The sequence below is a fragment of the Citrobacter sp. RHBSTW-00570 genome (genome assembly GCF_013739755.1).
Lineage (GTDB): Bacteria > Pseudomonadota > Gammaproteobacteria > Enterobacterales > Enterobacteriaceae > Citrobacter > Citrobacter braakii.
Window position 1 is genome coordinate 4,027,257 of the sequence record NZ_CP056399.1, and the last position, 461,373, is coordinate 4,488,629.

General features: G+C 52.2%; 405 protein-coding genes, 7 tRNA genes, 3 rRNA genes, 12 pseudogenes, 1 riboswitch and 1 other annotated feature (2 of these 429 running past the window's edge). Of the genes and pseudogenes, 171 read left to right on the forward strand and 256 right to left on the reverse strand.

From position 1 onward, the window contains the following. Together HV237_RS19200 and HV237_RS19205 are read left to right on the forward strand one after the other, a co-directional pair. Nucleotides 1-630 carry the 3' portion of a winged helix-turn-helix domain-containing protein gene (locus HV237_RS19200; RefSeq protein ID WP_223307926.1) on the forward strand. Its footprint begins 54 nt before the window's first position, so the window shows 630 of its 684 coding nt (coding positions 55-684); its start codon lies off the left edge, out of view; it ends in the stop codon at nt 628-630. A gap of 1 nt (nt 631) precedes the next feature. Beyond that, nucleotides 632-1,150 carry a hypothetical protein gene (locus tag HV237_RS19205; RefSeq protein ID WP_016155747.1) on the forward strand — a complete coding sequence of 173 codons (519 nt, stop codon included), beginning with the start codon at nt 632-634 and terminating at the stop codon, nt 1,148-1,150. Between the two features lie 155 nt (nt 1,151-1,305). On the opposite strand, the gene HV237_RS19210 is transcribed toward HV237_RS19205, so the two are convergent. Together HV237_RS19210 and dnaQ are read right to left on the reverse strand one after the other, a co-directional pair. Beyond that, nucleotides 1,306-1,382 (reverse strand) — tRNA-Asp (locus HV237_RS19210). Between the two features lie 134 nt (nt 1,383-1,516). After that, a complete protein-coding gene (dnaQ, locus tag HV237_RS19215) occupies nt 1,517-2,245 on the reverse strand; it encodes a DNA polymerase III subunit epsilon (RefSeq protein ID WP_029139417.1) in 729 nt (242 codons plus the stop codon). Between the two features lie 64 nt (nt 2,246-2,309). On the opposite strand from dnaQ, the gene rnhA reads away from it, so the two are divergent. Continuing rightward, entirely contained in the window at nt 2,310-2,777 is a 468-nt protein-coding gene (rnhA, locus tag HV237_RS19220; protein WP_016151805.1) for a ribonuclease HI, read from the forward strand. Here the strand turns inward: rnhA and HV237_RS19225 are convergent. Continuing rightward, complete coding sequence (locus HV237_RS19225) at nt 2,774-3,496, reverse strand: class I SAM-dependent methyltransferase (RefSeq protein WP_019076062.1); 723 nt, start codon at nt 3,494-3,496, stop codon at nt 2,774-2,776. The two genes, rnhA and HV237_RS19225, sit on opposite strands and share 4 nt — an antisense overlap. Before the next feature lie 33 nt (nt 3,497-3,529). Between HV237_RS19225 and gloB the strand changes: the two genes are divergently transcribed. Together gloB and mltD are read left to right on the forward strand one after the other, a co-directional pair. Next, nucleotides 3,530-4,285 carry a hydroxyacylglutathione hydrolase gene (gloB, locus tag HV237_RS19230; protein WP_047357610.1) on the forward strand — a complete coding sequence of 252 codons (756 nt, stop codon included), beginning with the start codon at nt 3,530-3,532 and terminating at the stop codon, nt 4,283-4,285. Between the two features lie 71 nt (nt 4,286-4,356). Beyond that, nucleotides 4,357-5,715, forward strand: a complete 1,359-nt coding sequence (gene mltD, locus HV237_RS19235; RefSeq protein WP_029139416.1) for a murein transglycosylase D — start codon at nt 4,357-4,359, stop codon at nt 5,713-5,715. A 49-nt stretch (nt 5,716-5,764) separates the two neighbouring features. On the opposite strand, the gene HV237_RS19240 is transcribed toward mltD, so the two are convergent. From HV237_RS19240 to HV237_RS19250, 3 genes are all read right to left on the reverse strand, one after another. Further along, nucleotides 5,765-6,535: a class I SAM-dependent methyltransferase gene (locus HV237_RS19240; protein ID WP_047357609.1), complete on the reverse strand. Its 771-nt coding sequence runs from the start codon at nt 6,533-6,535 to the stop codon at nt 5,765-5,767. 76 nt (nt 6,536-6,611) lie between these two features. Further along, complete coding sequence (locus HV237_RS19245) at nt 6,612-7,412, reverse strand: endonuclease/exonuclease/phosphatase family protein (RefSeq protein ID WP_029139415.1); 801 nt, start codon at nt 7,410-7,412, stop codon at nt 6,612-6,614. Between the two features lie 131 nt (nt 7,413-7,543). After that, nucleotides 7,544-8,719 carry an MFS transporter gene (locus tag HV237_RS19250; protein ID WP_047357653.1) on the reverse strand — a complete coding sequence of 392 codons (1,176 nt, stop codon included), beginning with the start codon at nt 8,717-8,719 and terminating at the stop codon, nt 7,544-7,546. A gap of 104 nt (nt 8,720-8,823) precedes the next feature. Between HV237_RS19250 and yafC the strand changes: the two genes are divergently transcribed. Then, nucleotides 8,824-9,738, forward strand: a complete 915-nt coding sequence (gene yafC, locus HV237_RS19255; RefSeq protein WP_047357608.1) for a DNA-binding transcriptional regulator YafC — start codon at nt 8,824-8,826, stop codon at nt 9,736-9,738. Nucleotides 9,739-9,758: 20 nt separating this feature from the next. Here the strand turns inward: yafC and dkgB are convergent, their stop codons facing one another. From dkgB to gmhB, 7 genes are all read right to left on the reverse strand, one after another. Then, complete coding sequence (gene dkgB, locus HV237_RS19260; protein ID WP_019076057.1) at nt 9,759-10,562, reverse strand: 2,5-didehydrogluconate reductase DkgB; 804 nt, start codon at nt 10,560-10,562, stop codon at nt 9,759-9,761. Nucleotides 10,563-10,726: 164 nt separating this feature from the next. After that, nucleotides 10,727-10,803 (reverse strand) — tRNA-Asp (locus HV237_RS19265). A gap of 55 nt (nt 10,804-10,858) precedes the next feature. Next, nucleotides 10,859-10,974 (reverse strand): 5S ribosomal RNA (gene rrf / locus HV237_RS19270). Nucleotides 10,975-11,072: 98 nt separating this feature from the next. After that, a 23S ribosomal RNA gene (locus tag HV237_RS19275) occupies nt 11,073-13,979 on the reverse strand. A gap of 220 nt (nt 13,980-14,199) precedes the next feature. Continuing rightward, nucleotides 14,200-14,275, reverse strand: a tRNA-Glu gene (locus HV237_RS19280). Between the two features lie 85 nt (nt 14,276-14,360). Further along, a 16S ribosomal RNA gene (locus HV237_RS19285) occupies nt 14,361-15,902 on the reverse strand. Together the 16S, 23S and 5S rRNA genes with 2 tRNA genes alongside form the textbook arrangement of a ribosomal RNA operon. 364 nt (nt 15,903-16,266) lie before the next feature. Beyond that, nucleotides 16,267-16,833: a D-glycero-beta-D-manno-heptose 1,7-bisphosphate 7-phosphatase gene (gene gmhB / locus HV237_RS19290; protein ID WP_016151783.1), complete on the reverse strand. Its 567-nt coding sequence runs from the start codon at nt 16,831-16,833 to the stop codon at nt 16,267-16,269. A gap of 189 nt (nt 16,834-17,022) precedes the next feature. On the opposite strand from gmhB, the gene metN reads away from it, so the two are divergent. From metN to HV237_RS19325, 7 genes are all read left to right on the forward strand, one after another. Then, entirely contained in the window at nt 17,023-18,054 is a 1,032-nt protein-coding gene (gene metN / locus HV237_RS19295; RefSeq protein ID WP_016151782.1) for a methionine ABC transporter ATP-binding protein MetN, read from the forward strand. Beyond that, nucleotides 18,047-18,700: a methionine ABC transporter permease MetI gene (locus HV237_RS19300; protein WP_016151781.1), complete on the forward strand. Its 654-nt coding sequence runs from the start codon at nt 18,047-18,049 to the stop codon at nt 18,698-18,700. The genes metN and HV237_RS19300 overlap by 8 nt, the downstream gene beginning before the upstream one ends. Nucleotides 18,701-18,744: 44 nt before the next feature. Next, entirely contained in the window at nt 18,745-19,560 is an 816-nt protein-coding gene (gene metQ, locus HV237_RS19305; RefSeq protein WP_006686809.1) for a methionine ABC transporter substrate-binding lipoprotein MetQ, read from the forward strand. A gap of 116 nt (nt 19,561-19,676) precedes the next feature. Then, entirely contained in the window at nt 19,677-20,081 is a 405-nt protein-coding gene (gene rcsF, locus HV237_RS19310; protein WP_016151780.1) for an Rcs stress response system protein RcsF, read from the forward strand. After that, on the forward strand, nt 20,078-20,785 hold the full coding sequence (gene tsaA / locus HV237_RS19315) for a tRNA (N6-threonylcarbamoyladenosine(37)-N6)-methyltransferase TrmO (RefSeq protein ID WP_047358507.1): 708 nt from the start codon (nt 20,078-20,080) through the stop codon (nt 20,783-20,785). The genes rcsF and tsaA overlap by 4 nt, the downstream gene beginning before the upstream one ends. Nucleotides 20,786-20,898: 113 nt before the next feature. Next, nucleotides 20,899-22,617, forward strand: a complete 1,719-nt coding sequence (gene proS, locus HV237_RS19320; protein WP_016151778.1) for a proline--tRNA ligase — start codon at nt 20,899-20,901, stop codon at nt 22,615-22,617. Nucleotides 22,618-22,669: 52 nt separating this feature from the next. After that, the gene (locus tag HV237_RS19325) at nt 22,670-23,494 is read left to right on the forward strand and encodes a YaeF family permuted papain-like enzyme (RefSeq protein ID WP_047358506.1); all 825 of its coding nucleotides are present in this window, start codon (nt 22,670-22,672) and stop codon (nt 23,492-23,494) included. A gap of 47 nt (nt 23,495-23,541) precedes the next feature. On the opposite strand, the gene nlpE is transcribed toward HV237_RS19325, so the two are convergent. Genes nlpE through HV237_RS19340 form a run of 3 tightly spaced genes read right to left on the reverse strand, consistent with a single transcriptional unit; the run spans nt 23,542 to nt 25,238 of the window. Continuing rightward, nucleotides 23,542-24,243 carry an envelope stress response activation lipoprotein NlpE gene (nlpE, locus tag HV237_RS19330; RefSeq protein WP_087121852.1) on the reverse strand — a complete coding sequence of 234 codons (702 nt, stop codon included), beginning with the start codon at nt 24,241-24,243 and terminating at the stop codon, nt 23,542-23,544. 30 nt (nt 24,244-24,273) lie between these two features. Then, complete coding sequence (gene arfB / locus HV237_RS19335; RefSeq protein WP_016151775.1) at nt 24,274-24,696, reverse strand: alternative ribosome rescue aminoacyl-tRNA hydrolase ArfB; 423 nt, start codon at nt 24,694-24,696, stop codon at nt 24,274-24,276. Further along, nucleotides 24,696-25,238 (reverse strand): YaeQ family protein, encoded by a 543-nt coding sequence (locus HV237_RS19340; protein ID WP_016151774.1) that lies wholly within the window; start codon nt 25,236-25,238, stop codon nt 24,696-24,698. The genes arfB and HV237_RS19340 overlap by 1 nt, the downstream gene beginning before the upstream one ends. Nucleotides 25,239-25,426: 188 nt before the next feature. Between HV237_RS19340 and HV237_RS19345 the strand changes: the two genes are divergently transcribed. Together HV237_RS19345 and rof are read left to right on the forward strand one after the other, a co-directional pair. After that, nucleotides 25,427-25,627, forward strand: coding sequence for a YaeP family protein (locus HV237_RS19345; RefSeq protein WP_003018499.1), 201 nt, complete (start codon nt 25,427-25,429; stop codon nt 25,625-25,627). After that, complete coding sequence (rof, locus tag HV237_RS19350; protein ID WP_016151773.1) at nt 25,614-25,874, forward strand: Rho-binding antiterminator; 261 nt, start codon at nt 25,614-25,616, stop codon at nt 25,872-25,874. Before HV237_RS19345 ends, rof begins: the two co-directional genes overlap by 14 nt. Before the next feature lie 54 nt (nt 25,875-25,928). On the opposite strand, the gene tilS is transcribed toward rof, so the two are convergent. The 20 genes from tilS to rpsB all read right to left on the reverse strand — a co-directional run bounded on the left by tilS (nt 25,929) and on the right by rpsB (nt 49,628). Further along, nucleotides 25,929-27,221, reverse strand: coding sequence for a tRNA lysidine(34) synthetase TilS (tilS, locus tag HV237_RS19355; protein ID WP_047358505.1), 1,293 nt, complete (start codon nt 27,219-27,221; stop codon nt 25,929-25,931). Between the two features lie 61 nt (nt 27,222-27,282). Next, nucleotides 27,283-27,672, reverse strand: a complete 390-nt coding sequence (locus HV237_RS19360) for a VOC family protein (RefSeq protein ID WP_016151771.1) — start codon at nt 27,670-27,672, stop codon at nt 27,283-27,285. A 66-nt stretch (nt 27,673-27,738) separates the two neighbouring features. Continuing rightward, entirely contained in the window at nt 27,739-29,877 is a 2,139-nt protein-coding gene (ldcC, locus tag HV237_RS19365; protein WP_047358504.1) for a lysine decarboxylase LdcC, read from the reverse strand. A gap of 99 nt (nt 29,878-29,976) precedes the next feature. Further along, nucleotides 29,977-30,936, reverse strand: coding sequence for an acetyl-CoA carboxylase carboxyl transferase subunit alpha (gene accA, locus HV237_RS19370; RefSeq protein ID WP_003018513.1), 960 nt, complete (start codon nt 30,934-30,936; stop codon nt 29,977-29,979). A 12-nt stretch (nt 30,937-30,948) separates the two neighbouring features. Next, nucleotides 30,949-34,431 carry a DNA polymerase III subunit alpha gene (gene dnaE / locus HV237_RS19375; protein WP_047358503.1) on the reverse strand — a complete coding sequence of 1,161 codons (3,483 nt, stop codon included), beginning with the start codon at nt 34,429-34,431 and terminating at the stop codon, nt 30,949-30,951. 24 nt (nt 34,432-34,455) lie between these two features. Beyond that, nucleotides 34,456-35,052: a ribonuclease HII gene (gene rnhB, locus HV237_RS19380; RefSeq protein ID WP_019078405.1), complete on the reverse strand. Its 597-nt coding sequence runs from the start codon at nt 35,050-35,052 to the stop codon at nt 34,456-34,458. Then, nucleotides 35,049-36,197 carry a lipid-A-disaccharide synthase gene (gene lpxB / locus HV237_RS19385; RefSeq protein WP_003829168.1) on the reverse strand — a complete coding sequence of 383 codons (1,149 nt, stop codon included), beginning with the start codon at nt 36,195-36,197 and terminating at the stop codon, nt 35,049-35,051. Before lpxB ends, rnhB begins: the two co-directional genes overlap by 4 nt. After that, nucleotides 36,197-36,985, reverse strand: coding sequence for an acyl-ACP--UDP-N-acetylglucosamine O-acyltransferase (gene lpxA, locus HV237_RS19390; protein ID WP_003018525.1), 789 nt, complete (start codon nt 36,983-36,985; stop codon nt 36,197-36,199). The genes lpxB and lpxA overlap by 1 nt, the downstream gene beginning before the upstream one ends. 3 nt (nt 36,986-36,988) lie before the next feature. Beyond that, on the reverse strand, nt 36,989-37,444 hold the full coding sequence (gene fabZ / locus HV237_RS19395; protein WP_003018528.1) for a 3-hydroxyacyl-ACP dehydratase FabZ: 456 nt from the start codon (nt 37,442-37,444) through the stop codon (nt 36,989-36,991). 103 nt (nt 37,445-37,547) lie between these two features. Further along, nucleotides 37,548-38,573, reverse strand: a complete 1,026-nt coding sequence (lpxD, locus tag HV237_RS19400; RefSeq protein WP_003018531.1) for a UDP-3-O-(3-hydroxymyristoyl)glucosamine N-acyltransferase — start codon at nt 38,571-38,573, stop codon at nt 37,548-37,550. Nucleotides 38,574-38,576: 3 nt separating this feature from the next. Next, nucleotides 38,577-39,062 (reverse strand): molecular chaperone Skp, encoded by a 486-nt coding sequence (gene skp / locus HV237_RS19405; RefSeq protein ID WP_016151765.1) that lies wholly within the window; start codon nt 39,060-39,062, stop codon nt 38,577-38,579. A gap of 122 nt (nt 39,063-39,184) precedes the next feature. Beyond that, nucleotides 39,185-41,599: an outer membrane protein assembly factor BamA gene (gene bamA / locus HV237_RS19410; protein ID WP_016151764.1), complete on the reverse strand. Its 2,415-nt coding sequence runs from the start codon at nt 41,597-41,599 to the stop codon at nt 39,185-39,187. A gap of 29 nt (nt 41,600-41,628) precedes the next feature. Beyond that, nucleotides 41,629-42,981, reverse strand: coding sequence for a sigma E protease regulator RseP (gene rseP, locus HV237_RS19415; RefSeq protein WP_046275344.1), 1,353 nt, complete (start codon nt 42,979-42,981; stop codon nt 41,629-41,631). An 11-nt stretch (nt 42,982-42,992) separates the two neighbouring features. Continuing rightward, on the reverse strand, nt 42,993-43,850 hold the full coding sequence (cdsA, locus tag HV237_RS19420) for a phosphatidate cytidylyltransferase (protein ID WP_047358501.1): 858 nt from the start codon (nt 43,848-43,850) through the stop codon (nt 42,993-42,995). Between the two features lie 12 nt (nt 43,851-43,862). Continuing rightward, on the reverse strand, nt 43,863-44,621 hold the full coding sequence (gene ispU, locus HV237_RS19425; protein WP_003018543.1) for a (2E,6E)-farnesyl-diphosphate-specific ditrans,polycis-undecaprenyl-diphosphate synthase: 759 nt from the start codon (nt 44,619-44,621) through the stop codon (nt 43,863-43,865). A 312-nt stretch (nt 44,622-44,933) separates the two neighbouring features. After that, complete coding sequence (gene ispC / locus HV237_RS19430) at nt 44,934-46,130, reverse strand: 1-deoxy-D-xylulose-5-phosphate reductoisomerase (protein WP_046275346.1); 1,197 nt, start codon at nt 46,128-46,130, stop codon at nt 44,934-44,936. Nucleotides 46,131-46,348: 218 nt separating this feature from the next. Then, a complete protein-coding gene (frr, locus tag HV237_RS19435; protein ID WP_016151760.1) occupies nt 46,349-46,906 on the reverse strand; it encodes a ribosome recycling factor in 558 nt (185 codons plus the stop codon). 139 nt (nt 46,907-47,045) lie between these two features. Then, entirely contained in the window at nt 47,046-47,771 is a 726-nt protein-coding gene (gene pyrH / locus HV237_RS19440; protein ID WP_005132114.1) for a UMP kinase, read from the reverse strand. A 145-nt stretch (nt 47,772-47,916) separates the two neighbouring features. After that, nucleotides 47,917-48,768, reverse strand: a complete 852-nt coding sequence (tsf, locus tag HV237_RS19445) for a translation elongation factor Ts (RefSeq protein ID WP_016151759.1) — start codon at nt 48,766-48,768, stop codon at nt 47,917-47,919. Between the two features lie 134 nt (nt 48,769-48,902). Next, nucleotides 48,903-49,628, reverse strand: a complete 726-nt coding sequence (rpsB, locus tag HV237_RS19450; RefSeq protein ID WP_016151758.1) for a 30S ribosomal protein S2 — start codon at nt 49,626-49,628, stop codon at nt 48,903-48,905. A 450-nt stretch (nt 49,629-50,078) separates the two neighbouring features. On the opposite strand from rpsB, the gene map reads away from it, so the two are divergent. The 4 genes from map to HV237_RS19470 all read left to right on the forward strand — a co-directional run bounded on the left by map (nt 50,079) and on the right by HV237_RS19470 (nt 55,012). Continuing rightward, entirely contained in the window at nt 50,079-50,873 is a 795-nt protein-coding gene (gene map / locus HV237_RS19455; RefSeq protein WP_016151757.1) for a type I methionyl aminopeptidase, read from the forward strand. A 114-nt stretch (nt 50,874-50,987) separates the two neighbouring features. Next, nucleotides 50,988-53,660, forward strand: a complete 2,673-nt coding sequence (glnD, locus tag HV237_RS19460; protein ID WP_181541583.1) for a bifunctional uridylyltransferase/uridylyl-removing protein GlnD — start codon at nt 50,988-50,990, stop codon at nt 53,658-53,660. Nucleotides 53,661-53,691: 31 nt separating this feature from the next. After that, nucleotides 53,692-54,516, forward strand: a complete 825-nt coding sequence (gene dapD, locus HV237_RS19465) for a 2,3,4,5-tetrahydropyridine-2,6-dicarboxylate N-succinyltransferase (RefSeq protein ID WP_003829186.1) — start codon at nt 53,692-53,694, stop codon at nt 54,514-54,516. A 109-nt stretch (nt 54,517-54,625) separates the two neighbouring features. Then, nucleotides 54,626-55,012: a DUF3461 family protein gene (locus tag HV237_RS19470; protein ID WP_003018562.1), complete on the forward strand. Its 387-nt coding sequence runs from the start codon at nt 54,626-54,628 to the stop codon at nt 55,010-55,012. Between the two features lie 42 nt (nt 55,013-55,054). On the opposite strand, the gene cdaR is transcribed toward HV237_RS19470, so the two are convergent. From cdaR to dgt, 3 genes are all read right to left on the reverse strand, one after another. Continuing rightward, nucleotides 55,055-56,212, reverse strand: coding sequence for a DNA-binding transcriptional regulator CdaR (cdaR, locus tag HV237_RS19475; protein ID WP_016151755.1), 1,158 nt, complete (start codon nt 56,210-56,212; stop codon nt 55,055-55,057). Nucleotides 56,213-56,360: 148 nt separating this feature from the next. Next, nucleotides 56,361-57,794, reverse strand: a complete 1,434-nt coding sequence (degP, locus tag HV237_RS19480) for a serine endoprotease DegP (protein ID WP_016151754.1) — start codon at nt 57,792-57,794, stop codon at nt 56,361-56,363. A 129-nt stretch (nt 57,795-57,923) separates the two neighbouring features. Continuing rightward, nucleotides 57,924-59,441, reverse strand: a complete 1,518-nt coding sequence (dgt, locus tag HV237_RS19485; RefSeq protein WP_016155724.1) for a dGTPase — start codon at nt 59,439-59,441, stop codon at nt 57,924-57,926. Between the two features lie 83 nt (nt 59,442-59,524). Between dgt and mtnN the strand changes: the two genes are divergently transcribed. The 3 genes from mtnN to HV237_RS19500 are packed head-to-tail and all read left to right on the forward strand — an operon-like array spanning nt 59,525 to nt 61,677. Continuing rightward, nucleotides 59,525-60,223: a 5'-methylthioadenosine/S-adenosylhomocysteine nucleosidase gene (gene mtnN, locus HV237_RS19490; RefSeq protein WP_016151752.1), complete on the forward strand. Its 699-nt coding sequence runs from the start codon at nt 59,525-59,527 to the stop codon at nt 60,221-60,223. Beyond that, nucleotides 60,216-61,016 carry a vitamin B12 ABC transporter substrate-binding protein BtuF gene (gene btuF, locus HV237_RS19495; protein WP_016155723.1) on the forward strand — a complete coding sequence of 267 codons (801 nt, stop codon included), beginning with the start codon at nt 60,216-60,218 and terminating at the stop codon, nt 61,014-61,016. The genes mtnN and btuF overlap by 8 nt, the downstream gene beginning before the upstream one ends. A 37-nt stretch (nt 61,017-61,053) precedes the next feature. Then, a complete protein-coding gene (locus HV237_RS19500; RefSeq protein WP_006686772.1) occupies nt 61,054-61,677 on the forward strand; it encodes a TRIC cation channel family protein in 624 nt (207 codons plus the stop codon). A gap of 119 nt (nt 61,678-61,796) precedes the next feature. On the opposite strand, the gene erpA is transcribed toward HV237_RS19500, so the two are convergent. The 3 genes and pseudogenes from erpA to clcA all read right to left on the reverse strand — a co-directional run bounded on the left by erpA (nt 61,797) and on the right by clcA (nt 63,644). After that, complete coding sequence (erpA, locus tag HV237_RS19505) at nt 61,797-62,141, reverse strand: iron-sulfur cluster insertion protein ErpA (RefSeq protein WP_003018581.1); 345 nt, start codon at nt 62,139-62,141, stop codon at nt 61,797-61,799. Further along, nucleotides 62,134-62,199, reverse strand: a pseudogene (yadW, locus tag HV237_RS26065) (small protein YadW). Before yadW ends, erpA begins: the two are co-directional and overlap by 8 nt. A 23-nt stretch (nt 62,200-62,222) precedes the next feature. Beyond that, complete coding sequence (gene clcA, locus HV237_RS19510) at nt 62,223-63,644, reverse strand: H(+)/Cl(-) exchange transporter ClcA (protein WP_019078400.1); 1,422 nt, start codon at nt 63,642-63,644, stop codon at nt 62,223-62,225. Between the two features lie 168 nt (nt 63,645-63,812). On the opposite strand from clcA, the gene hemL reads away from it, so the two are divergent. After that, entirely contained in the window at nt 63,813-65,093 is a 1,281-nt protein-coding gene (hemL, locus tag HV237_RS19515) for a glutamate-1-semialdehyde 2,1-aminomutase (protein ID WP_016155721.1), read from the forward strand. Nucleotides 65,094-65,193: 100 nt separating this feature from the next. On the opposite strand, the gene fhuB is transcribed toward hemL, so the two are convergent. From fhuB to hrpB, 10 genes are all read right to left on the reverse strand, one after another. Further along, nucleotides 65,194-67,176 (reverse strand): Fe(3+)-hydroxamate ABC transporter permease FhuB, encoded by a 1,983-nt coding sequence (gene fhuB / locus HV237_RS19520; RefSeq protein ID WP_019078398.1) that lies wholly within the window; start codon nt 67,174-67,176, stop codon nt 65,194-65,196. Then, nucleotides 67,173-68,063, reverse strand: coding sequence for a Fe(3+)-hydroxamate ABC transporter substrate-binding protein FhuD (fhuD, locus tag HV237_RS19525; protein WP_047358500.1), 891 nt, complete (start codon nt 68,061-68,063; stop codon nt 67,173-67,175). Before fhuD ends, fhuB begins: the two co-directional genes overlap by 4 nt. Next, the gene (gene fhuC / locus HV237_RS19530; RefSeq protein WP_003845793.1) at nt 68,063-68,860 is read right to left on the reverse strand and encodes a Fe3+-hydroxamate ABC transporter ATP-binding protein FhuC; all 798 of its coding nucleotides are present in this window, start codon (nt 68,858-68,860) and stop codon (nt 68,063-68,065) included. Before fhuC ends, fhuD begins: the two co-directional genes overlap by 1 nt. Nucleotides 68,861-68,907: 47 nt before the next feature. Then, nucleotides 68,908-71,142: a ferrichrome porin FhuA gene (fhuA, locus tag HV237_RS19535; RefSeq protein WP_181541584.1), complete on the reverse strand. Its 2,235-nt coding sequence runs from the start codon at nt 71,140-71,142 to the stop codon at nt 68,908-68,910. 223 nt (nt 71,143-71,365) lie between these two features. Next, on the reverse strand, nt 71,366-72,361 hold the full coding sequence (locus HV237_RS19540) for a fimbrial protein (RefSeq protein WP_082137235.1): 996 nt from the start codon (nt 72,359-72,361) through the stop codon (nt 71,366-71,368). Between the two features lie 14 nt (nt 72,362-72,375). Continuing rightward, the gene (locus HV237_RS19545) at nt 72,376-74,862 is read right to left on the reverse strand and encodes a fimbria/pilus outer membrane usher protein (RefSeq protein ID WP_047358499.1); all 2,487 of its coding nucleotides are present in this window, start codon (nt 74,860-74,862) and stop codon (nt 72,376-72,378) included. A gap of 31 nt (nt 74,863-74,893) precedes the next feature. Continuing rightward, entirely contained in the window at nt 74,894-75,607 is a 714-nt protein-coding gene (locus HV237_RS19550) for a molecular chaperone (protein ID WP_047358498.1), read from the reverse strand. 51 nt (nt 75,608-75,658) lie between these two features. Then, nucleotides 75,659-76,201, reverse strand: coding sequence for a fimbrial protein (locus HV237_RS19555; RefSeq protein ID WP_047358497.1), 543 nt, complete (start codon nt 76,199-76,201; stop codon nt 75,659-75,661). A 633-nt stretch (nt 76,202-76,834) separates the two neighbouring features. Then, a complete protein-coding gene (mrcB, locus tag HV237_RS19560; protein WP_047358496.1) occupies nt 76,835-79,375 on the reverse strand; it encodes a bifunctional glycosyl transferase/transpeptidase in 2,541 nt (846 codons plus the stop codon). Nucleotides 79,376-79,510: 135 nt separating this feature from the next. Next, nucleotides 79,511-81,940, reverse strand: a complete 2,430-nt coding sequence (hrpB, locus tag HV237_RS19565; protein WP_047358495.1) for an ATP-dependent helicase HrpB — start codon at nt 81,938-81,940, stop codon at nt 79,511-79,513. 73 nt (nt 81,941-82,013) lie between these two features. On the opposite strand from hrpB, the gene thpR reads away from it, so the two are divergent. From thpR to panD, 9 genes are all read left to right on the forward strand, one after another. Beyond that, entirely contained in the window at nt 82,014-82,544 is a 531-nt protein-coding gene (gene thpR, locus HV237_RS19570) for an RNA 2',3'-cyclic phosphodiesterase (RefSeq protein WP_016155716.1), read from the forward strand. A gap of 15 nt (nt 82,545-82,559) precedes the next feature. Continuing rightward, nucleotides 82,560-83,264 carry a DNA/RNA nuclease SfsA gene (sfsA, locus tag HV237_RS19575; protein ID WP_016151742.1) on the forward strand — a complete coding sequence of 235 codons (705 nt, stop codon included), beginning with the start codon at nt 82,560-82,562 and terminating at the stop codon, nt 83,262-83,264. A gap of 177 nt (nt 83,265-83,441) precedes the next feature. After that, complete coding sequence (gene dksA, locus HV237_RS19580; RefSeq protein WP_003018625.1) at nt 83,442-83,897, forward strand: RNA polymerase-binding protein DksA; 456 nt, start codon at nt 83,442-83,444, stop codon at nt 83,895-83,897. A gap of 70 nt (nt 83,898-83,967) precedes the next feature. Next, nucleotides 83,968-84,864 (forward strand): tRNA glutamyl-Q(34) synthetase GluQRS, encoded by an 897-nt coding sequence (gluQRS, locus tag HV237_RS19585; RefSeq protein WP_047358494.1) that lies wholly within the window; start codon nt 83,968-83,970, stop codon nt 84,862-84,864. A gap of 71 nt (nt 84,865-84,935) precedes the next feature. After that, complete coding sequence (pcnB, locus tag HV237_RS19590; RefSeq protein ID WP_203457720.1) at nt 84,936-86,330, forward strand: polynucleotide adenylyltransferase PcnB; 1,395 nt, start codon at nt 84,936-84,938, stop codon at nt 86,328-86,330. After that, on the forward strand, nt 86,327-86,806 hold the full coding sequence (gene folK, locus HV237_RS19595; RefSeq protein WP_016155713.1) for a 2-amino-4-hydroxy-6-hydroxymethyldihydropteridine diphosphokinase: 480 nt from the start codon (nt 86,327-86,329) through the stop codon (nt 86,804-86,806). The genes pcnB and folK overlap by 4 nt, the downstream gene beginning before the upstream one ends. Before the next feature lie 120 nt (nt 86,807-86,926). After that, nucleotides 86,927-87,718, forward strand: coding sequence for a 3-methyl-2-oxobutanoate hydroxymethyltransferase (gene panB / locus HV237_RS19600; protein WP_003829230.1), 792 nt, complete (start codon nt 86,927-86,929; stop codon nt 87,716-87,718). A gap of 125 nt (nt 87,719-87,843) precedes the next feature. Continuing rightward, a complete protein-coding gene (gene panC / locus HV237_RS19605; RefSeq protein ID WP_016151737.1) occupies nt 87,844-88,698 on the forward strand; it encodes a pantoate--beta-alanine ligase in 855 nt (284 codons plus the stop codon). 95 nt (nt 88,699-88,793) lie between these two features. After that, nucleotides 88,794-89,174, forward strand: a complete 381-nt coding sequence (gene panD / locus HV237_RS19610; RefSeq protein ID WP_016155711.1) for an aspartate 1-decarboxylase — start codon at nt 88,794-88,796, stop codon at nt 89,172-89,174. Between the two features lie 6 nt (nt 89,175-89,180). On the opposite strand, the gene HV237_RS19615 is transcribed toward panD, so the two are convergent. From HV237_RS19615 to HV237_RS19630, 4 genes are all read right to left on the reverse strand, one after another. After that, complete coding sequence (locus HV237_RS19615; RefSeq protein WP_047358493.1) at nt 89,181-90,410, reverse strand: polysaccharide deacetylase family protein; 1,230 nt, start codon at nt 90,408-90,410, stop codon at nt 89,181-89,183. Between the two features lie 61 nt (nt 90,411-90,471). After that, nucleotides 90,472-90,912: a PTS sugar transporter subunit IIA gene (locus HV237_RS19620; protein WP_016151735.1), complete on the reverse strand. Its 441-nt coding sequence runs from the start codon at nt 90,910-90,912 to the stop codon at nt 90,472-90,474. Nucleotides 90,913-91,015: 103 nt separating this feature from the next. Then, a complete protein-coding gene (locus tag HV237_RS19625; RefSeq protein ID WP_003829467.1) occupies nt 91,016-91,786 on the reverse strand; it encodes an ABC transporter permease in 771 nt (256 codons plus the stop codon). Further along, nucleotides 91,783-92,709, reverse strand: a complete 927-nt coding sequence (locus HV237_RS19630) for an ABC transporter ATP-binding protein (RefSeq protein ID WP_046275357.1) — start codon at nt 92,707-92,709, stop codon at nt 91,783-91,785. The genes HV237_RS19625 and HV237_RS19630 overlap by 4 nt, the downstream gene beginning before the upstream one ends. Before the next feature lie 101 nt (nt 92,710-92,810). Between HV237_RS19630 and can the strand changes: the two genes are divergently transcribed. Then, nucleotides 92,811-93,500 carry a carbonate dehydratase gene (can, locus tag HV237_RS19635; protein WP_016151733.1) on the forward strand — a complete coding sequence of 230 codons (690 nt, stop codon included), beginning with the start codon at nt 92,811-92,813 and terminating at the stop codon, nt 93,498-93,500. A gap of 70 nt (nt 93,501-93,570) precedes the next feature. Here can and hpt read toward each other — a convergent pair whose 3' ends face one another. Beyond that, entirely contained in the window at nt 93,571-94,107 is a 537-nt protein-coding gene (gene hpt / locus HV237_RS19640) for a hypoxanthine phosphoribosyltransferase (RefSeq protein ID WP_016151732.1), read from the reverse strand. Nucleotides 94,108-94,310: 203 nt separating this feature from the next. On the opposite strand from hpt, the gene HV237_RS19645 reads away from it, so the two are divergent. Then, nucleotides 94,311-96,701 (forward strand): glucose/quinate/shikimate family membrane-bound PQQ-dependent dehydrogenase, encoded by a 2,391-nt coding sequence (locus HV237_RS19645; RefSeq protein ID WP_047358508.1) that lies wholly within the window; start codon nt 94,311-94,313, stop codon nt 96,699-96,701. Nucleotides 96,702-96,735: 34 nt separating this feature from the next. On the opposite strand, the gene HV237_RS19650 is transcribed toward HV237_RS19645, so the two are convergent. Next, the gene (locus HV237_RS19650; RefSeq protein WP_016155709.1) at nt 96,736-97,257 is read right to left on the reverse strand and encodes a hypothetical protein; all 522 of its coding nucleotides are present in this window, start codon (nt 97,255-97,257) and stop codon (nt 96,736-96,738) included. Nucleotides 97,258-97,378: 121 nt separating this feature from the next. Further along, a complete protein-coding gene (gene cueO, locus HV237_RS19655) occupies nt 97,379-98,995 on the reverse strand; it encodes a multicopper oxidase CueO (RefSeq protein WP_046275358.1) in 1,617 nt (538 codons plus the stop codon). A gap of 153 nt (nt 98,996-99,148) precedes the next feature. Here cueO and HV237_RS19660 point away from each other — a divergent pair, with 153 nt between their 5' ends. Next, nucleotides 99,149-99,496, forward strand: a complete 348-nt coding sequence (locus HV237_RS19660; protein ID WP_003018667.1) for a YacC family pilotin-like protein — start codon at nt 99,149-99,151, stop codon at nt 99,494-99,496. A gap of 30 nt (nt 99,497-99,526) precedes the next feature. On the opposite strand, the gene HV237_RS19665 is transcribed toward HV237_RS19660, so the two are convergent. The 6 genes from HV237_RS19665 to acnB all read right to left on the reverse strand — a co-directional run bounded on the left by HV237_RS19665 (nt 99,527) and on the right by acnB (nt 106,812). Continuing rightward, on the reverse strand, nt 99,527-100,294 hold the full coding sequence (locus tag HV237_RS19665; RefSeq protein ID WP_016151728.1) for a DeoR/GlpR family DNA-binding transcription regulator: 768 nt from the start codon (nt 100,292-100,294) through the stop codon (nt 99,527-99,529). A gap of 9 nt (nt 100,295-100,303) precedes the next feature. Next, nucleotides 100,304-101,287: a D-threonate 4-phosphate dehydrogenase gene (locus tag HV237_RS19670; RefSeq protein WP_080859362.1), complete on the reverse strand. Its 984-nt coding sequence runs from the start codon at nt 101,285-101,287 to the stop codon at nt 100,304-100,306. Further along, nucleotides 101,277-102,548: a D-threonate kinase gene (locus HV237_RS19675; protein WP_047358491.1), complete on the reverse strand. Its 1,272-nt coding sequence runs from the start codon at nt 102,546-102,548 to the stop codon at nt 101,277-101,279. Before HV237_RS19675 ends, HV237_RS19670 begins: the two co-directional genes overlap by 11 nt. Further along, a complete protein-coding gene (locus HV237_RS19680; protein ID WP_016151725.1) occupies nt 102,545-103,498 on the reverse strand; it encodes a 2-keto-3-deoxygluconate permease 1 in 954 nt (317 codons plus the stop codon). Before HV237_RS19680 ends, HV237_RS19675 begins: the two co-directional genes overlap by 4 nt. A 179-nt stretch (nt 103,499-103,677) precedes the next feature. After that, nucleotides 103,678-104,040, reverse strand: a complete 363-nt coding sequence (yacL, locus tag HV237_RS19685) for a protein YacL (protein ID WP_046275362.1) — start codon at nt 104,038-104,040, stop codon at nt 103,678-103,680. Nucleotides 104,041-104,214: 174 nt separating this feature from the next. Beyond that, nucleotides 104,215-106,812 carry a bifunctional aconitate hydratase 2/2-methylisocitrate dehydratase gene (gene acnB / locus HV237_RS19690; protein ID WP_181541585.1) on the reverse strand — a complete coding sequence of 866 codons (2,598 nt, stop codon included), beginning with the start codon at nt 106,810-106,812 and terminating at the stop codon, nt 104,215-104,217. A gap of 447 nt (nt 106,813-107,259) precedes the next feature. On the opposite strand from acnB, the gene HV237_RS19695 reads away from it, so the two are divergent. Continuing rightward, entirely contained in the window at nt 107,260-108,861 is a 1,602-nt protein-coding gene (locus HV237_RS19695) for a DUF3300 domain-containing protein (protein WP_047358489.1), read from the forward strand. 10 nt (nt 108,862-108,871) lie between these two features. After that, nucleotides 108,872-109,666: a DUF2950 family protein gene (locus tag HV237_RS19700; RefSeq protein WP_016151720.1), complete on the forward strand. Its 795-nt coding sequence runs from the start codon at nt 108,872-108,874 to the stop codon at nt 109,664-109,666. Between the two features lie 61 nt (nt 109,667-109,727). Here HV237_RS19700 and traT read toward each other — a convergent pair whose 3' ends face one another. The 6 genes from traT to pdhR all read right to left on the reverse strand — a co-directional run bounded on the left by traT (nt 109,728) and on the right by pdhR (nt 118,451). Then, nucleotides 109,728-110,459 carry a conjugal transfer complement resistance protein TraT gene (gene traT / locus HV237_RS19705; protein ID WP_043018444.1) on the reverse strand — a complete coding sequence of 244 codons (732 nt, stop codon included), beginning with the start codon at nt 110,457-110,459 and terminating at the stop codon, nt 109,728-109,730. 260 nt (nt 110,460-110,719) lie between these two features. After that, the gene (tnpA, locus tag HV237_RS19710; RefSeq protein WP_181541586.1) at nt 110,720-111,178 is read right to left on the reverse strand and encodes an IS200/IS605 family transposase; all 459 of its coding nucleotides are present in this window, start codon (nt 111,176-111,178) and stop codon (nt 110,720-110,722) included. A 187-nt stretch (nt 111,179-111,365) separates the two neighbouring features. Further along, complete coding sequence (lpdA, locus tag HV237_RS19715) at nt 111,366-112,790, reverse strand: dihydrolipoyl dehydrogenase (RefSeq protein ID WP_016155701.1); 1,425 nt, start codon at nt 112,788-112,790, stop codon at nt 111,366-111,368. 175 nt (nt 112,791-112,965) lie between these two features. Then, complete coding sequence (aceF, locus tag HV237_RS19720; protein WP_016155700.1) at nt 112,966-114,846, reverse strand: pyruvate dehydrogenase complex dihydrolipoyllysine-residue acetyltransferase; 1,881 nt, start codon at nt 114,844-114,846, stop codon at nt 112,966-112,968. Nucleotides 114,847-114,860: 14 nt separating this feature from the next. Next, on the reverse strand, nt 114,861-117,524 hold the full coding sequence (aceE, locus tag HV237_RS19725) for a pyruvate dehydrogenase (acetyl-transferring), homodimeric type (protein WP_016151717.1): 2,664 nt from the start codon (nt 117,522-117,524) through the stop codon (nt 114,861-114,863). A 162-nt stretch (nt 117,525-117,686) separates the two neighbouring features. Then, complete coding sequence (gene pdhR, locus HV237_RS19730) at nt 117,687-118,451, reverse strand: pyruvate dehydrogenase complex transcriptional repressor PdhR (RefSeq protein WP_003018699.1); 765 nt, start codon at nt 118,449-118,451, stop codon at nt 117,687-117,689. 564 nt (nt 118,452-119,015) lie between these two features. Between pdhR and aroP the strand changes: the two genes are divergently transcribed. From aroP to HV237_RS19745, 3 genes are all read left to right on the forward strand, one after another. Further along, on the forward strand, nt 119,016-120,389 hold the full coding sequence (gene aroP, locus HV237_RS19735; protein WP_085951098.1) for an aromatic amino acid transporter AroP: 1,374 nt from the start codon (nt 119,016-119,018) through the stop codon (nt 120,387-120,389). A gap of 157 nt (nt 120,390-120,546) precedes the next feature. Continuing rightward, entirely contained in the window at nt 120,547-121,953 is a 1,407-nt protein-coding gene (locus HV237_RS19740; protein ID WP_047358325.1) for an MFS transporter, read from the forward strand. Beyond that, complete coding sequence (locus HV237_RS19745) at nt 121,953-122,903, forward strand: family 43 glycosylhydrolase (protein WP_047358326.1); 951 nt, start codon at nt 121,953-121,955, stop codon at nt 122,901-122,903. The genes HV237_RS19740 and HV237_RS19745 overlap by 1 nt, the downstream gene beginning before the upstream one ends. An 85-nt stretch (nt 122,904-122,988) precedes the next feature. On the opposite strand, the gene ampE is transcribed toward HV237_RS19745, so the two are convergent. After that, nucleotides 122,989-123,843: a beta-lactamase regulator AmpE gene (gene ampE, locus HV237_RS19750; protein WP_016155697.1), complete on the reverse strand. Its 855-nt coding sequence runs from the start codon at nt 123,841-123,843 to the stop codon at nt 122,989-122,991. Continuing rightward, complete coding sequence (ampD, locus tag HV237_RS19755) at nt 123,840-124,403, reverse strand: 1,6-anhydro-N-acetylmuramyl-L-alanine amidase AmpD (RefSeq protein WP_065554758.1); 564 nt, start codon at nt 124,401-124,403, stop codon at nt 123,840-123,842. The genes ampE and ampD overlap by 4 nt, the downstream gene beginning before the upstream one ends. A gap of 87 nt (nt 124,404-124,490) precedes the next feature. Here ampD and nadC point away from each other — a divergent pair, with 87 nt between their 5' ends. The 4 genes from nadC (at nt 124,491) to hofC (ending at nt 128,651) form a co-directional block, all read left to right on the forward strand. Then, the gene (gene nadC, locus HV237_RS19760) at nt 124,491-125,384 is read left to right on the forward strand and encodes a carboxylating nicotinate-nucleotide diphosphorylase (RefSeq protein ID WP_047358402.1); all 894 of its coding nucleotides are present in this window, start codon (nt 124,491-124,493) and stop codon (nt 125,382-125,384) included. 242 nt (nt 125,385-125,626) lie between these two features. Next, nucleotides 125,627-126,064 (forward strand): prepilin peptidase-dependent pilin, encoded by a 438-nt coding sequence (ppdD, locus tag HV237_RS19765; RefSeq protein WP_016151710.1) that lies wholly within the window; start codon nt 125,627-125,629, stop codon nt 126,062-126,064. A 9-nt stretch (nt 126,065-126,073) separates the two neighbouring features. After that, entirely contained in the window at nt 126,074-127,459 is a 1,386-nt protein-coding gene (gspE, locus tag HV237_RS19770; RefSeq protein ID WP_047358328.1) for a type II secretion system protein GspE, read from the forward strand. Beyond that, entirely contained in the window at nt 127,449-128,651 is a 1,203-nt protein-coding gene (gene hofC, locus HV237_RS19775) for a protein transport protein HofC (RefSeq protein WP_046275368.1), read from the forward strand. Before gspE ends, hofC begins: the two co-directional genes overlap by 11 nt. A gap of 55 nt (nt 128,652-128,706) precedes the next feature. Here hofC and HV237_RS19780 read toward each other — a convergent pair whose 3' ends face one another. Next, the gene (locus HV237_RS19780) at nt 128,707-129,750 is read right to left on the reverse strand and encodes a GMP reductase (RefSeq protein WP_019078378.1); all 1,044 of its coding nucleotides are present in this window, start codon (nt 129,748-129,750) and stop codon (nt 128,707-128,709) included. Nucleotides 129,751-129,975: 225 nt separating this feature from the next. Between HV237_RS19780 and coaE the strand changes: the two genes are divergently transcribed. From coaE to yacG, 3 genes are read left to right on the forward strand one after another with little or no spacing between them, the layout of a single operon-like run. After that, nucleotides 129,976-130,596 carry a dephospho-CoA kinase gene (gene coaE / locus HV237_RS19785; RefSeq protein WP_046275369.1) on the forward strand — a complete coding sequence of 207 codons (621 nt, stop codon included), beginning with the start codon at nt 129,976-129,978 and terminating at the stop codon, nt 130,594-130,596. Next, nucleotides 130,596-131,339, forward strand: coding sequence for a cell division protein ZapD (gene zapD, locus HV237_RS19790; RefSeq protein ID WP_016151705.1), 744 nt, complete (start codon nt 130,596-130,598; stop codon nt 131,337-131,339). The genes coaE and zapD overlap by 1 nt, the downstream gene beginning before the upstream one ends. A gap of 9 nt (nt 131,340-131,348) precedes the next feature. Continuing rightward, nucleotides 131,349-131,543 carry a DNA gyrase inhibitor YacG gene (yacG, locus tag HV237_RS19795; RefSeq protein ID WP_016151704.1) on the forward strand — a complete coding sequence of 65 codons (195 nt, stop codon included), beginning with the start codon at nt 131,349-131,351 and terminating at the stop codon, nt 131,541-131,543. An 88-nt stretch (nt 131,544-131,631) separates the two neighbouring features. On the opposite strand, the gene mutT is transcribed toward yacG, so the two are convergent. The 23 genes from mutT to leuO form a co-directional block, all read right to left on the reverse strand. After that, nucleotides 131,632-132,021 (reverse strand): 8-oxo-dGTP diphosphatase MutT, encoded by a 390-nt coding sequence (mutT, locus tag HV237_RS19800; RefSeq protein WP_046275370.1) that lies wholly within the window; start codon nt 132,019-132,021, stop codon nt 131,632-131,634. Nucleotides 132,022-132,077: 56 nt separating this feature from the next. Beyond that, nucleotides 132,078-134,783: a preprotein translocase subunit SecA gene (gene secA / locus HV237_RS19805; RefSeq protein WP_016151702.1), complete on the reverse strand. Its 2,706-nt coding sequence runs from the start codon at nt 134,781-134,783 to the stop codon at nt 132,078-132,080. 60 nt (nt 134,784-134,843) lie between these two features. After that, on the reverse strand, nt 134,844-135,350 hold the full coding sequence (gene secM, locus HV237_RS19810) for a secA translation cis-regulator SecM (protein WP_029139762.1): 507 nt from the start codon (nt 135,348-135,350) through the stop codon (nt 134,844-134,846). Nucleotides 135,351-135,634: 284 nt separating this feature from the next. Beyond that, a complete protein-coding gene (gene lpxC, locus HV237_RS19815; protein ID WP_006686706.1) occupies nt 135,635-136,552 on the reverse strand; it encodes a UDP-3-O-acyl-N-acetylglucosamine deacetylase in 918 nt (305 codons plus the stop codon). A 100-nt stretch (nt 136,553-136,652) separates the two neighbouring features. Then, nucleotides 136,653-137,804, reverse strand: coding sequence for a cell division protein FtsZ (gene ftsZ / locus HV237_RS19820; protein ID WP_003018753.1), 1,152 nt, complete (start codon nt 137,802-137,804; stop codon nt 136,653-136,655). A gap of 186 nt (nt 137,805-137,990) precedes the next feature. Then, entirely contained in the window at nt 137,991-139,253 is a 1,263-nt protein-coding gene (gene ftsA, locus HV237_RS19825) for a cell division protein FtsA (protein ID WP_003018755.1), read from the reverse strand. Further along, nucleotides 139,250-140,083: a cell division protein FtsQ gene (ftsQ, locus tag HV237_RS19830; protein ID WP_003018758.1), complete on the reverse strand. Its 834-nt coding sequence runs from the start codon at nt 140,081-140,083 to the stop codon at nt 139,250-139,252. Before ftsQ ends, ftsA begins: the two co-directional genes overlap by 4 nt. Before the next feature lies 1 nt (nt 140,084). Beyond that, nucleotides 140,085-141,005, reverse strand: coding sequence for a D-alanine--D-alanine ligase (locus HV237_RS19835; RefSeq protein WP_046275371.1), 921 nt, complete (start codon nt 141,003-141,005; stop codon nt 140,085-140,087). Then, entirely contained in the window at nt 140,998-142,473 is a 1,476-nt protein-coding gene (gene murC / locus HV237_RS19840; RefSeq protein ID WP_046275372.1) for a UDP-N-acetylmuramate--L-alanine ligase, read from the reverse strand. The genes HV237_RS19835 and murC overlap by 8 nt, the downstream gene beginning before the upstream one ends. A gap of 51 nt (nt 142,474-142,524) precedes the next feature. Next, nucleotides 142,525-143,592 carry an undecaprenyldiphospho-muramoylpentapeptide beta-N-acetylglucosaminyltransferase gene (murG, locus tag HV237_RS19845; RefSeq protein WP_047358329.1) on the reverse strand — a complete coding sequence of 356 codons (1,068 nt, stop codon included), beginning with the start codon at nt 143,590-143,592 and terminating at the stop codon, nt 142,525-142,527. Then, nucleotides 143,589-144,833 (reverse strand): cell division protein FtsW, encoded by a 1,245-nt coding sequence (gene ftsW / locus HV237_RS19850; protein WP_016155689.1) that lies wholly within the window; start codon nt 144,831-144,833, stop codon nt 143,589-143,591. The genes murG and ftsW overlap by 4 nt, the downstream gene beginning before the upstream one ends. Further along, nucleotides 144,833-146,149: a UDP-N-acetylmuramoyl-L-alanine--D-glutamate ligase gene (murD, locus tag HV237_RS19855; RefSeq protein ID WP_016151695.1), complete on the reverse strand. Its 1,317-nt coding sequence runs from the start codon at nt 146,147-146,149 to the stop codon at nt 144,833-144,835. The genes ftsW and murD overlap by 1 nt, the downstream gene beginning before the upstream one ends. Before the next feature lie 2 nt (nt 146,150-146,151). Continuing rightward, entirely contained in the window at nt 146,152-147,234 is a 1,083-nt protein-coding gene (gene mraY, locus HV237_RS19860; protein ID WP_016151694.1) for a phospho-N-acetylmuramoyl-pentapeptide-transferase, read from the reverse strand. Then, complete coding sequence (murF, locus tag HV237_RS19865) at nt 147,228-148,586, reverse strand: UDP-N-acetylmuramoyl-tripeptide--D-alanyl-D-alanine ligase (RefSeq protein WP_181541587.1); 1,359 nt, start codon at nt 148,584-148,586, stop codon at nt 147,228-147,230. The genes mraY and murF overlap by 7 nt, the downstream gene beginning before the upstream one ends. Next, nucleotides 148,583-150,070 (reverse strand): UDP-N-acetylmuramoyl-L-alanyl-D-glutamate--2,6-diaminopimelate ligase, encoded by a 1,488-nt coding sequence (gene murE, locus HV237_RS19870; RefSeq protein WP_016151692.1) that lies wholly within the window; start codon nt 150,068-150,070, stop codon nt 148,583-148,585. The genes murF and murE overlap by 4 nt, the downstream gene beginning before the upstream one ends. Then, complete coding sequence (gene ftsI / locus HV237_RS19875) at nt 150,057-151,823, reverse strand: peptidoglycan glycosyltransferase FtsI (RefSeq protein ID WP_016151691.1); 1,767 nt, start codon at nt 151,821-151,823, stop codon at nt 150,057-150,059. The genes murE and ftsI overlap by 14 nt, the downstream gene beginning before the upstream one ends. Nucleotides 151,824-151,838: 15 nt before the next feature. Continuing rightward, nucleotides 151,839-152,204, reverse strand: coding sequence for a cell division protein FtsL (gene ftsL, locus HV237_RS19880; RefSeq protein WP_006686695.1), 366 nt, complete (start codon nt 152,202-152,204; stop codon nt 151,839-151,841). Continuing rightward, on the reverse strand, nt 152,201-153,142 hold the full coding sequence (rsmH, locus tag HV237_RS19885; protein ID WP_047358331.1) for a 16S rRNA (cytosine(1402)-N(4))-methyltransferase RsmH: 942 nt from the start codon (nt 153,140-153,142) through the stop codon (nt 152,201-152,203). The genes ftsL and rsmH overlap by 4 nt, the downstream gene beginning before the upstream one ends. A 1-nt stretch (nt 153,143) precedes the next feature. Further along, complete coding sequence (gene mraZ, locus HV237_RS19890; protein WP_005124560.1) at nt 153,144-153,602, reverse strand: division/cell wall cluster transcriptional repressor MraZ; 459 nt, start codon at nt 153,600-153,602, stop codon at nt 153,144-153,146. 613 nt (nt 153,603-154,215) lie between these two features. After that, nucleotides 154,216-155,220, reverse strand: coding sequence for a catabolite repressor/activator (gene cra / locus HV237_RS19895; protein ID WP_016151689.1), 1,005 nt, complete (start codon nt 155,218-155,220; stop codon nt 154,216-154,218). Between the two features lie 175 nt (nt 155,221-155,395). Then, nucleotides 155,396-155,887, reverse strand: a complete 492-nt coding sequence (gene ilvN / locus HV237_RS19900) for an acetolactate synthase small subunit (protein WP_003829566.1) — start codon at nt 155,885-155,887, stop codon at nt 155,396-155,398. A 2-nt stretch (nt 155,888-155,889) separates the two neighbouring features. Beyond that, nucleotides 155,890-157,614 (reverse strand): acetolactate synthase 3 large subunit, encoded by a 1,725-nt coding sequence (gene ilvI, locus HV237_RS19905; RefSeq protein WP_016151688.1) that lies wholly within the window; start codon nt 157,612-157,614, stop codon nt 155,890-155,892. A gap of 318 nt (nt 157,615-157,932) precedes the next feature. Then, on the reverse strand, nt 157,933-158,880 hold the full coding sequence (gene leuO, locus HV237_RS19910) for a transcriptional regulator LeuO (protein WP_016151687.1): 948 nt from the start codon (nt 158,878-158,880) through the stop codon (nt 157,933-157,935). Between the two features lie 654 nt (nt 158,881-159,534). On the opposite strand from leuO, the gene leuL reads away from it, so the two are divergent. From leuL to leuD, 5 genes are all read left to right on the forward strand, one after another. Next, nucleotides 159,535-159,615, forward strand: coding sequence for a leu operon leader peptide (leuL, locus tag HV237_RS19915; protein WP_135107961.1), 81 nt, complete (start codon nt 159,535-159,537; stop codon nt 159,613-159,615). Nucleotides 159,616-159,711: 96 nt separating this feature from the next. Further along, nucleotides 159,712-161,283, forward strand: coding sequence for a 2-isopropylmalate synthase (leuA, locus tag HV237_RS19920; RefSeq protein ID WP_016151686.1), 1,572 nt, complete (start codon nt 159,712-159,714; stop codon nt 161,281-161,283). After that, on the forward strand, nt 161,283-162,374 hold the full coding sequence (gene leuB / locus HV237_RS19925) for a 3-isopropylmalate dehydrogenase (protein ID WP_016155686.1): 1,092 nt from the start codon (nt 161,283-161,285) through the stop codon (nt 162,372-162,374). Before leuA ends, leuB begins: the two co-directional genes overlap by 1 nt. Before the next feature lie 2 nt (nt 162,375-162,376). Then, nucleotides 162,377-163,777, forward strand: coding sequence for a 3-isopropylmalate dehydratase large subunit (gene leuC / locus HV237_RS19930; protein ID WP_047358332.1), 1,401 nt, complete (start codon nt 162,377-162,379; stop codon nt 163,775-163,777). A gap of 10 nt (nt 163,778-163,787) precedes the next feature. After that, nucleotides 163,788-164,393: a 3-isopropylmalate dehydratase small subunit gene (gene leuD, locus HV237_RS19935; protein WP_047358333.1), complete on the forward strand. Its 606-nt coding sequence runs from the start codon at nt 163,788-163,790 to the stop codon at nt 164,391-164,393. A gap of 45 nt (nt 164,394-164,438) precedes the next feature. Here leuD and HV237_RS19940 read toward each other — a convergent pair whose 3' ends face one another. Next, a complete protein-coding gene (locus HV237_RS19940) occupies nt 164,439-165,617 on the reverse strand; it encodes a sugar efflux transporter (RefSeq protein ID WP_047358334.1) in 1,179 nt (392 codons plus the stop codon). A 115-nt stretch (nt 165,618-165,732) separates the two neighbouring features. After that, nucleotides 165,733-165,855 carry a glucose uptake inhibitor SgrT gene (gene sgrT, locus HV237_RS19945; protein WP_016151681.1) on the reverse strand — a complete coding sequence of 41 codons (123 nt, stop codon included), beginning with the start codon at nt 165,853-165,855 and terminating at the stop codon, nt 165,733-165,735. Between the two features lie 99 nt (nt 165,856-165,954). On the opposite strand from sgrT, the gene sgrR reads away from it, so the two are divergent. From sgrR to thiQ, 4 genes are all read left to right on the forward strand, one after another. Further along, on the forward strand, nt 165,955-167,610 hold the full coding sequence (sgrR, locus tag HV237_RS19950) for an HTH-type transcriptional regulator SgrR (RefSeq protein WP_016155682.1): 1,656 nt from the start codon (nt 165,955-165,957) through the stop codon (nt 167,608-167,610). Nucleotides 167,611-167,849: 239 nt separating this feature from the next. Next, nucleotides 167,850-167,952, forward strand: a riboswitch (TPP riboswitch). 33 nt (nt 167,953-167,985) lie between these two features. Then, on the forward strand, nt 167,986-168,969 hold the full coding sequence (gene thiB, locus HV237_RS19955) for a thiamine ABC transporter substrate binding subunit (RefSeq protein WP_047358335.1): 984 nt from the start codon (nt 167,986-167,988) through the stop codon (nt 168,967-168,969). Further along, complete coding sequence (gene thiP, locus HV237_RS19960; RefSeq protein WP_047358336.1) at nt 168,945-170,555, forward strand: thiamine/thiamine pyrophosphate ABC transporter permease ThiP; 1,611 nt, start codon at nt 168,945-168,947, stop codon at nt 170,553-170,555. Before thiB ends, thiP begins: the two co-directional genes overlap by 25 nt. Next, nucleotides 170,539-171,240 (forward strand): thiamine ABC transporter ATP-binding protein ThiQ, encoded by a 702-nt coding sequence (gene thiQ / locus HV237_RS19965; protein ID WP_016151677.1) that lies wholly within the window; start codon nt 170,539-170,541, stop codon nt 171,238-171,240. The genes thiP and thiQ overlap by 17 nt, the downstream gene beginning before the upstream one ends. Nucleotides 171,241-171,289: 49 nt before the next feature. Here the strand turns inward: thiQ and HV237_RS19970 are convergent, their stop codons facing one another. Continuing rightward, a complete protein-coding gene (locus HV237_RS19970; RefSeq protein WP_047358337.1) occupies nt 171,290-172,057 on the reverse strand; it encodes a DedA family protein in 768 nt (255 codons plus the stop codon). 119 nt (nt 172,058-172,176) lie between these two features. Beyond that, a complete protein-coding gene (gene araC, locus HV237_RS19975) occupies nt 172,177-173,022 on the reverse strand; it encodes an arabinose operon transcriptional regulator AraC (protein WP_003018834.1) in 846 nt (281 codons plus the stop codon). Nucleotides 173,023-173,361: 339 nt separating this feature from the next. On the opposite strand from araC, the gene araB reads away from it, so the two are divergent. Genes araB through araD form a run of 3 tightly spaced genes read left to right on the forward strand, consistent with a single transcriptional unit; the run spans nt 173,362 to nt 177,337 of the window. Beyond that, entirely contained in the window at nt 173,362-175,071 is a 1,710-nt protein-coding gene (gene araB / locus HV237_RS19980; RefSeq protein WP_181541588.1) for a ribulokinase, read from the forward strand. A gap of 10 nt (nt 175,072-175,081) precedes the next feature. Then, on the forward strand, nt 175,082-176,584 hold the full coding sequence (gene araA, locus HV237_RS19985; RefSeq protein WP_016155678.1) for an L-arabinose isomerase: 1,503 nt from the start codon (nt 175,082-175,084) through the stop codon (nt 176,582-176,584). A gap of 57 nt (nt 176,585-176,641) precedes the next feature. Further along, a complete protein-coding gene (araD, locus tag HV237_RS19990) occupies nt 176,642-177,337 on the forward strand; it encodes an L-ribulose-5-phosphate 4-epimerase (RefSeq protein WP_047358339.1) in 696 nt (231 codons plus the stop codon). A 47-nt stretch (nt 177,338-177,384) separates the two neighbouring features. Here araD and HV237_RS19995 read toward each other — a convergent pair whose 3' ends face one another. Then, a complete protein-coding gene (locus HV237_RS19995) occupies nt 177,385-177,765 on the reverse strand; it encodes a DUF4751 family protein (RefSeq protein WP_047358340.1) in 381 nt (126 codons plus the stop codon). Between the two features lie 599 nt (nt 177,766-178,364). Here HV237_RS19995 and polB point away from each other — a divergent pair. The 3 genes from polB to rluA all read left to right on the forward strand — a co-directional run bounded on the left by polB (nt 178,365) and on the right by rluA (nt 184,471). Next, the gene (gene polB, locus HV237_RS20000) at nt 178,365-180,716 is read left to right on the forward strand and encodes a DNA polymerase II (protein WP_047358341.1); all 2,352 of its coding nucleotides are present in this window, start codon (nt 178,365-178,367) and stop codon (nt 180,714-180,716) included. Between the two features lie 177 nt (nt 180,717-180,893). Beyond that, nucleotides 180,894-183,800, forward strand: a complete 2,907-nt coding sequence (gene rapA, locus HV237_RS20005) for an RNA polymerase-associated protein RapA (protein WP_181541589.1) — start codon at nt 180,894-180,896, stop codon at nt 183,798-183,800. 11 nt (nt 183,801-183,811) lie between these two features. Continuing rightward, nucleotides 183,812-184,471 carry a bifunctional tRNA pseudouridine(32) synthase/23S rRNA pseudouridine(746) synthase RluA gene (gene rluA / locus HV237_RS20010; protein WP_016151668.1) on the forward strand — a complete coding sequence of 220 codons (660 nt, stop codon included), beginning with the start codon at nt 183,812-183,814 and terminating at the stop codon, nt 184,469-184,471. 95 nt (nt 184,472-184,566) lie between these two features. Here the strand turns inward: rluA and djlA are convergent, their stop codons facing one another. Continuing rightward, on the reverse strand, nt 184,567-185,382 hold the full coding sequence (djlA, locus tag HV237_RS20015; RefSeq protein WP_046276044.1) for a co-chaperone DjlA: 816 nt from the start codon (nt 185,380-185,382) through the stop codon (nt 184,567-184,569). A gap of 343 nt (nt 185,383-185,725) precedes the next feature. Here djlA and lptD point away from each other — a divergent pair, with 343 nt between their 5' ends. Genes lptD through apaH form a run of 6 tightly spaced genes read left to right on the forward strand, consistent with a single transcriptional unit; the run spans nt 185,726 to nt 192,471 of the window. After that, complete coding sequence (gene lptD / locus HV237_RS20020; RefSeq protein ID WP_047358343.1) at nt 185,726-188,086, forward strand: LPS assembly protein LptD; 2,361 nt, start codon at nt 185,726-185,728, stop codon at nt 188,084-188,086. A gap of 53 nt (nt 188,087-188,139) precedes the next feature. Continuing rightward, complete coding sequence (gene surA / locus HV237_RS20025; protein ID WP_047358344.1) at nt 188,140-189,426, forward strand: peptidylprolyl isomerase SurA; 1,287 nt, start codon at nt 188,140-188,142, stop codon at nt 189,424-189,426. Next, nucleotides 189,426-190,418, forward strand: coding sequence for a 4-hydroxythreonine-4-phosphate dehydrogenase PdxA (gene pdxA, locus HV237_RS20030; RefSeq protein WP_016151664.1), 993 nt, complete (start codon nt 189,426-189,428; stop codon nt 190,416-190,418). The genes surA and pdxA overlap by 1 nt, the downstream gene beginning before the upstream one ends. Beyond that, nucleotides 190,411-191,232 carry a 16S rRNA (adenine(1518)-N(6)/adenine(1519)-N(6))-dimethyltransferase RsmA gene (gene rsmA / locus HV237_RS20035; RefSeq protein ID WP_003018865.1) on the forward strand — a complete coding sequence of 274 codons (822 nt, stop codon included), beginning with the start codon at nt 190,411-190,413 and terminating at the stop codon, nt 191,230-191,232. The genes pdxA and rsmA overlap by 8 nt, the downstream gene beginning before the upstream one ends. Nucleotides 191,233-191,234: 2 nt before the next feature. Continuing rightward, on the forward strand, nt 191,235-191,612 hold the full coding sequence (gene apaG / locus HV237_RS20040) for a Co2+/Mg2+ efflux protein ApaG (RefSeq protein ID WP_003018867.1): 378 nt from the start codon (nt 191,235-191,237) through the stop codon (nt 191,610-191,612). Between the two features lie 10 nt (nt 191,613-191,622). Then, nucleotides 191,623-192,471: a bis(5'-nucleosyl)-tetraphosphatase (symmetrical) ApaH gene (apaH, locus tag HV237_RS20045; RefSeq protein WP_016151663.1), complete on the forward strand. Its 849-nt coding sequence runs from the start codon at nt 191,623-191,625 to the stop codon at nt 192,469-192,471. Nucleotides 192,472-192,565: 94 nt separating this feature from the next. Here apaH and folA read toward each other — a convergent pair whose 3' ends face one another. From folA to HV237_RS20090, 9 genes are all read right to left on the reverse strand, one after another. Continuing rightward, nucleotides 192,566-193,045, reverse strand: coding sequence for a type 3 dihydrofolate reductase (folA, locus tag HV237_RS20050; protein ID WP_016151662.1), 480 nt, complete (start codon nt 193,043-193,045; stop codon nt 192,566-192,568). A gap of 198 nt (nt 193,046-193,243) precedes the next feature. Next, entirely contained in the window at nt 193,244-195,106 is a 1,863-nt protein-coding gene (gene kefC / locus HV237_RS20055; protein ID WP_016151661.1) for a glutathione-regulated potassium-efflux system protein KefC, read from the reverse strand. Then, nucleotides 195,099-195,629 (reverse strand): glutathione-regulated potassium-efflux system oxidoreductase KefF, encoded by a 531-nt coding sequence (gene kefF, locus HV237_RS20060; RefSeq protein ID WP_016151660.1) that lies wholly within the window; start codon nt 195,627-195,629, stop codon nt 195,099-195,101. Before kefF ends, kefC begins: the two co-directional genes overlap by 8 nt. A 103-nt stretch (nt 195,630-195,732) precedes the next feature. After that, nucleotides 195,733-195,966, reverse strand: a complete 234-nt coding sequence (locus HV237_RS20065; RefSeq protein ID WP_003018880.1) for a YgdI/YgdR family lipoprotein — start codon at nt 195,964-195,966, stop codon at nt 195,733-195,735. A 90-nt stretch (nt 195,967-196,056) separates the two neighbouring features. Continuing rightward, nucleotides 196,057-197,400, reverse strand: a complete 1,344-nt coding sequence (locus tag HV237_RS20070; protein ID WP_016151659.1) for an MFS transporter — start codon at nt 197,398-197,400, stop codon at nt 196,057-196,059. A 109-nt stretch (nt 197,401-197,509) separates the two neighbouring features. Further along, entirely contained in the window at nt 197,510-197,797 is a 288-nt protein-coding gene (gene fixX / locus HV237_RS20075) for a ferredoxin-like protein FixX (RefSeq protein ID WP_000203738.1), read from the reverse strand. Next, nucleotides 197,794-199,080: an FAD-dependent oxidoreductase gene (locus HV237_RS20080; protein WP_047358345.1), complete on the reverse strand. Its 1,287-nt coding sequence runs from the start codon at nt 199,078-199,080 to the stop codon at nt 197,794-197,796. Before HV237_RS20080 ends, fixX begins: the two co-directional genes overlap by 4 nt. 49 nt (nt 199,081-199,129) lie before the next feature. Further along, entirely contained in the window at nt 199,130-200,071 is a 942-nt protein-coding gene (locus HV237_RS20085) for an electron transfer flavoprotein subunit alpha/FixB family protein (RefSeq protein WP_016155671.1), read from the reverse strand. A gap of 15 nt (nt 200,072-200,086) precedes the next feature. Continuing rightward, nucleotides 200,087-200,857, reverse strand: a complete 771-nt coding sequence (locus HV237_RS20090; RefSeq protein ID WP_016155670.1) for an electron transfer flavoprotein FixA — start codon at nt 200,855-200,857, stop codon at nt 200,087-200,089. 481 nt (nt 200,858-201,338) lie between these two features. Here HV237_RS20090 and caiT point away from each other — a divergent pair, with 481 nt between their 5' ends. From caiT to caiE, 6 genes are all read left to right on the forward strand, one after another. After that, a complete protein-coding gene (gene caiT / locus HV237_RS20095; RefSeq protein WP_019078351.1) occupies nt 201,339-202,856 on the forward strand; it encodes an L-carnitine/gamma-butyrobetaine antiporter in 1,518 nt (505 codons plus the stop codon). Between the two features lie 34 nt (nt 202,857-202,890). Continuing rightward, nucleotides 202,891-204,033, forward strand: coding sequence for a crotonobetainyl-CoA dehydrogenase (gene caiA, locus HV237_RS20100; RefSeq protein WP_003018898.1), 1,143 nt, complete (start codon nt 202,891-202,893; stop codon nt 204,031-204,033). Between the two features lie 105 nt (nt 204,034-204,138). Continuing rightward, nucleotides 204,139-205,356, forward strand: a complete 1,218-nt coding sequence (gene caiB, locus HV237_RS20105) for an L-carnitine CoA-transferase (protein WP_016155668.1) — start codon at nt 204,139-204,141, stop codon at nt 205,354-205,356. A 62-nt stretch (nt 205,357-205,418) separates the two neighbouring features. Next, complete coding sequence (gene caiC, locus HV237_RS20110) at nt 205,419-206,972, forward strand: crotonobetaine/carnitine-CoA ligase (RefSeq protein WP_047358346.1); 1,554 nt, start codon at nt 205,419-205,421, stop codon at nt 206,970-206,972. A gap of 54 nt (nt 206,973-207,026) precedes the next feature. Next, complete coding sequence (caiD, locus tag HV237_RS20115) at nt 207,027-207,812, forward strand: crotonobetainyl-CoA hydratase (RefSeq protein ID WP_000004376.1); 786 nt, start codon at nt 207,027-207,029, stop codon at nt 207,810-207,812. Between the two features lie 60 nt (nt 207,813-207,872). After that, entirely contained in the window at nt 207,873-208,469 is a 597-nt protein-coding gene (gene caiE / locus HV237_RS20120) for a carnitine operon protein CaiE (RefSeq protein WP_047358347.1), read from the forward strand. A gap of 42 nt (nt 208,470-208,511) precedes the next feature. Here caiE and caiF read toward each other — a convergent pair whose 3' ends face one another. The 5 genes from caiF to HV237_RS20145 all read right to left on the reverse strand — a co-directional run bounded on the left by caiF (nt 208,512) and on the right by HV237_RS20145 (nt 215,992). Further along, complete coding sequence (gene caiF, locus HV237_RS20125) at nt 208,512-208,907, reverse strand: carnitine metabolism transcriptional regulator CaiF (RefSeq protein WP_016151651.1); 396 nt, start codon at nt 208,905-208,907, stop codon at nt 208,512-208,514. A gap of 273 nt (nt 208,908-209,180) precedes the next feature. Then, entirely contained in the window at nt 209,181-212,408 is a 3,228-nt protein-coding gene (gene carB / locus HV237_RS20130; protein ID WP_016151650.1) for a carbamoyl-phosphate synthase large subunit, read from the reverse strand. Between the two features lie 17 nt (nt 212,409-212,425). After that, on the reverse strand, nt 212,426-213,574 hold the full coding sequence (gene carA / locus HV237_RS20135; RefSeq protein WP_003018918.1) for a glutamine-hydrolyzing carbamoyl-phosphate synthase small subunit: 1,149 nt from the start codon (nt 213,572-213,574) through the stop codon (nt 212,426-212,428). A 455-nt stretch (nt 213,575-214,029) separates the two neighbouring features. After that, the gene (dapB, locus tag HV237_RS20140) at nt 214,030-214,851 is read right to left on the reverse strand and encodes a 4-hydroxy-tetrahydrodipicolinate reductase (RefSeq protein WP_047358348.1); all 822 of its coding nucleotides are present in this window, start codon (nt 214,849-214,851) and stop codon (nt 214,030-214,032) included. A 133-nt stretch (nt 214,852-214,984) separates the two neighbouring features. Next, on the reverse strand, nt 214,985-215,992 hold the full coding sequence (locus HV237_RS20145; protein WP_016151647.1) for a LacI family DNA-binding transcriptional regulator: 1,008 nt from the start codon (nt 215,990-215,992) through the stop codon (nt 214,985-214,987). 187 nt (nt 215,993-216,179) lie between these two features. Here HV237_RS20145 and HV237_RS20150 point away from each other — a divergent pair, with 187 nt between their 5' ends. Genes HV237_RS20150 through HV237_RS20170 form a run of 5 tightly spaced genes read left to right on the forward strand, consistent with a single transcriptional unit; the run spans nt 216,180 to nt 220,493 of the window. Then, nucleotides 216,180-217,925 carry a class I mannose-6-phosphate isomerase gene (locus HV237_RS20150; protein ID WP_047358349.1) on the forward strand — a complete coding sequence of 582 codons (1,746 nt, stop codon included), beginning with the start codon at nt 216,180-216,182 and terminating at the stop codon, nt 217,923-217,925. 4 nt (nt 217,926-217,929) lie between these two features. Beyond that, nucleotides 217,930-218,358 (forward strand): PTS fructose transporter subunit IIA, encoded by a 429-nt coding sequence (locus tag HV237_RS20155; RefSeq protein ID WP_047358350.1) that lies wholly within the window; start codon nt 217,930-217,932, stop codon nt 218,356-218,358. An 11-nt stretch (nt 218,359-218,369) separates the two neighbouring features. Continuing rightward, nucleotides 218,370-218,864, forward strand: a complete 495-nt coding sequence (locus HV237_RS20160; RefSeq protein WP_003837349.1) for a PTS sugar transporter subunit IIB — start codon at nt 218,370-218,372, stop codon at nt 218,862-218,864. A gap of 10 nt (nt 218,865-218,874) precedes the next feature. Continuing rightward, nucleotides 218,875-219,675 (forward strand): PTS sugar transporter subunit IIC, encoded by an 801-nt coding sequence (locus HV237_RS20165; RefSeq protein ID WP_016151644.1) that lies wholly within the window; start codon nt 218,875-218,877, stop codon nt 219,673-219,675. Continuing rightward, entirely contained in the window at nt 219,675-220,493 is an 819-nt protein-coding gene (locus HV237_RS20170) for a PTS system mannose/fructose/sorbose family transporter subunit IID (RefSeq protein WP_016151643.1), read from the forward strand. Before HV237_RS20165 ends, HV237_RS20170 begins: the two co-directional genes overlap by 1 nt. Nucleotides 220,494-220,534: 41 nt before the next feature. On the opposite strand, the pseudogene HV237_RS20175 reads toward HV237_RS20170, so the two are convergent. The 9 genes and pseudogenes from HV237_RS20175 to HV237_RS26225 form a co-directional block, all read right to left on the reverse strand. After that, nucleotides 220,535-221,318, reverse strand: a pseudogene (locus HV237_RS20175) (glucose-6-phosphate isomerase family protein). Next, nucleotides 221,311-221,874 (reverse strand): glucose-6-phosphate isomerase family protein, encoded by a 564-nt coding sequence (locus HV237_RS20180; protein WP_016151641.1) that lies wholly within the window; start codon nt 221,872-221,874, stop codon nt 221,311-221,313. Before HV237_RS20180 ends, HV237_RS20175 begins: the two are co-directional and overlap by 8 nt. 97 nt (nt 221,875-221,971) lie before the next feature. Continuing rightward, nucleotides 221,972-222,886 carry a ribonucleoside hydrolase RihC gene (rihC, locus tag HV237_RS20185; RefSeq protein WP_047358352.1) on the reverse strand — a complete coding sequence of 305 codons (915 nt, stop codon included), beginning with the start codon at nt 222,884-222,886 and terminating at the stop codon, nt 221,972-221,974. A 66-nt stretch (nt 222,887-222,952) separates the two neighbouring features. After that, the gene (gene ispH / locus HV237_RS20190) at nt 222,953-223,903 is read right to left on the reverse strand and encodes a 4-hydroxy-3-methylbut-2-enyl diphosphate reductase (RefSeq protein WP_016155658.1); all 951 of its coding nucleotides are present in this window, start codon (nt 223,901-223,903) and stop codon (nt 222,953-222,955) included. 1 nt (nt 223,904) lies between these two features. Beyond that, entirely contained in the window at nt 223,905-224,354 is a 450-nt protein-coding gene (gene fkpB, locus HV237_RS20195; RefSeq protein ID WP_003018929.1) for an FKBP-type peptidyl-prolyl cis-trans isomerase, read from the reverse strand. 116 nt (nt 224,355-224,470) lie between these two features. Further along, on the reverse strand, nt 224,471-224,968 hold the full coding sequence (gene lspA, locus HV237_RS20200) for a signal peptidase II (protein WP_003018932.1): 498 nt from the start codon (nt 224,966-224,968) through the stop codon (nt 224,471-224,473). Beyond that, nucleotides 224,968-227,784 carry an isoleucine--tRNA ligase gene (gene ileS / locus HV237_RS20205; RefSeq protein ID WP_047358353.1) on the reverse strand — a complete coding sequence of 939 codons (2,817 nt, stop codon included), beginning with the start codon at nt 227,782-227,784 and terminating at the stop codon, nt 224,968-224,970. Before ileS ends, lspA begins: the two co-directional genes overlap by 1 nt. A gap of 37 nt (nt 227,785-227,821) precedes the next feature. After that, entirely contained in the window at nt 227,822-228,760 is a 939-nt protein-coding gene (gene ribF / locus HV237_RS20210) for a bifunctional riboflavin kinase/FAD synthetase (protein ID WP_016155656.1), read from the reverse strand. A 7-nt stretch (nt 228,761-228,767) separates the two neighbouring features. Then, nucleotides 228,768-228,983: pseudogene (locus tag HV237_RS26225) on the reverse strand (DUF2575 domain-containing protein). Nucleotides 228,984-229,088: 105 nt separating this feature from the next. On the opposite strand from HV237_RS26225, the gene rpsT reads away from it, so the two are divergent. Beyond that, nucleotides 229,089-229,352, forward strand: a complete 264-nt coding sequence (gene rpsT / locus HV237_RS20215; RefSeq protein ID WP_003018940.1) for a 30S ribosomal protein S20 — start codon at nt 229,089-229,091, stop codon at nt 229,350-229,352. A 292-nt stretch (nt 229,353-229,644) separates the two neighbouring features. On the opposite strand, the gene nhaR is transcribed toward rpsT, so the two are convergent. From nhaR to HV237_RS20245, 6 genes are all read right to left on the reverse strand, one after another. Beyond that, complete coding sequence (gene nhaR / locus HV237_RS20220) at nt 229,645-230,544, reverse strand: transcriptional activator NhaR (RefSeq protein ID WP_016151636.1); 900 nt, start codon at nt 230,542-230,544, stop codon at nt 229,645-229,647. 38 nt (nt 230,545-230,582) lie between these two features. Further along, the gene (gene nhaA, locus HV237_RS20225) at nt 230,583-231,749 is read right to left on the reverse strand and encodes a Na+/H+ antiporter NhaA (RefSeq protein WP_016151635.1); all 1,167 of its coding nucleotides are present in this window, start codon (nt 231,747-231,749) and stop codon (nt 230,583-230,585) included. Between the two features lie 156 nt (nt 231,750-231,905). Beyond that, nucleotides 231,906-233,621, reverse strand: a complete 1,716-nt coding sequence (locus HV237_RS20230) for an aryl-sulfate sulfotransferase (RefSeq protein WP_046274470.1) — start codon at nt 233,619-233,621, stop codon at nt 231,906-231,908. A gap of 118 nt (nt 233,622-233,739) precedes the next feature. Continuing rightward, a complete protein-coding gene (locus HV237_RS20235; protein WP_047358354.1) occupies nt 233,740-234,990 on the reverse strand; it encodes a hypothetical protein in 1,251 nt (416 codons plus the stop codon). Between the two features lie 24 nt (nt 234,991-235,014). Continuing rightward, entirely contained in the window at nt 235,015-236,214 is a 1,200-nt protein-coding gene (locus HV237_RS20240; protein WP_181541590.1) for an anaerobic sulfatase maturase, read from the reverse strand. Nucleotides 236,215-236,312: 98 nt separating this feature from the next. Next, nucleotides 236,313-237,806, reverse strand: a complete 1,494-nt coding sequence (locus HV237_RS20245) for a sulfatase-like hydrolase/transferase (protein WP_047358356.1) — start codon at nt 237,804-237,806, stop codon at nt 236,313-236,315. 573 nt (nt 237,807-238,379) lie between these two features. Between HV237_RS20245 and HV237_RS20250 the strand changes: the two are divergent. The 4 genes and pseudogenes from HV237_RS20250 to HV237_RS20265 form a co-directional block, all read left to right on the forward strand. Continuing rightward, nucleotides 238,380-238,835, forward strand: a pseudogene (locus HV237_RS20250) (hypothetical protein); the annotation flags it as partial. A 68-nt stretch (nt 238,836-238,903) separates the two neighbouring features. Then, nucleotides 238,904-239,991 (forward strand): IS3 family transposase gene (locus tag HV237_RS20255; protein ID WP_095661766.1). Its coding sequence is split into 2 segments (ribosomal slippage): nt 238,904-239,156 and nt 239,156-239,991, totalling 1,089 coding nucleotides; the frame shifts between segments, so codons are not numbered across the junction. Between the two features lie 37 nt (nt 239,992-240,028). After that, nucleotides 240,029-240,337, forward strand: a pseudogene (locus HV237_RS20260) (outer membrane protein OmpK); the annotation flags it as partial. A gap of 110 nt (nt 240,338-240,447) precedes the next feature. After that, a complete protein-coding gene (locus tag HV237_RS20265) occupies nt 240,448-242,019 on the forward strand; it encodes a bifunctional UDP-sugar hydrolase/5'-nucleotidase (RefSeq protein WP_047358358.1) in 1,572 nt (523 codons plus the stop codon). Between the two features lie 64 nt (nt 242,020-242,083). On the opposite strand, the gene HV237_RS20270 is transcribed toward HV237_RS20265, so the two are convergent. The 5 genes from HV237_RS20270 to dnaK all read right to left on the reverse strand — a co-directional run bounded on the left by HV237_RS20270 (nt 242,084) and on the right by dnaK (nt 249,297). Continuing rightward, complete coding sequence (locus tag HV237_RS20270; protein ID WP_047358359.1) at nt 242,084-243,796, reverse strand: aryl-sulfate sulfotransferase; 1,713 nt, start codon at nt 243,794-243,796, stop codon at nt 242,084-242,086. 901 nt (nt 243,797-244,697) lie between these two features. Next, nucleotides 244,698-245,021 carry a phage holin family protein gene (locus HV237_RS20275; protein ID WP_047358360.1) on the reverse strand — a complete coding sequence of 108 codons (324 nt, stop codon included), beginning with the start codon at nt 245,019-245,021 and terminating at the stop codon, nt 244,698-244,700. Beyond that, nucleotides 245,012-245,965 (reverse strand): LysR family transcriptional regulator, encoded by a 954-nt coding sequence (locus HV237_RS20280; protein WP_047358361.1) that lies wholly within the window; start codon nt 245,963-245,965, stop codon nt 245,012-245,014. Before HV237_RS20280 ends, HV237_RS20275 begins: the two co-directional genes overlap by 10 nt. A gap of 190 nt (nt 245,966-246,155) precedes the next feature. Then, on the reverse strand, nt 246,156-247,289 hold the full coding sequence (dnaJ, locus tag HV237_RS20285) for a molecular chaperone DnaJ (protein ID WP_008786151.1): 1,134 nt from the start codon (nt 247,287-247,289) through the stop codon (nt 246,156-246,158). An 85-nt stretch (nt 247,290-247,374) separates the two neighbouring features. Continuing rightward, nucleotides 247,375-249,297 (reverse strand): molecular chaperone DnaK, encoded by a 1,923-nt coding sequence (gene dnaK, locus HV237_RS20290; RefSeq protein WP_016151634.1) that lies wholly within the window; start codon nt 249,295-249,297, stop codon nt 247,375-247,377. A gap of 611 nt (nt 249,298-249,908) precedes the next feature. Here dnaK and satP point away from each other — a divergent pair. Beyond that, a complete protein-coding gene (satP, locus tag HV237_RS20295) occupies nt 249,909-250,475 on the forward strand; it encodes an acetate uptake transporter (protein ID WP_047358362.1) in 567 nt (188 codons plus the stop codon). 34 nt (nt 250,476-250,509) lie between these two features. Here satP and HV237_RS20300 read toward each other — a convergent pair whose 3' ends face one another. The 3 genes from HV237_RS20300 to tal form a co-directional block, all read right to left on the reverse strand. Continuing rightward, a complete protein-coding gene (locus HV237_RS20300) occupies nt 250,510-251,817 on the reverse strand; it encodes an MFS transporter (RefSeq protein ID WP_047358363.1) in 1,308 nt (435 codons plus the stop codon). A 124-nt stretch (nt 251,818-251,941) separates the two neighbouring features. Beyond that, nucleotides 251,942-252,529: a molybdopterin adenylyltransferase gene (gene mog / locus HV237_RS20305; RefSeq protein WP_019078329.1), complete on the reverse strand. Its 588-nt coding sequence runs from the start codon at nt 252,527-252,529 to the stop codon at nt 251,942-251,944. 110 nt (nt 252,530-252,639) lie between these two features. Next, entirely contained in the window at nt 252,640-253,593 is a 954-nt protein-coding gene (gene tal, locus HV237_RS20310) for a transaldolase (RefSeq protein ID WP_016151631.1), read from the reverse strand. Between the two features lie 274 nt (nt 253,594-253,867). On the opposite strand from tal, the gene HV237_RS20315 reads away from it, so the two are divergent. Further along, nucleotides 253,868-255,298 (forward strand): sodium:alanine symporter family protein, encoded by a 1,431-nt coding sequence (locus HV237_RS20315; RefSeq protein WP_047358364.1) that lies wholly within the window; start codon nt 253,868-253,870, stop codon nt 255,296-255,298. A gap of 77 nt (nt 255,299-255,375) precedes the next feature. Beyond that, entirely contained in the window at nt 255,376-256,149 is a 774-nt protein-coding gene (gene yaaA, locus HV237_RS20320; protein ID WP_016155647.1) for a peroxide stress protein YaaA, read from the forward strand. 84 nt (nt 256,150-256,233) lie between these two features. On the opposite strand, the gene thrC is transcribed toward yaaA, so the two are convergent. The 6 genes from thrC to yjjY form a co-directional block, all read right to left on the reverse strand. Beyond that, on the reverse strand, nt 256,234-257,520 hold the full coding sequence (thrC, locus tag HV237_RS20325; RefSeq protein WP_019078326.1) for a threonine synthase: 1,287 nt from the start codon (nt 257,518-257,520) through the stop codon (nt 256,234-256,236). Between the two features lie 3 nt (nt 257,521-257,523). Continuing rightward, complete coding sequence (gene thrB / locus HV237_RS20330) at nt 257,524-258,453, reverse strand: homoserine kinase (protein ID WP_019078325.1); 930 nt, start codon at nt 258,451-258,453, stop codon at nt 257,524-257,526. A gap of 1 nt (nt 258,454) precedes the next feature. Beyond that, the gene (gene thrA, locus HV237_RS20335; RefSeq protein WP_047358365.1) at nt 258,455-260,917 is read right to left on the reverse strand and encodes a bifunctional aspartate kinase/homoserine dehydrogenase I; all 2,463 of its coding nucleotides are present in this window, start codon (nt 260,915-260,917) and stop codon (nt 258,455-258,457) included. Between the two features lie 23 nt (nt 260,918-260,940). Further along, nucleotides 260,941-261,067: a sequence feature (Thr leader region), on the reverse strand. Continuing rightward, the gene (gene thrL / locus HV237_RS20340) at nt 260,997-261,062 is read right to left on the reverse strand and encodes a thr operon leader peptide (RefSeq protein ID WP_032337689.1); all 66 of its coding nucleotides are present in this window, start codon (nt 261,060-261,062) and stop codon (nt 260,997-260,999) included. Its footprint overlaps the feature before it by 66 nt. A gap of 206 nt (nt 261,068-261,273) precedes the next feature. Further along, entirely contained in the window at nt 261,274-261,960 is a 687-nt protein-coding gene (locus tag HV237_RS20345; protein WP_047358366.1) for a tRNA/rRNA methyltransferase, read from the reverse strand. A gap of 399 nt (nt 261,961-262,359) precedes the next feature. Next, nucleotides 262,360-262,500, reverse strand: coding sequence for a protein YjjY (yjjY, locus tag HV237_RS20350; RefSeq protein WP_042998021.1), 141 nt, complete (start codon nt 262,498-262,500; stop codon nt 262,360-262,362). Between the two features lie 95 nt (nt 262,501-262,595). Here yjjY and arcA (HV237_RS20355) point away from each other — a divergent pair, with 95 nt between their 5' ends. Next, the gene (gene arcA / locus HV237_RS20355) at nt 262,596-263,312 is read left to right on the forward strand and encodes a two-component system response regulator ArcA (protein WP_001194359.1); all 717 of its coding nucleotides are present in this window, start codon (nt 262,596-262,598) and stop codon (nt 263,310-263,312) included. Nucleotides 263,313-263,372: 60 nt separating this feature from the next. Here arcA (HV237_RS20355) and creD read toward each other — a convergent pair whose 3' ends face one another. Genes creD through creA form a run of 4 tightly spaced genes read right to left on the reverse strand, consistent with a single transcriptional unit; the run spans nt 263,373 to nt 267,397 of the window. Further along, on the reverse strand, nt 263,373-264,740 hold the full coding sequence (gene creD, locus HV237_RS20360; protein WP_047358367.1) for a cell envelope integrity protein CreD: 1,368 nt from the start codon (nt 264,738-264,740) through the stop codon (nt 263,373-263,375). Between the two features lie 57 nt (nt 264,741-264,797). Next, the gene (gene creC / locus HV237_RS20365) at nt 264,798-266,222 is read right to left on the reverse strand and encodes a two-component system sensor histidine kinase CreC (protein ID WP_019078322.1); all 1,425 of its coding nucleotides are present in this window, start codon (nt 266,220-266,222) and stop codon (nt 264,798-264,800) included. Next, nucleotides 266,222-266,911, reverse strand: coding sequence for a two-component system response regulator CreB (creB, locus tag HV237_RS20370; RefSeq protein ID WP_016151622.1), 690 nt, complete (start codon nt 266,909-266,911; stop codon nt 266,222-266,224). The genes creC and creB overlap by 1 nt, the downstream gene beginning before the upstream one ends. A gap of 12 nt (nt 266,912-266,923) precedes the next feature. Then, on the reverse strand, nt 266,924-267,397 hold the full coding sequence (gene creA, locus HV237_RS20375; RefSeq protein ID WP_016155640.1) for a protein CreA: 474 nt from the start codon (nt 267,395-267,397) through the stop codon (nt 266,924-266,926). A gap of 211 nt (nt 267,398-267,608) precedes the next feature. Here creA and robA point away from each other — a divergent pair, with 211 nt between their 5' ends. Continuing rightward, a complete protein-coding gene (robA, locus tag HV237_RS20380) occupies nt 267,609-268,478 on the forward strand; it encodes an MDR efflux pump AcrAB transcriptional activator RobA (protein ID WP_003837295.1) in 870 nt (289 codons plus the stop codon). On the opposite strand, the gene gpmB is transcribed toward robA, so the two are convergent. Continuing rightward, nucleotides 268,475-269,122, reverse strand: a complete 648-nt coding sequence (gene gpmB / locus HV237_RS20385; protein ID WP_047358368.1) for a 2,3-diphosphoglycerate-dependent phosphoglycerate mutase GpmB — start codon at nt 269,120-269,122, stop codon at nt 268,475-268,477. The genes robA and gpmB overlap by 4 nt on opposite strands. A gap of 52 nt (nt 269,123-269,174) precedes the next feature. Between gpmB and yjjX the strand changes: the two genes are divergently transcribed. Continuing rightward, nucleotides 269,175-269,690: an inosine/xanthosine triphosphatase gene (yjjX, locus tag HV237_RS20390; RefSeq protein WP_047358369.1), complete on the forward strand. Its 516-nt coding sequence runs from the start codon at nt 269,175-269,177 to the stop codon at nt 269,688-269,690. 76 nt (nt 269,691-269,766) lie between these two features. Here the strand turns inward: yjjX and trpR are convergent, their stop codons facing one another. Together trpR and sltY are read right to left on the reverse strand one after the other, a co-directional pair. Next, complete coding sequence (gene trpR / locus HV237_RS20395) at nt 269,767-270,093, reverse strand: trp operon repressor (RefSeq protein ID WP_019078321.1); 327 nt, start codon at nt 270,091-270,093, stop codon at nt 269,767-269,769. A gap of 89 nt (nt 270,094-270,182) precedes the next feature. Continuing rightward, on the reverse strand, nt 270,183-272,120 hold the full coding sequence (sltY, locus tag HV237_RS20400; RefSeq protein ID WP_047358370.1) for a murein transglycosylase: 1,938 nt from the start codon (nt 272,118-272,120) through the stop codon (nt 270,183-270,185). A 408-nt stretch (nt 272,121-272,528) separates the two neighbouring features. Here sltY and ettA point away from each other — a divergent pair, with 408 nt between their 5' ends. Further along, complete coding sequence (gene ettA / locus HV237_RS20405) at nt 272,529-274,196, forward strand: energy-dependent translational throttle protein EttA (protein WP_003019019.1); 1,668 nt, start codon at nt 272,529-272,531, stop codon at nt 274,194-274,196. Between the two features lie 99 nt (nt 274,197-274,295). Here the strand turns inward: ettA and nadR are convergent, their stop codons facing one another. From nadR to serB, 3 genes are all read right to left on the reverse strand, one after another. Beyond that, nucleotides 274,296-275,525: a multifunctional transcriptional regulator/nicotinamide-nucleotide adenylyltransferase/ribosylnicotinamide kinase NadR gene (nadR, locus tag HV237_RS20410; RefSeq protein ID WP_047358371.1), complete on the reverse strand. Its 1,230-nt coding sequence runs from the start codon at nt 275,523-275,525 to the stop codon at nt 274,296-274,298. Between the two features lie 65 nt (nt 275,526-275,590). After that, nucleotides 275,591-276,973, reverse strand: coding sequence for a DNA repair protein RadA (gene radA, locus HV237_RS20415; RefSeq protein WP_047358372.1), 1,383 nt, complete (start codon nt 276,971-276,973; stop codon nt 275,591-275,593). Nucleotides 276,974-277,056: 83 nt separating this feature from the next. Then, entirely contained in the window at nt 277,057-278,025 is a 969-nt protein-coding gene (serB, locus tag HV237_RS20420) for a phosphoserine phosphatase (protein ID WP_047358373.1), read from the reverse strand. 115 nt (nt 278,026-278,140) lie between these two features. Between serB and HV237_RS20425 the strand changes: the two genes are divergently transcribed. Both HV237_RS20425 and lplA read left to right on the forward strand, forming a co-directional pair. Further along, entirely contained in the window at nt 278,141-278,782 is a 642-nt protein-coding gene (locus HV237_RS20425; RefSeq protein ID WP_016151612.1) for a YtjB family periplasmic protein, read from the forward strand. A 20-nt stretch (nt 278,783-278,802) separates the two neighbouring features. Then, on the forward strand, nt 278,803-279,819 hold the full coding sequence (gene lplA, locus HV237_RS20430; protein ID WP_016155635.1) for a lipoate--protein ligase LplA: 1,017 nt from the start codon (nt 278,803-278,805) through the stop codon (nt 279,817-279,819). Nucleotides 279,820-279,903: 84 nt separating this feature from the next. Here the strand turns inward: lplA and deoD are convergent, their stop codons facing one another. From deoD to deoC, 4 genes are all read right to left on the reverse strand, one after another. Further along, nucleotides 279,904-280,623 carry a purine-nucleoside phosphorylase gene (deoD, locus tag HV237_RS20435; protein WP_000224864.1) on the reverse strand — a complete coding sequence of 240 codons (720 nt, stop codon included), beginning with the start codon at nt 280,621-280,623 and terminating at the stop codon, nt 279,904-279,906. A gap of 199 nt (nt 280,624-280,822) precedes the next feature. After that, nucleotides 280,823-282,046: a phosphopentomutase gene (deoB, locus tag HV237_RS20440; RefSeq protein WP_016151610.1), complete on the reverse strand. Its 1,224-nt coding sequence runs from the start codon at nt 282,044-282,046 to the stop codon at nt 280,823-280,825. Between the two features lie 50 nt (nt 282,047-282,096). Then, complete coding sequence (gene deoA / locus HV237_RS20445; protein ID WP_016151609.1) at nt 282,097-283,419, reverse strand: thymidine phosphorylase; 1,323 nt, start codon at nt 283,417-283,419, stop codon at nt 282,097-282,099. A 179-nt stretch (nt 283,420-283,598) separates the two neighbouring features. Continuing rightward, nucleotides 283,599-284,378: a deoxyribose-phosphate aldolase gene (gene deoC / locus HV237_RS20450; RefSeq protein WP_016155634.1), complete on the reverse strand. Its 780-nt coding sequence runs from the start codon at nt 284,376-284,378 to the stop codon at nt 283,599-283,601. 261 nt (nt 284,379-284,639) lie between these two features. On the opposite strand from deoC, the gene HV237_RS20455 reads away from it, so the two are divergent. Further along, nucleotides 284,640-286,190 (forward strand): YjjI family glycine radical enzyme, encoded by a 1,551-nt coding sequence (locus HV237_RS20455; RefSeq protein WP_047358374.1) that lies wholly within the window; start codon nt 284,640-284,642, stop codon nt 286,188-286,190. Beyond that, a complete protein-coding gene (locus HV237_RS20460; protein WP_047358375.1) occupies nt 286,162-287,025 on the forward strand; it encodes a YjjW family glycine radical enzyme activase in 864 nt (287 codons plus the stop codon). Before HV237_RS20455 ends, HV237_RS20460 begins: the two co-directional genes overlap by 29 nt. Nucleotides 287,026-287,057: 32 nt before the next feature. Here HV237_RS20460 and HV237_RS20465 read toward each other — a convergent pair whose 3' ends face one another. The 8 genes from HV237_RS20465 to holD form a co-directional block, all read right to left on the reverse strand. Next, nucleotides 287,058-287,834 (reverse strand): metal-dependent hydrolase, encoded by a 777-nt coding sequence (locus tag HV237_RS20465; protein WP_047358376.1) that lies wholly within the window; start codon nt 287,832-287,834, stop codon nt 287,058-287,060. After that, nucleotides 287,831-288,904, reverse strand: coding sequence for a patatin family protein (locus HV237_RS20470; protein ID WP_016151604.1), 1,074 nt, complete (start codon nt 288,902-288,904; stop codon nt 287,831-287,833). The genes HV237_RS20465 and HV237_RS20470 overlap by 4 nt, the downstream gene beginning before the upstream one ends. 245 nt (nt 288,905-289,149) lie before the next feature. Continuing rightward, nucleotides 289,150-289,311 carry a DUF1328 family protein gene (locus HV237_RS20475; RefSeq protein WP_003019081.1) on the reverse strand — a complete coding sequence of 54 codons (162 nt, stop codon included), beginning with the start codon at nt 289,309-289,311 and terminating at the stop codon, nt 289,150-289,152. A gap of 127 nt (nt 289,312-289,438) precedes the next feature. Continuing rightward, nucleotides 289,439-290,056 carry a molecular chaperone OsmY gene (gene osmY / locus HV237_RS20480; protein ID WP_016151602.1) on the reverse strand — a complete coding sequence of 206 codons (618 nt, stop codon included), beginning with the start codon at nt 290,054-290,056 and terminating at the stop codon, nt 289,439-289,441. 306 nt (nt 290,057-290,362) lie between these two features. Beyond that, entirely contained in the window at nt 290,363-291,952 is a 1,590-nt protein-coding gene (gene prfC, locus HV237_RS20485; protein WP_047358377.1) for a peptide chain release factor 3, read from the reverse strand. Nucleotides 291,953-292,044: 92 nt separating this feature from the next. Continuing rightward, a complete protein-coding gene (gene yjjG / locus HV237_RS20490) occupies nt 292,045-292,725 on the reverse strand; it encodes a pyrimidine 5'-nucleotidase (protein WP_016151600.1) in 681 nt (226 codons plus the stop codon). A 14-nt stretch (nt 292,726-292,739) separates the two neighbouring features. Further along, entirely contained in the window at nt 292,740-293,186 is a 447-nt protein-coding gene (gene rimI / locus HV237_RS20495) for a ribosomal protein S18-alanine N-acetyltransferase (protein ID WP_047358378.1), read from the reverse strand. After that, nucleotides 293,155-293,568 carry a DNA polymerase III subunit psi gene (gene holD / locus HV237_RS20500; RefSeq protein ID WP_003837254.1) on the reverse strand — a complete coding sequence of 138 codons (414 nt, stop codon included), beginning with the start codon at nt 293,566-293,568 and terminating at the stop codon, nt 293,155-293,157. Before holD ends, rimI begins: the two co-directional genes overlap by 32 nt. A gap of 103 nt (nt 293,569-293,671) precedes the next feature. Between holD and rsmC the strand changes: the two genes are divergently transcribed. The 4 genes from rsmC (at nt 293,672) to HV237_RS20520 (ending at nt 295,227) form a co-directional block, all read left to right on the forward strand. After that, on the forward strand, nt 293,672-294,700 hold the full coding sequence (rsmC, locus tag HV237_RS20505; protein ID WP_047358379.1) for a 16S rRNA (guanine(1207)-N(2))-methyltransferase RsmC: 1,029 nt from the start codon (nt 293,672-293,674) through the stop codon (nt 294,698-294,700). Nucleotides 294,701-294,909: 209 nt separating this feature from the next. Further along, nucleotides 294,910-294,996, forward strand: a tRNA-Leu gene (locus HV237_RS20510). A 28-nt stretch (nt 294,997-295,024) separates the two neighbouring features. Then, nucleotides 295,025-295,110: transfer RNA gene (locus HV237_RS20515), tRNA-Leu, on the forward strand. Between the two features lie 31 nt (nt 295,111-295,141). Next, nucleotides 295,142-295,227 (forward strand) — tRNA-Leu (locus HV237_RS20520). 39 nt (nt 295,228-295,266) lie between these two features. Here the strand turns inward: HV237_RS20520 and HV237_RS20525 are convergent. Continuing rightward, nucleotides 295,267-295,542, reverse strand: coding sequence for a DUF1435 domain-containing protein (locus HV237_RS20525; RefSeq protein WP_019078313.1), 276 nt, complete (start codon nt 295,540-295,542; stop codon nt 295,267-295,269). A 216-nt stretch (nt 295,543-295,758) separates the two neighbouring features. Between HV237_RS20525 and HV237_RS20530 the strand changes: the two genes are divergently transcribed. Continuing rightward, nucleotides 295,759-296,835: a GGDEF domain-containing protein gene (locus tag HV237_RS20530; protein WP_016151597.1), complete on the forward strand. Its 1,077-nt coding sequence runs from the start codon at nt 295,759-295,761 to the stop codon at nt 296,833-296,835. A 108-nt stretch (nt 296,836-296,943) separates the two neighbouring features. Next, nucleotides 296,944-297,732 carry a siderophore-iron reductase FhuF gene (gene fhuF / locus HV237_RS20535; RefSeq protein ID WP_047358380.1) on the forward strand — a complete coding sequence of 263 codons (789 nt, stop codon included), beginning with the start codon at nt 296,944-296,946 and terminating at the stop codon, nt 297,730-297,732. Nucleotides 297,733-297,761: 29 nt separating this feature from the next. Here the strand turns inward: fhuF and HV237_RS20540 are convergent, their stop codons facing one another. Next, on the reverse strand, nt 297,762-299,102 hold the full coding sequence (locus HV237_RS20540) for a PTS sugar transporter subunit IIC (RefSeq protein ID WP_047358381.1): 1,341 nt from the start codon (nt 299,100-299,102) through the stop codon (nt 297,762-297,764). A gap of 365 nt (nt 299,103-299,467) precedes the next feature. Between HV237_RS20540 and HV237_RS20545 the strand changes: the two genes are divergently transcribed. Next, nucleotides 299,468-299,926: a YbaK/EbsC family protein gene (locus HV237_RS20545; protein WP_047358382.1), complete on the forward strand. Its 459-nt coding sequence runs from the start codon at nt 299,468-299,470 to the stop codon at nt 299,924-299,926. A 57-nt stretch (nt 299,927-299,983) separates the two neighbouring features. Here the strand turns inward: HV237_RS20545 and bglJ are convergent, their stop codons facing one another. Together bglJ and HV237_RS20555 are read right to left on the reverse strand one after the other, a co-directional pair. Beyond that, complete coding sequence (gene bglJ, locus HV237_RS20550; protein WP_029139757.1) at nt 299,984-300,661, reverse strand: DNA-binding transcriptional activator BglJ; 678 nt, start codon at nt 300,659-300,661, stop codon at nt 299,984-299,986. After that, the gene (locus HV237_RS20555) at nt 300,622-301,347 is read right to left on the reverse strand and encodes a response regulator transcription factor (protein WP_047358383.1); all 726 of its coding nucleotides are present in this window, start codon (nt 301,345-301,347) and stop codon (nt 300,622-300,624) included. The genes bglJ and HV237_RS20555 overlap by 40 nt, the downstream gene beginning before the upstream one ends. Before the next feature lie 458 nt (nt 301,348-301,805). Here HV237_RS20555 and HV237_RS20560 point away from each other — a divergent pair, with 458 nt between their 5' ends. From HV237_RS20560 to opgB, 6 genes are all read left to right on the forward strand, one after another. Then, the gene (locus HV237_RS20560; RefSeq protein WP_016155624.1) at nt 301,806-302,582 is read left to right on the forward strand and encodes a threonine/serine exporter ThrE family protein; all 777 of its coding nucleotides are present in this window, start codon (nt 301,806-301,808) and stop codon (nt 302,580-302,582) included. Further along, on the forward strand, nt 302,573-303,046 hold the full coding sequence (locus tag HV237_RS20565) for a threonine/serine exporter (protein WP_016151589.1): 474 nt from the start codon (nt 302,573-302,575) through the stop codon (nt 303,044-303,046). Before HV237_RS20560 ends, HV237_RS20565 begins: the two co-directional genes overlap by 10 nt. A 123-nt stretch (nt 303,047-303,169) precedes the next feature. Then, complete coding sequence (gene dnaT / locus HV237_RS20570) at nt 303,170-303,709, forward strand: primosomal protein DnaT (protein ID WP_016151588.1); 540 nt, start codon at nt 303,170-303,172, stop codon at nt 303,707-303,709. 2 nt (nt 303,710-303,711) lie between these two features. Then, nucleotides 303,712-304,449 (forward strand): DNA replication protein DnaC, encoded by a 738-nt coding sequence (gene dnaC / locus HV237_RS20575; protein ID WP_016155623.1) that lies wholly within the window; start codon nt 303,712-303,714, stop codon nt 304,447-304,449. 70 nt (nt 304,450-304,519) lie between these two features. Then, nucleotides 304,520-305,011, forward strand: coding sequence for a DUF2501 domain-containing protein (locus HV237_RS20580; RefSeq protein ID WP_016151586.1), 492 nt, complete (start codon nt 304,520-304,522; stop codon nt 305,009-305,011). Nucleotides 305,012-305,241: 230 nt separating this feature from the next. Further along, a complete protein-coding gene (gene opgB, locus HV237_RS20585; protein ID WP_047358384.1) occupies nt 305,242-307,533 on the forward strand; it encodes a phosphatidylglycerol--membrane-oligosaccharide glycerophosphotransferase in 2,292 nt (763 codons plus the stop codon). A gap of 105 nt (nt 307,534-307,638) precedes the next feature. Here opgB and HV237_RS20590 read toward each other — a convergent pair whose 3' ends face one another. Together HV237_RS20590 and HV237_RS20595 are read right to left on the reverse strand one after the other, a co-directional pair. Then, nucleotides 307,639-309,084: a tagaturonate reductase gene (locus HV237_RS20590; protein WP_047358385.1), complete on the reverse strand. Its 1,446-nt coding sequence runs from the start codon at nt 309,082-309,084 to the stop codon at nt 307,639-307,641. Between the two features lie 13 nt (nt 309,085-309,097). Next, complete coding sequence (locus HV237_RS20595; RefSeq protein WP_047358386.1) at nt 309,098-310,120, reverse strand: zinc-binding alcohol dehydrogenase family protein; 1,023 nt, start codon at nt 310,118-310,120, stop codon at nt 309,098-309,100. Between the two features lie 137 nt (nt 310,121-310,257). Between HV237_RS20595 and HV237_RS20600 the strand changes: the two genes are divergently transcribed. From HV237_RS20600 to HV237_RS20610, 3 genes are all read left to right on the forward strand, one after another. After that, a complete protein-coding gene (locus HV237_RS20600; RefSeq protein ID WP_016151582.1) occupies nt 310,258-311,172 on the forward strand; it encodes a GntR family transcriptional regulator in 915 nt (304 codons plus the stop codon). A gap of 212 nt (nt 311,173-311,384) precedes the next feature. Then, nucleotides 311,385-312,746 (forward strand): MFS transporter, encoded by a 1,362-nt coding sequence (locus HV237_RS20605; RefSeq protein ID WP_016155619.1) that lies wholly within the window; start codon nt 311,385-311,387, stop codon nt 312,744-312,746. A 52-nt stretch (nt 312,747-312,798) separates the two neighbouring features. Next, nucleotides 312,799-313,314, forward strand: coding sequence for a GNAT family N-acetyltransferase (locus HV237_RS20610; protein WP_047358387.1), 516 nt, complete (start codon nt 312,799-312,801; stop codon nt 313,312-313,314). A gap of 39 nt (nt 313,315-313,353) precedes the next feature. On the opposite strand, the gene tsr is transcribed toward HV237_RS20610, so the two are convergent. Continuing rightward, nucleotides 313,354-315,015 carry a methyl-accepting chemotaxis protein gene (tsr, locus tag HV237_RS20615; RefSeq protein ID WP_047358388.1) on the reverse strand — a complete coding sequence of 554 codons (1,662 nt, stop codon included), beginning with the start codon at nt 315,013-315,015 and terminating at the stop codon, nt 313,354-313,356. Nucleotides 315,016-315,380: 365 nt separating this feature from the next. Between tsr and btsT the strand changes: the two genes are divergently transcribed. Genes btsT through yjiA form a run of 3 tightly spaced genes read left to right on the forward strand, consistent with a single transcriptional unit; the run spans nt 315,381 to nt 318,744 of the window. Beyond that, nucleotides 315,381-317,531 carry a pyruvate/proton symporter BtsT gene (gene btsT / locus HV237_RS20620; RefSeq protein WP_003830033.1) on the forward strand — a complete coding sequence of 717 codons (2,151 nt, stop codon included), beginning with the start codon at nt 315,381-315,383 and terminating at the stop codon, nt 317,529-317,531. 49 nt (nt 317,532-317,580) lie between these two features. Continuing rightward, complete coding sequence (locus tag HV237_RS20625) at nt 317,581-317,775, forward strand: YbdD/YjiX family protein (protein WP_003830038.1); 195 nt, start codon at nt 317,581-317,583, stop codon at nt 317,773-317,775. 12 nt (nt 317,776-317,787) lie between these two features. Then, complete coding sequence (gene yjiA, locus HV237_RS20630) at nt 317,788-318,744, forward strand: GTPase (RefSeq protein ID WP_016151577.1); 957 nt, start codon at nt 317,788-317,790, stop codon at nt 318,742-318,744. Nucleotides 318,745-318,997: 253 nt separating this feature from the next. Here yjiA and HV237_RS20635 read toward each other — a convergent pair whose 3' ends face one another. Together HV237_RS20635 and HV237_RS20640 are read right to left on the reverse strand one after the other, a co-directional pair. Beyond that, the gene (locus HV237_RS20635; protein WP_065554586.1) at nt 318,998-320,368 is read right to left on the reverse strand and encodes a hypothetical protein; all 1,371 of its coding nucleotides are present in this window, start codon (nt 320,366-320,368) and stop codon (nt 318,998-319,000) included. Nucleotides 320,369-320,538: 170 nt separating this feature from the next. Then, entirely contained in the window at nt 320,539-320,703 is a 165-nt protein-coding gene (locus tag HV237_RS20640) for a DUF1127 domain-containing protein (RefSeq protein ID WP_016155606.1), read from the reverse strand. A 177-nt stretch (nt 320,704-320,880) separates the two neighbouring features. Here HV237_RS20640 and HV237_RS20645 point away from each other — a divergent pair, with 177 nt between their 5' ends. Next, on the forward strand, nt 320,881-322,293 hold the full coding sequence (locus HV237_RS20645; protein WP_047358390.1) for a PLP-dependent aminotransferase family protein: 1,413 nt from the start codon (nt 320,881-320,883) through the stop codon (nt 322,291-322,293). 51 nt (nt 322,294-322,344) lie between these two features. On the opposite strand, the gene HV237_RS20650 is transcribed toward HV237_RS20645, so the two are convergent. Further along, on the reverse strand, nt 322,345-323,259 hold the full coding sequence (locus tag HV237_RS20650) for an Rpn family recombination-promoting nuclease/putative transposase (protein ID WP_047358391.1): 915 nt from the start codon (nt 323,257-323,259) through the stop codon (nt 322,345-322,347). Between the two features lie 230 nt (nt 323,260-323,489). On the opposite strand from HV237_RS20650, the gene HV237_RS20655 reads away from it, so the two are divergent. The 3 genes from HV237_RS20655 (at nt 323,490) to mdtM (ending at nt 326,569) form a co-directional block, all read left to right on the forward strand. Beyond that, on the forward strand, nt 323,490-324,305 hold the full coding sequence (locus tag HV237_RS20655) for an AraC family transcriptional regulator (RefSeq protein WP_047358392.1): 816 nt from the start codon (nt 323,490-323,492) through the stop codon (nt 324,303-324,305). Between the two features lie 48 nt (nt 324,306-324,353). Beyond that, nucleotides 324,354-325,004: a LysE family translocator gene (locus HV237_RS20660; protein ID WP_047358393.1), complete on the forward strand. Its 651-nt coding sequence runs from the start codon at nt 324,354-324,356 to the stop codon at nt 325,002-325,004. 323 nt (nt 325,005-325,327) lie between these two features. Next, nucleotides 325,328-326,569, forward strand: coding sequence for a multidrug efflux MFS transporter MdtM (gene mdtM / locus HV237_RS20665; protein ID WP_047500795.1), 1,242 nt, complete (start codon nt 325,328-325,330; stop codon nt 326,567-326,569). Between the two features lie 92 nt (nt 326,570-326,661). On the opposite strand, the gene metC is transcribed toward mdtM, so the two are convergent. After that, a complete protein-coding gene (gene metC, locus HV237_RS20670; protein ID WP_181541592.1) occupies nt 326,662-327,852 on the reverse strand; it encodes a cystathionine beta-lyase in 1,191 nt (396 codons plus the stop codon). A gap of 30 nt (nt 327,853-327,882) precedes the next feature. Beyond that, nucleotides 327,883-329,115, reverse strand: coding sequence for a dicarboxylate/amino acid:cation symporter (locus tag HV237_RS20675; RefSeq protein WP_003019196.1), 1,233 nt, complete (start codon nt 329,113-329,115; stop codon nt 327,883-327,885). Between the two features lie 219 nt (nt 329,116-329,334). On the opposite strand from HV237_RS20675, the gene HV237_RS20680 reads away from it, so the two are divergent. The 4 genes from HV237_RS20680 (at nt 329,335) to HV237_RS20695 (ending at nt 333,494) form a co-directional block, all read left to right on the forward strand. Further along, on the forward strand, nt 329,335-330,261 hold the full coding sequence (locus HV237_RS20680) for a LysR family transcriptional regulator (protein WP_016151563.1): 927 nt from the start codon (nt 329,335-329,337) through the stop codon (nt 330,259-330,261). Between the two features lie 75 nt (nt 330,262-330,336). Further along, nucleotides 330,337-331,617, forward strand: a complete 1,281-nt coding sequence (locus HV237_RS20685) for a DUF445 domain-containing protein (RefSeq protein WP_016151562.1) — start codon at nt 330,337-330,339, stop codon at nt 331,615-331,617. 97 nt (nt 331,618-331,714) lie between these two features. After that, a complete protein-coding gene (locus HV237_RS20690; protein WP_047358395.1) occupies nt 331,715-332,902 on the forward strand; it encodes an MFS transporter in 1,188 nt (395 codons plus the stop codon). A 190-nt stretch (nt 332,903-333,092) separates the two neighbouring features. Continuing rightward, on the forward strand, nt 333,093-333,494 hold the full coding sequence (locus HV237_RS20695) for a hypothetical protein (protein ID WP_047358396.1): 402 nt from the start codon (nt 333,093-333,095) through the stop codon (nt 333,492-333,494). A gap of 59 nt (nt 333,495-333,553) precedes the next feature. Here HV237_RS20695 and HV237_RS20700 read toward each other — a convergent pair whose 3' ends face one another. From HV237_RS20700 to uxuA, 5 genes are all read right to left on the reverse strand, one after another. Then, nucleotides 333,554-334,591 carry a porin gene (locus tag HV237_RS20700; RefSeq protein ID WP_047358397.1) on the reverse strand — a complete coding sequence of 346 codons (1,038 nt, stop codon included), beginning with the start codon at nt 334,589-334,591 and terminating at the stop codon, nt 333,554-333,556. Nucleotides 334,592-334,767: 176 nt separating this feature from the next. Further along, nucleotides 334,768-334,977: a hypothetical protein gene (locus tag HV237_RS20705; protein WP_047358398.1), complete on the reverse strand. Its 210-nt coding sequence runs from the start codon at nt 334,975-334,977 to the stop codon at nt 334,768-334,770. A 646-nt stretch (nt 334,978-335,623) separates the two neighbouring features. Next, nucleotides 335,624-336,397: a Uxu operon transcriptional regulator gene (gene uxuR / locus HV237_RS20710; RefSeq protein ID WP_029139754.1), complete on the reverse strand. Its 774-nt coding sequence runs from the start codon at nt 336,395-336,397 to the stop codon at nt 335,624-335,626. Between the two features lie 221 nt (nt 336,398-336,618). Further along, nucleotides 336,619-338,094 carry a fructuronate reductase gene (locus HV237_RS20715; protein ID WP_047358399.1) on the reverse strand — a complete coding sequence of 492 codons (1,476 nt, stop codon included), beginning with the start codon at nt 338,092-338,094 and terminating at the stop codon, nt 336,619-336,621. A gap of 79 nt (nt 338,095-338,173) precedes the next feature. Then, the gene (gene uxuA, locus HV237_RS20720; RefSeq protein WP_016151555.1) at nt 338,174-339,358 is read right to left on the reverse strand and encodes a mannonate dehydratase; all 1,185 of its coding nucleotides are present in this window, start codon (nt 339,356-339,358) and stop codon (nt 338,174-338,176) included. Between the two features lie 260 nt (nt 339,359-339,618). Between uxuA and gntP the strand changes: the two genes are divergently transcribed. Further along, nucleotides 339,619-340,962, forward strand: coding sequence for a gluconate permease GntP (gene gntP / locus HV237_RS20725; protein WP_019078289.1), 1,344 nt, complete (start codon nt 339,619-339,621; stop codon nt 340,960-340,962). 48 nt (nt 340,963-341,010) lie between these two features. On the opposite strand, the gene HV237_RS20730 is transcribed toward gntP, so the two are convergent. The 3 genes from HV237_RS20730 to HV237_RS20740 are packed head-to-tail and all read right to left on the reverse strand — an operon-like array spanning nt 341,011 to nt 343,853. After that, nucleotides 341,011-341,703 (reverse strand): lactate utilization protein C, encoded by a 693-nt coding sequence (locus tag HV237_RS20730; RefSeq protein WP_016151553.1) that lies wholly within the window; start codon nt 341,701-341,703, stop codon nt 341,011-341,013. Next, the gene (locus tag HV237_RS20735) at nt 341,696-343,123 is read right to left on the reverse strand and encodes a LutB/LldF family L-lactate oxidation iron-sulfur protein (RefSeq protein ID WP_047358400.1); all 1,428 of its coding nucleotides are present in this window, start codon (nt 343,121-343,123) and stop codon (nt 341,696-341,698) included. The genes HV237_RS20730 and HV237_RS20735 overlap by 8 nt, the downstream gene beginning before the upstream one ends. Nucleotides 343,124-343,133: 10 nt before the next feature. After that, nucleotides 343,134-343,853: a (Fe-S)-binding protein gene (locus HV237_RS20740; RefSeq protein WP_016155592.1), complete on the reverse strand. Its 720-nt coding sequence runs from the start codon at nt 343,851-343,853 to the stop codon at nt 343,134-343,136. Between the two features lie 580 nt (nt 343,854-344,433). On the opposite strand from HV237_RS20740, the gene HV237_RS20745 reads away from it, so the two are divergent. Continuing rightward, nucleotides 344,434-345,987 (forward strand): L-lactate permease, encoded by a 1,554-nt coding sequence (locus tag HV237_RS20745; RefSeq protein WP_016151550.1) that lies wholly within the window; start codon nt 344,434-344,436, stop codon nt 345,985-345,987. Nucleotides 345,988-346,458: 471 nt separating this feature from the next. Here the strand turns inward: HV237_RS20745 and pdxY are convergent, their stop codons facing one another. The 3 genes from pdxY to HV237_RS20760 form a co-directional block, all read right to left on the reverse strand. Further along, nucleotides 346,459-347,316 (reverse strand): pyridoxal kinase PdxY, encoded by an 858-nt coding sequence (pdxY, locus tag HV237_RS20750; RefSeq protein WP_016151549.1) that lies wholly within the window; start codon nt 347,314-347,316, stop codon nt 346,459-346,461. Between the two features lie 11 nt (nt 347,317-347,327). After that, nucleotides 347,328-348,593 carry an aromatic amino acid transporter gene (locus HV237_RS20755; RefSeq protein ID WP_016151548.1) on the reverse strand — a complete coding sequence of 422 codons (1,266 nt, stop codon included), beginning with the start codon at nt 348,591-348,593 and terminating at the stop codon, nt 347,328-347,330. 188 nt (nt 348,594-348,781) lie between these two features. Beyond that, entirely contained in the window at nt 348,782-350,152 is a 1,371-nt protein-coding gene (locus tag HV237_RS20760; protein WP_016155590.1) for a tyrosine phenol-lyase, read from the reverse strand. 778 nt (nt 350,153-350,930) lie between these two features. Here HV237_RS20760 and symE point away from each other — a divergent pair. After that, on the forward strand, nt 350,931-351,293 hold the full coding sequence (gene symE / locus HV237_RS20765; RefSeq protein WP_047358401.1) for an endoribonuclease SymE: 363 nt from the start codon (nt 350,931-350,933) through the stop codon (nt 351,291-351,293). Nucleotides 351,294-351,355: 62 nt separating this feature from the next. Here the strand turns inward: symE and tssD are convergent, their stop codons facing one another. The 3 genes from tssD to HV237_RS20780 are packed head-to-tail and all read right to left on the reverse strand — an operon-like array spanning nt 351,356 to nt 352,629. After that, nucleotides 351,356-351,841, reverse strand: a complete 486-nt coding sequence (gene tssD / locus HV237_RS20770; RefSeq protein ID WP_016151545.1) for a type VI secretion system tube protein TssD — start codon at nt 351,839-351,841, stop codon at nt 351,356-351,358. An 18-nt stretch (nt 351,842-351,859) separates the two neighbouring features. Then, nucleotides 351,860-352,186: a DUF1493 family protein gene (locus tag HV237_RS20775; protein ID WP_016155588.1), complete on the reverse strand. Its 327-nt coding sequence runs from the start codon at nt 352,184-352,186 to the stop codon at nt 351,860-351,862. Beyond that, nucleotides 352,180-352,629 (reverse strand): STM2901 family protein, encoded by a 450-nt coding sequence (locus tag HV237_RS20780; protein WP_003830103.1) that lies wholly within the window; start codon nt 352,627-352,629, stop codon nt 352,180-352,182. The genes HV237_RS20775 and HV237_RS20780 overlap by 7 nt, the downstream gene beginning before the upstream one ends. A gap of 258 nt (nt 352,630-352,887) precedes the next feature. Between HV237_RS20780 and HV237_RS20785 the strand changes: the two are divergent. The 5 genes and pseudogenes from HV237_RS20785 to HV237_RS20810 all read left to right on the forward strand — a co-directional run. After that, nucleotides 352,888-353,556, forward strand: a pseudogene (locus tag HV237_RS20785) (phosphorothioated DNA-binding restriction endonuclease); the annotation flags it as partial. A gap of 462 nt (nt 353,557-354,018) precedes the next feature. Continuing rightward, complete coding sequence (gene tnpB / locus HV237_RS20795) at nt 354,019-354,366, forward strand: IS66 family insertion sequence element accessory protein TnpB (RefSeq protein ID WP_000609174.1); 348 nt, start codon at nt 354,019-354,021, stop codon at nt 354,364-354,366. 49 nt (nt 354,367-354,415) lie between these two features. Further along, nucleotides 354,416-355,951 carry an IS66 family transposase gene (locus HV237_RS20800; RefSeq protein WP_001000409.1) on the forward strand — a complete coding sequence of 512 codons (1,536 nt, stop codon included), beginning with the start codon at nt 354,416-354,418 and terminating at the stop codon, nt 355,949-355,951. 35 nt (nt 355,952-355,986) lie between these two features. Beyond that, a pseudogene (locus tag HV237_RS20805) lies at nt 355,987-356,205 on the forward strand (restriction endonuclease); the annotation flags it as partial. A 327-nt stretch (nt 356,206-356,532) separates the two neighbouring features. Then, entirely contained in the window at nt 356,533-357,177 is a 645-nt protein-coding gene (locus tag HV237_RS20810) for a hypothetical protein (protein ID WP_249415295.1), read from the forward strand. A gap of 114 nt (nt 357,178-357,291) precedes the next feature. Here HV237_RS20810 and HV237_RS20815 read toward each other — a convergent pair whose 3' ends face one another. From HV237_RS20815 to HV237_RS20870, 12 genes are all read right to left on the reverse strand, one after another. Further along, a complete protein-coding gene (locus HV237_RS20815) occupies nt 357,292-357,633 on the reverse strand; it encodes a TA system toxin CbtA family protein (protein WP_098992213.1) in 342 nt (113 codons plus the stop codon). A 20-nt stretch (nt 357,634-357,653) separates the two neighbouring features. Further along, entirely contained in the window at nt 357,654-357,971 is a 318-nt protein-coding gene (locus tag HV237_RS20820) for a type IV toxin-antitoxin system YeeU family antitoxin (protein WP_116326589.1), read from the reverse strand. Nucleotides 357,972-357,988: 17 nt separating this feature from the next. Then, nucleotides 357,989-358,210 (reverse strand): DUF987 domain-containing protein, encoded by a 222-nt coding sequence (locus tag HV237_RS20825; protein WP_098992211.1) that lies wholly within the window; start codon nt 358,208-358,210, stop codon nt 357,989-357,991. Between the two features lie 8 nt (nt 358,211-358,218). Next, nucleotides 358,219-358,695 carry a RadC family protein gene (locus HV237_RS20830; RefSeq protein ID WP_181541593.1) on the reverse strand — a complete coding sequence of 159 codons (477 nt, stop codon included), beginning with the start codon at nt 358,693-358,695 and terminating at the stop codon, nt 358,219-358,221. A 15-nt stretch (nt 358,696-358,710) separates the two neighbouring features. Next, nucleotides 358,711-359,169, reverse strand: coding sequence for an antirestriction protein (locus HV237_RS20835; RefSeq protein ID WP_181541595.1), 459 nt, complete (start codon nt 359,167-359,169; stop codon nt 358,711-358,713). Nucleotides 359,170-359,249: 80 nt separating this feature from the next. Then, nucleotides 359,250-359,486 carry a DUF905 domain-containing protein gene (locus tag HV237_RS20840; protein ID WP_181541597.1) on the reverse strand — a complete coding sequence of 79 codons (237 nt, stop codon included), beginning with the start codon at nt 359,484-359,486 and terminating at the stop codon, nt 359,250-359,252. Between the two features lie 77 nt (nt 359,487-359,563). Further along, a complete protein-coding gene (locus HV237_RS20845; RefSeq protein WP_181541599.1) occupies nt 359,564-359,974 on the reverse strand; it encodes a hypothetical protein in 411 nt (136 codons plus the stop codon). An 89-nt stretch (nt 359,975-360,063) separates the two neighbouring features. Beyond that, a complete protein-coding gene (locus HV237_RS20850; protein WP_181541601.1) occupies nt 360,064-360,678 on the reverse strand; it encodes a hypothetical protein in 615 nt (204 codons plus the stop codon). Then, nucleotides 360,675-361,379, reverse strand: coding sequence for a WYL domain-containing protein (locus HV237_RS20855; protein WP_181541603.1), 705 nt, complete (start codon nt 361,377-361,379; stop codon nt 360,675-360,677). Before HV237_RS20855 ends, HV237_RS20850 begins: the two co-directional genes overlap by 4 nt. A 201-nt stretch (nt 361,380-361,580) precedes the next feature. Then, entirely contained in the window at nt 361,581-362,414 is an 834-nt protein-coding gene (locus tag HV237_RS20860) for a DUF932 domain-containing protein (RefSeq protein ID WP_181541605.1), read from the reverse strand. Between the two features lie 95 nt (nt 362,415-362,509). After that, nucleotides 362,510-363,373 (reverse strand): GTPase family protein, encoded by an 864-nt coding sequence (locus HV237_RS20865; protein ID WP_181541607.1) that lies wholly within the window; start codon nt 363,371-363,373, stop codon nt 362,510-362,512. Nucleotides 363,374-363,472: 99 nt separating this feature from the next. Then, on the reverse strand, nt 363,473-364,402 hold the full coding sequence (locus HV237_RS20870) for a hypothetical protein (RefSeq protein ID WP_181541609.1): 930 nt from the start codon (nt 364,400-364,402) through the stop codon (nt 363,473-363,475). A 604-nt stretch (nt 364,403-365,006) separates the two neighbouring features. Between HV237_RS20870 and HV237_RS20875 the strand changes: the two genes are divergently transcribed. The 3 genes from HV237_RS20875 (at nt 365,007) to HV237_RS20885 (ending at nt 366,560) form a co-directional block, all read left to right on the forward strand. After that, entirely contained in the window at nt 365,007-365,588 is a 582-nt protein-coding gene (locus tag HV237_RS20875; RefSeq protein WP_181541610.1) for an inovirus-type Gp2 protein, read from the forward strand. 87 nt (nt 365,589-365,675) lie between these two features. Continuing rightward, nucleotides 365,676-365,882 (forward strand): AlpA family transcriptional regulator, encoded by a 207-nt coding sequence (locus HV237_RS20880; protein WP_181541612.1) that lies wholly within the window; start codon nt 365,676-365,678, stop codon nt 365,880-365,882. A 102-nt stretch (nt 365,883-365,984) separates the two neighbouring features. Continuing rightward, nucleotides 365,985-366,560, forward strand: a complete 576-nt coding sequence (locus HV237_RS20885) for a hypothetical protein (protein ID WP_181541614.1) — start codon at nt 365,985-365,987, stop codon at nt 366,558-366,560. A gap of 156 nt (nt 366,561-366,716) precedes the next feature. On the opposite strand, the pseudogene HV237_RS20890 reads toward HV237_RS20885, so the two are convergent. Continuing rightward, nucleotides 366,717-367,415, reverse strand: a pseudogene (locus tag HV237_RS20890) (ATP-binding protein). After that, nucleotides 367,415-367,880: pseudogene (locus HV237_RS20895) on the reverse strand (IS21 family transposase); the annotation flags it as partial. The pseudogenes HV237_RS20895 and HV237_RS20890, both read right to left, overlap by 1 nt. A 125-nt stretch (nt 367,881-368,005) precedes the next feature. Here HV237_RS20895 and HV237_RS20900 point away from each other — a divergent pair. Continuing rightward, nucleotides 368,006-369,073, forward strand: a complete 1,068-nt coding sequence (locus HV237_RS20900; RefSeq protein WP_098992199.1) for a beta family protein — start codon at nt 368,006-368,008, stop codon at nt 369,071-369,073. On the opposite strand, the gene HV237_RS20905 is transcribed toward HV237_RS20900, so the two are convergent. The 4 genes and pseudogenes from HV237_RS20905 to HV237_RS26235 form a co-directional block, all read right to left on the reverse strand. Beyond that, nucleotides 369,063-369,635: a sce7726 family protein gene (locus HV237_RS20905; protein WP_024523912.1), complete on the reverse strand. Its 573-nt coding sequence runs from the start codon at nt 369,633-369,635 to the stop codon at nt 369,063-369,065. The genes HV237_RS20900 and HV237_RS20905 overlap by 11 nt on opposite strands. A gap of 407 nt (nt 369,636-370,042) precedes the next feature. After that, nucleotides 370,043-370,615, reverse strand: coding sequence for a hypothetical protein (locus HV237_RS20910; protein WP_181541616.1), 573 nt, complete (start codon nt 370,613-370,615; stop codon nt 370,043-370,045). Nucleotides 370,616-371,515: 900 nt separating this feature from the next. Then, nucleotides 371,516-371,602: pseudogene (locus tag HV237_RS26230) on the reverse strand (bacteriophage antitermination protein Q); the annotation flags it as partial. 21 nt (nt 371,603-371,623) lie between these two features. After that, nucleotides 371,624-371,833, reverse strand: a pseudogene (locus HV237_RS26235) (ArsA-related P-loop ATPase); the annotation flags it as partial. A 148-nt stretch (nt 371,834-371,981) separates the two neighbouring features. On the opposite strand from HV237_RS26235, the gene HV237_RS20920 reads away from it, so the two are divergent. After that, nucleotides 371,982-373,235: a hypothetical protein gene (locus HV237_RS20920; RefSeq protein ID WP_181541620.1), complete on the forward strand. Its 1,254-nt coding sequence runs from the start codon at nt 371,982-371,984 to the stop codon at nt 373,233-373,235. A 202-nt stretch (nt 373,236-373,437) separates the two neighbouring features. After that, complete coding sequence (locus HV237_RS20925) at nt 373,438-374,598, forward strand: reverse transcriptase family protein (protein WP_181541621.1); 1,161 nt, start codon at nt 373,438-373,440, stop codon at nt 374,596-374,598. A 198-nt stretch (nt 374,599-374,796) separates the two neighbouring features. Here the strand turns inward: HV237_RS20925 and HV237_RS26240 are convergent. Continuing rightward, nucleotides 374,797-375,015: pseudogene (locus HV237_RS26240) on the reverse strand (integrase); the annotation flags it as partial. A 166-nt stretch (nt 375,016-375,181) separates the two neighbouring features. On the opposite strand from HV237_RS26240, the gene HV237_RS20930 reads away from it, so the two are divergent. Beyond that, complete coding sequence (locus tag HV237_RS20930) at nt 375,182-376,129, forward strand: hypothetical protein (protein ID WP_181541623.1); 948 nt, start codon at nt 375,182-375,184, stop codon at nt 376,127-376,129. Here HV237_RS20930 and dcm read toward each other — a convergent pair. From dcm to HV237_RS20945, 3 genes are all read right to left on the reverse strand, one after another. Further along, the gene (gene dcm, locus HV237_RS20935) at nt 376,110-377,039 is read right to left on the reverse strand and encodes a DNA (cytosine-5-)-methyltransferase (protein ID WP_181541625.1); all 930 of its coding nucleotides are present in this window, start codon (nt 377,037-377,039) and stop codon (nt 376,110-376,112) included. The genes HV237_RS20930 and dcm overlap by 20 nt on opposite strands. A gap of 192 nt (nt 377,040-377,231) precedes the next feature. After that, nucleotides 377,232-378,482: an integrase arm-type DNA-binding domain-containing protein gene (locus tag HV237_RS20940; RefSeq protein ID WP_181541627.1), complete on the reverse strand. Its 1,251-nt coding sequence runs from the start codon at nt 378,480-378,482 to the stop codon at nt 377,232-377,234. A gap of 199 nt (nt 378,483-378,681) precedes the next feature. Beyond that, nucleotides 378,682-378,766 (reverse strand) — tRNA-Leu (locus HV237_RS20945). A 220-nt stretch (nt 378,767-378,986) separates the two neighbouring features. On the opposite strand from HV237_RS20945, the gene HV237_RS20950 reads away from it, so the two are divergent. Then, nucleotides 378,987-380,006, forward strand: a complete 1,020-nt coding sequence (locus HV237_RS20950; protein WP_016151513.1) for an NAD(P)-dependent alcohol dehydrogenase — start codon at nt 378,987-378,989, stop codon at nt 380,004-380,006. A gap of 30 nt (nt 380,007-380,036) precedes the next feature. Here HV237_RS20950 and idnK read toward each other — a convergent pair whose 3' ends face one another. Continuing rightward, complete coding sequence (idnK, locus tag HV237_RS20955; RefSeq protein ID WP_047358547.1) at nt 380,037-380,558, reverse strand: gluconokinase; 522 nt, start codon at nt 380,556-380,558, stop codon at nt 380,037-380,039. Nucleotides 380,559-380,775: 217 nt separating this feature from the next. Here idnK and idnD point away from each other — a divergent pair, with 217 nt between their 5' ends. The 5 genes from idnD to HV237_RS20980 all read left to right on the forward strand — a co-directional run bounded on the left by idnD (nt 380,776) and on the right by HV237_RS20980 (nt 386,735). Then, nucleotides 380,776-381,819, forward strand: coding sequence for an L-idonate 5-dehydrogenase (gene idnD / locus HV237_RS20960; RefSeq protein ID WP_016155582.1), 1,044 nt, complete (start codon nt 380,776-380,778; stop codon nt 381,817-381,819). An 11-nt stretch (nt 381,820-381,830) separates the two neighbouring features. After that, entirely contained in the window at nt 381,831-382,595 is a 765-nt protein-coding gene (idnO, locus tag HV237_RS20965; protein WP_016151510.1) for a gluconate 5-dehydrogenase, read from the forward strand. A gap of 187 nt (nt 382,596-382,782) precedes the next feature. Beyond that, nucleotides 382,783-384,102 (forward strand): gnt-II system L-idonate transporter, encoded by a 1,320-nt coding sequence (gene idnT, locus HV237_RS20970; RefSeq protein WP_016155581.1) that lies wholly within the window; start codon nt 382,783-382,785, stop codon nt 384,100-384,102. Between the two features lie 52 nt (nt 384,103-384,154). Continuing rightward, nucleotides 384,155-385,153, forward strand: a complete 999-nt coding sequence (locus HV237_RS20975) for a LacI family DNA-binding transcriptional regulator (protein ID WP_047358548.1) — start codon at nt 384,155-384,157, stop codon at nt 385,151-385,153. A gap of 79 nt (nt 385,154-385,232) precedes the next feature. Continuing rightward, entirely contained in the window at nt 385,233-386,735 is a 1,503-nt protein-coding gene (locus HV237_RS20980) for a helicase HerA-like C-terminal domain-containing protein (protein ID WP_029139751.1), read from the forward strand. Between the two features lie 39 nt (nt 386,736-386,774). Here HV237_RS20980 and lptG read toward each other — a convergent pair whose 3' ends face one another. The 3 genes from lptG to HV237_RS26070 form a co-directional block, all read right to left on the reverse strand. Continuing rightward, a complete protein-coding gene (gene lptG / locus HV237_RS20985; protein WP_008786067.1) occupies nt 386,775-387,857 on the reverse strand; it encodes an LPS export ABC transporter permease LptG in 1,083 nt (360 codons plus the stop codon). Next, nucleotides 387,857-388,957 carry an LPS export ABC transporter permease LptF gene (gene lptF, locus HV237_RS20990; protein WP_016151506.1) on the reverse strand — a complete coding sequence of 367 codons (1,101 nt, stop codon included), beginning with the start codon at nt 388,955-388,957 and terminating at the stop codon, nt 387,857-387,859. Before lptF ends, lptG begins: the two co-directional genes overlap by 1 nt. A gap of 62 nt (nt 388,958-389,019) precedes the next feature. Next, complete coding sequence (locus HV237_RS26070; RefSeq protein ID WP_212723231.1) at nt 389,020-389,070, reverse strand: hypothetical protein; 51 nt, start codon at nt 389,068-389,070, stop codon at nt 389,020-389,022. Between the two features lie 153 nt (nt 389,071-389,223). Here HV237_RS26070 and pepA point away from each other — a divergent pair, with 153 nt between their 5' ends. From pepA to HV237_RS21005, 3 genes are all read left to right on the forward strand, one after another. Next, a complete protein-coding gene (gene pepA, locus HV237_RS20995) occupies nt 389,224-390,735 on the forward strand; it encodes a leucyl aminopeptidase (protein ID WP_003025870.1) in 1,512 nt (503 codons plus the stop codon). Nucleotides 390,736-390,845: 110 nt separating this feature from the next. Next, a complete protein-coding gene (holC, locus tag HV237_RS21000; RefSeq protein WP_016151505.1) occupies nt 390,846-391,289 on the forward strand; it encodes a DNA polymerase III subunit chi in 444 nt (147 codons plus the stop codon). Beyond that, nucleotides 391,289-394,144, forward strand: coding sequence for a valine--tRNA ligase (locus tag HV237_RS21005; RefSeq protein ID WP_016151504.1), 2,856 nt, complete (start codon nt 391,289-391,291; stop codon nt 394,142-394,144). The genes holC and HV237_RS21005 overlap by 1 nt, the downstream gene beginning before the upstream one ends. A gap of 55 nt (nt 394,145-394,199) precedes the next feature. Here HV237_RS21005 and HV237_RS21010 read toward each other — a convergent pair whose 3' ends face one another. Continuing rightward, complete coding sequence (locus tag HV237_RS21010; RefSeq protein ID WP_047358549.1) at nt 394,200-395,390, reverse strand: DUF898 family protein; 1,191 nt, start codon at nt 395,388-395,390, stop codon at nt 394,200-394,202. Between the two features lie 193 nt (nt 395,391-395,583). Between HV237_RS21010 and HV237_RS21015 the strand changes: the two genes are divergently transcribed. Next, entirely contained in the window at nt 395,584-396,087 is a 504-nt protein-coding gene (locus HV237_RS21015) for a GNAT family N-acetyltransferase (RefSeq protein WP_019078256.1), read from the forward strand. Nucleotides 396,088-396,113: 26 nt separating this feature from the next. Here HV237_RS21015 and HV237_RS21020 read toward each other — a convergent pair whose 3' ends face one another. From HV237_RS21020 to rraB, 3 genes are all read right to left on the reverse strand, one after another. Then, nucleotides 396,114-396,944, reverse strand: coding sequence for a hypothetical protein (locus HV237_RS21020; protein WP_047358550.1), 831 nt, complete (start codon nt 396,942-396,944; stop codon nt 396,114-396,116). 165 nt (nt 396,945-397,109) lie between these two features. Beyond that, entirely contained in the window at nt 397,110-397,868 is a 759-nt protein-coding gene (gene miaE / locus HV237_RS21025; protein ID WP_019078254.1) for a tRNA isopentenyl-2-thiomethyl-A-37 hydroxylase MiaE, read from the reverse strand. Nucleotides 397,869-397,919: 51 nt separating this feature from the next. Beyond that, on the reverse strand, nt 397,920-398,345 hold the full coding sequence (gene rraB / locus HV237_RS21030) for a ribonuclease E inhibitor RraB (protein ID WP_016151501.1): 426 nt from the start codon (nt 398,343-398,345) through the stop codon (nt 397,920-397,922). A gap of 163 nt (nt 398,346-398,508) precedes the next feature. Between rraB and argF (HV237_RS21035) the strand changes: the two genes are divergently transcribed. After that, nucleotides 398,509-399,516, forward strand: coding sequence for an ornithine carbamoyltransferase (argF, locus tag HV237_RS21035; protein ID WP_047358551.1), 1,008 nt, complete (start codon nt 398,509-398,511; stop codon nt 399,514-399,516). Between the two features lie 99 nt (nt 399,517-399,615). Here argF (HV237_RS21035) and HV237_RS21040 read toward each other — a convergent pair whose 3' ends face one another. After that, nucleotides 399,616-400,068, reverse strand: a complete 453-nt coding sequence (locus HV237_RS21040; protein WP_016151499.1) for a YhcH/YjgK/YiaL family protein — start codon at nt 400,066-400,068, stop codon at nt 399,616-399,618. Nucleotides 400,069-400,741: 673 nt separating this feature from the next. On the opposite strand from HV237_RS21040, the gene arcA (HV237_RS21045) reads away from it, so the two are divergent. The 5 genes from arcA (HV237_RS21045) to HV237_RS21065 all read left to right on the forward strand — a co-directional run bounded on the left by arcA (HV237_RS21045) (nt 400,742) and on the right by HV237_RS21065 (nt 406,047). Beyond that, a complete protein-coding gene (gene arcA, locus HV237_RS21045; protein ID WP_016151497.1) occupies nt 400,742-401,962 on the forward strand; it encodes an arginine deiminase in 1,221 nt (406 codons plus the stop codon). A gap of 9 nt (nt 401,963-401,971) precedes the next feature. After that, nucleotides 401,972-402,904, forward strand: a complete 933-nt coding sequence (gene arcC, locus HV237_RS21050) for a carbamate kinase (RefSeq protein ID WP_047358552.1) — start codon at nt 401,972-401,974, stop codon at nt 402,902-402,904. 55 nt (nt 402,905-402,959) lie between these two features. Continuing rightward, complete coding sequence (argF, locus tag HV237_RS21055) at nt 402,960-403,964, forward strand: ornithine carbamoyltransferase (RefSeq protein ID WP_016155572.1); 1,005 nt, start codon at nt 402,960-402,962, stop codon at nt 403,962-403,964. Between the two features lie 55 nt (nt 403,965-404,019). Next, the gene (locus tag HV237_RS21060; RefSeq protein WP_047358553.1) at nt 404,020-405,423 is read left to right on the forward strand and encodes a YfcC family protein; all 1,404 of its coding nucleotides are present in this window, start codon (nt 404,020-404,022) and stop codon (nt 405,421-405,423) included. A 144-nt stretch (nt 405,424-405,567) separates the two neighbouring features. Continuing rightward, nucleotides 405,568-406,047 carry an arginine repressor gene (locus HV237_RS21065; RefSeq protein ID WP_003839609.1) on the forward strand — a complete coding sequence of 160 codons (480 nt, stop codon included), beginning with the start codon at nt 405,568-405,570 and terminating at the stop codon, nt 406,045-406,047. On the opposite strand, the gene HV237_RS21070 is transcribed toward HV237_RS21065, so the two are convergent. Then, entirely contained in the window at nt 406,044-406,166 is a 123-nt protein-coding gene (locus HV237_RS21070) for a hypothetical protein (protein WP_085951096.1), read from the reverse strand. The genes HV237_RS21065 and HV237_RS21070 overlap by 4 nt on opposite strands. On the opposite strand from HV237_RS21070, the gene pyrL reads away from it, so the two are divergent. The 4 genes from pyrL to ridA all read left to right on the forward strand — a co-directional run bounded on the left by pyrL (nt 406,146) and on the right by ridA (nt 408,157). Beyond that, nucleotides 406,146-406,247, forward strand: a complete 102-nt coding sequence (pyrL, locus tag HV237_RS21075) for a pyr operon leader peptide (protein ID WP_003025819.1) — start codon at nt 406,146-406,148, stop codon at nt 406,245-406,247. The two genes, HV237_RS21070 and pyrL, sit on opposite strands and share 21 nt — an antisense overlap. A gap of 36 nt (nt 406,248-406,283) precedes the next feature. Continuing rightward, the gene (gene pyrB / locus HV237_RS21085) at nt 406,284-407,219 is read left to right on the forward strand and encodes an aspartate carbamoyltransferase (RefSeq protein ID WP_016151493.1); all 936 of its coding nucleotides are present in this window, start codon (nt 406,284-406,286) and stop codon (nt 407,217-407,219) included. A gap of 13 nt (nt 407,220-407,232) precedes the next feature. Continuing rightward, nucleotides 407,233-407,694, forward strand: coding sequence for an aspartate carbamoyltransferase regulatory subunit (gene pyrI / locus HV237_RS21090; RefSeq protein ID WP_016151492.1), 462 nt, complete (start codon nt 407,233-407,235; stop codon nt 407,692-407,694). 76 nt (nt 407,695-407,770) lie between these two features. Further along, entirely contained in the window at nt 407,771-408,157 is a 387-nt protein-coding gene (gene ridA / locus HV237_RS21095; RefSeq protein ID WP_016151491.1) for a 2-iminobutanoate/2-iminopropanoate deaminase, read from the forward strand. Nucleotides 408,158-408,248: 91 nt separating this feature from the next. On the opposite strand, the gene HV237_RS21100 is transcribed toward ridA, so the two are convergent. The 4 genes from HV237_RS21100 to mgtA all read right to left on the reverse strand — a co-directional run bounded on the left by HV237_RS21100 (nt 408,249) and on the right by mgtA (nt 414,200). Then, the gene (locus tag HV237_RS21100) at nt 408,249-409,535 is read right to left on the reverse strand and encodes a TRAP transporter large permease (protein ID WP_016151490.1); all 1,287 of its coding nucleotides are present in this window, start codon (nt 409,533-409,535) and stop codon (nt 408,249-408,251) included. Between the two features lie 30 nt (nt 409,536-409,565). Continuing rightward, nucleotides 409,566-410,075, reverse strand: coding sequence for a TRAP transporter small permease (locus tag HV237_RS21105; RefSeq protein ID WP_046275813.1), 510 nt, complete (start codon nt 410,073-410,075; stop codon nt 409,566-409,568). Nucleotides 410,076-410,137: 62 nt separating this feature from the next. Continuing rightward, entirely contained in the window at nt 410,138-411,115 is a 978-nt protein-coding gene (locus tag HV237_RS21110; RefSeq protein WP_047358554.1) for a TRAP transporter substrate-binding protein, read from the reverse strand. A 376-nt stretch (nt 411,116-411,491) separates the two neighbouring features. After that, nucleotides 411,492-414,200 carry a magnesium-translocating P-type ATPase gene (mgtA, locus tag HV237_RS21115; protein WP_016151487.1) on the reverse strand — a complete coding sequence of 903 codons (2,709 nt, stop codon included), beginning with the start codon at nt 414,198-414,200 and terminating at the stop codon, nt 411,492-411,494. 389 nt (nt 414,201-414,589) lie between these two features. Between mgtA and treR the strand changes: the two genes are divergently transcribed. The 5 genes from treR to nrdG all read left to right on the forward strand — a co-directional run bounded on the left by treR (nt 414,590) and on the right by nrdG (nt 422,003). Next, on the forward strand, nt 414,590-415,537 hold the full coding sequence (gene treR, locus HV237_RS21120; RefSeq protein ID WP_016155565.1) for a trehalose operon repressor TreR: 948 nt from the start codon (nt 414,590-414,592) through the stop codon (nt 415,535-415,537). A 157-nt stretch (nt 415,538-415,694) separates the two neighbouring features. After that, the gene (gene treB, locus HV237_RS21125) at nt 415,695-417,113 is read left to right on the forward strand and encodes a PTS trehalose transporter subunit IIBC (protein WP_047358555.1); all 1,419 of its coding nucleotides are present in this window, start codon (nt 415,695-415,697) and stop codon (nt 417,111-417,113) included. A gap of 49 nt (nt 417,114-417,162) precedes the next feature. After that, complete coding sequence (treC, locus tag HV237_RS21130) at nt 417,163-418,815, forward strand: alpha,alpha-phosphotrehalase (RefSeq protein ID WP_047358556.1); 1,653 nt, start codon at nt 417,163-417,165, stop codon at nt 418,813-418,815. A gap of 409 nt (nt 418,816-419,224) precedes the next feature. Then, nucleotides 419,225-421,363 (forward strand): anaerobic ribonucleoside-triphosphate reductase, encoded by a 2,139-nt coding sequence (gene nrdD, locus HV237_RS21135; RefSeq protein WP_016151477.1) that lies wholly within the window; start codon nt 419,225-419,227, stop codon nt 421,361-421,363. A gap of 175 nt (nt 421,364-421,538) precedes the next feature. Then, entirely contained in the window at nt 421,539-422,003 is a 465-nt protein-coding gene (nrdG, locus tag HV237_RS21140) for an anaerobic ribonucleoside-triphosphate reductase-activating protein (protein ID WP_047358557.1), read from the forward strand. 32 nt (nt 422,004-422,035) lie between these two features. On the opposite strand, the gene HV237_RS21145 is transcribed toward nrdG, so the two are convergent. From HV237_RS21145 to pmbA, 11 genes are all read right to left on the reverse strand, one after another. Continuing rightward, nucleotides 422,036-423,949 carry a PRD domain-containing protein gene (locus HV237_RS21145; protein WP_047358558.1) on the reverse strand — a complete coding sequence of 638 codons (1,914 nt, stop codon included), beginning with the start codon at nt 423,947-423,949 and terminating at the stop codon, nt 422,036-422,038. Between the two features lie 21 nt (nt 423,950-423,970). Beyond that, complete coding sequence (locus HV237_RS21150; RefSeq protein ID WP_016151471.1) at nt 423,971-424,711, reverse strand: KDGP aldolase family protein; 741 nt, start codon at nt 424,709-424,711, stop codon at nt 423,971-423,973. Beyond that, a complete protein-coding gene (locus tag HV237_RS21155; protein ID WP_047358559.1) occupies nt 424,708-425,826 on the reverse strand; it encodes a DgaE family pyridoxal phosphate-dependent ammonia lyase in 1,119 nt (372 codons plus the stop codon). Before HV237_RS21155 ends, HV237_RS21150 begins: the two co-directional genes overlap by 4 nt. Continuing rightward, nucleotides 425,810-426,943 carry an amidohydrolase/deacetylase family metallohydrolase gene (locus HV237_RS21160; protein WP_047358560.1) on the reverse strand — a complete coding sequence of 378 codons (1,134 nt, stop codon included), beginning with the start codon at nt 426,941-426,943 and terminating at the stop codon, nt 425,810-425,812. The genes HV237_RS21155 and HV237_RS21160 overlap by 17 nt, the downstream gene beginning before the upstream one ends. A 58-nt stretch (nt 426,944-427,001) precedes the next feature. Beyond that, entirely contained in the window at nt 427,002-427,646 is a 645-nt protein-coding gene (locus HV237_RS21165; protein ID WP_003830379.1) for a DUF4310 family protein, read from the reverse strand. A gap of 11 nt (nt 427,647-427,657) precedes the next feature. Then, nucleotides 427,658-428,434 carry a DUF4311 domain-containing protein gene (locus HV237_RS21170; protein WP_047358561.1) on the reverse strand — a complete coding sequence of 259 codons (777 nt, stop codon included), beginning with the start codon at nt 428,432-428,434 and terminating at the stop codon, nt 427,658-427,660. Nucleotides 428,435-428,456: 22 nt separating this feature from the next. Further along, nucleotides 428,457-428,756 (reverse strand): DUF4312 family protein, encoded by a 300-nt coding sequence (locus HV237_RS21175; protein ID WP_016151468.1) that lies wholly within the window; start codon nt 428,754-428,756, stop codon nt 428,457-428,459. A gap of 2 nt (nt 428,757-428,758) precedes the next feature. Further along, a complete protein-coding gene (locus HV237_RS21180) occupies nt 428,759-429,121 on the reverse strand; it encodes an SFCGS family glycine-rich protein (protein ID WP_003830384.1) in 363 nt (120 codons plus the stop codon). 10 nt (nt 429,122-429,131) lie between these two features. Continuing rightward, on the reverse strand, nt 429,132-429,440 hold the full coding sequence (locus HV237_RS21185) for a PRD domain-containing protein (protein WP_016151467.1): 309 nt from the start codon (nt 429,438-429,440) through the stop codon (nt 429,132-429,134). A 330-nt stretch (nt 429,441-429,770) separates the two neighbouring features. Further along, complete coding sequence (cybC, locus tag HV237_RS21190; protein ID WP_047358562.1) at nt 429,771-430,157, reverse strand: cytochrome b562; 387 nt, start codon at nt 430,155-430,157, stop codon at nt 429,771-429,773. 47 nt (nt 430,158-430,204) lie between these two features. After that, nucleotides 430,205-431,557, reverse strand: coding sequence for a metalloprotease PmbA (gene pmbA, locus HV237_RS21195; protein WP_047358563.1), 1,353 nt, complete (start codon nt 431,555-431,557; stop codon nt 430,205-430,207). Between the two features lie 95 nt (nt 431,558-431,652). On the opposite strand from pmbA, the gene yjgA reads away from it, so the two are divergent. Continuing rightward, a complete protein-coding gene (yjgA, locus tag HV237_RS21200) occupies nt 431,653-432,204 on the forward strand; it encodes a ribosome biogenesis factor YjgA (protein ID WP_016151465.1) in 552 nt (183 codons plus the stop codon). Between the two features lie 63 nt (nt 432,205-432,267). Here yjgA and HV237_RS21205 read toward each other — a convergent pair whose 3' ends face one another. The 5 genes from HV237_RS21205 to mpl all read right to left on the reverse strand — a co-directional run bounded on the left by HV237_RS21205 (nt 432,268) and on the right by mpl (nt 438,035). Continuing rightward, a complete protein-coding gene (locus tag HV237_RS21205) occupies nt 432,268-433,584 on the reverse strand; it encodes a PTS transporter subunit EIIC (protein WP_047358564.1) in 1,317 nt (438 codons plus the stop codon). Between the two features lie 6 nt (nt 433,585-433,590). After that, entirely contained in the window at nt 433,591-434,280 is a 690-nt protein-coding gene (locus HV237_RS21210) for a 6-phosphogluconolactonase (RefSeq protein ID WP_047358565.1), read from the reverse strand. A gap of 16 nt (nt 434,281-434,296) precedes the next feature. Beyond that, nucleotides 434,297-435,619, reverse strand: a complete 1,323-nt coding sequence (locus tag HV237_RS21215; RefSeq protein WP_047358566.1) for a 6-phospho-beta-glucosidase — start codon at nt 435,617-435,619, stop codon at nt 434,297-434,299. Continuing rightward, nucleotides 435,619-436,371, reverse strand: a complete 753-nt coding sequence (locus HV237_RS21220; protein ID WP_046275824.1) for a MurR/RpiR family transcriptional regulator — start codon at nt 436,369-436,371, stop codon at nt 435,619-435,621. Before HV237_RS21220 ends, HV237_RS21215 begins: the two co-directional genes overlap by 1 nt. A 287-nt stretch (nt 436,372-436,658) precedes the next feature. Further along, nucleotides 436,659-438,035, reverse strand: coding sequence for a UDP-N-acetylmuramate:L-alanyl-gamma-D-glutamyl-meso-diaminopimelate ligase (gene mpl / locus HV237_RS21225; protein WP_016151460.1), 1,377 nt, complete (start codon nt 438,033-438,035; stop codon nt 436,659-436,661). A gap of 175 nt (nt 438,036-438,210) precedes the next feature. Here mpl and fbp point away from each other — a divergent pair, with 175 nt between their 5' ends. Beyond that, nucleotides 438,211-439,209, forward strand: a complete 999-nt coding sequence (fbp, locus tag HV237_RS21230) for a class 1 fructose-bisphosphatase (RefSeq protein ID WP_016151459.1) — start codon at nt 438,211-438,213, stop codon at nt 439,207-439,209. A gap of 52 nt (nt 439,210-439,261) precedes the next feature. Here fbp and HV237_RS21235 read toward each other — a convergent pair whose 3' ends face one another. From HV237_RS21235 to ytfQ, 5 genes are all read right to left on the reverse strand, one after another. After that, nucleotides 439,262-440,374 (reverse strand): methyl-accepting chemotaxis protein, encoded by a 1,113-nt coding sequence (locus tag HV237_RS21235; protein WP_016155535.1) that lies wholly within the window; start codon nt 440,372-440,374, stop codon nt 439,262-439,264. A gap of 103 nt (nt 440,375-440,477) precedes the next feature. Then, entirely contained in the window at nt 440,478-441,479 is a 1,002-nt protein-coding gene (yjfF, locus tag HV237_RS21240; RefSeq protein ID WP_016151457.1) for a galactofuranose ABC transporter, permease protein YjfF, read from the reverse strand. Further along, nucleotides 441,466-442,488, reverse strand: a complete 1,023-nt coding sequence (gene ytfT, locus HV237_RS21245; RefSeq protein WP_016155534.1) for a galactofuranose ABC transporter, ATP-binding protein YtfT — start codon at nt 442,486-442,488, stop codon at nt 441,466-441,468. The genes yjfF and ytfT overlap by 14 nt, the downstream gene beginning before the upstream one ends. 13 nt (nt 442,489-442,501) lie before the next feature. After that, nucleotides 442,502-444,004 (reverse strand): galactofuranose ABC transporter, ATP-binding protein YtfR, encoded by a 1,503-nt coding sequence (gene ytfR / locus HV237_RS21250; RefSeq protein WP_046275826.1) that lies wholly within the window; start codon nt 444,002-444,004, stop codon nt 442,502-442,504. Nucleotides 444,005-444,089: 85 nt separating this feature from the next. Beyond that, nucleotides 444,090-445,046 (reverse strand): galactofuranose ABC transporter substrate-binding protein YtfQ, encoded by a 957-nt coding sequence (gene ytfQ / locus HV237_RS21255; RefSeq protein ID WP_016155532.1) that lies wholly within the window; start codon nt 445,044-445,046, stop codon nt 444,090-444,092. A 309-nt stretch (nt 445,047-445,355) separates the two neighbouring features. Here ytfQ and ppa point away from each other — a divergent pair, with 309 nt between their 5' ends. The 3 genes from ppa to HV237_RS21270 all read left to right on the forward strand — a co-directional run bounded on the left by ppa (nt 445,356) and on the right by HV237_RS21270 (nt 449,246). Beyond that, a complete protein-coding gene (gene ppa / locus HV237_RS21260) occupies nt 445,356-445,883 on the forward strand; it encodes an inorganic diphosphatase (RefSeq protein ID WP_003025726.1) in 528 nt (175 codons plus the stop codon). Between the two features lie 199 nt (nt 445,884-446,082). After that, a complete protein-coding gene (locus tag HV237_RS21265) occupies nt 446,083-447,153 on the forward strand; it encodes a YncE family protein (protein WP_047358567.1) in 1,071 nt (356 codons plus the stop codon). Between the two features lie 83 nt (nt 447,154-447,236). Then, the gene (locus tag HV237_RS21270; protein ID WP_019078220.1) at nt 447,237-449,246 is read left to right on the forward strand and encodes a TonB-dependent receptor; all 2,010 of its coding nucleotides are present in this window, start codon (nt 447,237-447,239) and stop codon (nt 449,244-449,246) included. A gap of 42 nt (nt 449,247-449,288) precedes the next feature. Here the strand turns inward: HV237_RS21270 and HV237_RS21275 are convergent, their stop codons facing one another. The 3 genes from HV237_RS21275 to tamA are packed head-to-tail and all read right to left on the reverse strand — an operon-like array spanning nt 449,289 to nt 455,142. Next, nucleotides 449,289-449,633 (reverse strand): gamma-glutamylcyclotransferase, encoded by a 345-nt coding sequence (locus HV237_RS21275; RefSeq protein WP_016151451.1) that lies wholly within the window; start codon nt 449,631-449,633, stop codon nt 449,289-449,291. A 2-nt stretch (nt 449,634-449,635) separates the two neighbouring features. Next, a complete protein-coding gene (tamB, locus tag HV237_RS21280) occupies nt 449,636-453,412 on the reverse strand; it encodes an autotransporter assembly complex protein TamB (protein ID WP_047358568.1) in 3,777 nt (1,258 codons plus the stop codon). Beyond that, the gene (gene tamA, locus HV237_RS21285; protein WP_016155528.1) at nt 453,409-455,142 is read right to left on the reverse strand and encodes an autotransporter assembly complex protein TamA; all 1,734 of its coding nucleotides are present in this window, start codon (nt 455,140-455,142) and stop codon (nt 453,409-453,411) included. Before tamA ends, tamB begins: the two co-directional genes overlap by 4 nt. Before the next feature lie 212 nt (nt 455,143-455,354). Between tamA and msrA the strand changes: the two genes are divergently transcribed. After that, the gene (gene msrA, locus HV237_RS21290) at nt 455,355-455,993 is read left to right on the forward strand and encodes a peptide-methionine (S)-S-oxide reductase MsrA (protein WP_046275831.1); all 639 of its coding nucleotides are present in this window, start codon (nt 455,355-455,357) and stop codon (nt 455,991-455,993) included. Between the two features lie 152 nt (nt 455,994-456,145). Then, entirely contained in the window at nt 456,146-457,486 is a 1,341-nt protein-coding gene (locus HV237_RS21295) for a hemolysin family protein (RefSeq protein WP_003830418.1), read from the forward strand. A gap of 67 nt (nt 457,487-457,553) precedes the next feature. On the opposite strand, the gene HV237_RS21300 is transcribed toward HV237_RS21295, so the two are convergent. Beyond that, nucleotides 457,554-457,760: a DUF1107 domain-containing protein gene (locus HV237_RS21300; RefSeq protein WP_003025710.1), complete on the reverse strand. Its 207-nt coding sequence runs from the start codon at nt 457,758-457,760 to the stop codon at nt 457,554-457,556. 327 nt (nt 457,761-458,087) lie between these two features. On the opposite strand from HV237_RS21300, the gene HV237_RS21305 reads away from it, so the two are divergent. After that, nucleotides 458,088-458,645: a YtfJ family protein gene (locus tag HV237_RS21305; RefSeq protein WP_047358569.1), complete on the forward strand. Its 558-nt coding sequence runs from the start codon at nt 458,088-458,090 to the stop codon at nt 458,643-458,645. On the opposite strand, the gene cysQ is transcribed toward HV237_RS21305, so the two are convergent. Further along, nucleotides 458,635-459,375, reverse strand: a complete 741-nt coding sequence (gene cysQ, locus HV237_RS21310) for a 3'(2'),5'-bisphosphate nucleotidase CysQ (protein ID WP_016151445.1) — start codon at nt 459,373-459,375, stop codon at nt 458,635-458,637. The genes HV237_RS21305 and cysQ overlap by 11 nt on opposite strands. 187 nt (nt 459,376-459,562) lie before the next feature. Here cysQ and cpdB point away from each other — a divergent pair, with 187 nt between their 5' ends. Continuing rightward, nucleotides 459,563-461,373: the 5' portion of a 2',3'-cyclic-nucleotide 2'-phosphodiesterase gene (gene cpdB / locus HV237_RS21315; RefSeq protein ID WP_135107966.1), read on the forward strand. It continues 133 nt past the right edge of the window; 1,811 of the gene's 1,944 nt are visible here — the first part of the coding sequence; it begins with the start codon at nt 459,563-459,565; the stop codon falls past the right edge of the window.

The following is a 461,373-nucleotide window of genomic DNA, read 5'->3' on the forward strand; positions in this document are numbered from 1 at the left end:
GGTAAAGAGATATCCTCGCGTGATGAAATTCTGCTGAATGTTTTTCAGCATAATGGCGCCAGAGCGACGGATGCGAATCTCAATCAGCACATTTCATTTCTGCGCAAAGCAATAACGTCTACGGGTCATCCTGCAGAACTCATCGTCACAATTCCGCGGATGGGATTTCGGATGGGCGACGCTAATATCAATATTCAGCAACTGGAAGAAGCGCAAGCTCCCGCCAGAATTGCCAATGTTGCATCGACGCTCAACAAAAAGAAACAAAGCCGTTGGCCTGTGGCGATAACCGCGTTAATTACCGGCATCGCCGTGCTGGCGACAGCGTGGTTAACATGGATACCCAATGAAATCGCCATGACGGACGCGACTATCCTGCGGACTATCGACTATGAACAATGCCGTGTACATATATTAGGAAACGCCCTCACCGATACCATAACCGAAAAGAAAGCGCTGGATATTTTCAAGTCCGTGGGCATTAACCCCGACTGTTCGTACCCAAAAGATCTGTATCTCAATACCTGGGCGAGCAACCATAATCTGGTTGAGTGGTCGTTTGCCGCTGAATGCGGGCTGAACCTCGGCTATTACCATTGCATCAGCCAGTATCGCCATCATGAGGAATGATATGAAGCAAGAAAGCGATCACTCTCCTTTACTATGGTCAGTCGTGATTGCCATTTTTGGGCTGGCGGCTATCGCTTTTTTTATTATCGCCGGGAATGCGAAAAAACAAGAAATCAGTTTTTCCTGCTCCTCGGAATTCACGTCGATACTCGACATCCAGGATACAAAAAAGGTACTCCATGGAATAATGCTGATTACCAGCTACAACTCCGGACACCTTTCATTGTCAGTACAAGGGAAACTCAAAAGTGATGATGGCGAGTTTGCTGTGAACCGAAAACTGTTCTTTCGCTATGCCCGACCACTCGGCCATACTGCTGGTGTTTTCATGCTCACTCCCAACGGACGTGAAAAATCTCCCGATGATGAAGCAACGGATGCTGTCGATTATCTCTTCTTCGACGCTTACGAACGTGCCGACAAGCTGTATATGCTAAAGCACTTGAATGAAGAAACGGTGCTTATCGGCGATAACTTTTCCCCCCGCTTCGCCTGCGTGATGAATCACTTCGCAGGTTGATCTGCCCCTGGATATGCGTCGGGTTAAGGATGACCTGATGTGTTGCCTGCCCGATAGCACGGACGTGGTCGATAAAGTGTGATGATGAGATTATTATTGTGGCGGGCTAAAACGACGAAAGCCTGAATCATTTCTGATTCAGGCTTTCTGAATAGTGGCGGAATGGACGGGACTCGAACCCGCGACCCCCTGCGTGACAGGCAGGTATTCTAACCAACTGAACTACCACTCCGCGTTGTGTTCCGCTTGGGAACGAAGCGAATATTACGGATTGCCTCACGCGTCGTCAACGCTTTTTCTCACGTTTTTTAATCGTTTGCTGCAAAAATCACCCGAATGGTCATTTCCATACGGAAAACGTACAAACTATGCCCGCCAGAGGCAACTTCCGCCTTTCTTCTGCACCAGGTCAAGGCGCGACTCATGGGCCGCTAACTCTTCATCAGTGGCGAAAACAACGCGTAGTTTGCTGGACTGTCGCACAATACGCTGGATCCCCGTGTCATTTTGCTGCTGGCTGTCACCTTCCATTGAGAACGCCATCGTGGTCTGCCCACCGGTCATCATCAGATAAACGTCGGCCAGAATCTGGGCATCGAGCAATGCGCCGTGCAGGGTTCGCTTACTGTTGTCTATTTCATAGCGTGAGCATAACGCATCAAGGCTGTTGCGCTTGCCAGGAAACATTTTCCTCGCCAGCGCCAGGCTATCGGTAATTTTGCAGAATTCGTTTGTCTTCGGAATATCCCGCCTGAGCTTAGCAAATTCGTAATCCATAAAGCCGATATCAAACGATGCGTTATGGATGACCAGCTCTGCACCGCGGATGTAGTCGAGAAACTCATCGGCCACATCGGCAAACGTAGGTTTATCAAGCAGGAATTCGTCTGCGATTCCGTGTACACCAAACGCTTCCGGGTCCACCAGCCGATCCGGTTTCAGGTAAACGTGGAAGTTATTCCCGGTCAGGCGGCGGTTCACCACTTCAACCGCACCGATCTCAATGATCTTGTGGCCTTCGTAGTGGGCGCCAATCTGGTTCATACCGGTGGTTTCGGTATCGAGGACGATCTGTCGTGTAATTCCAGTGCTCATAACGGTCATTTATGTCAGACTTATCGTTTGATTTCGATTTGCTAAAACAGGAAGTCTACCAGAGATGCTTAAACAGGTAGAGATTTTCACCGATGGTTCTTGCCTGGGAAATCCAGGGCCAGGTGGTTATGGGGCGATTTTACGCTATCGCGGGCGCGAAAAAACCTTTAGCGAAGGCTACAACCTCACCACCAATAATCGCATGGAGCTGATGGCGGCAATCGTTGCGCTGGAAGCCCTGAAAGAACAGTGTGAAGTGATACTCAGCACGGACAGCCAGTATGTGCGCCAGGGCATTACGCAGTGGATCCACAACTGGAAGAAGCGCGGCTGGAAAACAGCAGATAAAAAACCAGTGAAGAACGTCGATCTGTGGAAACGTCTGGATACCGCGCTGGGGCCGCATCAAATCAAATGGGAATGGGTTAAAGGCCATGCGGGCCATCCGGAAAACGAACGCTGTGATGAGCTTGCGCGCGCTGCTGCAATGCGTCCCACTCAGGATGATATTGGGTATCAGGCTGAGGCTTAAACGTCTGGTTTACGGTATTGCCGGGTTGCGCCAACGGCCTGGCGGATAGGCGTTTTGCTTTTATTTTGTTTCATCGGGTTGAGCGTAAGCGGAATGGTTCGCTTACGCGCAACCACCAGTTGCAAACAGCCCAGCGCAGGGATATGGGCGCTTAACATTTTCCCGCCCTTCTTGTTCCAGGGCAGGACATGAAAACGGCTATAGTGCAGTACTTCAAAATTCAGCAATGAGAGCCAGTCCAACTGCCGCATGAGGGTAAACATCCGGCTGTTGTAGGGCGATGTTTTACGCAATACGGGCACCAGTTTACGCAATCCCATCAGACTTACCGGGTTAAAGCCGCTCAGAATCAACCAACCGTCATCAATAAGCACGCGATCGGCTTCATGCAGTAAGCGATGTGGATCGGAACACCACGGCAGCGTATGAGCCAACAAACAAACATCCACGGACTTATCGGCAAAGGGCAGATGTAAAGGATCGGCAGTCACCTGCATGGGAGCGCCTTGCAAAGAAACATTTACCTGATGAGAAACCGCGCACGCTTCGGAATTGATTTCTGCGCTTAAATTACCAATCTTAAGCAGATGAAATCCGTACATTTTTGCGAACCACGGGTTAAGCTGATGCTCCAGCGCCTGACGATAGTGTTCGCCCCAGGGCAAATCATCCCAACTAACGGGCGCTACGACAGTTTGAGGGATCCTTGCCGGTTTCATCACAACCTTCCGTTACGCATTGAGAGGTAATCTATGAATCTTAACAGTATTCCTGCATTTCAGGACAATTACATCTGGGTCCTGTCGAATAATGACAAACATTGTCTGATTGTGGACCCGGGTGAAGCAGAACCTGTTCTGAAAGCTATTGCAGAACATAACTGGGTTCCCGAGGCCATTCTGCTGACACATCATCATCAGGATCACGTGGGCGGCGTGAAAGAACTTCTGCAACATTTCCCACAAATAGCGGTATACGGACCGGCTGAAACGCAAGATAAGGGAACGACGCATATAGTCGAAGATGGCGATATTGCACTCGTTTTGGGGCATGAATTTACGGTAATTGCTACGCCGGGTCACACTTTAGGACATATCTGTTACTTTAGCCGCCCTTACCTGTTTTGCGGCGACACGCTCTTCTCCGGTGGCTGCGGTCGGCTTTTTGAAGGCACAGCATCTCAAATGTATCAATCACTTAAAAAACTAAACGCACTTCCTGACGATACATTGATTTGTTGCGCACATGAGTACACATTAGCAAACATGAAGTTTGCCTTAAGCATTCTTCCGCACGATCCGTTCATAAATGAATATTATCGTAAAGTTAATGAGTTACGCGTAAAAAAACAAATGACACTGCCCGTAATTCTGAAAAATGAGCGACGAAATAATCTTTTTTTAAGAACGGAAGATATTGATTTAATTAATGAAATAAATAAAAAAACAATATTGCAACAACCTGAAGAGCGTTTTGCCTGGTTAAGGTCAAAGAAAGATACGTTCTGACAATTCCGGGTTGCCTTTTGAAAACTTCGCCGTTATGATCGGTCGTCTTTTAAGCAACTATTGACACACACATGAAGGCAAAAGCGATATTACTCGCCTCTGTCCTGCTTGTTGGGTGCCAGAATACTGGTAACGTCCAACAACACGCACAGAGCCTTTCTGCAGCTGGTCAAGGGGAAGCAGGAAAGTTTACAAGTCAGGCGCGATGGATGGACGACGGAACATCTATCGCTGCTGATCAAGATTTGTGGGCTTTCATTGGTGACGAGCTAAAGATGGGAATTCCGGAAAACAACCGGATTCGCGAACAGAAACAGAAGTATTTACGCAATAAGAGCTATCTCCACGATGTAACTTTACGGGCAGAGCCGTATATGTACTGGATAGCCGGGCAGGTTAAGAAACGTAACATGCCAATGGAACTGGTACTACTACCCATAGTGGAGAGCGCTTTTGATCCTCACGCAACGTCTGGCGCCAATGCCGCAGGTATTTGGCAGATCATTCCGAGCACGGGGCGCAATTATGGTTTAAAACAGACCCGCAATTATGATGCACGTCGCGACGTTGTGGCTTCCACCACCGCCGCACTGGACATGATGCAGCGTCTGAACAAAATGTTTGATGGCGACTGGCTGCTGACCGTTGCTGCTTATAATAGCGGTGAAGGTCGTGTCATGAAGGCAATTAAAACGAACAAAGCCCGTGGTAAACCCACTGACTTCTGGTCGTTGCCATTGCCTCAGGAAACGAAGCTATATGTGCCAAAAATGCTGGCATTGAGCGATATACTCAAAAACAGCAAACGCTATGGCGTGCGTCTGCCAACAACAGACGAAAGCCGCGCGTTGGCACGTGTTCGCCTGAGTAGCCCGGTTGAAATGGCTCAGGTTGCCGATATGGCGGGTATTTCCGTCAGCAAGCTGAAAACCTTCAATGCAGGCGTGAAAGGCTCCACGTTGGGTGCCAGCGGTCCGCAATATGTGATGGTGCCAAAGAAGCATGCAGAGAAGCTGCGTGAGTCTCTGGCCTCAGGCGAAATTGCAGCCGTGCAGTCAACGTTGGTTGCGGATAACACGCCGCTGAACAGCCGCAGCTACAAAGTTCGCTCTGGCGATACGCTTTCTGGCGTCGCTTCACGTCTTGGCGTGAGCACCAATGACCTTAAGCAGTGGAATAATCTGCGCGGGTCATCGCTGAAAGTAGGCCAAAATCTGACGGTGGGCGCTGGTACCAGCGCACAGCGACTGGCGAACAACAGCGATAGCATCACCTATCGTGTGCGTAAAGGCGACTCGCTCTCGAGCATTGCCAAACGCCACGGGGTTAACATCAAGGATGTGATGCGCTGGAACAGCGATACGAACAATCTGCAGCCAGGCGATCAGCTAACGTTGTTTGTGAAAAACAGCGGTATGCCGGACTCCTGATAGCATTGTAGAAATGAAGGCACTGGTTTCCCCCCAGTGCCTTTTTTATTTATCCCGCTTTATGTGCTTCAACCATTATCGTGTCGCTGGTAAACGAGCCATCTTCCTGTAACGCAAAATAGGCTTTCACTTCCGCAGAAGCACTTTGTTGGTATACACGGATCGCGTCGCTCAACGCTGCAGGCGTACGCATCCGCGCCACCCACGAACTGAACTCCAACGGCAGACGATCGGTTAACAAGGTATCGGCAATCAGATTGGCGTCATTGATTAACGACAGCCATTCTCCGCTGGAATAGTTGCGTACGTGCGAGGTATCACGTAACGCCTCCACAGTTTGCAACCAGATGTCACGTACAGGATGGCCAGGCGACATCACATCCATCACAATCAGCACGCCGCCGGGCCTCAGAATGCGGTTCACTTCTCGCAACGCACGCCCGACATCATGCCAGTGATGCGCGGAATAGCGGCTAATCACCACGTCAAATACGTTATCTTCAAACGGCAGGCTTTCAGCATAACCCTGCCGTGTGGCGATATTCTCCAGACCTCTGTCCTTTGCCGCTTCAGTGACCACGTCAAGCATCTGCGACGATAAATCATATGCCACTACCTGCTTTGCGTATTGCGCGGCCACAAAGCTGGCGTGCCCCGCTCCGCATCCCATATCCAACACGCGGGCCTGCGGAAATGCCAACAACCTTTCCCCCAGACGTTGCAAGTCACGACCAGAGGCGTGCACCGCACTGGTTAAGTAGGCATTAGCCTGAGAGCCAAACTGTTTTTCGACGTTGTCATGATGAGAGCGTGTTGTCATTGTGTTGTCCTTCGGTTGTTGTGAAATATGAAGGGCAACCATCACAGGCCTGCCCTACGGCAGACCTGACACACCGTTATTGTTCAGGTTTGCCGGGACTGAATTCAACGAGTAGCGGGTTGTGGTCGGAGGCGCGGGTGACCAGCACAGAGGCCTCACTCACGTTCAGACCGCGATAGAACACAAAATCGAGAGGACGACCAAACGCGCGGCGGCGCTGATCGTCGGTAAAGCGCACCTGGCGCAGCGACATTTCACGCGCAAAGCGGTACAGCGCATTCATCCGTCGACGGCTCCAGGCATTAAAATCGCCGGCCATAATCACCGGACCGCTGTGATGAGCAATCTGATCGCCAATGGGAAGTAACTGCTTACTATAGACATCAACGCCAAGGCTAAAGTTAACCGCGTGGATATTCACCACCATTAACAACCGAGTGTCAGGCAACGGGTACACCGTCACCAACGCCGATTTCGCCAGCCGTAAAATAGGCTCACGCTCGCGTAATGGGCAGCAGTAAACTGGATGGGCGGAGGAGAGTGTCATAACGCCAGAGGGGTGCTGAGGCAGCACAAAGGCGGGAACCTGGTCGGCAGCGAGATAGTTAGTGGTCGCAAACTGCACCAGTTCTGGTGTGGTTTGCGCTTCCTGCAATAACACCAGATGCGCGTCTTTACCAAAATTCTTCAGCACCGACTGCCATTCTGCTCGCTGCTGTTTAAAAATATTCCATACCAGCACGCGAATGCGATCTTCACTGCTCAACGGTACGCCTGCGGGTAATGCCTGGCCAATATGCGCAAACGAGCCCGGCGGTAAAATCCGCTCGGCGGGTTGACCGGCAACATAACGCATGGCATAGGTGTTTTTTCGCACTTTAGACTTTCAAACCTCTGTAACGTCAACCAGTCCGCAGCCGGACTGGTTCTTCTGTTATAGGGATTTTAGCACTCACTTTCAACGAACAATTGCAGTTTGTTTTGTAAGTGGGCGCTTACATCAATGATTTACCCCAGAGCAACGTGCGTGGGCTTATCAAGACGGCCGCTCAGCCCCATCAACAGGAAAGCCACCAGAACAATAAGTGCGCCAATCCATGGTGTCTGCGCCAACCCATAATGCTCGACCGTTTGTCCGCCAATCACGGAACCCAGTGCAATACCAATGTTAAACGCTGCAATGTTCAGCCCTGACGCCACATCAACAGCATTGGGCGTAAATTGTTCCGCTTTCTGTACCACGTAGACCTGCAACCCCGGTACGTTACCGAAGGCAAAGATCCCCATCACCAGAATGGTAGCCAGCGCGGCGTACTGCGTGGAAGCCGTCAGTTGGAAGACCATCAGTAAAACAAACAGCGCGGCGAAAATGAATTTCAACGCAGGAACCGCACCATGCTTATCCGCCAGCTTACCGCCCCAGATATTGCCGATAGCGACTGATACGCCGTAACCCAGTAAGATCCAGCTTACCGCTGCCGGGGAGAAGCCCGCCAGATCCTGCATCATCGGTGCCAGGAAGGTGAAAGCCGTGAACACACCACCGTAGCCCAATGCCGTAATGGCGTAAATCAGCAACAGACGAGGATGAGTCAGCACTTTCACCTGGTCGCGAATGCTGGCGGCCGCTCGACCAGGAATGTTAGCCGGGATCAGCAGTTGGCTACTAATCAGCGCAATCACGCCTAACATTGATACTGCCAGGAAAGTCTCACGCCAGCCAAAGTGCTGGCCGATAAACGTACCCAGCGGCACGCCCGTGACCAGTGCCACCGTTAAGCCACCGAACATAATAGCGATGGCGGAAGCTGCTTTTTCTTTTGGCACCAGACTTGTCGCGATAGTGGAACCAATCGAGAAGAATACGCCGTGAGCCAGCCCCGTCAGCAGACGGGCGACAATAAGTGTCATATACCCGGGTGCCTGCCATGCCAGTAAATTCCCCACCGTAAACAGGACCATCAGCGCGACAAGCAACTTTTTACGTGGCAGGCTTCCGGTCAGAGCGGTCAGTACCGGTGCGCCAATCGCCACACCCAGCGCATAGATTGAAACCAGCATCCCGGCTGAAGGTAACGAGATTGCCAGTTGTTGAGCGATGGTCGGCACCAGGCCAACAATCACAAACTCAGTCGTGCCAATAGCGAAGGCACTTATTGTTAGTGCAAATAATGCGAGAGGCATAAATAACTCCGTAACATCAGTAATCAGATGACACGCAGTATGCCGGGATGTTTTAATAACAAAAATATTCAAAATCTCAATATAATTTTGCGTCAGGTGCAAAAATGAAAGCAACCTCTGAAGAACTTGCGATTTTTGTGGCCGTTGTGGAAAGCGGCAGCTTCAGCCGGGCGGCAGAACAACTCGGTCAGGCTAATTCCGCAGTCAGTCGGGCAGTAAAAAAGCTGGAGATGAAATTGGGTGTGAGTCTGCTTAATCGAACGACCCGACAGCTAAGCCTGACAGAAGAAGGAGAACGCTACTTCAGGCGTGTGCAGCAGATACTGCAAGAGATGGCAGCAGCAGAAACGGAAATCATGGAGTCACGCAATACCCCGCGCGGCCTGCTGCGTATCGACGCGGCAACGCCGGTGATGCTGCATTTCCTGATGCCGCTAATCAGACCGTTCCGTGAGCGATATCCTGAGATGACATTGTCTCTTGTCTCCTCAGAAACGTTCATCAATCTTATTGAACGAAAAGTGGATGTCGCGATACGAGCAGGTACGCTGACTGACTCAAGCCTGCGTGCGCGTCCGTTGTTTACCAGCTATCGTAAGATTATTGCCTCACCGGACTATATTGCCCGTTTTGGCAAGCCCGAGACTGTCGAACAGTTAAAGCAGCATCTGTGTCTGGGGTTTTCCGAACCCGTTTCACTCAATACCTGGCCGATTGCCCGTAGCGACGGACAGCTCCATGAGGTCGAATGTGGGATTTCTTCCAACAGCGGGGAAACGTTAAAACAGCTTTGCCTGAGCGGCAATGGTATCGCATGTCTTTCAGATTATATGATTGATAAAGAGATCGCGCGGGGAGAACTGGTGGAGCTGCTGGCCGATAAACGTCTGCCGGTAGAAATGCCTTTCAGCGCCGTTTACTACAGCGATCGTGCGGTCAGTACACGCATTCGGGCATTTATAGACTTTTTAAGTGAGTATATAAGAACAGCTCCCGAAGGAGCTGTGAAAGAGGGTTAAAGGTACAGAGGGTCGGGCAATTAATCCCAATCAGGGGCCAGACCTTCCGGGCTGACCAGACGATCGTTGCAGTCCAGTGCCGCGATCGCTTTTTTATCTTCAGTATCCAGATGCAGGTCCAGCGCCAGCAGGTTGCTTGCCAGGTTTTCACGCTTGGTAGATGAAGGGATCACGGAGTAACCTTCATCCATTGCCCATGCCAGAATAACCTGCGCCGGGGTCGCGTTATGTTTAGCGGCAATGCGTGCAATCACTTCATCTTTTAGCGCCTTACCGTAAGCCAGCGTCATGTAAGAGGTGATGTGGATACCGTGCGCTTTAGCCCAGTCAACCACCTTACGACTCTGCAGATACGGAGACAGCTCAATCTGGTTGGTCGCGATATTGTCTGCACCGACTGTAGCAATGGCTTTTTCCATCAGCGGAATAGTGAAGTTTGAGATACCAATTTCGCGAGTCAGCCCCTGCTCTTTCGCTTCAAGCAGCGCCTGCATAAACTCTTCAACGGATACCGCATCGCCCGGAGATGGCCAGTGGATCAGCGTCAAATCAACATAATCCGTACGCAGTTTCTTCAGACTTTCTTTCAGACTTGGGATCAGTTTGTCTTTGCTGAGATTTTCAATCCAGATCTTGGTGGTGATGTACAACTCGTTACGCGGTACGCCACTTTCGGCAATTGCCTGACCAACAGCCGCTTCATTTTCATAGATTTGCGCAGTGTCGACAGCACGGTAGCCCAGCTCAAGCGCCGTTTTGACAGAAGCGATAACCACGTCGTCTTTCAGGCGAAACGTACCTAAACCAAATGCAGGGATAGTCATAGAATTCCTCTTTTTAATCACTATGTTCGTTAACTGAGAGGATTATGACCATCAGTTCTTTGCCGAAAAAGAGTGAAAAATGCAGAGGATTTTTGCGGATTCAGCAATAATTAAATCGCTGGAAAAGAAAAAGCCCTGAGCGTTAGCTCAGGGCTCTTAATAAGTGGCGGAACGGACGGGACTCGAACCCGCGACCCCCTGCGTGACAGGCAGGTATTCTAACCAACTGAACTACCGCTCCACCGAATTTCTTTGTCACTACCCGGATTATTCATCCCGGTTTACTGCAATTTGATGCCTGGCAGTTCCCTACTCTCGCATGGGGAGACCCCACACTACCATCGGCGCTACGGCGTTTCACTTCTGAGTTCGGCATGGGGTCAGGTGGGACCACCGCGCTACAGCCGCCAGGCAAATTCTGTTTATCAACACACCTCTCAGGTCTGTCGATGTAATCTGTAATCAAGCTGAATTTCGATGTCTCATCCGCCAAAACATCTTCGGCGTTGTAAGGTTAAGCCTCACGGTTCATTAGTATCGGTTAGCTCAACGTATCGCTACGCTTACACACCCGACCTATCAACGTCGTCGTCTTCAACGTTCCTTCAGGACCCTTAAAGGGTCAGGGAGAACTCATCTCGGGGCAAGTTTCGTGCTTAGATGCTTTCAGCACTTATCTCTTCCGCATTTAGCTACCGGGCAATGCCATTGGCATGACAACCCGAACACCAGTGATGCGTCCACTCCGGTCCTCTCGTACTAGGAGCAGCCCCCCTCAATTCTCCAGCGCCCACGGCAGATAGGGACCGAACTGTCTCACGACGTTCTAAACCCAGCTCGCGTACCACTTTAAATGGCGAACAGCCATACCCTTGGGACCTACTTCAGCCCCAGGATGTGATGAGCCGACATCGAGGTGCCAAACACCGCCGTCGATATGAACTCTTGGGCGGTATCAGCCTGTTATCCCCGGAGTACCTTTTATCCGTTGAGCGATGGCCCTTCCATTCAGAACCACCGGATCACTAAGACCTGCTTTCGCACCTGCTCGAGCCGTCACTCTCGCAGTCAAGCTAGCTTATGCCTTTGCACTAACCTCCTGATGTCCGACCAGGATTAGCTAACCTTCGTGCTCCTCCGTTACTCTTTAGGAGGAGACCGCCCCAGTCAAACTACCCACCAGACACTGTCCGCAACCCGGATTACGGGTCTACGTTAGAACACCAGCCATTAAAGGGTGGTATTTCAAGGTTGGCTCCATGCAGACTGGCGTCCACACTTCAAAGCCTCCCACCTATCCTACACATCAAGGACCAGTGTTCAGTGTCAAGCTATAGTAAAGGTTCACGGGGTCTTTCCGTCTTGCCGCGGGTACACTGCATCTTCACAGCGAGTTCAATTTCACTGAGTCTCGGGTGGAGACAGCCTGGCCATCATTACGCCATTCGTGCAGGTCGGAACTTACCCGACAAGGAATTTCGCTACCTTAGGACCGTTATAGTTACGGCCGCCGTTTACCGGGGCTTCGATCAAGAGCTTCTCCTTACGGATAACCCCATCAATTAACCTTCCGGCACCGGGCAGGCGTCACACCGTATACGTCCACTTTCGTGTTTGCACAGTGCTGTGTTTTTAATAAACAGTTGCAGCCAGCTGGTATCTTCGACTGATTTCAGCTCCATGAGTAAATCACTTCACCTACATATCAGCGTGCCTTCTCCCGAAGTTACGGCACCATTTTGCCTAGTTCCTTCACCCGAGTTCTCTCAAGCGCCTTGGTATTCTCTACCTGACCACCTGTGTCGGTTTGGGGTACGATTTTGTGTTACCTGATGCTTAGAGGCTTTTCCTGGAAGCAGGGCATTTGTTACTTCAGCACCGTAGTGCCTCGTCATCACACCTCAGCGTTAACAAGACTCCGGATTTACCTGGAATCTCCGCCTACATGCTTAAACCGGGACAACCGTCGCCCGGCTAACATAGCCTTCTCCGTCCCCCCTTCGCAGTAACACCAAGTACAGGAATATTAACCTGTTTCCCATCGACTACGCCTTTCGGCCTCGCCTTAGGGGTCGACTCACCCTGCCCCGATTAACGTTGGACAGGAACCCTTGGTCTTCCGGCGTGCGGGTTTTTCACCCGCATTATCGTTACTTATGTCAGCATTCGCACTTCTGATACCTCCAGCAACCCTCACAGGCCACCTTCAACGGCTTACAGAACGCTCCCCTACCCAACAACACATAGTGTCGCTGCCGCAGCTTCGGTGCATGGTTTAGCCCCGTTACATCTTCCGCGCAGGCCGACTCGACCAGTGAGCTATTACGCTTTCTTTAAATGATGGCTGCTTCTAAGCCAACATCCTGGCTGTCTGTGCCTTCCCACATCGTTTCCCACTTAACCATGACTTTGGGACCTTAGCTGGCGGTCTGGGTTGTTTCCCTCTTCACGACGGACGTTAGCACCCGCCGTGTGTCTCCCGTGATAACATTCTTCGGTATTCGCAGTTTGCATCGGGTTGGTAAGTCGGGATGACCCCCTAGCCGAAACAGTGCTCTACCCCCGAAGATGAATTCACGAGGCGCTACCTAAATAGCTTTCGGGGAGAACCAGCTATCTCCCGGTTTGATTGGCCTTTCACCCCCAGCCACAAGTCATCCGCTAATTTTTCAACATTAGTCGGTTCGGTCCTCCAGTTAGTGTTACCCAACCTTCAACCTGCCCATGGCTAGATCACCGGGTTTCGGGTCTATACCCTGCAACTTAACGCCCAGTTAAGACTCGGTTTCCCTTCGGCTCCCCTATTCGGTTAACCTTGCTACAGAATATAAGTCGCTGACCCATTATACAAAAGGTACGCAGTCACCCCATAAAGAGGCTCCCACTGCTTGTACGTACACGGTTTCAGGTTCTTTTTCACTCCCCTCGCCGGGGTTCTTTTCGCCTTTCCCTCACGGTACTGGTTCACTATCGGTCAGTCAGGAGTATTTAGCCTTGGAGGATGGTCCCCCCATATTCAGACAGGATACCACGTGTCCCGCCCTACTCTTCGAGTTCACAACACATGCACTTTTGTGTACGGGGCTATCACCCTGTATCGCCGGACTTTCCAGACCGTTCCACTACCACACATGCTGATTCAGACTCTGGGCTGCTCCCCGTTCGCTCGCCGCTACTGGGGGAATCTCGGTTGATTTCTTTTCCTCGGGGTACTTAGATGTTTCAGTTCCCCCGGTTCGCTTCATTACGCTATGTATTCACGTAATGATAGTGTGACGAATCACACTGGGTTTCCCCATTCGGAAATCGCCGGTTATAACGGTTCATATCACCTTACCGACGCTTATCGCAGATTAGCACGTCCTTCATCGCCTCTGACTGCCAGGGCATCCACCGTGTACGCTTAGTCGCTTAACCTCACAACCCGAAGATGTTTCGTAAAACACTTCAGTGTTGCGAAAATTTGAGAGACTCGGACACACCGCTTTTCATTTCTTGTTTACGGAGAAATGAAACAGTGTGTCGTTTCAATTTTCAGCTTGATCCAGATTTTTAAAGAGCAAATATCTCAAACGAGACTCGAAAGTCTGTTTTGAGATACTTCGGTCGGCGACTTTCACTCACACATACCAGCAAGTGGCGTCCCCTAGGGGATTCGAACCCCTGTTACCGCCGTGAAAGGGCGGTGTCCTGGGCCTCTAGACGAAGGGGACACTGAAGTCTCAATCGCAAGACGCCTTGCTATTTACTTTTCATCAGACAATCTGTGTGAGCACTACAAAGGTCGGTTCTTTAAGGTAAGGAGGTGATCCAACCGCAGGTTCCCCTACGGTTACCTTGTTACGACTTCACCCCAGTCATGAATCACAAAGTGGTAAGCGCCCTCCCGAAGGTTAAGCTACCTACTTCTTTTGCAACCCACTCCCATGGTGTGACGGGCGGTGTGTACAAGGCCCGGGAACGTATTCACCGTGGCATTCTGATCCACGATTACTAGCGATTCCGACTTCATGGAGTCGAGTTGCAGACTCCAATCCGGACTACGACATACTTTATGAGGTCCGCTTGCTCTCGCGAGGTCGCTTCTCTTTGTATATGCCATTGTAGCACGTGTGTAGCCCTACTCGTAAGGGCCATGATGACTTGACGTCATCCCCACCTTCCTCCAGTTTATCACTGGCAGTCTCCTTTGAGTTCCCGACCGAATCGCTGGCAACAAAGGATAAGGGTTGCGCTCGTTGCGGGACTTAACCCAACATTTCACAACACGAGCTGACGACAGCCATGCAGCACCTGTCTCACGGTTCCCGAAGGCACCAAGGCATCTCTGCCAAGTTCCGTGGATGTCAAGAGTAGGTAAGGTTCTTCGCGTTGCATCGAATTAAACCACATGCTCCACCGCTTGTGCGGGCCCCCGTCAATTCATTTGAGTTTTAACCTTGCGGCCGTACTCCCCAGGCGGTCGACTTAACGCGTTAGCTCCGGAAGCCACGCCTCAAGGGCACAACCTCCAAGTCGACATCGTTTACGGCGTGGACTACCAGGGTATCTAATCCTGTTTGCTCCCCACGCTTTCGCACCTGAGCGTCAGTCTTTGTCCAGGGGGCCGCCTTCGCCACCGGTATTCCTCCAGATCTCTACGCATTTCACCGCTACACCTGGAATTCTACCCCCCTCTACAAGACTCTAGCCTGCCAGTTTCGGATGCAGTTCCCAGGTTGAGCCCGGGGATTTCACATCCGACTTGACAGACCGCCTGCGTGCGCTTTACGCCCAGTAATTCCGATTAACGCTTGCACCCTCCGTATTACCGCGGCTGCTGGCACGGAGTTAGCCGGTGCTTCTTCTGCGAGTAACGTCAATTGCTGCGGTTATTAACCACAACACCTTCCTCCTCGCTGAAAGTACTTTACAACCCGAAGGCCTTCTTCATACACGCGGCATGGCTGCATCAGGCTTGCGCCCATTGTGCAATATTCCCCACTGCTGCCTCCCGTAGGAGTCTGGACCGTGTCTCAGTTCCAGTGTGGCTGGTCATCCTCTCAGACCAGCTAGGGATCGTCGCCTAGGTGAGCCGTTACCCCACCTACTAGCTAATCCCATCTGGGCACATCCGATGGCAAGAGGCCCGAAGGTCCCCCTCTTTGGTCTTGCGACATTATGCGGTATTAGCTACCGTTTCCAGTAGTTATCCCCCTCCATCGGGCAGTTTCCCAGACATTACTCACCCGTCCGCCACTCGTCACCCAAGGAGCAAGCTCCTCTGTGCTACCGTTCGACTTGCATGTGTTAGGCCTGCCGCCAGCGTTCAATCTGAGCCATGATCAAACTCTTCAATTTAAGTTTGATGCTCGTGAATTAAACTTCGTAATGAATTACGTGTTCACTCAGAGACTTGGTATTCATTTTTCGTCTTGCGACGTTAAGAATCCGTATCTTCGAGTGCCCACACAGATTGTCTGATAAATTGTTAAAGAGCAGTTGCGACGCGCTTTAGCGCTCTGTCGCGAGGTGGCGTATATTACGCTTTCCTCTTTCAGAGTCAACCCTCATTTTCAGGTTTTTCTCTTCAACCGAACCGGCTGTTTGTGTGAAGTGATTCACATCCGCCGTGTCGATGGAGGCGCATTATAGGGAGTCGACTCAGGAAGACAAGCGGAAAAATGCATTTTTGTTTCAACCGCTCACCTTTTATCCATTGCGCTTACTTTTGCTGCTTTTTTATCGCCATTGGCAGGTCTGCCAGACTATTTATGACCAAATCTGCCGCATTTTCTGCTTCCGGCGTAACAGGTTTACCTGTGCGCACCAGAACCTTCGTTCCAACATTCGCCGCTGCCGCTGCCTGCATATCTTCTATCTTGTCGCCTACCATATAGGAAGCGGCCATATCGATATGCAGGAAGTCTCGGGCGGAGATCAACATTCCAGGATGCGGTTTACGACAGTCGCAGACCTGACGATACTCTTCTACTGTGCCCTGCGGATGATGCGGGCAATAGTAGATACCATCCAAATCAACGTCGCGATCGGCCAGCGACCAGTCCATCCATTCGGTCAACGTTTCAAACTGTGCCTCAGTAAATTTGCCACGAGCGATACCAGACTGGTTTGTCACGATAATGAGCGCGTAACCCATATTTTTAAGTTCACGCATGGCATCAATAACGCCGTCGATAAACTCGAACTCGTCAATCTCATGTACGTAACCGTGGTCCACATTAATGGTGCCGTCGCGGTCGAGAAAAATTGCGGGTACAGATTTTGCCACCTTTTATAGCTCCTGAATAAGGCATGTGGCTCTAGTATCGCATGTTTCGGCGGGCAAGAAAGTGCTCATCGTGCAAAGCTAGATTGATTTAGACGTCTGGATGCCTTAACATCCATCTTGTTGACGGCTTCGACCGTCCCAGACAGACGAAAATGCCACGGCTAACTTAATTACGATAATAAATAACCAATGATTAAACTTTCGAATATCACCAAAGTGTTCCAGCAGGGGACTCGCACCATTCAGGCGCTAAATAAAGTCAGCCTGCACGTTCCTGCCGGGCAGATTTATGGCGTCATTGGCGCCTCCGGTGCCGGTAAAAGTACGCTCATTCGCTGCGTTAACTTACTTGAACGCCCAACCGAGGGCAGTGTTCAGGTTGGCGGTCAGGAGCTGACGACGCTTTCTGAATCCGAGCTGACTAAAGCTCGCCGTCAAATCGGCATGATTTTCCAGCACTTTAACCTGCTTTCTTCCCGTACCGTGTTTGGCAACGTCGCGCTGCCGCTGGAACTGGATAACACGCCAAAGGAAGAGATCAAACGCCGTGTAACAGAACTGCTGGATTTAGTCGGCCTTGGCGACAAGCACGACAGCTACCCGGCCAACCTTTCCGGCGGACAAAAACAGCGAGTGGCGATTGCGCGTGCGCTGGCCAGCAATCCAAAAGTGTTGCTGTGTGATGAAGCCACCAGCGCACTTGATCCGGCAACAACCCGCTCGATTCTGGAATTATTGAAAGACATTAACCGTCGTTTGGGACTCACCATTCTGCTGATTACCCATGAGATGGACGTTGTAAAACGCATTTGTGACTGCGTAGCGGTCATCAGTAATGGTGAGCTGATTGAGCAGGACACCGTCAGCGAAGTGTTCTCCCACCCGAAAACGCCGCTGGCACAGAAATTTATCCAGTCCACGCTACACCTGGATATCCCGGAAGATTATCTGGAACGTTTAAAAGCAAAGCCAGAAGCCGACAGCGTGCCAATGCTGCGCATGGAATTCACCGGTCATTCGGTTGATGCGCCATTACTTTCTGAGACGGCCCGTCGCTTTAACGTGAATAACAACATTATTAGCGCGCAGATGGATTACGCCGGCGGCGTGAAGTTCGGCATCATGCTGACTGAAATGCACGGCACACAGGAAGATACGCAAGCAGCCATTAACTGGTTGCAGGAACACCATGTAAAAGTAGAGGTACTGGGTTATGTCTGAGCCGATGATGTGGCTGCTGGTTCGCGGCGTATGGGAAACGCTGGCAATGACCTTTGTGTCCGGTTTTTTTGGTTTTGTGATTGGCCTGCCGGTTGGCGTGTTGCTGTACGTAACGCGGCCGGGGCAAATCATTGAGAACGCGAAGCTCTACCGCACGCTCTCTGCACTGGTGAATATTTTCCGTTCCATCCCGTTCATTATCTTGCTGGTGTGGATGATTCCGTTCACCCGCATGATCGTTGGCACCTCTATTGGGCTGCAGGCCGCTATCGTCCCGCTGACCGTTGGCGCCGCGCCGTTTATCGCCCGTATGGTGGAAAACGCGCTGCTCGAAATCCCGACCGGGCTGATTGAGGCCTCCCGGGCAATGGGCGCCACGCCGCTGCAAATTGTACGTAAGGTATTACTACCAGAAGCACTGCCTGGACTGGTCAATGCGGCCACCATCACCCTTATCACGCTGGTGGGTTATTCCGCGATGGGCGGTGCCGTCGGTGCCGGTGGTCTTGGCCAGATTGGTTATCAGTACGGTTATATTGGCTACAACGCTACCGTCATGAATACAGTGCTGGTATTGCTCGTCATTCTGGTTTATTTAATTCAGTTATCCGGTGATCGCATCGTCCGGGCTGTCACGCACAAATAACGTTGCACACAACACTAAAAACTCATTAAGAAAAGGAAATAAGCATGGCGTTCAAATTCAAAACCTTTGCGGCAGTTGGGGCCCTGATCGGTTCTCTGGCACTTGTGGGTTGCGGTCAGGATGAAAAAGATCCTAACCACATCAAAGTGGGCGTTATTGTTGGCGCAGAGCAGCAGGTCGCAGAAGTCGCGCAGAAAGTGGCTAAAGAAAAATACGGTCTGGACGTTGAGCTGGTCACGTTTAACGATTACGTCCTGCCTAACGAAGCGCTGAGCAAAGGCGATATCGATGCTAACGCCTTCCAGCACAAACCGTACCTGGATCAACAGATCAAAGATCGCGGCTACAAACTGGTTGCCGCAGGTAATACTTTTGTTTACCCGATTGCGGGCTACTCTAAAAAAATCAAGTCACTGGATGAGTTGCAGGAAGGCTCTCAGGTCGCGATTCCAAACGATCCGACTAACCTTGGCCGCTCCCTGCTGCTGCTGCAAAAAGTGGGCTTAATCAAACTGAAAGACGGTGTTGGTCTGCTGCCGACCGCGCTGGACGTGATTGAAAACCCGAAAAACCTGAAGCTGGTTGAACTGGAAGCGCCGCAGCTGCCGCGTTCCCTGGACGATGCGCAAATCGCACTGGCGGTCATCAACACGACCTACGCCAGCCAGATCGGCCTGACCCCGGCTAAAGACGGTATCTTTGTTGAAGATAAAGATTCTCCGTACGTAAACCTGATCGTGACTCGTGAAGACAATAAAGATGCTGAGAATGTGAAGAAATTCGTTCAGGCATACCAGTCTGACGAAGTGTACGAAGCAGCAAACAAAGTCTTCAACGGCGGTGCTGTTAAGGGCTGGTAATTTTAGGCTGTTTCCAGAATCTGTAATATCATCAGGACGGGCGCTTGCCCGTCTTGTCATTTATGCAAGCACCTGATTCAATATCTGACGTTTAGATCATTCATTGAGGAAATATTATGCGTGCTTTACCGATCTGTTTAGTAGCACTCATGCTGAGCGGCTGTTCTATGTTAAGCAGATCCCCTGTTGAACCCGTTCAAAGCACCGCTACCCCGCCTAAAGCGGAGCCGGAAAAACCCAAAGCACCGCGCGCGGCGCCGGTAAGAATCATTACTAACGCTGAAGATTTAGTTGGCAAACCGTTCCGCGATCTCGGCGAAGTCAGCGGCGAATCCTGCCAGGCATCCAACCAGGATTCTCCGCCGAGCATTCCAACCGCACGCAAACGCATGCAGATTAACGCATCTAAAATGAAAGCAAATGCGGTATTGCTGCACAGTTGCGAAGTAACCAGCGGAACGCCGGGTTGCTATCGCCAGGCGGTTTGCATCGGTTCTGCACTGAACATTTCGGCGAAATGAGCCATTTTCAGTTCGAGCAAATAGGCGTTATCCGCTCACCTTATAAAGAAAAGTTCGCCGTTCCACGCCAGCCGGGTCTGGTGAAAAGTGCCAACGGTGAACTGCATTTGCTCGCACCTTATAACCAGGCCGATGCCGTTCGCGGCCTGGAAGCCTTCAGCCATTTGTGGGTGATTTTTGTTTTTCACCAGACAATGGATGGCGGGTGGCGTCCAACCGTGCGCCCTCCCCGTCTTGGCGGCAATGCCAGAATGGGCGTCTTTGCCACGCGTTCAACGTTTCGTCCGAACCCTGTTGGCATGTCGTTGGTTGAGCTGCGGGGCATCCGTTGCCATAAAGAGCACGTAATCCTTGAGCTCGGCGGGCTGGATCTTGTTGATGGCACGCCGGTAGTGGATATAAAACCGTATCTGCCGTTTGCCGAATCGCTGCCTGATGCTCGCGCCAGCTATGCTCAGGACGCGCCGCAGGCCAGTGTAGACGTGACGTTCAGTGAAGAGCTCGCTGAGCAACTCCCAAAGCTCGAACAGCGTTACCCGCATCTTCGTCAGTTTATTGCCGAAGTGCTGGCGCAGGATCCGCGTCCTGCCTACCGTAAAAACGAGGAAGAAGGCAAAACCTATGCCGTCTGGTTGCTGGACTTTAACGTCCGCTGGCGCGTGACGCCGTCAGGATTTGAGGTCTTTGCTCTGGAAGCCCGCTAATTTGCATCGCGTACTCTTTTGACATCCCCTTCTCGCTGGTAAACTAAACCACTTTTGTTTTGTGCCAGGCTCATTTTGAGCCTGTTCGATCGTTCAACTGGAACCGTAACAACATGCGTACTAGCCAATATCTGCTCTCCACTCTGAAGGAGACACCTGCCGACGCCGAGGTCATCAGCCACCAGCTGATGCTGCGCGCCGGGATGATCCGCAAGCTGGCCTCCGGGTTATATACCTGGCTGCCGACCGGCGTGCGCGTCCTGAAAAAAGTCGAAAACATCGTGCGTGAAGAGATGAACAACGCCGGTGCGATCGAGGTGTTGATGCCGGTCGTTCAGCCTTCTGAACTGTGGGAAGAGAGCGGCCGTTGGGAACAATACGGCCCGGAACTGCTGCGTATTGCTGACCGTGGCGATCGTTCGTTCGTACTCGGCCCAACGCATGAAGAAGTGATCACCGACCTGATCCGTAATGAGCTGAGCTCTTACAAACAGCTGCCGCTGAACTTCTATCAGATCCAGACCAAATTCCGTGACGAAGTGCGTCCGCGCTTCGGCGTGATGCGTTCCCGCGAATTCCTGATGAAAGATGCCTACTCTTTCCACACTTCTCAGGAATCTCTGCAGGAAACCTACGACGCGATGTACGCTGCGTACAGCAAAATCTTCAGCCGTATGGGGCTGGATTTCCGTGCGGTACAAGCGGATACCGGTTCTATCGGTGGCAGCGCCTCTCACGAATTCCAGGTGCTGGCGCAGAGCGGTGAAGACGATGTGATCTTCTCTGACTCTTCCGACTATGCGGCAAACATCGAGTTTGCCGAAGCTGTTGCACCGAAAGAACCGCGCGCCGCTGCAACGCAGGAAATGACGCTGGTTGATACGCCGAACGCTAAGACCATCGCCGAGCTGGTTGAACAATTCAACCTGCCTATCGAGAAAACCGTGAAAACCCTGCTGGTGAAAGCGGTTGAAGGCAGCAGCTACCCGCTGGTTGCGCTGCTGGTTCGTGGCGATCACGAGCTGAACGAAGTCAAGGCGGAAAAACTGCCGCAGGTTGCCAGCCCGCTGACCTTCGCCACCGAAGAAGAAATTCGTGCGCTGGTTAAAGCAGGTCCAGGATCTCTGGGTCCGGTGAACATGCCGATTCCGGTGGTTATCGACCGTACCGTTGCGGTAATGAGCGATTTTGCTGCCGGTGCCAACATCGACGGTAAACACTATTTCGGTATCAACTGGGATCGTGACGTGGCCACCCCGGAAGTGGCTGACATTCGTAACGTGGTCGCCGGCGATCCAAGCCCGGATGGCAAAGGTACGCTGATGATCAAACGCGGTATCGAAGTGGGCCATATCTTCCAGTTGGGTACCAAGTACTCTGAAGCGATGAAAGCCGCCGTTCAGGGAGAAGATGGTCGTAACCAGACGCTGACCATGGGCTGCTACGGTATCGGGGTCACTCGCGTTGTGGCTGCCGCGATTGAACAGAACTACGACGATCGCGGCATTGTATGGCCAGATGCCATTGCCCCGTTCCAGGTTGCTATTCTGCCGATGAACATGCACAAATCCTACCGTGTGCAGGAGCTGGCTGAGAAGCTGTACGCGGAGCTGCGCGCGCAGGGTATTGAAGTGCTGATGGACGATCGTAAAGAGCGTCCAGGCGTGATGTTTGCTGATATGGAGCTCATCGGTATTCCGCATACCATCGTGCTGGGCGATCGTAACCTCGACAACGACGATATCGAATACAAATACCGTCGTAACGGCGAGAAAGAGCTGATTAAAACCGGCGACATCGTCGACTACCTGGTCAAAGCTATTAAAGGCTAATACCAGCATAAGGCCCTGAGGATCAGGGCCTTTTTTACATGGATTGTATAAAATGGCTAAATCAACGGCGTATTACCGCCTGCTCCTCCCCTTCGGTCTTCTGCTTTCAGCCTGCACGATTGACGTCAGTCAGCAAAATTCATCAGCAACGGCTGTTGATGCCCAGGCAAAGAAATGGGAGGTAAAACTCCAGCATCAAAGCTCATTTACCGATCAAGCGCTGCATGAAATTACGGATACCGACCTCAGGCCGGGCGACCTGCTGTTCTCCTCCAGTCTTGGGGTGACCTCATTTGGTATTCGCGCGTTCAGCACCTCTTCTGTCAGCCATGTCGCCGTTTACCTTGGCGATAATGAAGTTGCCGAAGCGACTGGGGCGGGAGTACAAATCATTTCGCTCAAAAAGGCTGAAAATCACAGCGATAAGCTTTTTGCTCTGCGGGTCCCCAACCTCACACCGCAGCAGGCCGAAGAAATCAAAACATTCGCTTATAAAATCAAAGATAGCGGCTATAACTACCGCGGCATCGTCGAATTTATTCCGTTTATGGTGACCCGGCAAATATGTTCATTGAATCCTTTCTCAGAGGATTTTCGCCAGCAATGCGTCAGCGGGCTGGCAAAAGCACAGTTGAACAATACCAGTGAAGGAGAAAAGAAGGCGTGGTTTTGCTCCGAATTTGTAACCGATGCGTTTGCCACAGCCGGGCATCCGCTAACAATGGCGCAGCCGGGTTGGATTAGCCCTTCCGACCTGATGCATATGCGCGAAGGTGACATTTCCGCGTTTAAGTCTGAAACGCAGCTACAGTATATCGGCCACCTGAAGTTAGGGATTTATATCAAAACCAGCCGTTTTGTTGGATTGATCCGATAAGGAAAAACTGTCCGGGCGATCGCCGGACAGTTTTTATAAGCTGCAGATTAATCATCGCAACTCTGGCCAGGGATAAACTTAATTTCTTTATCCGCTCTTAAGGTTTTCACTGGTGTGCCCGTATCAGGATTTTCTTCCATCGTGAAGTGCCCTTCCACAGTAAGCAGAACTGCCTTATCCGTTGCACCACGCGCAGTCAGATAATCTCGCTCCAGTTGTGCATTGTTCGCGACAGAGACTCTTTTACCCGTCGCACAATCAGTGAAGGTTGCCGCGTCAGCCATATAGAAGTACATGCCCCGCATCGGCATTGGCGTCACCGGTAAGCTGGCGGAAACTGGCTCAAGCGTGTAGTTGAACTGTGACTCAATCGGGTTACCTTCACGATCGAGCATCTCCAGCGCTTCACCTTTTGCCCGGTAGTACGACTTCTCACCTTTGCTGTCAGTCAGCACCAGCTTATCGGCAGTGCGCGCCCATGTACCATAAGAAGCAAAGGAGGACGGTTCATCTCGCACGCCCTGATAGCGTTCATTCATCACCCATGTGCCGTCTTTTTCCAGGAACAGAGAGGTTTCAATTCCTTCGCAGTCCGCGCAAGGCAAAATGCCACGCCAGCTTTGCTGCATCGGTTTTAATTCTGCCGCCCGCGTCGGCTGTAGTACATCGACTTCAGTACGGTTGTTACAGCCGATCAAGGAAAAAAGCGTGCATGCAGCGACCACGGACAATATTGCTGTTTTCACTATGAATTCCTTATAATTTTTTATTCCCGCTCGTCAGTCTTGCGTTCGACGAACTCTCCCACGCAGTGCTTTCACTGTGGATTTTTGCGCCTTCGATGACAACCTGCGCTCTTTCGAGGCGCGCGTAGGACGTGTTGCCTGTCGGCTTTTTTGCACCGCGGTTAATTCTTTTATCACCGCCACCAGTCGGGAGATTGCCGCTTCCCGATTTAGCTCCTGGCTACGGTATTCCTGCGCCTTTATGATAATAACGCCATCGCTGCTAATCAGATGATGGCTGGCGGCCAGCAGACGTTCCTTGTAATACTCTGGCAGGCCTGAGGCCCGAATGTCAAAGCGCAAATGGATAGCCGTCGAGGTCTTGTTAACGTGCTGACCGCCCGCGCCCTGTGCCCGAATCGCCGTGATTTCCAGCTCACTGTCAGGGATAGAGACGTTTCGGGAGATAACAATCATCAACGCGGCTGCCACGCGGTCAGATGAATTTCCAGATTGTTCTGAGAATCAGACAGCCAGATGGCGCCATCCTGGATAGTTGCCTGCAGCGCCATTGTACGACCAGCAAAATCACTCAGTTGCGCCAGCTGTTCATCATCCAGATACCACACGGTGAGATTTTTAAACTGCGCACACTTGTTCTGGTTTTGCTGCCACCAGATCTGGGCCGCACGGCTGTTGTAAGTAAACAGAGCAACCTCACCAGACTGGGTACAGGCTTTTTTAATACGACGCTCATCCGGCAGACCCAGTTCAATCCAGAGATCGATGCCCAGATGGTCGTTACGCAGCCATGCTTCAGGCTCGTCTTCAGCACTCAGGCCACGCGTGAACTGCAGCCGTTCATCGGCATATTTAATCCAGGCCAGCAGGCGCAGCATCATGCGCTCCTGGGTTTCAGAGGGATGACGCGCCAGCGTCAAGGCCGCGTCAAGGAACTGGTTGCGGTCGAGATCCGCTACGTTGACGACGGCTTTATAAATTGTCGCTTTAAGCGCCATGAGAGAACTCCTTTCGAATCAGGCGCTCATTGTAGCGAAAACCGCGGCAAAAGGCTGCTAACAGCTCCTCAATCAAGGCGCTGATATTGCTTGAATGAGTATGGTATAGTCACCTTGCTAAACAGAGTTTATCTTCGTAGGCTTAGACTTGCATCCACGGTTAAGTCAGAGTGCTGACAGGAGGGCATGTGGAAAAATATTGTGAGTTAATACGCAAGCGGTACGCGGAAATCGCCAGCGGAGACTTAGGGTATATCCCGGATGCGCTGGGTTGCGTATTGAAGGTGCTTAATGAAGTGGCGGCAGACAGCGCCCTTCCAGAGTCGGTCAGGGAAAAAGCGGCCTATGCTGCCGCCAACTTACTGGTGAGCGATTATGTCAATGAATGAAACGTATCAACCCATCAATTGTGATGATTACGACAATCTTGAACTCGCCTGCCAGAACCATTTGTTACTGACGCTGGCGCTAAAAGATGGCGAAGTTTTGCAGGCGAAAGCGAATGACCTGGTTTCACGCAAAAACGTGGAGTATCTGGTCGCAGATGTCGCAGGTGAAATCCGGGAGCTTCGTCTCGATAAAATTGCCAGCTTCAGCCACCCGCAAATCGGTACCGTGGTCGTCAGCGAATCTTAACTTTTCTTGCACCTTATCAGGCCTAAATGACCAGGCCTGATAATCGCACCGCCATCAGGCATGCCAAATCAGACTCATACCTTCTTCATCTACCGCCGCACCCTCACGCGTCACAAAAACACCCGCAGCCGCAATCAACGTTTCACCGTAAAACAACAACGGCGTGGTATCTCGTCGCCAGGGCGGGATCCCCTGCTCCTGCCAGATTTTCTTTAATTTACGTCCACCGTTACGCCCGACAATATGCAATACGCCTGGCGCTTTAAAACGAATACTGATGGCTTCACCTGCTTGCGGGATGCGCAATTCGCCAGCCGAGATTAGCTGCACCGAGCCTAACCCGGCTGGCAGCGTCAACGGCGTTTCCCGGCATGACCACGAGATGACAGTTTCGCTTTGCCCGTCGACCGATTTGACCCACCATAGCTGTGACTGATAGCGACGGACCTCATATTCTCCTAGACGAAAACAGGGGGAAGCATCTTCTCGCGCCAACGCCACTTCCTGCCAGATACGTTCCAGCCCGTCCCGGGAAGGCATCGGCGCATTTAACCCCGCCAGCCAGCGACGCAGCAGAGCGGCACGCCGCACGCCACTCATCATCATTAACGGTGCCAGTAATAGTGTGCCTTGGGCAGTCACGCAGCCGGCTAAATCATTGGCCAGCAGTTCATCCAGTAAACTCTCCTGCTCGGCACACAGCGCGGCGCTACGGGCTGCGGCTTGCGCGAAGTGCGGCCATCGTTGTTGGAGCAAGGGGGTAACGCGCAATCTGAGAAAATTGCGATCGTAGGCATCATCCTGATTACTTTCATCTTCGATCCAGCATAATTCATGCTGTCGCGCCCATGCTTCAAGCGCCTCTCGCGTTTGCGCCAGCAGCGGTCGAATCAGTTGGGTTCCGGCAAATGGTGAGCTTTCACCCATGGCGGAAAGCCCGGCAGGACCACTGCCGCGCTTAAGCGCCAGTAGAAAAGTTTCACACTGGTCGTCGAGATGCTGGGCGGTCATCAGCACTTCACCCGGTAGTAAGGTCTGCGCAAATGCCTGATAGCGCGCGCGTCGCGCCTGGGCTTCGACACCCAGACCATCATCCTCAAGATGGACCCGTTCAACCACCAGCGGCACCTGCCACTGTGCGCATACCGACTCACAGTGTTGCACCCAACTGTCTGCCTGCGGGCTTAATCCGTGATGAATATGGATTGCACGCAAGGCAACCTCAGGATTTTGCGCTCGCCACAGTACCAGCTGATGCAGCAGCACGGTGGAGTCCAGCCCGCCGCTAAAGGCGACCAGAATCGATTGAGAATTTAGCAGTGAAGTGTTCAGCGTGAGTGTCGTCATGATGGTTACTTACAAGGGCATTGCCCGGCACATTGCCAGGCTAATGCCACAATGATAAGACTTACAGCTCGTACAGTTCGAGCGGTAATCCGTCCGGATCGTTAAAAAACGTAAAGCGTTTGCCGGTAAACGGATCGATACGCACGGATTCGCACTTCACGTGGTGAGCTTCCAGATGCGCGATCGCTTTTTCCACGTCATCTACGCTGAACGCCAGATGGCGTAAACCGCAGGCTTCCGGTCGGCTCGGACGGCAAGGCGGAAATGGAAAAGAAAAAAGCTCAATCACATACTGACCGTTCAATGCCAGATCACCTTTCCACGAGTCACGTTCTTCCCGGTAGGCTTCGCTGATTAGCGTAAAGCCAAGCACATCACAGTAAAATGCCTTACTCGCCGCGTAGTCCGTCGCAATAATGGCAATATGGTGAACCTGTTTTAATCCCAGCATAGCGTCATCGCCTCTTTCGTTTTTCTGCCAGCACATTACTCGTGCGTAATGGGTTCACGCAAGTCGTCATGCCATTTTTAGGACTCGCACGCGATACACGCCATCTTCACCCAGTTTAGCGCCATGGATATCGGTTTCAAATCCAGGATAGTGATGGCCCACTGAACACAACATCAGCAGAAAATCGAGTACAGCCCGGCTTTTGGCCGTGATCATTTCCCCGGGCATCAAGAGCGGCACACCGGGAGGATAAGGCAGAATCATATTGGCAGAAATGCGCCCCACCAGTTGGTCGAGCGCCACCGTTTCGACCTCACCTTTGATCTGCCGCTGCCAGGCCTGGTGCGGGGTCATTTTCATTTCCGGTAAGGTATCAAATGCCCGCAGCATCAGCCCGGAGAGATCGTGCTGGCGGATCAGCTTATGGATCCCCTGCGCCAGATCCTGAATACGCATATTACGATAGAAATCGGGATCTTCGGCATACAGATCCGGCAGTATATTTTTCACGCGTAAATTCAGATCGTACGAGCGTTTAAATTCCGTCAGGCCGCGCAGTAGTCCCATCGCCCGGGTTTTATCAATGCCAATACTGAACAGGAACAAGAGATTATACGGTCCCGTTTTCTCGACAACGACGCCGCGCTCATCAAGGAATTTCGCCACCAGCGCCGCAGGGATCCCCTCTTCACTCATATTTCCCTGTTCATCCATTCCCGGCGTAAGAATGGTGACCTTCACCGGGTCGAGGAACATATGGTCGGCGTCAGCATCAACAAATCCGTGCCAGTCTTCACCAGGCGCTACCGGCCAGCACTCCGCCTCATCTACCCTTTCCGGCTGCCAGATATCAAAGAACCAGCCATCCGACTCTTCGCGTAGCCGCTGCACTTCTTTACGGAAATGCAGCGCCCGCTCCACTGAACGATTGATTAACCGCTTGCCTGAATTGCCACGCAGCATTGCCGCCGCCGTTTCTATCGACGCGACAATCGGGTAGCTCGGGGAAGTGGAAGTGTGCATCATAAAGGCTTCGTTGAACGTCTCTTCGTCGTAGTCGCCCTTAATGTGGATCAGAGAAGCCTGTGATAGTGCCGCCAGCATCTTGTGGGTTGACTGGGTTTCAAAAATCACTTTCCCCGGCACCCGTTCGCCACTCATCCCGCTTTTCCCCTGATAGATCGGGTGAAAATGGGTATACGGCACCCAGGCAGAATCAAAATGAATGGAGGGCACATCCAGGGTTTGCTTGATCCAGTTGGTGTTATACAACAGGCCGTCATAGGTGGAATTGGTGATCACCGCGTGTACCGGCCATAGCGCCTGAGGGGTCTCTTCTACCTTGCGTTCAATGCTTGCGCGGGTGAATTCCCGACGAGGTATACCGCCGAGGATCCCCAGCGCATTGCGCGTAGGCTTCAGCCAGATTGGCACCACATCGCTCATCATGAGCAAATGCGCCAGCGACTTATGACAGTTGCGATCAATCAGTAGCGTACTGCCTGAAGGCGCGGCATACATGCCGACAATCTTGTTCGACGTCGAGGTGCCGTTGGTCACCATATAGCTCTGCTCGGCGCCAAAGGTGCGCGCGATATACTCCTCCGCTTCCAGATGCGGGCCGGTATGATCCAGCAGCGATCCGAGTTCAGTCACGGAAATAGACACGTCGGCCTTCAGCGTATTGCCGCCAAAGAAATCATAGAACAGGCAGCCTACCGGGCTTTTCTGATACGCCGTTCCCGCCATATGTCCGGGTGTGCAGAAGGTGTACTTTCCTTCCTTCACATAGGTAAACAGCGCCTTGGTGAAAGGAGGCGTGATGTTATCGAGGTATTCGCTGGCGTACTGACGGATGCGGGTTGCAATATCTTCAGACTGGCCCAGCGCATACTCAAAAAACCACAGCGCCATGCGCAGGTCGTGCGCGCTGACATCCATCGTCGAATGGGTATTAATAAAGGCGTAGAGCGGGAGATACTCGTTGAGCTGGTTGATGTCACTGCACAGATCCAGACTGTATTCATCCCAGTCAAAAATGACACCGCAAATTCGTGGGTTATGTTCGATAAACTTAAGCAGGTCGACGCTATTCTGCGGCCAGATAATCTGAAACCCCTGCTGTTGCAGCGCACGCTCAAGTTCCTTGATGGGCTCATCTTTATAAAAGACGCCATGCGGTCCCATGATGGCAATGATATTCATGCGTTCCTCCTGGAAAAACCTTAGTTAATCATAGCCTGGTGAAACCACAGGTAAAAAAAAGGGCCACAGCGTTGTGGCCCTTTTCAGAATTAATGCAGTTTACGCGTAACCGTAGCTCATCAGACGCTGGTAACGACGGTTTTTCAAATCATCTTTGCTTAACACGTCGAGGTCGGCGAGATCGGCCAGCAACTGTGCTTTCAGGGACGCAGCCATCACTTCCGGGTTGCGGTGCGCGCCGCCCAGCGGTTCCGGGATGATAGAGTCGATAAGCTTCAGCTCTTTCAGACGCGGCGCGATAATCCCCATCGCTTCTGCGGCCAGCGGCGCTTTGTCGGCGCTTTTCCACAGAATGGAGGCACAACCTTCCGGGGAGATAACGGAATAGGTGCTGTATTGCAGCATATTCACTTTATCGCCTACGCCGATCGCCAGCGCGCCGCCGGAACCACCTTCACCAATAACGGTGCAGATTACCGGTACGCTCAGACGCGACATTTCACGCAGGTTGCGCGCAATCGCTTCAGACTGACCACGTTCTTCCGCGCCCACGCCCGGATAAGCCCCTGGGGTGTCGATGAAAGTAATGATCGGCATATTGAAACGCTCGGCCATTTCCATCAGACGCAGCGCTTTGCGATAGCCTTCCGGTGCCGGCATGCCGAAATTACGACGAATTTTTTCTTTGGTCTCACGGCCTTTCTGATGACCAATGATCATCACCGGACGGCCATCCAGACGCGCGATGCCGCCGACAATAGCTTTATCATCCGCATAGGCACGATCGCCCGCCAGCTCATCAAATTCATCAAATGCCAGGCGGACATAATCCAGGGTGTACGGACGCTGTGGATGGCGCGCCAGTTGGGCTACCTGCCATGCGCCAAGATCGGCGAAGATTTTACGCGTCAGCTCTACGCTTTTTTCACGCAGACGATGCACTTCTTCATCGATGTTAATATCCAGTTTCTCATCCTGACGGCTAACCGCAGTCAGAGAATCGATTTTTGCTTCCAGCTCTGCAATCGGCTGTTCAAAATCAAGGAAATTCAGACTCATAGTATTCCTGTATTAGTCAAACTCCAGTTCCACCTGCTCCGAACCAATAAGGCCACGGAGATCGTTTAGCAAACGATCGCTCGGAGAGACACGCCACGTTGCGCCAAAACGCAATCGCGCACGTGCATCCGCCCTCTGATAGTAGAGATGTACTGGAATTGTCCCCGAGCGGTGGGGTTCCAGAGACTGACGGAGTCGGTTTAAAAGCTGGTCATCAATTTGCCTGTCCGTCAGCGAGATAGCAAGCCCGCGAGCATATTTTTCCCGGGCTTCGTCAATATCCATGACTTCACGGGCCATCATTTTAAGCCCGCCGCTGAAGTCATCAAAACTGACCTGTCCGCTGACGATAAGTATGCGGTCTTTTTCCAGCAATTGCTGGTATTTATCCAGGGCATCGGTAAACAACATAACTTCCAGACGCCCGGAACGGTCATCCAGGGTACAGATGCCGATACGATTGCCGCGCTTGGTGACCATTACCCGCGCAGCAATGACGAGCCCCGCAGCCGTGGTGACTTTACCACGTTCTGTCGGATGCATGTCTTTCAGCCTGTGGCCTCCAACATAGCGCTCAATTTCTTTTAAATACTGGTTGATGGGGTGTCCCGTCAGGTAAAGCCCTAACGTTTCACGTTCCCCTTCTAATACCACCTGCTCCGGCCACGGTGTACAGTTAGCATAAGACTGTTCAATTTGTTCCGGCTCTTCAGCCAGCACGCCAAACATGTCCGCCTGACCCGTTGCCTCGGCTTTCGCATGCTGATCGGCGGCTTTTAGCGCATCGTTGAGCGAATTCATCAGCGCCGCACGATGCGGACCAAGGCGGTCAAACGCCCCGGACATGATTAACTTTTCCAGCACCCGGCGGTTGAGTTTTTTGATGTCCGTGCGCGCACAGAGATCAAACAGCTCGCGGAAGTAACCGCCTTCGTTGCGCGCCTCAATAATAGCTTCAATTGGCCCTTCACCCACGCCTTTTATCGCGCCGATGCCATAGACAATTTCGCCATCATCATTCACGTGAAAATGATAAAGCCCGGAGTTGATATCCGGCGGCAGGATTTTGAGCCCCATACGCCAGCATTCATCCACCAGCCCGACCACTTTCTCGGTGTTATCCATATCGGCGGTCATTACCGCCGCCATAAACTCGGCGGGGTAATGCGCCTTCAGCCATAGCGTCTGGTAAGAGACCAGCGCATAGGCAGCGGAGTGCGATTTGTTAAATCCGTAACCGGCGAATTTCTCCACCAGGTCAAAGATTTTCATCGCCAGTTCGCCGTCGACGCCGCGCTTTTTCGCCCCTTCTTCAAAGGTGCCGCGCTGCTTAGCCATCTCTTCCGGCTTTTTCTTACCCATCGCACGACGCAACATGTCCGCACCGCCAAGGGTATATCCGGACAGCTCCTGGGCAATCTGCATAACCTGTTCCTGATACAGGATAATGCCGTAGGTCGGCTCCAGTACTGGTTTCAGACACTCATGCTGCCATTGTACGTCCGGGTAGGAAATCTCTTCGCGACCATGCTTACGGTCGATAAAGTTATCTACCATCCCCGACTGTAGCGGACCAGGACGGAACAGGGCCACCAGGGCGATCATATCTTCGAAGCAGTCAGGCTGCAGACGTTTGATAAGATCTTTCATGCCGCGGGATTCAAGCTGGAAGACCGCCGTGGTCTCCGAGCGTTGCAGCATGTCGAAGCTTTTCTTGTCATCCAGCGGGATAGCGGCGATATCCAGCGGCGGCTCGCCGTTCTTTTCACGGCGCGCGTTAATCATTTCCAGCGCCCAGTTGATGATGGTGAGCGTACGCAGGCCGAGGAAGTCGAACTTCACAAGGCCGGCATATTCCACGTCGTTCTTATCAAACTGAGTAACCGGGTGCAGCCCCTGTTCATCGCAGTACAGCGGCGCAAAATCGGTAATTTTGGTCGGCGCGATAACTACACCACCGGCGTGTTTACCGGCGTTACGCGTGACGCCTTCCAGCTTACGCGCCATATCGATCAGCGCTTTAACCTCTTCATCTGCCTCATAGATTTCCGGCAGTTGGGGTTCGGCTTCAAAGGCTTTTGCCAGCGTCATGCCCGGATCGGGTGGCACCAGTTTCGAAATACGGTCAACGAAGCCGTACGGGTGTCCCAGCACGCGCCCCACGTCGCGGATAACCGCTTTGGCCGCCATCGTACCGAAGGTAATAATCTGCGAAACAGCATCACGACCGTACATTTCCGCCACGTGTTCAATTACCTGGTCGCGTTTCTCCATACAGAAGTCAACGTCGAAGTCGGGCATTGAGACACGTTCCGGGTTCAGGAATCGTTCGAACAGCAGGTCAAATTCCAGCGGATCCAGGTCGGTAATTTTCAGCGCATAGGCGACAAGCGAGCCGGCACCGGAACCACGTCCAGGGCCTACCGGTACGCCGTTATCTTTCGACCACTGGATAAATTCCATCACGATCAGGAAGTAGCCAGGAAATCCCATCTGGTTGATAACTTTAAGTTCAACTTCCAGACGTTCGTCATAAGGCGGGCGCTTCTGCGCGCGAACTTCAGGGTCCGGGAACAAAAACGCCAGACGTTCTTCCAGACCTTCGCGCGATTTCGCCACGAGGAAATCCTCGGTGGTCATATCACCGGTCGGGAACTGTGGCAGGAAATACTCACCCAGACGTACCGTCACGTTACAGCGCTTAGCTATCTCAACGGTGTTTTGCAGCGCTTCCGGAATATCGGAAAACAGCTCGCACATCTCATCTTCGCTACGCATGTACTGCTGCGGCGAATAATTACGCGGGCGTTTCGGGTCGTCAAGGGTGAACCCGTCATGGATTGCCACGCGGATTTCATGCGCGTCAAAATCACCGGTTTCAAGGAAACGAACATCGTTGGTCGCCACCACCGGAAGACCACGCCTTTCCGCCAGTTCTACCGCTGCATGCAGATAATTTTCTTCATCTTGCCTGCCGGTGCGGATAAGCTCGAGGAAGTAGCAATTTGGAAAATGTTCTTCGTAAAATGCTACGCACTCATCAACCAGTGCGCTATTACCGCGCAGCAGGCTGCGCCCAACGTCGCCCATGCGGCCGCCGGAGAGCAAAATCAAACCTTCTTTTAACTCGGCCAACCAATCCCGGTCAATGACCGGCCCTTCTGCGCCATAACCACGCTGATAGGCTTTCGATATCAACAACGTCAGGTTCTGATAGCCGGTATTGTTTGCGGCCAGCACGGTGAGCTGCGTGAGTTCATCGCCCAGCAGATCGCTACGGACATGAAAATCTGCGCCAACTATCGGCTTGATACCCGCACCGTGACCCGCTCCGTAAAACTTCACCAGACCACACAGGTTGGTAAAATCGGTGATCGCCAGCGCAGGCATGCCTAACGCGGCCGCCTTTTTCACCAGCGGCCCGGTTTTCGCCAGCCCATCGATCATGGAGTAGTCGCTGTGCACCCGCAGGTGGACGAAACGAGGTTCAGACATCTTCAGATTCCTTCGACACAAGAATCAGGACGTGAGTCCCAGTGCGCGTTTGACGGGGCCAAAACTACGGCGATGGTGCTCTGTTGCGCCATGCATTGCCAACTTTTCCAGATGAAAAGCGGTTGGATAGCCTTTGTGCTGTGCAAAGCCATACTGCGGGAACACCGTATCCAGGGCCGCCATTTCAGCATCACGAGTGACTTTTGCCAGTATCGACGCCGCGCTAATCTCCGCCACACGGCTATCACCTTTTACCACCGCCAGCGATGGCACCGGTAATGCCGGGCAACGATTGCCGTCGATCAGTACGTATTCCGGCGCTATATGCAGACCCGCAACCGCACGCTGCATGGCCAGCATAGTGGCATGTAAAATATTCAACTCGTCGATTTCATGTGGTTCCGCACGCCCCAGGCTCCAGCTTAACGCTTTTTCTTTAATCTCATCGAATAGCGCCAGGCGACGTTTTTCCGACAGTTTTTTTGAGTCGTTAAGACCGATAATAGGGCGAGCCGGATCCAGAATGACGGCGGCAGTGACGACCGCGCCGACCAAAGGACCACGTCCAACTTCATCTACACCCGCCACTAAATGCGTATGCGGATATACAAATTCAATCATTGCGCTAACTCCAGGACCGCATCCGCCGCCTGCTCATCAGCGTTGCAACGGATCTGCTGATGCAGTTCACGGAATGTGTCGTGCATTGCATGGCTGGTTTTGCCATTCGCCAGCAACGGCAACAGCGCTTGCGACAGCGCCTGCGGTTCGCACTCTTCCTGCAACAGCTCTTTAACCAGTTCTCTTCCCGCCAGTAGGTTAGGTAGCGAAACGTAATCGGTCTTCACCAGACGCTTTGCCAGCCAAAAGGTGAAAGGTTTCATACGATAGCCAACCACCATCGGGCATTTTGCCAGCATACATTCCAGCGCAGCGGTGCCTGAAGCCAGCAGTGCGGCATCGCTGGCAACCATCGCTTCACGTCCCATCCCATTAAGCAGATGTACGGAAAGCTCCGGTGCAACTTCAGCTTTAATGCGCTCAAACTGCTCGCGACGTTTGGCATTCACCAACGGCACTACCACTTCGAGATCTGGATAATGCTGGCGTAACAACTGCGCCGTTTTCAGAAAATCGGCGCTGAGCATCTCCACTTCTGCGCCACGGCTTCCTGGCAATAGCGCCAGGCAGTGAGCGTCATGGGGAATACCCAGAACATCGCGAGCCGCGTTTTTATCCGGGTCCAACGGCATGGCATCTGCCATGGTATGACCGATAAAGCGGCACGGGACGTTAAATTTGTCATAAAACGCTTTTTCGAAAGGCAGAAAGGCCAGCACCATATTGGTGGATCTGCCTATTTTGAAAACGCGTTTCTGTCGCCAGGCCCACACAGAGGGGCTGACGTAATGAATGGTTTTAATGCCCTGCTTTTTCAAATTCCCTTCGAGGGTAATATTGAAATCAGGCGCATCAATACCGACGAAAACATCCGGCTTTAAGTCGGTAAATCGGCGAGTGAGATCGGCGCGAATATGCAGTAACCGGCGCAGGCGTCCGAGCACTTCAACAATGCCCATTACCGCCAGCTCTTCCATTTCGTACCAGGCTTCACAGCCTTCGGCCTGCATCAGCGGACCCGCCACGCCAACAAAACGCGCATTGGGAACGCGAGCCTTGAGTGCACGGATTAACCCTGCACCAAGAATATCGCCGGAGGTTTCTCCGGCGACGAGGGCAATCGTTAAAGGACGCTGCTCAGTCATTAACGAATCAGACCACGCGTTGAGCGCTCAAAGAAGTCGCTGAAAGCCTGAACTTCAGGGTACTGTTTCGCCAGTTCCGCGATTTCCGGTTTCACTTCTTCCAGCGTTTTACCGCTACGGTACAACGCTTTGTAGGCATTACGAATCGCGGTAATCGCTTCGCGGGTGAACCCACGACGCTTCAGACCTTCGATATTGACGCCAAATGGCGTTGCGTGGTTGCCCTGGGCGATAACGTATGGAGGCACGTCCTGAGCAACGCCAGAACAGCCGCCAACCATCACATGCGCGCCGATGATGCAGAACTGATGCACCGCAGTCATGCCGCCGATGATAACAAAATCATCCAGCGATACATGCCCGGCAAGCGTGGCGTTATTCGCCAGAATACAGCGGTTGCCTACCGTGCAATCATGCGCGACGTGCGCATTAATCATCAGTAAGTTATCGCTGCCCACCTTCGTCACTCCACCGCCCTGCACTGTGCCACGATGAATGGTGACGCTTTCGCGGATGCGGTTGCGATCGCCAATTTCCACGCGGGTCGGTTCGCCAGCATATTTCAGATCCTGGTTAACTTCACCGATGGAGGCAAACTGATAGATCTCGTTATCGCGACCAATTTTTGTATGGCCATTCACGACAACGTGAGACTTCAGTACGGTACCCTCACCAATTTCAACATGGGGTCCAACAATACAAAATGGGCCAATGTGAGCGTTAGCGCCAATGCTGGCGCCTTCTTCCACAATGGCAGTTGGGTGAATAAAGGCGGATTTATCAATCACGTATCAGGCCTCCCGGCTACGGGCACACATCATCGTTGCTTCGCACACAACTTTACCGTCGACCAGCGCAACCCCTTTAAAACGGGTCAGGCCGCGGCGCGTTTTCTCGAAAGTCACTTCCATGATCATCTGATCGCCTGGCACGACAGGACGCTTAAAGCGCGCTTCGTCAATACCCGCAAAATAGTACAGTTCACCTGGTTCCAGTTTCCCTACGCTTTTAAACGCGAGGATACCGGTGGCCTGCGCCATTGCTTCCAGAATCAGTACGCCTGGGAAAATAGGTTTACCCGGGAAGTGGCCCTGGAAGAAAGGCTCGTTAACAGATACATTTTTCACTGCGCGCAGAAAGCGACCTTCTTCAAAATCCAGCACGCGGTCAACCAGCAGAAACGGAAAACGGTGCGGCAGAAGTTCTAAAATCTCTTCAATATGCAGAGTATGAGTGTTAGTAGTCAAAATACTCTTCCTGTCAAAATATACTAAAAGGCAATAATAACACGGCCTGTCGCAATCGTATGAATGGGACAGGCCGAAAAGTCAGACATGCAAAAACGGTGCTTTAGTCTTGTTGATTAACCTTGCGCTCAATCGCTTTGAGACGCTTGCTCATATCATCAATATTCATCACCAGTGCAGCTGTTTTACGCCATACCTTATTGGGCTGTAGCGGAATGCCTGAGGAATAGACGCCAGGTTCGGTGATAGGACGCATCACCATACCCATGCCAGTAACCGTGACTTTATCGCATATTTCCATATGCCCATTGATCACGCTGGCGCCGCCAATCATGCAGTAACGGCCAATCTTCAGGCTACCCGCCATAATGACGCCACCGGCTACCGCCGTATTGTCGCCAATCACAACGTTATGCGCAATCTGGCACTGGTTATCAATGATAACACCATTACCGATCACAGTATCGTCCAGCGCACCACGGTCAATGGTGGTACAAGCGCCGATCTCGACGCGATCGCCGATAATCACGCGACCAAGCTGCGGGATCTTCACCCAGTTACCGCGATCGTTCGCGTAACCAAATCCATCAGATCCGACGACAGTGCTGGACTGGATCAGGCAATTCTCACCGATCTGAATGTCGTGGTAAATCGTCACATTCGCCCACAAGCGTGAACCTGCGCCGATTTTAGTATTTTTTCCGACGAAGCAGCCTGCGCCGATAACGACGTTATCGCCCAGTTCTACGCCAGACTCAATGACCGCATTTGCGCCCACAGAAACATTATTACCCAGCTTCGCCGTCGCATCGATCACTGCACTCGGTGCAATGTTTTGTGCGGGCTGCGGCGTGGTATCTAAGATTTGCGCCATACGTGCATAGGTCAGGTAGGGATTCTTCACTACCAGCGCAGCACTCTTAGCAAAAGGAAGATCGTCCTGCGTCATCACAACGGCAGAGGCCTGGCATACGCCTAAGTGTTCACGGTACTTAGGATTCACCATGAACGTGATATTGCCAGTTTGCGCAGATTGCATGGACGCTACGCCGGTGATGACGATATCGCCATCACCGTGTAATTCTGCATCCAACTGCTCTGCTAAATCAGCCAGTCGAATTGAAGGCATTACTTATTTAACCTGTTTCAGTACGTCAGCGGTGATGTCTTTTACATCGCTGCTGTTGTATGCAACGGTGTTTGCGTCAACAACCAGATCGATGCTCTGACTGTTAGCAACAGATTTCACCGCTGTCTGGATACGAGTAACCAGTTTGCCACGTTCTTCGTTGGAACGACGCGCACGATCCTGCTCAAAAGCCTGAGCTTTCTGAGAGAAAGTCTGACGCTGAGCCATGACGTCTTTTTCCAGCTTGGTACGATCGCTACCCGCTTTCATGGATTGCAGACGCTGCATTTTAGATTGCAGATCAGATTCCATACGCTGCAGTTCGCTGGCACGGCCTTTGAACTCGTTTTCCAGCGTAGCAGAAACGCCCGTCTTCTGTGCAACCTGTTGGAACAAGCTACCCATGTTGACGATTGCAATTTTGTCAGCAGCCTGTGCGGACGTTGCCATCGCTAAACCGAGACCTGCAGCTAATAACCACTTTTTCACAATTAACTCCTTACCATCCCATTTGCACCCGAAGGTACAGTTCTTTGCGTGGCCAGGCGATCCCATGCAAGATCGCCTAAAGTCATCGCTACACTACCACTACATTCCTTTGCGAAGAACAATTACCAAGTTTTACCAATGTTAAACTGGAACTGTTCCGCTTTGTCTCCATCGTACTTCTTGAACGGCTGGGCGTAGGAGAAAACCAACGGCCCCAATGGGGACATCCATTGTAAAGCGATACCCGCTGACATACGGATATTGTTCGGATCGCTGTAGTCCGGATAACCAGAGTACTTAGCTGAATCCCAGTTCGTATCCCAAACGGTACCCATATCCCAGAAGAACGAGGTACGGACCGAGTTGGCATACTTGTCGCTGATAAACGGCGTCGGGGTAATAAATTCCAGGCTGGCGACAGCCATGGCGTTACCGCCCACCGCATCATCCGATTTACACGGTGAAGTATTGGTGGCGTCACATTCGTTATCGTAATCGCTATCGTTGTTATATCGATTAGCCGGTAAATAGACAGCCTTTGGACCGATGGTGTTGGACTGGAAACCACGCACGGTGCTGGAACCACCGGCATAGAAGTTCTCGTAGAACGGCATCTCTTTGCTGCCGATGCCGTCACCATAGCCCCACTTCGTGCGACCCAGAACAACCCATTTGTGATCGTCATCGATCGGCACATAGGTCGCGGTATCCAACGTCGCTTTGTAGTATTCGTTGTCAGAACCCGGAATGGTTACTTTACCGTTCAGGTTGACACGCGTACCTTCCGTTGGGAAGTACCCACGGTCCAGCTTGTTATATGTCCACCCATAGTTGAAGGTGAAATCGTCTGATTTAAAGCTATCAGCGTCAGGATCCTTACCCATTGAAACCAGATAACGTTGCATTGCAACCTGTGGATCCATGTTAGACAAGGAGTTATGCACATAACCCACACCCGCACGCAAGGTGTTGTATTCGTTGATCGGGAAGCCGAGCGTTGCGTCAGTACCATAACTTTTGTTGGTATAGTCGGACAGGTCTGCATCATCCGCTTTAAAGTCATTGTAGAAAACGCGACCACCAAGGCTCACCCCATCAACGGTGAAATATGGGTTGGTGACAGACAACTCAGTATAGGTCTGATAGTCGTTTTTGGTGCCGTTGATCCCGACTGAATAACCGGTACCTAACCAGTTATCTTGCTGAACGCCAGCCTGGAAGCTCACGCCGCTTTCAGTACCGTAACCAACGCCGAAGTTAAAGCTACCGGTGTTACGCTCTTTAACCTTATAGACCACATCAACCTGATCCGGGCTACCCGGTACACGCTGAGTATCTGTATCGACGGTTTCAAAGTAACCCAGACGGTTCAGACGCTCTTTACCCTGATCGACCAGATCGCTACCCAACCAGGCACCTTCCATCTGGCGCATTTCGCGACGCAGAACGGAATCTTTAGAGGTGTCGTTACCTTCAAAACGAATCTTACGCACGTAGAAACGGTTACCTGCATCCACGTTTACGCGTAATTTAACGGTTTTGTCGGCGTCGTTGATTTCAGGTTGCGACTGTACGCGCGGATAGGCATAGCCATAGCGACCCAGAAGCTTCTTGATATCATCTTCCATTTTGGTCACTTTGGTGCCGTTATAGAGTTCGCCTGGCTCGATTTTGGTCAGGGTCTCAATTTCGGCGGAGTGCCCAGCCAGGTTACCGCTCACCTGTACCCCTGAAAGCTTGTATTGATCGCCTTCAGTGATGTTAACGGTAATGTAGATACCTTTTTTATCCGGCGTCAGGCTAACCTGGGTGGAATCGATATTGAAGCGAGCATAACCGCGATCCAGATAGTAGCTGCGCAAGGTTTCAAGATCGCCCGCCAGTTTCTGTTTCTGGTATTTACGATCGCCCACCACGTTCCACCACGGCACTTCATCACGCAGTTGGAAGTGAGAGATCAGTTCGTCGGTCGAGAAAGCATGGTTGCCGACGATATTGATCTGTTGGATCTTCGCCGAAACGCCTTCCTGGAAGACCAGCTTGAGGTCAACGCGGTTACGCGGCAACGGCGTTACCACCGCTTTCACACTGGCGCTGTACTTACCGACGCTATAGTAGAAATCTTCCAGCCCTTTTTCGATATCGGCTAGCGTGGTGCGATCCAGAGACTCGCCAACACGCACACCAGAAGCCTCGAGGTTTTGCTTGAGCATGTCATCTTTCACCGATTTGTTACCGGAGAAAGTGATGCTGGCAATCGTCGGACGTTCTTTTACCTGAACCAGAAGGGTATCACCATCGCGCAGGACGCGGACATCCTCAAAGTTACCGGTGGCGAACAGAGCACGAATGGTATTACTGATGTCTTCATCATTAACCGTGTCGCCTGTGCGCACCGGCATACTGAGGAGAGCCGCACCAACGGCGACTCGCTGTAGGCCTTCGAAATGAATGTCTTTCACTACGAACCCTTCAGCACCGTATACGGTGGCGCTGCTAAACAGCAGCGACGCTATGAGCAACTTTTTCATCGCCATCGTTATTATGCGTTCTTCCTAACACTCTCTTACAACCGAGAGAAATCATTGAAAAGTGCAAGCCCCATTAACAACACCAGCAAGATAGAGCCAATGCGATAACTAAAGTCTTGAACCCGCTCGGATACCGGACCGCCCTTCAGCTTTTCAATCGCCAGGAACAGCAGATGCCCCCCGTCAAGAACGGGCAACGGAAACAGGTTGATTATCCCTAAGTTCACGCTGATAAGCGCAAGGAACATCAGGTAATAAATAACCCCGAACTCCGCTGACATCCCAGCCCCCTGGGCGATAGAAATCGGCCCACTGAGGTTGTTCAGTTTTACATCACCGGTAATCAATTTTCCCAGCATACTGACCGTCAGCTTCATCAACTGCCACGTTTTATCCGAGGCTTCGAGGATGGCGCTGAATGGCCCATACTGGCGTACAGTCTTATACTCATCAGGCAGAGGAATAACTTTAGGCACCACGCCCGCAAAACCCTCTGCCTTCCCGTTAACCTGTTTTGAATCTGGGGTTAACGTTAAAGACAAGGAACTTCCTTGTCTTTCAATATCTAGCGCTAACGGCTTATCCGGATTATCGCGCACCAGCGTCACGAACGTCATCCATTGCGTCAGCGGCTGACCATTGACTTTAACGATCCTGTCGCCAGCTTGCAAACCCGCCTTACTTGCAGCGGAGTTTACCTGCACTTCTGACAGCACCGATTCAATCTGCGGACCGCGTGGGCGAATCCCTAAACTGGAAACAGGATCCTCTTTGTCTGGCTCAAATGCCCAATGGCGTAAATCCAGCGTTTTGTCCTGCCGCTGGTTGCCGCCAAACTGCGCCACGCTGAGAGTCGTATGTTCATCGCCAATTTTGGATACCAGTTGTAATCGCACGGCATCCCAATCAGGGGTTTCGATACCATCAACCGCTTTTAGTTCCGTACCCGGCTGAATTTGCGCCTGTGCGGCAATCGAGTTGGGTGTTATTTCACCAACAACCGGACGAACGCCAGGGACACCGATGATAAACACCAGCCAATACGCGAAAATAGCAAAAAGGAAGTTGGCAATCGGACCTGCGGCGATGATGGCTGCGCGTTGTCCAACCGTTTTATTGTTGAAAGCGTAATGGCGCAGCTCCGGTGCGACCGGTTCAGCGCGCTCATCCAGCATCTTGACGTAACCGCCGAGGGGAATCAGGGCGATGACGTATTCCGTACCTGATTTATCGGTACGCCGCCAAAGCGCTTTTCCAAAGCCAATGGAAAAGCGTTCGACGCGGACTCCGCAGCGCCGTGCAACCCAGAAATGACCAAATTCATGCACGGTGATAAGCACACCAAGTGCAACGATGAATGCAGCCAGATTCCAGAGAATACTCAGCATAAGACCATCCGTTAGAGTGTCCTGAATACCAGTAACAACAGGCAGGCAAAGACCGGTACCGCAGCCGTCAGGCTATCAATACGATCCAAAATACCGCCGTGTCCTGGTATTAAGTGACCACTGTCCTTAATACCTGCTTCACGCTTAAACATACTCTCGGTCAGGTCCCCCAGCACGGAGGCCAGGGCTGCAACGATGGAGCAAATAAGCAAGGTGACAGGCGCAACCTCAAGATTCGCCCACATGCCATAACCCCATGAGATCACGGCCGCAGTGGCGAGTCCGCCAATAAAACCCTGCCAGGTTTTACCAGGAGAAACCTTCGGCGCCAGCTTATGTTTGCCAAATAGCTTACCAAACATATAGGCACCCGAGTCCGCTCCCCAGACGAGGATCATGACATACAGCAGCCATAACGCGCCACTATAATGATTCTCATCATAGTGCCATACACGTAGCGCCAGCATTCCCCAAAAGAAAGGGACTATGGTTAACACGCCGAAAATTATGCGTAATGTTTTGGAATTACGCCAGACCGACGCAGAGCCGGGATAAAACAGCACCAGTAACAGCGCCACGACCCACCAGCCCAGCGACGCCCACAGCGATACTTCAACCAGCGGCTGATGAATATTGCGATGGTATTCCGGCAACAAAAATAGCATCAGTGCCAGCAATAGCCCGCACAAAACAGCCAGCCAGACTCGCTGCGTACGCGTGGTAAAACCGCTTAACTGTCCCCATTCCCAGGCGGCCAGCATACAGACGGCCAGCGTAACAATGGCGAACCCCACCGGCGGCAGCAAAAACAGCGCCGCGATGACAACGGGTATTAAAACAAAAGCAGAAATCAGGCGATACTTCAGCAAAAGCGACCCCCATCAGGCTTTTTCATCACCGGGCTCGGTGCCGCCGAAACGACGCTCACGATTAGCAAAGGCATGCAGCGCACCTTCAAAGTCTTGTTCATCGAAATCGGGCCAGAGAACATCCGTAAAGTAAAGTTCGGCATAGGCAATTTGCCACAACAGAAAATTACTAATTCGATGCTCTCCCCCAGTCCTTATCACTAAATCCACAGGAGCCAGTTCATGCATACAAATTTGCTGCCCCAGCATCTCTTCATCGATTTGCTCTGGACGCAGCAGACCATCCTGCACCTGTTGTGCCAGTTGTCTGACTCCCTGGACTATATCCCACCGTCCACCGTAATTCGCTGCAATATTTAGCGTCAACCCGGTATTCTGGGCGGTAATCGCTTCTGATTTGCGAATCCGTTCTTGCAAACGTGAGTTAAATCGACTGATATCCCCGATAATACGCAGACGTACGTTATGGCGGTGCAGGTTTTTCACTTCGCTATCAAGCGCCCACACAAACAGCTCCATTAACGCGCTCACTTCCTGCGCAGGTCGGTTCCAGTTCTCACTGCTAAAGGCATACAGCGTTAACGCATCAATACCGTTATTGGCAGCAAAAGAGACAGCCCGGCGGACGGACTTTGCTCCGGCCTTATGTCCAAAGGCGCGAATCTTCCCTTGCTTTTTCGCCCAGCGGCCATTGCCATCCATGATAATTGCTACATGGCGACAACCATGTGCTGGCAAATTTTCGCTTAATGGTTTAGTTGCAGACAACATAACGCGTTTTTAGTCCCTGAAAGGATTATACGGTACTCAGGAATACTGAAGCCTTTTGCGCTTCATCCTTCAGGCTGCTCCTTCGTCGGCTGTGATCTTCGCCCAAGTCACATACTCTTTGTATGCTCCAGGGGACTCATCCACTTGCCACCTTGATGCAACCTGAATGATTTTGTGCATCCACAAAAAAGCCGTGTCAAACCACGGCTTACCCGACCGAAAAAAAACAAATACCCGCGATCGAGTGGCGCAGACTATATCACTGAAGCCCAACGCTAACAAATAGCGCGATTCTCCGAGGAGGGATTATCATCAGCTTGAGCGTCGCATCACTTCTTTTCTGGCGACTTCCCGCGCGATAGCATCAACCTTCAGCACGTCATCAACGCTCTGTGGCTCCTGCAAATCCATCTTATCCAGCACGGATAAATTCAGGTCAGCAATATCGGTAAATCGGATCTGCTGCGCCAGAAATGCGGCAACGGTAATTTCATTCGCTGCGTTCAAAGCGGTCGTCGCCGCCTGCCCTTGCTCAAACGCGTCCATCGCCAGTTTCAGGCATGGATAACGCTGGTAATCAGGTGCGGAAAACGTCAACGCGCTGAGCTTGCAAAAGTCGACAGGCTTGACGCCGGACGTCACTCGTTCTGGCCATGCCATCGTATGAGCAATAGGTGTACGCATATCAGGTTCCCCCAACTGCGCCAGAACGCTACCATCCTGATAACGCACCATCGAATGAATAACCGACTGCGGGTGAATCAGCACTTCCATCTGGCTTGCATTGGCATTAAATAACCAACGCGCTTCAATGTATTCCAGACCTTTATTCATCATGGTGGCTGAATCGACAGAGATTTTTCGTCCCATCGACCAATTCGGATGACGACATGCCTGATCGGGGGTCATAGAAACCAGATCGCGCAATGGCGTTTCACGGAAAGGGCCACCAGACCCGGTAAGCAAAACTGAAATGACGCCATTTTGCTCAAGGTCAGCGTATCCCAGATTGTGTTGGATAGGTTGCGGTAAACTCTGAAAAATCGCGTTATGTTCGCTATCTACCGGCAAAAGCTGTGCTTTGTGGCGTTGCACGTCGTCCATAAACAGACGCCCGCAGGTCACCAGAGACTCTTTATTCGCCAGCAAAATGCTTTTGCCCGCGCGGATTGCCGCCAGCGTCGGTAGCAAGCCCGCCGCGCCGACAATCGCCGCCATAACCTGATCAACATCATCCAGCGCAGCCATATCACAGGCAGCCTGCTGCCCGCTCATAACCTCAGTACGACTGCCCTGCTCCAGCAGAGCTGCTTTTACCAACGCAGCGCTTTTTTCATCGTCCATTACCGCATAGCGAGGAGAAAATTCCAGACATTGCTCAACCATACGGACGACATTTTTACCCGCCACCAACGCAGCAACACGAAATTTTTCCGGGTTATGGCGTACTACATCCAGCGTACTGCAACCAATGGAACCGGTTGATCCCAGGATGGTTAATTGCTTCATCAGACATCCAGAAGAATTTTACTCGTCATACTTCAAGTTGCATGTACGTTGGCTCTCCTCGTTCACCCCTGTCACGCACAGGTGTACGCTCCCGGGGATGCCCTGCGTCGCCGCCTTCCTGCAACTCGAATATTTAGAGTATATAGACAGAAAAAAGCAAAACGCCGCCATCCAGCCTTCTCAGGCCTTCTAAGCGGCGTTTTTAGCGTACAGGCGAATCAGAACTGCATCAGTTCCGTTTCTTTCTCTGCCAGCGCCGCATCAACTTTCTTGATAGCTGCGTCAGTCAGTTTCTGTACGTCGTCCTGAGAACGGCGATCGTCATCTTCGCTGATCTCTTTTTCTTTCAACAACGCTTTCACTTTGTCGTTGGCATCACGGCGTACGTTACGTACGGCAACGCGCGCGCCTTCAGCTTCGCCACGCACGATCTTAGTCAGATCTTTACGACGTTCTTCAGTCAGCGGCGGCAGCGGAACGCGGATGTCGGAACCCGCAGAACTTGGATTCAGACCGAGGTCGGAAGCCATAATTGCTTTCTCAACGGCTGGCCCCATAGAACGGTCAAACACGTTGATTTTCAGGGTACGGGAATCTTCAACCGTTACGCTTGCCAGCTGGCGCAGCGGGGTCGGTGTGCCGTAATATTCCACGACAATACCATCCAGCAGGCTAGGAGAAGCACGGCCCGTGCGAATTTTGCTGATTTGGTTTTTGAACGCTTCGACGCATTTGTCCATGCGTACTTCAGCATCTTTTCTGATATCGTTGATCACGTTACGAATCCTTGAAAGCTTGTTTCAGTCAGACCATACCCACCACGCAAGATGTGACAAGTATAGTCTTGATTAATTTTGAGGGACGTATCCCGCGACATTAAAGCGGAATATTACCTGCATTTAGCCGCAACGGGAATTATTCCGTGATTAACGTGCCTTCTTTTTCACCCATAACAACACGGCGCAGCGCACCCGGTTTGTTCATGTTAAAGACACGAATCGGTAATTTGTGGTCACGAGCCAGCGTAAACGCCGCAAGATCCATCACTTTCAGCTCTTTATCCAGTACTTCAGCATAGGTCAACTGTTCGTACATAGTCGCCGTTGGATCTTTAGCCGGGTCAGCCGTAAATACGCCATCGACTTTGGTGGCTTTCAGTACCACATCCGCTTCAATTTCAATACCACGCAGGCAAGCCGCAGAGTCGGTAGTGAAGAACGGATTGCCAGTACCCGCAGACAAAATAACAACGCGGTTGTTACGCAGCAGGCTGATTGCTTCCGCCCAGCTGTAGTTATCACACACGCCATTCAGAGGAATAGCGGACATCAAGCGAGCGTTCACATAGGCGCGGTGAAGCGCATCGCGCATCGCCAGACCGTTCATGACGGTGGCTAACATGCCCATGTGGTCGCCCACAACGCGGTTCATCCCTGCTTTCGCCAGACCAGCGCCACGGAACAGGTTACCACCACCAATCACTACGCCAACCTGGATACCCAGCTCAACCAGCTCTTTGATTTCCTGAGCCATACGGTCAAGGATGCTTGCATCAATACCGAAGCCTTCTGAACCTTGCAGAGCTTCGCCACTTAACTTAAGCAGAATACGTTTGTAGACGGGTTTTGCATTGGTAGCCATGTTTCTTTCCTGAGACTGTCAACGAATGAGATGAATTAATACCGGCGACATTGTATGTCGCTTTTCAGCATGACCAATATAGCGGTTCGCTGAATTTACAAGCCAGACACAAAAAGAAGCCGCCCTCAGGCGGCTCCTTTAAAAATTAAGACTGCTTGGACATCGCAGCAACTTCTGCTGCAAAGTCAGTCTCAACTTTCTCGATACCTTCACCCACTTCAAAGCGGATGAAGCCTGTTACATCAGCGTTGTGCTCTTTCAGCAGCTGACCAACAGATTTGCTCGGATCCATAACGAAAGGCTGACCAGTCAGAGAAACTTCACCGGTGAATTTCTTCATGCGGCCTTCAACCATTTTCTCTGCGATTTCTTTCGGCTTACCAGACTGCATCGCGATGTCCAGCTGAACCTGGTATTCTTTCTCTACCACTTCAGCAGAAACGTCTTCCGGCTTAACGAATTCTGGTTTGCTTGCAGCAACGTGCATTGCCAGCTGTTTAACCAGCTCTTCGTCAGCGCCAGTTGCAGCAACCAGAACACCGATACGAGCACCGTGCTGGTAGTTACCCAGAACTTCGCCTTCCAGGGAAGCAACACGACGGATGTTGATGTTCTCACCGATTTTAGCAACCAGAGCAACACGTTCTTCTTCGAACTGCGCTTTCAGAACTTCAACGTCAGTGATTTTGCCAGCAACGGCAGCGTCCAGTACTTTGTCAGCAAATGCCTGGAAACCAGCATCTTTAGCAACGAAGTCAGTCTGGCAGTTAACTTCCAGAATGAAAGCGATGTTGCCGTCGATTTTGGTTTTGATTACGCCGTCAGCAGCAACGTTGCCTGCTTTTTTCGCCGCTTTGATTGCGCCGGACTTACGCATGTTTTCGATTGCCAGCTCGATGTCGCCATTAGCTTCAGTCAGTGCTTTTTTGCAATCCATCATGCCTGCGCCAGTACGCTCACGCAGCTCTTTTACCAGGGATGCGGTAATTTCAGCCATTCTAAAATCCTCGGAAGATTTGATCTGCCCGGCATGAAACCGCACAGATTTAAAAGTGAAAAAGGGGCCTAAAGGGCCCCTAACCAAACGTGATACTACCTGGTTTATAAGGGGGCTCGAACGAGCGTGCCTTATTATTCAGCTTCTACGAAGCTTTCTTCCGCCTGGGAAGCCAGATCCTGAGAACGGCCTTCACGAACGGTAGTAGCTACAGCGCCCAGGTACAGGGTCACAGCACGGATTGCGTCGTCGTTACCCGGGATAACGAAGTCAACACCGTCCGGATCAGAGTTGGTATCAACAATAGCAAATACTGGGATACCCAGGTTGTTTGCTTCTTTGATAGCAATGTGCTCGTGGTCAGCATCGATTACGAACAGAGCGTCCGGCAGACCGCCCATGTCTTTGATACCGCCCAGGCTGTTTTCCAGTTTCTCAAGCTCACGAGTACGCATCAGCGCTTCTTTCTTGGTCAGCTTTTCGAAAGTACCGTCCTGAGACTGAGTTTCCAGATCTTTCAGACGTTTGATGGACTGACGAACGGTTTTCCAGTTAGTCAGCATGCCGCCCAACCAGCGATGGTTCACGAAGAACTGGTCGCAGTTGTTAGCAGCTTCTTTCACCGCTTCGCTTGCAGCGCGTTTAGTACCAACGAAAAGGATTTTACCTTTACGAGCAGAGATCTTGTTCAGTTCAGCCAGAGCTTCGTTGAACATCGGTACAGTTTTCTCAAGGTTGATGATGTGAACTTTGTTACGCGCACCGAAGATGAACGGCTTCATTTTCGGGTTCCAGTAACGGGTCTGGTGACCGAAGTGAACACCAGCCTTGAGCATGTCGCGCATGGAAACAGTTGCCATGATTAAAACCTCTATATATAAAAGTTGGGGTTAAGCCTCCACGCATCCCATATTACCGACCCCAAAGGGCACCCCGGAATATGTGCCGATACGTGTGTGTTGTTACACAAAGTGAGATTTGTCGCTCCCGTCCATCGTGTGTAGTCTTCAAATGGATCGGAAGTCCGGCGCGCTTTATACCACAAATACGCTACCGACACCAATAATTGTTGGCGGTGCGTGCTGAATGAACGATGAATTTCGTGTTACAGGGAGGCAGCCAATTTTTTGCATCTCCGGGCGCTTACATGCAGTGAGCGACTGGAGTGAAAAATTTCAGCCAACACACCTGTGGCACGAAAGGCGAAGTTCAGAATGATTCTCAATTTGGCAGCATGTATGCCGGACTGATACCATTGGCACCACTTAAACAATTATTGCCGATATCATCGGCACTGATGGACAGAATTCATGGCTATCTCAATCAAGACCCCTGAAGAAATCGAAAAAATGCGCGTCGCTGGCCGTCTGGCCGCCGATGTACTGGAAATGATCGAACCGTTTGTTAAGCCAGGCGTCAGCACCGGCGAACTGGATCGCATCTGTAATGACTACATCGTGAATGAGCAGCAGGCCATTTCCGCCTGCCTGGGCTATCACGGTTATCCGAAGTCCGTGTGCATCTCTATTAATGAAGTGGTGTGCCATGGGATCCCGGACGACGCCAAGCTCCTGAAAGACGGCGATATCGTCAACATCGACGTAACCGTGATTAAAGACGAGTTCCACGGTGATACCTCGAAAATGTTCATCGTCGGCAAACCAACCATTCTGGGCGAGCGTTTGTGCCGCGTCACGCAGGAAAGCCTGTATCTGGCGCTGCGGATGGTAAAACCGGGTATTCGCCTGCGCACGCTGGGCGCTGCGATTCAGAAATACGCGGAAGGCGAAGGCTTCTCTGTGGTTCGTGAATATTGCGGTCACGGCATCGGTCGCGGCTTCCATGAAGAGCCGCAGGTTCTGCACTACGATGCAGACGACGGCGGTGTGGTACTGCAGCCGGGCATGACCTTCACCGTAGAACCCATGCTGAATGCCGGTGATTACCGCATCCGCACCATGAAAGACGGGTGGACGGTGAAAACCAAAGATCGGAGCTTGTCTGCTCAGTACGAGCATACTATTGTGGTGACGGAAAAAGGCTGTGAAATTCTGACATTACGCAAGGATGACACCATCCCGGCGATTATCACACACGACGAATAATGTTTTGCCTGATGGCGATGCACCCGCATCTTATCAGGCCTACAAATTGTACTACTTCGTAGGCCGGGTAAGGCGTTCACGCCGTCATCCGGCTTTTTTAATGGGTGGCGCATAATGAATACTCTTCCTGAACAACACGCAAATACTGCCCTCCCCACCCTGCCAGGCCAACCGCAGAACCCCGGAACCTGGCCGCAGCACGATCTCAACTGCCCCGGCATTAAAGCGCATATCGACACTTTCCAGCACTGGTTAGGTGACGCGTTTGACAGCGGGATTTCCGCAGAGCAGCTGATTGAGGCCCGCACCGAGTTTATTGACCAGTTACTGCAACGTCTGTGGATTGAAGCCGGTTTCGGTCAAATTGCCGACCTGGCGCTGGTTGCCGTTGGCGGTTACGGGCGCGGCGAACTGCATCCGCTTTCCGATATTGACCTGCTGATCCTGAGTCGTAAAAAGCTACCAGACGCGCAGGCCGAAAAAGTTGGCGAACTGTTAACGCTGCTATGGGACGTGAGGCTCGAGGTTGGGCACAGCGTGCGCACGCTGGAAGAGTGTCTGCTGGAAGGATTGTCAGATTTAACCGTCGCCACCAACCTGATTGAAACACGCCTGCTGATTGGTGATGTGGCGCTGTTTCTTGAGCTACAAAAGCATATTTTTAGCGAAGGTTTCTGGCCATCCGATAAGTTTTACGCAGCCAAAGTTGAAGAGCAGAATCAGCGCCACCAGCGCTATCACGGCACCAGCTACAACCTGGAGCCGGATATCAAAAGTAACCCCGGCGGCCTGCGCGATATTCATACCCTGCAATGGGTGGCCCGCCGCCATTTTGGCGCCACCTCACTGGATGAAATGGTCGGTTTCGGCTTTTTGACGCAGGCAGAACGTGCCGAGCTGAATGAATGTTTGCATATCCTGTGGCGCATTCGCTTTGCCCTGCATCTGGTCGTTAGTCGTTACGACAACCGTCTGCTGTTTGATCGTCAGCTCAGCGTGGCGCAACGCCTGAACTACGGCGGTGAAGGCAACGAGCCTATCGAGCGGATGATGAAAGACTATTTCCGCGTCACACGACGGGTCAGCGAACTGAACCACATGCTGTTGCAACTGTTCGACGAGGCGATCCTCGCCCTGCCCGCCGATGAAAAACCACGTCCGATTGATGACGACTTTCAACTGCGCGGCACGTTGATTGATCTGCGCGACGACGACCTGTTTATTCGCAAACCCGAGGCGATATTGCGGATGTTTTACATCATGGTGCGTAATAGCGCGATCAGTGGAATTTACTCCACTACGCTGCGCCATTTGCGTCATGCCCGCCGTCATTTAACGCAGCCACTGTGCTACATCCCGGAAGCGCGTTCGCTGTTTCTCAGTATGTTGCGCCATCCGGGCGCGGTGAGTCGCGGCCTGCTGCCTATGCATCGCCACAGCGTGTTGTGGGCCTATATGCCGCAATGGTCGCATATTGTCGGCCAAATGCAGTTTGACCTGTTTCATGCCTATACGGTGGATGAACACACCATTCGCGTAATGCTCAAGCTGGAAAGTTTTGCTAACGAAGAGACCCGTCAGCGCCATCCGCTGTGTGTGGATCTGTGGCCGCGTCTACGACAGCCGGAGCTGATTTTGATTGCCGCGCTGTTCCACGATATCGCCAAAGGTCGCGGCGGCGATCACTCGGTTCTCGGCGCCCAGGATGTGCTCAAATTCGCCGAACTGCACGGTCTGAACTCCCGCGAAACGCAACTGATCGTGTGGCTGGTGCGCCAGCATTTGCTGATGTCGGTTACCGCTCAGCGCCGCGATATTCAGGATCCCGAAGTCATTAAGCAATTCGCCGAAGAGGTGCAAACGGAACATCGTCTGCGCTTTTTGGTGTGCCTGACCGTCGCAGATATTTGCGCCACCAACGAAACGCTGTGGAATAGCTGGAAGCAAAGCTTGCTGCGCGAGCTGTACTTCGCGACGGAGAAACAGTTACGGCGCGGGATGCAAAACACGCCGGATATGCGTGAGCGCGTACGCCATCATCAGCTTCAGGCGCTGGCGCTACTGCGCATGGACAACATTGATGAAGAAGCGCTACACCATATCTGGTCGCGCTGTCGCGCCAACTATTTCGTACGTCACAGCCCAAATCAGCTGGCCTGGCATGCACGTCATCTGCTGCAACACGATCTCAGCAAGCCGCTGATCCTGCTCAGCCCGCAGGCCACGCGAGGCGGGACGGAAATTTTCATCTGGAGCCCTGACCGCCCTTACCTGTTTGCTGCCGTCTGCGCCGAACTGGACAGGCGCAACCTTAGCGTCCACGATGCGCAGATTTTCACCACCCGCGATGGGATGGCGATGGATACGTTCATTGTGCTGGAACCAGACGGTAGCCCGCTGTCGTCAGACCGACACGAAGCGATCCGTTTTGGGCTTGAACAGGCGATCACCCAGCGTAGCTGGCAGCCGCCGCAACCGCGTCGCCAGCCGGCAAAATTACGTCACTTTACCGTCGATACCGAGGTCACTTTTCTGCCGACCCATACCGACCGAAAATCATTTCTTGAGCTTATCGCTCTCGACCAGCCAGGACTGCTGGCGCGGGTCGGGCAGATTTTTGCCGATCTGGGAATTTCGCTGCATGGCGCCCGAATTACAACTATTGGCGAGCGAGTAGAAGATTTATTCATAATCGCCACCGCCGACCGGCGCGCCCTTAATAATGAGCTGCAGCAGGAAGTGCATCAACGGTTGACAGAGGCCCTCAATCCAAACGATAAAGGGTAATGTTTTTATTTATTATGGAAAGAGTTTAACAATGCAGCAGTTACAGAACGTTATTGAGTCCGCTTTCGAGCGCCGTGCCGACATTACTCCGGCAAATGTAGATACCGTAACCCGCGAAGCGGTGAATCAGGTTATTTCTTTACTGGATTCCGGTGCACTGCGCGTCGCAGAAAAGATTGAGGGTCAGTGGGTCACGCATCAGTGGCTGAAAAAGGCGGTCCTGCTCTCTTTCCGTATTAACGATAATCAGGTTATCGAAGGTGCGGAAAGCCGTTACTTCGATAAAGTGCCGATGAAATTCGCCAACTACGACGAAGCGCGCTTCCAGAAAGAAGGTTTCCGCGTGGTTCCGCCTGCGGCAGTGCGTCAGGGCGCGTTTATCGCCCGTAACACCGTGCTGATGCCGTCTTACGTGAACATCGGCGCTTATGTTGATGAAGGTACGATGGTTGATACCTGGGCGACCGTGGGTTCCTGTGCGCAAATCGGTAAGAACGTACACCTGTCCGGTGGCGTTGGTATTGGTGGCGTACTGGAACCGTTGCAGGCTAACCCGACCATCATCGAAGACAACTGCTTCATCGGCGCGCGCTCTGAAGTGGTTGAAGGCGTGATCGTCGAAGAAGGCTCTGTCATTTCCATGGGTGTGTATATCGGCCAGAGCACCCGTATTTACGATCGCGAAACCGGCGAAGTGCATTACGGCCGCGTTCCGGCGGGCTCCGTGGTCGTCTCCGGCAACCTGCCGTCGAAAGATGGCAAATACAGCCTGTACTGCGCGGTGATTGTGAAGAAAGTCGATGCCAAAACGCGTGGCAAAGTGGGAATCAACGAACTGTTACGCACCATCGACTAACAGCGATTTGAAAAAGCGGGCTTAGCCCGCTTTTTTTACATCTGCGAGTGGCATAAACAAGGCTTTTCGTTAATTATTCAATGGTTATAGTGAGCTTAAGGGTACCGCTATGTATGACAATCTGAAAAGTCTGGGCATTACTAATCCTGAAGAGATCGATCGTTACAGCCTGCGGCAAGAAGCCAACAACGATATCCTGAAAATCTATTTCCAGAAGGATAAAGGCGAGTTTTTTGCCAAGAGCGTGAAGTTCAAATATCCCCGTCAGCGTAAAACGGTTGTCGCCGATGGCGTCGGTCAGGGTTACAAAGAAGTGCAGGAGATCAGTCCCAACCTGCGCTACGTGATCGACGAACTGGATCAGATCTGCCAGCGAGATCGCAGCGAAGTCGATCTTAAACGCAAGATCCTCGATGATTTACGTCATCTGGAAAGCGTCGTGACCAACAAGATCAGCGAGATTGAAGCCGATCTGGAAAAACTAACGCGCAAATAAGTAGATTGTTGCCTGATAGCGCTACGCTTATCAGGCAATTAATCAATGCTGCTCATCCAGCTGCAACGCCACATACAGCAGCAGTCGATCGTCAAAATTCCCCAGATCCAGCCCGGTCAGCTCTGAAATACGGTTCAGGCGATACTCCAGCGTATTGCGGTGAATAAACAATGCTTTTGAGGTCGCCAGCGGCTGAACGTTATGTCGAAACCATGCCGATAATGTTCGACGCAGCAAACCGTTGTTATCCATCGCTTTCAGCCTTACCAGCGGGCGCGCCAGCTCATTGGCCTGCCAGCCGCCGCGCAGGCTGTCCAGCAGCACCGGCAGCATCAAGTCCTGATAGAAATAGCTCCGGCTTTCCGGCATCCGCTGCTTGCCGACCATCATGGTGGTGCGCGCCGTACGATACGAACGGGCAATGCTGCCGGGCCCGGTAAAATAGTTGCCCAGCGACACGCGAAAACGCAGTTGTCCATTCTCTTTCATGCGGGCAATCAGTTGCTCAACGCGCTTGCGATGATCTTCAGCGTCCCAGCGGCCAAACTGATTGAGCGCTGGTTTCAGCACCACCATCTCGGTCAGAGAAACAATCGCAATCAGATTATTACGTTCGGGCGTAGTCAACGCGTTCTGCAATTGCTGTAGCTCCGCCATCGCACTATCAACGCCAAGCTGACCGCTGTCGACCTCCACTACCGCCACCACGCGCGGCTGGTTCAAATCAATGCCCAATCGCTGTGCCCATTCCATCAGCGCCGGGGTATTCTCTTCAGCCTGAATCAGGTTCATCACCAGCTCTTCACGCAGACGGCTATCCTGCGCTAACAGATGCATCAGACGCGACTGTTCCAGCATCATTTCGGCGGTCATGCACACCAGTTCGCCATACTTGCGCAGATGTTCCGGCTCGCCAGTAAGACCGATAACGCCAACGATTTCGCCTTCCAGACGCAGCGGCAGGTTTATCCCCTGACGCACACCGTGTAAATGCCGGGCTACCGCATCGTCAATATCGACCACCCGACCTTGTGAAAGCACCAGCAGCGCGCCTTCGTGCAATTCACCAATTCGTTCGCGATCGCCGCTGCCAATGATCCGCCCGCGGGCATCCATTACGTTGATATTGGTATCAATGATGCGCATGGTTCGCGCTACAATATCCTGCGCCATTTTGGTATCAAGATGCCAGCCAGCCATAAACCCCTCCTGTGAGCAGAGCTCAAGCATAGGGAAGATAATAAGCGGCGGCATTGTGCAACTGCACAAAGCGAGAGGGAGAAGTATGGAGTTGTGGGAAGTATCACAAAAAGAAACCCCTTCCTGTGCAGGAAGGGGTTGAGGGAGATTACTGCATCAACAGATAGATGGAGCTGTCACCACGCTGAATGTTCAGCGCCAGTACAGCCGGTTTGCTGTCGAGGATTTTGCGCAGTTCGGCGATATTTTTCACCGGCTGCTGGTTCGCACCGATAATCACATCCCCTTTCTTCAGGCCAATCCGTGCAGCCGGAGAATTCGCTTTCACCTCGCTGACCACGACCCCTTTGTCCTGGCCTTTGTTGCTCATATCAGCCCCTTCAATGCCTTTGAAGATAGAGCTGGAATCAACCTGAGTCTGGCTGCTCTGCTGCAGTTCCAGATTCACAGTGACCGGCTTACCGTCACGCAACAGGCCAAGGTTAATTTTGCTGCCTACCGGCATCGTACCCACCTGCGCACGCAGGGCGGCGAAGCTGCTGATCGGTTTACCGTTCAGGGAGGTAATCACATCCCCGGCTTTAATACCTGCTTTCGCTGCGGAAGAGTTCGGCATCACCTGGCTGACAAATGCGCCACGCTGAGCATCAACTTTCATCGCTTTCGCCAGCTCAGAGCTCAGCTCGGTACCCATAATACCCAGCTCACCGCGTTTAACCTGACCAAACTCAACCATCTGCGACGTCAGGTTTTTCACCATGTTGCTCGGGATTGCAAAGCCGATACCGATGTTGCCGCCGTCCGGCGCAAGGATCGCGGTGTTAATACCGATCAGCTCACCGTTCAGGTTGACCAGTGCGCCACCGGAGTTACCCCGGTTGATCGCGGCATCCGTCTGAATAAAGTTTTCGTAGTTTTCCGCGTTCAGGCCGCTACGGCCCAGCGCAGAAACAATACCGGAGGTCACGGTCTCACCGAGGCCAAACGGGTTACCAATTGCTACGGTGTAATCACCCACACGCAGCGCGTCGGAATCAGCCAGCTTAATCGCCGTCAGGTTTTTCGGATCCTGAATTTGGATCAGCGCGATATCGGAGCGCGGATCTTTACCCACGATCTTCGCATCAAATTTACGGCCATCGCTCAACTGAACCTTAATCACCGTGGCGTTATCCACCACGTGGTTGTTGGTCACGACATACCCTTTCGCGGCATCAATAATTACGCCGGAACCCAGCGCCATAAATTTCTGCTGCTGGCCGCCGCCGTTGTCAGCGCCCGGCGCGCCGCCCTGGCAGAACGGTGAACTCTGGAACGGTGAACCGTCCTGGCAGAATGGTGAATTATCACCGAAGAACTGCTGGAAATTACGCGGCATACGCGGCGTATTTACCGTCGTGCTCCCCTCGACGTTAATGCTTACCACCGATGGCATCACTTTTTCGAGCATCGGGGCCAGGCTTGGCATCTGTTGGGCGGTCATTGCTGAAGACGACGTCTCAGCCGCTGTGGCAGACAGGGGGGACAACGCCAAACCTAAACTCAGAGCCAGTGCACTCATTGCTAATGTGGTTTTTTTCATGTGTTTCGTTCTCGATTAACAGGTAACGCAAAATTGCTGTATACGTCAGAGTCGTTTTATAGCGCTAAGTTCCAGAATTGAGTTTAAGGAAAAAGTAAAATTTTATTGGCCGTCTTTACAAATGAGTATTTATTGCTCTACGGCCATCAAGCGACGATATTCATCCCAGGCATACAGATCGGTCATCCCGCTGATATAATCCTGAATCAGCCGGCAGCGATAATAATATTCCATTACCGAAAACTCAGCGCAACCCGTTGATATTTTACTAACCGCCTCGACATAAGCAAGACGATGGCGAGTAGACAACTTCTGAAATAATCGTGATTCGATAGGAAAACGTTTAACTCTTTCATTGTCGACCAGCTCAGTAAAATCTGACTGGGACATTTTTAATAAAGGCTGATAGATCTCCAGCAACCCGCTGATCACCCGATACCCCTGCAATTCCAACTGCTCAACGTCCGGATGACTAAATACGTGTTTTACCGCCACATTTTTATAGACCCCTAGCAACTGACTAAAGCTACTGGCATCTTCTAACAGCGCGTGATTAAAGCTGCCGTCAAAAACCTGCGGTAAATTATCAATAAACCGCTGGGCTGCATACGGGACCAGTTTATTCAGCGTATTGACGCGTAAATACATAAAGAACTGATCTTCCGTGCTCCGGCTTAATGTATTTGAACGTGATTTCTCCCAGGCATTCTCAACAACCTGACTAAACAGGGAACCTTTTTCGTGATGCCCCCACGCCTCATGCAGATGGTGATAAAGTTGTTCGACGCTAAAGATTCTTTTCTCAACGGCATCTTCCAGGTCGGCCACGCAATAAGAGATATCATCGGCAGCTTCCATTATCCAGGTTAATGGAAAGCGACTGTAGGGCGCTAATGATAATTCTTTACGTAACCGTTCAATATACGGTTCTTCAGAAAGGTAATAGCCCGGTTTCTTCATTAAATAGTCATGCGTCGTAGGCGTACTTCCGCGCCACCACGCCGGACGGGTATATTTTAAAATACCGCCAACTTGGGCCCAGGTAAGATTCATACGCATCAAAGTATGCACCAGACGAATCCCCTGGGCATTACCTTCAAAATGGCACAGGTCCTGGCGCACCTTACGGCGAATATCATTCAGCGACTCTTCGCCTTCGCGCAAACGTAACGCCGCCACCAGGCAGCGGTCATCGCTGAGGGGCTGACTTTCCGCGTCGGCGGGATACAGCCGCTGGCGGAACCAGTCATTAATCGCCGCTTCACCAAAATGACCAAACGGCGGATTGCCAATGTCATGCATCAGGCACGACATTTCGACAATACTCTCAAACGGTCCCGTCAGTTCATCCAGACCATACTGCTCCAGCAGTTTTAGTTCTTTCAGTCGGCTGAGGATCTCTTTAGCGATATAGCGCCCAACTTGCTGAACTTCCATCGAGTGCGTCAGGCGCGTGCGCACCGCCGCGTTACGCTCCAGCGGAAAAACCTGGGTTTTTTGTTGCAGTCGGCGAATAGCCGGAGAATTGATAATACGTCCACGATCGCTTTCGAAAATACGCAGGATCTCATGCTCCGTCTTCACGCCCTGCGGCGAACGGTAACGACGATGCCAGTTTATTTTTTTTCGGAAATCGATCTGTACCATATCCTCTCCCGCCTGAGAAATGCGCTACCCCTTAAGCGCATGATAGACTATGCCCTCAAATCTGGCTTATCGCGAGTAAATCTATGAAAATCGGCATCATTGGTGCAATGGAAGAAGAAGTTACGCTGCTGCGTGACAAAATCGAAAACCGTCAGACCCTCTCTCTCGGCGGTTGTGAAATTTACACCGGCCAACTGAACGGTACAGAGGTTGCGCTACTGAAATCAGGTATCGGTAAAGTGGCGGCGGCGCTGGGCGCTACGCTGCTGCTTGAACGCTGCAAGCCGGATGCCATCATTAACACCGGTTCCGCGGGCGGCCTGGCCTCTACGCTGAAAGTCGGCGATATTGTGGTTTCTGACGAAGCGCGCTATCACGATGCCGACGTTACCGCCTTTGGCTATGAATTTGGTCAGTTACCGGGCTGCCCGGCTGGTTTTAAAGCCGATCCTGCGCTGATTGCTGCAGCAGAATCCTGCATTGCGCAACTCAATCTGAACGCCGTTCGCGGACTTATCGTCAGCGGCGATGCCTTCATTAATGGCTCCGTAGGTCTGGCTAAAATTAAGCATAACTTCCCGCAGGCCATTGCCGTTGAGATGGAAGCGACCGCGATTGCGCACGTTTGCCATAACTTCAATGTGCCGTTTGTCGTGGTTCGCGCCATCTCTGACGTCGCCGATCAGCAGTCCCATCTCAGCTTTGACGAGTTCCTGGTTGTTGCCGCGAAACAGTCAAGTCTGATGGTTGAAACGCTGGTACAGAAACTGGCGCATGGCTAAATTACTCTCCAGGGCGCTGGTCGCCCTGCTATTCACTCTTCCGGCGTTCCTGTACGCCGCACCGCGTGTTGTGACGCTTTCTCCTGCCAATACCGAACTCGCCTTTGCCGCCGGCATTACACCCGTAGGCGTCAGCAGCTACTCAAACTACCCGCCAGCGGCCAAAAATATCGAGGAGGTTTCCACCTGGCAAGGTATGAACCTTGAACGCATTGTGGCGCTTAAACCGGATTTAGTCGTCGCCTGGCGCGGGGGAAATGCTGAGCGGCAGGTGAATCAACTGACCGCCCTGGGAATTAAGGTCATCTGGGTGGACGCCGTTACCATCGAGCAGGTCGCCGATGCGCTCCGCCAGCTGGCAGCGTGGAGCCCAAAACCTGAGCAGGCCAAACAGGCGGCGCAAACCATGCTTGATGACTATGCTTTACTAAAATCTCGGTATGCCAACAAACCGAAAAAACGCGTGTTTCTCCAGTTTGGCGCAAATCCTCTGTTTACCAGTGGAAAAGGCTCCATTCAGCACGAAGTTCTTGAGGTATGCGGTGGAGAAAACATCTTTGCCGGCAGTCGGGTTCCCTGGCCACAGGTTAGCCGTGAGCAGGTCCTGGCACGAGCGCCCCAGGCTATTGTTGCAACCGGAGGGCCAGGCGAAACTCTGAAAATTGAACAATACTGGGGAAACCAGCTAAAAATACCCATTATTACACTTAATAGTGACTGGTTCGAACGCGCGAGCCCGCGTATTATCCTCGCCGCAAAACAACTCTGTAATGCGCTTTCACAGATAAATTAGCGCCTGCCCCCACCAGGTCTGTTGTGAGGATTTAAAAATGCTCGTCTATTGGCTGGATATTGTCGGCACCGCGGTATTTGCTATCTCTGGCGTCTTACTGGCCGGAAAATTGCGAATGGACCCGTTTGGCGTCCTGGTCCTCGGGGTGGTTACCGCCGTTGGCGGCGGAACGATCCGCGATATGGCGCTGGATCATGGGCCGGTATTTTGGGTTAAGGATCCCACCGATCTGGTGGTGGCAATGATCACCAGCATGCTGACAATCCTGCTGGTACGTCAGCCACGACGTTTACCGAAGTGGATCCTTCCGGTGCTGGATGCCGTTGGCCTGGCGGTGTTCGTGGGGATTGGCGTCAATAAAGCATTTCTCGCAGGGACGGGTCCCCTGGTGGCGATCTGTATGGGGGTGATTACCGGCGTCGGCGGCGGGATCATTCGCGACGTGTTAGCTCGTGAAGTCCCGATGATTCTGCGCACCGAAATCTACGCCACGGCATGTATTATCGGCGGGATCGTGCATGCGACAGCGTTTTATACCTTTAATGTATCGCTGGAAAACGCCAGTATGATGGGGATGATCGTCACCCTGCTGATTAGGCTTGCCGCCATTCGCTGGCATTTGAAATTGCCGACGTTTGCACTGGATGATAACGGGCGCTGATGTGATGATGCAGAACATGTAGGCCGGATAAGGCGTTTACGCCGCCAACCGGCACATTGCCCGGTGGCGCTACGCTTACCGGGCCTACACCATCAGACCATCGGTATTACAGGCAGCAATCAGATGCTGAAAGAAGAACCACACCCGCAGGTGCTTTTCGCATTGGGGTTAGTCACAACGAAGCGGGAACCTTCCAGACCTTCGGTATAGTCAACCGCGCCGCCCACCAGATATTGCAGGCTCATCGGATCAACCACCAGACCCACACCTTGTTTCTCAATGGTCATATCACCATCGTTCACCTGATCATCAAAGGTGAAACCGTACTGGAAACCGCTGCAACCACCGCCGGTGATATACACGCGTAATTTCAGATTCGGGTTATCTTCGTCAGCGATCAGGCTTTTTACTTTATTGGCTGCTGCTTCAGTAAATTGCAGTGGCAGCGCTACGTCATCACTCATATTTTGCTCCAAACGACATTGGCAATTGGGCAAATTATAACCCAATGGTTAAGGCCATTATCTAATACCCTGGTATTTCGTTCAAGTATTCTCGCCAGCGGCGGTACTCTGGCTTTTTGCCGCCTGCTCCGCTTCCTGTTTTGCCAGCGTGCGGGCAAGGATAGTCGAGTATAGCGGCTTTCCACCCATAAATTGGGCTAATAGTGTTGCGCCAAGACAGGTAATAATCATTGGCAAAATGAGCTGATAGTTATCGGTCATCTCCAGCACCAGTACAATACCGGTTAGCGGTGCACGTACCGAAGCCGCCAGCAAAGCTCCCATTCCGGCAATGGCAAAGGTTCCGGCCTCCAGATGATACTGTGGAAAAGAGGCCGCCGCGGCCATACCGAACGCGGTGCCAAGTAATGTGCCCAACGCCAGCATCGGGGCAAAAATCCCACCGGGCGCGCCGGACGAGAAGCACAACAGCGTGGTGATCACCCGGGTAATAAATATGAACAGCAGTAAACCGACGCTAAAATTACCCGCCGCGGCGATAGGAATCAGGTTAAACCCGCCGCCTGCCGCTTCCGGTTTAATTAATCCCAGGATCCCGCACAGGCCACCAATCGCGCCGCCCATCAGCACCCATTTTTTAATTTCGCCGCCGTGGAAGCGCTGGAACATATCCTGGGTACGCAACACCATGGTGTTGAACAACGGCCCGACACAGCCAAAAATAAGCCCCAGCACAAGATACAGCCACAGCGTATTTACCGGCGCATTAGACAGCTTTCCGACTTCAATAATAGGTGCTTCACCGTTGAATACACGAAACACAATGCTCGACATAATAACGCCGGTAAACACGGCTTTGATCGAGACGAGGTTATAGCGAAACTGCGGGCGCATCTCTTCAATAATGAACAGGATCCCCGCCAGAGGCGCATTAAACGCCGCCGACAAACCCGCAGCCGCACCGGTGGCCAGCAGGGTATGTCGCGCTTCGGCGCTGCGCATGCGGAAAATATCCAGCACCATGCGCCCAATGTTCCCGCCTATCTGTACGGTCGGCCCTTCTCGCCCGAGCACCATACCGGCTCCCAGCGTGCCCATGCCGCCAATAAATTTCACCGGCAGAACGCGCCACCAGCGCACAGGTCGTAGCTCTTCCAGCGCGCCTTCAATCTCAGGGATCCCCGAGCCTCCCGCTTCCGGCGCAAATTTACGAACCAGAAAATAGCCGACCATCGCCAGCAATGCAGAGAGAATAAACGCCAGCGGCCACAGCAGAATGGCATGGTCCGCAACCTGGGCCAGGGCGCCAATGCGCTGATTTTGCACCCAGGTCACCGCTTTCTCAAATGCCACGCCAACAAGCCCCGTCACGGTACCGACAACGGCGGCCATCAACAGGATCGCCAGCGGCGTTTTATCGCGTTCCAGGAGTCGACGGATTTGATCCCTGCGGCGTAAACGCACAATTTGTTGTGCTTCAAAAGAGGGAGAGTCAGTCTTCATCAGATGATCATTAATTGGTAATACAAATACGGAATCGGCATTCTACTCGCACATTTCACGAAAATCCCCTGCAAATCGCATTGTTTCAAATGCGTAAAACTTTCATAACCTTCTCTGAATAACTAGAATAGCGGGCATTTACTTTTTCTACGAACCAGGACCCCATCCATGAGTAAGTCTGAAAATCTCTACAGCGCAGCACGCGAACTTATCCCTGGCGGCGTTAACTCCCCCGTTCGCGCCTTTACTGGCGTGGGTGGTACTCCGCTGTTTATCGAAAAAGCGGACGGCGCGTATCTGTACGATGTCGATGGTAAAGCCTATGTCGATTACGTCGGTTCCTGGGGACCGATGGTACTGGGCCATAACCACCCGGCAATTCGCAATGCGGTGATTGAAGCCGCAGAGCGCGGTTTAAGCTTCGGCGCGCCGACCGAGATGGAAGTGAAAATGGCGGAGCTGGTCACTGAACTTGTGCCGACCATGGATATGGTGCGTATGGTGAACTCCGGTACGGAAGCGACGATGAGCGCCATCCGTCTGGCGCGCGGTTTCACCGGTCGCGATAAGATCATCAAATTTGAAGGCTGCTATCACGGTCATGCCGACTGCCTGCTGGTTAAAGCTGGTTCCGGCGCGTTAACGCTGGGTCAGCCAAACTCCCCGGGCGTTCCAGCCGATTTTGCGAAACACACCCTGACCTGCACCTACAACGATCTCTCTTCAGTTCGTGCGGCATTTGAACAGTATCCGCAGGAGATCGCCTGCATTATCGTTGAGCCGGTCGCAGGCAACATGAACTGCATCCCGCCGCTGCCAGAATTCCTGCCGGGCCTGCGTGCCCTGTGTGATGAGTTTGGCGCGCTGTTGATCATCGATGAAGTCATGACCGGTTTCCGCGTGGCGCTGGCCGGTGCGCAGGATTATTACGGCGTCGTTCCGGATCTGACCTGCCTTGGCAAAATCATCGGTGGCGGGATGCCCGTTGGCGCATTCGGCGGTCGCCGTGATGTGATGGACGCGCTGGCGCCGACCGGTCCGGTTTATCAGGCGGGTACGCTTTCAGGTAACCCGATTGCGATGGCGGCAGGTTTTGCTTGTCTGAACGAAGTGGCCCAGCCGGGTATTCATGAAACGCTGAATGAACTGACGACGCGTCTGGCGGAAGGTCTGCTGGAAGCCGCCGAAGAGACGAATATTCCGCTGGTGGTTAACCATGTGGGCGGGATGTTCGGGATTTTCTTCACCGATGCAGAAACCGTGACCTGCTATCAGGATGTGATGGCATGCGACGTTGAACGCTTCAAGCGTTTCTTCCACATGATGCTGGATGAAGGGATTTACCTGGCGCCGTCCGCCTTCGAAGCGGGCTTTATGTCCGTCGCGCACAGTGAAGACGATATCAATAACACCATCGACGCCGCGCGCCGGGTGTTTGCGAAATTGTAAAAGAGAACGTCCAGAAATAACGTAGGCCGGGTAAGGCGAAGCCGCCACCCGGCTTTTTTATTGCTGGATGGCGACGCAGCCTAAATGGAAGAGATTAACCTCAGCGACTCTGCTTACGTAGGAGATAGATAAAGTACGGCGCGCCAATAAACGTCGACAGTAATCCTGCCGGGATCTGATACGGAAACAGCACCATCCTGCCACACCAGTCAGCAAAGACCAGCAGCACACCTCCCGCCAGCGCCGAAATCAGCATATGCGGCATCGCGCGACGAAAACCCATCATTCGGGCAATATGCGGAGCCATCAGCCCGACAAAACTCAACGGTCCAATGGTCATGGTTGCTGTCGCCGTCAGCCCCGCAGCCAACAGCAGTAACCCCACGCGTGACGGCGTGATCGCCATACCCACCGCACGCGCCGTATCGCCGCCGAGCGGTAAAATCGTCAGCCAACGACGGCACAGCGGCGTCAGCGCCAGCAGGATAACCATCACAATCCCGGTGCGCAGTACCTGTTCGCCCGTCGCGTTATAGGTTGAGCCGGAGATCCAGGTCAGCACGCCCGCCATACGCGGATCGCCGCTGGCCTGCAGCATCATCAACAACATAGTAAACGCCGTACTGAGCGCCATCCCTGCCAGCAGCATACGGTGCGGCGAAAAACCACCGCGCCCGGCGGCAATCATAATGATAAGCAAGGTGACCGCAGCCCCGAGACTCCCTGCGGGCAGCAGCCAGCCAAAGGCATTTCCGGGGACCAGAAACAGCATTAACACCACGCCAAATGCCGCGCCGGAGCTAATGCCCAGAACTTCCGGGCTCGCCATTGGGTTTCCGGTCAGACGCTGAATAATACAGCCCGCTACCGCCAGCATCACCCCGGCAATCAACGCCGCCAGAATACGTGGCCAGCGCCAGGGCATCAGTTCATCCAGCATCGCGCCGCTGGCCCATGTCCAGCCGTGCGCATCGCGGCCAAACGACAGCGCCACCACCAGAGTCAGCAGCAAAACCACCCCGCCCGCCAGCGCAAACATCAGTACATTCTGACGCTCCGCGGCGATACGGTTGCTGGCATTCATATCCGGTGCGCTCATACTTCTAAGGCGCGGCAACAACCACAGCAGCAATGGCGCGCCAATCAGCGCCGTCACCGAACCGGTGGAGACCTCCATCCATACGCGGGTCAGCCACAGAATGATTTGGTCAGAGAGCCAGAGGATCAACGCACCAATCAGCGGGGCCAGCATCAGACGCGCCAACAGACGCCGCGCGCCGAGCATTTTCGCCAGTAGCGGTGCAAACAGGCCAATAAAGCCGATAATCCCAACCGCGTTAACCAGCAAGGCGCTGATGACAATCGCCAGCGATAAGGCCGCCAGGCGCGCCAGCGACAACGCCAGACCGAGGTTACGCGCCACGCCGTCATCCAGTCCCATCAGCGTCATTGGACGCAACAGCAGCAGAGTCAGCATCACGCCGCCCAGCAGCTGTGGCCACAGTCGCTGTACGCCGCTCCAGTCGGTTTGGGTTAGCGTGCCGCTGCTCCATAAAAACATGCTTTGCAGTTGATCGTGATGGAAGATAACCATCAACTGGTTAATCGCCCCGCAGTACAGGCTGACCACCAGTCCGGCGAGGATTAACGTCACCGGAGAAAGACGTTTGCCCCAGGCGACGCCAAACACCAGCGCCCCAACGACACAAGCACCTGCCAACGCAGCAAATTGCGTGGTGAGCGCACCGGGAATAGCCCACAGCGTCGTGACGGTAATGCCCAACTGCGCACCGGTCGCAACACCTAGCGTGGTTGGCTCCGCCAGTGGGTTACGCAGCACCTGCTGAAACAATACGCCGACCAGTCCCAGCCCGGCACCGACCAACAGCGAAATAGCCAGCCTCGGCAGCAGGCTGTAGTGGAAAACCATCTGTTTAATGGCATCGATATCCGGTGACCAGATAGCCTGTTGCCACTGGTTGCGCGGTAGCGCAACGGAGAAGTTAACCCATGTGAGCCAACAGGCGGCAACAAACAGAACCGTCAGCAGGAGAATGGGGAACAGCGCGATACGTTTACTCACGCTTTGCCTCCCAGCGCATTATCCAGAATGCGGGCAAAATGCATGGCTGATAGCGTTGCGCCATAGAACCAGACGGCCGGCACGCGCTGAAAACGTCCGCTGCGAACAAAGGGCATCGCCTGCCACAACGGCGTAGACATCAGTGCAGCCATCTCTTTATCGTTGCCGTGATCAAAGCACAATACATCGACATCCTGAAAAGCAGCCAGACGGTCAATACTCACGGCAGTGCTGCCCCAAAAGTTTGTCTCTCCCTGCCAGGCGTTGGGGATCCCATATTCGTCCAGCACGTCCTGAAACAGGCTGTTTGGGCCAAACACCAGCATATGCCGCGAATCAAGCAGGGAGGTGAGAAGCACAGGGCGCGCGCCGCGTTGAATGAAGCGCGGCTTCAGGCTGGCAATAAAACGATCGTACTCAGTCAGATGGCGTTCAGCAGAGGCCTGCAGATTGAACAATTGCGCCATTTCCTGCAGCGATTGTCGCGCAACGACCAGCGGTTTTTTACCGTCGCTGAAGTTAAATCCCCGACCAGGTGCAATACGTGCCAGCTTTTCCGGGGAAGGACCATAGCCTGCCGACCAGAGCAGAAACGAGGGTTTCATTTCGGTCAGCAGTTCAAGATTGGGTTCCGTGCGTAGCCCGACATCAATCACCGAGTCCGGTAGAGGTGGCTCACTGACCCACAGCTTGTAGTTAGGGATATCCGCAATGCCATACGGCGTAATACCCAGCGCCAGCAACAGCTCTACCGGCAGCCATTCCAGCGCCACAATACGCTGCGGATCAATCGCCGCGGCGGACGCCGTATTCATCCGCCACAGCAGCGGCGAGAGCGCCATCGCCGTAAGCAGACGCCGACGGGTAATATGATATAATTCAATCATTAATAGACAAAACTCACGGGTGCGGCACCGGCCGGATGCGGCAAAATGCCCATCGGGATACCGTAAATCTGTTCCAGAGTTTCACTGCGCATCAGTTCAGCAGGCGTTCCTTGCGCAATCATTTCACCACCGCGCAGCGCAACTAAGTAATCGCAGTAGCGGGCCGCCATGTTGATATCATGCAGCACCGCAATCACCGTTAGCCCACGCTGCTGGCTTAAGCGATGCACCAGCGCCAGCACGTCAACCTGATGAGCGATATCCAGCGCGGAAGTCGGCTCATCAAGCAGCAGACAGCGGCTGTCCTGCGCCACCAGCATGGCAATCCACGCACGCTGGCGTTCTCCGCCGGACAGGCTATCCACCAGGCGGTGCGCCAGCGGTTTTAAGCCGACCAACGAAATAGCTTCTTCTACTTTCTCTCTGTCGGCAACGCCAAAACGTCCCAGCGCCCCGTGCCACGGATAGCGGCCAATCGCCACCAGTTCACGCACCGTCATCCCTTCGGCCTGCGGCAACTGCTGCGGCAGATAGGCGACCTTGCGGGCAAACGCTTTACTGCTCCAGTTCTCCAGCGGCTGTTCGTCGAGCAGGATTTCACCTTCCGACGGCGGCTGATGACGTCCCAGCATTTTCAATAACGTCGATTTTCCGGACCCGTTGTGGCCGATAAGGCCGGTTACTTTCCCCACCGGAAAAGTTAATGAGAGAGGATGCAAAAGCGTGCGGCCAGGCACACGAAAGGAGACATTACGCAACGCGAAAGTGGTGTCGGGATGGGATCTGTTTTCCTGCATAGCAGCCAACTTGTAAAACGGGCACGCAAAGCGTGCCCAAAAAGAAATTAGAAACGGAAGGTTGCGGTTGCAACGACCTGACGTTCTGCGCCCCAGAAGCAGCCATAGGTTTGGAAGCAACTAGAAACGTATTCACGATCCAGCAGGTTGGTAACGTTGACAGCAACACTAGAGCCAGCCATACCAAAACGCGCTAAATCGTATTTCACGACAGCATCCATTACAGCAGCACTTCCCACTTTAAAGGTGTTTGCAGGATCGCCATAGCTTGAACCGATAAAACGTCCACCGGTTCCTAGGGTCAGTCCCGACAGAACGCCTTCGTTAAAGGTATAGTCGCCCCAGAGTGATGCCATATTTTCAGGAACTTGTTCTACGTTGTTCCCTTTGAGATTGGTGTCCTTAGTGTACTCCGCATCAGTGTAAGTATATGAAGCAGTCACATTGATATTGGCATTCAAGGCCGCTTTAGCTTCAAATTCAAAGCCCTGAGAACGTACTTCGCCTGACGGAACTTGCAGATTCGAGTTGGTCGGATCGGTTGTCAGCGTATTCGTCTTCGTCAGATGATATGCCGCAGCCGTAATAACCACAGGCAGATCTTTCGGCACATATTTTACACCCGCTTCATACTGTTCACCCTTGGATGGCGCAAAAGCCATGCGTGGAGTGCTGTAGAGATCGAATGCGTTTGGTTCAAATGACTGGCTATAGCTAACGTACGGAGAAATACCATTATCAAACAGGTAGTTTACACCGCCACGCCATGTGAACTGATGATCGTTACGCTCAATATAACCCGCTTGCGGAGTGGTTGAATTCTGACGAATCGTCGTCGCTTGCTGTGACCAGTCATAACGACCACCCAGTGTAAAGACCCACTTATCCCATTCCGCCTGATCCTGGATGTAGATACCGGTTTGTTTGGTTTCGTTCATCTGATAAGGCTCGGTAGAGTCGAAATCAAAATCTTCCAGAGGCTGTGGGTTATAAAGATCCAGAACAGGAGCTGTGTCAAATTTAGCATTGATATCATTACGCATACGCATGAAGTCAACACCTGTCAGCAACGTATGGTCCACCGTTCCTGTCGCGAAATTGCTCTGCAACTGGGTATCAACACTGAAGTTCTGCAAACGTTCATCATCGACAACCGTGCCACGACCAAGATAATGGTCGCGCTGATCGGCCGGAATTGCCTGGCAAGGCGCGTTAAACGCATTTGTTGTACAGATACCCGTACCGTACACGCTCTGCTGCGACGTTTTCATTTCAGCAAAACGTAAATTCTGCCGGACAGTGAAGGTGTCATTAAAGTCGTGTTCAAAGCTGTACCCCACCATTTTCTGATTGCGGGAATAAGTATTATTTGAAGCCCCTTCATTAAAATCAGTCGGCAAACGCTTGCCGTTAGGTAGCGGTTCAACCGTACCTTCCTTCGGCAACCAACCGTAGTAACCCGTTTCGGGTTCATTCTGGAAATAAGAAAGGAATGTAAAGTTAGTCTTGTCGTCAGGACGCCATGAGAAGGACGGAGCAACGGTATAACGCTGTGATTCAGAACCTTGCTGCTGCTCATTTGTGGAACGAGCCAGACCGGTTAAACGGTAAGAGAATTCACCGTTATCGTCCAATGCATCACTAAAATCAAATCCTGTCTGGAACAGATTATTTGTTCCCATTTTAAACTGAACTTCTTTTAGCGGCTCGGTGGTTGGACGTTTGCTGACCATCGAAATAATACCGCCAGGGTTACTCTTACCGTACAACACGGAAGTTGGCCCACGCATCAACTCTACACGCTCCAGCATGTAAGGATCGATAACCGCGTCGTTATAGAAGTTCCCTTGTAGCTTCAGACCATCCAGATAGTTGTTCTGGCTTAAACCGACAGAGGTAAAACCACGGATGCTGACAAAATCGTATGTATTTGAAGCACCACGGTTACTGACCACAACCCCTGGGGTATAACCCAGCGCTTCCTTGACGGAACGAGACTGATGGATCTGCATCTCTTCGTTTGTCACTACCGAAACAGACTGTGGCGTCTTTTCGATCGGCGTGTCGGTTTTGGTAGCGGTGGCGGAACGCTTCGCGGCAATTGTCGGCGAAGGCCCCCATGCGCTTTCTTGTGCGGCAGGTGCAGCAGTTACGGTGATGGTTTCTTCTTTCGGGTCAACCGCCGCCTGTGCATAGACAGACATGCCGCTAACCGCTGTGGCTACCACTACTGCGATTTTACGCAGCGATGAACTTGGCTGAGCAGTTTTAAGACGCGCCATTGGTATTTCTCTGATGAAAGTGAATGATAACGTAAACGAGAATTATTATTATAACGGCAGCATAATATTCGAAACTCTGGCGAGATAGCAAGCAATACGCGTCCCTACTAAAACTGAGGGGTTAAGAAATAACCAGATGAAAAGAAAGGGTTAATAAATTAGGCTGGAATGTTAGGGCTCAGAAGGAGCCCCGTGGGGGGTATCGCGTCTGCACAAATGAACATTAGCGGTAATACACTTCAAAGGTGGCCACAGCATCGACTTGACCTCCCTTCACGTTACCCGTTTTGATATAGCGCGCCTGAAGTGGAATGGTCACCGACTGATCCTTCGTCGTTTGTGCGACCGCCGTATAGTTACGATCAAACTGCAGCACGTTATCGTTACTGTCCAGAATTTGAATACCGACACCGTCGGCGGCGTGATCGCCCGTAGCAATGTTCAGGATATTGCCGTCAGTAACTCCGGTCGAGCCCGCGGAGGTGAATTGATAGTCAATCTGAATGCCCGCATCGCAGTTATTGAGCTGAATTTTAAAGCTGTCATCGGACACCGTTTTGGAAACACCATTAGTCAATTCGCTGGCAACGATTGTCGAAAGCGGAGCCAGAATATGGCTCTCCACCAGGTTGCAACTGTTTGACAGAACGTTGACAGGGGCAGGAGAAAATCTGATCCTCGCCACGGTTAATCCATCATATATCCAGTCGGCATTTAACCGTGCAGGATCAATGTCTCCAAGACCCACCTCTCCGGTGGCGACAAACTGAACCTGAGCACGTGAATGAATAGTATACGTACTCTTGCTTTGGGTTCGTGACGACCCCAGATGTATAGGTGTCACCAGAGCTCCTGACGTTATTGCCTGGCCGTCCTTTACCCATGCCATGCGCACACCAATACCCGCGATATTGGTCTGGTAAACCCGAGGTAACGGATTATCGGTACGTTCATCGCTGTCAGTTAATACGGTATAACCGGTATAAATTGCACCATCGCTGTTACAGGAAACAGTGGCTATATTGCCTGATACCTCCTGCGTATAGAGGATAGTTCCAGGTTCTACATCCGCATTAACCGTCAACGCTGGAATGGTAATCGTTGACGTCGAAGGCTCACCGTCACCTGAAATAGAACAACTGGCGCTTACGGTCTGAGAACACATAAGCAACCCAGCACACAGCAGCCCCCGACGCCACCCTTTAATCATCCTTTGCATATTGCCTCCTTTTATCAATGGCAGTTGAGCGTTGCGGTGAAAATTCCCGGTTCCGGTTGTGCCGGAACCCTCACATCCGCCGAGCAGCGCTGCTGCGCCGTATCACCCCATTGCGCGGTCACGCGCTGCGTACCTTTTAACCCGGTGACAAACACTTCGCCGTCTCCGCCAACGATAGAGGTTGCCCCATCCATACTTAGCATCGCGCCAAAAGGCACAACCCCCTGGCCATGTCGCAAAGTCAACAAGGCACGTTTACCCGAGCGCGCGGTAAAGTCTGCCGCCACTACCGCACCTTTAGTCGGAATCACGTCCAGAGACGCATCCTGAATATCTAAATCATCGCGCCCGAGGGTATTCACAGTGATGGTATTGCGCCGATAGTTGGTTAAGGTCGGCACAATCGCATTGCCCCAACGGTCGGTATACACCCCTTGTGAATTCTGTATTTTGACGTTATCGCCATCAGCGATATGCACCACCGCAAAGGCATCCTGGATTGATTGTCCCAGCGTTATTCCCTGCGAGTGTGCGACAACGGATCCCTGTGCGCTATAGCCCCACTGTCTGCTGTCTTGCTGATAGCTATAATTAGCGCTGAATTCCCCCACTGAAGCCCGATAACGCGAGGAGAGATAGGCGCCGTAGCCCACGTTATTATCGGTATAGGTTTGCTGGAGGTTGTAATTTACGTTGTTATTTTCCAGCAGCGTGCCGCTTACACCCACCTGGTGCGAGGTATTACCTTTTTTCGAACTGGTCAGATTGTAGGTTCCCCAGGAGTTTGCCAGCCAGCGCGAGAGCGGAACGTTAATCGAAATAGAAACCTGCTGGTCGTTATCGGTCGATGGTGTTTTTGTCAGGCTGTAGTTCAGCGACCAGTTAACGCCCTGCCAACTGCTGCTGTAACCAAAGCTGATGCTGCGCTCATGGCCTTCCATTTCCCAGTAGTCCTGCTGATAGGCGTTGGCATACACCGATCCCCAGCTATGTAACGACTGTGAAAGGTTTAGCTGTAAGCGACTGCGGCGGTTATAAGCATTGCGATAGCTGTAGATGCTGTCATCGTCGTAGGTATTATTTCGCTGATCGAGAGCCTCCTGAAAGGTATAGAATCCGGAGGTGGAATAACGATAGCTGGCCAGCGTGACCGTGGTATTGGTTAGCGGAAAATCTTTTGCGTACTGCGCGCGCCACGACTGTCCATTCGCATCCGCGCGTCCGTTGTCAAACGAGGTTCTCGCCGCCGTCAGATCCGCCGACAGCGAACCAAAATCGCGTAAATCGGCCCCGATACCGACCAGTCCTGCGCGATACATTGACGCGCCCTGCAGACCGCCGTAAGCGGTAATTCCGTAAGGTAAGCCATAAATTGCCGTCGCCTGACCGAATTGCGGCCCCTCGCCATTATTAACATCGCGATATTTCCCAGCTGCCAGGCTGTACTTCAACGCGCCTTCACGTTGCATAATCGGCACCGAGGAACTGGCCTGAATAAAACTGCGCGTTTTACCGTCGGCCTCCGTCACGGTGACTTCCAGATCCGCTCCTGCCGTGACCTGGGTTAAATCACGGATTTCAAACGGGCCAGGCGAGACGTTGGTCTGGTAGATGGTATAACCGTTTTGTTTGATGGTCACTTTGGCATCGCTGTCAGCTATCCCGCGTACCACCGGGGCGAACCCCTGTATTCCACTGGGCAGCATGCTGGCATCGGTCTCCAGCTTAACCCCGGTCATTTGTACACCGTCGAACAGTTCGCCGTTGGTGTAGGTTTGCCCAAGCTGAAGCTGGCTGCGTAGGCTTTTGATATCACGCTCCAGCGTTGTGCTTACAGATTGCCAGCCGCTGTCATCCCCCCAGTTGCTGGAATTGCGCACCCGCCACGGGCCGATGTTCATACCCGAATTGAGGTTTGCCCAGGTGGAGGCGCTGTTATTCGCCCCATTCGACTGCTGACGAGAGCCCGATACATAGTAACTGGTCCACAACGCTGGAATTCCATCGTCCCAAGAGGAGGGTTTGCTTTCGCCCGAAACTTGTTTGTCGCGGTAAATTTGCGGAATACGCAATTGCAGTACCTGAACTTCCGGGCTGAAGTCATAGCGCGCATCCGCAATATACTCACTAATATCGCCCAGCAGCGTATTTTCATTAATATTATTAAATGCCGGAACAGTATCGACTTTGACGCCTAATTCGCGCAGTTCCGCTTTGGTAAATTGCGGAATCAGTTTGCTGTTATCTTTTGAAAGGAGGTAATTTAAATTTCGTTTATCGATACGTTCCTGATCCCAGACAATAGACGTTAAATAGCGTCCGGGAGATAACCCATTATGGCGTAAATAAGCCTCAAGCGCACCGGTATTCTCCAGCGGCGTCCCCGTTTCCAGCGCGTTGAGATTGAAATAATCGTCAGCGCAAACGGAGCCACTCGCCGTCAATATCGCGAATGTCAGCGTATTGAGTGCAAAAAGCCGGACAGTACGATGAGAAGTCATAAATGCCACCCGTAAGAAATCGATAGCTCATTTACAGCGACTGTTTCCACTGTCCGGTTTCTGATCCGTAATCATTAATTGCGGTCCAGACAACGTTACCTTTTACTGCCGATGACAACGGAAAACGCTGCTCAGCAAATGGTGCGACCATCATGGTTAATGCCGAAGGAGTGTTTTGCTCTGATGCTGCTTTAATCTCTGTTCCCGCTACTTTTAGATGTCCGAAGGTGACATAGAATGGGGTGGGATTTTTCACCACTAACTGGTTTTGGCTACGGCTAAACTGTAATGACTGCCAGGCCGTTTTCGCCTCACTTTCCCTCAACGTGGCCGGCCGATAGAACAGCTTTAATTTGCTCTTAATGGCAAATTGCAACGTGTTGTTATCGCGTAATTCTTCAGGGATCGCAGACACAGATTTGATATTCGCCATAAACAGCGATTCGCGGTCCTGTGGCAAAGCAGATTTATTACCGGTATAAACTACGTGCAGCAGCGTCTGGCGATTTTCCTCCAGTTTATAAATCGGTGGTGTGATAATAAATGGCGCTTTACTATCATCAATATTACTGACCCAACTATGCACCAGATAACGTTTATCATTATCTTTATTTTTTAATGTTACCTGCACTTCAGACTGGTTGGCAGGATAAATAATTCGCGTTCCACCAACCACTACGCCAGCATAAGCAATATGAATGCCAGTAGTTAACACCAGGGCTAATGTGGTAATGAGTCGTTTCATTTTTCAATTCCATTGAAATACTGGCCCAGCCTGGGCCAGATTTTATGACAATTAACGATAAATCAGGGTATAGGTTGCTTGCGCGCTATAATCACCGGTAGTCGGAACCATACTGCCAACCTGGATAACTTCAGCTTTATAATTAAACACCACGCTGTCGCCATTGGCCTTGTTCAGCGACACATCAGGATCTGAGCCATCAAATTTTACGTAATTACTGCTGCCTTCCGGCAACATACGCACGCCGAGGTTCGTCGCGGTCCCTGTCGGTTGTAATACTTCCTCGTTATATCCGGCGATACGCGTGCCATCAAATTTGATATTGAGGTTGGCAATCGCAGCATCACATTCCGTCAGCGTGATTGCAACAGATTGTGAATCTCCCACTTGCTTATCTGCGCCAAATGCAGTTTGTGAAAGATTATTAAACGTCACCGTACCATTTGTCGTAGTACCGTTAACATCCACTACGCAGCTATCAGGAATAATCTTTCCGTTAAAGGTTACGGTTCCCGTATCAACGGCTAACGCAGGCATCGCGGCTCCCGCCAATACACTGCTAACAAACAACGAGGTGAGAATTTTTTTGCACATAACGTATTCCTTACATATGTTCACAAAAAAGAAACAGGGGAAAATAAATTTTAACGAAAGGAAATAGAGACTGACTGGAGATACAGATGCAACAACATCACCAAATATATAATATATCTTTATCATCAACCCAAAAACATTCCTTTGCGTGATCTATTATACGATTCATAACTAATAAAAGCGAACCGATATATTCACCCAAGCAGATACAAAATATTTATAATTCCTTTTATTTCATAAACATAACAACAAAAACAATATTTCCTTAACATTGAATTAAGCAATATTCAATTCATTCATTAAAACAATATAAAACATCACCCTATGAATCCCAAAAATAAGAAATGCGAAAAAAAACACAAAATTGCGAGTAAAATTACTCAATACCGAATACATATGAAAAAGTAATATATTGAGTCTATGATTAACAACCCGGGAGGGGACTGCAAATACCTCAACAGCTTAATATTACTCACAGCAGCGATTCACCACGAAATGAGATCCATAACAAATTAGTGACTATGCGCGAAGACATTCAGAACACAGAGAGAAGGGAAAGGTAATAGCAACGCGAGGGAGAAGCCCCCAACACCGGCCTATGCCGATGCGGGGGAAGAACAGTGAAAACCAAAATCAGTTACTGCCGAACATATCCTTTATCCAGCCAGCGACACCGTCGCTATCTTTCTTTTCCTGCTGCGCCGGTTGTTGCTGCTGCTGTTGAGGCTGCTGCGGCGGCGTTGACTGATCGAACGGATTCCCGGTCGGCTGTTGCATCATTTCACCCTGCTGACACAGCGAATCAGGATCGGTAGTCCATACCGGAAGCGTACGCATCCCCCCGCTACAAACGAAGTTACCGTCGTAGTCCACGCCCATATCCACCACATCTTCCGGCGGCGTCAGCACCAGCGGTGTTGGCGTCTGGTTGGCCAGATAACGCTGATAAATCGACATCGCACCGCTGGCACCGTACAGCTTGGTTGGCTGGTTGTTATCACGGCCCACCCAGGTGATGGTTACCTGGCTGCCGTCGATCCCGGCAAACCAGGTATCCACGTTGTTGTTAGTGGTCCCGGTTTTCCCTGCCAGATGAAGCCCAGGATATTTCGCGCCAAGCTGGCGACCCGTACCACGCTGAACCACCTGTTGCATGGTCCACAGCGTCATATACGCCGCCTGCGCCGGAACGGCACGCTCGGCCTGCGGGAAGCTCTGATACAGCACCGTCCCATCTTCGGCAATCACCGAACGCAGCGCCGACAGCGGCGCGCGGTTCCCGCCGCTGGCGATAGTCTGGAACGCCTGCGCCACTTCGATCGGCGTCAGGTTCAACGCCCCCAACAGCATGGCTGGAACCGGATTAAGCTGATCTTTCGGCGCGCCCAGCTTCAGCCAGGTATCGGTGACGGCAGGCAGGCCCAGCGCCATCCCCAGATTTACCGTTGGCACGTTCATTGAGCGCGTTAACGCATCCACCAGCATCACTTTTCCGCTTTCGCTATAGCGACGGTCATCGTTCTGCGGCGACCACACCTGGCCGTTAGGCTGACGCAGCGCAATCGGGGCATCGGCAATCCAGGTATTCAGACGATACAGCTTCGGCTGGCTGAGCGCGGTCAGATAGGTCGCTGGTTTAGCCAAAGAACCAATCGAACGACGCGCCTGCATCGCACGGTTATAACCAGCGAACTGCGGTTCTGCCCCCCCGACCATGGCACGCACTTCGCCGCTGAAGCGGTCGACCACCACAATCGCGGTCTCCAGATCGCTCAGCTTACGTTGTTTCTTCAGCACCGGAATACCTTCCACCGCCGCTTTTTCTGCAGCGTCCTGCGCCACGGAATCAAAGGTGGTGAAAATCTTCACGCCGGAGAGATCTTTAACTTTATCGCCCAGCTTTGCCTGTAGCTCCTGGCGCACCATCTGCATAAAGGCGGGCTGCGGTGAGATCACCCCACCACGCGGCTGTACGCCTAACGGACGCGCGCTCAGCATGTCATACAGATCCTGGTCGATAATCTGCTGCTGTTGTAGTAAACGCAGCACCAGGTTACGACGCTCCAGTGCCAGCTTCGGGTTACGCCACGGGTTATAGATTGACGCCCCTTTAACCATCCCTACCAGCAGCGCCTGCTGGTCGAGGCTCAGCTCTTCCACCGGACGGCCAAAGTAGTAGAGGCTCGCCAGCGGGAAGCCGCGGATCTCATTGTCACCGCTTTGACCGAGATAGACTTCGTTCATGTACAGCTCAAGAATGCGGTCTTTGCTGTAACGCGCATCCATGATCAGCGCCATATAGGCTTCGTTGGCCTTACGCCAATAGGAACGTTCGCTGGACAGGAACAGGTTTTTCACCAGTTGCTGGGTCAGCGTACTAGCCCCTTGTACCGTGCGCCCCGCCGTCAGGTTCGCCAGCACCGCACGGCCAATGGAATAGAGGCTGATACCGTCATGCTCATAGAAGTGACGATCTTCGGTCGCCAGCAGCGTGTCCACCAGCAGATCCGGGAATCCACTGCGCGGGACAAACAGGCGCTGCTCACCGTTAGGCGAAGAGAGCATGGTAATCAGTCGCGGATCGAGACGGAAGAAACCGAACTGGCGGTTGTTATCCATATTCTCGATGGTATCCAGATGGTCGCCATCAAAGGTCAGACGCGCGCGCACCTGACCTTCTTTACTGTCCGGAAAATCAAACGGACGACGGATCATCTCGATGCTTTTCGCTTGCACGGTGAATTCGCCAGGGCGCGTCATTTTCGTCACCTGACGATACTGCGTAGCCTCCAGCAGTTTCACCATCTCGTTCTTGCCGATCGGCATTTCTGGCTCAAGGTTAACCATACGGCCATATACTGCCGCAGGAAGCTGCCAGACTTTACCATCTATACGGCTGCGAATTTTTTGGTCCAGATAAACGCCGTAAATGGCGATCAGCACCAAAAAAACAATCGACAGTTTTACCAGCAGCCAGAACCAGCCGCGTTTACCACGAGGCTTACGCCCTTTGCCTTTACCCTTACGCGGCATCGGTTCTTCATCCTCATAGTCATCATCATCATAATCGTCGTCATACTCTTCATCTCTGAGTTGACGACGGCTCACCTTTTGTTTCACCGGACGCGAGGGTTTCCCTTTACGTCCAATTGGCTCGCGGTCATTCCCCGCCATGCTTTTTCTCCGCAACATTCAGGCGCAAGGGCCCGATTCTCTGTTCTTCCGTCAGTTAACAGAAGAAGAAATCTCTCAATTTACTGCCGTGTTTATACCGGATGACGGCTTCGCTTTATCCGGCCTACAGTTTCATTACGAATACTTCTTTGTTCGCCGCGTTGGCGCGGTATTCGCCGGATCGTCCGGCCAGACATGTTTGGGATAGCGCCCTTTCATCTCTTTTTGCACCTCACGGTACGATCCCTGCCAGAACGCGCTCAAATCACTCGTTACCTGCAGCGGTCGTTGGGCCGGAGACAGCAGTTCCAGCACCAGCGGCACGCGCCCCTCGGCGATGGTTGGGGTCTTCGCTTCACCAAACATTTCCTGCATCCGAACCGCCAATACCGGAGGGTTATCCTCATGATAGCGAATGGCAATCCGGCTTCCCGTCGGCACAGTGTAATGCGCTGGCAGTTCACTATCCAGACGTTGCAGCATTGACCAATCCAGCAAACCGCGCAACGCCTGACCCACATTTAGCGCTTTTAACGCGCGTAACGAGTGCACACCGCTCATGTGCAGCAGCAGCCAGCTCTCCAGCGTCGCCAGCAGAGAATCCTCATCTACCGCGGGCCAGTTATACTCTGGCAACCAGTTTGCCGCACATTGCAGACGCAGGCGAAATTGCTCGGCTTCCGGCGTCCAGTTGAGCACACTTAGCCCTTTATCGCGAATGCCGTTCAACATCGCCAGATGCAACTCCTCTTCCGAGGGTTTGGCCAGCGCCTGTACTTTTACCGTTAGCTGGCCAATGCGCGACCGACGCAATGCTTTTAACGTTCCCTGAGTTTCATCCCATTCGATGGTGTCAGATTGTTGTAGCAGTTCAGGGCATGCCTGTATCAGCGCTTCGATATCCAGCGGCAGAGCCAGCAGAATACGCGCATCCGGCGAAGCGCTGCCCTGCAGTAACAGCGGCGCAATCAGCCATTCATGGCGTCCGGAGGCGTCATCGGCATCCAGCATTGCCCCCATGCCATTCGCCAGTTGATAGCGCCCTTCCTGCCCGCGCCGACGCGCGATCCGATCGGCAAACGCCTGCGCCAGTAATGAGGGGAGCAGCGCGCTGTCCGGCTGTCCGCTGCGAACGTTAAGCCGTTTCAGCAATTGTTGGCTGCGCTGCTGCCAGGCGGGCTGATTTCGTGAAAACGCTACAGCCAGATCGGTACTGCCACCGCGCGGCGGCTCTTCCAGAATCGCAGCCAGTTTTGCCGCCGTTGCCACTTCATTGTCATTGTTGGCGCTAACCAGCATAGCCGCTAAACGGGGGTCGTTACCCAACGTCGCCATTTTCTGCCCCCTGGCGCTGAGCCTGTCACCCTCAAGCGCCCCCAGCATCTGCAGCAGCCGCTTTGCCGCCTGCAGGTTGATGGCGGGCGGTGTATCCAGCCAGTTCAGTTGCTCAGGGTCGGTGCATCCCCATTGCAGTAACTCCATCAGCAGTCCGGACAGGTCGCTCTGTAAAATCTCCGGTTCTCCCTGTGCCGCCGCTCTTTCCGCCTGCTCTTTGGCAAGCAAATGTAGGCAGATACCAGGTTCCAGACGGCCCGCGCGTCCCGCTCGCTGGGTCATCGAGGCCTGGCTTATGCGTTGGGTAATCAGTCGCGTTAAACCGGTACGCGCATCATAGCGCGCCACGCGCTCCTGGGCGCAGTCCACCACCAACCGGATGCCTTCGATCGTTAAGCTGGTTTCGGCAATATTGGTCGCCAGCACCACTTTGCGCTTGCCTTGCGGCGCGGGAAAAATCGCCTGACGCTGCTCGGCAAGCATCAGCGCGCCGTACAGTGGGCACAACAACACATCGCTGCCCACACGCGTTGCCAGTTGCTCCTGCACGCGCTGGATTTCCCCTACACCCGGTAAAAACAGCAGCAGCGACCCACTTTCATGGCGCAGGAGTTCTGCCGTCGCTACCGCTACCGCTTCAGCAAAACGCAGATGCGCCGCCAACGGCTGATATCGTCGATCAACGGGAAAAGCGCGGCCTTCAGAAACGATCGTCGGCGCATCAGGCAACATCTGCTGCAAACGCCCGTTGTCCAAAGTGGCAGACATGATCAACAGTTTCAGATCGTCACGCAGCCCTTGCTGCACATCCAGCAACAGCGCCAGCGCCAGGTCGGCCTGCAAACTCCGCTCGTGAAATTCGTCGAGGATGATCAGCCCAACGCCCGTCAATTCGGGGTCGCGCTGGATCATGCGCGTCAGAACCCCCTCCGTCACCACCTCAAGGCGGGTCTGCGGCCCTACGCAGCTTTGCGCACGCATGCGATACCCCACGGTCTCGCCAGGCTTTTCATTCAGCAATTCCGCCAACCGCTGCGCCACATTGCGTGCTGCCAGACGCCGCGGCTCCAGCAAAATAATCCGTCCCTTGATACCGCGATGTTCAAGGAGTCGCAACGGCAGCCAGGTTGATTTCCCGGCACCGGTCGGCGCCGTCAGCAAAACCTGCGACGAGGCATCAAGGGCGGTAAGTAGTTCAGGCACTACGGCGGCAACGGGCAACGACGTCACAAATGACTCCAGAGGGTTAACATTCTTCGCGCTGCATTGTAGCATCGCGTTAATTCATAACCGAGTATCCATCATGTCTGAGCCAAAAAGGCTGTTCTTTGCGATTGAATTGCCTGGCGAGGTTCGGGAGCAGTTAATCCACTGGCGGGCCGCGCAGTTCCCCCCTGAAGCGGGTCGTCCCGTCGCCGCCGATAATCTGCATCTGACGCTCGCCTTTTTGGGCGACGTCAGCGCTGAGAAGCAGCATGCGTTAACGCAGCTTGCAGGGCGTATTCGTCAGCCGGGTTTTACGCTCAAACTCGACGATGCCGGGCAATGGCTGCGCTCGCGAGTCGTGTGGTTGGGAATGCGTCAGCCGCCGCGCGGGCTGCTGCAGTTGGCGAACATGTTGCGGGCACAAGCCGCACGCAGTGGGTGCCACCAGAGCCCGCAGCCTTTTCACCCGCATATCACGCTGCTGCGTGACGCCGGTCACGCGGTATCTATCCCTCCGCCAGGGTTTGGCTGGTCGTTTCCGGTAACGGAGTTTGGGCTTTATTCCTCCTCATTCATGCGAGGACGCACGCGTTACACGCAGTTGCAACGCTGGACGCTGACTGAATAATCAAAGGAACTGTTCATGCAATTTTCTCCACCTTTACAACCTGCAACGCTCATTCAACGCTATAAGCGTTTTTTAGCGGATGTGATCACACCGGATGGCACAACGTTAACGCTACACTGCCCCAATACGGGAGCCATGACCGGCTGCGCAACGCCGGGAGATACAGTTTGGTATTCGACATCAGAAAATACTAAACGAAAATATCCACATACCTGGGAATTAACGCAAACCCAATCCGGTGCACTTATTTGTGTTAACACGCTGTGGGCCAATAGATTAACGAAAGAGGCTATTCAGCGTTCGTTAATTTCGGAAGTTTCAGACTACAGCACCTTGAAAAGTGAAGTAAAATACGGCGCCGAAGGGAGCCGCATCGACTTTTTGTTACAGGCGGATTCCCGACCTGACTGCTATATTGAAGTGAAATCAGTCACGTTGGCGGAAAAAGATCAGGGTTATTTTCCCGATGCCATCACTGAACGAGGTCAGAAACATCTTCGGGAATTGATGAGCGTAGCGGCCGAAGGCAAGCGCGCGGTGATATTTTTCGCGGTGTTGCATTCAGCCATTACACGGTTTTCACCCGCGCGCCATATCGATGCAAAATATGCGCAATTATTAGTTGAAGCACAGCTTAAGGGGGTAGAAATTCTGGTTTATAAAGCGGAACTTTCTGCCCATGGTATGACTCTTAAAGAGCCGTTGCCCATTACCTTGTAATGGTGTAAATATTCGGTTAATTAGTATTCTGGGCGCGTGGGCAAATACGCTTTTCCTCACAGGGTTGTCAAGTGTTACGTTTAGATAATTGCTATCCGGAAAAGCATCTGCTATTTATAGCGACCTGATTTTTCCCCCGAACATGGGGATCGATAGTGCGTGTTAAGGAGAAGCAACATGCAAGAAGGGCAAAACCGTAAAACATCGTCCCTGAGTATTCTCGCCATCGCTGGGGTGGAGCCGTACCAGGAGAAACCGGGCGAAGAGTATATGAACGAAGCCCAGCTGTCGCACTTCAGGCGTATTCTTGAGGCATGGCGTAATCAACTTAGGGATGAAGTTGATCGCACCGTATCTCATATGCAAGACGAAGCGGCTAACTTCCCTGATCCGGTGGACCGCGCCGCACAGGAAGAAGAATTCAGCCTTGAGCTGCGTAACCGTGATCGTGAGCGCAAACTGATCAAAAAGATCGAGAAGACGCTGAAGAAAGTAGAAGACGAAGATTTCGGCTACTGCGAATCATGCGGCGTAGAAATTGGTATTCGCCGTCTGGAAGCGCGTCCGACAGCCGATCTGTGCATCGACTGTAAAACGCTGGCAGAAATCCGCGAAAAACAAATGGCAGGTTAATTCCGGTCATTTTTACCACGTTTACTTCAGGCGGGAGCTTCTCCCGCCTTATTATTTGTTAGCCCGCAAAATGAGCGATTCACATTATATTGGCCGCTTCGCCCCTTCCCCCTCTGGCGAACTCCATTTTGGTTCACTGATTGCCGCCCTCGGGAGTTACCTGCAGGCCCGTGCTCGTCGCGGAATCTGGCGGGTACGCATTGAAGATATTGACCCCCCTCGTGAAGTTCCCGGTGCTGCAGACACGATTCTGCGTCAGCTGGAACATTACGGACTGCACTGGGATGGCGATATTTTATGGCAATCCCAGCGTCATGACGCCTACCGCGAGGCGCTGGCCTGGCTGCATCAGCAGGAACTGAGCTATTACTGCACCTGTACGCGCGCGCGTATTCAAAGCGTCGGCGGCATTTACGACGGTCATTGCCGTGAGCTACGCCACGGGCCTGAACAGGCGGCGGTCCGCATTAAGCAACGCCATCCGGTGATGCAGTTTACGGACCAACTGCGCGGTGTGATTCTGGCTGATCCGCGGCTTGCGAAGGAAGATTTTATTATTCACCGTCGCGACGGGCTGTTTGCCTATAACCTCGCGGTGGTGGTAGACGACCACTTCCAGGGCGTGACGGAAATTGTGCGCGGTGCCGATCTTATCGAACCGACGGTACGGCAAATTTCGTTGTATCAACAGTTCGGCTGGCAAGCGCCGGACTATATTCATCTGCCGCTGGCGCTCAACGAACAAGGCGCTAAACTTTCAAAACAAAATCATGCACCTGCACTGCCGCAAGGCGATCCACGCCCGGTGATTGTTGCTGCGCTGCGCTTTCTCGGCCAGTACTCCGATATCCCGTGGCAGGAGATGCGCGTGGATCAGATTCTCACGTTTGCCATTGAAAACTGGAGTCTGACAGCGGTGCCAGAATCGGCGATCGTAAATCCGCCATTCTCAAATGCATCATGCTGAGCTATGATTAGCCGCTATTTTTACACAGCAACACTTGTTCTGATTGAAGTTTGACACTACCGAGGTGCACTATTTTTACCCGAGTCGCTAATTTTTGCCGCAAGGTGCTAAGCCGCGAGGAGCGCGAGGCCGAGCTCGCCGTCGCCCGTCCACATATGACGGTAATCCCGCGTGAGCAGCACTCTATCTCCCGCAAAGATATCAGTGAAAATGCCCTGAAGGTAATGTACAGGCTCAATAAGGCCGGATACGAGGCATGGCTGGTTGGCGGAGGCGTACGCGATCTTTTGCTGGGCAAAAAGCCGAAAGATTTTGATGTCACGACTAACGCCACGCCAGATCAGGTACGAAAACTGTTTCGTAACTGTCGTCTGGTTGGTCGCCGTTTCCGTCTGGCCCATGTCATGTTTGGCCCGGAAATTATCGAAGTGGCAACTTTCCGTGGTCATCATGAAGGCAGCGAGTCCGATCGCACAACCTCACAGCGCGGACAAAACGGTATGCTGCTGCGCGACAACATCTTCGGCTCCATCGAAGAAGATGCCCAGCGTCGCGACTTCACAATTAACAGCCTGTATTACAGCGTGGCCGATTTCACCGTGCGTGATTACGTTGGTGGCATGCAGGATCTCGAAGAGGGCATCGTTCGCCTGATCGGTAATCCGGAAACGCGCTACCGCGAAGACCCTGTACGTATGCTGCGGGCCGTGCGCTTTGCCGCCAAGCTCGACATGCGTATCAGCCCGGAAACCGCTGAGCCAATCCCGCGTCTGGCAACACTGCTTAACGATATTCCCCCCGCACGCCTGTTTGAAGAAGCACTCAAACTGTTACAGGCGGGCTATGGGTATGAAACGTATAAAAAACTGCGTGAGTACAGCCTGTTCCAGCCGCTGTTCCCCACCATTACGCGCTATTTCACCGAAGACGGTGACAGCCCAATGGAACGCATCATCGCTCAGGTGCTGAAGAATACCGATAACCGCATCCACAATGATATGCGCGTTAACCCGGCGTTCTTGTTCGCCGCCATGTTCTGGTATCCGTTACTGGAAGCTGCGCAGAAAATTGCCCAGGAAAGCGGTCTGGCATACTACGATGCCTTCGCACTGGCGATGAACGACGTACTGGATGAAGCCTGCCGCTCGCTGGCGATCCCGAAACGTCTGACCTCGCTGACCCGTGATATCTGGCAGTTGCAGCTACGCATGTCTCGTCGCCAGGGCAAACGCGCCTGGAAGCTGATGGAGCATCCGAAGTTCCGCGCCGCTTACGATCTGCTGGCCCTGCGTGCCGAAGTGGAAAACAACGCTGAGCTGCAGCGTCTGGCGCAGTGGTGGGGAGAATTCCAGGTTTCAGCACCGCCGGAACAAAAAGGCATGCTCAACGAACTCGACGAAGAACCGGAACGCCGTCGTCATCGTCGCCCGCGTAAACGCGCCCCGCGCCGTGAAGGTTCCGCGTGACCATCGCCTATATCGCTCTCGGCAGTAATCTGGCCTCTCCTCTGGAGCAGGTTAATGCTGCCGTAAAAGCGATTGGCGACATTCCCGACAGCCGTATCGTCGCTGTTTCCTCCTTTTACCGCACACCGCCATTAGGCCCACAGGATCAGCCAGATTACCTGAACGCTGCCGTGGCGCTGGAAACCACTCTCGCTCCCGAAGAATTGCTTAATCATACCCAACGCATTGAGCTGCAACAGGGACGCGTACGTAAAGCCGAACGCTGGGGGCCGCGCACTCTGGACCTCGATATTATGCTGTTTGGCGATGAAGTGATTAACACCGAACGTCTGACCGTGCCGCACTACGACATGAAAAACCGTGGTTTTATGCTGTGGCCGCTCGCTGAAATCGCACCTGAGCTTATCTTCCCGGAGGGTATCAGCCTGCATCAGCTCCTCACCCATCTTGGTGCCGCAAAACCTGCACACTGGTAAAGTATCCTCTCCCCTTCCGCGTTTACCACTTTAGTGCCAAACGGTTGCTTAAAACAATTGCCCCCCTGAATGTGACTGTTAGAATGCCGATAAATATGACTTTCATCATCAGGAAATGTTATGAAACCCACCACCATTTCACTGCTGCAGAAATGCAAGCAAGAGAAAAAACGCTTCGCAACCATTACCGCCTACGACTACAGCTTTGCTAAGTTATTTGCCGACGAAGGCATTAATGTGATGCTGGTTGGCGACTCGCTGGGCATGACGATTCAGGGGCATGACTCCACCCTACCGGTCACCGTTGAAGATATTGCTTACCACACTCGTGCCGTACGTCGTGGCGCTCCCAACTGTCTGCTGCTCTCCGACCTGCCATTTATGGCTTACGCCACGCCGGAACAAGCATTTGAAAACGCCGCTGTGGTGATGCGGGCGGGCGCTAATATGGTCAAAATTGAAGGCGGCGCCTGGCTGGTGGATACGGTAAAAATGCTCACCGAACGCGCCGTACCGGTTTGCGGTCATCTGGGATTAACACCGCAGTCGGTGAATATTTTCGGCGGCTATAAAATTCAGGGCCGCGGCGACGCCGGGCAGGTATTGCTGGATGACGCGCTGGCCTTAGAAGCCGCTGGCGCTCAGTTGCTGGTGCTGGAGTGCGTGCCGGTTGAGCTGGCGAAGCGCGTCACCGAAGCGCTGTCGATTCCGGTTATCGGAATCGGCGCTGGTAACGTCACCGATGGACAAATCCTCGTCATGCACGATGCCTTTGGTATTACCGGTGGCCACATCCCGAAATTTGCGAAGAATTTCCTCAATGAAGCAGGCGACATGCGCGCCGCAGTGCGGCAGTATATGGCTGAAGTGGAGTCCGGCGTTTATCCGGGCGAAGAACACAGTTTCCACTAATTTTTCAGGCCATATATCGGCCTGAAAAGCGTAGCGCCATCAGGCGGTTCGCTGCATGTTGCCGGATGGCGGCGTAAACGCCTTATCCGGCCTACGGTTCCTCAGGCAACTCAAGGAGTCTTGTCGTGTTAATCATTGAAACCCTGCCGCTGCTGCGCCAGCATATTCGTCGTCTGCGTCAGGAAGGCAAACGCGTCGCTCTGGTTCCCACCATGGGCAACCTGCACGACGGCCATATGAAGCTGGTCGATGAGGCAAAAGCGCGGGCTGATGTGGTGATCGTCAGCATTTTCGTCAATCCGATGCAGTTTGACCGACCGGACGATCTGGTGCGCTATCCACGCACGCTGCAGGAAGATTGTGAAAAGCTGAACAAGCGTAAAGTCGATTATGTTTTTGCGCCAGCCGTTGAGGAAATCTACCCGCAGGGTCTGGAAGGCCAGACGTTCGTTGAAGTTCCCGGTCTCTCCACCATGCTGGAAGGCGCCAGCCGTCCAGGCCATTTCCGTGGCGTTTCCACTATCGTCAGCAAGCTGTTTAACCTGATCCAGCCAGATATAGCCTGCTTTGGCGAGAAAGATTTCCAGCAGCTCGCACTGATCCGCAAAATGGTGGCGGATCTGGGTTATGACATTGAGATCGTTGGCGTACCGATTATTCGCGCCAAAGACGGTCTGGCGCTTAGCTCACGTAACGGTTATCTGACCGCAGAGCAGCGAAAAATTGCGCCGGGTCTGCACAAAGTGATGAACGGCATCGCTGAAAAGCTGCTTGCCGGCCATCGTGACCAGGAAGAGATTATTGCCATTGCCGAGCAGGAACTGAATGAAAAAGGCTTCCGTGCCGACGATATTCAGATTCGTGATGCCGACACGCTGCTGGAGCTGACGGAAACCAGTAAACGCGCGGTGATTCTGGCCGCCGCCTGGCTGGGTCAGGCACGTCTGATCGATAATCAAAGCGTTACATTAGCCCAGTAGACAGGGGTTAAAAATCAGGCAATACTGCCTGAGAATTTCTCAAAGCAGGCCAGTAGTGCCTGCTTAGCCAAGGTAAACGACAGGGTATAGAAGTTATGATTCGCACCATGCTGCAAGGCAAGCTCCACCGCGTAAAAGTCACGCAGGCGGACCTGCACTACGAAGGCTCCTGCGCCATCGACCAGGATTTCCTCGATGCCTCTGGTATTCTGGAAAACGAAGCTATTGATATCTGGAACGTGAGCAACGGTAAACGTTTCTCAACCTATGCGATTGCGGCTGAACGCGGCTCCAGAATCATCTCGGTGAACGGCGCAGCGGCACACTGTGCTGAAGTCGGCGACATTGTGATTATCGCCAGCTTCGTCACCATGTCTGATGAAGAAGCCCGCACCTGGCGTCCGAAAGTGGCCTATTTTGAAGGCGACAACGAAATGAAGCGCACCGCGAAAGCCATTCCGGTACAGGTTGCCTGACAGCCCTTACCCCTGCGGCTGATTACTTATCAGCCGCGACATCGTCTCCAGCGAATCCGTTCTTAAAATATAAAGTCTTTTCAATAAGAACGGATTATCCCCCGGTTTAACCTTCCCTCTCACCGTGGTGACCGCCATGTGGAATCCCGCGTCGCCTGCCGCTTTTACTGCCGTGGAGTTATAGCCGCCAAACGGATACGAAAGATAAAGAACGTGAGGGTTAAACTGAGACAACGCCCGACGCGAACGGGCGAAATCAAACAGAATATTATGATAGCTGCGACTCAGCAGGATTGGCCGGTGATTCGCATCAACCCGATGTAAAAAATGGGTATGCGACTGGAAGTCGAACACGTCCCTGATCTCATTCAGTTCCGCGATGCTCATAAACTGCAGTGATTTCGGATCCCACTTCTGCGGGTGGCGCTTGATACGTGAGGAGATAATAAACGCCGTTGCCTTCATGCCGTGCTGCTTAAGAATCGGGTAAGCATAACGACTCACCGACTTCAGACCATCATCAAAAGTCAGCACCACCGCCCGCGCCGGGAGATTCATATTATTGCGAACATAGCCTTCCAGTTGGTACATCGTCAACGTGGTGTAGCCGCGGTCCTGTAGCCAGGCCATCTGGTTGCTGAAGGCGCGTACGGAGGTTGTCGTGGAGGTGTGGCGAAAACGGGTATTCTCTTCATCGCGCAGAATATGGTGATAGGTTAACACCGGGATACCGTTGTCTTCCTGCGCATCCAGAGCGCTGATATAGGCCAGTCTGCCGCCAATACGGATCTGGTACCAGGTTTGGTTGAGACGGTCTTTAAGCTTGCTGATAACCGGATAACGCAGATTATCCGCCAGCACGCCAAACGGGGCGCTACCAACATCCGGAGCGTTATAAACCGGCGTATCTTTCCAGGTGATCAGGCTTTGGTTGCTGAGGGGTTTATTGAGATCGCCCAGACCATCGTCGACTTTCTGCCGCCCCTGCACAGGCTCCAGATGCCCCTTATCAATAAACCCGGTACCAAAACCAAAGGTAAATTCGTAATAGTCTGCCGCAATTGGCTCAACGGCGAGGATCTGCCCGGCGCGAATATTTCCTACCGTCACCATCTTGTTGCCAATCTGCGCCCACACGGCGGCCGCTTCGGTGGTTTGCATGTAGCGAGCAGGCAAAGCCGCAGCTATGCTGCCAGAAAACAGGAGCAATAAAACAAGCAGAACGCGCATCACCATATGAGATAACCGAGGCGAGAAACCCCGGCTATTGTAGCAAAAGCACCATCAATACCAATGATTAATACTCATACAAATCATGCTTCAACACGAAGGGGGGATTTTTCTGTTGTTGATGCCAGAGGCTAGAGACTTCGGGCCCGCCAAGCGCAACGATGCTATCACGAAACGCAGAACTGCTCATCGATTCCCGCGACGAAAGCATTCGCTCAAGCAATGGATAACTGATACCTGAAATCACTTCACACTGGGGATGTTTATGGCTCATTAACGAAGCCACGCGGTAAGGCGCGGCCCCGGCCATATCCGTCAGGAATATCACACCCTCGCCAGAGTCTGTAGCATGCAGGGCATGGCACATCATGCGGCTTAGCATATTCGAGCTAAGCCCACGCCAAAAACTCACCGCCTGGCATTGAACCAACGGGCCGTACTTTTTCTCCAGACGATGCAGCATATCCTGTGCCTTATCATCATGACAGGTAATTACCCAACCTAGCATTGCCTACCTCCTTAGCAGGCAAGTAGTTTATCAGGGTGATAAATCCGTAATGGTGATAAGCATCAAAAGTCTTCCTCTCCCGGGGAAGGAGAGGAAGAAAGACTTAGCTGCGCAGGCCGCGTCCGCGCTGAATCAGGTACCAGCACAACAAATAAAACGCCGCGATAAACACCACCAGCACGCCAAAGGTGGTGACCAGCGGAACATCATGGATCCCGAGGAAGCCGTAACGGAAACCGCTAATCATGTAGACAATCGGGTTCAGATGCGACAGTCCCTGCCAGAACGGCGGCAGCAACGTTAACGAATAGAAAACGCCGCCCAGATAGGTCAGCGGAGTCAGCACGAAGGTTGGGATCAGGCTGATATCGTCAAAGGTTTTAGCGAAAACCGCGTTCAACAGACCGGCCAGCGAAAACAGCACCGCTGTTAACACCAGCGTAAGCGCCACAAAGACCCAGGAATGCACCTGGAACGGCACAAAGAACAGCGAAATCGCTGTTACCAGGATCCCTACGCACAGGCCACGCGCCACGCCGCCGCCAACAAAGCCGGCGATGATCACGTGCGTCGGTACCGGAGCGACCAGTAACTCTTCAATGTTGCGTTGAAACTTGGCGCTGAAGAATGACGATGCCACGTTAGCGTACGAGTTGGTAATTACCGCCATCATAATCAGCCCTGGCACGATAAACTGCATGTAGCTAAAACCATGCATTTCGCCGATTCGCGAGCCGATCAGGTTACCAAAGATAATAAAATAGAGCGTCATAGTAATGACGGGAGGAACCAGAGTCTGGACCCAGATACGCATAAAGCGGTGGATCTCTTTCGCCCAGATGCTTTTCAGCGCAACCCAATAAAGCTGCATCATGCGCGATCTCCTTGTTTTTCATGCACCAGAGAAACAAACAGTTCTTCCAGTCGGTTCGCTTTGTTTCGCATACTCAATACCTGAATGCCCTGGGCGCTCAGCTGTGAGAACACGCTGTTGACCCCCTGTTCACGCAGTACTTCAACTTCCAGTGTGGAGGTATCCACCAGCCGGTATTGATAGCCCTCCAGTTTTGGCAGCGGGCTTTTCGGCGCCAGATCGAGAATAAAGGTCTCGGATTTCAGCTTAGAGAGCAGGCTCTTCATCGAGGTGTTTTCCACCAGCTCGCCATGCTGAATAATGCCGATGTTGCGACACAGCATTTCCGCTTCTTCGAGATAGTGAGTGGTCAGAATAATCGTGGTGCCTTTGTCGTTTAAATCCTTTAAAAAACCCCACATTGAACGACGCAGCTCAATGTCGACCCCCGCCGTCGGTTCATCAAGGATAAGTAATTTAGGCTCGTGCATTAGTGCGCGGGCAATCATCAGACGGCGTTTCATCCCGCCGGAGAGCATGCGCGCGCGCTCGTTACGTTTTTCCCATAAATCGAGCTGCTTTAAATATAATTCGCTGCGTTTGACCGCCTCTTTATACTCAACGCCGTAATAACCCGCCTGGTTGACTACGATCTGCTGCACGGTTTCAAACGGGTTAAAATTAAACTCCTGCGGTACCAGACCAAGCTGGCGTTTCGCATTAACGGTATCTTTTTCAAGATCGTATCCGAAGACGCTCACCCGCCCAGAGGTTTTATTCACCAGCGAACTGATTATCCCGATGGTGGTGGACTTGCCTGCGCCATTCGGTCCCAAAAGCGCATAAAAATCCCCCGCTTCGACTTGCAAATCTATTCCGCGTAACGCCTGAACGCCACCAGGATAGGTTTTTTTAAGTTGTTGAAGTTCCAGAGCAATGGTCATGGTTTTTTACTTACCTTACATTCTAATGCTTGATATTTGGTTTTAATAAATCAGGAGTTACCCTATATTAGCGCAACGCAATTCAATTGGTTACAGCCTCCATGAAAGACATAGATACACTCATCAGCAACAACGCGCTATGGTCAAAGATGCTGGTAGAAGAGGATCCCGGATTTTTTGAAACGCTGACTCACGCACAAAATCCGCGCTTTTTATGGATTGGATGTTCCGACAGTCGCGTTCCCGCAGAACGTTTAACCGGTCTTGAGCCGGGTGAATTATTTGTTCACCGTAATGTTGCCAATCTGGTTATTCACACCGACCTGAACTGTCTCTCAGTGGTTCAGTATGCGGTAGATGTGCTGGAAGTGGAACATATTATTATTTGCGGCCACTATGGATGTGGTGGCGTACAGGCGGCTATTGAAAATAAAGAACAGGGGCTGATTGATAACTGGTTACTGCATATTCGCGATATCTGGTTTAAACACAGTTCACTGCTGGGTGAAATGCCGCAGGAACGTCGCATTGACACCCTGTGCGAATTGAATGTAATGGAGCAGGTCTACAACTTGGGCCACTCAACCATCATGCGTTCAGCCTGGAAGCGCGGTCAGAAAGTTACCATTCACGGCTGGGCTTACGGTATTCATGATGGCCTGCTGCGCGATCTGGACGTCACCGCCACCAGTCGCGAAACGCTGGAGCAGCGCTATCGTCAGGGGCTGTCTAACCTCAGCCAGAAACATACCAATCACAAGCAGATACCAACAAGCGGCAGCGACGCTTAAGTCGCTTTTCGGCCTGCGGGGAAGTATCGTGCAGGCCGAATAAGCAAAGCGCCATCAGGCGCTCCCGACATTACTCGTCCAGCAGCACCACTTTGCCAACGTACGGCAAATGGCGATAACGCTGGGCATAGTCAATGCCATAGCCGACAACAAACTCATCTGGGATAGAGAATCCGATAAACTCAACCGGAACATCCACTTCGCGACGGGTAGGTTTGTCCAGCAGCGTACAAATAGCCAGGGATTTCGGCTCGCGCAGGCTCAGAATCTCACGCACTTTGGACAACGTGTTACCGGAGTCGATGATGTCTTCGACAATCAGCACGTCCTTGCCACGAATGTCTTCATCCAGGTCTTTCAGGATTTTAACATCGCGCGTGGTGGACATTCCGCTGCCATAGCTGGAAGCAGTCATGAAATCGACTTCGTGGGAGACATGCACTTCACGGCACAGGTCGGCCATAAACATAAATGAGCCGCGTAACAGACCAACCAGCACCATATCGCTGCCGCTGTCCTTGTAACGTTCGTTAATCTGACGTCCCAGTTCAGCAATACGCGCTTTGATCTCCGCTTCCGGGATCATGACTTCAACAGTATGTTTCATATCTCTAACCATATGATTTAAAAACAAATCACTCAATGCTAACTTTTAATAAGTCAGCATCTAAGCGCAAGGCACGCAGTATACCAGCAAAAGCATTCATACGCGGCATCTGTTGATAAAGTTCATAATGTGACGTTTATCACGCGTTTTAGCTCCTATAATTAACTGCTATTAAAGAAATAACACCTGTGATGGTATTTTTTATGGCAAATAACAACGTACGTTCTCAACGGCTTATCGTGACCCTGAGCGCCCTGTTTGCGGCACTTTGTGGACTATATCTCCTGATTGGTGGAGGCTGGCTGGTCGCCATCGGTGGCTCCTGGTATTACCCGATCGCGGGCCTTGCCATGCTCGGTGTGGCTCTCCTGCTGTGGCGCAGTAACCGATCCGCCCTTTGGCTGTATGCCGCCCTGCTTCTCGCCACCATGATTTGGGGCGTCTGGGAAGTCGGCTTTGATTTCTGGGCGCTGACGCCGCGTAGCGACATCCTGGTCTTCTTTGGTATCTGGCTTATCCTGCCTTTCGTCTGGCATCGCCTGATTATCCCTTCCAGTGGCGCAGTAGCGGCGCTGGTGGTGGCCCTGCTGATTAGCGGCGGTATCCTGACCTGGGCTGGCTTCAACGACCCACAAGAGGTTCACGGCACGCTGAGTGCAGATACCTCTCAGGCCGATGCAATCTCAGCGGTTGCCGACGAGGATTGGCCGGCTTACGGTCGCAATCAGGAAGGTCAACGCTACTCACCGTTAAAACAAATTAACGCTGACAATGTTCATCAGTTGAAAGAAGCCTGGGTATTTCGTACCGGGGATTTAAAACAACCCAACGATCCCGGCGAAATCACCAATGAAGTCACGCCAATAAAAGTGGGGGATACTCTTTATCTGTGTACCGCCCACCAGCGGCTGTTCGCCCTGGATGCGGCCAGCGGTAAAGAGAAGTGGCATTTCGATCCCCAACTCAATACCAATACCAGCTTCCAGCACGTAACCTGTCGCGGCGTTTCTTATCATGAAGCCAAACCGGATACGGCTTCTGCAGAGGTGATGGCCGACTGTCCGCGCCGCGTCCTTTTGCCGGTCAATGATGGTCGACTGTTTGCCTTGAATGCCGAGACCGGCAAGCTGTGCGAAACCTTCGCCAATAAAGGTATTTTAAATCTGCAGACCAATATGCCGGATACCTCACCGGGCCTGTACGAACCGACGTCTCCCCCGATAATCACCGATAAAACTATCGTTATTGCCGGGTCGGTAACCGATAACTACTCAACCCGCGAAACATCCGGGGTGATACGTGGTTTTGACGTCAATAACGGCAAGCTTCTGTGGGCATTTGATCCCGGTGCCAAGGATCCTAATTTCATCCCGTCAGATGAACATACCTTCACCTTTAACTCACCCAACTCCTGGGCGCCTGCGGCCTACGACGCGAAGCTGGATCTGGTGTATCTACCCATGGGCGTTACCACGCCGGATATCTGGGGCGGTAACCGCACACCGGAACAGGAACGTTACGCCAGCGCCATTCTGGCGTTAAATGCCACGACCGGGAAATTGGCCTGGAGCTATCAGACCGTTCACCACGATCTGTGGGATATGGATTTACCGGCACAGCCAACCCTGGCGGATATCAACGTCAATGGAGAGAAAATTCCGGTCATTTATGCCCCGGCAAAAACCGGTAATATCTTTGTGCTCGACCGCCGTAATGGTGAACTGGTGGTGCCTGCCCCGGAAAAACCGGTGCCGCAAGGTGCAGCCAAAGGTGATTATGTCAGCAAAACCCAGCCGTTCTCCGATCTCAGTTTCCGTCCGCAAAAAGATCTCAGTGGTGCGGATATGTGGGGCGCAACCATGTTTGACCAGTTGGTGTGCCGCGTAATGTTCCACCAGCTGCGCTATGAAGGCATTTTTACCCCGCCTTCAGAGCAAGGCACTCTGGTGTTCCCGGGTAACCTCGGCATGTTCGAATGGGGCGGTATTTCCGTTGATCCCAACCGTCAGGTAGCCATTGCCAACCCGATGGCGTTGCCGTTCGTTTCTAAGCTGATCCCACGCGGTCCCGGCAATCCGATGGAGCCGCCGAAAGATGCCAAAGGTACTGGCACGGAGTCCGGGATTCAGCCGCAGTACGGCGTACCATTCGGCGTAACGCTTAATCCATTCCTTTCACCATTTGGCCTGCCGTGTAAGCAGCCAGCATGGGGCTACATTTCCGCCGTAGATCTGAAAACCAATCAAGTGGTGTGGAAAAAACGCATTGGCACGCCACAGGACAGCATGCCATTCCCAATGCCGGTTCCGGTGCCGTTCAATATGGGGATGCCGATGCTGGGTGGACCTATCTCCACCGCGGGTAACGTGCTGTTTATAGCCGCGACTGCCGATAACTATCTGCGCGCATACAACATGAGCAACGGTGAAAAACTGTGGCAGGGTCGGCTTCCGGCAGGCGGCCAGGCAACGCCGATGACGTATGAAGTTAACGGTAAGCAGTATGTGGTGATATCCGCCGGGGGCCACGGCTCATTTGGCACTAAGATGGGCGATTATATCGTGGCATACGCGTTGCCGGACGACGCGAAGTAAAATGGAAAACGCCCGCTAATCAGCGGGCGTTTTTTTATTCAAACTTCAGTGACAGTAACGACGCTTTTGCGGCTTCCTGATACTGAGCCACCAGATCTTTGGTCATATTGAAGGAGACCTGCACCGCTTTCTCGTTTTGCGAGGTAATCAGCAGCATATTGAGAATTTCAGTATCCGGCGCTTGAGAACGGAAAGTAATCAGCCACGCTTTATGTCCATCAACCGTGACAGGTTCCGCCTGCGGCTTGAAGTTGGTCAGCATCTTCAGTGTCGCATCCTTTGCCATATCCAACTGAGCGGCAGGCAACGCGTTGCGCCCGGCGGTAATACCTAGAGACGCTTTACCGCGTTCGTCACCGTAAATCACCTGAGGACGGTTTTCAGAAGGGTATTTGATTTTTGCCATTTCGTCCGGCATCGGCGTAAGCGTCTGCGGAATTTCGAGACTTAAATTCAGTTTTGAAATCTGTTGACGTTCCATCTTCATCGCAGCCTGTGCCGAAACCGCCAGAAGCATAATAAAAGATGCCGTCAGTACTTTACGCAAAAGGGTCATGAATACCTCGTGATGAGTGATTAACCTCATCAGTATATGAATGCCTTTACTCGACGATAGAGTAATAATCCGTTTTTGGAATAAACATTTAGCGGATAGCGCCACCGCTATCCGCCGCTGTTTATACGGTAAACCCGAGCATCATCCCGGTATCCTCATGCTCTAACAAATGGCAGTGCGCCATATAGGCATGTTCCTTTGGCGCGTCGTGGTCAAATTTCACCAGCACCTCGCTCACGCCGCCCTCTACCCGCACCGTATCTTTCCATCCCGCGCGGTGCGCAGCAGGCGCTTTGCCATTTTCAGACAGAATACGGAACTGCGTGCCGTGAATGTGGAACGGATGCAGCATCATGTCGCCCTGACCGGAAATCACCCAGCGTTCGTGTTGACCTTTCGCCGCGGCAAACATCGGTTTATTCATATCAAACGCCTGACCATTAATCCGGTTGGCATTATGGAAATCGAATGTTCCATGCTTCATGTTGCCCATGTCGCCATGCTGCATATTCCCCATCTCACCGTGGTTCATATTGCCATGCTTCATGTTCCCGTGGCCCATATTGTCATTATTCATATGGCCCATCATCTTCCCATGATCCATACCCGCCATAGCCTGAGCGCCGTACTTCTTCATCAACATTTGCATGCCCATCATGTCGAGCATTGGGTCCATCGATAATTGCAGTTTGCGCACCGTCAGCCCCTCAAGCGATGGCAGCGCCGGCATGGATGTCAGCGTATCCGGCAACGTGCCGGAAGCGGTAATCAGCAGCGGCTGAACGCGCATCACCGGATGCGGCTTATCAAATGGCGCAATCGCCATGCCCATCTGACCCACAGGCAGAGTGACCAGATCAAACGCTTTACCGTCGCTCACATCCACCAGCACTTCAAAGCGTTCGCCCATCAGCATAGGAAGTTCGGTTACTTTTACTGGCTCCGCCAACAGTCCGCCGTCGCTGGCAATAACGTACAAAGGACGATTGTCGCTGGCCGCGATATTCAGTGAGCGTGCGTTACAACCATTTAGCAGACGCAGACGCAGCCAACCGCGCGGTGCAGCATGCTGAGGATAAATCGCCCCATTGGTCAGCAGCGTATCGCCAAACCAACCGACGGCAGCGGTCATGATGTCCAGTTGATAGTTAACCTGACCATCAGCAGAGAACTGTTTATCCTGAATAATCACCGGCACATCATCAATGCCCCACTGCTTAGGCAGCAGCAGCTTGCGAATCTCTTCATCTTCAATCAGCACCAGTCCGGCCAGGCCCATCGCCACCTGATGACCAGTCTTCCCATGCTGATGCGGGTGGAACCAGCAGGTTGCCGCGCGCTGATCCGGTGTGAAGGTCACAGAACGTTTCCCACCCGCCGGAATAATACCTTGCGGGCCACCGTCGACTTCACCGGGGATTTCCAGCCCGTGCCAGTGCAACGTCGTCTCTTCGGCAAGCTGGTTATGGATATCCACCGTCACCGATTGCCCTTTACTCAGCTTGACCGCCGGCCCGAGCAAACTGCCGTTATATCCCCAGGTCGTGGCTGTTTTACCGGCAAAACTCGACTGTCCGGCTTGCACGATCAGTTGCATACGGTTAGAGGCATCTGCGGTTAACAGGTCTGGAATGGGTAATGCGGGACGGTCTGCAGCAAATACGCTCCGGCTCCACAGAGGTAACGCTGACGCGACGCCCAGCGCCACGGAGTACTTTAAAAAGTCACGACGTTGCATAATCACTTCCTTATATTCAGCAGCTTAAGCAGGCTATCTTTTAAGCATAAGCCCTCCCCTTACGGGAAGGTCAAGTAAACGGCTAATAATAAAGGTCGTCGCTTCGCTCGCAGTGTGCTAACGTTTAAATTCCGTGATGCAGTGGTAGAAGCAATGAAGACGTTTTTCAGAACCGTTTTGTTCGGCAGCCTGATGGCCGTATGCGCAAACAGCTACGCGCTTAGTGAGTCCGAAGCCGAAGATATGGCCGATTTAACGGCAGTTTTTGTTTTTCTGAAAAATGACTGTGGATACCAGAATTTGCCAAATGGGCAGATTCGTCGCGCACTGGTCTTTTTTGCCCAGCAAAACCAGTGGGACCTGAGTAATTACGACACCTTCAATATGAAAGCGTTGGGTGAAGACAGCTACCGCGACCTCAGCGGTATTGGCATCCCAACGGCCAAGAAATGCAAAGCGCTGGCACGTGACTCCCTGAGCCTGTTGGCTTACGTTAAATAATCTCCGGCACGACCACGGTTGATATTACCGTTACTCTGGCTGAACCAGCGTGAGGGCAACGGATTGCGCTTTTAATTCAGCCTGCGCGTTTGGCGCTAAATTCACATCGGTAACAACATCGGTAAAGCGGCTGAGCGGCGCGACGTTAAATAACGAATGCGCGCCGTACTTACTGCTATCCGCCAGTAATACCTTCCGTTGAGCATTAGCAATAATTTCCTGCTTTAATCCCGCTTTGTCTTCCGTGGGCGTGGTTACGCCCTTTTCCATACTCCAGGTGTTACAGCTCATAAAAGCGATATCAGGATAGACGCTGCGCAACATTTTCCGGCCAAACTCACCAATACAAGACTGGCTACTGTCATCGATACGCCCACCGACGATCGTCACCTCTATCTGGCGAAATTCTGACAAAAAAAGGGCAATGTGTAGATCAACGGTAATGACGCGCAGCGGCAAATGCGTCAAACATTTTGCCAGTTCCAGCATCGTGGTACCGGCGTCAAGCACCACGGCATCGCCCGCGCGCACCATTGAGGCGGCAAAACGCGCAATCGCCCGTTTCTCAGCACGCGAACGCAGTTGCTTTTCGTTCGTGGTCGGCTGCGCCGCTTCAAAGCGTCGTAACGCAACACCGCCGTGGCTACGGCTGATCACACCCTGTTCATCCAGCTTAATGAGATCGCGTCTGATCGTTGCTGGTGAAGCGTCAACCGCATCAACCAATTGTTCCACGGTAACTAGCGTATGATTTTTCAAATACGCCACTATCTTATCCAGACGGTGTTGCCCTTTCATAACAGTAAATTACGCCAGTTGCATTGCCAGTTTGATCGATACGGCCATGCTCTCAGATTTTGCTTTTCCCGTCCAGGCGATATCAAATGCCGTACCATGATCGGCAGAAGTACGAATGAACGGCAAACCTGCTGTGATATTTACGCCATCATAAAAACCGAGCAACTTCAGTGGGATATGTCCCTGGTCGTGGTACATCGCCACGACCATGTCATACTGGCCCTCATAAGCCTGTAAAAACACGGTATCCGGTGGGCACGGACCGTAAACATCCATCCCCTTCGCCTTCATATTTTCAATCGCAGGCCCGACAATACGGATTTCCTCATCGCCAAACAGGCCATTCTCACCGGCATGTGGGTTCACTCCCGCAACGGCAATACGCGGATGCGCAAAGCCTACGCGCTTCAGGAAGGTATCGGCAATGCCAATCACCGTTTCGACACGTTGCCCATTGAGCGTATCGAGGAATTTGCGCAGAGCGATATGCGTGGAAACATGGATGACTTTCAGTTTGTCAGTGTACAGCACCATTGCGTAATCACGACTTTCCGTCAGCGTTGCCAGCAGTTCCGTATGTCCGGGATAATTGTGTCCACCAAGATGCAATGCTTCTTTGTTCAACGGCGCGGTCGCAATCGCATGCACATCACCCTTCATTGCCAGTTCCGTCGCGCGTTTCACACAGCGATAGGCCAGATCGCCCGCCTGCGCCTGTACGGTTCCCGGAACAAGTTCATCGGGTTGTGCCAACGGTTCATCAATCACATGAATCGTATCTGGTGTAAATCGGGCATCGGCGACCTGTTCAATAGCGCGAAATGTCACCCCTTCGGCCAACCCCTGGGCCTGCAATCGATGCAGCGTTTTCAGGCACCCAACCACCACTAACGGCGCACCGTTAAGCTCATCCTCGCGTAGCGCTTTAACAATAATTTCCGGACCAATCCCCGCCGGATCTCCCATCGTAATCGCAATTGTTTTAGTTACCACGGTACATCTCCTCAATAAAATACAGCGCATCACAAAGGGTCGTGTCAGAACCGAATCCGCCCGCTTTGGTAATCACAGGCAAGTCATCAATCTCGCTATTCACAAACGTTCCACACGGAATACAGGGGGCAACCTCACTTTGAATGCGATACCCTTCGGCTCCCAACGCACTGGCGACCGCCGTGGCAATATCACCTCCGGTCAGGAACAAGCCGCCGATACGTGCCTGTTCAATAATGTGCAGCGTTATCATTCCGAGACGCTGGCTCAGCAGTTCTCCTAGCTGTTGTCGGCTCATTTCCACGTTACGACACAGCGCGTCGATCATATCCCGGTCTTCAGCACGCCGACTGGTGCGCAGGATCGTGTGGTGTTGTTGACTCAACAGCCCACAAGCCTGCTCAATAACGGAGGCCATTTCCTGCTCGAATGCTGACCCTGCCAGGCGTGCGGCATCAACGTCCACCACCTTTGCCCGGTCCTGACACAAGGCCTTTTCCACCTGACGTCGCGTTGCTTCGCTCATTGAGCCCGCCACAACCAACACCGGCAATTCCTGCTTTTCTTGCATAAACGTTCCGGCCGGTAGCGCATTGGCAAGCCCCGCCGCCCCGACCAGTAGTGGCATCTGTTTTTGCTCACAGACCGCCTGAGCAATCAACGCGAGATCTCGTTCCTCTTGCGCATCCACCACCACCATACATACACCTGCTGTCGCGAATCCGCTCAGCAACGCACTCAAGCTTCCCCGACGCACATCCGCTAGCGACACCTCATGTACCGGGATATCGCTTTGTAACGCGACCAGTTCAGCAATACGTGAAGAGAGAATTGGCGTTTTCGGATCGCTGGCGAATTCCGTCTCCAACAGCGGTACGCCATGAACCAGGCATAATCCATCCCGTGTGGTACGCCCGGCGGCAGGAATCGCCGCCGCAATAACGGCCTGCGTCCGACCAGCTGTGTGCATGGCAGCAGTAACTTCAGCCCCTACGTTGCCACGGAATGTCGAGTCGATTTTTTTGTACACCAGCGGTTTTATTGCTTCTTCACACCATGGCGCTAACGCCTGTTGTACAGCTGCTGCGGCCTGCATTGCAGGCATCGCCCGACTTTCCGTGTTGATGACCAGAACATCGACGCGACGAGAAGGCTTCTGTGCCGATGTAAGCATGACCTCAGTGCGTGCGCCTTTTTTCGCCAACTGTACGCCGGTATCGTTAGACCCCGTAAAATCATCGGCGATAACGATCATTTTCATGCTTTCTTCTCCTGCACCGCCTGACGCGCCTGTTTTTTCGCCACCCACGACGTAAGAATTGGCGTCAGAATAGCGGTGGTAATTACCGACGCAGCAATCAACGGCGCAGCCGCAGCGGCAACCTCTGCCAACGATGGATCGGCTTGTGCTATCGCCAGCGGCGTCGCGACGGCGTTCCCCGCTGTACTGGATGCAGCGGCGCCAGCAATACCACTTCCGCCTACCAGACGATCGGCACGAATGTTAAAGAAGCCGCCAACAAAGGTGGTCAGCACGCCAAGCAGAATGCCTGCCAGACCACCCTGCAGCAGCATTTCCAGATTAATGCCAGCCCCAAGTGCAAACGCAAAGAAAGGAATGAGCAACGGACCGCCTTTGGTCAGGAAGTCACGCATATTGGCATCGAGGTTACCGAGGATCATACCTACCGCCAACGGTACCAGAACTGCCACCAGCGCCATGACAGGAATGTTTGCCATACCCGCAGCACCCAGTGCAATCATGGTAAAGAAAGGTCCGTCATTCAAAGACAGAATGGAAATCGCACCGACATCACGTTCGTTGCCAAATTCCCCAACCAGCGCCGCATAAAGCCCGCCATTGGAGTTACTCATTGCCGCAATAATGGCGACACCGCTCAAGCCAAAGATGCCTTCTGCACCAAACAGGTGTTCAACCCCGAGACCAATCGCGATTGCGACCAGCAATTTCGTCAGCGTAATCGTACCGCCTTGTAACAAAGCCTGTGGTGCCGCCTTTACACTAATTCCCGCCCCCATGCAGAGCAGGAACGCGCCGATCAAAGGAGCCGCACCATTTTTAAATAAAGCCGTGGTGAATCCACCGATCTGCAACGCCTGCGGGGCAAAAGTGTTGATAATGGCACCGATAACCAACGGCACTACCATCATGCCGCCGGGTACGCGTTCTATTGCCTTCTTGATGTTCATGGTCTTCCCGCCTGTTGTTGTGTTGTGATTAAATAAAATCATAACGATTATATTCAATCAAAAACAGATCGCAAACGCGGCAGATCACAGTTTTAAAATGATTAATAAAAATCAAATAATCATTTCAATGAAAAAAAGCCGGGTTCGTCTCACCCGGCTTCATTGATATCTGAAATATCTCAGGATTGTTGTACAAACTCGCGGTACGCCGCCACGACCTGAAGAAAGTCCTCTACGCCGCAGAGTGAAAAGCTCTCTTCGTCGTAGTAGCTCATCCCCTCTTCCATTTCATCTCCGGAGAATTCCAGCTGATTGGCGCGCACCATCACCTCTTCACCATCCAGCCAGAGCGTGTATTCATGCCCTGCTCGCTGCCAGGAGCGCTCACTGCCCTTCACCGCATGCGCCGCCTGTTCCACTTCATCAAGTAAGGCCAGGTTTTCTTTCACTTCTTCGTTAAACCAGTGCCCCACCACCTCGTGGCCCATGGACATACGCACTTTTACCAGTCCGGTAATATCGCGCAGAAATTCGTAATCCATAATGTCTTCCTCTGCTCCCGGCAATGCGCCAATACCGCATTGCGCCTTGCTGTAATTATCGCAGCAGCGCGGCAGAAAAAAAGCGTAGCGGGTATAAGGAATAGAAATAAAAATGCCCGGAGAAGCAGACTTCTCCGGGCATTGATGCGTTTTTACACAAATCGCGTTAGCGTATTACACCGCGGTCTGGAAAATCACACCATCGGCTTTCTCAGTATACTGAGACAGCTGGTCGAAGTTCAGATAACGGTAAGTATCCACCGCCGTCTTATCAACCTGCACCACATAGGTCTGATATTCTTCCGCCGTCGGCAGTTTGCCAATCAGCGCCGCAACCGCCGCCAGCTCCGCAGAAGCCAGGTAGACATTCGCCCCGGTACCTAAACGGTTCGGGAAGTTACGGGTAGAGGTCGAAACCACCGTTGCGCCGTCAGCCACACGCGCCTGGTTACCCATGCACAGCGAGCAGCCTGGGATCTCAATACGCGCACCGCTCTTACCAAACACGCTGTAGTAGCCTTCTTCGGTCAGCTGCGCCGCATCCATACGGGTTGGCGGAGCCACCCACAGACGCGTCGGCAACTGGCCTTTGTGTGCATCCAGCAGTTTACCCGCCGCACGGAAGTGGCCGATGTTAGTCATGCAGGAGCCAATGAAGACCTCATCGATCTTCTCGCCCTGCACGTCAGACAGCAGACGCGCGTCGTCCGGATCGTTCGGTGCACACAGGATTGGCTCTTTGATATCCGCCAGATCGATGTCGATCACCGCCGCGTATTCTGCGTCAGCGTCGGCTTCCAGCAATTGCGGATCCGCCAGCCATTTTTCCATCCCCTGCACACGACGCTCCAGCGTACGGCGATCGCCGTAACCTTCAGCGATCATCCACTTCAGCAGAACGATGTTAGAGTTCAGATACTCAACGATCGGCTCTTTGTTCAGTTTGATGGTACAACCGGCAGCGGAACGTTCAGCGGAGGCATCGGTCAGTTCGAACGCCTGCTCCACTTTCAGATCCGGCAGACCTTCGATTTCGAGGATGCGGCCAGAGAAGATGTTTTTCTTACCTTTCTTCTCAACGGTCAGCAGACCCTGTTTGATCGCGTACAGCGGAATGGCGTGTACCAGATCGCGCAGGGTAATCCCCGGCTGCATTTTGCCTTTGAAACGCACCAGAACGGATTCCGGCATATCCAGCGGCATCACGCCGGTCGCAGCAGCAAACGCCACCAGGCCAGAACCCGCCGGGAAGGAGATGCCAATCGGGAAACGAGTATGGGAGTCACCGCCGGTGCCGACGGTATCCGGCAACAGCATGCGGTTCAGCCAGGAGTGGATTACGCCATCGCCCGGACGCAGCGACACGCCGCCACGGTTCATGATGAAGTCCGGCAGAGTGTGGTGCGTGGTCACGTCAACCGGCTTCGGATACGCGGCAGTGTGACAGAAGGACTGCATCACCAGGTCAGCAGAGAAGCCCAGGCACGCCAGGTCTTTCAGTTCATCACGGGTCATCGGGCCGGTGGTATCCTGAGAACCCACGGAGGTCATCTTCGGTTCGCAGTACGCGCCCGGACGGATACCTTTCACGCCGCAGGCGCGGCCCACCATTTTCTGAGCCAGAGAGAAGCCGCGGCTGCTTTCCGCCACGTCTTTCGCCTGACGGAATACGTCGCTGTGCGGCAGTCCCAGCGCTTCGCGCGCTTTGGTGGTCAGGCCACGACCGATGATCAGCGGAATACGGCCACCAGCGCGCACTTCGTCGATCAGCACATCAGTTTTCAGCTCAAAGCTTGCCAACAATTCGCCGGTTTCGTGGTTACGCACTTCTCCTTTGAACGGGTAAACGTCAATCACGTCGCCCATGTTCATGTTCGAAACGTCCACTTCGATTGGCAGTGCGCCCGCATCTTCCATGGTATTGAAGAAGATCGGTGCAATTTTGCCGCCGAGACACAGACCGCCGCCGCGCTTGTTCGGTACATGAGGGATATCATCGCCCATGAACCACAGTACGGAGTTGGTTGCAGATTTACGCGAAGAGCCGGTACCAACAACGTCACCCACATAAGCCAGCGGGTAGCCTTTATTCTGCAGTTCTTCAATCTGTTTGATCGGGCCTACCGCGCCCGGCTGGTCCGGTTCAATACCTTCACGGGCGTTTTTCAGCATCGCCAGCGCGTGCAGAGGGATATCCGGGCGAGACCATGCGTCCGGTGCCGGAGAGAGGTCATCGGTGTTGGTTTCACCCGTCACTTTAAACACGGTAACGGTGATTTTTTCAGCCAGAGCTGGACGGTTCAGGAACCATTCGGCATCGGCCCAGGACTGCATTACCTGCTTCGCATATTCGTTGCCCGCTTTGGCTTTTTCTTCTACATCGTAGAAGTTATCGAACATCAGCAGCGTTGAAGAGAGCGCTTTGGAGGCAATCGGCGCCAGTTTTGCGTCGTCAAGCGCGTCGATCAGCGGATGAATGTTGTAACCACCCTGCATAGTGCCCAGCAGTTCAATGGCTTTTTCTGGAGTCACCAGCGGGGAGGTGGTGTCGCCTTTCGCGACGGCAGCGAGAAAACCCGCTTTAACATAAGCGGCTTCATCTACGCCAGGAGGAACGCGGTTGATCAACAGGTCTAACAGGAATTCTTCTTCGCCCACAGGCGGGGTCTTCAGCAGCTCGACAAGTGCGGCCATTTGGGTTGCGTCTAACGGTTTTGGCACAATCCCCTGGGCAGCACGCTCAGCTACGTGCTTACGGTATTCTTCTAGCACGACGATATCTCCTCGCTCTCATTGTCATAATGCGGCGCTTTTGTAGATGGGCGATTCTCTTCACGCTCCTGTGAGACAGTAGTTAGTAGGGTAAATGCCCGGTACCGCGTAAGGCACAATAACAGGATTTTCATTAAGTGTTAATCCGTTTACAAAAAAGCAACATAAAAAATTGGCTGAATCGTTAAGAATGGTGTAGCGACAAGGCGGGGCGTAATTTAGGCTCCCTAAAAACGATGTAAAACGGTTAATTTTCAAGCGTGACATGCTGAATATTCCAGCGATTTTTCAGCCATCAGATATAATTGTGTAATAAATCTTCACACTCTTTTTCCGGACCTGCCGGGTGAATCCCCAATAAAAGTCAAAACTATCTAACACGGGTGAATAATACTCGCGGCAACAGAACGCCTCACGGCACAGCGCTTGTCTCGTTGGAGTCATTTTATGAAGTTGCCCTTTAAGCCACATCTGCTTGTCCTTCTGTGCAGTGCCGGGCTGTTTGCCGCCTCTGGCGTGATGTTCGTTAAAAGTCGCGCAACGGAGCCAGCAGCTCCAGCCCCCGTCGCACAGCAACCGTCCGCACCGGCTCCAGCTCCCGTAGCGGCCCCTGCCCCGGCCGATCAACCAGCGCCCACCGCAGCCCCTACGTACACATCGGCACAAATCGACCAGTGGGTTGCGCCTATCGCGCTCTATCCGGATTCACTGCTGTCGCAAATTTTGATGGCCTCAACCTACCCGGCCAACGTCATCCAGGCCGCGCAGTGGTCAAAAGACAATCCCAAAATGCAGGGTGATGCCGCCATTCAGGCCGTTGCCAGCCAACCCTGGGATCCCAGCGTAAAATCGCTGGTGGCGTTTCCGCAGCTGATGTCGCTGATGGGTGAAAATCCGCCGTGGGTACAGAGCCTGGGCGATGCATTCCTTGCGCAGCCGAAAGAGGTTATGGATTCCGTTCAACGCCTGCGTGCGCTGGCGCAACAGACCGGAGCGTTACAATCAACACCGCAGCAGACCGTTACCACCGTGGCCAAAGCAGCACCGACTAAAACCGTCACCAGCGAGTCAACGACCACAACAGCCACGACCGCAGCTTCAGCAAGCCCAACGGTAATCAAAATTGAATCCGCCGACCCGCAGGTAGTTTACGTTCCCACCTATAACCCAAATACGGTTTACGGTACCTGGCCGAACACCGCCTATCCGCCAACCTATCTACCGCCAACGCCCGGCGAGCAGTTTGGCAACAGCTTCGTTAACGGTTTAGGCTTCAGCCTCGGCGTCGCCACAACTTATGCCATCTTCAGCAATATTGACTGGGATGACGACGATGACTGGGATCACCATCATAACGATGACTGGGATAACCATGGCGGCTATAACCGCAACGGTGATAACAACATCAATATCAACGTAGATAACTTCAATAAAATCAGTGGACAGCGTCTGACGGATGCCAACCGTACCTGGCAGCACAACCCGGCCTATCGCGAAGGGGTGCCGTACCCTAATAGCCAGCTCAATAACCGCTTCCACTCCACTAACACGGCTACGGGCCTAAGCTCAACCCAGCAAAGACCGGTCAACCGTGATAGCCAGCGTCAGGCAGCGTTGAGCCAGATGGAAAAATCAACGGGGAAAACCTTCCCCCAGACGGCGCGTACGGGAACGAAAGACGCCCAGCGTCAGGCATCCAGCCAACAGCTAAAGCAAATTTCCCAGCGTAATAACTACCGTGGTTACGATACCAAACCGCAAACGGCAAAACGGGCAAACACTCAGCAACATGAACATCGCCAGGCCGCCACTCAGCGACAAGAGAAACGGGTCACGCAACCAGCGCAGCAACGCAACGTGCAGCAGCGCAATCTTCAACAGCGTACCAGCCAGCCGCGGGCCAATGCGCTGAGCGGCAACGACAGTCGCTCCGCCAGTTGGCAGGCGCAGCAGCAGCGAGGGGCTCAAAGCAGGCAGGTCGCCCGCAACCAGCCATCTCGCCAGCTATCCGGCGACCGTGCTGAACACCGTGAATTCCGTCATCGTTAAGGGAACCGACATGAAAAATAAACTACTCAGTGGAATGGTGTTATTCATGGTTTCGACCACCGCGATGGCACAGCAATCCTTCAGCACACCAGACCAGGCGACCGATGCCCTGGCAACCGCGATAAGCGAGCAGAATGAAAGCGCGATGAACAACCTGCTCGGGGAAAACTGGCGCGAGTTTCTGCCACCGGAAGGCGTCGATCCTGATGCGGTTGATCGCTTCCTGCGCGACTGGAAGGTCCGCCATAATACCGTCATCGACGGCAATACCGCACACCTGGTGGTCGGGGACAGCGACTGGCAACTGCCGATCCCGGTTGTTAAAACCGCTTCCGGCTGGCAATTTGATATCAAGGAAGCGGCTGAAGAGATCCTGACCCGTGAGATTGGGCGCAACGAACTTGCGGCTATTGAAGCATTACACGCCTATGTAGATGCTCAGCAAAGCTACTTTGCGATGAACCAAAAATACGCGCAAAAGATTGTCAGTTCTGAAGGGAAAAAAGATGGTCTGTACTGGCCTGTTTCGCCCGGCGAAGCGCCAAGCCCGCTTGGCCCGGCCTTTAGTCCGCAAGAGCCTGGCACGGGCTATCACGGCTATCGTTTCCGTATCCTTCCCGATAAAACCAGCGGCTTTGCGATGGTTGCCTGGCCCGTCAGCTACGATCACACTGGCGTTATGAGTTTTATGATTAACGGTGATGATAAAGTCTACCAGGCCGATCTCGGCGTTGATTCACAACAGAAAGCCGAGGCGTTAACCGCATATCATCTGGATAAAAACTGGCAGCCCGTAGCGCCCTGAGTGCCAGTCAAATAGTGAGTTGACCGGGGAAGCGCCCCCCCTCCGGCCAACTCACGAGAGATTACAGGATGTTAGCGACGGATTTCGCCAGCTGCGCTTCCAGAACCGGTTTCGCTTCTTCGAACTTCAGGTTCACTTTGTTGGCATTAGAGACGACGCGGGTCTGGTATTTTGCGCGATCGCCCTGCGCGCTGCTGGTTTGCAGCTTGATACCAGACGTGCCCTGGCGCAGTGCGGCAACGTTATCCGTTGTCACTTTCGCTTTGCTGCGCTCAGAGATTTGCAGGTCAGTGACCATGGTGTAGTTCACGTCTTCTACCATGGCATCCGCGGCCATACCGATCAGCCCCGCCGCCAGGCCAACGCCCAGCGCCGCGCCGGAGGAGTTGCTGTTATAGGCAGTGATCCCCGCTCCCAACGCAGCACCCACCGCTGCCCCTTCATAGCCGGTCTTCAGGAAGCCCTGAGCTTCACGCAGATCCATTTTGTCCGCTTTCAGTACGTTCGCCTGTACCCAGTAGTAAGCGCTGTCTGGTGAACTGGTCACTTTATAGCCCTTCGCAGACAGGTCGTTTGCCAGCAGGGTTTGCAGGTTGCTCATGTCTTTATCAGAAGTGTTTTTTACTTGAATGTAGACGGTCTTCTCGCTGGAAGGCTCCAGCCAGATGGTTTCACTCATCTGCGTTTTCACTTCGAGATTACGTTTTTTAACGGCGGTGGTCATCGCGCCACAACCAGTCAGCGTCATTGTCGCGACAACCATGCCAACAACCGCGATTTTTTTTAAAGACATGTTATTTCCTTTTTTCGTGTAATAGAGAATCCAGAGCCTCTTAACCGCGCGGCCAGTAGCCACACAATGGCGAAAAAAGTATCGGCAGTTGCGCAATTTTTTTTAGTGGAAATATCAATAAGATGACTACCAGAACTGGTAGCTTTCAGGCAATAAATATCCTCCGGCATAGCCGGAGGTTTTTCGGATGCGCCTATAAGGCTCTGTTACCAGCCGCGCCCTAACAGGCGCATACGATCTGACATTTGCATCAGACTTCGTTACTTACGGCCCGTAAACGGGCTACCCGGATAAGCGATCGATAACTGCTCACCCATTTTATCTTCTGCAAGCTGGTGCTTTATGTATTCCTGTATCTTCACCGTGTTCTTACCCACCGTATCTACGTAGTATCCCCGGCACCAGAACTCTCTATTCCTGTACTTGAATTTCATATCCCCAAACTGTTCATACAGCATCAGACTGCTTTTCCCTTTCAGATACCCCATAAAGCCGGATACGCTTATTTTGGGTGGGATTTCCACAAGCATATGGATATGATCCGCACAGCATTCCGCTTCCAGGATCCGCACGTTTTTCCACTCACACAGCTTTCTTAAGATGCTGCCTATCGCCCTGCGTTTCTCCCCGTAGAATGCTTGTCTCCGGTATTTGGGCGCAAAAACTATGTGATATTTACAGTTCCATCGGGTGTGCGCTAAGCTCTTTTCGTCCCCCATTGGGACCCCCTTTTGATTTCTTGTTAAACATTTGCAGTTGCCAGACCGCAATGTGTTTTAACAAATCAAAAGGGGTTTTAATAACTGGCCCAAAGCTGAAAGCTTTCCGGAACCCCCAGCCTAGCAGGGGGTTTTCTGTGCACAAAAAAAACGCCTCCGAAGAGGCGTTTTCACAAAAGCGGGAAGATTACTTTTTCTTCGCTTTCGGGTTTGGCAGGTCGGTGATGCTACCTTCGAACACTTCTGCCGCCAGGCCCACAGACTCGTGCAGAGTCGGGTGCGCGTGGATGGTCAGCGCGATGTCTTCAGCATCACAACCCATTTCGATCGCCAGACCGATTTCACCCAGAAGCTCGCCGCCGTTGGTACCGACAATCGCACCACCGATAACACGGTGAGATTCTTTGTCGAAAATCAGTTTAGTCATACCGTCTGCGCAGTCGGAAGCGATAGCACGACCAGAAGCAGCCCACGGGAAGGTGGCGGTCTCAAAGCTGATGCCTTTCTCTTTCGCTTCTTTCTCAGTCAGGCCAACCCATGCAACTTCTGGTTCAGTGTATGCGATGGATGGGATAACTTTCGGATCGAAGTAGTGTTTCTTACCGGCGATAACTTCAGCGGCAACGTGACCTTCGTGAACACCTTTGTGCGCCAGCATCGGCTGACCGACGATATCGCCGATAGCAAAGATGTGCGGCACGTTGGTACGCAGCTGTTTGTCAACGCGGATGAAGCCACGGTCATCAACTTCCACGCCAGCTTTGCCCGCGTCGAGGTTTTTGCCGTTCGGTACACGACCGATAGCCACCAGCACTGCATCGTAACGCTGAGCTTCAGCAGGCGCTTTTTTGCCTTCCATGGAAACGTAGATACCGTCTTCTTTCGCTTCAACGGCAGTTACTTTGGTTTCCAGCATCAGGTTGAATTTCTTGCTGATGCGTTTGGTAAAGACTTTAACCACGTCTTTATCGGCAGCCGGGATAACCTGGTCGAACATTTCAACCACGTCGATCTCTGAACCCAGCGCATGGTAAACGGTACCCATTTCCAGACCGATAATACCGCCGCCCATTACCAGCAGGCGCTTAGGAACAGTTTTCAGTTCCAGTGCATCGGTGGAATCCCACACGCGCGGATCTTCATGCGGAATGAATGGCAGTTCGATCGGACGGGAACCCGCCGCGATGATCGCGTTGTCAAAGTTGATCACGGTTTTGCCGTTTTCACCTTCAACTTCCAGGGTGTTTGCCCCGGTAAATTTACCCAGACCGTTAACCACTTTCACTTTACGGCCTTTGGCCATACCCGCCAGACCGCCGGTCAGTTGAGTGATAACTTTTTCTTTCCAGGTACGAATCTTGTCGATATCGGTTTTCGGCTCGCCAAAAACGATACCGTGTTCAGCCAGCGCTTTGGCTTCTTCGATAACTTTTGCTACGTGCAGCAGCGCTTTAGAAGGGATACAGCCGACGTTCAGACAAACACCACCGAGGGTGCTGTAACGTTCTACGATGACGGTCTCCAGACCTAAATCTGCGCAACGGAAGGCAGCAGAGTAACCTGCAGGGCCTGCCCCAAGTACCACGACCTGAGTTTTGATTTCAGTGCTCATCATGACCTCTTAATTTATACCCGTCGTCCACCGGGTCGTTCTATCCGCCCGTATTTTACAAAATTGTTAACAATTTTGAAACAACAAACGGCAACCGATTTGTCTTTCGCACAATAACCTCACTGACTTCATGAGATTACCAGAAAAAAGCCGGCCGTCGGGCCGGCTTTTTCGCTTACATCACCAGGCGGCGAATGTCAGACAGCATGTTGTTGATGATGGTGATAAAGCGCGCACCATCAGCACCGTCGATTACGCGGTGGTCGAAGGAGAGCGAAATCGGCATCATCAGACGCGGCATAAACTCTTTACCGTTCCACACTGGCTCCATAGAGGACTTGGAGACACCGAGGATAGCCACTTCCGGCGCGTTCACAATCGGCGCGAAGTGGGTCGTACCCAGGCCACCGATGCTGGAGATGGTGAAGCAACCGCCCTGCATTTCGCCAGCGGTCAGCTTGCCATCACGCGCTTTCTTGGAGATGGTGGTCAGTTCACGAGACAGCTCGGTAATGCTCTTCTTGTTCACGTCTTTGAAGACCGGAACAACCAGACCATTCGGCGTATCTACCGCGACACCGATGTTGATGTATTTTTTCAGGGTCAGACGCTGACCGTCTTCAGACAGAGAGCTGTTGAAGCGCGGCATCTGTTCCAGAGCGGCGGCAACGGCTTTCATGATGAAGACCACTGGCGTGAATTTCACATCCAGTTTACGTTTTTCAGCTTCGGCGTTCTGCTGTTTACGGAACGCTTCCAGATCGGTGATATCGGTCTTGTCGAAGTGAGTAACGTGCGGGATCATCACCCAGTTACGGCTCAGGTTAGCACCAGAGATTTTCTGGATACGGCCCAGTTCCACTTCTTCGATTTCACCAAACTTGCTGAAGTCCACTTTCGGCCAAGGCAGCATGCCCGGAATACCGCCGCCTGCTGCTGCCGGAGCAGCTTCAGCACGCTTGATAGCGTCTTTCACGTAAGCCTGAACGTCTTCACGCAGGATACGACCTTTACGGCCAGAACCTTTCACTTTCGCCAGGTTTACACCGAACTCGCGCGCTAGGCGACGAATCAGCGGCGTTGCATGAACGTAAGCGTCGTTCTCAGCGAACTCAGATTTACCTTCCGCTTTCGCGGCCGGAGCTGCGGCTGGTTTAGCAGCCTGAGCCGGTGCAGCTGCAGAGGCTGGAGCAGCCGCGGCAGCAGGTGCTGCGCCTTCAACTTCGAAGATCATAATCAGAGAACCGGTTTTGACTTTGTCGCCGGTGCTGATTTTGATTTCTTTCACGGTGCCCGCGAACGGTGCCGGAACTTCCATCGACGCTTTATCGCCTTCAACGGTAATCAGTGACTGCTCAGCGGCAATTTTATCGCCCACTTTAACCATCACTTCAGTGACTTCAACTTCGTCACCGCCGATATCCGGAACGTTAACCTCTTTCGAGCCAGAAGCTGCCGGAGCCGCCGCTGCTGCTGGAGCTGCCGCCTGAGCCGGTGCTGCAGCAGGCGCTGCGCCTGCAACTTCGAAGACCATAATCAGAGAACCGGTAGACACTTTGTCGCCCGTGTTGATTTTGATCTCTTTAACGGTGCCCGCGAACGGCGCCGGAACTTCCATCGACGCTTTATCGCCTTCAACGGTGATCAGAGACTGTTCAGCCGCAACGGTGTCGCCCACTTTAACCATAACCTCGGTAACTTCGACTTCGTCACCGCCGATGTCCGGTACGTGTACTTCTTTCTCCGCTGCCGCAGCAGGTGCTGCTGCCGGAGCGGCTTCTTTCTTCTCTTCTGCCGGAGCAGGTGCAGCGGCTGCTGCACCATCGGCGGAATCGAAAATCATGATCAGTTTGCCGGTCTCAGTTTTGTCGCCAACAGAGACTTTGATCTCTTTAACGATACCTGCCTGAGGAGACGGAACTTCCATAGAGGCTTTGTCGCCTTCTACGGTGATCAGCGACTGTTCAGCTTCAACTTTGTCGCCTACTTTGACCAGGATCTCGGTGATTTCAACTTCATCAGCCCCGATGTCCGGTACATTGATTTCGATAGCCATTATTCTTTTACCTCTTACGCCAGACGCGGGTTAACTTTATCTGCATCGATGTTGAATTTGATGATTGCGTCAGCAACCACTTTCTTATCGATTTCGCCACGTTTAGCCAGTTCGCCCAGGGCCGCTACAACCACATAAGAAGCATCAACTTCAAAGTGGTGACGCAGGTTTTCACGGCTGTCAGAGCGACCGAAGCCGTCAGTACCCAGTACGCGATAATCATCAGCCGGTACATAAGTACGAACCTGTTCGGCAAACAGTTTCATATAGTCAGTAGATGCCACTGCCGGAGCGTCGTTCATCACCTGAGCGATGTACGGAACGCGCGGAGTTTCCATCGGGTGCAGCATGTTCCAGCGTTCACAATCCTGGCCATCACGCGCCAGTTCAGTGAAGGAGGTTACGCTGTAAACGTCAGAACCTACACCGTAGTCGTTCGCCAGGATCTGTGCTGCTTCACGCACGTGACGCAGGATAGAACCGGAGCCCAGCAGCTGAACTTTACCTTTCTTACCTTCGAGGGTTTCGAGTTTGTAGATACCTTTACGGATACCTTCCTCGGCACCTGCTGGCATTGCCGGCATGTGGTAGTTTTCGTTCAGCGTGGTGATGTAGTAGTAAACGTTCTCTTGTTTCTCACCGTACATACGCTCCAGACCATCGTGCATGATGACCGCAACTTCGTACGCGTAAGACGGATCGTAAGAGATACAGTTCGGGATAGTCAGAGACTGAATATGGCTGTGACCATCTTCGTGCTGCAGACCTTCGCCGTTCAGCGTCGTACGACCAGAAGTTCCCCCTACCAGGAAGCCGCGAGCCTGTTGGTCGCCTGCCTGCCAGCACAGGTCACCGATACGCTGGAATCCGAACATGGAGTAGTAGATGTAGAACGGAATCATCGGCAGATCGTTGGTGCTGTAGGAGGTCGCAGCAGCCAGCCAGGATGCGCCAGCACCCAGTTCGTTGATGCCTTCCTGCAGGATCTGACCTTTCTCGTCTTCTTTATAGTAAGCAACCTGCTCACGGTCCTGCGGGGTGTACTGCTGACCGTTCGGGCTGTAGATACCGATCTGACGGAACAGACCTTCCATACCGAAAGTACGCGCTTCATCAGCGATGATCGGAACCAGACGATCTTTGATCGACTTGTTCTTCAGCATCACGTTCAGGGCACGAACGAAAGCGATAGTGGTGGAGATTTCTTTGTTCTGCTCTTCCAGCAGCGCACCGAAGTCTTCCAGAGCAGGCAGTTCCAGCTTCTCGGTGAAGTTCGGCTGACGAGCAGGCAGATAGCCGTGCAGTTTCTGACGCTGAGCGTGCAGATAAGTGTGCTCTTCAGAACCTTCCGGGAAGGTGATGTAAGACAGGTTTTCAACCTGCTCATCGGTCACAGGAACGTTGAAACGGTCGCGGATATAACGTACGCCGTCCATGTTCATTTTCTTAACCTGGTGAGCGATGTTTTTACCTTCGGCGGTGTCACCCATGCCGTAACCTTTGATGGTATGGGCCAGGATTACAGTTGCTTTGCCTTTGGTTTCCTGCGCTTTCTTCAGTGCAGCGTAGACTTTCTTCGGATCGTGACCACCACGGTTCAGCGCCCAAATCTGCTCGTCAGTCCAGTCAGCAACCAGGGCTGCGGTTTCCGGGTATTTACCGAAGAAGTGCTCACGTACGTATGCGCCATCTTTGGATTTAAAGGTCTGGTAGTCGCCGTCAACGGTTTCGTTCATCAGTTGGATCAGTTTACCGCTGGTATCTTTACGCAGCAGCTCATCCCAACGACCGCCCCACATGACTTTGATAACGTTCCAGCCAGCGCCCGCGAAGATGCCTTCCAGTTCGTTGACAATCTTGCCGTTACCGGTGACCGGACCGTCAAGACGCTGCAGGTTACAGTTGATAACAAAGACCAGGTTGTCCAGTTTCTCACGGGTCGCGATGGTGATAGCACCCTTAGATTCTGGCTCATCCATTTCGCCGTCGCCCAGGAAGGCGTAAACGGTTTGTTTAGAGGTATCTTTCAGGCCACGGTGTTCCAGATATTTCAGGAACTTAGCCTGGTAGATTGCACCGATTGGGCCCAGACCCATAGATACGGTCGGGAACTGCCAGAATTCCGGCATCAGTTTCGGGTGCGGGTAGGAAGACAGGCCTTTGCCATGTACTTCCTGACGGAAGTTGTTCATCTGCTCTTCAGTCAGACGACCTTCCAGGAATGCGCGAGCGTAGATGCCCGGAGAGATGTGGCCCTGGAAGTAAACCAGATCGCCGCCATCCTGTTCGTTGCGTGCACGGAAGAAGTGGTTGAAGCAAACATCATACACCGTTGCGGAGGACTGGAAGGATGCCATGTGGCCACCCAGCTCGAGGTCCTTTTTAGACGCGCGCAGTACGGTCATGATGGCGTTCCAGCGGATAGCAGAACGAATACGACGCTCCAGCTCCAGATTGCCCGGGTATTCCGGTTCATCTTCAACGGCAATAGTGTTTACATAATTGCTGGCCCCAGCACCTGCCGCTACTTTCACGCCGCCTTTGCGAGCTTCTGAAAGCAGTTGGTCGATCAGATACTGAGCACGCTCAACACCTTCTTCACGGATGACCGATTCGATCGCCTGTAGCCAGTCGCGAGTTTCGATCGGATCCACGTCATTTGGGAAACGTTCTGACATGGGGGTATTCCTTATCTATCTAATACGTTGAGTTATCTGGAACCTGTCCCATTACGTTCTCACCAGAGAGCGTAATAAGACAGGTTCTGCGTTTAGTTGCCGCGCCTTTCGATAGCGCTTGATTTACAACATCTTCTGGTTAACGTTCTGCCAGAAAAATCACTAATTCTTTCGTTGCTCCAGACGGCGTAAGGCGCGTTCACGACGGCTTTCCTCACGGCTCCTGTCCAGCAGAATCTCTTCGATAAACGCCAGGTGACGGTGAGACGCTTCACGCGCTTCTTCAGGCTTCCCGGCGATAATTGCTTCAAAGATGCGGGTACGGTGACTGCTCACCAGCGGCAGCATCTCGCGACGCGCATACAGCAATTCGAAGTTTTGCCGAACGTTCTGGGCCAGCATCGGCTCCATACACCTTAGCAAATGGAGCAGCACCACATTATGTGCCGCTTCGGTGACAGCAATTTGATACTGGAGTACCGCGTCAGATTCGCCGTCAAGATCGCCGGACTGTTGAGCAAGCTCGATCGCATGGTGGAGTTCACGGATACGCGTTTTGTCTTCATCCGTGCTGCGCAGTGCAGCGTAATAGGCTGCAATACCTTCCAGCGCATGGCGCGTCTCAAGCAGGTCAAACTGGGATTCAGGATGGTCGGAGAGCAGCTCTACCAGTGGGTCGCTAAAGCTCTGCCACAGGCTGCTCTGAACAAAAGTGCCACCGCCCTGACGACGAAGCAGTAACCCCTTCGCTTCAAGGCGTTGGATCGCCTCGCGTAAGGAGGGGCGGGAGACGTCGAACTGTTTTGCCAGCTCGCGTTCCGGTGGGAGTTTTTCTCCGGGGCGAAGTGTCCCCTCAAGAATTAAAAACTCCAGCTGCTGCTCAATCACATCGGAGAGTTTTGGTTGGCGGATTTTGCTGTAGGCCATGATTTCCTGTCTTAAGCCATTTGCCCGGAGTCAATTGGTCTTACCAATTTCATGTTCTTGACGCTAAAGTAACAAAGTATTCACCTTCTGTCCATACAGGTTTTGATTGAAATCAGTAAAGGGGGCATATTTTAACAACATTACAGAAATAACGTTTCAAACATGTAACTATGCACAAATGTTAAATTTACCCACCACGGGGTAGTTTTAACGGAATTGAAACGAAAAAATATCTTATCTGAACCGATTCACCTGATTATTTATCGACACATTAGCCACAATTAGTGAATAAAAATTCAAAATGGAAATTTTGTGGTAGATAAACTCGCATTTACAAATGGTTTCTTTTTATTCAACTCGTCATCTTGCCCGCATAAAGCAGGTGCATTCGCGCTCACATATCATTATTCTGATCAAGACAAAAGCATTGAGGCAACATTTTATCTAAAGCATCTGTAAACAAATAAATACAACAAACGGAATTGCAAACTTACACACGCATTGCTGCGTAGTTCAAAAAATAAGTACTCGAAATATGAAGAGTAAAACCACACACGAGGTTTAATGATGGAAAGTCAACAGCATGGCGATCAGCTCAAGCGCGGTCTTAAGAACCGCCATATACAGCTAATCGCGCTGGGTGGCGCGATTGGTACCGGGTTATTCCTCGGTAGCGCATCCGTTATCCAGTCTGCAGGACCGGGTATTATTCTGGGTTACGCAATTGCCGGCTTTATCGCCTTTTTGATTATGCGTCAGTTAGGTGAAATGGTGGTTGAAGAGCCGGTTGCAGGCTCCTTTAGCCACTTTGCTTATAAATACTGGGGCGGTTTTGCGGGCTTCTCTTCTGGCTGGAACTATTGGGTACTGTACGTCCTGGTTGCCATGGCTGAACTGACTGCCGTAGGTAAATACATCCAGTTCTGGTATCCGGATATCCCCACCTGGGTTTCTGCTGCAGCCTTCTTCGTGCTGATCAACGCCATCAACCTGACCAACGTGAAAGTGTTTGGGGAAATGGAGTTCTGGTTCGCCATTATTAAAGTCATTGCCGTGGTTGCGATGATTCTGTTCGGCGGCTGGTTGCTGTTTAGCGGCAACGGCGGCCCGCAGGCCAGCGTCAGTAACCTGTGGAGTCAGGGTGGCTTCCTGCCGCACGGCTTCACCGGTCTGGTGATGATGATGGCTATTATTATGTTCTCTTTCGGTGGGCTGGAGCTGGTCGGGATCACCGCAGCAGAAGCCGATAACCCGGAGCAAAGCATTCCCAAAGCAACCAACCAGGTTATCTACCGTATCCTGATTTTCTATGTAGGTTCGCTGGCTGTTCTGCTTTCCCTGATGCCGTGGACGCGCGTCACGGCTGATACCAGCCCGTTTGTCCTTATTTTCCACGAGCTGGGCGACACCTTTGTTGCCAATGCTCTGAACATCGTAGTGCTGACCGCTGCCCTTTCTGTCTATAACAGCTGCGTATACTGCAACAGCCGTATGCTGTTCGGTCTGGCACAGCAGGGCAACGCGCCAAAAGCGCTGATGAACGTCGACAAACGCGGCGTACCGGTGAACACCATTCTGGTCTCCGCGCTGGTTACGGCTCTGTGTGTACTGATCAACTATCTGGCACCGGAATCCGCCTTTGGCCTGCTGATGGCGCTGGTGGTTTCCGCACTGGTGATCAACTGGGCAATGATTAGCCTGGCGCACATGAAGTTCCGCAAAGCCAAACAGCAGCAAGGCGTTACCACCCGTTTCCCGGCGCTGCTCTATCCGCTTGGTAACTGGGTATGTCTGATTTTCATGGCTGCAGTGCTGGTGATTATGCTGATGACGCCGGGCATGGCGATTTCGGTGTACTTAATCCCTGTATGGATTGCCATTCTTGGCATCGGCTATTTGTGCAAACAGAAAACCGCCAAAGTAGCTAAAGCACATTAATTCTCCCTCCCCCACCTACCTCAGGTGGGGGTTGTTACCTGCCTCACACTTTCCCACTCACGACTGTTTCGTCCATATCACTGGCGTTATCCTGCAACGCAAAAACACCTCTGCCAGACAATAATTATCTCCATATCTTATTAATGGAGTGCAGTTGATGGAAACCAGTAAGCTCACGGTGAAAGAAAAGATCGGCTATGGAATGGGCGACGCCGGATGCAACATCATCTTTGGCGCCATCATGTTGTTTGTTAACTATTTTTACACAGATATTTTTGGCCTGGCACCGGCCCTGGTCGGCGTGTTACTGCTCTCAGTACGCGTTATAGATGCCGTTACCGACCCTATTATGGGCGCGATGGCCGACCGCACCCGCAGCAAATATGGTCGATTTCGTCCATGGCTTTTGTGGATGGCTTTCCCATACGCATTATTTAGCGTACTCATGTTTACCACCCCTGAGTGGACATATAACAGCAAAGTAATCTATGCGTTCGTCACCTACTTCCTGCTCTCTATCACCTATACGGCGATCAATATCCCTTACTGCTCGCTCGGCAGCGTCATCACTAACGATCCAAAGGAACGTGTCGCCTGCCAGTCATATCGCTTTGTGTTGGTAGGAATTGCAACCCTGCTGCTCTCCCTCACCTTGCTGCCAATGGCGGACTGGTTTGGCGGGGAAGATAAAGCTAAAGGCTATCAGATGGCGATGGCAGTGCTGGCCTTCATCGGCATGTGTATGTTCCTGTTTTGCTTTGCAACCGTCCGTGAGCGCGTACGTCCTGCCGTCCCGACTAACGACGATTTAAAAGCCGACCTGAAAGACGTATGGAAGAACGATCAGTGGGTAAAAATCCTGCTGTTAACCCTGTGCAACGTCTGTCCGGGCTTTATTCGCATGGCTGCCACCATGTACTACGTAACCTGGGTTATGCAGCAAAGCACGCAGTTCGCAACGCTGTTTATCAGCCTTGGCGTTGTGGGCATGATGATCGGCAGCATGCTGGCGAAGGTGTTAACCGATCGCTGGTGCAAACTGAAAGTCTTCTTCTGGACCAATATCATCCTGGCGATTTTCTCCGGCGCGTTTTACTTCTTCGCTCCTAAAGCCACCATGATGATTATGGTGCTTTACTTCCTGCTCAACATTCTGCATCAGATCCCATCCCCACTGCACTGGTCGCTGATGGCGGATGTCGATGATTACGGCGAGTGGAAAACCGGTAAACGTATCACCGGAATCAGCTTCTCCGGCAACCTGTTCTTCTTGAAACTGGGCCTGGCGATTGCCGGAGCGATGGTTGGTTTCCTGCTCTCCTGGTACGGCTACGACGCAGGGGCGAAAGCGCAAAGCGACTCCGCCATTAACGGTATTATGTTGCTGTTTACCATCATACCGGGTGTAGGCTACCTGATTACCGCAGGCGTAGTTCGTCTGCTGAAAGTTGACCGCGAGTTTATGCAACAAATCCAGACAGATTTAGAAAAGCGCCGCGCCAACTACCGTGAACTGAATGAGTACCACGATATAAAAACGACTGAAAACGTAAGGAAAGCCTAATGAGTCAGTGGCCAAATCCCTTTATTGAACAGCGTGCCGACCCGTTTATTTTACGTGACGGTAGCCACTACTATTTCATTGCTTCAGTGCCCGAATACGATCGTCTGGAGATCCGCCGGGCGGACTCGCTGGAAGGGTTACGCACCGCTATCCCGGTTGTCGTCTGGCGCAAACCAGAAAACGGCCCCATGAGCCAGCTGATCTGGGCACCTGAGATCCATCGTCTGGCAGGCAAGTGGTACATCTATTTTGCCGCCGCCCACACACAGGCGCTCGACAAGCTGGGGATGTTCCAGCACCGTATGTTTGCGCTCGAATGTGCAGACGCCGATCCGCTGACCGGCCAATGGACAGAGAAAGGGCAGATTAAAACGCAGTTTGATACCTTCGCGCTCGATGCCACCACCTTTAACCATCAGGGAAAACAGTGGTATCTGTGGGCACAGAAATCCCCCGATATCTCCGGAAACTCCAATATCTATCTCGCCGAACTGGAAAATCCATGGACGATTAAAGGCGAGCCGGTAATGCTCAGTCATCCAGAGTATGACTGGGAATGCCGGGGTTTTTGGGTCAACGAAGGCCCGGCCGTCATGGTTCACGGCGATAAGCTGTTTATCAGCTATTCCGCCAGCGCCACCGATGAGAACTACTGTATGGGATTATTGTGGATTGATCTCAATGCCGATCCGCTCAACCCGCAGAACTGGCACAAATCGCCGCGCCCGGTCTTTACCACCAGCTACGAAAACCGCCAATACGGGCCGGGACACAACAGCTTTACGCAAACGCCGGAAGGAGAAGATGTGCTTGTGTACCACGCGAGAAATTACACTGAAATCGAGGGCGATCCGCTATACGATCCAAACCGCCACACTCGTCTGAAGCTGGTGCGCTGGAACGAAAACGGGATGCCAGATTTTGGCATCCCACCTGCTGATACGCTTTGAAAGATTGGCCCGCAAGCACCAAGCGACCGGGCCAATCTTTTTTCCTCGACGGATAAGCGCAACGCCATCCACCAATAATAATGGCTTAAATTAATGTTCCATAAATGGTCAACACGGCAATGACCACCACCACCACAAACGAGGTCTTCTTCGCCATCGAAACCGCGGCTTTTGGCGTTGCGACTTTATCGGTATGTGGTTCACGCGCTAAAGAAAACTGCGCAAGGCGAGTAAGCACCTGATATTGCGAAGTATGCAGATCCGCCAGCGACGCAAACCAGGCAGGCAACGCCTTCTCGCCGTGCCCCAGCAGCGCATAGACGACACCCGCCAGGCGCACCGGGATCCAATCCAGCACATGCAGGATCGCATCGATACCTGATTGCAAACGCTGGTGTGGCGTCTGATAGCGCGCCAGCCAAGACTGCCAGGCACGTAGAAAGGCATAACCCACCAGCGTCACCGGTCCCCACGGGCCACCGACAATCAGCCAGAATAACGGCGCAAGATAAAAGCGAAAGTTGTTCCATAACAGCGCGTTCTGCAGTTCGCGCAAGAACTCACGCTCATCGCACTCAGGCGGAATCCCATGAATCAGGGTCAGCTCGCTGGCCATCGCTTCACGGGCGTGAGCGTCATCGCGAGCAGCCGCGTTCAGATAGGCATGATAATGAAGACGCGTCTTGCCAGCGCCGATGCACAGCAAACCAATTAAGATCCACGCCACCAGCAAAGGCACGTTAAACAACAGGCCTTGAAGTGCGCGCAGCAGCAGGAATGTCACCCCCATCGCAATAAGGGCCATGCCTACCGTACGCATCATCGAAAAATGCTTCACCCGGCGGAAAAAAGCTTCAACCCGGTGATCAAGCTGCCAGTGCTCACCCAGCTTAAACAGGCGTTCAACAATCAACACCAGTAATGTTGTAAACAGCGTCATGTCATCTCCTTGTGCGACGAGGGGGTGACCAGGGCGCGAAACCTTGCCCAGTCAAAATAGGGCCCGGGATCGGTCTTACGCTCGGGCGCAATATTGCAATGTCCTGTCATGTTGTTGGCAATGGCCGGATAACACGTAATCAGGGCATTCGTCACGGCTGCCAGTTGCTGATACTGCGCATCGGTATAGGCCAGCGTATCCGTCCCTTCCAGCTCAATACCAATTGAGAAATCATTACAGCGTTCGCGGCCTTGATAGTTCGACACGCCAGCATGCCAGGCGCGTTTATCAAAGGGGACATACTGCACGATTTCACCGTCACGGCGAATTAAACAATGTGCCGAAACGCGCAAATGGGCGATCCCGGCAAAATAAGGATGGGCATTGGGATCAATCGTGCCCGTAAACAGCGCATCGATCCACGGGCCGCCAAACTCGCCAGGCGGCAGGCTGATATTATGCACCACCAGCAGAGAAGGGTTTTCGTCATCCGGGCGGCAATCGTAATGAGGAGAGGGAACGCGTCGCGCCTCTGCCAGCCAGCCCTCGTCTAACAACATGCAGAATCTCCTTATTGGTGGTGCTCATATCAGGTTCAGGGTAGCATGTTTCCACCTTATGATTCGTTAGCAATTTGGAGTTTTATCATGCCGCCTCGCCGCTATAACCCTGACTACCGACGTGACGCGCTGTTGGAACGCATAAATCTGGATATCCCTGCCGCTGTAGCTCAGGCGCTGCGTGAAGATTTAGGCGGAGAAGTTGATGCCAATAACGATATCACCGCACAGCTTTTACCCGCGGAGATGCGCTCCCACGCCACCGTGATCACCCGCGAAGATGGCGTTTTTTGTGGAAAACGTTGGGTTGAAGAGGTCTTTATTCAACTGGCGGGCGATGATGTCAACATCACCTGGCATGTCGAAGATGGCGACAGCATTAAGACCAATCAGCCGCTATTTGAACTGGACGGCCCTTCCCGCGTGCTGCTAACCGGCGAACGTACCGCGCTTAATTTTGTACAGACGCTTTCGGGTGTGGCGAGCGAGGTGCGTAAATACGTCGACCTGCTGGCGGGAACAAAAACCCAACTGCTGGATACACGTAAAACTCTGCCGGGGCTGCGTACCGCGCTGAAATACGCCGTATTATGCGGCGGCGGCGCGAATCATCGTCTGGGCCTTTCTGACGCTTTCCTGATTAAAGAAAACCACATTATTGCTTCAGGTTCGGTACGTCAGGCCGTTGAAAAAGCCTTCTGGCTGCACCCGGATGTGCCGGTTGAAGTCGAAGTAGAAAGCCTGGATGAACTGGACGACGCGCTGAAAGCAGGGGCCGACATCATCATGCTCGATAACTTCGAAACTGACCAAATGCGGGAAGCGGTAAAACGCACCAACGGCCAGGCGCGTCTGGAAGTGTCGGGTAACGTCACTCATGAAACTCTGCGCGAATTTGCCGAAACTGGCGTGGATTTCATATCTGTTGGCGCGCTGACCAAGCATGTTCGCGCGCTCGATCTCTCTATGCGTTTTCGCTAATTACTGATGGTTTAGCCCGATAGTACTTTCACTTATCGGGCCCATCACGCCGGTTTTTCTATCAGCCGGATAAGCGTTTACGCCGCCATACGGCTGTTTCTTCGAGCCTCTTCGCAAATACGTTGTCTGACTCTGTAATTTCATAAAAATCCTCGGAACCCGCCTTCCCGTTCTGTTTTTTGCCTCTCGCCGTAAACCCGAGCGTTTGCCAAAGTAGCGCCAGCTAACTCAAGGAGCGAACGATGGACAAGCAACGAGGCTTCACACTTATCGAACTCATGGTGGTCATTGGCATTATTGCCATCCTTAGCGCCATCGGTATTCCGGCTTATCAAAACTATCTGCGCAAAGCCGCGTTAACAGACATGCTGCAAACCTTTGTTCCCTATCGCACGGCGGTTGAGCTCTGTGCGCTGGAGCATGGCGGAACAACAACCTGTGATGCCGGAACGAATGGCATCCCTTCTCCAGCCACCACCCGTTATGTCTCCGCCATGAGCGTTGAAAAAGGGGTGGTCAGCCTCAGCGGACAAGAAAGCCTGAACGGGTTAAGCATCACCATGACGCCGGGTTGGGACAATGCCAACGGTATTACCGGCTGGAGCCGTAACTGCGTTATCCAGAATGACAGCGCATTGCAACAGGCCTGTGAAGACGTTTTCCGTTTCGATATCAATTAAGGAAAAGAGATGAATACCACCCAACTTACGGCGCTGTGCCAACGTCATCAGGGAATATTACTGGATGCAGACAATGAAGTGGTGCACATCGCCGTCGTGGACGCTCCATCCCACGAATTGCTGGACGCACTGCATTTTGCCACCACCCGACGTATCGACATCGTCTGCTGGACGCGTCAACAAATGGAAGGCCACACGCATACGCCACAGAAAATGCTCCCGGCAGTGGTCACGAAAAGCAGCGCCAGCGCAGCAGATTTGCTGAATCAGACGTTTCAATCCGCGCTGGTGCAACGGGCTTCTGATATTCATTTTGAACCAGCGGAAAATCACTATCGAATCAGATTACGTGTGGATGGCGTACTGCATGCTTTACCGGACGTCACGACCGAGATGGGTATCGCCATCACTGCCAGACTAAAAGTTTTAGGCAGTCTGGATATTGCCGAGCACCGACTTGCGCAAGACGGCCAATTTACCGTTGAAATTTCAGGAGAGCCGGTCTCGTTTCGCATCGCCACCCTGCCCTGTCGCTTTGGCGAAAAAGTGGTGCTACGGCTACTGCATCAGGTCGATCAAGCGCTGGAAATCACCGCGCTGGGAATGCAGGACGCGCAGCTGGCAGCATTTTCACAAGCGTTGCAGCAGCCTCAGGGGCTGATTCTGGTCACCGGACCGACCGGAAGCGGTAAAACGGTCACGCTGTATAGTGCGCTGCAGACCCGAAACACTCAGGACGTTAACCTCTGTAGCGTGGAAGATCCAGTCGAGATCCCGATCGCAGGTCTTAACCAAACACAAATTCATCCACGTGCCGGCCTCACTTTTCAGGGAGTATTGCGCGCGCTGCTGCGTCAGGATCCCGACATTATCATGGTGGGTGAAATCCGTGATGGCGAAACGGCTGAAATAGCCCTTAAAGCCGCACAAACCGGTCATCTGGTTCTATCAACACTGCATACCAATTCCACCACAGAAACACTAATACGCTTGCAGCAAATGGGGGTTGCACGCTGGATGATCGCCTCCGCGCTGACGCTCGTCATTGCGCAGCGGTTGGTGAGAAAATTGTGTCCCCATTGCCGACAACGTCTGGAAACGCCGATCATGCTCCCGGAAGCGATCTGGCCTACGCCACTGCCTCGTTGGCAGGCTCCGGGCTGCCAACATTGCTATCACGGATTTTATGGCCGTACGGCATTGTTTGAAGTTCTCCCCGTGACACCTGCATTGCGCCAGAGCATCGCCAACGGTACGTCCGTAGACGGAGTGGAATCGAATGCTCAGCAACTGGGGATGAGCACGCTTTTCGAAAATGGTTGCAAGGCCGTCGAACAAGGGTTAACAACATTTGAAGAGTTGGTACGCGTACTGGGCATACCCCATGTCAGCTAAACTGCTTTGGCGCTGGCAAGGTATTAGCAACGAAGGTAATCCACTGGAAGGCGTACTTTGGGCCGATACCCGCCCCTCATTGATGCTTGCTCTCGAGCAACGGCATATCACGCCGCTGCGCATTAATCGTATGCGTGTCAAAGCCTCACACTGGAGCCGTGAAAAAAGCGCTGAAACCATACATCAACTGGCGACGTTGCTGAAAGCAGGGCTAACACTCTCGGCAAGTTTAGCTTTGCTGGCTGAACAGCATCCCAGCAGCCAATGGCAAGCGCTACTGCGCACGCTGGCTCACGATATGGAACAGGGTATTTCTCTCTCCACCTCGCTATCTCAGTGGCAACACGTTTTTCCGCCTCTTTATCAGGCAATGATCCGTACCGGAGAGCTTACGGGTAAGCTGGACGACTGCTGCTTTGAACTCGCTCGCCAGCAGAAGAATCAACAGCAACTGGCGGATAAAGTTAAAAAAGCCCTACGCTATCCGATATTCATCATCACGATGGCAGTGATGGTGGTATTCGCGATGCTGCAGTTTGTACTCCCTGAGTTTGCCGCCATTTACCAGACGTTTAACACCCCGCTACCAGTACTCACTCAGTGGATTATTGCCATCGCGCATTTTAGCAGCCAATGGGGATGGCTGGCGGGAGCATTCAGCCTGATAGCGGTTGCAGCATATCACCTGATGAAGCAGCAGCCATACTGGCTCACTCTGCGCCAGAAATTGCTGCTCGGCTTCCCGGTCATAGGGCCGATGGTGAGAGGGCAAAAACTCACGCAGATCTTCACTGTTCTGGCGTTAACGCAAAATGCAGGTATTCCTTTTCTGCAAGGTCTTGAGAGCGTCACTGAAACGCTGGCCAACCCTTTCTGGTCACAACGCTTAGCGCAGGTACATCAAGATATCAGCGCCGGAAAACCGGTCTGGTTAGCGCTAAAAAATTGCGGTGAATTCAGCCCATTGTGCATACAGTTGGTCAGAACAGGTGAGGCTTCCGGCTCGCTGGATACAATGCTGCGTAATCTCGCCCATCACCACGGCGAGAAAACATTGTCTCAGGCAGAGAATCTAGCTGCGCTACTCGAGCCTGCGTTACTGGTCATTACGGGGCTGATAATCGGTACGCTGGTCGTTGCGATGTATTTGCCGATTTTTCATTTAGGAGATGCGATGAGCGGGGTGGGATAAATTCAAATGCCGGATGGCGCACAGCTTATCCGGCATGTCATAGTACTACCTGTTCTTACAGGCTATTGAAAACGCGGTTTTCTTGTTCCTGTACACGAATAAACGTTGTACGTTTGGTCAGTTCTTTCAGGCGAGATGCACCGACATAGGTACAGGCAGAACGCAGGCCGCCAAGGATATCGCGTGCAGTATTATCAACCGGGCCACGCAGAGGCAACTTAACTGTTTTACCTTCCGCAGCGCGGTATTGTGCAACACCACCGACGTGACGCGTCATGGCTGATTCAGAGCTCATGCCGTAGAACAGCATGAATTTCTCACCGTTCTCTTCAACAATTTTGCCGCCGCTTTCTTCATGACCGGCCAACATACCGCCGAGCATAACGAAGTCCGCGCCACCGCCGAACGCTTTTGCCACGTCACCCGGCATTGTGCAGCCGCCGTCACTGACAATCATGCCGCCCAGACCGTGAGCTGCATCGGCACATTCAATAACCGCAGAAAGCTGTGGGTAGCCAACGCCGGTTTTTACACGTGTGGTACATACAGAACCCGGGCCAATGCCGACTTTAACAATGTCCGCGCCGGAAAGTACCAGCTCTTCACACATTTCTCCAGTAACCACATTGCCCGCACAAATTGTTTTTGTCGGCCATGCTTCACGCGCTTTCGACACAAACTGAACAAAATGCTCTGAGTAGCCATTTGCCACATCAATGCAGATAAAGTTCAGCGCCGGGTTGAGCGCCAGAATCTGTTTGGTTTTTTCGAAATCTGCATCAGAGGTGCCGGTTGAAACCATTACGTGTTTGAGCACATCAGCAGAGCTCTCTGCGATGAAAGCAGTCCAGTCTTCAACAGAATAGTGTTTGTGCACCGCAGTCAGGATGTCGAAGGATGCCAGCGCCGTTGCCATGGCAAACGTCCCGACAGTGTCCATGTTCGCGGCAATAATCGGTACGCCGGACCAGGTCTGACCTGAGTGCTTAAAGGTAAATTGACGTTCCAGCTCAACATCGGAACGGCTTTTGAGAGTAGAACGCTTAGGGCGGATAAGAACGTCTTTGAAACCTAACTTCAGATCTTCTTCGATACGCATGTGCGGATTCCTGGGGTTAATGGCGAAAAATCGAAACTCACAACTCCAGTGACGCTATCATACGCACTAATCAATGCCGCGCAAGACTGCGAAATTCTCTTTTTTTACGCTACAATCCCATAAATTTACCTGGCGAATAGTAGGTTAATCCTGCAGCAGCCTCGCCGTCGCACGCTTAACTTTTAACTGTTTGATAATCAAACTTAAACTCCAGGATCTGCATCTATGAGGTATACGGTAGCCTTAACCGGCGGCATTGGCAGTGGTAAAAGTACCGTTGCAAATGCGTTCGCTGACCTCGGAATAAACGTCATTGATGCAGATATTATTGCGCGCCAGGTGGTTGAACCCGGTACCCCAGCCCTTAAGGCGATCGAAGAACATTTTGGTACCGAAGTTATAGCTACCGACGGATCGTTGCAGCGACGCATTTTACGCGAACGCATTTTTTCCAGTCCTGAGGAGAAAAGCTGGCTGAATGCCTTGCTCCATCCGCTTATTCAGCAGGAAACGCAGCGCCAGTTTCAGCAAGCAACCTCCCCTTATCTGTTGTGGGTTGTACCTTTGCTGGTGGAAAATTCGCTGTATAAAAAAGCCAACCGCGTACTCGTGGTGGATGTTACCCCCGAGACACAGCTCAGACGCACTATGCAGCGCGATGACGTCACGCGTGAGCATGTTGAACAAATTCTTGCTGCCCAGGCAACGCGCGAAGCGCGTCTGGCCGTGGCAGACGATGTTATTGATAATAATGGCGCACCGGAGGCCATCGCCTCGGATGTCGCCCGCCTGCACGCGCTCTATTTGCAATGCGCGTTGCAGTTTGTCTCACAGGAAAAACCGTAATGCACACCCAGGTCCTTTTTGAACACCCTCTCAATGAGAAGATGCGTACATGGCTGCGCATAGAGTTTTTAATCCAACAGCTCTCCGTTAATGTACCCATAGCGGACCATGCAGGCGCACTGCATTTTTTCCGCAACATCGGAGACTTACTGGATGTATTTGAACGCGGCGAAGTCCGTACCGAACTCCTCAAAGAGCTGGAAAGACAACAGCGTAAACTCCAGGCCTGGGTTGAAGTTCCCGGCGTCGATCAAAACAGGATCGACGCATTGCGCCAGCAGTTAAAAAGCGCGGGCAGCATTCTGATTTCGGCTCCGCGTATTGGACAGACGCTGCGCGAAGATCGTCTGATTGGCCTTGTACGTCAGCGTTTAAGCATTCCTGGCGGATGCTGTAGCTTCGATCTGCCGACCCTGCATATTTGGTTACATCTACCGCAGTCGCATCGCGACGCGCAGGTTGAAACATGGCTTGCAAGTCTGAATCCGCTCAATCAGGCACTGTCGCTGGTGCTGGATTTAATTCGCAACTCTGCGCCATTCCGTAAGCAAACCAGCTTGAATGGTTTTTATCAGGACAACGGCGAAGATGCCGATCTGCTTCGCTTGCAGCTGCCGCTTGATTCGCAGCTTTATCCGCAAATTTCTGGTCATAAGAGCCGCTTTGCTATTCGCTTTATGCCGCTGGATAGCGAGAATGGCCAGGTGCCTGAGCGTCTCGATTTTGATCTGGCGTGCTGTTAAGGAGTCAACATGTCTGAACAAACCATCGTCAACTGCCCAACCTGCGGCAAACCCGTAGTGTGGGGTGAAGTCAGCCCGTTTCGCCCATTCTGCAGCAAGCGCTGCCAGTTAATCGATCTGGGTGAGTGGGCCGCAGAAGAGAAACGTATCCCAAGCTCTGGTGATCTGTCGGAAAACGACGACTGGAGTGAAGAGCAGAAGTAATTCAGCTAAAACGTAGGGCGGGCAAGCGTAGCGACCCCGCCCTAATTTGCCGGATGGTGGGGTTGCCTAATCCGGCCTACGAACACCTTTATCCAGCAATCAGCTTTTCAATTACCGGCGCATTCGCAGGCGGAAAATCTTCTGCATTCAGAGCATCTTGCGCAATCCACTGCGCCGGTTGCCCCTCTTTCCCCCACGGTTCGCCTTCCCAGCTTTCAACCAGCCAGAACCACAGAGTGATATGCCGGTCCGGAAACTGGTACTCCAGCTTTTCGAACAGTGAGCTTTGAGTCGGCGTAATGCCTACTTCTTCCTGTAACTCGCGAATCAGCGCCTGCTCCGGCGTTTCGCCCGCTTCAATTTTCCCGCCGGGGAACTCCAGCTTATTTGCCATGTGGGCATCAGCCGCACGCTGGGTTATAAAAATTTCATGGTGCTGGTTGCGAATAATCCCGACGGCGATCTGCAGTATTTTCATCTTTATCGTCCATAAAAAAGGCGCAGAATTCTGCGCCTTTTCAGTAAGTTATTTTCTTAACTCAGGCGGCCATGACACTGTTTGTACTTTTTCCCGGAACCGCAAGGACACGGATCGTTACGACCCACTTTACGATCGCCAGTTTGTGCTGCCAGCTCTTCTGCCGCGGCAGAATCGTCACCTTTATGGCTCAACTGCTGCATCTGCGCTAAACGTTCAGCGTCTTCACGACGTTGCTGCTCCATCGCTTCTACTTCTTCAGGCATACGTACCTGAACTTTGCTCAGGGTACTGATCACTTCGTACTTCAGTGATTCCAGCATTGATGCAAACATAGAGAAGGATTCACGCTTGTATTCCTGCTTCGGATCTTTTTGCGCATAACCACGCAGGTGAATACCCTGACGCAGGTAATCCATCGCCGCAAGGTGCTCTTTCCACAGAGAATCGAGAGTTTGCAGCATCACGCCTTTTTCGAAGTGACGCATCATCTCCGCGCCCACAACTTCTTCTTTACGCTGATAAACTTCGATGGCGTTTGCCAGAATACGTTCGCGCAGCGTTTCCTCATGCAGCTCAGGCTCTTTATCCAGCCACTCTGAAATAGGCATTTCCAGATCGAAGTCGTTTTTCAGACGTTCCTGCAGACCCGGGATATCCCACATTTCTTCCAGAGACTGCGGTGGAATATAGGCATCAATTGTCGCTTTGAAGACATCCTCACGGATGCTATTAATGGTTTCGCTAACGTCAGTGACGTCCAGCAGTTCGTTACGCTGGGTGTAGATTGCGCGACGCTGGTCATTGGCAACGTCATCATATTCCAGCAATTGCTTACGAATATCGAAGTTGCGGCTTTCTACTTTACGCTGCGCGTTTGCAATCGCTTTAGTCACCCACGGGTGTTCAATTGCTTCACCAGGCTTCATGCCCAGTTTACGCATCATGCCGGACACGCGGTCAGAAGCAAAAATACGCATCAGCGCATCTTCCATCGACAGATAGAAACGAGAAGACCCCGCATCCCCCTGACGACCAGAACGACCACGCAGCTGGTTATCTATACGACGAGATTCGTGACGCTCGGTACCGATAATATGTAAACCGCCTGCAGCTAACACCGCATCATGGCGAACCTGCCACTCGGCTTTGATCTGCGCGATTTGTTCTGGAGTCGGGTCCTCCAGCTCGGCAATTTCCGCCTGCCAGCTACCACCCAGCACGATATCGGTACCACGACCCGCCATGTTTGTCGCGATAGTCACGGCGGACGGATAACCCGCCTGGGCGACGATTGCGGCTTCGTTGGCGTGGAACTTGGCGTTCAGAACGTTGTGTTTGATACCCGCCTTGTTCAGCTCATTAGAAACCACTTCCGATTTTTCAATAGAGATAGTACCAACCAGCACCGGCTGGCCATTTGCGGTACGCTCTTTAATATCTTCAATGATCGCCTGAATTTTTTCCGCTTCAGTCATGTACACCAGATCCGGTAAATCCTTACGGATCATCGGGCGGTTGGTCGGCACAACCACGGTATCCAGTTTGTAGATGGAGCTGAATTCAAAGGCTTCAGTGTCTGCTGTACCGGTCATACCAGCCAGTTTTTCGTACAAACGGAAGTAGTTCTGGAAGGTAATAGATGCCAGCGTCTGGTTCTCGTTTTGGATATCTACGCCTTCTTTGGCTTCAACAGCCTGGTGCAGACCATCGGACCAGCGGCGGCCCTGCATAGTACGACCGGTGTGTTCGTCAACGATGATAACTTCGCCGTCTTTCACGATATAGTCAACGTCGCGGGTAAACAACACGTGCGCGCGCAGTGCAGCAGTCACGTGGTGCATCAGCATAATGTTGCCCGGAGAGTACAGCGACTCGCCCTCATCCATAATGCCTTCGTTAACCAACAGCTCTTCAATCAGTACCAGACCACGTTCGGTCAGGTTGACCTGGCGCGCTTTCTCATCAACAGAGAAGTGGCCTTCCCCCTGGAACGTGTCGGAATCGTCCTTCTCCTGACGAATCAGGTGCGGGATGATTTTATTCACTTTTTTATACATTTCCGAGCTGTCTTCAGCCGGACCGGAAATGATCAGCGGCGTACGCGCTTCATCGATCAGGATGGAGTCGACTTCATCGACCAGCGCATAGTGCAGTTTACGCTGAACGCGCTCTTCCGGGCTAAACGCCATGTTGTCGCGCAGGTAGTCAAAGCCGTATTCGTTGTTGGTACCGTAAGTAATATCGGCATTGTAGGCTTCACGCTTGGCTGGCGCAGGCAGGCCAGACATGTTGATACCCACGGTCATGCCGAGGAATTCAAACAGCGGGCGGTTATTTTCGGCGTCACGCTGAGCCAGGTAGTCGTTCACGGTAACCACGTGTACACCTTTCCCGCTTAAGGCGTTGAGGTAGGCTGGCAGCGTTGCGGTCAGGGTTTTACCTTCACCGGTACGCATTTCCGCGATGCAGCGATCGTTAAGCACCATACCACCCAGCAGCTGTACGTCGAAATGACGCATGCCGAACACACGCTTACTCGCTTCGCGGACCACCGCGAACGCTTCCGGGATCAGGCTTTCAACGCTGGCGCCTTTTTCCAGACGGGCGCGGAATTCAGCGGTCTTCGCTTTCAGTTCATCATCGGAGAGTTTTTCCATCTCCGGTTCCATTGCATTGATGACATTGACCACTTTACGCATACGACGCAGCGTACGCTCGTTACGGCTACCGAATACTTTTGTTAATAATTTGATTAGCATAATAAAATCTCAAACGCCCCGCGGTGCGGAGTCAAAAATTATAAGTTGGAAGGTTCTTTTTTAGCTGAGGCGTTGAGGGCCAGCACGGATACCCTGCAGCTGGCTGATCCAGACCGGAACGCTAAATGCGGCCTGAGAGGTAAAATGGGCATATGTCACGCGACTCACGGTCGCGGGCGGTCTGCCTTCTTGCGTCAGCATCGCGCTGAGCGTATTCAGTAACGCAAGATGGTGCGCCTGGATTGGCAACGGCTCTTCGGCAACAGGCAGCGCCTGAGGAGCCATGGCAAAAGAAAGATGGCGAATGACCGTACGAATGGCATGCTGATGCCAGTAGTCAACGGTAAAATTCGGGCGGCGATTGGTCGCCTCCAGCAAAGCAAGCTGGCTAAAGTTAACTTTGGCAGATTGATCGTGATTGCTGGCGGTCGCCTTCGCGGGAGTATTAGGTTCAGCAGCATTACCGAGCGCAGGCAGGCCAAAACTAGCCGCGACCATCCCCAACAGGAGATGCGGCCAGAAGTACCGTCTGCCTAACTGTCGCCAACGCGTCAGTATTCCACTCACGTTATTGCCACCTGATATACCCTGCGTTTGGGGTTACAAATGCAAAACCATTTTTTTGCGCATAAATATTACCATTAAAGCGTACGCTCCACAGCAGTAATGACAGCAAGTCGCGGGTAAATATGCTTAAGAAAGCAGCGATCGAACGGTGTTTTAATCTGTTGGTGGGGAAAAAGTCGCTTCAGATAAGGTGGTTTTGCAATCGAAAGATAAAAAACGACTGGCTCACCTGGCCGGAGAGAGTGCCAGATTTACCAGTCGAATTTATGCGACAGCGTATGTCGTTATGCCAGTACAGTCGAAGGTGCTTTGAACGCCAACGGCAGTTCTGCATCGTCCTGGAAGGTCACATATTCCCAGGCTTCCTGTTTTGCCAGGACTGCCTGCAATAGTTTGTTATTCAGTGCATGACCGGATTTATACGCGGTGAATGCACCAATAATGTTGTGACCACACATGAACAAGTCACCAATCGCGTCGAGCATTTTGTGACGAACGAATTCGTCTTCAAAACGCAGGCCGTCTTCGTTCAATACGCGATAATCGTCAACAACGATGGCACAATCGAAGCTGCCGCCCAGGCACAGGCCGCGGGACTGCAGATATTCGATATCACGCATGAAGCCGAAAGTACGCGCGCGGCTGATCTGGCGCATGAACGCATCCGCAGAGAAGTTCATCGCGTAGCGCTGCGTGCTGGAGTCGATCGCCGGATGGTTAAAGTCGATGGTGAAATCCAACGTAAAACCATTATACGGCTTAAACTCAGCCCACTTATCGCCATCTTCGACACGAACGGTCTCTTTGATGCGAACAAATTTTTTGGCGCTGCTCAGTTCTTCAATACCTGCATCAAGCAGCAGGTAAACGAACGGAGCGGCACTGCCATCCATAATCGGGATTTCCGGGGCGTTGACTTCAATAACGATGTTATCGATACCTAAGCCCGCCAGAGCAGCATTAAGGTGCTCTACGGTTGAAATCCGCACATCATGCTCATTGACCAGACACGTACAGAGCATGGTATCACGCACAGATTTGGCATCGGCCGGGAAATCTACCGGAGGATTCAAGTCGGTGCGACGATAGATGACCCCGGTGTTGGCCGGCGCAGGGCGTAATGTCAGGGTGACTTTTTTGCCGGTATGCAAACCGACGCCAGTCGCCTGAACGATACGTTTAAGAGTCCTTTGTTTGATCATCGTATAATCTCGCCAAATTACCTATCCAACCGAAGTGTACTATACATTCGGTGGGCCAGTTTAGCACAAAGAGCCACAATTCCCAAATTCCAGCTAATTCTTAATCAGCTTGCTTACGCAGGAATGCAGGGATATCCAGATAATCCGGCTCTTTCGTGGTTTGCGGCGTATTGTCGTTAACCACTTTCGCTACCGGTTTCTGCTCTTGCGTCAACGGCGCCATGCCGTGCTGCTGGTAACGATCCATTACCGGCTGCTGTACCTGTTTGTTGGTCACCAGAGTGATTTCAGGACGCTTGTCCATACCAATTCCAGTCGCAACAACGGTCACGCGCAGTTCGTCGTTCATATCCGGGTCCAGAGAGGTACCGATAACCACAGTTGCGTTATCCGATGCAAAGGCACGAATCGTGTTACCCACGGTTTCGAACTCATCCAGACGCAGGTCGAAGCCCGCAGTAATGTTAACCAGCACTCCGCGTGCGCCGGACAGATCGATATCTTCCAGCAGCGGAGAAGAGATAGCCATTTCAGCCGCTTCTTCTGCACGGTCTTCACCGCTCGCCACGCCAGAACCCATCATCGCGTAGCCCATTTCGGACATCACGGTGCGTACGTCTGCAAAGTCGACGTTCATCAGGCCCGGACGAGTAATCAGTTCAGCGATACCCTGGACTGCGCCTTTCAGCACGTCGTTCGCTGCGCCAAATGCATCCAGCAGGGAGATACCACGGCCCAGTACTTTCAGCAGCTTGTCGTTCGGGATAGTGATCAGAGAGTCCACGTGTTTGGACAGCTCGGTGATACCCTGCTCCGCGAATGCCATACGCTTCTTGCCTTCAAAGTTGAAAGGCTTAGTCACGACAGCAACGGTCAGGATACCTAAATCTTTTGCGACTTCAGCTACCACTGGCGCTGCACCGGTACCGGTACCGCCGCCCATGCCAGCTGCGATAAACACCATGTCTGCGCCGTCAAGCGCTGCGCGCAGAGCTTCGCGATCTTCGTCTGCCGCATTACGACCGACTTCCGGGTTTGCACCCGCGCCCAGACCTTTGGTGATGCCGCTACCAATCTGAATGGTCTGTCCAACCGCCGTTTTACGCAACGCCTGAGCGTCGGTATTCACCGCGAAGAATTCAACACCTTCGATGCGCTCACGCACCATGTGTTCAACGGCATTACCGCCGCCGCCACCGACGCCGATGACTTTAATCACCGCGTCGTTGGTTAGTTCCATAGGTTCAAACATAGTTTCTCTCTCCGTTTTACACTTCATCCTTCAAGCCGCCTCTTTGTTGGCTGCCTTCACTCACTCCCGTGACATAGTAAACTATGCTCCAGGAGATTCGCTCAGTTGCCGCCGCGATGCAACTTGAATGACTTTGTGTAGTGCCTGTCGCCTGAGACCGTTAATTTGCGTCGGTCTCTTTAAAAATTAAAACTCTTTACGTAACCAGCTATTCAGTCGCTTGATCCACGATCCGACCGAGGCAGTTACGCGCTTTTCTACTTCAGCCTCACCACTTAAATGGGATTCTTTCCCGTAGTGCAGCAGCCCCACCGCCGTTGAATAATACGGCTCCTGGGCATAATCCGTCAGACCGGTAATATTCAGCGGTGCGCCAATACGTACTTGTGTATGGAACACGCGCTGTGCGCAGGCCGCAAGACCTTCAATTTGCGCAGCACCGCCGGTTAACACAATCCCCGCCGCCAGATGATGTTTCACACCCTGCTGGCGAAGCTGTTCTTGTAATTGCAAAATTTCTTCGTTGACCAGGTTGAGCAGCTCGGTATAACGCGGCTCAATGACCTCTGCCAGAGTCTGACGTTGCAGGCTACGCGGCGGACGACCACCAACGCTTGGCACTTCAACGCTCTCGTCTTTACCCACGATGGAACCCAGTGCGCAGCCATGACGCACTTTGATGGCTTCAGCATCGCTCGGCGGCGTACCAAAGGCATACGCGATATCGCTGGTCACGACATTCCCTGCATAAGGGATAACTTTAGTGTGGCGCAACGCCCCGCCAGTATAAACGGCGATGTCCATTGTACCACCACCAATATCCACCACGCAGACACCCAGTTCACGTTCATCTTCCGTCAATACGGAATAACTGGCTGCCAACCCGGCAAAAATCAGTTGGTCAACTTTCAGACCACAACGTTCAACGGCTTTGACAATATTCTTCGCCATGTCGTTGTGGCAGGTAATAAGATGGACTTTTGCCTGCATACGCACACCGGAAAGACCGACCGGATTTTTGATACCTTCCTGGTAGTCGATGGCGTATTCCTGCGGGATGACGTGCAGAACACGATGTTCATCGCGAACGCGTACGGATTTTGCCGTATGTACCACGTTTTCCACATCTTCCTGCGTCACTTCCTCTTCGGAAATGGGCACCATACCAATTTCATTCTGACAGCTAATATGTTTACCGGAAAGCGCCAGATACACTGAAGAGATCTGGCAATCTGCCATCAGTTCAGCCTGGTCAATGGCGCGCTGTACGCACTTCACCACTGACTCAAGGTCATTCACCCCGCCTTTATCCATACCTCGCGATGGGCAACTGCCCACGCCAATGATATTGACCATACCGTCGGGCAGAACTTCCCCTACTAAAGCGGCTACCTTCGCGGTGCCAATCTCCAGTCCAACTACCAGTTTTCTGTCCGTCGCCTTGATCATTGTTGTTCTGCCTGTGCCTGATTCTGTTGCTGATTAGATTCCTCAGGAGGCAAGGGAACCCAGCCTACTGCCGCTCCTGAGTCATAACGCAAATCAACGTAGCTAATCCGTTTGCCATCGGTTTGCGCCTGCTGCTGTAAAACCGGGTAGAGTTCCACAAAGCGAGCCAAACGTTTTATCGTATCGCCCCTGCCCAGATTCAGCTTAATATCGTTATTCAGCGTCAACTGCCAGGAACGACGAGCGGTCATTGCCGCTTCCTTCAGGGTGAATCTGTCCTTAGCCAGCACCTGCCCCATATCGCGGAACCCTTGCAGCACTTCACTTGCGCTGCCTTCCGGTCCGTACAACATAGGTAATACCTGCTTATTAGCCCGACCGGTTGGGACACTGAAGGTATTTCCTTCAGCATCCACCATATGTTGGTCATTCCAACGCGCTATTGGCACATATTCAACCAGATGAATCTTCAATTCATCAGGCCATTGCTTTCTGACGCTCGCCTGTTTGATCCAGGGGAGGCGTTCAATCTGGCTCTGGATGATGTTCACATCCTGAGTCATAAATGTTCCCGGAGCGCCCAGCGCCAGGATGGACTGACGGATATCATCATTGCGCGTGTAATGCCGTTCACCGGTTAACACCAGTTTTGACAATGGCAGGCGCTGCGCATCTTCCATCCATCCCAACACTACCCAGCCGCTGACAAACACGGTGCACAGCACTGTCAGCAGGAACAGTATTCCTGCAAGACGCGTTCCATTATTGCGGCGTGAGGAGTTTACTTCTTCTTCATCACCGTTTCGCGTGTTCAGCGCAGCCTGCGACATATCAGTCCGCCAACTCCAGAATTCTTACCACCAACTGCGAGAAGCTCAGGCCCGCCTGACGCGCCGCCATCGGCACCAGGCTGTGGCTGGTCATACCCGGAGAGGTATTCGCTTCCAGCAGATAAAACTGGCCATCGCTGTCCAGCATGACGTCAATGCGACCCCAACCTTTACAGCCCAATGCAGTCCACGCTTTCAGGACTAATTCCTGTAAAAAGGCTTCTTGTTCGACTTCCAGACCAGCAGGGCAGAAATATTGTGTCTCATCAGAGAGATACTTCGCCTCATAATCATAGAAGGTTCCCGCGGGTTGGATACGTATTGACGGTAAAATTTCTTCGCCAAGTATCGCAACTGTAAATTCCGGGCCACTGAGCCATTTTTCAATCAGTACTTCTTCATCATGCTGAAAAGCCAATGCTAATGCACCCTGCAAAGCATTTTCTTCTTCAACTTTTGACATCCCTACGCTGGAACCTTCACGGCTTGGCTTTACAATCAGCGGCAAGCCTAACGCAGAAATTTTTGTAACTGCTTCATCGCTAAGACCTTTTTCGAACTCAGCGCGGGTCAGCGCAACCCATGGGGCGACGGGTAAACCTGCGCCCTGCCACAGCAGCTTGCTGCGCAGTTTGTCCATGGAAATCGCGGAAGCCATGACGCCGCTGCCGGTATACGGCAGGCCAATCAGCTCCAGCATGCCCTGCAATGTGCCATCTTCACCGCCACGACCATGCAGCGCAATAAACACCTTCTGAAACCCCATAGATTTCAAAAGAGTGACATCGACCTCTTTAGGGTCAATCGGATGGGCATCTACACCACCTTCGCGTAACCCTGCCAATACGGCCGCGCCTGAATTCAGCGATACTTCACGTTCAGCGGAGGTTCCCCCTAACAGGACCGCGATTTTATCAGCCATGTTGTTCTTCCTCCGGGTTTTGCGGCTTCAGTTTGATTTCAGCTAAGGAACGCGCGATTTTGCCGATATTTCCAGCGCCCTGCACCAAAATCAGATCGTTGCCGGTTAATACGGGTGCCAGCATTTCTGCCACCTGGGCCGGATCGGATACCAGAATCGGATCGATCTTACCGCGGCCACGAATCGTACGGCACAACGAGCGGCTGTCGGCCCCCGGAATCGCGGCTTCGCCCGCGGCATACACATCCAGCATCAACAGCGCATCGACCTGGGTAAGCACGTTGGCAAAGTCGTCGTACAGATCGCGAGTACGCGTAAACCGGTGCGGCTGGAACAGCATCACCAGGTTTTTGTCCGGCCAACCCGCGCGCGCGGCTTTAATCGTAGCGTCCACTTCCGTTGGGTGGTGGCCATAATCATCAACCAGCATCGCGGTCCCGGCTTTACCGTTCACCGGCTCAAGCGGGAATTCGCCGAGGAAGTCAAAACGACGTCCGGTACCCTGGAAACTTTCCAGCGCGCGCAGAATAGCGTCGTCTTCAATACCTTCTTCCGTCGCGACCGCCACTGCCGCCGCCGCGTTCAGTGCATTGTGACGACCCGGCGCGTTTAACGTAACACGTAAATCGGCTATCCCCTGACGCACCAGCGTGAAGTGTCCTTGTGGACCAATCTGCTGGTAATCTTCAACGCGCACATCGGCATCATCACTGAAACCATAGGTTGTGGTTTGACGGCCAACTCGCGGTAACAGTTCGCGGATAACCGGATCGTCAACGCACATCACCGCACGACCATAAAACGGCAAGTTATGCAGGAAATTAATAAACGTCTGCTTTAAATTTTCGAAGTCGCCATGGTAGGTATCCATGTGGTCGGCTTCGATATTGGTGACAATCGCCACCATTGGCTGCAAATGCAGGAACGACGCGTCGCTCTCGTCCGCTTCAGCAATCAAATAACGGCTATGACCCAGGCGCGCATGCACGCCTGCAGCCTTCACCAGACCGCCGTTGACAAAAGTGGGATCCAGACCCGCTTCCGCGTAGATGCTGGAGACCATTGCCGTGGTCGTGGTTTTACCGTGCGTCCCGGCAATAGCAATACCGTGACGAAAACGCATTAACTCCGCCAGCATTTCAGCACGACGAATCACCGGAATACGTGCTTCATGCGCTGCAACAATTTCCGGGTTATCCGCAGAAATAGCGCTGGATACCACCACCACGCTCGCATCGCGCACGTTTTCCGGGCGATGGTTGAAGAAAATCGTGGCACCCAGATTCGTCAACTGCTGCGTCACAGGATTCGGCGCTAAGTCAGAACCGCTGATCTGATAACCTTCATTGGCCAAAACTTCGGCAATACCGCCCATACCAGCACCACCGATGCCGACAAAGTGAATGTGCCGAACGCGACGCATTTCGGGCACGATGGAACGCAGTTTTGCCAGTTGTTGTGTATTCATTCTTTAGCCATTAACTTCTTAGTTCATGCGATGCAAAAGGCATCACCACAATTACGCCCGGGCAGCCCGGCTCACTTCATTTGCAACGCGCTCTGTGGCATCCGGTATGGATGCGGCGCGCGCACGTTCTGCCATGGTTAATAACGTTTCTCGCGACCACCCGGCAAGGGTGCTGGCGACGGCCTCCACAGTAAACTGCGGCTGCTCCAGAATTTTGGCGGCGCCCTCTTTCTCCAGCGGCAGCGCATTCCAATACTGCTGTCTGTCTTTGTGCTGGAACGGCACAAACAGCGCAGGCAAACCTGCGGCGGCAATTTCGCTCACCGTCAGCGCGCCTGAGCGACAAACCACGACATCAGCCCACGCGTAGGCCGCTGCCATATCATCAATAAACTCAGTAACCTTGTGCTGCGGTTGTCCCGCGTCGGCATACGCCTGTTCAACGGTCTGCTGCGCGCCTTTGCCGCTCTGATGCCAGATAGTCACCGCGCCGCCAAGCTTTGCGGCAACCTGCGGCATCGTCTGGTTCAGTACGCGTGCGCCCTGAGATCCCCCGACGACCAATACACGAACCGGACCTTCACGCCCGGCCAGACGCGCTTTTGGCAACGGCAGCGCCAGCACGTCAGTGCGCACCGGGTTACCTACCACTTCCGCATTCGGGAAAGCACCAGGAAAAGCCTGCATCACCGTAGTGGCAATCTTCGCCAGCCATTTGTTAGTTAATCCCGCAATGCCGTTCTGCTCATGCAGTACAACCGGAATACCTAATGACCAGGCCGCCAGACCGCCAGGGCCAGACACGTAGCCGCCCATACCCAGCACCACATCGGGTTTAAACTGCTTCATGATGGCGCGCGCCTGACGCCAGGCATTAAAAATACGCACAGGTGCGGCAAGCAGCGCATTGACGCCTTTACCACGCAAACCGGAGATACGAATAAAGTCAATTTCAATGCCGTGTTTCGGCACTAAGTCCGCTTCCATACGATCGGCGGTGCCCAGCCAACGAACCTGCCAGCCCTGGGCCATTAAATGGTGCGCGACCGCCAGCCCCGGGAACACATGCCCGCCGGTACCGCCTGCCATCACCATTAACCGCTTCGGTTGACCACTCATCGTGCACCTCGTGTAAACGCCTGGGCTTTTTCCAGACGCGTTTCATAATCAATACGTAACAAAAACATGATGGCCGTCGACATAATCAACAAACTTGAACCACCATAACTGATCAGCGGCAGCGTCAGACCTTTGGTTGGCAGCATACCCGCCGCCGCACCGACGTTTACCAGTGCCTGGAAGCTAAACCAGATCCCGATTGAGCAGGCTAAAAAGCCTGAAAAACGGTGGTCAATTTCCAACGCCTTACGGCCAATCGACATCGCGCGAAAAGCGACGAAGAATACCATTAAAAGTGCCAATACCACACCGATATAACCCAGCTCTTCCCCAATGATGGCGAAGATGAAGTCGGTGTGCGCTTCTGGTAAATACTCCAGTTTTTGGACTGAATTACCTAAGCCCTGCCCCCAAACCTCACCGCGACCAAATGCCATCAGGGATTGCGTCAGCTGGTAGCCACTGCCGAACGGATCTTCCCATGGGTTCCAGAAGGAGGTTACGCGGCGAATACGATACGGTTCGGCAAGGATCAGCAGCACGACCGCTGAAATCCCCATGCCGATAATGGCAATGAACTGCCACAGTTTCGCTCCGGCGAGAAACAGCATCGCCAGGGTAGTGACAAACAGCACTACCACCGTACCAAGGTCAGGCTGTGCCAGCAGTAAAATAGCCAGCACCAGGATCACGCCCATCGGTTTTAAGAAACCGCGCAGGTTGTTACGCACTTCATCAACTTTACGCACCAGGTAGTTGGCGAGGTAACAGAACAGCGACAGCTTGGTAAATTCCGCAGGCTGAATACGCAGCGGCCCCAGCGCAATCCAGCGCGACGCCCCGTTAACGGAGCTACCCACCACCAGCACAATCAGCAGCATGATGATCGAGGCTATCAGCATCGTCGTACTGTACTTTTGCCAGAACTCCATCGGCAGACGCAGCGTCACCATCGCCAGACAGAAGGCGAGGAAGATGTACAGTGCATCACGCTTAGCAAACAGGAAAGGATCGCCCGCCAGACGTTGTCCTACGGGCATCGATGCCGATGTCACCATCACAAAACCGATCGCTGCCAGACCAAAGGTCAACCACAGCAGCATGCGGTCATACATAATCAGGCTGTCCGCGTCTTTATCACGCGAAGCCATCACCCAGCCTTTAAGTGCCGCGAAGACCCACGCCAGGACACCCAGTCCCGGTAAGCGCGGCATTCTCAGACGAGGGAGAGATAAGCGCATCAACCCAACTCCTTCGCCAGGCGGGTAAAGACGTCACCGCGTTGCTCAAAGTTCTTGAACTGGTCGAGGCTGGCGCAGGCGGGCGACAGCAGCACCATATCGCCCGACTTCACGCGCGGTGCGAGCAGACGCATTGCCTGCTCCATGGTTTCAGTTTGTTCCGTAACGTCAGGTCGCAGAGCAGCAAGCTGCGCGCCATCGCGACCAAAGCAATACAGACGAATGTTGTCGCCGGTCAGGTATCGTTGCAGCGGCGTAAAGTCAGCGGATTTCCCGTCTCCCCCCAGCAACAGGTGCAACGTACCGTCAACGTGCAGGCCATTCAGCGCGGCTTCAGTGCTGCCGACATTGGTGGCTTTAGAATCGTTAATCCAGCGCACGCCGTTGTGCTCAAGCACAGTCTGGAAACGGTGCGCCAGACCGGTAAACGTGGTGAGCGCTTTCAGGCTCGACGCCCGCGGCAGACCTGCGGCATCCGCCAGCGCCAGCGCAGCCAGGGCGTTGGTATAGTTATGCTGACCGGAAAGCGTCATCTCTTTCACGTTAAGAACTTTTTCACCCTTAACTCGCAGCCAGGTTTCGCCCTGCTGACGGTTCAGGTGATAGTCACCCATGTTGATGCCAAAGCTCACGCAACGCTCATCCGCCCCGCGAACCGGCATGGTCAGCGCATCATCAGCGTTGACCACACACACTTTCGCGTTTTCATAGACGCGCAGTTTGGCCGCACGGTACTGCTGCAAGCCAAACGGATATCTGTCCATATGGTCTTCGGTGACGTTCAAAATGGTAGCGGCTACGGCTTGTAAGCTTGAGGTCGTTTCCAGTTGGAAGCTCGACAATTCCAGAACATACAGCTCACGTTCGTCATCCAGCAGCATCAGCGCGGGCAGGCCAATATTACCGCCAACCCCCACGTTCACACCGGCCGCTTTCGCCATCTCACCTACCAGCGTAGTGACTGTGCTTTTCCCGTTGGAACCGGTGATCGCGACGATCGGTGCCTGTGCTTCGCGACAGAACAGCTCAATGTCGCCGACAATTTCAATTCCCGCATCGGCGGCGGCGCTCAACGAAGGATGCGCCAGGGCAATACCAGGGCTGGCGACAATAAGATCAGCGGCCAGCAGCCAGTCATCATTCAGGCTGCCAACATGACGCTCAACCGCTTCCGGTAATTTGTCCAGGCCCGGCGGCGTCGCGCGGGTATCCATTACGCGCGGCGTCACGCCACGCGCCAGGAAGAAATCCACGCAGGACAGCCCGGTCAAACCCAGACCGATAATGACGACTTTTTTACCCTGGTAATCAGCCATGATTAACGTACCTTCAGCGTTGCCAGGCCAATCAGCACCAGCATCAGCGAAATAATCCAGAAGCGCACAATTACGCGCGGTTCCGGCCAGCCTTTCAGTTCATAGTGATGGTGGATCGGCGCCATACGGAAGATGCGCTGTCCGCGCAGCTTAAAGGAGCCAACCTGCAAAATGACCGACAGTGTTTCTACGACGAATACACCGCCCATGATCACCAGCAGGAACTCCTGACGCAGCAGCACGGCAATAATGCCCAGCGCGCCGCCCAGCGCCAGCGATCCGACGTCGCCCATAAAGACCTGCGCCGGATAGGTGTTAAACCACAAGAAGCCTAACCCCGCACCGACAATTGCCGTACAGACGATCACTAATTCGCCGGCATGACGTAAATAGGGAATATGCAGATAGTTGGCGAAGTTCATGTTACCGGTCGCCCACGCTACCAACGCAAAACCTGCGGCCACAAACACGGTCGGCATAATCGCCAGACCATCCAGACCATCGGTGAGGTTGACCGCGTTGCCAGTCCCCACAATCACGAAGTACGCCAGCAGCACGTAGAACAGCCCCAACTGCGGCATCACGTCTTTAAAGAACGGCACCACCAGCTCAGTGGCCGGGGTATCTTTACCAGCCAGATACAGGGCAAAGGCCACGCCCAGCGCAATCACCGACATCCAGAAGTATTTCCAGCGCGCGATCAGGCCCTTGGTGTCTTTGCGTACCACTTTGCGGTAGTCATCGACAAAACCGATAATGCCGTAACCGACCAATACCACCAGCACGCACCATACGTACGGGTTCGACGGGTATGCCCACAGCAGTACGGAGATAACAATCGCGGTAAGGATCATAATCCCGCCCATGGTCGGCGTACCGCGTTTACTGAAGTGTGATTCCGGACCGTCGTTACGCACGACCTGTCCAAAGGACATTTTTTGCAAGCGGGCGATCATGCGCGGGCCCATCCACAAAGAGATGAACAGCGCGGTCAGCAGGCTGACGATGGCGCGAAACGTCAGATAGGAAAAGACGTTAAAGCCGGAATAATATTTGACCAAATGTTCGGCCAGCCAAACTAACATGTCCCATTCTCCTGTAATGCGCGTACTACCTCTTCCATGGCGGCACTACGTGAACCCTTCACTAAAATCGTCATAATCTGATGTTCTGCAATCAGCGCCTTAAGATGCGCGGTCAACACGGTTTTATCCGCAAAATGCTCACCTACACCGCTGGCATGGCTAATTGCCTGACTCAGTTTCCCTGTACTCAGCACACGGTCGATACCTGCAGCCTTCGCAGCGTCACCCACCTGCACGTGGCATGCTTCGCTTTCCGCGCCAAGCTCTGCCATATCGCCAACGACCAGCACGCGGTAGCCCGGCATTTCGGACAGCACGTTTACCGCTGCGGTCATTGACCCGACATTTGCGTTATAGGAGTCATCCAGCAGTAGCTGATTTTCTGCCAGTTGAATCGGGAACAGACGCCCCGGTACCGCTTGCAGTTCCTTCAGACCCGCTTTAATCGCTTCGTGCGTCGCGCCTACCGCCATAGAGAGCGCAGCCGCCGCCAGGGCGTTAGCAATGTTGTGACGACCCGGCAGCGGCAGCAGAACATCAATGCTTCCGGTTGGCGTTTGCAGAGAAAACTCTGTGCCGTGTGAAGTCACATGAACATTGGCCGCCGAAAAGTCGCTGTTGGCCGCATTCGGGGAGAAGCGCCAGACTTTACGATCGCCGATAATGCTCTGCCAGTTCAGCCAGTCGTTATTGTCGGCATTCATAATGGCGATTCCGTTCGCTGGCAGGCCGGTAAAAATCTCACCTTTTGCCTTCGCAACGCCCGCCAGTGAACCAAAGCCTTCCAGATGCGCGGCTGCCAGGTTGTTCACCAGCACCGCTTCCGGACGCGTCAGGCCAACGGTCCAGGCGATTTCGCCCTGATGATTAGCGCCAAGCTCAATCACGGCATAGTCGTAATCGTTGTTTAAGCGCAACAGCGTCATCGGTACGCCGATGTCGTTATTCAGGTTGCCCGCGGTATATAAGGTGTTGCCACACTGACTCAGAATGGATGCGGTCATCTCTTTGACAGACGTTTTACCGGAAGAGCCGGTCAGCGCGACAACGCGCGCCGAAACCTGGGCGCGTACCCATGCCGCCAGTTCACCAAACGCCAGACGAGTATCTTTAACAATCAGCTGCGGCAGGTTGGTGTCCAACGGACGGCTGACCAGCAGCGCACCCGCCCCGCTCTCTTGCGCCTTGTCTGCGAAATCGTGGGCATCAAAGCGTTCGCCTTTCAGCGCGACAAACAGGCAACCCGGCGTAACTTTACGCGTATCAGTTGTCACCGCATCAAGAGTCAGATCGGCTCCTTTCAGTTCGCCACGGAGGATCTCCGCCAGTTGGCTGAGCGTTACGCTAATCATGCGATTACTCCCAGCAGACGCGCTGCCGTGACGCGGTCAGAATAGTCGAGGCGTTGCGAGCCAACGATCTGGTAGTCTTCGTGACCTTTCCCGGCCACCAGCACCACGTCGTTTTCTTTCGCCTGCATAATGGCGTTTGTCACAGCCTCTGCACGACCTTCCATCACTTTTGCCTGTCCGGCATCCAGCATACCCGCCAGAATGTCGTTGATAATGGCGCGCGGCTCTTCGGTACGCGGGTTGTCATCGGTCACCACGACAACATCAGCAAACTGCTCGGCAATCGCGCCCATCAACGGACGTTTGCCTTTGTCGCGATCGCCGCCGCAGCCAAAGACGCACCACAGTTTTCCAGTACAGTGCAGACGTGCCGCCTGCAGCGCTTTTTCCAGCGCATCTGGCGTATGGGCATAATCAACCACAACGGTGGTTTTACCCGGCGCGCTGAACACTTCCATGCGCCCACAAACTGGCTGTAATTGTGTCGCCGTTTTCAGTAAATCAGCTAACGGATATCCCAACGCCAGCAGCGTTGCCAGCGCCAACAGCAGATTGCTGACGTTAAACGCGCCCATCAGGCGACTTTCAATTTCGCCGTCACCCCATGAGGAGGTAAAACGAATTGTTGCCCCGCTGTCGTGATAATTCACGTCAATCGCCTTTAACCAACGACCATGACAGTTCGGGTTGATGTGATCTTCCATCGATACGGCAACCGCATCCGGAAGTTTGGCCAACCAGCGACGACCGACTTCATCATCCGCATTAACGATGGCCTGGCCGCAATGGTGCGTGGAATACAGCAGCCATTTCGCGGCTTCGTAATGTTCCATGTCGCCGTGGTAATCAAGATGGTCGCGGCTTAAGTTAGTAAATACTGATGCGGCAAACTTCAGCGCCGCCACGCGATGCTGAACCAGACCGTGTGAAGACACTTCCATTGCGCCAACCGTTGCGCCTTGTGCAACCAGCCCTGCCAGCACATGCTGGACATCAACGGCTGAACCGGTGGTATTTTCCGTCGGGATCACTTTGCCCAGCAGGCCATTGCCGACTGTTCCCATCACCGCGCTGGTTTCGCCAAGCAGTTGGCTCCACTGTGCCAGCAATTGGGTGGTGGTGGTTTTACCGTTGGTCCCGGTCACGCCGACCAGTCGCATTTTTTCAGAAGGCTCGTGGTAAAAGCGGCCCGCCAGTGCAGATAAACGTTCGTTAAGCTGACTGAGATAGATAACTGGAACGCCGTGCATTTCACGGATTTCACCGTCAGTAGCTTCATCTTTTGCTTCTGCAATAATGGCAGCCACACCTTGCGCTATCGCCTGCGGGATATACCGACGCCCGTCCGCCTGATGACCCAATACTGCGACAAAGAGATCGCCCGATGCAGCCATACGGCTGTCGAGCGTCATCTCCCGCAGTGCTCGCTCCGGTGCACCCGGCACCCATGGAGCAAGAAGGTCGCGCAAATTACGATCTGCCACCTGTTGCCTCGCCTTGATTATTCACAAATTCATTTTTATCGCCCGTTGTCAGCGCATCCGGCTCGATGTTCATGGTGCGCAGTACGCCGCCCATGATGGCACCAAAGACCGGCGCGGAAACGGCGCCACCGTAGTATTTACCCGCCTGCGGATCGTTGATAACAACAACCAGCGCGAAGCGCGGCTGACTCGCAGGCGCAACGCCTGCGGTATAAGCAATGTATTTGTTGATGTAGCGGCCATCCGGCCCTACTTTCTTCGCCGTACCGGTTTTAATGGCGATACGATAGCCTTTAATCGCCGCCTTCACGCCGCCGCCGCCGGGCAGCGCCACGCTTTCCATCATGTGCACCACGGTACGCACGGTTGATTCCGGGAAGATACGCTCGCCCGGAACAGGAGGGTCAACTTTGGTGATCGACAGTGGCCGATAAACGCCATAGCTGCCGATCGTTGCATAGACTCGCGCTAACTGTAACGGCGTTACCATTAGCCCGTAGCCGAAAGAGAAGGTGGCCCTCTCTATGTCAGACCACCGTTGTTTTTGAGGATATAAGCCACTGCGTTCTCCGACCAACCCCAAATTGGTCGCTTTTCCCAGCCCAAAACGTGAGTAAGTGTCTACTAACGCTGAGGACGGCATCGCTAACGCCAGCTTGGAAACACCGACGTTACTCGACTTCTGCAAAACCCCGGTGAGGGTCAATTCGCTATAACGCGCCACGTCTTTAATTTCGTGGCCATTAATTCGGTAAGGGATAGTGTTAAGTACGGTATTTTCGCGAACCACGCCACGCTGCAGCGCCGTCATCACCACCATCGGTTTGACAGTGGAACCCGGTTCAAACACGTCGGTAATCGTACGGTTACGCATCGCATCCTTCGGCGTACCGGTGAGATTGTTCGGGTTGTAGGACGGGCTGTTGGCCATCGCCAGCACTTCACCGGTGTTCACATCCACCAGTACCGCACTGCCTGACTCCGCCTTGTTAAACGCCACGGCGTTATTCAGTTCGCGGTAGACCAGCGCCTGTAAACGCTCATCGATACTTAGCGCAAGGTTATGCGCCGCCTGGCTGTCGGTTGAGGAAATATCCTCAATGACGCGGCCATAACGGTCTTTACGTACAATACGTTCGCCCGGTTGCCCGGTGAGCCATTTGTCGAAGCTCTTCTCAACGCCTTCAATCCCCTGGCTGTCGACGTTAGTAAAGCCGATAAGGTGAGCGGTCACTTCTCCGGAAGGATAGTAACGGCGGGATTCTTCGCGCAGGTGAATGCCTGGCAGCTTCAGTTTTTTGATGTAGTCAGCCATGTCAGGGTTTACCTGACGCGCCAGATAGATAAAGCGCCCTTTCGGGTTGGCGTTAATGCGGGAAGCCAGTTGATCGAGCGGGAGATTCAGCGCGGTCGACAGCGCTCTCCAGCGTTCACCAACGCTTACGCCGCCTGCGTCATGCACCTCTTTGGGGTCGGCCCAAATCGCCTTAACCGGAACGCTCACCGCCAGCGGACGACCTGAACGGTCGGTAATCATCCCGCGCGATGTGGACACTTCCTGTACGCGCAGAGAGCGCATATCGCCCTGACGCACCAGCATGTCCGGCGCGATGATTTGCAGCCAGGCAACGCGCCCCAGCAGAAAACCCAGTGCCAGCAAAATACAGCCGCACAGTAACGCAAAACGCCAACTGATAAAGTTGGCTTGTTCTTCCTGGCGTTTTGGCTTGTGCGTTTTTGCCGCTGCTTTCATGCGTCGCGTTTATCCTTACTTTTGTACTACGATATTTTCTTGTGAGGGATCAACATGCTGCATTTGCAGCTTTTCCGTTGCGATCCGTTCAACACGGCTATGGTCGCCGAGCGCGTTCTCCTCAAGGATCAAGTTGCGCCATTCGATATCCAGCGCATCTCGCTCCAGAACCAGCTGCTCACGCTGCGCGGTCAGTAACCGCGTATGGTGTGCTGTTGTCACGACGGTAACCGCCGTCAAAATAATGCAAATGAACAGGCAGAGTGGCAGCTTCCCATACCGCAAAAGATCGTCACCGATCACGCCAGGCAAGGCATGGCGCTCGTTGCTTCCTATCGATCCTTTAACTTTGCTGAGGGCTTCTGTCACTCTGCTGATCATGCGTTCGTCCTCTCTGCAATACGCAGAACTGAACTACGGGCACGAGGATTTTCAGCTACCTCTTCTTCACCCGGCATCATCTTGCCTAGTGCTCTTAACTCACGGCCGCCCAGCTTTTTGATCTGCGCTTCGGTCATCGGTATTCCAGCCGGAACCTGAGGACCACGGCTTTGTTCGCGCATAAAGCGTTTAACAATGCGATCTTCAAGCGAATGGAAACTGATTACCGAAAGGCGACCACCTGGTGCCAGCACGCTGAGCGAGCTTTTTAGCGCCTGCTCTATCTCCTCCAGTTCACTGTTCACCCAAATGCGCACCGCCTGGAAGGTACGGGTCGCGGGATGTTTGAATTTGTCTTTCACCGGCATTGCCGCCGCAATCACTTCCGCCAGCTCTTTAGTGCGGGTCATCGGTTCGATGCGGTTGCGCTCTACGATGGCGCGAGCAATACGTTTGCCGAAGCGCTCTTCGCCAAAGGTTTTAATCACCCAGGCAATGTCTGCTTCATCGGCGGTTTGCAGCCATTCGGCCGCTGACTGACCGCGTGTTGGGTCCATACGCATATCTAACGGACCGTCACGCATAAATGAGAATCCGCGCTCAGCATCATCAAGCTGTGGAGAAGAAACCCCAAGATCGAGAAGAATCCCGTCGATCTTACCGGTAAGTCCGCGCTCGGCGACATAATCAGCCAGCGCAGAAAAAGGACCATGGACGATGGAAAAACGGGGATCGGTAATCGTCTTTGCAACGGCAATCGCCTGCGGATCGCGATCGATGGCCAGTAAACGCCCCTCTTCGCCAAGTTGCGAGAGGATCAGACGTGAGTGACCACCGCGACCAAATGTCCCGTCAATGTAGATGCCGTCTTGACGAATATTCAGGCCGTTTACGGCTTCATCCAGCAACACCGTTGTATGTTTATAATTTTCCATCATTTTATAGAGACAAATCCTGCAATCGTTCCGACAGCGCGCCGGTAACAGACTGCTCAGCGTCGATATCTTCCTTGACCTGTTGATACCAGGTCGTTTCATCCCACAGCTCAAACTTATTGAACTGCCCAACCAGCATCACTTCTTTCGTTAGCCCTGCGTGTTGCCGCAGAATGGGCGCTATCAATAATCGGCCAGCGCTATCCATCTGACATTCGCTAGCATGACCCAACAACAGGCGCTGTACGCGACGCTCAACTGGATTCATGCTCGACAGACGCGATAACTTCTGCTCGATAATTTCCCATTCAGGCAGGGGGTACAGCAGCAGGCACGGGTGATGGATGTCAATGGTGCAAACCATTTGACCGGTAGCGCTCTCGAGCAGTTGATCCCGATAACGGGTAGGCACAGATAAGCGCCCTTTACTGTCGAGATTAACTAACGTTGCTCCCCGGAACATGCCAGCCTCACCCCCGATTACCACTTTATCCCACAAATTCCCACTTAAAGGAGTTTACGGAGCGGAGGAAAACCTTGTCAAGCAAGTCACGGCGCTTAGCGGAGCAAAAAACCCATTGTTTACGGCTAATATCAGCGTTGAACAAATTCCGTACAGCAAACGAAGCAAATTAACGTCATGAATATTTGTAAGAAAAAAATCCAACAACTCATGATTGTTTAAAACAACTGAATATCATCAAAAGAAAAATATAAAGTGTCAGTTTGCGACGCGAGCGGCATTTTAGGACAATATGCAGCGAGATAACAGTACCAGTTAATCAGTCTGTACGCCGCACAGGAGCGAGATAAGGGCGAGATTGTCGCAACACACCAGTAAAGTGTTTGTTAATTCGGCAAATCCCTACATGCTTGTAACAAAATAATACAACCGTAACGCATCGTTACGTCTCAATTACCCAAAAATGGATAGTTGCATTTTTAATTCGGCATAATAGAAGAATCAATTTCAGATAATTCTAAAGAATATTCTTAATTATAATGCGGTTATTTCCGAGAACGGGATAATTGATGATGTCAGAGGCTTATCCGCCGACATCATCAATTGAGGCAACTTAGTTACGGCTTAGAATACCGCGACGGTACAGATTACGCCGTATACGCGTTAAACCTGGTTTGGGTTTACGCGGCTCATCCAGGCTTGCCAACACAATCTCCAACACGCGTTCCGCGACATCTCGATGGCGCTGCGCCACCGCCAGAACCGGGCACTGCAGGAAGTCGAGCAGCTCGTGGTCGCCAAAAGTCGCAATCGCTAAATCAGACGGTAACTGCCCGTCGCGGCGCAGGGTCACATCCATCACCCCCTGCAACAGGGCAAACGACGTGGTAAACAGCGCCTGAGGCATTGGATGCGTTTCCAGCCATTTATCAAATAACTGCGCGGCCGCCTCCCGCTCATAGCTGTTGGCATAGAGAAAATGCACTTCACGCGGATCGTCCTTCCACGCGGTACGGAAACCCTGTTCGCGCAGGAAACTGACGGACAATTCAGGAAGCGCCCCCAGATAGAGCACGGTTTCAGCAGGGAATTTACGTAACTCCTCCGCCAGCATCTGCGCATCATCCTGGTCTGCGCCCACCACGCTGGTGAAATGTTCACGATCCAGCGCGCGATCCAGCGCCACAATCGGGAATGAACTGTTCGCCCAGCGCTGATAAAACGGATGTTCAGGCGGCAAGGAAGTCGAAACGATAATGGCATCAACCTGACGTTGTAAAAGATGCTCAATACAGCGCATTTCGTTATCCGGCTGATCTTCAGAGCAGGCAATCAGTAGTTGATACCCGCGCTGACGCGCCTGGCGCTCCAGATAGTTTGCGATCCGGGTATAGCTCGTGTTCTCGAGATCCGGGATCACCAGCCCGATGGAACGTGTGCGTCCAGCACGCAGCCCGGCCGCCACGGCATTCGGGTGGTAATTATGCTCACGCACCACCGCCATGACTTTTTCAACCGTTTTGTCGCTTACGCGGTATTGCTTTGCTTTGCCGTTAATAACGTAGCTTGCAGTCGTTCGCGAAACGCCGGCCAACCGAGCGATTTCATCCAGTTTCACAATTGCCCCTTGCGTAAAATGTACAAACCATAACCTTTGAGATGGCATGGGTTAAACTTCTTAACATCTAAGCGCAGAATAATGACTGCGGCAACCGCTTTTGTCTCTGGTTACTGCTGATTTCGCAAAAAAAAGCAACCGATAGCCAATGCATCTCGCGTAGGTCAGGTAAGCGTTAGCGCATAATTTTATCGCCGCGGGAAAGCCCCACCACGCCGGAACGGGCAACTTCCACGATTTTGGCGACTTCCCGTAGCGTTGCCAGAAACGCATCCAGCTTATCGCTGGTGCCCGCCAGCTGTACGGTGTAGATCGACGGCGTAACATCGATGATTTGCCCACGGAATATCTCCGTGTTGCGTTTCACCTCTTCCCGGCCATAGCCGCTGGCCTGGATTTTCACCAGCATGATTTCTCGTTCAACGTGGGCGCCCTGCCCCAGTTCGCTGACGCGCAGAACATCCACCAGTTTGTGTAGCTGCTTTTCGATCTGCTCCAGGACTTTCTCATCCCCTACCGTTTGAATCGTCATCCGCGATAAGGTCGGGTCGTCAGTCGGCGCGACGGTCAGGCTTTCAATGTTGTATCCGCGCTGGGCGAAGAGGCCAATCACACGTGACAATGCACCCGACTCGTTTTCCAGCAATACTGATAATATCCGGCGCATAATCAGGTCCTCTCCGTTTTACTTAACCACATTTCGTCCATCCCGCCCCCACGAATCTGCATCGGGTAGACATGCTCACTGCCGTCGACGGTGACATCAACAAACACCAGGCGATGGTTACGCACATGTTCCAGCGCTTCGCCCAGCTTGCTCTCCAGTTCGCCTGGATGATTAATCTGGATACCGATATGCCCATAAGCTTCAGCAAGGCGCACAAAATCAGGTAGCGACTGCATGTAAGACTGGGAGTGACGCCCGGAGTAAATCATGTCCTGCCACTGTTTGACCATGCCGAGATAGCGGTTGTTAAGGTTGAGCACCAGTACCGGTAGCTCATATTGCAGCGCCGTCGACAGTTCCTGGATGTTCATCTGAATGCTGCCATCCCCGGTGACGCACACCACTGTTTCATCCGGCAGCGCCATTTTCACCCCTAACGCCGCGGGTAAACCGAATCCCATGGTGCCGAGGCCGCCTGAGTTAATCCAGCGGCGTGGTTTATCGAACGGATAGTAAAGTGCGGCAAACATTTGATGCTGGCCAACGTCAGAGGTCACGTATGCATCCCCTTTCGTTAGACGCCAGATGGTTTCAATCACCGCCTGCGGTTTAATACTTTCACTTTGCGTGTCGTATTTCAGGCACTGACGAGCGCGCCAGTGTTCGATCTGTTGCCACCAGTCACGGTTATCATCCAGCGGCTGCTGCGATTTCTCCTGCGGCAGCAGTTCAAGCATCTGATCCAGCACCAGGCGAGCATCGCCCACAATCGGAATATCCGCAGTGACGGTTTTTGAAATTGAGGTCGGATCGATGTCGATATGCAGCACGGTCGCATTCGGGCAATATTTTGCCAGGTTATTGGTCGTTCGATCGTCAAAACGAACGCCGACGGCAAAGATCACATCAGAATGATGCATGGTCATATTCGCTTCGTAAGTACCATGCATGCCCAACATTCCCAGCGCCTGGCGATGCGTGGCCGGAAACGCGCCTAACCCCATCAGCGAGGAGACAACCGGCAGATTAAGTGCTTCGGCAATTTGCCCCAGTTGTTCGTGACAGGCGGCATTCACCGCGCCACCACCAACATAGACAACCGGTTTCTTCGCCGCGACCAGCGTCTGCAAAGCACGTTTTATCTGTCCTTTGTGCCCGGTCGTTGTCGGGTTATACGAACGCATACTCACCGACTCCGGCCAGCTATAGGGCAGTTTTTTCGCCGGATTCAGAATATCTTTCGGCAAATCCACCACCACCGGCCCCGGACGACCGCTTGCCGCCAACCAGAAGGCTTTTTTCAGCACCTGCGGGATATCTTCCGTTTGTTTAACCAGAAAACTGTGTTTTACCACCGGGCGGGATATACCCACCATGTCGCACTCCTGAAAGGCATCGTAGCCAATCAGGGAGGTGGCGACCTGGCCGGAGAGGATCACCAGCGGAATGGAATCCATATATGCCGTTGCAATCCCGGTGATCGCATTGGTTGCCCCTGGTCCGGAAGTGACCAAAACGACGCCCACTTCTCCCGTGGCACGCGCCAGGCCATCAGCCATATGTACCGCGGCTTGCTCATGACGGACTAACACATGATCAATACCGCCGACCGTATGCAATGCATCATAAATATCGAGGACGGCCCCCCCGGGATAACCGAATACCTGCTTCACACCCTGATCGATAAGCGATCGGACGACCATCTCGGCTCCAGACAACATCTCCATGGCTTGCCTCACTCTTATAATGAATTACGGTTTAACAACACATTAACCGCTGACGATGACGCATGGCAATTGACTCCGAAGGGGTGGCACTGGAGTAAATAAGAATAAAACGGAGGTAAGAATTGAATAAATGGAGAATTAAACCAGCATAAGCAATTGATATGATAAATAATCGCTTAAAAAGGTGGACTTACAGCAATTAGTCTATTTTTTTACACTTTCGGACATACGTAAAAAGTCGAGTTCAGCACAAAATTTTAGATATAAAGATAAAAGCAGAATAAACCAGATGTATTCCCCGATTTATTCTGCCAGCGGCTACTTCTTACAGACGGAGACCAACAGTTCTTCCATCCATTGATGTCCTTTATCGCGCCCCGCAGCCTCATGCCAGGAAAGATAACATGTGCGGCTATTCAATTTTAAAGGTAAAGGCAATATCTGCAGTTCTAAAGAATCGGCGAACTCTTCCGCCAACCAACGCGGCGCAATAGAGACCAGGTGCGTTTGCGACACAATATTAAGCACGCTGATTAATGCCATTCCCTGATAAGCCACGCAGGATTGTTTATCCGGTGTGTCATACCACGGCTGGCTGAATGAGGCGAAGCGATCGAGCGAAACCACGGCATGCTGTTCATGATAGAGATTGCTTTCCAGCAATGGGCCACTAATGCGCGGATGTTTTTTGCTTGCCACTAACACCATTTCGTCATTGAATAACGGAACACTGGTAAATTCCGGACGACGGAATTCTTCATAGCTAATAACAAACTCAGTTTCCTGATAACGTAATTGGTGCTCGGTATTTAGATTTAGTGAAGATTTAAAAACGACATTAATGTTCGGCGCGACTTGTTCAACTCGATTATAAATCAACGAAGTTAGAATATTATCCAATGGACTGCATACGCAAAGATTGAATACACGCTCGCTGCTGGTAGGTTCAAAGCCAGAACCAGGCAGTTCATTCTGCACTAATTGCAATGCCTGACGAACGGAGCCAAACAGCTGGAAGGCTCTTGCTGTCGGCTGGATTCCACGGCCATAACGAACAAAAAGCTCATCGTTAAACATGACTTTCAGGCGTGCGACCGCATTACTGACAGCGGGTTGCGACATCCCCAGCGTATGTGCAGCACGCGTAATATTTTGTTCCTGCATCACCGCATCAAAAACAGTTAATAAATTAAGATCAACCATGCGAAGCTGTGGCTTCCCCATCTCTATGAGATTAGATTTATCTATTATTTTTACTTCTGGCATATTTAACTCCACTGTCACTCTAAACTCCCTTTTCCCAGACGGAGTGCAGAAATAATCTCCGTTAATATGATTTACCATGCATATAAAATAAGAAAAAGGAAAAACATTAAAATTAGGAAAACATAAAGGCACAAATCTAATTGTACAAAAGAACACCACAAGCGTAGTGCGGCAGATGTCACTGCGCGATGATTCATATGTTTAAATTTCGAAAACAATATAACCATAAGCGTGGCGAATACACAATCATACGCACAGTGAATATGTATTTAAGTTTTAATTAAACATTTCTATTATTAACACATTAAAAGTTAACATTAATTTATCAATTATTGGGTAACACATTGGTTTCATCCATTCAAAATGAATATAAAAGCTGATAAATCATAAAGATATGAAATCCCAAATGAGGCGTTATCTTTAGTTCTTCGTTACCATAAATGCAAATAAATATGCTTAAATATGTCAAACCGTGAAAAATATGTTCAACGATCAGATGATTAATTTTATATACCCTGAGAAATTCAGCACAATTCGCTTAAGTTTATCAGAAACTTTCCCCCTTAACGGGAGCATTTGCAGGGAATGGGGTTGACATCAGTCTTCATATCCAGTACCACTAAAAGCATATCGCATTCGCCTGGAGCTTGATTGATGACTTACATTGCTCGTTTTATCGGTCTACTACTACTAAACGCATTCTCATTGCGCGGTAGACTGGTGGACGACATTTAGCATTAAGTCAGCTCCAGTTAAGACAAAAAACCCGCGCCGTTGCGCGGGTTTTTTTATGCTCGAAGCAAGGCGCCCTAAAGACCAAGGACCTAAACCATGAGCCAGCAAGTCATTATTTTCGATACCACCTTACGTGACGGTGAACAGGCGTTACAGGCGAGCCTGAGTGTGAAAGAAAAACTGCAGATTGCGCTGGCCCTCGAGCGTATGGGCGTTGACGTGATGGAGGTCGGTTTTCCGGTCTCTTCACCGGGTGACTTTGAGTCCGTACAAACCATTGCCCGTCAGGTTAAGAACAGCCGCGTTTGCGCCTTAGCCCGCTGCGTAGAAAAAGATATCGACGTTGCCGCAGAATCTCTGAAGGTCGCTGAGGCTTTCCGCATTCATACGTTCATCGCCACCTCGCCGATGCATATCGCGACGAAATTGCGCAGCACGTTGGATGAAGTGATCGAGCGAGCAGTCTACATGGTGAAGCGTGCGCGTAATTATACGGATGACGTGGAGTTCTCATGCGAGGATGCTGGCCGTACCCCTATTGCCGATCTGGCCCGCGTGGTCGAAGCCGCGATTAATGCGGGTGCCAAAACCATCAATATCCCCGATACCGTTGGCTACACCATGCCTTTCGAATTCGGAGCAATCATTTCTGGTCTGTATGAACGCGTACCGAATATCGATAAAGCCATCATCTCCGTGCACACCCATGATGATTTAGGTCTGGGCGTTGGCAACGCGTTGGCGGCCGTCCACGCCGGTGCTCGCCAGGTGGAAGGCGCGATGAACGGTATCGGCGAACGCGCCGGTAACTGCTCACTGGAAGAAGTGATCATGGCGATCAAAGTGCGCAAAGATATCCTGAACGTACAGACCCGCATTAATCACCAGGAAATCTGGCGTACCAGTCAGTTAGTCAGCCAAATCTGCAACATGCCCATTCCGGCCAACAAAGCCATTGTCGGTAGCGGCGCCTTTGCCCACTCCTCTGGCATCCATCAGGACGGCGTACTGAAAAATCGTGAAAACTACGAAATCATGACGCCTGAATCCATCGGTCTGAACCAGGTGCAGTTGAACCTGACTTCCCGTTCCGGACGCGCCGCAGTGAAACACCGTATGGACGAGATGGGATATAAAGAGAATGAATACAACCTGGACAACCTGTACGACGCATTCCTGAAGCTGGCGGATAAAAAAGGTCAGGTATTTGATTACGACCTGGAAGCGCTGGCCTTTATTAATAAACAGCAGGAAGAGCCGGAGCATTTCCGTCTGGATTACTTCAGCGTGCAGTCCGGCTCAAATGACATCGCCACCGCCTCCGTCAAGCTGGCCTGCGGTGAAGAAGTCAAAGCCGAAGCGGCGAACGGTAACGGTCCGGTCGATGCCATTTATCAGGCCATCAACCGTGTGACCGAGTACAACATCGAACTGGTGAAATACAGCCTGACCGCCAAAGGGCACGGTAAAGATGCGCTGGGCCAGGTGGATATCGTTGCTAATTATAACGGTCGCCGCTTCCACGGCGTCGGTCTGGCAACAGATATCGTCGAATCGTCCGCGAAAGCGATGGTTCATGTGCTGAACAACATTTGGCGCGCCGAAGAAGTCGAAAAAGAATTGCAACGCAAAGCTCAGAACAACGAGAACAACAAGGAAACCGTGTGATGTCGAAGAATTATCATATTGCTGTTTTGCCGGGCGACGGTATTGGCCCGGAAGTGATGGCGCAAGCCCTGAAGGTACTGGACGCAATCCGCAACCGTTTTAACATGCGCATTACCACCAGCCACTACGACGTGGGGGGTGCCGCTATCGATAACCATGGTCAGCCGCTGCCGCCTGCGACGGTTGAAGGCTGTGAGCAAGCTGACGCCATTCTGTTTGGCTCCGTTGGCGGCCCGAAATGGGAAAATCTGCCACCAAACCAGCAGCCTGAACGCGGCGCGCTGCTGCCGTTGCGTAAACACTTCAAATTATTCAGCAACCTGCGCCCGGCTAAGCTGTACCAGGGTCTGGAAGCATTTTGCCCTCTGCGCGCAGATATTGCCGCGAACGGTTTCGACATCCTGTGCGTGCGCGAACTGACCGGCGGTATCTACTTCGGTCAGCCAAAAGGCCGCGAAGGCAGCGGACAACATGAAAAAGCCTTTGATACCGAGGTTTATCACCGTTTCGAGATCGAGCGTATCGCACGTATCGCGTTTGAATCTGCTCGCCAGCGTCGCCGCAAAGTCACGTCGATTGATAAAGCCAACGTACTGCAAACGTCTATTCTGTGGCGCCAAATCGTCAATGAAATTGCTAATGAATATCCGGATGTTGAGCTGGCGCATATGTACATCGACAACGCGACGATGCAGTTGATCAAAGATCCATCCCAGTTCGACGTGCTGCTGTGCTCCAACCTGTTTGGCGACATTCTGTCTGACGAATGCGCCATGATCACCGGATCAATGGGGATGTTACCGTCCGCCAGCCTGAATGAGCAGGGCTTTGGTCTGTACGAGCCCGCTGGCGGCTCCGCTCCGGATATCGCCGGGAAAAACATTGCTAACCCTATCGCCCAAATCCTTTCGCTGGCGCTGCTGCTGCGCTACAGCCTGGATGCCAATGATGCGGCAACCGCAATTGAGAGCGCCATCAACCGCGCATTAGAAGAAGGTATTCGCACCGGTGACTTAGCCCGTGGCGCTGCCGCAGTCGGTACCGATGAAATGGGTGACATTATTGCCCGTTACGTCGCAGAAGGGGTGTAATCATGGCCAAAACGTTATACGAAAAATTGTTCGATGCGCACGTCGTCTACGAAGCGCAAAACGAAACCCCGCTGTTGTATATCGACAGACATCTGGTGCATGAAGTGACCTCTCCGCAGGCGTTTGATGGCCTGCGTGCGCATGGCCGTCAGGTGCGCCAGCCGGGTAAAACCTTTGCCACCATGGACCATAACGTCTCCACGCAAACCAAAGACATTAACGCTTCCGGCGAAATGGCGCGCATTCAGATGCAGGAATTAATCAAAAACTGCAATGAATTTGGCGTCGAACTGTACGACCTGAACCACCCGTATCAGGGGATCGTTCACGTGATGGGGCCTGAGCAAGGCGTAACGTTGCCGGGTATGACCATCGTTTGCGGCGACTCCCACACCGCCACACACGGCGCGTTTGGCGCGCTGGCCTTTGGTATTGGCACCTCTGAAGTTGAACACGTTCTGGCGACGCAGACCCTGAAACAGGGGCGTGCCAAAACCATGAAGATTGAAGTTAACGGCACGGCAGCACCTGGCATTACCGCCAAAGATATCGTGCTGGCGATTATCGGTAAAACCGGTAGTGCAGGCGGTACCGGGCACGTCGTTGAATTTTGTGGCGAAGCCATCCGTGCGCTGAGCATGGAAGGCCGTATGACCCTGTGCAACATGGCCATTGAAATGGGCGCCAAAGCGGGTCTGGTCGCACCGGATGAAACCACCTTTAACTATGTGCAGGGTCGTTTACACGCACCGAAGGGTGAGGATTTTACCAACGCGGTTGCGTACTGGAAAACGCTGAAAACCGACGACAACGCGACGTTTGATACCATCGTTACCCTGCAGGCAGAAGAGATCGCACCGCAGGTCACTTGGGGTACGAACCCGGGTCAGGTCATCTCGGTGAACGATAATATTCCCGACCCGGCGTCATTTTCCGATCCCGTTGAGCGCGCATCGGCTGAAAAAGCGCTGGCATATATGGGGCTGAAACCGGGCATTCCGTTAACAGAAGTGGCCATCGATAAAGTGTTTATCGGTTCCTGTACCAACTCGCGTATTGAAGATTTACGCGCTGCGGCCCAAATCGCCAAAGGGCGCAAAGTTGCGCCAGGCGTACAGGCGCTGGTTGTGCCGGGTTCTGGTCCGGTGAAAGCGCAGGCTGAAGCGGAAGGTCTGGACAAGATCTTCATCGAAGCCGGGTTTGAATGGCGTTTACCGGGCTGTTCCATGTGTCTGGCCATGAACAATGACCGCCTGAACCCAGGCGAGCGCTGTGCATCCACCAGCAACCGTAACTTTGAAGGCCGCCAGGGCCGCGGTGGTCGCACACATTTAGTCAGCCCGGCCATGGCCGCCGCTGCCGCCGTTACCGGTCATTTTGCCGACATTCGCAGCATCAAATAAGGAAACTACCATGGCAGAGAAATTTACCCAACATACCGGCCTGGTTGTCCCACTGGATGCCGCCAACGTGGATACCGACGCGATTATTCCCAAACAGTTTTTGCAGAAGGTTACGCGCACCGGTTTTGGCGCTCATCTGTTTAACGACTGGCGTTTTCTGGATGAAAAAGGGCAACAGCCTAACCCAGAGTTCGTACTGAACTTCGCGGAATATAAAGGCGCGTCAATTCTGCTGGCGCGGGAAAACTTTGGCTGCGGCTCTTCCCGTGAACATGCGCCATGGGCGCTGACCGATTACGGCTTTAAAGTGGTGATCGCGCCAAGCTTCGCCGACATCTTCTACGGCAACAGCTTCAATAACCAACTGCTGCCGGTGACCCTGAGCGATGCGCAGGTAGATGAAATGTTCGCCCTGGTGAAAGCCAATCCGGGCATTAAATTTGAAGTGGATCTGGAAGCGCAGGTGGTGAAAGCGGGCGATAAGTCCTACAGCTTTAAAATCGACGACTTCCGCCGCCACTGCATGCTGAACGGTCTGGACAGCATCGGGCTGACGCTGCAGCATGAAGCAGCCATCACCGAGTACGAAGACAAGCAGCCAGCGTTTATGCGCTAGTCCTTGTGGTGCCGGATAAGCGCAGCGCATCCGGCACTCCAAAAATCAAACGTCCTTTACCCGCCCGGTCATCACCAGCGTGATCACAGAAATCGCCGCAATCACCCAATAGACGGCAAAGTGACCGTAGCTTTGCGCAACAGCCCCCTGAATCACTCCCGCGAGAATGACCCCCGTTGAAATACTGTTGGTAAATAATGTGGTCGCTGACCCCGCACGCCCTGGCATAAGATCCTGAAACCACAGCATTCCTATCCCGGCGATGATACCGATAAATACTGCATTAAATAGTTGCAGCACCAGCAGCGCCGTGCGGCTGTGAAAGAAGATCAAACCAAGATAAAACAGTACGCCCGCCGCGACGGCCGCGATCATCATTCGCCGTTTGCCAAAGCGCTTCACATAGTAGCCCGCCAGGATCATCGCCGGAATTTCCAGCCCAGCCGCCGTCCCCATCAGGAGCCCGGCCAGCTTGTCCGGTAACCCCAGCTCAAGGCTTATCCACAGCGGCATATCGATGATGTACATGGTATTGCAGGTCCACATCAGCGTGGAGGCAATAAACAACATGCGCACATTTTTGTCCTGCCAACCGCCGGTCTGTTCCAGCGGTACGTCAACAGGTTGCTCCACCCGCGTGACTGACGGCAGTATCAGCGCAATCAGCACCAGGCTAATGGCGAAAATCCCTGCGGCAATGGAAAACATCGCCGTAAAGCCGTAATTCAGCGCCAGCATGAAGGCCAGCGGCGGTCCAATTACCCAGGCCAGCGAAAGCTGCGCACGCATCACCGAGCTAAACATCACCACTTCACGCGCGGAGTTATCAGCGTATTCCCGCGCCAGCGCAAACAGCTGCGGCATGGCGGTATTCGCCAGCGAGGCCAGCAGCACACCGCAGGTGATAAGCGTGAGATAGTGGCGATTAAACGCAAACAGCAGCGCGTTTCCGATTGCCATCAGGCAGCAGAACATGATCAGCTTGCGCCTGTCGCCCTGGCTGTCGGATCGTTTCGCGAGGGCAAGGCTGACAACGATCCCGACAATCGCATTGACGGTATAAAACAGCCCGACCCAAAACGGCTGCGCCCCGACTTCACGGCTCAGGAACAAGCTCAGCGTGGGTGCCTGCAATGCACCTGCTACGCCCATCATAAAAGCGACCAGCATAAATGCCGCGTAAACGCCGTTGAGGCGCCGTCCCATGGTCATAATCCAGAGCATTACAGTTCCTTTTAGCGCTGCAGAAACAAAAAAAGCCAGCAGTGATTATCTGCTGGCGCGGCGATTAACACCAATACTCAGTCACACATGATGTCTGCAATTCCCAATTCAGGAGTCAGGCTGTCACCTCCCACTGCATCAGTTCTTCGAGCATCTTTAAGCGCTGCGGTGCGCTCAGGCAAGCCAACCAGGACGATTTTTCCGTCGCGGTAAAGTATTTCAACCAGAACTGACGCATAGATGACCCCTTCGTTGTCTCATCGCTTCATCGGAATCTATTATTGGCTTAATATAGGGATAATAAAATTGCTGAGTTTTTCGCAGGAGTTCCCCTTTTATGTCTTCTGGTCGTCTGCAACAACAGTTCATCCGTCTGTGGCAATGCTGTGACGGCAAAACGCAAGACACGACGCTGAACGAGCTGGCGGAGCTGCTGAGTTGTTCGCGCCGCCATATGCGTACCCTGCTCAATACCATGCAAGAACGCGGCTGGTTAACGTGGGAAGCCGAAGTTGGGCGAGGTAAACGCTCGCGCCTGACTTTCCTATATACCGGGCTGGCACTCCAGCAGCAGCGGGCAGAAGACCTGCTGGAACAGGATCGCATCGATCAACTGGTGCAGTTGGTCGGTGACAAAACGGCCGTACGACAGATGCTGGTTTCGCACCTGGGGCGCAGTTTTCGCCAGGGGCGGCACATCATGCGCGTTCTCTATTATCGTCCCATGCACAACCTGCTTCCCGGTACGGCGCTACGCCGTTCAGAAACCCATATCGCCCGGCAAATCTTCAGCGCCTTAATTCGGGTAAATGAGGAAAATGGGGAACTGGAAGCGGACATCGCCCATCACTGGCAGCAGATTTCACCTTTACACTGGCGATTCTTCCTGCGTCCGGGGATTCATTTTCATCATGGCCGCGAACTGGAAATGGAAGATGTCATCACCTCGCTGATGCGCATTAACGCCCTGCCGCTGTACTCGCACATCACGCAGATCGTTTCTCCCACGGCCTGGACGCTGGATATCCATCTCGCCCAACCCGACCGCTGGCTTCCCTGGCTATTGGGGCAAGTCCCCGCCATGATCCTGCCGCGAGAATGGGAGACGCTCAGCAACTTCTCCAGCCACCCAATTGGCACTGGTCCCTATGCGGTGATGCGCAATACCAATAACCAACTGAAAATTCATGCATTTGATGATTACTTTGGCTACCGGGCGCTGATCGACGAAGTTAACGTTTGGGTTTTACCCGATATCGGTGAAGAGCCTGGCGGTGGGTTGACGCTAAAAGGCCCCACGGAGGATGAAAAGGCGATCGAAAGCCGCCTCGAGGAAGGATGCTACTACCTGCTGTTTGATGCGCGCACCCACCGTGGCGCTAATCAGGAGGTTCGCGATTGGGTTAGCCGCGTTCTTTCGCCAACCCATCTCATCTGCCACGCCGACGAACAGTTTCAGCGACTGTGGTTTCCCGCCTACGGTTTGCTCCCCCGCTGGCACCATGCCAAACCCGGCCATGGTGAAAAACCCGCCGGACTGGAAACGCTGACGATCACCTACTATCGCGATCACATCGAACATCGGATTATCGCGCAGATCATGAAGACGTTGCTGGCAGAGCATCAGGTACAGTTAAATATTCAGGAGATCGACTACGATCAATGGCATGCGGGTGAAATCGTCAGCGATATCTGGCTCAACAGCGCCAATTTTACCCTACCGCTGGATTTCTCGCTGTTCGCCCATTTGTGCGAAGTCCCGTTACTGCAAAACTGTATCTCGCGGGACTGGGAAAACGATGCGGCCCGCTGGCGAACGGGCGAAATGAGCCTGGCGGCATGGTGCCAACAGCTGCTCGCCACAAAGGCCATTGTGCCATTAATCCACCACTGGCTGATCATTCAGGGACAGCGCAGTATGCGCGGGTTACGCATGAATACCCTCGGCTGGTTTGATTTTAAATCAGCGTGGTTTGCACCACCGGATCCTTAGATCCGGCTCTTGATTGCCGCATAGCAACAAAATCATTACACTAACGCCGTTCTCAACGGGGTGCTAAATAAAAACATACACAAAATCATTCACGCTGCATCAGGGCGGCAAGCGAGTGAGTCCCCAGGAGCATAGATAACTATGTGACTGGGGTGAGCGACAAATCTGCCGGGAGCAGATTTGAACGCTGCTTGCAGCGGCCCCGAAGGGGCGAGGCCCGGAGATGGGCCGAGTAACGCAGCCAACACAGAGGCAGCGTGAATGATGAAGTGTATGGGCTGAGAGATACCCGTCGAACCTGATCCGGATAATGCCGGCGAAGGGATTTGAGGCTGCAACTCAAGTCCTTTGCCACCCAACTTTATGAGGTGCAAAGTGTTTAAAAAATGTCTTCCGCTTTTACTGCTGTGCGCAGCGCCTGCTTTCGCCAAACCTGTACTGACCATTTATACCTACGACTCGTTCGCAGCTGACTGGGGCCCGGGCCCGACAATAAAAAAAGCCTTTGAAGCTGACTGCAACTGTGAACTGAAACTGGTCGCGCTGGAAGATGGCGTCTCGCTGCTTAACCGCCTGCGCATGGAAGGAAAAAACAGTAAAGCTGACGTCGTACTGGGCCTCGATAACAACCTTCTGGAAGCCGCCACCCAAACCAAACTGTTTGCCAAAAGCGGTGTAGCAAGTGAAGCCGTAAACGTGCCCGGCGGCTGGAAAAACGATACCTTCGTTCCGTTTGATTACGGCTATTTCGCCTTTGTTTATGATAAGAACAAGCTGAAGAATCCGCCCAAAAGCCTGAAAGAACTGGTAGAGAGCGATCAAAAATGGCGCGTCATTTATCAGGACCCGCGTACCAGCACGCCGGGGCTGGGCCTGCTGCTATGGATGCAAAAAGTCTATGGCGATAAGGCACCGGAGGCCTGGCGCGCGCTTTCGGCAAAAACCGTCACGGTCACCAAGGGCTGGAGTGAAGCCTACGGCCTGTTCCTGAAAGGCGAAAGCGACCTGGTACTCAGCTACACCACCTCTCCGGCCTATCACATCATCGCCGAGAAAAAAGACAACTACGCCGCAGCCAACTTTAGCGAAGGCCACTATTTGCAAGTGGAAGTCGCCGCCCGTACTGCGGCCAGCAAACAGCCGGAACTGGCCGAGAAATTCCTCAAGTTTATGGTGTCTCCAGCCTTCCAGAATGCGATTCCGACCGGCAACTGGATGTATCCGGTAACCCCGGTCGCCCTGCCTTCTGGATTCGAGCAACTGAATAAGCCAGCCACCGCGCTGGAATTTACGCCGCAGCAGGTTGCGGCTCAACGCCAGGCATGGATTAGCGAATGGCAACGCGCCGTCAGCCGTTAATTTCCGGCTGGCTGGTTCCAGGGCTTACCGCCGCCACGCTGATGGTGACCGTTGCCCTGGCCGCGTTTCTGGCGCTGTGGTTTAACGTCCCACGGGGGGAGTGGCGCTCACTGTGGCAAGACGACTACCTGTGGCACGTGGTGCGCTTTTCTTTCTGGCAGGCTTTTTTATCCGCAGTGCTGTCGGTCATCCCGGCGATTTTCCTTGCCAGAGCGCTCTATCGCCGCCGTTTTCCAGGACGACTGGCGCTGCTGCGCCTGTGCGCGATGACGTTAATCCTGCCAGTGCTGGTCGCGGTCTTCGGTATTCTTAGCGTGTACGGTCGTCAGGGCTGGCTGGCCTCGATCTGGCATACATTCGGGTTGGAATGGACGTTTTCGCCGTACGGTCTGCAGGGCATTCTGCTGGCGCACGTCTTTTTCAACCTGCCGATGGCCAGTCGTCTGCTGTTGCAGTCTCTGGAGAATATTCCCGGCGAACAGCGACAGTTAGCCGCTCAGTTAGGTCTGCGCGGCTGGCATTTCTTCCGCTTTGTTGAATGGCCGTGGCTGCGTCGGCAAATCCTTCCCGTCGCGGCGCTCATCTTTATGCTCTGTTTCGCCAGCTTCGCCACCGTTTTGTCGCTGGGCGGTGGACCGCAGGCCACTACCATCGAGCTGGCAATTTATCAGGCGCTGAACTTCGATTACGATCCCGCCCGCGCCGCCATGTTGGCGTTGATCCAGATGGTTTGTTGTTTAGCGCTGGTGCTCTTCAGCCAACGTCTGAGCCGCGCCATTGCCCCCGGTACCACGCTGGTTCAGGGCTGGCGCGATCCCGACGATCGTCTGCACAGCCGCCTGGCAGACGCGCTGCTGATTATTCTGGCCCTGCTGCTACTGCTGCCGCCGCTGCTGGCGGTAATTGTCGATGGTATTAACCGCCATATGCTGGATGTTCTTAAGCAACCTGTACTGTGGCACGCACTGGGAACCTCGCTGCGCATTGCGCTGGCGGCAGGTGCGTTGTGCGTAGTTCTCACCATGATGCTGTTATGGAGCAGTCGTGAACTGCGTGCCCGACAGCAGGTGCTGGCAGGTCAGATGCTGGAACTTAGCGGCATGATGATCCTCGCCATGCCGGGCATCGTGCTGGCAACCGGCTTCTTTCTGCTGCTCAATAACACCATTGGACTCCCCGAATCAGCCGACGGCATTGTCATTTTTACCAATGCGCTGATGGCGATCCCTTACGCGCTGAAGGTGCTGGAAAACCCAATGCGGGACGTCACCACCCGCTACAGTATGTTGTGCCAGTCGTTGGGAATTGAGGGATGGTCGCGCCTGAAAGTGGTTGAACTTCGCGCCCTGAAGCGCCCGCTGGCGCAGGCGATGGCTTTTGCCTGCGTGCTGTCGATTGGCGATTTTGGCGTGGTCGCGCTATTTGGTAATGAGGATTTCCGCACCCTGCCGTTTTATTTATATCAGCAGATTGGCTCTTATCGCAGTCAGGATGGCGCAGTTACGGCGTTATTGCTGCTGATCCTGTGCTTTACGCTGTTTACCGTTATTGAGAAATTGCCGGGTCGAAATGTTAAAACTGATTGATATCACATGGCTTTATCACCATTTGCCGATGCGCTTTACGCTGTCGATCGCGCGCGGTGAGCAGGTCGCGATCCTCGGGCCCAGCGGCGCCGGGAAAAGTACGCTGCTGAATCTGATCGCCGGCTTTCTCACGCCTGCCAGCGGTACCATGTTGATTGAAGGTGAAGATCACACCGCCACGCCTCCCTCACGTCGCCCCGTTTCGATGCTGTTTCAGGAAAATAACCTGTTCAGCCACCTGAGCGTGCAACAAAACATCGGCCTGGGCCTTAACCCGGGATTGAAGCTGAATGCATCGCAGCGGGAGAAAATGCATCACATCGCCCAGCAAATGGGAATTGACTCACTGCTGGAGCGCCTCCCCGGTGAGCTTTCCGGCGGTCAGCGACAGCGCGTAGCGCTGGCGCGTTGCCTGGTGCGGGAACAACCCATTTTGCTGCTTGATGAACCGTTCTCTGCGCTCGATCCCGCGCTGCGCCAGGAGATGTTAACGCTGGTTGCCGAGGTCTGTCGCGATAAACAGCTTACGTTGCTGATGGTGTCCCACAGCGTAGAAGATGCGGCGCGAATTGCGTCCCGTTCGATTGTGGTCGCCGACGGGCGCATCGCCTGGCAGGGCAAAACGGATGAGTTATTAAGCGGTCAGGCCAGCGCCTCGACGCTCTTGGGCATCAAAGCCGAGTGATTGATTTCCCAGGCCGGATAAGCGTCAGCGCCATCCGGCAAAAGAATCGTCAGAAACCCACGACTTTACGCAGAATATCAATATACACCGGCATCAGCGGATGGCGCAGTAACGCCACCAGCGCGACCACGCCGATCCCAAGCGTCAACGGCGCCAGATACAGTAAACGGCTGCGGGGGAAATACGCGGTTAAGCGATCGACTGCCGCTTTGCCGCTACGCCACAGTCGCCAGCAAAACCAGCCCCCTACCCATAGCAACAGCGCCGTCGCCAGCAGCAACCATTTAAAATCCCCGCTCTGCATCTCAGAAGGAATATCAATTGCCGCCCCCGCCAGGATCCCCGGCAGGAAGTAGAACGGCGGCCACAGCACGCAGCCAATAATATTCGGGACGATAAATTTAGCGACAGGCAGATCCAGCATGCCCGCCACCATTGGCACCAGCGGACGCGTCGGTCCCACAAAACGCCCCACCAGAATGGTAAACATGCTGTGCTGATGCAGCGCGTGCTCGGTTTTATCCAGCAACGCCTTGTTCTTTTTCATGAACGACCAACGGTGCAGCGGCTTTTTAAAGCGCCAGCCCAACCAGAAAGAGATCCAGTCCCCCAACAGGCAACCCATGATGCCCGCAAGCCAGGCATGCCAGAAGTTCAGTTCGCCACTGCCAATCAGCGCCCCCAGCCCCGCCATCATCACGGTACCGGGCAGAATCAGACCAACCAGCGCCAGTGACTCCAGAAAGGCCACCAGCAGTACGGCGATCAGGGAGTACAGGGCGGACTGAAGAATAAAGTGTTCCAGCAATGCTTGCATAATGTGTCCGTCAGATTTACGAAGCAGGGATTTTGATAACTCGTCTCAACTTCGTCAAGCCATCAATTGTCTGAATAGATTGCGAGTTATGACAACTTTCAGGACACATCATTCACTTTTTATTCACATCCGGCGCGAAACTCGCTCGGACTGGCGCCAGTACATTTTTTGAAAACGCGAGAAAAATAGAGCTGATCGTCAAAGCCAACATTGCGCCCCACCGTAGCAATGGGCATACGAGTGGTACTCAGCAATAGCTTGGCCTGGCTGATACGCTGATCCTCGCGCCAGCTTAATACGCTGATACCCAACTGCTGACGGAACAGATGCGACAAACGGGAAGGCGACAGGCAGACGTGCTGTGCGACGCTGGCAATATCAAAATTACTGTCCGCCAGGTGATCGCTGATGTACTGGCAGGCGTCGCGCACGCGGTTGTCCATGGGGGGATGCAGCGATTCATTAATGGCTTCCATACGGCGGAGCAATAACTGTTCCAGTAAATTAATCGCCAGCAGTTCGGAATAGCGACCTTCTCCCTGCCCGGCGTTAATTATCTGCCCAAACAGTTCGTTAAAATGCGGCTGATGTGCTTCATCCGGACGAAAGAATCCAGTCTGGGCAAAAATGGCCGGCCAGGTCAGCCACTCCTGCCAGTAGGCGCGTGGGCGAAAGTAAACCCACTGGTGATACCACTCACTGGCATCAGGATGGCGTCCGTAGTGGTGAATTTCTCCGGGCGGAAACAGCAAAATATCGCCAGGCCGACAGACAAATTGTTTGCCCTGATTATTGATAACCCCTTCGCCACGGATAGTGAGATTGAGGATATAGCCCTTCATACCCAGCGGCCTGTCGATAAAAAAATCCAGGTATCCGTTCGCCTCGATGGGTGTTAATCCGGCCACCAAATGCGCGTTAAACGAATAACCTGGCAGCAGGGGATCGTTTTGCGTTTCAGCCATAATTTCAATACTCCCTATGTTCTGCTAAGAAACAATTTGTCCATATTACGCCAGACATCATTGCCGTCGCCCCTGCGGGCCGCTGTGTTTGCGGTAATGGACCATCAACCCCGCTTGTGAAAAGCACTTTGTAAAAAATATGTACTGCGCCAACGTTAAAATCGGCTAACAAAAGTGTCTATAACTACGGCAGAAATGTCCACATTGATTATTTGCACGGCGTCACACTTTGTGATGCCACAGCATTTTAGTCCATAAGATTAGCGAATCCTGCCTGACGGTTTTTATCCCTACTAACTACTGTTTATCCATACCCGTATTTTTGGATGGAGTAAGACGATGGCGATTGCAATTGGCCTCGATTTTGGCAGTGATTCAGTACGCGCTTTGGCAGTGGAATGTGCTACCGGTGAAGAAATCGCCACCAGCGTAGAGTGGTTCCCACGTTGGCAGGAAGGGCAGTATTGCGATGGCCCAAACAACCAGTTTCGCCATCATCCACGCGACTACATTGAATCAATGGAAGCGGCGCTGAAAAACGTACTGGCCGAACTGAGCGTTAAACAGCGTGCGGAAGTGGTCGGGATTGGCGTTGACAGCACCGGTTCAACCCCGGCCCCCATCGATGCCGACGGCAACGTACTGGCGTTGCGTCCGGAGTTCGCTGAAAACCCAAATGCAATGTTTATCCTGTGGAAAGATCACACCTCAGTAGAAGAAGCTGAAGAAATTACCCGTCTGTGCCACACACCGGGCAAGATCGATTACTCCCGCTATATCGGCGGTATTTATTCCAGCGAATGGTTCTGGGCCAAAATCCTGCATGTGACCCGTCAGGACCACGCGGTTGCCGAGGCCGCGGTTTCGTGGATTGAACTGTGCGACTGGGTTCCGGCCCTGCTCTCTAATACCGTACGTCCACAGGATATTCGTCGCGGTCGCTGCAGCGCCGGGCATAAATCCCTGTGGCATGAAAGCTGGGGTGGTCTACCGCCAGCCAGTTTCTTTGACGAACTCGACCCCATCCTCAACCGCCATCTGCAATACCCGATGTTTACCGATACCTTCACAGCCGACCTGCCGGTTGGCACCCTGTGCGCCGAGTGGGCGCAGCGTCTGGGGCTACCGGAAAGCGTGGTGATTGCAGGCGGCGCTTTTGACTGCCATATGGGCGCGGTCGGCGCGGGCGCACAGCCCAATACGCTGGTGAAAGTCATTGGCACGTCGACCTGCGACATTCTGATTGCTGACAAACACAGCGTCGGCGAGCGCGCGGTGAAAGGCATTTGCGGCCAGGTTGATGGCAGCGTGGTGCCGCATTTTATTGGCCTCGAGGCAGGCCAGTCCGCGTTCGGCGATATTTATGCCTGGTTTAGCCGTGTGCTGAGCTGGCCGCTGGAGCAGCTTGCCACGCAGCACCCGGAGCTGAAGACCCAGATTAAAGCCAGCCAAAAACAGCTGCTACCAGCGCTAACCGAAGCCTGGGCGAGAAATCCGTCGCTGGATCATCTGCCGGTGGTGCTCGACTGGTTCAACGGTCGCCGTACGCCCAATGCCAACCAGCGTCTGAAAGGAGTGATTACCGATCTGAATCTGGCAACCGACGCGCCAGCGCTGTTCGGCGGTCTGATTGCCGCCACCGCCTTTGGTGCACGCGCCATCATGGAATGCTTCACCGAACAAGGCATTGCGGTTAACAACGTAATGGCGCTAGGCGGCATCGCCCGTAAAAATCCGGTCATCATGCAGGCCTGCTGTGACGTGCTCAACCGTCCGCTACAGATTGTCGCTTCAGACCAGTGCTGCGCACTCGGTGCGGCTATCTTTGCCGCCGTTGCCGCGAAAGTACACACCGATATTCCAGCCGCTCAGCAACAGATGGCAAGCGCCGTGGAAAACACGCTGCAACCTCGACCAGAGCAAGCTCAACGTTTTGAACAGCTTTACCGCCGCTACCAGCAGTGGGCGGTTAGCGCTGAACAACAATATCTTCCGACTGCCGCTCCGGCGCAACAAACCCCGGTAGACCAGGCAACCCTGACACATTAAGGACACGACAATGACGATTTTTGATAACTATGAAGTGTGGTTTGTGATTGGTAGCCAGCATCTGTATGGCCCTGAAACCCTGCGTCAGGTAACCCAACATGCCGAGCACGTCGTTAACGCGCTGAATACTGAAGCTAAACTGCCCTGCAAACTGGTTTTAAAACCGCTGGGTACTTCACCTGACGAGATTACCGCTATTTGTCGTGACGCTAACTACGATGATCGCTGCGCAGGTCTGGTGGTCTGGCTGCACACTTTCTCTCCGGCCAAAATGTGGATTAACGGTCTGACTATCCTCAACAAGCCGCTGATGCAATTCCATACCCAGTTCAACGCCGCCCTGCCGTGGGACAGCATTGATATGGACTTTATGAACCTGAACCAGACCGCGCACGGCGGCCGTGAGTTCGGCTTCATCGGCGCACGTATGCGTCAGCAGCACGCCGTAGTCACCGGTCACTGGCAGGACAAACAAGCGCACGAACGCATCGGCTCCTGGATGCGCCAGGCCGTGTCCAAACAGGATACCCGCCATCTGAAAGTCTGCCGTTTTGGCGACAACATGCGTGAAGTCGCGGTCACCGATGGCGATAAAGTCGCTGCGCAGATCAAATTCGGCTTCTCGGTAAATACCTGGGCCGTAGGCGATCTGGTGCAGGTAGTGAACTCCATTAGCGACGGCGAAATCAACGCGCTAATCGATGAGTATGAAAGCACCTACACCATGACGGCGGCAACGCAAGTCCACGGTGAGAAACGTCAAAACGTACTGGAAGCGGCCCGTATTGAACTGGGGATGAAGCGCTTCCTGGAACAGGGCGGATTCCACGCCTTTACCACGACATTTGAAGATTTACACGGCCTGAAACAGCTCCCGGGTCTGGCCGTACAGCGTCTGATGCAGCAAGGCTACGGCTTTGCGGGCGAAGGCGACTGGAAAACCGCCGCTCTGCTTCGCATCATGAAGGTGATGTCAACCGGTCTGCAGGGCGGCACCTCATTTATGGAGGATTACACCTACCACTTCGAGAAAGGCAACGATCTGGTGCTCGGCTCGCACATGCTGGAAGTATGCCCGTCTATCGCGGTGGAAGATAAACCGATCCTCGACGTTCAGCATCTCGGCATTGGTGGCAAAGACGATCCCGCTCGTCTGATCTTCAACACCAAAACTGGTCCGGCAGTCGTTGCCAGCCTGATCGATCTTGGCGATCGCTATCGCCTGCTGGTTAACTGCATCGACACGGTTCAAACACCGCACTCCCTGCCGAAACTGCCGGTGGCTAACGCATTGTGGAAAGCCCAGCCTGATCTGCCAACCGCATCTGAAGCCTGGATCCTGGCCGGTGGCGCGCACCACACCGTCTTCAGCCACGCGCTGGATCTGAACGATATGCGCCAGTTCGCTGAAATGCACGATATCGAGATCGCCGTGATCGACAACGATACCCGCCTGCCGGCCTTTAAGGACGCGCTGCGCTGGAACGACGTCTATTACGGTTTTAAACGTTAATTATGTTGTTGCCGGATGGCTCTGCGCTTGCCCGCCATCCGGCACAGAGGAATCAACATGTTAGAAGATCTCAAACGTCAGGTGCTGGAAGCCAATCTGGCGTTGCCTAAGCACCACCTGGTTACCTTGACCTGGGGGAACGTGAGTGCCGTCGATCGCGAGCGCGGCGTGTTTGTGATAAAACCTTCCGGGGTCGATTACAGCGTTATGACCGCAGAAGATATGGTCGTAGTCAGTATCGCCACCGGTGAGGTTGTAGAAGGTACGAAGAAACCCTCCTCCGATACCCCAACGCACCGTCTGCTGTATCAGGCATTCCCGACCATTGGCGGCATTGTTCATACCCATTCGCGTCATGCAACCATCTGGGCGCAGGCGGGCCAGTCGATTCCAGCCACGGGTACCACTCATGCGGACTATTTCTACGGATCGATTCCCTGCACACGGAAAATGACCGAGGAAGAAATCAACGGCGAATATGAGCGGGAAACCGGTAACGTGATCGTTGAAACCTTTGAGAAACAAGGCATTGACGCTTCGCAGATGCCTGGCGTGCTGGTGCACTCTCACGGTCCGTTTGCGTGGGGAAAAAACGCCGAAGATGCGGTACACAACGCCATCGTGCTGGAAGAAGTCGCCTACATGGGGATCTTCTGTCGCCAGCTCGCGCCGCAATTGCCGGATATGCAGCAAACCCTGTTAGATAAACATTACCTACGTAAACACGGCGCAAAAGCCTACTACGGCCAGTGAAAACAATCTGAGCGCGCCCGGAATCTCGGTGACGCGCTCTCTGGTTATTACTTTATATATTCCGCAAACGCACTTCGATACACACAGTTATTAGCACAAACGTATTTAATCACGTTGTCATAATGTCCCTGCGCCTCTTCACCATCCAGTGAATGAAAGAAAATGTAATCTGTAATCGTTGACTGCCAGCGCTGTCCATTCAACAGATAATTAATCACCGTATCACGATGACCATTTATTCTGTCATGCCCTTGCCAGTGAAAGAAAGCATTCCCACGTTCAATAACCTCAGTACGCCAAATTTGACCTGACCACGTTCTATACTCAATATATTGACTTACTGATTTAATTGTAGGGTTAGATAACTGAGTATTAACAAATAAATAGTGATCATATCCTACCTGTAACGCCTGAGTATAAATATCCATAATAGGCCTCCATAACACTACGCACCCAAGCTATTGATATAAAACACCCGAGCTATCAGATGAATAAAATTATATTCAGCGATAAAAGCAAATTATACAGAGAGATATTCCCGACGAAATCGAACCGAAAATCCGTTTTTATCCAGACAATAGCAAGCCATAAAAATATATTATATTCAACCTGGTAACCCGAGTGTTTGATTAAAATAGTTACACTAACCATGAATAAAAACAAATAAAAAAAATAACCATTTTTCCTGAACCGAGGGATGAGTAACAAAACCATACGAGCACGATTCCGAAAATGACATAAAAATCCTGAAACGGACTTCCAATTTATGAAACAAATATAATTACAAAAGAATAATAGATACAAATAGCCATGACAGGCCAATAAAATAATTAAAGGAAGAGTTTTCAATTAAGGCATTCATTTATTAAATATCAAAGCCTATCCTGTAACACTTTTACTGCGGAGGGCATTTTACTGTTACTGTCACAATAACTTCCCGCAGCTCTCATTTTTAACTGTACAAAATAACAGTACAATCGTGTAAACCAGGCTATAATAATGCCTGGTTTTTTAATGGATACGCAGCGTGGCGCAGGCAGGCTTTATTTTAACCCGGCACTGGCGGGACACCCCGCAGGGAACTGAGGTCACATTCTGGCTGGCTACGGACGACGGGCCGCTACAGGTCACGCTCGCGCCTCAGGAGTCGGTCGCGTTTATTCCTGTCAGTCAGGTTCCTCGCGTAGCGTCATTATTACGCAATGAAAACGGCTATCGTCTGACGCCGCTGCAATTGCAAGACTTCCACCGCCAGCCCGTTTCCGGCCTGTATTGCCGCTCACATCGCCAGCTCATGCGGCTGGAAAAGCTGCTGCGTGAAAACGCAATTACCGTCTACGAGGCCGACGTGCGTCCGCCGGAACGGTATCTGATGGAGCGTTTTATCACCTCACCTGTGTGGGTTGAAGGCGACAGACACAACGGTACGCTGGTCAATGCCCGATTGAAGCCAAACCCTGACTATCGACCGCCGCTGAAATGGGTCTCGCTGGATATCGAAACCACGCGCCACGGCGAACTCTACTGTATCGGCCTTGAAGGCTGTGGGCAGCGTATTGTCTACATGCTCGGTCCGGCAAACGGCGATGCCTCAGCGCTGGATTTTGAACTTGAATATGTCGCAAGCCGCCCGCAGTTACTGGAAAAGCTCAACGACTGGATTGCCCGTCACGATCCTGATGTGGTAATCGGCTGGAACGTCGTGCAATTCGATTTACGCGTCCTGCAAAAGCATGCTGAACGTTACCGCATTCCCCTGCGTTTTGGCCGTGACAATAGCGAGCTGGAGTGGCGCGAACATGGCTTCAAAAACGGCGTATTCTTCGCGCAGGCTAAAGGTCGCCTGATTATCGACGGCATTGAGGCGCTTAAATCCGCATTCTGGAATTTCTCATCCTTTTCGCTGGAAACGGTGTCACAGGAGCTGCTGGGCGAAGGGAAGTCGATAGATAATCCCTGGGACAGGATGGACGAAATAGATCGCCGGTTTGCCCAGGATAAGCCCGCACTCGCCACCTACAATCTCAAAGACTGTGAGCTGGTCACGCGTATTTTTCATAAAACCGAGATCATGCCATTTTTGCTGGAACGATCGACGGTAAACGGACTTACGGTCGACCGGCACGGCGGTTCCGTTGCCGCCTTCGGCCATCTCTACCTACCGCGAATGCACCGGGCGGGCTATGTGGCACCGAATCTGGGGGAGGTTCCCGCGCACGCCAGCCCCGGTGGCTACGTGATGGACTCGCGCCCGGGTTTGTACGACTCCGTGCTGGTGCTGGATTACAAAAGCCTGTACCCGTCAATTATTCGTACTTTTTTGATCGATCCAGTGGGACTTATCGAAGGGATGGCACAGCCGGATCGGGAACACAGTACCGAGGGGTTCCTTGACGCCTGGTTCTCACGCGAAAAGCACTGTCTGCCGGAAATTGTTACCCAGATCTGGCATGGGCGCGATGAAGCCAAACGCCGCGGCAATAAGCCGCTCTCACAGGCGCTGAAAATCATCATGAACGCGTTTTACGGCGTGCTTGGCACCACCGCCTGCCGCTTTTTCGACCCGAGGCTGGCTTCGTCTATCACCATGCGCGGTCACGCGATCATGCGTCAGACCAAAGCGCTGATTGAGGCTCAGGGTTACGACGTCATCTATGGCGACACCGACTCCACCTTTGTCTGGCTTAAAAAGGCGCACTCGGAAGACGATGCGGCCCGGATTGGTCGGGAGCTGGTGAGCTATGTCAACAACTGGTGGGCGCAATCGCTGAAGCAGCAAAACCTGACCAGCGCGCTGGAGCTGGAATTTGAAACCCACTTTTGTCGCTTTCTGATGCCGACCATTCGCGGTGCAGATACCGGCAGCAAAAAACGCTACGCCGGAATGATTCAGTCAGGTGCTGAGCAACGCATGGTATTTAAAGGTCTGGAAACGGTACGCACCGACTGGACGCCGCTGGCCCAGCAGTTTCAGCAGAAGCTGTACCTGCGAATTTTTCGTAACGAGCCTTATCAAGAGTTTGTTCGCGAGACTATCGACCGTCTAATGGCGGGTGAACTGGATGAACACCTGGTGTACCGCAAACGCCTGCGCCGCCCGTTGAGCGAATACCAGCGGAATGTTCCGCCGCACGTTCGCGCCGCACGGCTCGCCGATGAGCAGAACGTCAAACTGGGGCGTCCTCAGCAGTATCAGAATCGTGGCACGATTAAATATGTCTGGACGATAAATGGACCTGAACCTGTTGATTATCAGCTATCTGCACTTGATTACGAGCATTATCTGACCCGCCAGATCCAGCCGGTTGCCGAGGGAATTCTTCCCTTTATTGACGATAATTTTGCTACACTACTCACAGGACAACTGGGGTTATTTTGACGCGTGACGAAACCGCCGCCATCCAGTACCATAGCGCCCTTTCCATTCCTGGACCCATTTAACACCCCTACCACTGATTTATTAGCCTGGTAGCGGGGTCATATGCTCTCAATAACGGGGACTAGCCCGGAAAATGACGAGTATTGCCTGCAATTAAAGATATAGAGCCGAACATATATGCCTTTTACACTTGGTCAACGCTGGATCAGCGATACAGAAAGCGAATTGGGACTTGGTACTGTTGTCGCCATGGATGCGCGAACCGTCACTTTACTTTTCTCATCGACGGGTGAAAACCGTCTGTATGCGCGCAGTGATTCCCCCGTGACCCGCGTGATGTTCAATCCTGGCGACACGATAACGAGCCATGAAGGCTGGCAACTGCATGTCGATGAAGTAAAAGAAGAAAAAGGCCTGCTTGCCTATATCGGAACCCGCCTTGATACCGAAGAAACCGGTGTAACGCTGCGTGAAGTGCTGCTCGACAGCAAACTGGTTTTCAGTAAACCCCAGGATCGCCTGTTTGCCGGCCAGATTGACCGTATGGACCGCTTTGCGCTGCGCTATCGCGCACGTAAATTTCAGAGCGAACAGTACCGTATGCCGTGGAGTGGTTTGCGTGGTCAACGTACCAGCCTGATCCCCCACCAGCTCAACATTGCCCATGATGTCGGCCGTCGTCATGCCCCTCGCGTGTTGCTGGCAGACGAAGTGGGTTTAGGTAAAACCATTGAAGCAGGGATGATCCTGCATCAACAACTGCTGTCAGGCGCCGCGGAGCGCGTTCTGATCATCGTCCCGGAGACGTTACAGCACCAGTGGCTGGTCGAAATGCTGCGTCGTTTCAACCTGCGCTTTGCGCTGTTTGATGATGAGCGTTATGCAGAAGCGCAGCACGATGCCTACAACCCGTTTGAAACCGAACAGTTGGTTATCTGTTCGCTGGACTTTGCCCGTCGCAGTAAACAGCGTCTGGAGCACCTGTGTGATGCCGAATGGGATCTGCTGATTGTCGATGAAGCCCATCACCTGGTGTGGAGCGAAGACGCGCCCAGCCGTGAATATATGGCCGTTGAACAGCTGGCAGAGCGCGTACCAGGCATCCTGCTGCTGACCGCAACGCCGGAACAGTTGGGCCTGGAAAGCCACTTTGCGCGCCTGCGTCTACTGGATCCAAGCCGCTTCCACGATTTCGCCCAGTTTGTTGAAGAACAGAAAAATTACCGTCCGGTCGCCGATGCCGTCGCCATGTTACTGGCTGGCAACAAGCTGAGTAACAATGAGCTGAACATGTTAGGTGACATGATTGGCGAACAGGACATTGAGCCGTTATTGCAGGCGGCAAACAGCGACAGCGAAGACGCCCAGAGCGCGCGTCAGGAGCTGGTTTCGATGCTGATGGACCGCCACGGCACCAGCCGCGTGCTGTTCCGAAATACCCGTAACGGTGTGAAAGGCTTCCCTAAACGCGAGCTGCATACCATCAAATTGCCGTTGCCAACCCAATACCAGACGGCCATTAAAGTCTCCGGTATTATGGGCGCGCGTAAGAGCGCGGAAGACCGCGCGCGCGACATGCTCTACCCGGAGCAGATTTATCAGGAATTCGAAGGCGACACCGGCACCTGGTGGAACTTTGACCCGCGCGTGGAATGGCTGATGGGCTACCTGACCAGCCACCGCTCGCAAAAAGTTCTGGTCATCTGTGCGAAAGCCACCACTGCGCTTCAGCTGGAGCAGGTTCTGCGCGAGCGCGAAGGTATCCGCGCCGCCGTGTTCCATGAAGGGATGTCGATCATTGAACGTGACCGCGCTGCGGCCTGGTTTAGCGAAGAAGATAGCGGCGCCCAGGTGATGCTGTGCTCTGAAATCGGCTCCGAAGGGCGTAACTTCCAGTTCGCCAGCCATCTGGTGATGTTTGATCTGCCGTTCAATCCGGACCTGCTGGAACAGCGTATTGGCCGTCTGGACCGTATTGGTCAGGTGCATGATATCCAGATCCACGTTCCATACCTGGAAAAAACCGCGCAATCCGTGCTGGTGCGTTGGTACCACGAAGGTCTGGATGCGTTCGAACACACTTGCCCGACCGGACGTACCATCTATGACACGGTATATAACAATCTGATCGGCTACCTGGCTGAGCCAGAAAACACCGATGGCTTTGACGATCTGATCAAAACCTGTCGCGAACAGCATGACGCGCTGAAAGCACAGTTGGAGCAAGGTCGCGATCGCCTGCTGGAGATCCACTCTAACGGCGGCGAAAAAGCGCTGGCGCTGGCTGAGAGTATTGAAGAACAGGACGACGATACCAGCCTGATCGCCTTCGCCATGAACCTGTTTGATATCGTTGGTATTAATCAGGATGACCGTGGCGACAATTTGATCGTGCTGACACCGTCCGATCATATGCTGGTGCCGGATTTCCCTGGGCTGCCGGAAGATGGCTGTACCATTACGTTTGAGCGTGATGTTGCCCTGTCGCGTGAAGACGCGCAGTTTATTACCTGGGAGCATCCGCTGATCCGTAATGGTCTGGATCTGATCCTCTCCGGCGACACCGGAAGCAGCACCATTTCTTTGCTGAAAAACAAAGCATTACCGGTCGGTACTCTGCTGGTTGAACTGGTCTACGTCGTTGAAGCGCAAGCGCCAAAACAGCTGCAGTTAAACCGCTTCCTGCCGCCAACCCCGGTACGCATGCTGCTGGACAAAAACAGCAACAACCTTGCCGCGCAGGTTGAATTCGAAACCTTTAACCGTCAGCTCAGCGCCGTTAACCGCCACACCGGCAGTAAACTGGTCAACGCCGTACAGCAGGATGTGCATGCCATTCTGCAACTCGGTGAAGCGCAGGTAGAAAAATCGGCCCGCGCGCTGATCGACGCGGCGCGTAAAGAGGCGGACGAGAAGCTGACGGCTGAACTCTCCCGTCTGGAAGCGCTGCGTGCCGTTAACCCGAACATCCGTGATGACGAACTCAGCGCCATTGAAAGCAATCGTCAGCTGGTGATGGAAAGCCTGGATCAGGCGGGATGGCGTCTGGATGCCCTGCGCCTGATCGTCGTGACGCATCAGTAACGGAGCCTGACATGGGGATGGAAAACTATAATCCGCCGCAGGAACCCTGGCTGGTTATCCTGTATCAGGATGAGCACATTATGGTGGTCAACAAGCCGAGCGGCTTGTTGTCCGTGCCGGGTCGTCTGGATGAACACAAAGACAGCGTGATGACGCGTATTCAGCGCGATTACCCGCAGGCTGAATCCGTACATCGTCTGGATATGGCAACCAGCGGCGTGATTGTAGTGGCGCTAACTAAAGCGGCAGAGCGCGAGCTAAAGCGCCAGTTTCGCGAACGCGAGCCGAAGAAACAGTATGTCGCACGCGTCTGGGGACATCCCGCTCCGGCCGAGGGGCTGGTTGATTTACCGCTGATTTGCGACTGGCCGAATCGGCCAAAGCAGAAAGTGTGTTATGAGACCGGAAAATCGGCGCAGACCGAGTATGAAGTGGTGGAGTTCGCGGAAGATAACACCGCCCGGGTCGTGCTCAAACCCATTACCGGACGCTCCCACCAGTTGCGTGTGCATATGCTGGCATTAGGGCATCCGATTCTGGGCGACCGCTTCTACGCCCCGCCACAGGCCCTGGCGTTAGCGCCGCGCCTGCTGCTGCACGCAGAGATGTTAACTATCACGCATCCCGAATACGGCAACAGTATGACGTTTAAAGTTCCGGCAGATTTTTAAACGCAGGTCCCATTTAGGCCGGTGGGCTTCGCTTGCCCGGCCTACAGTCATTAACGTAGGCCGGATAAGGCGCTAGCTGCCACCCGGCATAACGATTATTTAAAACCTTTCTGTTCTTTAATTAACTCGTAAGCTTTTTGAATTTCCTGCGCTTTTTGCTTCGCCATTTCCATCATTTCTGGCGGCAGGCCTTTCGCCACCAGTTTGTCCGGATGGTGCTCGCTCATCAGCTTACGGTATGCGCGCTTAATGGTGGTCGCATCATCGGTCGCTTTCACACCCAGCACATTGCAGGCGTCTTCCAGCGTCGGACCGCGTTGCGTCTGCTGCCAGCCACCGCCGCCGGACTGCTGCTGATATCCGCCGCCAAACTGGGCGCCGCCCTGCATCATGCGCAGAAACTGATCAAACTGGGTACGTGAGATCCCCAACTCTTCAGCAATCACATACAGCACTTCACGCTCGTTCGGATGCAACGACCCATCGGCAAAAGCCGCCTGGATCTGAATCTCCAGAAACATGCGGATCAGATCGAAGCGGCCAAAACAGACGCTGCGAAACTGACGCATTTTTTCACGTAATGGGTAATTGTCCGATTTTCCCACCCGGAAGGCATGTTGCGCGGCGGTACGCGAGTCACCGTGCAAATTCATTCGATCCATCAATTGACTGGCGATATGGATATCGGCTTCCGTGACGCGACCTTTGGATTTGGTCAGATGCCCCATCACCTCAAAAGTGGTGGCAAAAAACAGCGCCTGGCGTTCACGCTGGTTGGCAAACCACGCCATTTTGCGCATGCGGGCTTTGTCGAACATGTGGCCAACTAACAGGCCCAGAACCACACCCCAGAAGCCGCCGCCCATCATTAAGGCCACGGCGACACCAATTATCTTTCCCCAATACTGCATAGACTCCCCAAATCTTTCTGCTCTCAGCCAGGATATGTCCCACAATATAAGGTGCTTTTACCGATTTACGGCTGCGGTCAATTGTGGGACATCGCCTATAATTTGCATTATCATACCTGTCATTCTATGCCGTGCCTAACACCACAAACGCTATACCCGTAGGATTTCGAGTTGCAATAAGGCGGCAACGCAGTGACCAATTCGTCTGAAACGAAGATGCAGCTTGAAAGGTGGCGGGATAAAATGGGCAGGATTAATACTAGCGAAGTGAAGATGAGATAAGTTAGGCTGTGACCGTTTGTCACGCGCGACGCTACTGATGATGGAACAATAAATACAACGTATGAAAAAACGTATTCCCACTCTTCTGGCCACCATGATTGCCAGCGCCCTCTATAGCCATCAGGGTCTGGCAGCCGATCTCGCCTCACAGTGTATGCTGGGCGTGCCAAGCTATGACCGTCCTCTGGTACAGGGCGAGACCAATGAATTACCCGTCACCATCACTGCTGACAACGCGAAAGGGAATTACCCGGATGACGCGGTGTTTACTGGCAATGTGGACATCGCACAGGGTAACAGCCGCCTGCAGGCCGACGAAGTGCAGCTTCATCAGAAGCAGGCAGAAGGCCAGCCGGAGCCAGTTCGTACCGTCGATGCGCTTGGCAATGTCCATTATGATGACAATCAGGTTATTCTGAAGGGGCCGAAGGGCTGGTCTAATCTGAATACCAAAGATACCAACATCTGGGAAGGTGATTATCAGATGGTAGGCCGTCAGGGGCGCGGAAAAGCCGATCTGATGAAGCAGCGTGGGGAAAACCGCTATACCATTCTGGAAAACGGTAGCTTCACCTCTTGTCTGCCAGGTTCCAATACCTGGAGCGTCGTCGGTAGCGAAGTCATTCACGACCGTGAAGAACAGGTCGCAGAGATCTGGAACGCCCGTTTTAAACTGGGTCCGGTTCCGGTCTTTTACAGTCCTTATTTACAGTTACCCGTCGGCGATAAGCGTCGCTCTGGTTTCCTGATCCCGAACGCAAAATACTCTACCAATAACTATTTTGAGTTCTATCTCCCGTATTATTGGAACATTGCGCCCAATATGGACGCCACCATCACGCCGCATTATATGCACCGTCGTGGCGGTATCATGTGGGAGAACGAATTCCGCTACCTCACCCAGGCGGGCGCAGGTCTGATGGAGTTCGACTACCTGAATTCCGATAAAGTGTACGAGGATGAACATCCGAAGGATGACAATTCCCGCCGCTGGCTGTTTTACTGGCAACACGCTGGTGTAATGGATCAGGTGTGGCGTTTTAACGTTAACTACACCAAGGTCAGTGACTCCAGCTACTTTAACGATTTTGATAATAAATACGGTTCCAGTACCGACGGCTACGCCACGCAAAAATTCAGCGTCGGCTATGCGGTACAAAACTTTGATGCGACGGTTTCGACCAAGCAGTTCCAGATCTTTGATGACCAGAACAAAAGTAGTTATTCCGCTCAGCCACAGTTAGACGTCAACTACTACCAGAATGATGTGGGCCCGTTTGATACCCGGATTTATGGGCAGGCGGTCCATTTCGTTAATACCAAGGACTACATGCCAGAAGCGACGCGTGTTCACCTTGAACCAACAATTAATCTGCCGTTGTCGAATAACTGGGGAAGTATCAATACCGAAGCGAAACTGCTGGCAACTCACTATCAGCAGACTAACCTGGATTGGTACAACAGCAATCCGAGTAACGTTAACAAGCTCGATGATTCAGCCAACCGCGTCATGCCGCAGTTTAAAGTTGACGGCAAGATGATCTTCGAGCGCGATATGAACATGTTAGCGCCGGGCTATACCCAAACGCTGGAGCCCCGTGCGCAGTACCTGTATGTACCGTATCGCGACCAAAGTCATATCTATAACTATGACTCGTCCCTGCTGCAATCTGACTACAGCGGCCTGTTCCGTGATCGTACCTATGGCGGTCTGGACCGCATCGCGTCTGCCAACCAGGTAACGACCGGGGTCACATCTCGCGTTTATGATGACGCTGCCGTTGAACGTTTTAATATTTCTGTGGGTCAAATCTACTATTTCACCGAGTCTCGCACCGGCGATGACCATATCGAATGGGAGAATGACGACAAAACAGGCTCATTGGTATGGGCAGGTGACACCTACTGGCGCATCTCCGATCGCTGGGGTTTACGCAGTGGGGTCCAGTACGATACCCGTCTGGACAGCATCGCAACCAGCAACAGCAGCATCGAATATCGTCGCGACGAAAACCGTATGCTGCAGCTGAACTACCGTTATGCCAGCCCGGAGTATATTCAGGCTGCAGTGCCTTCCCGTGATGTGACTAAACCACAATATGAAAACGGGATTTCACAGGTGGGCGCGGTAGCAAGCTTCCCGATCGCCGATCGCTGGTCGATTGTCGGGGCTTACTACTTTGATACCAACGTGAACAAAGAAGCAGATTCCATGCTGGGCCTGCAGTACAACTCCTGTTGTTACGCCATTCGCTTCGGCTACGAACGTAAGCTGAACGGCTGGGATGACAAACAGCAGCACGCGATTTATGACAACACGATCGGCTTTAATATCGAACTACGCGGCCTGAGTTCCAACTACGGTCTCGGCACCAACCAAATGTTGCGTTCGAACATTTTACCGTATCAAAGCTCTTTATGATCTGATTGATTTACAACGTAATCCGCTTTGCGGTTAATTGAAATGGAAAAAGTATGAAGAACTGGAAAACGCTGCTTCTCGGTATCGCCATGATCGCGAATACCAGTTTCGCTGCCCCACAGGTAGTCGATAAAGTCGCAGCCGTCGTCAATAACGGCGTCGTTCTGGAAAGCGACGTCGATGGCTTAATGCAGTCAGTAAAACTTAATGCGGGTCAGGCTGGTCAACAATTACCGGACGACGCCACGCTGCGTCATCAGATCCTGGAACGTTTGATCATGGATCAAATCCTCCTGCAGATGGGTCAGAAGATGGGTGTTAAAATCTCTGACGAGCAACTGGATCAGGCAATTGCCAACATCGCCAAGCAAAACAACATGACGCTGGATCAGATGCGCAGCCGTCTGGCACAGGATGGCTTAAGCTATTCGACCTATCGTAGCCAGATCCGCAAAGAGATGACCATCTCTGAAGTGCGTAACAACGAAGTTCGCCGTCGCGTTACTATCCTGCCTCAGGAAGTGGATGCTCTGGCGCAGCAGGTCGGCAACCAAAACGATGCCAGCACCGAGCTGAACCTGAGCCACATTCTGATCCCATTACCGGAAAACCCAACTTCTGAACAGGTTAACGCGGCTGAAAGTCAGGCGCGCTCTGTTGTTGATGAAGCGCGTAACGGTAGCGATTTCGGCAAACTGGCTATCACCTATTCCGCTGACCAGCAGGCGCTGAAAGGCGGCCAGATGGGTTGGGGACGTATTCAGGAGCTGCCGGGCATCTTTGCCCAGGCGCTGAGCACCGCGAAAAAAGGCGATATCATTGGCCCAATTCGTTCTGGTGTCGGCTTCCACATCCTGAAAGTCAACGATATGCGTGGTCAAAGCCAGAGCATCTCCGTGACTGAAGTTCATGCCCGCCATATTCTGCTCAAGCCGTCGCCGATCATGACCGATCAACAGGCGCGTCTGAAGTTAGAACAAATCGCAGCTGATATTAAGAGCGGTAAAACAACCTTCGCGGCAGCGGCTAAAGAGTTTTCTCAGGATCCGGGTTCTGCCAACCAGGGCGGAGATCTGGGCTGGGCTGCAGCGGATATTTTCGATCCCGCTTTCCGCGATGCGCTGACCAAACTTCACAAAGGCCAGATGAGTACCCCGGTGCACTCCTCTTTCGGGTGGCATCTGATCGAACTGCTGGATACGCGTAACGTTGATAAAACTGACGCGGCGCAGAAAGACAGAGCTTATCGTATGCTGATGAACCGTAAATTCTCGGAAGAAGCGGCAACCTGGATGCAGGAACAGCGCGCCAGCGCCTACGTTAAAGTTCTGAGCAACTAATGACTCGTATTCAACGCGTTGTGATCACTCCCGGCGAACCCGCCGGGATTGGCCCGGACCTGGTGGTTCAGCTCGCCCAACGTGAGTGGCCTGTAGAACTCGTTGTCTGTGCGGATGCCGCACTCCTCAGTGACCGGGCAGCAATGCTCGGTTTACCGCTTTCACTCCTCCCATACTCTCCAGATACCCCAGCCAGACCGCAATCAGCAGGTACGTTGACGCTGTTGCCGATTGCTCTGCGGGCACCTGTTATCGCGGGTCAGTTGGCGGTAGAGAACGGACAATATGTGGTGGATACGCTGGCTCGCGCCTGCGATGGTTGTCTGCAAGGTGAGTTTGCGGCGCTGATTACCGGTCCGGTACACAAGGGCGTAATCAATGACGCAGGCGTCCCGTTTACCGGACATACCGAGTTTTTTGAAGAGCGCTCACAGGCGAAGAAAGTCGTCATGATGCTGGCGACTGAAGCGCTGCGCGTTGCCCTGGCAACCACTCATTTGCCGCTCAGAGCCGTTGCCGACGCCATTACGCCAGCTCTGCTTAAGGAAGTGATCGGTATTTTGCATCATGATTTGCGCACCAAGTTTGGCATTGCCGATCCGCATATTCTGGTGTGCGGTCTTAACCCGCATGCCGGTGAAGGTGGTCATATGGGAACGGAAGAGATAGACACCCTCATTCCGGTCCTGGATGAACTGCGTGCGCAGGGGATGAAATTAAACGGCCCGCTGCCCGCAGATACGCTGTTTCAGCCCAAATATCTCGACCACGCGGATGCCGTGTTGGCAATGTACCACGATCAGGGTCTCCCCGTGCTAAAATACCAGGGATTTGGTCGCGGTGTGAATATCACGCTGGGCCTGCCCTTTATTCGCACATCCGTCGATCACGGCACCGCGCTTGAACTTGCGGGTCGTGGGCAAGCAGATGTCGGCAGTTTTATTACGGCGCTTAATCTCGCCATCAAAATGATTGTTAATACCAATGAATAATCGAGTCCATCAGGGCCACTTAGCCCGTAAACGTTTCGGGCAAAACTTCCTCAACGATCAGTTTGTGATCGAAAGTATTGTCTCTGCTATCAACCCGCAGAAAGGTCAGGCTATGGTCGAAATCGGCCCGGGCCTGGCAGCGTTGACCGAACCTGTAGGCGAACGCCTGGACAAGCTCACGGTCATTGAGCTGGACCGCGATCTCGCCGCCCGCCTGCAAACACACCCGTTTTTAGGGCCGAAGCTGACGATTTATCAGCAAGATGCCATGACCATGAACTTCGGCGAACTCGCACAAACGATGGGTCAGCCGCTGCGCGTATTCGGCAACCTGCCGTACAACATCTCCACGCCGCTCATGTTCCATCTTTTTTCCTATACTGATGCCATCGCCGACATGCATTTCATGTTGCAAAAAGAGGTGGTTAACCGTCTGGTTGCAGGGCCAAACAGTAAAGCGTATGGTCGATTAAGCGTCATGGCGCAGTATTACTGCAATGTGATCCCGGTACTTGAAGTGCCGCCATCCGCATTTACGCCTGCGCCTAAAGTCGATTCCGCCGTGGTACGTCTGGTCCCTCACGCGACAATGCCGTACCCCGTTAAAGATGTTCGTGTGCTGAGCCGTATTACCACTGAAGCGTTTAATCAGCGTCGCAAAACTGTACGTAATAGTCTCGGCAACCTGTTTAGCGTTGAAGTACTGACAGAGCTGGGCGTTGATCCGGCAATGCGAGCGGAAAATATCTCTGTCGCGCAATACTGCCGGATGGCTAACTATCTGTCAGAAAACGCACCATCGAAGGAGAGTTAAACATGATCAATTCGCCCCGAGTGTGCATTCAGGTACAAAGCGTCTACATTGAGGCGCAATCCTCACCTGATGATGAACGTTACGTTTTTGCTTATACCGTGACTATCCGCAATTTGGGGCGAGCGCCTGTGCAGCTGTTGGGGCGTTATTGGTTGATCACCAATGGTCATGGCCGTGAAACCGAAGTTCAGGGCGAAGGCGTGGTTGGCGTTCAGCCCCACATCGAACCTGGCGAAGAGTACCAGTACACCAGCGGTGCGGTGATTGAAACACCGCTGGGCACCATGCAGGGTCATTACGAAATGATCGATGAGCAAGGGATCGCCTTTACCATCGACATTCCCGTGTTCCGACTCGCCGTTCCTACACTCATTCATTAAAACAATAGCTATGGCAACATACCTCATTGGCGACGTTCACGGTTGTTACGATGAACTGGTAGCCTTGCTGCACCAGGTTGACTTTAATCCAGAACAAGACACCTTATGGCTCACCGGCGATCTGGTCGCGCGTGGGCCAGGGTCGTTAGACGTTTTGCGCTACGTTAAATCGCTGGGCGACAGCGTACGGTTAGTCCTCGGTAATCACGATTTACACCTGTTGGCCGTGTTTGCTGGCATCAGCCGTAATAAACCGAAAGACCGGCTCACGCCGCTGCTTGAGGCACCGGATGCTGACACGCTGCTTAACTGGCTACGTCGTCAGCCGCTGTTGCAGGTTGATGAAGAGAAGAAACTGGTCATGGCGCATGCAGGGATTACCCCACAGTGGGATCTGCAGACGGCGAAGGACTGTGCTCGCGATGTTGAAGCCGTGCTGTCGAGCGACTCTTATCCATTCTTTCTTGATGCCATGTACGGCGACATGCCAAATAACTGGACCCCGGAGCTGACGGGGCTGGCGCGCCTGCGTTTTATTACCAACGCGTTTACCCGCATGCGTTACTGCTTCCCCAACGGTCAGTTGGATATGTACAGCAAAGAGTCGCCAGAAGATGCGCCTGCCCCGCTGAAACCGTGGTTTGCCATTCCTGGACCGGTCAGTGAAGCCTATAGCATTGCATTCGGGCACTGGGCATCGCTGGAGGGCAAAGGCACGCCAGAAGGTATTTACGCGTTAGATACGGGGTGTTGCTGGGGCGGGGATCTTACCTGTCTGCGCTGGGAAGACAAACAGTACTTTGTACAACCATCAAATCGCCATCTGAATCTGGATCCCGGCGAGGCCGTCAACGCCTGATAGTCGTCTGCCGGATGGCGGTGCTTACACCTTATCCGGCAAACGAATGTGCAATCTGTAGGCCTGATTAGCGCAACGCCATCAGGCATCCACATTAACGACGTTCCAAAATCTCGAAGCAGTAGCTGTGGGAGTTTTGCGCGTCAGCATCGTGGAATTCACTGAACACCGATTCCCAGTCATCCGGTTCGTAGTCCGGGAAATGCGTATCCCCTTCAACTTCCGCATCAATGTGTGTCAGATACAGTTTCTGCGCTTTCGGCAGGAACTGCTCATACACACGCCCACCGCCAATAACCATGATTTCAGGTTCATCGCCACAGGCCGCGATCGCTTCCTCAACAGACTTCACCCACTGCACGCGATCGTCGGTGCCAGGCTTGCTGCTGATGACGATATTTTTACGCCCTGGCAACGGTCGCCCGATGGATTCCCACGTGTGGCGTCCCATGACAACCGGCTTGTTTAAGGTATTACGTTTAAACCAGGCGAGATCGGCAGGTAGGTTCCATGGCATGGCATTTTCCATACCGATGACGCGATCTACCGCTAACGCCGCAATCAGACTGATCATTGAATGTTTCCCGGATACAAAAAAATTGTCGCCACTATACGGAAAGCGCAATCTTTCGTCGACTGGCGGAAAGAGGATGAGCATGAAAATTTTCCGTTCTGCTGGCGAACCGACCTATTTAAGGTGGTACGCCAGCATTACAGTAGTTCAAAAACAGCCAATTAGCAGTAAAGTTTGCAGAACATCACATTTTTTACCCTATGCTGACGGTTTCACTTCCGGCTCATCGGCGACGTCGCCCGTATGCTTACCTTCATCCGTGCCTTGCCAGCCATGGCGTTGAATTAATGATAAGTGCTGACGATCTTCCGCAATAATTTCACTCAGCATTTCGCTGGTGCGTTTATATACCGCCGCGCGGGACGTTGCGTCATTTTCCCCTTTCACCATCTCCTCAACCATCAGCGTGTTGAAGCGGCGGAATACATCGGCCCGCTCACGCGCTTCATAGCGTCCAAGCCCAAGACCTTCCAGTGCCAGACGTCCGGTCTTCAGCGCGCCCTCAAAGGTTTCACGTTCCGGCATCTCCACGCCAGCCTGGCGCAGGCGGATGTAATGATCCACATCGCGCGCACGGGCAATAATTTGCAGATGCGGGAAATACTGTTTCACCATTTCGGTCAGTTGCAGGCTGGTTTGCGGATCGTCAATGGCGTTAATAATAACTTCAGCTTTAGCCGCCCCGGCAGACTCCAGCAGATCCATCCGCGTCGCATCGCCATAGAAAACCTTCATGCCGAATTTACGCAGCGTTTCGATATGGTCCGGGTCATGATCAAGAACCACCATTTTGACCCCGCTCGACAACAACAGACGACCGGTTATCTGACCAAATCGCCCAAACCCGGCGATGATCACCCGAGGTTGTTCCTCGTCAATTTCATCTGCTTCCCGCTCTTCACCGGTCGCCGATTTTTCCAGACGCGTCAGAATTACCAGTAAAATCGGCGTCGCCGCCATCGACAGCGCCACCGCCAGCGTCAGAGATTTCGCCCAATCAGGATCAAGCACGTTTGCCATTTGCGCCGCGCCAAACACCACAAAGGCAAACTCACTGCCCTGCCCTAATAACACGGCAAACCATCTGCGCTGCTTGTTCGGCACCTGTAAGGGTTTCGCTATCAGCCACAGCATGACAGTTTTGATAACCAGGAAACCGACCAACAGAATGATAATGCGCAAGGGATTATCAATCAGCGTACCAAAGTCGATAGACATCCCGACGCCGATGAAAAACAGTCCCAGCAGCAGCCCTTTAAATGGCTCGATATCGCTTTCCAGCGCGTGACGATACTCAGAGCTTGCCAGCAGCACACCGGCCAGGAACGCCCCCATCGCCATCGACAGTCCAACCTCTTCCAACAACAGACCGAAGCCAAAAACGAGGAACAGCGCAACGGCACTGAATACTTCCCGCAGGCCAGAACGAGCGACAAAACGCAAGGCCGGACGCGTCACATAACGCCCCAGCAACACCACCAGCACCAGGGCGCTCGCCACCTTAAGGGCGGAGAGCGCAAACGCCCCAAGCGTTGTCGATGCTCCGCTCGCCGCAAGTAATGGGATCATCGCCACCAGAGGAATAGCGGCGATATCCTGGAACAACAGCACGGCAAACGCGCTGCGCCCCATTTGCGAAACCATCAGGTTTCGCTCATTCATCGCCTGCATAGCAATAGCCGTGGAGGAAAGCGCCAGCGTCATGCCGATCAGTTCCGCTACCTGCCAGCGCAGGCCGAGGAACATACAGAACAAACCAATCAGACCGCCGCATACCACCATCTGCAGCGCACCACCACCGAACACCGAGGCCCGCAGTTTCCACAAACGTTGCGGATCCAGCTCCAGACCGATGACAAACAGCATCAGCACCACGCCGATCTCGGCAAAATGCAGGATTGATTCAGCGTCGGTCACCATCCTCAGACCCCATGGTCCAATAATGCACCCTGCGATGAGATACCCCAGCACTGATCCTAGCCCCAGTCGCACGGCAATGGGGACAATCAGCGCCGCCGATCCGAGATAAATCAGCGCCTGTATTAGCGTATGGTTATCCATGATGAACCTCCTGCCACTCCAACAGACGCTGTTTGTAATGACGCGCCTGCGCCTGCAGAGTTTCATCATCACAGATAAACGTACAGTGCATCGCAAACGGCGGCAGCCATTTGAGGCCACAGTAGAGTGCCGTTGCCTGTAAGGGCTGGGAAAGCACATCAAATCCGGGATGGGAGCCAATATCAAAGTGGTTTTCGCCGCCGCCGGTCGTCACTGCCCACAGCAGATGTTTACCGTGGAGCGCAGTCCCGCCGTGGCCATACGCCCAACCGTGCGAAAGGACCTTATCCATCCACAGCTTGAGTAAGGGAGGAGTGCTATACCATTGCATAGGATGCTGCCAGATAATCAAATCAGCGCGCGCCAGCGCATCCTGTTCAGCGGCAATATCAATATTGAAGTCGGGGTAGAGCTGGTAGAGCGAGCGGATCTCCACGCCCTCCAGCATCCTTGCCTGTTCAAGCATCCGCTTATTCGCATGCGAGTGCTGCGGATAGGGATGCGCATAAATGATGAGGATCATGATTAGCCTGTTTCACTGCATTATTGTAATAACAGTGAGTTTAGTCAGTTAATCCGCAGGCTAACAGTCAATATTATTGAGTGGTTGAATGGAGAAAACTGAACTAGTTATCCAGTTCGCTCATATCTTTAACCTGATCGCGGTTAATTTGTTCCGTCTTACCCGTTTGCGCATTTTTGTACGACACCAGGCCTGTATCATCATCGACTTGCGGTTTGCCGTCGGTCACGATTGTTTTGCCATCGGTAGTTTTAACCGCCTGGTTCGAGGAGCAACCGGCTACGGTGAACAATGCTGCTGCGGTAAAAATAGAGGTGATCAGAATATGTTTTTGCATGGTGTTCTCCCTGCTTTTCAGTCGTTTTCAGTGATATACCCGTTAACTGTAGGCTAACTGACTGAGTTGCAGGGAAAATACAGAACACTCCTAATAACCCGTCCTGGTCACGGGTTTACTGCGGATCGTCATTTGGCTGGTTTGCGCCAGCGTCAGACCTCGCGTTTCCGGGGCGAAAGCGATGGACACGAGCAGGCCAATCAGCGAAATTCCCGCCCCCATCAACATGACATTACTGATCCCGTATTTGGTGATGAACACTGGCAGCGCCCAGGTTGAAACAATGGTGCCGATACGGCTTAAGGACATAATCACCCCGACGGCAGACGCACGAATATCGGTGGGAAACAGTTCGTTAGGGTATAGCCATTGCAGGTTTCCTGGTCCCCCAGAGAAAAATGCGTATACGGCAAACGCCAGCACCACCAGCCACGCGCCCATATCAGGGATTAACCCCAGCACGGCCAGCGCCAGCGTCATCATAATGAAGCTGCCAATTAACAGCGGTCGTCGGCCCGCGCTATTAAGCCAGAACATGGGAGGAATGCATCCCAACATAAAGCACAAGCTGATTACCACATTTCCCAACGCGGCGCTTTTCCCGGCACCAAGCCCCAGTAGCCCCACAATCTGCGGACCAAAGGTATAAATGGCAAACATCGGGATCACCTGACAAGTCCAGATAGCGGCGACAAACAGTACAAACGGGAAATGACGGCGATTAAATAGCTGAAGAAAGCGCGTCTCCTGCGGCGCTTCTTCGTCGAACACCACCGGTTCGCCGAACAGTTTGATCATCATCTCCTCACACTCTTTCACCCGACCTTTACGCAGCAGCCAGCGCGGCGATTCAGGAAGATCGAAACGCCCAATCAGGATCAAAATGCAGGGGATCACCGCGCTGCCCAACATCCAGCGCCATCCGCCCTCAACATCATACAACCAGTAGCCGACCAGATCGGCACAGGTGGCGCCGACATACCACATAGCGGCGATAAAACCGATGGAGAAAGCGCGTTGGCGGGTATTGGAAAACTCGGTGATCATCGAGGTGGCGATCGGGTAGTCGGCACCAATCACAATACCGATCAGCACGCGCATTACCAACAGCTCAACGGGCGAGGAGACAAACATGGTTGCCGCCGATATCACGCCAATGGCGATAATATCGATAATGAACATTTTGCGCCGCCCGACCTTGTCGGAGATGTAGCCAAACAGCGACGTCCCCACAAACAGCCCCGCGAGCGTACCGGCGCCCAGCAGACCAATCCACTGCGCATCCAGTTTCAATGCTGGCGTGAGCTGTTCCAATGCCACGCCAATCATCACCAGCACATAACCATCCAGAAACGGCCCACCGCTTCCCCACAGCATTATCCGGCGGTGAATAGAGGTGAATTTGATGTCATCAAAGTTCCTGGGCTGCTGCATGGTTATGTCCTGTTTTATTTTAACTTAATGCCTGATGACGTTACGCTTATCAGGCCTACGCATTGTTCCTGTAGGCCGGATAAGGCGAAGCCGCCATCCGGCACCAGGTTTAGCCGTAGCGGAACTCCACGCCAAACGTCCCACGCGGGTATTCCCATTTTTCCAGCGCTGTATCCAGTCCGAGAATGCGGCACGTTCCGCATTCCAGGCATCCGGCATAATCAAAACGTACGCTACCGTCATCCTGCTTTTTATACAGTCCAGCCGGACAGGCCTTAATCAGCACCTCCAGCACCTGTTTATCAGGATCGGTTTTGAGAATGATATGCGGACTGTCTTCATCCACATTGAACTTATTGACGCCCAGTTTGACGTCCACGTTGACGGGAGATGTCATAATACGGTCACTCCTTTCAGGCCATCTTTCATCAGGTTGATGAAGCCCACTTTCTTCGCATGGCGCAGGATTTTTTTACGCATTGGCACCGGTGCCGAACCATCCACGGTGAACAGGTCGCGCGCAATGCTGACCGCCATTTCCGGATAAGCGGTAAACATGCGTGGGTTATCAAGAAAAGCGGGTAGCTTCTGATACATGCGCATATCGCGCATCGGGCCTTCGTCCAGATGCTGACGGTATTCCCCCAGCGACTGCTTGCTAAAATCGTCGCGCTTCATTGCGGAAAGTACCGTTTTCGCCGCCGCTTCACCTGCGGATATGGCGAGATCCATACCGCGAATGGTAAAGCCGAGGTTCATACACATTCCGGCAGCGTCACCAGCAATCAATACGCCGTCCCCCACCAGTTCTGGCTGCATGTTGATACCGGCTTCCGGTACGACGTGCGCGGCATATTCCACCAGCTTGCCACCGGCGATCAGCGGGGCAACCGCCGGATGTTGTTTGAAATCTTCCAGCATTTGCGGAACCGATTTTTTCGCATCTTTCAGATGATGAAGGCCGCAGACCAGTCCCAGAGAAAGGGTCGTTTCATTCGTATAGAGAAAGCCACCACCCATCAACCCATCGGTGGGCGATCCGGCAAACAGACAGGCAGCCCCTTCGTTCCCTTGTAACTGGAAACGATCTTCAATTACCGATTTCGGCAACTCGATCAGCTCTTTTACGCCGACGGCAACATGCGATGCCTCGACGCGCTTTGCCATACCCAACTTTTCAGCCAACAGAGAATTCACTCCGTCGGCAAGGATCACCACTTTGGCTTCCAGAATATCGCCATCGGCTTCCACGCCCACGACTTTGCCCTCGCGCTGCACAACGTTATCCACGCGGATACCGGTGATGAGCTGAGCGCCAGCTTCTTCGGCCTGTTCCATCAGCCAGGCGTCAAATTTACTGCGTAAGACAGAGTAAGAAACCTGCGACGATTTGGCGTCTTCGCCGTTGCAATAGTCGATGGTCATCGCCCCTTTGTCGGTCATAAAGGCGAGTTTTTCGTGGGTGATGATGCGTTCAATGGGGGCCTGCTCAGCAAAGCCGGGAATGATGTTCTCCAGGCTATGCGCATACATGCGCCCACCGGTGACATTCTTCGCGCCAGCAGAATTGCCGCGCTCGATGACCAGCACCTGTGCGCCCTCCCGAGCCAGCACCAGCGCCGCAACCGAACCCGCCAGACCTGCACCCACGATGATGGCATCAAAGATATCTTCGGACATACGTACTCCTGTCAGCGGCAGGACACCTTCGCATCCTGCCCGAAATGGTTTAACGCGCTAAAGCAGCCGTCAGCGCAGGCAGGATCTTCAGTGCATCGCCAACGATGCCAAAATCCGCATACTGGAAGATCGGCGCATTTTTATCTTTGTTGATGGCGAAAATCGTCTGCGCGCCGTTGGCGCCGACCATATGTTGGATCTGCCCGGAGATCCCCACGGCCAGATACAGTTCCGGCTTGAGCATCAGGTTGGAGATGCCGACGTAGCGTTCGTGTTCCATCCACTTCTCGTTTTCCGCCACCGGACGGGAGCACGCCAGCTCGGCACCAATCGTCTGGCACAGCGCCTCCGCCAGCGAGATATTTTCTTTGCTGCCGATCCCGCGTCCCACGCTAACCACCAGACGGGCTTTGTCGAGGTCGACGCTGTTGCTCTGACGTGCCTGAGTTGCCGTACGAGTAACGGCTACAGCCGGAGCCTGCCATGACACACTGTGCACCTCGCCGCTGCGGGCGGTATCCGGTTGCTGCGCGTCAAACGTTCCACTGCTGAGCGTTATCACGGCGAACGGTGAAGCGATTGTTTCTGCCCCCATCGCCAGGCCGCCGTAGACCATATGTTTTACCGCCGCTTTTCCGTCCTGCACGGCGACTGCACTGGCGTCATTTGAGACCGCTGCCGACAAGCGAAAACCCAGTTTTGCCGCTAATAGCTTGCCGCGACGCGTATTCGGCAGCAGCACCGCCCCGCCCTCGCTGTGCTGACGAATAGTTTCGGCCATCACATCAGCGTAGTCTTCGACCATACGGTCTTCTGGTTTACCGCTGAGTAACCAGACATCATCTGCGCCTAAATGGCATGCCGTCGCGCAGTCCGCTTCACTCAGCACAAACGTGTTAACTTTTTCACCTAAAGCCTGCGCACCATTCATCAGTTCCGGCAGACGAGAAGGGGTATCGCTGAATACCCAGATACTGGAAAATTTGTTCATAACATCCCCTGATAATTAAATGATTTTGCGAAGATTCTCGACAAACGCGGCAATCTGTTCTTCACCGTCACCTTCAATTACAACGCGCTGACGCTCGCGCTGCTTCGGTGCAGCAACGTGTTGTTCGGAATATGCCTGCGCGCTGTTCAGGCCAATGTCTGCCGGCGACCAGACCTGAACCGGTTTTTTCGCCGCGCCAAGAATGGCTTTCATGGAAGGGATTTGTGGGGTGTTGATGTCCGTTGAGACCGCGATCACCGCCGGAAGCGGAATGCTCAGAGTTTCGACTTCATCTTCCAGTTCACGCTCTACCGTCAGAGTGCTGTCGGTAAGAGAGAGGATTTTACTCACGCCGTTAATCGCCGGAACGTTCAGCGCTTCGCCCACCAGCAGACCAACCTGCTGAGCATAAAGATCGGAAGAACCGTCACCGCAAATAAGCAGATCGAAACCTGCTTTTTGCGCGGCGGCAGCCAGCGCGCTGGCAGTTTGTTGCGGCAGCGCCTGCTCAAATTGATCGTCAATAACAACAATCAGTTCATCTGGGCCACGGGAAAGCACATCTTTTCGCCCTTTTGCATTGGTCAGCGCTTTGCCGCCGACGCTCATGGCCACAACAAGGGCCTCTCCTGACTGTTGTTTCAACTGACAAGCCGCTTCGATCGCATTCAGATCATACTGGCTTATTTTGCCATCCGCTTTGCTGAAATCGAGTGAACCATCAGCATTATTAATCGCAATATCCTGTTCATCAGGTACGCATTTGTAGCAAGTAATTATCTTCATTGCATCTCCAGAAATCATGAAGGAAACGTATTTATATCGGCAGTGTTAAATACAGATATCACGCTCTTTAATTCGGAAATAAAACCTTAATCACCAATATTGAAAATGTCACACATTGAAATTCGTAACTTTCAATAGTGTTATGCACCTCACCAATATTGAAAGAATCACGTCAAATATGAAAATTTTCAATATTGTCTGCGGGTTCAACAATATTGAACGCCAGCCACTTAAAAAAGTTAAAAAACCACATTCAACTAATTGATTAAAAACAAAAAATATCAAATTTTTAAGCGAATTACTCAGCATAAAAAAGTGTGACGAAGATAACAGAACCACCCGATATGAATACTCATTATGGGTTACTCACTGAGGCGCTCCCAGAGGTTAAAAAGTTATCAACAAATCATTAATAATAAATAAACAAACGATCATGCACGGGCACGCTAAATAAGTTTCGTTTTCACACTGGAATTCACTTATGAAAAATGAAAAGAGAAAATCGGGAATTGAACCGAAGGTTTTTTTTCCGCCATTAATAATAGTTGGGATACTTTGTTGGCTAACTGTAAGAGATCTCGATGCCGCTAACGTCGTTATTAATGCGGTATTCAGTTATGTCACCAATGTCTGGGGCTGGGCATTTGAATGGTATATGGTCGTCATGCTCTTCGGCTGGTTCTGGTTGGTCTTTGGCCCGTATGCCAAAAAGAAATTAGGCGACGAAAAACCAGAGTTTAGTACCGCCAGCTGGATTTTTATGATGTTCGCTTCCTGTACATCCGCCGCGGTGCTGTTCTGGGGTTCCATCGAGATCTACTACTACATCTCCACCCCGCCGTTTGCTCTCGCGCCTAACTCTACGGGCGCGAAAGAGCTGGGCCTGGCGTACAGTCTGTTCCACTGGGGACCGTTGCCGTGGGCAACCTACAGTTTCCTTTCTGTGGCTTTCGCCTACTTCTTCTTTGTGCGCAAGATGGACGTCATCCGTCCCAGCTCCACGCTGGTACCGTTAGTGGGCGAGAAGCATGCAAAAGGGCTGTTCGGCACCATCGTCGATAACTTCTATCTGGTGGCGCTGATCTTCGCGATGGGTACCAGCCTCGGTCTGGCCACTCCGCTGGTAACCGAGTGCATGCAGTATCTGTTCGGTATTCCGCATACGCTGCAACTCGACGCAATCATCATTACCTGCTGGATCATATTGAACGCCATTTGCGTGGCCTGCGGCCTGCAAAAAGGGGTCAAGATCGCCAGCGACGTGCGTAGCTATCTGAGCTTCCTGATGCTGGGCTGGGTGTTTATCGTCAGCGGCGCCAGCTTCATCATGAACTACTTCACCGACTCCGTCGGCATGCTGTTGATGTATCTGCCGCGCATGCTGTTCTATACCGATGCCATCGGTAAAGGCGGCTTCCCACAGGGCTGGACCGTCTTCTACTGGGCGTGGTGGGTCATTTACGCCATCCAGATGAGTATCTTCCTGGCCCGTATTTCTCGTGGTCGTACCGTCCGTGAACTGTGCTTCGGGATGGTGCTGGGCCTGACCGCGTCGACCTGGATCCTGTGGACAGTCCTTGGCAGCAACACGCTGCTGCTGATGGATAAAAACATTCTCAACATCCCGCAGCTGATTGAACAACACGGCGTGGCGCGCGCCATTATCGAAACCTGGGCTGCTCTACCGCTCAGCACCGCCACCATGTGGGGCTTCTTCATCCTCTGCTTTATTGCCACCGTGACGCTGATTAACGCCTGCTCTTACACCCTGGCGATGTCCACCTGTCGTGAAGTCCGCGATGGTGAAGAACCGCCGCTGTTAGTGCGTATCGGCTGGTCCGTTCTGGTCGGCATCATCGGTATCGTTCTGCTGGCGCTGGGTGGGCTGAAGCCGATTCAGACCGCGATTATCGCCGGAGGATGTCCGCTGTTCTTCGTCAACATCATGGTGACGCTGTCCTTTATTAAAGACGCCAAAGTGCACTGGAAAGACAAGTAATTCTTATTAACCCAATTGATCAAGAGGCTGAAAGATGGATTTCAACTTAAATGACGAGCAGGAGCTGTTTGTCGCCGGTATTCGTGAATTGATGGCCAGTGAGAACTGGGAAGCTTATTTTGCCGAGTGCGATCGTGACAGCGTCTACCCTGAGCGTTTTGTAAAAGCGCTGGCGGATATGGGCATTGATAGTCTGTTGATCCCGGAAGAACACGGTGGTCTGGAAGCGGGTTTTGTTACCGTCGCTGCCGTCTGGATGGAGCTGGGTCGTCTTGGTGCGCCAACTTACGTGTTGTACCAATTGCCGGGCGGTTTTAACACTTTTCTGCGTGAAGGTACCCAAGAGCAGATTGATAAAATCATGGCATTCCAGGGAACCGGTAAGCAGATGTGGAACTCTGCCATCACCGAACCGGGAGCGGGATCGGATGTTGGCAGCCTGAAAACCACTTATACACGTAAAAATGGTAAGGTTTATCTTAATGGCAGTAAGTGCTTTATCACCAGTAGCGCCTATACCCCGTACATCGTGGTTATGGCGAGAGATGGTGCATCGCCGGATAAACCTGTTTACACCGAGTGGTTCGTTGACATGAGCAAAGCGGGTATCAAGGTCAACAAGCTGGAGAAACTCGGTCTGCGCATGGATAGCTGCTGTGAAATCACCTTTGACGACGTTGAACTGGACGAGAAAGACATGTTCGGTCGGGAAGGTAATGGTTTCAACCGCGTGAAAGAAGAGTTCGATCATGAACGTTTTCTCGTCGCGCTGACCAACTACGGTACGGCAATGTGCGCTTTTGAAGACGCCGCGCGCTACGCCAATCAGCGCGTGCAGTTTGGCGAAACGATCGGCCGTTTCCAGCTGATTCAGGAGAAGTTCGCGCATATGGCGATCAAACTGAATTCCATGAAAAACATGCTGCTTGAAGCGGCATGGAAAGCGGATAACGGCACCATCACTTCGGGCGATGCGGCAATGTGCAAATACTTCTGCGCCAACGCCGCGTTTGAAGTGGTCGATACCGCCATGCAGGTACTGGGCGGTGTAGGTATCGCGGGTAACCATCGCATCACGCGTTTCTGGCGCGATCTGCGCGTTGACCGTGTTTCTGGTGGCTCTGATGAAATGCAGATCCTGACGTTGGGTCGTGCGGTACTCAAGCAATACCGCTAATTCAGCACGATTCGTAGGCCGGATAAGGCGTTTACGCCGCCATCCGGCAACATGCCCGGTGGCGCTGCGCCTACCGGGCCTACAAAAAATGCCAGGAGCAAAATTATGAATCATTTACCAATGCCCACCTTTGGCCCACTTGCCGGGGTACGCGTGGTTTTTTCAGGGATCGAAATTGCCGGCCCGTTCGCCGGACAGATGTTCGCCGAATGGGGTGCTGAGGTTATCTGGATTGAAAACGTCGCATGGGCCGATACCATCCGCGTGCAACCTAACTATCCACAGCTCTCACGCCGCAACCTGCACGCCCTGTCGCTGAATATTTTCAAAGATGAAGGCCGGGAAGCGTTTCTGAAGCTCATGGAAACCACCGATATTTTCATTGAAGCCAGTAAAGGCCCGGCCTTTGCTCGCCGCGGCATTACCGATGACGTGCTGTGGGAACATAACCCAAAACTGGTTATCGCCCACCTTTCCGGCTTCGGCCAGTTTGGTACCGAGGAGTACACCAATCTTCCGGCATATAACACCATCGCGCAGGCGTTCAGCGGCTATCTGATCCAAAACGGTGATGTTGATCAGCCGATGCCGGCCTTCCCGTACACCGCCGATTACTTCTCCGGGATGACCGCAACGACAGCAGCGCTGGCAGCCCTGCACAAAGTACGCGAAACGGGTAAGGGTGAAAGCATTGATATCGCCATGTACGAAGTGATGCTGCGTATGGGTCAGTACTTCATGATGGACTACTTCAACGGCGGCGAAATTTGTCCACGCATGACCAAAGGCAAAGACCCGTATTACGCTGGCTGCGGTCTCTATAAATGCGCCGATGGCTATATCGTCATGGAGCTGGTCGGCATCACGCAAATCAACGAGTGCTTCAATGATATTGGCCTCGCCCACATTCTTGGCACACCGGAAGTCCCGGAAGGCACCCAGCTTATCCATCGCGTGGAATGCCCTTACGGCCCGCTCGTGGAAGAGAAACTGGACGCCTGGCTGGCAACGCACACCATCGCCGAAGTCCAGGCGCGCTTTGCTGAGCTGAATATCGCCTGCGCGAAGGTACTGACCATTCCTGAACTGGAAGGCAACCCGCAGTACGTTGCCCGTGAATCCATTACTCAGTGGCAAACGATGGACGGCCGCACCTGCAAAGGGCCGAACATCATGCCGAAATTTAAAAACAACCCAGGGAAAATCTGGCGTGGCATGCCGTCACACGGCATGGATACCGCCGCCATTCTGAAAAACATTGGTTATAGCGAAGCAGACATAAATGAGCTGGTCGGCAAAGGCCTGGCCAGAGTTGAGGAATAAACGCGACGCGCTGACCCGCTGGTTGGTTAGCGCTCACGCCTGATTTCAGTGGATAAAGCATTATGGATATCGTTGGCGGACAAAACTTACGTCAGATGTGGGACGACCTGGCCGGGGTGTACGGAGATAAAACGGCGTTAATTTTCGAATCCTGCGAAGGAATCGTTCGGCAGTATAGCTATGCCTCGCTCAATGAAGAGATAAACCGCACGGCGAACCTTTTCCATTCCTTAGGGATCCGCAAGGGCGACAAGGTCGCATTGCATCTGGATAACTGTCCGGAATTTATCTTTTGCTGGTTTGGACTGGCAAAAATTGGCGCCATTATGGTGCCGATTAATGCCCGCTTGCTGGGCGAAGAGAGCGCCTGGATCCTGCAAAACAGCCAGGTGAGCCTGCTGGTCACCAGTGCCGAGTTTTATCCTATGTACCGCCAGATACGGCTGGAAAATACCACTCCGCTAAATCATATCTGTCTGATTGGCGAGCAGCTTCCGGTTGACGACGGCGTGAGCCACTTTACCCAACTGCAAGCCCGCCAGTCGACTAATCTGTGCTATACGCCTGCGTTATCCACTGACGATACGGCGGAAATTCTGTTTACCTCAGGCACCACCTCGCGGCCTAAAGGGGTGGTGATTACCCACTACAACCTGCGCTTTGCGGGCTACTACACCTCCTGGCAAATCGCTCTGCGCGATGATGACGTCTATATGACGGTGATGCCCGCTTTTCATATCGACTGTCAGTGTACGGCTGCCATGGCCGCCTTCTCCGCAGGCAGCACCTTTGTGCTGGTGGAGAAGTACAGCGCCAGGGCGTTCTGGGATCAGGTGCGTAGATATCAGGCGACGGTCACCGAATGCATCCCGATGATGATCAGAACGCTGATGGTCCAACCCGCAGCCCCAACGGACAGACAGCATCACCTACGCGAAGTGATGTTCTATCTCAATTTATCCGAACAGGAAAAAGATGCCTTTATCGACCGCTTTGGCGTCAGACTGCTGACCTCCTACGGTATGACCGAAACCATCGTGGGCATTATTGGCGATCGCCCCGGAGACAAACGGCGCTGGCCCTCTATTGGTCGCGTGGGTTTTAGCTATGAAGCTGAAATCCGTGACGATCACAACCGTCCCCTGCCCGCCGGAGAAATTGGCGAAATCTGCATTAAAGGCGTGCCGGGAAAAACAATCTTCAAAGAGTACTACGCGCAACCCGACGCTACTGCCAAAGCGCTGGAACCTGAAGGGTGGTTACATACCGGTGATTCGGGTTACCAGGATGCGGACGGTTTTTTTTATTTCGTCGACAGACGCTGCAACATGATTAAACGCGGTGGGGAAAATGTCTCCTGCGTCGAGCTGGAAAATATTATTTCTGCGCATCCGAAAATTCAGGACATTGTGGTTGTCGGTATTAAAGACTCGATCCGTGATGAAGCCATTAAAGCTTTTGTCGTCCTTAATGAGGGCGAAACATTAAGCGAAGCTGAGTTCTTCAGCTTCTGCGAAAACAATATGGCGAAATTCAAGGTTCCTTCTTTTATGGAGATAAGAACCGACCTGCCGCGCAATTGTTCAGGAAAAATAATCAAAAAAAATCTGAAATAACCCTTCCGGTCGGAATTCCTCCGGCCGGGAAACCTAATTATCTGGAGATGAACTATGAGTGAATCATTACATCTGACCCGTAACGGCCCGATCCTGGAAATTACCCTTGACCGGCCTAAAGCCAATGCCATTGATGCTAAAACCAGCTTTGCAATGGGGGAAGCTTTTCTTAATTTTCGTGATGACCCGGAATTACGCGTAGCAATTATCACCGGCGGCGGAGAGAAATTCTTTTCTGCGGGCTGGGACTTAAAAGCGGCGGCCGAAGGTGAAGCGCCAGATGCCGATTTTGGCCCAGGCGGCTTCGCCGGTTTAACCGAAATTTTCGACCTCGATAAGCCGGTCATCGCCGCGGTAAACGGCTACGCGTTTGGCGGCGGTTTTGAGCTGGCGCTGGCGGCGGATTTTATCGTCTGTGCGGAAAATGCCAGCTTCGCGCTGCCGGAAGCAAAACTCGGGATCGTGCCTGACAGCGGCGGCGTACTGCGTTTACCTAAACTGCTGCCACCGGCAATCGTTAACGAAATGGTGATGACCGGCAGACGAATGAGCGCCGAAGAAGCACTGCGCTGGGGCATCGTCAACCGCGTTGTCAGCCAGAGCGAACTGATGGATAGCGCGCGCGAACTGGCGCAGCAGCTGGTAAATAGCGCCCCGCTGGCTATCGCCGCGCTGAAAGAGATTTACCGTGCGACCAGCGAAATGCCGGTGGAAGAAGGCTACCGGTACATCCGCAGCGGTGTGCTGAAGCACTATCCATCGGTGCTGCACTCGGAAGATGCGCTCGAAGGACCACAGGCATTTGCGGAAAAACGCGATCCGGTATGGAAAGGTCGTTAATGTGCCTATGCCGGATAAGGTATTTACGCCACAATCCGGCAATAAAACCGAGATAAGACAATGAGCTATTACGCCTTTGAGGGCCTGATTCCGGTGGTACATCCGGATGCCTATGTCCATCCCAGCGCTGTACTGATTGGCGATGTCATTGTGGGGGCCGGGGTTTATATTGGTCCACACGCCTCATTGCGCGGTGACTATGGTCGCCTGATTCTGGAAGCCGGTTCTAACCTGCAGGATGGCTGCATCATGCACGGCTATTGCGACACCGACACTATCGTGCATGAGAATGGACACATCGGCCATGGCGCAATCCTGCACGGCTGCGTGGTGGGCAGAGATGCGCTGATTGGCATGAACAGCGTGATTATGGACGGCGCGGTGATTGGCGAAGAGAGCATTGTCGCTGCCATGAGCTTTGTCAAAGCCGGATTTCAGGGAGAGGCAAGGCAGATGCTGGTTGGTTCACCGGTTCGCGTACTGCGTGAAGTCACGGACCAGGAGCTGCACTGGAAACGGCTGAACACCAAAGAGTATCAGGACCTTGCAATCCGCTGCCAAACAGGACTACACGAAACCTTGCCATTAACGCAGGTCGAAAAAAATCGGCCGCGCCTGAAAGGCACGACGGACGTAAAGCCAAAATCAGCACGGTAATTTATGCCGGAGAAGCGCTCACGCCGATCCGGCAAATCACCATTATCGACGCATGCTCTTGGAGAGCATCATCTGCCATTTCTGCTCACGGTTAAGCTCTGTTGGGGGAACCGCTGGCAGTCGCGGCGTTTTCGCCACACTCACCTTTTTTTCCTGCAAATTGTGATTCAATCGTCTGTAGAGATGAGAATCAATACTGATGACTTTCACCAAACGCTGGCACTGGCAGCCGCGGCCTGCAATTTGATTAGGGATCATCTTAACTTCACAAACAATTTCTCCCACTTCCGACAGAATATAAGAGAGCGTATTAATTGCTTTGCAGTGTTCAATATCAAAATGGCGGGAAATTTCCTTTGCTGTGATCCAACGATCTTCAGCCATCATCCAGTCAGCAATTAACAAATAAAGCGGTCTTTCAACATATTTTTCACACATAAGCACACCATTTCACAAATTAAAAATCTGGCTACGGCCTGTCCAAATTAATAAAAACTAAGCCATATTAAAATTGTGGATATGATGGATAGTATGCGACTTGAATGTTGATTAGTGTGAGCAACATCGTGCTTATTACATTGAAAATGTGGTTATGAAAGCACGGTTGGCCAGGAATGACCTTATGAGAGATAAAAAAAGGGTTTCTTTACAGAAACCCTTTCCCAATTATATTGCAGACCCGGTTAGCGCAATTATCACCGGACCCTTTTTTTATGACTTTTTGATCTGCGCGTGCATTTCCTGAACCGAGGTCACCTTCTCGGTAGCATCGGCATTCAGCGCCATCGCCGTTGCGAAACCGCCGTTCAGGGTGGTGTCATAATGCACTTTGTACTGTAGTGCGCTGCGGCGAATCAGCTTGGAGTCTTCAATCGCCTGACGGCCTTCGGTAGTGTTGATGATGTAAGTGTACTCGCCATTCTTGATACGGTCCTGAATGTGCGGACGGCCTTCATGCACCTTGTTCACCAGACGTGGATTGATACCGGCTTCGCCCAGCACAATCGCGGTGCCGTGCGTCGCATCCAACTCGAAACCAAACTTCAGCAGCTTCGCCGCCAGGTCAACCACGCGCTCTTTATCGCCTTCGCGAACGGAGAGCAGCGCACGACCCTGTTTTTTCATGGTGGAGCTGCTGCCGAGCTGTGCCTTGGCGAACGCTTCCGCGAAGGTACGGCCCACGCCCATCACCTCACCAGTAGAGCGCATTTCTGGCCCTAACAGCGGATCAACGCCCGGGAACTTGTTGAACGGCAGCACCACTTCTTTTACCGAGTAGTACGGCGGGATAACTTCTTTGGTGACGCCCTGCTGTGCCAGCGTTTTCCCGACCATCACGCGCGCTGCAACTTTCGCCAACGGTACGCCCGTTGCCTTGGAGACGAACGGAACGGTACGCGCCGCACGCGGGTTCACTTCAATCAGGTAAACTTCGTTATTCTTCACCGCAAACTGGACGTTCATCAGACCGCGAACCTGCAGTTCGAAGGCCAGTTTCTGCACCTGCTGGCGCATCACATCCTGAATTTCCTGGCTCAGGGTATACGCAGGCAGAGAACATGCGGAGTCACCGGAGTGCACGCCCGCCTGTTCGATGTGCTCCATGATACCGCCAATCAGCACCATTTCGCCGTCGCAGATGGCGTCCACGTCCACTTCAACCGCGTCATCAAGGAAACGGTCCAGCAGTACCGGCGCATCGTTAGAAACGCTGACCGCGGTCTGGAAGTAGCGACGCAGGTCGGCTTCGTCGTAGACGATTTCCATCGCGCGGCCGCCGAGAACGTAGGACGGACGCACCACCAGCGGGTAACCAATCTCTTTCGCCTTCTCAACCGCCATTTCAATGGCGGTCACGGTGGCGTTCGCCGGTTGTTTCAGCTTCAGACGGTCAACCGCCTGCTGGAAGCGTTCACGGTCTTCCGCACGGTCGATAGCATCCGGGCTGGTGCCGATAACCGGCACGCCTGCCGCTTCCAGCGCGCGCGCCAGCTTCAGCGGAGTCTGGCCGCCGTACTGCACGATAACGCCTTTCGGCTTCTCGATGCGCACGATTTCCAGCACGTCTTCCAGCGTTACCGGCTCGAAGTACAGACGGTCGGAGGTATCGTAGTCGGTAGAAACGGTTTCTGGGTTACAGTTGACCATGATGGTCTCGTAACCGTCTTCGCGCAGCGCCAGCGAGGCGTGTACGCAGCAGTAGTCGAATTCAATGCCCTGACCGATACGGTTTGGACCACCGCCCAGCACCATAATCTTGTCACGATCCTGAGTTGGATTCGCTTCGCACTCGTCTTCATAAGTGGAGTACATGTAAGCGGTGTCGGTGGCAAATTCTGCCGCGCAGGTATCCACGCGCTTGTAGACCGGGTGCAGGTTATATTGGTCACGCAGCTTGCGGATTTCCGCTTCGCGTACGCCGGCCAGTTTCGCCAAACGCGCATCGGCGAAACCTTTGCGCTTCAGTACGCGCAAGAAGTCAGCGTCGAGGCCGTTGATGCCAAGGTCTGTGACTTTTTCTTCCAGGCGCACCAGTTCTTCAATCTGCACCAGGAACCAGCGGTCGATGTTGGTCAGGTTGAACACGCCATCGACGGACAGGCCAGCACGGAAAGCATCGGCGATGTACCAGATACGCTCGGCGCCCGCGTCTTTCAGCTCGCGGCGGATTTTGGTCAGCGCTTCCGGGTCATCCAGACTTACTTTCGGGTCGAAGCCGGTCGCGCCCACTTCCAGACCGCGCAGCGCTTTTTGCAGAGACTCCTGCTGGGTGCGGCCAATCGCCATCACTTCACCGACAGATTTCATCTGGGTGGTCAGACGGTCGTTAGCGCCAACAAATTTCTCGAAGTTGAAGCGTGGAATTTTCGTCACAACGTAGTCGATGGACGGCTCAAACGAAGCCGGAGTCCGCCCGCCGGTGATGTCATTCATCAGTTCGTCGAGGGTGTAACCTACCGCCAGCTTGGCTGCGACTTTAGCAATCGGGAAGCCGGTTGCTTTGGATGCCAGCGCCGAGGAGCGGGAGACGCGCGGGTTCATCTCGATAACAATCAGACGGCCGTTTTTCGGGTTTACCGCAAACTGGACGTTAGAACCACCGGTTTCAACGCCGATTTCACGCAGCACCGCCATCGAGGCGTTACGCATGATTTGATATTCTTTGTCGGTCAGCGTCTGGGCTGGCGCAACGGTGATGGAGTCACCGGTATGGATGCCCATCGCGTCGAAGTTTTCGATGGAGCAGACGATGATGCAGTTGTCGTTTTTATCACGTACCACTTCCATCTCGTACTCTTTCCAGCCAATCAGCGATTCATCAATCAGCAGTTCGTTGGTTGGGGAAAGATCCAGACCGCGTTCGCAAATTTCTTCAAACTCTTCGCGGTTGTAGGCGATACCGCCGCCGGTGCCACCCATGGTGAAAGACGGACGGATAATGCACGGGAAGCCGACGTCAGCGGCAACCGCCAGCGCTTCTTCCATGGTGTGAGCGATGCCTGAACGTGCGGTATCGAGACCGATTTTTTTCATCGCGATGTCGAAGCGACGACGGTCTTCCGCTTTATCAATGGCATCCGCCGTCGCGCCAATCATGGTCACGCCGAACTCAGCCAGTACGCCCTGGCGTTCCAGCTCCAGCGCACAGTTCAGCGCCGTCTGACCGCCCATGGTTGGCAGCACCGCATCGGGGCGCTCTTTCTCAATGATTTTGCGTACCACTTCCCAGTGAATCGGCTCGATGTAGGTGGCATCGGCCATTTCCGGGTCGGTCATGATGGTCGCCGGGTTGGAGTTCACCAGAATAACGCGGTACCCCTCTTCACGCAGGGCTTTACACGCCTGCGCGCCGGAATAGTCAAACTCACACGCCTGACCGATAACGATCGGACCCGCGCCCAGAATCAGGATACTTTTTATGTCTGTACGTTTTGGCATGGCTCTTTTACTCCTGATTATTTCGCGGACTGACGGTATTGCTCAATTAACTCGATAAAGTGGTCGAACAGCGGCGCAGCGTCGTGTGGACCCGGGCTTGCTTCAGGGTGCCCCTGGAAGCTGAACGCCGGTTTGTCGGTACGATGAATCCCCTGCAGGGTGCCGTCGAACAGCGACTTGTGGGTCACGCGCAGGTTGGCAGGCATGGAGGCCTCATCGACCGCAAAACCGTGGTTCTGAGCGGTGATCATCACGGTGTTGTTATCAATATCTTTTACCGGATGGTTGCCGCCGTGGTGGCCAAACTTCATCTTAATGGTCTTCGCACCGCTTGCCAGCGCCAGCAGTTGATGGCCGAGGCAGATGCCAAATACCGGAATATCGGTTTCGAGGAATTTCTGAATCGCGGTAATCGCGTAGTCGCACGGCGCCGGATCGCCAGGGCCGTTGGACAGGAAGATACCGTCCGGATTCATCTTCAGCACATCTTCAGCAGAGGTTTTCGCCGGCACAACCGTCAGGCGGCAGCCGCGATCCGCTAACATACGCAGAATGTTACGTTTAGCGCCGAAATCGTAGGCCACTACGTGGAACGGCAGTTCATCGGCGGATTTAGCTTCCGGCAGGTCACCGGCCAGCGTCCAGCTACCTTGCGTCCAGCTATAAGGCTCCGCGGTGGTCACTTCTTTCGCCAGATCCATACCGTTCAGACCCGGGAAGGCTTTCGCTTTTTCCAGCGCCAGCGCCGCATCCGGGTTATCACCCGCGATAATGCAGCCGTTCTGTGCGCCCTTTTCACGCAGCAAACGCGTCAGCTTACGGGTATCGATATCGGCAATTGCCACAATATTATGGCGTTTGAGGTAAGAAGAGAGGTCTTCGGTATCGCGGAAGTTGCTGGCAATCAGCGGCAGGTCGCGGATGACCAGGCCTTGCGCATGTACTTGAGAAGATTCTGCATCGGCTTCATTGGTGCCGACATTACCGATATGAGGATAAGTAAGAGTGACGATTTGGCGGGAATAGGAAGGATCAGTGAGGATTTCTTGATAACCGGTCATTGAAGTATTGAAAACGACTTCCCCAACCGCCGAACCTGTTGCCCCTATGGCCCGACCGTGAAACTGGGTTCCGTCTTCCAGAACCAATAGCGCTGACTTAATCAAAACACCCTCCAGAGAATATTCACTCACTTTATTTGCATATTAATTCATTAACACCTCATGAATCAATGCAAATTTGCTTACCTATGGATTTCTGGCAAACGGCGGCATTCTAGAGATAGCCCACGTAAAAGTCTACCCAAAAGGGCATTTTTTATTATTATTTTACGCCACTGAGATAAAACACACGATTTAACAGGCAAAAAGATCAGCTAACTTGGGGTGGAAAACGCTTGCGGAAGATAAAGAGTGTAAAAACAGGAAGCGCGATAGATAAAAGTGGACCATTTGGTCAAAATTTACATTGAAATAACAAAATAACCCCGCAAAACATCAACAAATAGGTCATTAAATAAAAAATCAAATTAAAAAGCGAAAAATAAAAGGGCAATAAAATATTGCCCTATGTAATCAAATAGTTATGATTACAATAACCACATCACGAAGGGTAATAAAAGTTATAAATTGCGTAAATCAAGCACATCTTTCATATCAAAAAGACCGTTTGACTTTGATTTCAGCCAAATTGCCGATCGTACTGCACCATTGGCAAAGGTCATGCGGCTGGAGGCTTTATGCGTGATCTCAATGCGCTCGCCAATATCGGCAAACATCGCGGTATGCTCACCAACGATATCTCCCGCCCGCACCGTGGCAAAACCGATCGTACCGGGTACGCGCTCACCGGTGTAACCTTCACGCGAATAGACGGCACACTCTTTTAAATCTTTATCCAGCGCCCCGGCAATCGCCTCCCCCATCGCCAGCGCAGTGCCTGACGGCGCATCCACTTTATGACGGTGATGGGCTTCAATAATCTCAATATCGGTGTAATCACCCATCACTTTCGCCGCCTTCTCCAGCAGCTTAAGCATGACGTTAACGCCAACGCTAAAGTTCGCGGCGAAAACGATAGCAATGTCCTGCGCAGCATCACGAATAGCCTGTTTGCCCGCGTCATCAAAGCCAGTGGTGCCAATCACCATCCCTTTACCGTGCTGGCGGCAAAACGCCAGATGCGCCAGCGTGCCTTCCGGGCGAGTAAAATCGATGAAAACATCAAAATCATCTTTCACCGCCTCAAGACTACTTTGCACGGTAACGCCCGTTTTACCGGCTCCCGCTAATTCTCCGGCATCGCTTCCCAGCAAAGAAGAACCTTCGCGCTCCAGCGCCGCGCCGAGCTGTACGCCATCCATGCCAAGAGTGGCCTGAATCAACTGACGCCCCATGCGCCCTCCGGCTCCCGCGATGGCAACGCGGATTTGTGCATCATGCATAGCTATTCTCTTTTGTTAATTTTACGTAAATCGTTTTCAGATTAACCAGCACATCGCTGCGCCGCCAGCCGAAAACGTCGATAATTAGAATTTAATGATAAACAGGCAGAGATATCAGTAAAAGGCATGACGATCAGCGAAAACCACATGATTCTCTGACCACCAGCGCAGGTGGCAGAATAATGCGTTTCGGAGGTTCGTCATTTCCCTGAATGCGACTATAAAGTAGCTCCCCAGCCTTGCGACCTATCTCTTTTGCGGCCACCGACACGGTGGTGAGCGCAGGTTGTACCAGCGCCGCTTCGGTGATGTCATCGAACCCCACCAGCGCAAAATCGCGCCCTGGTTCACGCCCCATTTTGCGTAATGCCTGCATAACCCCAAGCGCCACAATATCCTGATAACAAACGGCGGCGGTAATTTCCGGGAACCGCATAAGAAGCGACTCTGCCACTTTTGCGCCGTCAATCTGGCTGGCCTGCGTCGCCACTATCCATTGCGGATTCGGCGATATTCCCTGCTCCAGCAACGTGCTGGTGAATCCACCGATACGCTGTGCCCGGCTCCCGGAACTTGGGCTACCACCGATAAACGCAATATTCTTATGCCCCATTTTGACTAAATGGGTGGTGGCCATTTGCGTACCGAGAAAGTTATCGGTTCCCACAAAATCAAAATCAGGATCGCTAAGAGGGCGAACCACCATGATGGCGGGAATATTGCGCCTTTTCAGCGCCTCGAAGAAGGAGGTCGGTGTTTCGCGCGCCGCGCAGAGCACCATGCCGCAGGCATTATTGCGCATCAACGAGTCGACAAATTTTTGCTGCCTTTCTCCTGACTCTTCACTGTTTGCCAGAAACAGAAGCAGGTCATGCCGCTCCATCTCATGGCTTAGCCCTGCAGTCATCTCACCGTAAAAAGGGTTAGTGATATCGTGTAACAACAATCCGACCTGATTACTGCTCCGGTTACGCAGGTTGGCGGCGGTTTGATTATAAACGTAGCCGGCATCGTCCAGCGCTTTGAGCACCCTGTCACGTGTGGCCTGAGAAATGCGCCCCCGGTTACGCAACACCATTGAAACGGTTGCCGTGGAGACTCCCGCGCGTTCAGCAACCTGCGCCAGCGTGACTGTAGTCATGACCTCTCCTGTTTATTTCGAAGGTTAATCGAATAACCGAAATATTGCCTTTTTACGTGTGATTCACATCACGCTAACGTGCATTTCACCGCACTGGATTCTGATTATGGCGGGTTAATCGCGTTAACCACACTATGAAAATAAGGTTAATCGATTAATCTTAAATAAGCCAACACGGAGACAGAATATGCGTACAACCTATAATAAATTCCCTGAGGTTAACGTTCAGGGCTATGACAACCACGCCTGGCAGGGTTGGTCGTCAATTCATTCAGTGCTTAACACCAGGGTTTCTACCGCCGCCAAAACCGTATTGATCGTGGATTGCTATCCGGGCGTGCGGCTTGACGAGCTGGAGCAACAGCTTGTTACGACATTAGATACCGCACTGGTGCTAAATATTGAATCCGCCCGCCGCGATGAGCAGGCCCTGCATGATTTACTGGCGCGTAACCTTACCGACGATCGCGTATTCGGCGTTCTCTCCTGTCATCACCTGGATGAATTTTTTGATAGCGACAAACTCAGCCAACTCCGCCAACAGATTGATGCCGTTACCTCAGGGCTGGTTGTGGTGTACGGCTCGGGCGCTGCGCTGGCACACCCTGGTGACGTACTGGTTTATGCCGATCTTCCGCGCTGGGAAATTCAACAGCGTATGCGTCATAACGGGCTGGGTAACTGGGGTGCAGAAAACCAGGATGAAGATATTCTTCGTCGTTACAAACGTGCTTTTTTCATTGAATGGCGGGTATTCGACAAACACAAAACGCCGTTACTCAAACGCGCCGATTATTTGCTCGATACCACGGTAGAAAATAGTCCCACGATGGTCAGCGGCGACGCGTTACGCGCCGGTCTGCAACAAACCACCGAACAACCGTTTCGCGTTGCCCCTTTCTTTGACCCAGGCGTCTGGGGCGGGCAATGGATGAAACAACGCTTCGATCTCGATCCCTCAGCCCCCAATTACGCGTGGTGTTTTGATTGCGTGCCCGAGGAAAACAGCCTGTTACTGCGTTTTGGCAACGTGCGGATCGAGATCCCCTCTCAGGATCTGGTGCTGACCTGTCCCCGCCCCCTGCTGGGTGAAAAAGTTCACGCACGCTTTGGCGCGGAATTCCCGATCCGTTTTGACTTCCTCGACACTATTGGCGGCCAGAATTTGAGCTTTCAGGTTCATCCGCTCACGGAGTACATTCAACAGCAGTTTGGTATGCACTATACCCAGGATGAGAGCTATTACATTCTCGAAGCCGAGCCGGACGCCGTGGTGTATCTCGGGACCAAAACCGGGATCGCACCGCAGGATATGCTCGACGACCTCCGGGCCGCGGGTCGTGGCGAAAAAACCTTTGATGATGAACGATTCGTTAACCAGATCCCTGCACATAAACACGATCACTTCCTGATCCCTGCCGGAACCGTACACTGCTCGGGTGCAGGAACCATGGTGCTGGAGATCAGCGCAACGCCCTATATCTTCACCTTCAAGCTGTGGGATTGGGGCCGCTTAGGGTTAGACGGCTTACCGCGTCCGGTGCATCTGGATCACGGTCAGCAGGTTATTGACTGGCAGCGCGACACGCAATGGGTGCACGACAACCTCGTCAACCGTATTGAACCCCTGGCTGAAGGAGAGGGTTGGCGGGAAGAAAGAACCGGAATGCACGAACGCGAATTTATCGAAACGCGTCGCCATTGGTTTACGGCACCGGTCACTCACCATACCCATGGCGGCGTCAACGTCCTGAACCTGGTCGAAGGTGCGCAGGCCGTTGTTGAAAGCCCGAGCGGCGCGTTTCCCCCGTTTGTCGTCAACTATGCAGAGACCTTTATCATCCCTGCCGCCGTCGGAGAATATCGTATTTCGCCGTTTGGCAAAGGCGTCGGTCAACAGCTCGCCACGATTAAAGCCTGGGTTAGAGGATAAGCGCATGATTAACGTAATTGTTGCCACCCATGGTCCCCTGGCGGACGCGCTTCTCGCCAGCGGTCGTATGGTTTATGGAGAATTACCGCATATTTACCCCGTCACGCTGAGTGAACAGGCAGGTATCGAAGGGTTTAAAGCGACGTTCTCACAGGTTCTCACCAGTGCCGGAAAAGACGCTGACGGCGTACTGGTGCTGTGTGACATGCAAAGCGGTACGCCGTGGAATGTCGCCTGTCATCATGCTTTTTCTTCACAAACGGTTCCTCCCGTTGCCGTCGTAGCGGGGGTCAATTTCCCGATGCTGTTACAAAGCGAGGAGATTTGCCATTTAACGGATGTTCACGCCGCAGCCGTCGAGCTGTTGGCGCTGACGATACCCACGCTGATTAAAGCCGCCCCGGTTTTATCCGTTCAGTCCGACGATTTTTAAAGGAAAACACTATGAGTATTTCTTTTGTACGTATCGATGACCGCGTAATCCATGGGCAGCTCGTGACACGTTGGGCCAAAGAGCTGCCCTGTGATGGGATCGTCGCTATAGACGACGCCGTCGCGGCCGACCCTTTGCTCTCTTCGGTGATGAAAGGCGCCGTACAGGACACCAAAGTTTGGTTGTTTGATACGGCCACCGCGATTGAAAAATTGCCAAAAGTCATTGCCAGCGAGAAACGTTATTTCGTCATTGGCAAATCCCCCGTCACGCTCAAACGCATTGAAGAAGCAGGTATCAGCCTGAAAAATGCCAACGGCAAGATTAATGTAGGTCCGATGAGCGCGCGTGCTGATACCACCACCATCGGCCCGAATCAGTCGGTCAACGGGGATGAAATTGCCGCCTTTGACTGGCTGACGCAACATGGGCACCTGGTTGAGTTTCGCCTGGTTCCTGATGCCAGTTGCTACAGCTGGCAGGACGCACGTCAGAAGCTGAAATAAGGAGCGCACGATGATTATCGAAGCTACGTTGATTGGCATACTTTGCTATCTCGGCGCCCTCAGCAGTCCCTGGCTTCTGGGGCTGACCGGCGGCTGGTATCTGATCACCCGCCCGCTGATTTCCGGAATGCTGGTCGGGATTATTCTCGGCGACATTAAAACCGGGATCATGATTGGCGTCGCGGTTCAGGCGGTGTATATCGCGATGGTAACGCCTGGCGGTTCGATGCCGGCCGATCTCAACTTTGTTGCTTACCCCGCAATCGCCCTAGGGATCCTTTCAGGAAAAGGCCCCGAGGTCGCGGTCGCGCTGGCTGCGACCATCGGTATCGCCGGAACCATTTTGTTTAACGCGATGATGGTACTGAACTCCTTCTGGAATCACCGGGCAGATGTGGCGCTGGAACGGGGCGACGAACGCGGTATTTACCTGAACAGCGCCATCTGGCCACAGGTGACAAACTTTGTCCTGCGTTTTGTACCAACTTTTATTGCGGTTTACTTCGGCGCGCAATACATCAGCGGTTTTATGGACAGCTTGCCGAAAATAGTTCTGTCAACGATGAACGTACTGGGCGGCATTTTACCCGCCGTCGGGATCGCGATTTTGCTGAAGCAGATCATCAAAAACTACACCATGCTGATCTACTTCCTCGTCGGTTTTGTCTGCATCGTATTTTTAAAACTCAACATGGTCGCGCTGGTGATCGTCGGTTCGCTGTTGGCGTTGATCCATTACAACTACAAACCGGAACCGCCGCAGGCCGCGAATGCAAAGTCGGTAGCCGATGATGATGAGGATGAATTCTGATGGAAGAACGTACACTTACGCGTAAAGATCTTCGCCGCTGCTGGCGCGCATGGATGATGCACAACTTGTCATCGATGAGTTTTGAACGTCTGGAATCTTTTGGCTTTTGTCTGAGTATGCTTCCGGTGGCGAAAAAGCTCTATCCCGACGCAGCCCAACGTACTGAAATGCTGCGCCGTCATGCCTCATTCTATAATACGGAGCCCCAGATAGGCGCGATCGTAAACGGTATGGTGCTAGGGCTGGAGGAGAAAAAAGCGAACGGTGAGCCGATCGATGGGGAGACCATCAATACCCTGAAGGTTGGCCTGATGGGCCCTATTGCCGGGATCGGCGATTCAATGATCCCTGGCATGCTGATCCCTATCCTGCTCAGCATCGGCATGGCCCTGGCGGCCGGCGGTAACATTCTCGGGCCGCTGTTTTATACCGTTGCCTGGCTGGCCATCATCATTCCCGGTTCGTGGTTCTTGTTCCTGAAAGGCTACAAAATGGGTTCTGGCTCGGTGGAAATGCTGGTGAGCAGCAAGTCTGCCCGTCTGCGTGAAGCGTTATCGCTGCTGGGTGTGTTTGTCATGGGGGGCGTGGCGGCCAGCTACGTTAAACTTGGCACCGGACTGGAGTTTATTACCAAAGATGGGGTGAATATCCATGTTCAACAGATGCTGGACGGTATCTTCCCGCAGTTACTGCCGCTGATTGTGGTGCTTGGTACCTGGTATCTGATGGCCAAGCGCGGTGTGTCACCAGTGAAAGCGATGATTTTACTGTTGATACTGGCCGCCCTCGGCGTTGCCACGGGCCTGTTTGCGGGATAACACACAGAAAACGGTACAACCGGGGCTATGCCCCGGTTTTTTTATGGATGAAAGTTTTGCCACAGCTCGGGGTGCTTGTCCGGGCGTGAGATAAATTGGAAACGCGCCGGGTCCTCGATGAATTGTTGATAAACAGGTGCGGAGGTAATCGAGAATTCCGTATATTGTCTGGGCGTAACGGCCTGCAGTCGTCCAGGGATGTAACGCGGATTATGCTGCCAGATAACGTTGTTGCCCTGCAGCAGCGGATACCATGCCAGTCCTTTATGCGCACGCACAGCGTCGTACTCAAAACCATATTCACGATCGCACCACGCGCCAAAGGTTAACGGTACATCCGGGTCTGCGGATATAGTCGCATGCCCCCAACCGGGTGGTACCAACACTTTCTCACCGGGGTCCGGCAATTACAGCAAAACAGCGGCCTGGGTCGTCCTCAACATATTCCTGCATATAAATGATCGCTTTTCCCTGCCAGATTTCATAAAGCTCCGGCGGAGACCAGCCGCTGTGCTGACTAATACGATGAATATGTCCCTGACTACGCACCGGCTCTTCTCCCAGCCGTCCCGCCGCATAGGTCACCACACCAAACAACAGCATCCGCTTTTTCAACTCTTCGCGATCCTGCATTCGCGCCACATCCATCGCTATGGCATACACCTCTTGCGGCCCTTCACAGTGCGGATCGCGCAGCGAGGCGCGAATCTGGTCGAGTTGACGAATCTCCGGCATCGGCCCGGTAACCTCATCCCCATAGCTAAAACCAAGCGGGTGATGATGGACCGTCATATCCAGGCCGTAAGAATGCGCTAAGTCACCCATTCTGTACCTCCTTCGCCTGAACCGTCTTATTTTCCTCAAAGACCCTTATTCTGAAGCCGCTGGCGAGCGCTGCATAATCATGACCCGCAATCCCTGGCCATACGGCGAGCGCCGACAGAACCTCTTCCCCGGTGTTGATTAACCGATGCGCGGTAAAGCCGGGGATAATGTGGACAGATCCCGCGAATACTTTTTCCAGCCTCGCGTCGCCCTGCTCAGTTTGCAACAGCAGCAAACCGGTGCCACGCAGACCAAAATAGACTTCCCCCTGTTCGCGGCGCGCATGGAAATGCCCGCGGGTCATAAAATACTCACAGCCGACCCGGCCAGGGTAAAGATGGGTAACACCGGTGTAGAGTTCACCTTCAGCGGGAGAGGTATCCAGCATCTCGACGTCATACACGACCTGCTCGCCAGCCAGCTGTTGACGGGCGTGTTCATCGGCAAAAACGTCTGGAAGATCCTCAATACGGGTGGATTTACGCAATAACAGGCCATCAGCTAAAGCGCCGCTTGCCCACGCCACCTGCGGTGGCTGGATAAAAGAAAGGTTCATATGTGTCTCCGGCCCGAGGAGAACAACAGGATCAGATTAGCAGATTAATCGATTAACCTGCTATCGCTATCTGCATATTGCGGGCCGGATCACAGCCTCAAGGTGCCAGCGTCAGTACCTCTGCCACCCACTGCTGGAATCCCTCAACGTCCAGCCCCAGCGCGACCAGGGCATTTGCCGGATGCCCTAAACGTCCTTCAATGTCCACCACCGTCGTACCCGAGGTATATTCACCCTGGGTTTCAACCGCCACGAAGCACGGCTGCAGGGTAAACAGTTCCGGGCGCACCAGCCAGGCAATAGCGCACAGGTCGTGCATTCGTAGCCCCGTATTCATACTGCCGCTACGGTAATGGCTAAACAGCGCGTGCAGCATTTTTCCCGTCTGGTTAAGCTGCGGCAACGTCGCCAGATAGTCAGGCGTGAGCATGGCCTGATTAGTGACATCCAGCCCACACATCACAATCTCCAGCCCGCTCTGGAAGACTTTTGCGGCGGCCTCGGGATCAATAGCAATATTAAACTCGGCGTTTGGCGTGAAGTTCCCGCGCCCGGCAGAACCGCCCATAATCACCAGACGGTGAATGTTGAATATGCATTCAGGATAATGAGTCAGCAGCAGCGCAATGTTGGTCAGGGGGCCAATTGCCACCAGCGTCACAGGCTGCGGGGCATGCATCAACGCATCGCGAATGGCCTGGAAGGCAGGTTTTGCCATCACCTGGCGGTCATGTTCGACAAATTCATACCCTTCCATACCTGATTCACCGTGTACGGAAGCGGCATCTCGTAGCGGTCTCACCAGCGGCATCGATGCCCCCTGCGCCAGTGGAATATCCGCATTCCAGAAGTGCAGCAGTTGCAATGCATTACGGGTGGTTTTTTCCACCGACACATTACCTGCTACCGTGGTCATCAGTTGCAGATCCAGCTCAGGGGCAAACAGCGCGGCGGCAATAGCGGCTGCATCATCAATGCCGGGATCGGTATCAAGAATGATCGGTAAGCGCATGGTTTCTCCATAAAAAAATGCCAGACGTTAAGTCTGGCATCTTCTCATAATCGTAACCGGAAAGACTTACTCTACTTCACGAACATCCACACGCAGCTCTTTCGGTACTTCGAAAACGATGTTTTCTTCACGCCCTGCCAGCGGAATAGCTTCCCCACCGCCAAGCTCCTGCAGGCGAGCAATCACGTTTTGAACCAGGATATCAGGCGCCGAGGCACCGGCCGTCACGCCCACGCACCTGGCTTCTTTCACCCACGCTTCCTGGATATCGGTCGCATCGTCAATCAGATACGCCGCTTTCCCCATTCGTTGGGCCAGTTCAGCCAGACGGTTGGAGTTAGAAGAGTTTTTCGAGCCGACCACCAGCACAACATCGGCCTGCTCTGCCAGCGCACGGACCGCTTCCTGGCGGTTGGTCGTGGCATAACAGATATCGTCTTTGCGCGGCCCGACAATTTTCGGGAAACGGCTTCGCAACGCGTCAATAACGTCAGAGGTGTCATCAACGGAGAGAGTAGTCTGCGTCATGAAGGACAATTTGCCTTCATTTTTTACATTCAGTTTCAGCACATCTTCAGGTGATTCGACCAGATACATTCCCCCCTGCGGGTTACTGTACTGGCCCATCGTGCCTTCAACTTCCGGATGCCCGGCGTGACCAATTAAAATTGACTCTTCACCGCGACGGCTAGCGCGGGCAACTTCCATATGCACTTTCGTTACCAGCGGGCAGGTCGCATCAAAAACCGTGAGGTCGCGGCCTTTGGCTTCGTTACGCACCGCCTGAGACACACCATGAGCGGAGAAAATCAGGATCGCGCCATCCGGTACTTCACTGATTTGCTCAATAAAAATAGCGCCGCGCTCGCGCAGGCTATCCACCACATAGCGGTTATGCACCACTTCATGACGGACATAAATCGGTGCGCCGTAAATAGCCAGCGCGTTTTCCACAATGCTGATAGCGCGGTCTACGCCAGCGCAAAAACCGCGCGGGTTGGCCAACAGGATCTGCATTTTACGCCTCCAGTGCCGGTTCGACTTCCAGCACTTCAATATCAAAATGAACGGTATGCCCGGCCAGCGGATGGTTGAAATCAACCGTGATCGAGTCACCATTGATTTCGCGGATCACACCAGGCATCTCACTGCCGTCCATTGCGGTAAAGAGCATGATAGCGCCAATTTCTGGCTCGCCCGCGTCCATAAATTCCCGACGCGAGAAATACTGAATTAAGTCCGGGCTTGACACGCCGAAGGCGGCATCCGGCTCCAGAGCAAAAGTGGTTTTATCACCTTCTTTTAACCCCAGCAGGTGTTGTTCCAGTCCTTCAGACAGAGAACCGTCGCCCAGGCGAAACAGCGCAGGCTTGCCGTTATTGCGGGTTGACTCTGCGGTGGAGCCATCGTCGAGCTTAAGGGTGAAGTGCACCAGCACCGCACTGTTACTCTGTACTGATTTAGACATGCAGGTTGCTCTTTAAAATTGCTGCCGCCTGTTTGCCCGATAGCGCTACGCTTACCGGGCCCACAAGAATCGCAGTATATTGTAGGCCGGATTAGCATAGCGCCATCCGGCATTTTTTATGCGGCTTTTTTCTCTTTCGACGGTAAGAAGCCTTCGAGGACAATCAATGCCGCACCGATACAGATCGCCGTATCAGCAAGGTTGAATGTCGCGAAATGCCAGTCACCGACGTAAAAGTCAATCATATCAACCACGAAGCCGTGCCACAGGCGGTCGAACAGGTTGCCCAGCGCACCGCCAATGATTAACGCATACGCGATGTTGTTTAGCTTCTGCGTCGCCTTCGAGCGATACATCATCACCATCAGGATAACGCAGATACCAATGGCGATACCGGCAAAGAACCAACGTTGCCAACCACCGCTATCGGCTAAGAAGCTAAACGCCGCACCATAGTTACGCGCGTAGTGCAGATTAAGCGACGGGAACAGCGACACCGTATCCCCCAGAGCAAAGTTCTGGAGGATCAGGTATTTGCTGCCTAAATCGATAATCAGCACGACTACCACCAGCCACAGCCAGCGTAGTCCTGTTGAACAAAGAGGCTTACTCATCAGGCAAACTTACGTTGTTCGCCATCACCGGCGATGTTGCTGACACAGCGTCCGCAGATATCTGCATGTTCCGCCACCTGGCCGACATCGGTAGTGTAATGCCAGCAGCGCGGACATTTCTCACCTTCGGCTTTGCTCAGTACGATTTTCAGACCTTTAAGCAGTTCGCTCTGCTGAGCGTCAGCAGGAGCCGCTGCATAATCCGCAACCGTCGCACCGGAGGTCAGCAGAACAAAGCGCAACTCTTCGCCCAGCGCGGTCAGTTTCGCCGCCAGTTCTGGTTCAGCGTACAGAGTAACCGCCGCTTCCAGCGAACCACCGACTTTCTTATCCGCACGTGCCTGCTCGATGACCTTGTTCACTTCGCCGCGCACTTTCAGCAACTCGTCCCAGTAGGCATCGTTCATCGCTTCGGTTTCGCCTAAGCCAAACAGACCTTCGTACCATTCACCGGTAAAGACGTACTTCTCACGATCGCCCGGCAGGTAACCCCAGATTTCATCAGCGGTGAAGGACATGATCGGCGCCATCCAGCGTACCAGCGCTTCTGCAATATGGAACAGCGCAGTCTGGCAACTACGACGCGCCACGCTGTCCGCTTTCGCGGTGTACTGACGGTCTTTGATGATGTCGAGGTAGAACGAACCCATTTCTACGGAGCAGAAGCGCATCAGGCGCTGTACTACTTCGTGGAAGTCATAGGCTTCATAAGCTTTCAGGATCTCTTCCTGCGCCGCTTGTGCACAACCTACCGCCCAGCGATCCAGCACCACCATCTCTTCCGGTTTCACCATATCTTTTACCGGATCGAACCCGTTCAGGTTCGCCAGCAGGAAGCGTGCGGTGTTACGGATACGACGATAGCTGTCGGCAGCACGTTTCAGGATTTCGTCAGAAACGGCCATTTCGCCGGTATAGTCGGTAGAAGCGACCCACAGACGCAGAATATCCGCGCCCAGTTTGTTCATTACGTCCTGCGGGCTTACGGTGTTACCGATAGACTTGGACATTTTGCGACCCTGACCATCAACGGTGAAACCGTGGGTCAGTACCTGACGGTATGGCGCTTTGCCCTTCATTGCAGTGGAGATCATCAGAGAAGACATGAACCAGCCGCGGTGCTGGTCAGAACCTTCCAGATACATATCTGCCGCATGGCCTGCAAACTCAGGACGCACGTCCACAACGGATGAGTGGGTTGAACCGGAGTCGAACCACACGTCCAGCGTATCCGGGACTTTGACATACTGGTCAGCTTCATCGCCGAGGATATCTTTCGGGTCGAGATCCCACCACGCCTGGATGCCGTCAACTTCAACGCGTTTGGCCACTTCTTCCATCAATTCGATAGCACGCGGATGCAGCTCTTCGGTGTCTTTGTGAACAAACAGAGACATCGGCACACCCCACGTACGCTGACGGGAGATACACCAGTCAGGACGGTTGGCAACCATCGATTCAATACGTGCCTGGCCCCAATCCGGGATCCATTGCACGCCTTTGATCTCTTTTAGCGACTGTGCGCGCAGACCTTTCTGATCCATGCTGACGAACCACTGCGGAGTCGCACGGAAGATGATCGGCGATTTGTGGCGCCAGCAGCACGGGTAGCTGTGCTGCATCTTCTCAACGTGCAGCAGAGCGCCTTTATCGCTCAGCAGCGCAACGATTTTGTCGTTGGCTTTAAAGACGTTCACACCGTCCAGATCCGGATAGGTACCCGCCAGATATGCGCCGTCCGGGCCAACCGGGTTAGCGATTTCCAGACCGTATTTCTGGCTAATGACGTAGTCATCCGGACCGTGGCCGCCGGCGGTATGGACCGCACCGGTACCCGCATCCAGCGTAACGTGATCGCCAAGAATAGCCGGCACGTCAAAGCCCATAAACGGATGGGTAAAGCGCAGCAGTTCCAGCTCGGCGCCTTTTACGGTGCCCAGAATAGTGTATTCAGCCGCACCAATACGCTGCATGACGCTTTCAACCAGATCCTTCGCCAGAATCACAGCCTGCCCGTCAATCTGCACCAGCGCATAGTCAAAATCAGGCGCCAGAGAGATTGCGCGGTTCGCCGGTAACGTCCACGGGGTGGTAGTCCAGATAACCAGTGAGATCGGGCCATTGACGTCAGAAACGCTAAATTTCGCTTTTACCGCGTCCTGATCGGCGGCGTGGAACGCAACGTCGATGGACGGGGAGGTTTTGTCATAATACTCAACTTCCGCTTCCGCCAGCGCGGAACGGCAATCAACGCACCAGTGCACCGGCTTCGCACCTTTGTGCAGGTGACCGTTGCCGATGATTTTACCCAGCGCACGAATGATGTTGGCTTCAGTTTTGAAGTCCATGGTCAGGTACGGATGCGACCAGTCGCCCAGCACGCCAAGACGGATAAAGTCTTTACGCTGACCGTCAACCTGCGTCGCTGCGTATTCACGGCATTTGGCGCGGAACTCAGCGGCGGTGAACTTCTCGCCCGGCTTGCCGTATTCCTGCTCTACTTTCAGCTCGATAGGCAGGCCGTGGCAGTCCCAGCCCGGAACGTAAGGCGAGTCGAATCCCGTGAGTCCTTTGGACTTCACGATAATGTCTTTCAGAATCTTGTTAACCGAGTGACCAATATGAATGCTGCCATTCGCATAAGGAGGGCCATCATGCAGAATGAAGGTTTTTTTGCCTTTTTTGGCCGCACGAATGATGCCGTACAGGTCATCATCAGTCCAACGCGCCAGCATTCCCGGTTCACGCTTGGCGAGATCGCCGCGCATCGGGAACCCTGTTTCCGGCAAATTCAGGGTTGATTTATAGTCACTCATCAGATTCTCGGTTCCGTATTTAAAACTCGTATAGGCATTAAGCCGGTTTTGTTAGCCCAAAAAATTCACGGGCAGTCAACTCATCACGCGCAATCTGCGCTTTTAGTTCATCCAGCGAGGCAAATCGCTGTTCGCTGCGTATTTTTTTACGCAGTACTACATCTATATGGCGACCATACAGGTCCATTACAACGTCCAATAGATGCACTTCCAACTGTTGGCGTACGCCTGCTACCGTCGGGCGTGTGCCGATGTTGGCGACGCCGGGGAAAGGTTTGTCACCCAGCCCCATTACTTCAACCGCATAAACCCCTTTCACCGGAGAAACCTGGCGACGAAGCGGTAAGTTTGCCGTCGGAAAACCGATAGTGCGCCCTAACTCGTCACCGTGAACTACGCGTCCTGAGATAGTAAAAGGATGCCCAAGCAGGCTTTCGGCCAGTTGCAGGTTATCTTCCGCCAGCGCCTGACGTACCGCGGTGCTGCTGATGCGCACACCGCCTTCACAGAAGGTTTGGGTGCTGGTGATATCAAAACCATACTCAGCGCCCGCTTCCTGTAATAACAAGAAATCGCCCGCACGGCTAGCGCCAAAGCGGAAATCATCACCAACGGCAAGAAATTGTACACCAAGGCGCTTCACCAGCAGATCGCTGATGAAGGTCTGCGCCGTTAATGCCGCGAAGCGCCTGTCAAAACGCACGCACAGCACGTAATCAACGCCGCACTCCGCCAGATAACGCAGTTTTTCCCGCAGACGGGTGAGGCGCGCAGGTGACTTGTCCGTCGCAAACAGCTCCAGCGGCTGCGGCTCGAAAATCATCACCATCACCGGTAAATTGCGTTTGCGCCCTTCTTCCCGTAAGCCCTGCAGCAACGCACGATGGCCACGGTGCACGCCGTCGAAATTACCAATAGTCAGCACACACCCATGCGGGGCCTGACTGAGATTATGTATGCCTCGTATCAGCTTCATGTCTGGCTCAAAACAGTGAAAATCGTGAAAGTATACCCTGTACCGCGTTCAACGTTAACCGGCGATTGTTTCTACGAAACAGAAAGAGGATGGTTTTCATCGTTATGAAACAAATTGACGCCCTTCACGGGCACACCAATGCAATTTTTCTCGTGGAAAGGCTGTATTCACGCCCCGCAAGCTGGTAGAATCCTGCGCCATCACTACGCAACGAGTGCTGCAATTTAAACGGCGCTTATTTGCACAAATCCATTGACAAAAGAAGGCTAAAAGGGCATATTCCTCGGCCTTTGAATTGTCCATATAGAACACATTTGGGAGTTGGACCTTGGCTAATATCAAATCAGCTAAGAAGCGCGCCGTTCAGTCTGAAAAGGCCCGCAAGCACAACGCTAGCCGTCGCTCTATGATGCGTACTTTCATCAAGAAAGTATACGCAGCTATCGAAGCTGGCGACAAAGCTACTGCACTGAAAGCATTTAACGAAATGCAACCGATCGTGGACCGTCAGGCTGCTAAAGGTCTGATCCACAAAAACAAAGCTGCACGTCATAAAGCAAACCTGACTGCACAGATCAACAAACTGGCTTAATCGCCTGCTTGTTGTCGCTTTGTGAAAAAACCCGCGTAAGCGGGTTTTTTTATGCCCGTCGTTTGCAGCCGGATTCGACAGCAACCGTCATTCACTAGGCATTGAGCTGATAGTCTCTGTCTGGCCGAAGGTGGATAACCGCCCCAAGAGATATCGAGAGATGCGTGAAAACGGCTGGCCACGGAACAGAATTCCGGTATTTATCCGCGAAGGTGGTCAGTACCGGAATTTATTAAAGCAGTAGAATCCTTCCGGCTGTAGGCAACCACCGCAGCCGGAAGCATTACGACGATCAGGCTGATTGCAGCTTAAATAATGCCGAGTAGTCCGCATTGCAAATACGCTGCACCGCTGGATGCTGGATCATTCTTTCCGCAAATATGGCGTGATACTCCTCCATCACATTCTCTACGCGTCCAATTTCAACAATTGAATCATCGGCATAGAAATTGTGGGAGTAAAGCGTAGGCGCAACAAAAATAGCGTTATGCGTTGCGCCGAACGCTTTCATCAGCGCGGCATCATCAAACTCGCCAAGGATTTCAACGTTCAGCCCTTGTGAGTTAATCCAGTTCAACAGCTTACGCCCGAGCATCGAACGGCGCCCAGGGATCAGCAATCGACGCTCTTCGAGGCAGGCCGGAAATGGTTTCTCAGGCAATGGCTGGGTGCACCAAAAGCTCACGCTGCATTCGCCAATCCGCACTGAGAACAACCCTTCCTGCTGCGTAGAATCGATCGGGCAGTCGGAGATAATCATATCCAGTTTATGCTGGCTGAGCTGATCAAGCAGCATCTCGTGCGTTGATTCAAAACAACGCAGATGGATTTGTTCATCTTCAACGACTGCAGCATTCAGCACGCTGCTGACCAGCTGTTTGGACAACGCATCCGCCACGCCGACATCGAACAGTAAATTCGACTCTTTGCGGTAGTTCACGATATCCAGCATTTCCTGGCTTAGCGTGAACATCTTATCCGCATAACGAAAAACCAATTCGCCTAATTCGCTGGGCTCCAGTCCACGCCCCTTCCGCTTGAACAACTTTCCCTGTAAGCGTTCCTCAAGCGCTTTAATCTGCCCGGTAATGGTCTGCGGTGTCAGATAAAGCGCCTCTGCTGCACCAACCACCGATCCTTCTTTATATACATGCCAAAAGTAGTACAGGTGGTTGTAGTTTATATGAGACATACACTCTCCCTGAAAATTGTCACGAAAGGGTTATCCCGTCAGGCTGCTGCGTTCAACCGGGTGCGTAACCAGCAGTAACCTATTACCGCCGACAGCAAAGAACCGATCAGGATCCCTAGTTTCGCCCAGTTAATCAGCTCAGGATCGACGGTCCCAAACGCCAGGCTGGCGATGAAAATCGACATCGTAAAGCCAATGCCGCACAGAATACCGACCGCCATAATTTGCTGGAAATTCGTTCCCTCCGGCAATTGCGCCATCCTGAAGCGTAACGCCAGCCAGCAAAAGAGGCTGATACCCAGTGGTTTCCCGATTAACAGGCCAGCAATGATCCCCAGCGGTAACACCGAAGTCAGTCCATCAATGGTGACGCCCTGCAGTGAGACGCCCGCGTTAGCGAAGGCAAACAACGGTAGGATCAGGTATGCCACCCACGGGTGCAGAACATGCTCCAGACGCTTCGCCGGCGAACGCCCGTGTTTTTCCTTCAACGGGATGAAGAAACCGACGATCACGCCCGCCAGAGTTGCATGCACGCCAGACTTCAGTACGGCCGTCCACAGCACTACGCCAACCAGAATATAAATACCGGTACGTCTTACACCGCACAGATTCAATGCTGCCAGGACAAGGATCGCGCACGCGGCAACGCCCAGCGACAGCAGCGAGAGATCGCTGGTGTAGAACAACGCGATGATCACAATAGCGCCGAGGTCATCAATTATCGCCAGCGCCATCAGGAAGATTTTCAACGCCAGTGGGACACGGCTGCCCAACAGCGCCAGCACGCCTAATGCAAAAGCGATATCCGTTGCCGCCGGGATCGCCCAACCCTCACGGGTGATAGGGTCAGCATAGTTGAATGCCAGATACAGCAGCGCCGGGACAATCATGCCCCCGATAGCGGCAATGATCGGAAACGCAGCCTGGCGCAGACTGGCCAGCGAACCTTGCATTAACTCACGCTTCACTTCCAAACCGATCAACAGGAAGAACACCGCCATCAACGCGTCATTGATCCACAGCAGCATATTTTTGTTGATCTCAAGCGCGCCAACCCGCAGTTGAACGGGCGTTTCCAGAAAGGCGTGGTACCATCCACTGGTAACCCCGATATTTGCCATCAGCATAGCAACCACGGCAGCGATGATCAGAATGATGCCCCCCGAGGCGTCACTACTAAAAAAACGATGCAGATGTTTCACTTTTATTCTCTCTATTGGGTGAATACTTCGTAAATACTATCTTACACCTTCAGAAAGCTCGTTAAAATTAGATTATTCATGATGAATAGATCGGTTTTTACGAATAAAAAAGCCCGAACAGATGTCGGGCATAGAGCGCAAAACACTGAGACCTAATCAGGCATACAGTCCCATTTTATAAACGCGGAAACTGGTGATGTCATAGCGATAGCCTACGCCATTCACTTCCTCGTTTTTATAGTAACCAGAGGTCATTGTCGCCTCAAAAAGCACCGACTTGGTTACCGGTTCAATTTCTTGCAGAAGCAAATTCCCCAATGCTTCATTTCCTTCCTGCGGGTCAATAATGTCGCTATCCCCCGGCTGGCAAGAGATAGCTCGGCCATTTTCGTCAAATGTGCAATCGCCGAAATGCACAACGATGTTGCCATTCTGCAACACCTCTTTGGCGCTTACACAACTACTATAACCGCGAGCTCCCAACTCCTTACCGTATTCAAAAGGGCGCATTACCGTCATTGCGTTCAAATCAACGATAAAGTGTACAACCCGGCTGTAATTATCTGGTGGAAGCAGGCTTTTACTATCAACACGAGAGCGATAGTTACCATTGTCGAATACCATAAATTCGACCATTCCTGGTTCGTCATTAGCCACTTCAGTCACATTGTGTTGTCCCCACGACCAAAAATCACGGTTTGCTGCATCCACATCATCCTGATTGCTGAAGTCATAAAGAGGGACACCATCACTGTCGACCGGAGTCAGAAGGTAAGGCTTATACTCCTCGCTCCAATCTTCATGCGTGGACATAATAAACTGCAGCGATTCAGTCTCGAGGCTGATGCCAAAAACAGCGCTCTGATGACGCCCTGAAGCGATCAGCAAACTATTCGTTTCATTAACATAGCTTTGGTTGATATGCAGCCAGTCCTGAGCGGTCGGATCTTCACCAGGTGCCGTCCCCGTTGGTCTCGCTGTACGTGAGGTATCAAGAATAGCGGCCATGTCGTAATAGGCAATTTCCAGCCCGGTAGATAAATCCACAACTGAGACGCCATCTTCATTAGTCTTCAGTGAATCTGGTCTGCCCGAGGTATATTCGGAAGGCGCGACGATGGTATTACTGTCCCATTGCCAAATTGAGTGGTGGAATTGGTTATCCAGAATATAAAAAGTATACAGCCGTCCCATCATGTCGAACTCATACATCTCAAGGTAGGTGTTTTTAGCTTCTGATGTAGCCAAGAAATGACCGTTATCAATGCGCACCAAATTGAATGACGGGAAGTCCTGTGTCACGTACCAACGCACCACACCATCCTGATCCAGAGCATAGTTATAGCGGTCGAAATGCGTAATGAAATAGCAGCCCGGCGCAATCAGGTCGGCGTCAGTCACTGGTTGAGTCACATTGATAACAGGAAACCCTAACTGCACATCTGCAGAATCCGTTGCAGGTAAAGGTTGGGTTGCTATCGTATAAGTGGCGATAACGACTTCATCAACCAAAATAGCCAGTTGGTTATCGACATCTGCCACTAGGCCAAGTACAGGCAGCAGATTCGCCCCCACATTCAACGTAAAATCTTGCACGACTTGTATCGCGCTTTGCGCCAGATCCTGAATTTTCAGCGTTACAGTACGTTCTTCAGCACTCCAAACACCGGCATATGCACTTAAAGGCGCTGTACCATAAGGGTTTAGAACAATGACCGCATTTTCCAACGTATTCTCATCAGTGATCCGAGCCAGACAATCTTGATAAACAGCTGTATGACTGAGAACCATCTCATTATTGCTGTCAATCTCCTGATTAACAGCGGGACGAGGTGTAGGCAACTTAATATCGGGGGAAATAATCTTTTTCATTATGCGTGTCCAATGTATTCATTTCATCGTTCCACAGCGGAACAACAAAATAAATACACTGGGGATGTATCAATCAGGCAATCAAAAAGTATCAATTAATATCAATAAAAACATTCCGTTATCGCATTATATTTTTATTATATTCAAATTTTAAATAATTCAGTACGACCGTAACATTGGCAGGAGACAGGCGGCTAAGCTGAAAGAAAAACGGATGCGTATGCAAAAACTGAATAAATTTAGTGCTGCCCGTTAAGGTAGCGTAGCGTAGCATACTCGTTTTTTTATTTCCTGTGAGGTTACATACGGCTTTAGAGTAACCGCGTGTTGAGAAGGCTCGCCAGACATTATTACGTATTCCGCCACTAAGGAACACTCGATAAGGAAAGTCTTTATCCGGAGGTGAACCCCCCATTTCTCTTACAAATGATATATGACAACGACCTTGCCGCACAGATTGCAGATTAGCCATCATACATCCTCCTAATATAAAACACTCATGATCGATGTCGTGCTGAACATTGAGGGAGTGCTCATCCGTAAGCTCTTTGACCAGCTCAAAATGCCGGTACGCGGGAAGAACCGGTTTTACCAACATCCCGGGATCGTTTTTGTAAAGCGTGGCGGGACCATAGTCGATATCAAATAGGGTATTTCGCCGCATCGTCATGAGTTCTTTGCGTTGGACAAGATGCGCTAACGTCCCAGGCGGCAGACGTTCCTCGTATTCAGAAATGTACTGATATTCGTTTTCGACAGGCTGCGTGGAATAATTAGTTGTCACAGCGATAACCCTGCCACTGCTCTCTTCCGCCGTAACCAGAGCATACAAACTGTTGTCGCCGCCATTAAATTTAACCCGAAAAGCGCACGTACTCATCGCCAGATCAAACGCAGGAAAAACGAACTCTCGTTCAGCCTCATTTACCTTGCGGGATAATTTTTGTAGCGCACGGTTTAGACCCGTGCTGTCTAATGAAAGTGTCGCTCTAATATCAGACAACGAAGCGCCTTCCTGGATAAGTCTGGCAAGGTTTTCCTGACGGATATCTGCCTTATGTTCTCTTGGGGAAACGAACGTTTTGTGGCACTCAAGGCAGTATAGTCGCGCCTCTCTTTGAGCGGAAAATCCATATTTTTTCAGTGATGAACTACCGCAGCCAGGACAAGCTTTAATCAATCCCTTCCAGGCCTGGTTTGCCGACTGACGGAAGAGATTGAGCGAGTACTCAGAAATGATGGGGAACAAAAATCCACATTCTCTACACAGAATCTCCTTCCCTTGGGTTAAATAATCCGGACTATTTAATATACCCATATTTTTACAAGTAGGTGTTTTACAGGCATCAACATTGATTCGAGAAAACATATTCACTCCCTGCGAATATTACTATCACACAAATATTGTTTTTATCTCTGCTGGCGAAATATTATTTTCATAGAGCGTTTTCATCGCCCCCATCGCTAGTGCAGTATGGGAAAAAAACAACTGATAACCAGCACATAAAAAGTTCTGATTCGATACTCCTGAGACTGAGGGGAGAAATCGGTGTTTAGGACATCCCCCATTGCAAGCAAACCGCCACTGACAGGAGTAACATTCTTGCGCCATGGTACGGCTTTTATCATTGCCGAATTGCCAATTTTGCTCACTATTGTTCATCGCACGCACCATTGTATGCTGAATATTCCCTAGTTTGTACTGCGGATAGACAAAGTGATCGCAGTTATAAACATCACCATTCATTTCCATTGCGAATGCACTGCCGCACGTTGGAGAAAACACGCACACATGCGGAGGTAATCCGCACCAGGCAGCCAGCGTCTGCTCAAATATCTGTATGCCAATATTACCAATATCCTCACGGATCCAGATATCAAAAATAGCATTGAGAAAATGGCCGAATTCAAGTGAGTCAACGGACCACGGCATCATTTTCGTTTGTTTATCACAGGGTGCAGCCAACTCGGCATCGCTGTTGTCACTACGCCTCTCCACTAATGGAATAAACTGCATATACTGGCTACCAATGCTTTTCAGATATTGGTAAACCTGCAGTGGATGAGACATATTAGTGTGGTTAACCACCGTCAGCGTATTAAACTCAACGCCGTGACGTACCAGGCGTTTAATGGCCTGCTCCACTTTCTCATGTGTCGGTTTACCCGAACGAGTAACACGCCATTCATCATGTAGCGCGGCGTCACCGTCAACAGAAATCCCCACCAGAAAATCATTCTTCTTGAAAAACTCAGCCCATTCTTCGTCGATCAAAACGCCATTAGTCTGAAAGGTATTTACTATGGTTCTCCCCTCAGCGTAACGCTGCTGAAGTTCAATCGCCCGCTGGTAAAACGCGCGCCCCATCAGAGTCGGTTCTCCACCTTGCCATGCAAAAATGACGTCATCCACATCCTGTGCGGCAATGTGTTGCTTGATGAATAATTCAAGCATTTCATCTGACATTTTGAAATTTGCTTTTCTGTCTGGATAGAGCTTCTCTTTTTCCAGGTAAAAACAGTATTTGCAGTCCAGATTGCATACTGATCCTGTCGGCTTAACCATTACCTGACAACTTTTCCTTTGCATCACGGAGGTCCATAAATAAAAGAACCCGGCTCAGCATAAAAATACTGAGCCAGGCGGGCATAGCCCTAAGTGGCATACTCTATTTTTTTGTTGTTATCCGATTAACCCCAGGTTACTGGCGTCGGTTTTTCACCTCGGGCTTTCATTAAGGAATCGTTATCAATATCCTTTTTGTACTTCAGGAACTTACCGTACAGTTGTTTTTCGATATCAGGCTGCTTGCCAATCTGATTAAGGGTTTCAAAACGATCTTTTTTCAGGTTGTAGAGGTATTTAGGTTTATTTTCGCGATTGATGATCATTTTCCAGTCACCATCGCGAATAGCCCACTCATCCGTTGGATCATCCTGGAATGGCATATCAATACCAAAAATGAGTGGCTTCTGACGCGCTAATGTTTTCTGTTCCAGTAATGGCACCAGAGACTGCCCATCGTAGGTACGATCTGTTGGCAGTTTAAAATCCATCATATTTGCCAGCGTCGGCATCCAGTCGAGACCATAAACCGGCGTATCCGTTACCATCCCCTGCGGAATATGTTTACCATACTTGATGATTGCCGGAACACGGATGCCGCCTTCCCACAAATTGTCTTTACGACCGCGAAGCCCATCCGTTTCGCCCGCCAGGTTCAGTTCATACACTTTACGAGCCTCGCGTGTGACCGGTCCGTTATCGCTGGTAAAAATGACAATGGTGTTATCTTCTTCACCCATTGCCTTAATCTTATCCATTACTTTACCGACCTGCGCATCCATATAGCTGATATTGGCGTAATATTCTCCCGTGCCGCGCCACGGTTTATCAGCCCAATCTCCGTAGAACAGATCCGGATGCTGTTTCTGGTAGTCGCTCATGTTTTGTGAATACATATCGAGATACTTTTTCGGCGATGCCAGTGGGCTATGAACTTCTGTGAAGGCGACGTATAAGAAAAACGGCTTATCATCTTTCTTATTGTCCAACCACTTCACGACTTCAGAGCTTACTAATTCTCCACTGAAGGTCTCCGCTCTGCCAATCGGCTTGCCATTACGCACAAAACCGGTTGGATGTACCATGCCATGACGCGGGCGCTCTGTTGCGGTATCTAAAGTTGAGTCCGTTACGAACCCGGCAGCATTCACCAGAGTGTAATCGAATCCCATATCGTTCGCTTGCGGCTGATCGGTGCGATCTCCTCCGGCATTCAGGTGTAATTTGCCCATTATCGCCGTGTCGTAGCCCTGCTCTTTCAGCAGATTAGCAATCGTCAATTCATTGCGCCCTAATGCGACGTCTTTCCCTTCAGGGATCCATGAGCGTATCCCGGTACGAAACGGCATACGCCCCGTTAATAAACCAGCACGAGAAGGAGAACACAGCGGCGCAGGTGCATAGTAGTCGGTAAATTTCACCCCTTCCTGCGCCAGCTTGTCGATATTAGGGGTTTTGACGATTTGATGGCCATAAGTCGCGAGATCGCCATAGCCTAAATCGTCAGCAAGAATAATGACTAAGTTAGGACGTTTATCCGTAGCAGCCTGCGCGGTTGACGATACGCTTCCGGCACATAAGGCCAGTCCGATCATACTGGCAACAACAGTTCTTTTCATTTCAACTCCTTTGAATTATCACATCACCAATTACGCAATAAACTTGCCAAAAGGCTTAATATTTTCGGTTGATTTCTGGCACTCACTATTACATCAGCATGCAATAAAGAGTGATTGAAAAAAAATAAAGAAACAAATACATTCGCAGACGCTATATTAATAATTAAAGTATCATTTTTATTTATATAAACTTACCAGAAAATTCTATTAAAAAACTGCACAATAACAAGTGACGAAGATCCCAAACACCTCCCTCACCCTCTCTATATCTCGTTAATGTCAGCATATGTTGTTTTCTCGGCACTAAGTTGCTAATAGCGAATAAGTCATACAAAAAGAATATCAAAAGCATCGATAAAAAATATTCGCGTTACTCCGGTAACACGCCTTATATTCAAAAAAACATAAAGTTAGCATAAAAAAAACAACACCTCCCGACACTTTCTCAAATTAATATTCGAACACTGGTATTTTTGCGACACCTATCACTCACAAACAAAACATCAACCAATAGACTTCCTTTTTTTCAAAAGCATTACACTTTATTATTTTCTTTACCTCACGGAGCTGAGCATGAACAAAAAATACATTAATAGTCTACTTGGTGCATGCCTTATCTTAGCCTGTTTTAATGGTCATTCAGCTGAACTAAAACGCGTATATGGGAAAATTAGTCTCGGGTATGGTGACTGGAATAAAGGTTTCGTAAACGTCGATCGTGGTGAAGTGTGGAAAGCGGTGGCTGATTTTGGCGCCGTTTTCGACAGAGGTGAATTTGCTTCATTTTACGAAATGAACGTTCTCAACCATCCAGTCGAAGGACGGAACCACGTTACTCAGTTTCTCGGACATTATCGTCCGATAGAAGGTTCTGATTTTACGTTGATGACCAAACTCTATATGTCGATGGTGAACACGTTTGGTGATGAATTGAATATGATGTATGGGGTCGGCTACCTTGGTCTGGTAGACAAATCATGGTTCATTAAACCCTATGTGGCTATACACAATTTATCCAACGACTATACGGTAATCCCCCCGAAAAGCCGGTGTGTTCATAAGTAGAATTTTCTCGTAATCTGAACCGGGAGATTTCTATGAAAAAATCACGTTTTACCGACAGCCAGATCATGGCCATCCTCAAGCAAGCAGAAGCAGGAACGCCGGTGGCTGAATTGTGCCGCGAGCATGGCATGAGTAGCGCCAGTTTCTATAAGTGGCGCTCACGCTTTGGCGGGATGGATGCCTCCATGATGGCCCGTCTGAAAGAGCTGGAAGATGAAAACCGCCGCCTTAAAAAGATGTATGCCGAAGAACGACTAAAAGCCGAGATCATTCAGGAGGCTATGGCAAAAAAGTGGTGAAGCCATCGCATCGAAAGCAGATGGCACAGGACGCAGTCAGGAGTCGAAGCGTCAGCATACATTTTGCCTGCCAGTTGTTTGCTGTCAGCGAAAGTTGCTATCGCTATCAGCCTCAGTTGAATGAAGAAAATGTCATTATTGCCGACTGGTTGCTCCGCATCACTGGCAATCAGCGCAACTGGGGATTTGGCCTGTGCTTTTTGTATCTGCGTAACGTAAAAGGCTTTAAGTTCAACCACAAAAGGGTGTACCGAATTTACTGCGAGTTATCGCTGAACATGCGAATAAAGCCGAAAAAACGACTGAAACGGGATAAGCCCGAACCGCTGACGGTACCTAAAAACAGTAATGAATGCTGGTCGATGGACTTCATGCACGATCAATTATCAGATGGTCGCTCAGTCCGTCTGCTGAATATTATCGATGATTTTAACCGTGAGGCACTGGCAATAGAGGTCGATTTTTCTCTGCCGGCAAACCGAGTTGTGCGAACGCTGGAACAGCTCATTGAATGGAAAGGTAAACCCATAGCAATACGATGTGATAATGGACCAGAATATACCAGTAACACGTTGATATCATGGGCTAATGACAGGGGCATCCAGATTAACTTTATTCAGCCCGGCAATCCGCAGCAAAATGCCTATATTGAGCGTTACAACCGTACGGTACGCTATGATTGGCTGGGGCAACACCTGTTTACATCACTGGATGAATTGCAGAACTATGCCACGCAGTGGCAATGGTTTTATAATCATGAACGACCAAATATGGCGTTGAATGGTTTCACGCCGATGCAACATATTCAACGCATGGCCTGATTCTACTTATCACCTCCGTCAAAAATGGGGGTATTACCATACGTCAAAAAAATACGGTCAGGCTACTGGCCTTAACGGATATGTACTTGGTTGGGTTGCGGCATATAATTTTGAAATGTTTAACGAAAAATTTGCTGTTTCCAACTGGAATGAAATTGAAATGGATCGTAATGATGCCTATGCAGAGCAACAAGGTGGACATACTGGTCTGAATGGCGCAGTGACTTTCACATGGAAATTTATACCTAGCTGGACTGCATCGGTATCCTATCGTTACTTTAATAATAAATTAGGTTATAAAGATTATGGTGACCGTATGAATTATATGATTGGCTTCGAGTTCTGATTACTATCAAAATAAATAAAAAAGAAATAACCCAGTTTGAAACTCTGCATCCGATATATCAGATGCGGTGAGGTGTAATTGTCAATATATCGAATAAATGGAATATGAATATGAATGTGAAGAATAAATTCTCGCTGTCCCTCTTGTCTTTATGTATTGGTTTATCATCTGCTATAACCTTTACTGCAGATGCCAGAGACATTACCATTTACTACACAAATGATTTGCATGCTCACGTTACACCAGGGATTATTCCTTCTGTGTCGAAGACACGTGAGGTAGGAGGATTTGCTCCTATCTCTAAAATAGTTAAGGATGCCAAAGAAAAAGATAAAGATGTTTTTTTCTTTGATGCAGGTGACTATTTTACTGGCCCTTATATCAGCACCTTAACCAAAGGTGAAGCCATTATCGATATTTTGAATACCATGCCCTATGATACCGTTTCGGTAGGAAATCATGAGTTTGACCATGGACATGAAAATCTAGTCACACAACTGAGTAAACTTAAATTTCCGGTACTGCTCAACAACGTGTTTTACAGCAATAGTGATAAACCATTAATTAAAACACCTTATACCATCGTCGAAAAAAATGGTTTGAAAATTGGTGTTATTGGGATGCACGGCGTTTCGGCATTTTATGAAGCAATTGCCGCAGGCGTCCGTGAAGGTGTTGACTGCCAGGATCCCGTACCGTATGTGAAGAAACAACTGGAAGAATTGAAAGGGAAAGTTGACCTGACAGTACTGCTCGCGCATGAAGGTGTACCGGGTCGTCAATCCAGCGGTGGTGATGAAGACGTTGCCCGTGCGCTGAAAGCTGACGTTGAAATGGCTAAAACGCTTGAAGGCTACGGGTTGAACGTACTGATCACCGGCCATGCCCATAAAGGTACTCCAGAACCCATTAAAGTCGGCGATACGTTGGTGGTTTCAACTAATGCCTACACGATTGAGTTAGGCAAGTTAGTCCTCGACTGGAACCCTGAAACCAAAAAAGTGGATAGCTACAATGGTAAGCTAATCACGATGTACGCAGATACCTATAAGCCTGATCCGCAAACACAGGCAAAAATCGATGAGTGGAACAATAAAGTTAAGAAAATTACCGACAGAGTCGTCGCCTACTCACCTGAAATTTTGACCCGTTCTTATGGTGAATCTGCTACTACAGGTAATTTAATTACTGATGCTTTGATGTATAAGGTACCTTACGCCGATGCCTCATTCTATAATGCTGGCGGTATTCGTTCCGAATTACCCAAAGGCAACATTACATATGGTGATGTATTGAGCATGTATCCATTCACCAATGATGTAATGAGTGTGGAGATCAGCGGTAAAGATCTCAGGTCAATTATGTCTCATGCCGCAGATTTGAAAAATGGGACGCTACACGCGTCAAAAACAGTACAGTTTAAATACGACAGCACAAAACCGTTGGGGCAGCGTATTGTTTCGTTTAATATTAAAGGAAAACCGGTAGAAGACAGTCAATTTTATACTATTGCTCTGGATTCTTTTATCGGGAAAGGCGGTGGTGGATTTAGTTTCACCAATAGTAAAAATGTTAAATACATTAAGGGATTACAAACCGCTCAGGCAATAATCGATTACATGGAGCATGTGAAGAACATTGTTCCTGATCACACAATGCGTGTTGACGATATTAGCAAATGATTTTTTAGTAAGATCATTTAATACATAATGCGGCCACAATCATGGCCGCATTCATTTTTACTTATCAAAATAATGGCAGTTTATAAACTCTGAAAGCAGAAATATCATAACGATAATCATCACCATTTACTTCAGCATTTTTATAATAACCTGACGTTACCGTCGCCTCAAAAAGAAGCTGTTTCGTCTGCTTATTGATCTCTTGTAATACCAACATCCCCAGCGCCTGACTTCCATCTTGCGGATCCACAATATCACTGTATCCCGGTTGGGCAGATAGAGGACGACCATTTTCATCCATGGTGCTTGCACCAAAATGGATGACCAGATTACCATTGCTCAATAAATGCTTGGCACTTACGAAGCTGCTGTAGCCCCTGCTACCAACCTCATCTTTCCCATATTCATACGAGCGTGTTACCGTCATCGTGTTTAGATCTATTCTAAACTGAACTACCCGGCTAAAGTTATCCTTTGGCAACAAGCTCCTTGCATCGTCTCGAGAACGATAATTTCCATTGTCAAAAACTAAAAACTCCAGAATACCGATCTCAGCATTTGGAATCTCTACGATATTATGCTGCCCCCATGTCCAGAAATTACTGTTCGCTAAATCAATTCCATCTTGAGTAGAAAAATCAAACAGCGGATTACCTGACTCATCGACAGGTGTCAGCAAGTATTCCTCAAAGTCGGAGGCCCAGTCTTCATGATCAGCCATAATAAAACGCAGTTGGCCCGAGTCGACATCAACACCGAAGATGGCACTTTGGTGACGCCCTGATGAAACCAGCACATTATTGGTTGTATTAATATAGCTCTGGTTGATATGCAGCCAGTCATCCATCGTAGCCGATTGACCCGGTGCACTTCCTGATGGACGTGGCGAACGAGAATAGTCCATCACTTTTAACATGTCATAATAAGCAACCTCAAGCCCTGAAGTGAGATCGATAATGGAAACACCATCTTTACCTGTTGAGTAATCATCTGGACGTCCATTAGTATATTCCGAGGGGGCAATAGCCAGATTGTTCTCTAATGGCAGAATAGAGTGATGAAACTCATTATCAAGGAGATAGACTGCATATACTCTGCCCATTACGTCAAATTCGTACATATCCAGGCAGTGATTAATTCCTTGTGACGTAGCCAGGAAATGCCCGCTGTCTGTTCGGACAAAATTATAGGAAGGAATTGCCTGAGAGACATACCAACGAACGATGCCATTTTGATCAAAGGCAAGATTATAGCGATCAAAATATGTTGAAAAATAAAGGCCATCTGCAACTAATGAGGAATCGTCAACTGACTTTGTCACAGTGATGACAGGGAAGCCAAGACTGATATCAGCAGAATCCGATGGCGGCAATGCTGATGGGGTAACCGTGTATTGCCCAACAATCTGCGCACCTGAGATTAAGGTAACGACGTTATCCTCCCCGGCAACCAGACCCGAAACTGGAATCAGGTTTGCACCGGTCTGCATGCTGTAGGTCCAGGATACAGCTACCGTTATCCCCTTGCTATCCTGCACATTAATTTTGATATCTTCATTCAATTTCCCCCAAATACCCAGATATAGGCTTAAAGGTGCCGTACTATAAGGATCTAACGTAACTATGGCATTATCATAATCATTAGTTTCCATCACTGCAGAGAGGAGTGTTTGATAGATTGCATTATGCGAAAGCACCGTTGCGTTATCAACATCAATTTTCTGGTTAACTGGCATACGAGGTTCTGGTTGACTAATTTGTAATTTATTAATTTGCATATCTCTATCCTTTCACAAAAAGTTTTCATTTCCAATCGGCTATATAATCCCGATAGCTGGTAAGATAAACAGAACCGTAGTATTCGTACAAATAACTAGTAATAAAATAATCTAAAAAAAATCTTTATGAAGAAACAAAAAATTTATGTGACTATAAAACCATCTATTAATATGCTATGCCATATATCCCCAAATAAAAGTCTATAAATTGCCATTCAGCCTATGTCAAAAAACTCAATAATGCCTCCCTACCCCCCTAATGGCCAATTAAATAAATAACTCCTATTTAATTTAAAATTAATACAAACTAAAAATATCATAACTTATGTGACACGTATCGTTTTTACATGCAACAGGTATGCATATGTATTGAATAACAGAAAATTTGTATTTAATATTTCTGAACACATTAAACTAACCATGGTATATAAATGACCATTTACATTATTAAAAATAGTTGTATGTATGATAACGCCAGCCATGAATTAAAAAGTAAAGATGGGAAGCGAACAATAAAACTTACTCATATGCGTTCTAAATGTTTAAATTTCATCCTAACTCATGCGCAAGAACTGGTGATAAGGAAAAATCATATTGCGGAAGCATTATGGGAGGACAGGAGTACATTTATAAGTGATGCTAATCTGACTCAACTACTCTATCTGGTCAGAAAAGACCTGAGAATTTTTGGCATTGACAATTTGTTCATTACAATTCCACGCCAAGGAGTACAGATTAATGAAAACATAGAAATAAAATGCTTAAATAGCAAACATCATTTCCTGCAGAAACCGTTTCTGTATTATTATGCAATGATTTTATTTATTACAATAATTCTATATATCACACTAAGATTTTACTTGCTTTAAGTATGGTAATGCCCATGGACGGGCAATACAGCTCACTTAGCAAAAACCTGTGCCAGTTTATCTTTCAACATTTTCAGTACGGGCCCAGCAAAAACCCCTCCCAGCCCTGACAATATGAGTATCATATTTATACCAGCACCTTTATCAAGAGCAATGCCAGAGAGTAAAAAACCTGTAAAACATGAAATAATGACTTGTTTTAAACATCCTGCTATATTTTTTTTCTTTCGTCCCCGGGCTTCTCTCATGAGATAGCTAACGACTCCCCCCCAAGCACTCACGATAATAATCGCAAGAATAGTCTCTAGCTCTATAATATATTTTAAGGCAGGTTCTGAACTTATTATCATTGACATAAATTATCCCGATCATTTATAGATGAATATTTAGATTGCAGTATCACTATCCACTCTCTAAGCACAACATAATATTTGCTTTTTTTATATAAAGATGCATAAACAGGGATTGTTTTAAAAGATATTTCATCAGGCAGTGATAATATTTTAATATTATACCCTCTGGTATATTTAAAAAATGAAGCCAACTCAAGAGGTACAATGCAGATCATATTTGTTGTTTCTACTATATTGACTACCCCTAACATAGAATCGCTGCGATAACCTATTTTACGTTCTGTTCTATGATCAACGCTATTGGTATAAACCATTACTTCCGGAGAGAACATATCAGATTGATATACCGCATGTGAAAAAGTATAAAAATGGTGTAGTGAGATTTGCTCTAAGATTGATAGTGGATTGTCGTTGCCACAAATACAAACATATTGCCTAAAGACGTCAATAAGATGAACTTCAATATCAAAGTTTTTTGGTGGTGAAAGATTAATTAAAATATCACCCACTCCAGAAAGTAACATTTCAGCCAAAGTATCTTCGCTATTTTTATTTACTGCATAATGATTTATTTCATACTTTTCAATTAACTCATCATTCCTAATAAAATGATGGAGATAATAATTCTCTACAATATCACTCCCTAATAAAGTTATTGCTGGAGGATCGTAGTTATTCTTTGAAAGTGAATATGTAGCGTTGATTACATTCACAACATGGCTATAGGCCTTATGGAGTTCCAATCCTTTTTTCGTAGGCGTCAACCCTTTTCGGGTTCGTTCAAAGAGCTTAAATGAATAAATATTCTGTAATCGACTTAACGCCTGAGAAACAGCAGCTGGTGTTATGGATAATCTCTCGGAAGCTCGAGAAGCGTTGCCGGATTCCACAACGGCATTAAATATCTTAATTAAATTGAAGTCAAAATCATTTTCGCGCACAAGCATTTCACTCACCTTTTCTTCTATTAACTGAGCAAAAAATAGAAGAAAATCTTTATTTTAAAAAATCATTTCTCATCATTTTTCCTGAAGATTTATTCTTTATATCTAACTCATTATTTTTGTATTCGATACAAAAATAAAAAGCCCAGGATTCTTCAATCCAAGGCCTTTTAATTAATAAGACAGCTGTAAATTAGCGCGTCAAATCGTCAAAAAATTTCTTCACACCGTCGAAGAAGCTTTTAGAGCGCGGACTGTTTTGCTCGCCGGTCGGGCCGCCAAAGCTGTCCTGCAGATCTTTCAGCAACTGCTTCTGCTTGTCGTTGAGGCCTACCGGGGTTTCAACCACCACACGGCACAGCAGATCGCCCTGTGCGCCGCCGCGTACTGACTTAACGCCTTTACCACGCATGCGGAACAGTTTGCCGGTCTGCGTTTCGCCCGGGATTTTTAACTTCACGCGACCATCCAGCGTCGGCACTTCAATCTCGCCGCCCAGCGCTGCCATCGCAAAGTTAATCGGCACTTCGCAGTACAGGTTATTGCCTTCACGTTCGAAAATTGGGTGCTGTTTTACCTGCACCTGAACGTACAAATCGCCTGCTGGCGCGCCATGTTCACCGGCTTCACCTTCACCCGCTAAACGAATACGGTCGCCAGTATCAACCCCTGCCGGGATCTTAACGGACAGCGTTTTGCTCTTCTCAACGCGACCATGACCATGGCATTTGTTGCACGGGTCTTTAATCAACGTACCGCGGCCCTGACAGTGTGGACAGGTCTGCTGTACGGCAAAAAAGCCCTGACGCATCTGCACCTGACCAGAACCGTGACAGGTTGGACAGGTCTGGGGTTGCGTGCCCGCCTTCGCACCGCTGCCGTGGCAAACATCACACTCTTCCAGCGTCGGAATACGGATCTCTTTGGTGACGCCACGCACGGCTTCTTCCAGAGTGAGATCCATGTTGTAACGTAAATCAGCACCACGTGAGGCGCGCTGACGACCGCGACCGCCGCCAAAGATATCGCCAAACACGTCACCAAAGATATCGCTGAAGTCGGCCCCGCCGCCAAAACCGCCGCCGCCGCCCATACCGCCTTGCTCAAACGCTGCATGGCCGTACTGATCATAAGCCGCACGTTTTTGCGCATCGGTGAGGATCTCGTACGCTTCTTTGATCTCTTTAAACTTGGCTTCGGCCTCTTTATCACCCTGGTTGCGGTCCGGGTGATATTTCATGGCCAGGCGCTTGTAGGCCTTTTTGATTTCACGCTCTTCCGCTGATTTGGAAACGCCTAAAATCTCGTAATAGTCTTGCTTAGCCATCTCTTTTTATCTGCCCCTAACATGCGTGCACGGGCGGAGAGGAAACCTCTTCGCCCGTGCCAGTAATTACCCGTTCAAAGGGCGATTATTTTTTGTCTTTCACTTCTTCAAACTCAGCGTCGACAACGTCGTCATCTTTCGCGTTGTTTGCAGAAGCATCAGCACCTGCTGCGCCAGCCTGCTGCTGTGCGTGCTGCTGCTGAGCGATTTCCATCAGTTTCTGGGAAACCTGTGCCAGCGCCTGCATTTTCGCTTCGATATCCGCTTTGTCTTCGCCTTTCAGAGAAGTTTCCAGCGCGGTCAGTGCAGACTCGATGGCAGTTTTGTCATCAGCCGGCAGTTTGTCGCCTGCTTCTTCAACCTGCTTGCGAGTGCTGTGCAGCAGATGGTCACCCTGGTTACGGGTCTGAACCAGCTCTTCAAACTTACGGTCAGATTCTGCGTTCGCTTCTGCTTCACGAACCATTTTCTGAATTTCTTCTTCGTTCAGACCAGAAGAAGCCTTGATGGTAATCTTCTGCTCTTTACCGCTATTTTTGTCTTTCGCGGAAACGTGCAGGATACCGTCGGCATCGATGTCAAAAGTAACTTCGATCTGCGGCATACCGCGCGGAGCCGGGCTGATGCCATCCAGGTTAAATTGACCCAGATCTTTGTTATCAGCGGCACGTTTACGTTCACCCTGCAGCACGTGGATGGTTACCGCAGACTGGTTGTCTTCAGCGGTAGAGAACACCTGGCTGTGCTTGGTCGGGATAGTGGTGTTTTTCGCGATCAGTGCAGTCATCACGCCACCCATGGTTTCGATACCCAGAGACAGCGGGGTAACGTCCAGCAGCAGCACGTCTTTCACATCACCGGTCAATACACCACCCTGAACGGCAGCACCGATTGCCACAGCTTCGTCCGGGTTAACGTCTTTACGCGGCTCTTTACCGAAGAACTCAGCAACTTTCTTCTGTACCATCGGCATACGAGTCTGACCACCGACCAGGATAACGTCCTGAACGTCGGAAACAGACAGACCAGCATCCTGCAGAGCAACTTTCAGCGGCTCGATAGAACGGTTAACCAGGTCTTCAACCAGGCTTTCCAGTTTCGCACGGGTCACCTTGATGTTCATGTGTTTCGGACCAGTCGCGTCTGCAGTGATATACGGCAGGTTCACGTCGGTCTGCTGAGCGGAAGACAGTTCGATCTTCGCTTTCTCAGCGGCTTCTTTCAGACGCTGCATCGCCAGCGGGTCGTTACGCAGGTCGATACCCTGATCTTTCTTAAATTCGTCAACCAGGTAGTTGATCATACGGCTATCGAAGTCTTCACCACCCAGGTGGGTATCACCGTTGGTTGCCAGAACTTCGAAGGTTTTTTCACCGTCAACTTCGTCGATTTCGATAATAGAGATATCGAAAGTACCACCACCCAGGTCATAAACCGCGATAGTACGGTTGCCGACTTCTTTATCCAGACCGTAAGCCAGTGCAGCTGCGGTTGGTTCGTTGATGATACGTTTTACTTCCAGACCTGCGATACGGCCGGCGTCTTTGGTTGCCTGACGCTGAGCATCGTTAAAATATGCAGGTACGGTGATAACTGCTTCAGTTACCGGTTCACCCAAGTAATCTTCAGCCGTTTTCTTCATTTTTTTCAGCACTTCAGCAGAAATCTGCGGCGGTGCCATTTTCTGACCTTTTACGTCAATCCATGCATCACCGTTGTCAGCACCGATGATTTTGTACGGCATGATGGCTTCATCACGCTGCACTTCTTCGTCCTGGAAGCGGCGGCCAATCAGGCGTTTAATCGCAAACAGGGTGTTTTGCGGGTTTGTCACTGCCTGACGTTTAGCCGGCTGACCAACCAGAGTTTCACCATCCTGGGTATAAGCAATGATAGAAGGCGTGGTGCGATCGCCCTCGGCGTTCTCCAGCACACGTGCAGTAGTGCCATCCATAATCGCTACACAAGAGTTGGTAGTACCCAGGTCGATACCAATAATTTTACCCATCTAAACGTCTCCACTAAAAATTCGGTCATCATGTGGTTGTGAATCTGTAATAAGGGCGAAACGTGCGGTTTCAACTACCCTGAATCGTTTTTTTTCAGACTCACCACTGCGGTTGTCTACAAGATGGGGTCGTAACCCACGTCATCAAGGGGGGCATGAAAAATTTTTTTAGCCTTGTGGCAATAAATTCGCAGAAAAAAGGCAAAAAGAGAGAAAAATGAATAGTCGCCAACCAGAATTAATTCATACAACCAATTAAACCAGGAAAGTCATTCACATGAAAATTGCAATAAAAAGAAAAGATTACGAGCATGAATCGTTTTTATGACGACGGTAATATGGTCTGAAGTCACACACTTTTGCAGCCGTCAAAGAGAAACTCCATGAAATCCGTGTTAACCCTTTCCGCCAGCCTGCTTATGGGCCTTCTGCTGAGCAGCACCGCCGTAACTGGCTAGCGTGATGCCCATCACAGGGAAAATAATTCATTTACCCTTCGTTAGATCATAGACAGTGCCCTCTCCCCTGATTATCATGCCGCGCCCCGAAGACAGCGATCGTTATTCGGGGAAACTATTTCACCATTCAATCAATGATGATTTTGAGGAATTATGGGCAACACTAAGTTGGCTAATCCGGCACCGCTGGGCCTGATGGGCTTTGGCATGACCACCATTCTGCTTAACCTGCACAACGCGGGTTTCTTCGCTCTGGACGTTATTATTCTGGCGATGGGCATTTTCTACGGCGGTATCGCGCAAATTTTTGCCGGACTGCTGGAATATAAAAAAGGCAACACCTTCGGTTTAACCGCCTTTACCTCCTACGGTTCGTTCTGGCTGACGCTGGTTGCGATCCTGCTGATGCCGAAAATGGGCCTGGCGGATGCAACCAATAGTCAGTTCCTGGGCGCTTACCTCGGTCTGTGGGGCGTGTTCACTCTGTTCATGTTCTTCGGTACGCTGAAAGCGGCGCGCATGCTGCAGTTCGTGTTCCTGAGCCTGACAGTGCTGTTCGCCCTGCTGGCCGTGGGCAACATTGCGGGTAACGAAGCGATCATTCACGTTGCTGGCTGGGTAGGCTTAGTGTGTGGCGCAAGCGCCATTTACCTGGCGATGGGTGAAGTGCTGAACGAACAGTTTGGCCGTACCATCCTGCCAATTGGTGAAGCGCACTAATCTGATGCTATCCCCCCTGACGGGGGGATATTCCTTACAAGCGCTGTAACTCTGCCTGTACGCTCGAATCGCGATGATAAAGATCCTGTCGCAGCCAAATCCCCAAACCTAGCCCTACCAGCGATAACGCCAGCACATACCAGGCCGGAGCCATTGGCGACACGCTCATTAACATCGTGACGGCGATTGGCGTCAGACCACCAAAAATGGCGTACGACACGTTGTAAGAAAAGGATATTCCGGTAAAGCGGACTTCCGCCGGAAACGCCCGCACCATCACATAAGGCACAGCACCCACCACGCCAACGCATAACCCCACCAGCCCGTATAACAGGAACAAATGCTGGGGATGGCTGCCGGTCAGGTGATAGAAAAACCAGCTTGAACAGGCCAGCATCAGGCTGCCGACAATAAAGGTTTTGCTGGCGCCGACCCGATCGACAATAAACCCAGCCAGCAGGCAACCGACGCACAGCATAATGGTAGCGACACTGTTGGCTTGTAACGTTAGCGCCGGCGCAAAGCCATACTGCTTCTGCAACCAGACTGGTGACATCAGGATCACCACCACAATCCCAGCCGATAGCAGCCAGGTCAGCAGCATTGAAATAACTACCGCTTTTTTATGTTTGCTCACCACTGACTTCACCGGTAGCTCTTGCGCCAACGCTTTACGCTGCTGCATTTCGAGAAATATGGGTGTCTCCTGCAGCCAGCGACGCAGGTACATCGCCACCAGCCCAAACACGCCCCCCAGCAGGAAAGGAATACGCCAGCCGTAATCATGCACCGCCTGCAGCGTCAGGCTGGTGTTCACCAGCGTCGCAACCACCGACCCCAGCAGAATTCCCACCGTCAGGCCGGCAGTCAGCGTTCCGCAGGCAATGCCGATGCGACGCTCCGGTACATGCTCCGCCACAAACACCCACGCGCCCGGAACTTCTCCGCCGATGGCAGCGCCTTGCAAAATACGCATCAGCAGTAACAGCAGCGGCGCGAGGATCCCCATTGAGGCGTAAGTAGGCAACAGACCAATCGCCAGCGTCGGTATCGCCATCAGCAAAATGCTCAGGGTGAACATTTTCTTGCGCCCGACCAGATCGCCAAAGTGCGCCATGATGATGCCCCCCAGCGGACGCGCCAGATAGCCGGCGGCAAAAATGCCGAAGGTTTGCACCTGACGTAGCCATTCAGGGATGTCTGCGGGGAAGAAGAGCTCGCCAACAACAGCGGCAAAGAAGACAAAGATAATGAAATCATAAAACTCAAGCGCACCACCAAGGGCAGCAAGCGTAAGGGTTTTATAATCCTGGCGATTCAGCGGTCGAGTGTGTTGTGACATAGCAAACCATGAGTCAGTGAAGTAATTGAATCTGTTCGTCGATATATGTAAAGCAAAAATTACTATATCGTAAACAATTCAATACTCCACTGTCATTGGCACTTATGTCACGATCGGGCTACTTTCAGGCATTTGTATCGCGTATTGCGCTTTTAGGACGAAAAGATGCTACAACAGTCGGTGTGGTTTCCACATACGGCCCATCTAATAGCTGTATACAATACGGTACACTTGCAAAAATACCCGGCACGATAACCTTATCGTCGGCATCTTTCACGCCTTCCAGCGTCTCTTTGATCGATTTTGGCTGTCCAGGCAGATTCAGGATCAACGCCTGCTTGCGAATCACGCCAACCTGACGGGAAAGAATCGCCGTTGGCACAAAGTGCAGGCTTATCTGGCGCATCTGCTCACCAAAGCCCGGCATCTGACGGTCGGCTACGGCAAGCGTCGCATCAGGCGTTACGTCACGACGGGCCGGACCCGTTCCGCCGGTAGTCAGCACCAGATGACAACTCATTTCGTCTACCAACTCGCATAAGGTCTGTTCGATGATCGCCTGTTCATCCGGGATCAACCGCGTTTGCAGCTCAAAAGGGGTGGTAAGGGCAGACGCCAGCCACTCTTCAAGGGCCGGGATACCTTTATCCTGGTAAACGCCGCTGGAAGCACGGTCAGAAATGGAAACCAGGCCAATGCGTAAAGTATTCATGATTATTCCGTTTAAACAGTCTCGTTAAACAGAATGATACACTGCGAAGGGAAGGACAGACAGGTTTCAGAAGAGGTAGCGTGACCCATATCAGGGCCACGCACTAATGATTACAGCAGATCGCCGATCATTTTTTCCAGTTTACCCTGGTCTACAGCAAACTTACGGATACCGTCCGCCAGTTTGTCTACAGCCATCGGATCCTGGTTGTGCTGCCACAGGAACTCAGCTTCGGTGATACGTGCAGGGCGCGCTTTCACTTCGCCGGAGAAAGACAGTTTACGTTCGATAGCACCTTCGCTTTCCGCCAGTTCTTTCAGCAGTGCCGGAGCAATCGTCAGACGATCGCAGCCTGCCAGCTCAATGATTTCGCCGATGTTACGGAAGCTCGCACCCATAACTACGGTTTCGTAACCGTGCTGTTTGTAGTACTCGTAGATTTCCGTTACGGAAACCACACCCGGATCTTCTGCCGGTGCATACTCTTTCTTGTCGGTATTGGCTTTGTACCAGTCAAGAATACGGCCAACGAACGGAGAAATCAGATATACGCCAGCTTCTGCACATGCACGCGCCTGCGCGAAGGAGAACAGCAGAGTCAGGTTACAGTTGATGCCTTCTTTTTCCAGCTGCTCAGCGGCACGGATGCCCTGCCAGGTTGAAGCCAGTTTAATCAGGATGCGATCGTTGCTGATGCCAGCATCGTTGTACATTTTGATCAGGCGTTTTGCTTTAGCGATGGACGCGTCGGTGTCGTAGGACAGACGAGCGTCAACTTCAGTGGAGATACGACCTGGGACCAGTTTGAGGATCTCCAGACCGATATTTACTGCCAGCTTGTCGGTCGCGTCGACGACCTGCTGCGCACGGTCGTTGCTCTGCTGCTTAGCCCAGGCTACAGCGTCATCAATCAGCTTGCGGTATTCCGGGATCTGCGCTGCGTTAAGAATGAGAGAAGGGTTAGTTGTGGCATCCTGAGGCTGATACAGCTTCATTGCCGCGATGTCTCCGGTGTCGGCCACTACTGTGGTGAACTGACGAAGGGAGGTCAATTTGTCCGTCATGATAGCGATTCTCTTTAAACAGCTTGTTAGGGGGATGTAACCGATCTTCCCTGATGATAGCACGACGCACCCTCAGCGCAACCGCCTGGATTGTCCGACCAGCCGCTCAGCCCTGATTACGCATCGCAAAGCCTGTGATGCGCAATTAAGGGATATAACGATTGTTATGATAAACTCCCGCAATCAATCACCCTATAAGGTATATACTGGTCGATTATTGGTAGCGCTTACACGGGAATATTCGCGCTTACCGGCATCAACAAGAGGGATGTTAATGCCTGATTTTTTCTCATTTATTAATGAAATACTCTGGGGATCGGTGATGATCTACCTCCTGCTTGGCGCAGGATGTTGGTTCACCTGGCGTACAGGGTTTATTCAGTTTCGCTATATTCGCCAGTTTGGCAAAAGTCTTAAAAACAGCATCAGCCCGCAGCCGGGCGGTTTAACTTCCTTTCAGGCTTTATGCACCAGTCTTGCCGCACGTATCGGTAGCGGAAATCTGGCGGGCGTGGCGTTGGCGATTGCCGCTGGCGGCGCGGGAGCCGTGTTCTGGATGTGGGTCTCGGCGATCATTGGTATGGCGACGTCATTTGCCGAGAGCTCTCTTGCCCAACTGTATAAAGAGCGCGACAGCAAGGGACAGTTTCGCGGCGGACCTGCGTGGTATATGGAGCGTGGGCTGGGCATGCGCTGGATGGGCGTTCTTTTTGCCATCTTTTTACTCATTGCTTATGGTCTGATTTTTAACAGCGTTCAGGCTAATTCGGTCTCTCATGCGCTGACCTTTGCTTTTGATATCCCTCCCCTCTTCACCGGTATCGCACTGGCAATAGTGTCATTATTGGCAATCGTTGGCGGCATTAAAGGCGTTGCCCGCCTGATGCAATGGTTCGTTCCGATGATGGCGCTGTTGTGGGTCGGTTGCAGCATCGTCATCTGTCTTTGGCATTTCGGGCAGCTCCCCGGCATTATCATGACCATTATAAAAAGTGCCTTTGGCTGGCAGGAAGCCGCAGCCGGTGCCGCCGGGTATACACTAAGCCAGGCCATTGCCAGCGGCTTTCAACGCGGTATGTTTTCTAATGAGGCCGGAATGGGATCAACTCCGAACGCGGCCGCGTCAGCAGCATCCTGGCCTCCGCATCCTGCGGCACAAGGCATTGTGCAAATGATCGGAGTATTAGTTGATACGCTGATTCTCTGTACGGCCAGCGCGATGATTGTTCTGTTGGCGGGTAATGACGCCAGCTATGTACCGATGGAAGGCATCCAGTTACTTCAGAAAGCGATGGTTTCAGTGACGGGAGAATGGGGTGCCGGATTCGTGGCGTTAATTGTGATTCTGTTTGCCTTTAGCTCTATCGTGGCCAACTATATCTATGCGGAAAACAACCTCGTTTTCCTGAAGCTGGACAATATCCGCGTCATCTGGCTATTACGGATCGCCACCGTTAGCACCGTTATCGGCGGAACGTTAGTCAGCGTTCCGCTGATCTGGCAGTTGGCGGACATCATTATGGCGTGTATGGCCATCACTAACCTGACGGCGATTCTGCTGCTTTCACCGGTTGTGCAGACGATCGCCTGCGACTATCTACGCCAACGCAAACTCGGGGTGCGCCCAGAATTCGATCCGCGCCGTTATCCTGATATCAGACAACAACTTGCGCCCGAAAGCTGGGATGAGACGCCGCGCGGATAGCGCGGCAATCGCAACCATCGATCAATTCTGTCGTTTTTTTTGCTAAAGTCGCAGTAAATTTCCTGCAAGGACTGGATATGCTGATTCTGATTTCACCTGCAAAAACGCTCGACTACCAAAGTCCGCTGGCAACGACACGTCATACATTGCCCGAACTGCTGGATCACTCTCAGCAGCTTATTCACGTGGCGCGCCAACTCTCTGCTCCGCAAATTGGCAAGCTGATGGGAATTAGCGACAAGCTGGCGGATCTGAACGCCACGCGTTTCCATGACTGGCAGCCTGACTTCACGCCGGAAAACGCGCGCCAGGCCATTCTGGCATTTAAAGGCGACGTGTATACCGGACTGCAGGCTGAAACCTTCAGCGAAGCGGATTTCGACTTCGCTCAGCAACACTTACGGATGTTGTCCGGGCTGTACGGCGTTTTGCGTCCGCTGGATTTGATGCAGCCTTACCGTCTGGAGATGGGTATTCGTCTGGCCAATGCGAAAGGTAAAGATCTCTACCAGTTCTGGGGAGATACCATCACCGATAAACTTAACGAAGCGCTGGAAGCGCAAGGCGACAGCGTAGTGATTAACCTCGCCTCGGATGAGTATTTTAAATCCGTGAAGCCGAAAAAGCTCAATGCGGAGCTTATCAAACCGGTCTTCCTCGACGAGAAGAACGGCAAGTTCAAAGTCATCAGCTTCTATGCCAAAAAAGCGCGCGGCCTGATGAGTCGCTACATTATTGAGAACCGCTTAACGCAGCCAGAACAGCTGACCGCCTTTAACAGCGAAGGCTATTTCTTTGATGAAGAAGCGTCAGGAAATGGCGAACTGGTGTTTAAGCGCCAGGAGCAGTAGTAAAAAGGCCGGATGGCGGCGAACGCCCGATCCGGCCGACAGGTTTTGTAGGCCCGCTAAGCAAAGCGCCAGCGGGCACAACCGTTAACCGCGGGTCATCATCAGCTTGCGCAATTCAGCAAAATCAGCAGGCAGGTGATGAGAAAGCAGCGGCAGGTCCGCGCGTTCCGCCAGCGCTTTTGGCAGCGCCAGCGTCAGGTCAAGAATCTCTTCAACGCTTTCTTTAAACTTGGCCGGATGCGCAGTGCCGAGGAACAGGCCGTACTCGCCAGGGTTCAGTTGGTCACGCAGCGCACGGTAAGCCACCGCCGCATGCGGTTCTGAGGTGTACCCCATCTCATGCAGCTCACGCATCGTGTCCTGAGTAGTGGCATCATCAACAGCGGCATAACCCAGCTCATTCAGACGCCAGATTTTACGTCGGAACAGTTCTTCCACCCGCGGCCAGTTATTTGGCTGGCTGACATCCATCGCATTCGACAACGTCGCCTGAGTCGCTTTCGGCGCCCACTCACCTTGTGCAAGAAAGCGTGGAACCGTATCGTTGACGTTGGTCGCCGCGATAAAACGCTTCACTGGCAAGCCCAGTGATTTTGCCAGCAGCCCGGCAGTCAGATCGCCAAAGTTGCCGCTGGGAACGGAAATAACCAGCTGATTACGCGCCTCTTGCGGCAGTTGAGCCACGGCCTCAAAGTAGTAACAGATTTGCGCCAGCAGACGGCTGATGTTGATTGAGTTAGCCGAATTCAGCCCCAAAGCTACCTTCAGCTCTTCGTCATCAAACGCCTGTTTCACCAGCGCCTGACAGGCATCAAAATCGCCATCAATCGCCACGGTTTCAATATTGCCACCCAGTGTACAGAACAGTTTTTCCTGTAATGGGCTAATCTTGCCGTTCGGATAAAGGATCACCACGCGCACATTTTTCAGGCCATAAAAGGCATGTGCGACTGCCGCACCAGTGTCTCCAGAGGTCGCCGTCAGAATGGTAACCGGTTTGTCGCCGCTGATATGCGTCAGCATCTGCGCCATAAAGCGCCCGCCAAAGTCTTTAAATGCAAGCGTTGGGCCGTGGAACAGCTCCAGACAGCCGATATCCGCGGCAACCTGAGCAACCGGCGCCGGGAAGGCAAACGCCGCACGCACGCGCTGTTCCAGAATCTCCTGTGGGATTTCATCACCGATAAATGCGGAAAGGATCTTCGCGCTGCGGCTAACGAAATCCTGGTTCAACATCTCATCGACTTCTGACAGATTGAATTCCGGCAAATCGTGCGGAAAAAACAATCCCTGATTCTTGCCAAGCCCTTGCGTGACGGCCTGTGCAAAGCTGACCTGTTCGTTATGATCTTTCAGATTATACAGTTTCATTGATTATCCCAGTACCCGTGCGCCCGCCGTGTCCAACCGGCAAATATGAACAAAGCCTTCCTGATTTTGCAGATAATTTTTACCCAGCCAGTCTGCTACACGCTGTGCCGTATCCGGCTTGTCGCACAAAGCGAACAGCGTCGGTCCCGAACCGGAGATGCCGCTGGCCAGCGCCCCGATTTCCGCTACCGCCTGACGCGCCTGGCTAAAGCCTGGCAGCAGGCGGGTACGGTACGGCTCAGCAATGACATCTTTCATCAGCTTCGCGGCAAGCCCTGGCTGACGGGAATAGCAGGCATGGATAAACCCAGCCAGATGCCGCCCGTGGGCGATACAGTCCTGACGGCGATACTGCGCAGGTAAAATCGCCCGCGCTTCTGCCGTCGACACTTTAATCCCCGGATACGCGAGTACCCACAGCCACTCATCAAAGCCTGGCACCTGCTGGCTGATAATGCCGTTTTCTTCGATCATTAACTGCATACCGCCCAAAAAGCACGGGGCGACGTTATCGTAATGAATACTGCCGGAGATACGCCCTTCCAGCTCACCCATTATCGCCAACAGGCGCGTATCGTTGAGCGGTTTACCGCAATGCTCGTTCATGGCGACCAGCGCCGCCACAACGGAACACGCGCTGGAGCCTAACCCGGAGCCAATCGGCATATTTTTTTCCAGCGTCATCGCCACCGGAACGCTTTTACCCAGCTCCTGACAGAATCGCTCCCAGCACTGGTAGACAATATTTTCTCGCGGCTCAGGCGGCAGCTTATTGGCAAAGCGACCGAGGTTGTTGAGGCTGAAATTGTCAGCCGCCTCAACGGATACCACATCGCCTAACAGCGAACCGTCCACCGGAGTTACCGCTGCTCCGAGCACATCAAACCCGACGCTCATATTGGCGCTGGAAGCCGGGGCATAAACTCTCACCATGTCAGACTCCTAACTTCCATGAAAGGGTGCGTAGCAGGTCGGCAAATACGCCCGCCGCCGTCACGTCGTTACCCGCGCCGTATCCGCGCAGAACCAACGGTAGCGGCTGATAATAGTGGCTGTAAAACGCCAACGCGTTTTCACCGTTTTTCACTTTGAACAGCGGATCGTTGCCGTCTACTGCTTCTATTTTTACGCGACAGACGCCATCCTCTTCAATATTGCCAACATAGCGTAATACTTTCCCCTCATCACGGGCTTTCGCCACACGCGCGGCAAAGGCGTCATCCAGCTGCGGCAATTTCGCCATAAACGCGGAAACATCACCGGAATCATCAAACTCTTTTGGCAGGACCGGCTCAATAACAATGTCAGAAAGCTCCAGCTCACGACCGGTTTCACGGGCCAGGATCAGCAGCTTACGCGCCACGTCCGTACCGGATAGATCGTCACGCGGATCGGGTTCGGTATAGCCCAGCTCACGCGCCATGGTGGTGGCCTCGGAGAAGCTCATGCCTTCATCCAGCTTGCCGAAAATAAACGACAGCGAACCAGAAAGAATACCGGAGAAACGTTGCAGTTCATCGCCCGCGCTGAGCAGATTTTGCAGGTTCTCAATTACCGGCAAGCCCGCGCCTACGTTGGTGTCGTACAGGAATTTACGACGAGACTTCGCCGCAGCAAAACGCAGCTGATGGTAGTAATCCATCGACGACGTGTTGGCCTTTTTATTCGGCGTAACCACATGGAAGCCTTCGCGCAGGAAATCCGCATACTGATCCGCGACCGCCTGACTTGACGTACAGTCGACAATCACCGGATTGAGCAGATGATATTCTTTCACCAGACGAATTAAGCGCCCCAGGTTGAAAGGCTCTTTCGCGCTTTCCAGCTCCGACTGCCAGTTTTCCAGATTCAGACCATGGACGTTGGTCAGCAGGGCCTTCGAGTTCGCCACACCGCACACGCGCAAATCGATATGCTTCTTTTTAAGCCAGGTTTGCTGACGTTTAAGCTGCTCCAGCAGCGCACCGCCCACGCCGCCAACGCCAATGACAAATACTTCAATCACCTGATCGGTGTTGAACAGCATCTGATGGGTCACACGCACGCCAGTGGTCGCGTCGTCGTTATTCACCACTACCGAAATGGAACGCTCAGACGAGCCCTGGGCGATTGCCACGATATTAATGTTCGCGCGAGCCAGCGCGGCAAAAAATTTCGCCGAGATGCCACGCAACGTGCGCATACCATCGCCAACGACCGAGATGATCGCCAGACGCTCAGTCACCGCCAGCGGCTCCAGCAAGCCTTCTTTCAGCTCGAGATAGAATTCATCCTGCATGGCGCGTTGCGCACGCGCGCAGTCGCCCTGCGGGACGCAGAAGCTGATGCTGTATTCAGAAGAGGATTGGGTGATCAGCACCACCGAGATGCCTGCGCGCGACATCACGGCAAAAACACGCGCCGCCATCCCCACCATGCCTTTCATCCCAGGGCCGGAGACGCTAAACATCGCCATGTTATTGAGGTTAGAAATCCCTTTTACCGGCAAATCGTCATCATCACTGCTGGCAGCGATAAGCGTGCCGGGCGCTTGTGGATTGCCGGTATTTTTAATCAGGCACGGGATCTGGAACTGGGCAATAGGGGTAATGGTGCGCGGGTGCAGCACTTTAGCGCCGAAGTAAGAAAGCTCCATCGCTTCCTGATAAGACATCGACTTCAGCAGTCGGGCGTCGGGTACCTGGCGCGGATCGCAGGTATATACGCCATCGACATCGGTCCAGATCTCACAACAATCGGCGCGCAAACAGGCGGCCAGTACGGCGGCAGAGTAGTCAGAGCCATTACGCCCCAGCACCACTAACTCTCCTTTCTCATTCCCGGCGGTAAATCCTGCCATCAGAACCATATGGTCCGCAGGAATACGGCTGGCGGCAATGCGGCGCGTAGATTCGGCAATATCAACGGTAGATTCGAGGTAATTGCCTACCGCCAGCAATTTCTCTACCGGGTCGATGACCGTCACGTTGTGCCCGCGCGCTTCCAGCAGGCCAGCCATGATGGCGATCGACATTTTTTCACCACGGCAAATAAGCGCGGCATTGATGCTGTCCGGGCACTGACCCAGCAGGCTGATACCGTGCAGGACGTGCTTAATCTGTGCAAACTCTTGTTCAACAAAGGCTTTGAGCGGAGCCTGCGGGAAACCCGGTTGCGCGGCGGCAAGACCCACCAACAGCTCAGAGAAAATGCGTTCGGCGTCGCTGATATTGGCTAAAGCATCCTGACCACCGATGGTCTTCTCAATCATCGCCACCAGATGGTTGGTAATTTTTGCGGGGGCAGAGAGAACGGTCGCGACCTGCCCCTGTCTGGCATTGCTTTCCAGAATATCGGCAACCCGCAGAAAGCGCTCTGCATTTGCCACTGATGTACCGCCGAACTTCAACACTCGCATGGTTTACCTCATTGCCTTTGGTCGAAAAAAAAGCCCGCACTGTTTAGGTGCGGGCTTTTTCTTGTGTTTCCTGTACGCGTCAGCCCGCACCGTTACCTGTGGTAATGGTGATGGTTGTGGTAATAGTGATGCTGATGCGTTTCATGATGTTGTGTGCTCTGTAATTATTTATTATCTGTCCTGTATTCTTTTAGGGTTAAAGTATCTGCTGACCTAAGTCAATAAATTTTTAAATTGGTCACATTCCGAAACTTGTTCACGAGCAACTGCTTGCCCTTTTAGTTTCGACCAATACAGTATGTCACCCCTACTTGAATCCAGAATAAAACACCACACAGTAAAAACAGTTCGATACTTTATTTCGCGATGCTTTTTTCTATATCATGTAAAAAACGGTGCAACATTGCCGTATCTCGCTGCCCTAACAGACCCATTCGCTGTTGCAGCCAGTCCGTCAACTTGATGTCGTCAGAAACGTTCAGCGTGGCTAATAAACGCAAAACGCGCGCGCGCAATGCCTGTAGCTGAAGCTCATCCGTCACCTCAATGTTTTTGACGGGTTGTTGTATTAAACCTGCTAATTGATAGCAATACACCATCACCGCCTGCCCCAAATTGAGTGAAGGATAGTCAGCCACCATAGGTACACCGGTGAGTACATCCGCCAAGGCCAATTCTTCGTTGGTCAGCCCTGAATCTTCACGACCAAAAACCAACGCGGCATGATCCATCCACGTTGATTTTTCCTGCAGCAGAGGAACCAGTTCGACCGGCGTAGCGTAGTAATGGAACTTCGCCCGACTACGCGCAGTGGTCGCGACGGTAAAATCTACGTCGTACAGCGCCTCCGCCAACGTTGAAAAAACGCTAATATTATCAATAATATCGCCAGAACCATGCGCGACCCATCGCGTGGCGGGTTCCAGGTGGGCTTCGCTGTCAACGATGCGTAATTGGGTGAACCCCATGGTCTTCATAGCGCGGGCAGCCGCACCAATATTTTCCGCTCTGGCGGGGGCAACCAGAATAATTGTTAAACGCATTTCGATACTCTTTTTGGCCAGTCTGCAAGGAAAAATGTGACGTGCTTCAACATATTACGCAGAGCGAATTTACATATTTTTAACAGAAATCACTGAAAAAGCATTTCGCATCCATTAAAAAATGCTAAACTATTTCCCGGGTGTACTATTGCTTTTTATGTTAACAAAAGTTGCATATCCCTCTGTTTATCCATGATAATTTAATTTAAAATGGATCGCACTGGTTGGATTCATTACATTTATTAATTTGCTCGTGCAACTAGTTGTAATATTGCAATTTTGTGATGAAAGCAAACATTTGGATACGTTGATTTCATCAAACTGTTAACGTGCTACAATTGAACTTGATATATGTCAACGAAGCGTAGTTTTATTGGGTGTCCGGCATGTCTTAGCCTGTTATGTTGCTGTTAAAATGGTTAGGATGACAGCCGTTTTTGACACTGTCGGGTCCAGAGGGAAACTACCCACGACCAAGCTAATGATGTTGTTGACGTTGATGGAAAGTGCATCAAGAACGCAATTACGTACTTTAGTCATGTTACGCCGATCATGTTAATTTACGGCATGCATCAGGCAGGTCAGGGACTTTTGTACTTCCTGTTTCGATTTAGTTGGCAATTTAGGTAGCAAACATGCAGACCCCGCACATTCTTATCGTTGAAGACGAGTTAGTAACACGCAACACGTTGAAAAGCATTTTCGAAGCAGAAGGCTATGATGTATTCGAAGCGACAGATGGCGCGGAAATGCATCAGATTCTCTCTGAATATGATATCAACCTTGTGATTATGGATATCAATCTGCCTGGGAAAAATGGCCTGCTGTTAGCGCGTGAACTTCGCGAACAAGCTAACGTTGCGCTGATGTTCCTGACGGGCCGTGATAACGAAGTCGATAAAATTCTCGGCCTCGAAATCGGCGCAGACGATTACATCACCAAGCCGTTTAACCCGCGCGAACTGACTATCCGTGCTCGTAACCTGCTGTCCCGTACCATGAACCTGGGTACTGTCAGCGAAGAACGCCGTAGCGTCGAAAGCTATAAGTTCAATGGCTGGGAGCTGGACATCAACAGCCGCTCTCTGATTGGTCCTGACGGTGAGCAGTATAAACTGCCACGCAGCGAATTCCGCGCCATGCTTCACTTCTGTGAGAATCCGGGCAAAATCCAGTCTCGCGCAGAACTGCTGAAAAAAATGACCGGTCGCGAACTGAAGCCGCATGACCGTACCGTTGACGTGACGATCCGCCGCATTCGTAAGCATTTCGAATCAACGCCGGATACGCCAGAAATCATCGCCACCATTCACGGTGAAGGCTACCGTTTCTGCGGCGACCTGCAGGATTAATTCAATCCTCACTGGTATAAAAACGGCGCTTTATGCGCCGTTTTTCATTTCCCTACTCCCCTATTTCCACAAGCGAAATTCGTCGCTCTGCGCAGGCTGAAGTTCTGGAAGTTCTGTAGATTTTGGCTTTGTTTTTGGCTGTGCCAGCGAGTGCCAGTCAAGATGACGCGTCAGGAACATTACCCCACAAAGCGCGAACAACAGCACGCCGGTTCCCAGCAGTAAAGAGCTATCCTGTGAACGTAGCAGCACCCACATCACACCATCCAGCCCCAGCAGCGCCACGGTGAACAAAATACTGTTCCGCCAGCCCTGCAATATCGCCTGCAGATACACACCGTTCATCAACGCCCCCACCAGACTTGCCGTTATCCACGCCGCCGTAAAACCGATGTGTTCTGACATTGCCAGCAGCAGCAGATAAAACATTACCAGCGATAGCCCCACCAGCAGATACTGCATCGGGTGCAGGCGCAGATTGGTCATACTTTCAAGGACGAAGAAAGACATAAAGGTCAGCACAATCAGCAGGATGGCATACTTTGTCGCCCTGTCCGTTAACTGATACTGATCTGCTGGCGTGGCGACGGCGACGCTAAACGCTGGCATGCCCAGCCAACCAATCTTTTCGTCGTTAAAGCGCTCGCCGAGGTTGTTCGCAAACCAGCTGCTTTGCCACTGAGCCTTGAATCCTGATTCGCTAATTTCGCGCTTAGCCGGGAGGAAGTCCCCAAGAAAGTTGGGATGCGGCCAGTTGCTGGTTAAGGTCATTTCACTGTTACGTCCAACCGGAACGACGGAGAAATCGCCGGTTCCGCTCAAATTAAGCGACAACGCCATGCTCAGATTTTGCTCAGCCCAGCTCGCATCGGGTAGCGGAATGTGGATCCCCTGCGCACGTCCATCCAGCCCAGTCCCAGGCTCAACGGCCAGCGACGTTCCATTGACCTGCGGCGCTTTTACCACGCCAATCCCACGCGCGTCCCCCACGCCAACCACAATAAACGGTTTGCCGATGCTGATATTTGGATGATTTAAATCACTCAACCGTTCGGCGTTAAACTCAGCCTTCACCGAAACATCATTGTGCCAGACCTGGCCCTCATAAATACCGATTTTACGCGCTTCAACGTTCTGATTCCCCTCAACTACCAACGACTCCGGCAGCCAGAAATGGATATAGCTACGCTTACGCTGGATTTCTTTGCCATCCTCCAGTGAGGTGTAAAGTTCCGTTAGCGGAATGGCTATCAACGGTCCTACCATCTTTTGCGGCCCGCTTGTGCTCTGTCGGATAGCATCTTCGACTTCATCGCGGTAATCCGATCGCTCCACGATGATCTGCCTGACCATCGTCAGCGGAATTAACAGCAGCAGTATTGCGCCACCTAAGGTGACTATTTTCCAAAACAGGGGTGATTTAAACATAGCGTTCTCCTTTGCAATATCAGCAAGGTAGAGCAGCTATGTGCGGAGAATTTGAAGTTATGTGAAGTGAGCGTGAAGCGTAAACGAGGCCTGTGCGCCGCCTTGTGGTCGGTTGCACAATGTCACCGTCCCCTCGTGCAGTCGCGCAACCTCACTGACAAACGCCAGCCCTAAACCGCTGCTCTTATGCCCATTTTCACGGGGCAGCGAATAGAAACGCTCAAAAATACGCGGCAACGCGAAGTCGGGGATTCCGCTGCCGCTGTCGATTATCTGCAACGTGACCAGTTCATCCTGCTGATGCGCGCTCAGCGTAATCGTCCCGTCCTGTGGCGTGAAGTCGATAGCGTTGTCGAGCAAATTCCCCAATGCCTGCTCCAGTAACGCAGGATCGGCGGCGACGCTAAGCGATGAAGGCATAATGGTAAGCGTGATGTTTTTTGCCGCCAGTTGCACGCTACGCGCCTCTTTGAGCTGAGCAAACAGCGCATCTACCGCCACTGGCGTCAACGTAATGTCCTGTCGATTCTCCAGCCGCGCCTGGCGTAACAGGGTTTCGACCAGCGCCTGCATGCGCGCATTTTGCGTCAGGATATTATCGGTAAAGCGCGCAACCACGTTCGGCGGCGGACCTTCGCGCAAAATCTCAGCCGCGCCGCGAATGGCCGCCAGCGGACTTTTCAGTTCATGCGTTAACGCATAAACATACTGCTCAATGTAGTTTTTGCCCTCCAGCTTCAGTCGCATACTTTCCAGCGCCTGCGCCAGTTTACGTAGCTCGCTGCTACCTAAATCAGGCAGTGGGACGGGGCGATTCTCGGTAACGGAGTCGGCATAGCGCGCCAGCCGGGCGATGGAGCGGTTTATCCACCATACCATCCCGATGCCAATCACTAAGGCAATGCCCAGCAATACGGCGCTGGCCCACAGCATCCGCCGTTCACTGCGTTTAATCACCGGCGCCATCGCCGCATTCGGTTTACCGACGCTAAGCACTCCGATAATACGTCCGCCGTCTACGATCGGCGCGGCCACGTACATCACTGAACTTTCCGGATCGTTCGGGTTTTGCGGCGTACTGCGGGCGCCATATTGCCCACGCAGGGTTAACCACACGTCGTTCCAGCGAGAATAGTCCTGACCGACAGCCTGGTTTGCGGAATCAAACAACACTTTACCCTGCGCGTCCGTCATGTAGACATGGTATTCATTACGGACTTTGTTAATGCCGCTGATATTGGCGCTGAATGGGCGGTTATGCAGTTGCGAAAATGCCTGCGCCAGCTTGCCGTTGGCGGGAGAGTCAGAGAGCAAGTCATCGCGCGCCAGCGCAGCCAGCAGTGTGGCGGTATCAATCAAAGTGCCTTCGGTTGCCCGGCGGACGCCTGGTTTAATTTCCTGTACAAAGATCGACAAAACGAACCAGGCGGCGACGGCAACAATCAGAAAATAGCCGAGCAACAAACGCATGCCAATGCGCATCAGACGCTCCTCAGGCTATATCCCATACCGCGATGCGTATTGATGGGGGAAAGCTCAGGGTTGATAGCCCGCAGCTTGGCGCGCAGCGTTTTAATGTGGGTATCGACCGTTCTGTCAAAGGTGTCCTGTGCATCGGCCCAGACTAAATCCATCAACTGCTGGCGTGAGTAAATGCGCCCCGGCGACAACAGCAACGTTTTCAGCAACAGAAATTCATAGCGCGTCAGGTTTAACGGCTTGCCGAACCAGGTAATCTGCGCGGCCAGCTCATTAAGTTCAAAATCGCCGCAACGCGTCGTCGATGAAGGGGCAGAGAATTTCTGCACCCGCCGCAGCAGCGTACGCACGCGGGCGCACACCTCGCGCGGTGAGAAAGGCTTGGCAACATAGTCATCCGCGCCAATTTCCAGCCCCAGCAGGCGATCCACCTCATCGCTACGCGCGGTCAGAAACAGGATCGGCAACGCTGGATGCCGCTCCAGCAGGCGTCGACACAGTTCAAAACCGCTGATATCTGGTAGTCCGACATCCAGAATGATTGCATCAGGACAACGCTGGCGAGATTTCTCCAGCGCAGGTAACCCGCGCTCAAACGCTTCCACGCTAAAACCTTCCTGCTGCAGCATGTAGATGAGCGTATCGGCGATGCCCTGCTCATCCTCAACCAACCAGATCAACGGTTGTTGCATTTTGCTTCCTTGTTATTCCCGCCACGGCATGATGGGCACCGCGCTGATGGCATTTTTGGGCGATCCATCGACCACTTTATCTGAATAGGCCAGATAGGCCAGGGCATTACGTTTCGCGTCGTAAAAACGCACGACCTGTAAGGATTTAAACACCAGCGAGGTACGTTTTTTAAATACCACTTCGCCCTGCGCTTTGCCGTTCTTGATTCTGTCGCTCAGTTCTACCGGCCCCACCTGCTGACAGGAAATGGCGGCATCGGAGGTATCTTCCGCCAGCCCCAGCCCACCTTTGATGCCGCCGGTCTTCGCCCGGCTCACGTAGCAGGTCACGTTGGTAACATCAGGATCGTCAAACGCTTCGACCACAATTTTATGATCCGGCCCAAACATTTTGAACACCGTATCGACAGATCCAATCTGCTCCGCATGGACGACCTGCGCCAACATCAGCAGAATTGAGGAAATGATTAAGCTCTTATATTTCATATTGTTACCATTTTTAAAAGTTACTCTGTGTAATTATTCGACATTCTAAGATAAAACGTATACAGATCACAGGATTACAATAATCACGCTTTCGAATGATCGAAAAAAGCATTTATGAGCAAAAAAAACACTGAATGCTAAAACAGCAAAAAATGCTATTATCCTCATACCTGACGTCAGGTACTCGTTGTTGAAAGGATGAGGATATTTTATGGATCAGGCTGGCATTATTCGCGACCTATTAATCTGGCTGGAAGGTCATCTGGATCAGCCTTTGTCGCTTGACAATGTGGCGGCAAAAGCAGGCTATTCCAAGTGGCACCTGCAGAGAATGTTTAAGGACGTGACGGGCCATGCTATTGGCGCCTATATCCGCGCCCGTCGTTTATCGAAATCCGCAGTGGCGCTGCGCCTGACTGCACGCCCAATTCTGGATATTGCGCTGCAATATCGCTTTGACTCTCAACAAACCTTTACCCGCGCGTTCAAGAAACAGTTTTCCCAGACGCCTGCGCTGTATCGCCGTTCGCCGGAATGGAGCGCGTTTGGTATTCGCCCGCCTATGCGACTGGGTGAATTTGCCATGCCTGCGCACGAGTTTGTCACGCTGGAAGATACGCAACTGCTTGGCACCACGCAAAGCTATTCCTGCTCGCTGGAGCAGATTTCAGATTTCCGTCATGAAATGCGAATTCAGTTCTGGCGCGACTTCCTTAGCCAGGCTCCTGCGATCCCACCGGTGCTGTACGGGCTGAACGAAACGCGTCCGAGCATTGAAAAAGATGACGAGCAGGAAGTGTTTTACACCACAGCACTGACGCCGGAACAGGCCAATGGTTATGTGCCGTCGGCACAGCCTATCCTGCTACAAGGGGGCGAGTATGTGATGTTTACCTATGAAGGGCTGGGGACCGGTGTACAGGAGTTTATCCTGACGGTTTACGGCACATGCATGCCAATGCTGAACCTGACGCGCCGTAAAGGGCAGGATATCGAGCGATACTACCCGGCAGAAGATGCCAAAGCGGGAGATCGCCCGATCAACCTGCGCTGCGAATTCCTGATTCCGATTCGCCGCTAGCGCTGCAGTTCGTCTAACGCAGGGGCGTCCAGATGTGAGATGTCCCCTGCCGTTTCAACTACCCATCCCGGCGCAAGCCACAAACTTTCCTGGTAATCGACGCGAGAAATAGAACAGTTGCGCAGACGCAGGCGACGTTCAGCCCATGCTGGTAATCCCAGAATCGTACTCACCAGACAACCCAGTGCAATACCGTGACTGACCAGCAGCGGACGACTCCTCGGCGGCAGTTCCAGACAGGATGCCAGCGCCGCGTGGACGCGATCGCTCAGTTCCTGCATCGATTCCCCTTCAGGAATACGCCCCTCCACCGTACCGTTCACCAACTGGCGACGCCAGCCCTCTTCTTCCGACGTCAGCGTATCGATATGGCGTTGCTCCAGCACGCCCATATTCAGCTCGCGCAAACGTGAGTCATAGGTGATATCACAGCCACAGGCCTGGGCGATGATTTCTGCGGTGCGTCGTGTACGACCTAAATCGCTACTGATGACATGCGTAATACCAAACGTGCGGGCGCGTTCGCCCACCTGCATGGCTTGCTGTTCACCTTTAGCGGTCAGTGGGCTGTCTGACTGGCCTTGAATACGTCGCTCGGCGTTCCACTGCGTTTCGCCATGGCGAACAAGGTATACCTGTAACATGCTTTTTTTCCGTTATACTGCGATGCGATGAATTTTCAAACTGAGCTTAATTATGCACAAGGTTATCTCTGCGACCACCAATCCTGCCAAAATTCAGGCAATTCTGCGGGCATTTGAAGAGATTTTCGGGGAAGGATCCTGCCATATTGAACCCGTCGCCGTCGAGAGTGGCGTGCCGGAACAACCTTTCGGAAACAAGGAAACGCGCACTGGCGCACGAAATCGCGTTGATAATGCGCGCCGTCTGCACCCGCAGGCTGATTTCTGGGTCGCTATTGAAGCGGGAATTGACGACGATGCGACCTTCAGTTGGGTGGTGATTGATAATGGCGTCCAGCGCGGCGAAGCCCGTTCAGCCACGCTGCCATTGCCAGCTGTCATTCTCGACAGAGTCCGTCAAGGCGAAGCGCTCGGTCCGGTGATGTCGGACTACACGGGTATTGATGAGATTGGCCGTAAAGAGGGCGCAATCGGCGTCTTTACCGCGGGCAAGCTGACGCGCTCAAGCGTATACCACCAGGCGGTGATTCTGGCGCTCAGCCCGTTTCATAACGCAGTGTATTTATAGCGTTGTGCCGGATGGCGGCTTCGCCTTATCCGGCCACAACCGCGCCACATCCTTAGGCCTGATAAGCGAAGTGCCATCAGGCATTTTTTAGCAGCACCTGCTCCAGCCAATGACGCAGATCCACCGGTGCAGATTTGAGGCTGTTCGACCCCCGTGTAATGGTGGCGATCCCCGCCCCGAGCTCGTTTTTAAGCTCGCGCTGACTCATCTCGCCGCGCAGCAGCTCTTCAATGATACGCACGCGCGTGCCCAACGCTTCGCGCTCATCCGGCGTTAACATCAAATTGAGCAGGGGCAGGTGTAAGTCTTGTTCATAGGCGTGTTTAAGCAGATCGACAAAACGTAACCACTCCTGGTGACGCTGTTCTGCCATCTCTGCCGAATAGGGTGATTGCTGAGTCATAAGTTATCGCCATCGTTGCGGGGGAAGCGTGCTTGCCTCCCCCTTTTGTACTCTTTAACGAGTACGATAGCATAACACAACCGACACGATCAGTAACGACGTTGCCATTCTGCGTCGCTCATCAACTCCGGCTTATCACCAAGGAAATAGCGATAGTACGCATCGTAAGCCAGCACGTTCTTCACGTAGCCACGCGTCTCAGAGAATGGAATGCTTTCGACAAACGCGACAGCATCGATACGACCCGCGCTATTGCCAAGCCAGGTGCGAACGCGCCCCGGTCCGGCGTTATAGGCCGCCGACGCGAAAATGCGGTTATTACCGAATTGCTGATAGACATACTGTAAATAGCTGGTACCAATGTTGATGTTGGTATCAGGATCCAGTAGTTGGCTCGGGCTGCTGTAACCTGGAATCGAGAACATTTTCACCGTATGCGTCGCCGTGCCCGGCATAATCTGCATCAGCCCGCTGGCACCAACCGGCGATTTTACTTTCGGGTTCCAGGCGCTTTCCTGACGCGCTATCGCCATCGCATAGCTTGGCGGAATATCCTTACCGCTGGTGTAGCGTGTAAACAGATCCTTGTAGGCCAGTGGGAAACGCTCTTCCAGATGATCCCACAGCTTACCGGCGATCGTCGCTTGTACGCTCAGATCCCACCAGTGATTGTTGAACGCGTAACGCGCCAGCTGAGCCTGCTCAGACTTCGTGCGACTGGTGACCAGATTCGCCCATTCACTGCGCGCGGTATTGTCCAGGTTCCAGTACATTAGCTCGCGCACACGTGCCATTTCCGGTCCCTGAGTCAGCGCAGAGTCAACGTTTGCCGGGGCTTTATCCACTTTCAGCTCGTACTCTTCACCCAGACGCTGTGCCGCCACCATCGGATAGAAACCGCGCTGCTGCATGAGCTGGTGCAGGATCTCTTTGGCTTCCGCCTCGCGCCCGCGCTCAAGCAGCAGATCCGCCTGCCAGTAACGCCACTCATCTTTCTCTTTTGCTTCCATTGGCAGACGCGCCAGCCAGGTATTCAGACCACGACGATCGCCGGTTCCCAGCGCCATGCGCACACGGCGCTCCACAAGCGAGGTGGAATTCGAGCGCATAATGGCGTCATCGCGCCATTTGGCCTGCTCATCGGTAACGTCATTACCCATCAGACGCCAGGCGACGATGTCGCGCAGCTCCTGGGTTTGCTCGTCATTCAGCTGTTGCGCCTGCGCCAGAGACGGGATCATCAGGCGGGCGTTTTCCGCATCCTGACGCGCCACGCTGGAAAAAGCCACCGCCGCCATCTGTCGGGTGAAATCCGTCGCGCCAGTGGTGCGTGCAAAGGTCATCACCGAATTCGGATCGTTGGCCAGCGCGATGATCGCCGAAGCGATAGTTTGGTATTGCGCGGGCATCTGTCCAGCCAACGCCGTGACCAGACCGGTATTCCCGGCTTTCATCGCCAGACGAATACGCTCCAGATACGCCAGCGGATCCTGAGTTCCTGAGGCGCGCCATACGCCGAATAATTTGTCACAGGCGTTCGGCTGGCTTTTCCCGCTCAACCACAGTTCTTTCGCGCCCTGCCAGGCCTCTTCGGTTTGCCCGGTGCTCCATTTCGCAAAGTAATAGTTGCATTGCGCTTCCGTGGTACCCGGTTTTTCTGGGCTGAACGCCAGTAGTCCACGCCAGTCCTCCCGTCGCGCCAGTTCATTCACGAAACGTGATTGCAGAGTACGCGCGGGGGGCAGCGTCGGGTTGGCGCGCACAAAATTGGTAACGGTAATGGTGGGCTGATTCATCAGATCGTCAGTAATCTGACGATATTCCAGATAAGGATACAGAGGATAATTCTTCAGGCCGGGCATCATCTGCTCTACGACATCCATCTGTCGGTTATCCCAGGCCTGTTTAATTTGCGCATAGCGACTGCGCTGCTCATCCAGGGAATCGGCTCGCGCCACTTGACTGACCGTCAGCAGACATACGCTGGCCGCCAGCAGGCGCCAGGTAAATTGATTGGCTTTGTCCACAAGCTCTTCCTCTTCTCATGTTACGTCTGTGCAGCATCATGCCGCTTAATTAGTTCATGCTAACCAGACATTGCAGAATGCGCCACGTCACGGACACTTTTTTACTTTTGTTGCGAGTGAGATCTGCTGGCTGGGATTGGGCAATGAAAAAGGCTACACTTCGCCTTTGATAACTATTTACCAATAATTAGCCCTAAATAATTCAAGTTGCAGCAAGGCGGCGAGGGAGTAAATCCCCTGAGCGTACAAAGTGCGTGACTGGGGGGAACAACAAATCTGTCAGGAACAGATTTGAACGCTGCGGAGCAGCGGCCCGCAAGGGCGAGGCTCATGGATGAGCCGAGTAACTCACAGCCAACGCATCTGTAGCTTGAAGTATGACGGGATAAATAAAGAGGCGAGTCCAACGTGGCCCAATTTGTTTATACCATGCATCGTGTCGGCAAAGTCGTTCCGCCGAAACGTCATATTCTTAAAAACATCTCACTGAGCTTCTTCCCTGGCGCCAAAATCGGTGTTCTTGGTCTGAACGGCGCGGGTAAATCAACCCTGCTGCGCATCATGGCCGGCATTGATACCGATATCGAAGGTGAAGCTCGCCCACAGCCTGGCATTAAAATCGGTTACCTGCCGCAGGAACCGAAACTGAACCCGGAACATACCGTTCGTGAATCCGTGGAAGAAGCGGTTGCCGAAGTGGTTAACGCGTTGAAAGGTCTGGATGAAGTGTACGCAAAGTACGCCGAGCCGGACGCCGACTTCGATAAACTCGCTGCGCAACAGGGCAAGTTTGAAGAGATCATTCAGGCGCACGACGGTCATAACCTGAATGTGCAGCTTGAGCGTGCCGCTGACGCCCTGCGTCTGCCGGACTGGGATGCTAAAATTGAGAACCTCTCTGGTGGTGAACGCCGCCGCGTCGCGCTGTGCCGCCTGCTGCTGGAAAAACCAGACATGCTGCTGCTCGACGAACCGACTAACCACCTGGACGCCGAATCCGTTGCGTGGCTGGAACGCTTCCTGCACGACTTCGAAGGCACCGTGGTGGCGATTACCCACGACCGTTACTTCCTCGACAACGTTGCGGGCTGGATTCTGGAGCTTGACCGCGGCGAAGGTATTCCATGGGAAGGCAACTACTCCTCCTGGCTGGAGCAGAAAGATCAGCGTCTGGCGCAGGAAGCGTCTCAGGAAGCGGCTCGCCGTAAATCCATTGAGAAAGAGCTGGAGTGGGTGCGTCAGGGCGCTAAAGGCCGTCAGTCTAAGGGTAAAGCCCGTCTGGCACGCTTTGAAGAGCTGAACAACACCGAATACCAGAAGCGTAACGAAACCAACGAACTGTTTATCCCACCAGGAGCACGTCTGGGTGATAAAGTCGTTGAAGTAACCAATCTGCGTAAATCCTACGGCGATCGCGTTCTGATTGACGACCTGAGCTTCTCCGTACCGAAAGGCGCCATCGTCGGCATCATCGGTCCGAACGGCGCGGGTAAATCTACCCTGTTCCGTATGATGTCCGGTCAGGAACAGCCAGACAGCGGCACCATCACGCTGGGTGAAACCGTCAAGCTAGCTTCCGTTGACCAGTTCCGTGACGCCATGGACAACAGCAAAACCGTGTGGGAAGAAGTTTCCGGCGGGCTGGATATCATGAAGATCGGCAACACCGAGATGCCAAGCCGCGCCTACGTAGGCCGCTTCAACTTTAAAGGTGTTGATCAGGGTAAACGCGTAGGCGAACTCTCCGGCGGTGAGCGCGGTCGTCTGCACCTGGCGAAGCTGCTGCAGGTTGGCGGCAACATGCTGCTGCTTGATGAACCAACCAACGACCTGGATATCGAAACCCTGCGCGCGCTGGAAAACGCCCTGCTGGAGTTCCCGGGCTGTGCGATGGTCATCTCGCACGACCGTTGGTTCCTCGACCGTATCGCGACCCACATTCTGGATTACCAGGATGAAGGTAAGGTTGAGTTCTTCGAAGGTAACTTTACCGAATACGAAGAGTACAAGAAACGCACGCTGGGCGCAGATGCGCTGGAGCCGAAGCGTATTAAGTACAAGCGTATTTCTAAGTAATTACCGTTAAGCGCCGGATGGCGGCGTTACGCCTCATCCGGCCTACGAGGTTAGTGCGACTTGTAGGCCGGATAAGCGCAACGCCATCCGGCATTTACGCTATCTCTGCTCGCCCATCAACTCTTTCACCAACTCCACGCAGCGCAGAAATCGACCGTCATAGTCGGACTCCTGAACGTGCACAAAATTGATATTGTTTTCCTGCAGCATCTCGACCAGCAGCGACTGAAACGCTTTTCTGTCAACCGAACTGCCGAGACTGCGTAAGCCATCCGCCACCCATGGAGTGTTGTTCTCCAGCAGGATCACCAGGTCAAAACGATACTCGTCAATCAGGGCCTGCACAAATGGGTGTTCACGCCCTTCATACTTTTTGCAGAAGGCCTGAGTGGTAACGAAATCGGTGTCAATAAACGCCACTTTATTGGCATACTTGACAGCAAAATCAATGTATTGGGCTTGTCCCAGGGCGATTTTATCGTAGTCGGAATACTGCAACGCCATCTCATCACCACCCAAATGGGAGAAGACGTAATCACGCCCATATTCCCACGCACTGGTAGTGTTAAAGATATTGGCGAGCTTGTTCACCAGCGTCGATTTTCCGCTCGACTCTCCGCCGAGGATCGCCACGGTGCGCACGAAAAACGGCTTCACTTCTGTAGGAATATACTCCCAGTAGCGAAACGGGTTCTCACGGATTTGCCCGCCGCTGATGTTCATAAACGTTCGTTTGGGATCCACCAGCACGGTTTCGATCCCCAGATGTTCCAGATACTGCGGGGCATCTGACTCTTCAGAGGTGTAAATCCAGTTAGGTTGGATCCCTTTCTCCTGCATAAACGTTTTGATCCCGTTGCTCCACACATCCCAACCGTGTGGATACGGCTCCATACCCTCTTCGTTGAAGGCATGAATACGGATATTTTTCTGATACTTAAAGGTTTGCAGCAGCCAGCGTAGACGATCGGGCACCGTGGGCTGTTGCGACATAGCGCTGTCTTCAAACAGGCTGCGATCGCGCGTGTCGTCATATCCCATGATGATATGCAGTTCATCGACCTGACTACACGCGCGCTGGATAAGATAGATATGGCCGGTATGCAGCGGATAAAACTTACCGAATACCACACCGATATTCTTCTGCTGGCGCGGAAACTCCAGCCCGAGAAACCGGTGCAACGCCTCCAGCTTTTGCGCGCTGGGGCTTTTAATTTTGGCATTCAGCAGTTGGCTTAAATATCCCTTGGTCATGCCACTGGCATCTGCCACCTGTTGCAGGGTACAGCCCTTTTGCTTAATGGCGGTTTTCAGATAATCAAATGACACAAGAGCCTCCTGCTGTAAAAATAAACGTAATACCCAATACCGCCGGAAAGACGACGGGTATTTTATTATAGGTCGTCAAACACGCTTAAAGCATCCGTAAGCTTCTTAACGCCAAAGACCTGCATCCCTTCCGGCACTTTTTTCGGCACGTTGGCGGCAGGAACAATCGCCCGACGAAAGCCGTGCTTCGCCGCTTCGGAAATACGCTCCTGGCCGCTGGGTACCGGACGGATTTCGCCCGCCAGTCCCACTTCGCCAAAGACCACTAAGTCCTGCGGCAGCGGTCGGTCGCGCAGGCTGGAAACCATTGCCAGTAGCAGTGCCAGATCGGCGCTGGTTTCGGTAACCTTCACGCCGCCAACCACGTTGACGAACACGTCCTGATCCGCCATCTGCAAGCCGCCGTGACGATGCAGCACGGCCAGCAGAATCGCCAGACGGTTCTGCTCCAGACCGACCGCCACACGACGCGGATTCGCCATCATCGAATGGTCGACCAGCGCCTGAATCTCCACCAGCAACGGGCGCGTGCCTTCCCAGACCACCATCACTGAACTGCCGGAGGTGACTTCATCGCCACGGCTTAAGAAGATAGCGGAAGGGTTGCTAACTTCACGCAGCCCCTGTTCGGTCATGGCAAAGACGCCCAACTCATTCACCGCGCCAAAGCGATTTTTATGGCTACGCAGAGTACGAAAACGAGAATCGGCGTCGCCGTCGAGCAGAACCGAGCAGTCAATACAGTGCTCCAGCACCTTTGGACCGGCCAGCGAGCCGTCTTTGGTGACGTGGCCGACCATGACAATCGCCACGCCGCGCGTTTTGGCGAAGCGGGTCAGGTAAGCCGCTGTTTCGCGCACCTGTGCCACGCTGCCCGGCGAAGACTGAATATCCGCCATATGCATCACCTGAATGGAGTCGATAACCATCAGCCTCGGCTGTTCTTCTTCGGCAATCAGGCAAATTTGTTCGATGCTGGTTTCCGACAGCATGTTCAGATTCGCCGTCGGCAGACCGAGTCGATGCGCGCGCATCGCCACCTGTTGCAAAGACTCTTCGCCGGTAACGTACAGGGTTTTCATCTGCTCAGCGAGCTTGCACAGCGTTTGCAGCAGCAGCGTTGATTTCCCTGCGCCGGGGTTACCGCCAATCAGGATGGCGCTGCCGGGCACCACACCGCCGCCCAGCACGCGGTCAAACTCTTTAAATCCGGTGGAAAAACGCGGCAACTCTTCAAGGCTGATATCAGACAGCTTCTGCACTTTTGCGATGCCCGCATTCCCGGCATAGCCGCTGAGCCGCTCGTTACGCCCCACCGTTGGTGACGCGGCAAGGCGTACCTCGGTAATGGTGTTCCAGGCCTGACAGGCGCTGCATTGCCCTTGCCAGCGCGGGTAATCGGCCCCGCATTCGTTACAAACAAAGGCGCGTTTTGGAGCTTTGGCCACATTTTACCTCTTTCGTTAGCGCGTTTACCGGACAGCGTGGGCGCTTATCCGGCCTACGGTCACTTTGCCATCAGGCAATTAAATCATTTCTGGTTCATGCTGCCAGAGAGAATGCAGAACACGCCCATCAGGTCAGCGTGACGGATCGTAATCTCCGTCTTTTCATTCACTTTGGGTTTGGCATGATACGCTATACCCAGTCCAGCCGTTTTGATCATCGGCAGATCGTTGGCGCCATCGCCGATCGCCACCGTCTGCGCCATTGGGATCTCATACTCCTGCGCCAGGCGAGTCAGGGTGTTGGCTTTGTACTGGGCATCGACGATATCGCCGATCACGTTGCCGGTGAATTTACCGTCTATGATCTCCAGCTCGTTTGCCACAGCCGCCGTCAGACGTAGTTTGTTACGCAGATAATCGGCAAAGAAGGTAAAACCGCCGGAGGCAATTGCCACTTTCCAGCCGAGCGTTTCCAGTTTTAACACCAGTTGAGTCAGGCCAGGCATCAGTGGTAGCGTTTCGCGCACCTGGTGCAAAATATTGGCATCAGCGCCCTTCAGCGTCGCCACGCGGCTGCGCAAGCTGGCGGTAAAGTCCAGCTCGCCGCGCATCGCGCGTTCGGTAACTTCGGCAACCATTTCGCCGGTTCCCGCCAGTTTGGCAATTTCATCAATACACTCGATCTGGATAGCCGTTGAATCCATGTCCATCACCAGCAAACCCGGCGTGCGCAAATGCGGAATTTTACCCAGTGGCGCAACATCCAGTTTGGCATCATGCGCCAGTTTTGCCGCACGCGGCGTTAACGAGCCCGCCAGACGAATCACCTGATAATCCTCAACGCACCACGCCGCCACGATCACCATCGCCGCACCCAGTTTGCTCTGGTATTGCGTTAACCGTTGTTTATCCAGCCCACGACCGTACAGCAGCCAGCCACTGCGGCCCGCGTGGTAATCCAGCGGCATGACTTCATCACCGCTTAAAGAGAGAGGCAGACCTGGCCACAGAGAAACATCTTCAGGTAGATCGCACCAGGTAATGTTAGGCATTAAAGCTCCTGTAAAATCGTTCGGGTCGGAATCATCAGGGGAAAATAACGCATGAGGCTACCCTGTAACCAGCGCTTCTGGCAACATTAAGTCTCAAATTTTCAGCAGGTGGAATATGGCTCGCACAAAACTGAAATTCCGACTTCATCGTGCAGTGATTGTATTGTCCTGCCTTGCGCTGCTCGTTGCTCTGATGCAGGGCGCGTCCTGGTTTAGTCAAAGCCACCAACAGCAGCGTAATCCGCAGCTCGAAGAGCTGGCGCGCACGCTGGCTCGCCAGGTCTCCTTGAACGTCGCCCCGCTGATGCGTACCGAAACCCCGGATGAAAAGCGCATTAAAGCGGTACTCTCGCAGCTCACGGAAAGTAGCCGTATTCTGGATGCGGGGGTCTACGATGAACAGGGAGACCTGATTACACGCACCGGTGAGAGCGTCAACGTTCGAGACCGACTGGCGTTGGACGGCAAAAAAGCCGGGGGCTATTTTAACCAGCAGATTGTCGAGCCCATTCAGGGAAGAAATGGTCCGCTGGGCTATCTACGCCTGACGCTGGATACCCACACGCTCGCCACCGAAGCCAAGCAGGTGGATAACACCACCAACATCTTACGCCTAATGCTGCTTCTGTCACTGGCAATTGGCGTGGTGCTCACCCGTACCTTATTGCAAGGCAAGCGCACCCGCTGGCAGCAATCCCCTTTCCTGCTGACCGCCAACAAACCGGTACAGGAAGAAGACAACGAGAAGAAAGAGTAATAACAGAAAGGAAATCGACCATGACGACACTACGCCTGCTTATCTCAGACTCTTACGATCCGTGGTTTAACCTCGCGGTCGAAGAGTGCATTTTTCGCCAGATGCCCGCCACGCAGCGCGTCCTGTTCTTGTGGCGTAACGCCGATACGGTGGTGATTGGCCGGGCGCAAAACCCGTGGAAAGAGTGTAATACCCGCCGTATGGAAGAAGACAACGTGCGGCTCGCCCGTCGCAGCAGCGGCGGCGGCGCGGTGTTCCATGACTTAGGCAATACCTGCTTTACCTTTATGGCCGGTAAACCGGAGTACGACAAAACCATCTCTACCGCTATTGTCCTCCATGCCCTGAACGCGCTGGGCGTAGACGCCGACGCCTCCGGGCGTAACGATCTGGTCGTGAAAACGCCAGACGGCGATCGCAAAGTTTCCGGCTCTGCTTATCGGGAAACGAAAGACCGCGGATTCCACCACGGCACGCTGTTGTTGAACGCCGATCTCAGCCGCCTGGCAAACTATCTCAATCCGGATAAAAAGAAACTCGCCGCCAAAGGCATCACCTCGGTTCGCTCACGCGTAGCGAATCTAACGGAGCTGTTGCCGGGCATCACCCATCAACAGGTCTGTCAGGCCATCACGGAAGCCTTTTTTGCCCACTACGGCGAACGTGTCGAAGCGGAAATTATCTCGCCGGACAAAACCCCGGATCTGCCGAACTTTGCCGAAACCTTTGCCCGTCAGAGCAGTTGGGAGTGGAATTTTGGTCAGGCGCCTGCGTTCTCGCATCTCCTGGACGAGCGTTTCACCTGGGGCGGCGTTGAGCTGCATTTCGACGTGGAAAAAGGTCATATCACCCGTACGCAGGTCTTTACCGACAGCCTCAATCCCGCGCCGTTAGAAGCGCTGGCGGGTCGTCTGCAGGGGTGTTTGTACCGTGCTGATATGCTGCAACAGGAGTGCGAAGCGCTGCTGGTTGATTTCCCAGGGCAGGAGAAAGAGTTACGCGAGCTATCAGCGTGGATTGCCAGTGCAGTGAGCTAAACGCTGGCCTGAAAATGCCGGATGGCGGTCCGGCATACATCGATTGTAGCCCGGTAAGCGCAGCGCTACCGGGCATCACAACACTTACTCTTTATCGCCCAGCAGAACGGATTCCAGTGCGATTTTGATCATGTCGTTGAAGGTCGTCTGACGTTCAGCGGCAGTGGTCTGCTCGTGAGTACGGATATGGTCGGACACGGTGCAGATGGTCAGCGCTTTCGCACCAAACTCAGCCGCAACGCCGTAGATACCCGCCGCTTCCATTTCCACGCCCAGCACGCCGTATTTTTCCATTACGTCGAACATTTCGCCGTCCGGAGAGTAGAACAGGTCAGCGGAGAACAGGTTGCCCACGCGCGCGTCTACGCCCAGCGCTTTTGCCGCATCAACTGCATTACGCACCATGTCGAAGTCAGCGATAGCTGCGAAGTCATGATCTTTAAAACGGATACGGTTTACTTTGGAGTCGGTGCAGGCGCCCATACCGATAACCACGTCACGCAGTTTAACGTCCATACGCACAGCGCCGCAGGAGCCTACGCGAATGATTTTCTTCACGCCAAAATCGGTGATCAGCTCTTTGGTGTAGATAGAGCAGGACGGGATACCCATCCCGTGACCCATAACGGAGATCTTACGGCCTTTGTAAGTACCGGTGAAACCTAACATGCCGCGAACGTTGTTCACTTCACGAACATCTTCGAGGAAAGTTTCAGCAATATGCTTTGCGCGCAGCGGGTCGCCCGGCATCAATACGACGTCAGCGAAATCACCCATTTCTGCATTAATATGTGGAGTTGCCATCTTCAGTTCCCTTTTGATTTATTGTTTTTGTCGGGGGGGTAGCAATGCCTTACCCAACCGACAAAACGAATTCAAATACCCTAAGGATTTCGCGTTGTAGGAAGGCGACGAATTCGGAACCCCCGGGAGCATAGATTACCTATGTGACCGGGGTGAGCGAATGAAGTCAACGCATCTACAGCGCGAAAGACAACGGGTATCACAGCATGTTTTTACCGTAGTCCATCGGCGATGTACCAAAGTAGCTCGCCAGCGTCTGGCCAATATCCGCGAAAGTTTCACGGTGGCCTAAAGAACCTGGTTTCACTTTCGGGCCGTAAACCAGCACCGGAATGTGCTCACGGGTGTGGTCAGTGCCGGTCCAGCTCGGGTCACAGCCGTGGTCAGCGGTCAGGATCAGAATGTCATCTTCACCCACCAGTTCCATCAGTTCAGGTAAACGGCGGTCGAACAGTTCCAGACCTGCAGCGTAACCAGCGATATCGCGACGATGTCCCCAGGAAGAGTCGAAATCAACGAAGTTAGTGAAGACGATGGTCTTATCACCCGCTTCTTTCATCTCTTTGATGGTGGCGTCGAACAGCGCGTCCAGGCCGGTAGCTTTCACTTTTTTGGTGATGCCGCAGTTAGCGTAAATATCCGCGATTTTACCGACGGAAACCACGTGACCGTCTTTCTCGTCGACCAGTTTCTGCAGCACAGTCGGTGCTGGCGGCTCAACGGCCAGATCGTGACGGTTACCGGTACGCTGGAAATTACCCGCTTTATCACCGATAAACGGACGCGCGATAACACGACCGATGTTGTAACCACCTTCGGTCAGTTCTTCACGAGCGATTTCACACAGTTCGTAGAGTTTATCCAGGCCAAAAGTCTCTTCGTGACAGGCAATCTGGAACACGGAGTCTGCAGAAGTATAGAAAATCGGCTTGCCGGTTTTCATATGCTCTTCACCCAGTTGATCCAGGATCACGGTACCGGAAGAGTGGCAGTTGCCGAGGTAGCCCGGCAGGTTGGCACGTTTGACCAGTTTATCCAGCAGTTCCTGCGGGAAGCTGTTGTCATGATCGGAGAAATAACCCCAGTCAAACAGAACCGGAACACCCGCGATTTCCCAGTGGCCAGACGGCGTGTCTTTCCCGGAAGAGAGTTCATGCGCCCAGGCGTAGGCACCAATCACTTCCGCGTTACCGTCCATACCAGCAGCAATTTTACCGGTAGAACCTTCGTGAGCTTTCACCAGGCCCAGACGGGTCAGGTTAGGCAGATTCAGTGGACCTTTGCGACCCTTGTCAGCTTCGCCTTTCGCACAGGCTTCTGCAATGTGTCCCATAGTGTCTGAGCCTACGTCGCCAAAGCGATCCGCATCTTCAGTCGCACCAATACCAAAGGAGTCCAGCACCATAATAAATGCACGTTTCATCTTGTTCTCCAACATCTGCGCCGCAAAAAAGCGATCAGATCAGTATACAGTTATTCGGTAATACGACGATAGACTGTCGGTGTAATTTCTGGCGCTTTATCGTCAAGGCTAATTGCCGCTTTGACCGCTTTCGCCGCTTCCTGCCAGCTGGCTTCGTCTTTGGCGTGGATCACCGCCAGCGGACGCTGTCCGTCTACGCTGTCGCCCAGACGCGCCATGTCGCTAAAGCCAACGCTGTAATCAATGGTGTCCGAAGCCTGACGACGACCGCCGCCCATGGAAACAACCGCCATTCCCAGCGCACGGGTATCCATAGCGCTGACAAAACCTTCGGTATCAGCATATACCGCTTTGCTGAGCATTGCCGTCGGCAGGTACTTCGCATAATTTTCGACGAAATCGGTCGGGCCTTTCTGCGCCGCAACCATGCGACCAAAAATCTCTGCCGCTTTGCCGTTATCCAGCACCGCCTGCAATTTCGCACGGGCTTCGGCATCATCTTTCGCCAGATTGCCGGAGATCAGCATTTCCACGCACAGCGCCATCGTGACGTCTAACAGACGTGGATTGCGGTATTCACCTGTCAGGAACTGCACCGCTTCGCGGACTTCAACCGCGTTACCTGCGCTGGATGCCAGTACCTGGTTCATATCGGTTAACAGCGCGGTGGTACGTACACCCGCCCCGTTCGCCACGCCGACAATCGCTTCGGCAAGCGCTTCAGAAAGCTCATAGGTCGGCATAAAGGCGCCGCTGCCTACTTTCACATCCATCACCAGCGCATCCAGCCCTTCCGCCAGCTTTTTCGCCAGGATAGAGCCGGTAATCAGCGGGATGGAATCCACCGTCGCGGTAATATCGCGGGTGGCATAAAAACGTTTGTCCGCCGGTGCGAGCGAGCTGGTTTGCCCAATAATCGCCACACCCACGTCTTTAATAATTTCACGGAAACGCGCGTCGTCCGGGAAGATGTCAAACCCTGGGATGGCTTCCAGTTTATCGAGCGTACCGCCGGTATGACCCAGACCACGTCCGGAGATCATCGGAATATAGCCGCCACATGCAGCGACCATCGGGCCTAACATCAGTGACGTTACGTCACCCACGCCGCCGGTAGAGTGTTTATCCACAATCGGGCCGTTCAGCTGCAGGCTTTTCCAGTCCAGCACGGTTCCTGAATCACGCATTGCCATGGTCAGCGAAACACGCTCAGGCATTGTCATATCGTGGAAGAAAATGGTCATCGCCAGGGCGGCGATTTGCCCTTCAGAGATGGTGTTGTCGCGAATCCCATTGATAAAGAAACGAATCTCTTCATCGCTCAGCGCATGACCATCACGTTTTTTACGAATAATTTCTTGTGCGAGAAACATGGTAACCCCCGATAAATCAGGTTAAATGCAGCGGAAAACCCACTGCAATGAATGATTACTCTAAACAATTCGAGTCGCAGGAAGCGGCAAGGAAGCTCATCCCCAGGCGCTTACTACAGTAAGTGACTGGGGTGAGGGAGTGCAGCTAACGCACCTGCGGCTTGCAGTATGACGAGTAATTAGTAGCTGCTTGCGCTCTTACCATCGCCGTGACCCAGCGCTTTCAGCAGGCTCGCCAGCAGGCTGGATGCGCCAAAACGATAGTGACGGGAATCGGCCCAGTCAGCGCCAAACAGTTCGTCGGCAATCGCCAGGAACTGCTGTGCATCTTCTGCGGTACGCACGCCGCCTGCCGGTTTGAAACCTACAGTTTTAGAAACGCCCATGTCGCGGATCACTTCCATCATGATGCGTGCGCTTTCCGGCGTCGCATTTACCGGCACTTTACCGGTAGAGGTTTTGATGAAATCAGCACCCGCTTTGATGGAGATTTCAGATGCTTTACGGATAAGACTCTCTTCTTTCAGCTCACCGGTTTCGATGATCACTTTCAGCAGCACGTTTGCCGCCGCACACGCATCTTTACATGCTTTAACCAGATCAAAACCAACCTGCTCGTTACCGGCGATCAGGGCACGGTAAGGGAACACCACGTCAACTTCATCCGCGCCGTAGGCAATCGCCGCGCGGGTTTCAGCCAGCGCAATCTCGATGTCGTCGTTGCCGTGCGGGAAGTTGGTCACGGTTGCAATACGGATGTCCGGAGTACCTTGCTCTTTCAGCGTCTTACGCGCGATAGGGATGAAACGCGGATAGATGCAAATAGCGGCAGTGTTGCCTACCGGGGTCTTCGCCTGATGACACAGCGCGATCACTTTTTCATTGGTGTCGTCGTCATTCAGGGTGGTCAGGTCCATCAGTTTCAGTGCACGCAGGCTGCTTGCTGTTAAATCGGTCATAACATTCTCCAACGGCATCGCCGTATAAAATTTCACCTTGCGAGTTTGTTAGTATTCTAACATCCGCTCGCTATTACACTTCGATATACATCACAGTTAATGAAAACCACATACAGATTTGCATTACTCTAATGAGATCTACTTCAAATAAATTACCTTTCAAGAAGGGATGCGGTGGCATCAGGCGCATCCGGATCAAAGGTTGTGGCGGCGTTGCTTTCTACAATGGCGTTACACCTTCGGGATAAAAAGGAATCAACGATGCCCACTTCAAGCGAACTCGCGCTGCAACAGCGTTGCCAACAAATCGTGACCAGTCCGGTGCTCAGCCCTGAGCAGAAACGCCACTTCCTGGCGCTGGAGGCTGAAAACGCGCTGCCTTACCCGCAACTACCTGCTGAGGCTCGCCAGGCGCTGGATGACGGGGTGATCTGCGATATGTATGAAGGTCATGCCCCGTTCAAACCGCGCTATGTTTTACCCGACTACGCGCGTTTTCTGGCCAACGGTTCCTCATGGCTGGAACTGGAAGGAGCCAGGGATCTTGATGACGCGTTATCCTTACTCACCATCCTGTATCACCACGTTCCGTCAGTCACCTCGATGCCGGTCTATCTCGGCCAGCTCGACGTTCTGCTGCAACCGTATGTTAGAATTCTAACACAAGATGAGATCGATATTCGAATAAAACGTTTCTGGCGTTATCTCGACAGAACCCTGCCAGACGCATTTATGCATGCCAATATCGGCCCCGCAGATACGCCTGTCACCCGTGCAATTTTACGCGCAGACGCAGAGTTAAAGCAGGTTTCGCCTAATCTGACGTTCATTTATGATCCGCAAATTACACCTGACGACCTGCTGCTCAACGTGGCGCAAAATATCTGCGAGTGCAGTAAGCCGCACATTTCCAACGGCCCCGAAAATGATAAAATTTTCACAAAAGGTCAGTATGGCGTCGTCAGCTGTTACAACTCGTTGCCGCTCGCCGGGGGTGGAAGCACGCTGGTCAGGCTCAATCTGAAAGCCATCGCAGAGCGCAGCACCTCTGTCGATGACTTCTTTACGCGCACCCTACCGCACTATTGCCAGCAGCAAATCGCCATCATTGATTCACGATGTGAATTCCTCTATGAAAAATCACATTTCTTTGAGAATAGCTTCCTGGTGCAGGAAGGGTTGATTGATCCCGAACGTTTTGTCCCTATGTTCGGCATGTATGGCCTGGCGGAGGCGGTGAATCTGCTGTGCGATAAGGCGGGGCAGAATGCTCGCTACGGAAAAGACGAGGTCGCCAATCAGCTCGGCTATCGCATCAGCGCCCAACTGGCGGAGTTTGTAGAAAGTAGCCCGGTGAAATTTGGCTGGAAGCAGCGCGCAATGCTGCACGCACAGTCAGGGATCAGTTCTGACATCGGCACCACGCCGGGCGCGCGTCTGCCCTACGGCGATGAGCCGGATCCGATCACTCACCTGCAAACCGTCGCGCCGCATCATGCGTATTATCACGCTGGGATCAGCGACATTCTCACGCTGGATGAAACCATCAAGCGCAATCCTCAGGCGCTGGTGCAATTGTGCCTCGGGGCGTTTAAAGCTGGGATGCGTGAGTTTACTGCCAACGTGAGTGGTAACGATCTGGTCCGCGTCACCGGCTATATGGTACGCCTGTCGGATCTGGAAAAATATCGCGCCGAAGGTTCACGCACCAACACCACCTGGCTGGGCGAAGAAGCCGCGCGCAATACCCGCATTCTGGAACGACAACCTCGCGTGATTAGCCATGAACAGCAGATGCGCTTCAGTAAGTAAGATCATTCCTTTCTCCTGCGTCGACGGGCCGGGCAGTCGCCTGGCTCTGTTTCTGCAAGGATGTAACCTGCGCTGTAAAAATTGCCACAATCCGTGGACGATGGGACGCTGCAACGACTGCGGGGAATGTGTCCTGCATTGCCCGCATGAGGCGCTGAGCCTGAGTGCGGGGAAAGTGAGATGGCAATCCGACGTATGTCAGCAGTGCGATACCTGCCTGCACATGTGCCCACAGCAGGCCACGCCGATGGCGCAAACCCTGAGCGTTGATGAAGTGCTGCAGCATATTCGCAAGGCGGTGCTGTTTATTGAAGGAATTACGGTCAGCGGCGGCGAAGCAACCACCCAGTTGCCGTTTATCGTGGCGCTGTTTAACGCGATCAAAACCGATCCGCAGCTGCAACACCTGACCTGCATGGTAGACAGCAATGGCATGCTGAGCGAAACCGGCTGGCAAAAACTGCTGCCGGTATGCGACGGCGTAATGCTCGATTTAAAAGCCTGGGATAGCGCGTGTCATCGACAGTTGACTGGCCGCGATAACACGCTGATTAAACAAAGCATTACCTTTTTGTCCGGGCAGGGAAAACTTGCGGAACTGCGCCTGCTGGTTATTCCTGGCCACGTGGATTATCTACAGCATATCGATGCACTGGCGGCGTTTATCAAACGTTCAGGTGATGTACCAGTGCGGCTAAATGCCTTTCATGCGCACGGGGTGTACGGCGAAGCGAAGGACTGGCCGAGCGCCACGCCTGAGGATGTGGAGCAACTGGCGCAAGGATTGCGCGAGCGCGGGGTGGATAATTTGATCTTCCCGGCGCTGTACCTGTGATTGCCGGATGCGACGCATCCGTCGTCCGGCAATTAAAAATCAAATAACGCCGTCGTATTGCGATACAGCGCATCAGCGATAACATCCGCAGGTTCCGAGCGCAGCTCGCAGAGGACATCAAAGACTCTGACCACCTGCTCCGGGCGATTCGGCTGTCCCTGAAAGCCGTTGAGCGGCATATCCGGCGCGTCAGTTTCCAGCAGCAGTGAGTCCAGCGGCAGTTGCGCCATTACCTCTCTGGTTTTACTGGCGCGCGGATAGGTAATGGTGCCGCCCACGCCAATTTTGTAGCCCAGTTGCACAAAACGTTCGGCCTGCTGCACGCTCCCGGAAAATCCATGCACCACGCCGGTTCGCGGTAAAGCATGGCGTTTCAGGTGCATCGCCAGCTTGTCATGAGTGCGCCGCGAATGCAGGATCACCGGCAGTTCGTAACGCTTCGCCAGCTTAAGCTGCGCTTCCAGCAGCCGCTCTTGCTTATCGAATTGCGGATCGTCCCGATAAAGATCCAGCCCAATCTCACCTACCGCCACCAGCTTTTGCGGACGCTTATCCAGCGCCTGCTGCAACTGCTCCAGGCAGTCATCGCTATGTTGCTCAATAACAATGGGGTGCAGCCCCAGGGCGGCAAACAATGGAGGGTAATTTTCCGCTAACGCCAGTACACGGGAAAAATTTGCCGCCTGGGTGGCCGGAACGATAATGCTTTGCACGCCGACGTCAGTCGCGCCCTGAATACTGGCAGATTCATCGCCCGTAAACGGCGGAAAATCAAAGTGACAATGCGTATCAATAAAACGATAACTCACGCCAAATCCTCATTATTAAACGTCGTGTCGTTAGCCTGAGGCGCATTGGTCACCACGGGGGCGTGAGCGTCGTTAGCCACCGGCGCAGGTGGAACCACGACCGGTCCCGGCACCACAATCTTCGGCGTCTGACGAGGCAGCGGCGCATTTTTCGCCAGCAGCTTACCGACGGTTGCCAGGAAGTAACGACCACACAGGCGTCCGGTCTTGTAATCTTCCCGCAGCGCCGGAATACGGCTTCCTAATGCCATGCTATGGAGCGGTTTGGGCGGGTAGATCTCAAAGATACGCAGCTTGCCCGGCGGTTTCTCAATAAAACTCTGAATCGCGCGATAGCTGGCTTCATGGTGCTGGACCAGATTCAGCAGCGGTTGCAGGCTGCTTTCGCCCAGCCAGCGTTCCATACGCTTGAACCACTGCGGGGTATAATACATTTGCGAAGGCACGGTGCGGATAACCACCAGCGTTTTTGCCCCCTGCTTCGCCGCTTCCTGCACGGGAATGGCGTCGCTGACTCCTCCATCGAGATAATTCACACCATCCAGCGCAACCCCTGCGCGGTAGAACCCTGGAATCGCGCTGGAGGCACGAATAAGATCGAGCCAGTTTTGCCGGTTCGGCGAAAAATAGCCAGGCGTGTAGTCATCGCCCCGACAGGCGCACATATAAAACGATTTCCCTGCGGCAAACAGACGCTCGGCGTTATCCATCGCCAGCGGCATCTGGGACGCGGTCGAATCCACTAGCCAATCGAGATCGATTAAATTTCCCCCGCGCACAAAGCGCACCGGGTCAAAAAATTCACGTCGAGTAGTGTAACGCATGATGACTTTACGACCGTAACCCGGCTGGTTACAAAGATAGGCTGAAAGGTTTTGCGCACCAGCGGAGGTCCCGTAGAAAAGATCAAAAGGATTGAACTGCGCGCGCATGAATTCATCCAATACGCCAGCGGTGAAGATGCCTCTTTGTCCGCCGCCCTCACACACCAGCGCCATACTGCCTGGTTGAAACGGACGTAACGATAACGGCGCAATATTACCGAGCGTGACGGGTATTCTCTGCCCCACCTCTGCCTTCCTGTTGTTTTTGTAATAGAACAACAAAGTAACGCAAATTGCCTGATGCTAAAACCGTAAAAGCCAGTCCGGTGGACTGGCTTAGTAGCAAGTTATCTTTACGGTTAATCCCCAAAATAATTCGAGTCACAAGAAGGCGGCAAGGGCGTGAATCCCGACCAGCTTACTCTGGTAAGTGATACGGGCGAGCACGCGTAGCCCACGCACCTTTAACTTGAAGAATAAAGGGGATGTCGCTAGGGCCGTTTACGACCTGTAAACAGGCTGACCAGAAACAGAATGATCCCCACCACAAAAACAATTTTCGCTGCGCCAGCAGCGGTACCCGCCAGTCCACCAAAACCCAGTGCAGCGGCAATTAACGCGATAACCAGAAATATGATGCCCCATCGAAACATGCGCTTCTCCTTTACCATAGTTAATGTCACCGCTTGATATGAGCACTCAGGCTGCCCATCGGCGATATTTTCAGTGTGGTGCACAACACGCCTCCCGACAAACGTCGGGAGGACGAATTAAGTCTAATTAGTGAGTTTTAAGATCGTTTTTGACGCTTTTCACGCCATCAATCGCTTTGGCGATGCTCTCAGCGCGATCGCTTTGAGCCTGTGATTCAACGGTTCCTGAAAGCTGTACCACGCCATCGGTGGTTTCAACTTTCACTTTGCGGGAAGGGACAATATCATCGGCCAGCAGCTTGGCTTTTACCTCACTGGTGATTGCCGTATCGCCCGCATAGCCTTTTACAGAAGTGTCTTTGCTATCACGTACGTGCAGTTTGTCGCTAACGGAGGTCACACCCTCAACGCCTTTGGCGACTTTAACTGCCTCTTCGGCCTGTGCCTGGCTTTCAACAAACCCGCTTAGCGTCACCACCTTCTGGTCGGTTTTAACGGAAATGTCGGTGCTCTTAATGCTATCGTGATCCACCAGCGCGGCTTTTACTTTCGCAGTGATGGTGCTGTCATCCATGAAATTACCGACTTTGTTCATGGAGCTATCGACTTTCTGCCCCGCACTTTCGACGCCGGATTGCGTTTTATCCGTCGTGGAGTTTTCTGCATAAGCAGAACCCGTTGCAACAGCGGAGGTCAGCATCACGGCCAGCAGCGTTTTAGAAATCTTAAGTCCTGTCATTGTCATCGATGTATTCCTGTATGTTTGCTAAAAGCTGCGCTCTGCCGTAAAACGGCTTGAGCCAGCAACTAATCTTGTAAGTGGAATAAATATCAGCAATAGAAGCTGCAACAGGCAGCCTAAAAAGCATTTAACGCCGACATTTATGTCATCACATTGTTAAATATAGTTCAGGATTTCGTGATCGCAGTCCAGATTGACTAAAAAACGTGCAAACAAAAGAAAAACGAGAGGTTTTAAGAACATTCCGCAAGGGATTTAAAAGACAGGAAAAGTTGTAGGGCACGGCGGATACCGTGCCCTGAAGGTCGATTAGTGTTCGCGCGTTTTGCGGAACTGAACGTCAGGGTAACGTTCCTGGGTGAGATTCAGGTTAACCATGGTCGGCGCGATATAAGTGAGGTTATCGCCGCCATCCAGCGCCAGCTGAATTTCGTTTTTACGCTTGAATTCTTCGAATTTCTTCGCGTCAGAACACTCTACCCAGCGTGCTGTCGCTACGTTGACCGACTCATAAATCGCTTCAACGTTGTATTCGCTCTTCAGTCGTGAAACCACCACGTCGAACTGCAGCACACCAACAGCGCCCACGATCAGATCGTTATTAGCGATCGGACGGAAAACCTGCACTGCGCCCTCTTCGGACAGCTGAACCAGCCCTTTCAGCAGCTGTTTCTGCTTCAACGGATCCTTCAGACGAATGCGACGGAACAGCTCCGGCGCGAAGTTCGGAATACCGGTGAACTTCATCATTTCGCCTTGGGTAAAGGTATCGCCAATCTGGATAGTGCCGTGGTTGTGCAGACCCAGAATATCGCCCGGATACGCTTCTTCCACGTGAGAACGGTCACCGGCCATAAAAGTCAGCGCATCGGAGATAACCACGTCTTTACCAATGCGCACCTGGCGCATTTTCATACCTTTCTCGTACTTGCCGGACACCACGCGCATAAACGCCACGCGGTCACGGTGTTTCGGGTCCATGTTGGCCTGAATTTTAAACACGAAGCCGGTGAACTTCTCTTCTGAGGCTTCAACGACACGGGTGTCGGTTTTACGCGGCATCGGCGCAGGCGCCCACTCCACTAAGCCATCCAGCATATGATCAACGCCGAAGTTACCGAGCGCGGTACCGAAGAATACCGGGGTGATTTCGCCCGCGAGGAACAGCTCATGGTCGAACTCGTTAGACGCGCCCTGCACCAGCTCCAGCTCGTCGCGCAGCTGCTGCGCCAGGTCTTCCCCCACGGCGGCATCGAGTTCCGGGTTGTTCAGACCTTTAACAATGCGCACTTCCTGAATGGTGTGGCCTTTACCCGTCTGGTACAGGTAAGTTTCGTCTTTATATAGGTGATAGACGCCTTTGAACAACTTACCGCAGCCAATCGGCCAGGTGATCGGCGCACAGCCGATTTTCAGTTCATTCTCGACTTCATCCAGCAGCTCCATCGGATCGCGGATGTCACGGTCGAGTTTGTTCATAAAGGTCAGGATCGGGGTATCACGCAGACGGGTAACTTCCATCAGCTTACGGGTCCGGTCTTCAACACCTTTTGCGGCGTCGATGACCATCAGGCAGCAGTCCACCGCCGTCAGAGTACGGTATGTATCTTCAGAGAAGTCTTCGTGCCCTGGGGTGTCCAGCAGGTTTACCAGGCAGTCATGATATGGAAACTGCATCACAGAGGTGGTAATGGAGATACCACGCTGTTTTTCCATTTCCATCCAGTCAGATTTCGCATGCTGGCTGGAGCCACGGCCTTTTACCGTACCGGCGGTCTGAATCGCCTGTCCGAATAACAGTACCTTTTCAGTAATTGTCGTTTTACCGGCATCCGGGTGAGAAATAATGGCAAAAGTGCGGCGTTTGGCCACCTCTTGCAAATAAGGAGACAACGTCATAGTCAAATCTTCTTAGGTAAGCACGGCAACAGGCCGTGCAAGTTGAATACGAAAAATTGCGGCTATTTTACCCATCAACGGGGGGGAGGCAATCAGTGTTTACACAGGAGCCGCTCCAGTTCACTTAATGACGCCACGGTCCAGGTCGGCTGAATGCCCGCTGGCTGCTCGCGGTGGTGCGTATTTAGCCAGCAGGTGGATAGCCCGGCGTTAATGCCGCCAAGAATATCGGACTCTGCGGTGTCGCCCACCATCAGTACGCGGGAACGCTCAGGATTGCCCGCCTGCTCCAGCGCATGGTCAAAAATACGGGGATCGGGTTTTGCCACGCCAACCTGCTCAGAAATCACCAGCAGGTCAAAATAGTCGCGCAGCCCCGTCCGCTCAAGGCGGATTTGCTGCAACGCCGTAAAGCCGTTAGTAATAATACCGATTTTTGTTTTATCACGAATCGCATTGAGCAGAGAAACCGCCCCTGGCAACGGCGAGCAAATCTCCGCCATCGCATTGATAAAGGCGTCATTAAGCTGGCCTGGCTCAACCTTCAGGCGTTCAGCCCAGCTCTGAAAACGAGCGTGCTGGAGTTGTAATGAGGTTATCGCACCGTTTTGATAATCCACCCACAGCGGTTTATTTACGGCCTGGTAGTCCTGAAAATCTTCAGCGGTAAAGGTAATGCTATAGTCGAGAAACATCCGCTGTAAGCCGGTAAACGAGTCAAACGTAAACAGCGTTTCGTCGGCATCAAAGAAAATCCAGTCCCACTTCTTCATCATTACACCTTGTCTTACATGCTGATTGGCAATGCCATTATAATGGCGTCTTCATGACCATCGGCCGTCGGATAGTAATTGCGCCGGATTGTCGCCTCGTTAAAGCCCAGGCTTTCGTACAGCGCGATAGCGGCAGTATTTGAGGCGCGCACTTCAAGCCACAGTGTCAAAATGCCACGCTTTTCCAGCTCATCGATCAGGTATTCCAGTAGCTCACGCCCCAGGCCCCGGCGCTGAAAGTCAGGATCGACGGCAATATTGAACAGCGTAGCTTCATCCAGCACGACCTGTGTAATCGCAAAGGCGGCCATTACGTCGTCAACCCTCAACTGAAAATTGAGGTAGCGATCGCCCTGGTTGCTGGCAAATGTTTTTTCACTCCACGGAAAAGCGTGAGCGCGTTTTTCAATCTGAAATGCTGCAGGTAAATCAGTCGGTTCGAGGGAAGAAATCGTGTTCATATGCGCAGATTTGTTGCCATAACGCGGCGCGGGCCGCGGGGTTTTCCCGTAATTCATTAAACGCAGGACTCTCGACCTGAGCGCCCTCCAGCAGCAGCGGCTCTTCGGTTCCCAGCCGCCAGCTATTACAGCGACTGCCCTGCGGCAGCATGGCGACACGGTCAGGCGTCAGTTGTAAAACCTGATCCGGGCTGACGGTTAATGCGCGTAAAATATCGCTCATCAACGGTTCGGTTAGTGCGGGTAATTGTGCAGCAACCATCACCAAACGGACGTGCGCAGGAATTGAAATCGCGATCTCGCCCTGCAGTGCGCCGGGACGACGCAATGACCACTGCGTAATGCCCAGTTGCTGTAACTGCCAGTCTCGTCGGGATGTCATAGCGAAACACTCCTGTCTATCAGGGGCGCAAATATAGCAAATTTGTCGAATCCGTGCCATCAAACAACTATAATCCCCCGCTGTACAATTTAAGGAGCACTCCATGTCTGCTTTTACCCCGGCAAGTGAAGTCTTGCTGCGCCACAGTGATGATTTCGAACAAAGCCGTATTCTGTTTGCCGGTGATTTGCAGGATGACCTGCCTGCCCATTTTGAATGCGCCGCCAGCCGTGCGCACACTCAGCAGCTTCACCACTGGCAGGTGCTTAACCGCCAGATGGGCGACAACGTTCGCTTTAGCCTCGTCGCCCAGACCGATGACGTTGCCGATAGCGATACGCTGATCTACTACTGGCCGAAGAATAAGCCGGAAGCCCAGTTCCAGTTGATGAACATTCTGTCGCTGTTACCGGTGGGCACCGATATTTTTGTTGTTGGTGAGAACCGCAGCGGCGTTCGTAGCGCAGAGCAGATGCTGGCCGAATACGCGCCGCTGAACAAAGTCGACAGCGCGCGTCGCTGTGGCCTGTACCATGGTCGTCTGGAAAAACAGCCGGTCTTTGATGCAGAAAAATACTGGGATGAATACCAGACCGAAAATCTGACCATCAAAACGCTGCCGGGCGTATTCAGCCGTGACGGTCTGGATGTTGGCAGCCAACTGCTGCTCTCCACTCTGACGCCGCACACCAAAGGCAAAGTTCTGGATGTCGGCTGCGGTGCAGGTGTACTCTCCGTCGCCTTAGCCAGCCACTCGCCAAAAGTGCGCTTAACCCTGTGCGATGTTAGTGCCGCCGCCGTTGAAGCCAGCCGCGCAACGCTTGCTGCCAACGGTATTGAAGGAGACGTAATCGCCAGTAACGTCTTTTCTGACGTGACGGGTCGCTTTGATATGATCATCTCCAACCCACCGTTCCACGACGGGATGCAGACCAGCCTCGACGCCGCGCAAACGCTGATTCGCGGCGCAGTGCGCCACCTCAACAGCGGCGGTGAACTGCGTATCGTGGCGAACGCCTTCCTGCCTTATCCGAAGGTACTGGATGAAGTGTTTGGCTTCCACGAAGTTATCGCGCAGACCGGTCGCTTCAAGGTCTATCGCACCATCATGACGCGTCAGGCGAAGAAGTAGAACGGCCATCCCATGCCGGATAAGGTGCCTGCACCGCCATCCGGCAGGGTTTGCTAAATGCGGGGTGGCACTTCGTTTACACGGCCTGCGTTTAGCGCCCATTTTTACATCAATTAAGCGCGTCCTGGGCAATTAACTATTGACGAAAAGTTGAAAACCACTAGAATGCGCCTCCGTGGTAACGATACTTTTTTGAGTGTCGATGGTATGCGAAGGTGGCGGAATTGGTAGACGCGCTAGCTTCAGGTGTTAGTGTCCTTTCGGACGTGGGGGTTCAAGTCCCCCCCCTCGCACCATAATCCACGTTGATATTGCTCGCACTGGGCGAAGGTGGCGGAATTGGTAGACGCGCTAGCTTCAGGTGTTAGTGTCCTTAGGATGTGGGGGTTCGAGTCCCCCCCCTCGCACCAACGAGGCGATATCAAAAAATAAGATGACTGTGCGAAGGTGGCGGAATTGGTAGACGCGCTAGCTTCAGGTGTTAGTGTCCTTAGGATGTGGGGGTTCGAGTCCCCCCCCTCGCACCAATTATCTTATTTCCCTCTTGATTTTCTTCCCTGTTTTGTTCATCCCTGATTCCCGTTCATCATCACCAGAACAATGCCGCCGATCAGCGCCGCACATGAAGGCAACAGGACAAAATGCCGCAAACGCTTGTGGTACAGCATGAGTGAAGTCAACAGTAATCCTAATACAATCATCGCCTTCCATACGTAGACCGACAGGTCGCTAAATGCCATCCCGGCAATCAGTATTCCCGGCAGCAGAACCCCCCATCCACTGCCCAGCGTACGTTGCAACATGGTACCACCTATGACATTGATAATGATAACCAATATCATATGATAAATTTTCTCATTTATCAGCTGGGAGGCACTATCAATTATATGAGTTTTACTTAACGATTGATGACATGAATAATTTAAGGTGATAAATTGCTCGCCGGTTAGCTTTTCAACTAAAAACAATAAAAACCTCTGCGAATGATACCCCGTTCGTTATTTGTTTTATTTACCAACACACCTTCGTACATTGCAGATAACTAACAATATTTACCTATGACAGTACAATCCTGGCGAGCTCTGCGCACCAAAAAATACCAACTCTCTTTACGATTGTTTCTGCTACTCAACGCAGTCTCCGCGCTGTTTACGCTTTTTTTTCCCCTGTTTGCCGTCAAAGCGTTGTCAGTACCGGCATTGCTGATTCTCGTGATGAGTACATTGTTGCTGGCATGGCATAGGAAATATGTGGATAAAAGAATTAATCTTCCTTTTATTTCAATCGTTTTTGGTTTGCTATGGGCATTACATATTTTCCTGAAATATAACGCTCTGGGTCATAATGATTATTATTTTCTATTAATCGCGCTTCTCAGCGTGCTGTTTATTGGTTCTATCGCTTTTGCCAATAATATCATCGCGTTTACGCTTCACTCATTGCCTTCCGTCGCCGTCTGTTTATGGCTGAATGGCAGCGAGCATGGTTTGCGAATTATCTATTTTATGGCGCTGCCCATGGCCGGGATCGCCATCCAGCATGTGATACAAAAGCGCTACGATGGCTTCGCCCAGCAGCTGATGTATAAACTGCTGGAAGAACGGGAAACCCTGAACGGACTCAGCATGCTCGACCCGCTAACCGGTTTGTACAATCGTCGGGGGCTACAACACCGACTCGATACGCTGTTGGCCTTGAGCAACGCGAAGCACTACGTCTTGCTGCTGGATATCGACCACTTCAAAGCCTATAACGATCACTACGGTCATATGATGGGAGATCAGGCGCTGATCCGCGTCTCTGCCGCGATTCGTGACTCCGTGCGCTCCCGGGACGTGGTGGCGCGCTTTGGTGGGGAAGAGTTTATGGTTTTGCTGACCGCGGTCGATCCCCAGCAGGCCCAGGCTGCCGCCGAACGTATTCGCCAGAAGGTGTACGACCTTAAAATTCCTCACATGTTTAACGAGAGCGTGGCAACCAACGTAACCGTGAGTATTGGTATTGCGCCTCTGGTCGAGCAGGATATTGATGCCGCTGTTGCCCGAGCGGATAAAGCCCTTTATGAGGCCAAGAGCCTTGGGCGCAACAGTACGCTGGTTAGCGATGACCTGCGGGTAAACTGCCCTTCTGCCTGAGCTATCTGTGCGGTGTCTCCCGGGATGGCGACAAAGATCTTGCCATCGCTCAATGTCAATTATAGGATTAGCAATCATTATCATTAAGATTAACATCCTTATATCGACATGGCTTATCGTTCCGCACCGATCGTTGAAGATGTCATCTGGCGTAGCCCTCTGCCTGCAAAGATGCCCTCGCTGGCTGCTGCCGTACGCGCAACGATAGCCAACACCCGTGAGCACCTGCTGGACTTCATTCGTCTTGACGAAACCCCCGTGCCAGGTGCAATGACGCTACATGAATGGACGCAATCAACGACGCTAAGTTCATTGCTGGCTGTCTATTCAGACCATATTTATCGCAATCAGTCCACGCTGCCACGCGAAAATAAGCCGCTGATTTCTCTCTGGGCGCAGTGGTATATCGGCCTGATGATGCCTCCGCTCATGGTGGCCCTGCTGACGCAAAAAGAGGCCATCGACGTCTCTCCTGAACACATGCACGTAGAATTCCACGAAACAGGCCGTGCTGCCTGCTTCTGGATCGACGTGCATCAGGATCACCAGGTCACGGCCCAGTCTCCTCAGCAACGCATGGAAACACTGATTCTCTCGGCGCTGACGCCGGTTGTGCAGGCGCTGGAAGCGACAGGCGAGATCAATGCGAAGCTTATCTGGAGCAACACCGGATATTTAATTCACTGGTATTTAACGGAAATGAAGCCGTTATTAGGTGAAGAACTGCTGACCACACTGCGCCAGACCTGTTTTTTTGAGAAGCAACTCTCCTGCGGTCAGGATAATCCCCTGTGGCGTACCGTTGTTCCGCGCGAGGGACTGTTAGTGCGCAGAACCTGCTGCCAGCGCTATCGCCTGCCCGATGTCCAGCAATGCGGTGACTGCACGCTGAAGTAAGCGAGGAGCCGTAGCCCCTCGCCCGTCAGTTATGCAACCTGCTGATTTTCTTCTATACGCTGTGCTTCTTCTTTTTCCTGCGCTAATAGCTGCTTTTCGTAAACCTTAAAGAATGGGAAGTAGATGACGGCAGACACCAGTGCCAGCAGGACAACCAGAATGGCCGCACGATAGTCCCAGCCTAACGCCCACGCCGCGCCAACCGGTGCCGGGGCCGTCCAGGGAACCACTGAAATCACCCGCCCAATCAAATCCAGCTTCATCGCCGCCCAGGCCAGCACTGCGTTCACCATCGGGGCCAGCAGGAAGGGAATAAAGAACACTGGGTTCATGACAATCGGTGTACCGAAAATCACCGGTTCGTTAATATTAAAAATGCTCGGAACAACGCTCAAACGCCCGATCGATCGTAGATGGGCCGAACGGCTACGCAGATAGCAAATCACCAGCCCCATCGTCGCGCCGGAACCTCCAACCACAATAAAGAACGTCCAGAACGCTTCCATAAAGATATGCGGTAAAGGCGCGCCCTGCGCCAGCGCCGACTGGTTCATCCCGAGATTGGTGAGCCAGAACATTTGCAGCATTCCCGACACAATTGCCGCGCCATGTATACCCGCAAACCACAGCAGATGGCCGATCAGCACCGCCAGCAGTATCGCTGGCAGAGAATCCGCTGCAGACACCAGTGGTTTAAAGATGGCCATGATGGCCTGCGGGATCAGCATGTCAAACTGCGACTGAATCACCAGACTCAGCGGGTACAGCGTCAGCACCACCACCAGCACAGGGATCAGCAGATCGAAGGAGTTTTTGATCATCGGCGGCACCTGATCGGGTAAACGAATGCCGATGTTGTGCGCCTTCAGGAAGCGCATCATTTCAACGCAGTAAATAGCCACCAGGATGGCAGTGAAAATCCCCGTACCGCCAAGGCTATCAACCGGCATAGTGCCTTTGGTTTTCGGTGCAGCAATCAGCAAAAAAGCCATGATCGATAGCATCGCGCACATGAAGGGATCTAGCTGATGCGACTTCACATAGTGCTTGCCCAGGTTATAAGCGATAGCCGCACATATGTAGACTGACATGATCCCCATCGTCATATCAAACGGTGTGAGGATTTGACCTTCAAACTGTTTCGCCATATCCAGCCACGCACGTGCAAACCCCCAGGTGGTATCCGGAGAAAAAGGCGGATAGGCGAAAACCAGCAGAAACGAGCCTACGATCATAAAGGGCATCGCCGAAATAAACCCATCACGGATAGCCATCACATGACGTTGTGAAGAGATGCGCCCGGCAACAGGGCTGACGTAATTTTCAACGAAGCGGAAAATCACATTAAACACAGCATTATTAGTAGACATAGCCGTTCTCCCGTTGTGCAAAACCCTGCAACCGTGCTGGTGTCAACACCACCACGTAAAGCCCATTACTACTTTTCGCAACCGTGCCGGGAGGAACGCCAGCGCTACTGCATTTTGAGTTCAGTTTCATAGATGGCTCTTATTATGTAATACAGAGGAAGTGACAACTTCAGTATTAATCGCCATTTGAGCATTCTGCAACCGGTTACTGTAACCGGTTTCTTTGATTGTGAAGACGATCGAAAAACTGCCAATGTTGCCATGTTGTTACATTAAAATATTTACAGCGAGCTTGCCCCTATGACAAATTACGCCATGCGGTTTTCTGCTGGATGGAGCTGCCTGTAGGCGATTTGGAGAGAAGAATGAGTTTGCAATCAGTACGCCAATTTTTAGCGCAATATGCACCAGATATTGAGATTATCGAATTAGATCAGAGCACAGCTACCGTCGATCTGGCAGCGAAAGCCCATAACGTCGAACCTGGCCAGATCGCGAAAACGCTTTCGCTGAAGGTCAAGAACGACATTATTCTGGTCGTCGCCAAAGGTGATGCCCGACTGGATAACAAAAAGCTAAAGAGCACTTTCGGTGCCAAAGCCCGTATGTTGAGTAGCGATGAAGTAGTGAACGCGACGGGCCATCCCGTTGGCGGCGTTTGCCCTTTCGGACTGGAAACGCCGATTTCGGTGTACTGCGATGTTTCGTTGAAGCATTACGCTGAAGTGCTTCCCGCCGCAGGCACCATCCACAGCGCCGTTCGTATCACGCCAGAAAGGATGGCTGAGCTGACTTCCGCCACCTGGGTGGATGTGTGTCAGTGATGATTCACGTTCCGCGCCGATAACGAAACCCGGCACGAAACGATCTAACATTACTCGCTAAGAAGCCGCCTGTAGAAAAGGTGCAGGTTCACCTGCACGCAGGTACAGCAGGATATCTGCAGCATCCAGCAGTCCGGCATCTGAGCTCACGCCCAGCTTGGACATCACATTAAATTTATGTGCCCGAATGGTTTTAATATTCCGCTCTAACTGAGCAGCGATCTGCGGCATTGAATAGCCATTCGACATAAAGCGCAGTATTTCTCGTTCTGTTGGACTGAGCATACGGCTTTGATTGATATACCAATGGTTTTTAGAACCTTCGGTTCCCCGGTTGGGGCCGTTCAATACCGTAAATAACGCGTCCTGCAGTACCGTTAATGAAGAAGATTTGCTCACAACGCCATCTAACGGCAACGGTGACAAAGAGCCGATTAATCGCGCTTCAGCGTCATCATCAGCAATCACCACCCGGCGAATACGCGGAAAATTTACAGCCAGTTCCGTCAGATAAGCTAACCCGGCCCTGCGATCGGTTCTGATTGCAGAGAGGGAGAAAATAACCGCCGAAAACGACGTTTTTAACATCACCTGACTAAATGCAGGCTGGCTCGAAAAGATATGAAGTTCGTATTGGTTATCCGGCATGGTATTAAACAGGCTCTTAATACCGACGCTACTCATCGCGCACTTCTCTACCAGCGCAACGTTTCTTTTGATGCTTCGGCTTTCCATTCCGTGGTTTCTCCATAAACTGAAGGTAAATTCAATTCTCGCGATCCTTGAGAACTGTTTATCCAGGCGTACATTTCTGCATTGCTATGTATCGACAAGCGACGCATAGCGCTGTTCTTTTGGGCGCTGATCGTTTTATTGCTTTTCTTCAGCAATGTCGCAATCTGATTAATTCCCCAACCTTTTCCCAGGAGTCTCAGCACTTTCCTCTCCGAGAGGGTAAGTACAATTGAGCGGGCGCTATGGTCTGCTAATTCTGGCATCAGGGGCGGAGAGAGCAGAGACTTGCTAATTCTCTCGGCACGGCTATTTCCTGCGTGAATAACATTCACCAAACTTTCAATCGTCTCGGCATCAGATAACAGCGAACTGACAGGGCACATCAGCAATTCAATGGCCAGCGGATAAAAAACACGAGAAACGAGAAATACCCAGTGAATATCGCGGTATTGAGATAATAAAGAATAATATTGTTCGCAGACTGAACGTGGATGATTACAGTCTCCGGATAAGTCAGCAATCACCAAATCGGCACAACGCAGCTGCAGCAACGTCAATTCTTCGACGGAGCGGCAGTAGGTAAGTTCATAATCAGCGAACTGCCCCTGCATTACACCTTTAAGTCCGGTTTGTACGATCGGTAATTTACTAATAATAATTGCGTTTTTGCAGCGTCCTGGCAACATATCTCCTCCACACTCACCAGTCCGTATTCGCACTTATTAAAAATCCCCTGATAAATTAAAAGTATTAATTAACAGGAAACCCTAAACAATAGACGAGGTGAATTGTTTATCCTTGGCTTTTATTTATAAACAAAGTTATACCGCTACAATCCCAGTAGCATCAAACTATTGAACCATCATGCCAATAATTACTCATGAATACACTCTTTGTACAATTAAAAGAACTACAATAGATCGTTAGCGTTGCTTACGTATTTTCCATCCTGATAAATAACATTACATTTTCATAAGTGCTGTCTTTATTGATAAGCAAGTGAGGTGTGCAAACGCATCAGACGTACGATCTGCATCTTTTTTCGACGCAAAGATTGATCTTAGCCAGAGCCAACAGGATCATGCTTCATGATAAAAAGAAGACATCCGCCACGCAAAGAGATCCTTTTCAGTCAGAGCGAGTCATGCAAACAGAGCAGTCGTCACAGCGAACGGTTACACGGTTATGTATTCAATGCGGTCTTTTTTTACTTCAGCATGGGGCAGAAAGTGCGCTGGTTGACGAGCTATCCACCCGCCTCGGGCTGGCGCTTGGCATGGATAGCGTAGAAAGCGCTATCTCCTCTAACGCCATCGTCCTGACCACCATTAAAGACGGGCAGTGCCTGACTTCAACGCGAAAAAATCAGGATCGCGGAATTAACATGCACGTCGTGACGGAGGTGCAGCACATCGTTATTCTGGCGGAACACAAACTGCTGGATGTTAAAGGCGTTGAGAAACGCTTTAGCCAGATTAAACCGCTGCGCTATCCAAGATGGTTGGTCGCCTTTATGGTCGGTTTGTCCTGCGCCTGCTTTTGTAAACTCAATAATGGCGGATGGGATGGCGCGGTGATCACCTTTTTCGCCAGTATGGTGGCGATGTATATTCGCCAGATTCTGGCGTCCCGGCATTTGCACCCGCAAATCAACTTCTGCATTACTGCGTTTGTGGCAACCTCGATTTCTGGTCTGCTGCTGACCTTGCCGACGTTTAACCACACACCAACCATCGCCATGGCCGCCAGCGTGCTGCTGTTGGTTCCGGGTTTTCCGTTGATCAACTCCGTCGCGGATATGTTTAAGGGACACATTAATACTGGGCTCGCTCGCTGGGCTATTGCCAGTCTGCTGACGCTGGCGACCTGCATTGGCGTAGTCATGTCGATGACCTTATGGGGGCTGCGCGGATGGGCGTGATCGATTTCATTTTGGCGCTAATGCAGGACATGATCCTGTCGGCAATACCTGCGCTTGGTTTTGCCATGGTATTTAACGTACCACATCGGGCGCTCCCCTGGTGCGCGTTACTCGGCGCACTCGGCCACGGTTCACGAATGGTGATGATGAGCGCAGGATTTAATATCGAATGGTCAACCTTTATGGCGTCGCTACTGGTGGGCTGCATTGGGATCCAGTGGTCACGCTGGTATCTGGCGCATCCGAAAGTCTTCACCGTTGCGGCAGTAATCCCCATGTTCCCTGGGATCTCTGCCTATACCGCCATGATCTCGGCGGTAAAAATCGGCCATTTTGGTTACAGCGAAGCGCTGATGATCACGCTGTTGACCAATTTCCTGAAAGCCTCATCGATTGTCGGAGCGCTCTCCATCGGGCTATCCGTACCGGGATTATGGCTGTATCGCAAACGCCCGCGCGTTTAGCGGCACGCTTTGTTTGCTCCTCGCAGAGAGGGGAATCGCCCCCTCTTCTGCTGCTCTCCTTCTTCTCTGTGTTACTATAAAAGCAGTCCCCTTCTCGGTTGTTGTTCAGTATTGAGAAACATTATGCCCAGCAAAATTTTGACGCCGGACGTCACTAGCATTGACGCCTTACTACACGATCACCATACGGTGCTGGCCAGGTCCGCGGGCGGTGCCGTAGCCGTATTCGCCAATAACGCGCCAGCATTTTACGCGGTGACGCCTGCACGACTGGCCGAGTTGTTGGCGCTTGAAGAGAAACTGTCACGCCCGGGAAGCGATGTGACGCTGGATGCACAATTTTATGAAGAGCCGCAAACCGCTCCTGTTGTCGTGCCAATGGGGAAATTTGCGATGTACGCTGACTGGCAGCCCGATGCCGACTTTCAGCGCCAGGCCGCCCTGTGGGGCGTGGCGTTAAGAGAACCGGTCACCGCCGAGGAACTGGCCTCATTTGTTGCCTACTGGCAGGCCGAAGGCAAAGTCTTTCACCATATTCAGTGGCAGCAAAAACTGGCACGCAGCATCCAGATTGGCCGGGCCAGCAATGGCGGAATGCCGAAGCGCGATGTGAACAGTGTCAGCGAGCCTGACAACCATATTCCACCGGGTTTTAGAGGATAACGATGAAAAACGTTGGCGACCTGATGAAACGTCTGCAAAAAATGATGCCGGCTAATGTCGAGCCAGCCTTTAAAACGGGCGAGGAGCTGCTGGCATGGCAAAAAGAGCAAGGTGAAATTCGCGCCGCAGCGCTGGCCCGTGAAAACCGAGCCATGAAAATGCAGCGCACATTCAACCGTTCCGGTATTCGTCCACTGCATCAGAACTGTTCGTTCGATAACTATCGGGTGGAATGCGAAGGTCAGATGAACGCCCTGAGCAAAGCTCGCCAGTACGTTGAAGAGTTTGACGGCAACATCGCCAGCTTTATTTTCTCTGGCAAGCCCGGCACCGGCAAAAACCATCTGGCCGCCGCTATCTGCAACGAACTGCTGCTGCGCGGCAAGTCGGTGCTGATTATCACCGTTGCGGACATTATGTCAGCCATGAAAGATACCTTCAGCAACCGTGAAACCAGCGAAGAACAGCTACTCAACGATCTCAGCAATGTCGATTTGCTGGTGATCGACGAAATCGGCGTGCAGACCGAATCCCGCTATGAAAAGGTGATCATCAACCAGATCGTCGATCGCCGCTCGTCTTCAAAACGCCCGACCGGTATGTTGACCAACAGCAATATGGATGAAATGAACAAACTGCTGGGCGAGCGGGTAATGGACCGTATGCGCCTTGGCAACAGCCTGTGGGTGATTTTTAACTGGGAAAGCTACCGTAGTCGGGTAACCGGTAAAGAGTATTAACGTATTAGGACCACTCCTAAGACTGCCGGCGCTATACTGCGCTGAAAAGGCATAACACGAGTTGCATATAATGATGAAAACAACCAAACGTCTGCTGTGCTGTGCGCTGGCCGCCAGCACGCTCATCTCGACCAGCGTTTTCGCCGCCTCCTGGCAGGATTCGCTCTCCAGCGCGGCCAGCGAACTGAGCAAACAAAGCTCCGGCTCGCAGGGCGGCTCGTCGCTCTCTTCCCTGACCAGTCTACTGAATGGCAGCAATCAGTCGCTGACCTCCAGCAGCATGAATAACGCCGCCGGGATCCTGGAATATTGCGCGAAACAGAAACTGGCCTCGGTCACCGACACGCAAAACGTCAAAAACCAGGTGCTGGATAAACTGGGCCTCAGTGCTCCGGAGCAGAAACAAGACACCAACTATATGGACGGCATTCAGGGGCTGCTCAACGCCAAAGATGGTCAACAACTGGACCTGAACACAATTGGCAACAGCTCGCTGGCGAAGCAGGTAAAAACCAAGGCCTGCGATCTCGTGTTAAAACAGGGTATGAACTTCATTTCCTGACGCACGACATGCCGCGTATACCCTGCGCGGCATCAACCTGCTCCCCATAAAATTCACACGTCAAATAATCAGTAAATCCCCCGCAAAAAACACGCATATCTAAACCAATTCTGAATAACAACGTAATTTAATGTCACTACAATTGCAGCAATGCAACATCGCTATTACATTGTGCTTTCCCAAAATCATTAGCCTGCCTGGCGTTTGCCCGGTTTACTGAGGATCGATCGTTGTCAGAACTCATCTCCATTACTCTGTTTCTCGCTTCAGTGCTGATTTACGCCTGGAAAGCGGGTCGCAACACCTGGTGGTTTGCTGCCACGTTAACGGTGCTGGGGATTTTTATTGTCTTGAATATCACGCTGTATGCCAGTGACTATTTCACCGGCGACGGTATCAATGACGCGGTTCTGTACACGCTGACCAATAGCCTGACCGGCGCGGGAATTGGAAAATATATCTTACCTGGCGTCGGGATTGCGCTGGCCCTGACGACCGTTTTTGTCGCTCTCGGCTGGATTCTGCGCCGCCGTCGCCATCATCCGCATCATGTGGGTTACAGTCTGCTGGCCCTGCTGCTGGCGCTGGCCTCCGTAGACGCCAGCCCGGCGTTTCACCAGATAACCGAACTGGTAAAGTCGCAGTCGCGCGATGGCGATCCGGATTTCCCAACCTATTATAAAGAGCCGTCAAAAACGATTCCCAACCCGAAGCTGAATCTGGTTTATATCTATGGCGAAAGCCTCGAGCGCACCTATTTTAACAACGACGCGTTCCCGGATCTGACCCCGGAACTCGATGCGTTGAAAAACGAAGGTCTGGATTTCAGCAATACCATGCAACTTCCGGGTACCGATTACACAATCGCTGGCATGGTCGCCTCCCAGTGCGGTATTCCGCTGTTTGCGCCGTTTGAAGGCAACGCCTCGGCGTCGGTCTCCAGCTTCTTCCCCAACAATATCTGTCTGGGCGATATCCTGAAAAACTCCGGCTATCAAAACTACTTTGTGCAGGGAGCCAACCTGCGCTTTGCCGGCAAAGACGTGTTCCTGAAATCTCACGGTTTTGATCATCTCTACGGTGCGGAAGAGTTAAAAAGCGTGGTTGCGGACCCGGCCTATCGCAACGACTGGGGCTTCTACGACGATACCGTGCTGGATGAAGCATGGAAAAAATTCGAAGAGCTTTCGCGTTCGGGCCAGCGCTTTTCACTGTTTACGCTGACTGTGGATACCCATCATCCAGATGGATTTATCTCACGTAGCTGCAACCGTAAACGTTATGACATCGACGGGAAGGCCAACCAATCCTTCAGCGCGGTCAGCTGCAGCCAGGAAAACATTGCCGAATTTATCAATAAGATCAAAGCCTCACCGTGGTTCAAAGATACCGTTATCGTGGTTTCTTCCGATCATCTGGCGATGAACAACACCGCATGGAAGTATCTGAACAAGCAGGATCGCAACAACCTGTTCTTCGTGCTGCGCGGCGACCAGCCACAGCAGGACACGCTGGCGGTGAAGCGTAACACGATGGATAACGGGGCAACGGTACTGGATATTCTCGGTGGCGATAACTTTATCGGTCTTGGCCGCAGCAGTTTGTCGAGCGAATCCGCGTCTGAAGTGTTCCTGAACATCAAAGAAAAAATGCTGGCGTGGAAGCCCGATATCATCCGCCTGTGGAATTTCCCGAAAGAGATGAAAGAGTTCACCGTCGACCAGGACAAAAACATGATCTCTTTCTCCGGCAGCCATTTCCGCCTGCCGTTGTTGCTGCGCGTATCGGACAAACGCGTCGAGCCGCTGCCGGAAAGCGAATACTCGGCCCCGCTGCGCTTCCAACTGGCAGATTTCGCGCCGCGAGATAACTTTGTCTGGGTTGATCGCTGCTACAAAATGGCGCAGCTATGGGCCCCGGAGTTGGCGCTCTCCACCGACTGGTGCGTATCGCAAGGCCAGTTAGGCGGACAGCAAATCGTGCAGCACGTCGACAAAGCCAAATGGAAAAGTAAAACCGTGTTTAAAGACACGGTGATCGACATGGAGCGCTACAAAGGTAACGTTGATACGCTGAAAATTGTCGATAACGACATTCGCTACAAAGCCGACAGCTTCGTCTTCAACGTGGCGGGCGCGCCGGAAGAGGTTAAACAGTTTAGCGGCATATCACGCCCCGAATCCTGGGGGCGCTGGTCCAATGCGCAGCTCAGCAAAGAGGTGACCATCGAGTACAAGGCCCCGCTGCCGAAGAAATTCGATCTGGTCATTACAGCGAAAGCCTTCGGCGACAACGCCAATCGCCCTATTCCCGTACGCGTTGGCCACGAGGAACAGACGCTGGTGTTAGGCCATGATGTCACTACCACTACCTTGCATTTTGATAACCCGGCGGATGCCGATACGCTGGTGATTGTCCCGCCCGATCCGGTCGCCACCAACGAGGGCAATATTCTCGGCCACTCGCCGCGTAAGCTGGGGATCGGGATGGTTGAAATCAAAGTGGTCGCTCAGGGCTCGTAACATGAAATGGCTGATGGCGCTTCGCTTATCAGCCTTACAGCTAGCCGCATTTATTGTCTGAAAAAAAACAGCGCCCAACACCACACCGGGCGCTGCATGGCAACCTTATTCCAGACTTTTCACTGCCTGGCGCATACCCTGCACCAGAATCATTTCCAGGTTTGCCGTCACCTGCCCGGCAAGCCCGGGCAGCAACGTCAAATCTTCACCCCAGTGCGCCGCATCGCCGAGCACAGTATCCACCAGTTCACGCAGCGTTAAATCTTTGCCAACTCGCGGCCACAGACTGGCATACAGGCTAACCCACTGCTCATCATCCTGTATCGGATAGCGTTCTCCCTCCCGCTCAGCGCGATAAAACGCCAGCAGCGCCGCGAGGGCGAACGTTAACCGCACGGGCCAGCGCCCATTTTGCTGGCCCGCCAGCAGTTGCGGCAAAATTCGGGTACGGAATTTGGTCATCCCGTTAAGCGCAATGGAAAGCAACTGGTGACGAATGTAGGGGTTTTGAAAACGCCCGCTCACCGCGTCGGCAAATTCACGCAGTTCATCCGCCGGGAGACCCAATACCGGTATAATTTCCTCGCTAATCGCCCGCTCGATAAAGTGACGGACATCGGCATCCTGCATCGCTTCGCCGACGGTCTCCAGACCACACAGCCAGGCCACCGGCACCAACGACGTATGCGCGCCATTGAGAATGGCGACCTTACGCTCTTTGTACGGTTTAATATCGCTCACTACCCGAATGTTCAGCGGACACTGCGCCAGCTTCAGTTCCTCCGCCAGCCACTGCGGCCCCTGAATCACAAACAGGTAAAAATGCTCCGCGGTATCGAGAAACGCATCGTGATAGCCAAGCGTAGCTTCCAGCGCGGCGGCTTCTTCTCGCGGGTAGCCGGTGACAATGCGGTCGACCAGCGTGGAACAGAAGGTGTTTGCCGTCGCCACCCAGTCGGCAAACGCCGGGGGAAGCTGCCACTCCTGCGCATACTGCAGTACCAGCGTTTTGAGCGCCTCGCCGTTATAGTCGATAAGCTCGCACGGGATAATGACCCACCCCTTATCCACCGCGCCCTCAAAATGATTAAAACGCTCCAGCAGCAGACGCGTCAGTTTAGCCGGAAAGCTTACCGGCGGCGCATCATCGACCCGGTCTGCCGCGTGATAGCTAATTCCGGCTTCGGTGGTATTTGAAAACACAAAGCGAATATCCGCATTGTGGGCCAGCGCCAGATACGCCGCGAAGTCCTGATACGGATTGATTTCGTTATTCACCGAACGGATAAGCCGCGCCTCGCTCACCGCTTCGCCCTGCGAGTTTAGACCGCGAATAAGCGTGGTATACAGCCCGTCCTGGGTATTCAGCGACGGTGGAAAATCGCTATTGATCGGGCGAACGATGGTCACGCCAGCGTTCAGAAAGGTTTGCTCGTTGAGGATATCCAGTTGCCAGTCGACAAACGCCCGCAGGAAATTCCCTTCACCAAACTGGATCACGCGCGTTGGGTAGCTGGCACCCGGAAAATCACGTCGATTCAATGTCTTCATCACATTTACCCTCTCAGAACGTGATCACGCCTTTAATCAGTTCACGGTTGTTAATCACATCCCGTTCGTAGATTTCCGCCAGTGTGGCAAATGCGTAACGGTGCGTGAGCATCATGTCGGCGGTCAGTTTGCCTTCCGACATCAGGCGGCCCACTTTGGCGAAATCTTCCGGTGTGGCGTTGCGACTGCCCATCATGGTGGTCTCTTTCTTGTGGAACTCCGGATCGGAGAACTGCAAATCGCCTTTGAATAGCCCAACGAAAACAATGCTGCCGCCATGGCGAATCAAATTCACCGTGTTGTTCATCGCATGCTGATTGCCCGTGGCATCAATGACCTTTTGCGCCAGCGAACCACCAAACTGGTTACGCAACTGCGCATCAAAATCTTCAGCAGACGGATCGATAACCGGGAGCCCCAACCGGGAAACCACATGCTCCCGGCGAGCCGGACTGGTATCGGCGACCACCACCTGTGCGCCATCGGCTTTGGCAATCGCCGCCGCGCCCAGACCAATCGGACCGGCACCGACCACCAGCACCTGCTCACCCGGAGCCACTGCCGCCCGGCGTACCGCATGCGCGCTAATGGCATAAGGCTCAATCAGCGCCGCCGCCTGCGGATCAATTCCCTGCGCATCCAACAGGTTGGTGACCGGTACGGACAGGTATTCGCTGAAGCCGCCATCCTGATGCACGCCAATCACCGAAATCTTCTCGCAGCAGTTAGTGCGCCCGCTCAGACAGGCCGGACACTGCTGGCAGGCCACGTAAGGAATAACCGCCACCTGCTGACCATTTTTCAAATTCTGTATATTTTTGCCCAGCCCGACAATTTCCCCACATATTTCATGACCCAGCACACGTGGATAGCTGAAAAATGGCTGATTGCCGCCCCAGGCATGAATATCGGTACCGCAAATCCCGACTGATTTAATTTTTATTAATGCTTCACCCTCACCCGGAATAGGTATTTCACGCTCTTTCCAGACTAATTTTTTAGGTTCCTGGCAAATCAACGTATTCATCGTAGACATGATTCTGCTCTCCTGTTTTTTTGTTGCCTCAGATATCAACGAAAATAAAAAAGCCGGAGAAAGCAGAAACACAATCTGTGAATCCCAGCGCATAAAAATGTTTTAAATCGGGTTTTAATACGCAAAAAGGAGAAGCCATGAGCCGTTCACAGAACTTACGCCACAATGTGATTAACCAGATAATCGATGATATGGCGCGTGGTCATATCCCTTCCCCCCTCCCGTCGCAAAGCGCGCTGGCGGAGATGTACAACATCAGCCGCACCACCGTGCGCCATATGCTGAGCCACTTAGGCGAGTGCGGCGTGCTGACCCAGGTCGGCAGCCACTATGTCATCGTACGTAAACCCGACCATGACGACGGTTTTGCCTGTACCACCGCCTCCATGACTGAGCAAAACCGGATTTTTGAGCAGGCTTTTTTCACCATGATCAACCAGCGTCAGCTACGCGCAGGGGAGAGTTTCTCCGAACTACAGCTTGCCAGAGCTGCAGGGGTCAGCCCGGTGGTGGTGAGAGAATATCTTTTAAAATTCGAACGTTACAATCTGATCAAAAACGAAAAACGCGGCCATTGGAGCATGAAGCAGTTCGATCAGGCCTATGCGGAACAGCTGTTTGAACTCAGAGAGATGCTGGAAACCCATTCCCTGCAGCATTTTCTCAATCTGCCCGACGATGACCCGCGCTGGCTGCAGGCTAAAACACTGCTGGAGCGTCACCGGGTCCTGCGCGACAGCATCGGCAGCAGCTTTCGTATGTTCTCGCAGTTAGACCGTGAGTTTCATGCTTTACTGCTCTCCGCAGCAGATAATATATTTTTTAATCAATCACTTGAAATCATCTCCGTGATTTTCCACTTTCATTATCAGTGGGATGAAAGCGACCTCAAGCAGCGCAATATCATTGCCATTGATGAGCATATGACCATCCTCAGCGCACTGATTTGCCGCAGCGACCTGGATGCCACCCTGGCGCTCTGTAACCATTTGAATTCAGCCAAACAATCGATGATTCGCTCCATCAACCAAAGCCATAGCGCCGCTCATTAAGTACCGATAAAAAACAGCAAACCATTACCGGGAGCACGATTTTATAAAAATAAAAACGCCGGAAAAATACCGCTTGCCTATGCTCACGCTAAGTCGACTGCATTAAAAACTTTTGTGAGCGGTGATGAGCAAATTGATTCATCACTGGTATTTTTTCAATACTGCACAGCCCGGCTGTGTGAAAATAAATTATTGAGGTTCAGGAGTCCGGCGTGGAAAAAAATAATATTACCCTTGACCCGAGTTCTTCGTTTGGCACGTCGTCATCTGCGGATATTAACGTTCCGCCTGAGGGTATGGTGCAACGCAGTAGCCGAATAAAACGTATTCAGACCACAGCAATGATTTTATTATTTTTTGCTGCGGTGATTAATTATCTCGACCGCAGTTCACTGTCGGTCGCCAACTTAACGATTCGTGAAGAACTGGGGCTGAGCGCCACGCAAATCGGCGTACTGCTGTCAGTGTTTTCTCTCGCTTACGGTATTGCACAGCTGCCCTGCGGCCCGCTGCTGGATCGCAAAGGTCCGCGCATTATGCTGGGGCTGGGGATGTTCTTCTGGTCGCTGTTTCAGGCGATGTCTGGCATGGTTCACAGCTTCACTCAGTTTGTTCTCGTGCGTATCGGGATGGGGATCGGCGAAGCGCCCATGAACCCGTGCGGCGTAAAGGTCATCAACGACTGGTTTAACATCAAAGAGCGCGGTCGCCCAATGGGGTTATTCAACGCCGCTTCCACCATCGGTGTTGCCATTAGCCCGCCGATTCTGGCTGCCATGATGCTGGTGATGGGCTGGCGTTGGATGTTTATTACCATCGGCGTGCTGGGTATTTTCCTCGCCATCGGCTGGTACATGTTGTATCGCAACCGCGAGCAGATTGCGCTGAGCGCTACTGAACAAGCGTATCTGAACGCCGGTAGCGTCAATGCCCGCCGCGATCCGCTGAGCTTTGCCGAATGGCGCAGCCTGTTCCGCAACCGCACTATGTGGGGCATGATGCTGGGCTTTAGCGGCATCAACTACACCGCGTGGTTATATCTGGCGTGGCTGCCAGGCTACCTGCAAACCTCCTACAACCTGGATTTAAAAAGCACCGGATTAATGGCGGCGATCCCATTCCTGTTTGGCGCAGCCGGCATGTTAATTAACGGTTTTGTTACCGACTGGCTGGTGAAAGGCGGTATGGCACCGATTAAGAGCCGTAAGATTTGTATTATCGCCGGGATGTTCTGTTCTGCGGCCTTCACTTTCATCGTGCCGCAGGCCACAACGTCGATGGCCGCCGTATTACTGATCGGTATGGCGCTGTTCTGTATCCACTTCGCCGGCACCTCGTGCTGGGGTCTGATCCACGTAGCCGTCGCCTCACGCATGACCGCCTCCGTGGGCAGTATCCAGAACTTTGCCAGCTTTATCTGCGCGTCGTTTGCACCAATCGTCACCGGATTTATTGTTGATACCACCAACTCTTTCCGTCTGGCGCTAATCATCTGTGGCTGCGTCACCATGGTGGGAGCCCTCGCCTACATCTTCCTGGTGCGCCAACCCATCAGCGATCCGCGTAAAGATTAATCCTCATGATGCCCGATAACACCGCGCTTATCGGGCATGTTATGCTCGACAAATGAACATCACCTTACGCTCCACCACTCTGGCAGAAACTGCCGCTCTTCCCGCCATCGAACGATCTGCGGGGCAACGTTTTTTACTCATCCCCGAACTGGCGTGGATTGCTGACGACCAGATTATATCGGTTGACCAGCATCGGGCATTTGCCGCTGCTGGCATGAGCTGGCTGGCGCAGGTCGACGAGCATCCGGTCGGTTTTTTAGTTGCCGAAACACTGGGGTCATCGCTGTTTATTGCTGAACTTTCACTGCATCTGGAGTGGCAGGGAAAAGGTATTGGTCGCAGATTGATTGGCTATGTTGCCGAACAGGCGCGCGAGAAAGGTTATACATCGCTCACGCTGACCACCTTCCGTGATGTGCCGTGGAATGCGCCATTGTACGCACGATTGGGGTTTGAAATGCTGGCTGACGAGACGCTTCCTGCACTGCTGCGCCAGAAAAGAGAAGACGAAGCGGCGCACGGGCAGACGTACGAACTACGCTGCGCCATGCGCCTGATGCTGCGTTAATTGCCCGCGGGCGACTACGCCTTATCGGGCATTACCAACTTAGAACGTTTCCCAGTTATCCCCGGCATCCGTTACCGCAGCTTTTCGCGGCTGGACCGTTGAAACCGGTTTAGCGGCAGCAACGTCACGCGCGCGCTGTTGGTCATGCTGAATACGGAACACGGCAACGGCCTGGGTCAGGCGGCTGGCCTGCTCTTCCAGCGCCGCAGCGGCGGCGGCGGATTCTTCCACCAGCGAGGCGTTCTGCTGCGTCACACGATCCATCTCAGCAACGGCCAGACCGACCTGGTCGATACCGCGGCTCTGTTCATCAGAAGCAGAGGCGATTTCACCCATGATATCGGTCACGCGGGTTACCGCATTGACGATCTCATCCATGGTTTCACCAGCGCTTTCTACCAGCGTTGAACCCACATCCACACGGCTGACCGAGTCTTCAATCAGGCTCTTGATCTCGCGCGCGGCCTGCGCACTACGCTGGGCCAGGTTACGAACTTCACCCGCAACCACCGCAAAACCACGGCCCTGCTCGCCCGCACGCGCAGCTTCTACCGCGGCGTTGAGCGCCAGAATGTTGGTCTGGAAGGCAATGCCGTCGATGACGCTGATAATGTCGGCGATTTTCTGCGAACTGGAAGCGATGTCGCGCATGGTTTGCACCACGTTATCCACCACTTTGCCGCCTTTTTGCGCGGTTTCAGAAGCGCTTAGGGCCAGATGGCTGGCCTGACGCGCGTTTTCGGCGTTCTGCTTCACGGTCGCCGTCAGCTGTTCCATGCTGGCTGCGGTTTCTTCCAGAGATGCAGCCTGCTGCTCGGTACGCGAGGAGAGATCGTTGTTGCCCATCGCAATCTCGCTGGCCCCGCTGTAAATCGCGTTGGCACCGTTACGCACATCACCCACGGTGTTCATCAGCTCACCCTGCATGTGACGCAGACTTTCCGCCAGTTGGCCAATCTCGTTGGAACCTTCCACCTCAATACGCTTCACCAGGTCGCCGCTGGCGATATGACGAATGCTGTCGATCAGACGGTTCATTGGGGAGATAAGAGTCAGTTTGATGCCGAACCAGACCGCAATAATTGCCGCCAGTACGGTAATCAGTACACAGACTAGTACCCACATCGCCTGGCTGTAAGAGCTGTTGTTATCTGCTACCGCATTGTCATACAGGTGATCGTTCTGCTGCATGTAGTTGATGTATGTCTTCTCAAAACCATCCTGATAGCTCTGCGTGGGTTGATCAAAGAACGCATTGATCTTCCCGTCACCCAGTAACTGGATCAGCTCCGCCAGCGCGCCGTGATAGATGTCATAGGTGCGGTTGATCTCCTGGAACGCGGCTTCACTTTGACGCGGATCGCGCGGGAGCGACTCGTAAATCGCCCAGTTTTTTTCCGTCAGTTTCAGCGCCGTGCTGGCTACCTGCATCAGCTCAGCAACGGTCGCACCGCTGCCGATATTGCTCTGATCCATCATGTAGCGAATACCCGCCCGGTTCAGGGTATTACGCGTTTGCAGCAGCTCAACCCAGGTGGCGTTCAGCGCAGACTGCTGCTGGCGAATGGTTTGCAGAACGGTAAAGTTCTCTTTGTCATTCTTAAGTGAGTTAAAAAACAAGCCGCCGGAGGCGAGCTGTAAAAGGCCAAATAGCGCCAATACCAGCAGTAAGCTGGTAACAATCTTCATTCGTTTTAACATGTTTTCTCTTTCCGCTAGACAGATGTCAGAATTTTCGGCCTGGAAAGGGAAAACTTTATGAAATTTGTGCTAGTTGAATCGATCTCAGCATCGACGATTCGTCGATCCACGCCGTCTGCCAAAGCGCTAAGCGGGTTTATTAGTGATCTCAATCACATAAATATACCCGTTAGTCCCCATTGCTTACCGCTCACTGACACTTGGGACCGCTTAAGCTGACATACAACCGCTCACTTATTTACCTTACTTTACGCGCGTATTTCTCTGGCAAGATCCCCCCAACATAGCAGTCAATTTACCTCCTCAAACACAAGATCAAACCCACGCGGCTTCGGCCAATTATTAATTAGATACCAGGTTTTACTATGGATACGAAAAAGATATTCAAGCACATACCCTGGGTGATTCTCGGAATCATCGGTGCATTCTGCCTCTCGGTAGTGGCATTACGTCGGGGTGAGCACATCAGTGCCCTGTGGATCGTGGTCGCCTCAGTTTCTGTTTATCTGGTGGCCTATCGTTACTACAGTCTGTACATCGCCCAAAAGGTGATGAAACTTGACCCGACGCGTGCCACGCCGGCGGTCATCAACAATGACGGTCTGAACTACGTTCCAACCAACCGTAACGTATTGTTTGGCCACCACTTTGCCGCTATCGCAGGTGCAGGTCCGCTGGTTGGGCCGGTACTGGCCGCGCAGATGGGCTATCTGCCCGGTACGCTGTGGCTGCTGGCGGGTGTCGTGCTGGCCGGTGCGGTGCAGGACTTCATGGTGCTGTTTATCTCTTCACGCCGTAACGGCGCATCGCTGGGTGAGATGATCAAAGAAGAGATGGGCCCGATCCCGGGAACCATTGCGCTGTTCGGCTGCTTCTTAATCATGATCATCATCCTTGCGGTACTGGCGCTGATCGTGGTGAAAGCGCTGGCTGAAAGCCCGTGGGGTGTGTTCACCGTCTGCTCAACCGTACCTATCGCGCTATTCATGGGGATCTACATGCGATTCCTGCGACCGGGTCGTGTGGGCGAAGTGTCGGTGATTGGTATTGTGCTGCTAGTTGCGTCCATCTACTTCGGCGGCGTGATTGCTCACGACCCGTACTGGGGCCCGGCGCTGACCTTTAAAGACACCACCATTACCTTTACCCTGATCGGCTACGCGTTTATCTCTGCGCTGCTGCCGGTATGGCTGATCCTCGCGCCGCGCGACTATCTGGCTACCTTCCTGAAAATCGGCGTTATCGTCGGTCTGGCGGTGGGGATTGTTATCCTCAACCCGGAACTGAAAATGCCGGCGATGACTCAGTACGTTGATGGTACTGGTCCGCTGTGGAAAGGCGCTCTGTTCCCGTTCCTGTTCATCACCATCGCGTGTGGTGCGGTATCTGGCTTCCACGCGCTGATCGCTTCTGGTACCACACCGAAGCTGCTGGCCTGTGAAACCGACGCGCGCTTTATCGGTTACGGCGCCATGCTGATGGAATCCTTCGTGGCGATTATGGCGCTGGTTGCCGCGTCCATCATCGAACCGGGTCTGTACTTCGCAATGAACACCCCGCCAGCAGGCCTTGGCATCACCATGCCGAACCTGCATGAAATGAGCGGCGAGAACGCCCCGCTGATTATGGCGCAGTTGAAAGACGTAACCGCACATGCGGCGGCGACCGTCAGCTCCTGGGGCTTCGTCATTTCGCCTGAGCAGATCCTGCAGACCGCGAAAGACATCGGTGAACCGTCCGTTCTGAACCGCGCAGGTGGCGCGCCGACGCTGGCCGTTGGTATCGCTCACGTGTTCCACAAAGTGCTGCCGATGGCTGATATGGGCTTCTGGTACCACTTCGGTATTCTGTTTGAAGCACTGTTCATCCTGACCGCACTGGATGCCGGTACCCGTTCTGGCCGCTTTATGCTGCAGGATTTACTGGGGAACTTCGTTCCGTTCCTGAAGAAAACCGACTCTCTGGTTGCGGGTATCATCGGTACTGCGGGCTGCGTAGGCCTGTGGGGTTACCTGCTGTATCAAGGCGTTGTTGACCCGCTGGGCGGCGTTAAGAGCCTGTGGCCGCTGTTCGGTATCTCTAACCAGATGCTGGCTGCCGTGGCACTGGTTCTGGGCACCGTGGTACTGGTTAAAATGCAGCGCACCAAATACATCTGGGTTACCGTTGTTCCGGCAGTATGGCTGCTTATCTGCACCACCTGGGCGCTGGGTCTGAAACTGTTCAGCACCAACCCGCAGATGGAAGGCTTCTTCTTCATGGCGAATCAGTACAAAGAGAAGATTGCTAACGGCGGCGAACTGACCGCTCAGCAGATTGCCAACATGAACCACATCGTCGTCAACAACTACACCAACGCAGGCCTGAGTATTCTGTTCCTGGTGGTGGTGTACAGCATCATTTTCTACGGGTTCCGTACCTGGCAGAAAGCCCGCGCCATCAACGGTCGCTCTGATAAAGAGACGCCGTATGTACCGGTGCCGGAAGGCGGCGTGAAGACCTCTTCACATCACTAACCGTATTCAGCCCCGCTTCGGCGGGGCTTTTCGCTTATCAGGATTGTTTATGTTTGGTACTTTAGGTCAGGCAAAAAAATACCTCGGTCAGGCGGCAAAGATGCTGATTGGCATTCCGGACTACGACAACTACGTCGAGCACATGAAGACCAACCATCCCGATAAGCCGTACATGACCTACGAAGAATTCTTCCGCGAGCGCCAGGAAGCCCGCTACGGTAGCGGCGGAAGCAGTTGCTGTTAGAAGGAGAAATGAATGACCCCGATTGCAGTTACCCTACTCACCGGTTTTCTTGGCGCGGGTAAAACCACCCTGCTGCGCCATATTCTCAACGAGCAGCACGGCTATAAGATTGCCGTTATCGAAAACGAATTCGGCGAAGTCTCGGTGGACGATCAGCTGATTGGCGACCGCGCCACGCAGATCAAAACCCTGACCAACGGCTGCATTTGCTGTACCCGCTCCAGTGAGCTGGAAGACGCACTGTTAGATCTGCTCGACAACCTCGACAAAGGCGCCATCCATTTCGACCGTTTGGTGATCGAGTGCACCGGCATGGCCGACCCCGGCCCGATTATTCAGACCTTTTTCTCCCATGAAGTGATTTGCGAACGCTACCTGTTGGACGGTGTGATTGCGCTGGTTGACGCGGTACATGCCGACGAGCAGATGAACCAGTTCACCATCGCCCAGTCACAGGTAGGCTACGCTGACCGCATCCTGCTGACCAAAACCGACGTGGCGGGTGAAAGCGAGAAACTGCGTGAGCGCCTGGCGCGCATCAACGCCCGCGCCCCGGTGTATACCGTCACGCATGGTGATATCGACCTCTCCTTGCTGTTCGATACCAACGGTTTCATGCTCGAGGAGAACGTGGTCAGCGCCAAACCGCGCTTCCACTTTATCGCCGACAAGCAAAATGATATCTCCTCGATCGTCGTCGAGCTGGATTACCCGGTAAACATCAGTGACGTGTCGCGGGTAATGGAAAATCTGCTGCTGGAATCCGCCGAGAAGCTGCTGCGCTACAAAGGCATGCTGTGGATTGACGGCGAGCCGAACCGCCTGCTGTTCCAGGGCGTTCAGCGTCTGTACAGCGCCGACTGGGATCGCCCGTGGGACGACGAACAACCCCACAGCCTGCTGGTGTTTATCGGTATTAACCTGCCGGAAGACGAGATCAGAGCCGCGTTTGCGGGATTGAAGAAGTAACCCTCATTCTGGATTGCCCGATGGCACTCATCGGGCATCAACTCACTATTTCTTATTTTGCTCGCGCAGCATCGCTTCGCGCAAAATGGCATTAAGGCGCAGCCGCCATCCGACACTCATCCCCTACTCAATCGGTAATCACAAACCGCAACACTGCACAACAGTTCAGAATCCTTCGCACCAGAAAAAACATCGGCAGCATTGTCACCTTACGGGAAGACGGCATCTACGTTAATATCGACCTGAACCGCATTTACTCAGGAAGATCCGTCAGCGTATTTACGTCGAGCGGAATAGTGCTCTTACCTTTGAAAGGATGCGCAACCTCTCCTTGGCCTGTCAGGTCACGATGCATTGTTGGTTTTGCAATTACCGTCTGCTTTTGTGCCGCAGGCTTCACAGACGGCGGCCTTTCCGCAGTAGTATCCAGTACAGAGGGTTCATGCAACGGTGTGGAGGCCTCTACTGCCGGAATAAACAATGGGTTAAACGCGATAAATCCACTAACACTGCTGCTTATCGCACTGTAGCCAATGGCTATCGGATGTGGGAATGTTTGTACCATTGAAACTCCCATACTGGAAACGCTGGTGACGGTTCCCGAAGCTCCGGGGGCAGAAGGTGTCATTGACTGCGCCAGTTGATACATAGATTTTTGCAGAGCAGCAAGCTGGGCCTGTAACGACTGCCCATTTTGGTTCTCTGGTGCAGAGCCACTGGAGCCTCCACTGCTGCTACTGGCACCGACAGAGGGTTTAATTTTCACCAGTTCGTTTTCAATATCCTGTGCTTGTTTTGATAATTCTACCAGCCTGGCAACCGTTGCCGAGCCCTGCATGCTAAATCCTTTATCAGACGTGATTGAAACATTAATACGTCTGGTATAATAGACATCTGTTACAAAAACAATACCCGGTTTTAGATCTCTATATTGTGAATTACGCGAACGCAACCCATTAATTCTGGCGTTCATCACCTCTTGCAGATAATAAAGATCGTAAATATTATTAATTGATAATGAATGTCGATACTCACGATACTTTTGCAAAGCACGCCGCAGATCGATGCTGATCATTTCAGCATTAGGTACCGAATATGAGACAGTATAATTCGCTTTTCCTCCGGCCTCACCAGTTATGCCCCATGCTCCTGTCGGAACATTGATACCTAAAGCCCCTTCAGTTGAGGACGCAAATGTAAAACCAGGAAATGCCACAACACCATTAATACGCTTTTTGCTTTCGGGATAGGGGTAGAAAGGTTCAGGTATGCTCTTTCCTCCCTTGCCATCAGACATTGTTCCCGTCAGCGGCAATTCTATGACCTGCTGTTCATTACTCAGTTCTTTGCTCATATCTACGTGATCGTAGCGCAACGGTCTGATCATATAATACTCTGCAGGTAAGCGATTTATCGTTTTGTCGCCAGCAATCGGGACAATATAAATATCTCCGGGGAAGAAGCGTTCCCTTGGTGGATATAGCGGATAAATCCCCAACTGGCTGGTATTTTTTGACCACTCTTGCGCTACCACTCCCGGTTTATTACTAGTACAACTCGCCGCCATCATTACGGCACCAGACATCAATACAAAATATAAACCCCGCGTAATTTTTATTTTCATTTCCGCATTCCCCCTACGACTCTAAGGTAAGGTTAAGCGTTGAATAAACCCTTTTATGTCATAAGATCGTCTTGTCTTATTCTGGTAAATCATTCGCAAGTGGTATTTTTTAATGAGCAGGTTGAAAAAACATCTCAACCTGCTCCAGACATCTGTAAATTAGCAACGATTCACTCCACCTGATCGCGTCGCAGCCCGACGTCCCGCAGCCGCTCATTACTCATCTGTTGCAGTACGCGCCGCGTTTGCGCCCGTAACCGCCACGCCTTATATGCCCGCCAGATCAGAACAAACCCAATAAATGGCTGCTTTGCTTTATTCTCATGAAATTCCATACCTTGCCTCCCCGCCTTGTCTGAGGTTTTATCTTCACGGATTTGGCCCTAAGCAATACAGACTCACAAAGTACTTTTATTTAACATACAGATTGGTTAAAAAGAGTTCTGCATCGCTTTTTTCACGCCAATCTGTACTGGTTTTTTAATCTGTATGGTACCCATAAGGGATACAGCATGACGCGTTACCAACATCTGGCCAATCTGCTGGCCGAACGCATTGAGCAGGGGTTGTATCGCCATGGCGAAAAACTGCCTTCGGTACGTAACCTGAGTCAGGAGCACGGGGTCAGTATCAGCACCGTCCAGCAGGCGTATCAGATGCTGGAACAGCGGCAACTGATCACCCCGCAGCCGCGTTCCGGTTATTTTGTCGCGCCGCAAAAAGCGCTGCCGCCCGTACCGCCGATGTCACGCCCGGTGCAGCGTCCGGTCGAGATAACGCAGTGGGATCTGGTGCTGGATATGCTAAAAGGGCATAGCGATAAATCTGTGATCCCCTTCAGCAGCGGCGCACCAGATGTCAGTCAACCGAGCCTGAAACCGCTCTGGCGCGAGCTCAGCCGCGTAGTGCAGCATAATCTGAAGGCGGTACTGGGGTACGACAAGCTTCCCGGCAGCCAGGATCTGCGCCAGCAGATCGCCCGTCTGATGCTGGATAGCGGTTCAGTCCTCAACGCCGATGATATTGTGATAACCAACGGGAGCCAGAGCGGAATGTCGCTGGCGCTGCTGGCGGTTTGTCAGCCAGGAGACATTGTCGCCGTTGAATCACCCACCTACTACGGCACAATGCAGCTACTGCGCGGCCTGGGGATCAAGGTGATTGAGATCCCAACCGATCCGGATACCGGGATCAGCATTGAAGCGCTGGAGCTGGCGCTGGATCAGTGGCCGATTAAAGGCGTGCTGCTGGTTCCCAACTGCAACAACCCTCTCGGGTTCATTATGCCGGATGCGCGTAAGCGGGCGGTGCTCGCCCTCGCCCAGCGTCACGACATCGTCATTTTTGAAGATGATGTGTATGGCGAACTGGCCACAGAGTATCCGCGCCCGCGTACGATCCACTCCTGGGACAGTGACGGCCGGGTAATACTCTGCAGTTCGTTTACCAAATCCGTAGCCCCCGGACTGCGCGTGGGTTGGGTGGTTCCCGGTCGCTATTACAACAAACTGCTACACATGAAGTACGCCGTCATTGGTACTAACGTTCCCGCTACGCAGTTGGCAGCAGCCTCCTTTGTGCGCGAAGGTCATTACCATCGGCATATCCGGCGTATGCGCCAGATTTATCAGCGTAATATGGAGATCTACACCTGCTGGGTACGAGAATATTTTCCCTGCGGGATCTGCGTCACTCGACCGAAAGGCGGCTTTATGCTGTGGGTCGAGCTGCCGCTCCAGGTCGATATGGTCTGCGTCGCTAAGCAGCTCTGTCGCCTGAAAATCCAGGTCGCACCGGGATCGCTGTTCTCCGCATCCGGAAAGTATCGCAACTGCGTACGCATCAACTGCGCGTTGCCGCCAAACGAGAAGCATCAGGAAGTGATGCAAAAGCTCGGCGAGGCGGTAAAGATGGCGATAGAGTAAACCGGACCGCCCGGTGATTTCGGCCAGACGATTATGCGATTTAACTCATATCTAATGACTTAAACCCTGAATATCTTCTGCGGAAAGCCGGGTAATTTTTTGTACCGTGCAGATATCAATACCGTCTGCCAGCATGGTGCGGGCAATACGGAGCGCCTCATCACGTCGCCCTTCCTGTAACCCTTCCAGCCTGCCTTTTTGTAGCCCTGCCTCATGCAATCTGTCGGCGATCGTCATCAAATGCTCCTTATACTGCGGTGAACGTTCGGCAACCTCACGAATAAACTCACTGAATCGAGGCGCATCGCCAGTTCGTAAAATATAATTAAACAGCGTCTTTATCTGGCTGTCATTAGTCAGTCCGGTAAGTAGCAGGGAAACAATTTGCTCGACCAGCCCCATAAGGTCGCGCTGACGAATATGTTTTTGGATTAACTCCAGCAGCGCCATACGTCGATGCTGCACAATTTCGTCATCCGGGATAACCGTAATATCCACCAGCGGAAACGCCACAGCATACAGCTGACGAGCCAGCTTCGGGTTGGCAAACTCGTCCAACCAGCATAGGGAATAAGGATATGGGCTTTTCGCACCGTGATAGAACAACATCGGCACCACCAGCGGTAATTGCTGATGCCCGGCATCTAAATGCTTCTGCATGGCCGCTACCGCGTAACGCATCAACCTGAATGCCATATGCGCATCCGGTGTGCTTTGGTGTTCAATCACCACATAAACATAGCCATCACCTTCCGTCGTTTTCACGGACCACAACACATCGGAATAGTGCGCACGTAAATCCTCTTCAATGAAACTATCCGGCTTGAGTTTCAGCGTCTGAAAATCGCAAAGTTCGCGCAGCGAAGCGGGAAGATGTATTTGTAGAAAATCCCGAGCTGTCTCAGGGTGGCGCAAAAACGTTTTAAAGACCGCATCATGCGGGGTGGAAGTCGGTGCTTTGTTCATGGCGATCCATCACCTGGAAATAAGATGCCGTGACTGTAGCGCTGGTAAACCACACCCTCACCTGTAACTTTCTCTCTTTGCGAGACGATTTCCGGGATAAAAACGCCCCTTTGTAACGTCTGCATTTGTCTGGAACGCATCACGCAGAATCACGACCTCAATGCACATTCCCGCTTTTTCACCGCAGGGCCTGTGCTATAACAAGTCATCACTTTCATGGAGGACACGATGTGACGCATACCCGAGATATTCCACAATCGTTCTGGCGTGATGAGCAACTGCCGTGGCTGGAGCTGCGCAGCACCTGGCGCAGCCAGCAGGCCTATAAGCACCATCACCACTCTCAGCTCTCGATTGGGGCAATTCTCGAGGGAGGAACCTGCTGCCTGTGCGATGACAAGGAATACCATCTGAAGGTGGGCGATCTCATTGTGATCCCACCACTGACACCTCACAGCTGTAATCCCGTCAACGGGCAATTTCGCAGCTATCACATGCTTTATCTTGATACCCGGTGGTGTCTTGCCCATCTGCCTGCGCTGAACAGCAATCAACGGCTTTGCACGCGCACTCCTGTTATCCGCGATCCGCAATTATTCCAGTGCTACATGCACCTTGTGGCGCTCATGCCGCAACGGCAAACGACGCAGATAACTGATGCTGCACAAGCATTGCTGCGCTCGCTGCCATTGCAGTCGGTAACACCTGAAAACCTAAGCGTCACCAGCCAGTATCTGCGCAAGCGGTTGCAGTCCAGTCTGCTCTCCCCACCCTCGTTGGATGAGCTGGCAGATGAGTGTCACATGCGTAAAGAGACGCTGATTCGGACCTTTAAGCAGGACACCGGGCTGACGCCGGGAAATTATCTGAACATCATGCGGATTGACTATGCCCGTCAGCGGCTACGGGCCGGGGACGAGATTGTCGATGTCGGCTACCAGAGCGGGTTTGCCGACCAGAGCCATTTCCATCGCACCTTTGTTCGCTACACAGCAGCCACACCGCGCCAGTACGCACTGGGACGATCAATATCAGACAATAATTAGCGTTGCGTCAGGCGTACGCTGATCTCTGTTTCATTTTCTGAGGTCGCTATGTCGCTGCTTGCTGAACTTTTTCCGTCTGCTTTTCCCGCGCTGGCGCTGGCGCATTTTGTTGCACTACTCAGCCCAGGGCCGGACTTCTTTTTACTGGTCGGTTACGCCGTACGTTACCGGATGCGCGGCAGCGCCGGACTGTGCGTGGGGATCGCCATCGGCAACGGGCTGTATATTCTGCTGGCGATTATTGGTTGGGGGATCCTGCGCCAGCTTCCCCTGCTGTTTACGGTTATTGAGCTGCTGGGCGCGCTCTATTTATTATGGATTGGCAGCCTGCTTATACGCAGCCGCCCGCAAACCCTGACCGGAGCAGACGCCCAGTCTACCTGTCCAGGATTTGGTAAACAGCTGCTGCTGGGATTAGGCTCGTCGCTGCTCAACCCAAAAAATGCGCTGTTCTATCTGGCGCTGATGACCGCCCTGCTCGGCCCGTCGGTGACGCTGCTGCAACAAACCATGAGCGGGATCTGGATGACCAGCGTGGTGTTGTTCTGGGATCTGCTGATCGTGATGTTCATCGGCTTACCGCAGATCCAGCGACGGTTAACCAGAGGGATATTGTGGATCGAGCGTATCGCCGGCGGCGTATTGATCGTCTTCGGTTGTGCAATCGCGCTGCGTTTTCTGCAGAGCGTCACTTTCTGATAAGCGTGACGATTTTCTGCAAATAAAGCGGATAAACTCGTTTAATTAATATCCAATCCGCATTACACTTTGGGTGGCTATTATCCATTCAACCAATTCTTCCCGAGGTGCGATGTGCTGATTGTTACCTGTAATCGTTACGTTTTCTGACTCGAGTCTGAAAACGTTTCTCCTGTTTGCGCCTCGCGCAGGCAGCGTTTTTGATTACATGAAATTCAGTACATTTGCAGTCTGCTTTTTTCTGTCATCGGTCTGACGTCTCAAAGACGGTATTGAATTTCGCTATTCCCGTTGAGGGTTTTCTCCCGAAAAGGAGCTGTTTTATGCAACGGATTCTCGCGTTTTTCTCCCAACGCACCACGACGCTATTTTTTCCTGTCGCGTTGATTTTATATGACTTCGCCGCTTATCTGTCGACGGACCTGATCCAGCCAGGCATCATCAATGTGGTGCGTGATTTCAACGCCGACGTCAGCCTGGCCCCCGCTGCGGTGAGCCTCTATCTGGCTGGCGGCATGGCGCTGCAATGGCTGCTGGGACCGCTTTCCGACCGGATTGGCCGTCGACCGGTGCTGATTGCGGGGGCATTAATCTTTACGCTCGCCTGCGCTGCCACGCTATTGACCACCTCAATGACGCAATTTCTGGTCGCCCGATTTGTACAGGGCACCAGCATCTGCTTTATCGCTACCGTTGGCTATGTCACGGTGCAGGAGGCGTTTGGGCAAACGAAGGCCATTAAGTTAATGGCGATAATCACCTCCATTGTGCTGGTTGCGCCAGTTATCGGCCCGCTCTCCGGCGCAGCGCTGATGCACTTTGTACACTGGAAAGTCCTGTTTGCCATTATCGCCGCCATGGGGCTTATCGCCCTGATAGGGCTAGCGTTAGCAATGCCGGAAACCGTTAAGCGCGGCGCGGTGCCGTTCAGTGCACGCGGCGTACTGTGTGATTTCCGCGACGTTTTCCGCAACCGGGTATTCCTGTTTGGCGCAGCCACGCTGTCGCTAAGCTATATCCCGATGATGAGCTGGGTGGCGGTCTCGCCGGTGATCCTGATCGACGCTGGCGGTATGAGCACATCAGAGTTTGCCTGGGCGCAGGCACCGGTGTTTGGCGCGGTGATCGTCGCCAATATGGTGGTTGTTCGTTTTGTGAAGGATCCAACCCAGCCACGCTTTATCTGGCGGGCGGCACCCATTCAACTGAGCGGACTGGCGGTGCTGATTGCCGGCAATTTGCTGTGGCCACACGTCTGGCTGTGGTCGGTGCTGGGAACCAGCCTGTATGCGTTTGGCATTGGTATGATCTTTCCGACGCTGTTCCGCTTTACGCTGTTTTCCAACAACTTACCGAAGGGTACGGTCTCGGCGTCGCTGAATATGGTCATCCTGACGGTGATGGCGGTTTCTGTCGAAATCGGACGTTGGCTGTGGTTTAACGGCGGCAGGATTTCGTTTCATCTGCTGGCGGTTGCGGCGGGTATTGCTGTCGTCTTTACCCTGGCAGGCTTACTGAAGCGGGTTCGCCAGCATGAAACAACAACGTTAGCCACTGAAAACTAACAAGCCGGATGGCACTGACGCTTATCCGGCCTATGTCGTAGTGATAGGCCGGATAAGGCGCTTGCACCGCATCCGGCAACCATCACATTATCTTAAGCAATGCGCGCAAACCCTGCTTCCAGATCGGCAATCAGGTCGCCAATATCCTCAAGGCCAATATGCACCCTGACCAGTGTGCCGCTGAAATCTACCTCTCCGGCTGGGCGAATGCTGTTCAGCTCTTCCGGCTGATTCGCCAGAATAAGCGACTCAAATCCGCCCCACGAATAGGCCATATGGAACAGCGAGAAGTTATCGAGGAAATTCGCCATCTGCTCGTCGGTCAGTCTCTTTTTCAGCACAAACGAGAACAGGCCTGAGCTTCCGGCAAAGTCACGCTGAAAATACTCGTGCCCCGGGCATTCCGGTAATGCCGGATGATTCACCCGCGCCACTTCCGGCCTTGCCGACAGCCAGCGGGCAATATGGATGCTGCTCTCCTGATGCTGCTTAAGACGTACCGCCAGGGTGCGCAATCCACGGCTGCCGTTGTAGGCCGTATCGGCATCCAGCGTTTGCCCCATCAAATAGGAGTTCTCGCGCAGACGATCCCAACAACGCGCGTTGGACACCGCCGTGCCCAGCATGCCGTCCGAATGACCGATGGTGTACTTCGTTCCCGCCTGAATGGAAATATCCACGCCATATTCCAGCGCTTTGAACAGCACACCCGCCGCCCAGGTGTTGTCGATCATAATGACAATCTCCGGATTAACCGCGCGGATAGCTTTCACCATCCCCGGTACATCCTGGACTTCGATGGTGATCGAACTTGGCGATTCGAGAAATACAACTTTCGTTTCCGGACGCAGAAGATCAACGATACCAGCACCAATCAACGGATCGTAATACGTTGTTTCCACATTGAATTTGCTCAGGATCTTATTGCAAAAATCCTGGGTTGGCTCGTAGGCCGCGCCCGTCATCAAAATATGATCGCCACCCTGAACAAACGCCAGAATCGCATTGGTCACCGCCGCGGCGCCGCACGGGTAAAGCGCGCAACCAACGCCGCCTTCCAGTTCGCTCATTGCCTTCTGGAAGGCAAAGTGGGTGTAGGTTCCGCGACGACCGTAAAACAGCTCGCCATTTGCGCGATTGGCGGTGGCGAATTTTTTGTCTTTCACGGTATCAAACACCAGCGAAGAGGCGCGCTGGATAACCGGATTCACCGCTCCCTGGGTGTAGCGTTTGTCGCGACCCGCAACAACTAATTGCGTCTCAAGCTTCATTGCGTCTTTCATAACATCTCCTGTTCTTAATCCGTGTGAAACCTATACCACCGCAGCAGTAGAGTTTATTTCAGTGTTGGTCTGCTTTTTTCCAGCGAACCGTTCAACAATCTGCGCCGCATTCAAATCATGGATAACGTTAATCAGTGTGGCAGGCGCATCGGTAATCGTGCCCAGCACTACCAACATCGGGATCGCTTCCATTGGCAGGCCCAGCGTAGTGACGATAAAGATTTCACCGAGGAATGCCCCGCCCGGTACGCCGCCGACGATAATGGCGGAGAGCACCGCAATCAGCATGGTCAGGAAGAAGGTCTCGGTGGTGAACTCCATGCCCAGCACGGAATAGATAAAGACAATTTTCAGCGCGGCAATCATCGCCACGCCACCTTTGTTCAGGTTAACCAGTAGCGGAATGGAGACATCAACGATTTCCGGGTTAATCCCCATCGCCTTACCGGCACGCAGCGTCACCGGGAGAGTCCCCAGCGAAGAGCAAGTCCCCAGCGCAGTCGCAGACGGTTCAATCGCATTACGCCAGAAAGCTTTGACCGCCGGAATACCGCCGCCAATATACGAATAGAGAATTGAGCCAAAAACAAAGTAGACCAGCGTGGCCACCATGAACAGACCGATGGCGCGAGCAAAGGTCAGCAGCAGTGCAGAGTCCTGACTGGCCATAGTGGCAGCGAAATAGCAGCCCAGGCCAATCGGTGCGACCTTCATAATGATCGAAACGATCTTCATGATCACGGTATTGGCATCTTCCAGCAACGACGCAATACGCTTACCGGCCTGATCCGATTGACCAATCGCCACACCAGCAATAATCGCCATCACAATCAGCGCCAGAATATTGGACTTAGAAAACAGTCCGATAAAGTCGCTGGTCGTGATCATGCTGACAAAATCCATCTTACCGCTGCCCGCCTGCACCGACTGCGAAAGATCGATAGTGACGCCCTGCGCCGGGTTATACCATAGCGCCAGCGCGACTATCCCGGCGGCCGGAATAAAGGCCATTGCGATCGAAACAATAAAGATAATCGCCATAATGCGCCCCAGCCTTTTCAGGTCGGTCATACTGGCGATCGAAGACATGACGCTGATCCCCACCAGCGGCACAATAATCATAAATAGCAGATTTAAGAATATCTGGCCGATTGGCTGGAGTTTACTTGCAAACGAGGGGGCATAAATACCTAATAAGCCGCCAATCACCAGAGCAACTAATAAAATAATCGACGATCTGTAGGGTTCGAGTCGTGACCACATAATCGGTACCTTTAGAATAATATTTAATGAGATTAAATTCACAATGTGATGAGTTTCCGTTTCGCCTCCTTTTATTTTGTGACGTAACTCACCTAAGTTGTTATTTTTTCATTTTGCCAGCAAGTTATTTCCTGTGATTCAATAGTTGCATGTTTAAAACGCGAATGTAACGGCCTATTCGTACCGTTTTTGCAAATCACTTGTGAATAAAAGGAAACTATGAGTACGCCGATTTCACTCAAGCATCTGGAGTTTTTCATTAAAATCGTCGACTGCGGAGGATTGTCAGAAGCCGCGGCGCAGCTCAACGTCTCGCCATCTGCGGTCAGCAAAAGCCTGGCGGCAATGGAAGATACGTTAGGCACGACATTAATTAAACGTACCACCCGCAGTATTACCCTGACCGATGCCGGGCAATATCTCTTTAACCGCGCCAATAAGCTTTTGAAAGAATTCGATGAAACGCTGAATACCACCTCCGGTTATTACCACAGCCCGCAAGGTGAATTACGCATAACCTGCTCAATTGCGTTTGGTTATTCCCGGCTGGTGAACCTGGTGGATAAATATCGTTCCCAGTTCCCAGATGTGAATCTGTATATCGATCTCAACGATAACTTCGTGAATCTGAACGAAACAGATTTCGACATCGCCCTGCGAATCTCCACCGCACCACCGCAGAACTACGCAATGCGCAAGCTGGTGCCTGTCCGCTGGGCGTACTGCGCCTCACCCGGCTACCTTGCCAAAAAAGGCATGCCCCAGCGTCGTAGCGATCTGGTCAATCATGATTGCCTGGTTTACCCAGGTCTCACGCCGGTGCTGAAGGTGGCGGATGAACAGGATCGTCTGCATCAGTTAAAACTGCATATGCCTATCCAGGCCAACAGCAGTCTGGTATTGCTGAAATCGGTGTTAGAAGATCAGGGAGTGGCGTATTTGCCCACCTATCTGATTGGCGATCATATTCAAAAAGAAGAGATAACGCCGCTGATGCTCGACGGCACCATCACCTGCGAAACCCACGCCCTGTATGCGCTCTATTTTCCCAGTAAGTACAGCAATCCGAAGGTGCGATCGTTTATCGATTTTCTGGTGGCGGAACTCGGCCCCTTACCCGCCTGGGACAACTGGATCCCGGAGTAAGCTTTGCTCGTCTGAAAATGGGAGGCGCTCCACATTTTTTGCGCGATCCCCCCGTCTGGCTCTATCCTTAAGCCTATGAATAAAATTGCTGAACTCAAACGCGCCAAGCGACTGGCGCTCTCATTGCTGCTGATTGCCGCCGCTACCTTCGTCATCACGCTGTTTCTGCCGCCTAACTTCTGGGTGCTCGGGATCAAAGCGATCGCCGAAGCGGCGATGGTCGGCGCGCTGGCGGACTGGTTCGCCGTGGTGGCGCTTTTTCGTCGGGTACCAATCCCGTTCATCTCGCAACATACGGCGATTATCCCGCGCAATAAGGATCGGATCGGGGAGAACCTTGGTCAGTTTGTGCAGGAAAAATTTCTCGACACCCAGTCCCTGATCGCCCTGATCCGCCGCCATGAACCGGCGTTGTTGATCGGTAACTGGTTCAGCCAGCCGGAAAACGCCCAGCGAATTGGCCAGCATCTGCTGCAAATAATGAGCGGTTTTCTCGAACTCACCGACGACGCCCGCATTCAGCGGCTGATCAAGCGGGCGGTGCACAAAGCCATCGACAAGGTCGATCTCTCCGGTACCAGCGCGCTGATGCTGGAAAGCATGACCAAAAACAACCGCCATCAGGTGTTGCTCGACACATTGATCGCCCAACTTATCGCCCTGCTCCAGCGCGACAGCTCGCGGGCGTTTATCGCCCGACAGATCGTGCACTGGCTGGAGACCGAGCATCCGCTGAAAGCGAAGATCCTGCCGACTGAATGGCTGGGCGAGCACAGCGCCGAACTGGTGTCTGATGCCGTTAATTCCTTACTGGATGACATCAGCCACGATCGGGCGCATCAGATCCGCCACGCCTTCGATCGCGCCACGTTTAAGCTAATCGATAAGCTCAAACACGATCCGGAGATGGCCGTGCGGGCCGAAAGCATGAAAAACTATCTGAAGGAAGACGAAGCTTTCAACCGTTATCTTGGCGAACTGTGGGCAGACCTGCGCCAGTGGGTGAAAACCGACATTAACGCTGACGATTCGCGCGTGAAGCAGCGCATCGCCAGCGCCGGACAGTGGTTCGGCGAAACACTGGTTGCCGATAGCGCCCTGCGCGCCTCACTGAATGGGCATCTGGAGCAGGCCGCGTATAAAGTTGCGCCGGAGTTCGCCACCTTCCTGACGCGCCACATCAGCGACACGGTGAAAAGCTGGGATGCGCGCGATATGTCGCAGCAAATTGAGCTAAACATCGGCAAAGATTTACAGTTTATCCGCATCAACGGCACGCTGGTCGGCGGTTCTATTGGGCTGGTGTTATATCTGTTGTCGCAAATTCCTTCCCTGCTGACGCTGGCGAATTTTTAAGGAGAAAGTAAAATCCCTGTTTTTATTTTACTTTTCATTATCATTTGCACATGTAATATAACAATTATCAAACTAACAGCGTGAAATGAGAGTCCGTATGTCCGAGGGAAGCCCCGATTCAAATCGTCATGCCATCAGCGTCGCGCTCTTTGGCATGCTGGTCTTAACGCTGGGCATGGGAATTGGACGCTTTCTGTATACGCCGATGCTCCCGGTACTGCTGTCGGAAGGTCAGTTTACGTTTGACCAGCTCTCCTGGATTGCCAGCGCCAACTACGCCGGATATCTGGCGGGAAGCCTGCTCTTCTCCTTCGGGCTCTTCCATCTTCCCTCACGTTTACGCCCGATGTTGTTAACTTCTGCGCTCGCTACCGCAGGGTTGATTCTGGCAATGGCAAGCGTTAAGCAGCCCGCGCTGGTGATGATGATCCGTTTTCTGGCAGGCGTCGCCAGTGCCGGTATGATGATCTTTGGTTCGATGATCGTCCTGCATCATACCCGGCATCCCTTCGTGATCGCGGCGTTGTTCTCCGGCGTTGGCGCAGGCATTTTGCTGGGCAATGAATATGTCATCAGCGGTCTGCATTTTGCGCTGTCATCGCACACGCTCTGGCTGGGGGCAGCGGCAGCCTCCGCGCTGTTCTTTGTGCTACTCGTTATGCTCCTGCCATCTCGCGACCATGCGCTCCCCGCCGCCACACCGGTAAAAACAGAGCATCAGCCTATGTCCTGGTGGCTGCTGGCGCTACTGTATGGGTTGGCCGGATTTGGCTACATCATTGTCGCTACATACCTGCCACTGATGGCGAAAAGTGCCGGGTCGCCGCTGCTGACGGCCCATCTCTGGTCGTTGGTCGGCATATCGATTATTCCGGGTTGTTTCGCCTGGCTGTGGGCTGCCCGACGCTGGGGGGTATTGCAATGCCTGACGGCGAATTTACTGATCCAAAGTGCCTGCGTGGTCATGACGCTCGCCAGCGACTCCTTGCCGCTGCTGGTGATAAGCAGCGTGGGTTTTGGCGCAACGTTTATGGGGACCACTTCGCTGGTCATGCCGCTCGCCCGTCAACTTAGCGTACCGCGCAATATTAATCTGCTAGGCCTGGTCACCCTGACTTACGGCATTGGGCAAATACTCGGGCCGCTCTTAACCAGCCTGCTGGGAAGCGGCGCTCAAGCGATCGTTAATGCCACGCTATGCGGTGCCGTCGCCTTGTTTATTGCGGCACTGATCAGCCTCACACAATTATACAAACAGCGTTTCGCCTCCCCCAAAAGGGTATAATCGACAACCTTATAAACAGGTATCTTAGGATTAGTCCGCAATCAAATGTCAACATTTAATAAACCACAAATAATCGGCAATTACCCGCCAGACAATTTATAATCCCCGGCTGTTCATTTATAAACTCAATTTAAAATGCGTAAAAATGGACATATTAACTCAGCATCAACACTATCTTCGGGAAAAGTACATGTCATGGTTTAAAAAAATACTACTGGGGTTAATTATTTTGGTGGGTTTAATTGGCACGCTAAAGGATTATAAAGACTTTGGCCTGTTTGGCGCGTTAGGATTGTTTCTTATATTCCTGTTAACAACAACATTTTTATGGCAATGGGCCTCTGGCAGGTTACCAAAGATAACCCAGCTTCAGGCCGTATTTATTTTACTGGCCAGCGCGGTAGCCTCAATTTTTGTTATCAATATGGCAATTGCCGGAAATTTGCATGTGGATTTAATGGAGGTCATGTACATTACCATTACGCATAATCCACTTTTTTACCTGATTCTCTGCGTGGTCGCATGGGTAAAGGTGGGCATCTGGCAATGGCTGTTTAGCGGTGGACAGGTCAAAGAGAGGCAGCCGGTTTAAACACGGCAGAGGTAAAAAAGGCGTCTTAACTAAGACGCCTTTTATGCTAGTACAACAAATTAGAACTGATAGGTCAGACCCGCAACAACCTGGTTGTCGTCGTCTTTGCCATCGAGCAGGTTAATTTTGTAACCCACATCAGCCACGATGTTTTTGTTGAAGTAGTAATCCGTGCCCAACGCTACGTATTCAGTCAGGTCATTATTGTTGTTGTCACGCGCGTGAACGTAACCCACGTTCGGACGCAGACCAAAATCAAACACATACGCAGCCATTGCTTCAAAGTGCTCAGCTTTATCCGCATCCTGAATCAGGTTGTGGGACTCGCCATACATGGTCGCGACGTAGATGGCATTAGCATCATATTTCAGACCCGCGCCCCAGAACTCTGCGTTTTCGCCATCCCATTTACCGTCTTTATTGCCTTTCTTTTGGGCTGCTGTGATTGAACTATTTGTGTAGGTCGCAATAGCAGACACGCCGGAATCCGCAATGTTGTCATAGCCCAGGGAGAAGCCGTAGCCGTTACCGTGCTGCTTAGTCAAATTAGGTTTTGTCGGGTCTTCCGAGTTGGCATCACCTTTACCCTGGTATTGCGCACCAATGTTCAGACCATCAACGGCTCCAAAGAGATTTTTGGTGCGGAGTGTTGCAACGCCAGCAGTACGTGTAGTAAGGAAGCGGTCAGTATCTTCAAAGGAGTCGCCGCCGAACTCTGAAAGAGTGTCAGTGTAAGCTCCCACGTCATAAGCAATACCGTAGTTACGACCGTAGTCAAAGCTAACGTCATGGCCATAATCCAGGCCAGCAAACGCCAGACGTGTATTGACGCCATTCTGAGAACCTTCTGCTTTAGAGGCATCAAACTGACTTTCAAATTGGCCATAACCGGTCAGTTGATCGTTGATTTGTGTCTCACCGCGAAAACCCAGACGCGCGTATGTACCGTCGGCATCGGTGCCGCCAGTCCAGGAATGGACCGCTTTTACTTTGCCGTACAGATCCAGTTTGTTGCCATCTTTATTATAAATTTCCGCTGCATGAACGGAGGTTACCCCTAATACCATTACAGCTAATGCCACTGCTGACTTTTTCATGTTATTACTCACTTTTAATTGTGAATTTTGCTATCAACTTTGTTATGAAGGCAGAATACCCGCATAAAAAAGCCCCCTATGGAAAAGGGGAAAACCTCTAACACACCAATGAAGGTAATAATAAAGTGGCAAGACACATATCATTTTGGGTTAAATAAAACCCGAACAGAGAGTAATTACTTGGATTCTTCGCTTACGCTCTCATTAACAGAGCGATATAACATTATTGCTTCGGCAATAATATCTTGTTTACTTTTACGGGTTTCAAATGCCAGCGTACGAACATATTCCCACAGAGAGGTATCGACACGGGCACTTAAAAGAACCATATCTTTTGAACGGGTACCCCTGGCCTTTCTAATATCGGGGTAATCTCGAGAGGGCATTATCATCTCCTGAACGCAAACACGCTTATGGCGATGAAATATGCAGTCAGTGTAAAAACATGTCAACGGCAAAATACAGTGACAATAGTAATGAAACTGTTAATAACGGACAAAAAACTGGAACAGCATTTCAAATGAAAGATAACTTGATTATAGAATAATGTGTAATTTTAACTTTACATATATTCACTTTTATTCATTTGATTAAAAAAGCCAGAAATATTGACAATAAACATGACCTCAAATCAAAACATCATTACAGCCAATAAGTTACGTGCCGTTATTAATGTCTACATTTCCGTGAAGCGCCTGTTTTTATGCACTGTTATTCCGGGCTGCCTCGCTCTGACCACCGCGTAAATCAGTTTGATTCTCACTTAACACAGGCCCGTTTTGTCTAAAAATAAGCACGGAAAGGTAAAAATAAGGTAAACGATGCATTTTTTCGCATGCAAAAATAAGTTGTTTTTAATTGATATAAATCAATTTTCACCGCGTAACGACGGCGGAAAAATCATCATCTGAGGTGATGGAAACCTTTTTTTACGTGACGTTCATGACGAGAAAAAGCGTTGTTATGCAATAAGCTTTTGTGCTGAAAAGTGTCGCGCGGGCTGCAACAGCCCGCATGGGAGAGGAAGGAAAATCAGGCGTTAACTTTATCCAGCGGCCAGGAATCAAACAGATAACCATCAAAGTCGATATCATCAACATTTGAAAACTCCAGCAGGCGCTGTTTGACGTTTTCCAGATGCTGCCACATTGCCAGCTTGGCTGCGCGGGCATCCTTTTTGATTAATGCCGCCAGGATCTGTTTGTGGTCGCCCATCCACTCTTTACGGTAATGGGTATCGTCGAGGTGGCTATGGAGCTGGATCCACATCGGGTTGTTTTCACGCCACTGCCATGACTGGCGAAACAGCTCCACCAGCATGCTGTTATGCGTGGCTTCGGCTATGGCGAGATGGAACTGCATGTCGCCGCTTTCAGAACCGTTCGCTTCGCTGGAGGCCAGCTCCCGCTCTTCCAGCTGTAACGCCTGGCGCATTTTAACGATATCTTCACGCGTTGCCTGCAGCGCGGCGAATTCGGCGATATTGCTTTCCAGCAGCTGTCGCGCCTGCAGCAGCTCAAACGGGCCAGCGTCATTGCAATGATTGACATCCGTACTGTCGATGGTCTGCGCATCTGCATTGTCGAGTACGTAGATCCCGGCGCCGCGACGCACGTCCACCAGACCTTTAATTTCCAGCATAATTAACGCTTCGCGAACCACCGTGCGAGTGACGTTGAGCATCTCAGCAATTTCACGTTCCGGCGGCAAACGCTCCCCGGGCTGGTACGGCGTCTGGACAATCAGATCGCGGATCATTGCACCCACTTCCTGGTAGGGTCTTTGTTGAGAAGTGTTCGATTTCATCGTGTTATGTCCGTCAGATGCGTCAATTCAGATCCGTAGGCCGGATAAGGCATATGCGCTGCCATCCGACACCTGTGCCGTTGGCTGATGGCGACACTGACGCATCTTATCAAGCCTACAAAAAACGTTTTTTCGCCTGAACTATAGCATTTGCGGGAAGCCAAAAACAGAAAACGGGTCAACCAAATCAGCATTTTGATTGACCCGTCATACTTCGGGGATTATGCGTCAGCGCCTAACGCCGCAACGCACTCGCGTGCACCGTGTTCACACAGCTGTTGATACGTCGCGATAATTGTCCCCACAAAATCAGCGTTTTCCGCCAGATCATGGCCAAAAATGCCGCTCAGCCCCAGCAGCGCCGTCACGCGTTCGGCCCCCTGGAACTGTTGGTTAATGCGCTGGAACTCAGCCAGCAAGGGGTCGACAACATCAATGGCCTGCCCCTGTTCATCCACGCCACGGGTATAGCGCATCCAGCCCGCCACGCCCAGCGCCAGGTGACGCCAGTCGCTGGCGTTTTGCAGATGCAGACGCACCGGATCCAGCAGGCGCTGCGGCAATTTCTGGCTGCCGTCCATCGCAATCTGCCAGGTGCGGTGACGCAGTGATGGGTTGCTGAAACGCTCGATGAGCAGCGTCGCATAGGCGTTAAGATCGGTGCCTTCCGGCATCGACAGCGTCGGCGCTTGCTCCTGCATCATCAGCGCGAACGCCGCTTTGCGGTACGCCGGATTTGTCATGGTATCAGCGATAGTTTCATAGCCGCCGAGATAGCCCAAATACGCGAGGAAAGAGTGGCTGCCGTTGAGCATACGCAGTTTCATCATTTCAAACGGCACCACATCGGCAACGAACTGCGCACCAACGTTGTCCCAGTCAGGGCGACCGTTGACAAAGTTATCTTCGATAACCCACTGACGGAATGGCTCACAGGCGATAGCACACGGATCGTACACGCCCAACTGGTCGGCAATCTCTTGCAACGTTTCTGGCGTCGCCGCCGGAACAATGCGGTCTACCATGGTGCACGGGAAAGTGGCGTTAGCCTCAATCCACTGCGCCAGCTGCGGGTCGCGCGCCTGCGCCAGACCCAGCACCGCGACTTTCGCCACATGACCATTTTCACGCACGTTATCGCAAGACATCACGGTAAAGGCCGCAAGCCCTTGCTCACGACGCAGATGCAGCGCCTGTACGATGTAACCAATCGCCGATTTCGGCGCGCCTGGATTCGCCAGATCGTGTTTAATCAGCGGGTTATTGAGATCTAACTGTCCGCTGGCAGCATCGGTGCAGTAGCCTTTTTCCGTGACCGTCAGCGAAACAATTGCCGTCTGCGGGCGCGCCATAGCCTGTAAAATACCATCACAACCGTCAAGCTCCGGGTGCAACGCTTCTTTCATCGAGCCAATCACTTTCAGCACGGTGTTGTCCGCGCCTTTTTCCGCCACGGTATACAGCAGTTGCTGTTTGCGCAGGTTTTCAATCAGCACGCGATCGTTACCCGGCATCAGGTTAACTTCACAGATCCCCCAGTCGCTGTCGGTGGTTTCCAGCAGATGATGGGTGTACAGCGCCTGATGCGCGCGGTGAAATGCGCCGCATCCCAGGTGAACAATGCGGGATTGCAGGCGCGAGCTGTCCCATGCAGGGCGAGCAACCGGCAGGTTGCTATTGGCAATTGTCGTTGTCATCGTGAACTCCAGAACCCGTTGAATGACCAACGGAAGAGAAAAGAAAAAAGCCGGCCAGGCAGGTGACCGGCAACTCGCTTTAGCGGCTAAAGAAAGCGCGCTGGATAGCCATCTCAACGCCACGTACTTCCGCCAGCCCTTTCAGGCGACCAATCGCGGAGTAGCCTGGGTTGGTTTTCTTTTTCAGATCGTCAAGCATCTGATGGCCGTGGTCCGGACGCATTGGGATCAGGTCCTCTTTACCCTCGGCTTTACGGCGCTGCTCTTCCTCAACGATCGCTTTCACGACTTCGTACATATCGACGTCGCCGTTAAGATGCGCCGCTTCATGGAAGGTTTTCGGGTTATCTTCACGCAGCGTGGAGCGCAGGTGGGTGAAGTAAATACGTGGGCCAAACTGTTTGATCATGTCGACCAGATCGTTGTCCGCCCGGACGCCGTAGGAGCCGGTGCACATGGTAAAACCGTTCGCCATGCTGTTGACCGTATCGACCATCCATTGCATATCTTCCACGGTGGAAACAATGCGCGGCAGGCCGAGGATTGGGCGCGGCGGATCGTCCGGGTGTACCGCCATCCGCACGCCTGCTTCTTCCGCCACAGGAATAATTGCTTTCAGGAAGACGGCAAAGTTCTCACGCAGTGCGGCTTTATCGATATCTTTATAACGCGCAAGATGCTGGCGGAACTGGTCAAGTGTATAGCCCTCTTCCGCGCCTGGCAGACCGGCGATGATATTGCGGGTCAGACGCGCTTTGTCTTCATCGCTCATGGTGGCAAAGCGTTCATTCGCCTGAGCAATCTCTTCGGCGGTGTAATCCGCTTCCGCGCCCGAGCGTTTGAGGATGTGCAGCTCAAAGGCGGCGAATTCAATCTGGTCAAAACGCAGCGCTTTGGAGCCGTCCGGCAGGACGTATTCCAGGTCGGTACGGGTCCAGTCGAGAACCGGCATGAAGTTGTAGCACACGGTACGAATGCCGCACTGGGCCAGGTTACGCAGGCTTTGCTGGTAGTTGGCGATCCACTGCTGATAGTTACCAGAACGGGTTTTAATGTCTTCGTGGATCGGTACGCTTTCGACGACCGACCAGACCAGGCCCGCCTGCTCAATAATGGCTTTGCGTTTTAGGATCTCATCAACCGTCCACACTTCCCCGTTCGGGATATGGTGCAAGGCGGTGACCACGCCCGTGGCACCCGCCTGACGTACATCCGCTAAGGTGACCGGATCGTTAGGACCATACCAGCGCCATGTCTGTTCCATCTTTTATTCCTCATTTACGTTATGGACTCGACGATATGGCACATAAATTCCTCCTTTTGGTATGACATGTCAACCTGAAGGAACGAATTGGTTAACCAAATCACGATTTTTGCTGATTAGATCGCCATTTTACGGCCATAAAACGCAGTAAAGATGTAAATATGTAACGCAATGTGACATTCATCGCATCAATGGTTAACCAATACAAATAACATCTCAACCAAAATCATAATAGTTCAACCAATAAAGGTAGACGTTATATGCATGTTCTCAATATTCTGTGGGTCGTATTCGGCATCGGTCTGATGCTGGTGCTCAATCTAAGATTCAAAATAAACTCGATGGTCGCCCTGCTGCTGGCGGCGCTCTCGGTCGGCATGCTGGCGGGTATGGACTTAATGGCGCTGCTGCACACCATGAAATCCGGCTTTGGCAGCACGCTGGGTGAGTTGGCGATTATCGTGGTATTCGGGGCAGTCATCGGTAAGCTGATGGTCGATTCCGGAGCGGCGCATCAGATTGCTCATACGCTGCTGGCTCGACTCGGGCTGCGCTATGTACAGCTGTCGGTGATCATTATTGGTCTGATTTTTGGCCTGGCGATGTTCTATGAAGTGGCGTTTATTATGCTGGCGCCGCTGGTGATCGTCATTGCCGCAGAAGCGAAGATCCCGTTCCTCAAGCTGGCGATTCCTGCCGTTGCCGCCGCCACCACCGCCCACTCTCTGTTCCCACCGCAGCCAGGTCCGGTCGCGCTGGTTAACGCCTACGGCGCTGACATGGGTATGGTCTACATCTACGGTATTCTGGTGACTATTCCGAGCGTGATCTGCGCCGGGCTTATCCTGCCGAAGTTCCTCGGCAACCTCGATCGCCCGACGCCGTCATTCATGAAGGCCGACGTACCGGTTGACCAGAACAATCTACCGTCTTTCGGCATCTCTATTCTGGTTCCACTGATCCCGGCGATCATCATGATCTCCACCACCATCGCCAACATCTGGCTGGTGAAAGGAACGCAGGCGTGGGAAGTGGTCAACTTCTTAGGCTCCTCGCCAATTGCGATGTTTATCGCCATGATTGTCGCCTTCGTGCTGTTTGGTACCGCGCGTGGTCACGACATGCAGTGGGTGATGAACGCCTTTGAAAACGCGGTGAAAAGCATCGCCATGGTGATCCTGATCATCGGCGCGGGCGGCGTACTGAAGCAGACCATTATTGATACCGGCATTGGCGATACCATCGGTATGCTGATGTCGCACGGCAATATTTCGCCATACATCATGGCGTGGTTGATAACCGTGCTTATTCGTCTGGCAACCGGTCAGGGCGTGGTCTCAGCCATGACGGCGGCGGGGATTATCAGCGCAGCCATTCTCGACCCGGCAACCGGTCAACTGGTGGGCGTCGATCCGGCGTTGCTGGTACTGGCGACGGCGGCAGGCTCCAACACCCTGACCCATATCAACGATGCCTCGTTCTGGCTGTTCAAAGGCTACTTTGATCTGTCGGTGAAGGATACGCTGAAAACCTGGGGTCTGCTGGAGCTGGTGAACTCCGTGGTTGGTCTGATTATCGTGTTGATCATCAGCATGATTGCATAACGTCGATACCGCTCTGGCCCACAGCCCAGAGCGGTTCTTTCTCCTGCCTTAACAATCCTCAATAATCAGATACACCGCCTTCACCGGGCCATGCACCCCAACCACCTTGATAAGCTCAATATCCGCCGTCGAGCTGGGTCCGCTGATAATGTTAATGCACGACGGCATACGCTCACCGGCCTGCGCTTTCTGATGCAGTTTTTCTGCCAGTTGCGCCACGCGCGGCAGGATGGTGCTTTTACGCAGCACGAAAATCGAGGACTCCGGCAACAGGCTCAAAGAACGCCCGCGCTCCGGCGCGGAAAACAGCACCACGCCGCCGGACTCGGTCAGGCCATACTCGGCATACACTACGCCGACTTTCGCCTGCTCGGCCTCGGTAATATTTTCGCTGCCTCGCGCCGGATCCCAGACCACGGCGTTGCATTCCTGCTGCAAACGTTCGGTGATGCCCAGCGCCACCAGCCGGCTGTCGCCGCTCAGCACTACCGGCTGACCCAATTCTTCACACAGGCGTAGCGCTGCTTCTGCGGCCTGGTCCTCGCGAGTCAGTTCACAGCGGGCCAGCATCACTTCGCTGGCGAACTGGATAAACGCATCGCAGCGCTGCTGCGGGCTAAGTTCGGTCAGGCGCTCGTTGGCATAATTGTTAACCGGCGCGGCATCCGCTTGCGGTTCGAAACGCGGCGGGCGACCCAGCGCCTGGGCGATGGTGTTTAAAAACGCGGTACGGTTATCCATTCTTTTTCTCCTGCGCCTGATGTTTCTTAAACCAGCTGCGGAAGCTCTCGCCGTCAGCATCAGGCAGATCGCGCGCCTCCATCCAGTCACCAATCGCGCCAACCTTGAGCGGGGTTTTCCCGCCATTGATAAACCAGCTTGCCGCATGCGCGCCCGCCATCATCCCCACTTTCCACAGCCCCGGATGGCTATTGGCATAAGCGAACATTTTGATCGCCCGTCGCTCGGCTTTCGGGGTAATGCCCTCCTCGGCCATCACCCGACGATGACGCAGGATCAGTTTTGACAGCGGAATACGCACCGGGCAGACACTGTCGCAGGCCGTACATAAGGAACAGGCGTACGGCAGGTCTTTAAAATCTTTATAGCCGCCGAGCAGTGGAGAAATCACCGCGCCAATAGGGCCGGGATAGATCGAGCCATAGCCGTGTCCGCCGATGTGGCGATACGCCGGGCAGGTGTTCATACAGGCCCCGCAGCGGATGCAGCGCAGCACATCGCGAAACTCAGAGCCCAGCACCTGCGAGCGACCGTTATCGACAATCACCAGGTGGAACTCTTCCGGTCCGTCCACGTTATCCGCCTCACGCGGGCCGGTCAGCCAGGTGTTATAGCCCGTCAGACGAGCGCCCACGGCGCTGCGCGCCAGCATGGTGATCAGCACATCCACATCGGCAAAGGTTGGCGCGATACGCTCCATGCCCATCACCGCAATGTGCGTTTTCGGCAGCGTGGTGCACATGCGCGCGTTGCCTTCGTTGGTCACCAGGCATACTGAACCGGTTTCCGCCACGGCAAAGTTACAGCCGGTAATACCGATTTCGGCACTCAGGAAATCCTCGCGGATCTTCTGGCGAATGAACAAGGTCATGGCTTCCGGGGTTTCCGGGCCGTCATACCCCAGACGCTCGTTCAGCACGCGGCGGATCTGATAGCGATCTTTATGAATAGCCGGGACCACGACGTGCGAAGGCGGATCCTGATCCAATTGCAGGATGTATTCCCCGAGATCGGTTTCGATCACCTGGATTCCCGCATCCTGCAGGACATGGTTGACGCCGATCTCCTCGGTCACCATCGACTTGGACTTCACCACCTTCTTCGCGTTTTTGCTTCGCGCGACCTGCAGAATGTAAGCGGTGGCCTCTTCTTTGGTTTTGGCGAAATAGACGTGGCCGCCGTTTTGCGACACTTTCTCGGAGAGTTGATACAGATAAGCGTCGAGGTTGCTCAGCACGTGATCGCGGATCTGGCTGGCACGATCGCGCCAGTCTTCCCAGTGGCCTAACTCATCGACCATTTTTTGTCGATTTGCGCCAATACGCTCCTGCGCATTGGCCACGGCTTTGCGCATGATCGGATCTTCTATCTGCTGACGAATGCGCAATTTAAATTCTACATCGCTGGTTTTTATTGACATCTCTTTCCCCTCAGCGGCTCATCAGCACTTCAGCAATATGCATCACTTTGACCGGCTGGCCTTCCCGTTGCAGTCGACCGCCAATGTTCAGCAGGCAACTGACGTCTGCGCCAATCAAATATTCCGGCTGCGCATCCATCAAATGTAAGACTTTCTCTTTCACCATCTCGCCGGATATCTCGGCCATTTTGACCGAGAACGTCCCGCCAAAGCCGCAGCAGGTATCCTGATCGGCAAACGTCAGCAGCTCCAGCCCGCGCACGTTTTTCAGCAGCGTGAGCGGCTCTTCCTTCACCCCCAGCTTCCGAGTCAGGCTACAAGAGGGATGATAGACAGCGCGGCCCTGCAGGCTGGCGCCGACGTCCACCACGCCCAGCTTGTTGACGATAAAGGAGGTGAGATCCTGCATACGCGCGGCGACTTTTTCGGCACGCAGCGCCCATTCCGGTTCATCGGCCAGATACGTCGGATAGCTTTTTACCGCGTAGGTACAGGAGCCTGCTGGCGAGATAATCGGATCGTCGTTATCTTCCAGGGCGGCGATCAGGTTTTTCATCCCAGGGATCGCCTCTTTGATGTAACCGCTGTTGATGGCTGGCTGACCGCAACACCCTTGCTTCTCGGGGAAATTAACGCGACAACCCAGTTTTTCCAGCAGCAATACGGAGTCTCGTGCCATCCGTGATTTCAGTGCGTCACCAATGCAGGTAACAAAGAAATTTACATTCACAATAACTACTCCATTGCTTCATTTCTGTTTATTGCGCTTGATATCGCGATATCAAGCAAAGGTTCAGCCGTATTTCACGCCCAGTTTTTCTGTTTGCTGTTTTTACTAATGCCTGGGTTCATGGTGATGCTCGGGTCGTTTTCCTTTGATACCGACTCTCCGCTTCTTAAGTCAGGACAGTCGCATATGTCTGTATTTTCATTTGTATGACAAAACCAAATAATCCCCTAATCACCCCCCATATGCAACAACCAGGTTTATTTCTTTCGGTCTCGCTCACATTTTTATATTTAAAACCACAGCGTTATGAACACCTTAAAAACAGTTTCAGGTGCTTACTATTCTCATCGCCAGCATTATTAAAAAGGTTATCATATAACTATTTATAGGTATTAAGCTTACTCTTAAGTATATTTACCTGGCATTGGTTTTTAATTAAAAGATTACAATAGTTACAAAACTACAAATCATAATTACTTTATTCACTGAAGCGATTCAGTTTACATACTTTATTAATCCAGCAATGTAGCCTCCCCACCATAAATATAAATCAGGTTTAATGAACCAATCAGGAATAGCAATGAACGAATATTTTATGTTTGCCCTGGCACTCTCTCCTTTACTACTGATGGTATTTTTAATATTGAAATTGAAAATGCCCATCCATTATTCCGTGTTGATCTCTTTGGTATTCACTGCCGCGCTGTCGGCCATATTCTGGGAAATGCCCGTACAGAATCTGAAAGCCGCGATAGGCTATGGCGCACTGAAGGGTTTATGGCCGATTGTGATTGTGATCCTCGGCGCCATCTTCAGTTATAACGTCATGCAGGCGACCAAGGCGCTGGATATTCTGCGCGATATTCTCGCCAGCATTAGCGAAGATAAGCGTATTCAGGTGCTACTGATTTCATGGTGCTTCGGCGGATTCCTTGAAGCCGCGGCAGGTTATGGCACGGCGGTCGCCATTCCGATCGGCATTCTTATTGCGCTGGGATTCAACCCGCTGAAGGCGGCGATCGCTTCTCTCGTGGCGAATACCGTTCCCACCGCGTTCGGCGCGGTCGGGATCCCGGTTTCTATTCTGGCGGAACAGGTTAATCTGCCGGTGTATACCTTAGGCGGAACCATTATTCTGCAGCTCGCGCTGTTTAATATCCTGCTGCCGTTTGTCATTGTCTGCATTATTGGCGGCGGCCTGAAAGCCATTCGTGGCGTATTTCTGATCACGCTGATTTGCGGCATCACCACGCTGGTTCCGCAATATTTTGTCGCCATTCATCTTGGCGCGGAATTGCCCGCCTTTGCCGGTAGCCTGGTCAGCCTGTTTGCCGTGGCGATGGTCAGCCGCCTGCGCAAAGGGAAAACCGATCCCGAGTGGCGCATTGAGGTCAGCCATACCCGCGAAACCACGCCGCGCTCGGCAAAAGTGTTGTTCCGCGTAGGCTCTATCTATCTGTTTATTTTTGTTTTTATCCTACTGTGCTCACCGCTGTTCCCGACGATCAAAGGCGCGGCGTCCCAACTGGCCTCGGTGCTGCATTTCACGCTCGCCGACGGCAACACGCTGGCGCTGAAAGTTGAATGGGTGACCACGCCGGGGATGCTGATCATCTTTGCGACCCTTATCGGCGGTTTTATTCAGGGAGCGTCCGCGCGCGGGATGCTGGAAGTGTTTATCAAAACCATTTTCCAGCTTAAAAATTCCATTGTGGCGATTATGGCGATTGTCGCGCTGGCCACGGTGATGGATCTCAGCGGAATTATCTCCACGCTGGCCCAGTCGATTGTCGATCTGACCGGCAGTTCCTACGTCTTCCTCGCCCCGGTGATTGGCGCGCTGGGCACGTTTGTTACCGGCAGCGATACCAACTCGAATATTTTGTTCGGCAAACTGCAAACCATTGCCGCCAGTAAACTGCATATCGATCCCAACTGGCTCGCGGCGGCGAATACTTCTGGCGCAACGGGGGGGAAAATGATTTCGCCGCAGAGTATCGCCATTGCGGTTTCAGCCACCAAAATGGACGGACAGGCCAACCAGATAATGTCTGGCACCATGAAATACTGCTGCGCCTACATTGTGATCCTCGGCCTGAAAGTTGGTCTCTTTTATTACTGGTTTATGGCGTAATCCATTGTCAACCCCGTCAAATTCACGGCAACCGTATTTGACGACGCGGTGACCAAAAAGGTTTACACCGCTTCAGGATCGAAACGAAGCGACTGACTTTACGATTTGTCGGCGCTGACTAAAATAGCGCCGATGTTTCAAATCGAGGATTGTTGTTATGTTGTTCTGGAAAAAGATGGTGAAGAAGTTCGACGCCTTTTCCGCGTTGATCCCACCACGCTACTTCCGCGTGTAATGCCTGGTGCTAATGCCTGATGGCGCTTCGCTTATCGGGCCTACGTTTCACGCTCATTTGTAGGCCGGATAAGGCGCAAGCGCCGCATCCGGCAGCAGAGAAAAATGTTCTCCCCTTTCACTTACGCAGCCCGCACGCTCTTAACACCCTGACCCACAGACGAAGCCATGCAAAACGGTAGATCAGCGGATGCTGAAATCGTAGCAGTGTCAGAAACATAGAGCCTCCTTGCGGCGCTACAGCACCGTTGCCTGATAGCGAATTTGCGGCTCCATTATCTGGTGACGCGCGTCTATCAGCCGCAGTTCATACGAGTCGTGCTCTTTCGTCAGCCGCATCACCGCGTCGACGACACTGGTGGTCCGCTCCAGCGCCTGCTTGTCCTCATAACCGTTGAGCAGTGAGGCCAGCATCACGCTGCAAATCAGATCCCCAACGCCCACCGGCATTTTGGCAAAGGTATACAGCGGCCGGGCGATGTGTAACGTCTGTTCCGCCGTCACCAGCAGCATTTCAAACGCCTGTTTGTCGCGCGAGCAGTCGCCGAGATGTTTCACCAGCACCTTCTTCACGCCCCACGCCACCAGCTGCTGCGCCGCTTCCACCACCTCGTCAAAACTACGTAGTTGTCTGCCCGTCAGCACGCCCAGCTCATAGAGATTCGGCCCCATCACATCAGCCAGTTGAATGGCGTCATCGACAAAAAAGGACTCCACGCCCTGCGCGACGATGCAGCCTTTTTGCGGGTCGCCCATCACCGGATCGCAAAAATAGAGCGCCTGGGGATTACGCTGGCGAATGGTGGTGACCGCGAGCTTCACCTCTTCGCAATGGCGTTTGTCCCCGAGATACCCGGACAGCACGGCATCGCATTGCGCCAGTTTTTGCAGGTCATCCAGCCCGCTGATGATGGCGCTCAGCTCGCCGTGCGGCATTGCCATGCCCTGCCACATCCCGTACTGGGTGTGGTTGGAAAACTGTACGGTGTAAAACGGCCAGACATCGATCCCCGAGAGCTGCATCGGCAACACGGCGGCTTTATTTCCGGCATAGCCATAAACGACTGACGACTGAACAGACAACACGTTTTTCATTTTGACTCCGTCTAGCGAAACGTTGGCAGCAGACCAAATACGTCCAGAACAACCGTCAGATAGACAACCGCCCCACAGACAATGACCAGATTGAGCACGGTGTTATTACACGGCGCGGTATAGCTGGCGGTCGGAAAACGTTTCCGCGCCGCTTTCACCAGGAACGGCGGCAGGATCACGCTCCAGATGGTAAAGGCCAGACCGGCGTAACCAATGGCGTGCACAAACCCGTTCGGGAAGAAGAAGCACACGGCGGCTGGCGGGAAGTAGGTCACCAGCGCGGTTTTCAGGCGACCCATGCCGTCATCCGGGAAGTGAAACAGGTCGGCGATGTAATCGAACAGGCCAAGCGTCGCCGCCAGCAGGGAACTGGCTACCGCAAAGTTGCCGAAGAAGGTCAGGATCAGATCCATATAACGGCTGGTGAACAGCCCGCTGATAGCCTCGACAAACACGTCGATATTGCCGCCTTTGGCGATAATCGGTGGGAATGAGGAACGACTGATGTTGCCCATCGTGACGCCCAGCCAGAAGATATACAGCAGCAGGGCAAACAGCGTGCCGATGATAATCGAACGCGTAATATTCGAGATCCCGCTCGTGCCATACAGCTTAACCAGGCTCGGCACATTACCGTGAAAACCAAACGAGATAATGCAGAACGGCAACGTCATCAGGATATACGGCAGATACTGCGAATTAGGCAGCGCCACCGCCACGCTGTCGACAAGTTTCGCCACTTCGATATGCCCCACCAGGCCAGAGAAGGTGGCAAAGAACGCAATAAACTTACCGATAATCAACACGGTAGTAATACGTCCAACCAACAAGGAGCTGTACCAGGCAATCGCCCCGACCAGCATACTGACGATCACCACCGAGATATTCGCCGGAAAGCGCACGCCGCTGTATTTGAACACGGTTTGCGCCATCACCGCCGACGAACCAGAGATATAGGCATAGGTCAGAATATACAGCACAAAGCCGAAAGCGATACCGACCACAATATTCCACTTTCGGCCTAATAAATCCTGAGTAAAAGTATTAAAACTGGCACCGGCGCCATAATGCAGATTAACTTCGACCAGCATCAGACCGGTTAATAACATCATGATGGCGATAAACAGAAGAATAACTGACGCACCGGGGAACCATACGCCAGCCATCGCAATCGGCAGGGAAAACATCCCTCCACCCACTACGGTCGCGATAACCAACATGGTTCCGCTAATCAGTCCGGGGGTACTACTCTGTCGCTCAATGGCATTAATATCCATGATAAATGTTCCTGTAGACTATTCGTTATAATTACAGCTGTCATTTGTACATCATGCGGATAATAAAAATGTCGGAGTCAGGGTTTACTTTTGTAGTTATGTCACGGTAACGGGCACCGCAAAGGCTTCCTGTTCATGGAAAAGAAATACAAAAAAGCCCCATCCTGAGATGGGGCCATAATTATTATTTAGATATAGTCAAAGCGTGCAGTAAAGAAACGGAGCTGCTTCGGCTCGTAAATAAACTTCAGCCCGCGAATATCTTCTTTGTGCTGGTAAAGTTTAATAATACCGTCAGCCACCACATCCATATGCGCGTAAGTATAAACGCGGCGTGGAATAGTCAGACGCACGGTTTCCAGTTTCGGCCTGTGGTGTTCACCGGTCACGTTATTACGGCCCGCAGAGATAATTCCGCGCTCCATACTACGTACGCCGGTTTCCACATAGATACTGGCAGCCAGGCTTTGCGCCGGGAACTCGTCCTGCGTCAGATGCTCGCAGAAGCGACGCGCATCAAGGAATACCGCGTGACCGCCCACCGGTTCAACAATCGGTACACCAGCGGCTTTCAGCTTGTCGCCCAGATAGCGAACCTGCTTCACGCGGTGCTCGATGTACTCATACTGCATGGCTTCGCGCAGACCAATCGCCATAGCTTCCATGTCGCGTCCGGCCAGGCCGCCGTAGGATGGCATACCTTCGTAAACAACGACTAACTCTTTGGCAGAAGAGAACATTTCGTCATCGTTCATGCACAGGAAGCCGCCGATATTCACCAGACAATCTTTTTTACCACTCATGGTACAACCGTCGGCGTAGCTGAACATCTCATGCACGATCTCTGCGATGCTCTTGTTCTCAAAGCCCTGCTCTTGCTCTTTGATAAAGTAGGCGTTTTCTACGCAGCGGGTAGCGTCGTAGAACACCTTAATGCCGTGTGCTGCAGTCAGTTCACGCACCGCGCGCATGTTAGCCATGGAGACCGGCTGCCCGCCTGCGAGGTTAACCGTGACTGCCAGGCAAATATAGGCAATATTCTCGGCGCCTTTTTCATCAATCAGTTTTTGTAATTTTTTAAGATCGATATCACCTTTAAAAGCAATATTCAGACCGGCATCGTGCGCTTCGTCACGAACGATATCGACAAACACCGCACCATTTTTTTCCTGGTGATAACGGGTGGTAGTGAAATACATATTCCCGGCAACATATTGCCCCGGTTTAATTGCCAACTGCGATAACAGGTTTTCTGCGCCGCGCCCCTGGTGAGTAGGAACAATATGTTTAAAGCCAAACAGTTCCTGCACGGTTCTTTCCAGATGATAGAAGTTTTCGCTGCCCGCGTAGGCTTCATCACCCATCATCATTCCGGCCCACTGCTTGTCGCTCATTGCGTTGGTGCCACTGTCTGTCAGCAGGTCAATATAAATATCTTTCGAATTTAACAGGAAAGTATTGTATCCCGCTTCTTGCATTTTCTTAAGGCGTTCATCACGCGGGATCATAGATACAGTTTCAACGCTTTTAATACGGAAGGGTTCTGCCGGATAATTCATTTTGTTTCTCCAGTAACAGTGGTCATGTACGTATTAATGTGAAGTAAAGCATACCTGGTTCATCAATAAAGTCTGATGAAATATAACTATTCGCCTCCTGAGTCAGGGGGAGAAATAATGTGGAGGCACTATGCAAGATTTAATTGATTATGGAAATAGCCAGGTCAACATTAATCACTGGCAATAATTTAAAAAGCTGTAAATGTAGGTGATGCAAATCACACGTCGTTTTTTTACCCGTTCATATTCAACAAGTTTTTTTTTGCGTGTTGATTTGCCATTTGCGATGGTGCCCCCGTGGAGAGGGGAAATACTGAAAACTTAACTTTCCAGTCTGTGCTCATACTGTATTGCTGAATGAGTACACCCCATTTTGTGAGAGTCGGATCACTTCACGGGTTTATATTTGTGATTCACATCACTAAAAGTGTAAAGCAAAGTGTACAAAACGGCGTTGTTTCAGAGTTTTCTATTTGCTTCAGTGAGTTAGATCGCATTTTTGGCCTGATACAGATGGGCGTTATTTTCTGGAAATGGCAGGTATCAGGAGGATGGGACAGGAATGAATTTATACGGTGAATAATACTATGTTTATTGGGATAGAGAGGATTTCTATTTATTCCGAAAGCGTGCTAATCGCGCTTATTTCATGTTATTTACATCTGGACTTCCCGCCAATTACTGGGGTAATTTACAGGGGTTTTATTAGCGCGATGCGAAGGTGCGCCAACACCTCCGCATCGCTAATCACAGTAACTATTATCGAGGAATAGCGACCATGACTGATACGCATTGTATTGCAGTTTCATTTGATCCAGAAGTGTACGTCGCAGATAACCGTTGCCTGAAGGTGGGTTATGCGAGCGGTTATCCTGATTACAGCCGTTTGCCGGTGAAGTATGTCCAGTTTCCGTCCATCGTGATGAAGGGCCAGTGGCTTAAAGCCGCCGGATTCGACACCGGCACCCGCGTCGATGTGCGCGTCATGCAAGGCTGCATTGTGTTAACCGCCCGCGCGCCCGAACCCGAAGAGTCAGAACTGATGAAATCCCTGCGCGCCGTGGAAAAGCTCTCCGCGCGTAAGCAAAAGCAGGTGCTGGAGTTTATCGGGGTGATTGCGGGGAAAACGGCGAAGGGGTGAGAGCGTGATGGTAATTGAGGCGCCGAAGGGCGCCTTTTTTGGGGTATTACGCCACTTTTGCTTTATGCCGTAGTGCGTTCGTTCCAGGCGTCGGTATATTGAATATTGCCATCTACAATACACCAGGTGATTTTTTCATAGCGCAGTTGTACGCTTTCCAAATGTCCGGTTCCCGTTACCGTACGTGTGTCATGCACGATTGGTGTCACTGATACAACTTTTACACCTTCAAGCAGGGTATTAAAGTATTCCACTTCCTGGCCTGCGTCGTTTATGTGATAGAACTTAAGTTCCGCACTTTGAAGTGTCTGACCTGTCGCAACTGCTTTGTAAAGGTATGGGCTGGAGGAATCGATCTCTTTGTCAAAAAGAAATGGGCCATGTTGGCGTGTGCCGGTTAGCTTTCCAGTGGCACCATCGGTTGGAATGCTAAGGTTATGTGTTAAACCACGTAACTCAATACTGCCTTCACGTCCCTGGACATCCGAGCCTCCACGAATCATCGCGCCACCATCGTCTTTTAAAAATAAATGAACGGGTACAGCCATTTTCAACACTCCTTGTAATCAATCATATAACCAGCGGCCTGCTCTGGCTGATTCTGCGAACATACGCACAGTAAGCGGTTTTGACACTTGCTTGATGGGTTCTTTGGTAAACCATTTTCGATAGACCGATTCTCTTTCCCACGGGTAATAGGCCTCGAAATCAATCACAGAAACATCAACGTTATATTTCTCTCCAAAATCATCAATGGCATACGGTAATTCATCCCATTCAGCGTAACCTTGCAGCGGCGTATCAAGTTCAATCGGGATAGGCTTGAAAGTAAACGTTACCGCGAGAGATAACTCTCCCCGAAAAAATTCTAATACCTCGTTATCCGTCACCATACGCGATCTTCCTCTCTGGCAATGGTGTTGTAGGTATTCACCGTTTTATAGACAATTTGGGCGACATCACTTGCGAGTAATGCCCAACCAATCACAGGAATTGTTCGTCCAACGAATGCCCCCAGATTGTTAGTCATCATGGGTTTTAAATATTTGATACTGGCATTGGTGATGGTAGGAAGCCTGACGGACAATGTTACGTTAAGAAACTCACGAGAATATTTGGAGGCAATTGATGTGCCTTGTGTTGCCCCATATGGTTTACCCCGTGTTTTCAGCAATGGTAACCCAAGAATGATACATGACATTGTTACCACATCTTTAATTCCCCCAAATTGTTCATCAATTTTGTCGAGAAAAATCCAGAAAAATAGCTCACCTGCAGAAATGTTACAGACCCCTTTATAAAAGTATGTTCCGTTGAGTTCCTCTACTGTGTCCATCAGAGATCCTTCGATATGCAATAATTTGCATACTTATCGTACTCCTGCGTACCCTGGTGGGGGAACGGTAACTGCCGTGGCGTATGTGTTTTTCAGAAAACATAAAAGTGATGTCGTTGATGTCAGACAACATGCCACGCATAGTGCTTTATCAAATTGATACCAATAAGTGACGTCGATAGCGCATCAACCCGTCTTTGCTTGATCAGGTGATATTTTGCGAGCATCATCGCAATTATTTACCTGATAATGAAATCAATGACTTCCAGTAAAACCCTGCAACAGGCAATTGCCGACATCACCATCTGGCGTAAAGGCGAGCAGCGTGCGCCGCACAAACCTTTGCTGCTGCTTCATGTGCTGGCGGGTTATCAGCAGGGTCACGGTCGCCTGTTTGACTACGGTTCGGAAGTTCGCGACCCATTGCATAGCCTGCTGGAACGATTTGGACCACAGCGCGCGCAGTACCGCCCGGATATGCCCTTCTGGCGCTTACAGGGCGATGGGTTCTGGGAGCTACAAAACGCCGAGCAGTGCTCAACATCCGGCAGCAGTAAACAGCCCCCTGCCGGAGAACTGGTGACGCATAACGTTGCCGGAGGCTTTGATGAACAACATTTTGCTCTGCTGAGAAAGAGCAAAAACCTCATCAACACCCTGGCACAGCAAATCCTCGAGGCGCACTTCACCGAAAGCATTCAGGAAGAAATCGCGGATGAACTGGGGTTTGATATCCTGCAAATCCGCAAACAGCGGGACCCGTTGTTCCGCCAGCAGGTTCTGCGTGCTTATAACTATGAATGCGCCATTTGTGGCTTCAATATGCGCCACGACAGCACTTCAGTTGCGCTTGAAGCGGCGCATATCAAATGGAAACAGCATGGCGGCCCGTGCGAGATTTCAAACGGACTGGCGCTGTGTGCAATGTAAGCGTCGTCTGAGTACCGTCTGGTCCCGAATCCAGGATCCTGTAACTTAAGCACCCACTTATTTTGCAGGTGGACACCTCATGCGCGCTAAAGAAAGACTTCCCCGGAAACACTATTCCCCTGAATTCAAAATGGAACTGGTCAGGCTGGCTCTTGAAGAAGAAGGCAGTATTGCCGCACTGGCCCGGAAACATGACGTCAATGATAACCTGCTCTTTAAATGGATAAGGCTCTGGCAGCGTGAAGGGCGGGTCTGTCGGCCCCGAAAAAACTCATCGTCGCTTCCTGCCCTGATACCCGTGCAGCTTCAGGCGGGCTCTTCTCTCCCAACCTTCGAACTACCATCCTGCTCTCCTCCCGCTACCTGCCACATAAAATGTCGGGGAGGAGAAATAACACTGACTCATCCCTCTGCTGAACTCATGAGCACTGTCCTGCGCGAACTGATGCGGGGGCCGGTATGATAAATCTTCCCGCAGGCACAAAAATCTGGCTGGTTGCCGGTATCACCGATATGCGCAACGGCTTCAATGGCCTCGCCGCAAAGGTGCAGACCGCGCTGAAAGATGACCCGATGTCCGGCCACGTCTTCATCTTCCGGGGACGCAGCGGCAGTCAGGTAAAACTGCTCTGGTCCACCGGCGATGGTCTGTGCCTGCTGACAAAGCGACTGGAACGTGGTCGCTTCGCCTGGCCCTCAGCCCGCGATGGCAAAGTGTTCCTGACGCCGGCGCAACTGGCGATGCTGATGGAAGGTATCGACTGGCGACAGCCAAAGCGGTTACTGACATCCCTGACCATGTTGTAGCGCTCTTTATCCTGGTTGTCGCAGAATAAGCCTGGTAAAATACAGGCTTATGAACGATACCTCTTCTGACGACATCCTTCTGCTGAAACAGCGCCTGGCCGAACAGGAAGCGTTGATCCACGCCCTGCAGGAAAAGCTGAGCAACCGGGAACGCGAAATAGACCATCTGCAGGCGCAACTGGATAAGCTGCGCCGGATGAACTTCGGCAGTCGTTCCGAAAAGGTATCCCGCCGTATCGCGCAAATGGAAGCTGACCTGAACCTGCTGCAGCAGGAAAGCGATACGCTGACCGGCCGGGTGGATGACCCGGCAGTGCAGCGCCCGCTGCGTCAGACCCGCACCCGCAAACCGTTCCCTGAGTCACTCCCACGGGATGAGAAGCGGCTGCTGCCGACTGAGCCGTGTTGCCCGGAGTGCGGTGGTTCGCTGAGTTACCTGGGTGAGGATGCCGCCGAACAGCTGGAGCTGATGCGCAGCGCCTTCCGGGTTATCCGGACAGTCCGTGAAAAGCATGCCTGCCGTCGGTGCGATCGCATCGTTCAGGCCCCGGCTCCTTCGCGCCCCATCGAACGGGGGATCGCCGGACCGGGGCTGCTGGCCCGAGTGCTGACCTCAAAGTATGCAGAGCACACACCGCTGTATCGCCAGTCGGAGATCTATGCCCGCCAGGGTGTAGTGTTGAGTCGTTCTGTACTGTCGGGCTGGGTGGATGCGTGTTGTCGTCTGCTGGCACCGCTGGATGAAGCCCTTCAGCACTATGTCCTGACCGACGGCAAACTCCATGCTGACGATACGCCTGTCCCGGTGCTGTTGCCGGGCAATAAGAAGACGAAGACCGGGCGCTTATGGACGTACGTTCGAGACGACCGCAACGCCGGATCAGCGCTGGCCCCCGCAGTGTGGTTCGCTTACAGCCCGGACAGAAAAGGTATCCACCCTCAGACCCATCTTGCAGGCTTCAGTGGCGTACTGCAGGCTGATGCCTACGCCGGGTTCAACGAGCTCTACCGCGACGGCCATATAAAGGAAGCCGCGTGCTGGGCCCATGCCCGCCGAAAAATCCACGATGTTCACGTCCGTACCCCGTCAGTCCTGACGGAGGAGGCGCTGAAACGGATCGGCGAGCTGTATGCCATCGAGTCGGAGATCAGAGGTAAAAGAGCAGAGGAACGGCAGGCAGTCCGGCACCAAAAAGTGCTGCCGCTGCTGGCGTCACTGGAGGGGTGGCTGCGGGAGAAACAGAAAACCCTCTCAAGGCACTCAGAACTGGCGAAGGCGTTCGGGTATGCGCTGAACCAGTGGCCGGCGCTGATCCGCTATGCAGAAGATGGCTGGGTGGAGGTGGATAATAACATTGCCGAAAACGCCCTACGACGGGTCAGTCTGGGGAGAAAAAACTGGCTGTTCTTCGGCTCGGATCATGGTGGTGAGCGCGGTGCGTCACTGTACAGTCTTATCGGGACGTGCAAATTAAACGGCGTGGATCCGGAACGCTATCTGCATTATGTACTTGATGTCATCGCCGACTGGCCTGTGAACCGGGTGGGTGCTCTGCTCCCGTGGCGGGTTACTCTGCCTGCCTGACCAGCTTCACTTCGTCAATACGGTTCTCACTGCACGCTTACTGTGCAATCCACCATAAAGCCTTTGATAAAGGTTCGATTGGGCTGGATGAGAGTATGCGGGTTCAGGTATCACCCGCAGTTAATGGCAGCGGCATGGTGGGCAGACTGTTCTGGGATTTCGACGGTAAATCGATAGCGCTGCCGATGATGCGCGAGAATTATCCAAAAGAAGGGTTTGTAGAGTGGCACAGGAAGGAGGTGTTTAGGGGATGAGTGCGAAGGCCGGACTCGAATTTCAACATTAATCGACTGAATTTTAAGTGATTAACATCTGGATAATTGATGTTATATACTTACATGTATACTCAACTGCTTCCCCTCGAACATCAGCGTAGTAACATAACGCCTGAATCATCTAAACGATGACTCAGTAATCATACCATCCTGAATAATTTCGGCTGGGAATTTTTCTCTTTCCTAGACAGATCTAACAACTAGCACTTACATAGCAATACTGATGCTCCTTGCCTCACTCAGGAAAAAATCCTGTAAACAAATCAATCTGTTATCTTCAGTTCATTTAAGATTAAGAAGGGAAAGATGATGTTCACATTGGTAAAAGATTTGCTCAATATTCCAGTTATCACAAGCGTCACCCTTGCCATTCTCGCCGCAATTGCGAAAAAGTATGTCCACTTCAGCCGACGGGATTTCTTTTCTCGTTCTCCTTTAGAGCAGATCGAAGCTGTTAAATGGTTAAGGCAATCAAAACCACCATCTTCAGACCCACTAGATGTGGCTGAACAACAATTCCGCCTTCTATCTTTAGGTCTACATAGGGACAGAGATTTATCCTACAGGCTTGTGGCTTTTCATTCCAGCCACTCTCAAACCCATATTCAATCACTCAAAGCGGTATTACGGTGGCCGGGATTATATGATATCAACGATGGCAAGATATACCCCCATAGTCATTTGAAGTGGTCTCTACCACTCATGCTTATTTTTATACTGACCCTTATGGGTTCAGAGATAATTAAAAGCTATTCACGTGAAGATGTCAGTCAGTTTATTTTCTTTCTAACTGTCATCTTAGCTACTCTTATTCCATGGTTCTGGATGTTATCCTGTACTCTCAAGATATTCGGCATCAGTAAAAAACTGAACACATACACTCCACCAGTCATTGATGCTGAAACCGATAAAGAGGATTTCAGTTCAATCATTAATAATAAATATCCTTAAAACTAGCTATACTTTGTAAATACAATCACACCTGCCAATAGTGGCGGGTGTGATGTATGTTATATAAACTTGGTGAAGACTGGTGATTTAAGTCAGGAAGACTGCTCGGAACTCTCACAATACAGCATCATTAAGACTTCGTCGTAACAAGCCAGTTGCCTGTCGTGCTCGCAGAATATCAACGGCCCGAAGATAAGGTGATTGTTCTTGCCAGCTAAACCCTCTGCGATCGATACGAACCAGCTCGTACTTATCCACCAGAAAGTTAACGGCATCAGCCAGCGTGATACCGGCATCAATATGTTCCTTAATAACAGTTTCATCACTGAACGGCGTGTCGTTCATTTTCAGGCCATAGTGCTGTTCCAGCAGGCGTGTCAGTAACATTTGCCAGACAGCCACGGGCGACAGACAGGGCTTTACCGCCCGCGAAGTTGTTGCAGGTTGAGGTTTCATGTTTTCTCTCGTGAATGTAATTAACGCTGAGCGGGGTAAATGGCGATGTGTACGTAGCCGCAACTGCCAAGAGTATCGGCTTCGCAGATGAAACTGTTGTGGTACAGGGTGACGCAGTGGGCATGACGGGGATTCAGTTCACCAGTGGTCAGCATCGACTCTATCTGGCTGATAAAATGTGGAAATACCACATCCAGCTTAAGACATTCTTCGTCACTAAACTTACCGGTGATACTAGCCCGGTCAGCCAGATAGTGCAGCCGATTGCCCTCCTGCACCAGACGTGCTCCCAGGCTCGGAGTGATATCCCGCTGCAGGCCCCATGTAGTGTTGCTCATTTATAACCTCTTTATTGTCAGTTCAGGGTGATACTCATCAGGCAGGTATAAGGTCCGTTGCGGTCCTGGCGGCGTTCGGCGTATACCGCCAGCACGCCGGGAATGTCAGGAACGACCTTACCGGTGTAATGACAGACACTGCCGTACCACTGGTATCTGCCGGTGCAGTATCGAAAAATGCGGGAGGCCGGATGCTGACGGTAAATCGTCATCGCCCGGCGTTTACTGATAATTTTCATGTCATACCTCAAAGCAGACCATGTTCAGCGAACGACAATATCTGCGTACCACCTACGATAAGGTGGTCAGGCACACGGATATCAACGAGCTGAAGCGCCTGCACCAGACGCTGCGTAAGGGCTTTATCAGCCTGGCTGGGTGTCGTCTCGCCGGAAGGATGGTTATGCGCCAGTATTACCGCCGCCGCGTTGAAATACAGGGCACGTTTGACCACTTCCCGGGGATGGACCTCGGTGCGGTTAATCGTGCCGCTAAAGAGCGTCTCATGGGCAATAAGCTGATTCTGGTTGTCCAGATACAACACCCGGAACTCTTCCCGCTCGAGCGCGGCCATATGCAGTCGCAGCCATTCACGTACGGCGTGGGTAGAGGTGAAGGCCACCCCGGGCTCATGCAGGTGGCGGTCCAGAACCCTGAGCGCCCGCTGAATGAGACGCCGGTCCTGTGGCGTCATCTCGCCGGGTAAAAAGGAAAGCTGTTTCATTCGTTGTTCCTCCGGTCAGTCAATGATGCGCAGAATGGCGTGGGCTTCTGGATGCTGCAGGGCATAGTCCCGCAGGCGGTAATAGTGCGCAGTCATTGCATCGCATGCGGTGCGACAGGCATGGTGGCTGTATTCAATCAGGCAGACCGCGATACCTGCGGCTTCCGCGCTCATTTGCGCACCATTGCCGTTCATGCTGTTGAACAGACGCCATTTATCGTCATTGTCAGCATCAGGAGCCATAAACGCACCACCATTGCTGAGGGTGTAAAAGGACCAGATACCACCGCTGTAGGCCTCACAGAAGCGGTCCATCCAGGAGAAAATACGGGGTTCCAGCGTTATCCACTGCGGGATAGTGCCAAAGTACTGCGGCCAGAAGCAGATACGCTGTTCGTCAGGTACCTGCGTTACGGTCAGTTCAAATTCGGACTCGTTAGCAGATACGAGATTGTTTTGTGTCGCTGTTGTCATGGGTATGTCTCCATTAATAAAAAACGCCAGCGGCGATGGCTGGCGTATGGGGGATATGCATTAATAATGAATGGGCGTGATCAGCAGGAGGATGCTCTGAGGATGCCATACTGACGGATATAGTGGTTAAGTCCTTCACCGGCATCGGTTTCAAAGCTCCACGCCCGCCAGACCATTCGACCATCAGAGTCACGAACAACCAGGCGGAAGTGACTGCACTGGTCATCTTCTATAGCGACGTTTTGATACCGGCTGGTAATAGCGTCGGCCTGCTGTCGGGTGAAAGGGCCCGACGGCAGTAATTGAGATTCAGGCATTCGGTGCACCTTAAAAGCAAAAGCCCCTGACGCACATGCGTCAGGGGCTTTGAGAGAGCGTTGTTATGCGGATTCAGTCAGAACCCCGTCTGTACCTTATACAGGCGCAAAGTTTTGCCGCCCCGGACAATCTTCACATACAGGGCATTATCTTTTGTGCCACGCACAAATCCGGCCTTTACATCTCCCTTGCAGTCACCACCGTCATAAGAGATGTTAAGTCCAGTGTTAAATACCAGGTCAATAACCCCGAAGCTTAAATCTTCACAGGCTGGACCAGGCAGGTCCTGAATCAGGGCAAACTTACGGTCATCGCTGACATCGGTCAACGAGCAGATGGTAGTGTTGATGTCGTTCCCCTGGCACCAGTATTCCTGGCCGGGGTTGTCTTTGTCCATCAGACTTTCCGGAAGCTGCGCGGCACTGGCACTGAAGGCAGTAAGTGAGAGAATGAAAGCAGGGATAACAGCGATTATTATTTTTAGCATGATCTTCTTCCTGAATAAATGGGAACCGGATTGCGCCAGATATGCATGTAAACCATCTGGCGTGGTTTAAAACATCTGTAATCAGATCCTCAACAGTTACCGGTTCGGCGGCAGAGTTCAGCCATACTCTGCTTTGCCACCCATTGCTGCAGCTCCCTGTCTTTTTGAGAACGCTTAGCCTCCAGCGCGGCCTGTTGTTTGGGATTGACGCAGTTATCAGGCACGACCATCAGGGTGTTTGGTTTAAATTTTATCCGGGCTACTCGCACAGTCTCTGCCGGGTCATCAGTTCCACTTGCTCGCTGCTGTGCCTCGTCAAGCAATGCAGCCTGTGTATCAACCAGAACGAAACCACATGCCTTTCCCTCGCCCTGGTAGACAGATGTCAAATCGGAGGAAGAACCACTGGCTGTTTTGAGCGCCAGTTTGCGTACCGTTTTAGTATTTTTATCGGCCAGAAAATATCCTCCATTGTATCCCTGACGTAGCAGGAATTTCTGAGTCCAGGGATAATTATCGATCACTCTGGCACCATACAACGCATTGCTAAGGGTATGGTTGTCCAGACCATCAGCTGATTTCCAGCCGTCTGCCTGCATGTATTGCCAGGCCTTAACCGTACCCACAACATTTTCAGCGGCTACTGGCAAAATTGTTCCGACGCACAGACTAAGCGCCAGCGTGGTTGCAGTGAGTAATTTCATCTTTGCTCCTTATAGGGTGAAAAACCGTCGTCGCCGACAACGAGAAGTGAATGGAAAGTTTGAAAGTGAGGTAAAACCCGAAGAAAATCGGGGTGTGACAACAGATTCCGTACCTGTGTATCAGGGACAAAAAGCGCAGGATTGAATGTCACCGTGTGAATATCACCCAGTGTGAAAACCGATATATGTCCTTCATGTTCACCGGTCAGGTACCAGCAGCCGTCGCTGCACACCAGTCGATAGGGGGCCAGACCTGTGCAACGATGACCTTCTGCCAGTAGCGTAACCCGACGCTGTTCAGTGATGGCGCGGATAAGTCGCGTAAAAACTTCAGTCCGTGCCTGTGTTCTGGTGTTGGTGCTGTGCCAGATAAGGCAGGGAGACCCGCTGGCACTCAATAGTGAGCTGACCAGTTGGTTGTCAATATCCGGAAAAAGAGCCTCCACACCGGACTGACGGACAAAGGTCTGCACCGTCAGCTCCCTCTGACGGCTGCCGGACAGCAGACGACATTGCCCGTTACGGAACTCTAGGTCGAGATAGGCCAGACGCTCGCGAAAATCCCGACGCAATGTGCGCACTGACACGCCAAATTCGGCGGCCAGTGTCTGTATGGCCAGCGTTTCCCCTGCCACAAGACGGCTGATAATCAGCGACAGGCGGACCGCAAGGCGCTCATGGCGGCGCTCAGACTGAGACATGAGAGGCGTTCTCCACCCTGTTAATGGACTGAAAATTAAGTGATTAGTGTAACGAGAGGGCCGGACAGGATACGGACAGCGGAAGCGGTATTTTTTCTGCAGGATGAATGCAATCAGAATGCAGCTTCATCGTCTTTTTGAGGAAAAACTGTCTGGAAATCGTTCAACGAACGGACAGGAGGTGTCCGCATGCTGCCGGAGTTAACATCCGTTTGCCTCAAATCCGGAGAGCATCGCTTCCGCCATCACCCACAGTGCGCGGTTAAGCTTCACATCACCATCAATACCGTGCACCGCACGGGTATGCGTTCGTCCGCCTTTCGCACTCCGTCCACTGAGCCCGCCCTTAATCAGGTTCTCCTGAATACGCTGGTATGTGGTCCACAGATCATTGCTCTCATCCTGCCAACGACGTGGGGAGAGTATCTGAGGTGCTGTCACCGGCTGGTGGTCCTCACCGAAACGGTACGTCAGTGCAGCCTCTGCCAGAGCCTTTTGTGCAGGCGGGGGCAGTATCAGCGACTGCATGGCATCACGTCTTTCTTCCACACGGTCAAAGATCCCCAGTACTTCATAAGCCCCCTCAATCACCTGACTCACCACATCCCCTTTGTGCGGCACCCGAACCTCGCCAAACGACTCACCGCAGACGAGGCCGTTTTGACATACCGCACGGAATAATCCCGGCAACATCTGATACGAGCTGGTGCCATCATGGGAGTTGAGCAAAATGATTTCCGGCACTTGTTTGCCGGTAATTTGCCCCTCCCGGCGCAGACGTAACATATGCTTTGTATGCTCACGACGCCCTGGGTCACGCACTCGGGTCTGGCAGGCAAAGAAGGGCTGAAAGCCTTCGCGCTGCAGACTGTCCAGCAGGGATATGGTGGGTATGTAGGTGTATTTTTCACTACGTGACTCGTGTTTGTCCTCACTGAACACACTGGGTACCACGCGATACAGCTCTTCACGGGTTAGCGGACGATCACGACGAATAAGGTTTGCTGCGCCAAAGCGCGAAGCCAGACGGGTCATAAGCAGACTCCTCATGATGGATAAATAAAAGCAAAAAAGCCCTGCCGCAAAATGGCGGCAGGGCTCAGGAAACTACGGGTTAGAAGGGTTAATTTTCAGAAGAAGAAATTCCAGACTGCACGAGCGACTGATACGACGATGTCGCGTACAGACTGGATAACTGTCCGAACCGGGGCCGGTATCAGGGGCATGGAACTTACTGTGTCCAGTACCGATCCGACCGTTTCACCAAAATCGTCACGTGCTTTTTTATTAACGGCATCGGTACGAAGTGGAGCACTAAGCTGTACCGCCACCGGACTACTGGCCTCCCGTGGCAGGCAACGAATCATCCGTTCAGCCATCACCCGCAGCCCCCACTGCAAACGTACCGACACCGCACAGACAGGGTTTACAGGTTGGAACAGCTCATGTAGCAGACAGATTTTGCGGCTGATATTTTGTTTCTGCTCTGTAGACAACTTTTCACCACCGCAGGTGGGTTCAACCTTGTCGGACTGACTGATAACAAACAACACCTTATGCCGGTATACCTCACCAATCACCTCCCGGTAAAAATGTTCATCCACTGCCAGCGCCCGGTCATCGGCCTTAATCAGCCAGAGTACCAGGTCCAGCCGGGGAAGCTGTTCGCTGTAAAGCGCAGCATATTCTTCATCGTGCCTTTCACTTTCACCGACACCGGGCAGATCCACGATGGTCATAAAGTGCTCACCCACCTGAAAACGGAAGCGTAGCGGTTTACGGGTACAGGCTGCAACATCACTGACCGGCGAAACGTTCCCGGCAAAAAGCGCATTACACAGGCTGGATTTTCCGGCTCCGGTCTTACCCATAATACCGATCACTGGCTCATAATCCGCAAGCCTGCTAATATTCGAAAGTATTTGTTTTCTAATAACATCCGGAAGAACAGCCACAGACTGCGTGATATCTTGCAAACCTTCATGTATCTTCATCAAATAACCTCAGACAAATAAAAGAAACTCGCCTGAATGTCTATAATTCAGGCGAGTTTTCGGGGATGATCATTGTGATAATATCTGTCTGAAATATTTTTAAATGCTTCTGGCATTCTTCGGAAGCTTTAAATATGCGGAGTTAATACACAACTCTAACATTTCCTGCCGGGTCATCTCACTGGCTTGTGATAAATCAGACAGTTTTTTCTGTAGTTCTGGCGTCAAAGTGGCAATCACTGTTTTTTTAGACTTGTCTTTTGTGTTTTTCCTAGATGCTTTGAAATTCCTCTGCGCATATGCATTTTTTATCTTTTTACTAAAGTTAATAATAGTTTCATCAAGCAAAGCATTGGAAGTACACCATATATCAAATGCTGCATTGACTGCCAGATAAACCTCATGTGGGTTATCCATTATGGGTGTAATGTATTCACCAACCATTTTTCGTTCATTAAGATAATGCCATGCCCACAGACAATCATCTTTTTTCTTGGATGACAGAAATGATAGTGCGTTTTTTTTGCAAGTGATCTGTCTGTAAGAATTTCTCATTTCATTTAAAAATCTACGTTTGTCTTGAGGGTTAATCCATCGATCAAAAAAATTCACAATATTAAAGAATCGTGCCCTGCTATTTCCAGGAAGGGGATCACAGCCAAAAAAAATATAAGGAGTTACGCCTGGTTTCTTAATAGGTGGTGAAAAAAAGAGCGCAGGCATTGTGTAAATGTTACACCACATCCAGTAACAAGCCCGGTCACTGTCCTCAATCCAAGAGAACTCACTGAATTTATATACATTTTCTAATGCGGAACTAACTATGTTATCCAGTAATAATTTTGTTTGTTCAACATCAATGTTGGTATTAATTTCGGGTATTTCTTTATGTAGAAACCTTATCCAATTGTCCACCCCTGATTTCATTAAATGGCTCGTGAATGTAATGGACTGGCTTTTCAACGCCTGACTGATGTAGCCGCATAAGCGACTATCGTAATCTGAATCTGAGCTAAATCGTCCTTTCATCGTACCTTCTACACACTCATCATTGAAGTAATTAAAGGATAATAAAACAGTAACCAAATGATAATCAATAGGTAATAAAATGGTAATGAAAAGATCTAGGAAAGGCTTGTCCGTAGCTGTTAAAAAAGCCTATCACATGCTTACGGTGTAAGAAATTGATGAATCATGTACCCTGCATCATCGTTTGTACACACCAGTGGCTATCTACACCCAATCGATTTAGAGTTACAGGACGATGACCAGCCCGCGAGTCCCCAGGAGCATAGATAACTATGTGAATGGAGTGGGTGGGCGCAACCAACGCACCTGTATAGTTATTATCGGAATGGTCCAGTAGGTTACCTCTTATTATACAAGGGAGAATAGAGTACGGAGGATGATAAAAAGCCTTAATAGCCAAGAGTAAGTTCATAAAATTAATAATTAAGGTTAATTGGTATTATAGAGCAGTAGTTATCAACTTATAGCAACAATCCATCCTCCAGCGGAGGATAGGCGTATCTGTCAGGAACGATTTAAATTTACTTTATAAGTACCCCTTTCAGGGTCAGAACAAAAAAACAGTATCGGCTGTTCCTTTGAACTCATCCAAAGGAACAGAACAATGCAAAAACATTACCCACATCTAAAGAAAATCATCCCTAACGACTTCCTGCTGAATTTGATTAATCACCATCTCAATCAGATCCTAGCATGTCACGCCAAGATACTGGCGTTTCGAATGGATTTTGATTATCAGCGTGGTACGAATCGATTCATTCGTAACTCCTCGATAGAAATACAGGATGACCTCAGAGAGCTTACTCAAGCAATGATCAGCCTTCCTGGCGTTATCGGTAGTTTCTGGGTACTGGAATGGACATTAGAAGGGGCGGTTCATGCCCATGCTATTTTTTATGTTAATGGCCGGGAACATCAAAAGTCATTCCCATTCATTCTACAGGCAGGAGAACTGTGGCATCAAATTACCTATGGCGAGGGAAAATACCAGCGATGCAAGCCAAAGGTATATCATCAGGACAACATTAACAATGTTGTTGAATATCACAATTACGAAGCCATAAACAGTCTCAGACGCATAGCCAGTTATCTAACAAAAGAAGACCAAAAATATGGCTATCTAATTTGGGGATGTAATGAGGTTCCTTCGCCTGCAAGGCAGGGGCGACCAAGAAAGTTTAGTTAGTTTTTAACAGCAGCACCGGTTGCTATGCCGGAGCGGGCAGCAGCAATCCCGACTCCGGTTTCCATTTAGCTACCGGAGAATTAAACCATGAATAGTAAACCATCCCTGTTTGAAGATCAGTTCGTTGATATGACTTTCATCACCCGGTTCACCGGGCTAACTGATAAGTGGTTTTACAAACTCATCAAAGATGGCATATTTCCAAAACCCATCAAACTGGGGCGAAGTTCACGATGGCTACAGAGTGAAGTGGAAGCCTGGCTACAGGCGAGAATCCACGAATCACGCAGCTAAATACCTCTCCTTACATATCACTTTCCTGACAGGCAAACTCTTTATCCTCTCCTAGCGGAGGTTTGCGGCTGCCTGTCATTCAGTATTCAGGGATAATTCACCATGAAAGAGACAAAGACGCGATATAACAGTTTGCTAGTCAGCTATCAACGCTGGCTAAACGGGTTCACAAAACTGGCCATCATAAATGGCATGTGTCATCCCAATATTCAGGCCAGCCACCATCTGATGGTGGGCAGTCTGTACTTTCCCGGCGTAGGGCAGATGACTGCAGTGGTACCACAGTGCCTTTACCGACTGATTTACGGAAGTCAGCATCCAGAGCCAGTGTCGGTATTGACTGATATGCAAATCAGCCTTGAGACAAGGCAAAAAACTTTACTGCACCACCCAATGTTGGAAGGGATATTACTGAGTGAATGTATCCGCCTCAAACAACGCCCACTGGCAAATAGGCTGATTAGCCTGTTACACCAATTCAGTTCACTGGAGCATCGCCACAAACTGGTCTGGCTATGTTGGTACGATTTGATGATGGGTGCGACGCTGGAAGACTGGTTGGATAACCTGAAACGTAAGGCACCTGAAGATCTAGGCTTGTGGCTGGTTGGACGGCAGGAGGAAAACATATCCCTCACGCAAATGATGGATGAATATCTGCTATTTACCGGCCACTAATATCAGTTCCGATCTGTGTCTAACCGTTTTACTCCTAGGAAAAAAGCAGAGTTCCTCCCCCTACTCTCAGCGTGATCTCAATAATGCCCTCTTTATTGTCAACGCCACGATCTTTGACCATTATTTGCCATTTTCATGCCCGCTAAGATACTTTCGTTACTGATGCTGTCCGCTTTTCACCATTTCATCTTTACTGATTGGCGTTGCGTTTTTGGTCAGCACACCAGCTTTGCGTTTCTCCTTTAACCGGTAACTTTCTCCTTTGATATTCAGCGTGGTTGAGTGATGCAGAAGCCGATCCAGGATCGCCGTTGCCAGTACGTTATCTCCGAACATCTCTCCCCAGTCTGCGAAGCCTTTGTTTGACGTCAGGATGATGCTCGCTTTTTCATATCGACGGTTCAGTAGCCGGAAGAACAGGCTGGCTTCCTATCTGGTCATTGGCAGATAGCCTATTTCATCCAGGATCAGTACCCGATGCCCTGCATCCGCCGCTTTCACTCCGAGAGCAACGACCAGACGGGTTTTTTCGACACCTGGAGGTCCCAGCAGGATCACGTTTTCGCTACGCTCCACGAACGCCAGACCGGTCAGCTCCTGGACAACTTTACGATCGATGCCCGGCTAGAAGGTAAAGTCGAACTGCTTCAGCGTTTTGGCCCACGGCAGACGAGCCTGCTTCAGCCGGGACTCCATGCCACGCTGATGCCTGCCGTTCCATTCCTGCTGCAGCGCCATGCACAGGAACTCCCGGTAGTTCAGCTCTTTTTTAGCCGCCTGCTCCAGCAGGCTTTCAACGTGATAACCCAGGTGCTCCATTTTCAGGCGACTCAGCAGTACTTCAAGTTCAGGCATCACATTAACTCCTCATACGCACTCAGAGGCCGATGCTCCACCATGCTGACCGGCTTCCAGAGCGGGGCATGATGTTCCGGCACTGCCTGCCAGCCGGACGATGCTGAACAGAGACGGTGTGATGCCACCAGTTGCTCATTACTGTAGATCCGCAACTCATAATCCAGCGATATTCGTATCGAGACCGGCTGACCACACAGCGTTTCGGGAAAGCTGTAACGATTGCCGCCAACTTCGATATAGCTGTCCCAGGACACATGGCGGATGTCGAAGTAGCTGGTATCGAAGTCCGTATCCGGCAACGGCTGCAGATACTCCTGTTCCAGCGCGAAGCGCTGCTCTGGTGTTTGTCTGAACTGGCGAAGCTCCCGTTTATCAGCAACTTCAGCCATCCGCTGCTCCAGTTGCTGGTTTACATGGGTGACGCTGTCGAACCTGCGGTACATAACCATACAAATCTGAAATGACACTTCATTTCTTTAATGTTGGATTTTTAGTTTTTAGATTTAGCTCAATTATTTCTTTTAAATTCAGAGGTATAAAACCCTTGCACGTGTCTCATAATTTGATATAAAAATTAAGGAATTTTAATGAGTTCTCACCATTACTATCCACAGCTACGATGGAAACCTGCTGAGTATGAGTCTCTGATGCAGCTAAATCAGACAACAATCTCAGGAATTACTCCCATCATTACCATTCTTGATATTGACTGGGACTACGAAAATGACTGTTATAAAAAATCGTTGAGCGGCTATTTATCTGACTTCGGTACTAATCTTGCAACGTCCTGGACACCGAATCGTCCAGTATTGTTAGATTTAAAGTATTTAGATAAACATGGTTCGAGTCGTTCTCATCCCTTAGATATGTGCATTAATGATGCCAGATCTCATGGAAAGGAGATTGTCCCTGTCGTTTCCCCAACATCCTCGGCAAACTACATACATGCTGTTCAGAGAAACGTATCTAATGGCGTAGCCATTTCACTTAGTCCAACGACGTGGCACGCGTTTCCACAACTGTTGAATCTGTTAAATCTTCAACCAAGTTTGATTGATATCATCATTGATTATGGCGATATCCAAAACGCCAACGATAACTTAAAACAACAGGCATTAGCCACGATCAACTCGCTTTCAGGACAAGCCCCCTGGAGAACGGTGATTTTATCTTCAACCTCTTATCCAAGCTCGCAAACGGGAATTCCACAGCATGTAATTCATCCTATTCCACGACATGAGTATGCTCTTTGGTTATATGTAGTACAGAATTTAGGCAATGGCAGGACACCATGTTTCAGTGATTATCCAACTGCAAGTGCCACCATTACGAGCGTGGACCCACGATTCATGTCTCAGTATGTTGCGGTGAGATATTCGAATGACAATTCATGGATTTTTGTAAAGGGCACTGCCGTTAAGGGGAATGGATGGGGTCAAACGAAAACTCTATGTACTACTCTCGTCAATTCAGCTCTATATCAGGCATATGGTCCAAACTTTAGTTGGGGGGATCAGTACATTTATAATAGGGCTAACGGCACCAATAAATCAGGTGGCTCTAAAGAATGGCGCAAGGTAGCCCATACACACCATCTCACACTAGTAGTTAGGCAGTTAACTCTGTTATCACAAACTTTACCGGCTAGGCCCTAAGTTTCCAATCGATCCGTTTTTTTAATGCAGTTCTGACTTCAAGTCGTAGATCTTTAACCGGGATATGATTGGCAACGACATTCCATAATTCAAATCGGGGTTTGCTTTTGTAACCTTTAGAGCAGCCCCAACGTTCTAGAATATCAATGCATTCGTTTTTCCATAGCAACTGAGCAAGCATCAAAGAGTCATAATTTCTATTGAGCTTTTCACCACGCATGTGTTTGATACGAATTGCCCCTTTTGGCCCTACCGATACGGTCTTAACCCCCCACCAGTTAGGAATTAGTTGAAGCGCTCCGTCGAGATGCTTATCTGCGACAACGAGCGTAACCTTATCCATAACGGCAGAATAATGCTTGATTTGTAACGGCAACCTTTCCAGGGAATCATGCTCACTTTTTAGTTCGTAGCCGTGAAGAACTCCGTTAACTACAGCTATGTCTGCTCTACTGGCACCAAGGGAGATGGAAAATTCATCGATTACAAGACAATCAGGATCTAAATGCGATTCTTTCAAAAGCTTATGATGCACCGCAGTTCTAACATCTTGATCTTTCATGACTTCTCCCTCCCCCTTCGTCGTTAAATTATAGCGCACAGCATTTTACTGCATTCAGGGAATTTGGCTACTTCAATCACAAAAAAACATATCAAGTAAGTGAAGGCATATATCGGAGTATTAATCACTCCTTGCCATGACAACCATCCTTAATCTCGTGTAGAACGTCACACACAACAGCAACATAACCAAACCAATTACTGGCCCCAGTACCCCATCCCACAAAGAGAAAAGCAGAGCGATAAAGAACGCCGTTAATGCACCCTGAATCGCCATTCTGTTCTCATGTAAAAGTGAAGTACCGGACCCTAGCCCACTGGCGGGGTGTAGTTCTGTATGTTCCCCCCTGAATTGTAGACATAAAAAAAACCGCCAAGCAGCGGTTTCCTAGTTTTCAATGAGCTAGCTTAGTGTTCGTGCATCTGTATATATTTATGAAAGCAGAAAATAAAATTATCCGCAGCTTTCTTTAATATCTTTGGACATTCATCGCTAACTTGAGAAAGAGTTACAAATGGCTGAACCGATTTATTAACTCTAATAATCGCCTCTAAAAATTCATTTGACCTTTCGTCTGGCTTAACCAGCAACAATAAGTAGCGCTCGTTTTTTTGCGCTAAATCCAAAGCTGCTTGAAAATATTCAGGATAACCCAATGCATGATCATGTGTTTTGTAATCTCTCGCTAAATACTTAGTCATATTGAACACTACCGACTCAATGGAACAAAGATAGTCTAATGAGGCAATTCGGAGCTTTTCTTCAAGATTTAATTTTTCAGTGCGTTTCGCTTGTCTATCAGACAACTTGAAATTATTTTTTATCGCAAGCCATGCAATGATTGCAGGAATCGCACCAGCTATGAAAGAACCTAAAACCGTGTCCCAAGCGAAAGGTGTATCCAGTGTGATAGTTGGTAATTTATTTATAATTAGCGACTCTACAGCACCCGCAGGAAATGGAATACCTAACCAAGCCATAAAACCTCCTTTGTAAGTAGGGAGGATTTTAGCACAAGTGCAAGGCAGAGGGCACATTACCCTACAAACCACCCGCTGGTTAATCGAATGCGAGTGATGTGTCCTCTAATTCACAGTATGGCGAGTTATATTCATGACGTGAATATCAAAACTAGCATTCACAGCATAAACATCAACTTGGCGATATGGAATGATCACCCTTCAATTTCCAGGAGGCACCATGACTAATCGGTCAACAAACAACACATTAATTATTACTCATTGCCCAGCGTGCGGGCAGGTTCTGACCCTTGAGCCAATATTCGGTGGCACAAAGAATTTCACATGCCCAATCCACCGTACATTTAACCTCTCAAATACGGTGATCCAAATAGTGAATAATGACCAAAATCTCATGAGAAACCTTGGTAATCTTATAGAGCAAGGGCGCCATAACGACTTAAACCCAATTCTAATTGAACACGTTCATTAAACTAAGGTTAATAATAATTAAAAACCCGCTCAATGGCGGGTTTATGTAACTTAAGAAATATATCAAAATTAGATAAAATTACGCCTATTATGTCAATCTTTCGCATTCGTTATCTATTTTTTCAATTGATTCTGAAGACTTCAGCCAAGCAGCCGATAAAGCGGATTAGTCTAGTCGTCCTACAACAAGCTTAAGCAAACCCCAACGAGATGAGCGCGACTTGCTCCACGACTGACGAGATATTGAAATCATTCACGCAAGTTCTGCCCCGGCATATTCCTTATAAAGTTCATTACTGCGTTTTGCCGCCTCATCCTGAACAGAAATCCACACCAAGCGAACCATGTATTTAATAACTCATGAATGAAGGTTTTTACATGAAAATCTTGGAAGCTATTCCAGACATATTCGCAAATACGGACTTGGTGCTAATAATCTACATCAAATCCATAGCAATAACTTAGCCAAGCTTGCTGATGCTTTGGTAAAGATAAGAGCGCTCTACGCCATGCATACGAAGAGAACGCGTCTTCACGTAACGCCTCTACCGCATGAGCATACTGCTCACGCTGCTTTTCCAGCCCGACCATTGGGCCAAGACAGGAAACACCATCCGGGTTATTCTCAATAAAGCTACTCCATGCACTGGGAAGCTGGAGAAGGCGAATCGTGTGGCCCGTTGGCACTGTATTAAAAATGATGTGATCGAAGCTGGTCAGCAAAGAAGCGTCTGTTAGCAAGCCAGTAACAACAACCTTTATGAGCTTAAAAATTATGGGAATTGGTTCATAGAATCCCACAAAAAAATCATAATTTTTATTTTTATATTACAATGTTATTGGTTTATAAGTTTAGAATGGATGTACTTACTAACCGTCAAACAGGGCTTGATCAATGAAGGATAGAGAAATTTCATTAGAGAAGTCAGAAAGAGCACAACTTTGGCTAGAACAGTTTGATGAACAAGATCAACCCTATGCCAGTTTATTGTTGAAAAAAATTCAATGGGTTTCAAGCCATGAATTTGAGGTTAAGATCACTGCCTTAGTCGATGAAATATGCAATAAGGAAAAGGATAAAATAGCCCTGTTTGTTGAAAGAGAAGTTTTAGATGATGAAACAGTCTATTCTTTTAATACTGAGAAGCCTCAACGTGCTTTTGGCAATGCTTTCCCTCCTATATTATCTGCCATTGATAAAAGAATAGAAATTGGTAGTGAAGGGATATTAAATAATATCATCACTCGTTTCCAAAGATTAGACAGCCGAAAATACTATAATTATCCATCAGCAGAAATCATGCGTAGTAAAAGAATAAATAAAGTTGTTATACTAACTGATACAATCGGAAGCGGAAATCAATTAAATAAATATTTAAACTGTTTTTGGAACACTCCATCTATAAAAAGTTGGCTGTCATCAGGACATCTCAATGTTTATGTTGTCTGCTTTGCTGCTACAGAGTTCGGTCTGAGTCGTGTGGAACTTAACAAAACGAAACCTTCAGTTTTCTACTCAAGAATATGTCCTACAATAGACAATAGCTTCACCTATCAAGAGAGGCAAAAAATATATGAAATTTGCAACAAATATAACCCTCTAAATAAACAAACAAAAACAACCAGTTTTTTAGGATATGGTGGTGTATCTTCTTTGATATGCTATTCTCATGGATTACCTAATAATGCTCCGCTAATATTATATAAAAGATCAGCTACATGGAAGCCATTTTTTCGTGGGCGAGCGACAAATGATGTCATTGCGGAACTTCCTAGTAGTATATCCAATATTAATGAAAAAGAATATTTGAGGGTGATGGGAGAAAAGAGGCTTTCTGCTTCCAAAAAATTAGCAACACTTGATGGGGAAGCAAAAAAAACCATTCTATTACTAGCTGCTTTGAACAAGTCACCACGAAGTAATAGTGCTATAGCTAGCCGGAGTGGTCTATCTTCTAATGAGGTTTGCACAATGCTTACGAAATTAATATATTTAGAATGGGTCGATTCAAAACGTAGAATCACAGATGAAGGGCGTTTTTTATTGTCTTATCTAAGAAAAGAGAATAAAAAACTGTTTAGTGAAAAAACACTTCCAGCTTCAGAAAAAATATATTACTATCCTAAGACGTTGAGAGGACCATCATAATGTTTTATTTAGCGTCTTCACAAGTGACACCATTCACTTGTCCAGTAACTACAAAGTGTAAACTGGGGGCCGTATACTTTACGTGCTCATGGAATAGCTCTCGCATTAGTGTAAGCGGGATCGACGCAATACCGACGATGTCGGGTGAAACGCAGACTTATCTATTGCGCCGATCCCCCTCACCCCTTCGGGGCCAAAGTAAATGAGACACCGGTGGTCCCCTCAACGCTTCCAGGCAGGCGCGAAAAATCAAGGTATCGATCAGAATACTATTGAACATGCTATAAAACATGCAAAGAATATAATTCAGCATGGTAAATATATTTTACCTATTTTTACCCTTAGAAATTTATCTTTCTTAGCTGGTGTCGAATACTCATTCTTAAGAGAGATAGTTAGTAGAGAGTATATACATCCTTATCGTTTTTTCTATATTAGAAAAAAAGGAAGGAATCGTAGAAGAAAAATATGCATTCCTAATCCACAATTATGCAAAGTTCAAAGATTTCTGCATAAAGAAGTCCTCCAGGAATTTCAGGTACATCCAGCATGCTTTGCATATATTCCTGACTCATCGATTGCGGATGCTGCAAGTGTTCACGTTGAAAGCAAATGGTTATTGAAGTTAGATATAATTAATTTTTTTGACTCTATATCTGAAATTTCTGTTTATCGTGCGTTTAGGGCGAATGGATTCCCGGCGCTTATTTCGTTTGAAATGACCAGAATTTGCACTTGGCTTAGTCTTAGAAATCCTCACGAAATTGATTCAAGATGGAAAATTGACCATCGGCACAACTATAAAATTTATCATCGTTCCAACATTTCAGAAATGGGTAGCCTTCCTCAAGGAGCTCCCAGCAGCCCAATGCTATCAAACATTGTATGTTTCAAATTAGATGAAACTTTAGAAGAATTAGCAGTTGAAAATGGGCTAAGGTATACCAGATATTCTGATGACCTCACATTTTCGACAAACTCCATTAACTTTAATAGAAAAAGTGCCACACTCTTTATAAGCAAGGTTTTTTCAATTTTAAAAAGCTATGGTTTTGAACCAAACAAAACAAAAACAGAAATCATCCCCCCTGGTTCCAAAAAGGTTGTTTTAGGCTTAAATGTTGATAAAAAAAATGTGAGTTTAGATAAAAATGTAAAGTACAAAATTAAACAACACATTCATTTTTGTTTGCATTCTGATGTAGGACCGATTAATCATGCAAAAAGAAAAGGGTTTTCTTCTGTTATTGGTTTTAGAAACCATCTCAAAGGATTAATCAATTATGCAAAAAGTATTGAACCTGAATTCGGAGAGAAAATGACAAGTCTTTATAAAAAAATAAAATGGCCGTTAGATATATAAGAACACAGTATTCATTGTAATTTTTGATAGTTAAAGCCTGCAAAATCAGGCTTTAACTTATTTTAAATAACCCCAATCTTGTTGATTTATTAAAACATTCACCACCAATTGTACATTCAATCCAGAGACACTCAAAAACTATATTTTCAGTTTGAAAGGTCATCTATGACACATTTGTAATATCTAAACCTTCTAATATTACCAATATAATCCCACATACCACTGCATCATCTCCCTCCTCCCCTCAAGATATTGAGCATTGTCATACGTTCCACGAATTGAGTTCTTATCGATGTGAGCCAGTTGTAGCTCGATCCAAACCGATTTAAATCCCTGCTCATGCAAAATGATACTCATCGTGTGACGGAATCCATCCCCCCTAACACGCCTTACGTAACATATGTGCTTCACTACCACATTGAAAATGTTGAGTACAATCATGAGATGAGCGCCGTCGAATCAAAACCTCATTGAATTTCAATGAAAACTGACATCCATGATACAAAAACATCATGAATTCATTGACATAAATTGCTACTCGCTGAGATCATATAGCAAACCGCTCCTGAGTGAGGAATGAGCAATGGCAGTGAGTATCGCGGAATATTTAGGCCAAAGAACAGACGTGGAACACCAGATTGTCCCAGTTTCAAAAGGTACGCTGGCGCAATGCCCTTTTATGGATCGTACCTGTGACAAAGTAAGTAAAAATAATCATCCTGTTTGCTCTGTCCGTAAACCAGACGGCACAATTTGGATCGTTTGTGAACATAGACTTTGTTCTACCCGCCAAAAAAAAACAATCATATCAGGCGAGCGTACACAACAAGTTGACAATGTCTTAGTTGAACATCAGAGAGACATTTTGCGGAAAGTAGCAAAACTGATTTATCAGGATCCTGAACTGCAAGATTCAGAGATTGGCGTAAAAAGAGAAGTCAACATTCCTTTACCAGATTCAGATAATAGCTACCACGCAGACTACGTGATGAGGAACTTTTCCGGTCGAGGAAGAGTTGACGAAGTACTCCTAGAAATGCAAGGAGGCGGAGAAACGAGTAGCACAGGTGCCATTACTCGCCATATTGCCGCTTGGGCTGATCTCGAATTTCCAACAAATGAAATTCTAAGAAGACCAGTAGCAGCAAATACTATCGAAACCAACGCATGGAGACGACAACAAGAACAATTTCTTGTGAAAGGGAATGTTGTTGATCAAACTGGTGGGAAAATCGTTTTTGCTGTAGGTAGCTTACTCTATGACTATTTACACAGACGTTTTAGGAATGCAAATCTCAGGGATCTGAAAGCCCATAACTGGACATTATGTATTTTAGCTTTCAAGGAAGATACATCGGATGAACCACATCCAGGTCCGATTCCGTTGATCATTGATGACTCAAAAACATTATTCACCAACTATTCAACATTTGTAAGATTTCTAACAGATCAGGGCGCACCACGCCCTGAACTATTTGAAGGATCATTTTTACGTTTAGATAATAGTACTGTTACGATAATGCCTCGTTGAGCATCTGCTGATCTACAAGGACAATTCTTTTTCCTATCCATTCAACAATAGGGACCGCGACAGCGTTCCCTACTGCTCTGAATCGATTAGAGTCCAGTTCTCTGGAAATCCCTGCAGACGCTCGTACTCGGAAGGCAGCATCCGGCGCACATACAGCATCTGAACTTCCTCTTGAGTCAAGGGTGTAGGTTTCTCCGTCGTTCCTGTATCCTTTTGCTTGAGGTCCTGCGGTTGCTTTTCGTCCAATACTTGCATGCTGGATAGAATAGATATCTGCTTTTGATAGGCCTGTATCAGAGGTTCCGGAAGCATTTGCCCTCTCTCCTTGGCCCTGTTTATCAACGATTCTAGTTGCTCCGGGTTCAAAAAGGACTCGAGCGGAGCGCATGTCTCCAAGACTTGCGACAATGTACACTCTTCTTCTACGCTGGGGTGTTCCAAAGTATTTTGCATCCAATACTCTCCACGAAACGCCATACCCGAGTTCGACCAACGTATCGATGACAACTTTGAAGTCTTGTCCATTGTGGCTGTTGAGCAGTCCGGGAACATTTTCAATAACAAGCCATTCAGGTTTTCTTTCTTCGATGAGTTTTGCATATGTATAAAATAAGCCGCTTCGGGCTCCCTCTAGACCTTTCCGTTTTCCTTGGTTAGCTGACGACACATCCTGGCAAGGAAAACCACCACACCAAACACTGCTTTCTGGAATCTCATCAGCATTCAGTTGTGTAATATCAGTATGTAATGGTACATTTGACCAATTCTTTCTAAGTACTTTCTGGCAAAACTTATTGATTTCGCATTGGAAAACAACTTCCATCCCTGCTTTCTCAAGACCAAGATCGAATCCACCAATCCCTGCGAAAAACGAGGATACCTTGTACTGCTTCAGTGGTTTCTTTTTCATATCGACTTTTTCATCACTTTTTGATCCGAAGATCCTAACGGAAACCAGTCCCGATGGCCACCTTTTTTTCTAACTAAGGCCAGTTCCTTGGTATCCAGGCATTGATTATGAAACAAACTAACTGTAATTATATACAGTGTATTTTAAATTCCAACAAAAGTGTGCTTCTTTGCGAATAGTCTTCCAATTTAACTATGCTTTCGCATAGTCAAACGGGCTAATCCCCTTCTCCCTATTCACATCTAGATAATCCGCCCACCATTGCAACATCAATCGTCTCTCATCCAAATGTTCCGCCTTATGAATATAAGCCGCCCGCACAGAGTTACGCTCCATATGGCTCATCTGCCGTTCAACTGCATCTCTCGACCACAATCCAGATTCAATCAACGAGCTACATGCCATGGTCCTGAAGCCATGACCGCAAACCTCAATCTTAGTGTCATATCCCATCACGCGCAGCGCCTTGTTCACTGTATTTTCACTCATCGGTTTACAAGGATTGTGATCTCCAACGAAAACAAAATCTCGCTCGCCACTAAGCTTGTGAACCTGTTTAAGGATTACCAGAGCCTGACGAGAAAGCGGCACTAAATGAGGAGTACGCATTTTCGAGCCACGTTCCGAATGCTTCACTCCTTCAATAGCTTCTCGTCCAGCCGGTATTGTCCACATTGCCGTTTCAAAATCTATTTCAGACCAGCGCGCAAAACGCAGTTCACTTGAACGAATGAAGATTAACAAGGTGAGTTCAACAGCCAGACGAGTTAAAGGGCGTCCCGTGTAACTGTCAATTCGGCGGAGTAGTTCAGGTAGGCGTTTCAGCTCAAGTGCTGGACGATGAACACGGTTACTGGAAGCAACTGCTCCAGCCATCTCTTGGGCCGGATTGTAATCAATCAGGCCACTTTGAACAGCATACCGCATGATGGCAGTCGTTCGTTGCTGAAGACGAGAAGCAACTTCAAGGCGGCCTGTTGCTTCGACAACTTTAATGGGTGTAAGCAGATCGCGAGTTTTTAGCTCTTCAATACTACGCTTGCCTATTGCAGGGAACAGATTGTCTTCCAGGCTCTTCAGTACGCGTCGACTGTGCTCCTCTGACCACTTCTTGTTAGCGGCATGCCACTCTCTCGCAACAGACTCAAAAGTGACTGCCTCTTTTGCCAACTCTTCTTTAACCACCTGCTTATGTTTACGCGGATCAATACCAGCAGCAACCAGCCTCCTAGCTTCATCTCGCTTCTTACGAGCATCAGCTAAAGAGATTTCAGGATAAACGCCAAACGCTATAACATGCTGATCACCACCAAAGCGAAAGCGATGCCGCCAATATTTTGACCCGTTGGGGTGGATTAATAAAAACAAGCCATCTCCATCAAGAAGTGTGTACTGTTTTTCCCGTGGTTTTGCAGAACGCACTTTGATATCTGTCAGAGCCATAAAAGTTCTCCTTCCATGTGCCGCTGTGAGTATACAACCATTATCGAACCAGCATATATACTCGGTTCTATACTCACAAGCGACTTGATGTGGGTTGACTCAGATTGACTTCTGTTGAAAGGAAAATCGCGGAAAGCCTTGCAGATACTGGATTTCAGGCACAAAAAAAGACGTCCGTTGACGTCTATTGATGTTCCGATGGTGCCGAAGGCCGGACTCGAACCGGCACGTATTTCTACGGTTGATTTTGAATCAACTGCGTCTACCGATTTCGCCACTCCGGCACGGAAGGGATGCGGAAAACGTTGTGGATTATACCTGTCATGCGCCACCATGCAAGCACCAGCGTGTGCCTGACTCGCTAAGTGTTGAAAATTTCAGCATTCCCTTTCTCACCTGCAACCATCGTCACAGTTTGCCCCCTTATTAATCCCCCCTTCTGCGAAGCGTCCCGTTTCCCCATGCTCTACACTTCCAGTTCAACACCACACTGAGGGAAACACGATGTCGATGATAAAAAGCTACGCCGCAAAAGCGGCGGGCAGCGAACTCGAACTCTATGAATATGATGCGGGCGAGCTTAAGCCGGAAGATGTCGAAGTCCAGGTCGATTACTGCGGTATCTGCCATTCCGATTTGTCGATGATCGACAACGAATGGGGGTTCTCTCAGTATCCACTGGTTGCCGGGCATGAGGTGATTGGTCGCGTGGCGGCGCTCGGCAGCGCGGCGCAAGATAAAGGTCTGAAGGTTGGTCAGCGTGTCGGCATTGGCTGGACGGCGCGCAGCTGCGGGCATTGCGACGCCTGTATCAGCGGCAATCAGATTAACTGCCTGGAAGGTTCCGTTCCCACTATTCTCAATCGCGGTGGCTTTGCCGAGAAGCTGCGGGCCGACTGGCAGTGGGTGATCCCGCTGCCGGAAAGCATCGATCTGGCGGCGGCAGGTCCCTTGCTGTGCGGCGGTATCACGGTGTTCAAACCGCTGCTGATGCACCATATCACCGCCACCAGTCGCGTTGGGGTGATCGGCATCGGCGGCCTGGGGCATATCGCCATTAAGCTGTTACACGCGATGGGTTGCGAAGTGACTGCGTTCAGCTCCAATCCGGCGAAAGAGCAGGAAGTGCTGGCGATGGGGGCGGATAAGGTGGTTAACAGCCGCGATCCGGATGCGCTAAAAGCGCTGGCGGGCCAGTTCGATCTCATTATTAACACGGTTAACGTCGATCTCGACTGGCAGCCTTATTTTGAAGCACTGGCCTACGGCGGTAACTTCCATACCGTCGGCGCGGTGCTGAAGCCGCTACCGGTGCCAGCGTTCACCTTAATTGCCGGCGATCGCAGCATCTCCGGTTCAGCAACCGGTACGCCGTTCGAACTACGCAAGCTGATGAAGTTTGCCGGGCGCAGCAAGGTGTCGCCCACCACCGAACTGTACCCGATGTCGCGAATTAACGAAGCTATCCAGCACGTGCGTGACGGCAAAGCCCGCTACCGCGTGGTGCTGAAAGCCGACTTCTGATGCAAGGCTCAGTCCCGCAAGGGGCTGGGCTTATTGCCCGTTACGAAACGCGAGCACCGCCTGGCGGCACTGTTCCGTCACATGCTCGATGTCATGGTTCACGTCGATGCGGGCAATATCACGTTCGTCCTCCTGCGGGCACTCCAGCGCATCGAACTGGCTTTTTAGTAATCCCACCGGCATAAAATGCCCTGCCCGGCGCTGCATGCGCGCCAGAATGGTCTCGTAATCGCCGTCCAGCCACAAAAAATGCACATTCGGACTGCCCTGCCGCAATATATCGCGATACTGTTTTTTTAATGACGAGCAGACAATAAACCCGGTCTCATTCTTTTTATATAAACTGTATGAAGCGTCATTTAATCGCGCTAACCACGGTAGTCGGTCTTCATCGGTTAATGGAATACCTTCAGACATTTTATCAATATTTTTGGCCGGATGGAGATCGTCACCATCAATGAATTTAGCCGATAATACCGCAGCAATTTTGCTGCCAATTAAAGATTTACCGCTACCCGAAACGCCCATCAAAATATAACTTTCCCCGGCCATTGAAAAAACTCCAGATTCATATTCCATGACGCGATACTACGCCTTCCACATTGCAGAATTCACCTTTTTTCGGCGCGGCTGAGCAGATTTACAAGGCGCATCACGTTATGCGTAACATTGTAGTGTAACAATTTTCCAGCGTGATCTTTATCACAAATAATAACAATCAAAACCGTTTAAATGCTGCCGAGGTTACTACCTGACCAGTGAGGCATTTATGCAAGTCAAAACCCAATCCTGCGTTGTCGCGGGTAAGAAAACTGTTGCCATTACCGACCAAAATATTGAATGGAATAATAAAGGAACGCTGGTACAAATTACCCGCGGCGGAATTTGTGGTTCCGACTTACATTATTATCAGGAAGGAAAAGTCGGTAATTTTACCGTTAAAGCACCGATGATTTTAGGCCATGAAGTTATTGGTAAAGTGGTGCACAGCGACTCAAAAGAATTACATGAAGGTCAGTCGGTGGCTATTAATCCGTCGAAGCCCTGTGGCCACTGTAAATACTGTCTGCAGCACGAAGAAAACCAGTGCACGGAAATGCGCTTTTTTGGCAGCGCCATGTATTTTCCCCACGTTGACGGCGGCTTTACCCGATTTAAAACCGTCGATACCGCGCAGTGCATCCCCTACCCCCAGCACGCCGATGAAAAAGTCATGGCCTTTGCCGAACCGCTGGCAGTCGCGATCCACGCCGCACATGAAGCAGGAGACCTGCAGGGCAAGCGCGTGTTTATCTCCGGCGTGGGGCCTATCGGCTGCCTGATCGTCAGCGCGGTGAAAACGCTCGGCGCAGCAGAAATTGTCTGTGCTGATATCAGCCCGCGCTCGCTGTCGCTTGCCCAGCAGATGGGTGCTGACACGCTGATTAACCCGCAGCAGGACTCACTCGATGAGTGGAAAAAAGAGAAAGGCTACTTCGACGTCAGCTTCGAAGTCTCCGGTCATCCGTCCTCAATCACCACCTGCCTGGAGGTCACCCGCGCGAAAGGCGTGATGGTGCAGGTCGGCATGGGCGGCGCGGTGCCGGACTTCCCGATGATGATGCTGATCGGCAAAGAGATCGCGCTCAAAGGCTCGTTCCGCTTTACCACCGAGTTCAACACCGCGGTGTCGTGGCTGGCGAATAACGTTATCGATCCACTGCCGTTACTCAGCGCTGAATATCCGTTTACCGAGCTTGAACAGGCGCTGATCTTTGCCGGGGATAAAACCCAGGCGGCGAAAGTCCAGCTCGTTTTTGCTGAAACAAAATAAGGAAGAACATAATGAACGATCTTTTTTCACTGGATGGAAAAAATATTCTGATCACCGGTTCGGCCCAGGGTATTGGTTATTTACTGGCGACCGGGCTGGGTAAATATGGCGCGCAGATTATCGTCAATGATATTACGCCGGAGCGCGCAGAGGCTGCCGTCGCCAAACTGCAACAGGAAGGGATCCGCGCCGTTGCCGCGCCGTTTAATGTTACGCAGAAACAGGACATTGATGCCGCCATCGACCATATCGAAAAAGACATTGGCCCAATCGATGTACTGGTGAATAACGCCGGTATTCAGCGCCGCCATCCGTTTACCGAGTTCCCGGAGCAGGACTGGAACGATGTGATTGCCGTTAACCAGACGGCGGTGTTCCTGGTCTCGCAGGCAGTAACGCGTCGCATGGTGGAACGTCAGGCCGGGAAGGTCATCAACATCTGCTCCATGCAGAGCGAACTGGGCCGCGACACCATCACGCCGTATGCCGCCTCGAAAGGCGCGGTGAAAATGCTCACCCGCGGTATGTGCGTTGAGCTGGCACGCCACAATATCCAGGTCAACGGTATCGCACCGGGCTACTTCAAAACCGAGATGACCAAAGCGCTGGTCGAGGATGAAGCCTTCACCGCCTGGCTGTGCAAACGTACGCCAGCCGCGCGCTGGGGCGATCCGCAGGAGCTGATTGGCGCGGCGGTCTTCCTCTCTTCCAAAGCATCCGATTTTGTTAACGGGCACCTGTTGTTTGTCGATGGCGGCATGCTGGTCGCCGTCTGATGCAACACAACGCAACATCACGCAGCGCCCAGGCGCTGCATTTTTGGCCACCCCTAAATAATTCGAGTTGCGGGACGGCGGCAAGTGAATGAACCCGATGAGCTTACTTGAGTAAGTGATTCGGGTGAGTGAGCGTAGCCAACACACCTGCAACTTGAAGTATGACGGGGATATAAGAGAAACGATTATGCCATTAATAATAATTGCGGCAGGCGTCGCGCTGCTCCTGGTCCTGATGATTGGTTTTAAAGTTAACGGCTTTATTGCTCTGGTCCTGGTGGCGGCGGTCGTCGGTTTTGCCGAAGGGATGGATGCCCAGGCCGTTTTGCATTCAATACAAAATGGGATCGGCGGGACGCTCGGCGGTCTGGCGATGATCCTTGGCTTCGGTGCAATGCTCGGTAAGCTGATTTCCGATACCGGCGCGGCTCAGCGCATCGCCACCACGCTGATTGGCACGTTTGGTAAGAAACGCGTGCAGTGGGCGCTGGTGATCACCGGACTGGTGGTAGGTCTGGCGATGTTTTTCGAAGTCGGCTTTGTTCTGCTGCTGCCGCTGGTGTTTACGGTGGTGGCCTCTTCCGGCCTGCCGCTGCTGTATGTTGGCGTCCCGATGGTAGCTGCGCTGTCCGTGACCCACTGTTTTCTGCCACCGCATCCGGGGCCGACCGCGATTGCCACCATTTTCGAGGCTAATCTCGGCACTACCCTGCTGTACGGCTTTATTATTACTATCCCGACGGTGATTGTTGCCGGGCCGCTGTTTTCTAAGCTGCTGACCCGCTTTGAGAAAGCGCCGCCGGAAGGGTTATTCAACCCGCATCTGTTCACCGAAGAAGAGATGCCGTCATTCTGGAACAGTATCTTTGCCGCGGTAATCCCGGTCATACTGATGGCGGTCGCCGCAGTGTGCGAAATCACGCTGCCGAAAACCAACAGCGTACGGGTGTTCTTTGAGTTTATCGGTAACCCTGCGGTCGCGTTGTTTATCGCTATCGTACTCGCCATTTTTACCCTTGGTCGACGTAACGGACGTACGATCGAGCAAATTATGGATATCATTGGCGACTCTATCGGTGCGATTGCGATGATTGTGTTTATCATCGCCGGGGGCGGCGCGTTTAAGCAGGTTCTGGTCGACAGCGGCGTGGGGCAATATATCTCGCACCTGATGACCGGCACGTCGCTTTCTCCGCTGCTGATGTGCTGGACGGTCGCCGCCTTGCTGCGTATCGCGCTCGGTTCAGCCACCGTGGCGGCGATCACCACCGCAGGCGTGGTACTGCCGATTATTAACGTCACCCACGCCGACCCGGCGCTGATGGTGCTGGCTACCGGCGCGGGCAGCGTGATTGCCTCCCACGTTAACGATCCGGGATTCTGGCTGTTTAAAGGCTATTTTAATCTCAGCGTCGGGGAAACGTTGCGTACCTGGACGGTAATGGAGACGCTGATTTCCATTATGGGGCTGCTGGGGGTTCTGGCGCTGAACGCCATTCTGCATTAAGACGGTCATCACCGGGGAGCACAGATCCGCGCTCCCCGGCACTGGAGAGAAAATGAGGAACCACAGAATTTCTTTGCAAGACATCGCCACGCTGGCGGGCGTGACCAAAATGACGGTGAGCCGCTACATTCGCTCGCCAAAAAAGGTCGCAAAGGAAACCGGTGAACGCATCGCGCAGATTATGGAGGAGATTAATTACATCCCCAACCGCGCGCCCGCGATGCTGCTGAATGCGCAAAGCTATACGCTTGGCGTGCTGATCCCCTCGTTTCAAAACCAGCTGTTCGCTGACATTCTGGCCGGCATTGAGTCGGTCACCTCGGACCATAACTATCAGACGCTGATCGCTAACTACAATTACGACCGGGAATCCGAGGAAGAGTCGGTGATCAATCTGCTGTCATACAATATCGACGGCATTATCCTGTCCGAGAAATATCACACCCTGCGTACGGTGAAGTTTCTGCGTTCAGCCAACATTCCGGTGGTGGAGCTGATGGATATTCAGGGCGATCGTCTGGACATGGAAGTGGGCTTCGATAACCGTCAGGCGGCATTTGATATGGTCAGCACCATGCTGGATAAACGCCAGCGGCGCAAAATCCTCTATCTCGGTTCGAAAGACGACGTCCGCGATGAACAGCGCTATCGCGGCTATTGCGATGCCATGACGCGCCGGGGTCTGGTGCCGCTGCGCGTCAATCCGCGTTCTATTTCGTCCATCCATCTCGGCACCCAGATGATGCGGGACGCGCTCGCCGCGCATCCGGATTTAGACGGCGTTTTTTGCACCAACGACGATATTGCGATGGGCGCGCTGCTGCTGTGCCGCGAGCGCGATCTGGCCGTTCCGGAACAGATCTCGATTGCCGGTTTCCACGGGCTGGAAATGGGCAGGCAGATGATCCCAAGCCTCGCCAGCGTGATCACCCCGCGTTTTGACATTGGCCGCATGGCAGCGCAGATGTTGCTGAGCAAAATCAAGAACAACGACCATAACCACAACACCGTGGATTTGGGGTACCAGATTTATCACGGCAATACGCTTTAAGTCATTTTCTCTGGCCATCGCATACTCTCTTTGATGGACATTGCCTATACTCCAGGCAAGATAAATGGAGGAAATCTCAATGAGCACACCCCTGCTAATTGCCCGCACGCCGGACACCGAACTGTTTTTACTGCCAGGCATGGCCAACCGTCACGGACTGATTACCGGCGCGACCGGGACCGGTAAAACCGTCACGCTACAGAAGCTGGCCGAATCGCTGTCTGAAATTGGCGTACCGGTATTTATGGCCGATGTGAAAGGCGACTTAACCGGCGTGGCCGAGGAAGGGCAGGCCTCTGAAAAGCTGCTCGCCCGCCTGAAAAATATCGGCATTACCGACTGGCAACCGCATGCTAATCCGGTCACGGTGTGGGATATCTTCGGCGAAAAAGGTCACCCCGTGCGGGCCACGGTATCTGACCTCGGCCCGCTGCTGCTGGCCCGTTTGCTGAACCTCAACGACGTACAGTCCGGCGTGCTGGATATTATCTTCCGCATTGCTGATGACCAGGGCCTGCTGCTGCTCGATTTCAAAGACCTGCGAGCCATTACCCAGTACATCGGCGATAACGCCAAATCCTTCCAGAATCAGTATGGCAATATCAGCAGCGCCTCGGTCGGGGCAATCCAGCGTGGACTGCTGTCGCTGGAGCAACAGGGGGCGGCGCACTTCTTTGGCGAACCGATGCTGGACATCAAAGACTGGATGCGAACTGACGCCAGCGGCAAAGGGATGATCAACATCCTCAGCGCAGAGAAGCTCTACCAGATGCCCAAACTGTACGCCGCCAGCCTGCTGTGGATGCTCTCCGAACTGTACGAACAGCTGCCGGAAGCAGGCGATCTGGAGAAGCCAAAACTGGTGTTCTTCTTCGATGAAGCTCACCTGCTGTTCAACGACGCCCCGCAGGTGCTGCTGGATAAAATCGAACAGGTGATCCGCCTGATCCGCTCGAAAGGGGTCGGCGTGTGGTTCGTCTCGCAAAACCCGTCAGATATTCCGGACAACGTGCTCGGTCAGTTGGGGAACCGCGTGCAGCACGCCCTGCGCGCGTTTACACCGAAGGATCAGAAAGCGGTGAAAACCGCCGCGCAAACCATGCGCGCCAACCCGGCATTTGATACCGAAAAAGCCATTCAGGAACTGGGAACCGGCGAGGCGCTGGTGTCGTTTCTGGACGCTAAAGGCAGCCCGTCTGTGGTTGAACGAGCAATGGTGATTGCGCCGTGCTCGCGGATGGGACCAGTGACGGATGACGAGCGTAACGGGCTGATCAATCACTCCTCGCTGTACGGTAAATATGAAGAACAGGTCGACCGCGAGTCCGCCTATGAGCGTTTACAGCAAGGCGTGCAGGCCAGCACCGAGCAGCAAAATACACCTCCCGCCAACGGTAAAGCGATCGATGTGGACGGCGGTATTCTCGGTGGATTGAAGGATATTCTGTTTGGCAGCACCGGACCGCGCGGCGGCAAGCGCGATGGCGTGGTACAGAGCGTGGCGAAGAGCGCGGCGCGACAGGTCACCAATCAGATAATCCGCGGCATGTTGGGGAGTTTGATGGGCGGGAGAAAACGCTAGCAGGAAGGCGCCCCTCCCGCACAGCGGGAGGGGCGAATATCAGGACTTACGCAGCATCAGCCACAGGCTTATCAGGAAGAAGCTGGCGCTTGGCAGCAACGCGCCGATAATCGGCGGAATGCCGTACACCAGCGTCAGCGGGCCAAAGATTTGGTCCAGCACATAGAACACAAAGCCGAAGCTAATCCCTGTCACCACTCGCACGCCCATCGGGACGCTACGCAGCGGACCAAAGATAAACGACAGCGCCATCAGCATCATTACCGCCACAGACAGCGGCTGGAAGACTTTGCTCCACATATTGAGCTGGTAGCGTCCGGCGTCCTGGCCGCTCGACTTCAGGTACTTCACGTAGTTATGCAGACCACTAATCGAGAGCGCATCAGGATCCAACGCCACGACGCCGAGCTTGTCGGGTGTAAGGTTGGTTTTCCAGGTGCCGCTCACCGTCTGCGAGCCGGTGATTTGCTTCGGATCGGTCAGGTTGGATTCATCCACCTGCGACAAACGCCAGACCTTCTGCTCCGGGTCAAACGTCGCGCTTGCGGCATAGCGAACGGACTGCAGACGGCGCTTGTCGTTAAAGGAGTAGATGCTAATTCCGCCTAACTCGGCGTCACCTTTCACCCGCTCGATGTAGACAAAGCTGTCGCCATCTTTCGCCCACAAACCTTGCTGGGTCGAGAGCAGCGAGCCGCCGTACATCTGCTGCGCACGGTAGTTACGCGCCATCTGTTCGCCCTGCGGCGCCACCCATTCGCCGATGGCCATCGTCAGCAACACCAGCGGAATCGCGGTTTTCATCACCGACAACGCCACCTGCATGCGGGTAAAGCCAGAAGCCTGCATGACCACCAGTTCACTGCGCTGCGCCAGCATGCCCAGCCCCAGCAAAGCACCCAGCAGCGCCGCCATCGGGAAGAAGATCTGGATATCTTTCGGCGCGCTGAGCAGGGTATACAGCCCGGCGCCCATCGCATCGTAGCTCCCCTGCCCGGCTTTTTTCAGCTGGTCGACAAACTTGATGATCCCGGAGAGCGACACCAGCATGAACAACGTCATCATGATGGTGGTGAAAATGGTTTTACCGATATAGCGGTCAAGTACACCAAAAGGCTGCATTATACCGCTCCTTTACGCATAAAACGGGCACGTAAGCGGCGCATCGGCACCGTATCCCAGAGGTTAAGCACAATCGCCAGCGCCAGATACGCCAGGTTAACCGTCCACATCCAGAACACCGGATCCAGCTTACCTTTGCCGCCGTTCGACTTCAGCGATGTCTGAACCAGGAAGAACAGCAAATAAAGCAGCATTGCTGGCAGCATGGACAGTACGCGACCCTGACGCGGGTTAACCACGCTCAGCGGTACAACCATCAGCGCCATCATAAATACGGTGAATACTAACGTGATACGCCAGGTCAGCTCCGCACGGGCGCGATCGGTGTCGGTCGTCCATAGCGTACGCATGGTCATCTGGTCGGTATCGTTTGGATCCAGCGCCACGGCCTGATGACCGATAATCGCCTGATAATTCTGGAAGTCGGTAATGCGGAAATCGCGCAGCAGCGCGGTCCCTTCAAAACGCGTCCCCTGGTTCAGCGTCACGACCTGAGAGCCATCGCGCAATTGGGTAAGATGACCGGAGTCCGCTACCACCACCGAAGGACGGGCGTTACCTTTCGGGCGGATTTGCGCGAGGAACACATCATTGAAGTTACTGCCGTCAACGCTTTCGATAAACAGCACCGAGCCGCCGTTAGTCGCCTGCTGGAATTGCCCCTGAGCAAGCGCCGCCATACCGGGGTTCGCTTTCGCCTCCGCCAGGACTTCGTCCTGATGTCTGGAGGACCACGGTCCGGCCCACATCACGTTGACCGCCGCAATAATACTGGTAAACAGCGCCAGCACCATCGCCGCTTTCACTAAGACAGCCTTGCTCAGCCCGCAGGCGTGCATGACCGTAATTTCACTTTCGGTATACAGTTTGCCCAGCGTCATCAGCAGCCCGAGGAACAGGCTTAATGGCAAGATAAGTTGCGCCATTTCTGGCACGCCCAGCCCCAGCAGCGAGAGCACCAGATTCGCCGGGATATCACCGTCAACCGCCGCACCAAGGATCCTGACTAACTTTTGACAAAAGAAGATCAAAAGCAGGATGAATAGGATCGCAAGTTGGCTTTTGAGCGTTTCCCGAACCAGATATCTTATGATTATCACTTTAAATACGCCCGTAAAAACCCGTCTTTTGCCGGAATTTAGCTTGTTTCATGGCTTAAACGTCATTTATTCTCTTGAGTCGTCGAAATCGTCGCTAAGATCATTATACTCAACGGATCCACCTCTCAGAAATTGTTCTGACGTGCCAATGCCGTAATAACGTTAAGATTAACACGAAGTCACCGCAACAGCGGGTATGAGTTACGAAAGCTTGCAATTCTATCCGTAGCCACCGCCGTTGTCTTTAAGATTCAGGAGCGTAGTGCATGGAGTTCAGTGTAAAAAGCGGTAGCCCGGAGAAACAGCGGAGTGCGTGCATCGTCGTGGGTGTCTTTGAACCACGCCGTCTCTCTCCGATTGCAGAGCAGCTCGACAAGATCAGCGACGGGTACATCAGCGCACTGCTGCGTCGTGGCGAACTGGAAGGCAAACCAGGTCAAACCCTGTTGCTGCACCATGTTCCTAACGTTCTGTCTGAGCGAATTCTCCTCATTGGTTGTGGCAAAGAGCGCGAGCTTGATGAGCGCCAGTACAAGCAGGTCATTCAGAAAACCATCAATACGCTGAATGATACTGGCTCAATGGAAGCCGTCTGCTTCCTGACTGAGCTGCACGTCAAAGGGCGCAATAACTACTGGAAAGTGCGTCAGGCCGTTGAGACGGCACAGGAAACGCTGTACAGCTTTGATCAACTGAAGACCAACAAAAGCGAGCCGCGTCGACCGCTGCGTAAAATGGTCTTCAACGTACCGACCCGCCGGGAACTGACCAGCGGTGAGCGTGCGATCCAGCACGGTCTGGCGATCGCCGCCGGCATTAAAGCGGCAAAAGATCTCGGCAACATGCCGCCGAACATCTGTAACGCCGCTTACCTTGCTTCTCAGGCGCGCCAACTGGCAGACAGCTACAGCAAAAATGTTGTAACCCGCGTGATCGGCGAGCAGCAGATGAAAGAGCTGGGCATGCACTCTTATCTGGCCGTCGGTCACGGCTCGCAGAATGAGTCGCTGATGTCGGTCATCGAGTACAAAGGCAATCCGTCCGAAGACGCGCGTCCGATCGTGCTGGTCGGTAAAGGGTTAACCTTTGACTCCGGCGGTATCTCCATCAAACCTGCCGAAGGCATGGATGAGATGAAATACGACATGTGCGGCGCGGCAGCGGTATATGGCGTGATGCGCATGGTGGCCGAGCTTCAGCTGCCAATCAACGTCGTCGGCGTGCTGGCAGGCTGCGAAAACATGCCGGGTGGCCGTGCGTATCGTCCAGGCGACGTGCTGACCACCATGTCTGGTCAGACCGTTGAAGTACTCAATACCGATGCCGAAGGCCGTCTGGTCCTGTGCGACGTATTAACCTACGTCGAGCGCTTTGAGCCAGAAGCGGTGATTGACGTCGCAACCCTGACCGGCGCGTGCGTGATTGCGCTGGGCCATCACATCACCGGACTGATGTCGAACCACAACCCGCTGGCGCATGAGCTGATCGGTGCGTCCGAACAGGCTGGCGACCGCGCGTGGCGTTTGCCGCTGGGCGATGAATACCAGGAGCAGCTAGAGTCCAACTTTGCGGATATGGCGAACATCGGCGGACGTCCTGGCGGCGCCATTACCGCGGGCTGCTTCCTGTCACGCTTTACCCGTAAGTACAACTGGGCGCACCTCGATATCGCCGGTACCGCATGGCGTTCAGGGAAAGCCAAAGGCGCAACCGGTCGTCCGGTGGCGCTGCTGTCGCAGTTCCTGCTCAATCGTGCCGGTTTTAACGGCGAAGAGTAAGGCGGTAAGCACAAGCAATAAGACCCGTAGGCCGGATAAGCGCAACGCCATCCGGCCTACGGTTGTGCATCATGGCAACGCATTTAAATTCACCAGAAGAAGCCCCATATATGAGAAACGCAACTTTCTATCTTCTGGACAATGACACGCAACACGATGGCTTAAGCGCCGTCGAGCAGTTGGTGTGTGAAATTGCCGCAGAACGTTGGCGTGCTGGCAAGCGCGTGCTGATCGCCTGCGAAAACGAAAAGCAGGCTCTTCGACTGGATGAAGCCCTGTGGGCAAGACCGGCAGAAAGCTTTGTTCCGCATAATCTGGCAGGTGAAGGCCCCAGAGGCGGCGCACCGGTAGAAATTGCCTGGCCGGAGAAACGCAACAGCAGCCCGCGCGACCTGCTTATCAGTTTGCGCGTTGGCTTTGCAGATTTTGCCACCGCTTTCACAGAAGTGATAGACTTCGTTCCTTACGAAGATTCTTTGAAACAATCGGCACGCGATCGCTACAAAGCTTACCGCGTGGCTGGTTTTAACCTGAATACGGCAACCTGGAAATAATGGAAAAGACATACAACCCACAAGATATCGAACAGCCGCTTTACGAGCACTGGGAAAAGCAGGGCTATTTCAAACCTAACGGCGATGAAAGCAAAGAGTCCTTCTGCATCATGATCCCGCCGCCGAACGTCACCGGCAGTTTGCATATGGGTCATGCTTTCCAGCAAACCATCATGGATACCATGATCCGCTACCAGCGCATGCAGGGTAAAAACACTCTGTGGCAGGCAGGTACCGATCACGCGGGTATCGCAACCCAGATGGTGGTTGAGCGTAAGATTGCCGCTGAAGAAGGTAAAACCCGCCACGACTACGGTCGCGAAGCGTTTATCGACAAAATCTGGCAGTGGAAAGCGGAATCCGGCGGCACCATCACCCGCCAGATGCGCCGTCTCGGCAACTCCGTTGACTGGGAGCGCGAGCGCTTCACTATGGACGAAGGTCTTTCCAATGCCGTGAAAGAAGTCTTCGTTCGCCTGTACAAAGAAGACCTGATTTACCGTGGCAAGCGCCTGGTGAACTGGGACCCGAAACTGCGCACCGCGATTTCCGACCTGGAAGTGGAAAACCGCGAGTCGAAAGGCTCAATGTGGCACATCCGCTATCCGCTGGCCGACGGTGCGAAAACCGCTGATGGTAAAGATTACCTGGTCGTCGCCACCACCCGTCCGGAAACTGTACTGGGCGATACCGGCGTGGCCGTCAACCCGGAAGATCCGCGTTATAAAGATCTGATTGGCAAATTTGTTGTTCTGCCGCTGGTTAACCGCCGCATTCCCATTGTCGGCGATGAACACGCTGATATGGAAAAAGGCACCGGCTGCGTGAAGATCACCCCGGCGCACGACTTTAACGACTACGAAGTTGGGAAACGTCACGGCCTGCCGATGATCAATATTCTGACCTTTGACGGCGACATCCGTGAAACCGCGGAAGTGTACGACACCAAAGGCGAAGAGTCCGACGTTTACTCCAATGAAATCCCGGCCGAGTTCCAGAAGCTGGAACGCTTTGCCGCGCGTAAAGCGGTGGTTGCCGCCGTTGATGCGCTGGGCCTGCTGGAAGAAATTAAACCGCACGACCTGACCGTACCTTACGGCGACCGTGGCGGCGTGGTTATTGAACCGATGCTGACCGACCAGTGGTACGTCCGTGCCGACGTGCTGGCGAAACCGGCGGTTGAAGCGGTTGAGAACGGCGACATTCAGTTCGTACCGAAGCAGTACGAAAACATGTACTTCTCCTGGATGCGCGATATTCAGGACTGGTGTATTTCCCGTCAGCTGTGGTGGGGTCACCGTATCCCGGCATGGTATGACAACGACGGCAACGTCTACGTTGGCCGTACAGAAGACGAAGTGCGTCAGGAAAACAACCTCGGTGCCGACGTTCAGCTTCGCCAGGACGAAGACGTACTCGATACCTGGTTCTCCTCCGCACTGTGGACCTTCTCTACCCTGGGCTGGCCGGAAAACACCGACGCGCTGCGTCAGTTCCACCCAACCAGCGTGATGGTTTCCGGTTTCGACATCATCTTCTTCTGGATTGCCCGCATGATCATGATGACCATGCACTTCATCAAAGATGAAAACGGCAAGCCGCAAGTGCCGTTTAAGACCGTCTACATGACCGGTCTGATCCGCGACGACGAAGGCCAGAAGATGTCCAAATCCAAGGGCAACGTCATTGACCCGCTGGATATGGTCGACGGAATCTCCCTGGCAGAACTGCTGGAGAAACGTACCGGCAACATGATGCAGCCGCAGCTGGCCGAGAAGATTGCCAAGCGTACCGAGAAGCAGTTCCCGGACGGCATCGAGCCGCACGGCACCGACGCACTGCGCTTCACCCTGGCGGCGCTGGCCTCTACCGGTCGCGACATCAACTGGGATATGAAGCGTCTGGAAGGTTACCGTAACTTCTGTAACAAGCTGTGGAACGCTAGTCGCTTCGTGCTGATGAACACCGAAGACCAGGATTGCGGCTTCAACGGCGGCGAAATGACCCTGTCGCTGGCGGATCGCTGGATCCTTGCTGAATTCAACCAGACCATCAAAGCGTACCGCGAAGCGCTGGACAACTTCCGCTTCGACATCGCCGCGGGCATTCTGTACGAATTCACCTGGAACCAGTTCTGCGACTGGTATCTGGAGCTGACCAAGCCGGTAATGAACGGCGGTTCCGAGTCTGAACTGCGCGGCACCCGCAATACGCTGGTCACCGTTCTGGAAGGTCTGCTGCGCCTGGCGCATCCGATCATCCCGTTCATCACCGAGACCATCTGGCAGCGCGTGAAGGTGATTTCCGGTATTACCGCCGACACCATCATGCTGCAGCCGTTCCCGGAATATAACGCCGCACAGGTTGATGAAGCCGCACTGGCTGATACCGAATGGCTGAAGCAGGCGATCGTTGCCGTACGTAACATCCGTGCGGAAATGAACATCGCCCCAGGTAAACCGCTCGAACTGTTGCTGCGCGGTTGCAGCGCTGATGCGATGCGCCGTGTGAACGATAACCGTAGCTTCCTGCTGAACCTGGCGCGTCTGGAAAGCATCACCGTGCTGCCAGCCGATGACAAAGGTCCAGTCTCCGTGACCAAAATCATCGACGGCGCCGAGCTGCTGATCCCGATGGCTGGCCTCATCAATAAAGAAGATGAGCTGGCGCGTCTGGCGAAAGAAGTGGCGAAAATCGAAGGTGAGATTGCCCGTATCGAAGGCAAACTTTCCAACGAAGGTTTCGTTGCTCGCGCACCGGAAGCAGTTATCGCCAAAGAGCGTGAGAAGCTGGACGGTTATGCGGAAGCGAAAGCGAAGCTGATTGAGCAGCAGGCGGTCATCGCCGCGCTGTAATTGCCGTTACGTTATACACGTATTAAAGGCCGGAGCATGCTCCGGCCTTGTTGTATCAGATGAACGGGAAGTAGGTCATCACACCACGTGATACCCACATCGCCGGACCTGTTTCCAACGCCTCTGTATGGTCAGTCAGTTCCAGCGCATCCAAATCCCCTTGTACATGGGAGTTACTGGCCAGCCAACTGACCAGCCACATTTTCATCCACGGATAAGCTAGCCCAAACGTGATGCCTGAAAGAAACAACACCAGTACAAAACGCCAGATCAGGCCATGTGCAGTGACGGAAGAATGAAAGCGGATTTTGCCCTCGGCCAGCGCCAGGTTATTCATGAACAGATTACGTAGCGTGGTGTATAAATAGCTTCCAACCACAATAATTCCAGCGAAATAGAGAAAATAGCTCGCCATTATTCTGCTCTGATTCTCCCGGATAAATTCGTCGTCGGCCACTCCTAACACAGCCAACATCACCATTTGCAGAAAAATAGGGGCAATTAGCCAGACAATCACAACAACAAATGGCAGCAACACCAGCACGGCTTTAATACACCCCACTATGCTTACTTTCATATTAACGTTAATAGTAAAGCGGTGAATACCAAAATTACCGCCATTACCCACTAACTGCATCCATTTTGCACAGGTAATACCGTAGGTGATACCCATGCCCACAATTCCCACCAACGCAATAAATGCTATTCTGATAAGCATTCCAGTACTGCCCTCAATCCAGTCGGTGGCAAGTATCAGAAGATAAATCACTCCCCAGTTCACCACAGCAAGCACCACTGGCACAACCAGTAAAAAAAGCCATGCATGTAATTGTGAGCAGTCAAAACCAAAACGCACACCGTTAAGCGACGTCATCATCGCCTGATACTGCAGGCTTTTTATGGTCATTAATGGAAGGACTGCTACCAGTAAACCAATCAAAGTAAAACCAACGAGAGGACTGCCGTTAGCAATAGAACTCATGCTGGCACCATAAACCACCATAATCGACAAGAAGCTTACGAATATCGCGCCACCAGTCGCCTTATAGGTAAAGGGTTGGCCATTGAGAGTCATATTCTCGTAAATATAACGCCGACATTTCACTATCGCCCACGGCGTATAAATACCCAGAGTAATACAACACAGCAAAAAATTGACAATGCAAATAATAAAGTACTGCCATCCTTTACCGATAAAAATAAATGTGTGCCGTTGATTTCCCCGGCCACCAACAAAATCATTCATGAACAATATCCCTAATATAAATTCCATTAAGATAAAAAATAAAAACCAGTGTTTATTTACTGGTTCGTTTACAATACTATTTTTAATTAGCCAATGTATTTTAATTTTTTCTGATTCAGGAACGTCTTGCACCCGACAGAAGAGAGTGGTATTAAATAAATATATAAGTGTATTTTTAGAATTGAGCCATATTATGAATGTTGTGCTACCCACCACGCTTACGCTGCGCCGAATCACCGCAGCAGATAATGCCGCTATCGCTGCGGTGATCCGCAAAGTTTCCGCTGAATACGGGCTTACTGCCGATAAGGGCTATACCGTTGCCGACCCTAATCTGGATGAACTATTCCAGGTTTACAGCCAGCCGGGCGCGGCCTACTGGGTGGTTGAGCAAAACGGTGAAGTCGTGGGCGGCGGCGGCGTTGCGCCGTTAGGATGTAGCGAACCGGACATTTGCGAACTGCAAAAGATGTACTTCCTGTCGAGCGCACGCGGTCAGGGGCTGGCGAAAAAGCTGGCGCTGATGGCCCTCGAACATGCCCGTGAACAGGGTTTCAAACAGTGCTATCTGGAGACCACGGCGTTTCTGACCGAGGCTATCCGCCTGTATGAACATTTAGGGTTTGAGCATATCAGCGAAGCGCTGGGCTGTACCGGGCACGTGGATTGCGAAGTGCGGATGTTAAAACCCCTCTGACTTCAGCCGGAGGGGCAATGGTTGTGTTACTGCATTTCGGCGGAGAGCATCAGCCGAATGACGCCAGCCGCGCGAGCGGTTGGCAGCGTCAGCACCTGTGACCATAAATCCTGCACCATTTCACAGGCGACTTTCTCTTTGCCCACACCTTTACTCGGATCAGCCATAATCTGGATATCCGGTCCAAAGCGCTGTACCAATCCCGGGCCGATGGATTGCAGATCCTGAAGCGCCAGCTGTTTCTCTTGCGCCGTAACCGTATGTTTGTTCGGGCCATAAGCCGCGTGCATCATACTCATGTCGCTGGCCATACGACGATTCATCAGCTCCCGCGGAATAATACGCACCGGGTTAATCCCGCCTTTCACCGCCGGGAACAGAAAGCGAAAACACTCGTCATCGCCCACTTTTGCCACCGCAGCAATCTGCTCGAGGTTAATTTTCATATACTCAATCACATTGGCATCGGGTGCCTGCTGCAAACGCGCCATCTGTACCTGCAGGATTTGCGGCTGAATAGCGTCGATAATCTGTTGTTCGCTTTTCCCAGCTTCTTTCAGTTGCGTTGCCTGGTTGAGGATGTTCTGCCATAACGCGGGTTCCTGCTCTTTAAGTACCTGATAAACAGGCATTGCCAGCATCGCATTTTCAAATTTCTGCGCGTCCGACAGCCCATAATCAGGGCTTTCGCGCGGGATCAGGTAGTGCACATCAAACAGATTCCACGCGACAATCGCCACCACAAAAACCACCGCGCCGGAGATCTTGCCCAGCCAGCCTTTTTTGCGAAACATGCCAACGACGATAGCAATCACCGCCCCGATATAACCCGCCAACAATACGTGTGCCCAGTTCATTAACCATCCTTATGCAAAACAGTCTCTGTTGCGGGGATATATTTCCCCTTCGTGTGTTTTGATTATTACGGCAGCAGCGAGCGATTTCCAGCCACCAGATTTTGCTAATGGAAACAGGAAAGGTAAAACCGCGCGACGATTAGCGCCGCGCGTCAGAGAAGAGAGTCAGGCTGGCACGCCGCTGTGGAAGCGGAATTCATCGTCGGGAGAAGTAATCAATGCGGCTTCTACTTCGCCAAAGAACCGCACCCGACTACTGATATCGTCGGCAGAAACCTGCTGTGCCAGAGCCAGATAGTCCTGATAGTGCCGCGCCTCGGATCGCAGCAGAGAAAGATAAAATGCCTGTAAATCGTCATCCAAATACGGCGCCAGCGCGGCGAACCGTTCACAAGAACGCGCCTCAATGTAAGCCCCGCAAATCAGTTTGTCGATGAGCGTTAATGGCTCGTGGGTTCGCACCTCTTTGAGCATGCCTTTGGCATAACGGCTGGCGGTAATTTTGACGTAGGGAATGTTGCGGCTCATCATCGCCTCACGCACCTGCCAGAAGTGGTGCAGCTCTTCTTTGATCAGCAAAACCATGCTGTCGATCAGCTTGCGCCCCCACGGGTCGTCAGTTTGCGGCATTACGCTTTTGCTTATCTGTTTATTCAGCGCGATAAAATCCGGTTCATCCCCTTCTCTGAAAGCATACGCTTCATAGGGTTTCAGCCAGTCCAGTAGCGCCTGCGATCCCTGTTTATCTGCAACATACTTACGCACCAGCAGCATGGCCGTTTGCGCCGCTTTCAGCTCGCAGACGAGATGATCCGTCAGTAACAGAGGGAGATTCGCCGGGGCTCGCGCTTTATCAAGCCAGGCCTGGGGCGTTTTACAGTGCAGGAAGTTGTGGATCGGGGAGAGTATTTGCAGGTAATCCATACGTTATCCTTGGCCTACGGCAGCAGATGCTACCGTAGGTCAGCAGATGACTTAGTGACGCACGCCGTCATCATCTTCGTCGACGAGGTCTTCATCGTCGCCGTCTTCACCTTCTTCGCCGTTCGGGTCTTCAAAATAGGTGCCCCAACCGTCGTATTCCACATCAAATTTTTCAGCCAGGTTCATCAGTTGCTCAACCTGAGCGTCGATCAACTCGGCATTCAGAGCACATTCGCTCAGGATGTCACAGCAAATAACCGTGTCGCCCTCTTCCACCTCCAGCTCTTCCGGCTCGGTCACTTCATAACCCAGCTTGAAGGCTTCTACTGCCGCTTTTTCCAGGGTCTCAAAGTCGTCCGCGGAAAGGTGATGCTCGATGGTGTACAGCGCGTCTGGATCGCTGCCATCTTCGAGTAACTCTTCAATAATCAAGCGCGTTTCTTCACGCTGTTCTTCCAGTAGTTCCGGGTTTGCCATGGCTCATTCCTCATAATGTCCTGCCGATACTCTTATTGTCACATACCGCTGTCATTGCCTCCACCTTTCCAGGAAAGATTTGTTAAACAAGGTTGCAAATGAATAAACATCCATATAAATTGAATTTTAATTCAATAAATGGCCTAAGCCATGTGAGGGAACTATGTCTGCGTTTTATCAGAAACATTTTTTGAAACTGCTTGATTTCACCTCTGCTGAACTCACGTCACTGCTCCAGCTCGCCGCGCAGCTCAAGACGGATAAGAAAAACGGTACCGAGGTCGCTAAACTCACCGGTAAAAACATCGCGCTCATCTTCGAAAAAGACTCAACCCGCACCCGTTGCTCTTTCGAAGTTGCCGCATACGATCAGGGCGCGCGCGTGACGTATCTCGGGCCGAGCGGCAGCCAGATTGGTCATAAAGAGTCGATCAAAGACACCGCCCGCGTACTCGGTCGTATGTACGACGGTATTCAGTATCGGGGCCACGGTCAGGAAATTGTCGAGACGCTGGCGGAATATGCCGGAGTTCCGGTTTGGAACGGATTAACCAACGAATTTCACCCCACCCAGTTGCTGGCGGATTTACTCACCATGCAGGAACACCTGCCGGGTAAAGCGTTTAATGAGATGGTGCTGGTCTACACCGGCGATGCCCGCAACAATATGGGCAATTCCATGCTGGAAGCCGCTGCGTTAACCGGACTGGATCTGCGTCTGGTCGCGCCCCAGGCCTGCTGGCCGGAGGAAAGCCTCGTTGCGGAGTGTAAAGCGCTGGCACAGAAAAACGGCGGCAATATAACGCTAACCGAAGATGTCGCCACGGGCGTGAAAGGCGCGGACTTCATCTATACCGACGTCTGGGTATCGATGGGCGAAGCGAAAGAGAAATGGGCCGAACGTATTGCGCAGTTGCGTAAGTACCAGGTTAATAGCGCGATGATGGCGTTGACCGGCAATCCGCAGGTGAAATTTCTGCACTGCCTGCCTGCGTTCCATGACGATCAAACCATGCTTGGCAAACAAATGGCGCAGGAATATGGTCTGCACGGCGGCATGGAAGTGACCGACGAGGTGTTTGAGTCACCCGCCAGTATCGTATTTGATCAGGCGGAAAACCGGATGCACACCATCAAAGCGGTGATGGTCGCGACGCTTTCCAAATCATAGCATTGCGTGATTGAATTGCCGGATGGCGATGCTGACGCACCCTATCCGGCCTACCATCATGCTTCCGTAGGCCGGGTAAGTCGCCCCCGGCAAACCGGTTTATGCTACCCGCATTTTCACCACGGCTTTGCGTACCAGCGCCGGAGCGCCGACCGCGCACAGCGGTTTATGCACTTCGCCCGGATAAAAGACGACGAAGTCACCTTCGTTCAGCACCACCGTTTTCTCCTGTTCGCCTTCCGGCAGGAAGGCGATATCTTTATCCGCCAGCCAGTCAGTTTCCGGTGCGCCCGCAGGCTGCGTGCTGAAAGTCATGCCTTCCTGACCTTTGAGCAGGATCTGAATATCCAGATAGCGAGCGTGATATTCGGCGCGGCGCTGCGCAAACGGCTCCGTCATATCTTCAGCAATCAGATAGAACAGACGTTCGCCGTCGATGTCGTGCTTACCCTTTTCCGTCGCATCCGTCACGTGCGCTTTAATGTGCTCAATCGCCTGACGCAGCTCTTCCGGCAGCCAGGCATCCAGGTTGTGAATATTGCCGACAATCATTTCAAACCCCTTAATTAAAACATCGTTTCATTTTGGTTGTTATACGAAAAAACTGTCTGCCATACCACTGCTATTTGCCGATATTTTGCGTCAACGCATGTTTATCGCTGATGATGTTAAATAATTGCTAATAGCCAGCAACAGGTTATGCATAAACTCTGCATAACTTTCGTCTCATACTTTTCAACTCAGTCACTAACTCACTGTTATAGAAAGCTTTGTTAGAAAAACCAGCAATCGATCACAGTTTACGTCTCCTTCGTTATCTTTCTTCATCGTCATATTTATTTTGAAATAAACCTTACAGTACAAATAATAAAATAATAGATTCGCATAAAAATTCATTAAATATATAAAAACATATAAAAATCAACGCGCTATTTAATTTATTAAATATTTAGATATGTACATAAAATTAACACAGTTAAATAACAAGACATATTCCTGCGTAGTAATTCAATTATTCATGTTTTTATTTTTTAAATTCTCAGAGCCATCTCATAAATTAAACAACAAATGCCAAACATCGACCTGACTGTGAAATGAATCACGTTTCTATATCAGATAAGATCTAAATATAGATTCTGAAATCAGCTGAAAAACCATGACTGCAATAAACATTATTTGCAGGCACCTCCTCTTTATTTTTTAAAATTGTATTAAAGGAATAATGATGGAAAAGCATTATGTCGGATCTGAAATCGGTCAATTACGTAGCGTAATGCTACATCGCCCTAACCTCAGCCTAAAAAGGCTGACGCCATCAAATTGCCAGGAATTGCTTTTTGATGATGTTCTTTCGGTAGAACGTGCAGGAGAAGAGCATGACATTTTCGCCAACACGTTACGTCAACAGGGAATTGAGGTTCTGTTACTCACTGATTTATTGACACAAACTCTGGATATCCCCGATGCCAAAAGCTGGCTACTGGATACACAAATTTCTGATTATCGCCTTGGCCCCGCTTTCGCCACGGATATTCGCGCCTGGCTTGCAGATATGCAGCACCGGGAGCTCGCCCGACATTTAAGCGGTGGGCTGACATACGGAGAAATTCCTGCCTCAATCAAAAATATGGTGGTCGATACTCACGATATTAATGACTTTATTATGAAGCCATTACCAAACCACTTATTTACCCGCGACACCTCATGCTGGATATATAACGGCGTATCCATTAATCCGATGGCAAAAACTGCACGTCAACGAGAAACTAATAACTTGCGGGCGATTTACCGTTGGCATCCACAATTTGCCGATGGTGATTTTATTAAATATTTCGGCGATGAAAATATTAATTACGACCACGCCACATTAGAAGGTGGAGATGTACTGGTCATTGGTCGCGGCGCAGTTCTCATCGGTATGTCGGAACGTACCACGCCGCAGGGCATTGAGTTCCTTGCCCAGTCGCTCTTTAAGCATCGCCAGGCAGAACGCGTTATCGCAGTCGAACTGCCGAAACATCGCTCCTGTATGCACCTCGATACCGTCATGACCCACATCGATATCGATACCTTCTCCGTCTACCCGGAAGTGGTGCGCCCGGATGTCCAGTGCTGGACCCTGACACCAGACGGGCGCGGCGGCCTGAAACGCACCCAGGAAAGTACGCTGGTACATGCCCTCGAAAAAGCACTTGGCCTCGACCAGATCAATCTGATCACCACCGGTGGCGACGCTTTCGAAGCTGAACGCGAACAGTGGAATGACGCGAACAATGTTCTGACGCTGCGCCCCGGGGTTGTGGTGGGCTACGAACGCAACATCTGGACCAACGAAAAATACGACAAAGCTGGCATCACTGTTTTACCCATACCTGGCGACGAACTGGGACGTGGGCGCGGCGGTGCGCGCTGCATGAGTTGCCCGCTGGAACGCGACGGTATTTAAGGAGACGTTATGGAAAACAAACCTACCCTGGTTGTGGCGCTGGGCGGCAATGCACTACTCAAACGTGGCGAACCACTGGAAGCCGACATCCAACGCAAGAATATTGAGCTGGCGGCAAGAACTCTCGCTCAACTCACGCAGCAGTGGCGCGTAATTCTGGTACACGGCAATGGCCCGCAGGTTGGACTTTTGGCGTTACAAAACAGTGCTTATGCCAACGTCACCCCCTATCCGCTCGATATTCTCGGCGCAGAAAGTCAGGGAATGATTGGCTATATGCTGCAACAGGCCCTGAAAAACCAGCTCCCACAGCGTGAAATTAGTGTCCTGCTGACTCAGGTTGAAGTCGATGCCCACGATCCGGCCTTCAGCAATCCCACCAAATATATCGGGCCTATTTATGACGAACCCCAGGCCCACGCGTTACAGGCGGAAAAAGGCTGGGTTTTCAAAGCCGATGGTAAAGCGTTCCGCCGTGTTGTGCCCTCTCCACAACCCAAACGAATCGTGGAAAGTGACGCCATTCGCACACTGATCGCCCGCGATCATCTGGTTATCTGCAACGGCGGTGGCGGCGTACCGGTGGTGGAAAAAGCCGATGGCTACCACGGCATTGAAGCGGTGATCGACAAAGATCTCTCCGCCGCCCTGCTCGCCAAACAAATCCACGCCGATGCGCTGCTGATCCTGACCGATGCCGATGCGGTGTATCTCGACTGGGGCAAACCTACCCAGCGCCCGCTGACCCAGGTTACGCCGGAAAGGCTCAGCGAAATGCAATTCGACGCCGGTTCAATGGGCCCCAAAGTCACCGCCTGCGCGGAATTTGTCTCTCACTGTCACGGGATTGCTGGCATCGGCTCATTGGCTGATGGTTCGGCCATTCTCGCCGGTGACAAAGGCACGCTAATTCGGCGCGAAGCCACTGATGTTAACGCTTAAGGCTTTTTTTGCTGGGTAAAGCGAAGCCTTATCCAGCCTACATAAGGATATTTTCATGACTGTTAACCTGAAAAATCGCAATTTTCTCAAATTGCTGGACTACACCCCAACGGAAATCCAGTACCTGATCGATCTGGCTATCGAGTTAAAAACGGCAAAAAAAGCCGGACGCGAAAGGCAAACGCTGGTCGGTAAAAATATCGCGCTAATCTTCGAAAAAACGTCAACTCGCACCCGCTGCGCCTTTGAAGTCGGCGCTTTCGATCAGGGCGCACAGGTGACCTACCTTGGCCCAAGCGGCTCGCAGATTGGTCATAAAGAGTCGATGAAAGATACCGCCCGCGTGTTAGGTCGCATGTATGACGGTATTGAATACCGCGGCTACGGCCAGGAGATCGTGGAAGAACTGGGGCAGTTCGCTGGTGTGCCGGTCTGGAACGGGCTGACGAATGAATTCCACCCTACGCAGATCCTCGCGGATCTGATGACCATGCTGGAACACGCCCCGGGTAAAACCTTACCCGAACTGAGCTTCGCTTACCTCGGTGACGCCCGCAATAACATGGGCAATTCGCTGATGGTCGGCGCGGCGAAAATGGGGATGGATATTCGTCTGGTCGCACCGAAATCCTTCTGGCCGGACGAGGCGCTGGTTGCCGAATGCCGTGAAATCGCCAGCGTGACGGGCGCGCGCATTACGCTCACAGAGGATGTTGAGGAAGGTGTTTACGACGTGGACTTTCTCTACACCGATGTCTGGGTTTCGATGGGAGAACCCAAAGAGGCGTGGGCAGAACGCGTCAGCCTGATGACGCCTTATCAAATTAACCAGCAGGTCATCGATGCAACCGGCAATCCCAATGTGAAATTCATGCACTGCCTGCCCGCCTTCCATAACGAGCACACCAAAGTGGGCCGTGAAATCGAAGCGGCTTACGGCCTGAAAGGGCTTGAAGTCACGGAGGAGGTATTTGAGTCAGCGCATTCCATCGTCTTCGACGAAGCAGAAAACCGGATGCATACCATTAAAGCGGTCATGGTAGCGACACTCGGCGACTAACCCCAGCGGGCATGTGTCGCCTGGCGGCATATGCCCAAGCTATCCGGAGAACATCATGGGCAAATTCAAATTTCCCAGCGCGTATACCATCCTGTTTATTCTCATTGCGCTCGTCGCCGTTATGACCTGGATTGTCCCTGCCGGGAAATACCAGATGGCGATGAATGCTACCCTGGGCAAAGAAGTGCCGGTTGCCGGTACCTATGCCCCAACAGAGGCGCATCCACAAGGTTTAACGGCTGTACTGCTGGCTCCGATTGACGGGCTTTATAACCACGAAACCTACACCGCAGGCGCGATTGATGTGGCGTTGTTTGTCCTGATTATTGGCGGGTTTCTCGGCGTGGTAAACAAAACGGGCGCCATCGACGCCGGCATCGAACGCGTGACGGTCAGGCTGAACGGCAAAGAAGAGTGGATGATCCCCATCCTGATGGGACTTTTCGCCGCCGGAGGCACGATTTACGGCATGGCGGAAGAATCACTCCCTTTCTACACCTTATTGGTTCCGGTCATGATGGCTGCGCGCTTTGATCCACTGGTTGCTGCTGCAACCGTTTTGCTTGGCGCAGGCATCGGCACCCTCGGTTCAACAATCAACCCTTTCGCAACGGTTATCGCCGCTAACGCCGCCGGGATCCCCTTCACCCAGGGAATGCTGATGCGCATTCTGCTGCTGGTCGTCGGCTATGTTATCTGTGTGGTATGGGTCATGCGCTATGCACGGAAAGTTCGCAGCCATCCTGAGCTTTCCATCGTGGCCGATAAAATGGAGGAAAACCGTGCCCATTTTCTCGGTAGTCGCGCCAATACCAATCTTGAATTCACGGCTACGCGTAAGTGGATCCTGCTGATATTCGCCGCCGCCTTTGCAGTGATGATTTATGGCGTCGCGGTGCTCGGCTGGTGGATGGCGGAAATATCTGGGGTTTTTCTGACATCTGCGATTATCGTCGGCGTGATTGCCCGCATGAGTGAAGAAGCATTCACCAGTACCTTCATTGACGGGGCTCGGGATCTGCTCGGCGTGGCGCTGATTATCGGCATTGCGCGCGGTATCGTCGTGGTGATGGACAACGGCATGATCACCCACACCATTTTGCACAGCGCCGAAAATTTAGTCTCCGGTCTGTCCACCACCATTTTCATCAATGTGACTTACTGGCTGGAAGTCTTGCTCTCCTTCCTGGTCCCTTCCTCGTCTGGCCTGGCGGTGCTCACGATGCCCATTATGGCCCCGCTGGCTGACTTCGCCCATGTGCAAAGGGATCTGGTCGTCACCGCGTATCAATCCGCTTCCGGCATTGTGAATCTGATTACCCCCACCTCAGCGGTTGTAATGGGTGGGTTGGCCATCGCTCGTGTTCCTTATGTGCGCTACCTGAAATGGGTCGCACCACTGCTGCTAATTCTGACGGTGCTGAACATGGTTGTTCTGAGTATCGGCGCGATGCTGTAGTCCTGTTGGCCGTCGGATCCCGACGGCTTTTTTGAGCGCGCTCTCGTTTTTCTGCACAACCGCCCGTTTGAGCCGTTATTGATACTGCAAATGTGGTGAATTTCGCCATCGCATTGATACAAATGATAAATTTAGGGTGTTTTTATGAAGGAATTCGATGATTACTCGACCAAAGAGCAGAAACAGTTGGCGATTTGTCAGCGCCTGATTAGCGAAAAAAGCTACCTGTCTCAGGAAGCGCTTCGCCGCGATCTACAACACCATGGTTTCACCGGGATTAGCCAGTCAACGGTATCTCGTCTGCTGAAACTACTCGGTGCTATAAAAATAAGAAATACAAAAGGGCAAAAAATTTATTCTGTAAATCCGCAATCACGACCCGCGCCTGATGCTGCCCGATCGATTGCTGAAATGGTGGTCAGCGTGGAACACAATAGCGAGTTTATCCTCATCCACACGGCGGCTGGCTATGGTCGCGCCGTAGCCAGAATCCTCGATTATCACGCGTTGCCAGAAATTCTCGGCGTCATTGCCGGTAGCAGTATTGTCTGGGTCGCGCCGCGGGTGGTACAGCGAACGGGCCTGGTCCACAAGCAGATTAATTATCTATTCAAAATGAATTAAAATTCATAAGAGCCGTTTGCGATGAATAAATAGTGCATTTTTCGCTTGATCCCATAACGGAGCTGAGTATAATCGCGGACAATTTGCCGGGAGGATGTATGGTTCAGTGTGTACGACATTTTGTCTTACCGCGTCTGAAAAAGGACGCTGGCCTGCCGTTTTTCTTTCCGTTGATCACCCATTCCGAGCCCCTCAATTGAGGGGCTTTTTTTTTGCCCAGGCGTCAGGAGATAAACATGGCTAACCCGCTCTATCAAAAACACATCATTTCCATAAACGACCTCAGCCGCGATGACCTTAATCTGGTCCTCGCGACGGCGGCGAAATTAAAAGCTAACCCGCAGCCAGAGCTGTTAAAACATAAGGTCATCGCCAGCTGCTTCTTTGAAGCGTCAACCCGCACCCGTTTATCTTTTGAAACCTCCATGCACCGTCTGGGCGCCAGCGTGGTGGGTTTCTCTGACAGCAGCAACACGTCGCTTGGCAAAAAAGGCGAAACTCTGGCCGACACCATTTCCGTCATTAGCACCTATGTCGACGCCATCGTGATGCGTCATCCGCAGGAAGGTGCCGCGCGTCTGGCAACAGAGTTCTCCGGTAACGTGCCGGTACTGAACGCCGGCGACGGTTCCAACCAGCATCCCACCCAAACGCTGCTGGATCTGTTTACCATTCAGGAAACGCAGGGTCGCCTGGACAATCTGCAAATCGCCATGGTGGGTGACCTGAAATATGGCCGTACCGTCCACTCCCTGACCCAGGCGCTGGCAAAGTTCGAAGGTAACCGCTTCTACTTCATCGCCCCGGACGCGCTGGCCATGCCGCAATACATTCTGGATATGCTGAATGAAAAAGGTATCGCCTGGAGCCTGCATGGCACTATCGAAGAGGTAATGGCGGAGGTCGATATCCTCTACATGACCCGCGTACAAAAAGAGCGTCTGGACCCGTCCGAATACGCCAATGTGAAAGCACAGTTTGTTCTGCGTGCCAGCGATCTGAACGGTGCCAGAGCGAACATGAAGGTGCTGCATCCGCTGCCGCGCATCGATGAAATCACCACCGACGTCGACAAGACGCCGCACGCCTGGTATTTCCAGCAGGCTGGCAACGGCATCTTCGCCCGCCAGGCGTTACTGGCACTGGTACTGAATAGCGAACTGGCACTGTAAGGGAGAAAAAGAGATGACACACGATAACAAACTGCAGGTTGAAGCCATCAAACGTGGCACCGTAATTGACCACATTCCCGCACAGGTTGGTTTTAAGCTGCTGACGTTGTTCAAACTGACTGAAACCGACCAGCGTATCACCATCGGCCTGAACCTGCCGTCTGGCGAAATGGGCCGTAAAGACCTGATTAAAATCGAAAATACGTTCCTGACCGACGAGCAGGTAAACCAGCTCTCCCTTTACGCTCCGCAGGCAACGGTAAACCGCATTGACGATTATGACGTGGTGGGGAAATCACGTCCGAGCCTGCCTGAACGTATCGATAACGTGCTGGTTTGCCCGAACAGCAACTGCATCAGCCATGCTGAACCAGTATCGTCCAGTTTTTCAGTGAAAAAGCGCGCTGACGACATCGCACTCAAATGCAAATACTGTGAAAAAGAGTTTTCGCATTATGTGGTGCTGGCCAACTAATTGGTGTTGGTAATGATTTCCCGGCTCCCTATAATGGCCGGGAACATTCTATTACCGCTGTAATTCAGGAGAAATCATGAGCAAGACTATCGCGACGGAAAATGCACCAGCAGCAATCGGCCCATACGTTCAGGGCGTTGACCTGGGTAGCATGGTAATCACTTCCGGTCAGATCCCGGTCGATCCGAAAACCGGTGCCGTATCGGAAGACGTGTCCGCTCAGGCGCGTCAGTCGCTGGAAAACGTACAAGCTATCGTTGAAGCAGCAGGCCTGAAAGTGGGCGACATCGTAAAAACTACCGTCTTCGTTAAAGACCTGAACGATTTCGCAACCGTAAACGCGACCTACGAAGCGTTCTTCACCGAGCACAACGCCACCTTCCCGGCGCGTTCTTGCGTGGAAGTTGCCCGTCTGCCGAAAGACGTGAAAATCGAGATTGAAGCGATCGCCGTTCGTCGCTAAGTCTTTTTGTGCCGGATGGCGGCTTCGCCTTATCCGGCCTACGCAAGCATAGTTTGCAGGCCCGGTAAGCGCGAGCGCCACCGGGCATTTATCACATCACACCAAACAGTCTCGGCAGGAACAGCGAAATCGCCGGAATGTACGTGACGATCATCAGCACCAGGAACAGCACGAAGTAGAACGGCAGCATCGCCTTCACCACCTGCTCAATTTTCTGCTTACTCACCGCACTGGCCACAAACAGCACCGACCCTACCGGTGGCGTTATCAGGCCGATCCCTAAATTCACCAGCATGATCATCCCAAAATGGACCGGATCAATGCCGAGCGCGTTGGTTACCGGTAGCAAAACCGGCGTCAAAATCAGGATCAGCGGCGCCATATCCATCAGCGTACCGATCAGCAACAGCATGATGTTAATGCACATCAGGATGACGTATTTGTTGTCCGAGATGCTGGTGAAAGCTTCGGTGATACGCATCGGCAACTGCATATAGGTCATGACGGCACCGAACGCGGCGGCAAAACCTATCAGGATCATGACGATAGTGACCGTTTTCACCGTACGGAACATCAGCTTCGGCAGTTCAGACCATTTATAGTCACGATAGATAAACATGGTGACAAAGAAGGCCCACAGACAGGCAATCGCCGCAGATTCCGTCGCGGTAAAGATACCTGACAAGATACCGCCCATGATGATCACAACGGTCATTAAGCCCCACAGCGTATCGACGAATATCTTCAGCGCCTGGCGAAACGGTACGCGCTCCCCTTTTGGATAACCGCGTTTGTGCGCAAAAGCGACGCACATCACCATCAGACTGAAGCTTAACAGCAGGCCCGGTAGGATCCCGGCGATGAACAGCGCGGCAATCGACACCGTCCCGCCCGTTGCTAGCGAGTAGATAACCGAGTTATGGCTCGGCGGCGTGAGGATCGCCTGCACCGAGCCGCTGGCAGTGACCGCTGCAGCAAAGTCGCGCGGATAACCTTTTTTATCCATCTCCGGGATCATTACCGAACCGATAGACGCGGTATCGGCCACCGACGATCCAGAAATTGCGCCAAAAAAGGTCGAGGCCACAATGTTGACCAGCGACAGACCGCCGCGAATAAAGCCAACGAAAATATAGGCAAAGTTTACCAGCCGCCGCGCAATGCCCCCTTCGGCCATAATAGCCCCGGCCAAAATAAAGAACGGGATCGCCAGTAGCGAAAACTTGTTCACCCCACTGGTCAGTTGGATCATCACCGCTTCCAGCGGAATATCAATGTACCAGGCCCCAATGATGGCGCTAATGCCAACCGCGTACGCTACCGGTACCCCAATCGCCAGCATAATGCCGAGCGTAAAGACGAGAATAAATGCATCCATCTGCTTTCCTTTCTGAAATGGGGGCGGTAACTAGCTGGTCGATCCCAGCATGACAACAGGACGTTGGTACTGCGAGCCACGGCAGATCTTCTCAACGATAAACAGCAGCGTAATAGCAGAGCCAATCGGCAACGGGAGATAGTTTTGCCCGGCGCTTAAAATTGGGAATTCCGCCACGGGCTGTTCCCACAGTTCGAGGCATAGCATGGAGCCGTACCACAGAATGAACAGGCTTATCGCCATTAACATAACGTCTGCGACTACCGAGCAGTAACGGCGGGAAGATTCCCCCAGACGGTCAATCACCATGCTTACCGCGATATGCGAACCTGCGCGATAGCTCACCGCCGCGCCAATAAAGGTGAATGTCACCATACAAAGAATGGCGACTGGCTCAGGCCATGACAGGGCGTTATTCAGGACATAACGCGCGAATATGCCAATGGGGATAATGGCGACCATAACCAATAATGCGATACCGGCAATCCACATTGACACTCGATAAAGAAAATCCATTACCGATGAATAGCATTCACCCATAATTATCACCTCGAATTAATCAAAAGACTCAGGCGGAGGATTGATATCCTCCACCCGATGAATTACTTCACATCCTGAATACGTTTGATCAAATCCTGGTGGTCTTTACCGTAATTATCCCGTACTGACTGCGTGGCTTTATAGAAATAGTCCGTATCAATATCGTGGAACTGAACACCGTTGGCTTTCATGGTCTCCAGCGATTTCGCATTATAATCCTGCCAAAGTTTACGTTGCTCTACCTGGGCCTCTTTAGCGAGTTTAATAATGAGTTCCTGGTCTTCTTTTTTTAACTTATCCCATTTGGCTTTCGAGAACAGAAAAAGCTCAGGAATAATAAAGTGTTTACTCCAGGTATAGTTTTTCACGACCGGCAAATAGTTATGCGCAACAAACGTTGGCGGGTTATTTTCCGTACCATCAATAACGCCGGTCTGCATGCCGCTAAATACTTCACTGACGCCCATCACAATGGAGTTAGCGCCCATCGCTTTTAGGGTATCCAGCGCTATCGGACTGGCCTGAACGCGGATTTTCATGCCGTGCAAATCTTCCGGTTTCACTACCGGATTCTTGGTGATCAGGTTGCGCGTTCCCGCATCCATCCAGCCAAGGAACACCAGTCGTGATTTGGTATTGGCTGTCAGACGGTCGCCAATCTCCTGACCAATCATGCCGTCGAGAACCTTATGCATATGGTCCTCATCGCGGAAAATATATGGCAGGGTAAACACGTTTATTTCAGGGAGAATTGCGGCAACTGGCGTCATTGAGACGCGAATAATATCAATGGCGCCTAATTGCGCCTGTTCAATCATCTGTTTTTCATCGCCTAACACACCACCTGGAAATGTTTTGATCTCCAGACGACCTTCGGTCGCGGCGTTAAGTTTCTCCCCCATATGTTTCACTGCAACAACGTTTGGGTAATCAGCCGGATGCACATCTGCGGCGCGAAAGGTTTGTGCCAGCGTTGCATGACTCGCCAGTAATACAGACGCGCCAATACACAGACTTAACAGGTTTTTTGTCAGTTTCATTTGTCCTTCTCCAGAAGTTCATAATATCCATTAACAGGAATAGCTTGCAGAGCAAATGACTGCCGGAATTAAAAACGGGCAGCGAGAAACTTTCTTAACGACGTTACCTGCGCAGACTAACTGGTGTAACAATTTATTTCGATGACTGCGTTCACAAAAAATCGCAGATGCTTATAATTTTTAGCACGCTGTTTCATTTTTGCAACGCAGATCGTTTTATTGATAAAAAAAACAACGCAAAGAAGGCAATTTGATACTAATTACCCGCGTTAGCATTTCAATAAAAATAAAACACCAATATTTCGGGAGAATATCTTTCGAATGAAAAAGAGAAATGCAGGAGAGTATTAACACCCTCCTGCAAAGAAGTTGAGGATTACTGCCAGCCGTAGCGACGGCTATAAAAACCTTTCACGAGCTGGGTTAATGTCATGTAGCCCGCCAGAATCGCAATCAGCCACGGGAAGTAGCTCAGCGGCAGCGCCTGCAATTGCAGATAGTTGGCCAGCGGCGAGAACGGCAATGCAATGCCTACCACCATGACCACCAGCGTCATCAGCATCAGCGGCCATGCGGCGCGGCTTTGGATGAACGGCACGCGGCGGGTACGGATCATATGCACAATCAGCGTTTGCGACAGCAGGCCAACCACGAACCAGCCAGACTGGAACAACGTCTGATGTTCTGGCGTATTCGCATGGAAGACGAACCACATCAGGCAAAATGTCAGAATGTCGAAGATCGAGCTGATCGGTCCAAAGAAGATCATAAAGCGCCCCAACTCGCTGGGATTCCAGCGCTGCGGCTTTTTGATCTGCTCTTCGTCAACGTTATCAAACGGAATCGCCACCTGGGATACATCGTACAGCAGGTTCTGAATCAGTAAGTGCAGCGGCAACATCGGCAGGAACGGTAAGAAGGCGCTCGCCACCAGCACGCTAAACACATTACCGAAGTTAGAACTGGCCGTCATTTTGATATACTTCAGCATGTTAGAAAAAGTACGGCGTCCTTCGATCACCCCTTCTTCCAGCACCATCAGACTCTTTTCCAGCAGGATGATATCAGCCGCTTCACGCGCAATATCAACCGCGCCGTCAACGGAGATACCAATGTCCGCCGCGCGCAGCGCCGGGGCATCGTTAATGCCATCCCCCATAAAGCCAACCACATGACCTTCGCGCTTGAGCAGCGTGACAATACGCTCTTTGTGCATCGGTGTCAGACGAGCAAACAGCGTGGTGCGCTGGGCCAGCGTTGCCAGCTCATCGTCGCTTAACCCTTCAATGCTGCTGCCGATAACCACATCGCCCGCATCCAGCCCCACTTCATGACACACTTTCGCCGCCACCAGCTCGCTATCGCCAGTCAGGATTTTCACCGTAATACCGCTGGCTTTCAGCGCTTTGAGCGCTGGCGCGGTGGTCTCTTTCGGCGGATCGAGGAACGCAATATAGCCTTCGAGGATCAGATCTGATTCATCAATACGCTGGTAATCACCCTCACGCGCAGGCAGGTATTTCGTCGCCACCGCCACCACGCGCAGCCCCTGGCGGTTCAGCGTATCCGTGACGCGCTTCACCCGACGCAGCATGTTGTCATCTAACGGGACAACCTCACCGCTGTAGCGCACCTGGGTGCAGACGCTGAGGATCTCCTGCAGCGCGCCTTTGCACACCAGCTGATGCACATCGGTTTCTTCAGCGACCACCACCGACATGCGGCGGCGTTCGAAGTCAAACGGGATCTCATCAATTTTCTGCCAGCGGGTAGAGAGCTGGCGGGCTGATTCTTCGTCCACACCTTCCAGCACTGCCGTATCCAGCAGATTCTTCAACCCGGTCTGGTAATGGCTGTTCAGCCACGCAGAATGCAGGACGTGCTCGCTGGGCTTACCAGATATATCTGTATGATTCTCAAGTACAATTTTGTCTTGTGTCAGGGTGCCCGTTTTATCGGTACACAGGATATCCATCGCGCCAAAGTTCTGAATGGCGTCGAGGTGTTTGACGATGACCTTTTGTTTTGACAGCTTCACCGCCCCGCGCGCCAGCGTCGAGGTGACGATCATCGGCAACATTTCCGGGGTCAGCCCCACCGCGACAGACAGGGCAAACAGCGCCGCTTCCCACCAGTCGCCTTTGGTATAGCCGTTGATGATGAGCACAATCGGCGCCATCACCAGCATAAAACGGATCAGCAGCATGCTGACGCGGCTGATCCCTTTCTGGAAAGCATTCTGCTCGCTTTCCTGCTCGCTGACACGGCCCGCCAGTTGCCCGAACCAGGTATTGGCTCCGGTCGCAATCACGATGGCCTGCGCCGTGCCGCTCACCACGTTGGTGCCCATAAAGCACAGGGTATCGCATTCGAGCGGGTTGCTTTGCTGCGGGTCGCGGCTGGTTGCGACTTTCTCCACCGGCAGCGATTCACCGGTCAGCGAAGCCTGGGCCACGAACAGGTCACGAGCCTGCACCACACGCAGATCGGCCGGGATCATATCCCCTGCCGCCAGCTTAATAATATCGCCGGGAACTAACTGGTCGATCGGCAGTTCAACCCAGCCGTTCTCTCCTTTCTCGTTGATAACGCGCAGCACCGTAGCGGTGTTACTGACCATCGCTTTCAGCGCATCTGCCGCTTTGGTGGAACGCGCCTCCTGCACAAAATTCAGTAACGTAGAGATGACGACCATCAGAGCAATGACGCCAGCGGCAAACAGATCTTCGGTGGCATAGGAAATCGCACCGAGGATGGTCAACAAAATATTAAACGGGTTGCGGTAGCAGACCCACAGATGCACCCACCACGGCGACGGCTTCTGCGCCGGCAGTTGGTTCTCGCCATGTAATTCGCGAGCGTTTTCCACTTCTGCGGCGTTTAATCCTTCCGGGTGCGCGCCAAACGTTTTCCACAGCGCGGCTTCGTCCATCAGCGCCATTTTCAGACAATGTTCGCTCAGCGATGGCGGGATCGGCGTGCTGGCAACGGTCTGGGCATTAGGCAACGGATCGCGATGCACCAGACGGTGTGGTAAATGGCGGTTTAGCCGGGCAAATAGCTGGCGAGTAATATTTTTGAACATAGGCAGTCCCTCTGCGCCAGTCTCAACAGGCGCAGTAAATCCTTCAGGCGTGGCAAAGCCTTACCTGATGGCAATATTAAAATCACAACAGGGACGTCAGAACGTCACTGTCTTACTGCTCCGGTAAGACAGTGAAAGACAAGCTTACCGGAAAGGGGAGTTTCTCCATCTCGGGAGAGGGGTGGGATCGGGATCCATATAGCCTCCGGTAAGTGAATGATTTGCGCTGCGGATTATACGCAGAAAACCATAAGGTTTGTGGCAATTATGGCAGTATGATAAACCATGGAAACTAAACCAAACGTATACCAGACTTTGCCCATTGCGCTGCGCTTGAGTAAAGTTATTCTCTATTTGGCATAACTTCACACGCAACACGGGAAAACAGGATGCAAAACCGGCTGACAATTAAAGACATCGCCCGCTTAAGCGGTGTGGGAAAATCAACCGTTTCCCGTGTGCTTAACAATGAAAGCGGCGTGAGCGAACGCACCCGCGAACGCGTTGAAGCGGTGATGAATCAGCACGGTTTTTCCCCTTCCCGCTCCGCACGCGCCATGCGCGGACAAAGTGACAAGGTGGTGGCGATCATCGTCACGCGTCTGGACTCGCTTTCGGAAAATCTCGCCGTACAAACCATGCTGCCCGCCTTTTATGAGCAGGGTTACGACCCGATCATGATGGAAAGCCAGTTCTCGCCCGAGCTGGTTGAAGAGCATCTCGGCATGCTCAGACGCCGCAATATTGACGGCGTGGTGCTGTTTGGTTTTACCGGCATAAGTGAATCCATGCTCGCCTCCTGGCAGGATTCGCTGGTGCTGCTGGCAAGAGATGCCAAAGGCTTTGCCTCCGTCTGCTATGACGATGAAGGCGCCATTCGCACCCTGATGCAGCGTTTATACGATCGCGAGCATCGCCATATCAGCTTTCTTGGCGTTCCCCATAGCGACGTGACCACCGGTAAGCGCCGCCATGAAGCCTACCTGGCGTTCTGTAAGAAACACAAACTGCATCCTGTAGCCGCGCTACCGGGGCTTGCCATGAAGCAGGGTTATGAGCAGGCCGCCAACGTCATCACCCCGGAAACCACTGCCTTAGTCTGCGCGACGGACACCCTCGCCCTTGGTGTCAGCAAATATCTGCAAGAGCAGCGAATTGAGAATCTACAGCTGGCGAGCGTGGGCAGTACGCCGCTGATGAAATTCCTCCATCCGGAAATTATCACCGTCGATCCAGGATATGCCGAAGCCGGACGACAAGCGGCCTCGCAGCTGATCGAGCAGATCAACGGCCGTAGCGAACTACGACAAATCGTTATTCCTTCCACCCTATCCTGATCGCTTTCTGAGCGTTAATTTGTGATCTTCGCTGCGTTTCGGGAACGTTCCCATTTTTAAATTTTCATCGACGATATACTCTGGCCACAGCAACGAGAGAGTTGCCAGATGGCGATGCTAAAACGTCTTATCCGGCCTACGGGGAACACACATCATCATGAGCAAAATAAAACAAGCAGACATCGACCGGCTGATTGAGCTGGTAGGCGGGCGCGACAATATCGCCACGGTAAGTCACTGCATTACTCGCCTGCGTTTTGTGCTGAATCAGCCTGCGAATGCCAGGCCAAAAGAGATCGAACAGTTGCCGATGGTCAAAGGCTGCTTCACCAACGCCGGGCAGTTTCAGGTGGTGATTGGTACCGAAGTAGGCGATTACTACAAAGCGCTGCTGGCGACAACCGGTCAGGCCAGCGCCGACAAAGAGCAGGCGAAAAAAGCCGCGCGGCAGAATATGAAATGGCACGAACAGCTGATTTCTCATTTTGCGGAGATCTTCTTCCCGCTGCTGCCAGCGCTGATTAGCGGCGGCTTGATCTTGGGGTTCCGTAATGTGATTGGCGATCTGCCCATGAGCAACGGGCAGACGCTGGCGCAGATGTACCCTTCGCTGAAAACCCTTTACGACTTCCTGTGGCTAATTGGCGAAGCGATCTTCTTCTATCTGCCGGTCGGGATCTGCTGGTCAGCAGTGAAGAAAATGGGCGGTACGCCGATCCTCGGTATTGTGCTGGGCGTGACCCTGGTTTCACCGCAGCTAATGAACGCCTATCTACTCGGTCAACAGGTACCGGAAGTGTGGAACTTCGGCCTGTTCAGCATTGAAAAAGTGGGCTATCAGGCGCAGGTTATTCCGGCACTGCTGGCCGGTCTGGCGCTCGGGTTTATTGAAACACGCATGAAACGCATCGTCCCGGATTATCTGTATCTGGTGATCGTCCCGGTGTGCTCGTTGATCCTCGCGGTATTCCTCGCGCACGCCTTTATCGGTCCGTTTGGCCGCATGATCGGCGACGGTGTCGCGTTTGCGGTCCGTCACCTGCTGACCGGCAGCTTTGCCCCGATTGGCGCGGCGCTGTTCGGCTTCCTGTATGCCCCGCTGGTGATAACCGGCGTGCATCAGACCACGCTGGCTATCGACATGCAGATGATTCAGAGCATGGGCGGTACGCCGGTATGGCCGCTGATCGCACTGTCGAATATCGCTCAGGCCTCTGCGGTAGTCGGGATCATCATCTCCAGTCGCAAAAACAATGAACGTGAAATCTCCGTTCCTGCCGCGATCTCCGCCTATCTCGGGGTCACTGAACCTGCCATGTACGGGATCAACCTGAAATACCGCTTCCCGATGCTGTGCGCGATGATCGGTTCCGGTCTCGCCGGACTGCTGTGCGGCCTGAACGGTGTGCTGGCGAACGGAATTGGCGTCGGCGGTTTGCCGGGCATCCTCTCCATCCAGCCGACTTACTGGCAGGTATTTGGCATGGCAATGGTCATTGCGATTGTTATCCCCATGGTACTGACCTCATTCGTTTATCAGCGTAAACACCGTATGGGCACACTACAAATTGTCTAACTTTTCTTCGGGGCGCAGTTGCGCCCCATCGTATTTCCAGGAAACAACCATGAATATTCCCCACTGGTGGCAAAACGGCGTCATCTATCAGGTTTACCCCAAGAGTTTTCAGGACACCACCGGCAGCGGCACCGGCGATTTACGCGGCGTGACGCAGCGTCTCGGCTATCTGCAAACGCTGGGGGTTGATGCCATCTGGCTAACGCCGTTCTATATTTCGCCGCAGGTTGATAACGGCTACGACGTCGCGGATTACATGTCTGTCGATCCGGCCTACGGAACGCTTGCAGACTTTGACGAACTGGTGGCGCAGGCGAAAGCGCGCGGTATCCGTATTATTCTCGATATGGTGTTTAACCACACTTCAACCCAGCACCCCTGGTTTCGCGAGGCGCTGGATAAAGACAGCCCGTATCGTCAGTTTTACCTCTGGCGCGACGGTACGCCAGACAGTCTCCCGAATAACTGGCGCTCCAAATTTGGCGGCAGCGCCTGGGGCTGGCACGCCGAAAGCGAGCAGTACTATCTGCACCTCTTTGCTCCGGAGCAGGCAGACCTGAACTGGGAGAACCCGGCGGTCCGCGCCGAGCTAAAAAAAGTGTGCGAGTTCTGGGCCGATCGCGGCGTGGACGGACTGCGTCTCGACGTGGTGAATCTTATCTCTAAAGATCAGGACTTCCCGAGCGATCCCGACGGCGATGGGCGGCGTTTTTATACCGACGGCCCGCGTGCGCATGCGTTTTTACGTGAAATGAATCGCGACGTCTTCACGCCCCGCGGCCTGATGACGGTCGGAGAAATGTCCTCCACCACGCTGGAAAACTGCCAGCAGTACGCCGCACTCGATGGCAGCGAACTGTCAATGACCTTCAACTTCCACCACCTGAAAGTGGATTACCCCAACGGTGAGAAGTGGACGTTAGCCAAACCCGACTATGTGGCGCTCAAAACCCTGTTTCGCCGCTGGCAACAAGGCATGCACAATCAGGCCTGGAACGCGCTGTTCTGGTGTAACCACGACCAGCCACGCATCGTGTCGCGTTTTGGCGATGAAGGTAAATACCGCGTTCCGGCCGCAAAAATGCTGGCGATGGTGCTGCACGGTATGCAGGGCACGCCCTACATCTACCAGGGTGAAGAGATCGGCATGACCAATCCGCACTTCCGCCAGATTACCGATTACCGCGATGTGGAAAGCCATAACATGTTTGCCGCCCTGAACGGCCAGGGGCGCGATGCGCAAGAGCTGCTGGCGATCCTCGCCAGTAAATCGCGCGATAACAGCCGCACGCCGATGCAGTGGGATGCCAGCAAACACGCGGGCTTCACCGCGGGTGAACCGTGGATCAATCTGTGCGACAACGCAGCGGATATCAACGTGGCGGCAGCGCTGCGCGATACCGACTCGGTGTTCTATACCTATCAGAAGCTGATCGCATTGCGTAAAGCAGAGCCGGTTATCACCTGGGGCGACTATCAGGATCTGCTACCGGACAGCCCGCATCTGTGGTGCTATCAACGTGAATGGCAAGGACAGCGGTTGCTGGTCATTGCTAATCTGAGCGATACCTTCCAGAGCTGGCAGCCGACCCAGACCGACGGCAACTGGCAGGTGCTGATGCACAACTATGCCGAGGTCGCCAGCCAACCCGCAGACATGACGCTGCGTCCTTTTGAAGCCGTCTGGTGGTTGCAAAAATAGCTTGCAATTATGTTCAGGCCCGGTACGCATAACGCTGCCGGGCTTTGATGCCTACGCTCAGCTTACTTTTCTGTTTTTGTTGAATAATTAATCAGAATTTTCTGCCCACAATTTACAATCGGCTGTAGTGCCCGTCATCTGTACGCTCCGATTTTTACTTTGCGCTACATCAAATAAATCGTAAACATCCTTGATGCAAATCACTACATATAGAACTTAAAATGCACGCCGACCCAATATGTTGTATTAATCGACTACAATTGCTACAACTACAGTGCACCGCTTCACGGTGGAATTGTGGATAAAGTGGGTCAGGATTGCGGGAAGTCATTGGCAATAGAGATGAATAAAGCCCTGATGGCCTCCCCAACCTCTGTGGATAACCTGTTCTTATAAATATGGAGTGATCATGACACCGCATGTGATGAAACGAGATGGCTGTAAAGTGCCGTTTAAATCAGAGCGCATCAAAGAAGCCATTCTGCGTGCAGCTAAAGCAGCGGGAGTCGATGACGCAGATTACTGTGCCACCGTCGCAGAAGTCGTTAGTAGCCAGATGAATGAGCGCAGCAAGGTCGATATCAACGAGATCCAGACAGCGGTAGAAAACCAGTTAATGTCTGGCCCGTACAAACAACTCGCCCGTGCGTACATCGAATATCGCCACGACCGTGATATCCAGCGTGAAAAACGTGGCCGTCTGAACCAGGAAATTCGTGGTCTGGTTGAGCAAACCAACTCTGCTCTGCTGAATGAAAATGCCAACAAAGACAGCAAAGTGATCCCAACCCAGCGCGACCTGCTGGCCGGTATCGTTGCCAAACACTATGCGCGTCAGCACCTACTGCCGCGTGATGTCGTCCAGGCGCACGAGCGTGGTGATATTCACTATCACGATCTCGACTACTCTCCGTTCTTCCCAATGTTTAACTGCATGCTGATCGACCTGAAAGGCATGCTGACGCAGGGCTTTAAGATGGGTAACGCGGAAATTGAACCGCCAAAATCCATCTCTACCGCGACCGCCGTCACCGCGCAAATTATCGCGCAGGTCGCCAGCCATATTTATGGCGGCACCACCATTAACCGTATTGATGAAGTTCTCGCGCCGTTCGTTACCGAGAGCTTTAATAAACATCGTAAAACCGCTGAAGAATGGCAGATCCCGGACGCCGACGGTTATGCCCATTCCCGTACCGAGAAAGAGTGCTACGACGCATTCCAGTCTCTCGAGTATGAAGTGAACACCCTGCATACCGCCAACGGTCAGACGCCGTTCGTGACCTTTGGTTTTGGCCTGGGAACCAGTTGGGAATCGCGTTTGATCCAGCAGTCCATTCTGCGTAACCGTATTGCCGGCTTGGGTAAAAATCGTAAAACCGCAGTGTTCCCGAAACTGGTGTTCGCGATTCGTGACGGTCTGAACCACAAGTTTGGCGATCCGAACTACGACATCAAGCAGCTGGCACTGGAGTGCGCAAGCAAGCGTATGTATCCGGACATCCTGAACTACGATCAGGTGGTCAAAGTGACCGGCTCGTTCAAAACGCCAATGGGCTGTCGCAGCTTCCTCGGCGTGTGGGAAAACGAGAACGGCGAACAGATTCACGACGGACGTAACAACCTCGGCGTTATCAGCCTCAACCTGCCGCGTATCGCGCTGGAAGCGCATGGCGATGAAGCCACCTTCTGGAAACTGCTTGACGATCGTCTGGTGCTGGCGCGTAAAGCGCTGATGACCCGCATTGCGCGCCTGGAAGGCGTGAAGGCCCGCGTGGCGCCAATTCTGTATATGGAAGGGGCCTGCGGCGTGCGTCTGAAAGCGGACGATGACGTGTCAGAAATCTTTAAAAATGGTCGTGCATCCATCTCTCTGGGCTACATCGGTATTCACGAAACCATCAATGCGCTGTTTGGCGACAAGCATGTGTATGACAGCGAGCAGCTGCGCGCCAAAGGTATCGCCATTGTGGAACGCCTGCGCCAAGCGGTCGATCAGTGGAAAGACGAAACTGGCTACGGCTTTAGCCTGTACAGCACGCCAAGTGAAAACCTGTGCGACCGTTTCTGCCGTCTGGATACCGCCGAATTTGGCGTGGTCCCGGGCGTGACCGACAAAGGCTACTACACCAACAGCTTCCACCTCGACGTGGAGAAGAAGGTTAACCCGTACGACAAGATCGATTTCGAAGCGCCGTACCCGCCGCTGGCAAGCGGGGGCTTCATTTGCTACGGCGAATACCCGAATATTCAGCACAACCTGAAAGCGCTGGAAGACGTCTGGGATTACAGCTATCAGCACGTGCCCTATTACGGGACCAACACGCCAATCGATGAATGCTACGAGTGCGGCTTTACCGGTGAATTTGAGTGCACCAGCAAAGGCTTTACCTGCCCGAAATGTGGTAACCACGACGCCGCGCGCGTATCGGTCACCCGCCGCGTCTGCGGTTACTTAGGCAGCCCGGACGCACGTCCGTTTAACGCCGGTAAGCAGGAAGAAGTGAAGCGCCGCGTTAAGCATTTAGGGAACGGGCAGATCGGTTAATTTAGACGATTTTATTGCCCGGCGATGCGACGCTTTTCGGGCCATTATTTCCGCAACGCAATTCACGTCATAGCAAGGCAGCAAATGAGTAAGTCCCGGGGAGCTTACATAAGTAAGTGACTCGGGCGCACGAACGCAGCTATGGCGCGAATTGATAAACGGATGAGAAGCGAAAATGAATTACCATCAGTATTACCCTGTCGACATCGTTAACGGTCCCGGCACTCGCTGTACCCTGTTTGTTTCAGGATGCGTGCATGAATGCCCCGGTTGCTATAACAAAAGCACCTGGCGGCTCAATTCCGGCCAGCAGTTTAGCAAAGAGATGGAAGACAAGATCATTGCCGATCTGAACGACACGCGTATTCACCGTCAGGGGATCTCGCTCTCCGGCGGCGATCCGCTGCATCCGCAGAACGTGCCGGATATTCTGCAACTGGTGCAGCGCATTCGCGCTGAGTGTCCGGGAAAAGACATCTGGGTGTGGACCGGCTACAAGCTCGATGAACTCGATGCCGCGCAAATGCAGGTTGTCAATCTCATCAACGTGCTGGTCGATGGCAAATACGTGCAGGATCTCAAAGACCCGGCGCTAATCTGGCGCGGCAGCAGCAACCAGGTTGTACATCATTTGCGATAATTTCCAGCAGTAGAGGTTCTGTTTTCCGCCCCTCAAAAACGGCTCACACACTCCATTGCAACCGTTTTGAACTCGCTGAAATTCCGGCATGCGCAGAGCCGCGTCATCGCGCGCTCGCGCAGGAAGGTGACGAAAATATCGTAGATCGCCATCGCTTCTTCGTATTCGCTTTTGCTGATGGCGAGCAGGAAGATCACATGCGCCGTTTCATCCCCCCAGGCGATACCCCGCGGGGCGAGGATGGTGTAGACCACCGTTTTCTTTGCCAGCAGACCGAGGGCGTGCGGCAGGGCAATGCTGTCACCCAGCATGGTGCTGACGATGGCCTCACGTTCAACCACCGAATCAAGAAACTCCGCATCGACAAAGCCTTCATCCTGCAACTGGCGACATAAAACGTTGAACAACGTTTGTTGATCCATTGGCTCGTCGATCACACGAAAATGGGCGGCATCGAAGAATTTGTTCAACATCCACGGACGGGTTCTGTCGACCAGCACCAGTTTGCCAATTTGCTCCAGTTGATAATCGGTAGGGAACGGTGCAATCATCACCACAGGCTTATCTTTTTCACCAATCCGCGCGGTAGAGATTACGAAATCTTCGCTGATGCTTTCCCGCTGTTCGTAGTCGCGTAGCGTCACGGTATCGACGATTTCTATCTGCGGATACTTACGCGCCAGCACCGCCTCAATCATCCGCACCATCGCATTTCCAGCATCGCATACCAGCAGAACTTTCGGCTGCCTCTGGTAACCGATGTTGTAACTACGCTCCAGCCCGACGCCAATATGCAGCACAAGGAAGCCAATCTCATTTTCACTGATGGTGTACGGCGTATATTTTCCCCATCCCGAGACGGCGGCCAGCGTCATGTCCCACGCCATCGGGTAGTGCTGTTTAATATTTTCCAGTAGCGGATTGGGGATCATTATCTGGTAACGTACCCGGGTGATCATCGTCTTAATATGCGTCAGCAGGTCAGCATGTAACTGTTTGTCATTCAACAGGTTGTAGTTGTACTGGCTGTTGATAAACCGCAGGATGTAATTGACCAGCGCTTCGTCATCATCCGCATTGATGGCGCTGGGGGCGATCTCTTGTACCTGGCGGGCGGCGATATGCACCTGCAGCCAGTTCTCTTCGGAAACGGTAAGCGGTTTATCCGCCAGTCGGTGCAATACCGCTGCGATTTCCCGCGTGGCCAGGCACACCGATTGCTCGGCTTCTTCTGCGGCAAACTCCGGGAGAGGATACCCTTCGCTAATCCGCCGTACCGCCACCGCGCAGTACAACCGCAAAAACAGCTCACCCTCATCGGTCAGGCGAATGTGAAAACGGGCAAAAATATCCTGCAAAACAGGTTGCAGCTGTTCAGGGATCCCGGCATTTAGTGCCTCTTGCGTCACTAGCGGGTGCTGTGGATCCTGCTGCGCCAGCGTCCATAGCAGATCGGTCAAACAGGCGCGGATCGCCATCTCGCTGCCAAACAGTTTCATACCGTGACGGGGGCGCGTTTCCAGCGTCAGATGATAACGTTGCAGATGCTCGCGCACCTCAGCCATATCGTTTTGCAGCGTCGCGCGGCTGATAAACCATTCATCAGCCAAATCCTCTAGCTTCAGCGAAAAGGCCGACGTCAGAAAACGAACCACCAGCCAGTGCACCCGCTCCTGGCTGGTGCGAGGGATGCGCAGCAACGCGTCTGGCCGCTGCGTTTGCAGGGCATGATAACGTGCCGGGTCGTCAATTTTGAGTTGATAACCGTTACCCCGGCTGAGGACAAACTGCGCGCCGTACTGGGTGAGCAGCGCGTTTAGCGCAGTGATATCCGCCCGTACGGTGCGTGTGGAAACCGACAACCGCTGCGCCAGCTCGTCCTGTGGAAGCGCTTCGTTTTGCAGCATGCCAAACAGCTGCGCTAAACGTTGGTTGGGGAATCGCACGTCAGTTTCCTCATCAGTCAGTTAGCCTACGCAGGCCCGGGTCATCGCCATCAGCTGGCGCACGTCGTCCGGTCGGGTGTTACCACTCACCTTATCAATAATCGAACTATAGATGTGAGGAATGATTTTGCTCACTCCGGCATCCAGGGCGATCTGCAAAATTTCAGTGAAATTATCCAGATCGATACCGCCGGTGGGCTCCAGCCAGAAGTCATGACGGGCGCAGGCCTGGGCGACTGCAATGTACTCCTCACGGCACTTCAGGCCACCCATTGGGAAGTATTTAATCGAGCTCCCCCCCATGTCTTTGAGCAACGCAATCGCGGTTTCTACCGGCACAATGCCGTCTGGCGTCTGGCTGCTCAGCGGACCGGTGGAGATTTTCACCCTGCCCGGAGTGCCAGTTGGCGAGACCAGACCGTTGACCACCGTCTCCTGCTGACCCAGCAGCGCGCGGCTGGTCGCCACGCCGGTAAAGACCTGATTAACATGCTGTGGCTGCACCTGACGGGAAATTTCACTGACCATCGCCGACTGGTTTGGATCGCCCGCCCCCAGCCCCACGGAGAGGGCATTGTCGATAAGCGCTGCGTATTCACGCATATCCGCAACCGCGCTTGCGACATCCGGGTAATTTTTTGACAACACACCGACCAGCACGTGTCCTTCCGCCGCCGCGTAAATATCCCGGGCATTTTCTTTGGAGCCCGCCAGCACGTTCAGGCAGACGCGGTCGCGATAAAAGTTAGGGGTCAGTTTCATGCTTTTTTCTCCTGCGAAATCACTTCACCAATTCGACGGGCCACAATCTCCAGTTGCGCGCGATCCACGCTGCGCACATCGGCTTCGATAATGCCTTCGTTAGCTTTGTAACCACGGAAGTAAATCGCGTACTCTCCCTGCTTGAGCGCGTCGACCAGTTCACCTGTGGCGATGCCGGTTACCGCTTCGTCAAACTTAATTTCGGTGCGCGCGATGTCGCGCCCTGCGCTGTCCCACACCACGCGGGCACTTACGCCGTGAAGCTGGTTTAACGCATTAATGAACGGCGTCATTTTCTCGACCATCTCCGCGCCGCTCTCTTTCTGCGCGTTCAGATACAGTTCGATGGCGCAGGTCAGGCCAAGAATCCCCTCTTTGCCCACCTTCATCGCCCGACCAATCCCCGCGGTCTGGCGCTTCACCCACTCAACGTATTGGGTTTTGCCAATCACCAGGCCGCTGGTTGGCCCTTCAATCGCCTTCGCACCGCTATAAATCACCAGATCCGCACCAACCCGGTAGTAGCACTGCAAATCCTCTTCCGCCGCCGCATCCACGATTAGCGGCAGATTATGCGTACGCGCCACCACCGCAGCCTGTTCCACGCTGAGCATACTTTTCTGGACGCAGTGGTGAGATTTGATATACAGAATGGCCGCCGTGCGTGGCGTAATGGCCGCCGCCAGCTGAGTGGCGGAACATTCGTTGGCATAACCCGCTTCCACGAGCTTGCCGCCGCCGAGCGCCACCATGGTGCCAACCGGAGCGCCAAAGTTGACGTTGTGGCCTCTGGGCAGCACGATTTCGTTGTTCTCGATCGGTGCGACGTGCAGGTTCTCCAGCAGCCAGTCGCTGTCCTTAACCAGCACTCCAGCCACTGACAGGGCGATTCCGGCCGAAGCGCAGGAGACGACGGTTGCCCCTTCCACCTCCAGCAATTTCGCAATGTAGTCACCGGTCTTATTGACCAGGTCTTTCATCTCAAAATATTGATTCATCCCCGCCATTGCGGCCTCAACCACTTCTGGTCGTGGCGTAGAAACGCCGAGCGCCGTCATGCGGCCTGAGGTGTTAATCACCTGTTTTAAATTGTATTTCTCAAAAATCGAAGGCATGTTCCGCGCTCCCTTGTTCGGTCATATAGCCCTTGCCCGCACGTATTGCGGCAAGCGGCACCAGCAGTTGTTCAGCCTGCAGGCTGTCGTTTTCTGCATCTACCAGCACGGTTGGCTGGCGCTTAAGCGTAAAGAGGGTTAAATCGGCATCCAGACCAACCTGCAGTCGCCCTTTCTGTTTCAGGCGCAGACCATCGGCGGCATTGGCAGTAACGCACTCAATGACCTGCGGTAGCGACATCCCAATGGCGAGAAATTTCGACATCACATTCGCCAGGGAATACACCGGGCCGCTGATACGGTTGCGACAATAAATATCAGAGCTGATGGTGTGCGGCAAAATGCCCAGACCGATAGCGCGTTTTGCCACCGCAAAGCTCAGGCTGGCGGTGCCATGCCCAACGTCCAGACGCACACCGCGTGAAATCGCCCGCGTCACTGACGCTCGCAGCTCGCCTTGCGGCGTCAGAATACGATTCGGCTTACCGTTGTAGCAGTGGGTAATGATGTCGCCCGCGGTCAGGCGTTCGGCGATCTCATCCAGATCCGGCGGATTGTTGCCGATGTGCACCATCAGCGGCAGGTCACCGTTCTGCGCTTGCATCGCTTTGGCGCGCTCCAGCGGCGTAATGCCGTTTTCACCGACCACGCTGCTGCTCATGCGCGCCTTCAGGCCGACGATAAAATCAGGATGGCGCTTCACCGCCTGTCGCACCGCATCGGCGTCAATGTTGGCCATATTAGCCAGCTCGTTCTGGGCGATAAGCCCAACGCGGGAAATATTCAGCAGCGCATACACTTCGGTGGTCGCTTCCCGGGTCAGGGTATAAAAATCATCGATATCATCCGCCCCGGTACTACCCGCATCCACCACCGTGGTAACGCCGGTAGCTATACCGACGCTGTCCGGCTGGTCGTGATAAATCGGGGATTTCGGGTAGCAGTGAACGTGGGAATCAATCCAACCTGCGCTGACGTAGTACTCGCCGCCAAGTTCGATGGTTTTCAGCGCCGGGCCATCTACGTCGCCCAACGCCGCAATTTTGCCGTCTTTGAGCGCAATATCGCTCACCGTATCGTCAACGAGGCGCGCACGGCGCAGGAGTAAATCAAACATCGCTCTCTCCTTTGCCGGATGGCGGCGCAACCGCCTCATCCGGCCTACAAATCAACAGTTAGCTAATGGCAATCGGGAAGATGGACCCGAGGATCATCGCCCCAAGGATCGCCCCGCCGGTGATCGGTTTCTGCCACAGGTAAAACAGCAGCGCGCCCGCCAGTGAACCGATGCCGATAGGGATAGACGCCGTCATCGCGCTGAGGATAATCAATGGCCCGAGGAAGCGGCCGGAGGCGTTACCGGCCCCCATCATGACATCCGCACCGTAGGTCGAGTCGCTCTGATTGATGGTGAACTTACGCGCCAGAATAATGATGTAGCCAATCGCCAGACCAATCACCAGACCGGTGACCAGCGACGCTGCGAAGTTGGCAACCGGGAAGATAATACCTGCGCCCAACAGCAGCGCCGGAACACCTAACCCGACCCCGGTCTGAATCGCCCCGCCAATATCCAGAATCCCCACCAGCGAACCTTCAATGATGCGGGCAAACAGGAAGCTTGCACCAAACGCCGCCACCGCCCCGTAGGAGCCGGTGTCCATTCCCGCCTTCAGCATCGCCACAAAAGCGACTTCGTTAAATGCGCCAATACCGTACAGGTAGTACATGTGCGTTCCGGCAAATACGCCAGAGGAGAGCAGGCCAACGAAGATCGGGAACGACCAGTCAGCGAACCAAAAACCTTTATTCTGTTCCATGATGGCCTCCGTTATTTGCCGCTGAGCGAGTTGTGGATCAGTTCGAGCCAGTTAGGCACGGTCAGATGGAAGGATTCGATCATCTTCATGTCGAAGCCGCGGAAGAAGCCGCTCAGGACAAACAGCGCGACGATAGCCACCATCATCACTTTAGTGACGTGGTTCCAGCCGCTCTCTTCCACGCCTTTACCGATCAGAATGCCAAGGACCAGACCCGGAACGGCGTTGCCCATAATCAACTGCGCCGCGCCGCCAAAGACGGTGGCCCAGAAGCCTGATTTTTTACCGGCATCGATCGCCGCCAGCCAGAAGATCACTGGCATCACGGTGTTAACCAGCAGGTTAGCCGCAGGCACCAGCACCTTGACGGCAGTCACCTGCAACGCTTCCGGTACGGATGACGCCGTGAGGTTCAGGAAGGTCACGACGATCATCCCGATAACGCCGCAGGCAATCGCAATGCGCTTGGGATCGTGCAGCGTTTCACCGACGTTGCGGTTTTTAACCATCAGCGCAGCAGCGCCCCAGTTGGGGATGATGCGATGGTCGACGTCCTGAGTGAACGCCCCCGCCGCAACGGAGGAAGCCCAGGCGTTAAAGAAGAAGCCCAGGCCGAACGAGAAGTGAGAAGCCGGATCCCCTTCGCAGGAATTCAGTTCTCCCAGAGTACGAAACGCGCCCATCCCTTGAGTGGTAGGCGCATGAAACATGCGTGCAGCCCCAGCGCCGACACCGACGCCAACCAGGCCGCCGATGATGAGCGATTTTATTAATATTATCAGGAACATAATTATGCCTTTTAATAAAGAATCAGCGTTGCGTAACGAAATCCACCTTGTCGAGATTGATGGCAGTCACGTTGACGGTCACGTCCAGCTCCACGCTGAAGGTGCGTCTTTCCCGGCGCAAAAAGAGGAATAAAAATGCCTCTTTGCGCACCGATTCACGCGCTTGAACAACCTGCACATCCTGTGGCTCAATACGCAGTAAGATATGCGGCGACGCTTTCATCACCGCAGCCTGAACGTGGTTCAGGGCATCGGCAAAGGCGCGCGCTTTGGCCTCGCCCTTGCCAGTGACTCTCACCGTGGTGGTGAATTGTTCTTTCATGCTTAAGCGCCGTGTTTCTTTTGCCACGCCTGTACCAGGCGCTCACCGAGTTCTTCTTTGTCCATAAAACCGAACCCCAGCACGTTGCAACCTTCGTTGATGGCAGTGACCCCTTCATCAACCGAGCGCATGCCGTATTTCGCCTTGTAGCCGTATTTGGTCTGCGCGGTAATCGCACCCGCGCCGCCACTGCCGCAAAACGAGATACCAAAGGTGGCGTTTTCCGCTTTCATCACGTCACCCAGCTTCATATCTGCCGCAACGCCCGGCACCACAACCGCACGGCCGCCCGCTTTCTCAACGCCTGCCGCCACTTTCTGGCCTTTACCCAGACGATCGCCAATCACTACGGTAATCTGTTCCATCTTTTGCTCCTTAAAGGTTGTCTTTCGCGACTTCGAAGTGCACCGACAGCAGCCAGGCCTCTTCCTCAGGAAGATTGCCAAACTCAGCGACCACGTCACGGGCAAGCGCCATTGATTCGGCAGAAATTTCATCAAACAAGCTGGCATCGACTTCTGGTAAGGGTTCACCCGTTACCGAGCGGTGCGCCATGGCGCGAACATGCGACGTCAGCATCTGTTCCTGTACAGCGTTGGGAATAATGTGGCGTTCACGCAGCAAGGCATACACCTGCGCCAGCATGCGGTCGGCCAGTTCCACCGATTCCCCCATGTCATTCATTACAGCTCCGTTATTCACTCGTCTTACCCCACTAGTGGCTCTGAGGGTAACTTAGCGGTGGGGGTTAAAAGTTTGTAGCGAGTTGTTTTCCACTTCGAAGTGGAAAGGGGCGCAGCGATAGTGATCTGTGCCGCAAAAAGGGCCGGGACCACGATTAATCACTGGAAGAATGTGATTGAGATCGCAAGAGTGAGCAGCAAAATGGAAGGAAATGCGAACAATGAATGGACGATAAAAATGAAAAAATGTGATGGGGATAGCGTTTACTTATGGGATGCAGGGGCGCAGCGTCTTATCCGGCCTACGGTTATGCAGGCCGGATAGAGTAGATTAGCGGAACTTCTTGTGGTTTTCGTTGCGCGTTTTTTTCAGGTCTTCCGCAACGGCTTTCGCCTCTTTGACTTTACCTTCGTTCGCCAGTTTAAGCGCGCCGTCAATCTGACCGATCAGCGTGTCAAAGCCGTGGCGGAAATCTTTCATCTCCGCACTGTCCGGGGATTTGCTCTCCAGCTTCGGCGGCGTTCCCTTTTGAGCATCCAGCGCGGCTGCACGCATTTTGGTCAACGCGTCTTTCAGTTCAGTCGCATTGTCCGTTTTTTCGACGACCTTCAGGTTGTCGTTGAGGATCCCCATGTCATCTTCGAGATCGGCTGCAAACGCAGAAGAACCAAGAACCAGCGTTGAAGCCGCGACGATCGCTAACAGGTGTTTACGCATTGCTCACTTCCTTTTTTATTATTAAAAAATTAACGCCTTAACGAGTATCATTGCCCGGCGATTTTCATCTCCGGTAACAATACCGAACCACACTGAATATTACTGCGCGTTTCAATATCGTTGCCTACGGTCACAATATTGCGCCACATCTCTTTTAAGTTCCCGGCGATGGTAATTTCACTCACCGGATACTGAATTTCGCCGTTTTCGACCCAAAAACCCGCCGCGCCGCGAGAGTAATCGCCGGTAATGCCGCTAACGCCCTGCCCCATCAGCTCGGTAACCACAAGACCTGTGCCCATCTCTTTGAGCAACTGCTCGAAGCTTAGACCCTGTCCTGGAATTCGCCAGTTGTGGATCCCACCCGCATGACCGGTGCTCTTCAGTCCCAGCTTACGTGCGGAATAGTTGGTCAGCAGCCATTGGGTCAGCACACCGTCTTTAACAATGTCACGGCGTTCGGTCCGTACGCCTTCGCTGTCGAACGGCGACGATGCCAGCCCTTTCAGCAGGTGCGGATGTTCTTCAATAGTCAGCCATTCCGGCAGAATTTGTTTGCCCAGCGAGTCGAGCAGGAAGGTGGATTTACGGTACACAGAACCACCGGCAATAGCGCCGACCAGATGTCCGAACAGCCCAGTCGCCACTTCGTTGGCAAAAATCACCGGCGCTTTCATGGTGGAAAGTTTACGCGGAGAGAGGCGAGATAAGGTGCGGCGAGCACAGTCTGCCCCCACCCATTCCGGCGTTTGCAGATCGCCCATCGCCCGGCCAATGGTGTAGGCGTAATCACGCTCCATATCGCCATTTTCTTCCGCGATGACACAGCTGGAAAGAGAATGACGCGTAGAGCAGTAGCCCTGCAGCATCCCGTGACTGTTACCAAACACTTTGATGCCGTAGTGGCTGTTAAAACTGCCGCCTTCGGTATTGGTGATACGCTTATCGGCCTGCAGCGCCGCCTGTTCCGCGCGGGCTGCCAGTTCGATAGCTTCGTCAGGGGAAACTTCCGCCGGGTGGAACAGATCCAAATCGGGCGCATCAAAGGCCAGCAGTTCTTTATCTGCCACGCCCGCGCACGGGTCCGGTGAGGTGTAACGTGCAATATCCAGCGCGGCCTGCACGGTACGTGCAATCGCCTGCGGGCTTAAATCGGTGGACGATGCGCTGCCCTTACGGTTTTGGTGATAAACCGTAATCCCCAGCGCGCCATCGCTATTGAATTCTACGTTCTCCACTTCACCATAACGGGTGCTGACGCTAATACCCGTGGTCTTGCTCACAGCGACTTCCGCGCCATCCGACTTACCTGACGCTAATTCCAGTGCCGTCGAGACCGCTTCTTCCAGAATCTTACGCTGCGCTTCAACTTGTGAGATTACTTTCATCGCAAATGCCATAATGTAGAGAGAGTTTCTCTGAAGTCTAACAGAGAACCGTTTTTCAGTGCGCATCTTAACTGGTAACATTAGCCTCTTTTTTTAAGGAGCCTGACATGACTAAGCAGCCCGAAGACTGGCTCGACGACGTTCCCGGTGATGACATCGAAGACGAAGACGATGAAATTATCTGGGTTAGTAAAAGTGAAATAAAACGTGACGCCGAGGAGTTAAAACACCTGGGTGTGGAACTGGTGAAACTGGGGAAAAACGCGCTGGATAAAATCCCGCTCGACGCGGATTTACGTGCCGCGATTGAGTTGGCCCAGCGTATTAAGATGGAAGGTCGCCGCCGCCAGCTGCAGCTGATTGGCAAAATGTTGCGCCAGCGCGATGTTGATCCTATCCGTCAGGCGCTGGACAAGCTGAAAAACCGTCACAACCAACAGGTTGTACTGTTTCACAAGCTTGAGCAACTGCGCGATCGCCTGATCGCCGAAGGTGATGATGCGGTAGCGGAAGTGCTGAACCTGTGGCCAAACGCCGATCGCCAGCAGCTTCGTTCTCTGGTTCGCAATGCGAAGAAAGAGCAAGAAGGCAACAAGCCGCCGAAATCAGCACGTCAGATTTTCCAGTATCTGCGTGAACTGGCGGAAAACGAAATCTAATCTCTTCGTCTGCAGAAAGTGCCGGATGATGTAAATACTTCATCCGGCCTGGATTCTGTGCTCTTACTGCTGGGGCTGCATTTCGCCCATAGCGTTCTCTGACTGGCTCTCTTCATGCAGATACTGCTTATCTAAAATCTTCACGAACGGTGTATAAATCGCGGTGGCGATAACCAGATTCACGGCCTGTAAAACAATGCCTGAAATCCCGGTGGTGAGGAAACCAGAAATAAAGATCGGCGTTGTCCAGGGAATGGAGATACCAGAGGTGGGGGGAACCCAGCCGAATGCGATAACCACATAAGTAACCGTACACAGCACCATTGGGGTAATGATAAACGGGATAAGCATCAGCGGATTAAGCACGATTGGCAAACCAAAAATAACCGGCTCATTAATGTTAAAAATTGCCGCCGGTGCCGCCAGCCGTGAGAGCTGCTTTAATCGCGTACTTTTGGCAACCATAAAGATGCTAATCAACAGCGCTCCGGTAAAGCCCGTACCGCCGGCAATCAAATAGACATCCCTGAACTGCTGAGTAATGATGTTGGTCGCTACCAGCCCGGCCTGAGTTTGCGCCAGGTTCTGCGCACTGAGCGTTTGCCAGATAGGCCCCATTACGGATGTCATGATAGAGTCGCCATGGATCCCAAAGAACCAGAAGAAACTGATCATCATCTCAGCAATCAGTTGCGATAAGAGGGAATTCCCCAGATACAGCAACGGCTGTTGCAGCATGACGCTGATAAATTTCCCCGGCGTACCAAAAGGCGTGTTCTCAAACAGCACCTTGATGATAATCCAGAACAGTAGCACTAAGAAGATAGGTACCAGCGATTTAAACGACCTGGCAATCTCTGGCGGGACACTCGCAGGCATCTTGATGGTAAAAGCCCTGTTTTCCAGAAACTGAACCACCTTGATGGTGACCACAGTGACGATAATCCCTAAGAACATCGATTCAGAGCTAAAGTCGATCAGCGCGTAAGCATCGACGACGATTTCTCCCGATCCTGTCGTAATATGACCAGGCGACATTAAGAAGAAGATCGCCACCGGTAAAATAGCGGAACTTTGGCTGAGATTAAGCTTTTCAACTAACTCCTTTGAGAAGGTGATAATCACCAGCAGCGTCATTAATCCGTAGCTGGCGTTAATCCCGTAATTGAGCTTATCCAGCACGCCTTCCCCTAACAGCGAACTCATAAACTCGTGATAGCCGTTAACAGGAAAGTTGGTTAACAATACGAAAAATGAACCGACAATCAAAAAGGGAATCAGGGCAATAAACGCATTTTTTAGTGCGGTCAGGTAGATGTTTGACGAGATTTTCTCGGCCAGTGGCAACATCTTTTGTTCGAGTAGAGAGGTTATGCTCATGCCCGCTTACCCTATAAGGTTTTTTGTCACGTAATAATTAACCTGCGGGAACTGCTTGATATAGATGGCAGGAACCTGAGTGTGGTGCGCATCGCCGTTAACAATCTCCTGATAAATATCCTTTTTCGTATCGTGGTTGATGATGACAATCACTTTTCCAGCCTTGATGATTTTATTCAGCCCGACGGTAATACCTTCGGTGAGGGTGACATCTCCGGAGAAGTATTTATGGCTGGCGACGTTAATTGTTACGTCATCCAGTTGAGTTTGTAGATAATCCTCATCAAACGGCACGCCCGGCTCGTTTAAGCCGATATGCCCGTTCATTCCCACGCCCAGAATTACATAGTCAAACTCTTCACCGTTGAGCGCGGTTTGGTAATGGGCAATATTTTGTGCCGTAGAGGCAAACGGATTGAAATGGACTAACCGCACCGGATAGGCACATTTGTGCACAAAGTCCTGATTAATCATGTTCAGACAACTGCCATCTGATTCGCTGGGCACGTTGACCCACTCATCCAGCGCAAAGAAGGTAAGGCGTTCGGCAAACGGTGTCGCTGCCAGTGCTTCGTAAATCCAGTGAGGCGTGCTACCGGAGGGGATCAGCACGCGAGAATGTGGTTTGAGCGTGGATAGCTCACTAACGACCTGTTCAGCCAGCGCGGCATTGGTATCAAACGTTGTACATTTCATCCGTTTCTTCTCGCTATTAAAGTGATTCAATCTTTTTGGCGAATAAAGGAAGATACTTTTTATTGGCCAGCAGCATCTCTTTGACTAACGCCACGCCCGAAGTGTCGCTTGAGCATAATGGGTTGAAAATAAAGCCAGAAATAAGCGCTTGATAATCGCCGGTGGCGGCGGCTTTGACGATCAGCGCTTCATAGTCTTTCATCATGGAAACAATCCCTTTCGCAGGAGATGGGATCTCACCAGTACAAATTGGAATCGGACCATTACGGGTAATCACACAGTTCACTTCAACTACCGCCTCTTCCGGTAAATTAGTGATAGCACCGCCGTTACGAACGTTGACGGTTTGAATGCTCTTATCGTCGCGGTAAATAGCGCGAATAACGTTCAGCGCGGCGGTGGAATAAAGCGCACCGCCACGGGCTTCCAGCTCTTTAGGCTTATCCTGAAGCGTAACGTCGCTGTATTTTTTAAACAGTTCGGCTTCGATATTTTTGACGATCTCACCCCGTGATTGCTCGGCTGCTTCCTGCTCGGCCAGCATTTCAGTCGTCTTGAGGTAGTATTTTAAATAGGAAGAGGGGATCAGATTGGTGGCGGCCAGCAGCTCTTTATGAAACTGCTCATTGCTGATGTTTTTAAAGCTCAGTGCATCGACGTCGGCGGCGTTGATTATCTCGATGGTTTCGCGGGTACGGTCGACGCCGTTATGCAAAATTTTGGTAATAAAGTTCATATGGTTGGAGCCTTTGAACTCGACGTATAAATCCTCTACGTTAGCATTCAGCAGCCCGGCCACCTGATGGGTCATATTGACAGGACCATTGCACAGGCCGATGACCCGATTGTTGTGGCTGTATTTGAGTACCGCTTCTGTCACCATGGAAGCTGGATTGGTGAAGTTAATCAGCCAGGCGTTTGGACAAATCGCCTTCATTTCATTCGCTATTTCAATGATGACCGGAATGGTGCGCAGAGCTTTGAACATCCCGCCCGCGCCGTTGGTTTCCTGGCCAATAAAACCGTATGACTTCGGCAGTTTTTCATCAACGATTCGGGCATCAATACCACCGACGCGCAGTTGAGTCACCACGAAGTCGGCACCTAGCAGCGCTGTTTTGCGGTCAAAAGTTTGGATGACATCAATTGGTAAATTTGCTTTGGCAAGCATTCTTTTGGTGAGATCGAAAATGATGTTCATTTTCTCTTTACCCATTTCAACGTCGATAAAAGCGATGTGAGAGATGGGAAGCTGGTGGTAGTTTTTAATTACACCTTCAATCAGTTCTGGCGTATAGCTGCTACCCGCACCAATCACCACGAGTTTTAGTTTTTTCATTAGTCTTCTACTTTTGAATTAAATTTCAACGACACTTTTCTGACATTGGATAAATGGAAAAGCATAATATCTACGATGGCTATCTGGATCGGATAGCTTATATTTTCGAAAGCAGTATCTTTAATAATGGCGTTTTTGTAGATCAAGACCGCATCGGCCTTAAGCGCCAGCGTAGAGTTTTCCCGGCTGGTAATCGCGGCCACCTTGATGCCGTTTTTTCTGGCATTAAAAATTATCTCTTCCAGCATTTCTGACTCACCGCTGTTGGAAACAATCAGCATACAATCGTTAGCGGTCAGAAAGCGGCTGCGGACATTACAGTTGGTGTAGTCTGTTTCATTGAGGATATTAAAGCCCAGCACCATCAGATTATAGCTAACATAGTTCGCCACGCTATCTGATGTACCGTATCCCCAGGTGATAATCGTATTGCAGTCGGACAAAAAATCACAAAAGACTTTGACTTTATTCTCAGACACTCTGGCTAAAGCATCCTGCATTTCTTGTATATATTCGCTAACAAACGCGTTATGGTGCTGCGAGTTTTGCGATCTGGAGAATACGTCCCGAATGTTGACCTTAAACTCCTGGAAATTATTAAAGCCTAATTTCTTTACCAGCTTAGAAATAGATGGCGCGGTAGTATAAACGCGATCTGCCAGTTCATGAATTTTCATTTTATAAACATCAGCAGGGTTCTCCTGACAGAATTTATAAACTCGCAGTTCATTATTGGTTAAATTTTTTCGCATGGAGCGCACCTTTTATTATGTGGCACTTACGCCACATTGGCTCTCGAGGGGATATTAGCAAGGGAAAAGCGGAAATAGATTTTATGATTTAGAAATTAATTTCTGCGATCTGAGTTATAAATTTCCATATGGAGGCTTCCCATTCCGTTGAGAAGTATGGCGTAACCAGAAGGCCGGATGGCAACGGAGATCGTGCTCCTGAGAAAGTGCCGGATAACGGTGTAAACACCTTATCCGGCCCACAACGGATCGTAAGCCCGGTAAGCGTAGCGCCATCGGGCATTTTTTTACTCTTCTTCTGCCTGGGCTTTCTTCGCCAGGCCATCCAGCAGTTTTTGATGGATGCCACCAAACCCGCCGTTACTCATCACCAGGATGTGATCGCCAGGCTGTGCAGTTTTCACCACCATATCTGCCAGCGCATCCACATCGCCACTCCAGTGCGCAGGCTGAACGCAGGCTTCAGCGACTTCTGCTACCTGCCACGGAATATGCGGGGGTTGCAGCAGGAACACTTCGTCCGCACGCCCTAACGACGGCGCCAGGTCATCTTTGCACAGGCCCATTTTCATGGTGTTCGAGCGTGGTTCCAACACCGCGATGATGCGCGCCGTGCCACCCACTTTACCGCGCAGCGCCGCAAGCGTTGCCAGAATGGCCGTTGGGTGATGGGCGAAATCGTCATACACCGTCACGCCATTGGCTTCGCCGCGCAGCTCAAGACGACGACGGGCGTTGATGAACGAGCCCAGCGCATTGGCTGCATCCGCAGGCACGACGCCAACATGGCGCGCGGCAGCAATCGCCATCAGACCGTTGTGCATGTTGTGCTCGCCTACCAGGCCCCACTTCACCACGCCAACATTTTCACCGTCCAGCCACACTTCCCATTCGGATGCATCAGTGGTCAGCTTTTTCGCCTGCCAGTGACCTTGTTCACCAACCAGCTCTTGTTCGCTCCAGCAGCCCATCGCCATCGTCTGTTTCAGATTGATGTCGTTTTCCGGGTAGATAATGCGTCCCTGGCCCGGCACGATACGCACCAGGTGGTGGAACTGTTTCTGGATCGCTTTCAGATCGTCAAAAATATCCGCGTGATCGAACTCAAGGTTGTTGAGGATCAGCGTACGCGGGCAGTAATGTACGAATTTAGAACGCTTATCGAAGAAGGCGCAATCGTACTCATCCGCTTCAATCACGAAGAAGTCGCTCTCACCCAGACGCGCGGAAACCTCAAAGTTCCCCGGTACGCCGCCGATCACAAAGCCAGGCTTATAGCCGCAGGCTTCGAGGATCCAGGTCGCCATTCCGGCGGTGGTGGTTTTGCCGTGCGTCCCCGCAACCGCCAGTACCCAACGATCGCGCAGTACAAAGTCATGCAGCCACTGCGGGCCGGACATGTACGGAATGTTCTTTTCCAGCACTGCTTCCACACACGGATTACCCCGGGTCATGGCATTGCCAATGATCACCAGGTCCGGCTGCGGATCGAGCTGGCTGGCATCGTAACCCTGAATCAGATCAATGCCTTGCTTCTCAAGTAAGGTACTCATCGGCGGATACACATTGGCGTCCGAACCGGTTACTTCATGACCGAGTGAGCGCGCCAGCATCGCCAGACCGCCCATGAAAGTGCCACAAATTCCCAAAATATGAATGCGCATACGTCACTATCCTTTTTTAATCTGGGGGCCATTTCACGCACATGTCCGGCAAGTGAGAAACGCATTTCAGGATATTCCGTAGTTTGCTGGCGCGATTCACCTAAGCGCGACAATGGAAATATTTGTTAATATTGTTGCGGTCGCTTTACTCCACATAAATTGCAGGGAAAGTGTTATGAAAACGTTAGGTGAATTTATTGTCGAAAAGCAGCACGAGTTTTCTCATGCTACCGGTGAACTCACTGCTTTGTTGTCGGCAATAAAGCTGGGCGCCAAGATCATCCACCGCGATATCAACAAGGCCGGTCTGGTCGATATCCTGGGTGCCAGCGGTGCTGAGAACGTGCAGGGAGAGGTTCAGCAAAAACTCGATCTGTTCGCGAACGAAAAACTGAAAGCTGCACTGAAGGCGCGCGACATTGTGGCGGGCATTGCCTCGGAAGAAGAAGATGAAATCGTCGTCTTTGAAGGCTGTGAACACGCAAAATATGTTGTGCTGATGGATCCTCTGGATGGCTCATCCAACATCGATGTTAACGTCTCTGTCGGTACGATTTTCTCTATTTATCGCCGCGTAACCCCAGTCGGCACGCCGGTCACGGAAGAGGATTTCCTGCAACCAGGCAACAAGCAGGTTGCTGCGGGCTACGTTGTTTATGGTTCTTCCACCATGCTGGTGTATACCACCGGCTGTGGCGTACACGCCTTCACCTACGATCCTTCTCTGGGCGTATTCTGCCTCAGCCAGGAACGTATGCGCTTCCCAGCGAAAGGCAGCACGTACTCCATTAACGAAGGCAACTACATTAAATTCCCGAACGGCGTGAAGAAGTACATTAAATTCTGCCAGGAAGAAGATAAGTCAACTCAGCGCCCGTACACCTCGCGCTACATTGGCTCTCTGGTTGCGGATTTCCATCGTAATCTGCTCAAAGGCGGGATCTACCTGTACCCAAGCACAGCCAGCCACCCGCAAGGGAAGCTGCGTCTGCTGTACGAATGCAATCCGATGGCCTTCCTGGCCGAGCAGGCGGGCGGCAAAGCGAGCGATGGTAAGGATCGCATTCTGGATATCACCCCGGAAAGCCTGCACCAGCGTCGCTCCTTCTTCGTAGGTAACGACCATATGGTTGAAGATGTAGAACGCTTTATCCGCGAATTCCCGGACGCGTAATACGCTTTGCCGGATGAGACGTGTTAACGCCATCATCCGGCAAATTTATCCCCTACGCCGTTTGTACTTTAAACGCCGCCATTGCTTCGAGCAGCGCATGTGACTGCTCTTCCAACGAGCGGGTAGCCGCTGAAGATTGCTGTACCAGCGCCGCATTTTGCTGCGCCGTTTCATCCATCTGAATCACCGCGATATTCACCTGCTCAATGCCGCGACTCTGTTCCTGCGACGCGCTGGCAATTTCGCGCATCAGTTTAGTCATGCGCATCACTTCATTGGCAATCTCATCCATGGTTTCGCCCGCCTGCTGCGCCAGTTCGCTGCCTTCTCCCACGTGGGTGTGTGAATCGCTGATTAACGTGCGGATCTCTTTTGCCGCCTCGGCGCTGCGGCTGGCCAGATTACGCACTTCACCTGCAACGACCGCAAAGCCCCGCCCTTGCTCACCGGCACGTGCCGCTTCAACAGAAGCATTGAGCGCCAGGATATTGGTCTGGAAAGCAATACCGTCGATTACGCTGAGGATGTCGGCGATTCGGCTGGAACTGCCGGAAATATCGCGCATTTTCTCAATCACATAGCACACCATCTCACTGCCGCGATCGGCGGTATCCGACACCGATTTTGCCAACTGGTGTGCCTGTTCCGCGTTCTGCGCATTCTGTTTCACGGTCGCCGTGAGTTCTTCCATACTGGCGGCGGTCTGCTCCAGCGAAGTGGCTGTCGATTCAGTACGTTGCGCCAGATGCTGGTTCCCGGCCGTCAGCTCACGGCTACCAATATCAATTTGTAAACTGGCATCGCGGACACGCTGTACCGAGTCGCCCAACGCATGGCGCATTTCATCCATTGCCGCGTTCAGACGGTTGAATTCGGCGCTGGCCGACAGCGCGGTAACCGGCGACAAATCCCCCGTCGCCAGGCGTTCCAGTTGCTCAACCATATTATCCAGCGGCTTGAGAAACTTATTTCGCAACATGAACCAAATCACCGCCAGCAACGCGAGGGCAGCCAACATCGAGGCGCTCATAATACCGTGGTAAATCAAAGAAGTAATGATACGGGTAGAGGCATACAGCCCCATACCGCCGGTCAGCAACAGAAGGAACGTTAGCAGAGACAATAACACCAACAAACTTGATCGAATTGAAAGGGATTTTGGCATCGTTATATTTCCGGTTGTAGGGTTAAAACAGACCTGTACAGAACCTATCGACTACAACCGGAAAAAGTTTAGGTATTTAAATGTTTAGTGAAAAATCAGGATGTTACTTTGGTGTTGCCGCCGTCCCCACTCTGGTTACTGGCGAGCTTTGACGATTTTCCCAAAGTACCGTTAGACCGCGCTGTAAGGCAATAAAAATAAACAATAAAATGCCAATCGCGATCTTCGTCCACCAGGAACTTAATGTGCCATCAAAATTAATGTAGGTCTGGATCAACCCCTGAATGGCGACACCAAACAACGTTCCTAACACCGTACCGACCCCACCGCTCAACAGGGTTCCGCCAATCACGACTGAGGCAATCGCATCCAGCTCAACGCCGACGCCCGCCAGCGCATAACCCGCCTGGGTGTAAATTGAAAAGACAATGCCGGCAAGCGTCGCAAGCCCGGTCGACAGCATATAGATACGGATGGTCGTGCTGCGGGTTGAGATCCCCATCAGGTTGGCAGAGGTGGCGTTGCCGCCAATTGCGTAAACCTGATTACCAAAGCGCGTACGGTGCGCCAGGAATATGCCAATGACGACTACCGCCAGCATCAGCAATCCCATTGCACTCAGGCGACCGCCGCCGGGAATTTTCCATGCCAGGCTTGAGAGCATGTCATAAACCGGATGGTTAATTGGGATCGACTCTTCAGACACCAGATAGCTGACACCGCGCAGGAAGAACATTCCCGCCAGGGTAATAATGAATGCCGGGATCTTGAGCGCATCAATCAGTAACCCCATAAACGCGCCAAACGCACAGCCCATCAGCAGAATCAGGGGAAACGCCAGCAGCGGAGATATACCCCAGTAGCCAATGGCCTTCGCCAGAAATACGCCGGTAAACGCGATCACCGAGCCAACGGACAGGTCGATCCCGCCAGAGAGAATCACGAAGGTCATGCCAACGGCGATGATGCCCAGAAAAGCGTTATCGGTCAGGATATTGCAGATAACTCTGGTTGAAGCAAAAGCCGGAAATTGTGTCAGGCAGTAGAGGTAACCCAGCACAAACACGCCGAGGGTGATCATCAGCGGTAAATTACGTTTTATCATGACCACGCACTCCTTTTATCAGGCTGATAAAGCGTTGTGATTGCACGACCAGCACACACAACACCACCACGGCTTTGACCACTTGATTTAGTTCTGGCGGGAAGCCCGACAGTAAAATCCCGGTGTTCATGCCCTGAATAATCAATGCCCCGACCACCGACAGCAGCAGATTAAAGCGCCCGCCCATCAGCGAGCCACCGCCAATGACTACCGCCAGGATGGCATCCAGTTCCAGCCACAATCCGGCGTTATTGGCATCTGCCCCGCGGATATCCGCCGTGACGATAATGCCGGCGATAGCCGCACACAGACCGCTCAGCACATAGGTGAGCATCACGATAATGCGCGTGTTCACCCCGGCGTTTTTTGCCGCACGAATGTTGATGCCTACCGCTTCAATAAACATCCCCAGCGCCGTTTTACGCGTCAGTAGCCAGAACACCACCAGCGTTAACAGTGCAATGATCACTGGCGTGGGGAACAGTAAGAGCGAGCCGCTGCCAAACCACGACAGTTCGGGCGAATTGAAGGTGACGATCTGCCCGGAGGTGATAAGCTGCGCCACTCCGCGTCCGGCCACCATCAGGATTAGCGTGGCAACGAACGGTTGGATTTTGAGGATTGCCACCAGAATCCCGTTCCATAACCCTGCCAGAATGCCGGAGCCTAAGGCGGCAAGCAGCACCACCGGCAAACTGTGCCCGGCCACCGTCATCGCCGCGGTGGTGGCACCGGCAATAGCCATGACGGCGCCTACGGAAAGGTCGATGCCGCCGGTGGCAATTACCAGCGTCATGCCAATCGCTAACAGCGCCACGGGGGCGGCACGGTTGAGAATATCAATCGGGCTACCGAACAGCCGACCATCTTGCAAAATCACCTGATAAAAGTGCGGCGCGACCAGGCTATCCACCAGCAGCACCAGCAGTAGTGCCACCAGTTGTGGCATGCCCTTTGGCCAGCGGAATCGCCGTTGCGGCGGAGTGGATTGAGGGAGAGATTGAGGCATCACCATAGTCTCCTTAGGCCGCAATGGCGTTCATGATCGCCGGTACGGACAGTTCAGCCAGCGGGATCTCAGCCACCTGTTTGCGATCGCGCATAATAATGACCCGATCGGCATAGCCCACTAACTCTTCCAGTTCGGATGAAATCACCAGCAGCGCCAGACCATCCGCGCACAGCGTTTCGATCAGGCGAATGATCTCGGCATGCGCGCCGACGTCGATCCCACGCGTGGGTTCATCGAGGATCAGGAACTGCGGTTTGGTCAGTAACCAGCGCGAGAGCAATACTTTTTGCTGATTGCCGCCAGAGAGAAACTCGATCGGCTGTTCAGCGTTGGGGGTGCGAATTCCGAGCTGGCGGATAAAACGCTCGGCAATCTCATTTTGTTCTTTCCGCGGAATAGGCCGCAGCCAGCCACGCTGCGCCTGTAATGCCAGAATGATGTTTTCCCGCACCGAGGCGGCGGCGATAATACCATCCGTTTTGCGATCCTCCGGACAGAAGCCGATCCCCAGACACGAAGCCTGATGCGGCGATCGCAAGGTCTGCGCTTTGCCTTTGATCAGCGCACTGCCGCTGTCGGCGGGTTTAATACCGAAGATCACCTCCGCCGTTTCCGTTCGCCCGGATCCCAGCAGTCCAGCGAGACCGACGATCTCACCAGGACGCACCTGAAGATCAAACGGCGCGATGGTGCCTTTCTTGCCAAAGTCGCTAAAGGCCGCCACTGGTTTATCACTCAGCAACGTACGGCCCGCACGCTGTAGCGCATGGGTATCCAGTTCGCGACCCAGCATCATTTTGACCAGTTCGATCTGTGGCAGCTCTCGGGTTTCACGGCAGCCAACGAAGCCGCCGTTACGCAGGACGGTAATGCGATCGCTGACCTGATAGACCTGATCGAGGAAGTGGGTAACGAAGATCAGACTGACGCCCCGATCGCGCAGATGCCGCATCAGGCCGAACAGCATTTCTACCTCCTGGGTATCAAGACTGGCGGTGGGCTCATCGAGGATCAGCACTTTCGCGGAGAGATCGATCGCCCGACAGATAGCGACGATCTGCTGCATCGCCACGGAAAAGCGGTTCAGCGGCTCGCGCACGTCGAGGGAAAAACCGTATGACGCCATCAACTCCGTCGCGCGTTTTTCCATCTGCTTGCGCAGCAGCAGGCCAAAACGCCGCGGTTCACGGCCAATAAACAAGTTATCCGCTACCGACATATTGGGCAGCAGATTCACTTCCTGATACACGGTACCGATCCCCAACTGCTGGGCATGGGCGGTATTTTTGGGGGAGATAGGCTGGCCTTCGAGCCAGATCGTGCCGCGATCGGCATGGTAAACGCCGGTCAGCGCTTTGATTAGCGTCGATTTACCGGCTCCGTTTTCTCCCAGCAGCGCCATAATCTCACCGCGACGCAAGCTGAAATCCACGTTATCCAGCGCTTTGACGCCGGGAAAGAATTTGCTTAATCCTTCGGTGCGGAGGATTTCCTGATGGGGGTCGGTGGTCATGGCATTCCTCCGGTACGAAATCACGGCCTTTTCGTAGGCCTGATAAGCGCAACGCCATCAGGCCTACGGAAGACCGGCAGCAAAACTAGTAGCCCATGTTTTTCTTCTTCTCTAACTCTTCTTTCGCGGTATCCGGCAGATAGAGGATCGACTTGGTAATGGTCAGCTTTTCAGGCATCGTGCCGTCTTTTTTGAATTTCTCCAGCGCGTCGAATGCCGGGCCTGCCATATTCGGCGTCAGCTCGACGCTGGCGTTGGCTTCACCGTCAATCATTGCTTTGTAGATATCCGGTACGCCGTCGATGGAACCGGTCAGAATATCTTTGCCGGGTTTCAGGCCCGCTTCTTTAATCGCCTGGATCGCCCCGATCACCATGTCATCGTTATGGGCGTAAACCATGCAGATGTTCTTGCCATTGTTTTCCGCTTTGATAAAGCTCTCCATCACTTCTTTCCCTTTACTGCGGGTGAAGTCGCCGGACTGTGAGCGGATAATCTTAATGTTTGGTGCGCTGGCGATGGCTTCAGCAAACCCTTTTTTACGATCGATGGCCACGCTGGCCCCGACGGTCCCTTGCAGCTCAACGACGTTACACGGCTTGCCGTTCACTTGTTTAATCAACCAGTCGCCGATCAATTTACCTTCCAGCACGTTGTCGGCAGTGACCGTGGTCATATAGAGAGATTTGTCTTTTACATCGATGGAACGATCGAGCAAAAAGACCGGAATGTCGGCATCTTTAGCTTCTTTTAAAACCGGTTCCCAACCCGTTGCCACGACTGGCGCAATAAAGATGGCGTCAACGCCCTGCGCAACAAATGAGCGAACTGCTTTAATCTGGTTTTCCTGCTTTTGCTGGCCGTCAGCGATTTTCAGCGTAATACCACGCTTTTCAGCCTCGCTTTTCGCAACGTTGGTTTCTGCGGCGCGCCAGCCGGATTCAGAGCCAACTTGCGAAAATCCTACGGTTAAAGGGGCTGCCATTGCCATAGACGACATGGCTGCCGAAACTGCTGTGACTAAAAGTAAGCGCTTCCACATAAGTGCGTCCTCGTAGGGTGATTATTGTTGGTTAATAAACCGTCGCGAAAAAACTATAGACAATTGAGCATGTAACGAATTGCGTTACATCACACTTCAAAAAAGTAAATAAAACGTTAATCACAACTTTGTAATCGCTTTCATCCCGCTATGAAAAATGCGGCTGAAGATATGGATTTTTCTGTCACGAGAGAGGGGTAAAAAGAAGAAAATGAGCGCAGAGAAAGCGAAAACAAGCGGAGACATTCAGCGCGAGTTGGCTATAATACCCGCCACTTGTTTGCCATAGCTTATTTAAAGGAAACAGACATGAGCTTACTCAACGTCCCTGCCGGTAAAGACCTGCCGGAAGATATCTACGTTGTTATCGAGATCCCTGCCAACGCAGATCCGATCAAATACGAAGTTGACAAAGAGAGCGGCGCCCTGTTCGTTGACCGCTTCATGTCCACCGCGATGTTCTATCCGTGCAACTACGGTTACATCAACCACACCCTGTCTCTGGACGGTGACCCGGTAGACGTTCTTGTCCCGACTCCGTACCCGCTGGAGCCAGGTTCAGTGATCCGCTGCCGTCCGGTTGGCGTACTGAAAATGACTGACGAATCCGGTGAAGATGCGAAACTGGTTGCGGTTCCGCACACTAAGCTGAGCAAAGAATACGATCACATCAAAGATGTGACCGACCTGCCGGAACTGCTGAAAGCGCAGATCACCCACTTCTTCGAACACTACAAAGATCTCGAAGCGGGCAAATGGGTGAAAGTTGACGGTTGGGACAACGCTGAAGCCGCTAAAGCTGAAATCGTTGCTTCTTTCGAGCGCGCGAAGAAGTAAGTTCGCGTTAGCTTAAAACCCTGAACGCCAGTCTCTGGTTAGTAAGGGTTTTTAAATTTCTACGTTCTACCACCTCTCCCCTTCGCTGTTTTCTTTTTGACCTACCAGAATGGGTAGTCACATTTCATTTATCTTAATTGCGAATGATATTAGATCTCATTATCATTCTCAGCATGTAAATAAATGTGAATAAAAGTCAATGAACCTCCACAATGTGAAGCCCCTGAAACGCTATTCCTGCGTGGCACTCGCCACAGCGCTGTTATTTACCAGCCTGTCCAGCGTGGCGCAGACGCTACCTGAGAAAGATTTTCTGACTCGCGATGTCGGTAACGGCGTGTATGAGCTGGCGGTTGATAGCCAGCAGAATGCGCTTTTTGTCGCCTCGTCGCCGTCGTTTGATAAAGATAAAACCAGCGGGCTTATCTACAAACTCGATCTGGAGAAACTCACGACGACTGAAGTCATCGACACCAGTCGTCGTGCCTTTGCCACCGCGCTGGATGAAGAAAACCAGGTGCTGTATGTCGGCAACACGCTGGAAGGTTCAGTAACGCTAGTCGATACCCGCAGCGGTAAAGAGCTGGCGATACTGCAACTGAGCGAAGCCAAAAACCCGAAAGATATTGTTCATACGCGTGAAATGGTGCTCGATAAACAGCACCACCGTCTGTACGTTTCCGGCGTGGCTGAAAAGGGCATAGTCTGGGTGGTGGACACACAAAAGCGCGAGAAAATCGCCACCCTCGAGAACATGGGCCAGTACCCGACCGGCATGGCCGTGGATGCAAATAAGAACCGCCTGTATGTTGTGAATGGCCGAAACGAACTTATTACGCTGGATACCACCAACCATCAAATTATTAATCGCTTTACCATTGAGCCAGATAAAAAACATTTTTTCCTGAATATTGCCCTGGATGCAAAAAATAACCGCGCATTCCTGACCGATCCGGATTTAGCGGATGTACTGGTTGTTGATATTAATACCGGTAAGGTTATTGCACCAATTAAGGTTATTAACTCGCTGGCGGTGATATATAACGAAAAACGCCAGGAAGTTTATATCACCCACCGTAATGCTAAACGCATCAGCATTGTGAACAGCAAGACCCACCAGGTAAAACAAAGCATTGAAACCAATGCATTACCTAACAGTCTGGCGCTCTCGGCTGATGCTAACACCTTGTACGTCAGCGTCAAACAGTCGGAAAAAATGACAGGTGTGAAGCCCGACTACGTGCTGAAAATCGATCTCTCTAAATATTAATAATTAAAAAACTATCTGCACCTTGCAGCTTTTTTGAGCTGCAAGGTGATGTTTTTATTTTTTACTTTTCAGGTGTCTATATTATGAAAATGCGTCAACTTATTACGCTGACAGGGATCGTTGCATTCTCAGGCGGTGTTATTTTCCCCACCCAGGCAGAAGAACTCACCGAGACCTCACGCACTAGCGAAGATGAAATGGTGATCACCGCATCCGGATTCTCGCAGCAAAAACGCGAAGCGCCGGCCACTATTTCAGTTATTGATCGTAACACGCTGGATATTCAGCCGGACCGTAGCATCGGTGAAGCCATTAAAAACCTTCCCGGCGTCTCGGTCACCAACAGCAGCGGCATGAACGCCGGTAGCATTATGATCCGCGGCATGGACCCGTCCTATACCGCTTTTATGGTCAACAGCGTCAAACAAAATACCGGTGAATCTCGCCCTTACGGACATGATATTGGTACTGAAGCCAACTTCTTACCGCCAATGGAGGCCATTGAGCGTATCGAAGTTATCCGTGGGCCGATGTCCTCGCTGTACGGCTCAGACGCCATCGGCGGTGTGGTTAACGTCATTACCAAAAAACCGTACGGCGCAAAAGAGTGGACCACGGCAATTGCTGCCAATACCTGGCTGCAGGAACACCAGTATTTAGGTAATACCAGCCAGATGAATTTGTTTACCATGGGGCCGATTGTGCCCGATGTTCTCGGCCTTAGCGTGGCGGCCGACTGGCTTGACCGTCGCGATGACGATCGCAATAACTATTTTGGCAAACACAATCGTAAATCCGTTGATATGACATTGGGCCTGGCCGCCAGCGAGAATAACCTGTTCGATCTCAACGTGGTCACCGGTGAGCAGGAAAAAAACCGTACCCAGAAACGCGGTGCGCCGTGGTCATGGCTGTTCGATCGTAACGCCGCCACCCTGACGCATACCGGCTGGTATGCAGACGACACCATCGCGACGACCAACTACATAAACTATGAAAAAGGCCGTTCGAAGTACGTTTATGACGGACAGTCCCCGCAGTATGTGCAGATGGAGAACTACGTCGCCAATTCGCAAACCACTTTCACGCTCGACACCCATAAACTGACTGTTGGGGCGAATTTCACGCGCGAAGAGCTGAATGACCGCTTTGATGTGGCCAACAAAACGCTGCCCGGATCTGACCCGGTGACCAAAATCAGCCGTAACGGTTGGGCATTGTTTGCTGAAGACGGCTGGAGCATTGGCGATTTCATCCTGACCACGTCAGCGAGGATGGACCAGGATGACAATTTTGGCACACATATTACGCCGAAAATGTACGGTAACTGGGCCTTTAGCAATGACTGGGCGCTGAAAGGCGGCGTTTCCGCAGGCTATAAAAAACCGGAGCTGCGTGCGACGTCCAGCAACTTCGTAACCCCTTACGGCTCAACCGTACCTTATCCCTTCCTCACCGTTGGTAACGACGACCTGAAACCTGAACAAAGCGTTAACTCTGAACTGGGCCTCTACTGGACGGGAGATGCGCTATCGCTCGACAGCACCGTCTTCTATACGCAGTTCAAAGACAAAATTGCTGAACAAACTATTTGTGAAACCACGTCGACGAACCAGTGCTCCGTCAACGGCTACAACGCGGATTCCGTCAGTAAATACTTCAACGTCAGCGAGGCGGATGTATACGGTATAGAACTGAATGCCGACTGGCAGATTACCGCCGATGTAAAAGCCAACGCTAACTACACCTGGAACCACAGCGAACAAAAAAGCGGCGTTAACAAAGGCTACGCGCTAAACGATTATCCGCGCCATATGGCGAATCTGTCGCTGAACTGGGCGGCAACGCAAAGCCTGGACGTATGGAGTACGGTGAATTATCGCAGCAGTAACCGCAACAGCGGCAATAACTATAAATATGATGACTACACGATGGTGGACGTAGGCGTACGTTATCAGCTCAATAAGCACACGCAACTGATGGCTGGGGTCTACAACGTGCTGGATGAGGATCCGAAACTGACAACCGCGTGGAACGAATCCGCACAGGTGGAAGGACGCCGCTATAACCTCGGCGCGCGCGTGGAGTTTTAAATCCAGAATAAAACAACGCCACCCAAGGGTGGCGTGTTCATATCAGTACTGGTCTCGGTCTAACCAGTTACCGCTTTCAATCAGCGTTAAGCCATCAACCGGACGTTGGTACACGTACATCCATGCACTTCCGTACGGCGTTTGAATTAACTGGCGCGCGTATTCACCGCCGCGGGTACGCAGAGCGTCAAGCTCTGCCAGCGTGGCGTTATCAATACGATAAACTTCCCCGTGTACTGTTCCCTCTCCTGGAACGGCGCCTGGATAGTGGCCCAGGCTATACAACTGGTAGTTGTCGATACTGAAATTTCCCAGCAACAGGGCATTGGTCATCCAGTGGCTGTTGCCTTGTTTGGTTCGTAAACTGCCGTAGACAAATATTCGCATTGCTAAAACTCGAACTGATAGAGCAAATCAAGTGCCTGATCTACGCCAGACACTGCTTCCAGATATAGCTTAGGCATCAGACGATAACGTAGCGTGAGTGTCGCTAAGGAGTCAAATATACCCACACCATATTTCACCTGCAGACCTGGCAGTACGTATCCGCTGACAACCACCTGAGATGAATCACCCACCCCTTGTGTGTCCAGTGCCAGATTGCTTACGCCAAATGTCTCCCCGATTTTACCCACAACCTGACCACTTTGTGCAACCCCCAGACCAATAAGCATTGAAGTCATTGCCGCGCTGTCGCTCTGTTCGCTATCCAGTCCTTGTCCGCGTAGCAGGTAGGAAAGCGCCATTTGCTGCGACATCGCCGGGTCGGAGAAGATCTCCGCCTTCGGCTCATCGGCGGTGCCCGTGACGCGAACCCCGGCGATCACGTCGTCTTCGGTGGCTTCCGGGTTACGAATTGCTTCGATGTTGAGTAACGGCTGATCCGGCGGACCGGAGAACAACAGCTCACCCTTACGCACAATCAGATCCTGACCATAGGCATGGAAACGCCCGCTCGGAATATTAATTTGTCCGTTCAGCCCCAGCCCCTGCTTATCCTGCACCACTTTCAGATCGCCCGTCAGACGCGCTTTTAGACCAAAGGCGTCAATACGCACGTTGTTACCGACGTGGATGTTCAGGTTGCTGTTGATCGGAATACCTGCTGTCTGCGGTTTCTCCGGTTGCAGATTGTTGTTAAGCATGACCATATCGCTGGAAACCCCTACCGCGCTCTCCGGCAGGTCGTGTACCACGATACGCGCCCACGGCACATCCACGTTGCCATCAAGGGTAAACAGGCTCGGCGTGGCTTCAAAGACCACGTCCGGCGATACGTCCAGGCGGACCATCGGCGGCACGGTAATACGAACCCTGCTGCCTTTAGCCGCAACGCGCGCCCGCCAGTTGTCTATCTGACTCCAGTCGGCATCGCCGCTCAGGTTAATTTCGCCCTGCTGCGTACGTACCACGCCCGCCAGCGTTGAGCGTGTTCCGGTGAAGTTAACGGCTAACTGGCTTGGCTGCATGTCAAACGGCATAAAGTTGCCGTCGATATCCAGACCGCTCAGCTGCAGCTGTCCGAGCAGCTGCGGGCTTTGCACATCGCCGCCCAGACGTAGGTTGGCGTTGATCACCCCTGCCGCTTTTTCACCGCGCGAGAAAATGGGGTTCACCATCGCCAGATTAAAGTTGCGGATGTTGACGTTGCCGCCGAGACTGCGGCGTCCTTGCGGATCCGTCACCTGCACCTGGCCGTCAAACTGCCCGTTGTTAGTCAGGCGAATCAGCCAACCCAGCTCGGCACGGTTATTGTGCAGGTCGGCGGTCAGATTCAGCGTTTCAAACGCCACAGGGAGTGGCGCATCGTTTACGCTTTGCGTGACCTTCACATTACGTCCGCTCAGCGTAACCTGCCCCTGCGGCAGCCCCTCTTTGGTGGTGTCCCAGCTCACATCAGCTTTGCCAGTGAAAACGCCGCTGGCCTGGGTTGTATCCGGCATAAACGGTTTTAGCATCGCCAGGTCAAAGCGGTTAAGGTTCACCACCGCGCGTCCTTGTGCACCGGCATCAATGGTTTGCGGTACGCACAGTTCCGCATTCGGGTTGTTCCAGCAGTGCGGCCCAATGCTGATTTTCTGTTCCTGATTGCGATAATCCAGCGCGACAGGGCGGTTAAGGGACCACGGACCGACCGGCGTCTGGAAGCGGGTATCGCTTAACGCACCTTTCCAGCGCTGCTCTTGGCGATCAAAGCTACCTGCCAGGGAGAGCTGCCCGGAGACCGGTTCCCCCTGAATGCGCAACTGCAGCTCATGCTGCTTTTCGCTACCTTTGGCATTGAGCGTCACCAGGCCAATATTCACGTCAGGCTGTACAATCCGCTCTACGCGAACGTTGAGATTACCAGCGATTTGCTCTGCCGATTTCACGTCGCCTTCGACACGCACCTGAGCGACGGACAGCTCCTGCCAGCGCAGACCCCGAGCGGTGATATCCGCCAGCAGCTGTGGCGCTTCAACCGTACCGCGAACTTTTACCAGCCCTTTCGCCGTACCGCCCAGTCCCGGCAGCGCGTTATCCAGGCTCGGGGCATCAATCGTCGCGTCGAGATTGAGGTCTTTGACCCCCAGTTCCCCTTTCACATCCGCGCTGTTGCGTCCCAGTTCCAGATGCAGGCCCGGGATCGTCCACTGCAGGTAGCTGTTACCCTTCAGCGAACCGTGCACATTAACCTTGTTCTGCTTCACGTTGCCGGTCAGCTTCAGCTCGGGCACCTCCATCTGCCAGCTTCCGCCGTACAGACTGCCGCGAGTTTTCACCAGGCCATTCAGTTTTGATGGCCACTCCGGGATTGCTTTCGCCGTGTTGATGCCATCCAGCGTTAGCTCCCCGCGCCAGCTGATCGCCTGCTGCCAGTCCACCAGCGCTTTCAGCTCAGTTTTCCCTTCCAGCGCCGCAACGCTGAGTTTGTCGAGATTGATCTGCTGTTCGTTGCCTTTGGCGTCCAGCGTGATGGTAGCCGGAGGAATATCCTGCCCTTTCACAGCGGTACGCATCGACAGCGTATAGTCGGTCATCTTACCGGTCAGTTTGAGCTTGATGTCATCAGCCTGGAACTGCTTGTCGCCAGTAAACGGCCAGTAAACCTGCTTACTCACCACCTCAAGGTTGAGCGGCAATCCGGCTTCCGCCAGACGCGCCTGCGCCCGCAGGTCCATATCCACCGGACCAGACAGATTTACGCCGACTTCCAGCTGTTCACGCAGCGCGCCGCCGACCTTCAGCTTCACCTTTTCGCCTTTTAACGGGTCGACGTTGAGCGTGCTGTTTAACGTAATATCGACCGGCCACGTGTCGGTCAGTTGCGCCGTGCCGCTGGCTTTTACCGTCCCCTGATTCGAGTCGATATCCAGTGCATCGAGTTTCATGTTGCCGTCAATGCTGCTCACTTTCAGCAGCATGTTATGTACCGTTAAATCCGTATCCCCGGTCACGCGCAGCTGCTCGCCGCGAAACGCTTCAATGTTGAGATTGAGCGGCAGATGGACATCGGTCATTTCCGGCAGCACCGGCTTTGAGAACAGATCTTTTAGCGTTTCGCCGAGCGGTTTTTCATCCGGTTGCGGATTTTGAATCTTTGGTTCGACAACCTCTTCCTGCGCCACTTCCGCCACTTTAGGCAGGGCAATCAGCAGCCCCTGTAATGACGTTGGCTTCAGGGTCAGCGTTTTTTCCTGCCAGTTCAGGCCGGAGGTAAATTCCAGCACCGAAACCGTGGTGTCATCGATTTTGATATTGATGTTGTTCAGCGCCACGCGCGAAAGCGTGATTGGGTAAGGTGTGGAAAGGTTAAGCGGACCGCTCTCTTCCTCTTCAACCGGCGCTGATGGCGGCATCTTTTTGCTGTCGATCGCCACGTTGATATTTTTCAGCGACAGATCGTTGACGCACAGGCTGCTGTCCCACAGGCAGTTAAGCCCCACGGCCAGATGCACTTCGCCAGCATTCACCGCCACGCCAGGCTGGTCATAACGAATATTTTTGAGCGATAAATCCCGCCAGCCGCCGGTGACCTGACCAATCTCCAGCCCCGGAACCCAACGATTCGCCGCTTTGAAGAGCAGATGCAGGCCCGAGGTGGTGCCGACGAGGAACGCCACCGTGCCTAACAACAGCAGGATAAAAATCAGCACGCCGAGGCTTATCTTCTTCCATAAACTCATAATTCAGGCCCCAGACCGATGTAAAACTGTAAACCATGTTCATCTTTGTCGCCCACAGGGACAGCAAAGTCGAGCTTGATGGGTCCCACTGGCGATTGCCAGCGTACGCCGACCCCGGCACCGGTTTTGAAATCGCTTCTGCGGATATCGCTGACCGCTTCGCCGCTATCGACAAACATCGCGCCCCACCATTTTCCGGTCACGTTGTACTGATATTCCAACGAGCCGGTCGCCAGTTTAGAGGCCCCTTTCAGCTTGCCGTCGCTGCCTTCAGGCGAAATAGATTTGTATTTGTAGCCGCGAATGCTGCGATCGCCCCCGGCGAAGAAACGCAGATCCGGCGGTACTTTGTCGAAGTCCCCGGTTTCGATCCAGCCGAGGTTGCCGCGCATTACAAAGCGATGACGATCGTACAGCGTGCGGATCCAGACGTTTTGCGCCTGGAAGACGGAGAAATCAACGTCTGAACCCCAGGCCGTGTTGGAGTAATCGATGGAATAACGTTGGGAGTCGCCCCAGACTGGCATCAGACCGCCGCGCGAGCGCGTCCGACTGATCATCACGCCCGGATAGAGCAGCATGGTGGTGTTAGTGACGTTACCCTGGGTAAAGTGGTCGAGGCTCCAGCGCAGGTTGATCGCGCGCTGCCAGCCGCTGGAGAGATCCCAGTAGCGGGAAACCGCAAGCGTAGTGGAGTCCTGCTCGGTATCGTTTAAATCGGTACGCTTAAAGCCCCCCTGCACCAGGTAATACTGCTCCAGCGGGTTCTTTAATAGCGGCATTTTATAACTGAAATCAAGAACCTGCTCTGGCGCAGAGATGCTGGCGCTGGTGGTCAGGCTGTGGCCATAGGAGTTCATCCACGGCTTTTTCCACGAGGTCTTCACCCGTGGACCGACGTCAGTTGAGTAACCGACCCCGGTTTCGATGGTATTTTCAGTTCGCGGCGACACCACGCCTTTCAGCGGCAGCACTTTGGTTTCACGGGCTTTATCAAATTCCGGTGCGACGACCACGGAATTAAACCATCCGGTCGCCGACAGACGACGGTTCAGTTCGCCCAGATCTTTCGACTCGTACTCTTCACCCTCTTTAAAGGGCACCAGATTTTGCAGGTACTCATCGCGAATTTGCGAGCCTTCAAAAGTGACATGCCCAAAGCGATAGCGTTCACCGCTGTTGTAATCGATATCCCAGAATGCCTGGCGGCGTTCGAGCGCTATCCCAAGCTGGCTTTTATTAAATTCACTGTCGAAATAGCCTTTGCGCAGCGCCACGCTGGTGAGTGATTTTTTGAAGTTATCATAGTCCCCCTGATTCAGCACGGTGCCGATTGCCGGTCGCGTTTTCAGCAGATCCAGGTAATCTTTATCCGTACGTGCGCCACCGCGCAGAATCACTTCGGTGCCGCCAATCAGCACCGGCTCACCAGGGGTCACTTTGGCAATCAGCACCTGGCGTCCTTTCGCCGGCGGCGGACGCAGCTCAAAATCAATGGTGGGCTCAAAGTAGCCCAGCGCTTTTAGCCCTTCGCGGATGGCATCATCAACGCGCGCACGAAAGCGTCGGTCTGGAGTGACTTCATCACTTTGAATCGTGGATAGCTGCGCACGGACGTTTTTCTCCAGCGGTCCTGATAATCCTTCGACCTGTAAGCGAACATTCGCTGCGGCGGCGGAGCCACTTAAGCACAGTAATCCCACCCAACATAACTGACGGATATGTGGCACATTTTCTCCTGAATATCCTTTTTTCCCACCCCTGGAAAAAAATACTATGCCGTTCCTCGGCTTAACAAAAAATCAACAATAAGAGTTGAAAAACAGACGACAACCCAAATATTTCTTATGTTTAACTCTAGACGTATTCACGCCGTTTATTGTGGGCAAAGACGCGTCTCGTTACAACCTTAACCCAAATGACTGATTTCGGGAGAACGGCCATGAGTTTATTTGATAGAAAGCATCTTGTTACTCAAGCAGATGCCCTACCTGGACGCAACACCCCGATGCCAGTGGCAACGCTGCATGCGGTTAACCAACATTCGATGACCAACGTGCCCGACGGTATGGAGATAGCCTTTTTCGCCATGGGATGTTTCTGGGGCGTTGAACGTTTATTCTGGTCATTACCCGGGGTATACAGCACAGCGGCCGGATATACCGGCGGCTACACCCCTAACCCAACCTATCGGGAAGTGTGTTCCGGCGATACCGGACACGCCGAAGCGGTACGCGTCGTCTATGATCCGCATGTTATCAGCTACGAGCAACTGCTGCAGGTGTTCTGGGAAAATCACGACCCGGCGCAGGGCATGCGTCAGGGGAACGACCAGGGGACGCAGTATCGCTCCGCCATTTACCCGTTAACACCGGAGCAAACCGTCGCGGCACAGGCAAGCCTTGAGCGTTTTCAGGCAGCAATGACCGCCGCTGGCGACGAGCGCACTATTACAACGGAAATCACTACCGCAACCCCGTTCTACTATGCCGAGGACGACCACCAGCAGTATCTGCATAAAAATCCTTATGGGTACTGTGGCATTGGCGGGATTGGCGTTTGTCTGCCGCCACAAGGATAATCGCCACCCTCTGGCGGCTTTACAGTACCTTACGCTATACTAGCTCCTGAAATTGCCGGTCCACTCCCTTCGGACCGGTTTTCAATGTGTATTTCACACGGATTTATCAATTTATCCCTTCCGAGGATCTGGCCTTAACGGTCGGATAAGATATGTTAAACAGTATTTTAGTCATTCTCTGCCTGATCGCCGTGAGTGCGTTTTTCTCGATATCCGAGATCTCGCTTGCTGCATCACGCAAAATAAAACTTAAACTGCTTGCCGATGAAGGCAACGTAAACGCACAACGTGTTTTGAAGATGCAGGAAAACCCCGGCATGTTTTTTACCGTCGTGCAAATTGGCCTTAACGCGGTCGCTATTCTCGGTGGTATTGTCGGTGATGCGGCATTCTCCCCGGCGTTTTACAGCCTTTTCTCGAAGTACTTCACTCCAGAGCTGTCCGAACAGTTAAGCTTTATTCTGTCGTTCTCGCTGGTTACTGGCCTGTTCATCCTGTTCGCGGATTTAACTCCGAAACGCATCGGTATGATTGCGCCAGAAGCTGTGGCTTTGCGTATCATCAACCCGATGCGCTTCTGCCTGCTCGTCTTCCGCCCGCTGGTGTGGTTCTTCAACGGTCTGGCAAATAACATCTTCCGTCTGTTTAAGATCCCGATGGTGCGTAAAGACGACATCACCTCGGACGATATTTACGCCGTGGTCGAAGCGGGTGCGTTGGCGGGGGTTCTGCGTAAGCAGGAACATGAGCTGATTGAAAATGTGTTCGAACTGGAATCCCGTACCGTACCGTCTTCCATGACCTCGCGCGAGAATATTATCTGGTTCGATCTCCACGAAGATGAGCAAAGCCTGAAGAACAAGGTGGCGGAACATCCACACTCCAAATTCCTGGTGTGTAACGAAGATATCGACCACATCATTGGCTATGTCGATTCAAAGGATCTCCTCAACCGCGTACTGGCGAACCAAAGCATGGCGCTGAACAGTGGCGTACAGATCCGCAATACGCTGATTGTGCCGGATACGCTGACGCTCTCTGAAGCGCTGGAAAGCTTCAAAACCGCAGGCGAAGACTTTGCCGTCATCATGAACGAGTACGCGCTGGTGGTGGGGATTATCACGCTCAACGACGTTATGACTACGCTGATGGGCGATTTAGTCGGTCAGGGTCTGGAAGAGCAGATCGTGGCGCGCGATGAAAACTCATGGTTAGTCGATGGCGGTACGCCGATTGATGACGTTATGCGCGTCCTGGATATCGATGAGTTCCCGCAGTCCGGCAACTATGAAACCATCGGCGGCTTTATGATGTTCATGCTGCGTAAAATCCCGAAACGCACCGACTCGGTGAAGTATTCAGGCTACAAATTTGAAGTGGTGGATATCGATAACTACAAGATCGATCAGCTGCTGGTGACGCGTCTGGACAGTAAACCTACCGTACTGGTACCGAAACTGCCGGATGCAAAAGAAGAGGCAAAGGCGTCTTAACGTCCTGCAGAAACATCAACGGCTCCCATTCAGGAGCCGTTTTTTTAACTACCGCATAGCACTTTGATCAAGCCATCTCAGTTTGCAGACGCAAGACCTGACGGTTAACTTCGGACATCACGGAAAAATGCAGTTTGTCCTTCACTTTTGGGATAAGAATCTTACCCTTATCAAATTCAAAAGCGCCTACATCCTTGATATATAACCGTCCACGAAACAGGATCTTCACGTACTTCGCCACCTGCAGCGGGTTGTATCGTTGGAAAATTTTCATTGTTGTCTCCTGCTGAGCATTACGCCTTTGCGGTACCACAATCGGTCCGACAATCCTCAGGCGCAAATTTTAATGCCCTATGACTATAGACTATCTCGCTCATGTTTCCAGCGTGTATAAGTTTATTTACCTTCAGGTTACAAATATTCAGAATTATCTTTTCAACGCTTCGCTGTCTTCAGTATAAGCCTTCATTTTTCGCAGGATTTGTGCGCCCGTCCGCAAACTGGCATCGCGCTTGCGGGAAAAAGCATCAATCGCACATATGATTAAATTCCAGACCCAAGTGGTCGGATCACCTGCAAAATAAAGAAAGAAGGAAAACCTATGACCTTACAAAAACTGCTGGCGCTGTCGTGCCTGCTGCTGCCGATGATTGCCGGTGCGCATTCGTTTGAGACCAACCAGCGCGTACCGCCGGTGGGGATCGCCGATCGCGGCGAACTGATTCTCGATAACGATAAGTTTAGCTACAAAAGCTGGAATAGCGCGCAGTTGCCAGGGAAAGTGCGAATTGTGCAACACATTGCCGGACGCACCTCCGCCAAAGAGAAAAATGCTACGCTGATCGAGGCAATCAAGGCGGCCAACCTGCCGCACGACAAATACCAGACCACCACGATCGTCAACACCGATGACGCCATTCCTGGCTCCGGTATGTTTGTGCGCAGCAGTCTGGAGAGCAATAAGAAGCTCTACCCGTGGTCACAATTTATTGTCGACAGCAATGGCATTGCGCGTAAAGCCTGGCAACTGGATGAAGAGAGCTCCGCTATCGCCGTACTTGATAAGGACGGACGCGTTCAGTGGGCAAAAGATGGTGCGTTAACGCAGGAAGAGGTGCAGCAGGTTATTGCCCTGCTGCACAAATTACTCAGTAAATAGCGACGCGGAAGCCGGGGTTGAGGAATGATTCACGTGGGGTGTAATCCAGAGATTTCCCCTGCCAGTCGTGAACGTGCGCCCCGGCTGCGGCAGCAACGGCGTGGCCAGCGGCAGTGTCCCATACGTTAGTTGGCCCAAAACGTGGGTACAGCTGTGCCTGCCCTTCCGCCACCAGGCAGAACTTCAGCGATGAGCCAATCGACGTGGTCTGGTGCTCACCCAACTGTTGCAGATACTCTTTTAACTCATTGTCAGCATGCGAGCGGCTAATCACCACCAACGGCGGACGCGCGTCACGAACATGGATTTGTTTGCGCACGCCGCACTCTTCTTTCCACGCTTTACCTTCTGCCGCGCTGTACATCACTTTCATCACCGGCGCGTAAACCACGCCCAGTACCGGCTTTCCTTGCTCGATAAGCGCAATATTGACGGTGAATTCACCGTTACGCTTAATGAACTCTTTGGTACCGTCCAGCGGGTCTACCAGCCAGTAGCGCTGCCAGTGCTGGCGAACATCCCAGCCAGGAGGCGCTTCTTCAGACAGGACCGGAATATCCGGCGTCAGCGCCAGTAATCCTTCGAGGATCACCGTATGCGCGGCGATATCCGCCGCCGTGACCGGAGAATCGTCCTGCTTGCTGGTAATCTCCATCGGTTTGATTCCATCGTAGACCTGCATAATGGCATCGCCCGCATTCCGTGCAAGCTGGCATACATGTTCTAACATTCTCCACCTCGTTTCTGTCGTGGTGTTAACTCGTTGTTTTACTTATACCCGATCGCCAAAGGATCCGCCAACTGTGATAGCGTCTGCGGTTTTAAACGCTATATTCATGTCATGATTCACAGTTCTGTAAGCAAGAAGATTTATATACATTTTCTTTTGTGGCTTAGATCTTAAAAGGATGCCCCTGATGATTAAGTTTAGTGCAACGTTTCTGGCCACGCTGATTGCAGCCAGCGTCAATGCCGCGACCGTCGATCTGCGTATAATGGAAACCACTGATTTACATAGCAATATGATGGATTTCGATTATTACAAAGATACGCCGACTGAAAAATTTGGCCTGGTTCGTACGGCAAGCCTGATCAACGCAGCACGTGGTGAAGTCAAAAACAGCGTGCTGGTTGATAACGGTGATCTGATTCAGGGCAGCCCGCTCGGGGATTATATGGCGGCCAAGGGGCTGAAAGCGGGCGAAACGCATCCGGTATACAAGGCACTGAATACGCTGGATTACGCAGTGGGTAACCTTGGCAACCATGAATTTAACTACGGTCTTGAGTATCTGCACAACGCGCTATCCGGGGCGAAGTTCCCTTACGTTAACGCCAATATCATCGACGTTAAGACCAAAAAGCCGCTGTTTACTCCTTATCTGATCAAAGAGACTGAGGTTGTCGATCAGGAAGGAAACACGCAGACGCTGAAAATTGGCTATATCGGTTTTGTGCCGCCGCAGATCATGACCTGGGATAAAGCCAACCTCAGCGGCAAAGTGACGGTGAATGACATTACGGAAACCGCACGTAAATACGTGCCGGAAATGCGAGCCAAAGGTGCCGATGTCGTGGTGGTGGTTGCTCACTCCGGGCTTTCTGCCGACCCATACCAGGCGATGGCGGAAAACTCCGTTTACTACCTCAGTGAAGTTCCGGGCGTGGATGCCATTATGTTTGGTCACGCTCACGCCGTTTTCCCGGGGAAAGACTTTGCCAACATCAAAGGCGCAGATATCACAACAGGCACGCTCAATGGCGTTCCTGCGGTGATGCCGGGCATGTGGGGCGATCACCTGGGGGTGGTGGATTTAGTGCTGAATAACGACAGCGGTAAATGGCAGGTTACGCAGGGGAAAGCGCAGGCGCGCCCGATTTATGACGCCGCGGCCAAAAAATCACTGGCTGGCGAAGACCAAAAAATCGTTGAGATCCTAAAAGCCGATCACGATGCCACGCGTGAATTTGTCAGCAAACCAATCGGTAAATCTGCCGACAACATGTACAGCTATCTGGCGCTGGTTCAGGACGACCCGACCGTGCAGGTGGTGAATAACGCGCAGAAAGCCTATGTGGAACATTTTATCCAGGGCGATCCGGACCTGGCAAAACTACCGGTACTTTCCGCCGCTGCGCCGTTTAAAGTCGGTGGACGCAAGAACGATCCGGCCAGCTTTGTCGAAGTCGAAAAAGGTCAGCTTACCTTCCGTAACGCCGCTGATTTGTATCTCTATCCCAATACCCTGGTCGTGGTGAAAGCCAGCGGTAAAGAGGTGAAAGAGTGGCTGGAATGTTCCGCCGGGCAGTTTAATCAGATTGATATCCACAGCAGCAAACCACAGTCGTTAATTAACTGGGATGGCTTCCGTACCTATAACTTCGACGTGATTGACGGCGTGAATTATCAGATTGATGTTTCACAACCCGCTCGCTATGACGGTGAATGCCAGACGATTAACCCGCAAGCGGAGCGTATTAAAAATCTGACCTTTAACGACAAACCGATCGATCCGAACGCAACCTTCCTCGTCGCGACCAACAACTACCGCGCCTACGGCGGTAAGTTTGCCGGGACCGGCGACAGCCACATCGCGTTTGCATCACCAGATGAAAACCGCTCGGTGCTGGCAGCATGGATAGGTTCCCAGACAAAGAGCGCAGGCGAAATTCATCCAGCGGCAGATAACAACTGGCGTCTGGCGCCGATTCACAGCGAGACACAACT

Excerpts from the sequence above, each read along its gene's own strand:
- fhuD (WP_047358500.1), bottom strand. The coding sequence starts at position 68,063 with ATGATTGAATTATATCATATTACCCGTCGGCGTCTGCTTACGGCGATG.
- HV237_RS20280 (WP_047358361.1), bottom strand. The coding sequence starts at position 245,965 with ATGCTTGTGCGCGAAAATGATTTTGACTTCAATTTAATTAAGATATTT.
- treB (WP_047358555.1), top strand. The coding sequence starts at position 415,695 with ATGAGCAAAATAAAACAAGCAGACATCGACCGGCTGATTGAGCTGGTA.
- araB (WP_181541588.1), top strand. The coding sequence starts at position 173,362 with ATGGCGATTGCAATTGGCCTCGATTTTGGCAGTGATTCAGTACGCGCT.
- ytfQ (WP_016155532.1), bottom strand. The coding sequence starts at position 445,046 with ATGTGGAAGCGCTTACTTTTAGTCACAGCAGTTTCGGCAGCCATGTCG.
- murD (WP_016151695.1), bottom strand. The coding sequence starts at position 146,149 with ATGGCTGATTACCAGGGTAAAAAAGTCGTCATTATCGGTCTGGGTTTG.
- lspA (WP_003018932.1), bottom strand. The coding sequence starts at position 224,968 with ATGAGTAAGCCTCTTTGTTCAACAGGACTACGCTGGCTGTGGCTGGTG.
- HV237_RS21215 (WP_047358566.1), bottom strand. The coding sequence starts at position 435,619 with ATGAAAAAACTAAAACTCGTGGTGATTGGTGCGGGTAGCAGCTATACG.
- aceF (WP_016155700.1), bottom strand. The coding sequence starts at position 114,846 with ATGGCTATCGAAATCAATGTACCGGACATCGGGGCTGATGAAGTTGAA.
- murC (WP_046275372.1), bottom strand. The coding sequence starts at position 142,473 with ATGAATACACAACAACTGGCAAAACTGCGTTCCATCGTGCCCGAAATG.
- HV237_RS20675 (WP_003019196.1), bottom strand. The coding sequence starts at position 329,115 with ATGTGGTCACGACTCGAACCCTACAGATCGTCGATTATTTTATTAGTT.
- HV237_RS20810 (WP_249415295.1), top strand. The coding sequence starts at position 356,533 with ATGATGTTCACATTGGTAAAAGATTTGCTCAATATTCCAGTTATCACA.
- hemL (WP_016155721.1), top strand. The coding sequence starts at position 63,813 with ATGAGTAAGTCTGAAAATCTCTACAGCGCAGCACGCGAACTTATCCCT.
- arcC (WP_047358552.1), top strand. The coding sequence starts at position 401,972 with ATGGAAAACAAACCTACCCTGGTTGTGGCGCTGGGCGGCAATGCACTA.
- mpl (WP_016151460.1), bottom strand. The coding sequence starts at position 438,035 with ATGCGCATTCATATTTTGGGAATTTGTGGCACTTTCATGGGCGGTCTG.
- dnaC (WP_016155623.1), top strand. The coding sequence starts at position 303,712 with ATGAAAAACGTTGGCGACCTGATGAAACGTCTGCAAAAAATGATGCCG.
- murF (WP_181541587.1), bottom strand. The coding sequence starts at position 148,586 with ATGATTAGCGTAACGCTCAGCCAACTGGCGGAGATCCTCCGTGGCGAA.
- deoD (WP_000224864.1), bottom strand. The coding sequence starts at position 280,623 with ATGGCAACTCCACATATTAATGCAGAAATGGGTGATTTCGCTGACGTC.
- uxuA (WP_016151555.1), bottom strand. The coding sequence starts at position 339,358 with ATGGAACAGACATGGCGCTGGTATGGTCCTAACGATCCGGTCACCTTA.
- deoC (WP_016155634.1), bottom strand. The coding sequence starts at position 284,378 with ATGACCGATTTAACAGCAAGCAGCCTGCGTGCACTGAAACTGATGGAC.
- HV237_RS20900 (WP_098992199.1), top strand. The coding sequence starts at position 368,006 with ATGAGTTCTCACCATTACTATCCACAGCTACGATGGAAACCTGCTGAG.
- apaH (WP_016151663.1), top strand. The coding sequence starts at position 191,623 with ATGGCAACATACCTCATTGGCGACGTTCACGGTTGTTACGATGAACTG.
- HV237_RS20070 (WP_016151659.1), bottom strand. The coding sequence starts at position 197,400 with ATGCAGCAGCCCAGGAACTTTGATGACATCAAATTCACCTCTATTCAC.
- HV237_RS20180 (WP_016151641.1), bottom strand. The coding sequence starts at position 221,874 with ATGAACCTTTCTTTTATCCAGCCACCGCAGGTGGCGTGGGCAAGCGGC.
- creD (WP_047358367.1), bottom strand. The coding sequence starts at position 264,740 with ATGTTTAAATCACCCCTGTTTTGGAAAATAGTCACCTTAGGTGGCGCA.
- HV237_RS20300 (WP_047358363.1), bottom strand. The coding sequence starts at position 251,817 with ATGTCACAACACACTCGACCGCTGAATCGCCAGGATTATAAAACCCTT.
- HV237_RS21105 (WP_046275813.1), bottom strand. The coding sequence starts at position 410,075 with ATGGGTGAATGCTATTCATCGGTAATGGATTTTCTTTATCGAGTGTCA.
- HV237_RS20660 (WP_047358393.1), top strand. The coding sequence starts at position 324,354 with ATGTCGCTGCTTGCTGAACTTTTTCCGTCTGCTTTTCCCGCGCTGGCG.
- glnD (WP_181541583.1), top strand. The coding sequence starts at position 50,988 with ATGAATACTCTTCCTGAACAACACGCAAATACTGCCCTCCCCACCCTG.
- tal (WP_016151631.1), bottom strand. The coding sequence starts at position 253,593 with ATGACGGACAAATTGACCTCCCTTCGTCAGTTCACCACAGTAGTGGCC.
- ftsW (WP_016155689.1), bottom strand. The coding sequence starts at position 144,833 with ATGCGCTTATCTCTCCCTCGTCTGAGAATGCCGCGCTTACCGGGACTG.
- HV237_RS20715 (WP_047358399.1), bottom strand. The coding sequence starts at position 338,094 with ATGACAACGACAATTGCCAATAGCAACCTGCCGGTTGCTCGCCCTGCA.
- fhuA (WP_181541584.1), bottom strand. The coding sequence starts at position 71,142 with ATGGCGCGTCTTAAAACTGCTCAGCCAAGTTCATCGCTGCGTAAAATC.
- HV237_RS20835 (WP_181541595.1), bottom strand. The coding sequence starts at position 359,169 with ATGACAACAGCGACACAAAACAATCTCGTATCTGCTAACGAGTCCGAA.
- HV237_RS19555 (WP_047358497.1), bottom strand. The coding sequence starts at position 76,201 with ATGTGCAAAAAAATTCTCACCTCGTTGTTTGTTAGCAGTGTATTGGCG.
- HV237_RS20160 (WP_003837349.1), top strand. The coding sequence starts at position 218,370 with ATGAGTATTTCTTTTGTACGTATCGATGACCGCGTAATCCATGGGCAG.
- metN (WP_016151782.1), top strand. The coding sequence starts at position 17,023 with ATGATTAAACTTTCGAATATCACCAAAGTGTTCCAGCAGGGGACTCGC.
- yjgA (WP_016151465.1), top strand. The coding sequence starts at position 431,653 with ATGACTAAGCAGCCCGAAGACTGGCTCGACGACGTTCCCGGTGATGAC.
- tsf (WP_016151759.1), bottom strand. The coding sequence starts at position 48,768 with ATGGCTGAAATTACCGCATCCCTGGTAAAAGAGCTGCGTGAGCGTACT.
- dnaJ (WP_008786151.1), bottom strand. The coding sequence starts at position 247,289 with ATGGCTAAGCAAGACTATTACGAGATTTTAGGCGTTTCCAAATCAGCG.
- HV237_RS20555 (WP_047358383.1), bottom strand. The coding sequence starts at position 301,347 with ATGTTGCCAGGACGCTGCAAAAACGCAATTATTATTAGTAAATTACCG.
- HV237_RS20595 (WP_047358386.1), bottom strand. The coding sequence starts at position 310,120 with ATGTCTACGATGAATACGTTGATTTGCCAGGAACCTAAAAAATTAGTC.
- caiT (WP_019078351.1), top strand. The coding sequence starts at position 201,339 with ATGAAAAATGAAAAGAGAAAATCGGGAATTGAACCGAAGGTTTTTTTT.
- HV237_RS19660 (WP_003018667.1), top strand. The coding sequence starts at position 99,149 with ATGAAGACGTTTTTCAGAACCGTTTTGTTCGGCAGCCTGATGGCCGTA.
- HV237_RS20270 (WP_047358359.1), bottom strand. The coding sequence starts at position 243,796 with ATGCAAATTAATAAATTACAAATTAGTCAACCAGAACCTCGTATGCCA.
- HV237_RS21175 (WP_016151468.1), bottom strand. The coding sequence starts at position 428,756 with ATGAAAGAACAATTCACCACCACGGTGAGAGTCACTGGCAAGGGCGAG.
- gntP (WP_019078289.1), top strand. The coding sequence starts at position 339,619 with ATGCATGTTCTCAATATTCTGTGGGTCGTATTCGGCATCGGTCTGATG.
- kefC (WP_016151661.1), bottom strand. The coding sequence starts at position 195,106 with ATGGATAACCATACGCTAATACAGGCGCTGATTTATCTCGGATCGGCG.
- HV237_RS20265 (WP_047358358.1), top strand. The coding sequence starts at position 240,448 with ATGAATGTGAAGAATAAATTCTCGCTGTCCCTCTTGTCTTTATGTATT.
- gpmB (WP_047358368.1), bottom strand. The coding sequence starts at position 269,122 with ATGTTACAGGTATACCTTGTTCGCCATGGCGAAACGCAGTGGAACGCC.
- HV237_RS20475 (WP_003019081.1), bottom strand. The coding sequence starts at position 289,311 with ATGTTTCGATGGGGCATCATATTTCTGGTTATCGCGTTAATTGCCGCT.
- pepA (WP_003025870.1), top strand. The coding sequence starts at position 389,224 with ATGGAGTTCAGTGTAAAAAGCGGTAGCCCGGAGAAACAGCGGAGTGCG.
- HV237_RS19995 (WP_047358340.1), bottom strand. The coding sequence starts at position 177,765 with ATGGATATTTATACTCAGGCGTTACAGGTAGGATATGATCACTATTTA.
- HV237_RS19615 (WP_047358493.1), bottom strand. The coding sequence starts at position 90,410 with ATGGTGATGCGCGTTCTGCTTGTTTTATTGCTCCTGTTTTCTGGCAGC.
- HV237_RS20155 (WP_047358350.1), top strand. The coding sequence starts at position 217,930 with ATGATTAACGTAATTGTTGCCACCCATGGTCCCCTGGCGGACGCGCTT.
- HV237_RS20975 (WP_047358548.1), top strand. The coding sequence starts at position 384,155 with ATGAGGAACCACAGAATTTCTTTGCAAGACATCGCCACGCTGGCGGGC.
- idnK (WP_047358547.1), bottom strand. The coding sequence starts at position 380,558 with ATGGCCGGGGAAAGTTATATTTTGATGGGCGTTTCGGGTAGCGGTAAA.
- HV237_RS20820 (WP_116326589.1), bottom strand. The coding sequence starts at position 357,971 with ATGAGCAACACTACATGGGGCCTGCAGCGGGATATCACTCCGAGCCTG.
- HV237_RS19970 (WP_047358337.1), bottom strand. The coding sequence starts at position 172,057 with ATGCAAGCATTGCTGGAACACTTTATTCTTCAGTCCGCCCTGTACTCC.
- HV237_RS21040 (WP_016151499.1), bottom strand. The coding sequence starts at position 400,068 with ATGATTGTCGGCAATATTCACAACCTGGATGCCTGGCTGCCGGAAGAG.
- HV237_RS21015 (WP_019078256.1), top strand. The coding sequence starts at position 395,584 with ATGAATGTTGTGCTACCCACCACGCTTACGCTGCGCCGAATCACCGCA.
- leuL (WP_135107961.1), top strand. The coding sequence starts at position 159,535 with ATGACTTACATTGCTCGTTTTATCGGTCTACTACTACTAAACGCATTC.
- HV237_RS21020 (WP_047358550.1), bottom strand. The coding sequence starts at position 396,944 with ATGAACTGGGCACACGTATTGTTGGCGGGTTATATCGGGGCGGTGATT.
- pdxA (WP_016151664.1), top strand. The coding sequence starts at position 189,426 with ATGACTCGTATTCAACGCGTTGTGATCACTCCCGGCGAACCCGCCGGG.
- tamB (WP_047358568.1), bottom strand. The coding sequence starts at position 453,412 with ATGAGTTTATGGAAGAAGATAAGCCTCGGCGTGCTGATTTTTATCCTG.
- HV237_RS19940 (WP_047358334.1), bottom strand. The coding sequence starts at position 165,617 with ATGCTCTGGATTATGACCATGGGACGGCGCCTCAACGGCGTTTACGCG.
- tssD (WP_016151545.1), bottom strand. The coding sequence starts at position 351,841 with ATGGCTGTACCCGTTCATTTATTTTTAAAAGACGATGGTGGCGCGATG.
- HV237_RS20840 (WP_181541597.1), bottom strand. The coding sequence starts at position 359,486 with ATGCCTGAATCTCAATTACTGCCGTCGGGCCCTTTCACCCGACAGCAG.
- pyrB (WP_016151493.1), top strand. The coding sequence starts at position 406,284 with ATGGCTAACCCGCTCTATCAAAAACACATCATTTCCATAAACGACCTC.
- hofC (WP_046275368.1), top strand. The coding sequence starts at position 127,449 with ATGTCAGCTAAACTGCTTTGGCGCTGGCAAGGTATTAGCAACGAAGGT.
- HV237_RS20925 (WP_181541621.1), top strand. The coding sequence starts at position 373,438 with ATGAGACACCGGTGGTCCCCTCAACGCTTCCAGGCAGGCGCGAAAAAT.
- leuD (WP_047358333.1), top strand. The coding sequence starts at position 163,788 with ATGGCAGAGAAATTTACCCAACATACCGGCCTGGTTGTCCCACTGGAT.
- ppdD (WP_016151710.1), top strand. The coding sequence starts at position 125,627 with ATGGACAAGCAACGAGGCTTCACACTTATCGAACTCATGGTGGTCATT.
- rsmH (WP_047358331.1), bottom strand. The coding sequence starts at position 153,142 with ATGATGGAAAATTATAAACATACAACGGTGTTGCTGGATGAAGCCGTA.
- carB (WP_016151650.1), bottom strand. The coding sequence starts at position 212,408 with ATGCCAAAACGTACAGACATAAAAAGTATCCTGATTCTGGGCGCGGGT.
- ppa (WP_003025726.1), top strand. The coding sequence starts at position 445,356 with ATGAGCTTACTCAACGTCCCTGCCGGTAAAGACCTGCCGGAAGATATC.
- HV237_RS20875 (WP_181541610.1), top strand. The coding sequence starts at position 365,007 with ATGCAAAAACATTACCCACATCTAAAGAAAATCATCCCTAACGACTTC.
- caiF (WP_016151651.1), bottom strand. The coding sequence starts at position 208,907 with ATGTGTGAAAAATATGTTGAAAGACCGCTTTATTTGTTAATTGCTGAC.
- mutT (WP_046275370.1), bottom strand. The coding sequence starts at position 132,021 with ATGAAAATACTGCAGATCGCCGTCGGGATTATTCGCAACCAGCACCAT.
- thpR (WP_016155716.1), top strand. The coding sequence starts at position 82,014 with ATGTCTGAGCCAAAAAGGCTGTTCTTTGCGATTGAATTGCCTGGCGAG.
- metQ (WP_006686809.1), top strand. The coding sequence starts at position 18,745 with ATGGCGTTCAAATTCAAAACCTTTGCGGCAGTTGGGGCCCTGATCGGT.
- HV237_RS19250 (WP_047357653.1), bottom strand. The coding sequence starts at position 8,719 with ATGCCTCTCGCATTATTTGCACTAACAATAAGTGCCTTCGCTATTGGC.
- cueO (WP_046275358.1), bottom strand. The coding sequence starts at position 98,995 with ATGCAACGTCGTGACTTTTTAAAGTACTCCGTGGCGCTGGGCGTCGCG.
- ftsL (WP_006686695.1), bottom strand. The coding sequence starts at position 152,204 with ATGATCAGCAGAGTGACAGAAGCCCTCAGCAAAGTTAAAGGATCGATA.
- folA (WP_016151662.1), bottom strand. The coding sequence starts at position 193,045 with ATGATCAGTCTGATTGCGGCGTTAGCGGTAGATCGCGTCATCGGTATG.
- yjjG (WP_016151600.1), bottom strand. The coding sequence starts at position 292,725 with ATGAAGAAGTGGGACTGGATTTTCTTTGATGCCGACGAAACGCTGTTT.
- lplA (WP_016155635.1), top strand. The coding sequence starts at position 278,803 with ATGACGACACTACGCCTGCTTATCTCAGACTCTTACGATCCGTGGTTT.
- tsr (WP_047358388.1), bottom strand. The coding sequence starts at position 315,015 with ATGTTAAAACGAATGAAGATTGTTACCAGCTTACTGCTGGTATTGGCG.
- ftsZ (WP_003018753.1), bottom strand. The coding sequence starts at position 137,804 with ATGTTTGAACCTATGGAACTAACCAACGACGCGGTGATTAAAGTCATC.
- HV237_RS19540 (WP_082137235.1), bottom strand. The coding sequence starts at position 72,361 with ATGCAAAGGATGATTAAAGGGTGGCGTCGGGGGCTGCTGTGTGCTGGG.
- ilvN (WP_003829566.1), bottom strand. The coding sequence starts at position 155,887 with ATGCGCCGGATATTATCAGTATTGCTGGAAAACGAGTCGGGTGCATTG.
- HV237_RS20090 (WP_016155670.1), bottom strand. The coding sequence starts at position 200,857 with ATGAAGATAATTACTTGCTACAAATGCGTACCTGATGAACAGGATATT.
- HV237_RS20345 (WP_047358366.1), bottom strand. The coding sequence starts at position 261,960 with ATGCGTTTAACAATTATTCTGGTTGCCCCCGCCAGAGCGGAAAATATT.
- ftsA (WP_003018755.1), bottom strand. The coding sequence starts at position 139,253 with ATGATCAAGGCGACGGACAGAAAACTGGTAGTTGGACTGGAGATTGGC.
- HV237_RS19675 (WP_047358491.1), bottom strand. The coding sequence starts at position 102,548 with ATGAAAATGATCGTTATCGCCGATGATTTTACGGGGTCTAACGATACC.
- HV237_RS20830 (WP_181541593.1), bottom strand. The coding sequence starts at position 358,695 with ATGAAACAGCTTTCCTTTTTACCCGGCGAGATGACGCCACAGGACCGG.
- pyrI (WP_016151492.1), top strand. The coding sequence starts at position 407,233 with ATGACACACGATAACAAACTGCAGGTTGAAGCCATCAAACGTGGCACC.
- araA (WP_016155678.1), top strand. The coding sequence starts at position 175,082 with ATGACGATTTTTGATAACTATGAAGTGTGGTTTGTGATTGGTAGCCAG.
- HV237_RS20235 (WP_047358354.1), bottom strand. The coding sequence starts at position 234,990 with ATGTTTTCTCGAATCAATGTTGATGCCTGTAAAACACCTACTTGTAAA.
- tilS (WP_047358505.1), bottom strand. The coding sequence starts at position 27,221 with ATGACGACACTCACGCTGAACACTTCACTGCTAAATTCTCAATCGATT.
- sgrR (WP_016155682.1), top strand. The coding sequence starts at position 165,955 with ATGTCTTCTGGTCGTCTGCAACAACAGTTCATCCGTCTGTGGCAATGC.
- HV237_RS20145 (WP_016151647.1), bottom strand. The coding sequence starts at position 215,992 with ATGACTACAGTCACGCTGGCGCAGGTTGCTGAACGCGCGGGAGTCTCC.
- yjjY (WP_042998021.1), bottom strand. The coding sequence starts at position 262,500 with ATGACTAAAGTACGTAATTGCGTTCTTGATGCACTTTCCATCAACGTC.
- lpdA (WP_016155701.1), bottom strand. The coding sequence starts at position 112,790 with ATGAGCACTGAAATCAAAACTCAGGTCGTGGTACTTGGGGCAGGCCCT.
- ispC (WP_046275346.1), bottom strand. The coding sequence starts at position 46,130 with ATGAAGCAATTAACCATCCTGGGATCAACCGGTTCCATTGGTTGCAGT.
- HV237_RS20910 (WP_181541616.1), bottom strand. The coding sequence starts at position 370,615 with ATGGCTTGGTTAGGTATTCCATTTCCTGCGGGTGCTGTAGAGTCGCTA.
- HV237_RS21235 (WP_016155535.1), bottom strand. The coding sequence starts at position 440,374 with ATGCCAAAATCCCTTTCAATTCGATCAAGTTTGTTGGTGTTATTGTCT.
- trpR (WP_019078321.1), bottom strand. The coding sequence starts at position 270,093 with ATGACTCAGCAATCACCCTATTCGGCAGAGATGGCAGAACAGCGTCAC.
- arfB (WP_016151775.1), bottom strand. The coding sequence starts at position 24,696 with ATGATTGTTATCTCCCGAAACGTCTCTATCCCTGACAGTGAGCTGGAA.
- HV237_RS19745 (WP_047358326.1), top strand. The coding sequence starts at position 121,953 with ATGAGTCAGTGGCCAAATCCCTTTATTGAACAGCGTGCCGACCCGTTT.
- dapB (WP_047358348.1), bottom strand. The coding sequence starts at position 214,851 with ATGCATGATGCACAAATCCGCGTTGCCATCGCGGGAGCCGGAGGGCGC.
- accA (WP_003018513.1), bottom strand. The coding sequence starts at position 30,936 with ATGAGTCTGAATTTCCTTGATTTTGAACAGCCGATTGCAGAGCTGGAA.
- HV237_RS20950 (WP_016151513.1), top strand. The coding sequence starts at position 378,987 with ATGTCGATGATAAAAAGCTACGCCGCAAAAGCGGCGGGCAGCGAACTC.
- msrA (WP_046275831.1), top strand. The coding sequence starts at position 455,355 with ATGAGTTTATTTGATAGAAAGCATCTTGTTACTCAAGCAGATGCCCTA.
- fhuC (WP_003845793.1), bottom strand. The coding sequence starts at position 68,860 with ATGCAGGAAAACAGATCCCATCCCGACACCACTTTCGCGTTGCGTAAT.
- HV237_RS21070 (WP_085951096.1), bottom strand. The coding sequence starts at position 406,166 with ATGTCGTACACACTGAACCATACATCCTCCCGGCAAATTGTCCGCGAT.
- treR (WP_016155565.1), top strand. The coding sequence starts at position 414,590 with ATGCAAAACCGGCTGACAATTAAAGACATCGCCCGCTTAAGCGGTGTG.
- HV237_RS20735 (WP_047358400.1), bottom strand. The coding sequence starts at position 343,123 with ATGTCAATAAAAACCAGCGATGTAGAATTTAAATTGCGCATTCGTCAG.
- HV237_RS21275 (WP_016151451.1), bottom strand. The coding sequence starts at position 449,633 with ATGCGAATATTTGTCTACGGCAGTTTACGAACCAAACAAGGCAACAGC.
- HV237_RS20700 (WP_047358397.1), bottom strand. The coding sequence starts at position 334,591 with ATGAAAAAGTCAGCAGTGGCATTAGCTGTAATGGTATTAGGGGTAACC.
- HV237_RS20940 (WP_181541627.1), bottom strand. The coding sequence starts at position 378,482 with ATGGCTCTGACAGATATCAAAGTGCGTTCTGCAAAACCACGGGAAAAA.
- rapA (WP_181541589.1), top strand. The coding sequence starts at position 180,894 with ATGCCTTTTACACTTGGTCAACGCTGGATCAGCGATACAGAAAGCGAA.
- HV237_RS20865 (WP_181541607.1), bottom strand. The coding sequence starts at position 363,373 with ATGAAGATACATGAAGGTTTGCAAGATATCACGCAGTCTGTGGCTGTT.
- HV237_RS20650 (WP_047358391.1), bottom strand. The coding sequence starts at position 323,259 with ATGAACAAAGCACCGACTTCCACCCCGCATGATGCGGTCTTTAAAACG.
- HV237_RS20930 (WP_181541623.1), top strand. The coding sequence starts at position 375,182 with ATGGCAGTGAGTATCGCGGAATATTTAGGCCAAAGAACAGACGTGGAA.
- mtnN (WP_016151752.1), top strand. The coding sequence starts at position 59,525 with ATGAAAATCGGCATCATTGGTGCAATGGAAGAAGAAGTTACGCTGCTG.
- HV237_RS19360 (WP_016151771.1), bottom strand. The coding sequence starts at position 27,672 with ATGCTGGGATTAAAACAGGTTCACCATATTGCCATTATTGCGACGGAC.
- HV237_RS19240 (WP_047357609.1), bottom strand. The coding sequence starts at position 6,535 with ATGACAACACGCTCTCATCATGACAACGTCGAAAAACAGTTTGGCTCT.
- rimI (WP_047358378.1), bottom strand. The coding sequence starts at position 293,186 with ATGAACACGATTTCTTCCCTCGAACCGACTGATTTACCTGCAGCATTT.
- holC (WP_016151505.1), top strand. The coding sequence starts at position 390,846 with ATGAGAAACGCAACTTTCTATCTTCTGGACAATGACACGCAACACGAT.
- fbp (WP_016151459.1), top strand. The coding sequence starts at position 438,211 with ATGAAAACGTTAGGTGAATTTATTGTCGAAAAGCAGCACGAGTTTTCT.
- HV237_RS21220 (WP_046275824.1), bottom strand. The coding sequence starts at position 436,371 with ATGCGAAAAAATTTAACCAATAATGAACTGCGAGTTTATAAATTCTGT.
- rluA (WP_016151668.1), top strand. The coding sequence starts at position 183,812 with ATGGGGATGGAAAACTATAATCCGCCGCAGGAACCCTGGCTGGTTATC.
- HV237_RS21110 (WP_047358554.1), bottom strand. The coding sequence starts at position 411,115 with ATGAAACTGACAAAAAACCTGTTAAGTCTGTGTATTGGCGCGTCTGTA.
- dnaK (WP_016151634.1), bottom strand. The coding sequence starts at position 249,297 with ATGGGTAAAATTATTGGTATCGACCTGGGTACTACCAACTCTTGTGTA.
- HV237_RS19225 (WP_019076062.1), bottom strand. The coding sequence starts at position 3,496 with ATGAAACCGGCAAGGATCCCTCAAACTGTCGTAGCGCCCGTTAGTTGG.
- dapD (WP_003829186.1), top strand. The coding sequence starts at position 53,692 with ATGCAGCAGTTACAGAACGTTATTGAGTCCGCTTTCGAGCGCCGTGCC.
- mraY (WP_016151694.1), bottom strand. The coding sequence starts at position 147,234 with ATGTTAGTTTGGCTGGCCGAACATTTGGTCAAATATTATTCCGGCTTT.
- cysQ (WP_016151445.1), bottom strand. The coding sequence starts at position 459,375 with ATGTTAGAACATGTATGCCAGCTTGCACGGAATGCGGGCGATGCCATT.
- uxuR (WP_029139754.1), bottom strand. The coding sequence starts at position 336,397 with ATGAAATCGAACACTTCTCAACAAAGACCCTACCAGGAAGTGGGTGCA.
- thrA (WP_047358365.1), bottom strand. The coding sequence starts at position 260,917 with ATGCGAGTGTTGAAGTTCGGCGGTACATCAGTGGCAAATGCAGAGCGC.
- proS (WP_016151778.1), top strand. The coding sequence starts at position 20,899 with ATGCGTACTAGCCAATATCTGCTCTCCACTCTGAAGGAGACACCTGCC.
- HV237_RS19740 (WP_047358325.1), top strand. The coding sequence starts at position 120,547 with ATGGAAACCAGTAAGCTCACGGTGAAAGAAAAGATCGGCTATGGAATG.
- mgtA (WP_016151487.1), bottom strand. The coding sequence starts at position 414,200 with ATGTTCAAAAATATTACTCGCCAGCTATTTGCCCGGCTAAACCGCCAT.
- yacL (WP_046275362.1), bottom strand. The coding sequence starts at position 104,040 with ATGGATTACGAATTTCTGCGCGATATTACCGGACTGGTAAAAGTGCGT.
- fhuF (WP_047358380.1), top strand. The coding sequence starts at position 296,944 with ATGGCTTATCGTTCCGCACCGATCGTTGAAGATGTCATCTGGCGTAGC.
- gluQRS (WP_047358494.1), top strand. The coding sequence starts at position 83,968 with ATGAGCGATTCACATTATATTGGCCGCTTCGCCCCTTCCCCCTCTGGC.
- HV237_RS20065 (WP_003018880.1), bottom strand. The coding sequence starts at position 195,966 with ATGCAAAAACATATTCTGATCACCTCTATTTTTACCGCAGCAGCATTG.
- thrC (WP_019078326.1), bottom strand. The coding sequence starts at position 257,520 with ATGAAACTGTATAATCTGAAAGATCATAACGAACAGGTCAGCTTTGCA.
- mdtM (WP_047500795.1), top strand. The coding sequence starts at position 325,328 with ATGCAACGGATTCTCGCGTTTTTCTCCCAACGCACCACGACGCTATTT.
- erpA (WP_003018581.1), bottom strand. The coding sequence starts at position 62,141 with ATGAGTGATGACGTAGCGCTGCCACTGCAATTTACTGAAGCAGCAGCC.
- lptG (WP_008786067.1), bottom strand. The coding sequence starts at position 387,857 with ATGCAGCCTTTTGGTGTACTTGACCGCTATATCGGTAAAACCATTTTC.
- HV237_RS19545 (WP_047358499.1), bottom strand. The coding sequence starts at position 74,862 with ATGACTTCTCATCGTACTGTCCGGCTTTTTGCACTCAATACGCTGACA.
- leuB (WP_016155686.1), top strand. The coding sequence starts at position 161,283 with ATGTCGAAGAATTATCATATTGCTGTTTTGCCGGGCGACGGTATTGGC.
- HV237_RS20825 (WP_098992211.1), bottom strand. The coding sequence starts at position 358,210 with ATGAAAATTATCAGTAAACGCCGGGCGATGACGATTTACCGTCAGCAT.
- ridA (WP_016151491.1), top strand. The coding sequence starts at position 407,771 with ATGAGCAAGACTATCGCGACGGAAAATGCACCAGCAGCAATCGGCCCA.
- HV237_RS20870 (WP_181541609.1), bottom strand. The coding sequence starts at position 364,402 with ATGAAAGGACGATTTAGCTCAGATTCAGATTACGATAGTCGCTTATGC.
- caiD (WP_000004376.1), top strand. The coding sequence starts at position 207,027 with ATGAGTGAATCATTACATCTGACCCGTAACGGCCCGATCCTGGAAATT.
- HV237_RS20860 (WP_181541605.1), bottom strand. The coding sequence starts at position 362,414 with ATGACCCGTCTGGCTTCGCGCTTTGGCGCAGCAAACCTTATTCGTCGT.
- HV237_RS19470 (WP_003018562.1), top strand. The coding sequence starts at position 54,626 with ATGTATGACAATCTGAAAAGTCTGGGCATTACTAATCCTGAAGAGATC.
- leuO (WP_016151687.1), bottom strand. The coding sequence starts at position 158,880 with ATGCCAGAAGTAAAAATAATAGATAAATCTAATCTCATAGAGATGGGG.
- HV237_RS20845 (WP_181541599.1), bottom strand. The coding sequence starts at position 359,974 with ATGCTAAAAATAATAATCGCTGTTATCCCTGCTTTCATTCTCTCACTT.
- pyrH (WP_005132114.1), bottom strand. The coding sequence starts at position 47,771 with ATGGCTACCAATGCAAAACCCGTCTACAAACGTATTCTGCTTAAGTTA.
- HV237_RS20560 (WP_016155624.1), top strand. The coding sequence starts at position 301,806 with ATGCAAACAGAGCAGTCGTCACAGCGAACGGTTACACGGTTATGTATT.
- HV237_RS19780 (WP_019078378.1), bottom strand. The coding sequence starts at position 129,750 with ATGCGTATCGAAGAAGATCTGAAGTTAGGTTTCAAAGACGTTCTTATC.
- HV237_RS19300 (WP_016151781.1), top strand. The coding sequence starts at position 18,047 with ATGTCTGAGCCGATGATGTGGCTGCTGGTTCGCGGCGTATGGGAAACG.
- deoB (WP_016151610.1), bottom strand. The coding sequence starts at position 282,046 with ATGAAACGTGCATTTATTATGGTGCTGGACTCCTTTGGTATTGGTGCG.
- ytfT (WP_016155534.1), bottom strand. The coding sequence starts at position 442,488 with ATGCCTCAATCTCTCCCTCAATCCACTCCGCCGCAACGGCGATTCCGC.
- HV237_RS20905 (WP_024523912.1), bottom strand. The coding sequence starts at position 369,635 with ATGAAAGATCAAGATGTTAGAACTGCGGTGCATCATAAGCTTTTGAAA.
- btuF (WP_016155723.1), top strand. The coding sequence starts at position 60,216 with ATGGCTAAATTACTCTCCAGGGCGCTGGTCGCCCTGCTATTCACTCTT.
- ampE (WP_016155697.1), bottom strand. The coding sequence starts at position 123,843 with ATGACGCTGTTTACAACATTACTGGTGTTGATTGTTGAACGCCTGTTT.
- HV237_RS20640 (WP_016155606.1), bottom strand. The coding sequence starts at position 320,703 with ATGGAATTTCATGAGAATAAAGCAAAGCAGCCATTTATTGGGTTTGTT.
- dnaQ (WP_029139417.1), bottom strand. The coding sequence starts at position 2,245 with ATGAGCACTGGAATTACACGACAGATCGTCCTCGATACCGAAACCACC.
- HV237_RS19625 (WP_003829467.1), bottom strand. The coding sequence starts at position 91,786 with ATGATGCAGCTTTATTGGGTTGCGCTGAAAAGCATCTGGGCGAAAGAG.
- HV237_RS19325 (WP_047358506.1), top strand. The coding sequence starts at position 22,670 with ATGGCTAAATCAACGGCGTATTACCGCCTGCTCCTCCCCTTCGGTCTT.
- can (WP_016151733.1), top strand. The coding sequence starts at position 92,811 with ATGAAAGACATAGATACACTCATCAGCAACAACGCGCTATGGTCAAAG.
- tnpB (WP_000609174.1), top strand. The coding sequence starts at position 354,019 with ATGATAAATCTTCCCGCAGGCACAAAAATCTGGCTGGTTGCCGGTATC.
- panD (WP_016155711.1), top strand. The coding sequence starts at position 88,794 with ATGATTCGCACCATGCTGCAAGGCAAGCTCCACCGCGTAAAAGTCACG.
- dkgB (WP_019076057.1), bottom strand. The coding sequence starts at position 10,562 with ATGACTATCCCTGCATTTGGTTTAGGTACGTTTCGCCTGAAAGACGAC.
- ldcC (WP_047358504.1), bottom strand. The coding sequence starts at position 29,877 with ATGAATATCATTGCCATCATGGGACCGCATGGCGTCTTTTATAAAGAT.
- cdaR (WP_016151755.1), bottom strand. The coding sequence starts at position 56,212 with ATGGCTGGCTGGCATCTTGATACCAAAATGGCGCAGGATATTGTAGCG.
- caiE (WP_047358347.1), top strand. The coding sequence starts at position 207,873 with ATGAGCTATTACGCCTTTGAGGGCCTGATTCCGGTGGTACATCCGGAT.
- HV237_RS20760 (WP_016155590.1), bottom strand. The coding sequence starts at position 350,152 with ATGAATTATCCGGCAGAACCCTTCCGTATTAAAAGCGTTGAAACTGTA.
- dksA (WP_003018625.1), top strand. The coding sequence starts at position 83,442 with ATGCAAGAAGGGCAAAACCGTAAAACATCGTCCCTGAGTATTCTCGCC.
- HV237_RS21100 (WP_016151490.1), bottom strand. The coding sequence starts at position 409,535 with ATGGATGCATTTATTCTCGTCTTTACGCTCGGCATTATGCTGGCGATT.
- osmY (WP_016151602.1), bottom strand. The coding sequence starts at position 290,056 with ATGACAATGACAGGACTTAAGATTTCTAAAACGCTGCTGGCCGTGATG.
- dgt (WP_016155724.1), bottom strand. The coding sequence starts at position 59,441 with ATGGTACAGATCGATTTCCGAAAAAAAATAAACTGGCATCGTCGTTAC.
- HV237_RS19665 (WP_016151728.1), bottom strand. The coding sequence starts at position 100,294 with ATGAAAGGGCAACACCGTCTGGATAAGATAGTGGCGTATTTGAAAAAT.
- fixX (WP_000203738.1), bottom strand. The coding sequence starts at position 197,797 with ATGACATCTCCCGTCAACGTGGACGTCAAACTGGGCGTCAATAAGTTC.
- HV237_RS20540 (WP_047358381.1), bottom strand. The coding sequence starts at position 299,102 with ATGTCTACTAATAATGCTGTGTTTAATGTGATTTTCCGCTTCGTTGAA.
- thiQ (WP_016151677.1), top strand. The coding sequence starts at position 170,539 with ATGTTAAAACTGATTGATATCACATGGCTTTATCACCATTTGCCGATG.
- map (WP_016151757.1), top strand. The coding sequence starts at position 50,079 with ATGGCTATCTCAATCAAGACCCCTGAAGAAATCGAAAAAATGCGCGTC.
- kefF (WP_016151660.1), bottom strand. The coding sequence starts at position 195,629 with ATGATCCTCATCATTTATGCGCATCCCTATCCGCAGCACTCGCATGCG.
- rcsF (WP_016151780.1), top strand. The coding sequence starts at position 19,677 with ATGCGTGCTTTACCGATCTGTTTAGTAGCACTCATGCTGAGCGGCTGT.
- HV237_RS20800 (WP_001000409.1), top strand. The coding sequence starts at position 354,416 with ATGAACGATACCTCTTCTGACGACATCCTTCTGCTGAAACAGCGCCTG.
- dnaE (WP_047358503.1), bottom strand. The coding sequence starts at position 34,431 with ATGTCTGAACCTCGTTTCGTCCACCTGCGGGTGCACAGCGACTACTCC.
- HV237_RS20600 (WP_016151582.1), top strand. The coding sequence starts at position 310,258 with ATGAGCCGTTCACAGAACTTACGCCACAATGTGATTAACCAGATAATC.
- dcm (WP_181541625.1), bottom strand. The coding sequence starts at position 377,039 with ATGAAAAAGAAACCACTGAAGCAGTACAAGGTATCCTCGTTTTTCGCA.
- pdxY (WP_016151549.1), bottom strand. The coding sequence starts at position 347,316 with ATGAAAAACGTGTTGTCTGTTCAGTCGTCAGTCGTTTATGGCTATGCC.
- HV237_RS21010 (WP_047358549.1), bottom strand. The coding sequence starts at position 395,390 with ATGAATGATTTTGTTGGTGGCCGGGGAAATCAACGGCACACATTTATT.
- creB (WP_016151622.1), bottom strand. The coding sequence starts at position 266,911 with ATGCAACAACCGTTGATCTGGTTGGTTGAGGATGAGCAGGGCATCGCC.
- HV237_RS20685 (WP_016151562.1), top strand. The coding sequence starts at position 330,337 with ATGAATAAAATTGCTGAACTCAAACGCGCCAAGCGACTGGCGCTCTCA.
- HV237_RS19205 (WP_016155747.1), top strand. The coding sequence starts at position 632 with ATGAAGCAAGAAAGCGATCACTCTCCTTTACTATGGTCAGTCGTGATT.
- prfC (WP_047358377.1), bottom strand. The coding sequence starts at position 291,952 with ATGACGTTGTCTCCTTATTTGCAAGAGGTGGCCAAACGCCGCACTTTT.
- HV237_RS19700 (WP_016151720.1), top strand. The coding sequence starts at position 108,872 with ATGAAAAATAAACTACTCAGTGGAATGGTGTTATTCATGGTTTCGACC.
- djlA (WP_046276044.1), bottom strand. The coding sequence starts at position 185,382 with ATGCAGTATTGGGGAAAGATAATTGGTGTCGCCGTGGCCTTAATGATG.
- HV237_RS21160 (WP_047358560.1), bottom strand. The coding sequence starts at position 426,943 with ATGTTTGATTTACTCCTGCGCCGTGCGCGCCTCGTTGACGATACGGTG.
- arcA (WP_016151497.1), top strand. The coding sequence starts at position 400,742 with ATGGAAAAGCATTATGTCGGATCTGAAATCGGTCAATTACGTAGCGTA.
- HV237_RS20165 (WP_016151644.1), top strand. The coding sequence starts at position 218,875 with ATGATTATCGAAGCTACGTTGATTGGCATACTTTGCTATCTCGGCGCC.
- HV237_RS20625 (WP_003830038.1), top strand. The coding sequence starts at position 317,581 with ATGTTTGGTACTTTAGGTCAGGCAAAAAAATACCTCGGTCAGGCGGCA.
- rihC (WP_047358352.1), bottom strand. The coding sequence starts at position 222,886 with ATGCGCTTACCGATCATTCTTGATACCGATCCCGGCATTGATGATGCA.
- HV237_RS21305 (WP_047358569.1), top strand. The coding sequence starts at position 458,088 with ATGACCTTACAAAAACTGCTGGCGCTGTCGTGCCTGCTGCTGCCGATG.
- HV237_RS20525 (WP_019078313.1), bottom strand. The coding sequence starts at position 295,542 with ATGATATTGGTTATCATTATCAATGTCATAGGTGGTACCATGTTGCAA.
- HV237_RS20460 (WP_047358375.1), top strand. The coding sequence starts at position 286,162 with ATGAACAGCAGATGCGCTTCAGTAAGTAAGATCATTCCTTTCTCCTGC.
- ilvI (WP_016151688.1), bottom strand. The coding sequence starts at position 157,614 with ATGGAGATGTTGTCTGGAGCCGAGATGGTCGTCCGATCGCTTATCGAT.
- idnO (WP_016151510.1), top strand. The coding sequence starts at position 381,831 with ATGAACGATCTTTTTTCACTGGATGGAAAAAATATTCTGATCACCGGT.
- HV237_RS20565 (WP_016151589.1), top strand. The coding sequence starts at position 302,573 with ATGGGCGTGATCGATTTCATTTTGGCGCTAATGCAGGACATGATCCTG.
- secA (WP_016151702.1), bottom strand. The coding sequence starts at position 134,783 with ATGCTAATCAAATTATTAACAAAAGTATTCGGTAGCCGTAACGAGCGT.
- treC (WP_047358556.1), top strand. The coding sequence starts at position 417,163 with ATGAATATTCCCCACTGGTGGCAAAACGGCGTCATCTATCAGGTTTAC.
- HV237_RS20085 (WP_016155671.1), bottom strand. The coding sequence starts at position 200,071 with ATGAACAAATTTTCCAGTATCTGGGTATTCAGCGATACCCCTTCTCGT.
- HV237_RS20315 (WP_047358364.1), top strand. The coding sequence starts at position 253,868 with ATGCCTGATTTTTTCTCATTTATTAATGAAATACTCTGGGGATCGGTG.
- HV237_RS19695 (WP_047358489.1), top strand. The coding sequence starts at position 107,260 with ATGAAGTTGCCCTTTAAGCCACATCTGCTTGTCCTTCTGTGCAGTGCC.
- tsaA (WP_047358507.1), top strand. The coding sequence starts at position 20,078 with ATGAGCCATTTTCAGTTCGAGCAAATAGGCGTTATCCGCTCACCTTAT.
- HV237_RS19645 (WP_047358508.1), top strand. The coding sequence starts at position 94,311 with ATGGCAAATAACAACGTACGTTCTCAACGGCTTATCGTGACCCTGAGC.
- nhaR (WP_016151636.1), bottom strand. The coding sequence starts at position 230,544 with ATGTCTCATATAAACTACAACCACCTGTACTACTTTTGGCATGTATAT.
- HV237_RS20855 (WP_181541603.1), bottom strand. The coding sequence starts at position 361,379 with ATGTCTCAGTCTGAGCGCCGCCATGAGCGCCTTGCGGTCCGCCTGTCG.
- idnD (WP_016155582.1), top strand. The coding sequence starts at position 380,776 with ATGCAAGTCAAAACCCAATCCTGCGTTGTCGCGGGTAAGAAAACTGTT.
- HV237_RS21300 (WP_003025710.1), bottom strand. The coding sequence starts at position 457,760 with ATGAAAATTTTCCAACGATACAACCCGCTGCAGGTGGCGAAGTACGTG.
- metC (WP_181541592.1), bottom strand. The coding sequence starts at position 327,852 with ATGAAAGACGCAATGAAGCTTGAGACGCAATTAGTTGTTGCGGGTCGC.
- HV237_RS21205 (WP_047358564.1), bottom strand. The coding sequence starts at position 433,584 with ATGAGCATAACCTCTCTACTCGAACAAAAGATGTTGCCACTGGCCGAG.
- HV237_RS21210 (WP_047358565.1), bottom strand. The coding sequence starts at position 434,280 with ATGAAATGTACAACGTTTGATACCAATGCCGCGCTGGCTGAACAGGTC.
- HV237_RS20635 (WP_065554586.1), bottom strand. The coding sequence starts at position 320,368 with ATGAAAATAAAAATTACGCGGGGTTTATATTTTGTATTGATGTCTGGT.
- ispU (WP_003018543.1), bottom strand. The coding sequence starts at position 44,621 with ATGTTGTCTGCAACTAAACCATTAAGCGAAAATTTGCCAGCACATGGT.
- HV237_RS21005 (WP_016151504.1), top strand. The coding sequence starts at position 391,289 with ATGGAAAAGACATACAACCCACAAGATATCGAACAGCCGCTTTACGAG.
- HV237_RS19620 (WP_016151735.1), bottom strand. The coding sequence starts at position 90,912 with ATGCTAGGTTGGGTAATTACCTGTCATGATGATAAGGCACAGGATATG.
- aceE (WP_016151717.1), bottom strand. The coding sequence starts at position 117,524 with ATGTCAGAACGTTTCCCAAATGACGTGGATCCGATCGAAACTCGCGAC.
- HV237_RS20850 (WP_181541601.1), bottom strand. The coding sequence starts at position 360,678 with ATGAAATTACTCACTGCAACCACGCTGGCGCTTAGTCTGTGCGTCGGA.
- ftsI (WP_016151691.1), bottom strand. The coding sequence starts at position 151,823 with ATGAAAGCAGCGGCAAAAACGCACAAGCCAAAACGCCAGGAAGAACAA.
- rnhA (WP_016151805.1), top strand. The coding sequence starts at position 2,310 with ATGCTTAAACAGGTAGAGATTTTCACCGATGGTTCTTGCCTGGGAAAT.
- lpxD (WP_003018531.1), bottom strand. The coding sequence starts at position 38,573 with ATGCCTTCAATTCGACTGGCTGATTTAGCAGAGCAGTTGGATGCAGAA.
- ileS (WP_047358353.1), bottom strand. The coding sequence starts at position 227,784 with ATGAGTGACTATAAATCAACCCTGAATTTGCCGGAAACAGGGTTCCCG.
- satP (WP_047358362.1), top strand. The coding sequence starts at position 249,909 with ATGGGCAACACTAAGTTGGCTAATCCGGCACCGCTGGGCCTGATGGGC.
- HV237_RS20885 (WP_181541614.1), top strand. The coding sequence starts at position 365,985 with ATGAAAGAGACAAAGACGCGATATAACAGTTTGCTAGTCAGCTATCAA.
- yaaA (WP_016155647.1), top strand. The coding sequence starts at position 255,376 with ATGCTGATTCTGATTTCACCTGCAAAAACGCTCGACTACCAAAGTCCG.
- yjiA (WP_016151577.1), top strand. The coding sequence starts at position 317,788 with ATGACCCCGATTGCAGTTACCCTACTCACCGGTTTTCTTGGCGCGGGT.
- cybC (WP_047358562.1), bottom strand. The coding sequence starts at position 430,157 with ATGCGTAAACACCTGTTAGCGATCGTCGCGGCTTCAACGCTGGTTCTT.
- panB (WP_003829230.1), top strand. The coding sequence starts at position 86,927 with ATGAAACCCACCACCATTTCACTGCTGCAGAAATGCAAGCAAGAGAAA.
- mltD (WP_029139416.1), top strand. The coding sequence starts at position 4,357 with ATGAAGGCAAAAGCGATATTACTCGCCTCTGTCCTGCTTGTTGGGTGC.
- coaE (WP_046275369.1), top strand. The coding sequence starts at position 129,976 with ATGAGGTATACGGTAGCCTTAACCGGCGGCATTGGCAGTGGTAAAAGT.
- idnT (WP_016155581.1), top strand. The coding sequence starts at position 382,783 with ATGCCATTAATAATAATTGCGGCAGGCGTCGCGCTGCTCCTGGTCCTG.
- lpxB (WP_003829168.1), bottom strand. The coding sequence starts at position 36,197 with ATGACTGAGCAGCGTCCTTTAACGATTGCCCTCGTCGCCGGAGAAACC.
- HV237_RS20545 (WP_047358382.1), top strand. The coding sequence starts at position 299,468 with ATGAGTTTGCAATCAGTACGCCAATTTTTAGCGCAATATGCACCAGAT.
- aroP (WP_085951098.1), top strand. The coding sequence starts at position 119,016 with ATGATGGAAAGTCAACAGCATGGCGATCAGCTCAAGCGCGGTCTTAAG.
- sfsA (WP_016151742.1), top strand. The coding sequence starts at position 82,560 with ATGCAATTTTCTCCACCTTTACAACCTGCAACGCTCATTCAACGCTAT.
- ampD (WP_065554758.1), bottom strand. The coding sequence starts at position 124,403 with ATGTTGTTAGACGAGGGCTGGCTGGCAGAGGCGCGACGCGTTCCCTCT.
- robA (WP_003837295.1), top strand. The coding sequence starts at position 267,609 with ATGGATCAGGCTGGCATTATTCGCGACCTATTAATCTGGCTGGAAGGT.
- HV237_RS21185 (WP_016151467.1), bottom strand. The coding sequence starts at position 429,440 with ATGAATGACATGGGGGAATCGGTGGAACTGGCCGACCGCATGCTGGCG.
- HV237_RS21270 (WP_019078220.1), top strand. The coding sequence starts at position 447,237 with ATGAAAATGCGTCAACTTATTACGCTGACAGGGATCGTTGCATTCTCA.
- yacG (WP_016151704.1), top strand. The coding sequence starts at position 131,349 with ATGTCTGAACAAACCATCGTCAACTGCCCAACCTGCGGCAAACCCGTA.
- argF (WP_047358551.1), top strand. The coding sequence starts at position 398,509 with ATGTCTGCGTTTTATCAGAAACATTTTTTGAAACTGCTTGATTTCACC.
- HV237_RS21265 (WP_047358567.1), top strand. The coding sequence starts at position 446,083 with ATGAACCTCCACAATGTGAAGCCCCTGAAACGCTATTCCTGCGTGGCA.
- HV237_RS20610 (WP_047358387.1), top strand. The coding sequence starts at position 312,799 with ATGAACATCACCTTACGCTCCACCACTCTGGCAGAAACTGCCGCTCTT.
- HV237_RS20590 (WP_047358385.1), bottom strand. The coding sequence starts at position 309,084 with ATGAAGACATTGAATCGACGTGATTTTCCGGGTGCCAGCTACCCAACG.
- caiA (WP_003018898.1), top strand. The coding sequence starts at position 202,891 with ATGGATTTCAACTTAAATGACGAGCAGGAGCTGTTTGTCGCCGGTATT.
- HV237_RS20780 (WP_003830103.1), bottom strand. The coding sequence starts at position 352,629 with ATGGACACAGTAGAGGAACTCAACGGAACATACTTTTATAAAGGGGTC.
- HV237_RS20745 (WP_016151550.1), top strand. The coding sequence starts at position 344,434 with ATGAACGAATATTTTATGTTTGCCCTGGCACTCTCTCCTTTACTACTG.
- creC (WP_019078322.1), bottom strand. The coding sequence starts at position 266,222 with ATGCGCATTGGCATGCGTTTGTTGCTCGGCTATTTTCTGATTGTTGCC.
- yjfF (WP_016151457.1), bottom strand. The coding sequence starts at position 441,479 with ATGATAAAACGTAATTTACCGCTGATGATCACCCTCGGCGTGTTTGTG.
- rof (WP_016151773.1), top strand. The coding sequence starts at position 25,614 with ATGTCAATGAATGAAACGTATCAACCCATCAATTGTGATGATTACGAC.
- degP (WP_016151754.1), bottom strand. The coding sequence starts at position 57,794 with ATGAAAAAAACCACATTAGCAATGAGTGCACTGGCTCTGAGTTTAGGT.
- mrcB (WP_047358496.1), bottom strand. The coding sequence starts at position 79,375 with ATGGCGGGGAATGACCGCGAGCCAATTGGACGTAAAGGGAAACCCTCG.
- HV237_RS20705 (WP_047358398.1), bottom strand. The coding sequence starts at position 334,977 with ATGCCCTCTCGAGATTACCCCGATATTAGAAAGGCCAGGGGTACCCGT.
- zapD (WP_016151705.1), top strand. The coding sequence starts at position 130,596 with ATGCACACCCAGGTCCTTTTTGAACACCCTCTCAATGAGAAGATGCGT.
- nrdD (WP_016151477.1), top strand. The coding sequence starts at position 419,225 with ATGACACCGCATGTGATGAAACGAGATGGCTGTAAAGTGCCGTTTAAA.
- serB (WP_047358373.1), bottom strand. The coding sequence starts at position 278,025 with ATGCCTAACATTACCTGGTGCGATCTACCTGAAGATGTTTCTCTGTGG.
- HV237_RS20230 (WP_046274470.1), bottom strand. The coding sequence starts at position 233,621 with ATGAAAAAGATTATTTCCCCCGATATTAAGTTGCCTACACCTCGTCCC.
- rseP (WP_046275344.1), bottom strand. The coding sequence starts at position 42,981 with ATGCTGAGTATTCTCTGGAATCTGGCTGCATTCATCGTTGCACTTGGT.
- traT (WP_043018444.1), bottom strand. The coding sequence starts at position 110,459 with ATGTCTTTAAAAAAAATCGCGGTTGTTGGCATGGTTGTCGCGACAATG.
- gloB (WP_047357610.1), top strand. The coding sequence starts at position 3,530 with ATGAATCTTAACAGTATTCCTGCATTTCAGGACAATTACATCTGGGTC.
- holD (WP_003837254.1), bottom strand. The coding sequence starts at position 293,568 with ATGACATCCCGACGAGACTGGCAGTTACAGCAACTGGGCATTACGCAG.
- dnaT (WP_016151588.1), top strand. The coding sequence starts at position 303,170 with ATGCCCAGCAAAATTTTGACGCCGGACGTCACTAGCATTGACGCCTTA.
- HV237_RS20245 (WP_047358356.1), bottom strand. The coding sequence starts at position 237,806 with ATGAAAAGAACTGTTGTTGCCAGTATGATCGGACTGGCCTTATGTGCC.
- lpxC (WP_006686706.1), bottom strand. The coding sequence starts at position 136,552 with ATGATCAAACAAAGGACTCTTAAACGTATCGTTCAGGCGACTGGCGTC.
- HV237_RS19835 (WP_046275371.1), bottom strand. The coding sequence starts at position 141,005 with ATGGCTGATAAAATCGCGGTCCTGTTAGGGGGAACCTCCGCTGAACGT.
- pmbA (WP_047358563.1), bottom strand. The coding sequence starts at position 431,557 with ATGGCATTTGCGATGAAAGTAATCTCACAAGTTGAAGCGCAGCGTAAG.
- HV237_RS19630 (WP_046275357.1), bottom strand. The coding sequence starts at position 92,709 with ATGACCATTGCTCTGGAACTTCAACAACTTAAAAAAACCTATCCTGGT.
- HV237_RS20755 (WP_016151548.1), bottom strand. The coding sequence starts at position 348,593 with ATGGATATTAATGCCATTGAGCGACAGAGTAGTACCCCCGGACTGATT.
- surA (WP_047358344.1), top strand. The coding sequence starts at position 188,140 with ATGAAGAACTGGAAAACGCTGCTTCTCGGTATCGCCATGATCGCGAAT.
- HV237_RS21170 (WP_047358561.1), bottom strand. The coding sequence starts at position 428,434 with ATGTTCCTGATAATATTAATAAAATCGCTCATCATCGGCGGCCTGGTT.
- rsmA (WP_003018865.1), top strand. The coding sequence starts at position 190,411 with ATGAATAATCGAGTCCATCAGGGCCACTTAGCCCGTAAACGTTTCGGG.
- lptD (WP_047358343.1), top strand. The coding sequence starts at position 185,726 with ATGAAAAAACGTATTCCCACTCTTCTGGCCACCATGATTGCCAGCGCC.
- HV237_RS20455 (WP_047358374.1), top strand. The coding sequence starts at position 284,640 with ATGCCCACTTCAAGCGAACTCGCGCTGCAACAGCGTTGCCAACAAATC.
- HV237_RS20920 (WP_181541620.1), top strand. The coding sequence starts at position 371,982 with ATGAAGGATAGAGAAATTTCATTAGAGAAGTCAGAAAGAGCACAACTT.
- HV237_RS19680 (WP_016151725.1), bottom strand. The coding sequence starts at position 103,498 with ATGAACATCAAGAAGGCAATAGAACGCGTACCCGGCGGCATGATGGTA.
- symE (WP_047358401.1), top strand. The coding sequence starts at position 350,931 with ATGACTGATACGCATTGTATTGCAGTTTCATTTGATCCAGAAGTGTAC.
- HV237_RS19340 (WP_016151774.1), bottom strand. The coding sequence starts at position 25,238 with ATGGCGCTTAAAGCGACAATTTATAAAGCCGTCGTCAACGTAGCGGAT.
- mog (WP_019078329.1), bottom strand. The coding sequence starts at position 252,529 with ATGAATACTTTACGCATTGGCCTGGTTTCCATTTCTGACCGTGCTTCC.
- HV237_RS20530 (WP_016151597.1), top strand. The coding sequence starts at position 295,759 with ATGACAGTACAATCCTGGCGAGCTCTGCGCACCAAAAAATACCAACTC.
- nadC (WP_047358402.1), top strand. The coding sequence starts at position 124,491 with ATGCCGCCTCGCCGCTATAACCCTGACTACCGACGTGACGCGCTGTTG.
- bamA (WP_016151764.1), bottom strand. The coding sequence starts at position 41,599 with ATGGCGATGAAAAAGTTGCTCATAGCGTCGCTGCTGTTTAGCAGCGCC.
- HV237_RS20645 (WP_047358390.1), top strand. The coding sequence starts at position 320,881 with ATGACGCGTTACCAACATCTGGCCAATCTGCTGGCCGAACGCATTGAG.
- thrB (WP_019078325.1), bottom strand. The coding sequence starts at position 258,453 with ATGGTGAGAGTTTATGCCCCGGCTTCCAGCGCCAATATGAGCGTCGGG.
- yjjX (WP_047358369.1), top strand. The coding sequence starts at position 269,175 with ATGCACAAGGTTATCTCTGCGACCACCAATCCTGCCAAAATTCAGGCA.
- yafC (WP_047357608.1), top strand. The coding sequence starts at position 8,824 with ATGAAAGCAACCTCTGAAGAACTTGCGATTTTTGTGGCCGTTGTGGAA.
- ytfR (WP_046275826.1), bottom strand. The coding sequence starts at position 444,004 with ATGACCACCGACCCCCATCAGGAAATCCTCCGCACCGAAGGATTAAGC.
- HV237_RS21065 (WP_003839609.1), top strand. The coding sequence starts at position 405,568 with ATGAAGGAATTCGATGATTACTCGACCAAAGAGCAGAAACAGTTGGCG.
- gspE (WP_047358328.1), top strand. The coding sequence starts at position 126,074 with ATGAATACCACCCAACTTACGGCGCTGTGCCAACGTCATCAGGGAATA.
- caiB (WP_016155668.1), top strand. The coding sequence starts at position 204,139 with ATGAATCATTTACCAATGCCCACCTTTGGCCCACTTGCCGGGGTACGC.
- HV237_RS19550 (WP_047358498.1), bottom strand. The coding sequence starts at position 75,607 with ATGAAACGACTCATTACCACATTAGCCCTGGTGTTAACTACTGGCATT.
- HV237_RS20775 (WP_016155588.1), bottom strand. The coding sequence starts at position 352,186 with ATGGTGACGGATAACGAGGTATTAGAATTTTTTCGGGGAGAGTTATCT.
- pdhR (WP_003018699.1), bottom strand. The coding sequence starts at position 118,451 with ATGGCCTACAGCAAAATCCGCCAACCAAAACTCTCCGATGTGATTGAG.
- miaE (WP_019078254.1), bottom strand. The coding sequence starts at position 397,868 with ATGGATTACCTGCAAATACTCTCCCCGATCCACAACTTCCTGCACTGT.
- murG (WP_047358329.1), bottom strand. The coding sequence starts at position 143,592 with ATGAGTGGTCAACCGAAGCGGTTAATGGTGATGGCAGGCGGTACCGGC.
- rpsB (WP_016151758.1), bottom strand. The coding sequence starts at position 49,628 with ATGGCAACTGTTTCCATGCGCGACATGCTCAAGGCTGGTGTTCACTTC.
- nrdG (WP_047358557.1), top strand. The coding sequence starts at position 421,539 with ATGAATTACCATCAGTATTACCCTGTCGACATCGTTAACGGTCCCGGC.
- HV237_RS20980 (WP_029139751.1), top strand. The coding sequence starts at position 385,233 with ATGAGCACACCCCTGCTAATTGCCCGCACGCCGGACACCGAACTGTTT.
- HV237_RS20170 (WP_016151643.1), top strand. The coding sequence starts at position 219,675 with ATGGAAGAACGTACACTTACGCGTAAAGATCTTCGCCGCTGCTGGCGC.
- HV237_RS21060 (WP_047358553.1), top strand. The coding sequence starts at position 404,020 with ATGGGCAAATTCAAATTTCCCAGCGCGTATACCATCCTGTTTATTCTC.
- apaG (WP_003018867.1), top strand. The coding sequence starts at position 191,235 with ATGATCAATTCGCCCCGAGTGTGCATTCAGGTACAAAGCGTCTACATT.
- araC (WP_003018834.1), bottom strand. The coding sequence starts at position 173,022 with ATGGCTGAAACGCAAAACGATCCCCTGCTGCCAGGTTATTCGTTTAAC.
- leuC (WP_047358332.1), top strand. The coding sequence starts at position 162,377 with ATGGCCAAAACGTTATACGAAAAATTGTTCGATGCGCACGTCGTCTAC.
- HV237_RS21295 (WP_003830418.1), top strand. The coding sequence starts at position 456,146 with ATGTTAAACAGTATTTTAGTCATTCTCTGCCTGATCGCCGTGAGTGCG.
- clcA (WP_019078400.1), bottom strand. The coding sequence starts at position 63,644 with ATGAAGACTGACTCTCCCTCTTTTGAAGCACAACAAATTGTGCGTTTA.
- HV237_RS20695 (WP_047358396.1), top strand. The coding sequence starts at position 333,093 with ATGTCATGGTTTAAAAAAATACTACTGGGGTTAATTATTTTGGTGGGT.
- btsT (WP_003830033.1), top strand. The coding sequence starts at position 315,381 with ATGGATACGAAAAAGATATTCAAGCACATACCCTGGGTGATTCTCGGA.
- HV237_RS21165 (WP_003830379.1), bottom strand. The coding sequence starts at position 427,646 with ATGGAACAGAATAAAGGTTTTTGGTTCGCTGACTGGTCGTTCCCGATC.
- thiP (WP_047358336.1), top strand. The coding sequence starts at position 168,945 with ATGGCAACGCGCCGTCAGCCGTTAATTTCCGGCTGGCTGGTTCCAGGG.
- HV237_RS21150 (WP_016151471.1), bottom strand. The coding sequence starts at position 424,711 with ATGAAACTGACCCCTAACTTTTATCGCGACCGCGTCTGCCTGAACGTG.
- deoA (WP_016151609.1), bottom strand. The coding sequence starts at position 283,419 with ATGTTTCTCGCACAAGAAATTATTCGTAAAAAACGTGATGGTCATGCG.
- HV237_RS20730 (WP_016151553.1), bottom strand. The coding sequence starts at position 341,703 with ATGGATAACCGTACCGCGTTTTTAAACACCATCGCCCAGGCGCTGGGT.
- HV237_RS20080 (WP_047358345.1), bottom strand. The coding sequence starts at position 199,080 with ATGTCCGAAGATATCTTTGATGCCATCATCGTGGGTGCAGGTCTGGCG.
- sgrT (WP_016151681.1), bottom strand. The coding sequence starts at position 165,855 with ATGCGTCAGTTCTGGTTGAAATACTTTACCGCGACGGAAAAATCGTCC.
- bglJ (WP_029139757.1), bottom strand. The coding sequence starts at position 300,661 with ATGGAAAGCCGAAGCATCAAAAGAAACGTTGCGCTGGTAGAGAAGTGC.
- hpt (WP_016151732.1), bottom strand. The coding sequence starts at position 94,107 with ATGAAACATACTGTTGAAGTCATGATCCCGGAAGCGGAGATCAAAGCG.
- creA (WP_016155640.1), bottom strand. The coding sequence starts at position 267,397 with ATGAAATATAAGAGCTTAATCATTTCCTCAATTCTGCTGATGTTGGCG.
- rnhB (WP_019078405.1), bottom strand. The coding sequence starts at position 35,052 with ATGATTGAATTTGTATATCCGCATACGCATTTAGTGGCGGGTGTAGAT.
- pyrL (WP_003025819.1), top strand. The coding sequence starts at position 406,146 with ATGGTTCAGTGTGTACGACATTTTGTCTTACCGCGTCTGAAAAAGGAC.
- ftsQ (WP_003018758.1), bottom strand. The coding sequence starts at position 140,083 with ATGTCGCAGGCTGCGCTGAACACGCGAAACGGTGATGAAGAAGAAGTA.
- argF (WP_016155572.1), top strand. The coding sequence starts at position 402,960 with ATGACTGTTAACCTGAAAAATCGCAATTTTCTCAAATTGCTGGACTAC.
- rraB (WP_016151501.1), bottom strand. The coding sequence starts at position 398,345 with ATGGCAAACCCGGAACTACTGGAAGAACAGCGTGAAGAAACGCGCTTG.
- tnpA (WP_181541586.1), bottom strand. The coding sequence starts at position 111,178 with ATGGGGGACGAAAAGAGCTTAGCGCACACCCGATGGAACTGTAAATAT.
- HV237_RS21155 (WP_047358559.1), bottom strand. The coding sequence starts at position 425,826 with ATGCCTTCGATTTTTGAGAAATACAATTTAAAACAGGTGATTAACACC.
- HV237_RS21180 (WP_003830384.1), bottom strand. The coding sequence starts at position 429,121 with ATGGAACAGATTACCGTAGTGATTGGCGATCGTCTGGGTAAAGGCCAG.
- HV237_RS20880 (WP_181541612.1), top strand. The coding sequence starts at position 365,676 with ATGAATAGTAAACCATCCCTGTTTGAAGATCAGTTCGTTGATATGACT.
- leuA (WP_016151686.1), top strand. The coding sequence starts at position 159,712 with ATGAGCCAGCAAGTCATTATTTTCGATACCACCTTACGTGACGGTGAA.
- HV237_RS20815 (WP_098992213.1), bottom strand. The coding sequence starts at position 357,633 with ATGAAACCTCAACCTGCAACAACTTCGCGGGCGGTAAAGCCCTGTCTG.
- HV237_RS20580 (WP_016151586.1), top strand. The coding sequence starts at position 304,520 with ATGATGAAAACAACCAAACGTCTGCTGTGCTGTGCGCTGGCCGCCAGC.
- arcA (WP_001194359.1), top strand. The coding sequence starts at position 262,596 with ATGCAGACCCCGCACATTCTTATCGTTGAAGACGAGTTAGTAACACGC.
- HV237_RS20425 (WP_016151612.1), top strand. The coding sequence starts at position 278,141 with ATGGCTCGCACAAAACTGAAATTCCGACTTCATCGTGCAGTGATTGTA.
- mraZ (WP_005124560.1), bottom strand. The coding sequence starts at position 153,602 with ATGTTCCGGGGAGCAACGTTAGTTAATCTCGACAGTAAAGGGCGCTTA.
- HV237_RS20680 (WP_016151563.1), top strand. The coding sequence starts at position 329,335 with ATGAGTACGCCGATTTCACTCAAGCATCTGGAGTTTTTCATTAAAATC.
- HV237_RS20150 (WP_047358349.1), top strand. The coding sequence starts at position 216,180 with ATGCGTACAACCTATAATAAATTCCCTGAGGTTAACGTTCAGGGCTAT.
- rsmC (WP_047358379.1), top strand. The coding sequence starts at position 293,672 with ATGTCTGCTTTTACCCCGGCAAGTGAAGTCTTGCTGCGCCACAGTGAT.
- ribF (WP_016155656.1), bottom strand. The coding sequence starts at position 228,760 with ATGAAGCTGATACGAGGCATACATAATCTCAGTCAGGCCCCGCATGGG.
- HV237_RS20275 (WP_047358360.1), bottom strand. The coding sequence starts at position 245,021 with ATGTCAATGATAATAAGTTCAGAACCTGCCTTAAAATATATTATAGAG.
- araD (WP_047358339.1), top strand. The coding sequence starts at position 176,642 with ATGTTAGAAGATCTCAAACGTCAGGTGCTGGAAGCCAATCTGGCGTTG.
- HV237_RS19650 (WP_016155709.1), bottom strand. The coding sequence starts at position 97,257 with ATGACCCTTTTGCGTAAAGTACTGACGGCATCTTTTATTATGCTTCTG.
- fkpB (WP_003018929.1), bottom strand. The coding sequence starts at position 224,354 with ATGTCTAAATCAGTACAGAGTAACAGTGCGGTGCTGGTGCACTTCACC.
- HV237_RS20690 (WP_047358395.1), top strand. The coding sequence starts at position 331,715 with ATGTCCGAGGGAAGCCCCGATTCAAATCGTCATGCCATCAGCGTCGCG.
- HV237_RS19500 (WP_006686772.1), top strand. The coding sequence starts at position 61,054 with ATGCTCGTCTATTGGCTGGATATTGTCGGCACCGCGGTATTTGCTATC.
- caiC (WP_047358346.1), top strand. The coding sequence starts at position 205,419 with ATGGATATCGTTGGCGGACAAAACTTACGTCAGATGTGGGACGACCTG.
- ispH (WP_016155658.1), bottom strand. The coding sequence starts at position 223,903 with ATGCAGATCCTGTTGGCCAACCCGCGCGGTTTTTGCGCTGGCGTAGAC.